Below are 461,373 nucleotides of genomic sequence, written 5' to 3'. Positions count from 1 at the left end.
TCATCTACCTATGAAATATCAACGCCGGGCAGAATTGTCCGGCGTTTTTTTTGTTATGAAGATGATTTAACTTATATTTGATATATGAACGAAGTGTTTTTTTTAGTTGAGGAGGCGTTAGAGGGTGGCTATACAGCTAAAGCTATTGGTGAATCAATTTTTACCGAAGGTGATACTATTGAAGAATTGCGTGTAAATATTAAGGACGCAGTGCATTGCCATTTTGATGATGATAAATTACCGAAAATTATTCGCTTACATCTTGTTAAAGAAGAAGTTTTAGCCGTTTAACACTTGTGGATAGCTTTTTCTATATTTGTTTTAGTATTAATATCTCATCGCACAACGGGACTGTGCATAATCCAATCGAATTAGTTATTAATCACAACTAATCGGTTAATCATAATCACACAGTCATGATACTGCCAAAAAATTTATCTGCAAAAGAATTAATTAAAGTACTTTCTAAATATGGTTACCACGTTTCTCGACAAAAGGGTAGTCATATCCGATTAACAAAAACATCAGCTAAAGGCGAACATCATGTAACTGTTCCGAATCATGACCCGCTAAGATTAGGTACACTTAATTCTATAATTAGCGATGTTGCTGAACATTTAGAAATATCCAAAGAAGATTTCTTTAAATAAAAAGCGCCTCCGCTCTTTTACAAGCCATGGCGCAAGGGTACTATAATTGGTCAGTTAATAGTATTGTTATTGTGCTAAAGGCAAAGTATCCAAATGTTTAGTCAACGGCACAACAGTAGCGCCTTTAGTGTCCTTAATTTCCTCTTCCACTTTATGTATGGCATGTACCGTTTTAAAGAACGAATCCGGGGTAACCGAAATACTGCCTATGCCCTGCTCCACTAAAAACTGTGCAAAGTCCGGGAAATCCGATGGGCCCTGGCCGCAGATACCCACCTTCACACCTTCTCGTTTGGCGGTGTTGAGCAACATGGTTATCATTCCTTTTACGGCTTCGTTACGCTCATCATAAATATGCGCCACTAATGATGAATCCCTGTCCAAACCTAAAACCAATTGGGTAAGATCATTAGAGCCAATCGAGAAACCATCAATGTGTTTAGCAAATTGCTCAGCCATAATAACATTAGAAGGCAATTCTGCCATCAGGAATACCTGTAAGCCATCTTCGCCACGTTTCAGGCCGTATTCGTTCATTACTTCGTAAACTTGAAGCAACTCTTTTACGGTACGGCAGAAAGGTATCATCACGGTAACGTTCTTCAATCCCAGTTTTCCGCGAACCAGTTTAATGGCTTTGCACTCCATCCCAAAAGCCTCTTTATATTCCGGAGAGTAATAGCGCGATGCACCCCTCCATCCTATCATCGGGTTCTCTTCGGTCGGCTCAAAATATTTGCCGCCCGGCATATTAAAATACTCGTTGCTTTTAAAATCACTAAAGCGCACTATTACCTGGTTAGGGTAAAACGCGGCCGCAATTTTTGATACCCCGCAGGCTAATTTTTCTACAAAAAAATCTTCTTCATCTTTAAAGCCGCGTGTCAGGTGGTTAATGTATGTGGTTAGTTCAGTATCGCCCAATTCTTTGTGTTTTAACAAAGCCATCGGGTGAACTTTAATATAGTTATTGATGATAAATTCCTCGCGGGCCAAGCCCACACCTGCCTGCGGGAAGTGCGAAAAATTAAAAGCCATAGCCGGCGATGCCACGTTCAGCATCAATGGTGTATCAGTAGCAGGCAGTTCATCCAGTTTATATACGGTTTGTTTAAAGGCTATTTCACCTTCATAAATCAAACCTGCATCACCTTCAGCGCAGCTTGCGGTAATTAACCGGCCCTGTTTTAGCATTTCAGTAGCATTACCGCAGCCAACTATCGCGGGCACACCCAACTCGCGGGCAACAATAGCGGCGTGACAAGTACGGCCGCCTTTATTGGTAATAATTGCCGATGCCTGTTTCATTATCGGCTCCCAATCCGGGTCGGTCATGTCGGTAACCAGCACATCGCCTTTCTTAAAATCAATATGGCTGATATCGTCTTTGCCTTGTGCCACCAATATATTCACCTTGCCTGTAGCTATTTTATCGCCAACAGCAATACCTTTCAGTATCAGTTTATCGTGGCGTTTAGCATCGTTAATACTGTATTCAACCACAGTATTGTATTCCTTACGGGAATGGATGGTCTCGGGGCGTGCCTGAACGATAAATAATTCGCCGGTTGCGCCGTCAACGGCCCATTCTACATCCATTGGGCACCAGTAGCCTTTTATGCCGGTGTAATAGCTCTCAATCATCACCACCCAGCGGGCCAATTGCAGCACCTGCTCATCGCTAATACAAAAACTATCCAGTTGCTTTTTATCGGTATCAACAATTTTTACCCTTTCGGTGATGGTGCTGCCGTAAACCATCATTTTATCTTTAACACCAAGCTTACGCTCGATGATCGAATCGAAACCTTTTTTCAAAGTAGGTTTAAATACAATAAACTCATCCGGCGACACCGAACCCTGAACGATCAGTTCACCCAGGCCGTAAGAGCCGTTAATGATCACCGCGTCTTTAAAACCGCTTTCGGTACATAGTGAGAATGCAACACCTGAGGCAGCAAGATCTGAACGCACCATTTTTTGCACACAAACCGACAATCCAATATCAAAGTGATCATATTTAAAGCTTTCGCGATAGCTGATGGCGCGGTCGGTAAAAAGCGAAGCAAAGCAATTACGAACGGCTTCCAATAAAGCGTCAACGCCACTAATGTTCAAATAAGTTTCCTGCTGACCGGCGAAAGATGCATCGGGCAGGTCTTCGGCTGTAGCCGATGAACGTACGGCAACGTCTACATTATCTTGCTTATAGGATAGAGACAGTTCTGTATATGCTTTCGCGATATCTTCAGTAATGTTCTTCGGAAAAACACCCGCAGCTACCATGCGGCGTACTTTTTGACCACATAAGCGTAAAGCATCCAGGTTATTCAGATCAGTTGACTGAATAATGGATTTGATCTGCTCCTCGAGCATATTATAATTGATGAACGCTTTATAAGCCGCAACGGTAATTACATAACCACCCGGAATGCGGATGCCAAGGTTTGTCAAATTCTGCAGCATTTCGCCTAATGAAGCGTTTTTGCCACCAACTATTTCAATATCATTAATGCCAACCTGGTTTAGATTCAATATAAATTTATCTGCTTTCATAAAATAAGTTTTACAGGTGTTTGGTTTATGGCAGTAAAGGTGCGGGCATTATTTGATACGAATTGAAATACAATTAACTAATTTTGATACTATCTTAACCTAATAATTTAATTTATGTATAAATAATAGTTATCTTAGTATGATAAATGACACCAGAGTTACTCCAACTGCCCGTAAATAGTGAATACTCTTTCAGTATCAGTCATGAGGTTGTGCCTTATTTTTACAATCAATTACACTACCATCCCGAAATTGAGCTAACATTGATCATTCGCGGTACAGGCGCAAGGTTTATTGGTGATAATGTAGATACTTTTAAAAAAGACGACCTTATCCTGATCGGATCAAACCTGCCCCATCTGTTTAAAAATGATGAAAAGTATTATAAGAACAACTCCACACTGCAGGCAGAATCGCTCACCATTCATTTCCAGCCGGCAATATTTGGCGCAGCATTTTTAAACATCCCCGAAAACAAGGCTATTAGTATCTTATTGGAAAATAGTGCCTATGGTATAAGTATCCATAGCGAAACCAAAGAGAAAGCTAAAAAACTAATGAACGATATTGCCGTTGCCGGAAAAAGCGAACGCATCATCCTGCTGATGCAATTGCTTAACGTAATTGCCGTCGGAAGTGATAACACGCCCATAGCCAAATTTAAAACCAAAAGCATAAATAAATCCGACGAGATGAGGCTGAACAAGGTGTATCAGTATACGCTCAATAATTTCACCCGGGAGATCACGCTGAAAGAAATTGCAGCCATTATTTATATGGTACCCCACTCCTTTTGCCGGTATTTTCGCCAACGCACTAAAAAGAGGTATTCGGAATTTTTATTAGAAGTACGGGTTAACCAGGCATGCAAACTATTGTTAGAAACCGACTATAGCATTGCCGTGGTGTGTTGGGAAAGCGGTTTTAAAAACTTCTCCAACTTTAACCGCCATTTTAAGGCTATTGTAGGGCAATCGCCGTTGGAGTACCGTAAAAATCATCATACCTTAAACTGATGCAATTGCATTGCTCATTTAATGTTTGTAATATTGTAAAGCCAATTATAAGTGTCAAAATGAAAATTAAAAATACACTATTGCTTAGCGCAACTTGTGCTGTTATAGTTGCCTTGTCGGGATTTATAAAACCAGGCAAACCACAAACAGATAAACCATCGATAACCGACACGACCATACATGCGGATGGCAACCCCATCATCCGCCATGAATACACAGCCGACCCTGCTGCAATGGTTTATAAAGACAAGGTTTACTTATACACCGGCCATGATGTGGCGCCAAAAGGTCGTCAAGGTTACGTTATGCACGATTGGCTATGCTTTTCATCATCGGATATGGTGACGTGGACAGAGCACCCCAGCCCGCTGGATGTAAAAGCCTTTGCCTGGGCTAAGGATGATGCCTGGGCCGGGCAGGTGATAGAACGAAATGGTAAATTTTACTGGTATGTAGCCATAAGTCACGGTACCATACATGGTAAATCCATTGGTGTGGCAGTTTCTGACAGTCCTACCGGGCCATTCAAAGACGCGCGTGGTTCGGCCATTATCACTAACGATATGACCATGGATTCGAAGATAAGCTGGGATGATATTGACCCTACCATTTTTATTGATGACGATGGACAGGCCTACTTATATTGGGGAAACACCAACTGTTATTACATCAAACTAAAGCCCAATATGATAGAGGCCGACGGGCCGATAGTGAAAGTTGAAGGCTTGCCACATTATACCGAAGCGCCCTGGCTGCACAAACACAAGGGCTGGTATTATTTGAGCTACGCTTATGAGTTCCCCGAAAAAATAGCTTACGCGATGAGCAAAAGCCCCAAAGGCCCATGGGTTTATAAAGGTATTTTAAATGAGATAGCGGGTAACTCCAACACTAACCACCAGGCCATTATTGATTTTAAAGGGAAAACCTATTTTATATATCACAATGGCGCGTTAGTACCCGATGCAGGAAGCTTTCACCGCTCCGTGTGTATTGATTATTTGTATTACAATCCTGATGGGACGATGAAACGGGTGGTAATGACCAGCGAAGGTGTGGCGGCGGTTAAGTAGACTCACCCCGCCAATGCTTCGCTGGGCGACCCTCTCTCCCGCAAGCGGGAAAGAGGGTAAAAAAATGAGGTTCACCCTCTTTGCGACTTGTCGCAGAGCGGGTCGGCGGCGAAGCTACGCCGGGGTGAGTCAAACGCCCGCAATATAACCAACAAAAAAGGCAGCCGATCTCTCGCCTGCCTTGCTAACATAGGTAGATGTTAGGTAAAATACTAAGCTCTCATTACACCGATGTGTTCACCCTTCCAATCCGGGAAGAGAACCCTATCATTGCTTATTTTTAAATGCTTGTCTGCCACTTCGCTGAATACGGAGCGGAAATCTGTAGTTACAGCCAAATCACGGCCATCTTCCAAATTTTCAACTGATAATTGCGCTACATTACCGTGTACAATACCGCCATTCACATCGTTACCGATGATGAAGTTACACGAGCCGCGGCCATGGTCAGTTCCGCCTGTTCCATTTTGTTTTACGGTACGGCCAAATTCGGTCATGGTCATCAGCGTTACATCATCCTGGTACTGGCCAAGGTCGGTCCAGAAGGCAACCATGCTCTTGCTCAGGTCATCTACGTTACGGGCAAAGATACCTGTATCCGATCCCTGGTTAAAGTGTGTATCCCAACCGCCCGATTCGGTAAAGGCGATCTCCAAGCCAACATCCATTTTAATGAGCTGGGCTATTTGTTTCAATGAGTTAGCTACCGAACTGTTAGGGTATACCGCGCCATTGGCAGGTTTATAATTCTTTGTATCAACCTTTTGCAGCATCTTAACTGCATCAAAGCTTTCTTTACCTGTTGTTTTCAGTAAACCTGATGATGTTTGATCGTACAGGTCTTCAAAGCTTTTAGCTGCCATGTTGGCCCCAGCCTGGTTACCACGCATCTGGATGGCAAAATCCTGCAGGTTACTGATGGCTACCGAAGGATTATCGCCATAGAAAGAGCGCGGCATAGCCGATGTTAAACTCACCGCCTGGAAAGGTGTAGTGCCGGCATCATGCCCCAACAGGCCTGTAGCACGATTTAACCAACCACTTGCGGTACCTTTATTAAACGGCGTGCCCGACTCCATATAATCCTGCGCATCAAAGTGTGAGCGGGTGTTATTTGGTGAGCCTATGCCATGTACAATACTTAGTTGTTTGCTTTTAAATAAAGGCTCAAAGGCACTCATTGCCGGGTGCAAACCAAAACGACCATCCAGGTCTATCAGCGGAGTACGGTTACCGTTGCCCCCTTTTGCAGCGGTTAAAAACAAGGTAGGCCTTGCTGCCTGCAGGTAAGTATCCGTGAACGGGGTAACTGCCATCAGGCCATCCATCGCACCGCGCTGGAATATACAGACCATTATCTTTTTCTTTTTATACGGCCCTATGTTTTTATTACTTGCCGCTGCTTCGGCAATAAATGCCGGGATACCGCCCATTAAGCTTATGCCGAACAGGGCTAATCCTCCTGATTTTAAAAATCCTCTCCTGGTTGTCATGGTTTATCGTTTTATCGGTTGATGTATCTCTTAAATTATCTTCTTTGGTATTCAGGCGAGCCGATCAAAATACCAACCACCTGCGATAGCATGGAGTTATTGCCTTGTCCTGATTGCATCGCGTAAGCTAATCTTTCTTCTTTGACACCGCCTTTATTTGTTTTTGCTTTGAGTGCCTTACCTTCCTGCTTGCTGGTCATCATATCATCACTGCTCATGTCCATTTGCGTTGGGGCGGCGGTTTTATTCGCAGCATCATCCACCTTTTTCAACAAGTCCGGATCGTTAAGCATAGGTTTAAGGCGTGTAATGGTTTGGTCGAGGTTACGCTCCGGCATCATAATTTTACCATAAATTGCCAGTGCCGCGTCTGAACTTTCAGGCTCGTGGTGATTATTTAAAGCAGCCAGGTCAAATTTAATACCCGGTATTCGCTGCGATGCCAGTGCCAAACCAAAATTCATACGATTTAACAAAGCACCGGTGTTTATCCAATATTGGCCCTTATCTGGATAGCCTGTAGGGGCCTGGTAATAGTACATTTTTTCGCCCATTTTAGTTACCCAAAGATTTAAGGCAAAGGGCTGGTTCACGCTCGCGTTTAAACCACGAACCGAACTGATAGCCAACTCAAAGGGCGATTTAGTTTTTTCGCGCAAAGCTGTCTTGCTCCAAAACTCAGGAGAGTTAACCATTGTTATCAGTACCTGTTTAATATCGCCATCATGCTCAGTATATGATTTTGACATTTTATCCAACAAGGTTTGAGGCGGTACATCGCTCACAAAACGAACCGCTATTTTTTTAGTGATAAATTTAGCAGTAGCCGGGTTATGCGCCAGCATTTCCAACAGGTCTACACCCTCCTGGTAACCGCCGTTGGCAGCAAACTGGTGCCCTAATACTATTTTTTCGCCTTTATCATGCCTGTTGATATTAAACAGGAAATCGCCCTGGTGCACAAAACCATTTCTGGCCATATTGTTTTCGCCAACCGTTTCTACCAGCTTTTTGCCTGCGCCGCCCCCATAACCGCCTTCCATAGGGTATACACCCCAGCCGGTTAATACACGGGCAGCTTGCGTAACATCACTTTGTGTATAGCCACCATCAACACCAAGGGTATGCAGTTCCATTACCTCGCGGGCATAATTCTCATTTAATCCCTGGTTTTTGCGTGCCTGCTGTACCTGGTTAAGCAGTTTAGCCTGGGGCGAGTTAGGATCGGCCATCATTTGTGTATTTTGCACAAAACGGGCATTATACTTATTGTTAGGTTTGGCATTAGGTGCCGAACTTTGAAAGTTATCCAAATAAAATAACATAGCAGGCGATTTGGCCGTGGCTAATAACAACTGGTCAAACTTTCCCAATACATTGGGCCTGATCACATCGCGCTCATAAGCCGGGATAAAACCCGCACAATCGCCTTTGGTAAGAGATACATTAAAGTGATTTAACCAAAAACTGGTCAATACTTCCTGTAACTGGTTATTGGTATATGTTGCTCTTAATATTTTTTGATTGATGAACTGTCGGTACAACTCCTGCTGTGGCTTAAGGCCCTTAGTTTGCATATAGGCTTTTAGTTCGCCATTCTTTTTGGCCGCTTTAGCTGCCGAATCTTTTTTTACAACGCCATCTTTTATAGCCATTTTTAATATGGCGCCACCATTGGGGTACTGCATGGCAACCTGTTCATTGGTCAGATTTATCGCATCGTACTGGCTCAACATATTTTTTAACGAGTCGTCGGGATTGTTGGCTGCCAATTGCTGGTTAAACCAGTTTTCAAGCCCCATTTTAACTACCTCGTCTATTTGCCCGGGTTTTGCACCGTAGGTAAAACGGTTGAGTAAATGCGCGGCTGCCTGGCGCTCGGTTAAACCCGCTTGCTTATAGGGAAAAGCTAATTGTTTTGTAGCTAAACGCGGCCCGGCAAGAAAAGAAGATAGCATAATTCCGGATACAAAAACGGCCAATGCCGTAACGGGGAATTTAAAAGGTGCTTTCATAATATGACGCTTTAGGTTATAAAACTATTTATCAGACTGCAAAAATTCTGTTAAGTTTAATTAGCGATATAAATTTAGTGACAAAATGCGAAATGCTATCCTTCAGGTATTTACGTAGCCTCAATACAGATAACAACATTTAACCAATGTGTTCTTTTGATCATTCGCTCAGCATACGCTGATGATCTTCTACCGCATATTTGATCATGGCTTGTAAAATGTGCGCGTTCCACACATTTAAAAAATTGAAGATGCGGTTTAGGCTCACATCCTGGCGGTGATGAACTACAAAGTAAGATTGATAATTACTTAACGCAACCTCGTTCCACTGAATAATATTTTGTTTATCCCAGCAAATGCCGTTATAATAAAAATCAACCCCTCCAATGGTAAAGCTTTGTTTTAGGTGAAACAACTCCATATATAGGTTAAGCTGGCTGGAAAAATAGCAAGTATATAAATGCCTTATCATATCTGCCCATGCATCTTCGTAATTTTGAACCCTAAGGTTACAAATGCTGTTCAGTTTTATTTTTATGATACTTTCATCGTACAGCTTAATTTCGATAACATATTGTTTGCCATTAATAAAACGAAGCAGCCGTGGGCGCTTTATGCCCATCCTCACCGAAGCAAAATCTTCAGCAGCGATGTAGGCTATCGCGTCAAAACCAAAAGGTTTTTCAATCGTCATCCCCTCAGTATCAAAAACAAGCCTGCGGCTTATTTGATTACTGAACAGACTTGGAATTTCTACGATATGGTTTTGTGTACTCAAAGCAATTAAAAATACTAAAAGTATTGATTGTTAGACAGTAATAAAGCAAAAAGGTTTTAATAGATGCCATAAAAATAAATTTGTACATTTAAAGTATAAATGATAAAACAACTACTAAAAAATCTTCTGCTCACTTTCGTATTATCATCGGCTATTACACTTATTGCACTATTTGTCAATCATTACTTTAATGATGTTGTCGATTTTGATTCCGACTTTAAAGGATTGCTGGAATTTGCAGTCGAATCTTATCTCTTTTTATCAATATTATCATTACCGATGATGTTTTTAGCTAAACACAGTATCTTCAAAAAAACAACATTGAGATTTACCTTATATTATACAGGGTCGATACTCGTATTAATAGTGGTTACGTTGCCTACATTGCGAGAGTACAAATATGCCGAAGACTGGCTTTGCACAATGATCGTAGCTATCTTTATTATCATTCACACCATTTTCTATGTAAAGCTGGTTAAAAAAGGCTTTATCCTTTAAAAGAAATGCGGTAAACTTGCAGTTCAAAATGAAAGCATTTTACGGAGACCTTCGATTAGGCATATTAGGCGGCGGACAGCTGGGCCGCATGCTGATACAACAAGCCATTAATTACAATGTAAACATTAAGGTGCTCGATCCTGACCGCGAGGCACCCTGCCGCAAATTGTGCAATGAGTTTGTTATAGGCTCATTAGGCGATTATGAAACTGTTTACAACTTTGGTAAAACGGTGGATATGCTCACCATTGAGATTGAAAAGGTAAACGTAGACGCGCTCGACCAGTTGGAAAGCGAAGGTGTACTGGTTTACCCGCAACCCCGCGTTATCCGTCTGATACAGGATAAAGGCCTGCAAAAGCAGTTTTTTAAAGAAAACGATATCCCGACAGCGCCATTCAAGACAATATCTTCGGTAACAGAATTAAGGGATAGTGGTTTTAAATATCCCTACATCCAAAAACTTCGCCGTGACGGGTACGATGGCAAAGGTGTGTACAAAGTTGCTGATGAAAGCTACCTGGCCAATGCCTTTACCGCCCCAAGCATTATTGAAGAACTGATAGATTTTGAAAAGGAAATAGCCGTAATTGTTGCGCGAAATGACAAAGGCGATATGAGCACCTTTCCCGTGGTAGAAATGGAGTTCAACCCTAAGGCCAACCTGGTGGAGTTTTTAATATCACCATCTACCCTATCTGAAGCCATACAAAACAAGGCCGAAGAGATAGCTAAAAAAATAGCAGAAAGCTTAAAAATAGTTGGCCTGTTAGCTGTGGAGATGTTTTTAGATAAACAAGGCAATATTTTAGTGAATGAAGTTGCCCCCCGCCCACATAACAGCGGGCACCAAACTATTGAAGGCAATACCGTATCGCAATTTGAGCAGCACCTGCGCGCAATATTTAACCAGCCTTTGGGCGATACCAAAAACCTGAACCACGCTATCATGATCAACCTGTTGGGCGAAGATGGTTACGAGGGCCCGGCAAAATACCAGGGCTTGGAAGAAGTGTTAAAGCACCCGGGTGTATATGTTCACCTTTACGGGAAGTTGCTCACTAAACCTTTCAGAAAGATGGGGCATGTGACGATTGTAAATTCGGATCGAGAAAAAGCTATTTCGACAGCGAAATATGTACAGGAGACGCTTAAGGTTATAAGTTAATAACAAAAAAACGTCATTGCGAGGGCACGAAGCAATCCTCGATAACATTTCACAAATATGAATAGTTTAGGATTGCTTCGTACCTCGCAATGACGTAATGGAAAATCAATCAATCAATCAATCAATCAATCAATGATAAAAGTAGGTATCATCATGGGCAGCAAATCAGACCTGCCGGTTATGCAGGACGCTGCTGACGTATTAAAGGAACTTGGTGTTGAGTACGAGATCACCGTCGTATCGGCACACCGTACACCAGACCGTATGTTTACCTACGCCCGCGAAGCTTCAGGCCGTGGCCTTAAAGTAATTATAGCCGGGGCAGGCGGTGCGGCGCATTTACCGGGAATGGTGGCATCCTTAACGCACTTGCCAGTTATTGGCGTGCCTATCAAATCGAGCAATTCTATTGACGGCTGGGATTCGGTACTTTCTATCCTGCAAATGCCTAATGGTATACCCGTGGCAACGGTTGCTCTAAACGCCGCAAAGAACGCGGGGATATTGGCCGCGCAAATATTATCCACAGCTGATGAGGCGATAGTGAAGAATCTGATCACTTTTAAGGAAGAGCTAAAGCGGAAAGTTGAGGAATCGGCTAAAGACATGTGAAATAAGTATAGTGTAAATCAATCTATATAATTCCCATTAAAAGCACTTATTGTTCCTGAAATTAACTTCTGATTCTTTCAAACAAAGAAGCGGATAGGTAACCACACCTATCCGCTCGAACCAACTATTTACTTAAAAAAACAATTCAAGATATGTGAGGCTATTCTTTTCATAAATAGCCTCACAATCATATTATAATACGTAGCGCAATGTTATGCCAACAGTACGCTGATCGCCAAGTACACCTGCGTATTGACCTGCATTACCACCGGCAGGTAATAACTGCTCAAAATAATTCTGATCGAATATATTACGGCCCCAAACATAAGCAGATACGCCACGTGTTGCCCTAAAACCTAACCTGGCATTAACCAAAGTGTAACCTGCAATATTTAAATATGCTGACGGGGTTGGGCTTGATGAAAAACGTGAACGGAAATAATTATCCGCGCCGATGAAGAACTTTGAGTTGTCGCTGATAAATTTCGCATCGTTTGTAAATTCTGCACCCGCAGATGTTGTCCACTTTGATACGCCCGGAAGTTGTGAGCCTGAAATATCTTTAGAAAATACAGTTGTACTTATACCTGTTTCTTCCAATGGTAGTGGAGCATTGGTAAACGTAACATATTTGGCATCGGTATAAGCACCCGAAGCAAAGAAAGAAAAGTGCTTACCTGCGGTATAGCTTGCATCAAATTCAAAGCCTTTAACGTTCACTTTTTCGGCACTGGCTAAGTAACCACGGTTTACACCAGGATCAGGCGATTGAACGTTGGTTTGATAATCATCAATATCCGAATTATGGAAGGTGATGTTAAATGTAAGGTTTTGGATCAGGTTGGTTTTAGCACCAATTTCAATATGTTTTGTTTTTTCGGGAGCAATTACTGCCAGGTTAAGCGCCGGGGCACCGCTAATGGCCGGTAAACCTGCTACGTTAACACCCGATGGTTTGTAACTGGTTGAGTAAGTAGCATACAGGTTGATTTTTTTACCCGGCCTGTATGAGCCCGTAACCTGGTAGGTAAAGTTTTTCTCATCAAAGTTAGTAGTATAAAACTGGCTGCTGTATAAAGCTGTACGGTAGCTCAATAACGTAGGGTCTGTTATGGTAATACCACCATCGGCTGTTCTGTTATAATAAACATCTTTTTTATCGTAGTTGACACGAACGCCAGGAATAATGTGGAATGCGCTGCCAAGGGTCCAATCTACGTTGGCAAATATTGCGGCCGATTGTGTTTTGATTGACGAATTGGTTGTTATACCATATCCTTCAAACAAACCGGGGGTTTGCCATTGTGATGTATTGGTATTGCTTTGTGCAAAACGCCATTGTGCCGAACCGGCTTCTTCCCTGCCATTAACTGTTATTTCCTGATCTAAGTAATACAAACCTACTACACCGCTTAATTTGTCGGAAATATTACCGGCATAACGAATTTCTTCGGATACCTGGTGGTGTTTTGAGTTATTTTGTGATTTGGTTAACACCGGTAATCCTGTAAAGTCACGGTCGCTGTTCGGTTTCCAATCCCAGTAGCGCCACGCGGTAGTACTTGTAAGTGTACCCGGGCCAATTTTAAAATCAGCATTTAATGTAACACCTCCTATTTGGTTACCAGATCTCCAGGGCGCATCCTGGTCAACAATCCTGTCAAAGGCATTGGTTGATGGAAGCGAATAATTTAAACTGGAAATAATGTTATTAAACTGGCGGTATGCAGCACGGTATGTAGGCGCTACACCTGCAACTACTTGCGCATAGCCGTTAGGGTTTTGGTTTGATACATCGCCTGATAAAGTGATGGTTACTTTATCCGATGGCTGGAATAATAACTGTGCACGGCCGCCAATGTTATTGATTGTATTGAGCGGTACCCCGGTACGTGTATTTTGGATCAATCCATCGCGCTGGGTACCAGAGAAAGATGCGCGCGCTGCAAAGTATTTACCTAAAGGGCCGGTAACGGATGCTTTGGTTTGTATATAACCATAGTTACCAAAACTGCTTTCCAGCGATATACCCGGTGTAAAGCTGGCTTTGCGTGTGGTAATGTTAATTGCACCTGCAGCGGTGTTTTTACCAAATAAAGTACCCTGAGGGCCGCGCAGTACTTCAATATTCTCAATATCAATAAAATCAAGTGTTGCAGCTGCTGGGCGGGCATAGTATACGCCATCTACATAAAAACCCACACCCGGGTCCAAACCATCATTAGTTAAACCAAATGGTGAACCTATGCCGCGGATATTGATACCTGTGTTACGTGGATTTGATGTATACAACTGTACAGACGGGATCAGTTCTTTAATACGGTTAACGTTAAAGGCACCGGTTTGGTCAACCTGTTGGCCACCTATTACCGTAATTGGGATAGGTACATCCTGAACTACCTCTTTACGCCTCCTTGAAACCACTACGATCTCCTGTAATTGGTCATCATCAACAAGTACATACTCTGATGGTGCACTTTGAAAGTTTAAAACCTGAAAATCCTGGGGCTTAAAACCAACAGAACTAATCCGTATGTAAAAAGGTGGCTGTACATTAGTGGTAAGCGAGAAGTTACCATCTTTATCAGCACTTACGCCTTTCTTTGTACCTCGTATTAATACGGTTGCACCTGGAAGAGCCTGACCTTTGCTATCCTTAATTGTACCCGTAATGGTGTTCTGGGCAAAAGCAAATCCAGTCACCAGTATAAATGACAAGAGCATGAGTAATTTTTTTTTCATTATTTTAAGATTTATAGTTGAATGATCCATGTTCCCTGTACTAATTTGACTATACACATTATTATCAGGTGCCTGCGCAAGTGTTATAGAGTGCACCATTTTTAATGCCTTAGTAAGTTTCATGAAATTTGTTTGTTATAAATTAAATTGTTGACTGATGCTTGTGATACCCTATTGGTATCGATAGTGTTAGTGCTTTAACAATAGCAACAACATGCAGCGGAGTAGTGCATTCGGGTACTTGAAGTTTGGTTTGCTTTATAATTATACATAAACTCTATAGAATTAGTAGGCAAATATATTACGAAAACCAATCACTCCAAATTTTATTTAAAAATAAATTATAATATATTATAAATGAGCAATATAACTATCCGGCTTTAGCCATACTTTCTGCTTCCAAAAGTTGAAGTAATACTTTTTCAGCAAAATTAAGTCCAACTTCTTTGCTATTCTCACTCTCTTCAACCCTATCCATGTGCTTGAGTATGGTGCCATCTTCATAACTTTTAATAACTGCGGGGTGCACATAGTATTTTTTACACACCGTGCGGGTATTACCTAAATTACCGGCCACCTCATCAAGCGCGCCAACTATCTTTTTCTTACACTCAGTAAGCGTTTCAAAGCCACCGGCTGTTTTAAAGGCATGCAACGCGCTAACACTACCGGCCCAGGTACGGAAGTCTTTAGCGGTAAAGTCCTCCCCTGTTATTTCCTTAAGGTAATTGTTTACATCGCCCGAACCAATGGTACAGCGCTTGCCCTCGCTATCATAATATTGAAATAATTCTTTACCGGGGATATCACGGCATTGCTTGATCAGGTTAGCCAGGCGTTTGCTTTTAAGCGATACTTTTTGATAAACGCCTTTTTTACCACGAAACTCGAACCTTAATTCGGCACCATCAATTTTAACGTGCCTGTCTTGCAGGGTGGTTAAACCGAAAGAATTGTATAATTTCTTATAGGCCTCGTTCCCTACCCTTATGCTGGTTAGCTCCATAACTTTTACTACAAGTGCCAGCACCTTTTGGTACCCTAAACCGTGGCGCAGCATATCTTTAGCTACCTGCCGGCGTATAGCCGGCAGATGATTGGCAAATAATTGCATACGATGAAATTTAGAGTGGTTGCGTATCTGGTTCCATTCGGCATGGTAACGGTATTGCTTACGCCCGGCGGCATCTTTGCCGGTAAACAGCAGATGGCCATTCTCGTATGGCGATATCCACACATTAGTATAAGCAGGCGGGATAACCAGTTTGGTGAATCGCCGTATCAGCTCTTTGCTTTTAACGATCCTTCCATCCGGATCATAAAAATTAAAACCATTTTTAGCAGGCTTGCGTGTGTAGCCCGGCGCTGAATCGCTTATATAACGCAGCCCTACGGCTTTGGCGGTTATTTTAGGGTCGCGACCTATCTTCTCTAATTTATTTTGCAGTCGGTTCATAGGATGACCAACAAGGCTAAATAAAGAATGTTTTAGAACGATAAAATATTAACTACCTTATCTGCCCATCACCCCTCACATACCATTTCTCAGTCACCAACTTCTCCAAAGCGAATGGCCCACGGGCATGCAGTTTTTGGGTAGATATCCCAATTTCGGCACCTAAACCAAACTGGCCGCCATCTGTAAAACGGGTAGAAGCGTTAATATAAACCGCTGCCGCATCCACTTCATTTAAAAAGCGTTCGCATAACTCAGGGTTGGTTGAAATGATCGCTTCAGAATGTTTGGATGAATATTCAGCAATATGCTTAACGGCTTCGTCATATCCGTCAACAACCTTCACCGAGCACTTAAAGTCTAAAAACTCGCGACCAAAATCATCTTCCGAAGCTTTTTGCAGGTGTGGGTAATTAAGTTCTTTCAGAATATCATAACTTACCTCATCGGCAAATATCTCTACGTTGTATTCCAGCAAGCCGGGGGCAACAAGGTTAAGTAATTGTTTAGCGACAGGCCTGTCAACCAAAATGGTATCCAGTGCATTACAAACCGATGGGCGCGATACCTTGGCATTTATCACAATAGGTCCCGCTTTACTGATATCGGCAGTTTGCTCAACATAAGTATGGCAAACGCCTGCGCCGGTTTCAATAGTTGGCACCTTCGAATTTTCGCGTACGTAATCTATCAACTGCTGTGAGCCGCGTGGAATAATAATATCAATATATTTTACCGCAGTAAGCATCTCGATGATGAACTTACGGTCGGTAGGTAAAAGTTGTACAATGGCCGTATCTAAGCCAAACTCTTTTAAAACAGCATGAATAATGCCTACCAAAACAATATTGGTGTACAAAGCATCGCTGCCACCACGCAATACACATACGTTACCCGAGCGGATACAAAGTGCGGCAACATCAATAGTTACATTAGGGCGCGACTCATATATCACCCCTACTACACCCAAAGCCACCGTCTTTTTTTGGATGTGTAAACCATTTGCTGTAGTGCTCTCCAATATCAACTGGCCTGTTGGGTCGGGTAAGGCAGCAACCTCATTAATACTTGATGCAAGGTCTTTTATGCGGGCTGCGTTTAACAGCAACCTGTCTTTTTTAGGATCGGCATCGTCCATTCTATCCAGGTCTTTTTTATTCTCTGATATGATATCAGCAGCGCGCTCACTTATAGCCACAGCCATACGGTGCAATAGCTGTTGCTTCTTCGCATCCGTTAATAGCTTGATGGAACGTGTGGCCTGCTGAGCCTCTTGCAATAAAGGTTGAATAGTTTCCATAAGCTTATATCAATACAATATCATCGGCATTAGCGACGGTTAATTTAGTGGTTTTCAGGTTAATTGCTATCTCATCTGATGATACTTTGGAGCGCCCTACTGCAACACTTAAGCTATTCTCATCCAGTATCTCAAACACCTCGCCCGATTCAAATTTATTAATGATGCCCTTTACACCTACCGCAAGCAGGCTATGGCCATTTTGCAGGGCCTTGTATGCGCCGGCATCAACCTGCAGGCTGCCTGTAACCAAACTGCCACTGGCCAGCCATTTTTTACGGGCAGGCATTGAGCATTCCTGTGGCGGGCATAGGGTGCCGGTTTGCTCTTTAATGGCATTTAAAATACCATCATCGGTACGGATACCGAATATGACCACTTTAATGCCCATACGGGTAGCCAAACGGGCAAAAGTTAGTTTTGATATCATACCGCCTAAGCCCAGGGCCGATTTTTCCTTATTGGCCAAAGCAAGCGCACCGCTATCTATTACCGGTATTTCGGGTATCACATTACCCTCTTTATCCAAAACCCCCGGCACCGAAGTACTGAATAACAATACCGAAGCGCCAAAGCCAACTGCTATAAGTGTAGCCAACTCATCGTTATCAGAAAACTTGAGCTCAAGGTTACTTACCACATCATTTTCATTAGCTATCGGGATGATATCATTAGCCCAAAGGTCTTCATAAGTTTTTTTAAGCTGTAAAAACTGGTTACGGTTGCTAAAATGCTGGCGCTCGCAAAGGCTTTGCGCTATGTTTATCCCGTAAGGTGCAAAAAAGCTCGCGTATTTATTTAACAGCAGGGGGTTACCAATAGCAGCCGCTGCTTTGCGTTCGCTAATGGTACCTGTATAGTTTTTTAGTAATTTTTTACCTGCGGCAACCGCTCCCGATGATACCATTACAATATGATAATCATTATGTATGGCAGCAACCTGGCGGGCAATATCCTGCATCACTACTTCATCAAGCTCACCTGTTTTGGTGGTGATGGATGCAGTACCGAATTTAATAACGAGTATGGGCTTTATCAATGTAGTATATAAAATTGCCCAAATTTACTAAAAGACGACAAAATATATAGGCTTTTTGGGGCTTTATTCAGAAAACTACTTTGCGTACATATACTTCACGTAATTTATCAAAGTACCGCCCTGATAAGTAACCTCGGTACCTAATAAGCCCTTATCATCATAATACTTTGTTACCGCGTTAGGATTAGCATTAGCGATATTGCTGTAATCAACATAATTAAACTCTTCGAACCGGATACGGTCTTTATTAATGTTGTAGGTAAAGGCCTGATAGAGTTTCCGTTTGTTATTTTTTATTACCGATACCATTTGCTTTTTGGCAGGGTAATCATAACTGAAATAATATTCGTTTATGGTATTACCGGCTGCATCAAGGTATGCTAATATGGACAGGTCCCCGTTCTCATTATAAGTAAGGTTTTGCGATGTGAAAAAATCGGCTTCATTAACCTTAATTAAAACACTGATAAGCTGATTTTTAGAATTGTATATCTGATGCGTGATCTGCAAATCGGAAGTATCCTTTGTAAACCTGCCTATAAATTGCTGATTACCAAAAGCATCGTAGTCAAAATCGAACAGAACAGAGTCGGCCTTTGTTTTTGATCTTTCTGTAACCTGTACCTGCTTTACCAGGTAATTGTTTTGATTGTATTGGTACTTTGTATACGTGTTTTTCTTACCACTCTCGCGGATTTCCATCCTTACCAGTTGTCCAAGCTCATTGTATTTATAATGCTTTGTCCACAATAGCACGGAGTCTTTTATGCCTTTATTACCAAAACGATACGTATAAGCGCTTTGCGTACTGATATGGTTTGCGGCAAGCCTGCGGTTTGGCATTTCAACCCCATTGCTATAAGGCACATAGGTATATTGGCCATATACGCTGGCAGTAAATAAAAAACTAATAAACAGCAAATAAGCCGGTTTCATTTTAATTTCTATTTATCATCATCATCCTTACCGGGATAAAGCTTTTTCCCTTTAGCTGCATACCATAACATGCGGTTCATCAGATCATCACTACCGCCATCAATATGCTTAAACTCCGGCCTCAGTGCAACTGTGGCATAGTATAACTCTTTACCCTTTAAAGCCGACAGCTTTTTATTCATCTCATTTAAAGGTACAATATTTGGCAGATGTGTATAGGTGTATGCATCAGGTACTTTGGTAAAGCAATCATACATAGGCAAGGCGGTAGCATCTATCACATTCATCGGCGGAATACCTAATATTTGCTCAATGGTGCGAACCATACAGGTTTGATTATAATTGGTATGTACCTTGCGTTGCAGGCGTGAGTATTTACTGATAACAAAACCCATCGTTCGGTATGCTGATACATGGTCCCAGCCATCCTGCGAGTCATCTTCGGTTACAAAAATCACTGTCGAATCATAAAAACGGCTATGCGTAATGGCTTCAACAATACGGCCAAGTGCCAGATCATTATCAGCTATCATTGCGCGCGGGGTAGGCAGTTTAGGGTTTAAACCACCTGTATGGTCGGCGGGTAATGCCAGTTCCATAAACTCGGGCCAGGTATCACCAGGCTTACCTTCGTATTCCTTCAGTTCTTTTATAAACGCGTCAGCGCGTATCTGATCATTTATAACATGGCTATCATAACCCGGATAAGTTGGGCTCAAAACAGGCCTTACCCTCGAAATGGTTGTGTAGTTTGAAAACTTAAACGGTTTACCATCACTATACAAGCGATAAATATCCGTCCAGCTTAATTTCTCATCAAAATTTGGCGTTGCGGTTTCGCCATATATCCTTACCGTTTTACCATGATCCATGGCATTATTCCAGATAAAGCCCTGTTTTCCATACACCATGGCATCGGTTTGTGTGTGCGGATAACTGCGGAACCAGGCACGCACGTTTTTCTCAACATAATCATTCGCCATGGCCTGGTCTGTCCACTGGTGGCCTTCTGCTGATGATTTTCCGGAGGCATAATAATTATCGAGGAGCAGGTAATCTTTTGCCAGTTTATGTTGGTTAGGTGTTACACTATCTCCATAAATACACAAATCTTTGCTGCCGTTACCTTCTTTCATATCGCCTAAAACCTGGTCGTAGGTGCGGTTCTCTTTTACGATATATATCACGTGTTTAAATACAGAAGGTTCCCCTATCCTCGCGGGAACAGGTTGCGGGGCAATATCTTTACGGGGCATCCTGCGGGCGATATCGCTCCTGAAAATCAGGTTCAGATCTTTTACCCGTTTAGTGTACGCCGCCATACCATCACCGCCCCGGGTTTCCAGTGGTACGATAGTTACCGTAGCATCCTGGTGATGTGAGTTGAACGCCTCATCAGGCACCCCCTTTGAGCGGGTTGTACTATTGGGATCATCAACAATACGGTTACTTTTAACACGTGCACCCTCGCCCTCCAAATTGGTTACGTATAAATTATTCTCATCGGCTTCTATGCCACCGGGATATGCTTCTGTCGGAATAAAGCCTTGTATAATACTCTCATCCTTACCATTGGTGGCCACATTAGCGCCCAATTTAATAACCGCTACAGCATTATCAAGCCCGTTGGTTACATACAATATGGTGCCACGCGGGCTGGTAGCCAAAGCATTAGGCGAATCACCAATGAAGCCCTTATCACCAACATCCAACTTCACACTGATAGAATCAACAACACCTAATTTCCCAGCATCAATAACTGATATATTATCACTGTTACCATTTGCAACATATACAAAATGCTTATCGGGACTGGCTATTATCGCATTAGGATGCAGGCCAACACTAATTTCTTTAATTAAACTACCGGTACGTGTATCAAACACCGAAACTGAGCCATGGCTTGTAGCACCGGTGGCATGGTTTATATAAGCGTGACCATAAGGAACACCCGCGGTTTCGTGCTTAACAGTGTCATCCGGTGTGCTGCCACCCCAGTTGGTTACAAATGCTTTACCGCCAAACATAGTTAAGCCATAGGGCGCTACGCCGGTTGCCGACTTCCATATTACCTTTTCTGTATTCAGATCAAGTTTTACCAATTGGTTATTACCATTTAAAACCACGTACAGGTACTCAACACCATTTTCTTCGCTCACAAAAACTTCGTTGGGCAAAGCCAACGGCGAATCGCCTTCGGGTTTTAGCGAGATCATTTTTTTAAAGAACAGATGCTCACCATCCCAATTTACCATCATTACAACAGACTGGTGCGTGTTTGCATTTGCCGCGCTCCAGAATATATTGGTTTTTCCATAACGCTGCACTACCTGTATGCCCGAGTAAGTACTCATTAGCCCTTTAAATCGTTTCTCTTCATTAAAAGACAGGTGTGTTATCTCTTCCTTTGTTTTGGTGTTAATCATGGTAACACCATACCTGTCTTCAACGGCTAAAACATCCTGTCCGGGTACTAACTTACAATCGAGGCTATGGTTCTCATATTTAGCATCGCCAAAGGTTATTGTTGTACCAACCGGGTTAATAATGCGGTTATACGGCATAATGTATGGGGCAGCACTATTGTACAGTGTGCTATCATCATAACCTATCCGCTCGGATGTGTTGTTAGTATTTACTGATGTTGTTGAAGGTTTGGTTTGGCATGCAAACAAAAAAACAGCGGCAGCTAAAGGTATCGTGTAATTTTTAAAGGTCATTCAGTTTTAATTAAATTCATCATCGGTATCAATGCCAAACAATTTACCTTTTTTCCATAAAGTACGTTCCTGGGCCATCCCTTGCGCATTGCGCAGTGTCAGTTCTTTCTTATCTATTTTGCTCAGGTCGGGCTTTCCGGCATTTACCCAGGCAGTATACCAAAAACTCGCAGTGGTTGCAATTGATGCACGGAGTTTCCTTTCTATCATGCCGTGTAAACCCGCCTGGTATAGTTTGCAATACTGGTAGGTATGCACAGGCTCATTATATTGGTTCAGTTTAATTTTACCGGCGGCATCCAGTTCATAAATTTTATTATCGGGCAGGTTTTTATATAAGTCCCTGTCTACCTGTAACAATGTATCGGCAGCCTTTAAGCTTTCCGACATAATTCGCCATGTTTCCTTCTCTATATCAGCAATATATACAGCTCCTTTGGTATGAAAATTATAAGCTTCGCCAAATTGCTCGGGTATCTGCGATTCGAACATGGCATGGATTCCTTTTCTGTTTGTTAATAAACCATCATGATTTGAGCTTACATGTAAGGGCATATAAGCATCGCCAATATAATGCCCCAGATCGGCCGATAAGAACAGGATATCTACCGCGTGCTTTTGCTTAAAAGCAAGGGTAAGTTTATCCATCATAAATTGTATGTTCCATGGCAATATACCTTGCTTTATGAAAAACCTTTTATTATACCTGGCCATGGCTGCCGCATATGATTTTGGAACGGTATCCAGGTTACCTAAATCTTCCATGTGTATAAAATGGCGTGGAAACTCCGCTGTATCGCGGTAGGTGTATTTACGCACATCGGGCACATTGGCCTCCTGGGTAATGTAATCAATATGATTAAAATAGTATGCCTGCATAGCGGGCGGCAAGGCCATTACTGCCGCGCGGTTAATATGCGCATGCCCAAATTTACCCCATGATATCAGGGTGCCGGCGATAAAGAGAATGAGTGCTGCCCCTGAGAAATATACTGTTGCCTTACTGAGTTTCATTTTGTGTTTATGCTACCCGTAAAAATATATAAAAGCCACCATCATTACCTAATAAAACGGCAACAATGTTAATACAGCAATACGATAAAGAATGGGCCAGTATTTAGTTGAAATGTTTTTTGATAGTAGCTAATAGCTCGGCGGTTATTTTACCATTGGTAGCTACAACTTCGCGCGTGTTAAACAAATCGGTGCCGCCCGAAAAATTGGTTACATCGCCACCGGCTTGCCTTACGATAACAATTCCAGCCGCCATATCATACGAGTTAAGATTATACTCGTAATAACCGCCAAACCTGCCACACGCAGTATAAGCCAGGTCAACCGCGGCCGAACCTAAACGGCGCAGGCCATGGCAGCTGCGCATCAGTTCAGTAAATAAACCAATATAAGCCTCTTGCTGATCAAAATTATAATATGGAAAACCTGTGGCTAATAACGTATCCGCAATTTTAGGCGCTTTACTTACTTTTATTTCTTTCCCGTTAAGGTAAGCAGGTGCACCCTTCCAGGCGTAAAAACATTCATCCTGGTTAATTTCATATACTACGCCTAATACCAATTCATCATACTCCTGCAAAGCAATACTTACCGAAAACACAGGCAAGCCGTGTATAAAATTGGTGGTGCCATCCAATGGGTCAATGATCCAGGTATAGCGCTCTCCGGTTTTATTAATGGTTTTTTCCTCGGTAATAAAACCCGCTTCAGGCAATATGCGCTGTAATTCGGCTACTATTTGTATTTCGGCTTGCTTATCCACGTATGATACCATATCATTAACGCCTTTGTACTCTACATCATCGGTATTAAATTTTTCCCGCTCCTGGCGGATAAAATCACCTACGTGTTTTGACAGATCGATTACTTTAGTCGCTATTTCCTGGAGTTGCATGGTGCCTTAATGATAAACTGAAAGAGAATAATTTATGAACAAAAAAACTGGCAAAGAAAAGACTTAATGCTGCCAACGGGCGTGCTACCGGCGGATACATATTGAAATAATGGATCATTAATTTCAATATGCCCAGGTTAGCGAAGAAACCTATAATGGCTACGGCAATAAACCTTAAAAATTGCTTTGCAGATGATGATTTTGAATGCGAAAACACTAAGAATTTAGTGATCAGAAAATTCACCATTACCCCTAAAAAGAATGATATCGCTAATGACAAGATATCATCGGTTAAGCGCATGCCTAAAACATGGTACACACGCTGATCAAAAACATTATGATAAAAAACGTAATATGCTGCTATATCAACAATAAAACCAACCCCGGCCGAAAGGATAAACTTTCCTACTTCACCATAAATTGATTTAGGTTTTATAATACTCGCCACTGCTTCACTCATGCTTCAACCCTTACGTGTTTAGCTGGGTGGCGTTTGGCGTAAGCACATAATACGATACCGCTTATAATGAGTATAATAGAGATCAGCTCGGCCTGGGTAAATGATATTCCGGCAACGTGGTATTTGGTATTCACCCTGATCAGTTCGATAAAAAATCGCTCAACGCCTGTCAGTATCAGGTATACACCAAACATTAAACCCGGTGAACTAAATTTTTTACGGATGCTCCAAAGAAATATGAATAACAAACCACACACTATAGTTTCATAAAACGGTGTAGGGTAAACAGGTACACGTAACTGGTAACAATACTTGCCTATTTTCCCTAACTGGTCAACGCAACCGGGTATAGGGTTATTCCCATCGGAGCCGTTTACATTATGAGGATATTTAAAAGCCCACATCCAATCAGGTGCCCAGCTAAACCAACCGGGTTTTGGCGCGGTATTATTTATCCCCCAATCGCCATCGCCACTCATCTGGCAACCAATGCGGCCAAGCGCATAAGAAAGCATCATGCCGGGGCCACCAATATCCAACATCGTTAATGGCTTAATGCCATGTTTGTTTGCGATATATAATACAGCAACGCCGCCACATATTAATCCGCCATAAAAAGTTAAACCACGGAAACCGATAAGCATCCCAACCGGGTCTTTCATCATTTCATCCCAGTTTTCAAGGCCGTTAAAAAGCTTTGCACCGGCAAAACCCCAAATTGCTGCCCAAAGTAAAATGCTCCCCATTAATTCGTAAGGGTGAACGGTAATTGTTTTTTGCACTGCTTTAGGATATTCTTCCTGTATCTTTTTCTTTTCAACATAGGCCCAATAAGCAAAACCTGCCGCACCTATTACCCCTCCTATCCAGTTACCTGTGCCTGATAACAGAAAGGTTTGAGGGTCATCAACAAGGGCATGATAATCCATAACAATGGCAACACCCTTAAAGCCGATCAGGAAACCAAAGATGCCGTTCAATATCAACTCGACAGCCGAAATTGGGCCGCCTACGGTTACTTCCTTTTTAAAAGAATGGATATAGCCTAAAGCTTCTTTACGTTTAAACTCCTGCTCAAAAGCCCAGTAAGCACCCATAAAAGCGATGGCAACAAAAAAGCCGAATGTTTGTATGGGCAGTGGTATGTATTTACCGGTAAAATATTGAATAAGCTCGGATATGGTAGGAAACATTGGTTGATGATTATGGAGCGAATATAAAAATTAATGTACCAATGTCTCTTGTAATTCTGTTATTTCAACGTCACCATCAAATGAAATTGCTGTTAAGTGTGCGGCTTTTATCTCGCGTACCAAAACAGGATCGTACTTTGTTTTTACTTTAACGTAGTTTCGGGTAAAACCGTGCATGTAACCATCTTTTATATCTGTCTCAAAAAGTATTTCAGCATCCTTACCTAACTGCGTTTCATAAAAAGCACGGCGTTTCTTGTCAGATAGGATGTGCAGCATTTTGCTCCTGTCCGCACGGGTTGAACCCGGAACTGCACCCGGTAATTCGGCAGCTATGGTATTTTCGCGCTCTGAGTAGGTAAATACGTGCAGGTACGATACATCCAGGTCATTCAAAAAGTTATAGGTATCTATAAAATCTTCCCTGGTTTCGCCGGGAAAGCCAACTATTATATCCACACCTATGCAGCAATCGGGCATGAGTTGCTTTATTTTGCTTACGCGATCAGCATACAGGTCGCGGCGGTAGCGGCGGCGCATTAAGCCTAATATTTTATCAGAACCTGATTGTAACGGGATATGGAAATGGGGTACAAATACTTTGCTTTGCGCGACAAATTCAATGATCTCATCGGTCAGTAAATTTGGTTCACATGATGAGATACGGATACGATCAATACCTTCAACTTTATCCAAAGCCTTAACCAAATCAAAAAACTTATCATGGCGCTCGCCATCACGGATACCAAAATCGCCCAGATTAACGCCTGTTAATACAATTTCTTTAACGCCTGATGCCGCTACCTCTTCGGCTTGTTTAATTACCGCGTCAATGGTGTCGCTCCTGCTGCCCCCGCGTGCCAATGGTATGGTACAAAAGGTGCACGAATAATCGCAACCATCCTGTACTTTTAGAAAAGTGCGGGTACGGTCGCCAACGGAGTACGATGCCACAAACTCGTTAACCTCGCTTACCGGACTGTTTAATACAACAGCTTTAGGTTTTTTGGTTAGGTCGGTAATATGTTCAACAATATTAAACTTCTCCGCGGCGCCTAAAACCATATCAACACCTTCAATTTCGGATATTTCTTTTGGCTTTAACTGCGCGTAACAGCCTACTATGGTAACGTAGGCGTTGGGTGATATTTTTAGTGCTTCTTTAACAACGCGCCTGCACTTTTTATCTGCATTATCTGTAACCGAGCAGGTGTTAATAACATATACATCGGGTGTATCGGTAAATTCAACTGTATCAAAACCAGCCTTGTTAAAAAGGCGGCCAATAGTTGATGTTTCCGAATAATTGAGTTTACAACCCAGTGTATAAAATGCTACTTTCTTGTTCATTGTAATCAGCCGCAAAGATAACAAATTTTGCTTTCAGTTTAATCTGTTAACTCCAAACACATACAGGCACACTATTTGCATTAATATTAACACAAGCACCATATTATCAGTAACTTTACTTTATCACAATGAAAAAGGCAACCTTTACCTTACTCGCAACAATTGCTGCAATATCAGCTGCATTTGCCCAAAACGTTGATTCGCTGCAAAAGAAGCAGGATTCGATTCAGCATATTTGCGCGAAGGCCGACCTATATATCAATACCGCCGATTCGTTAATACAATTCAATCAAGATAAAACAAGATTGATTAGTATTGCTGATGCCGCTAAAGCAGGTGAACTTGTACTAAAAGCCATACAAATAAATAAAGCATTTAATGATACCGTTGCCGTACGTAATAATTTTGACCGCTTAGGGCAGGCTTATGTAATGCAAAACAAATTTACCCAGGCCAAATGGTATATACTGCAATCAAACCGCATCTCGCGCGACAGGCATGATATTGCTCACATCATATCGGGCCTTATGCAACTGGCTGCTGTTAAAATATCCATTAAAGATTATAGCCTTGCTGAAAAAGACCTGCTGGAAGCGGTTGTTTTAACAAAATATAGCTATAACATTATTGCCCAAATTGAAGCAGAACGTAAGTTGGCAGCTTTATATGATAAATCGGGTAAGATAAAAGAAGCTAAGAGTATGTTAGCGCACTATACCTTATTAGCTGATAATTACAAGAAAGCACATACCCCACAGATCATCGCGATGCAAAAAGCCATCGCTAAAGTTAAAACCCGCCCTGCCACAGCACAGCCTAAACAGGATGCAAACACTCAGGCAGAAATGGTTGAGAGCCATTTAAATATCGAAAACGGTATTTGGGGTATCAAAAATTAACTGTTGGCTACTCTTCACTCCATCGGTAACTTTCGTTTTCCAGGCCCATTAAATCAACAATACGGTTTACCACCGTCATAGCTACCTCTTCAACACTTTTAGGTTTGCTGTAGTATGATGGTACTGCCGGGCATATAATTCCGCCCGCCTGGGTAATCGTTTCCATATTGCGGATGTGAATAAGGTTAAAAGGCATATCGCGGGCTACCAATATCAGTTTACGGCGCTCCTTAAGTATTACATCCGCGGCACGGGTGGTCAGGTCATTTGATATACCACCTGCTATCCTGCCTAAGGTGCCCATTGAGCAAGGCACAATTACCATGGTATCATACTTTGCCGATCCTGATGCAAATGGCGCCATAAAATCATTCTTATCATAAAAAGTAAAAGGGTAATTGTTATAATCTTCATTATCCAGCTCCAGTTTCCAAACCTGGCGGGCATTATCGCTCATCACCACCCCCACTTCTGCAATTTGATCACTCAATTTTTGCAGGATATCTAATAACAACTTAGCGTATATGGCTCCACTGGCACCGGTAACTGCAACAACTATCTTTCTTTTCATACAAAGCAAAGCTAAACCAAAACAGGTAGAAAATAAAAAAGGGCCGAATACACGTATTCGACCCTACATCTACCTATGAAAAACATGCCTCTTTGAGGGAGGCATAACAAATATATGTGAAGATTATCAATTAAGAAAGATATTATTAATAAATAATTTTGCCTTAATTTAACCTAAAATTTACATAAATCAATCTTTGGTTAAATTTTTATCGATCAGTGTTTGAATGATGCCATCTACCAAACCAACCTTAGGTACATAGATACTTTTTATCGTCGCCCATTTCATCAAAGTAAGGTAAATTTCGCACGCAGGGATAATTACATCGGCGCGGTCATGGTTTAATCCCAAAACATTGATACGATCTTTTAGTGAAAACGAATTAAGGTAGTTATATAACGTTTTAAGCTTTCCGAAAGTTAAAGGAGTACCTTCTTTTTCTTCGGATAACCTGAAAAGCTTATTGATGTTACCACCAGTACCAATTCCCATTACCGATTTAAAGCCACGGGTATTATCTCTCACAAAATCGTGCATATCGTTCCAACTCTCTTCTTTGTCCTGGTTATCCAGTATACGGATGGTACCTATGTTGAATGATGATGAAGCAACCATCCTCCCTTCTGAAAATACAGAAAGCTCGGTACTGCCACCGCCAACGTCTATATACAGGTAATTCTTATTTTTTTCGAGCGTTTCTTCAATATGGCTGGCGTAAATAATGTTGGCTTCTTTTTTACCGTGAACAATTTCGAGGTTAACCTCTGCTTCCTTGCGGATGCGGTCTACAATTTCGGCGCCATTCTTTGCCTCGCGCATGGCCGATGTTGCACAGGCCATATAATCGGAAACCTTATAAACGTCCATCAGGTTTTTAAATGCCTGCATCGTTTTTAACAAATCGGCGGCTTTCTTTTCAGATATATGCTGATCTAAAAAAGCATCATCGCCCAAACGTAACGGAACGCGGATAAGTGTATTCTTTTTAAATGATATGGTATTATCATTCTCAACAATCTCGGCTATGAGCAGCCGTACAGCATTCGAACCTATATCAATCGCAGCGTATCTCAATGTGTTTAGTATTTATATTTTAAATAGTTGTAGATGTCAATTTGTGCCCTGTAAGGTATTTTTTGTTTCGTTTTAACGTACTTGTTATTATTCAGGCTGTTTATTTCGCGGGCTTTGGTATTATCCTGTAATTGTATGTTTACCATATCGCGCACTTCCTTGTGTATAGCCTCATCATATATCGGGAAACCCACTTCTACCCTATGGTCAAGGTTACGTGTCAGCAAATCGGCCGATGTAAGGTATAGCAGCTCTTTTCCGCCGTTGCAAAATATACTGATACGTGCATGCTCTAAGTATTTATCAACTATACTTATCACTTCAATATTCTCACTGTAACCTTTCATGCCGCCTACAAGGCAGCACATGCCACGTATAATCAGTTGTATTTTAACACCTGCGTTACTGGCCTGGTACAACCGGGCTATAATTTGCTCATCAGCAAGGCTATTCATTTTCAGGATAATGTATGCGGGCTTTTTGGCTTTGGCATTTTTTATCTCATTATCAATCATCCTGAAATATGCAGGGCGCGAATCAATTGGCGATACGACAAGATTTTTCAGGCCTTTGGGTACTGTATTTTTTGTTACCGCTTTAAATATATCAACCAAATCATCGGTTATGCGCTTATCTGCGGTAAGCAGGCTATGGTCGGCATAAAGCGAAGCCGTTTTCTCATTAAAATTACCGGTTGATAAACATGCGTAGTTTACTATTTTGCGTTTTTCTAACCTCGAAACCAATATAATTTTTGAGTGTACCTTATAACCCGATACACCGTATATTACATTCACACCTTCTTCGGCTAAACGGCGGCTCCAGGTTATATTGGCCTGCTCATCAAAACGTGCTTTAAGCTCAACCAGGCAATTTACTTTTTTACCGTTTTTAGCCGCATTGATGAGCGCGTGTACTACGCGCGAGTTTTTAGCAAGACGGTATAACGTTACACTGATCTCTTTTACTTTAGGATCAATAGCGGCCTCGCGCAAAAAGTGGATAATATAATCGAAAGACTGATATGGCGTACTGATCAAAAAATCCTTTTTCTCTATCTGCGCCATTAAGCTTTTAGCGAAAGAAAGGCCCTCAACCGGTAAAAAATCATATTTAGGATATTCCAGATCGGCGCTGCCTACGTTTGGAAAAGCAATAAAATCTTTAAAATTATGATATCGGTTACCCGGGATCAGGCTTTCTGAGTTAACGCCCATTTTGGTAACCAGGTAAGCCAGCATATCCATAGACATTTCGCTGTCATACAATAAACGCATGGGCCTGCCCTTTTTACGTTTCAGCAGGCTCCGCGAAAGCGATTCGATAAATTTATCGCTTACTTCTTTATCCAGGTCAAGTTCAGCATCGCGGGTAAGCTGGATTGAGTATGCTTCAATGTTATCGTGATCAAAAATGAAGAAAATATCATCTAAACAATAACGTATAATATCATCAACAAGGATAATGAATTTAAGGTCGTTGGTTTGCGGCAGTACAATAAAGCGCGATACATTATCGGGTATCTCTATAAGCGCGAGCTTTATCTTTTTGTTCTTTGTCAGCTTTACAAAAAAATAAATCCCTCTGTCGCGCAATTCGGGTAAAGGCTCATTATCGTTCAGCATTACCGGCACCAGCGTTGCCAGTATATTTTCGCGAAAGTAATTTTTAACAAAAGCCCCGCGCGTAACATTGAGCTGCTTGTCGTTCAGTATAAATATTTTTTCTTCGGCTAATTGTTTAATAATAATGTTCTCGTACAGGTTGTTGAACTTCCGCTCCTGTTTTACAACGATGTTGCGTATCTGGCTCAATACCTTTTTAGGATTGTAGCCAAAAACCTGCTTGGCTTTTTCATTCAGGTTGGTAAGCCTGCTCAGCGTTGCTACCCGTACCCGGTAAAACTCATCAAGGTTTGATGAGAATATAGATAAGAACCTGATCCTGTCAATCAGTGGCACAGTTGGGTCGGCTGCCTCCTGTAAAACCCTATCGTTAAAATAAAGCCAGCTTATTTCCCTGTTAATTAGCGGTATACGTTTAATATCCATATAATGAAAAAGTCCCGGACGGTTTCGCCCGAGACAACAAATCTGCTTATTTTAATGTTAAGATTATATTAAGCCTTAAGTAAATAATTAACCATTTTATTACTTTTTAACAACTTTTGCTTTTGGCGCGGTTGTTTTAGCTGCAGCAGCAACGTTGTTAACGGCTGTTTTTGCTTTTGGAGCAGGCGTTTTAGCTTTAGCTACCGGGGCGGCTTTAGCCTCAATCACTTTCTCGGCAGCTTTGGCAACAGGTTTTTCAACCGCTTTGGCAACTTTTTTGGTTGCAACCTTTGTAGCTTTCGCGATAACTTTTTTAACCTGGACCGCTTTTTTGGCTATATCCTTTTTGGGTGTCGCTGATGATTTCTCAGCCTTTTTCACTGCCTGTTTTACCGGCTCCGAATCCAGCTTGGCAACAGTGACTTTCTTAACATCTTTTAATTTACGCTCTATTTTTTTCACCAAAAACTTGCTTGCTTTCTTCACTTCCCGTTTCAGTTTTTCGGCATCATGCCCAAGCTCCGCTAAGGCATGTATAAACTTGTCCGAAATACTGGTTTCCAACTGCTTACGTGTCGCTTTTTTATCGCTGTTTTTCATACTAAAGTTTTAAAAGGTTGAATATCCATATAAAGATACATATTCCATTTATCAGAATATGCGTTATTAACATAAAAACTACTATAATGCGTTCTGTTATTGTACACATTTAAAATAAATGGGTAAGTTTGCTACCTCATAAAAACCTGATATGCCATCATTTGATATTGTAAGCAAAATTGACGCGCAAACTTTAGATAATGCCATCAATAATGCCAAAAAAGAAATACTTAACCGTTATGATTTTAATGGTTCAAAAAGCACTGTTGAACTTGATAAAAAAACAAACACCGTTACCGTTGTTACCGAAGATGATATGCGCCTGAAAGCTATTCAAGACGCTATCATCAGCCGCATGGTTAAACAATCACTCGACCCAAAAGCGCTTGATTTTGGTGACGAACAATATGCATCGGGCAATATGATCCGTAAAGAGATCAAAATAAAAGAGGGAATTGATAAAGAAGCGGCAAAAAAGATAGTCAAAAAAATAAAAGACAGCGGCCTTAAAGTTCAGGCATCAATAATGGATGACCAGGTTAGGGTAACCGCAAAAAAAATTGACGACCTGCAAGCAGTTATCAGTCTTTGCCGCAGCGATGATTTTGGCCAGCCCCTGCAATACATAAACATGCGCAACTAATTAATGAAGTTAAAGTTACTGCTGCTCCTTTTATCCGTCTGTTCCTTACAAATCACTATAGCTCAAAACAGGATTTACAGAAACGAAGCGGGCTATAAAACTGATAATGACGGCCTGTTATTCCGTGGTTCCGACAGGTACTATACCGCAGGCAATTTTTTTTATTATCGGCGCGCTCTAAAAGTTAAGGATAGCGTAAACATCAGCAACAAGATATTGGGCTTTGAGTTAGGGCAAAAAATATACACCCCACAATCGGCGGCATTGCCAGGCCCGCAATATATTGACAGGCCTTTTGCCGGTTACCTCTATATTGCGCCATCATTAAACCTGCTTTATAATAACGAAAGTAATTTGAAACTTGAGGCTCAACTTGGCATAGTTGGCCCACATGCTATTGGCGAACAAGTACAAGATCTTATACATAACACCTTTCACTTTTACGCACCAAAAGGTTGGGAATATCAGATCAATAATGACCCGGAAATAAACCTCTCGGCAAAATATAACCGGCTGCTTATACGCCGCCGTGGTGTTGATGTTTTACTCAATACCCATGCCGACCTTGGCACAGGCATAATTGGTGCAGGAGCCGGCTTTACGGCAAGGTTTGGTAAATTCAACCCGCTGTACCATTCTGTAACCACACAAAGTACATTATCTGCAACTAAAACAACTAATAATAACAACCGGGAGCTGTTTTTCTATGCTAAACCCCTTATTAGTTTTGTAGGATATGATGCCACTATACAAGGCAGTATTTTTAAGAAATATGCCGCGATAGATGAAATAGAAAACGATAAAACACCGGTAGTGTTAGCCGAGCAATTGGGTGCAAACCTTGTTAGCGGGCATTGGATATTGGATGTTTCGGCAACCTATCAAACACGTACCACTAAACAAATGGTACATAAACCGGGGCATCAATGGGGTTCGTTAAGTGTACTTTATCGTTTCTGATCAGTCCCTGTCACTAAACCTGCGGTTTAACTTTTTCAGCGATGCCCGCCGTTTATCATCCAGCCTGGCAGCTACCGACGCCTTTGATGGCTTGCTGGCCTTGCGCTTTTTAGGCTGATGCAATGCTTTTGAAAGAATAGCCTGCAACTTTCCAATAGCTTTCTCCTTATTCATATACTGGCTCCGCTCCTCTTCGCAAACTATTTGTAATAAGCCATCTTTATTCAGGCGCGATTGAAGTTTTGACAAAATAAGCGCTTTTTCATGCTCGGTAAACAGCACCGAATCCGCTATCGAAAACAGCAACTCCACCTTACTCGAAACCTTATTGACGTTTTGCCCGCCCTTTCCCCCGCTTCTCGATGTTTTATATTGAACGTCTCTTTGCAGTTCCTCTTTTGTAAAATTCATTTCATTCGTATCTTAGTTGCCCTATGGATAAAAATATTGTCGTGGCCATTGATGGCTACTCTTCGTGCGGTAAAAGTACACTGGCCAAAGCTTTAGCTAAAAAGCTCCACTTTATCTATATTGATAGTGGCGCCATGTACAGGGCCGTTACTTTATATTTTTTGCGCAATAATATCGATTTAACAAACCATGACCAAATAGCCCAGGCGCTTAAAAACATCCATCTTAATTTTCACTCCCGCGATTACCAGACACATATTTTATTGAACGATGAAGAAGTATCCGACGAGATACGCCTGATGCCCGTAACCGAAAACGTAAGCAGTATTGCCGCCCTGCACGAAGTACGTGTTGAGATGGTAAAGCAGCAGCAGCGCATGGGCCGTTCAAAAAACATTATTATGGATGGCCGCGATATTGGCACCGTAGTATTCCCTAACGCGCAGGTAAAACTATTTATGACCGCCGACCCTAAGATCCGCGCTGAGCGCCGTTACAAAGAAGTGGTCATTAAAGAACCCCATATTTCGCTCGAAGAAGTATTTGAAAGCCTGGCCCACCGCGACTACCAGGATACCACCCGTGCCGAAAGCCCCCTAACCCGTGCTGAAGACGCCATCATTCTTGATAATACCGACCTTACTCCCGACGAACAATTAGCTTTCGCGATAAGCAAGGTAGAGCCGTTTTTAAAGTAAAGGGTTCAAGCAAAAAAATAAAAAATGATTGTTTTAGCTTATGTTCGGTGTTATCACCACGGGTGTTCGGAAGATTAATAGAACTATAAAAACTCCTTCCTCGGGGAAGGGTGCGGCTGAATTGTGTAGTGGCGGGTAGGGGTAATTGCACAATACAATGTCGCATAAACCCCTCCCTACACCCTCCCGTTGGGAGGGAATCGCACAAGGCCAACACTTTTTTTAAATCTTCCGAACACCTTTGGTGTTATCATTGTACCACTACCTCGACAATATGCTGAGGTGAAAACACCGATCATAAATCCATGTTAATAGTATTCAATATTGCGCAAATAAACCGTTTTATAAGGTGGGTAATTAACTGTTTTTGTGATCCAGTTATGATAACGGTCATAAGTGTATGTACTCGTTGATGTTACAAAATCACCTTCATTTACACTGCTTTTTTCTTCTGTTTTGTTACCCCACTGATCGTTTTTATAAAAAGTATGTATATAAATTTCCCCCTTCTCGTTTATACAGATCATCTCTGTTAAAAAATTATTTTCATCGTATTTTAAAACAGTCTTATTTCCTTCTTCCAACATGCCTATAATATTCCCATTCTTATCGTACGTGTTTTTAGTGATATCAAACGGCTTAGGCGGAAATTGGGATCTGCGTTCTATTACCTTTCCTTGCTTATTATAAATTTTCATGTACGTTGCATACGGACTCAGATAACCTGTGAGGTAATAATCATAACGCAAAGTGTTTAATGTTATATTTACTTTACAAATATTTCGGGGCTTTGCTGCATCATTGGTAAAATGCTTATACATAAGCAATTGCCCTTCGGTGTTATATTCAAAAACATCGCGATTTATTAATGAACCGTCTGCTCTGCAAGCTGATTTTTCTTTATAGTTCCCTTTACTGTTAAATATCGCATTTATTACCAATGCAACACCTTTTTTATAGGAGTTATATTTACTTTCTGTTATTGAGTCAATTTCTGTAATCTTTTTAACCGGCCCAAAAACACATAGCGCTTTAACATCATTTTCATAACGGCTATCAAATACTCCTTCCTGCAGTATTGACGATTGAGCGTTAGCCTGATTATAATGAAAAAAAAATATGATGATGATGATGATGCAAAAGGTGATACCTTTCATTCTGTGATTGTTTTCGTAAATAAAACCCATCGCCCCCGCAAGCGTCCTCGCTTATGGTTATTGAGCTATTTACCAGCTTCTTCTCGGGCAGGTAACATTGTACCTGTTATTCAAAAACAGGCCCAGCACAATTTCGTGGGTACCTGTACTTACCGTATTCAGGTTGGACGTAGTATAATCATACGAATATCCCAAACTGATGAAAGAGCCTAAATTAAAGCCTATCATCCCGGCAACGGCATCGTTCTGGCGGTATGAGCCGCCTATCCAGAAATGATCACGGAAAGCCATTTTCATATTGATATCGTAAGAGAAAGGCACAGGTTCAACCAGCTTTACCAATACCGAGGGAAGCAGGGTCACATCGTCAGACAGGAAAAGTTTTACGCCACCCGATAAAAAATAGTGCGGTACAGCCTTGCCTTGGTTATATGCTGAATTGGTTGAAAAGGTAATGGTTTGCGGCAATATTTGCTGCACCGAAGCGCCAAAAAAGTAAGTGGACGAATACGCCCAGATACCAGCGCCAACATCGGGCTTTATCTGGTTATTGTTGCCGCCGTTAATTGCCGGATCGTTCTGCACATCTGTAGTTACTTCGGCAGTGTTCAATGTGATGTTATAAATACCAGCCGATACCCCTACTGCCAGGTTTAATGTTGGCGAAATACCGATGTGGTAAGCATAGGTAGCATCAACATTGGTTTGCCTGATGGGGCCCGCTTTATCGCTCACTACGGTTAAGCCAATACCATGGTGCGGTGCGGCGGCACGGTAGGTTGATGTAAAACTACGACCAAGCGGATTTTCCATTGATGTAGGGCTGGCTGCGGCATCGCCCTCTATAAAATCGCGGCCCAAAGGCGCGTTAATGGTAAAATATGAGGTAACAGGCGCGCCTTGCAGGCCCGTCCACTGGCTGCGGTAGCCTGCTTTTACATCGGTATAGTTTTCAATACCGGTTACCGCAGGGTTGATCAATATGGGCGAAAAGATATATTGAGTGTATTGTGGCTTTTGCTGGGCATTCGCCTGCAATGCCAAAATAACAACACAAAATAGTAAGTAAACTCTCTTCATTTAGCTTTTATTAACGGCATCAAATCCTCTTCACGGTCTGCAATAGTGTTTTGTATAGTTTAGCTATAACGTATTTTTTCCACTTTTTATATGCGACGATACGAATATAGTTTTTTTCCTTTTTAAACAAACATACCCCGGGCCTATACTTTAAAATTTATCTCACAATGGCAATATATCCCGACAAGGTAGCCCTGCCATGCTTAGGATTGATCACATAATAATACGTGCCGACAGGCAATGCAACGCCTTTGTAACGCCCGTCCCAGGGCACACTATACCCTACTGATGAATATACCAGCTGCCCTGTTCTGTTATAAACCTCTACGGTACAATTGCTGTAATCGCTCAGGTTGGCAATTTGCCAGGTATCATTTATGGCATCGCCGTTAGGCGTAAACGTATTAGGGATAACCGGCGGCAATAATACTTTAACTTTAATGCTTGCAGTTTGGCTACACAAGCCCCTGCCCGTTACCGTAAGTGTATAGGTTGTGCTTTGCGCGGGGCTGGCAACAGGATTCAGTGTCGTGTCCGAGCTTAAACCCGCAGCAGGTGTCCACTTATAACTCAAACTATCGCCAACGGCGGTAGCTACAAGCTTTATTTTACCACCCAGTAAAACAGATGTATCGGGCCCTACTTTAACTACAGGTATGGGGTTCACTTTAATGGTTTGACTTACCGTATCGGCACAGGCATTGTTAGCTGTAAAAATGTACCTGATGGTATGTGTGCCCACTCCTGCTATTGCCGGGCTGAATATTGTACCGCTCACCCCGTTCCCGGAGAATACCCCTGCCGGCCCTGTTGCGCCTGTTTGTGTGATGTAAGGTGTAAGGTCGGCAGGCGCGGCATTTACACAAAACTGCCCCGGCGGTGCAAAGGTTACCTGCGGTACAGGCAAAAGGGTGATCGTCACATCAAACGGCTGCGATACGCATGCCGCCCCACCCGAGTACGCAATCATACGGACAGTATAACTTTTTGTACCCGTGTAAAATACCGGGTATGTATGCCTGAAAACTTGCCCTGCTGCAGGCCGGTTATAGGTAACAATACTTGTAGGATCGTTAAGATCATACTGCATTACAATTTTAGTAACCGAACCAAAACCCACAGTTGCGTTATTCACAAAAAACACATCATGGCTGCTGCACAATTGATTAGGGTTTTGTACTGTAAAAGCCGCCGTAGGGTTTGCGCCGTTCACGGTAAAAACAGTATCAAGTTTGCTGCTGCAACCATCTTTAGAAGTAACCGTAAGCGATAAATTATAATTTGCAGGGTTTGCATTTGTAAACGCGTGTGTTGGATTTTTAGCTGTAGATGTATTGGGATTAGCAGGCGTTGAATTAGCATCACCAAAATTCCACAGGTACGTAAATTGCGCCTCGCTTTTATCCGCAATGGTACTTTGATCGCTAAACTGCGCAACCACATCGGATATGCAAACATCAGGCAATACAACTTTGATAACCGGCAGCGGATGCACATTAACAGTATCTGTAAAGGTTTTTCCCGGGCAGCCCTTATCGGTAATGTTATAAAGTTTCACGGCAAATTTACCGGCCCCGGTAAAAATATGGTTAACCGGCGCGTTGGTAGTTTGAGTTTGCAGGGCGCTGCCATCGCCAAAATCATAAACCCATTGTGTTATGGGCCGTTCTGCCGTTGTAGACTGGTCTGTAAATGTAACCAACCGGGTATCGCAATCAGGTGTTGAATAGGTAAATTTTGCCACCGGCATCGGGTAAACGTGGATCTTTTTCTGAAACACGTTCGATACGCACCCTGTAGCTCCTTTTGCGGTAAGGCTTACCGTGTAATTGCCCGGATTTAAAAACGAATAAACAGGATTCCGCAGGTTTGAGGTATCACCTGTGTTAAAATCATAATGCCATTTAATAACAGGGTTTGCAATACTATCGGTTTTATCATGAAACATTATCGTATCAGCGGTACAAAGCGTATCGCGTGAAGTAAATTTGGCAACCGGCGGATCAATGATACTAAAATTCAGATCGATGGTAGCAGTTGCCCCGCAAACATCGGCGTTGGGGTTAAAAGCCATTACGTTAATGTCATAAATGCCTGCCACCGGATAACTCACCGGATTAGGGTAATTATATTGATATAAGGTTTGGGTTCCCTTTTGTGTGGTTTTAACAACCTGCGGGTTATTATCCGTGTATGTTGCAGACCCATTTTTAAGATCCCATGTTAACTTAGTGGTTTGGTACGGCAACGTTACGTTAGCCGTAAAACTTTGCGCCGTACAGCCGCTGGTAACCGCCGCATTGGTTACAGGGTCATTTATCTGAACATATTGGTTGAGGTCTTTCAGATTAGCCCCGGCAGCATACACATATGATTCTGCATTACCAAAGCCATAAGCAATGGCGTTAAAACCATCGCCCGCACTGATATTATGCGTCCCCGAACTCACCGAAAACTGCCCGGCAGAATAGGTTGGGTCGAGCCCAAACGTAGAAAATCCGGTCTGTACCACACCATCAATACTAAAAGTGGAGGCTGCTGCGGTTTTGATGATCACATTAATAAACTGCCTTGTAATATTCTCTTTAGGTGTTGAATAAAGCGTGGCCTGCGTTATGGTTTGCTCTACCGGCGTTAAAAATACCATGTCCGGATCGCCAACATCAGATGGGTCGTTTATACAATTTATAGTTTTACCCTGGGTAACGGCGTACTGTACCACCTGTATGGGTTTATCAGCTGTAATGATATTGGGGGTACTACTGTTAAATTCATAATAAAGCCCATTGGTAAAGCTATTTTGATTTAAAGCAGTTCCGTTCAAGGTTACATTGGTGTTCGGGTCGCTCAATACGATACGAAAGATATCATAATTACGGCCTTTTAACGGTACCGTATAATAATTTTTGCCCCAGGTTGCAGTTGGATACACCTGCTGAAATAAATTATCAGACGAGATGACCCCAGAGTTACAGCCAATAAAAACCTTGCTGCTGCCCGAAAAAACAGCTATCTTTTTACAGGTACTGCTCCCAACACTAACAGATTGTATGCGGGTACCGGTAAGGTCCGTTCCTGATAGTCCCTGGTATAACTCTCCTTTTTTTAAATTGATTGTAAATGGCACCCCTGCCGGTTTATTATCTGTCAAAGTCGCTTTGGGGGTGATGGTCACTACCGTGCTGTCTTCGGTAGCAACAACAACAAAGGCCGAATAAGCTATTGCTTCATTTGATTGCTGCTTATAATTGATGGAGTAATAATCTTTACCAAGCGTAGTAACCGGTAAAACCAATGTAGCACCGGATACCGCGTTAGCATGTATATGCGCGAATACGACTATTGGCTTGGCCGATGTAATGTGTATCCCTTTTAAGAATTGCCCCGCAGCATCTAAAAATAATGATTGTGGTATGGTCAGATCCACCACCTGATTGGCTGTAACAGTAAAATTTTGTGGAGCACTGCCATCAGCAAAGGTGATACTACCTGTAGTATTTACATCGCTGGTAATATATACCTCCATACCTACAGGCCCGTTGGTATTGTTAATACCCCGGATATTCTGCATGTATGCCAGCCAAAAATCGGTACCCTTATTTGTTGTGTTTACTTGCGGGTATACGTTAAAAAACACCAGGCAAAGCAGGGTGGTAAATACAATTTTTAAATATTTCACACAGGTGTAGCTTTCTACTCAAATGATAATGTTATTTCCGATAAAATTATGTAAATTATTTATGTTACCTTATAATAGCAACATAACCACTTATTTTACTACGCCCGTTTTTAGGGTCGATAATATAATAATAGGTACCTACGGGTAAATCTACACCGTTATAACGGCCATCCCATGGGGTTGAGTATCCAATCGACGAAAATACTTTTTCGCCACTTCTGCTAAACACATTTACGGTAGCTCCCGGGTAGGTATCCAGGTTTTGAATTACCCAGGCATCATTTAAACCATCACCATTGGGTGTAAAGCCTGTTGGGATGCCCGGTGCCTGCAGCACGGTAACCGTCATTGATGATGTTACCGCGCAGGGTACATTTTGAGTAGTTGATGTAACGGTAAGGGTATATTTGGTATTGCCTGATGGTGCCGCAACCGGGTTCAAAATATCAGCATGATCTAAGCCCGTAGCAGGCGACCAGAGGTAAGTGAGATTTGAGCCCGTGGCTGTAGCTTTTAATGTAGTGCGCCCCCCGGCTAAAATAAGCAGATCGGGCCCTGCAGATATAGTAGCCACGGGCTCCACGGTTACTGTTTGCGATAAGGTATCAGCGCAACTGTTGGCCGATGTATAAATACATTGAATAGTAAACGTACCTACGCCTGCAACAGCCGGGCTAAACAATCCGGTTGAAGATACCCCCGTACCTGTAAATACAGCACCGGGTGTACCCACAGGCCCCGTTTGTGTTATCTGTAACTGGAATGGCGGGGCATTAACACAAACCGGGCTGATAGCCGGAAATGTAAGCGTAGGTACTCCCAGCACCGTTATACTTTGTGTAGAACGATTAACGCATGAAGCACCTGAGTAAGCATCCATTACCACAGTATAAGTATGCGCTAAAGCATCTTTTGGATACGTATGCCTAAACAATTGCCCATATGTTGGGTGCGCATAATGTGTTTTCACTGTCGGGTTATTGGCATAATCGTAATACATATCCACACTGGTAACACTGCCATTGCCAAAGCCCGGCACAGATGCGCTATCCACAAAGAAAACCTCACGGTTGCTGCACAGGGCAGCACTGTTAAGCACCACAAATTTTGATTGCGGCGATGAGCCATTAACCGTGAATTGCTTTACCGTATCAACCACACAGCCTTTTGCTGAAGTAATGGTAAGATGAACATTATAATTACCCGTTGCAGTGTATTTATGACTTACCGTTAACCCGGTGGCTGTATTTGGGTTGTTTAGGGTACTTAGCAACGCATCACCAAAATTCCAGGTGTAAGTTGATGTACTATTATCAGCGATGGAAGATAATGCCGAAAACTGAGCATAGGTATCATTCAGGCAAACATCGGGTATGGTAAAATCTTTTGTTGGCAATGGGTTTACTATTACCGCTTTAGTAACGGTTAAACTTAAACATCCCAAACTGCTTGTGGTGTATAGTTTAACATTGTAAGTGCCTGCTTTGGCAAAGATATGTGTAAATGCCGCGTTGCTGTTACGGGTATCAATTGCACTGCCGTCGCCATAATCCCATACCCATTTAACATTAGTACCCTCTGTACTGGTTGATTTATCGGTAAAGGTTATTGCCTGTGTTTCGCAATCAATTGCCGACCAGGTAAACCCGGCTACAGGCTTGGTATAAATATGTACTGACGAACTGTAATTAGTTACCGAGCAGCCGTTATGCCCCGTTACCGTAAGGCTAACCGTATAGTTTCCCGGGTTTTTAAACGCGTATTTGGTGTTTTGTATGTTAGATGTATCACCTGTAGAGCCAAACACCCAATGCCATGCCGATGATGCCGGTGTGGCGCCGTTTGTTTTATCGGTAAACTGTATGCTATCCGCAGGGCATGAGTTTGCTGCCGATGTAAAACTGGCCTGCCCGCTTATCACAAATGTTTTAGTAGCGGTGGCAGTACAGGTATCTTTTGATGTAACAGTAAGTGATATGGTGTACGTACCCCCTTTTGTATACTGGTGCGTAGGATTTTTCACAATGCTGGTATTGGGGTTTGCAATCGTAGCGCTGGCATCCCCAAAGTTCCAGAGGTATTTAAATTGCGCCTGGGTATTATCGCTAATGGTACTTTTATCAATAAATGTTGCTACAGCATTGGCCAGGCAAACATCTGGCAAACCAAAATCAACCACCGGCTTAGGGTGTACCAATACCGCTTTACTTGTTGTAAAGCTACTACAACCATTATTTGTAATGGTATATAGTTTTACTACATAAGTACCCGCGGTTGCAAACACATGGGTAAATGCCGTGCTAACTGAGCGGGTATCAATTACGCTGCCATCACCATAATCCCATACCCATTTAACATTGGTACCTTCGGCACTGGTCGATTTGTCGGTAAATGTAATTTGCCCGCTTTCGCAATCCAAACTTGAAAACACAAAATCAGCTACGGGCCTTTTGTAAATATGTACCGGCGCGCTGTATGCTGTTGTTGAGCAGCCATTATGCCCGGTTACCGTTAGCTTAACGGTATAATCGCCCGGAATTTTAAACAGGTACCTGGGGTTCTGTACATTTGAGGTATCGCCCGTGCCAAAATCCCAGTGCCAGGCCGATGATGCCGCCGTAGCGCCATTAGTTTTATCGGTAAACTGTACGCTATCGGTAGCACACGATAGTGATACCGAACTAAAATTAGCCACCCCGCTTACAGTAAATGTTTTCGTCAGGGTGGTAGTACACGTATCTTTTGATGTTACCGACAAACTAATGGTATAAGTGCCGCCCCCGATAAATTTATGGGAAGGGTTTTTAGCCGTGCTGATATTAGGATTAGCTATGGTGGCGTTAGTATCGCCAAAATTCCACAGGTATTTAAACTGTGCCTGGCTGTTATCGCTTATCGTGCTCTTATCGGTAAATGAGGCTGTGGCGTTGGCCAAACACACATCGGGTAAACCAAAATCAACAACGGGGCGCGGATGTATAGTGATGCTTTTGTTTACCGATGTGCTTGTACAATTTTTATCGGTTAACAGTTGTAATTTAACTGTATACGTACCTGCTGCAGCATAAATATGCGTAAACGGAAGATTATTAATACGCGTCTCTACAGTGCTGCCATCTCCGTAATCCCATATCCAGTGAATGATCTGCCCTTCGGCTGTGGATGACCTGTCTGAAAGTGTAACGGCCTGTGTTTCGCAATCGGGTGTCGAGAAAGTAAAATCGGCTACCGGCGCGGGGCGTACATGGATATTTTTGGTATAAAGCGATGAAGGGCATGCCGTACCCGAACTCACGGATAAGCCGACAGTATAATTGCCCGGACTTAAAAATCTATAGACCGGGTTTTGCACGTTTGATGTATCGCCATTGCCAAAACTCCAATGCCATCCGTTAATACCTGCTGTTCCGGTACTCAGGTCTTTAAAACCAATGGTATCTGCCAAACAAAGCGTATCGCGTGATGAAAATTTAGCTGACGGAGGGTCAACAACGGTATAGTTTAAACTTACCGTTTCATCTGAACCGCAAGCTGTGGTTATTGGGTCAACAACGGTAACATTTACAGCGTAAGTTCCTGCTGTTGGGTACGTTATGGTTTGCCCGTAATCATACACATATAAAGTTTGATTACCTTTTGTTATGGTACTTTGGAATGTTGGATTTGTTTGAACAACAGGTGTTGTACCTTTACCAAAATCCCAGGTAATACTTGTCGTAGTATATGGCAATACCACCTCCGGCGAAAAACTTACTCCGGTACACCCTGTTGTTGCAACAGTATTGGTACCCGGTGTTTTAAATTGCGTGTACTCATTCAGGTTTTTAACATTGGTGCCCGCCGCATAACCGTATGACTCTGCCGAACCAAAACCATAAGCAATAGCGTTGAAACCCTGACCCGCGGCAATATTATGCGTTGCCCCGGTTGTTGCTGTGAGTTGCGCATATGAGTAGGCCGTATTACCCGGAACAGGTGCAAAATTTGCTGCCTGTGATACGCCATCCAATAAAAAAGTTGATACCGCGCTTGTGGGTATCACCACGTTAATAAAGCCGTTTAAAATAAGATATTTATTTGTTGAGTATAGTGTAACATGGTCTATATTTTGCTCAAGCGGGTTTAAGTAGATCATTTCAGGGTCGCCAATATCTCCTGTTAAAGCTTTTAATCCCGTTATACCGTTATTTTGAGTAACAGCATATTGTATAACCTGTATAGGTTTATCAGCCGATATTACATTGGGTGCCTGGCTGTTAAATTGATAGTACAGATTATTGGTAAACGAAGCAAGCGGCACAACCGAGCCATTTAACGTAACCGTAGTTGACGGATCACTCAGTACAATACGGAAAACATCGTAATTACGGGTTTTTAACGGAACTGTGATGTAATTTTTCCCCCATGACGCTGTTGGATAAACCTGCTGAAAAAGATTATCGGACGACGTTACCGGCGAACCAATATAAATTTTATTGCTTCCCGAAAAAACAGCTATCTTTTTGCAACCCGAGCCCCCATTACTAACCGAAACAATGTGCGTTCCGGTAAGATCAGTATTAGACAAGCCCTGGTAAACCTGTCCTTTGTTTAAAGTTATGGTGAATTTAACATTTGCTGCTGCCCCGTTAATTAAGGCTGCCGATGGGGTGATATCCACTGTAGTGTTATCTTCTGTAGCAATAACCATAAAAGTTGAATATGATGGCGTTGCATTTGATAACTGGGTATAATTTAGCGAGTAATAATCATTGGCCATTGTATTTACAGGGAGCAATAGCGTTGCTCCTGATACCGAGCTGGCATAAATATGGGCATAAACCGCTATGGGATTTTTGCTGGTGATATGCAAGCCCTTTGTTTGCGTGCCATTGGTGTTACCCAGGTAAGCCGCACTTGGTATTGCAACCAATGTAGCAACATTAGGTGCAACGGTAAAATTTATAGCGGTAAAACTATTATCGGTAATACTTACCGTGCCGGTGGTGGCTACGTCAGAAGCAATATAGAGTATCATTTGGGACGCGCTGCCACCGGTTGCACCGTTAATGTGCGTCATGTAGGCGGTCCAAAACTCCGTACCTATATTGGAGTTACCCGATTGAGCACGGGAACCTACGGCCAATAATAAGCACGTAGCAAATAATAAAATTTGCTTTAAAATTTTTAGCACGTTTAATTAATAGTTATTAGGTTAAACCGGTGTGGCAGGCAATAAGCAGCAACACCAATTTAAGCGATAAAACTACAAAAAAACTTTGAAGTAAAATAGATGTTACAATCCCGAAGCTTTTAAGGCATTTAATTGCTCATTAGCTTTTTCGAGCTTTTGGGCAAGGTCTTTATTTTCCCTGCGGAGGTGGTATATTTCCATCGCGTTTTGAATATACATTTTCAGCTCTTCATCGGCCCAGGGCTTAACCAGGTATTTATATACCTGCCCACGGTTGATCGCATCCATAACAGCATTAACATCAGAAAAACCAGTTAACAAAATACGTATCGTATCGGGGTATATGGGGATGATGGATTCTAAAAATTCTATCCCCGTCATACCGGGCATGCGTTGGTCGGTAACTATTACAGCAATTTCATTCTGGTCGAGTATGCGGCGGCCTTCGCGGGCAGACTGTGCTGTGAAAATATTAAAATCGCGACGGAATGCTGCTTTAAAGCTATTTAAATTATGTATCTCGTCATCTACGTACAGTACTCCAAATTGCATCATCGCCATAATTTATTATTGGATCGGGTTAGTAATTTTCAAATTTATTATATTGTAAATATACTTTAACTAAAAAGTGCAGTTAAAGTTTAATTTTGCATATCTATTACATTTGCAGCAATCTAATTTAACTCCTTTGTTACTAAAAAAACACATGCTGTTACTTATCCTATCCTTACTAAGCTTAAGGATATTGGCATCAACAGATACACTTACCCTGCATGGTAATGAAACAAAGCTGATCAACAAAAATTACTTTACCGCTTTAGAAGACCCTACCCGCAATTTAACTATTAATGATATACTAAAAAATGCAGGGTTTAAAACCTGGAGCAGTTCATTACCAAGTTTAAAGGTATCAAACCCGGTGATATGGCTCAAATTAGTTTTGCGTAATAAAACAAACCAGCCATATATCCCTATCAGTATTAATGCAAGTGTTATTGAGTGCTTCGATTTATATATCCCCGGAAAATCAGGTGAGCACCCCGTACACTTAAGTGTTAACAATAACAATAAACAAACACTGCTACCAAAGGCAAATATGATAAATTGTACCCTCATGCCCGATTCGGCACGTACAATTTACCTCCGTATTGAAAGCAATGTACCCAACTCTATACCTATTGAATTTAGCAGCGCTGAAAGGTATTTTGAGCGGTATAGCTCAAAAACCATAACCTTCGGCATTTTTATGGGCATCGTTATTATTATGATGTTTTATAACCTTTTGCTTTTTTTTGTTGTTAAAGAAAATAGTTACCTGTATTATGTAGCTTATATCATATTTTTAGGTGTATCGCAGGCCTTAACCCGTAATTATGGTTATAGCCTTGTTAACCCATCGCTGTATAATAATTACCTCGTTCCGTTTAGCCGTATTTTTTTCTGGCTATCTATCCTGCTTTTTGTTACCGAGTTTTTACAGTTAAGAAACCAAAACAAAAACATTTTTAAGTTTACCATGGGTTTGGCTTTCCTTTTTGCAACACCTATTTTATTTATCGCTACCAATAACTTCAACTTTGCGTATGGCCTTATTACCGTTTTAGTTAGCCTGGGTTGTATATCGCTCTTGGCTATTGGCATTTACATGTATAAAAAAGGTTATAAACCTGCAAAGTTTTTTATGCTTGGCTGGTGCCTTTTCCTGATATCTGTTTTGGTTTCGGTAGGCCGGAGCAAGGGCTATGTACCGTACAATGATTTTACTGCCGATATTGTACTCATCACATCAACCATTGAGTTGGTCATATTTTCGATAGCTTTAGCTGATAAGATAAACTTTTACCGCTCTCAAAACATCGATTCGCAATCATTAGCGTTAAGGATTGCGCGTGAGAATGAACGGTTGATAACCGAGCAAAATATTATGCTCGAATCCAAAGTGGTTGAGCGCACCCGCGAATTATTGGAGAGTAACCGTAGCTTAACCCGGCTTATTGAGAATCTGAAGGAAGCGCAATTCCAACTGGTTGAAACAGAAAAGATGGCATCTCTTGGCCAGCTTACAGCTGGTATAGCCCACGAAATTAATAACCCCATCAACTTTGTAAAATCGAACATAAAACCACTAAAGCTTGATATGGATGAGGTATTTACCTTGTTAGATATGTATAGTTCGCTTGAGCAGGCGCCCATTGAAAAGGCAAAATATGACGATATAATAAAATACAAGGAGAACATTGATCTTAATTACATTAAAACTGAAATAACCGAATTGCTTAATGGCATTGAAGATGGTGCGGCCCGAACGGCCGAGATCATTCAAAGCCTCAGGGCATTTAGCCGTACCGATGAGGTTGAGCTGAAACTGACCGATATTAACAAAACCATACTGAGCACCCTGGTAATATTACGCAGCTCCATCCCATACTATATTGAGATAACACCTGTTTTAGATAAACTGCCCATGCTTAATTGCTACCCGGGTAAAATAAGCCAGGTTTTTATGAATATTATCCAAAATGGGATACAGGCAATCATCGAAAAAGAAGAGCATCAAAAAGAAAGCATATTAATTGTAACCAAAGATTATCCTGAAAACATCACCATTGAAATTACCGACACCGGTGTGGGCATGACCGAGAAAGTAAAACAAAAAATTTACGATCCCTTTTTTACCACCAAGGATGTTGGCGAAGGTACCGGCCTGGGCCTTTCCATCGTTTTCGGGATCATTGAAAAACACCAGGGCCACATTGAGGTAACATCAGAACCAGGCAAAGGCGCCAGCTTTTTAATTATGCTGCCGAAGACATTGGAATAACAAATAGCAGTGTTGAGTTGCAGTTGCAGCATATTTAGAAAAGAAAGACTACTACTGCCAGTGCTACTGCAACTAATCAGTTCTCTTCCTTAAAATAAACCTTATAATAGTTCATCGTTTTTTCGTCATCAAAGCCTTTTTCTATCAGGTCTTTATTGCCATGGATATAGATGTGGAAGTTCTTGTCTAACTTAAGCACACTTTTATAAACGCGGCTCTGTTTTTTTACCGCCGCTCCCGAAATATCGAAGGTATCCCCTATTTCGGTCTCGTGGTCGGTTTCATATTGCTGCTTGTAGGTTTTAAACGATTCGATGGCTTGCGGGTTGCCTAACACTTCATCGCCAAACTCATCCAGATCAAAAGTTTCATTCTCCTTAAAATATTTGATCGATTTGTTGAGCAGGTCTATCTTATCTGCCTTTGTCAGTTCAAACTGGTCATCCAGCTTTTCTGATACAAAGTTTTTATAAATACTCAGCGTATTACTGGTTTGGTTAAAGCTGTCGTTACGTATTTTTAGTTTTAAAAAGTCATCTTTCCAATAAACAGCTTCGTTATTACGGTTGGTTTGATCAACTACGAGTACTTTATAACCATCTTCTTTTTCCGTATTAAAAATAAGGCAGCCTTTATCTAATTTATTAATATTGATACCATCCGGCTCATACTCCAGATTAAAACCGCCCGTATCCGGGTATACCTTGAGGTAGGTTTCTTTGTTTTCCGATTTGAATATCCCTATCGCATCCAGCAGGTCGCCTTCAATCTGTACATCTTTAAACAAAGCGATATATAGTTCGCCCGCCTTTATTTTAGGGTGATTGGTTTGATCGAACAGGTATTTGGTGATCTGCTCGCTTACTTCGTGAAAACGGTTGGGGTTATCAAATACTTCGGTACAAAAATGAAAAAGCTCGTTCAGCGTTAACTCGCTCGAATGCATAAAACGGTACACTTCATTCACCTTTTCAAATGGCGATAAAAAATACTGCATCAGTAATTTGCCTAATAACTCGTCTTTTATAGCGATTGGATTATCCGACAGGACATAAAATTCGTCAAGTAACTTATTACCAACCCGATGTATAGAAAGCGCCGAAAGCGCGGCTTCGAATGATGAGATCATATTATTTTTTTGTGATACAAAGAAAGCAAATTGCTATTGGTTACAAATTATTTAATAAATCTGCCCGAAAAATGTAAATAAATTGAGCAATTCAAAAAAAATTACAGTATTTTTGAAATAAGCAAGCTATAAGTATGAATATTTTTATTGGCAACCTTCCTTATAAGATTGAAGAATCAGAATTGATGGAACTGTTTGCAGACTATGGTGAAGTTACTTCGCTTAAAATTATTATCGACCGCGAGACCGGCCGAAGCAAAGGCTTTGGTTTTGCCGAAATGTCCGACAAAGAATCGGCGCTAAAGGCTATTGAAGACCTTAATGCTGCCGAAATTTATGGCCGTAACATTGTGGTCAAAGAGGCCGAACCTAAAGCCGAAGGTGCACGCAAACCATTTAGAAGTGGAGGCGGCAGCGGTGGTTATAAGGGTGGCGGCGGCTATAATAAGAGCAGCTACGGCGACAAGGACCGTTAGACTTTACATGATCCCTCAATTGCATCATGATCAAGGTCGTGATGTTTTTCTGCATTCTATACTTCAGTAAAATTTCCCGGCTATTCATTGTTGCAAAAAGAGGCAAAACCTTTTTTTCTCTTTAACCTGCAACATAATGTCAACCGATCAAAAACACGCATCTTCCCTCATGGTAATTATTGCTTTCGCGATAGTTTACATTGTTTGGGGTTCAACATATTTTTCTATCAGGATAGCTTTAGGCGGCGGCTTCCCACCTATGGTTTTGGGTATGCTACGCTTTCTGCTGGCAGGCGTATTACTACTGGCCTGGTGCATTATTAAAGGCGAAAAAGCCTTCGTACTTAAAAGCATACTCAACGCGGCGGTAAGTGGTATTCTGTTGCTATTTATAAGCATTGGTATAGTGATGTGGGTTGAGCAAACACTGCCGAGCGCTATGGTAGCCATACTGGTATCGGCCGCGCCAATATGGTTTGTATTGCTCGATGTGCCTAAATGGGGCGAAAGCTTTAAAAACAAATGGACAATATTGGGCCTCATTATTGGTTTTGGCGGGGTTATACTCCTTTTTGCCGAACAGGTTATCCATGCCTTAACTGATAAAGGCATTGGCTCAAACCTTTGGGAAATGCTGTTGCTGATAGGCGGCTCCATCGCCTGGACGGCAGGCTCTATCTACTCAAAGTACAAGGGCTCCGGTGCCTCAGGGCCGGTTAACTCAGCATGGCAAATGCTTGTGGCCGGTATTTTATTTATACCGGCAAGTTTTATAAGTGGCGAGGTACAGCATGTAAACTGGGCAGCAATTACAACTAACGCATGGATGGGTTTAGGATATTTAGTACTTTTTGGTTCGATAGCCGCTTTTAGCGCCTATGTATGGCTGCTGCAGGTTCGCCCTACGGCGCAGGTAAGTACCTATGCTTATGTTAACCCCGTAGTAGCGGTACTGCTGGGCATATTTTTCGCCCACGAAAACATTACCCTGATGCAAATAGCTGGCTTAGGCGTTATTTTAGGCAGTGTGTTATTGATCAATCTTGCAAAATACCGTACTACTAAGCTAAAAGCGTAAAGCTTTTGGCTTTATGCTTCAAAAAGCTTTGCACTTTATTTATTCAATTCTTCCTCAATACGTAATTGCAATTCTTTTTTAAAACTATCATTCAATTTATAAGTCCCCTTTTCCGAGTCTTTATATAATTGTTGTACCATATCGTTTATCATTGCGCTTTGCTTGCCGTACAAACGGCAAACAGAGCAACCGGCAAGGTGTATCCTCAACTCAATGGTTTCGTAAAAACTGAGTGGTTTAAAGGCCTTTTTCTCCAATAAAAAAGTTGCCTGCCTGCAATTGTATTGTATCTTTTTCAACATTCCCATTTCGTAATACTTTTAAACCCAGTTTTTTTGAAGGCAAGCCCTCAAATTCAACTTGGCACGGTGAATAATAACCCAAAAATTCTGGGCCGATACTTTAAGTTCGGTACATATTCTTTCAGACGTTTCATCATCAATATGTTTCATGGTAAAAACCGATAGCCATAATGCAGGTAGTTTTTCCATGCATTTTTTTAGCGCCTGGCCAAGTTCTTTATTTTCCAGGTATTGCTCTTCCACTCCCATTTCCCTGGGATAGTGTTGTTGTGTCCAATGCCCGTCGGTGTCAAAAAAATCCTGTTGCACACGCTCTGCATCTGCAATATCTGATGATACTATTACTGATGACCTTTTTCGGTAAACATCAACTATCTTATTTTTCAAAATAGCCGTTAGCCATGTCCGTTCGCTGCTTTTGCCTTCAAAGGTGCGTACTTTTTGTAACGCCGCTAAAAATGTATCCTGTACCAGGTCTTTAGCTATTTCTTCATCGGCAATACGTTTTATGGCAAAAGCATATAAATAGTCGGCATGTGCATTAACCCAGGTATTCGGGTCAATGGCGGCTTGTGTTACGGGCATACATCAAATTATTTGTTAGTTAGTCGCAATTTAGCCAATATCCTTACAACCTTATCACATAAATTTTGCAAACAACACTACCGGTAATAGTTACGTTATCATTATTACCGACCATGACAGTTTAATAACAGTAGCTATCACTAAAAGCGTTATTTTTATTGCCACCAATATAACCTGATGCAGAAATTTAACTTACTGCTTTTGCTGTTCTTACTATTACCTTGCGCTTTTGCCTTCGGGCAGATATTATCGCCTGTTTGGGTAAATGATATTGGTGGTACAGGATCGGCAAGCGTAGTCAAAATAGTGACTGACAGCCAGGATAATATTTATGTAACAGGTTCATTCCAAGGCACTATTGACCTATCACCCGCTGCTACAGTAACACACCAATTAACATCAAAGGGCAACCTTGATATTTTTATTGCAAAATATACCGGTAGCGGCACTTTAGTATGGTGCAAACAATTGGGCGATACAGGTTCAGACTATCCTGTATCCATCTGCCTTGATGACAACAATAATGTGTTTGTTACCGGCCAGTTTCTTTCTCCGTATATGGATATTGACCCGGGAACAAATGTTACTTCCTTACTTAACGAAGGGCAAAAAGACATTTTTGTAGTTAAGCTAAACAATGCAGGTAACTTTTTATGGGGATCACAGATAAGCGGTACCGGCAATCAAATTGTTACATCAATAAAAGCCGACCACAATAATAATGTTTATATCTGTGGATCTATCGATTCTAAAACAAGATTTGGGATAACATCTTTACTCACTCCAAGCGCACCTGTTGATGGTTTTATCGCTAAATATAATGGGAATAGCGTAAACAACCAGTCGCCCATCTGGGTGAGCCATTTTGGTGGCACAGGTACTCAAAACATAGCTTTTGGATTGGCCATTGATCCTAATAACGAGATTCTTATAACCGGCCGCTCAAACGATATTGGGGTTACTGCTGATTTTATTGCCAAATACGCTACTGATGGCAGCATAGTTTGGATAAATCGTATCCAAAGTAACGGAACAGGTACTTCGGCAATAACCACCGACCTGCAGGGTAATGTTATCCTATCGGGATATTTTTCAAACCAGGTAGTTTTTGATGTAAGCTCGCCTAAAGGAACTGTTAAGGCAAGTAATAATACCGCTACAGATAGTTTTGTGGCCCAATACAGCGGCAGCGGCAAATTTGGCTGGGCCATTGGCTTTGGGCAGGCGGGTACCAATACCTACGCGCTTGATGTAATAACCGATAACAAAAGTAATGTTTATGTTGGCGGCTGGTTTAATGGAAACCCTAATTTTAACCCGGCAACAGGCAAACCTGTACTAATACAACCATATGGTGGTTACAATGCATTTGCGGTTAAATATTCCCGTACCGGGCAATATGTTTGTGCCGCCAATATCGGCACAGCGCAAACAGCAAATATTGGCTTTGCAGGCAATGGCATTGCTTTAACAACAAGTAATGAAATACTACTTGCCGGAGCGTTTAACAATACAACCGATTTTAACCCGGGCGCATGCACCAATAATGTAACGGCACAAGGTATTTCCGACGGGTTTATTGTAAAATATTCCGCATCGCCAACACCGGCTATTACAGGCCTGAATTTACCACAGCAAAAAACAATGGCTGTTATTGATACGGTAAACCGGACGGTTAATATTGAGGTATTTAGCGGAACAGATCTCACCAAGCTATCGCCAATAGTCACTATCAACAACGGCACTTTAACACCTTCATCCGGCACAGCACACGATTTTTCATCGCCCTTTATTTACCACGTTACCGATGGCTGCACTACTTATGATTATGTAGTTACGGTGAGCATGATCCAAATACTCGAAAAAGCCAATGCAGGCACCGATCAGAGCAATTGTAACAATCCAGTAGCTACCTTACATGCCAATACCCCACCGGCCGGGGGTATAGGTACGTGGTCGGTAGTTGTTCCTGCGGGTTACTCCCCTTTCGATCAATCCAACATCAACGATCCTTCGGCACAAATAAAAAACATCCCTGCTGATACCAAAGTTGTACTGGCATGGACTGTCAACTACAAGGCTGTTCAGCAAACATCTGCTGATAGTGTTACGATATGGAACTATAGCCTGCCCGAAATTGGTACACCAAAAGAATATATCATCAGTAATCCCGGGAGTAGTGTAAGTCTTTCTCCCGCCATTAAAAGTACCGGGACATTAACCTACGCATGGCATCCCGGTACAGGGCTTAGTGATTCAACCATTGTTAACCCTTCGGCCTCTCCTATCCAAACAACCAGCTATAAATTAATAGTAACCAATGCCAATGGCTGCAGCACATCAGCTACATTTAAAGTTATTGTTGCTTACAGCCTTGTTATTCCCAGTGTTTTTACCCCAAACCAGGATGGTATAAATGATACCTGGACCATTAAAAATATTGAAGCCTATCAAAATTGCGAGGTTGATATATACGACCGCTCCGGTCAGTTGATATTTAACTCAAAAGGCTACGCAACGCCCTGGGCCGGAACGTATAAAGGCAAAAAACTACCAACCGGCTCTTATTATTACGTTATCAGGATGAACGATAAGAACAAACAAACCTTATCTGGCACGGTAACGGTAATGTATTAATTTGTTTTTGCTTGTGCGCTGCATAAACATTCCTGTTATATTTGCCACTCAGCAAATACAAACAAACCCTAAACGGTAAAATGAACTACTCTGAAGGCTTAGACCGATATCGCGAAAAAATTGCAAGCGTTGCCGCCGATGAGATGGTTTTAAACATGGGCCCGCAGCACCCCTCTACACACGGGGTATTGCGCCTGGAGCTCATTACCGATGGCGAGATCGTTCGCGAGGTTATCCCACACATGGGTTACCTGCACCGCTGTTTTGAAAAACATGCCGAATCGCTTACCTACCAGCAAACCATTCCTTTTACCGACAGGATGGATTACCTGGCATCAATGAACAACAGCCATGCCTGGGTAATGGGAGTTGAACGTATGATGGGTATTGAAAATGATATCCCCAAACGGGTAGAATATATCCGTGTTTTGGTTTGCGAAATGAACCGCATCGCATCGCACCTGATAGCTATTGGCACTTATGGTATTGATATTGGTGCTTTCACGCCATTTTTATGGTGCTTTCGCGATAGGGAACATATTATGGGCATGCTTGAGTGGGCCTCTGGTTCGCGCATGTTGTACAACTACATTTGGGTAGGTGGTTTATTTTACGATCTGCCGGTTGGTTTTGAAGAACGTTGCCTGGAGTTTATTGCCTACTTTAAACCCAAAATGGTGGAGCTGAACCAGCTTTTAACAGATAACCAGGTATTTATTAACCGTACCGCAAACGTTGGCATACTGCCCCTTGATGTAGCCATAAACTGCGGGTGCTCAGGCCCTATGTTGCGCGGCTCGGGCCTAAAGTACGATCTGCGCCGTATTGATGGTTACTCCGCGTATCCCGAACTGGAATTTGATGTACCGATAGGCACTGGATTAATGGGCTCCGTAGGCGATTGCTGGGACCGCTATAAGGTGCGTGTTGATGAGATAGAGCAATCGCTCATTATTATGGAGCAATGCCTTGAGCGGCTTACCAAAGAGCTGAAACGCACACCTGAGTTTGACCCGCGCGCTAAACTACCCCGCAAAATAACCCCCAAGGCGCAGGATTTTTATATTCGTGCAGAAAACCCCAAAGGCGAACTTGGCTTTTATTTTATTGCCGATGGAAAAAGCGAAGTGCCATTCCGTGTAAAATCGCGCGGGCCAAGTTTCTGTAACTTATCCGCCATGCAGGAAATAACAAAGGGTGTTATGATAGCCGACCTGATAGCGATTGCCGGATCGATCGATTTTGTATTGGGTGAAGTAGATAGATAAATTAAAGTCAAGACACAAGAATCGGGAATTAAGACTTTCATCAAAAGGAAAAAGGCATCCATGTTTATTGCACAGATGCCTTTTGTCTATATTCTTGGCTCTTGATTCTTGACTATCTCTTAACGGTTGTAAACCTTAACCATAAACACATAGTTCTGCAGTTTTTCTATCTGCTGGGTACGGCTCAGGTTAGCTATTTTACTTTTTGAACTTAAGCTGAGGCTGTTAACCGAAGTATCAGCTTGTATAGATTTGATCAGGTATTTTGATTTGATAGCGTAAGCGGAACCACCAGAACCCGCTGGTTTACTGCTAACTACACCAACAATATTACCTCTACTATCCAATACAGGGCCACCGCTGTTACCAAAATTAACATCCATAGCTATCTGGTAATTTACCGTGTCTCCCTTGTACCCATTGCCCGAGCTTAAATACCCTTTGCTCAATACCTGATCGTCTTTAGAATAACCTAAAGTGAACAGGTCTTCACCTAAGTCTAATTTACCTCTTTTAAAACCGTAAGGCAAAGCGCCTAATGATTTAAACGATGGATCAGTTATCTTTAAAACAGCAAGGTCATTTACCGCGTCGGTTGTAACAATCTTTGCATGGAAAGCATCACCATCCGCGTTTTGTACGTACACAGAATCGGCACCGTTTACAACATGGAAATTGGTAACTATATATCCATTTGATGATATCGCGAAACCTGTACCTATGCCACCATAATTATCCGGGGCTATTTTTTTTGCAGCGTGAATGTTCGATATCTGATAGGTTTGTTTTCGCTTAATTATATCAACGTCGTGCTTCAAATTAATAACGGCAGCTTCCTGGCTTTGTGATTTCATATACCCTGTTAAAAACAAAGTACCCAACACCGCGAAGATGGTAATTGACGCCGCTACAGATATTTTTGAATGATGGTTTCTCCACAAACGCACAATAGCCGACGGATGATGTACCAGTTCATCTTTCAATGCCTGCACATCTATCTCATCATGTATCTCGTTTAGCATGCTTTCAAACTGCAAACGCTCGCCGTATTGTTTAATACGATCGGTAAACTCCTGGTGCTCTTTTACGCGGGCATCAACAGCTTCATTGTCATGCCTTAATAATTCAAAGCGGGCACGCTCAGCGGCATTCATTTCGCCGTTAAGGTACCTTTCAATTACCGCCATTAATTCAATATCACTCATATCCTTACTCCTTTTACTTTTGCTGAAAAAACAATTTTTTCAGCCTTTGCAGGCATTTATATTTTTGTGTTTTGGCATTATCCGCATTGGTATAGCCAAATTTCTCGCAAATCTCCTGCATCGATCTGCCGTGTATATAATAATCTTCAATAATGGTTTTACAGGGTTCGCCTAATTCGCCCAGGGCCCCTTCCATTTTAGTGAACTGAATATCGCGCTCCTCGTGCGTAACCAGGTCTTCCTCAACCGGCATATATTCCTGAAAATCATGAATATCACCGCCGTACTTACTCATCTGGCTCAGCCTTTTTAACCAAAGCCGTCTGCAAACAGAATAAATATAAGTTTGAAGCTTACTGCTCAACTCAAAATTTCCCGATTTCACTTTATTATAAAGAACGATAATAGCTTCCTGGTAAACATCTTTTGCATCGTCATCATTACCGCTATTATTTAACACCAATTTCAACACCATCGGAAAATAGGCCACATATATACGCTTAAGCATACTTTCCGAATTATTCAGTATGCCTAAAATAGCCTCGTTATCTGTTGGTGATGAACTGTTTATATGCTTATTCACTACTTAATACGTTTATTTTAAAATGGTAACCCAACAGCTTTATAAATATTTTTCGAAAAGGTAACCTATCCGGCAAAAGTAATCCGAATAATAGTAATAACGAAAAAGCAAATATCCAGTCTGTTTAACCTATATGCATTTAATTAAAGATAAATTATTTTATTTTTTATTTAAACATGGGTTACCTTTCTTAAATTATTGTATTAATAAGAAAATTACTTAAATTTAAAACCAACGAAAATGAAAAACGCATTTAAATTAGGCTTTGTAGCTTTAGCAGTAACTGTTTCTTTTGCAGCTTGTGAAGGTAAAAAATCAGAAAGCACTTCTGATACTACTACTACCGGTAACACTACTACTGTTGTAGATACCACTAAGAAAGACACAACCGTAACTGAGCCTGTTAAAAAAGACACTGTAGTTACTACTGAAACTAAAAAGACAGAAACTAAAAAAATGTAATTTTAGTACTGAACTAAAAAATGAGGTTAAAACTGATCTCATTTTTTAGTCTGTTAAAAAAATTTAAAAAAAACGGGTTACCTTTTTTAGTTACATGTATTAACTGTCAAATATTAATATTTAACAAAAAATCAAACATGAAAAATTCAATTAAATTAGGTGCTTTAGCTTTGGCTCTTACAGTTTCTTTTGCTGCTTGTTCAGGTAACAAAACTACTACTACTACTGATTCAACTACAGTTAAAACTGATACTACAGTTAAAGTTGATACAGTTAAAGCTGACACAACTAAAAAAGATACTACTAAAAAAATGTAATTCTTTTTCTCAGTTAGTTTTTTTAAAGGGTAACCTTAACTTTTTTTTTAAAAGTTTGGGTTACCTTTTTTTATTTATGGTATTAAGGCTAAACTATTTAATCACTTAAAAAAACTAACAATGAAAAATTCAATCAAATTAGGTGCTTTAGCACTTGCGTTAACTGTTTCTTTTGCTGCTTGCTCAGGTACTAAAAAAACTGATGCTGCTGATTCAACTAAAATTGCTGATTCTATCAAAGCTGCTGATTCAGCTAAAATGGCTAAAGACACTACTAAAATGGACACTACTAAAAAAGACACTACTAAAAAAATGTAATTCTTTTTTTAGCAAACAAAAAGCCGCCATACAAGCAATTGTATAGCGGTTTTTTGTTTTAACGGCTTCTGTTATTTATAAAAGTTTAAACTTTTATAAATAACTATGGTTATACAATGCAATTAAAGCTGATGTTAAACCTTATATGAAAAGCCGGCCCATTTTTAAACTATTGTTGGTTATTGTTATTGGAATAGTAATGCCTTCCACTTCTAAAGCATTTTCTGTGCTCACCCACGAAGCTTTAGTTGATGCCAGCTGGGATAAATACCTTAAGCCCTTATTAAAAGAAAAATTCCCGGCCAGTACCGATGAGCAGTTAAAGCAGGCCCACTCTTACGCTTACGGCGGGTGCCTGATTGCCGACATGGGCTATTTCCCTTTTGGCAGTACATACTATACCAATCTGGCACATTATGTACGCAGTGGCGATTTTGTAAACAACCTTATTGCCGAGGCACAAAATATAAATGAGTACGCCTTTGCCCTTGGAGCTTTAAGCCATTACATGGCTGATAAATACGGCCACTCCATGGCTACAAATGTGGTTGTTCCGTTATTATATCCTAAAATCAAGAAGAAATTTGGTGATGTAGTTACCTATGAAGATGATCACATATCGCATAGCCGTACCGAATTATCATTTGATGTGCTGCAAACCGCCAAGGGCAATTACGCAACACAGGCTTATCATGATTTTATTGGCTTTAATGTTGCAAAATCTGTTTTAGAACGCGCCTTTTTAAAAACTTACGGCGAAAACATGAACGAGGTGTTTAAAGATCTTGATCTTACCATATCAACATACCGGTGGGCAGTTAAAAGTTTGCTGCCAGGTTTAACACATGCCGCCTGGGCAATTAAAAAAAATGAGATAAAAAGGAACGATTCAACAGCTACGGGTAGTAAATTTCATTACCGGATGAACCGTAGAAAATATTATGAAGAGTTTGGTACCAAAAGAGAAAAGCTAAGCTTTAAAGCACGGGTATTTGCTTTCATTATAAAAGTACTCCCCAAAGTAGGTCCTCTTAAAGTTTTCAAGTTTAAGGACGCCGGGCCCGAAGGCGAAAAGATATTTATTAAGGCATTTGATACCATGCTGGTTCATTATGCTACAGCCATCACTACGCTTCGCACACAAAAAACACCGGGCTTAATTGATATTGATTTTGATACAGGCCAATATACCCGCATGGGAGAATATGAGCTTGCTGATGAAACCTACAGTGACCTGGTTTTAAAATTAGAAGACAATAAATACATCTATCTTACTAAACCGTTACAGCAAAACATATTAGACTTTTTTAACAACGATCACCGATCTGCTTTTATGCAAAAAGAACCTGATAAATGGAAAAAAACGATCCTGGCCGTTGATATGATAAAAACTATTAAACCAATACCGATGGATAGTTTAAGAATTAATGCGCCGGCAACTGCGGTTACTCAAAAATAGTTCTGCGTTAATATATCGGGCTTTACCGATATTAATCCGTACTTTTAAAAAAATCTCAAATAATTCTTCCCTACTTAGGTATTGCCAATTTTTCTGCCCGGTAATTTTTAGGCTTTAGTTTTATCTGTAATAAGCATTAAAACCAATATCATGACAACAGAAACAATCGAATATCAGGCCAAAGTTTATATTTATGACCTGAATAACTGCGCACGCGAAAACGGCTTTAAGCCCGAAGAAAACTGGCAGTTAAGCCTTGCAACAAGTCAGGAAAAAAAAGATATCGAAAAAAAGTACCACCCTACTGTATCAACTAAAGTTTTACCTGAAACTTTAGGCGAGTTATTTGGACAGGTAAACGAAAAACTGATACAGGCTAAACCTGAAATAGCGAAAAAGTTTGATGGTGATACCCTATACAACAAAACTAATGAGCATCAATATCTTGTTGCTTTTAATCCAAAAAGAGAACGCAGGCACTAATAATATTTCATCGAAATGAAACGGATTAAAAAAGCCTTCGTTTAAACTGAATTGTTTAAATGAAGGCTTTTAATTTATTTTTGGTTAGTGATTACATCGCGGCAATAATTTCTGCCACTGTTGCTCTTTTTTTATAGTCTTTATCAAAATGAGCGAAGGTAATTTTACCTGCTTTATTGATAAGATAAGTAGCCGGAACAGGTAACATGTGGTCGGTATTGCCATTATTAGCTTCAAGGTCAACACCATAAGTTTTGTATTTGGTTACCATGCCTGCGTCCATTGTATAATTCACATCATATGCTTTCATTATCCTGTAACCCTTATCGGATATAAGCGAAAAAGTGGCGTGTGTTTTAGTTACAGTTTTGCCTATGTTCTCTTCCGTTTCAGGGCTTACGCCAACTACATAAACTCCTCTTTGCGTTAATAAGGTTAGGGAGTCTTGCAGGTGTTGCATCTGTTTATTGCAATACGGGCACCATTGCCCGCGGTAAAAGAATAGCAATACAGCCTTGTGCGTTTTAAGCACCGCTTTCAGGTCAACCGTTTTACCGGTATTATCAACAGCAGTAAACACCGGTGCATCGCTGCCCTTTTTTATCCCATTTTGCGCTATAATATTTAAACTAAACAGTGTAGCAAGGGTTAATAGCATTAGTTTTTTCATTTCTTTCTACTTAATTATAACTGCTTACATTTTACTTACTGAATCTTTCTTCATCATTTTCTTTTTCTCCATTTTCTTCACCACCTTCATCTTGTCATCCATCTTTTTGTTCACCTTAATTTTATCATCCATTTTCTTTTTAGCCATTTTGGTGGTATCGGCTTTCAAAGTAACAGCAGCAATAGGTGCAGCGTTTACGTTTACAATAAAGCAGGCAGAAACAATGGCGCAAATAAGGCCTTTTGTTACGTTTTTAGTTTTCATGTTTGTGGTTGTTTTTAGTTTTATATTTTCAGCTTAGTCGCAACCGGGTAACATACCTTACACAAATTTTTAAATGCATTTTTTATATATTTAATATCAAACCCAAAACATATCACCATGTCAACAAAAACAAGCTTTAATGCAGCAAGCGTACCACGTTTAAACAATGTTATACCGCAAGCGGTTATAGCGGGCGGTTTTATTTTTCTTTCGGGAACAGCGGGAATGGATCCGGCCACAGGTAAACTTATTGAAGGTGGCTTTGAAGAGCAGGCCTACCAATCGTTCCGCAACATCCGTACAATTTTAGAAGAGGCAGGCAGCAGCATGGATAAAGTGGTTAAAACCACCCTATTTATGGTAGCCGGTGCCGACCCTGCTTTTGAGGTAATTAATAAAGTTTACACCGAGTTTTTCCCCGATAACCCACCTGCACGCAGCGCTCCGCAGTTAATGCCTTTTCCGGGGCCAATATTAATATCGGTTGAGTGTATCGCTTTAGTGTAAATACTACTGCTCGTGCTGCATCTGTAATATTAAATTGTATTGTGTTGGCGTAATGCGTAATTCGCCTGTAAAGGGGTGGTCTATTATAACGATCAGATAGATCACTATTCCGATAAATGCGCCCAGCGAAGCATTTATAGCAATGTGCAAACCCAGGCTTTCAACCTTAACCAATATAGCGATGATGAGGATGATCAAACCACCAAGCAGCAAGGGTATCCATATCTCCACCGGGATATCCGATTCGCCGTCCAACTGCCTCAGGCCCCTGTATGTAGCCAACTCATTTAAATGCCTGAACATTTGTTCAACACGTGGGTCGCTGGCATCAAGCCGTTCTATTTCCCTAAAAACGTTATTAAAAAATTTACGATCGTTAGATGTTAAAGGCTGTAGCTTTTGCATGGTTGGATATTCTATCTCCACTACGGCATGTACATACTCCATATAGTATTTCATCAGCGGCTTCATCTTAACCGAATCAGGGTAATACTTAATATCGCGGTACAGGCCCCTTGCTAAACTCCCTTCCTGGTTAGCATGCGTTTGCGACTGGTTTAAAGTATCCCACACAAAAAACACCACAAAACCCAACAATAAGCCATAAAAACCACCCAAAATAGCGAAGATATACCCTACTACTTCATTATGTCCTTCCTTATACTTTATTTTAATGTACTTCCTGAAAAAATAGGTTCCCAGCGCGCCTATTGATCCAAAAAACACAACAATAACACTTAATAAAACAAAGGGCCGCAACTGCAGCAAATGATAAGAAACATCCATGATACTTTAATAAGATTTAGTGCTGTTAAGGTAATAAAATTAGATTTATGAAAAAGTAGTATATAAAAAAAGCACCCAATAATATTGGGTGCTTTTGATACATGACTATTGTTTTTATTAAGGTTTTTTCTTCCCTGTCATTTCAATTTCCCTGTCCATTTCTATAATGCTTACAGGCTGCGAGTAATCGCCCAGCAAATGCTGTACAAAGTAATCGGCCTTTTTCCAGAAAAAGTACTCCGTCATATCGCCGTAAGCGTGGCGCTGGCCGGGCAGCAATACAAAATCAAAACGTTTATCCGCTTTTATCAGCGCATTTATCAGCCTGATGGTATTTGCCGGGTGTACATTGTTATCAATATCGCCTGTAGAGAGCATGAGGCTGCCTTTAAGGTTTTTAGCTAACTCCGGGTTTTTATCAATTGTATATTGAAATGTGGTATCCCCTTTGGCAGTAACGATCTCTTTAACACCATTGTGTTTCTCGCTCCACCAACGATTGTAAACGCTGTTATCATGATTGCCCGACTCTGATACCGCCACTTTAAAAAAATCGGGGTAAACCAGCATGGCAGCGGTGCTCATAAAACCACCGCCCGAGTGGCCGGTAATGCCTACCCTATCAACATCTATAAACGGATAGCGCTCTGCCAATTGTTCAACGGTAGCTTTTTTATCGGCCAAACCGTAATCGCGCAGGTTACCATAGCCATAATTGTGATACCATTTTGAACGCTCAGGGCTACCGCCACGATTGCCAACACTTACTACAATAAAACCCAGTTGTGCCAAACGATCAACATAATCCATGCGTATGCTGAACGCCGCGTTAACTGATTCGGTTTGCGGGCCGGGGTACACATATTCAATAACCGGATACTTTTTGGCCGGGTCAAAATCAAAAGGTTTGTACATTACGCCGTACAGATCGGTACGTCCATCATCCGCTTTTACTTTAAACGGTTCAGGATATTTATAGCCTGCGGCCACCATACGCGAAATATCTGTTGTTTCCAGGTCCATCACTTTATTACCCAAACCATCATACAGAACAGATTTAGGTGCGGCGTTAACACGCGAAAAAGTATTTACAAAATAGCTGCAATTATCATTCAGGCTGCTGGTATGTGTAAAGTTACCCGCATCTAATAACTTTAAAGCGCTGCCATCTAAATTGATGGAATATAAGTGGGCGTAATACGGGTTTTCATCCGTCTCGCGCCCCGATGCTGTAAAGTATAATATGCGTTTTTTCTCATCAATATTCACAATATCATTGCAATGGAATGAACCAGCGGTGATTTGATTTTTTAAGTGCCCGGCATTATCATACAGATAAAAATGCCCCCAGCCATCGCGTTCGCTCCATTCTACCAATTCGGCACCATTGTTTATTAAACCGGGGCGGTTTATCTCTACATAAGTATTCATCCGCTCTTCAACCTGCACGGTTACCTTGCCTGTATGGGTATCTACACTACAAACATCAATTTTTTTGAGATCGCGCCCTGTACGGTAAAAGTAAAAATGATCGTTATCGCCCAGCCAAACTGATGGTGTAAACTCGTTATCCCTGTTCTTTTGTAATACCGGAGCTTGCCATGTACTTAAAGTTTGATCTTTAAACAAAGATGTATTTAGTTTTTGCGCTGTTTTTGTAGCAAAGTTGAACAACAGCATTTCTACTTTAGGTTGCTCGGCCTCGCCTGGCAATGCATACTTATAGGTTTCGATGGTTGGACGGGGGTCGGCAATGCTGTTGATCACCCAGAGGTCTTTTACTTTACGCTCATCTTCGCGGATAATTACAAAACTCTTCGAATCTGGCGACCACAATACCCTCGATGGTTTTCTTTTCTTTTTATCCTTTATCAGCTCAATATTGGTTTGGTTATTTTCATTACCGCCATACTGGTAAAATTCTATTCCATCTTTTGTTAACTGGTGCTCAACTATAGTGCTATCATCTTCATTTTTCAGGGCTTTTTTATAATTGTCCTTGTCCATCCAATACAGGTTGTACAATTTAGAAAATATAATGGCCGAACTATCTGGCGCTATAGACGCCCAAACCGGTTTAGGTTTTACCTTATCATAATTCTTCAGTTCGGTTAGTTTATTGGTTTGCAGGTTATAGGTAAAGTAAAAAGTTTTCTTCTCTAACGAGTCCGCTGCTTTTTTATCCTTCCTGTCCTTTTTAACCTGGTCAATGGTGCTTTTTAGCTCAAACTGTATGCTTTGCTCATCTTTGGTAAATTTCAGATTCTCGATAGGCAAATGCTGCGCATCAAACGGGTCCTTAACAATCAGGGTTATCTCGGCGGCAAGTTTGGCATTATCAAATATGGCGCTCTTGCTTTTCTTTACAGGATCAACAATAAACCAGCGTTTAATATCCGCTGTTTCATAAACATACCAAAAGCGGTTGGAGTACTTTAACCAATGCGCATCAACAGTAGTGGTAAATACCATTTTGGAAATTTTTGTTGGCGAAAACTTTGAAGCCAGCTGGTAATTGCCTTTTGGCTGTGCAGGCACTGTAACGGTTTGCGCTTTAGCGCCAACAGCAAATAAAACAAATAAAAAGGGAGCGTAAAATTTAATCATAATGCGTAATGAGGCGGTTATTTAATGCTAATGTGTAAGCCTTGAATTTACATAATTTTTGAAATCCATCATCAATTGTAACTATTTTGATACAATTGTGCAAAAAAGGCACTTTGTGCATCTTATGGTTGTACACGATAAAACTATGTTAACGAAAGTTAAATATTCTTAAATAGTTAGTTATAATTTTCAAACTATAAAAATAGTTTATATCTTGTACCAACCTAAATTATATATGAAGATAAACCTAACCCTCCTCTTTGCATGCTGTTTAAGTTCGTTGTCAGTATTGGCGCAAAACAAGTATTCTGTAAAGGGTACCGTAACCGATTCTGTAGTCAATGTTAAACTGGTAAATACAACAGTTTGCATACTGAACGCCAAAGACTCAACCCTGTTTAAATATACCCGCGTAAACGCGAATGGTGAATTTGAAATGAGCAACCTTAAAAAAGGCAGGTTTATACTCATGATATCTTATCCGGAATATGCAGATTATATTGAGCGCTTCCAGCTCGATTCGGTAAAATCCAGTGTCGATTTTGGTAAGATCAGCCTCATCCTAAAATCGCGCCTGTTGCATGAGGTAATGATAAAAGGCACCAAAACAGCCATCAAAATAAAGGGTGACACTACAGAGTTTAATGCATCAAGCTTCGTAGTACACCCCAATGCAAAAGTTGAAGACCTTTTAAAGCAACTCCCCGGTATTGAGGTGGATAAGGATGGTAAAATTACTGCCCAGGGCCAAACCGTGAGTAAGGTATTGGTTGATGGCGAAGAGTTTTTTGGTGACGACCCTACCCTTGTTACAAAAAATATCCGTGCCGATATGGTGGATAAAGTACAGTTATATGATAAGAAAAGCGACCAGGCTACCTTTACCGGTATTGATGATGGTGTAAAAAATAAAACCATTAACATTAAGCTAAAAGAAGACAAAAAGAACGGTTTCTTTGGTAAAGTTGCAGGCGGTTACGGTACAGATAAGTTTTATGAAGGTACCGGCGCTTTTAATGCCTTTAAAGGCAAAAGGCGCTTTTCGGCATATGGTACTGTGGGTAACGATGGTACAACCGGTTTAAGTTGGGAAGATGCCAACAAATATACCGGCGCAAATGATAACATGAGCTTTACCGATGATGGCGGCATTTATTTTAACTATGGTGGCGATGATCTGTACTATAACGGCCAGGGTATCCCGGTATCGCGCACTGGCGGCTTGCATTTTGATGATAAGTGGAACAGCGATAAATCATCCATCAACAGCAACTATAAAACCGGCTATTTAAACGTTACAGGTAACAACACTACACTATCACAAAACAACCTGCCAACAAGTATATTAAGCAACAACTCTACGCAGGATTTCGATAACTCATCTTTCAAACAAAAAATGGATGCTACTTATAACCTGAAGATAGATTCGTTAGCCAATTTAAAAGTGAGTATTGATGGCTCGTTAAAAAATGTTAAAAACCACAGTACATATATAACCAATGCTTTTGATGGGGCTAACAACCTGCTCAACCATGGCACCCGCGAAACAAGCAGCAACAGCGACCAAAAACAACTGAACGCTACCATATTTTACAACAAAAAATTTATGCGCCCGGGTCGTTCATTCTCTGTAAACGTGAGCGAAACTTATAACGAAAGCCGTACAACTGCCTACTTAAAATCGCACACCACGTTTTACTATTATAACCCTGCCAGCACAATAGATACGAGCGTTAACCAGTTTAAACCAAGTACGGGCTTAAGCAATAACTTAACCAGTAACATTACTTACAGTGAACCCTTTACCAAAAAGTTTGCAGTTACCTTAAATTATGGTTTGGGCTTTAACAACAGTTCATCCGATAAAGAATCTTTCGACCAAAGCACACCCAATGGCGATTACGACCAGATAAACAAACAATACAGCAACAATTATAAATTCAACCAGTTATCTAATCAGCTTGGCGCTATATTCAACTACCGCGGAGCTAAAACCATCATAACCTTTGGCACCAAAGCTACCGATGTATCATACGAACAAACCAATGTAGTTAATGGTCAAATTTTTAAACGGAGTTTTTTAAACTGGGGGCCGCAGGCTAACTACCAATACAAGTTTTCGCAGCAAAAATCACTATCGTTGTACTACAATGGTTCCATGTCACAACCATCTATTAACCAAATACAACCCATAGTTGATAATAACGATAACCTGAATCTTACCATCGGTAACCCTGATCTTAAACCTTCATTCCGTAATAATTTAAGTTTAAACTATAATTCGTATAAGGTATTAAGTGGCTTATCGTTGTATGTAAGTGGTAATTATTCGTTCACTTCAAACCCTATTGTAAATAATACCACCTTTAGTACAACTACGGGTAAAAGTGTTACACAATACGCCAACCTTACCAGCCGTACGCCATTTAACTGGAGCCTGTATTTTAACGCTGGACAAAAAGTTAAGCCGCTGGGCAATATCAATATTAACTTAGGCGGTAATATTTCAAGCAGCACATCATATAATTACTCAAACAATCAGCTAAACGAAACCCACTCCACTAACTACAACGGCCGCGTAGGTTTATCAAAAAGCATTGATAAAAAGCTCGATATTTATGGCAGTATAGGCCCAACATACACGGTAAGCGGCTCATCATTGCAGCCGGATAAAAACAATAACGGAATGAACTGGAATGGCTACCTGAGCGGCAACTTTTACCTGCCCGGCAAATCAGAAATTGGGTTTGATGGCAACTACTCATTCAAAGGCAAAACGCAATCTTTTAATGAGAATTTAGAGAAAACAATAATTAATGCCCACATTGCCAAAAAGTTTTTTGCTGAACAAAATCTTAAAATATCATTAGCCTGTAACGACATTTTGAACCAAAACATTGGCTTTAACCGCAACGCCTACGGCACAACATTTTCACAGAACAGCTATACCACTATTAAACGCTATTTTATGTTTTCCATCAGTTATGATTTTAGCCGTATGGGAGGATCGGCAGCACCAAAAAATTAATACATATGAAACGAATATTAACCCTATTAGCTTGCGCGCTACTGCTTAGCGGCCAATTTGCGAAGGCACAGTACACACACTTTACCACCGTTGGAACCATTGAGTACGACAGAACAGTAAACATGTACGCGGTAATAAAACGCATGATAAACAAAGAGAACGAAACCTGGTACGGCCCAATGTATGAGGCCTTTAAAAAAAGCCAGCCACAGTTTAAAACACTTAAAAGTACGCTCACATTTTCAAAAGACCGTACCATGTTTACCCCTATTGAGCCCGAAGTGATGTTGCCTAACAATTTTGGCAGCCCCATGGCCGAGCAGAACAATACCATTTATACAGATTTAGCCAACAAGCTCATCACCAGCAATAAAAATGTGTTTGAAGATAAATACCTGTTAAAAGATAGTGTGCGAAAGATCAACTGGAAAATAACCAGCGAAACACGCGATATCGCAGGCTTTCATTGTCGCAGGGCTAATGCCTTGGTATTAGATTCTGTTTACGTGGTAGCTTTTTATACCGACCAGATCCCGGTTTCGGGCGGGCCAGAATCTTTCGCCGGTTTGCCCGGAATGATATTGGGTGTTGCCATCCCACACGAAAATATCACATGGTTTGCTACCAAGGTTACCGATGTAGCTGTTACTGATAAAGCTTTAACACCTCCCGCAAAAGGGAAACCTACAACGGTAAAGCAACTATCTGCCACCATACACGACGGTTTGAAAAGCCGGGGGTGGTACAGCGATGCCGAGATACAAGCTATTTTAAAAGCATTTTTATTATAGCTGCTTTAAATAAAGATGTAACTGATGCCCCGGTAAAATTACCGGGGCATTTTTTTGCCAACACCATTACAACAGGGCAAACCGATGTTTTATATTTGCCAAAAGCAACAAACATGGATCTCCTCTCCTACGATAATCACACTTTTGAGAATGAAGTTTTTAGCGGCCAAACCATAAAAGGTCGCGAGTTTCAGGATTGCACTTTTATAAAATGCGATTTTTCGAACAGCAGCTCACCGCACAATAAATTTTTGGATTGCACCTTTGATGGCTGTAACCTATCCATGCTAAAGTTAAATGGCTCAACCCTTAGCAATGCCCAATTTAAAAATTGCAAAATGTTAGGCATCATTTTTAGCGATTGCCAGGATATGATGTTCAGTGTAGCTTTTGATGGCTGTATGCTGGATTACTCTTCTTTTATGGGCAAAAAAATGCTAAAGACCAACTTTAGCAGATCCTCATTAAAGGAAGTAAACTTCAGCCGAGCGATACTATCCGAATCGGTTTTTAATGACAGCGATCTGTCAGGCGCTGTATTTAATCAAACAAACCTCTCGGGAGCAAACTTTATCAGCGCGCGCAATTATTCGATAGAACCGGAATTGAATATCATCAAAAAAGCTTCCTTTTCTATCAACGGTATCTACGGCCTATTGGAGAAGTACCAGATAAAAATAGTTTAAAATGACAGCCACCCTACAGCAACTTTACGGAAATATCGATATTTACCTTTTCGACCAATTGCTAAAAGGCACTTATGCCAATTGCAAAACCGTACTTGATGCAGGCTGCGGCGGCGGCCGAAACCTGGTGTACTTTCTGCAAAACGGATACGATGTTTATGGTATTGACCCCAATAAGGATGCTATTGATGCTGTGCGGCAGCTATCGCAAACATTAGCGCCTGATATACCTACCGCAAACTTTCAGGCAGTTAAAGCCGAAAATATGTCTTTTAGCGATCACTCTTTCGATCTTGTTATCAGCAGTGCGGTATTGCACTTTGCAGCTAACGAAATCCATTTTGAACGCATGCTGCTATCCATGTGGAGAGTACTAAAACCCGGCGGGTACCTATTTGCCAGGCTGGCATCGGATATTGGTATTGAAACCCTGGTACACAACCTTGGCAATGGCAGGTACCTATTGCCTGACGGGTCTGAACGCTTTTTAGTAAACCTGGAACAACTGCTAAATTATACCCAAAAACTTAACGCGCACCTGCATGAGCCTGTTAAAACCACCAACGTGCAAAATTTAAGATGCATGACTACGTGGTGTTTACAAAAACGATAGCATTTATTTCAATGAAATAAATGCCGTAAAGTAATTGATTGTCTATATTTAAACTTTGATGCTATTGTTAAAAGCAGTCGCCCGGGCGAACTGATTTTAGCCGCAACTCTATTTTATTTATAAACAATGATTTACCAAGCTCGTTTCCCCCGATCTGTCAGGTATATTTGGCTCTTATTGCTTTTTATTACACCCTGTTATGCCCAGCAATCAAAAACTGATTCGCTTAAGCAAAAATTGCAACAAGCCACGCATGATACCGTTCGGCTAAAAATACTTCAAAAACTAAGCGCCTCGCCGGATCCTTCACTAAAGTTTTATTATGCCCGGATAGCTAAAACCCTTGCCGAAAAGCTGCATAATGATAAAGCGTTAGTTGATGCCGAGATCAGTATGGGTACATCAAGCGCCATCAGGGGGAAACTTGATAGTGCCCTTTATTATTTTTCGGTAGCTTATAATGATGCCAGGCAAGCAAACTATGAGTTGGGCATGGCAAAAAGTTTATCCAATACGGGCTTTACCTATGATCAGCTTGATGATAAAAAAGAAGCTATCAACTACTATTTCCAGGCATACACTATTTTAAAAAAGCTCAACAATAAAAAATACCTCAACCAGGCAATCATCAATATTGGCTCACTTTATTTTGATCTGCACCAATATAAAACAGCCGAAACTTATTATGCCCAATGCCTTAAAAACGCTACAGAAGATAAAGATGAAGCAGGAATTGGTTATGCATTGTACACGTTGGGCGGCTGTTATTATGCAACTAACCAAAACGATAAAGCCCTGGATTACCTGGGCAGAAGCTTGGAAATACGTGAAAAATTAGGCGATATAAATGGAAGCGCATTGGTAAAACGGGCAATTGGCATAGCCTATCGTAATAAAAAACAATATGATATGGCACTTAAAAATTTACTGCCCGCACTCGACTCGATGCGTACACTAAAAAACAAGTACGAAGAGAGTGCTGTGTTAACTACCCTGGCCGGGGTATATACGGATATGCATGAATATGATAAGGCGATATCTGCCGGGCTGGCCTCATTAAAATTAGGATACAGCATTAAATCAAAACTTGCTGCAATTGATGCTTTGGATAAGTTGGTACCGGCTTATAAAGGTAACCATCAAATTGATAAAGCATTCGAATATCAAACGCTTTATATAAAAACTCAGGATAGCCTTCTTACCGAAAAAGCGTTAAAAGATGTTAACCAAACTGAGTTTATCCGTATTCGTTCAGAAAATGCCACCTTATCAAAAGATAATAAGATCATCGCATCTAAAAATACAGATTACCTTACCCGCCTTAACCAGTATAGTAATGCAATTATAATCACGCTGATCATACTGGGTACTGTAACCTTATTATTAGTTGTTTTCTATCGCCGCAATGCGCAAAAACAAGCCACCAATAAATTGCTCGAACAGCAAAAAGAAGAGATAGCTACCATCAATGAAGAGTTGCGTACCCAAATGGAGCTCACAACCAACCAAAATACTGAACTTGAGAAGCTTAACGAAGTAAAAAACAAGTTCTTTTCCATCATCTCTCATGATATACGTGGCCCTTTATCTACATTGCAATCTTTGTTTATGATCTATCGCGAAGGCGCAATAGGCAAAGATGAATTGGGTATGCTACTTACACAATTGGAAGATACCATATTAACTACAGGCGCTTTTTTAGACAACCTGCTCGAATGGTCAAAAAACCAGCTTGATGGTATGATTATCCAACCCCAAAATTTTAGCATCAGTGAGTGTATAGCAGAAAATATACACTTATTTTCGAGCAAGATCAGTTTGAAAAAATTGAATATTATTAACCTTTCTATTCGCCCGGTATTGGTTTATGCAGATGAGAATATGATTAACCTGGTTATCAGGAACCTGCTTTCAAACAGTATAAAATTCTGTAAGCCTGGCGACAGAATAACCCTCAGTACCGAAATAATTGGCAAAACAGTAATTATTGGGGTAAAAGACACCGGGCCTGGTATTAGTGACACCGACCGTGAAAAACTTTTTAAACTTGAACATACGGTTTCATCCGGCAGTAACGGAGAAAAAGGAAATCATTTAGGTTTAATACTGTGTAAGGATATGATAGATCAAAATAATGGTAAAATTTGGTTTGAAACAAAAGAAGGCGCCGGTACAACATTTTGGATTGAACTGCCTTTAGGGACAACATAACATACTTAAAAGCATTACAAACTGCCTTTAAGTATGTTATGGAAACTATTATTTTATCGTATTAAGCTTCAGCCAATATTTGTGGTAAAGTTGCTTTGCTTTTATAACCGAATTGCCTTGTGCTATCGCCGGGTAATCTTTTCGGGTGTTAACCCAATTCCACTCCCAGGTTTTAATTTGGCTTTCAAAGGCTTGCTTATCCAGTGGCTTTTTACCAGTAATATCTGAAGTAATCTGAGCAAAATACTGTTGCCACCGTGGCTTGTAAAAGTCGCCCAACAGCCCGCTCCATTGCTTGCAGGCATACTCGTTCAAGGGGCAATCCTTATCACCCCATAGCGTGATCAGGTCTTTCGCGTTCATTTCGTAAATAGCTTTTTCATTATCGGTAATGCCACAACGCCGTGCGTCGGCAATCCAGGTACCCAGTAAAAAATCTTTACGGGTGGCAAGCAGGCCATCCATATCATCAATAAGTTCAATAAACTCATCACTATATTTTTTAAAATCCGCTATGTTTTTTTGGCGGTACGCCAGTACAAATTTTCGTTGCAGCGGCAGCGCGTAATTAGCTAATACCTGCCGTGTAAGGTCAACCAGGTCAAAGCGATAACCATCGCTTTGTTGCAGGGCACCAGCTGCTTTGATCATATATTGCCATGCAGGCAATAAATCCGCGGCATTATAATTCATACTTGTACGTGCCCAGTGTGCCGTACTATCCGTAGTTGGCCGGGCTTGTATAATAGATTCGACCCCATCGCGCACATACATCTCCTTCGGAACAGCGTAAACGGTTTTTCGTAAAATATCCCAGGCCTTTAGGGCATCGCCATTTGTTTTTCCGTAGCGGTTTAGTACATAATTTGCCAGCCAGCTTTTAACATCAATAGGCTGGTTACGCCAGGTATTATCGGTAAGTAGTTCATATAATACCGGGTTTTGTTCAATTCCCTCCATAGTTAAACCAATACCTTTCATTTTTCCGCTGGCCGCATCGTTGTAGGCTTGTGCAGGCGCCTGGGCAACTACATCCATGCGGCCAAACAGGTTGGTATTAGCGCCAAAGTTGTTCAGCATGTTCCATATCCATGGTTTACCGTAAAATGCGCTGGTCCGTTTCCATACCGGCTCAATTTCGGTAGCCAGGTCTAAAATGATCATCTTATCATCGGGTACTGCTTTTAACAAGGCTTCTGTTTGTGGTTCTTTCCAAAATTTGCGGTCGCTGTAAAACAGCCATCCCTGCATTATCCACACCGCAGCGGTATCTGCCTGGTGCATACCCTCGTACACCCTTGCACTAAGTTTGCTTAGGTACTCGGGCGCATCGGATGGCGGCTCATTTTCATTGAACGTATCGGCAGAGTAAAGATGATCGGTACCTAACAGTTCGGTTTGTTTCTGTAAAAACAGTTTACCTATCCGGGCAAACATCGGGTCTTCCGAATCGAGTATATAGGTATCGGCAAAACCATTTTTCCAATTGGTAGCTTTAAGTTTGGCATTGGGGAACTTGGTTTTAAATGCAGCAGGTACATGCCCGGTAAAAGCGGGTAAAACCGGTTTCATACCCAGGGCACGCTCGCGGCTAATGATCTTTTTTTGTAAGTCGAAATGCGATTGCATCCAATGCATTGGCAAAGGTCCGCCCCAGCTATCCATGTTACCCATCCAAAACCACGAAAAATAAGCCGGCCCGGTAAAAAAGCTTCTCAGCTCATCATCGGTAAAGCCCATTTCTTTGTACACCTGTAGCCAGGTATACTCTTCGCCGGTTATGGCAAGCGGCATATTAATGCCATGCAGCGCCATCCAGTCGATCTCTTTTTCCCAACGCGACCAATCCCACCAACTCATACTGTAGTTAAATGTACAGTAGTTTAAATAATAGCGGTACTCATAAGGTGTCTGTTTTCGTATTTTACCAACTACCACGGGCAATACCGCAGGCAGTTTAAGGTTAGTACCGTTCCAGGTAACCTGGCAGTGGCAATACTCGGTTAAATAATAATAGAACGCCGATGCAACCGCTACACCGTTATTACCACGCAAAATTACTTTACCGTTTTTATTTTGTATCTCAAATTGGTCATGCCCTGTACCAGGCGCAAGTAACTCAACCCTAAAACTATTTGCCCTTGCGGGGATGAGCCGTTTGATCAACCCGTATGAGTCGGCCACGGTATTTTGCGCCGAGGCAAAAAACGAAAAAAAAGTAATTAACGCACATAAAAAAACAAATCTCAATATGCTCATCTTTAATAAAAATCGTTGTTCATGATTAAAAATCAATGTTATTTTATCAATATATCCCCGTTTGTTTTACCCGCTACTTTGATATTATTAATAGCCATAGTTGTTGAGTTACGGATAACAATAGTTGGGCTTATTTGCGTTTTAGCTATATTAAGCCCGTCTATATTCAATTTTTTAACATCATCAAAAACGCAGGCTACCCGCAAGTCGTTTTTTTGATAGCTTAAATTAACATTTTTAAAGGTAATACCTTCTGCGTGGCGCACAAAAAACCCCCATGCGGGCAACTCGCCAAACATCGAAAACTCGGGGTAATTACTCACTACTTCCGGTATGCTATCAAGCTTGCTCATATCAAAGTTGTCGTAGTTGGCCGCTTCCGCGGTACCCCCATAGGCGATATCAATATTCTCCAAAGTAACATCCTGCACGCTATATCCTTTAATGCCATCTATTCCCGATGGGAAAACATGGTGCTTAAACTTTAACTCAGGTCCGGCCATAGGGTAACCGGCATCGGGCTTACCTGCCGGTACCTCTGCTTTTACATTACCAATATACACCCTGCGCAATATACCCGGATCGGCATTTTTATTACGCTGGCCCAAACGGATAAATATGGCATTACCGGTATTTTTGGCATTCACATTCCTGATATCAATATCCTCTATCAAACCGCCATCCACTGTTTCAATAGCAATGGCTGAGCGGAAGGTATCATACACTTCAATATCATGTACCTTGATATTTCTGAAACCACCCCATGATGCTGTACCCATTTTAAATGCGCTTGCGCTTGAGCGGATGCGGCAATTATATATTTCTATGTTATCGCAATAACTGTTAGGGTTTGATGATTTTAAACACACGCCATCATCAGCCACGTTAAAAATACTGTTGCTTACCTTTACATTTTTACAATCAACAAGATCAATACCATCATTATTCCAAAAAGTATTGCTGTGCACCTTAATGCTGTCAAACATCATATCGCTGCAATTACGATATTCCTGTATCCAACAAAGGCCGTCTTTGATGGTCACATTTTTAACGACTACGCCCTTACAGTCAGTAAAATCTATCAGGTGCGGGCGGTTACTTTCGGCGGGGCGCATTTGGTGCCATGGGTTATAAGTTTGCCATTCCTCATCTTTTAAAATGCCGGCCTTAAGCATGCGGTAAATATCCTTCAGCAAAGCATCGCCACGGCCATCAATAGTTCCGGCTCCGGTAATACTTACATGTTGCGCATTATTGGCCACAATTAATGCCGATGCTTTTTGCGGGCCATAGTCTATCCGGTTAATCGAAGCCAGCAAAGTGCCGCCATTTTCAAAATGCAGATCAATGTTTGATTTGAGATAGATAACACCTGTTACAAATTTACCTGTTGGTACCAAAACGGTTCCGCCGCCGCTCCCGGCAGCAATATCAATAGCTTTTTGAATGGCTTTTGTGTTATCGGTCTTGCCATCAGCAACTGCGCCGTATTGGCTAATGTTGTAGGTTACAGGCTGCGCTTTAGCTGTAATTACATTTATAAAAAGCAGTAGTAACAACATAGCCAGGCAACTTTTATATAAAACCGTACTGTTATTTATAACGTTCATGGATTTCATAGCAGCATTCATTACCAAAAAATAGTGTACAAGGCGGTAAGTATACCGCAAATAATTACCGAACCCACGGCAAAACTCCTGCTGATGCGGAACATGGATGTGTCCACTTCAACAGTATGTGCTTCATCTGGTTTCCTGGTACTCAGGCTAATGATGATCATCACGATAACGATCACCACGAAATCTATGGTCATCCTGTCTAAGAAGGGATAGTCCGGAAATGCCCCATTCGTCCACACCGGTAAAAACTTCAGTACGGTTGATAGTGGTATAGTTAGGATGGCACCTGTTAAAGCGGCTTTTGCAGTTGTGCGTTTCCAGAAGAAACCTAATAAAAATATAGCCAGTACTCCCGGCGAAATAAACCCGACATATTCCTGAATGAATTGGTAAGCCTGATCTAACGATTTTAAGGCGGGCGTAACAATTGCTGCTATAACCATAGCAACTACCACCGCCGAACGACCTACAAGTACCATCTTTTTTTCGTCTGCATTTTTATTGAGGTATTTTTTATAAATATCGAGCGAAAAAATAGTACAAATGCTATTGGCTTTGCCTGCCAGCGATGCTACAATGGCCGCGGTAAGCGCAGCAAAGGCAACACCCTTTAAACCGGCAGGCAGCAGGTTAATGAGGGTTGGATAAGCGTGATCGGGCTTAACAACGCCATGATCGCTCATTTCGGCGGTAAACATGCCTTTGCTGTGCAACAGGTACATAATAATACCCGGCAATACAGCAATTACAGGAACCAACAGCTTTAAAAAAGCCGCGAATAATATTCCCTTGCGGGCAGTTGGCAAATCGGCGCCCAGGGCACGCTGTACAATGTACTGGTTGCAGCCCCAATACGCCAGGTTATTAATAAGCATACCACCTATCAATACCGAAATACCCGGCAGTTCTTTGTAATTCTTGTTTGACGAATCGAATATCATGTGGAAATGCTCGGGTGCCTCCTTGCGTAATACCGACAACGCTTTAATAATATTATCGCCATAACCGTAGTGTTGGGCTAACAGATCTAAAGCTAAGTAAGTGGTAATTAAACCGCCAATGATCAATACGACCACCTGTATCACATCGGTATAACCTATCACCTTCATCCCGCCGAGGGTAACGATCATGGAGAAGAAACACAAGCCAAAAATACTCCAGCCAAAACTGATGGTGGATATCGATGAGATAGCCAGCGCACCGAGATAAATAATGGAGGTAAGATTTACAAAAACGTACACCAATAGCCAAAAAACAGCCATAATAGTACTTACATGATCATTATACCTCATGGAGAGGAATTGCGGCATGGTGAATATCTTGTTTTTAAGATATACCGGGATGATAAAAACAGCCACCAGGATAAGTGTAGCCGCAGCCATCCACTCATATGATGATATGGCAAGCCCCAGAGCAAAACCGGAGCCCGACATGCCGATAAAGTGCTCGGCAGATATGTTTGATGCAATAAGCGATGCCCCTATAGCCCACCAGGTGAGCGAGCCTTCGGCAAGGAAATACTCCTTGGCATTCATGCTTTGTGATCGCTTTTTATGATATACATAGTAGCCGTAACTGGCTACGATAATAAAGTAGATAAAAAAAACGACGTAGTCGAGGTTATGTAACTGGTTCATTAATTGGTTTATATTAGGTAATAACGGTTAGTAATGCTACGTAATATTCTATTTATAATTTCAGGAAAATCTTTTTTTGATAAAGAAACCGCAATAACAACAGCTGTATCATCAATACACCTATCCATAATAAGGGATGCTGCCATGGCACTGGCACTTTGTTAATGATACCACCAAACAGAAACTGCGATGTAGATTCAAAATTGATCAGCCCATGTGCTGCTATGTAGATCAATATGGAGTTGGTACCTATCCATACAAAAGGCCGGCACCATGTTTTTAACCCTGCAACGTCAATAATTCCGTAGAACGCTGCGAATATGAGCAAACTCCAACCACCTGCATAAATAGTGAACGAACTTGTCCACATGTTCTTATTGATCGGGAAAACCATATTCCAAAGCAGCCCACCTGCTATGAGTAATATGCCCGCTGCAAACATGAGCAACATCTTTTTAAAAGGCGACAGCTTCTCCCCTGCTTCCCATCGCAAAAACCTACCGGTAAATATGCCCATCATAGCTGTAGCAATAGCCGGAATGGTTGATAATAAGCCCTCGGGATCATAAACCTTCCGGTGTAATTTACCGGGCAAAAAAAGCTGATCGATATAAGCCGACAGGTTTCCGCCGGGTGTTAGTATACCAGCACCATGCCCAGGCACCGGCACTAAGACCATTAACAACCAATAACCTATCAAAATGGAAGCAAACCATACAATTTGCCATTTTAACGAGCTGTTCAAATAAATAATGGCGGCAAAAAAACAGGCAAGCGCTATGCGGCCCAATACACTGGCAAAACGGGTGTGTTCGTAGCCGACAAAATGCAAAGCTCCGTTTACTACCATACCTAAAAGTATCAGCAAAACGGTGCGTTTAAATAACCTTACAAAGTGCTGTTTGTTCGATCGTGTATCAGGCGCGGCAACTTGCCTGTTGTAAGAAAATGGCATTGAAATGCCGGCAATAAATATAAATAAGGGGAAAATGAGATCATAAAATGTAAAACCATTCCAGGGCGAGTGGTGTAACTCGTTACTGATACCTACTGCTACCCGCTCTAAAAAAGATAAACGGCCATAAGTAGCTATTTGCCAGTCTGTAGTATTTTGTATCAAGCCATACTTGCTTTTTACTACCCCGGCAAAACCATGAAATATTTCTTCGCCACTAATTATCCAAAACATATCAAAACCACGTAAAGCATCAAGCGATACAAGCCGGTTTGTTTTTACAATTTGATTTTGAGCAGCGGGGTATACCGGTATCATATTGGTTTTGCTACGTATAACGTTAAAAGTTTGGGCAACAGTGTGTGCGTAGTAGTGAAGAATTGGTATTTAATAAAAACCGCCGGCGCGTGTGCTCGCCGGAGGTTTTATCGGTATGAAAACCTTAGAAATAGCCAGGATTTTGAACTAATTTCGAATTGGTACTCAATGCGATAGTTGGGATAGGGAATATACGGTGATTTGGATCAGCATCTGTTTTACCCAAGCCATACGTATTCTCAAACTGACCGAACCTGATCATATCATTACGGTGCCAGGTTTCCCAGGCAAACTCTTTGCAGCGTTCGCTGTAAATACCCGCAAGGGTAATGCTGGTTAACGCAGCTGAAGTAGTACGTACCGCTTTAATTTGATTAACCAATGATAATGCTGTTGCACCTAAAGTTGCGGTACCCCCGCGTAAAATAGCTTCAGCTTTCATCAGGATAATATCTGAATAACGGAATATCGGCACGTCGTTATTCTGGTTTCTACTGCTGGTATTGGTGTAGTCAGGCAAAAATTTAATGTTACGGTAACCAATGTTCCATCCAACCTCATCATCACCTAAATCGAACGATGAATTGGTACCTGTACGAACCGAACTTGAAGTAAGCGGGCTGAGCACTAAAGGATATACATATGCTCCTGTTGGATTGCTGCCAGGGCTAAACCTGTTATACCCAGAGTTAGTAGTACTCACCATAATAGGGGTACCATCTGGCCAGTATTGCTGTCCGGTTAACCATTGTTTGTTACGTACATCGTTAGGGTCGTCAAAATAAGCGTAATACTCAGAAGTAGTCATACGCGGACCACTTGGTTTTATGTTAACCAGGCCGCTGCCACTACTCTGGTTCATAACCGGGTCTGTAATGCCACCAGCTGTTGCCCCTGAATAACTATAACGGATACCCAGGTTACGGTTCAGGTCATAACGGGCATGAAACATATTACCGCTTGTTGTTGCAGCATCATACGGTATAGCAAAAATAAACTCCCTGGTTGTTGCCGGTGCGTTTATTGGCGAAAACTGTTGGAGATAACTGGCCATGGGTTCTAATGAATAAGCTCCTGAACTAATGATCTGGTCGCAAGCCGCAATACAGTCATTAGAACGATCTGTGCCTGTATACACCTGTGCGTTCAAATACATTTTAGCCAGTATAGCGTAAGCCAGATATTTAGTTGGAAAGCCATAAGTAGCTGAGCTTGGGCTTTTAAGATACGGGATGGCCGCTTTCAGTTCGCTTTCAACAAAGTTAAACACCTGTGTACGGGTTGAATTAGGATTTGGTGTAGTAATACCGGTAAGCGTATCCAACGGAACGTTGCCATAAGAATCCATCATATAAAAGAAAGCCAACGCACGCATAGTTTTTAATTCCGCTAAAGTTGTATTCTTTGTAGCACCCGCCTGAGCTGTAGTTCTGATAACCGATATGGTTTGGTTTGCCGTGCCGATAATATTGGCAAGGTATGACCATGATGAATTTACCCAGGCATTATCCTTTGTCCAGGTGTGGCGGTGCAATTCTGCATATTTATTACCATCAAGCCAGTTAGATCCAAAGGTAGGCAGAACGGCCTCATCGCTCGAACAGCTTTGCATAAACCAGTATGATACCGAGTAATCATTACGAAGAGCAACAAAAATGGGGCCCTCCGCCGATGCGAATTGGGCATCAGTTTTTGGGTAAGAATCTGGCGTTAGCTCTGAGGTAACAGCCACATCAATTTTTTGGCAGGACGACATCATGCCAACGATGGCAGTAATGCTTAATATCCCTAAAATTATCTTTTTCATGTCTTTTTTAAGTATTTATTTTAAAACGATATGTTAAAACCGAGTAACAAAGTGCGTGTTTTGGGATAGAAGTTATTATAATCAACACCCGGAGATGCACCTCCCTGGTTTATTTCAGGATCAATACCTTTATAACCAGTAATAGTAAACACATTATTAGCCGTAAAATACATCCTGATATTGCTTACGTTAGTAAAAGGATTCTTTATAGTATAACCAAGTGTAGCATTATCCAGTCGTACGTACGAGCCATTCTCTAAATATCTATCTGAGTAAAAATTGTTGCTACCATCTGACATTTTATCGCCCGAAGCGCTGTTAAGAATATTATTGTTGTTAGCATTTGCAACGTAAGACAGATCGGCACGGGTGGCGTTCATTATTTTGCCGCCAAAAGATCCCCTCAAAAAGAAACTCAAATCAAATTGCTTGTAGTTAAAGTTATTGCTCCAACCCATTAATACTGATGGCTGCGGGCTGCCTAAGAAAAAGTAATCCGCTTTGATAGCCGGTTGAGTAGTAGTTGTACCATCCGCCTTATAGAAAAGTGATTTGCCTGTTGAAGGATCTTTACCTGCATACTTAAAGCTATAAAACTGGCCGAGGGGCATACCTTCTTTCAATACTTGTACGGTAGCATTGGTTAAGCCCGGTCCTTCCGGATCAGAGTACAAGGTCATATCACTATTACCATAGGTACCTTGTAAACTGTTTATCACATTCTTATTATAAGCTAAATTAAGTGATGATGACCAGTTGAAATCCTTTTTACTTATTGCGTTGGCAGTCAGGCTAAACTCGATCCCTTTGTTGTTAATGCTACCGCTGTTTGCCCATATATGACCGCCGGGAACCAGCGTAGGTGATACCGAATAGTAAAACAGCATACCGTCAGTAGTTTTATTATACACATCAACAGAGCCCGAAACTTTGCCCTTAAGTATCGCGAAATCAACACCAATGTTCGAAGTCGCAGTTGTTTCCCATTTTAGATCAGGGTTTGCGCCTTGCCCTGGCGCATATGCGCCAACCTGTAGTCCATTATTATAATATGTGCCTGCACTAACATAAACCAACTTAGCGGTGTATGCATCAATACCTGCCGAATTACCTGTTTTACCATAGCTGGCACGTAATTTCAAATCAGAAAACAGCGACTGATTTTTCATAAAGTCTTCCTCTCCTATCCTCCAGGCAACACCAATTGATGGAAAATATCCCCAGTGATTGTTATCGCCAAATACAGAGCTGCCATCTTTCCTGATTGAGCCCTGGAACAGGTATTTGTCTTTATAGTTATAGTTTAACCTAAAGAAATCAGAAATCAGTAAGGTTTCGCCATAAGTACGGTCGGCACCAACGTTTATTCTGTAACTCGCAAGGGCGTATGGGCTACCTAATGATAAATTTTGAAAACCGATGTTATCATTAGGGAAGTTGGCGCTTGATGATGTTAAACCATCTCCATAAATATTATCCAGGTATGAATAACCCAATACTGCAGTTAACGAATGGTCGCCAAATGATTTATTCCATGACAAAAAAGTCTCTAACGTTTTGGCGGTATTTTCATATTCGCTGCGTATAGCCGAACCATTTTGGGGAAAAGTTACTAAGGAGTGTGATATACCTATACCCGGGTCAGGATTGTTGTAAAACCCTGTGGAGAGGGGGAAAAAGTAACTGCCGTAATACTCACCGTGCAGGGCCGATGTTTTTTGATATGATAGGTTTACATTGTAAGTTAAACTCAATGGCAATTTTATCTGTGTATTAAAGGCAGCCATTGTTACAGTGTATTTGGTTTGATCCTGAGCATTGGCAACCAGGGCAAGTGGGTTATAATAACCTGTGCTTAAACGACCTGTGTTTTCAAAATAGCTACCATCAGCATTGGTGATAGGCGAAATAGGCAAACGTTTAGCCGCCTGCAACAACACCACATTTTGTAATGGTTCGTTATTTGCGGTACTGCTTGAGTTAGCCAAGCTTAAGCTAAATTTAATTTTATCATTTAAGGCATATTGATCAAGGTTTAAGCGGCCTATAACACGCTCTAATGAACTTGCTGCTAAAATACCTTGCTTACTCAGGTAATTAAGGCTGGCACTATAAGTGCTATGCTCACCGCCACCGGTTAACGAAAGGTTATGATTGTGCGAAAAGCCTGTTGAACGCTCAATAGCAGCCATCCAATCGGTGTTGATTTTGCCCGGGTTAATATCATCAACCGATGAGAATGAGCTACCATTTGAGGTAACGTAAGAGCGCAATTGGTCGGCATTCATCAGGTCAAGTTTGTTACTTACTTTTTCCATTGCAACATAACCGCTGTATGCTACCTGCGATTGCCCTTTTTTACCACGTTTAGTAGTTACCATAATAACACCACTGCTGGCACGGTTACCGTAGATCGCTGTCGCGGCGGCATCTTTCAATACATCGATAGATGCAATATCGGCAGGTGCAACAGCGGTAATATCAGCACCTGGAATACCATCTATTACATAAAATGGAGCACCGGGGCTGTTAATGGTTGATGCACCACGCATAATAACAGCAGCCGGCTTATTAGGGTCGCCGCTGGCGGTAATGTTTAAGCCCGCTACCTTACCTTGCAGCAATTGGCCAATGTCGGCAATCGCACCTTTGTTCAGGTCTTCGGGTTTAACGGTAGTAATTGAGCTGGATAGTGTTTTACGGGTACTGGTGCCGTAACCTACTACAACCAATTCTTTTAATGATGTATTGGCATCGGTTAGCTCTACTTTGTACTTACTTTGGGTAGTAACAACTACCTCTTTAGCTGTAAAGCCCACCGAACTAAACACCAGTACATCACCTGCTTTTGCAGCGATGCTGAAAGCGCCTTTAACATCGGTTGACGCTGCCTCGGTTTTACCTTTTACCTTTACGGTAACACCCGGAATAGTTTCGCCTTTATTGTCAACCACAACGCCTGTAATATTGCCCGATTGTGCAAAGGAGTTTGTTGAAAGCTGAAAAACGAATAGAAGAAAAAGGAGTAAACTCGTCCACTGCCTTTTTTTGAGTTGAAGATTTAATCTCATGATTTAAGTAAAATTGGGTTCATTTATTTGGTTTATTAATTGTGTGCATCAGAATTTTAGCGTAGCAGGCAAATACTTAGCCACCAGGTCCTCATAATATGGCTTTAGCTCTTCCCAGCTTTTTTGATTCGGATTTTTTGAGTACAGATCGTACGGATTAAACAGGGATACCCATTTAAACATTTCATGATCATGCTCGCTCATTAAATGATTATAAGCCTGTTCGCGGTGTTGTGAGTAAAACGAGTGGTAACGCAACATATACAAACCAGGTTCGGGTATATGATCCTTCATCATGTGGTAAACATATTCATCGTGGCCCCATGACATGGTAACATTATCTAAGCCGCAATGGCGGCTATATATGCCTAACTCAGTATTAAATCGCTTGTCGTTAATATCCGGGTTGTGCTTAAAAAAGTCGCTGTAAACTACCTTATCCGAAAACGCGCACCCTACCGGGAAGGTATCGCCAACCACAGCCCATTGTGGTTCGCCAAAAAGGCATAAGGTTTTACCCATATCGTGTATCAAACCTACCAATACCATCCAATCAGGGTGTTTATCGTTACGTATCGCTTCGGATGTTTGCAGTAAATGCTGCATCTGGTCAAGATCCGTATCCGGATCCGAGTCATCCACCAGTTGATTTAAAAAGGCGAAAGCATCCCATATTGGCATCTCCTTTTTATCAAACTTTAAAAACTCGTCTCTTTTTTGCGTTACAAAATCGTATGTCTGGAATTTGTGGTTAATCCGATAAAATTCCTTAACACCATCCTTTTCTGTTTCCTCGTAGTTTCTAAACTCTTCTACCTTTTTGTCCTCATTAATGCTTGCAGGATCAGGGTAACGCCTAAGTACGTCATCCTCCCATTCGTCCAGATTAGAAAGCGGTGTTGCATTCTCGCTCACGGCAGTACCTTTAGTATTATTCATATCAAGAAATGTTTTGTTTTAACTAAAACAATAAATTATTAGTAGTAATTGGTTTGGGTAATAATTGGCTTACCGAGAATAAAGTTGAGTAAATAAGCTGTTACATTTTTGTTTTGGCCCGAGAATATTTACTTAATCGTTTAAGTAAAAAGTGATATATTGCACTATTAAACCTGATCGTTATCACGCTATTTAATGAGCACAGTCACAATTAAATTATTGGCCGAAAAATTACAGTTATCAACTGCTACGATATCTAAAGCACTGTGTGACAGTCATGAAATAAGCGACAGCACCAAGAAGAGGGTACTTGCTTTGGCCGAGGAGTTAAACTACGTTCCTAATGCCTACGCGGGAAGCTTACGGCGTAATAAAAGCAAAACCATTGCGGTAGTGATACCCGAAGTAGCCGATAGCTTTTTTTCGCTGGCGCTGAATGGTATTGAAGAAGCTGTGTTGGAAAAAGGCTATCATGCGCTTATCTATTTAACCCACGAGAAACTTGACCGCGAAAAAGCTATTTTAAAGGAGTTGACCAATGGAAGGGTTGATGGGGCTATCATGTCGGTAACGGTTGAAACCAGTGATGCCGACCATATCCGGGAATTTAATAAGAAACTCCCTGTTGTTTTTTTCGACAGGGTTTGCAATGACCTGGATACAGCCAAAGTAACCACCAACGATTTTGAGTGCGGGTATAACGCCACAAAACATTTAATTGAGGCGGGTTGCAGCAAAATTATCCTGCTGTCTATCTCAAACAACTTATCAATAATTTCTGAACGGGCCCGGGGTTTTACAAAAGCCATAGCCGACCATAACCTTAACGAAGCCGACTGCAGAATTATTGAGTGTACTGAAGATGCTTCGTGTAATTACGAGTTAATAAAAGAAATGATGTTGCCTGATAACCGCCCTGATGGCATAATAGCTACGGTTGAGAAATTGACCACCGATATTTACCTTGCTTGCCAACAGCTTGATATTAACATACCGCAGCAGGTAAAGGTGGTTTGTTTTTCTAATCAGGCAACGGCTATTATTTTGAGCCCCAGCTTAACTACCATTACCCAACCCGCGTTTGAAATGGGAAAAAGCGCTGCAACTATCCTACTTAAATCGTTAAGAAATAATGGTTTGATAATGAAAGAAGAAAGTATTGTAATACCATCTTCGCTTATCATAAGAAACTCAACGATCAATAATTAGCCGGCTTTGAAGGGGGCAAAACACGGCTTCCCCACCCGGTTTCAACGGGGCCCATTTGCAGCACCAGTTCGCCACCATTCAATAGCTCCTGGTGCTCTATCCATGATTGATCAAACGTTTTGCCATTTAGCCAGGCTGCCTGTATATACTTATTAACCTCCGAGTGGTTTTTAGCTGTTATTTTAAAATCCTTTCCACCAGCCTGGTGCAGTACAGTTTGCACCAATAAAGGCGTATTGATCAAATAATACGATTGCCCTGCATTTGGATACAAGCCCATCATGTGGAAAGCCAACCATGATGACATGGCACCCGAATCATCATTACCCGGTAAACCGCTCCTGGTTTCGTTATAGTTAGTTTTAATGATCTGGCTGATGCGCTCACTGCTCAAGCCCGGCTTACCTATCCAATGGTAATAATCGGGTGTTAAAAACGATGGTTCGTTGCCTACATTATAATACCCATTATTAAAAAATGTATCTAAGCGGGTTTTAAATGCCTGTGTTCCGCCGCAACTTTTAATTAAAGTAGCTACATCATGCGGTACATAAAAAGAGTACTCCCACGAACTGGCTTCGTAAAAAAAGCCGCACCACCAGCAAACACATGTGGGCCAGTCCTGCGCCAGCGGTGTGTAAGGAATGGCCGTTACCCGCCCGTTGCTCTCCACACAGGTAATGCTGTCTACCCAATGCCCGGCGGGGTCTTTAGGCATAATAAAGCCCGTAGCGCCATGGTCAGTTACCGGGCGCCAAAGGTTCTGCCAGTTATCTGCCTGTTTCATAAACCGGCGGTATTCGCCGTTACGGTTAAGGCCTTTGGCAACAACAGCCAGGCAATAATCGTTATAGGCATATTCAACTGTGCGGTTGCCGGCACGTACAAAGCGGTTTGATACATAACCTAAACTATTGTAATCCGTTAAACCGCCACGGCCTTCCTTCTCTTCATTTCCTCCGGGCGGTATGGTCGCATCTTTCACCATAGCCTCTAAGGCCAGGCTATAGTTAATGCCCTTTAGTTTTTTCACATACGCGTCGGCTATCATTACCTCGGCATTTGAGCCGCCCTGGGTACGCCCGTTACTGTTGCCGCTGCGGGCATCGGGCATATAACCATCGCGCTGATAAATATTAAGCAGCGAATTTACAATATCCGTTTCGCGCTGCGGATCAACCAGCGTTATCAATGGGCCCGATGATCTGAAAGTATCCCAAATAGCATAAAAATCATCATAATACGGCAATGCCGATTGCCACCCGGGGTTTTCGCCAGTCCGGTTTACGGGCATCAGCATGGTATGGTACAGGGCCGTATAAAACATCTTTTTTTGTGCGGCCGGTGTTTGTTCGGTAATCTCTACACGTTTTAACAAGCTTTCCCAACTGTCGCGGCACTGATTTAACACCTTTTCAAAACTCCAATGCGGTACCTCCTCATCAATATTTTGCCGTGCCTTTAAGGTGCTGATAAAAGATATCCCTACTTTAACCTGTATCTGCTGTTCGGTAGCGTCGTCAAAATAAAGCAGTACGCCTGTTTTGGTACCATTATCTATCTGCACCTTAACGTTAGGGTATAGCTTGCCATCTTTATAACTGCTAAAGGATTTAAAAGGCTTATCCGTAATGGCACAAAAATAAACAGTATAGGCACTGCCATTGTTCCAACCGCCACGAATACGGGTGTAGCCCCTTATCTCGGTATTCGATATCACCTCAACCTCCGATCCTACAAACTGTTGTGCCTCGCGGTAATCGGGTACCGGCTTTTCGCCTAAAAAATCACCGGCATCAATTTTCAGCGCTTTGCGGCTTCCGGGCTGATAGCCAAACTTGTAAAAGGCAACCTTGTGCGTGCAGGTTATTTCGGTTTTTATATGGTATTGTTTCAATAAAACGCTGTAGTAACCTGCAGATGCTTGTTCGTCGGCACGTAACGATTCCTGCTTTATCTGATCGTAGTTACCGGCAAAAGGCATTAATCCAATGTTGCCGTATTTGGGGCCGCCGCCCGTACCGCTAACATGTACCTGGCTAAAGCCATATAAAGGAATATCCAGATCGGGAGAATAGCCGCTGTTAGAGGCCCTGTTTACATCAGGGCCGGGTTTTATCATACCATATGGGCATGATGGCCCTACAAAAACATTCCCCTGCCCTTCCGATCCAATAAAAGGATCAATATAGCCGCTATAATTATTTGCTTGCGCGATGCCCGCAGAAGGGGCTAAAAGCAGGGCTATAATGATAACCCAACGGTATGAAAAATATTTGCTCACGTTAATGGTTTATGATGGCCTCTATACGCTCCGGAAAAGCCGAAGTGCCATTCAGGTTGATTGTTTTTAAATTAATTACGCCATGCCCCTCAAGCACATGCTTGTAATATTCAGGGCGGTTATCGCCCCAGTTTACCGAACTGTTGCGAATGGTGATATTGGCTGCATTATCCAGGTAAAAGCCCGAAGTTCCGGCAGAAAGCAGCCCATCTACCTTAGCGGGACGGCGATCATAAATACCGCCGGGTATACTTGTAGTTTTATTGATAAAAATATCAACCTGGTCAAACACTATATCGGATACTTTATCGGCCGACTCGGCGCCCACGTAAATACCGTTTTCGCTTACACCTTTAACATTGCTAAAATAAATACGACTAACCTTTCCTACACTCCCTTCAGTTTTTCCTTTGGGGAAACGCCAGTTGGCATCTTTGTTATTGCCGTTGGCCCGCCTGTAAGCTGTTACATAAATAGGCTCCGCCTTGCCCCACCAAACATCGGAGAAGAGGTGCGAATCGATAACGATATTAGAAAATGTCACATCGCTCACGGTGCCTTCGTCCCGATTTTGTATACCTATGCCGCGGTTGCTGTTTTTAATGATACAATTACTGATGACCACATGGCTGATACGGTCCATGTTTTCTGAACCTATCTTGATAGCGCATGAGCGTGATGTCATGGTGCAGTTATTTACTGTAATGTTTTCGCAAGGGCCAAATTCTTCAAACTCCCGGCGGTTTTTCAGGCAAATGCAATCATCGCCCGACTCGATATAGCAGTTACTGATACGTACATTTTTACTGTGATCAAGATCGATACCATCACTGTTCCTAACTTTTAAGGCGTTTAGTAAAGTGATATTATCTATCGCTACATCATTACAGCCAACCAAATGCACTGTCCAATACGCTGAGTTACGAATAGTGAGATCGCGGATACGAATATTTTTACCGCCTATAATGGTAAGCAGGTGCGGCCGTGGATCTATCACGTTAAAAGGCTTTAACACATACGAATCTTCCAGTTCGGCACCCATAAAAGAAATGCCATTGCCATCAAGGCAACCTGCCCCGCTTAGGGTAACATCGCTTAAGTTTTCGCCGCCTATCCAGATGGTACCTTCGCCTGCATTATTCCTGAAAGCGCTTTTTTTGTACACATGTTCATCGGGGTTTGCAATAACTACCGCGTTTACCTCCACTACAAATTCAATATTCGATCTTAGGTCAAAAGGTCCGCTCATAAACCGTTTTCCGGCCGGTACAATTACCCTGCCCCCTCCTGCTTTGTTACAGGCATCAATAGCTTTTTGAATAGCCACGGCATTATCTTTTTTAGCATCTGCTACCGCGCCAAAGGTGGTGATATAAAAATCGCGTGGTGGTGTTGCCTTTGTTTGGGCCTGTAACGCCATACTGCTTAAAGCAAGCAGTATCAGTAAGTATTGTTTTAATTTTGCTAAGTGCATGTTGTTTTAATGGGTTAATGAGGCCGGCTGATCGCCGGGGTTTGTTGCCCGGGTTTTATTGGGCTTATCAGTTAAAAATAACTCAAGCGTACCGCCATTAACAATCATGCTATGGGTAAGGTAACCTTTGGTATAAGGCTTTTGGTTGTACTTTGCGTTTGAGATGTAGATAGACGATGCCGACTGCCGGTGAGCGATCATTTTAAAATTCTTTCCGCCAGGTAAAGCAACATTGTACTGATCAAATAACGAGCTTGTGAGTATATACTGATCCGACACGGGATCTAAAGGGTAAAAACCAAGGGAAGCGAAAACATACCAGGCAGACATTTGGCCGGCATCGTCATTACCGCCCAAACCACCGGGGCCGTCGCTATATTCATCGTCAAGTATTTGTTTTACCCTTTGCTGTGTTTTCCATGGCGATGGCGTATAACTGTACATAAACGGTATCTGGTGCCCCGGCTCATTGCCATGCCAGTATTCGCCTGTCTCAAAAAGATCATCAAGGGCTGTCTCAAGTCTGCCTGGCCCGCCCATCAGCTTTGCAAGGCCCTTCACATCGTGCGGAACATAAAAAGTATATTGCTGGGGCGTACCTTCGGTAATGTAAAATTCCCTGCCCGACGGCCTGAATGGCTGATACCAGGTTTTATTAATATAACGGCCACGCACCATATTAACCGCTGTATCAAATACATTACGGTAGTTTAAACTACGGGCCAGCAATATGTTTTTGTCAGTTGTTTTATTTAAACCGTTGGCCACTTGCGACAGGGCATAATCATCATAAGCATATTCAATAGTGCGGCTAACCTGTTCTTTTTTATGATGTGCCTGCTGTACCGAGTCTTCTAAGGGGATATAGCCATATTTAAGGTACGATGTAAGCGCCCTGCGGCCTTTTCCATCGTTATAGTCTTGTTCGTCAGGCTGGTCAAAAGCATTTTGCCGCATTAAGCGGTAAGCTTCGCCAATATCATAATCGCGAATACCTTTGATATATGCCGATGCGATAAAAGCGGTTACATGGTCGCCTATCATGGCAGCGGTATAACTGTTCCAGCACGGAAAAATAGGCAACCATTTACCCTGCCTGCCTTTCAATATCATCGATCGTACAGCACTGTTTATCAGTTCAGGTTTAAGTATTTCAAAAAGCGGCAATTGCGCCCGGTAAATATCCCACATCGAAAAATCATCAAAATACTCGCCTTTGGCTATGCGCGCAGCCTGATAATTAAGAGAAAACTGCGGATAAGTGCCATCAGCATCATTATACAGGCGGGGCTGCTGCATACTATGATATAGCGCGGTGTAAAATATCTGCTTGTAATGTATGTTAGTGCTTTGTACACTTACCTGGTTTAAAGCCTTTTGCCAAACCCGTTTGCTTTGCGCAACAAGCGTATTAAAATCCTGATTTTTTATCTCGGTTTTTAAATTATTGAAAGCCCCTGCCAGGCTGCTGAAAGATGTACCGGCGTATACATTCAGCTTTTCGCCTGCCAGCAACTTAAAGCCTACATATGCGCCAATATCATTACCGCTGTGTATGCTGTCGGTTTTAAATACCTGCCCGCCTTTGTAAACACCATGGCTGGTTAAGCTTTTTTTAAATTGTATTACAAAATAACCGCTAAACCCTGCAGGCTTACCCCAACCCTGGTAAATACGGTGTGCGGGATTATAGCCCCATACTAATCCCCGCTTAGAATCTATCTTAATATAGCCCTCACCCCTGTCGCTGTTAGGTGTAATAAGCAGGTAAAGGCTATCGGTAGTTTGCGCCGTAAATTGTAGTGAACCGCAACGGCGGGTAGCTGTCATTTCGGCTAAAAGGTGATACGCGGGTAAAGTTACACGGTAATAGTTAGGGGCGGTTACTTCATCACGATGCGAAAATGCTGTACGGTAATTAGCCACAAGTGTTTTAAGGTGCCCCGTGATGGGCATAATGGTAAAACTTCCATAGTCTTGCGTGCACGAGCCGCTAAGCCAGTGTGTGGCCCTAAAACCGGTAAGCATATTATCGGCATAAACATATGGTGGCTGGCATTTGGTTTCGGTTTGCCGGGTTTCGGCGGTCCACTGTGTCATGGCAAATGGTACAGTTACGGCCGGTATGGTGTTGGCATTAAGCTCGGTACCGGCGCCGTGTTTTTTTGCCGCCGCGGTAGTAGCGGGCGCTGTTCCGGCCAATGGCTGAACATACGAAACCACATTCTGGGCAAATACGCTGCTTACAGCCAGCATGTTTATACAATAAATGATAAAAACAGATCTGAAATTCACCTTACTTATTTAAAATTAAATTTTATCATAATTTTCAGAAACAGGGCATCGGGATAATATACAGGTAAAGGCCGGCATAACATATGCTAACTTATATACCCACCATCATCATTTACTATACAGCGCTTTTGCCCGTTTATAATTGTTGTACGAAAATATCAACTAAGCCGGCTATTGTTTATACATCGCTCCAATTTAATTACGAAATCGTTTAAGCAGAAAAACGGTGAGCAACAGTTATGGATTAAGAAAACGAACATTAAGTATTGATATGTTTGTACTTGTTCTGATCATAAACCATCATTTATTATTAACATACCGGGGCATATGCCAAAAATAAGATCCTTATCAATATTACTGGTAGCATTATGCGCCGTATCTGCTGCTTTTTGCGGTATACAACAACCCGATACCACACGTAAAGCAACTGTACCGGCCGAAATTGAAAACCCGGAATGCCTGGGGATCAATAAGCAACCGGCACACGCCACCCTGATGCCGTATAGCAACCTAAAAGAGGCGCTAACCGGTAACCGCCGTTCATCGTCGTTATCACGCAGTTTAAATGGTAATTGGAAATTTAACTGGGTTGCATGGCCGCAAGACCGCCCGGTAGATTTTTTTAAGCCCGACTATGATGTAACCCGCTGGAAGGAGATTGCCGTGCCTTCGAATTGGGAAATAAAAGGCTATGGTACACCTTTTTACCGCAATATAGGTTATACGTTCAAAATTGATTTTCCGCATGTGATGAGCGTACCTCCCGAAAATTACACCGCTTTTAAAGAGCGTAATCCCGTTGGCAGTTACCGCCGCGATTTTGATGTACCTGCCAACTGGACCGGTGGACGCATATTTATCACCTTTGATGGTGTCGACTCGGGCTTTTTTTTGTGGATAAACGGTAAAAAAGTTGGCTATAGTGTTAATAGTCGCAATGCGGCCGAGTTTGATATTACAAATTATGTAAAGCCGGGAAAAAATGTAGTTGCAGCCGAAGTATATCAGTACACATCGGGCAGTTACCTGGAAGATCAGGATATGTGGCGCCTGCACGGAATATTTAGAAATGTGACCCTATGGAAAGCGCCAAACGCACATATCCGCGATTTTTTTGTACAGACAGATCTGGATGAGCATTACCGAGATACTACCGAAAATGTAATAGTTAAGGTTAAAAATTATGGTACAAAAGCAACGTTGCCCCAAAAGGCGGTTGTAAATGTATATGATGGAGAAAAGGTAATTGCCGGTGGAACAACGAATATTCTGGCTTTACAGGCGGGGCAGGAAATTACTGCTAATTTAAAGATCAATATCATAAACCCTTTAAAATGGACGGCCGAAACGCCTCATTTGTATACAACGGTTATCCGACTAAAAAGAGGTAAGGTAATAACAGAAACCATCTCATCAAAAACAGGTTTCCGCAAAATAGAGATCAAAGGGCGGGTGTTTATGGTAAATGGTGTACCCATTAAATTAAAAGGCGTTAACCGTCATGAAAACTGGCCCGATGTTGGCCATGCCGTTACCGAAGCCCAAATGCGCCGCGATCTTGAAGTTATTAAGCAGGGTAATTGCAACCATGTACGCACCTGCCATTATAGTGACGACCCACGCTGGTACGAATTATGCGATGAGTATGGTATTTACCTTGTAGCCGAAGCTAATGTAGAGTGCCACGGTGCAAGAGAAAGGCTTACAGACGAGCCACGCATTAAAGCCGCCGTTATTGATAGGAATGTAGCCAATGTGGAAAGTTTTAAAAATCACCCGTCGGTTATCATATGGTCCTTGGGTAACGAGGCTGGTATTGGCGGTAAGAATTTTGCAGCGGCAATTACAGCCATAAAGCGCATAGATACATCGCGCCCTACGCATTATGAAGGTTTTGGCGTTGGCGATAAAAACCCTGCGGACATAGATAGCAAAATGTATGCACCTATATTGCCTTATGCCGATTCGGATAATGTAAAGAAGAAAGCCCTATCATCAGTAGAGCGGGCGGCTGTAGATAAAAGCCTCACCAAACCTTTTTATTTATGCGAGTTTACGCACGCTATGTTCAACTCGATGGGGTCGTTAAAAGAATATGGCGACCTGTTCGATAAGTATCCATCATTATTAGGCGGCGCGATATGGGAATTTCAGGATCAGGGTATATGGAACCGTCGTGACCCTAAACACCCCATACTCGCATTTGGTGGTGGTTTTGGCGAGTTCCCGAACGACCATTATTTTATTCATAAAGGCGTAGTAGCATCCGACAGATCGCCAAAACCACATTATCCGGAAATGCAACGCGTATTTCAATGGATCAGCGTAAGCGCAAAAGACCTGGAAAAAGGTATTTTTAACATCCGCAACAAATACCAGTTTATTGATCTGTCGGATTTTAAAGGTACCTGGGTTATTACAAAAAATGGTATTGCCCAATCAAACGGTGTAATTAACCTTAGTGGTATTAATCCTTTAAGCGATAAACAAATAATTGTTCCCTATCGCGATAAGCAATTTGAACCGGGTGCTACGTATTATATCCGCTTTTCGTTCAAGTTGATAAAAAATCAATTATGGGCAAAAGCCGGCCACGAAATTGCCGCCGAACAAATAGAACTGCCGTTTAAATCTGCTGCCAAAGCTATCAGCAATAGTCAAATGGCTGCAATTCAATTCAGCGAAAGAAAAAGCGATATTGTTGTTAAGGGCAATAGTTTCAGTTTGAGATTTGATAAGGTAACAGGTACCTTATCTTCTGTTAAAAATAATGGCAGCGAGTTATTGCTTGCGCAAGGCGGGCCAATGCTGCATTTATGGCGTGCGCCGCACCGCAATGATGATATGTATGCCGATAAAGATTGGGATGATTATGGGCTAAAGGAATTAAAATGGAGTACCAAAAGCATGGTAGCGAGGCAAGTAACACCATCTGAAATAACGCTTACTGTTGAACTTGGCGCAACGGGTAAAAAAGGTTTTAGTTTAAACCACCATGTAGTTTATACCGTTACCGGGGATGGCACCGTAAGGGTTGATAATGATGTGCAAACCAACGAGCCGAAGCTTGTGATAGCGCGGATGGGTATCAGGATGTTTTTGGATAAAGCTTATGACAGGTTTAGTTATTTTGGCCGTGGCCCGATGGAAAACTACTCGGACAGAAAAACGGGATCAGATGTTGGCATTTATACCAGCACGGTTTTACAACAATTAACACCTTACGAAAAGCCGATGGAGTGCGGCAATCATGAGGATGTACGCTGGGCCAAACTAATTAATCAAAATGGCACTGGTGTAGGCATTTATGCCGATAATACCGTTTTGCAAATAGCAGCCTTACCCTACAGTGATGAACAACTGGCACCTGTTGAATATAAAATTGACCTGCCGGTAAGAAATGCCACCGTATTATGTATTGGCTACAAAACATTGGGTGTTGGCTCAAATAGTTGTGGCCCCACCCCTATGCCTCAATACACGGTTTATGCCGAGCCTGCTAAATTTACCTATGTGTTAAAACTGCTGTAACAAAACTAAAGAGTACAACCCCCATTCATCAGCCCGATAACAAAAAAGCCTGTAAATCATAAATTTACAGGCTTTTCACTTACCATTCAGCGGTGAGGGAGGGATTAATTTTATTGATCCCTTTTGGGTGGGGGCTTAAATCAATAAGTGCCTGTTTGCTATTGCTCACTGGTCATTTTTATTTTATCTCTTATGCACAAGCTTCGCTTGGCAACGCTATAAAATAAAAATGCCCGGCTAAAGCCAGGCACTTATTGATTTGCGGTGAGGGAGGGATTCGAACCCTCGGTACAGTTTCCCGTACGTCAGTTTAGCAAACTGATCCTTTCGGCCTCTCAGGCACCTCACCAATTTAATTGTGCAACGCACATACCCCGTTTTTGGGATTGCAAATATAGCAATTCAACTTTCCCGTCAAAAAAAAATTTAGTTATTCTGATAATCTATTCGCACATGGTAAATACTCATCAGCATTCGCTTAAATATCGCCTTAATGGTTTCCAGATCTTTCAGCGTAATATTACTATCGTTAAGTTGCTCCTGGTCAAGCTTGTACTCTATTATACGTTCAACCAAAGCATCAATAGTTGCCGCATTTGGCTCGTGTAATGAGCGCGATGCCGCCTCAACAGAATCTGCTAACATTAATACACCTGTTTCCTTAGAAAACGGTATAGGGCCGGGATAACGGAAGGTATTTTCATCCACGATCTTCTCCGGGAAGTTTTTTAAGTGCGATTGATAAAAATAATCAACCCGGGTATTGCCATGATGCGTACGTATAAAATCGATCACAATTTCGGGCAGGTTTTCTTTACGGGCCATATCAATACCCTTACTTACGTGGCGGATGATGATCTGCGCGCTTTCTTCATAAGTTACTTTATCATGCGGATTAAAACCACTGCTTTGGTTCTCGATAAAATACAGCGGGTTTTCTATCTTACCAATATCATGATACAAGGCCCCTGCCCTAACCAATAAAGCATTGCCCCCAATAGCGTATATGGCGCTCTCTGCCAGGTTTGCAACTTGTAACGAGTGTTGGAACGTGCCCGGCGCGCTAAAGGCCAGCTTACGCAGCAAAGTGGCGTTAGTGTTGGTTAATTCTATCAGTGTGATATCTGATGTTAATCCAAATACCTTTTCGAAGACATAAATAAGCGGATAAGCCAATAAAGTAGAACCTACGCTGAACAGGAATGGTAAAAAGTCTGTCCAGTCTATACTCGTCAGGCTGCCTTCGCGAATCAATGATATCCCGACAAAGGCAAAAAAGTAATTCGCCAAAATAATGCCTGCCGAAATGAGGAACTGCTCACGGCGCACCAGGTTTTTAATACTGTAAATAGATACCATACCCGCCGTGATCTCGAAAAAGCCAAACTCAAAGCTGTTAGGCACAAAAAATCCGGCTATCAATACTACCAATAAGTGAATGTTAAGCGCCAAACGGGTATCGAACAGGATACGGATGATGATAGGAACAATACAGTATGGAATATAATAAAAATTAGGCAGCTGTACCCTTATGGCTAATGATAGCGTAGCCAGCATGGCCGTTATAACCAATAATATGAGGCTTACCAGACGGTTATCATAGTAAATATCCTTACGGAAAAGGTATAGGAACACCATAAGCAAGCTGATAACGATAGTAACCAGTAAAAACTGGCCCAACAATACCAGTTTGGGGTTACCGTTAACACGTACGTTATCGTCAAATGCGGATTTAAACGATTCCAGCTTTTGATAAATATCCTGGTTAATAACCGAGCCGCGTGCCACAATAAGATCACCTTTTTGCACCATGCCACGCGTGGCAGATAAGCCATCTACTGCCTCGTTCTCAAGGCGCGTGGTCAGCTTATCATCGTAACTGAGGTTATATTGCAACCTGTCTTGTATTATTCCTATTAAAAAGGTTTTATCAAGGTTTTTATTAGCTGACAGTGCCTGATCGACATAACTCAAAGCTCCTTCGTGGGTAAATACCTGCGATGTATTGATCTCTGTAGCTATGTTATTATGCAGAATAGTAATGCGGTAATTTTCTCCACTGGTTTGATATTTTTTATTAAGCGCTAATACGCCTTTTGCGTATACTTCTTTCAGCAGGTTATAGCCCAATGTAAAATATCGCTGTTTCTGTCCATCGTTTATGCCACTGGTTTTCCATTTTATCTCAAAACCATTTTTATAACCTTCAAGGCTTTGCTGCTCTACCTCGGCATCCAGTTGGTATATGGGCGTAATACTCCTGATAGCGGCTTCACGGTCTTCTTTACGCTCCTGCTCAGTTTTTAATATAGCGAAAATGTATGGCGATATAAGATCCTTTTGGTTCCACACCTTACCTTTTTCATATTCGTACCTAAACTTGGCCTGTTTAGGCAGTACCAAAACAATAAAGCAAATACTAACCAGCATCATCAATATTTTGACGTTACCTGAGTATTTGCGTAGCAGCGCTTTTTGGCGCGAAGAGCTGAGTGTTGCCATTCGTTTGTTAAACCCATCAAAATTATAATAAGTTTTGATGAATTACGCTATTTTAAGCAGAAAGCTTAGCTGATTGAACGAGTAGCAGATGCCGTGATGGCTACGATATATCAAAAACAATTCAAACTAAAAAAATAGTTGCAATATCAAATCTAAACTATTAATTTAGTTGAAATAGATATTATATGAAAAAATTCTTTTTCCTATTCCTCATCATCACCTTGTTTTCTGGTACAATAACCAAAGCGCAACAGTATAATATTAATGACGCTCTACTGATAGACCTATATCAAAACCAGCATTATGCAGATGCGGCAGAATATTTAAAAAAGGTTTGCCCGGAGCCTATTACCAATGTAAAAATATTGAACCGCCTTGCCTACACCTGCCAAATGGCAGGCAAACCGCTCGAAGCAGAAAAATATTATGAACGCATTTACCGGCAGGATACCACCAACATACCTGTTTTGCTTAATCTGGCGCTCATCAATTCTAACCGCGAAAATAAGCCGAAAGCTATTTTTTATTACGAAAAAGCCGGGAGTATCGATAATCGAAATTTCCAGGTATACAAACAATTGGGGCGCTTGTATATGGAAAAAACGGATACGGCAAACTCATACAAAAACCTGTCAAAAGCAAATATTATTAACCCTGAAGACCCTGACGTAGCTTGTGATTTAAGCTTCATACTGATAAACACTAAGAAACCAAAACAAGCCGAAATGGTTTTGGTGCGTGCCCTTGCAGCCGATTCAACAAATCTGTTTTTACTTAGGGCAGTAGTAAACCTGATGTATACCAGCAGCCGTTTTAAAGAAACGATAATTACATGCAATAAACTTGTAGAACTTGGCGACCAATCGATACAGGTGCTCAACAAGTTAGGCTCGTCTTATTATATGCTCAAAAACTATGAATGTTGTATCGAATCATTCGGCATGATGCCCGATATTTATCAAACCGAACGTACTTATTACCTTACGGCGATGAGTTACAAAGGATTAAAAAGATATAAAGAATCGCTCGATTATTTGGAAAGAACGTTAACACAGGCCATATCGCCATACATGGATGTATATTATAACGAAATTGCCGAGAACTACGATATTAAAAAGCAATATAAAGCTGCAGCTGCAAATTATCAGAAAAGCCTGTATTTTAAGGAGCACGATGTAATATACTACACCCTTGCTAACTTGTACGATAAGGACCTGAAAGATAAAAATAACGCCATTAAATATTATAAAAAATACCTGGCATCAAAACCGCCCTTAAAGCAAAAGGAGTATATTGTGTATGTGCAAAGCCGCTTAAACGAGCTAAAAAAATAGCCCCGGGTTTGGGGCTATTTAACATATTGCACCTCAATTAATTTTTAGTTACCGTAGTGGTTGTTTTAACTGTAGTGGCAGGAGTGGGTTGCTTTTTAACTACTACCGTACGGTGAGCAGGTGTAGTACGCGTTACATGCGTAGCCGTTTTAGTAGCTACTGTTTTTGATGTATGCATGGTGCTGCTGGTTGTAACCGGTGCCGCCGCAACTTTAGTTTCTGTGGTGGTAGTTGTTGTGGTTGGGGCAGTATGCGGTTGTGTATTGGTAACCACTGTTGCAGGTGGCGCTGGCGTAACAATAACTGTTGTTGGTGTAGCCGGAGCAGTGTGGTTTCCGGTAGCTGCATTTATAGCTGCTGCCCCCTCCCCTTTAATTTTGGTTTTAGCTTTATTTGCTTTAACCTTACTTTTAACTTTTACGTGGCTGGTATCGTTATCCTGTGCGTTAACGTTTTGAAACGACAGTCCCACAAAAATTGCCAATGCTATTAAACTGATCTTTTTCATAATTATGTTAGTTTGTTAAATACTAATTACTGTAACATAATTATGACAATTGTGTTTTAACTAAAAATTAAAATCTTCTCCTTTTTATTTCTTTTACGATCAAACCTAATTCGCGGCTCATTTGGCCTGCAATGGCTGTGTTTTCTTGCGCCCTCCTAAAAAGGTATGGCAACACTGCTTCAACAGGTCCGTAAGGTACATATTTGGCTACATTATAATCCGCATGGGCCAGGTTAAAGCTCAGGTTATCGCTCATACCGAGTAATTGCGAAAAATATACATGGGGGTGGTTGTGTATAATATCATACTTATCCAATAAATTGGCAAGCAGTTTACAACTATCCTCGTTGTGTGTGCCGGCTATAAAGGCAATATGTTTAATATTTTCGATGCAAAACTCCAGCGCCTTGTTATAGTCATCATCGGTAGCTTGTTTGGTTGCTTGTATAGGCGATGTGTACCCCATCTCGATAGCCCGTTGCCGTTCTTTTTCCATATAGGCACCGCGTACCAGCTTTGCTCCTAAATAAAAACCTTCAGGTATGGCTACGGCACAATCATGTTTTATTGATTCGAGCTTATCATGCCTGTATAACTGGTAGGTATTATAAACAATAGGCTTAATTTTGTTAAAGGCACGCATCATATCAATGGCCAGTGTATCTATCGTTTTTTGTATCCAGCTTTCTTCGGCATCAATCATTACCGGGATATCCAGGTCAAAGGCTGTTTTACAAATATCGTGTACGCGGCTTTGTACTTTTTTCCATTCCAGTTGTTCGGTATCGGTTAAAGTAATTCCGGCATCAAGTTTCTCCAATAACTCAAAACGCCCTACCCCGGTAACTTTAAATACCGTTAGCGGGATAGCCTTATCGCCTTTAGCACGTTTTATTGTCCTGATAATCTCATCGCGTGTTTCATCAAAAACAGCCTCTTCATCTTCCCCTTCAACCGAGTAATCCAATATTGTTCCAACTTTACCCTCGTAAAGATTTTTAATGGTCGCATCACATTGGGCAATGGTTTCGCCACCACAAAAATGTTTAAATATGGTAGTGCGGATAAGTCCTTTAATGGGCAGGTGTATTTTTAAGGCGAAGTTGGTTATTGGCGGCCCCAGCTTAACCAATAAGTTGATATTGATGAGCCGGAATAGCCAATACGCGCGCTTTAGGGCTACATTTGTAGTTTGTTTAAACGCGATTTCGGTGTTCTCGAACGAAAACACGTTCTCCGGGGTGGGTTTATCATTGTTAGTGGGCAGCATTCGGCAAAATTACAAATTGTAACTTATTTACTCTTTATTCGCCGAATAGTTTATTTTTGCCTTCCTCATGATCGAGTTTACATTAACTGAAGAATACATTCCGATGATACAGTTGTTAAAGGCTACAAACCTGGTGCAAACCGGCGGTGAAGCCCAGATAGTTGTATCTGAAGGCGAAGTTAAATACAATGGCACCATCGACTATCGCAAACGCCTCAAAGTAAGGCAAGGCGATATAGTTGAATTTAGGGGCACAAAAATTTTGATTAAATAAATAATGAACACCTTACAAAGCATAAGCTACCCAATACATTTTAACAACATAGCTGCCGAACTCAACAAATTTATTAAGCAGGGTAACTATTCGCACTTTTTTATTTTAACCGACGAGCATACCGTAAAACATTGCCTCCCCCTGATACAGGAAGGGCTGGATCAAAAAGATAATTTTGACATTATTGAGATAAACGCCGGCGAAGAAAGCAAAAGCATTGATTTTTGTGTAGGTATCTGGAAAATGCTGATAGATTTTGGTGCCGACCGCAACAGCCTGCTTATTAACCTTGGCGGCGGTGTAATTACCGATCTGGGTGGCTTTGCAGCATCAACATATAAACGCGGTATCGATTTTGTACATATCCCTACTACCCTGCTATCGCAAGTAGATGCTTCGGTTGGCGGTAAAAACGGCATTGATATTTTTAACCTTAAAAACATCATCGGTACATTTACACAGCCAAAAGCTGTTTTTATTGAACACCGCTTTTTACAAACTTTACCTGAGCGGCAGGTAAAATCGGGCTTAGCAGAAATGTTAAAACATGGCCTGATTGCCGATGCTGCCTACTGGGAAAAACTAAAACACAGCAATCCGGAGAACCTTGATGCCGAATTGATATACGACTCCATAGCGATAAAGAATAAGGTTGTTATTGCCGACCCTACCGAACGCGGCTTGCGCAAAATATTAAACTTTGGGCATACCATTGGCCATGCCATTGAAAGCTACTCGCTTAATAACGATGAAAACCCGCTAACACATGGCGAAGCAGTTGTTGCCGGTATGATATGCGAAACGTATTTATCACATAAAAAAGCAGGATTATCGCTTACAGCGATGGAAGAGATCATCAATACCTTATTAGGCATTTATGGCAAATACCCACTTAAAGAAAGCACCTTTACACAATTGAATGATATTATGCGCAAGGATAAAAAGAACCTGGGTGGTAATATCAACTGTTCGCTCCTGTCAAACATCGGCGAAAGCAAAATAGATAATATTTGTACAGATGCAGAACTGGTGGAAAGCCTGAAGTTTTATGCGTCGCTGGAATACGCGCAAGCTTAAAGCAGTATACATTTGGAGCATTTGAGCTTTAGCTCAAATGCTCTTTTACCATACTGATCAGGTGATCAATATCAAATGGTTTTGTTATAAATCCATCGGCATTCGCTTTTTTGGCAAGCTCTGGTAAATTAATTACCGATGATATCAGTAAAACAGGGATATGAGCCGTAACCGGGTTTTGTTTTAAAGTAGCGCACAACCTGTGGCCATAACTATCCGGTAACCAATCATCCAACAAAATCAGGTCAGGTTTTGATGTTTCGATATCTTTAAGAGGTTCGGAGTTTAAGGATGGTAACACCTCATAGCCTTCATCTTCGAGAATATAGGATATCATATCAAGGATATCGTGATTGTCTTCAATGACAATGATTTTTTTGGCCATCTAAATTAACAGGTAAACATTATGTATACAAAGATATACATTTATTTTAATTAATAAATTAATTAATTATCATATTTTGAAATGTTTTACTTAAACCCTCCTGAACATACTATCCGCCTGATTAATCATTTCTTTATATTAAACACAAAACGGCGGTTATATATAACCGCCGCCATGCACTCATTAAGCCGGAAAACATACGCCTACTATTTTTTAGGCGGCAAAGGCACGCCTAACTGTGTTAAATAGGCAATTTCTGATTGTATTGACCTGTGTGATGTGATCTTGCCTTCTTTGTTAAAAGTAAAAATATCGGCATCGGGTAATTTATATGTTTTTTTAGTGGGTGGTATTTTCATAAACTCTTTAGTAAAAGTGCCGCTCCAGGTACCGGTTATTACAACGGTGTTGCTATCGGCAAAAGCTTTCATGTTTTCTACCTTCATATCAGGGAAGGCATCTAAAAACTGTTTCATATTTATTTTTAGCGAGTCTATTTTCGTCATTGGTTTATACTCTTCGCTACCGTAATCCACAAAGTCAGCACTGCAATCCTTGTATATCCCATCAATATCTTTTTTCAGGATGGCCATTTCAGAGTTGATAGCCGTTTGCTTGTTTTTTGCTATCATAGCCGCTGTACTGTCTGCAGCAACACCATTGGTAGAAACACTCATCTTGCCGTTACAGGCTGCAAAAATTACCGATACTACGGCTAAGCCAATCAATAGTTTTTTCATAATTGTTTTAATTTAGTTTATTAAAGCTATATATAAACTTTTAAATATCAATACATTAAAGTGCGGATACTTATCTAAAATACTTATTTCATTTTTTTTAGTTTTATTGTAAGGTATTCCCGTATATACCGACAAACGTACAAACCACTCATTATAACGATTATGAAAGCCTATAAATTAATAGCATTAACGGGGCTACTGCTTGCCGCTACCCTATCCATATTTGCCTTTAAAATAAATAACCAACAAGTGATTAAAAGCAAGGCATCTGCTGAAAATGGATTTGCCGTGGTAGAACTCTTTACATCAGAAGGCTGCTCAAGCTGCCCCCCTGCCGATGAGTTAATAGCCCGCATATTAAAAGAGGATAAAGAGCAGCACATTTATATTTTAGCCTACCATGTTGATTACTGGAATCATTTAGGTTGGAAAGATCAGTTTAGCAGTGCTGAATATAGTAACAGGCAACGCAGGTACGCACAGCAATTACACCTGGAATCGGTTTATACGCCCCAGATCGTAGTAAACGGACGTACTGAGTTTGTTGGCTCAAATGAAGTTAGCTTACGGAATGCGATAAAATCGAACCTGTCAAAAACCGTTAATGACCAATTGATGTTAGGTGCTACCGGCATTGAATTGCACCAATTAAAAATACAATATCAAATTAAAGGTAATATAGCTAATAAGGCGTTAGTAATTGCTTTGGTACAAAAAGCGGCACAAAGCAGTGTAAAAAGTGGCGAAAACGGAGGCCATATTTTGAGGCACGTTAATATTGTGCGCGAATTGAACACGATAGACCTAAACCAGCAAAACGGAACGGCTACAGTAAAACTCCCGCAGGGCTATAACCAGCAAACCTGGGAGGTGATCTGCTTTTTACAGAATAGCGCTACAAGCGAGATACTATCAGCACAAAAAACTGTACCTTCAAACATCTGATTATTACCATCGTAAAAAATGAAAACTATCAAAGAAAAACACTCCATTGCCATGCGGTGGTTTCACTGGATAAATTTCCCGGTGTTATTCCTGATGATATGGAGTGGCATGCTGATTTATTGGGGAAACGATGTATATAAGGTATCAATAGGTAATACCGAGATATTCAAGTTTTTCCCTGAGGGGTTCAATAAATTTTTCCATATCCCAAAAAGGCTGGCAGAAGGTATGGCGCTTCACTTCCTGTTCATGTGGTTCTTTTTTGCTAATGGGTTTATGTATGTGCTATACACCATAATATCGGGCGAGTGGCGCGAGTTGGTACCACAAAAAAAATCGTTTAAAGAGGCCTGGCTGGTTCTTTTGCACGATCTGCATATCCGCAAAACAGCACCTCCTCAAAACAAATACAACGCCGCGCAACGCATAGCCTATACCTCAATCATTGTTATGGGCTTTGGCTCTATTGTAACGGGCTTAGCCATATATAAGCCTGTACAGTTTAATTGGATATGCTTTTTATGTGGCGGGTACCATTTGGCCCGTATTATACATTTTGTACTTACACTGGGTTATGTGTTCTTCTTTTTTATACACATTATCCAGGTTATCCTTGCGGGATGGAAAAATTTCCAATCGGTAATAACCGGCTTTGAAGTAGTTAAAGAAACACCAGTAACCGAATTAGCAAAAGAAGATGGAAAAGGAAAATAAGCCGGAAGCAGTACCAGATGCGGCGGAATTATCTGAACAGGAAATTGCCGAGAACAAAAAGATAGCAGATCTAAAACAAGAAGCCCTGCTTGATAAGCAAATTGCACGCCGCCGCTTTATTGCTTTTGGCAGTTTTATCGTTCTGCAGGCCGCCGCTTTTGGTGGCTGGAAATGGTTAGCCAACAGCCCTGTCGAAGCTAAAACAGTAACCGCAGGTGCCAAAGCGCCCCTAAGGCGTGCACTGAACCAGACAGAATTGTTTTGCAGGAGATTGTTCAGCAATAACCACCTGGTTAAAACCTATCCGAAAGAAATGGTGCCCAAAAAGCTGCGCAGTAACAGCTATGAAGGTATGCCCGATAAATTCAACCCGGCAGATTGGAAAATGCAGGTAATTAAAAGCCCTACAGAGACCTTAACCCTCACGATAGAAGATATTAAAGCCCTGCCTAAAACCGAGCTGATATACGACTTTAAATGCGTTGAGGGCTGGGACGAGATACAGCATTGGGCCGGTGTAAAATTCACCGATTTTGTGGCCCATTATAAACTGGAGACCCAGGCTGCAATGGAATACGTTGGCTTTGCTACCGAAGACAAGCAATATTATGTGGGTATTGATATGCCGAGCGCCATGCACCCGCAAACCCTGCTTGCTTACGAAGTTAACGACGGGCCTATCCCTATATTAAACGGGGCACCGCTACGGCTGATCATCCCGGTAAAATATGGCATCAAGAATCTGAAAAGAATAGCTACGATATCCTTCAGCAACCAACGGCCGCCTGATTACTGGGCCGAGCGGGGGTATGATTACTATTCGGGCCTGTGATTTTCAAGTTGTTGGGTTGTTAGGTTACTAAGTTTTTATTTTATTGAGGAATTGTAACTTTAATGGTCAAAAAAACTCAATAACTAAATAACTTACATCGCAGGGATGGCTGCTATAATATCATCCATAGCGGCACGTTTGCGATAATCAACATCAAAATGAGCAAATACGATCTTCTCTTTTTTGTTGATAACGTAGGTTGCCGGTATAGGTAAAACATGATCGGCATTACCATTATTGGCATCTATATCTATATGATATTTCCGCATCAGGGCAAGATCGGTAGCGCTTACTACATAATCAACTTTGTAAGCTTTCATTATTTTGTAGCCCTTATCATTCATAATGGGGAAACCCGCGCCTGTTTTTGACGCAGTAGTATTTATAGCCAGGTCAACTTCGGGGGTAACCGCAACAACGGCGGCGCCTTTGGCGGTAAGCTTGGCCAGGTTATCCTGCATTAGTTTAAGGTATTTATTACAATACTGGCACCATTGCCCGCGATAAAAAAATATAACTACCGCGCTATGCCCTTTTAATAATGATTTAAGGTTATGCTTTTTACCCTGGTAGTCAACACCATTAAAATCGGGAGCTTTTGAGCCCATTACTAATGATGCAGGTTGCGAAGTTACCGGCTGTTGAGCAAATACATGTACAGATAACAGCGATACTAATATTACAAGGAGATACCTTTTCATAATGGCTAATTTATAAAAACAAAACGGGACAGCAAATGCCGTCCCGCTATGGTATTAAGGTTTGGTTTGGTGAGCAAATTAAAACACCTGTTCAAACAGGTTAACTACATCTTTACTTTCGAGGGCAGAGTGGCCCATCAAAAACTCATCTACCTTGCGGGCGCATTCGCGGCCCTCTGATATAGCCCATACAACTAAAGACTGGCCACGGCGCATATCGCCTGCTGCAAATACTTTACCTACGTTGGTACGGTAAACACCCTCACGGGCCTTTACGTTTTTACGTTCATCAAGCTCAACGCCTAATTGCTCCAACATACCGGTATGCTGCGGGTGTAAAAAGCCCATGGCTAAAAATACAGCCTGGCAAGGTATTTCGCGTTCAGAACCTTCTACCTCTGCAAATTTTACAGGGCGGTTCATCACATCAAGTTCCCAGCTTACATCGGCAACTTTAAGCGCGCGCAGGTTGCCATTAGCATCGCCTAAAAATTCTTTTGTGTTAACACCCCAATGGCGTACAACACCTTCCTCGTGCGAACTGGTTACTTTAAGTACCATAGGGTAGCTTGGCCAAGGCATGTGGGCGGTACGTTGCTCAGGTGGCTTGCTCATTACTTCAAACTGAGTAACAGATTTAGCACCCTGGCGGTTTGAAGTACCTACACAGTCAGACCCTGTATCACCGCCACCTATTACCACTACATCTTTACCTGTAGCTAAAATATCTTCGGCAGTAACTTTTATATCGCTTACACGTTTATTTTGTTGTTTCAGGAAATCCATAGCAAAATGGATACCTTTCAAATCGCGGCCTGGTATTGGCAGGTTACGCGGGATGGTTGAACCACCTGCAATTACAACAGCATCATTGTTACGGGTAAGTTCTTCGGGCATAATATCTTTGCCTACTTCGGTATTGCATTTAAACACAACACCATCTTCTTCCATAACTTTGATACGGCGCTCTACTACTCCTTTTTCCAGTTTGAAATCGGGGATGCCGTAACGTAATAAACCACCCGGGTTATCATCACGCTCATAAACAGTAACACTATGGCCTGCTTTAACCAACTGAGCTGCAGCAGCTAAACCCGCCGGACCTGAACCTACAACAGCAACCTTTTTGCCTGTTTTAATAAGCGGTGCTGTTGGCCTAACCATACCTTTCTCGTAAGCTATCTCGATGATGTGTTTCTCTATCTCTTCGATAGCTACAGGTGGCTTGTTTATACCCAGTACACATGCAGACTCGCAAGGCGCAGGGCAAATACGGCCTGTAAACTCGGGGAAGTTATTTGTTGATGATAAAATGGTGTATGCTTCTTCCCAATCTTTACGATAAACAGCATCGTTAAACTCAGGGATGATATTACCCAGCGGGCAACCGTTATGGCAAAACGGAACACCACAGTTCATACAACGGGCCGATTGCTCATTCAGTTTCTCGTCTGAATATAAATTTACAAATTCCTTATAGTTAGCTATACGTTCTTGAGGAGCTATTTTTGATGGCAGCTCCCTTCCAAACTCTTTAAATCCGGTTGGTTTTCCCATTATAATAATTAGCTGATGGTTTGATATTGTGCTTGTTGTAAAACCTTTTTGTACTCTTTAGGGAATACTTTAACAAATCGCAGAAGTGCTTCTTCCCAGTTTTCCAACAGGTTTTTAGCAACGGTACTTCCTGTAATTTGTACGTGTTTGCGCAGCAAGGTTACTATCTGTTCTTTATCTTTTGCCGATAGCGGATCAAGATCCACCATCTCGGTATTACAGTTTTCGGTGAATGAGTTATCCGGATCGTAAACCCAGGCTAAACCACCGCTCATACCGGCGGCAAAGTTACGGCCTGTTTTACCCAGGATAAGCGCGCGGCCACCTGTCATGTATTCGCAACCATGGTCGCCAACACCTTCAACAACCGCCGTAGCACCCGAGTTACGTACCGCGAAACGCTCGCCGGCCATACCGCGGATAAATACCTCGCCCGATGTTGCGCCATACAGGGCAACGTTACCGATCAGAATATTATCTTCAGGAACAAAGGTTGCTTCTTTTGATGGATAGATGGCTAATTGCGCACCTGATAAGCCTTTACCTACATAGTCATTTGCCTCGCCTTCCAGCTCAAAAGATAAACCTTTGGCCGAGAATGCGCCGAAGCTTTGCCCCGCCGAACCTGTAAATTTGTAGTTGATGGTATTTTCAGGCAAGCCCTCAGAACCATATCGCTTAGATATCTCGTTAGATAACAGTGTACCAATGGTACGGTCTGTATTTTTCACATTGAACGACGCGAATACAGGGCTTTGGTCTTCAAGAGCAGGTTTTGCATACTCCAACAATTTCCAATCCAATATATCTGCCATACCGTGGTCTTGCGCCTCACTATTGTAAAGGGTTGCGCCTTTAGCATTATATACGGGGTGCAACATGCCCGACAGGTCAATTTTATTTAGTTTCCAGTGTTTCAATCCTTCCTTAACTTTAAGGAACTGAACACGGCCAACCATTTCGTTAATGGTACGGAAACCTAATTCAGCCATTATCTCACGCATCTCTTCGGCAAGGAAACGGAACAGATTAACAATATGCTCCGGCTGACCGGTGAACAGTTTACGTAATTCAGGGTCTTGTGTGGCAACACCTACAGGGCAGGTATTCAAGTGGCATTTACGCATCATGATACAGCCACCGGCAACTAATGCCGCAGTAGCTACGCCCCACTCCTCTGCTCCCATTAAGGCAGCAATAGCAAGATCGCGACCGGTTTTCATTTGACCATCGGCCTGTAATACAACACGGCTGCGCAGTTTATTACGTACCAGCGTTTGATGGGCCTCGGCTAAACCAAGTTCCCAAGGTAAACCGGCATGTTTGATAGAGCTTATTGGCGATGCACCTGTACCACCATCATATCCGGCAATCAGTATCACATCGGCATGTGCCTTAGCAACACCTGCTGCAATAGTACCAACACCTGCTTTTGATACCAGCTTAACGTTAATACGTGCGGCACGGTTAGCGTTTTTCAGATCGAATATCAGCTGTGCCAAATCTTCGATAGAATAAATATCATGGTGCGGCGGCGGAGAGATCAAACCTACGCCCGGTGTAGCGTGGCGGGTTTTAGCGATCCAGTCATCCACCTTATGGCCCGGTAACTGTCCACCTTCGCCCGGTTTTGCACCTTGCGCCATTTTTATCTGTAGCTCATCAGCATTGGTAAGGTAGTTACTGGTAACACCAAACCTTGCCGAAGCAATCTGTTTAATAGCCGAACGCATCGAATCGCCGTTTTCCATCGGGATGTAACGCATTTCGTCTTCACCACCTTCGCCGGTATTGCTCTTGGCACCAATACGGTTCATGGCGATAGCCAGCGTGCTGTGCGCTTCGTGCGAGATAGAGCCGAACGACATGGCGCCTGTAGCAAAACGCTTCATGATGCTTTCTGCCGGTTCTACATCTTCAAGAGCGATAGCTTCGCGGTGATGTGCAAAATCCAACAGGCCACGGATGGTATAGTGTTTCTCTGTTTGATCGTTGATCAGTTTAGCATACCTTTTGTAAACGCTGTAATCGTTTGTTTTGGTAGCATGTTGTAATAAGTGGATGGTATCCGGGTTAAACAAGTGCGCTTCGCCCCTGCGTTTCCATTGGTATATACCACCCTCGGGTAGTAAGTGAACTTCGTTCTTCGCTTCGCCGAAACCTATTTTGTGTTTGCACAGCGCTTCGCGGGCAATATCATCACTATTTAAGCCACCAATGCGTGTAACCGCGCCAACAAAGTAACGGTCAACTACATCTTTGTTAAGGCCCAGTATTTCAAACACTTGTGAGCCGTGATATGATTGCAAGGTTGAGATACCCATTTTGGAGAATATCTTCAGCAAACCATCGCTTACCGCTTTGATATAGTTTTTAGATAAGGCTTTGATATCAAGGTTGGTATCAAGCTTACCATCATTTTTATGCGTTTCAATACTTGCCAAAGCTAAGTACGGGTTAATGGCACTTGCACCAAATGCTAATAAACATGCAAAATGGTGAACTTCCCAAACATCGCCGGCCTCAACAACCAAACCTACCGAACCACGGCTACCTTTTTTTATCAGGTGGTGATGCACTGCCGAAACAGCCATCAGTGATGGTATAGGGGCATGTTCCGAATCGATAGCACGATCGGAAAGTATCAATACTTCAAAACCATCTTCTACCGCATCTTCTGCATAACGGCAAAGCCTTGCTATCGCTTTTTCAAGCGAGCCAGGTTGCCCGTCGGCTTTAAAGTATGTTTGCAGTGTTTTAGCGTGGAATAAGCCGGTATCAATACTACGCAGTTTTTCCAACTCATAGTTATTTAATATAGGATGTTTAAGCGTTACGCAATGGCAATGCATTTTATCCTCATCCAGCAAATTACCATTGTTACCAATAAAGGTAGCAAGGCTCATTACCAAACGCTCACGGATAGGATCTATCGGCGGGTTGGTAACCTGTGCGAAAAACTGCTTAAAGTAGCTTGATAAATGTTGCGGCCTGTCTGACAAGATAGCCAAAGGCACATCCGTCCCCATCGAACCTATAGGCTCTTTACCATCAACAGCCATGGGCATAATAATGGTTTCTATATCCTCTCGCGAGTAGCCAAATACCTGTTGGTATTTAAATACCGAGTCTGACGCCAGGCTTGAGAAAGTTAAGCGTGGCTCAGGCAGTTCTTCTAAACGTATCTTATAGTTTTCTAACCAGCGGCCATAAGGCTGCGCGCCGGCAATTCTTTTCTTTATTTCGTCATCGGTAACTATCTTACCTTGTGTGGTATCAACCAATAACATTTTACCCGGTTGTAAACGGCCTTTACGAATCACTTTTGATTCATCTAAAGCCAATACACCAGCCTCTGATGCTACAATGATGCGGTTATCGCTGGTTACAGCGTAACGTAAAGGGCGCAACCCATTACGATCTAACAAGGCGCCTATTTGTTTACCATCGGTAAACGTTAATGCTGCCGGCCCATCCCATGGCTCCATCAAAGTTGCATGGTATTCGTAAAATGCCTTTTTAATCGGATCCATCTGCTCGTTACCATCCCATGCTTCAGGTACCAGCATCATCATAACGTGTGGTAATGAACGGCCCGAGTGCAGCAGTATCTCAACAATGTTATCCAAACAAGCCGAATCGGATTGGTTGGTATCAATAACAGGCAATAACATCTCCATTTCGTCTTGTGTAAAATAAGGCGACATGTATGATTTAAGGCCTGAGTAAAACCAGTTCAGGTTACCGGTAAGGGTATTGATCTCACCATTATGCGCTATCATGCGGAAAGGCTGTGCCAAACGCCATGCAGGGAAGGTATTGGTTGAGAAACGCGAATGTATCATACCAAAGCCTGATGCCATACGCGGATCAGAAAGATCGGTATAATATTGGCGAACCTGGTAAGTGGTTAACTGCCCTTTATAAACTATGGTTTTACACGATAACGAAGTAAAGTAAAACAGGTCGTGAGCATCTTTTATGGTCTCGCTAACTGTTTTGGTAATGAAACGGCGCAGCACATAAAGCTTGCGCTCAAAATCATCAGGATTGATAATGTGGTGCGGGCGGGCAATAAATAACTGCTCAACATCCGGTTCTGCAGCGCGGGCGGTCTCGCCTATGCCCGACGAATTTACAGGCACCTTACGGTATCCTAAAATATGCAGACCGAGTTTTTCAACCGCGTTCTTAATAATGGTACGGCAAGCTTTTTTTGCTGTCGGCTCTTTCGGAAAGAATATCATACCTACACCATACTCACCCGGTTCAGGTAAGCTGATCTCGAGGCTGGTACACTCTTCCATTAAAAATTCGTGTGGTATTTGTATCAAAAGTCCCGCGCCATCGCCGCTCAGCGGATCGCATCCGCAAGCGCCGCGGTGTTCCATATTTTCTAATATGGTAAGCGCATCAACAATAATTTCGTTTGATTTATGGCCATTTAAATTGGCTAAAAACCCCGTTCCGCACGAATCGTGTTCAAATTCTGGCCTGTAAAGACCTTGTTGGTTAGAATCAGTTTGCTCCATTTTTATTAAAAAGGTGTAATAACGAAGTTAAGCAATATGATGAAAATTATAAAATGTTTGCCTTTTTTTTCGCATTATTCAATAAAGACATGCTATTTATTATAAAAATTTAAAAATTCATAATGATATAATTAAATTATTACCAATTTAAAAAAAAACAAACACATACACTTGTGTGTTAATTAAAGGTAAATTCTATAAAATCAATAGAATTTGTTTGAAAGTTGACCTGTTTTAACTTTTCACCATTAAAAAATGCTGTTTTATGAAGATCGGGATCATAGGCGCCGGCAAGATCGGAGCCACTATAGCAAACCTTTTTATCAAAGCCGGGCACGCCGTGGCATTGAGTAATTCGCGCGGACCTGAGTCATTGAAAGAACTGATCACATCACTGGGTGATAACGCCATCGCGCTAAGCGTGAACGAGGCCGCCGCCTTTGGCGATATCGTTTTTTTAGCCACCCCCTGGCGCGAGACCGCTGCCCTGCCGGATGCAATCACCGTGCAGGACAAAATAGTGATTGATGCCATGAACCCCTACCTCGCAAACGGTAAACTTGCCGACTTGGGTAATTCAACATCAAGCGAAGAAACTGCCAAACGTTTGCCCGGTGCCACAATAGTTAAAGCATTCAATACCATACATTACCAGCACCTGAATAACAGCAGCGAGCAAAAACTACCTTTACAGGAACGGCGCGCTATTTTTATGGCGAGCGATAGTATTGAGGCCAAAGCAAAGGTTTCGCGCCTGATAGAAGAAATCGGCTTTGCAGCTATTGATACCGGCAACCTGCGCGATGGCGGGCAAATGCAGCAACCCGGATCTGAACTTTATAACAAAGAGATTACCTGTGCCGACGCACATGATATATTAAAAAAAGACGAAGCCTAAAATCAGCTATATTTGCGGCACTAACCTATGTGCTATGATCATAAAAAAGTGTGCCGCCATTATTTTAGCTATTTTGCTGATACAGCAATGTTTTGCGCAGAATATTAAAGTAGCCGTAGCTGCTAACCTCCAATCTGTGATCAAAGTACTGGGTGCCGATTTCACAAAAAGGAGCGGGATTGTTATCGAACCCATTATCGGCTCATCGGGCAACCTGGCTACCCAAATAAAAAATGGCGCCCCGTTTGATGTATTCCTCTCCGCCGATATGGCTTTCCCGCAAGGTTTGTATACCGATGGCTTTGCAGTGGATAAGCCCCTTGTTTATGCATCGGGCAGCCTGATTGTTTGCAGCACTCAAAATATTGATATTAAGCATTGGCAAAGCATTATTTTAAATAATGATATCAGCAAAATAGCCATTGCAAACCCTGCAATTGCGCCTTATGGCAAAGCCGCAACTGAAGCACTGACCAAACTAAACATCATTGATAAAATAAAAGCCAAAACCGTAACCGGCGAAAGCATTGCCCAGGTGAATACCTATATTATTACCGGCGTGGTAAATTTTGGCTTTACCAGCCAATCATTGCTGATGGATGATAACCAAACTATTAAACTATACTGGGCGCCAGTAGATAAAAAGCTATACACACCTATCCAGCAAGGCATGGTTATATTAAAACACGCTACCGATAATAATTTGCCGCAGGTTCAAAAATTCTGCAAATACCTGTTATCTTCATCGGCAAAAGCCATATTAAAAAAATACGGCTACCTTGTACAATAATTGATTAACAAAACATCCCTTTATTAATGGATTGGTCGCCCATTTGGTTAACGCTCAAGCTTGCTGCAACAACTACCTCAATACTGCTGCTTATCGGGCTGCCGCTTGCCTGGTGGTTATCCCGGGGCAAATCGGTTTTAAAAACCATAATAGATGCGTTTATCACTATGCCATTGGTTTTACCACCATCTGTACTGGGGTTCTATCTATTACTGGCACTGAGCCCGCAGCATGGTTTAGGATATTGGCTGTCACATAAATTTAATATACAGTTTGTTTTCTCCTTTCCGGGATTAGTGTTGGCATCGGTTATTTATAGTATGCCATTTATGATAGGCCCTATCAAATCGGCCCTACAGCAATTACCTTTATCATTGTCCCATGCATCATACACGTTGGGTAAATCAGAAACCGAGACTTTCCGAAAGGTATTGCTCCCTAACATACGCCCATCCTTATTAACAGCTATTGTACTCACATTCGCCCATACACTTGGCGAGTTTGGCGTGGTGCTGATGATTGGTGGAAATATACCCGGTGTTACCCGAGTGGCCTCTATCGCTATTTATGACGCGGTTGAGAATATGGATTATGCCGCCGCCAATAACTACTCGCTCATCCTGTTCGCGCTTACCTTTATTATTGTGATAGCGGTATTCATTTTCAATAAACACTCAGCAAAAAGCCCATTGGAATGATCGTTATCAACATAGAAAAAAAGATGCGCACCTATGCGGGGCACCAGGTGTTAAAAGTTGATAACTGGATAGAAACCGGCACCATTACCAAAATAACGGGGCCGTCGGGATCTGGTAAAACTACGCTGCTCAAAATTATCGCCGGGCTTGTTCAGCCTGAAAAAGGCAAAATCTCTTTCAACGGGCAGGTATGGCTGGATACCGTACAAAAGCATAACCTAAAGCCCCAAAAGCGTAATGTGGGTTTTGTATTTCAAAACTACGCCCTTTTTCCAAACATGACGGTGTTGCAGCACCTGCAATACGCTACAGCTGATGCGGCATGGATAGAGCGTTTGCTACATTTCGGTAAATTAGAAACCTTGACCAAACACAAGCCCGAGTTCCTTTCGGGTGGGCAACAGCAACGTTTAGCCATTTTACGTGCACTTGCCATTAAACCGCAACTATTGTTAATGGACGAGCCATTTTCGGCATTGGATTATGATATGCGATCAGAACTTATTAACGACCTGGGTAAACTGATCAAAGAACTCAACGCGACCTGCCTAATTGTAAGCCATAACCCTAACGAGGTGGAGCATATTGCAACAAACATGATTAAAATTGCATAACTACTGTATTCAAATTGTTGCATTGGGTTTATCATATTAGTTCTATAATAGTAGGATAATATCGGGCTAACCAAATCCGCTAAACCAATCAATAAACCAACAATACAATGAAAACATCATCACTGTTTTTAGCCTCTTTATGCGCATCCGCGCTGTTATCATTTAATGTCAACGCCCAGATAGGCAGGCGTTTCCCATCCGAAAAGAAAATAGTAAAAGACCCGGTTACGGGCACCATGCTCACTTTTTTAACGAGCACGCCCAATGGCGATTCAAAAATATACCAGACCCACCCGCAGTGGACGTCGGACAGCCAATGGCTCATCTTCCGTTCGGGCAGGGCAAAAAATGAGGCTTTTGCCGTAAATGAGCAGTCGGGCGATATTGTGCAGGTTACCGAGGGCGGTTATACCGGTATGCTTTGCGTCGCCCGCAAATCGATGAAATTGTATTATATGCACAATGTTAATCCCGATGCGGAGTCAACACCATTGGGTACGCCGGGGCAAGCACCCGCCGCTCCCGGCAGTACACCGCCACCACGCCGCCAGCCTACCGCTGTACAAATTATGGTGGTTGACCTTGCGGCGGTATTTGCCGACAGCAAAGCCGGTAAAATGAAACCCGCGACAGCTTACCAGCACCTTTGCGGCACCATCCCTGCCGAAATGAACCCCGGCAATGATATGGCCCTGGATGCCGATGAACAGGTAGTTTATGGCCGTGTGGGTAAAACCGAAGCTGCCAAACACATTGCCGCCAATGCAAAAATAGAGCCTGCCTTTGGCCCGCGTAATATGGGTGCAGGCCCATCCGGATTGATCAGCATGGATGTGAATACGGGCGCTATTAAATACATTACATCGGTCCCTTTCCAGATAGGGCACATACAGGTGAACCCATGGGTTCATGGCGAAATTATATTTTGCTGGGAAACAGGCGGTAAATCGCCACAGCGTACCTGGACGGTAATGGCCGATGGTACGGGCCTGCGCCCGCTGTACCCCGAGGCCAGTTACGAATGGGTAACACATGAAGCCGTAATTACCAAGGATGAGGTTGCCATTGCGCTAATGGGCCACCGCCCGGTTACCAAAACCGTGTATACACCTGCAACAACAGGCACCGAGTTTAAAGATGTGAGCAACCCGGTTAACCCGGGCCAGGAAACCGGTTGGGGTAACTCGGGCACGCGCGAGAAACCTACCGGGCTGGGCATAGTTAACCTGCGCACACAGGAAATGACCATTATTGGCCAAACCCCAAGCGGCAGCGGCCTGTGGCACGTAAACGGTTCGGCAGACGGGCGTTGGGCCGTAGGCGATGATTTTTCGCGTACGGTATACCTGATAGACCGCCACACCCGCGAGATGATACCGCTATCTACCGGGCATAAAGCTACCGCGGCAGATCACCCCCATCCTACTTTTAGCGCGGATGGTACACGTATCGAGATACAATCGGCTATGCTGTCGGAGGATAATAAATCGATGAACATTTGTATCATCCCTGTACCGGAGAGTTGGTTGAAGAGGACGTATTAAGTTAAAAGTCAAAAGTTAAAAGTCAAAAATATGGAAGGCGATCACGAGAAGTGGTTGCCTTTTTTGTTTTTTACCTGTAAGGATGTTTCAACTGCACCGACAAAGCCCGAAACAAACAATGAATCATATGAAAAAAATCACTACAACTTATTGGATCGTTACGGGGTTGGTGTCGGCATTTATATTTTTAGGCGCATTGATCGATGTATCGCAAGCGCCCGATGCGGTGGCATTGATAAAACATCTGGGTTATCCTGCCTATTTTGTCCCCTTTATTGGTGTAATGAAAATACTGGGAGTTATAGCAGTGCTGGTACCCCGTTTCCCAAAACTAAAAGAATGGGCCTACGCGGGTTTGGCGTTTGATACCTTCGGGGCCTTTTTCTCGCACTTATGCAGTGGCGATGGCCCTGATAAATGGGCGCCCGCTTTAGTTGCTTTGGTACTGGTATTGGTATCGTACCTTTTGTACAATATGATGAACAACCTGAAAGAGAAAAAGCAATTGGAAATGTCGTTGTAATGCTTCCTGGATAATATTTATTAAGCTGGTTTAGCTTGTCGCTAAACCAAACTTAATTTCAACTTTACTTAGCCAATCTTTAATAACGGGCGTTAGCCAAATCTCGGCTAACCTTTTGTTAATCCAGTTAACTAAAATGCCAAAATAATTCACCCGCATCCCCACAGGTTTTACCTACCTTTAAAAACCAATTAATCCTAACAACACACCATCATGACCAAACGCGCACTGCTCATTGCTTTATGCTGCATCTTATTTTTTAATAGCACTTTTGCCCAGGCCCCGGCCGAAACCGAGGAGCATCGCAAAGCACGTATGCAATGGTGGACTGAAGCCCGCTTCGGTATGTTCATCCACTGGGGTATATATTCAGTTCCTGCGGGAATATATGAGGGTAAAGAGATACCTGGCATTGGCGAGTGGATAATGAACAAGGGTAAAATACCGATGGCGGTTTATCAAAAATATGCCGCACAATTTAACCCGGTTAAATTTAATGCTAATAAAGTAGTGGCGCTTGCCAAAGCAGCGGGCATGAAATATATTGTGATCACAAGCAAGCACCATGATGGTTTCGCGATGTTTAAATCGGATGCCAGCAACTTTAATATTGTTGATGCCACACCGTTTAAACGGGATGTGATACTGGAGATGGCAGCGGCATGCAAAAAGCAGGGCATTAAATTCGGTCTATACTATTCGCAGGCGCAGGATTGGAACCATCCCGGTGGCGCTGCCAACGGCGGGCAGTGGGACCCGGCACAGAAAGGCAGTATGGATGAGTATATTGACAAAGTAGCCGTACCGCAGATGAAAGAGATATTGACCAAATACGGCCCTATCTCCGTTTTATGGTTTGATACCCCTACCGATATGACGCCCGAACGTGCCGCGCGCGTACACGAAACATTGAAACTGCAACCCAATATTATAATTAACAACCGCTTGGGCGGCGGTTTTGGCGGAGATCTGGAAACGCCTGAGCAATTTATCCCGGCAACGGGATACCCCGGTCGCAATTGGGAAAGCTGCATGACCATAAACGATACCTGGGGCTATAAAATAAACGACAAAAACTTTAAGAGCACCAAAGTACTGGTACAAAACCTCATCGACATCGCATCAAAAGGTGGCAACTACCTGCTTAACGTTGGCCCAACAGCCGAGGGTTTGATTCCTGAAGAAGAAGTTACCCGATTGAAAGAAGTGGGCTCGTGGATGAATAAAAATGGCGAGTCGATATATGGCACTACACATAGTCCGTTTAGCTACCTGGGCTGGGGCCGCGCTACGCAAAAAGGCCAAACTATTTACCTGCATGTATTTAACTGGCCAAAGGATGGTGTGTTAAAAGTACCTTTGAAGAGTGATGTACTGGATGCCTATCCTATTTCATCACGTAAAACATCACTGCCTGTTAAACGTATTGCTGATGGTGTGTTGGTTAATATATCATCTATCCCACATGATAGCATCGCTACTGTAATTGGTTTAAACATCAAGGGGGAGGCTATTGCCGAACCTGCGCCATCGGTAGGCAAACCCATAACTGCATCATCACAATTAAATACCGATAATAGCGCTGCCAAAGCAGTGGATGGCTCGGCGCTTACCAAATGGTCCGCAGCCAAAGCCGATACCACTGCTACCCTGACCATCGATTTAGGCAAAGCCACCAATATTGCTGCCGTAGCCATACAGGAAGGCAGCAACAAAGAAGTGAACATTAAAGAATACCGCGTAGAGTACCAGCAGGGCGGCGAATGGAAACTATTGTTTGATGGCAAAAAGATAGGTCGTGGCTTTTTAAAAACCGTAACGCCGGTAACAGCACAGGTTTTCAGGCTCAACATTGTCAAAGCATTGCCTGGTATACAGATACAGGAGTTTACGTTATTTAAAGAGTAAGGGCAAACAATTAGCGCCCATTAAATAAATTTAAAAATGTGTAAGTTCGCTAACCTTACACATTTTTTATGTTAAAAAAATCGCTGAATACCTTTTTAGGATTACTGTTATCGGCCACGTGTTTTTCACAAAGCAATCCGGTATCTGTACCCAAAAACATCAAACTACCGGCAGATTCAGTTCGGCTGATCAAATCGCTAAACAGTTTTTTATCCCAAATGGAAAAACCCGGTAAGGATAATGCCTTTGTACTAAAGGAAAACCTTATTGAAACCGCTGCCTTAATTGATGAGATGAAGGGCGTAGAGAACGCAGGCGCAGCTAAACCAAACTTTTACAAATGTTATTTAACCAATGTTGTACCGGTTGATAGCAATACATACCTTATTCAGCTATCGTATTTAGCTGTAGATAATGCCACACCTATTTTAAAAGCAAGTTTTAAACTGATAGCCGAAAAGAAAAGCGAACAATACTTTTTTAATTCTCCTTTAAAACGTAACACGCTAACGTGGCAGGTTAAAAAGACAGGAAGCTTTACCGTTTATAGGAACACAACTGTTAAAATACCGAAGCTGGATAAATTTATAAAAAAAGCAATAGAGTATGATAAACGGGTTAAAGCCCCCAACTACCCTACCTCCATTTATTATTGCGATAATTTTGAAAACATGCTAGAGCTAATGGGCGTAGCCTACCGCGCCGATTACAATAGTATAAACCATGCAAACCTGTCAACCTTCGAAGATCAACATAGTTTGTACCTGATTGGCGCACCTGCCGATGACATTACAGCTTTTGACCTTCACGATCTGTGGCATTCACGGTTACATCATGTGGTTTCAACTACGGTTATCTACCGGCCATTAGATGAGGCCTGCGCCTACCTCTATGGCGGTAGCTGGGGTATAATGGACTGGCACGACATTTTTAAAAAATTCAAAACACTGATGGGTAATGATCATGATTGGCTCAAGGCACTTAATGCCCATACCAAATTTGGCGATGTAGTACACGCACCGCTTTATACTGATTATGTTATTGAAGCACTGATCGTTCAAAAACTGGAAAAGGAAAAAGGTTTCCCGGCGGTAATTTCATTATTGAGTTGTGGTAAAGCACAACCTGATAACGAAAACCTGTTTAAAGCACTCAATAGTATTGCAGGCATTAATAAAACAAACTTTAATGTGGTAGTGGATAAACTGGTAGCCGACGAATGGAATAAATATTAATATCTATTATCGGGAAAGGCAGCACTTTTTACAACATGTCCTAATTTATAAAAAAACAGCTCGCCGTTTGGCATAATTATATACTTTTGCAGCAATGTTAAAGCGACTTACAGGATGGTTATTAATGCTGGCGATACTTAGCGCCAACTATAGCTACCTGTTTGTTTACGCTGGTTTTAAACTTAACCAGAAATACATTGCCGCCGCCCTTTGCGAAAACCGGGATAAGCCCTGGATGCATTGTAACGGGCATTGCTACCTCTCCAAAAAAATAAAACAAGCCGAAGAAAAAGAACAGGCCCAGGAACGCCAAACGCAAAAGAACGGCATACAGGAAACTTTTTGCGAAACTTCAAATGCAGTTAAGTTCCACACGGTATTACTACAAACCATCAGTACACCTTATTGTGCGCCTGTGCCATCATCTCTCAACAGGTCATTGTTCCGCCCTCCGCAGCTGGGTTAGTATCCTTCTTTTTCTGTAAAACATAATGCTGTTTCCCCTTGGCGGGATATGGTATTGCTGTACCGTTTACAACCATCTAACATTATATTATACAATGCCTGCTGTGTTAAACATATGCACGCCTACAGTTATTTGCCATTCACAATGGCACCAACATTGATATGAAAAAAATCACTATTGTTGTTTTCACGTTATTAATAAGCACATATATATTTGCTCAAAAAACACCCATAATTCAGGGTAAGGTTTTCGATGCGATCACTAAAGAACCGATACAGGGCGCCACCATTACTGATAACAAAACTACCACAACAACAGATGCCGCCGGTAAATTCAAAATAGCTGCCAACGCTACAACATTGCAGGTTACTTTTATTGGGTACGTAACCCGCAGTATTGAAGTTAAAGGCCTGTCGCAAGCCATTGCGCTGCAACCTTCAAGTACCGAACTGCAACGTGTAGTGATCAGTGCTAACCGTACTGCCGAAAAACGCAGCGAGGCCCCCATCGCGATAGCGAGCATCTCCAAACAAACTATAGAAGATACAAAGGCCCAACGGCTGGATATGTTGCTCAACAAAGTAAGCGGTGTAAATATGGTAAACCTGGGTAATGAGCAGCACGAAATGAGCATACGCCAGCCCATGAATACCAATAACCTGTTTCTGTACCTTGAAGATGGCATCCCTATCCGCACCTCAGCGGTATTTAACCATAATGCGCTGCTGGAAATGAATATGGCTGCCATTAAGAATATTGAAGTGATTAAAGGCCCTTCTTCCGCGCTGTATGGCGCCGAGGCTATTGGCGGCGTGGTTAACCTGATCACGCAGGCGCCACCGGCTTACACTTCGGGCTATATCAGTACCCAGGCCAACAACCAGGGCTATAAACGTGTTGACGGGCAGATAGGCTCTTCATCCGGAAAATTGGGTTTGATTGTTAGCGGTTATTATGCCGATCAAACCAACGGACCTATTGAGTACAGCGATTTTCACAAAACAGCCGTTAGCGTAAGACTTGATTATAAGATAGATAAAAATACGCTATGGACAAACAGCCTGTCGTACATCAATTACTTTAGCGATATGTACGGCAGTTTGGATAGTGCCCATTTCGACCGCAAAAACTACACGGCACAGGCCTTTTTCACTTATCGTAAAGTAAAAGCATTGCGCGCACGGTCAACCATCAGCCATAACTGGACCGACAGCAGCACAACTACCGCTATTATAATGTACCGTGATAATGCTGTTATTCAAAACCCGTCATACTCCATTGCCAGTTATCGCACGGCCGGTAAAACAAGTAACCCCATTTCGCCGGATACGGCCACAGGTAACATTAATAACAACTCCTTTAAATCGTATGGGATGTATTTGCAGCATGTACAAAAGTTTAAATTTTTACAGGGCAAGCTCATTGTGGGTGCAAGTGCCGAGCTGGACCCGCAATCTTTTTACCAGCAGTTTATCTGGATAAAAAAGCAAAACCAAAATGGTGTGGTAAATTATGTGAGTTATACCAATGCTACCCCCGATGTAATAATGGCCAATTACAATACGGCCATCAGTAATTTTGGTTCTTATGTTGATTACGACTTTACCATAGCCCCGGGCCTGCGCATTTCGGCAGCTGTACGTTATGATGCATTCCAGTATGCTTTTGTTAATTACCTGCCGGGTTCAAATGTTACGGGTGGGCCATCGGCCATAACCAATTATGATAAAGTAGCGCCTAAAATCGGCTTTACCTATAATTACAAAAATATTGGTTTTTACGGAACGTACAGCGAAGGTTATGTGCCGCCGCAAATTACGCAGGTATTTGGTAAAACAAGTAACAGCGCTTACCTGCTGCCGCAAACATTTGCAAACTATGAGTTAGGCGGCTGGTTATCATTACTTGATAATAAACTATATATTGACTACAGCGCTTACCTGATGAACGGCACAAACGAGATCATTTCGGTAAAACTTCCCGATAATACCAGTCAACCACAAAACGCAGGTGCAACCAGGCATATTGGTTTAGAATACGGCATCAGTTACCATGCTAATGAGTTTTATTTCCGCATAAGCGCTACAAATGCCAAACATACGTTCATCAACTACATTGCAAATGGTGTAAACTATAATGGTAAAGAAATGGCAAGCGCGCCCAACTTTTCGGGTAATGCCGAAGTTGTTTATAAACCCCGCTATATAAAAGGTTTAAGGCTGGGTGTTGAAGAGCAGCAGGTAGGGCAATACTTTATGGATAACCTTAGCAAATACACATATGAAGGATTTAAGGTGACTAACATACGCGCAGGCTATCAAACAGGTCACGCCGAAATTTGGCTGAACGCGCTGAATATATTTAATACTTATTACGCAACACTGGCAACGGCCACAGCCACAACAAATGGTGCGGCATCTTACAGTTATAACCTTGGCGACCCGAGGGCCTTTACACTCGGCATATCTTACAAATTTGGTAAATAAAATAAATATCATGTTCCGGAAAAACATATATAAATGGCACCGTACCTGCTCGCTCATTATAGCAGTACCGGTATTGCTTTGGGCGATAAGCGGGTTTATGCACCCCATAATGACAAACTTTCGCCCGGCTGTCAAAACACAAAGCATCCCGACAGAAACGCCGGGTGCGGGCAGCATACAGCTATCCTTACAGCAGGTTTTAAAACAAAACAAAATAGACAGTATTTATAGTGTGCGCTTGGTACATATTGATACCAACTGGTTTTACCAGGTTAAAACCGGCCGCAATTACGGCCTGGAATATATAAGCACTAAAAACGGCAATATCTTAACCAAAGGTGATTGGCTGTATGCTCAATACATTGCCCGCATTTTTTTAGAGGGCCCTCCAAAAAAGGAAAAGAAAATGGCCCAAATGGAAATGCCTGCAGATACGCCTATGCCCACAATAGACTGCTGCGGCGAAGCGGCCAATACAGTACTCAATACCAAAACGGGCACACCAATAGAAAATGCTTCGCTCATTACTCATTTTAATGATGAGTATAAAAGCATTTATTGCCTGCTACCCGTTTACGAGGTTTCGTTTAAACGGGATGACCATATCCGTTTATATGTAGAAACCGGGCTGGACAGATTCGCGGTAGCTGTGGATAAGAACCGTGCTGCATTCACCACTTTTTTCGACCTGGTGCATACCTGGGGATGGATCAACTTTTTAGGCAGGGGCCGGCTGTTTATTGAGATATTTTTCACCTCATTGGCATTCATTACCAGCCTGATGGGGATATACATCTTTTTCACCACTAAAAGCAAACGGATTGAGGGCAATAAGCTGGTAAGCTCAAGGCGTAACCACAGATATACAGCTATTGTTGCTTCTGTATTTACTTTAATGTTCACATTTAGTGGATGTTACCATGCATTTTCTAAACTAAATATTCAGCCAAAAGAGATGCAGTGTGTAACCAACTCCTTCGCCGTTTCGGATATCAGTTTTGACCTTAATAAATTACAAAGCATCGTAAAAAAGCCGGTCAGCAATATCGGTCTTACCCGATTAAACGGAATAACGTACTGGCAGGTATACCTAAAAAGCGATAAAAATCAGTCAAATAGTAAAGACCTGATGAAGGACATGGGCGCCGCTGCTGCTGCAGTAGTCTATGTAAATGCCGATAATTCTTCAGTACTTAATAATGGTGATCAATTGTATGCGCAACACCTGGCTGCGCAACTGAGCGGTTATGGTAAACAGGATATCCAATCCACCCAACTCATCACCCGTTTTACCGATGAATATAACTTTACAGATAAGCGCCTGCCTGTATGGAAGGTTACATATCCGTTTAATCATAAACAACGCCTGTATATAGAAACATCAACCGGGGTATTAGCCAAAACCACCAACGACAGCGAATTGTATGAAGGTTATAGTTTCGCTTTATTCCATAAACACCATTATATGGATTTTGCAGGTAAAACCACAAGGGACGTAAGCACAATGGTTGGAGCGGCGCTGCAAGTATTGATGGTGCTGATAGGATCAATACTTTATTTCAGGTGGCGAAGGAGAAAGCTAAAGCAGGCTGATCAATAACTTTGAGCAAAGATAGCCGTATTGTACTTTTGTAACATTTATGCCAACAAGCTCCCAATTTGCCCGATAAATGCTAAATTGCAGGATACATAACTGACACTTATTACCCTCATGAAAAAAACCTTTACCCTACTCCTTTTTCTTAGCGCGACGGTAGCATCCGCGCAAAAGCTTGAAACCCTTACTGTAGAAAAGATCATGCGCGACCCGCAATGGATAGGCACTTCGCCATCTAACATTAGCTGGAGCGATGATAGTAAAAAGATCTATTTCACCTGGAATGCCGAAAATAAAGGTCGTGATGCGATGTACCAGATTACACCTGATAACCTGAAGCCCGAAAAAGTAACCCCTGAAGAAAAGAGGAGTATACTTCCGTCAAACGGCACATGGAATAAAAAGCACACTACAAAGTTATACGAAAAGAACGGCGATATTTATTTTTATGATGTTAAAACAGGCGTATCAACACAATTAACTAACACGCTAGAGCGCGAAAGCAGCGCTGCTTTTAGTGGCGATGAAACGAAAGTTTTATTTATCCGCGCTGAAAACCTTTACGCCATTAAACTTAACGGCGGCGAAATTACACAGCTTACCAACTTTACCCGTGCAACCGCTGCACCGGCAGCAGCTACATTGCCTGCAGGCTTGGGCGCCGGGGCCGGTGGCAGACGCGGTGGTGGTGGCGCGACAGGTGCTCCTGTTGCGGGCGGCCGTAGCGCGGCAGGTGCAGCAGCAAATGCTAACCCGCAGGAAGCTTACCTTAAAGCTGAGCAACTTGAATTATTCGACATTATTAAAAAGAAGGCTAATGATGCCAAATTAGATGCCGAAGAACGTAAACTGAGCCCACAGCCAAAAACTTTAAGGGCTATCCCTGTTGAAGATAAACAGATAGGTAACATACAACTAAGTCCGGATGGCCGCTACATTACTTACCGCCTTATTACACAACCGCCCGTGCCGGGCCGTATTGGTAACGTACCCGATTATGTTACAGCATCCGGCTTTACCGAAGATATCCCCAATCGTACCAAGGTTGGCGCGGCGCTGGCTACTTCAGAAAATTACATTTTTGATACCCAGCGCGATAGCGTTTACGCCATATCGAAGAAAATACCGGGCATAAAAGATATACCCGATTATGTAAAAGATTACCCCGATATGCTGGCCGACCGTACTGCCAAGAACCAGGACCGTAAATTAAACATCAACGCGCTTAACTGGAGCTTGGATGGCAAAAATGCCGTAGTAATACTTACCGCCCAGGATTGCAAAGACCGCTGGATAATGAAGGTGGATATGGAAACAGGTATTTTGCTGTTATTAGACCGCCAGCATGATGATGCCTGGATAGGTGGCCCCGGTATTAACGGCTTTGGCGGCGGCAATGCAGGCTGGGTAGATAATACACATTTTTATTACCAGAGCGAAGCAAGTGGCTATTCGCATATTTACGTGGTGGATGTTATTTCGGGCGATAAAAAGCAACTCACAAGTGGTAAGTTCGAGGTATCTACCTTAAAACTATCAAACGATAAAAAAGACTTTTACTTTACTGCCAATATGGAGCACCCGGGTATAACGCATTACTACCGTATCCCCGTAACGGGTGGTACTCCTGTAAAACTCACCGGTATGAAAGGCGGCAACGAAGTTGAGCTTTCGCCTGATGAAAAATGGCTGGCTATACACTACTCCTATTCAAACAAACCATGGGAACTGTACATACAACCCAACAAGCCGGGTGCAAAAGCAATACAGGTAACTAACTCCACCACACCCGAGTTTAACAGCTACCCTTGGCGCGAACCGGAAATGATCACTTTTAAAAATCGTTACGGAACCGATATTTATGCCCGCGTATACCCCGCAAAAAAACCTGACCCTAATAAACCTGCCGTGGTATTTGTACATGGTGCGGGCTACCTGCAAAATGTGCATTACTGGTGGAGCACTTATTTCCGCGAATATATGTTTAATAACCTGTTAGCCGACAATGGCTACACCGTAATGGATATTGATTATACCGGAAGCTCGGGCTATGGCCGCGATATACGTACCGGCATCTATCGCCACATGGGTGGTAAAGACCTTACAGACCAGGTTGATGGTGTGAAATACCTTACCGACCATTACGGCGTAAACCCTGCCCACGTAGGGCTATATGGTGGCTCATACGGCGGTTTCATCACACTCATGGCTATGTTTACCACGCCCGATGTTTTTGCCGCAGGCGCGGGCTTACGCAGCGTTACAGACTGGGCTAATTACAACCACGGCTATACTGCAAACATACTAAACGAGCCTTTTAACGACCCTAACGCATACAAATTAAGTTCGCCTATTTACTTTGCCAATGGCCTAAAGGGCCGCCTGCTGATGTGCCACGGTATGGTTGATGATAACGTAAACTTCCAGGATATTGTGAAGCTTTCGCAAAAGTTGATAGAACTGCATAAGCATAACTGGGAACTGGCCGTATTCCCTGTTGAAAGCCATGGCTTCGTTGAACCAAGCAGCTGGACGGATGAGTACAGCCGGATATTGAAACTGTTTGATGAGACGTTAAAGAAATGATTTCGAATGTTCGTCCCAATAACTATCGGAATCGGACATAAAAAATAAAAAAAGCCACTTAGCAATTTGTTACGTGGCTTTTTATTGCCTGAACTTTCTGAAAGCGTAAATGAACTGTTGAAAATAGCTGTATACAGGATATTTCTCAATCCCCTTAAAACCGTATATGGGTAGTTCATTAGGTGGCATATAGGTAGTTTTCCAAATAGTATCCCAGATAGAAAACTTGGTAGAGAAATTACAGCCGCTACCTGGCACATTTTGGTGGTGATGCCAGCGGTGCAGTTGCGGACCATTAAATACATAAAGTAATTTACCTTGTTTAACATTAATATTTGAATGGTTGTACGTACCCCATACAGCATCTATAGTGCCTTTTATAATAGCAACTTCGGGGCTGGCGCCTAACAGTATAATGGGGGCAAACTCAATGGTTTGCGCTATCAGTATTTCCAGCGCGTGCGAGCGTGAACCGGCAAGCCAATCCACAACAGGTGTAGCATGGGCAGCTTCATGAATGCGCCAAAAAAAGCGATTGGTATGTTGCAGGCGATGAAACCAATATTGCCACAGATCATGACTCACCAAAAACAACAGCACCTGCCATACCAACGGCCAATTGCTGATGATATGCAAGCCTGATACTGACCCATTGTTATTTAAACAGCGGATAATAAACGCGATACCAATACCCAAAAAATAGTTTTGCACCAGGGCATACCAAAAAAAGTCTATCCAATACCCTTTCCTGAATATTTTATAACCCTTTTGGTATGGAAATATGCGCTCCATAATGGTGAGTGCAATGGCCCAGGATACAATAATTGCAAATGATATATACTCTAAACGCATAGCTTTAGTTTTATACTTTCAAATATAAAACCTTATCAAATATTATAATACCGTATTTATACGGTATTATAAAAACCTAACCGAGCAGTGAATCTATTGCTATCCGGGATTTTATAATCATAGCCTAATAACCTGATTTTGTAAACTATGGCTGTGATCACTCTGCAATTAAAATATACTTTCAATAATTTCTGAAAGTTCATTTTAATCATCATCTTTGTGTAAACTTTTATGCAATGGAAACACTTCAACAATTCATCAGGGTGGCAGGCCTAGCACAAATAGTACTTGCAGGCGGCAGCATTGCCATACCGGGTGTGCTTAAATGGAGGGAACAGTTAAGCCATGTAAGGCCGCTGATCCGACAAATGTTTTGGACCTATGCCGCTTATATTTTTGTTATTAACCTATGCTTCGGGCTGGTATCATTATTTGCTTATCGCGATATTACTAATACCTCTACCCTATCAACATTGGTTACGGGGTTTATAGCCTTGTACTGGATCTCCAGGGTTTTAGTCCAATTCCTATATTTTGACCGGTCTGATTTTCCAAAAGGCAAATTAAACCAACTTGCCGAGGTGGCTTTGGTATTACTATTTATTACTCTCAGTGTAATTTACAGTTGGGCATTTTATATCAATCTTAAACAACTAAACTAATGGAACACCTATTAATAAATATCATTTACCTGATCAGCATTAACTTAATACTGATCATCCCTGGGTATTTTATTATACAGCGTAAACTGATATTGGTAAGCTGGCTTATGCTTGTTGTATCAGTGCTGGCTATTCATTTTATTTTCTTAAACGCACATCCCATATTACGTATGCTGACTATTATTGCCACAACTTTTACCGGCATGAAAGTAGTTGCCGCTACACAAAGCAATAAAAAAACACCATTACCAATTTCTTTTAAGCAATGGTTAGTTTATGCCGCGGGCTGGGCAGGTATGCGGGTGCAACCGTTTCAAACATTGGGATCGGCACCACTCCCCCATGCATGGGCGATGATCCGGTTTGGTATCAGCAGAATTATCGCGGGTTTCGTTATCATTTGGCTGGCGCATCAAATCATGCGGTTCAATTTACCACATGGTTTAGCCTATACATTGCTAAGCGTACTGCTGTTAATCGGATTTAGTTTGATATTGCATTTTGGTTTGCTCAGTATCAGCGCAGGCGCCTGGCGCTTACATGGGGTTAATACCTACCTTCTTTTTAAACAGCCCGCGCAAGCTTTAAGCCTAACCGAGTTTTGGAGCAAACGCTGGAATATTGCCTTTAGCGAGATGACCTCGATAGCTATATTTCGCCCGGTGAAAAACAAGTCGGGTAGCCCTATCGCGCTTATGCTTGCGTTCGCGTTCTCAGGCTTACTGCACGAAATGGCGCTGACCGTCCCGGTTAGCAGCGGTTATGGCTTACCATTACTTTACTTCATATTGCAGGGCGCATTGGTGCTGTCCGAAAAACTGATGAGCAATCATCACATCACTTTCCTGCAAAACAAAGTTATTGCACGTACATGGTTATTCTTTTGGCTGGTGGTGCCTGCACCTTTGCTTTTTCATACCCAATTTATAAAACAAATACTTTTCCCTTTGGCAGGGATAAAAATTTAATATACTATACTTTGATTTTTAAGTGTCAAAAAAACATTTTATATTTACTCACCTTTTATAACCTATCTGTTCCAGCTAATACACAACACCAATGAAATACATTTTGTATGTACTTTTATTTGCCTGCTTATCTGCCAATGCGCAAACTGCTTTAAAAGCATTCTCCTTGCAACAAGTAAAACTACTGCCCGGCATATTTAAAGATGCTGAAAGTACCGATCTTAACTATATTATGGAGCTTAAGCCCGACAGGCTATTGGCCCCCTATCTGCGCGAAGCAGGACTGAAACCTAAGGCCGAAAGCTATACCAATTGGGAAAACACAGGCCTTGACGGGCATATCGGCGGGCATTACCTATCGGCCCTGGCCATGATGTATGCATCAACACAAGATCAGAAAGTGCTTGCCCGATTAAATTATATGATAGCCGAACTTAAACTTTGCCAGGATAAAAATGGCGATGGTTACATAGGCGGTGTACCCGGGAGTAAAGAACTTTGGGCACAGGTTAAAAACGGCGACCTATCAGACTTTAAAAAGAAATGGGTGCCGTTTTATAACATTCATAAAACTTTTGCTGGTGTTCGCGACGTGTATCTTTATACTGATAATCAAACAGCAAAAAACATGCTGCTAAAATTTGCCGATTGGTTTGTGGATATCGCCAATAGTATTACCCCACAAAAAATGCAGGAAATACTACGAACCGAGCAAGGCGGCGTTAATGAAGTATTGGCAGATGTTTATGCCCTTACCGGGGATAAAAAATACCTGAAGGCCGCCTACAGTTTCTCACACCAGGCTATTTTACTGCCTTTGGAAAATGGGCAGGACAAATTAGACAACTTGCATGCCAATACACAGATACCCAAGATCATCGGCTTTAAACGCATTGCCGATGTAAATGCGGATACCGGCTATAATAAAGCCGCAAGTTTTTTTTGGGAAACTGTTATTACACACCGCACGGTAGCCATTGGTGGCAACAGTGTGCGTGAGCACTTTAACCCCGCTGCCGATTTTTCGTCGATGATAAGCAGTGAGCAGGGGCCCGAAACCTGCAATACGTACAATATGCTCAAACTTACCAAATCGCTGTTCCTATCCGACCCGAAAGTAAGTTATATGGATTATTATGAACGTGCGTTGTACAACCATATCCTTTCAACACAACATCCAGGCAAGGGCGGTTTTGTTTACTTTACCCCTATGCGCCCCGGCCATTACCGTGTGTATTCGCAGGCCGAAACCAGCATGTGGTGTTGCGTAGGCTCAGGTATGGAAAACCATGCCAAATATAGCGAGCTTATTTACGCTTATAATGATATTAACCTGTTTGTTAACCTGTTTATCCCATCACAATTAACATGGAAACAAAAAGGCCTTATCCTCACCCAGCAAACCAATTTCCCTGAAAGCGAAAAAACAACGCTTACCATTAACGATGTTAAGGCAGGTGCATTTGGCATCAATATCCGTTACCCATCATGGGTAAGCGGCGGACTGATACAAGTACTCATCAACGGCAAGCCATTTAATGTTATTAATAAGCCATCAAGCTATATCAGTATCAGCAGGGTTTGGAAAAAAGGCGACATAATACAGGTTACGCTCCCTATGCATAATACCTTAGAAAAATTGCCCGACGGCTCAAAATATGAAGCGGTAGTACACGGGCCAATTGTAATGGCTGCCGTGCTGGATAGCACCAACATGACCGGTCTTTTTGCTAACGACAGCCGCATGGGGCATGTTGCACAAGGCAAACTATATCCATTACAACAAATGCCCATGTTTGTAAGTAATACTACAAATGATGCCGACCAGATCAAAACCAAACCGGGGGCGCCATTAACCTTTAGCGCAGCTAATTTGATATATCCTGCAAAGTATAGCAACCTTACATTGGTGCCTTTTTATAAAATACATGATGACCGCTACATTATTTACTGGCAACGCGAAACGCCGGAAAGCCTGGTTAGTATTCAGAAAAAGATGGCTGATGAAGAGGCCGAAGCAGCAAAATTAGCTGCCCTGGTTATTGATATGGTTAACCCTGGGGAGCAACAGCCCGAGTCGGATCATTTTATCGAAAGCCAAAACTCCAATACGGGCGTTAACCGCGATAAGCACTGGCGCGATACACGTTCGTTCTTTAGCTATAAATTTACCGATAAGGCCAAACAGGCGGCAACCCTGCGTGTAACTTATTTTGGCAGAGATAAAGACCGCGATTTCTCAATTTTGGTAAACAACCAAACCATTGCTACCATAAAACAGGATGGCAGCCGCGGTAATACTTTTTATACTGAAGACTACCCTATCCCAGCTGCACTGGTCAATACCTCAACCGGAACCTTAACCGTAAAATTTGCGGCAGCTACAGGTTCGATGACGGGTGGGGTTTATGAGCTGAGGTTACTAAAGAAATAGCAAAACCGATTAACATATTTAATATTTTACGGCACATAACTACCTGCATTAAATATTATATTTGTTTGAATATTAACCTAATACCCTATGTCAGCTACCGGAAAAATACCTTTTGCAACAATAAGGAAACATGTAAGCGATTATGTAAACCAACATAAGATTACAAGAGAACAAGGGCACCTGGACAGGTTAGCTTATACAATAGCAGACTACATCGGGGCTTTACATCCCGGCGAAACTATTTCTGTGCAGGATGTAAGCAAGGCAATATCTATTGTAGTTAGATAGTATTGTATCACCATTGCTTGTTTTACCGCCATAAATTATAGAAGGAAGTATCCTATCTTTTACTTTATCAGCAAGGGCTTCCTGATAGAAACCCTTGCTGATGAGAGCTACTTCTTTGCAGCCGTCAGTACTTCCGTATTCAAACGGATATACTCATCACTTTTATCTTTTTTAGCAGCATCAATACCTTCCTGCGCGGTAATGGCAGCACCTTTTTTATCGCCTAAGCGTAATTGCACACGTGCTTTCCACAAACGGGGCACCATGGGCGAAAAGCCCTTGTCTTTTTGCAATTCCTCTGCCCATGCAAGGGCTTTGGTCATGTCTTTATTGTTATTATAGTAATAGATAACTGCGGCATAATATGGTTTTTTAGCCGTTTGCATTGCCGAGTCTATTTTAGCCATTACTTTAGCATCAATATCCACGGTCATGTGGATGCTCAGGCTGGTATGCTCCCAGGTTAAATGCAGATCAGCCGCAGTAGGGAATACATTTTCGAACTGCATGGTAAAGGTTTCAACATTCTCTTTCAATTTAACCGGTTTAATGGTAAATCGCAGGTAATCATCAGCAGCATTGTAAGTATATGCGCCCCATTGTTTGCTGGTTTTACTCAGGATGATCGTCCAATCGCCTTTCTCACTTGGTATGCTGAACAAGCCATAAGTACCTGCCGCCACGGGATGTCCTTCCAGCATTACTTCATCCGTAAATCTGATGGTAGTAGCTGAGTTTGCCCCCGTGCGCCACACCGCGTTATAAGGCTCGGTATAGCCAAATATTTTGCGGCCCTTAACATTTGGGCGCGAGTAGGTTAACGTTATTTTACCCAGGCCAAAATCTTGTGTGATAGTTTGAGTTGAGCTGGGTTGTGGGGTAAGCTGCGCGCGGCTGCTTGTGCCAGCGAATACACACGCGGCTAATAGGAACAGGTACTTTTTCATCTTATTGTTGGTTAGTTAATGTTTGGCTTTTATTTCCCGCTGTAGCGGATGGTTAAAGATAAGTATTACCAGGGTATATAAAAAATTGACAACACAAGGCTTAAAGGCCGATTGAAACAGCAGCCATTTTAAACAGCATATCAAGCTTTATATTGGGTAAAGAATTATACCCGCCGAACCAAAAAACAATTTCCTACCACCCAAAACACCGATGATCACAACGATAATAACCAGAGGATAATAAGGATAAAACGCCTGCGATAAAAAAGCCTTAGTTGTTGCTTAATTATTACGGTTTACTATTTTGTGTTCGCGGCATCAAGTTTTGATCTTAATAATTTTGAGTGTGTTTTGTCGCCCGCAAAATCAATATCCAAACCAACAGAATCAGCTTCGGCATAATACTTTCCTGATGTTTTGATGGCATGGCCACTTACATCAACACCAAATGTAAAGGTCTTTCCGTCAACCTTACCATCTTTTATAGCTAACTCTCCTTCAGGGGTTTCAATGTTACCGGTAAGTTTGTCGCCATCTATTTTAAAAACGTATGTTAACGGAATTTCGTTACCGCCGGGTATCATAACCGTACCCTCCCATTTGCCCGACATATCGGCAAATGCAGCCATTCCTGTTAAAAAGCCCGAAATCAATATCGCTGAGGTTAATATTTTAGCTTTCATTTTTACTTAGTTTGATTTTGCAAAAATATCGCCTCAATGCAAAGAAGCCGTTAAGCCTTAAACAAGTAGTTGTTAAGTATCATGGCATTTTATTAACAACTATGCTTTAGCTGGCATGATATTAACAACACGCCCTGTTGTAAAATTGTTGTAACATACCTTGTTTTACGGCTTTACAGAGATAGTACATAGTTGCAGGAAGTATCAAAATACTATCTTTATACAGCCAAACCTAAATACCATTTTCATGACAAAACTGCACCTGCTATTGCCCCTGCTGTTACTATCGGCTATACCTGTTATTGCCCAGCAAAACGATATAAAAGCCGAGTTTAAAAACCCACCCGAAGCAGCATGGCCCCGCGCATGGTGGCACTGGACAAACGGTAATATCACAAAAGATGGGATCACCAAAGATTTGGAATGGATGAAACGTGTAGGTATACAGGGTATGCAACTGGCCGATGTGGCCAGCGGTGGTGGGCAAACTGTACCCAATAAATTGGTTTTTGGCTCGCCGGAGTGGCTGGATGCTGTGAAATTTGCAGCTACAGAGGCCGAGAGACTAAAGCTGGAGATGACTGTTTTTACTTCTGCAGGCTGGAGCTTAACCGGCGGCCCATGGGTAAAACCCGAGCAAGCCATGAAAAAACTGGTTTGGAGTGAAACACAGGTTGAAGGAGCCAAAACCATACACCAACAACTACCCGAGCCGCCAAGTGCCGAAGGTGCAGGCCCCTTATTACCTAACGGTAACCGTAAAGGTTTTTATCACGACCAGGCTGTTATTGCCTTCCGCACACCTGCCGATGATCTTGCACAAAGCAATAATAAACCTGCTGCTACAACTATAAAAGGCACTGTGAATGCCACTACTTTATTCGATGATAATTTAACTACGGGTATTTCTATCCCTGCTGATGCACAATCTAAAAAAGCATGGTTGCAGTTAACATATAATACACCTTTTACTGCTAAAGCCATTACTGTTGCCGGCAGGCGCGGCATCCCTTACGGCAGCGTTAAAGCCAGCACCGATGGCATTACTTATCATTCACTTACCAATATCCCGGGCCGTTCGGGTTATCGTGGTGGTAATATCCGCACTTACTCTTTCCCGGAAACAACTGCTAAATATTTCCGGATTGAGCTAACCAATGCACCGGTAAGGCCGGGAGAAGTTATTTCGGAAGTAACCACCCTGCCCGATACTGCATACCAGATCACTGAAATAAAACTGGTACCGGGTGCACGTGTTAACCGTTGGGAAGATAAAGCGGGTTTCAATTTTTTGTTTGAATATGATGGCACAGAAACACCGGCTTCATTATCCGGCGCTGTGATCAAAAAATCCGACATTGTTGATCTTACCTCAAAACTTACTGCCGATGGAACACTAAACTGGGATGCACCTGCAGGAAACTGGACAATAATGCGCTTTGGCTACGCCTTAACTGGCTCAAAAAACAGGCCTGCAGTACCCTCAGGCTTGGGTTACGAGGTTGATAAAATGAGTAAAAAGCATGTTACCGCATACATGGAAGCTTATACCGCCCCTTTACAAAAGGCATTAGGCCCATTATACGGAAAGGTTTTACAATACATGGTAATGGATAGCTGGGAGGCCGGCATTCAAAACTGGACAGATGAAATGCCTGCCGATTTTATGCAATTACGTGGCTACAGCATATTACCTTATTTACCTGTACTGGCAGGCCACGTAGTTGATAATGCCGAAACCAGCGATCGTTTTTTATGGGATTTTCGCCGCACCCTGGTCGATCTTATTGCTCAAAACCATTATGGTACCGTTACTGATTATTTGAACAAACAGGGCCTGAAAACTTACAGCGAGGCAGGTGGCGTATCGCTTGAATCGATAGAAGACGCCTTGTTGAACAAAAAATATGTAGATATACCAATGGGCGAGTTTTGGGTAAAAGACCTTCACCCATCATCCATGTATTATGAAGATATGCGTGGCGCAGCATCGGCATCGCATATTTACGGGAAAGGTTTGGTTGCTGCTGAGGCTTATACCGGCGGTGGTTATGAATCGCCTAACACCCTGCGTCGCATTGCCGATTACTGGTTTACACAAGGTGTAAACAGGTTAGTTTTTCATACATCGGCACACCAGCCGCTGGATACCAAGCCAGGCAATACCATGGTAGGCACACATATTAACCGCAATATTACCTGGGCCGAGTTGGGGCGACCATTTATGACCTACCTTGCCCGCAACTCGTACATGATGCAGCGCGGCCTGTATAGTGCCGATATTGTTTACCTGCTTAACGAAGGTGCACCATCAACTATGCCCTTTTGGGGAGCAGGTGTACAACCGGCCACACCCGAAGGTTATTCATTTGATTATATCAATGCCGATGCATTACTTACGCGCATGAATACCGATGCCGGTGGTAAACTGGTATTGCCCGACGGGATGAATTACGCTATCCTGGTGCTCCCGCCTACCCGGCAAATGACATTGCCCGTGCTCCGGAAAATAAATGCCCTTGTACTGGCTGGTGCCACTGTTGTGGGACCAAAACCAACTAAAGCACCCGGGCTTACCTCATATCCCGAATCGGATACCGAGCTATCTGATATAGCCAATGATATGTGGGGCGATCTTGACGGGCAAAGTTTAACTACACGCACTTACGGAAAGGGCAAAATAATTTGGGGACAACCTTTACAGAAAGTATTAAAAAACAATGGAATAATGCCCGATGTAATTACCAACCGCCCGCTCGAAGAAGTATCGTGGATACACAGGCACGAGGCTGATAAAGAAATATACCTGTTGGTTAACCGCACTGATACACTGCAGAATTTAGATGTAAAATTCCGTGTTATTGGCAAAGAGCCCGAGTTTTACTATGCTGATAGCGGCAATGCTGAACCAGCTCCATATAACATATCGGCAACAAACACATCGGTACCGATATCCCTCGGCGCACGCGAGGCTATTTACGTGCTGTTCGAAAAAAATACCACTATTGTATCACGGGCTAAACCAAATGGTACCGAACACAAACTGGCATCCATTACCGGCCCGTGGCAATTACAATTTCCGGCAGGTTGGGGTGCACCCGAAAAACCGTTTCAATTACCTCAATTAACCTCATGGACAATGAGCGCCGATAGCGCCGTTAAGTACTTTTCAGGAACAGCTACCTATACTAAAACCATTGCTATTAAACCTGAATGGCTTAAAAACAACAATTTGTACCTTGACCTGGGCCGCGTTGGCGATATTGCAGTAGTTACAGTAAATGGCAGCAAACCTGATACCTTATGGAAACCCCCTTACCGCTTAAAGCTAAACACGATAAAGGCAGGTAATAATACAGTAATAGTAAAAGTAACCAATGAATGGAGCAACCGAATAGCCGGCGATAAATTATTACCCGAAAATAAAAAATATCTTAGTCCAGGTCCGCCGGCCTTTGGCTCAGCGGGTTTAAAAACTGTTTTAAATCCATCAGGATTATTGGGCCCGGTTAGTATTATGGTTAAATAAACCCTGTGGTTTAAAAATGAGAAGGTTTATAAACCGGTATCAACCATACCATCGGGTTTTTTAAACAGACGTTTACGCGCTCGTATTTGTAACACTTGGTAAATTACACCGGTTATATACAGAATAGTTAATATAAGGAGCAGTATTTGTACAATAAATGATGTTGGCCCTGTAGCCAAAGGAGCATCCGGCGGAAGCCTTGTCAGGGTTTCGATAATTGCAGGTATTAACGATAAGTATAACGTTGTTGACATGAGTACCGTTTGTACATAATCGGCATTCCTTCGAAATAACCGCATAGACCGGGCATATATAGCCAGCGGCAATAAAGCCAGTATAATAAGCGCCAAAACATGCGGCGGACCAGGATGCCCTGTTTTCATGATAGGTAATGAAGTTAAGCAGGCAACAACGGTAAATGTGGAATATAACCTGCCTGCATCAAAAGCAGGATTAATGCGTCCTTTTTGTGCCAAAGCATAAAAAGCTATCAATATAGCAAGTACGCTTATTACCGTATGAAAAATCCCCAATAAGGACAACTCGTTAGGCATATTTTTACGTTTTAGGCAGATAAAACAATACTTAAAGATATGTAAAAAACCTTTACAATATATCAATTATTGTATTTTTATAATCATCTCAAAAAATACCACCTTAACTATCAGAAAATTACCAAATTTTTAAATATTGCATCTAAACAAAAAAGTATTTTAATATATCCGGCACAAACCGGCTTAATAAAATAAAAGGATCAATAGCCAAAGGCAACATTACCCGTATGAGTATTACCGATAACTACAAAAAATAAGAGGCTACCAGAACAGGTAGCCTCTTATTTTTAAACATAACACCCCGGAACCATTTAAACAGGGCTTACTTGCTAAAACTTATGGCGCAACGGGGCCTGATACAATCGGGCTTTTATTGATACCTACTTCAAAGCAGCCCAGATCAGGACTAGCGCCAGTGTAGGTGAAGCCAAGGTTTACACCTTTGTCTATCAGGTCGCTGCCGGTAGCCAAACGTAAAAATGTATTGGTTGGGAGTGTAAAATCCGAATGACGTCCCTGCGTAAGCATGCTCTTATCCACACTGCTAAAATCAGCATCAGATATGGTTAAGCCGCTCAGATCAAAATAGTTGTTATTATGCGTACAAAGCGACAGGTTAATATTGCTCACCTCCGAATTGCCTGAATAACCCAGGTTATTCTTCAGGGTATGGCCGTATCCCGGTACATCGGCAGTATAATCCGCTTTCCTGTTCAACATATTATAATTGGCAGCGTTATCGTATGCTGTGTTATTATACCAGTCATTCCCGCCAAGGTGATGATTGGCATAAAACCCGCTGGCTTTATTTTGTACCGATAAACAAAACCTGATGGTATGGCGTGGTATAGTAGCCGGTACACTCGGTGTGGTACTTGTACCAAAACCACCAATTTTAAACCCGTTACCATTACCCAGGCTTTGGAAAGATTGTGAGTAGCCATTATAAAAAGCCCAGCAATTCTCAAATGTAATGGCTTCGAAAGCGTTAATACAATCATAACCGTCGTCGCTGTTAAACCAAGCCCTGCAACCCCTAAACACGTTACCTGTATAGCCTACCCCTTGTTTGTAAGGATGGCAGCCAAAGCCATCCACATTACCGCCAAGCCCATCTTCGGATACGCTATCCCAGTTGTTGTAGGCATCACAATTTAAAATAAGGTTATTACCACCACGGGTAAGGTAAAAACCATTGGCCATACCATCGTGCATTTTACAGGCTTCATAAACGTTATTACTACCCTCGTTACGGAAACACTCGCTTTGTGTATGTGTAGTAATAGTAACCTGTACACCAATAATTTCGATGCCTTTTATTTGGATCCATGATCCTGTTACTAAAAAGGCGGTAACACGCCTACCGGCGGGTTTAACATTTTTATAATCAAAAACAGGTACTTCGCCCGGGTAAGCACGGTATTCTATAGGTGCGCTGGCAGTACCACTTTTATTAAGATAAGTAACGCAGCTATACAAGCCATCATCAAAAGCTATTTGCGTTGCCGGAATAGTATAAGTACCTCCGCGCAGATAAACAAGATCGCCTGCTACGGCAACGCTTTGTCCTTTTTGCACAGTTAAAAACGGCGAAGCCATGGTACCTGAATTTGAATCGCTGCCTGTTGGCGCAACGTAGTAAGTATGCAAAGGTGCCGCATAGCTGCTCTGTACATTTTTGCCTGAGAGATCGGGTTGGTTTTGCACTTGCAGGGTGTCTGATTTATTACAACTGCTCGCTGTAATAAAAAACAGGGCAATAGCCGCAGTTTTGAGGAGCAACCTCCCCAAATAATTGTTTGTTTTCATTAAAATAGATCAATAATTGGTTTTGCCTACTCTTAAAGATTTTCGGCTTCCTCTAAATGGTTCTAAGTAAAACTATTTAAGTAACACCATCTTATCATCCTGCCCCGTCCTGCTTTGTCATGAAAATGTTACCAAAATCACATTAATACGTTTAAAAAGCAGTTTTTATTTTTTGATGGGATTCATCTTAATTTTTATAAAAACTTATTTTAAAAGATGATGTTATTAACTCAAACAAAAATAAATTAATCCTATGAAAAAAGTTATGTATGTTATGATGATCGCCACTGCCGCTTTTGCTTTCCAGGCGTGTAACGGCAACAAAGACGCTAAAGAAACTGCCGATAGTTTAAACAAAACCAAAGACACCACAACTAATGCAATGAATACAGGCGGCATTGCTGTAACAAACGATGATGCTAAATTTGCTACAGCAGCAGCCAATGGCGGAATGGCAGAAGTAGCTTTAGGTAAACTGGCCCTTACAAAAACTTCAAACGCTGCCGTTAAAGATTTTGCCAATATGATGGTGACGGACCATGGTAAAGCAAATGAAGAACTAATGGCTATTGCCAAAGCAAAAAATATCACATTACCTGCTACGGTTGATGAAGACCATCAGAAAAAAATGGATGACCTGAGCAAACTTAACGGTACAGAGTTTGATAAAGCTTACGTTGACGCGATGGTTGACGGTCACAAAAAAACACTCGACCTGCTGAATGATGAAGCTAAAGATGGTAAAGATACTGAGTTAAAAGCTTTTGCCGCCAAAACAGCACCAACTGTTAAAACACACCTCGATGCTATCAATAAGATACATGACGGTTTAAAATAACGAGTCCCCGAAATAAAAGGGTAGCCAATCGGTTACCCTTTTTTATTAAGCAGCTTTCTTAATTTTGGCTATTTGCTTATCTTGTAATTTCCCTAACAATAAAACCATACATACCGCTCCTATTGTGGCTGATAACATATCAGATTGTGTATCCCAGATATCGCCTTGTGTACCCAGAAATGAATCGCCGGAGCTACCTGAAGTAACCGATACAAACCATTCTATAAATTCGTAAAACATACTGATGGTACAGCACACACATACCGTTAAAAACGGGATCCATCCTTTTTTATTAAACACATCCGACCGGATAAACAGCTCCCTCGTTATCATAGCAGGCACAAAACCCTGAAAAAAGTGCCCTACCTTATCATAGTTATTGCGCGATTGATGCAGTACCTCCCGTATCCAATCAAATAATGGCACTTTGGCATAAGTGTAATGCCCGCCAATAAATAAGATATAGCAATGCACCAAAATAAAAACATAGGTTAAATAGGTGAATGTAAAGCGCTTGAAAGTAAGCAACAATATCAAAAAACCAATTATTCCCGGTACTACTTCTAATATCCAGGTAAAGTAATCATGGCAGTTAACTGCCGAAACAATGAGGCCCGCAAAGAACAAGATAACCAAGGCCAGGTATTTTTTCATATCCGAATATATAAAATTAAAACCTTTATTATTTTTACGGTTATGCAGCCGAATATCTTATCAAAAATTAAGCAGTTCATTATCATGTTATTATTGCCTTTAGTACTGTACTAAAGCCTAACGCCCCTGCTAACACGGGTATTGATATTCCTAAAATAGTGCAACCTGTCTCTAATATCGAGATACCGGTTTCGGCGGAGTTAAAAAGCTATTTTGTGCAGGCGGAGAACTCGGTACCAGTTAAATTTTCAGATAACCAGCAGCCATGCCAGGGCCTGCGTTATGAATATACATTTACCCGCAGTCCGTTTAATATTACAGGCAGCAATAACGTTGTGAACCTGAAATTTATGGGTAACTATGGCTTCATCGCATCATACTGCGCTAAATGCGGAACTTTATTTGGTTCAGGTGCGCAATGCCTTGTGCCTGTTGTTTCGGCACAATGCGGTATGGGCAATGAACTACCACGTAAGATGGAAATATCGTATCAATCAACCATAAACGTGTTGCCCGATTTTCGTTTACAATCTAAAACGATATTGTATCCGGCACCAAAACCTATTAATCGTTGTAATGTACTTTTTGGCAATATTGATGTTACCGACAGGCTGATAAGCTATATAAGCACACCACTAAATGATCTGGGGAAACAGGTTGATACCAAAATTGCGGCTTACAACATAAGGCCAACCATTGAGCAATTATGGAAAAACCTTACCACCGAATTTAAAATGGGTGATATTGGTTTTCTTAACATTAACCCGCAGGCAGTAAGGCTAAGCAGTTTTAACCTAAGCGGATCAGTACTCAATTTTTCGGTTGGCCTATCGGCAAAACCGGTAGTTACTACCATAAGCAGCCCTCAGCCGGTAAAACCATTGCCTAATTTAAGCACTTATATCCCGGCAAACGGCTTTAACATCTATTTGGACCTGGTTGAGAATTATGATCACCTCAGCAACATGATAAAGCAACAGGTGGTTGGCCAAACTACAGATATTGCGGGTAAAACCTTTATTGTTGATGATATTAAAGTAACCGGAATAGGCAAACAAATTGCCCTGCAGGTTGATTTTAAAGGCTCCAACACGGGTACCGTTTACCTTGTGGGCACACCTACTTACAATAATGTTACGCATGAACTATCTTTCCCCGATCTAACCTTCGATCTGCAAAGTAAGGCCTGGATATTAAAAGCTGCCAAATGGATGTTCAGCGGTAAAATAACTGATGCCATCCGGAAAAAAGCGACCTATAATTTCACCAAATTCCTAACCGAAAACAAAGGCAAACTACAAAGCCAGCTTACGCGCGATATGGGTAACAACATTCGCTCAGAAGTATCCATTAAAGAACTTGATATACAAACCATTTATCCAACGAGCGAAAAACTCATCATCCGCACCTTATCTACAGGGAGTATTAAGGTACGGATGGTAATGTAAATACTATTTAACAATCCAGAATATTGTTAAAAAGCCAAGTAATTTGGGTTTAACCAAGTCTACCTTTACAGTTAGCGGCAGCCAGGTATCATCAGTTAACCTAAGCCGCAGCGTAAGGTTTGCTTTATAACCGTCAACATCTTCCTTTTCATATTTTGACTGAAACACCCTTGTATATTCAAAATATGGCTTTAGTTCAAGTGTCGATTTTTGTTTCTCATCCTGTCTCAAAACAAAATTCATCCCCCCGGTTCCTGTAGCGCTTACGTGGCTTAAGTTAGCTGTAGTGTTAAGCGTATCGCGTTCGGTTTTGAGTGTTCCTGAAAATTCAACCATACATGGTTTTTTTTCAATACTGTTCACTATTCCAAATTGCCAATCAGCTTTATAAGTAATTGCTTCGGCCATGCCTTTTTGCAGGTTATATTTAATGTTCGGCGTAAATGTCACCAACGATCCGTTGCTTACCTCTCTCATCAGCTTTTTAACCCGCTCATCGGCTGTTAAAGCGTAATTTTTCACGCTTCCGCCACCTATCAGTATTTGCAGTTCTTTTGAAAAATCAGCATCAAGGTCGTTCGCATCCTTACTCTCAAAAAATTTAGCTATCGAGGCATTTATTTTTATCAGCTTTTCAATTTGCTTATCACTACCCGGTACAAATTGCGCTATTGCTTTGCTGGTTGCAATATTTCGTTTAGCTGCAAAATCGGCAAACACATCACCTATAGCAAAATAATTTGCGAGTGTTTTATCACTTTTATTAATCAGTCCAATGGTTAGCCCCAGGCTTCCCTGTTTAAACTGGGTAAGCGAGTTTTCGACAGGAGTTAAAGCAGTATTTAATTCAATGTTGCGCAATGTTTTATATTTAATATAGTTCTTGTCACTTTTCCAGCTCTTATCAAATATCGAAGCGATACCGAACGGAGTAGCCTTAAAGCTTATCTCGCCGTCGGATTGACTCGAAGAACTTGTTAGTGCAACAAACAAATTCGATAATACTTCGCTCCTGCTTGCTGTTTTGGCATTATTCATATCGCTTATCCGCACGCTATCTTTTACAACCTGTGCGCATGCTATTTTGCATATGGCTGTTAATACCATAATTGAAAGTATCTTTTTCATAAATTCAAATTACATGTATTGTATACCCCCTGTTAAAAACACTGCCGCTCCCGTCAATATCATCAGGCACCGGTGGCGAGCAAAAGTTGATATTCCCTTGTATATTAAACCTGAGGGAGCCCGCGCAACTACCTTGCAACACAACATTATACAAACCCGGCGGAAGCGTTATAGGGCTATTAAAACTTCCGTTTTCAACATGATGAGCGTGGTAACCATTATTTATTCCGGCAACATCCCAGGCAACAGCACCGGTACCTCCGGTAAAATCGCCATGTAATACAATCTGTGACATATCTGTTTGGTTTTAAGGTTAATACTTACATTTACATATCAAAGATATTTTAAGCATAACCTATAAAACCGGGTAATAATACCTGAATTTACAAGGTGTTTTTACGGTATATTTAATTATATACCTGTTTAATATCAACTATCACCAACTTTCCTGTTAGTTAATAAAATAATTTATTTCGGTAAACAATTCACCACAATTGCTTGTTGTAGTTATAACCATTACAATTAATTGGGCAATTAATTAGGTTACCCCTGTTAGTTAAGCTAATATTTTAACAAACTAATTACTACACATGAATTTAACGTATGTATCAACATACCCACCACGTGAGTGTGGGCTCGCTACTTTTAATAAAAACCTGATGGCTGCAGTAGCATCCAACTTTTCGGGTGATAACAATGAGAATAAAACTACCGTTATTGCTTTAAACGAGGGAGAGTTAGATGAATATGCATACCCGCCCGAAGTTGAATTCATCATAAGAAAACAAACTTTGGGTGATTATACCAAAGCTGCCGATCATATTAACGCATCGGATACTGACGCCTGTATATTACAGCATGAGTTTGGCATTTATGGCGGCGATAGCGGCATATACGTATTACCGCTTATTTACCAGATAGAAAAACCTTTAATAACCGTATTACATACGGTGTTAAAAAACCCATCATACCAGCAAAAAACCATTATCCAGAATATTGCGAAAAAGTCGCATAAGGTGGTGGTAATGGGTAAAATAGCCATAAAATTTTTAACCGAGATATATGATATTGCCCGCGATAAGATCTGTTATATTGAGCACGGCGTACCGGATATTGAATCACCTGTGGTAAATCCGGTAAAAGCTAACCCTTTATTTACAAATCGTAAAATACTGTTAACCTTTGGCCTGATAAGCCGTAACAAAGGTTTAGAAACGGTAGTTAAAGCCTTACCTCAAATAGCGGAGCAAAACCCGGATGTTTTATATATGATACTGGGAAACACACACCCGGGCATTATAAAAAACTCGGGCGAAGAATACCGTGAGCACCTGGTAGAACTCGCTGAACAATTGGGGGTTAAAAATAACCTGGCATTTGTAAATCGGTACGTTACCGAAGAAGAACTGATCGATTATATCAGCGCTGCCGATGTATATGTAACACCTTATTTAAATGAGGCGCAAATAACCAGCGGAACATTATCGTATGCGGTTGGCGCGGGTTCGGCCGTGGTATCAACGCCATACTGGCATGCTACCGAGTTATTGGCCCAAGGCCGTGGCTGCTTATTTGATTTTAAAGATGAGACCGGGCTGGCAGAAACAGTTAACGATCTGCTTGGCAATGATGAAAAAAGACTGGAGATTAAAGAGAGGGCTTACCAATATGGCCTGAAACTGAGATGGCCAGTTATTGGCGGCCATTACATTGATATTCTTGACGATGCCATTACCAAACCGGATATGAGCGAAAAACTGCTCCGCCAGATAATGGGTGTTGAAATGATGCCTGAATTAAGTTTGGATTATGTTAAATGCCTTACCGATAGTACCGGCATTATACAGCACGCTAAATACGGTATACCAAACTGGAAAGAAGGCTATTGTATTGATGATAATGCAAGGGCGCTTATTATGGCGTTAATGGCACAGGAAGAATTGAAAGAGGATGCGACAAAGCTACTGCCTACCTACTTAAGCTTTATCCATTACATGCAAAATGATGATGGCAGTTTCCGTAACTTTTTAAGTTACAGCAGGCAATACCTGGATGAAATTGGATCTGAAGATGCATTTGGCCGTACCATATGGTCATTAGGTTGCCTTATAGCTAATTCGCCAAATAACTCTTATGCTGAGCTTGGGGTAGAAATGTTCCGCAAAGCAGCGCCGCACTTTGATAAGCTGAAGTATATAAGAGGAATGAGCAATACATTAATAGGTATAAGTTACTACCTCAAAGTATACCCTACAGATCACGGTATGCAAAATGCATTACATAGCTTAACCAATAAAATGGTAATAGCCTACAATGCGGCTAATGATGAGAACTGGAATTGGTACGAGGATAATCTGACGTATGATAATGCTATACTTCCGTTATCACTATTGCACTCTGCCGAAATTACGGGTGATAAAAATGTAATGAACATAGCTTTCGAGTCGATCAGATTTTTAGAGGGGCATACCTTAACTAAAAAATACCTTAACCCGATTGGTAATGATGGCTGGTTTTACAAAAACGGAGAAACGCCACTATACGACCAACAAGCAATAGAAACTATGGGGATGGCATTACTTTATGCTAAAGCTCACGAAATTACCAACGATGCCAAATATTTAAAACGCGCGTTCTCGGTATATTTGTGGTTTCTGGGCGAAAATTCTCTTTGGTCGGCGCTTTATGATGAAGAAACCAAGGGATGCAGCGATGGCCTGCAATTGATGGGCATTAACCGTAACCAGGGAGCAGAGAGTACTTTAGCCTACCTGATATCGCACCTGGCTGTGGTAAAAGCATCTAAAGCTAAAGATGAAGCAACCACAAATTCAATTGTACCTCAAATAAATATATCTGCGGCTTAATAGCATGCCGGGTACAAAATAAAAAGGGTTACCCGTTTTGGGTAACCCTTTTTATTTTACAAGCATTAGAATTTTATTGGGAGTCTGTGATCACTTTATCGAGTAACTCTTTAAGATCGATAACGGCAAAAGAGGATGAGTAGTCAGAAAGGCCGTAAGGTAATATTAGTTTACCCTTATTAATTATTCCACCGCATGAGTATACCACGTTGGGCACATACCCTTCACGTTCATCCTGGTTAGGCGCAAGTAAGGGTTCTTTTAATCTGCCTATCTCAACCGACGGGTCGTCAATTTTAAGCAAAGTTGCGCCAAGGCAATATCTACGCATTGGCCCTACCCCATGGGTAATTACCAACCAGCCATGTTCCGTTTCAATAGGCGAACCGCAGTTACCTATCTGTGTAAACTCCCATGGATGTAATGGTTCCTGTAGTTTCATCGGGTTTTCCCATAAATTAATGTTCCTTGAATACATGATGTAATTATTACAACCATCTATCCGCGAAAGCATCACATAATTACCATTAATACGGCGCGGGAACAAAGCCAGGTTTTTGTTTAATGCACCCGAACCATGGAGTGGCCTTATCTTAAAAGTACAAAAATCCGATGTTTGGAGCAATTTAGGGATAATGAGCGCACCATCGAATGCGGTGTAAGTTGCGTAGTAAATAACCGTACCGTCGTTATCAACAAACTTAACAAAACGGGCATCCTCAATACCTTTCCGTTCAAGTTCTGATACCGGGAATATTACCCTGTCTGAAATATCGGTATCTAAAGAGAAAGTCAGTTCGTTATACGATTCTGAAAGCCACAGTATTTTCTCATATTCTGTTCTTTTAAAATCATCTGTTTGCTTGCGCTGCATTTCAAGTATAATACTTCTCAATGTAGTATAATCAAACTTATCGGTCATTTTTTCTTCAAGCTCTTTTACCACGTCATTATCAATGCGCGCGGTAACTATCTTTTCAAAAAAAAGTCTCTTTTCATAAGTAGTACTTCGTACAACAGAAGCCTCATCAACATAATTGCCTACGGGTAAAACCTGTATACGATTACCCTGATCAATAACCGCGCGGCGAAAAACTATTGACGAAATGTGCCCCTCGCCCACCGCTCGAAAGCTGATGATTACCCTTTTTTGCCCCGCATCCAATTCTGTCTGATCGGGATCTTCTACTATGGATGGATTAAAGAAGGCTGCTGATTCGATTGAATACTCGTGAGTAAAGTAAGCACCGATCAAAAGTTTTCTGAATGGTTTAACTTCCTCAAAATCAATGCCCATACTTTCAGCTATCTGCTGAACACGATTACAGTGTTTATATAATATCCTTGTTATATTGCGATGGCGCTTGGAAAATTCCTGTAGCAAGGGAGATACCAGGGCAAACACCTGATCTTCGTCCAAACTCATTACTCGGCCTATAACTTCTTTGGCCCTTTGTTCACCACTAAAAAAGAACCGGGCAATTACACGTTTGGCATCTGGCGAAACCCTTATCGGCTGTCTTTCTACTGTAATACGCATAAATTAGTTAAATTATTAGGTAAGAGATAGCTATTGAAAGATCAAATCAGGCAATTATTATTCATCAAACTCGTGATCACTCACTGTGATATAATGAACATTGCCGATATAGATTCCATTTTCAACGGCAAGCTTCTGGCGTGTTTCTTCAAGTATTTTTTCAGGATCTGGTTCATCCTCAGGGATGGTAAGGAAAAAAATGATATTATCAGTTTCGTTGTTGATAAACTTGTATTGTTTTTGATCCTTTTTCTTCATGACTCGAAAAATTTTTGTAAGTATACTTGCCACGCATTAGTAGTACATATAATTACAATTTAAATCTGCATTTGTTCTGTTCGCATAGCATTTTTTTAAGGTTTACATCAGATACTAAAATGTATTCTCTCAAAACCCTTCCTTCTGAATACTGTTGAACAGATATGAAAGATATTGCCCGCCGTTTCCCGCAAAACCCTTTATTGTTACCTAAAGATATAACCCCCAGTCGCGAAGAGTTCCAGGTGGTATGCTTATTGAATCCGGGCGTATTTAAATTTGAAGGGAAGACCTGGTTATTGGTAAGGGTAGCAGAAACCATTGCTCAAAAGGAAGGTTTCATTAACTTTCCAGCACTAAACGCTACTGGTAATACTGAAATTATAGAAGTGCCGCTAAATCATCCGGAGTTGATCGCGACAGATTCACGGATCCTCAATTATAAGGGTTTAGATTACCTCACTACCATCTCTCATTTGAGATTATTGTGTTCTGATGATGGTATCTATTTTAAAGAACCTGAAAGCAACGCATCGCTTTTCGGCATTGGTTACCTCGAGCGTTTTGGTATAGAAGATTGCCGGGTAAGCCAGATTGGCGAAACATATTACCTCACTTATACAGCAGTATCTGATAGTGGCGTTGGTGTTGGCCTTCGTACTACAAAAGACTGGAAGATTTTTGAAAACGCCGGAATGATATTCCCACCACACAATAAAGACTGTGCAATTTTTGAAGAAAAAATAAACGGTAAATATTACGCCCTGCACCGTCCCAGTAGCAAAGAAATAGGTGGAAATTATATCTGGCTTGCCGAATCTGAAGACGGAAAACTATGGGGTAACCATCAATGCATTATAAAAAGCAGGCCCGGACATTGGGATAGCGCGCGTGTTGGAGCCGGTGCCGCTCCCATTAAAACAGAACAGGGCTGGCTGGAAATATACCATGGGGCTAATAAAGAACACCAGTATTGCCTCGGCGCTTTTTTGATGGACCTAAATGATCCATCAAAAGTTATTGCCCGCACAATTGACCCAATTATGGTACCGACGGAGAATTACGAACTGAGTGGCTTTTTCGGCTTTGTGGTTTTCACAAATGGTCATATCATAAACGGCGATGAACTCACCATTTATTACGGCGCTGCCGATGAATTTGTGTGCGGGGCACGCTTTTCTATAAAGGAAATACTATCCCTGTTACATTAAGCTATTCCTTTGGCAATAATAATGTATCGCTAATGCCATGCTCCAGTTTCCATTGCTCCATAATAGGCTGCTCTAAAGGTATCTGGCGATAATCATCAGGTGCCATAATGGGAACACCGTATACAATAGGGTATTTACGCTTGCAGGTAGTGCAGCTTAAGATACCTTCAATTACATTTTGCTCTGTATCTTTTACTAAAACCTGTAATTCAAGGTCACTTTTATCAAACGGACAGCACAGCTTTTCAATAGTTTTTAATCTCATCTATGTATAATTTATTGCCCTAAGGCATCATGGTATAATTTTACTTTTTCATCGGGATACTCGGCACTCAGCACACCCGAAATCACTGCTACACCGTTAAACGGGATTTCACTTTTAAGCTGTTTGGTATTTTCCGGAGTAATGCCTCCCGAAATAAAAATGGGAATATCGGTTAATTTACGTGCCTGGCGCACGGTTTCGGGCATCACAATATCGCAACTACCGGCAGATGGCGATGGAAACATGGAGCAAAAAGAAATATAATCCAACCGGTTATGATGCGCCCATTCAACTTTAGCTAAACTATCCGAACAGGTAATGCCCATAATAAACGGCCGCCCTACCTCAGCCTTAATCTGTTCAATATTCGCAGGGATATTATCAAAATGAACACCGTTTAAATCGAGTTTATGTTTGAGTAATGTCCAGTCCTCATTAATTAATAATGGTATTTTAAATTGCTTACAAAGCCTACTTATGTCGGATATTAAGGATAATTTATCTGCTTGTTCGGGCCAATTGTTCCATATCTGTATTACCTGCAAACCTCCCTGCAATGCGGCTTTTAGCTTATCCAGCAAAATAGGCCGATCCATACCTGGGTCTAAAACCAGATAAACACCTCCTGTTATCGCTTTTTTATCATTTATCATTTCCATCCTTTTTTATAAGCTTCAAAAAAAGCACTCCAATAAGCATCTTCCGGGTAATATGGTAAATCTGCTTCCTTGCCATTCTCTACCAGTTTGTAACCTTGTTGTTTACCGGTAAACTCGCCAATGATGGTAGCATTAATATGGTTATCCTTAAGCCTTTTCACTACAGCACCTGCATGTTGTTTTTTAGCGGCTATAACCATACTGCCCGCACCTATGCAATAACGTGGGTCAATACCAAACAAATCACATATTTGACGGCCGGTTTCAGTAACGGGGATAGCTTCATTATCAATACGCAGCCCATTACCCGAGGCAATTGCCATTTCATAAACAGCGCCAAGTACACCGCCTTCAGTAACATCGTGCATAGCGGTTATTTGATAATGTTTTTCTTTGGCCCCGGCAGCAATCAAGGCATCGTATAATGATGATGTTTGATAAAACAGTTCACATCCTTTCTCATACACTTCTTTACCCAATTTATTACTCACAGTTTCCGGGAAACTCATTGCCAATATAGCAGATGATGACACCGCACATTCCTTGGTAACTATAATTACATCACCTTCGTTAGCATTTTTACTCAGCAGGATATCTTTTGCGGGAGCGGTCAATATCATGGTTCCCCCTCCTGCAATAGTTGAATTTTGCCCCTCAATACTGCCGGTATGCCCACCTGTAATAGCTACACCTATTTTATCACAATATTGATGCACAAAACCCCAATAGGTATTAAAATCTGCTTGTGCTAACGATGTTGGCAAGTTAAGCACCATTTGCGCGTACATGGGTGCAAACCCCGTTGTAGCCATATCATTAGCCATTAAGTGCACCGATAACCAGGCTGATTCCTGCAAGCCTAAGGATGGGATAAGCGACAATGGATCGCTGGTTAAAGCCATAGCCAAGCCACCGGGCAGATTCACTACCGATACATCTACCCCAAATTCCGGGCCGCAATGTACCTCGCTCCTTTGCCTTCCGCAGCGTTGCAAAATAACATCCTCAAAATCATCGTGACTAAACTTACCCGAACTCATCGTATTATAACTTAGTCGAGCAGTTTTACATATAAACCAAAAAAATCTCCTACAGGCACGCTCCATTGTTGTACCGGGAACCATTCAGGCAAACCTGTGCAAGTCCACTCAATGCTATATTGCCTGCCTTTTAAAGCTTCGTCAATTTTAGCTATTAAAAGTTGCGGGGTATAAAAGGTAGCCGTTACATAAAATGGATTTTTACCAAACATTTGTTGCACGCGCCTGCGCAACACCTTGGGCGAATTACGGTTCATCATGCCAAAAGCGATGCCGTGCTTACCTACACGGGCCGCCTCGCGTATAACCTGTACCGGGTCGCGGTAATATTCAAAAGTTGTGATAAAGGCCACCGCATCAAAAGCGCCATCTTTAAAGGGCATATAATGCGAGTCTGCATTTACCAGATCTCCTTTAAACAGGTGCACGGCCTGCCCCAACATAAATGGCGACAGATCACCTCCTGTGGCCTCAATACCAATCTCATGCCACCAACGGGTAAAACGGGTAGTACCGCAGCCAAACTCCAGTAATTCTTTGATGCGTGGATCTTTACCCAGTAATTGGCCCATTACTTTTTTTTGCCATACTTCGGCGCGCTTATAACGGCCTTCGTACCATTGCTCATACGTATCAGTGTGTTCGCGGTTAAAAAACCACTCTTCGCGGCCCTGCCAGTTGGTCAGGGTATTGGTCATCAAACTGAAACTCTTTTTTTCTAACTCCATTTGTATAAATTTAAAAAGCCTTGTTCTCCTACCGGTATCGGGTAAGAAAACAAGGCTCAATATTTAAACAGCCGCAGCCGAAATAATTTAGCGCCAGTGCATCCCTACGCCGGTATTATCCGTGTCAGGTTCGCGGGTATTCATCTCAGCCTTTAATTTATATTAAAAGCACCCCGTGCAACAATTAAACAAATGTACTGATTTTGTTATCATCAGCAAACGAATTGTGGGTTACTACTTTGTTATAGCATCCTTCCACCCTTTGTACCATGTTAAAACATCATTCCTTTGGGCTGCGGGCGAAAAGATAACAGGATTACCTGTAAGGCTTTTTAAGTGCGCGAGATCTTTAAATATACCATACTTTAATCCCGCAAGGTAACCCGCGCCTAAAGCGGATACATCGGCTATGCCCCGGTTAACCAGTTGCCTGTCGAGCAGATCGGCCATAAACTGCAGTACAAATTTGTTGGAGGTAATCCCACCATTCACCATGAGTTGATTAAGCCTTACACCGGTATCTTCCTGCATGGCGTTAATTACATCGGCCACCTGGTATGGTATCGATTCGAGCGCGGCCCTAACCACATGGTTTTTATTCGCGTTGAAGGTTAATCCTTTTATTTCAGCCTTGCGGCTCATGACCCAATATGGCGCGCCTAAGCCGCTAAAGGCAGGTACTAAGTAAACCCCGTTATTATCGGCAACGGCATTTGCCATGGCTTCGGTTTGCTTGCTTTCGCTGATGATGCCCAGCTCATTTTTCAACCATTCTATGGTTGCACCGCACGATACGATAACACCCTCCAAAGCATAGTCTACACGATTTTCGGTACTCCAGCAAACAGTGGTTATCATGCCGTTACCCGATGCCTTTGCGGTATCGCCTATATTCATCAGGATAGAACAGCCTGTACCCAAGGTTGCTTTTGCGGTACCCTGGTCAAAACAGCCCTCACCAAATGCCGCGGCATGCGAATCGCCTATCATGGCATTAATGGTAACTGGTGCAGGGAACAACCCACCAAAATCAGATACTCCAAAATCACCGGATGACGGCCTTAACAGTGGCAGGTTAATGTTTGCCAGCCCAAACTTTTGCAGCAATTCTTTATCCCACTCCAGTGTATGCAGGTTAAAAAACAAAGTGCGCGATGCATTGGTATAATCAGTTAAATATTGTTTACCGTTAGTAAGTTTATAAAGCAGCCAGGTATCTACCGTACCGAAATACGCCTTACCTGCATCCACAGCGGCTTTAACACGCACATCATTCTCATAAAGCCATATCAGTTTCGTTCCCGAAAAATACGGGTCGATGATAAGCCCTGTTTTGGTATTAATCTCCTGCCCTAACCCTCTTTCGGTCAATCTTTCGCAAACCTCGATAGAACGCTTACATTGCCAAACCACCGCGTTGTATAAAGGCTTTCCGGCCTCATCCCACACCACAAAAGTTTCCCGCTGGTTGGATATGCCGCAGGTTTTAATATCAGTTATATTTCTACCACCCTGTTCAAATTCAGCGATACAGTTTTTTACCGATGTAAGTACATTGGTTAGTATTTCTTCTGGCTCCTGCTCTACAAAGCCGCCATCCATATAAAAGGTATTGAGCGGCTCGGTAGCTTTGGCTATAATGTTTGCCCCGTTATCAAAAACTATGGTTTTGGTACTGCTGGTACCCTGATCTATGGCTAATATGTACTGCATGGTTTAGTCGTTCTTTGCATTAGCCCTATCAATAATAACCGCCAGCAGTATAACACCGCCTTTTACCACCTGCTGCCAGAATGGGGATACGTTAAGCAACACCAAACCGTTATTCAGCACGCCGATAATGATAGCGCCAAGCACCGTACCCATAATGGTACCGCGCCCACCCGAAAGCGATGTACCGCCAATAACTACTGCGGCTATGGCATCCAGTTCATAGCTCATGCCCGCGTTGGGCTGGGCCGAATCAAGCCGCGACGTAACCATAATACCGCCTACTGCAGATAATACGCCTGCAATGGAATATACGATCATTTTAATTTTACTGATATTAATACCCGAAAGCTTTGAGGCCGATTCGTTACCACCAATAGCATAAATATACCTGCCTAATGCTGTTTTTTGTGTGATGATAACCGCGATAACAATAACAACAGCCGATACCCAAACCGGTACCGGGATACCTAAAAACCAGCCTGTACCTATGTAAGCAAAGCTATCGCCGAGGTTAGATATGGGGAAACCTTTGGTATATAACATGGTTAAACCACGTGCAATGGTGAGCATAGCAAGCGTGGCCACAAAAGGAGGAACTTTAAATTTAGTGACCGTCCACCCGTTAAACAAACCAAGCAGCGAACCGGCTATTAATCCCGCAAGGATAGCCCCTAACAATGTAAAGCCAACGAAAAGATTATTGGATGGCACCTCGATACCAAACTTTAACAAACCTGCTGTAATGGCCCCGCATAACGCTAAAACGGAGCCAACAGACAGGTCGATACCCGAGGTTAAAACCACCAGCGTCATCCCTACGGATATGCAAATATTAACGGATATCTGGCGCATTACATTCCAGCCATTATCCACGGTCATAAACTTGTCAGACATTAAGCTGATGCCAATGCAAAGCAGCACCAACGCGATAAGCGGTTGAAATTTAACCAAATGTGAGCGGTATTTTGATAATATCGTATCCATGTTTTTTATATGCTTTGCGGAATAGCCGCTTTCAAAATGTTATCTTCTGTAGCATCGGCTACTTCAAATCCGGCGGTGATTGTACCATCGGCCATTACGAGTATCCTGTCAGATATAGCCAAAATTTCGGGCAACTCCGATGATACCATGATGATACCCAAACCCGATGCCGCTAACTCGCTAATGAGTTTGTATATCTCATTTTTGGCATTAATATCAATGCCTCGTGTTGGCTCATCCAGCATTAAAACTTTTGGTTTTGTGGCCAGGCATTTGGCAAGCACCACCTTTTGCTGGTTGCCCCCGCTCAAATTTTTAACGGTTTGCTTTTCAGATGTGGTTTTAATTTTTAGCGCCTTTATGTATTTACCTGCCTTTTCCAATTCGGCTTTGTGATCTATCAGGCCGCTGCCCTTGTATTGATCGATGGAGCTTAAGCTGATATTGGTTTTGATATCCAACCCTAATACAAGGCCGTCTTTTTTACGATCTTCGGGCACGAGCGCCATACCGGCTTTAATGGCTTGGGTAGCCGATGAGAATTTTACCGAAGTATCGTCCAATACAATTGTCGCTTTGGTTAAACCGGGATGTAAACCGAGTAAGGTTTCCATCAATTCTGTTCTGCCTGCTCCCATCAATCCAAAAATGCCGAGTATCTCGCCACGGTGCAGTTCGAAACAGATATTTTGGAGGATGTTCTTACCCTTGCTTCCGGCTTTAGCCAAACACAAACCGTCAACTTTCAGTAAAACCTTTTTCTCTTTTTTAGTATCGCTGCTGCGAATGATATCGATATCGCGGCCCACCATTTTATGGATGAGGGCATCGTGGGTCATCCCTTTCATCGCGCCGCTTTCGATGGTTTTACCATCGCGGAGGACAACGTACAGGTCGGCTATTTTAAAGAGTTCGTTCAGCTTATGCGATATGTAAACTATGGCCTTATTTTCTTTACGCAGGTCTCCAATTATGCCGTACAATACCTCCACCTCGCTTTCGCTGATAGCGGATGTGGGCTCATCCATAATGATCACTTCGGCATCATATAATAATGCTTTGGCAATTTCTACTACCTGTTGCTGGCCAACTTTCAAGTCGGCAATAATAGTATCGGCGGGTACAGTTAGTTTTAATTTTTTGAGCAGTGCTTCAGTTTTCAAGCGCATGGCTTTTTTATCCAAAAAGCCTAAAGCATTTTTTAATTCGCGACCTAAAAACAGGTTTTCGGCAATATTGAGATATGGCACTAAATTCAACTCCTGGTGAATGATGGCGATTCCCGCGTTTTGTGCTTCGCGCGGATTTTTGAAGCGTACCTTTTCTCCTTTGTAAAGCACATCACCCTCATACTCATCATACACACCCGAAAGTATCTTCATCAGGGTTGATTTACCCGCGCCGTTCTCGCCAATAATAGCGGTCACCTTCCCGGCCGGTAACTCCAGGTTAATGTCATCAAGCGCGGTTACGCCCGAAAACTTTTTGCCAATATGTTGTGCCGCTAACATCTTACTTGTCAATTTTTAACAGAACAGGTATCACCTCAATGCTGGCGAGGTTAATGTGCTCCTGATTTAATTCAAATGCACCTGCAAAACTAATGTTATCACCTTTTTTTACCTGGCTGCGAAACGGTGGTAACACCTCATCGCGTACTATTTTATCAACAGCGGCGGCAATGTTATTCAGGTCCATGGTATTGGCAAAATCGTTAATATCGATAATACCCGGCGCATCGCGCAAAGCATTGCCAAATACGTATTCGATGGCGATTTTAATCGTTTGTTTATTGGCGGTTAGCACATACACATCGTTCTCATCCACATTGGTTACCTGGCCCTTGCCCTGCACCATAAAATAGCGAATGTTGCCTATGGCCAAACCACGTGCGTAGGTTTTAAACGCCTTACCGGGATTACTGCTTAGCATGGGTATAAGCTGGTCTGCATCGGGAGAGGTTTTTGAGGCAGGCAATAGCTGTGTTTTTAAATAGTTGCGGGCATAGGCCGGGGCGTTGAATACCTTGTTTGCCGCTGCTTTTACATCGCTAAGCTTTTTAAAGTATACCGACTGTGAAAGCACGAACAATACCAAAACTATAGCTATGCAATATTTTATTCCTTGTTTTAACATGGCGTTATTTTTTACCGTAGGCTATATAATCGTTAATATTATCGTAGGTAACCAGTTCAACGGCTACAGGTATCTTTTTAGGAAAATCGCGTTTACCTTTAAAATAAGCGTCGGCGTAAATGGCCGCGGTTTGGGCCATCACTTTAGGAAACTGCATGGCTGTGGCCGATATTTTTTTATCCTTAATGGCTTGTATCGCATCCTCGGCACCATCAAAACCAAAAACTTTAACGTGGTTGGCTTTGCCTGCAGCTACAAGCGCTTGGAAAGCACCCATGGCCATGGCATCGTTACCCGCAAAAACGGCATCGATATCGGGATGGGCCTGCAGGATGGATTCCATCACTTCGAGGCCTTTGTTCCTATCGAAATCGGCGCTTTGCTGAGCCACCATTTTGAGGCCGGGGTAGTAATCCACCAAGCTATGAAAGCCTTTTGAACGCGCCCAAGTGTTATTATCCGAAACTATACCCAACAACTCCACGTAATTGCCCTTTTTGTGCATGGTTTGCACAAAGTATTTAGCGAGCGATACGCAGCCCGAATAACTATCCGAAAGTATCTGCGAAGTAGCCTCGGGCGAGTTTACTTCCCTATCCATACAAAAAACAGGTACCCCGGCTTTCTTAGCCTTTACCACGTTTACCACCGAGCCATTGGCATCGGTAGGATTAAACAAAATGGCGCTGTAGCCGGATGCGATGGCATTTTCAAAATGGTCGGTCTCTAAAGCGGTATTGTTTTGCGAGTCGAAGATCTTGGATTCATAACCCAGCGATTTGGCCTGAGCGGCAGCGGTTTGTGCCAAAAACACAAACCAGGGGTTATTTAACGTGGATACTATGATGGCCATTTTCTTTTGCTTTGCCGTATCCGTACTATGGCACGAGGCTAAAACAAACACCAGCAACAGTAATATTTGGAGGTACTTCTTCATCAGGTTTATCATTGGTTTTAGGTGCTGTTAGTTCATCAGCCTTTCAGTAATTTTAGTACGGCCTGCGCGATCCCATCCGCGGATAAGCCGTAGTGATTCATTATTTCAACTTGCGAGCCGGTAACCGTATACTCATCGGGTATGCCCATTATTTTAAATGGTTTGTTGTATCTATTCTGCAACAGCAACGATGCGCAGGCTTCGCCGAGTCCGCCGTTTACCATGTGTTCCTCAACGGTCAGTATGGCACCTGTTTCTTTGGCTAATTGCAATACCAGTTCGGCATCCAGCGGTTTAATGGTGTGCATGCTTACCACCGTAGCGTTAATGCCTTGCTCTGCCAGCTTTTCTGCGGCCTGTACTGCCGGGTAAACGGTTTCGCCGTTGGCAATAATGGCAACATCACTACCCTTTTTAATTACTCTGCCTTTGCCAAATTCAAAGCCTACAGAAGTATCTTCTGTCAGCAAAGGCATTGGTTTTTTACCGAAACGCAGGTACAGCGGCTTGTTATGCTTAACCGCGAATTTAACAGCTTCGGCAGTTTCAAAGTTATCTGCAGGAGCTACAATTGTAATGTTATTAATGGCACGCAGCACCGCGTAATCATGCAAACTGTGGTGGGTAGTGCCTAAAGCGCCGTAGCTTACACCTGCGCTGATACCGATTAGCCTTACCGGATTATCCGAATAAGCCACATCATTTTTTATCTGCTCCAAAGCCCTCGCCGTTAAAAAACAAGCCGGCGATACAGCAAAGGTTTTTTTACCTGCCGAAGCTAAGCCGGCCGCAACGCCAACTAAATTTTGTTCGGCTATACCTATTTCCACTATCTGCTCCGGTAATTTTTGCCCATAGCCTACTAATTTACCCGAACCACGCGAATCACTGGTCACAACCACAATGTCCCTGTCTGCCTCAGCCAAACTTAACAGTGTAGCCGAAAACACATCCTGGTTAGGCTTATAATTAATGCCGGTATTTTCTACAACTGCTCCCAAAATCTTGTCTTATTAAATATTAGCCATTTCCATATCCAGTTCGGCTATGGCGTTGTTGTATTGTTCCGCATCAGGCACGCCGTGGTGCCATTTTACACTATTTTCCATAAAGCTTACGCCCTTGCCTTTTAGCGTATGCGCAATAATGAGGCTTGGTTTTCCTGCTTCAAAAGGCATCGCCGCAAAGGCATCTTTCAGCGCCTGCACATTGTTACCATCCACCTGCCTTACCGCCCAGCCGAAAGTTTCAAATTTGCCGTCTATCGGATCGGTATTACATACTTCGGCGTTGGTGCCGGTTATCTGTAATTTATTGTTATCTATAATGGCGCAAAGGTTATCAAGCTTGTAATGCGCCGCGGTTAACGCGGCCTCCCAGTTAGAGCCTTCGGGCAATTCGCCATCGCCTAACATGGTAAATACGCGGTAATCCTTCTTATCCATTTTAGCAGCGAGGGCAGCACCCACGCTTATGGGTAAACCATGGCCTAAAGCCCCGGTATTTTGTTCAACACCATGTACTTTTTTGGTGGGGTGCCCTATATAATGCGACTTATACTTACACAAGGTTTCCAGGTCCGTTTCCGGGAAAAAACCCTTATCGGCCAATACCACAAAAAGCGCTTCCACACAATGGCCCTTGCTTTGGATGTACCTGTCCCTATCGGGCGATGTAAAGTTTTCGGGCGATACATTCAATACTTCGTTATACAGCACATTTAAAATATCGATACATGATAAGCTACCGCCGGTATGCCCCGCTTTAGCCCCAACAATGTATTTCAATATCTTTTTGCGGTACGTTACCGATTTGGCTTTGAGTTCCTTTTCAGTCATAATTAAGCATGATGATGAATTTCCCAACCCATATAATTACCCAAGGCCTCTTTTAAAATTCCCGCAGTTTTTGATGCGTTCATTACCACATGGTGCTCAAAACCATTGCGGCAAACATATTGCATTAAGCCTTGCAGATCGGGTATTTCGGCAACGGCGCGGTTACCAAAGGTGTTCAACGCGTCATCAGTTAACTTCCCTTCGCCAAAATAGGCCTTGATAACGCCTTTGGGATCATCTGTACTTATTCTTCCATAAGTTAACGGTGATGCCGGGGTGCGTCCCGATAAAGCTCCATAGGTATTCTCTACACCAACGGTTGTCCCCAATATTGGCGCTGTACTGATCTCGATATCCGGAAGGAATGATTTCGCCCAGTTACCGCAATGAAACAGTACGCATTTGTTCTCATCATCCGCATAATTATTGTTCCAATCAACCAGTGCGCTTGGCGAGCCCGATGCCAACTGCATGGCGTACATGGTCAATGTTCCCGTAACGTCAACCTCGCAGGCGCTTGGCAGCATGTTTTCGCTCATGATGCTCATGCTGGTACAAACGTTACAGCCGTAGTTTTTTTGCAGCGATGTCCAGCATTGTATGGCCGTGGCGTCCAGCGCATTCTCTTCCATAAAATGATTAAGCACCACATCAAGCTTGGCTATCTGCACCATAGCTTCATCGGGCGTGAGGCCTTTTGACGCGTAGGCATTTATTTTTTCAAGATGCGCTTTTACTTCGGCATCATCCTTTGTCAGTTTATTGGCATTACCTAATATTTCGGAAAGATCCACCGTGGTTACAGATATACCGTTACGCTGTAATATCTTTTCGCTGTAACGAACGGTATTAAAAGCACCCGGCCTTGCGCCTACTGCGCCGATACGTACCTTTTTCAAACCCTTTACCACGCGGCATACAGCTACAAAGTCCATTAACTCGGCAGCAAATTGCGGCTCTGAAGGATGAATGACGTGACTGTTGGTCAGCGTATATTTTATACCATACTGATACAGGTTATTGCAAACCGATATTTTACCGCACCATGAATCGCGGCGACGGGCAACATCTAATTTGTTCAGATCATCTGGGTAAGCCTGTATTAACACAGGCACATCAAGGCCAGATAGCTTAATGGTATCGGCCACACCTTTTTCATCGCCAAAGTTTGGCAACAGCACTAATATTCCGCTTATTTCGTCCTGGTGTTTGCGAAACAGATCGGCACATTTTTGCGCGTCCTTAAAAGTTTCAACACCGCCAAGTTTTGAATCAGCCTCATCAAGCATGATAGCTGTAATGTTCAATTTATCGAAAAGGGCGACGATATCCACACGCGATTCTGAAACCAAACGGTCGGGGAAAAAATCGCGGTTACCTATGATAACGCCTAATGTAGCTTTAGTATTCATTGTTTATAGTTCAAAATGGTTTACAGGATTAATATCCTATAGTATCCTTCGCGCGAATTTGTTAACTGCGCAGATATCAAATCAAAACTATTACAAGAACATGGTAAATTGTGATGAAAGGTTATCAGGATATTATGAAATATTAGCATTACTGTAGTAATTGGTAAATATCGATGGCGTAAAAGCAAAAATTAGATATAAAAAACAAAATAAAATCGAAACAAATAAAAATAAAACAAAAGTATTCGAAATATTTTTCTTGTTTTTATCAGAAAAAGTTAAGTTTGGACCTTATATACTTCGAACAAAAACAAATGCTCCCCAATCAGCGCAGAGAAAAGATACTGGATCTGTTAAAAGAAGACGGCTCGGCTAAGGTTATCACCCTTGCCAGGATCTTTAAGGTTACCGAAGTGACCATAAGGCAAGACCTGGAAAAACTGGAGAAAGATGACCTTATCATTAAAGAACATGGTGGCGCCTATCTAAAAAACATTAAAGACCAGGTAAGCTCTTTTTCCCTCACCCACCAGGAGAACCTTGAAAAAAAGGAACGTATAGCTGAAAAATGCCTTGAATATATTGAGAACGGGGATACGATCATTCTCGATTCAGGCTCAACAACTACCGAGATAGCTAAAAAATTGCGCGGGCACCGTAACCTTACCGTTATAACCAACGCACTTAACATTGCCTTAATACTTGGTGCCGAGACAGGCATAGAAGTAATTATGACCGGCGGCGAGTTTAAACCGCCAACCCTATCGCTTACAGGGCAAAAAGCCGCAGATTTTTTTAAAGGCATCAACGTGCAAAAGCTATTTTTGGCTACGGCGGGTTTGTCATTAAAATCGGGGCTTACTTACCCCAGTATAAGTGACATTGTGGTAAAGAAAGCAATGATAGACGCCGCGGAAACAACATACCTGGTAGCCGATTCATCAAAATTCTCAAAAAACGCTTTCGCAAGCCTGGGCGCGCTTTCGCTGATAGATTATATAGTTACCGACAGTGATATTGACGATAGCCACAGGGAATTGTTTAAGGTACATGAAATAGAACTGATATTAGCCTGAACTGAACCTAAAATATAAACCCGGGGTAACCAGATTTATAACCATGATGAAAAAATCCATATTATTCTGCCTGGCAGGCTTAATGCCTGTGCTTTTATTTTCGCAAAAACATGTACCTGTTAAACCAAGGATATTGATAAGTACCGACATTGGCGGTACCGACCCGGATGACAACCAATCGATGGCGCATTTTCTGATGTATAGCAATATGTTTGAAACAGAAGGATTGGTATCATCGCCTTCGTACGGGTATGGCAGCAAGCAAAACATACTAACCATGATAGACCTGTATGAAAAGGACCTGCCCAAACTGAAAGCGCATATTAAAGATTATCCCTCGCCAAATGCTTTACGGGCGGTATGTAAGCAGGGAAAATTAGGTGCGGCACCTTACAAAGGCTATACTACAGCCACCGAAGGATCAAACTGGATAATAAAATGCGCTAAAAAGAAAAGTACCCAACCCTTATGGATATTGGTTTGGGGCGGACTTGACGACCTGGCCCAAGCATTGCATGACGATGCATCAATAGCGCGCAATATTAAGGTGTATTGGATAGGCGGCCCTAATAAAAAGTGGAGCGCAAACAGCTATGCTTACATCGTTAAAAATTTCCCTAACCTGTGGTGTATCGAGGCCAATGGCTCTTATAATGGTTTCTTTTCGGATAACGGTGTTCCGGATAGCCTGAGATCGAAAAATTATTATGACAATTATATACGTGGCGCAGGCAACCTGGGTAAAGATTATAAGAGCTATTACAAAGGCGTGGTAAAAATGGGCGATACCCCATCGTTACTGTACATGATGGATGGTAATCCCAATAATCCATATCGCGAAAGCTGGGGCGGCAGTTTTGTAAAATTTGATCACAGTCCGCGTAGTGTTTATAACGGTAATACCACTATTGCCGATACCGCTACAGTGTATTCGATAATGGAATTTCATTTTAAGGGGCCAATGATAAATATCCCGGCTGATTCAGCCTGTATCACAATGGCGGTTAAAGCTAAAATTGGCGAGCAAAAATGGCCGGGCTATTACCTTGGCAATGGCGATTATGTGGTAAGGTACTGCCCTAAACAAACTGAAACAGTTACTTACAAAGTTACATCGCCAATAGCGGGCTTTGCCGAGCAAAACGGTCAATTTGTTGTTGACAATGTTTGGCCAGGTAAAACACGCTCTACCGACCATAAATTGGGCAGCAACTGGTTTACTGACAGGCCTAACCCGGAATTATTCGATGGCATACAACAAGGTGCAAAAACTGTTTTAAAATGGCGCAGCGCTGTAATGCTTGACTGGGGTAAACGCTGGGCATGGTTACAGCAGGAATAAATGTTTTAGGCATATTTACTTGTAACGGTAACAATAGGTATTTTTCACGCCCGGCTTTCCGTCAAATTATTTAGCATGATATTTTATAGTATTGTACTTTTGCGCCTTTAATAAAGATAGCTATATGAGAGACCAATTAATTACACTGCTTGAGAATTTAAAAAACAATTCAGCTTCTTTTAAGGAAGTTATCGAATTTATAGAAACCTACTACCAACACCAGCCTTCGGCATTTAAAAATGGCGATGCTTACAATGAAGCAACTCAAAACCAGGGCAGTGCTAAAGTTTTTGCATTCGCGCAAATAAACAGCCTTGATGCAGCAGATACCCTGTACCTATTTGCAGAACACTACCGTGCAGTATTAAATACCCCCGATGCAACAGACCATCAAAACATCAGGCAGTTTATGGTACATGGCTGGGGAGGCATAGTTTTTGAAGGACAGGCTTTGCTTGCTAAATAGTATTCGATAAAATTAATCTGCTTAGGTAGTAAGTGCTCTGAAAAAATGCCTTTTCCTACCCTTTTTATCAACTCCGTTTTTTAAATATAAGATTCCATATCGGCATTTTTTTTCAAGCAATACCTTAGCAACCTGATTCATAAAAACATCTAATATATTTATTATATAGAATTAATTATTTCGTTTATCCGTAAAATATTTTGACTGGGCCAAAAGAACCTGTGTTGTTGATTTTGCAACGATTGAGAACAGGGAACCACAAACTATGAAGGATTATCGTAAAAGCAAAGTTCAGGAAGTAGATACGCCTGGCTTTGGGATGCAGTAAAGCCTTGTAAAAAGCCTCTAAAACAACAAACTTCGATTCCAGCTTGGAATCGAAGTTTGTTGTTTTCTGTGGAGCCGGAGGGATTCGAACCCTCGTCCAAACATGGTATAAGGTAGGCTTTCTACATGCTTATCTGCTGTTAGGTTTTCGAAGAGCAGAAGGTCAGCCGATCACCTGTACTACTCCCTTAGGTACTGTTTCTCGTTCGCTTATCGTACCTGTAGCAAACCAGTTTCATTTTTCGGTGCCCCTATTGCCGGTTCAATGAAACAGAACACCGGCGGGACAAAAGCTAGTTAATTCTAAATTAAGCAGCTAAGGCAAATTGATTTTCGCCATTTGAAAGTTTGAGCGTTCAGATTAAAGCGCTAATTCACCCAACGCGCTGCATGCTTACATACTTATCTCCATCCTGTCAATTCCGGTCGACCCCATTTTTTAAGAGCTGAAAGTTTAAAGGATAAAGCTAAAAGCAAGGCCACAAATATAATAAACTTCGCGCTAAAGCGAGCAAAACCTTTATGCTTTCTGCTTTGCGCTTTCTACCTCTTCTAATAAAACACGTCCGGGATAAGCTTCCAAAGCTTTTTCTAAACAAGTCATTGCGTTAGTTAACGCTTCGGCATTCAATACATAGGCCAGCCGTATCTGGTTAAAACCTGCACCGGGGGTACTATAAAAGCCGGTTGCTGGTGCCATCATCACAGTAGAGTTATTGTACTCAAAATGCTCTAATATCCACTGGCAAAATTTATCCGCATTATCAATAGGAAATTGTGCTACCACATAAAATGCACCGCCCGGGTTAGGGCAAATTACCCCGTCCATTTTATTTAACGAGGCAACCAGTAAATCGCGGCGATGGGTGTACTCTTTATTTACAGCGGTAAAATATTCATCCGGCGTATCAACAGCGGCTTCGCCGGCTATTTGCTCAACCATACCCGGGCTTAAACGCGCCTGCGCAAATTTTAAAGTAGCCTGGTATACTTCTTTATTTTTAGTAATAATGCATCCCAGCCTCGCGCCGCAGGCACTGTAGCGCTTGCTTACTGTATCAATAACAATTACGTTTTCTTCTAAACCATCCAAATGCATGGGCGATGTAAACTTTTGCCCGTCATAACAAAACTCGCGATAAGCTTCATCAGCAAACAGGTATAGGTCATGTTTTAAAATGAGCTCTTTCAAAGCCAGCATCTCAGCTTCCGAGTACAAATAACCTGTAGGGTTATTCGGGCTGCATATCATGATGGCTTTGGTTTTATCGGTGATCAGTTTTTCAAAATCGCTAATCGCCGGTAAGGCAAAACCATTTTCAATGTATGATAATATGGGTTTTACCACCACACCACACTGGCAGGCAAAACTGTTATAATTGGCGTAGAACGGCTCTGGGATGATCACTTCATCACCAGGATCAAGACATGATATCATGCTCAGAATGAGTGCTTCAGACCCGCCAGCTGTTACCAGTATGTTATCCGGTGTAATGTTATACCCTATTTTATTGTAGTAAGTGCATAGCTTGGCACGATACGATGCTGTACCTTCCGAAGCGGTATATGCCCAAACCTTAAAATCAATATTTTTTATCGCATCAATCATTCCTGCCGGTGTTTCAATATCCGGCTGACCTATATTTAAATGATATACTTTTTTTCCCTCGCGCTTAGCTTGCTCAGCAAATGGAGCTAACTTCCTGATGGGCGATGCAGGTACTTCAATACCCTTCTGTGAAATTTTCGGCATCTGCAAAAATAACAAAATGCCCAACAAAATTTTGTCTTCTTTACGTTAAATAAAATGTTAACTACTAAAAACAGACCATTTAGTATGGGCTTTTGTATTTAATAGCAAATACATAAATTTGATTTTTGTAATAAACTTAAATACACCCGATGAACCCGGTAACCACCAAGTCAACCGTTCCAAGCCTCATCCGCAATACTGTAGCAAATATCCACCCCGATACCGATACTTTTTTGATACATAAAGTAGGGAACGAGTGGGCCGAGATCAGCTATCGCGAAGCGTTAACAAAAATAGATGCCATATCGGCCTATATGCTTGATATTGGCATAAAAAAAGGCGACCGCCTTGCCCTGATCATCGAAAACGGACCTGATTATGTGTATTATGACCAGGCACTGCAGCAAATTGGCGCGGTAAATACCTCCATCTATCCTACCCTTTCTGAAACTGATATTGAATATATATTAAATGACTCGGGCGCACGTACCATTTTAGTGGGAAACCCTTTTTTACTGCGTAAGATAATCAAGATAGCCAATAACTGCCCTGAACTTATACGCATTATCCCCGCTTTTGATGATTTTGGCAAACATACCGAAAAAGTAAGCCTTAACGCCGGTGTGGTAGGTTTTAACCAACTGATTGACGAGGGCAGCAAATGTGTTGAAAAATACGCGCAACAAATAGCCGCTTGTCGCGAAGGGGTATTACCGTCAGATCTGTCGTGCCTTATTTATACATCGGGCACCACGGGTACGCCTAAAGGGGTAATGCTTACGCATTCTAATTTAGTAGAAAACGTACGTGTTTGTTTAGACCAGATACCGGTGATAGATGAGCATGAAACATTCCTTTCTTTTTTACCATTATCGCATGTATTTGAGCGCACGGCAACTTACCACGTATGCCTGGCCAAAGGCTGTAAAATAGCATTTGCCCAAAGCCTTGACCTGTTGGCTAAAAACATGGGTGAAGTACGCCCCACCGTAATGAATTGTGTGCCACGTTTATTAGAGCGCATTCATGATAAGGCGATGAAGAATGGTACATCGGCAGGTGGCGCGAAGGCAAAAATATTCCTTTGGGCTTTAGGCATTGGCCGTAAATACCGTTTGGTGCATGAGGATGGCAAAAAAGCCGGATTTATATTGCAACAGCAATACAACCTGGCCGAAAAACTGGTTTTCAGTAAGATAAAAGAACGCACCGGCGGCCGGTTAAAATTCATGATATCGGGCGGCGGCGCATTGCCTAAAAATATTGGCGAGTTTTTTGGCGATCTGGGCATCAAAATATTAGAAGGATTTGGTTTAACAGAAACATCGCCGGTAATGGCGGTTACCGAGTATCACCGCCAGGTATATGGTACCGTTGGCCGGACCATTCCGGGTATTGAGGTTGCTATTCAAAATGTAGAGACGGCGCAGATATATACCATACAAACCTACGAATCCTTCAAAGAAGATTTCCAGTCGGAAGAAGGTGAGATCATCGTTCGCGGCCATTGCGTAATGAAAGGCTACTGGAATAAGCCTCAGGAAACCGCGGTAGCGATAGATAAAGATGGCTGGTTCCATACAGGAGATATTGGCCGTTACTTTAAAGGCAACCTGCAAATTACCGACCGCTTAAAAAATATGCTGGTTAATGCTTACGGTAAAAACGTGTATCCAACCCCGATTGAGAACACCTATTTAAAAAGCCCTAAAATTGAGGGTATGTTTTTAGTTGGTGATAAGCGTGAATACATTACCGCCATTGTTATCCCCGCAAGGGAAACCCTGCAGGAAACCTTTAACCTGAGCAACGAGTACTTTGAAAAACCCGACCTGTTTATTGACGATGCAGAGATTATTGAATGGATAGGCCAGGATATACGTAAGTTTTCGAACGAACTGGCCAAGTTTGAGCGCATTAAAAATTTCAAAGTAAAACGCAACCCTTTCAGTATGGATGAAGGCGAAATAACCCCGACTATGAAAGCTAAACGTAAGGTAATTGAAAAAAAATATGCCGATGCGATAGAAGAAATGTACCTGCAGGAAGCAGAAGTGGATTAAATTGCGAATTATAGACATCTTACAAGCCCGGATTAAATATTTTAATCCGGGCTTGCTTTTTTAAAAAGTATAGGTACCTTTGTACTGTAACAATAAAAATTACAGTAATGAATAACAGTCGCTTTGCTATATCAGTACATATACTCACACTGCTTGCCGGTGCTAATGGCGAATTACTATCATCCGAGTATATAGCAGGTAGTATTAATATTAACCCTGTTCTTGTGCGTAAAGAACTGATAAACCTCAAAAAACATGGGTTTGTGGCCAGTAAAGAAGGTAAAAATGGTGGCGTGTACCTAAATAAATCAGCGGCAAATATTCGTTTTTCTGATGTATATAACGCGGTTAAGCAATCATCCTTATTAGGCGAAGCGAAAAATGAACCAAACCCCTTATGCCCTATTGGCAGGCAAATAAAAACACATTTAAACAATTTATATACCGATGCAGAAAACGCGATGGTAGGACAATTAAGCACTACTACACTGCAAAACTTTTTAAATCAATTCGATTAATTTTTTTTACCAAAAACTGTAACAATATATATTACAATTAAATTAACAAATAAAAATAAACAACAACATGAAAGTAGCATTAATTGGAGCTAACGGAAAAATAGGCTCGCGCATTGCAGAAGAAATATTGAACCGCGGTCACAACGTAACCGGCATAGCCCGTAACCCGCAAACATTATCCACAACAAACGGCAATCTTACTTTGGTAAAAGCGGATGCATTAAATGTAGATGAATTAGCCGAAGCCATAAAAGGCAATGATGCAGTGATAAGCGCTTTTGGTGTAGATTGGACAAAGCCCCATACCTTCCACCTGTTTAGTGATATTGCCACAGCTGTTATTGCCGCCGCAAAAAAAGCCGGGGTTAAGCGTTTACTGAATGTAGGAGGTGCCGGAAGTTTAGAAGTTGCCCCGGGAGTACAACTGGTAGACACACCTGAATTTCCGGAAATGTGGAAAGCGGGGGCATTGGCCCAACGCGATTCGCTTGAAGTTTTCAGAAAGGAAACAGAACTGGATTGGACATTTTTTAGCCCGGCAATAATCATTGAGCCAGGTGAGCGTACAGGAAAGTTCCGCATCGCTAAAGACAACCCGATCTTTGATGCTGATGGTAATAGCCGCATTACGTATGATGACTACGCCGTAGCTTTAGTTGACGAATTAGAGAACCCGCAATTTATTAAACAGCGTTTTACAGTAGGTTACTAATTAAACCAAAACGCCATTACTATAAAACAAGTAATGGCGTTTTATTTTATCAGCTTATCGCAACAATCTCCCGGCCGTTTATTTTTACTTCAATAAGTTGGCTACAAAAACATCCAGGAAACGGAAAAAAACATCCCATTCATTTGTAACATTAAGGCTATAAAATCATAATTGCTAAACGAGCCTGTTATATTTACTTTCTGTTAAAAACAGAACTTTAAACACATTAACTGACATGAAGAAAAATTTACTTGCTGTATTTTTTACGGTTACACTATGCTCCGGTGCTGCAATAGCGCAACGGGGAGGAGGTGGTACTGCTGATACCGCCAACAGACGTACAGGCGGTTTTGCAGGCGCCGCGACACCCCGAGCTGCTCCAAGGCCTTACAAATCCGTTATCACCGACAAAGCCATTACCCGGAATGGCTTATTCAAAACTCACAAAATTGACGACAAATACTATTTTGAGATACCTGATAGCTTATTAGGTCGCGAGATATTGGTTGTAAGCCGTATATCAAAAGCCGGCGCCGAGATGCGTGTTGCCGATGGTTACGCAGGCGACCAAATAGGCAGCACTGTAATAAGCTTTGAAAAAGGTCCGTTAAGCCGCATATTTATGCGCAAAATATCTTATGCAACATATAGTCCTGATAGTACCAAATCAATGTACCAGGCAGTAAAACGTTCAAACATACAAGCCATTGCAGCGGCGTTTAATATTGCTGCTTACTCTCCCGATTCAAAAGGCAGTGTGGTTGATATGACTGATTATATAAATGGAGATAATGACATCTTATTTTTTAGCTCAGCACAAGGTAAATCACGTGTGCGTTTAGGTGCCTACCTCACAGACCGTAGTTATATCGAATCTGTTAAAACTTTCCCAACTAATATTGAGATAAAAACCATTAAAACATATAACCTATCGGCTGCTACCACAGGCTTTGGCGCCCGTGGTGGAGGCGGAACTCCGGCCCCTACCGGCACAGGACAGCCCAACCCGAATTTACCTTCGGAAACCGTTGAATTAAATACTTCATTAGTTATACTGCCCAAAGTACCTATGCAAGCCCGCTTTTACGATGAACGCATTGGTTATTTCACTACCGGCTATACCGATTTTGATGCCAACCCTCAAGGTGTAAAAGCAATTGAATTAATTGCCCGCTGGAGACTTGAGCCCAAAGCCGAGGACATGGCTAAATATAAACGCGGTGAACTTGTAATACCTAAAAAACAGATCATTTATTATATTGACCCGGCTACTCCTAAAAAATGGGTACCATATCTTATAGCCGGAGTTAATGATTGGCAAAAAGCTTTTGAGAAAGCGGGCTTTAAAGAAGCTATAGTAGCTAAAATGGCCCCTACACCTGCCCAGGATTCAACCTGGAGCCTTGATGATGCCGCCCACTCGGCCATTGTTTACAAACCATCAGAAACTGAGAATGCAAGCGGCCCGCACATATCAGATCCGCGCAGTGGCGAGATCCTGGAAACGCATATCAACTGGTTCCATAACGTGATGAAACTGGTGCACGATTGGTATATGATACAAACCGCCGCGGTTGACCCGCGTGCACGCACTATGCACTTTAGCGATGAGCTAATGGGCGACCTGATCCGCTTTGTGTCTTCGCACGAAGTAGGCCATACTTTAGGGCTACGCCACAATTGGGGTTCAAGTTCAACTACTCCTGTTGAAAATCTGCGTAATAAAGCATGGGTTGAAGCTAATGGCCACACACCATCAATTATGGATTATGCACGTTTTAACTATGTTGCACAACCAGAAGACAATATTAGCAAAGCCGGTTTATACCCGCGTATTGGCGATTATGATAAATGGGCCATTGAATGGGGATACAAAGTATTGCCAAATTCTCCATCGCCGGAGGCAGAGAAAGCTATCCTGAATAAAATATCAGTTGAGCGCTTAAAAGACCGCCACCTGTGGTTTGGTACCGAAAGTAACCCTGATGATCCGCACTCACAAAATGAGGACCTTAGTGATAACGCCATGAAGGCAAGTACTTATGGCATTAAAAACCTAAAAGTGATATTGGCAAAACTGCCTGAATGGACAAAAGAGCCTAATGATGGTTATGATGACCTGGAAGGTATGTATGGGCAGCTAACCACTCAATTTGGCCGCTATATGGGCCACGTAACCAAAAACATAGCAGGGGTATATGAAAACCCTAAAACTGTTGAGCAAGTTGGTAAAGTATACGAAAACGTACCTGCCGCTACTCAAAAAGAGGCTATGGCATTTTTGGATACCCAATTGTTTACTACCCCAACATGGTTATTAAATGATTATATATTAAGCAATACACAAGGTAACGGGCTGTTAATCGTATCCGGATTACAAAATACAACCTTAACCCGTTTACTTAGCAACCACACATTATACAAACTAATATCGGCCGAAGCTGAAGATGGCGCAAGAGCGTACAAGATCAGTGATTTTTTTACCGATATAAACAACTCTATTTTTAGAGAAGTAAAAGCAAACCAGGCAGTTGATGTATATCGCCGCAACCTGCAAAAACTATATGTTGAAAAGCTAATCACATTGGTTAAACCTACCCCTCCGGTTGACCCTGCTGTAGCAGCGCTGGCTGCAGGCAGAAGAGGTGGCGGCGCCCCGCGTGATGCTGATAAAGAATCAACTGATGTGGTATCGGTAGCTAAAGCCCAGCTTAAAGCAATTAACGCGATGATAAAAAACTCGTCAATAACCGACAGCATGACCACTTATCACCTGCAGGACTTATCGGATAGGATAAACGATGCCCTAAACCCTAAGGGATAATATTAATACCTATACTGTTTTAAACTAAAAGGCTCCCTTAAATTGAGGGAGCTTTTTTTGTTTATATGTTATTGTATCTTCATTTTTTCCGAATCGTACTTACGGATAATAAGCCGCGATCCACTGCTGTTACTAAAATAGCTGCCGGCCCAGTTAATAAGTACAATAAGCCTGTTACGTGCACTCACTAATGACATCAGGTGAACAAAACCCCATATTAGCCAGGCAAAAAATCCTTGAAAATGCAGCTTACCTAAATCGGCAACAGCCAAGTTTTTTCCTATTGTTGCCAATGAACCTTTATCAAAGTATTTATACGGCTCCATGGGCTCATTATTTAATAAGCGGGTAAGGTTTTTAGCCAGGTGCTTACCTTGTTGTATAGCGGCCGGCGCAACACCCGGATGCCCTTCGGGAGTATCGGGTGTAATTACCGCTGCTACATCGCCAATTGCAAAAATATTTCCATAGCCTTTTACACGGTTAAACTCATCGGTCTGTATACGGTTTCCACGTACCAGTATTTCTTTCGGGATACCTTTTATCACTTCTCCTTTAACCCCTGCAGCCCAAAGTACATTGCGTGTTTGTATGCGCTTGCCGTTATCTATAACCAGTTCATCGCCGGTATAGCTTTGTACGTGTACATCATTATGAACTTCGACTCCCAATTCTGTTAAAAAATCCTTAGCCTTTTTAGACGCGTTGGGCGACATAACAGCCAGTAATTCCTCTTTACCCTCAACAAGATAAACTTTCATATCTTCCTTGCGTAGTTCGGGATAATCGTAAGTGAGCACGTAGTTACGCATCTCGGCCAAAGCCCCTGATAATTCTACCCCCGTTGGCCCACCTCCTACCACAACAAAATTTAGTAATGCTTCCTTCTCTTCCTGGCTTTCTGTAATAATAGCTTTCTCAATATTTTGCAGAATAAGGCTGCGCAGATTAAGCGCTTCAGGAATACTTTTCATGGGCATGGTACGACTGGCCAGCTCGCTATTACCAAAAAAGTTAGTGGTTGAGCCGGTTGCCATCACTACATAATCATAAGCTATATCACCAATATCAGTAGTAATGGTATTGGTTTCAGGATTAATGAATTGAACATTAGCCATCCTGAAAGAAAAATTACGCTGATCACCAAATATCTTCCTTATCGGGAAAGCGATCGAATCAGCTTCGATATCTCCCATGGCAACCTGGTATAAAAGCGGCTGGAATGTATGGTAATTGTTTTTATCGACCATTAAAACCTCAACCGGCTTATCCTTTAGTTTTTTAGCCAGTTCAATGCCGCCAAAGCCGCCGCCAATAATAACAATACGTGGATGATTAGTGATCTCGTTTAAATGCATATTGCAGTAAAGCTAAGCCTTATGTTTAATAAAGTCAAAATTGGGTTTTATGTTTTCCAATAAGTAACTATTGATACATTTCAAGATAATTTAATAACAAAATACCTTTTTTTTCGTGAAAAAATCCAATTACAAGGTCAGTTTTAATAAAAACAACCAACTCATTTAAATCAAACCTTATATTTGTAGCACAAATGGCCTAAAACTATTGATTTTACATACAAAATGAAGCTACACGTCATAAAAATAGGCGGAAACGTTATTGATAATTCCGAAAACCTGCATCGCTTTTTAAAAGACTTTGCATCACTTGACGGCTATAAGGTATTGGTACATGGGGGCGGCAAGGTAGCTACGCAACTTTCGGCTACATTAGGCATTGAAGCTAAATTAGTTGACGGTCGCCGGATAACTGATATTGAAACCTTACGCGTAGTTACTATGGTTTATGCGGGCCTGATTAATAAAAACATTGTGGCATCGTTACAGGCAATTAATTGTAACGCGATTGGCCTGACCGGCGCCGATGGCAATTTCATTAAAGCTAAAAAACGACCTGTTAAAACTATCGACTATGGTTTTGTTGGCGATATTGACGAACAATCAATAAACCCCAATAACATTAATAAATTAATGGAGGCCGGGTTTATACCTGTGTTCTCGGCATTAACACATGATGGCGCAGGGCAGTTATTGAATACCAATGCCGATACTATTGCATCGGCATTAGCCGTGGCTTTGTCCAATTTATATGAAACTACGCTAATTTATTGCTTTGAGAAAAAGGGTGTTTTGCAGGATATTGACGATGAAGGTTCGTTAATACGCGATATTAACCCTGTGCGCTACGAAGAGTTAAAAAAACAACAAATTATTGCCGGCGGTATGTTACCAAAACTGGATAACGCCTTCAACGCCATAGCATGCGGTGTAAAAGCCGTAATTATAGGCCATGCCGATGAGCTTGGCAACATTAAAAACAATAAAACATTTGGAACCCGTTTAAGCACAGGGATATGATCACATCACAAAAGAACATCGCAATTTTAGGGAGTGGAAACATTGGGCTTGCATTGGCAAAAGGCCTGGTTAAGGCCGGCATATACCAGGCATCACAAATAACATTAACCCGCCGCAATATAGCCGCCTTGGATGACCTGGCGGCAGAAGGCTATAAAGTAACCAACGACAATGCTAAAGCAGCGGCAAAGGCCCATATTGTTGTGTTGGCGGTACTACCCCAGCAGCTTAACAAATTGCTTGATGAGATAAAAGAGAGCATTAAGCCAAAAAAACACTTGCTTATTTCTGTAATATCAGGGGTTCAGTGCGCAGATATACGCCATTACCTTGATATTGATGTACCTGTAGTACGGGCTATGCCAAATACCGCAATTGCCATAGGCCAAAGCATGACCTGTATTGGTAGTGATAATGCCGATAAACACAGCATCGCCATCGCAAAAGAATTATTTGATACCGTAGGGGTTACCATCCCGATAAATGAAGAACTCATGACATCGGCTACTGCTTTGTGCGCTTGCGGTATCGCTTTCTTTTTACGATCTATCCGCGCGGCATCACAAGGTGGTACAGAGATAGGTTTCCATGCACATGATGCTTTGAAAATGGCAGCTCAAACAGCCAAAGGCGCAGCCGACCTGTTACTGCAATTAGCCAGCCACCCTGAAAGTGAGATTGATAAGGTAACATCGCCAAAAGGATGTACCATTGCCGGTTTGAACGAGATGGAACACAATGGCTTTAGCTCGGCCATGATAAAAGGTATAAAAATGTCGGCTGATATTGCCGGCATACTGTATAAAAAGGAATAGGGAAAATCAATTTTATTATTACAGCCCGCTAAGTATTGATATTTAGCGGGTTTTTTATTTTTTCGTCTATATACGTAGCAATTAATGTTAGCGACATATTTTTTCGACAAAAATGTTTTTGTTTTAAATAATATCCTACTTTCGCAACTATTATTTTAAACTTCCGTAAAAGTGTTACTCCCCTTAACACTGAGTTTTATTTTAGCCATTCATGTACCTTTTTCTTAAACAACCAATTAGCTATATCAGCTTTATCGTATTGTTTTTTTGTTGCAGTTTCCAAATAAATGACCTATCGCCATATAACAGGCTTAAGAGTGGCAACATTTTAAATTGTGCCTTTTATAGCGCCGAATCAAATTCTATGATAAAATTTAAAGACGGTTATATTACCTATAGCCGCTGGAATGGAGCAAGCGACGATGGAAAACGTTATTTAGCTGAAAGATTTGATACACCCTATACATTTAACCTGTTAAGTATGAGTGGAAATATAAACGGGATTCCTTTTTTGATATTAAACAAAACCCTGTTTAATATGCCAACTTTTTATCTGAAATATAATGGGCTAACCTACATTCTGAGTGAGTTTTATAGCAATTAGTTCAGGCGCTGCCCTTTTCTAAAAAAATCAACAGCAGTTTATTCTTTCAAATTACATACAGGCTTTCATTTAAAATAAAACACGTATTTTAAGCAGGTAATTTGTTGTGGGTAGGTACGTTGTTTATTTAAGATGAAGAAAGCACCGGTTTTATTATTCTTTTTAGTGCTATACCTATCGGGCTATGGGCAAAAAGTGGGGCTGGTATTTAGTGGCGGCGGCGCTAAGGGCTTAGCGCATATAGGTGTATTAAAAGCCCTTGAAGAAAACAATATCCCGATAGATTACATTGTGGGTACATCAATGGGTGGTGTAATAGGCGGCTTATATGCTTCAGGATACTCCCCCAAACAGATAGAGCACATGGCGCTAAGCAGTAATTTCCAGGATTGGGTAAATGGGAAATTCAGTAGCGATTACCAATACTTCTTCCGGAAAAAGCCTGACAACCCCTCTTTTCTATCCTTAAAACTGGAAATAGACACAGGTTTTCAGGCCCGTTTCCGCTCAACACTGGTAAATGATATCCCCTTGAATTTTGGCTTTATTGAACTGTATACTCAGGCGTCTGCTAATGCCAAAAACGATTTCAACAAGCTCTTTGTACCATTCAGGTGCATTGTTGCCGATGTTTTTTCGCAAAAGGTAATTGATGTTGACCATGGTAACCTTGCAGAAGCATTACGTGGCACTGTTACAGTACCAATGATCTATCGCCCGGTTAAAATTGATGGCCGATATGTATTTGACGGTGGTTTGTATAACAACTTCCCTGTTGATATTATGAAGCAGGACTTTAAGCCTGATTACATCATAGGCTCCAACGTATCATCAAAAACATTTACAGATTATCCAAAAGATAACGATGATAAGCTGATGGGCAGATTGTTGTTATATATGCTTCTTTCAAAATCAGACAGTACCAGCATCGGTAAAAACGGCATTTATATACAACCAAAAATGACCGGCTACAGCACTACTAATTTTGGACCCATTGCCGGGATGATAAAAGCCGGATATGATGCTACAATTGCAGATATGCCACGTATAAAGGCCGCTTTAAGCCGCCGAAGCGATACCGCAGTATTGCATAAGCGCAGGCAAGATTTTTTAAAGACAGAGCAGCCCGTTGTTTTTAAAAATATCATTGTTAATGGTGTTGGCTTTCAGCAAAAGCGGTATATCGAGCGCATGTTCAGAAAATTTGATAACAAACCCATTACCTTAACAGATATAAAAGACAGCTACTATCGCCTGGTTACTAATGATAATTTTGAAACTGTTTATCCGCGTATTATTTACCACCCTGCAGATAACACTTACGATTTTGAAATGGACGTAAAATCGAGCAAGAACTTTAAAGCAGATATTGGCGGCATCTTATCAAGCAGGCCTATCAGTTCGGCTTTTTTAGGATTGCAATATGATTATGTAAACCGGAATGCATTTACGCTGGGCGCTAATTTTTATTCGGGCAGGTTTTACGAATCTGTACAAGGAACCTTACGGACTGATTTCCCCAACAGGGTGCCTTTTTATTTAGAGACCGAGTTTACCTATAACAACTGGGATTATTTTGATAGTAATCCCTTATCGGTAGAGAAAACCAGCCCTGTTTATGTGGAGCAATCCGATCGTAAAATAGCGCTCAAAGCAGGCGTACCCATAGGCAACGGAAAAATTGAACTGCAGGGCGGATATATTAATACCGCCGATACTTACAGCCCCAACGATACTTATAAAAATAGCGACACACTTGACGTTAGCCGGTTTAATGGTTTTAAAACCGCTGTCATTTTTGAGAAGAACCTATTAAACCGCAAACAATATCCCAACAAAGGGAACAGCTTTTACATTGGCCTGCAATATTTTAACGGCACCGAAAATTACATACAGGGCAATATACTACACAGCGGCGTGCTGCCCGAAATAGATATAAAGCGCCAATGGGTAACTGCTAAAATAAGTAACGAAAACTACTTTTTTACCGGTAGTAAACTAAGCCTCGGTTATCAACTGGAAGGTGTTATCAGTAACAAGCCTTTGTTTATCAGCTATAAAGAATCAATACTAACTGCTGCCGTTTTTAACCCCTTAAATGATTCAAAAACTTTAATATTGAGTAATTTCAGAGCGCAAAGCTATGGCGCAGGTGGTTTAAAAAGTGTAGTTGCCATTAAAAAAAACCTGGAGTGGCGCAGCGAAGGTTATCTTTTTGTGCCTGTACAAGGTATTGTGCATAGCGGCTTGCAGGATGCAAGTTATACGCATATTTTAGCATCCAATAAATTTGCAGCAAGTACCGGCTTGGTTTACCATAGCTTTGTAGGGCCATTGAGCCTCAGCTTTAATTATTATGACGATGAACAGAAACGCTACGGCGTGATGTTCCATGCCGGTTTTCTGATATTTAATAAACGTGCCTTAGAATAAACATATGAAGAAATGGTTTCTCCTGCTATCGGCAATATTGCTAACCAATATTACTGCCATTGCCGACCCGGTGCTGATAAGAAATTTCACACTAAAGGAAAATCCCTTTGGTAAAGATGAATTAGCAGTAGTTGCTACCGATACGGCAGGAGTTATCCAGGAAAACGTGAACGGAACGTTTAAATTCAGCATCAATGGATTTGATGAAGACATGGATTTTGAGCACGGCACAGCTTTTTACCGCCGCAAATTAGATAAATCAAGCTTTATCTATATCAAGCATAACAATGATGCCGGCTCTGTAAGTACATTATACTATGTTTATAAACAAGAAAATAAACTCACCCCCATACACATTAGTTGGGTAGTATTAATAGCCATACCCTGTATACTGGTACTGCTGGGCTACATGTTCAGGAAGCTGATCATTTGGGCGGTTATCCTGTTTTGTATATTCATATATTTTAACCACCATAGCGGGTTAAGTTTACCTACCTTTTTTGAAACAGTAACAGATGGTATAAAGCACCTGTTTTAGATGGAATATGGATAAAGTAAGATGGAAGGTGTAAAGAATACCCGGAGATACATCTTCCATTTTACATCTCACATCTTACATTAAAAAGGCAGTCCGATGCCAAAGTTCAACTGCATAAAATTGTAGTTCTCGCCATTGGCCTTATAATAGTTCTGTTTAAAGGCTCCGCCACGCAATAATTCGTCAATGTGTTTAACCAGTACCCATTGCTCAGATCCATTAAACTGCGGATCTTTAAACTTAAAGGCAGCATCTAACCTGAATACAAAAAACGTAAGATCGAAGCGGAAACCTGTGCCAATACCTATCGCTGTAGAATCGAATATCTTATTAAAATTAAATGTACCGTTAGGGCTATCAGTTTCTGGTTTTAATCGCCATACGTTACCAAAATCTGTATAAATAGCGCCATTTAGTTTCGAGCCAAAAAAGTCATTCAATATGCCGTACCGGTACTCAAGGTTACCAACAATTTTTAACTCGCCAAACTGATCAAGGTATTTAAATCTTGTCCGGGTATCATTATCAGCATAAGCTGTTGCCCTGTTAAATTGTCCCGGTCCAAGCGTTCGCGGTAACCAGGCCCTGATATCATTAGCGCCACCTACATAAAAATTCTTTTCGAATATAAGCTGATTGCTATTGGAGTAAGGAACACCTATGCCCGGATTTATACGGAACACCAATGCACGTTCGCCACCAAAGGCTCTATAAAACCTCAGATCAATTTCTGTTTTGGCATATTGAGCAAATGTTTGGCCAAATATAGAATGTGAGCCAAGGCTGTCTTTAGGCGTATTAAATAACTTACTAACCAGACCAAGTGTATTACCCCCTATATCTACCGCTCCCCTGAAATAGGTAAACGTTGCCGGGGTAAACAATTTGTTGGCATTTAATTGGTAAGAATACTGGCTACCAGAGGTGAAAATAGTACGATTGATCAACAGGATATAAGAATACCTGTTTTGTGCCTGCAATTGTGCTAACGCAGCCGGATCGATAATTCCCTTTGAAAACTCCACATCAATTGGGGTTAATGAGTGTAACCTGTTCGGCGCTTCGGCCCAATCATATGTAATGGAGTTAATAAGGCTTTTACGCGATACTAAACCTTCCTGAAAAAACAGCTGGTAATTTGAAGATATAGTAGTATGCGGAACACCATATTTTGTAGGTACCGGCAAATTAAATGGCGATATGATACGCGGGTAGATGAGGTTTAACCCTGCCTTAAAATCCTGGTTTTGAATGCTGCCATTACTGCTAAACAGCACGCTCCAGCTCAATTTAAGCTGCAAAATCTCGGCACCTTTAAACAAGTTTCGATTTGTAAAGGTATTGGCAATGTTAAACCCTTGCTGCGGATTGTTAAAACCACTGAATATGTATTCGCCCTCTATCCTGTCACTGTAGTGTTTTAACGGTATAATATCTATCTTACTGTTTAACCTATTGGTGCTATCCGCGGTTTTGGTATAATTAGGGTTAGGCACATTACGGAATACATTTAATTCCGACAGGCGCGAAGTGGTTAATGTTTGTTTATCAATATTATACGGATCGCCTTTTTTTAGAAAAATATAATCGGTAACGGGCTTCGGTTTAAACTTGTGCGAGTAATCAACAAAAGTATGTTGCGAATCGACGCGCAACGTATCAGCCTTGCCCACGGTACGCCCGTTACTGTTAAAAATGGTTATCAGGGTATTGTTTATAGTAAATACCGGGTGTTGCTTTTTACCATCGGGATTAGTAATAAACATTTTTACGTTTGCCGCATTTTTAGTTGTATCAAACTCAAAATAAACATACTGCCTGTAAAACTCATAGTAACCATTACGTTTCATTAACTGGTACACCTGGTCGCGGTCATAAGCTAAGCTATCGGTATCATACGGGCTACCTACTGTAATATGGCTAAAGCTCTTCTTACTTTTCTGATATAATTGCTTTACAACAGGGTCGGTTATGCTATCCTTAAATGTAGCAATATGGTATAGCGTACCTTCATTTGCAGTAAATATAAGTTCAGCCTTTTTGTTTTTTATTTTGATAGCGCTCTCTACTTTGGCATTCAGGTAACCTTTATTTACCAAAAAGTGCTCCAATTGTAATCGCGAAAAATCAACCAGGTTACTATCCAGAATCCGCGGGGCCTCGCCTATTTCGTGTTTGCCGTTTTTGTTAAGCAGGTAGTATACCTGCAACTGCAGCCAGTTGTTGGGTTGTTGCTGTTTATCAATATAATTAGCCGCCGCAAGGCTATATTGTTTATCAATACCCTTAAAAGTTATTTTACGAACCAGTACCTGGTGTTCTTTTAAACCACGGGTTAAACTACAGCCGGTAGCTGTAATGATAATAATAATACTTAAAATTGTAAGGCGATAAATATCAAACCGGGTGTATGCTTTCAAAATCTCAAATCAGTTTATTAAAATCCTTACAACAAAAAAAAAACAGGAAAACCCATGGCCTCTTTTTAGTTGAGGGTATCAAATCGGTAAGGGAGTTTGTAAACTCAGCTTACCAGGTTGATACCATTTACCATACGCCTGCATTTTCATCAAAAATGCTGAATTTATCACAAAAAATAAACTTTCATGAAACATCGGCAAGTAGCCTTGAAAAATTCAGCAGCTTAACCACTCCACAGGAAGTTATCGCCTTGGTAAAAATACCGCAATGGCCCCTTTTATCAACGCAAAAATTAGAAAATAGTTTTTCGCTTGTGCTTGATGGCATACAAGATCCCGGTAATTTAGGCACAATAATACGCACAGCCGATTGGTTTGGCATTAATACCATCATCTGCTCGGAAGATACTGTTGACGCTTATAATCCAAAAGTTGTACAAGCTACCATGGGTTCGCTTTCGCGGATAAATGTACATTACACTAATATTGCAGACCTGCTTAAAACCAGCAAAATACCTGTATTTGGCGCTTTATTGAACGGAAACAGCATTTACCAAACTAACTTTGGCACACAAGGCCTAATTGTAATGGGTAATGAAGGCAATGGCATAAGCCCCGAAATTGAGGCGCTGGTACAACAGCGTGTAACCATACCACAGGTAGGAAAAGCGGAATCGCTCAACGTGGCGATAGCTACTGCCATCTTCTGTTCTGAAGTGTGTAAAAAAACCTTGAAATAAAAATTGTAAGGCATTAAATAATTACTATTTTTGCAATCCCAAATAAGGTCGGGTGGCCGAGTGGCTAGGCAGAGGTCTGCAAAACCTCGTACAGCGGTTCGAATCCGCTCTCGACCTCAAGGAAATAAAAACATTAAAAAATAAAGACATGGGTGTTACACGTTTAAAAAGAAAAGATAGAAAAAATAAAACAACCTCACGTTTAGAGGTTCAGTTTTTAAAGAATGCTACAAACTTAGAGTTTGGCAGCCGTTCAGCAGAATCTGCAAAAAGCCAGGTTTCTTTGAACAATGCAGTTTTAGCACAGCTTGAAGCTGGCAAATAATTCTGTTAAGAGTTTATCCTGAAAAGATCCTGTTGGTTATACCGACAGGATCTTTTTATTTATACGGCTGATCAGTTCCGGCCCCTCATATATGAAGCCAGTGTATAATTGTATGAGCGAAGCGCCTGCAGCCAGTTTTTCCATCGCGTCTTCGGGCGAATGTATACCGCCCACTCCTATTATCGGGAATGACTTATTCGATTTTTCTGAAAGGTAACGGATAACTTCTGTAGCGCGATGCGTTAAGGGTTTACCGCTCAATCCTCCCATTTCTGATTTTATTGATTCTTCTGTTTTCAACCCCTCGCGACTAATGGTTGTATTGGTTGCAATAACGCCCGCTATTTTTGTTTCCTGAACTATCTCAACAATATCATCTAACTGGCTATCGGTCAAATCCGGCGCTATCTTTAATAAAATGGGCCGCGGCCTGGCTTGCTGAACATTTAGTTGTTGCAAGGTATTCAGGATATGCTTTAATGGTTCCTTCTCCTGTAAAGCACGCAGATTGGGTGTATTAGGCGAACTTACATTAACTACAAAGTAATCAACTACATCAACAAGCGCGTTAAAGCATTTGATATAATCGTTAACGGCATCCTCATTTGGTGTTACCTTATTTTTGCCGATGTTACCGCCAATAATTAGCCCACTATTATTTTGCTTTGAGCTACGGTACGCTTTAATACGTTGCGCGGCGGCCTCAACACCTCCGTTATTAAAGCCCATCCGGTTAATTAATGCCTCATCCTGCGGTAAACGGAACATGCGTGGCTTATCATTACCCGGCTGAGGCAAAGGCGTTACTGTACCTATCTCAACAAAGCCAAAACCAAGGTTAGCCATTTCGTTTATAACCTCGGCATTTTTATCAAAGCCTGCGGCCAGGCCCACGGGGTTCTTAAACTTGAGTCCGAATACTTCGCGCTCCAAACGTTTATCTTCTGTAGACCATGCCGCCCGGCTTAGCGCAGCGCCACCTGGAAAGCGATTGAATCGTTTTAAATTCCGCACTACAAAATAATGCACATTTTCGGGATCAAATTTAAAAAGGATGGGTTTAAGCAAGGAATACATGCGGCTAAGTTAGCAGTTTTTGTTGAATGAGTTTTTGTACATATCTTAGTTTCTCAAAATAAAACCAATGTTAAACCTCTTCAATAACTCGCGCCGCGGTTTCATCAAAACCGCAGCTGTAGGTACCATCGCCTCGCTTAGTATTCCACAAATTGTTGCTGCTGCAAGTACAGCATCCAAAGGCAAAAAGATCAGGCTGGAAAAAGATGATATCATCCTTTTCCAGGGAGATTCGATAACTGATGCCGGCCGTGATAAAACCAACCTTACGGCTAACAATAACAAGGCATTAGGAACAGGCTATTCTTTTTTAACAACGTGCGAGCTATTAAATAAACACCCTGATAAAAACTTCACTATTTATAACCGTGGCATCAGCGGCAATAAGGTTTATCAGCTTGCCGACCGCTGGGATAATGATTGTCTTAATTTAAAGCCTGCTGTAATGAGCATTATGATAGGTGTGAACGATTTTTGGCACACCCTAACCAATGGATATACCGGCACCGTTGAAGTTTATAAAAACGATTATATTAAACTATTAGACCGCACCAAAACTGCTTTGCCCAACCTTAAACTCATTATATTGGAGCCCTACTTTGTAAACGGCATAAGGCCCGAAGAGGCCAAATGGCATCCGGCATTTGATGACTACCAGCAGGTTGCCCGCGAAATTGCCGAAAAGTATGAGGCTACATTTATACCCCTGCAAAGTATATTTAATGAAGCTGTTAAACAAGCTCCGCCTAAATACTGGACGCCTGATGGTGTACACCCAAGCATGGCAGGCGCAAGCCTGATATCGCACGCGTGGCTGGATGTAGTTAAAGGTTAATCTATCTCTTTTATGGAATACAGAAATTTTAAAGATGTTAAGATAGCCGAAGTAGGCTTAGGCACCTGGCAATTAGGCAGCGCCGATTGGGGCAATGTAAATGAAGAAGATGCCATGCGCATACTTCAGGCTTATATTGATGAAGGCGGCAACTTTATTGATACCGCTGATGTTTACGGCATGGGAATCAGCGAAAGCATCATAGGCAAGTTTTTAAAGACCACTGATAAAAAAATCTATGTGGCCACTAAACTGGGCCGCCGCAGTGATGGTGGTACATGGCCGCCAAAATACACTTACGACCTGCTAAAACGCCATGCCGAGGACTCTTTAAAACACCTTGATATATCACAGCTATTTCTTGAGCAACTGCACTGCATCCCTACAGAAGATATGCGCAAAGGCGAAGTATTTGGTCACCTGCGCAAATTGCAGCAAGAGGGCCTGATCAAACATTTTGGCGCCAGCGTTGAAACATCCGAAGAAGCGTTGATATGCCTTGAGCAGGAAGGTTTGGCATCGCTGCAGATCATATTTAACCTGTTCCGCCAGCATGTGGCCGATGAGGTGTTTGAAAAGGCCGCCGCCAAAGGCGTTGGTATTATCGTTCGTGTACCGTTGGCAAGTGGCTTACTTACAGGCAAATTCAGCGAAGACACGCATTTCGCGCCAAGCGATCATCGTAACTTTAATGCAGATGGCCAATCATTCAACGCGGGCGAAACCTTTTCGGGAGTTGAGTTTAAAGAAGGTATACGCTTAGCCAATAAAATTAAGGGTATGTTGCCCGATAGCCGCATGCCGCAATGGGCCATCCGCTGGATATTGGATCATCCACAGGTAACTACAGTTATCCCCGGCGCATCTAAAGTGCCACAGGTTTATGGTAATATCGAAGCATCTGATCTGAAACCATTATCCCCTGAAGTACATCAAAATTTAAGGAAACTATATAATGATGAGATCAAAGCTAAAATAAGGGGGCATTATTGATTTGAATGGTTTGTGCGAAAAGCTACTTCAACATATTTTCGTACAGACCCAAATTCTCATCATCAAAGCAAACAAATGTTATTTCGCTTAGTGAACTATCTTCGGCAAGAAAGCTATTAACCGCTTCCAGCGCAATCTTCGCTGCATCATTTTTGGGAAAGCGATAAACACCTGTACTGATGTTTGGAAAGGCTATTGTCTTAACTTGTTTATCGACAGCAAGCTTCAAACTGTTTAGATAACAATTTGCCAGCAACTCTGATTCCTTACTCTTTCCGCTATTCCAAATCGGTCCTACGGTGTGTATTACATATTTGGCCGGCAAATTACCCGCTGTGGTTATCACAGCTTGTCCGGTTTTACATTTACCCTGACGATAAACTATCTTCATACAGTCTTCCAAAATGGCTTTGCCGCCCGCGCGATGTATGGCACCATCAACACCGCCGCCACCCATTAAACTACTGTTTGCAGCATTTACAATTGCATCAACCTGTTGCTTTGTAATATCACCTTTTATAACCCTAATTCGCTCGTCCATAAATTGTATTACTTTGCTGCCGGCCCAAAAAATAAAGCTTTCAACTCTGTAGCATCATCAGCTTTCATTCTGCCTGCCAATACAAGGCGTAATTGCCTGCGGCGTAAAGCACCGTCGTACAAAGCAACATCTTCGGTAGTTACAGGGGTTAATTCGGGTACAGGTACAGTATGTCCGTCCGCATCCAAAGCAACAAAAGTGTAGTAAGCTTCATTGCTCTTTAACCTCCGGCCGGAAGGTATATTTTCGGCCCAAACGTCAAGCCTTACTTCAACCGAAGTATTAAACGCCCTGGTCACTTTCGATTCGATACTCACCACATTCCCCAGTTTAATCGGGTGCTGAAAGGACACGTTATCTACCGAAGCCGTTACCACATTGCGGTTGCAATGTTTTTGCGCCGCTATCGCTGCCGAAATATCCATCCAATGCAGCAAACGCCCACCCATCAGGTTGTTCATGGTATTGGTATCATTTGGCAATACCAGTTCATTCATTATGGTATGCGACTCTTTTGGGGTTTTGGATTTCATGGATGTAAAGATAAGTTTTTTTGTCCATGGACGATGGACCATAGACCATGGACAAAGTTTATCTCTTAGTCGTATTTATTTGCCTGAAACCTACAAGTTCTTCCCAGCGCGCGCCGGGGCGGCGATAATAAACCAATAGTTGGTAATCATTTTCGGTTTCGTAGTAAGAGCCTTCAAAAGCAACATCATCGGGTATTTTGGTTTGCTTATCTACCCAAACATATTCATAATCATAAACACCTTGCTTTAAAAACAGGTCTGTATAAAAACGCCCTTTGCTGGCATCATAGCGCATTTTATTTTGGTCCGTAAGCTGATAATCATTAAACTGACCAACTATATAAACCGAACCCTCATTATCCGAGCGGTTTCCCGCAAGGCTAAAATATACATGAGCGTAATCGGCATCATAGCGCGGGTTATTCCCATCCTGGTTCATGATAAAAAAGGCGCCGTTATTATCGTATTGAAATACATAATTGGCTTGATTACGGCTCGGGTCGCCAAGTAACACAACGGTATTAGCTGTATCGCGGTAGATATGCCCCACCCTTTCCGAGTTTTGCCTGAGCGAACGAAGATCAAAATGCCTGAACTCATTGCCTCCCATAAACTGATTGGTAGTAAGATCGTTATACTGCAACTGGCTGCCACGAATAAACTGTGGCTTAGTGTTCCACTGCTGCTTATCAGGCCTGCCATTCTGCATTACCAGCACCCTGATATCTGTAAATGGGTTTTGCACCTGGAAATTACCAGTACTAAGCTGAAAGTTAATTTTCTGGGCCGATTGCCTTAACAAATTATCGCTCGAAGCTGTAATATCTGTTTGTACACTTACCTTATTATCAACTACATAAAACTTACGGGTTAGCACCATTTTGTTCCGGTCGCCATCTTCGTAAACCTTTAATATGTAATTGCCGGATAGTTTGGGTATGATATTGTAGTTAGGCAGCGTTAGCTGATAATGCGTGTACTTTTGGATGGTATTTGTTGAGTAGCGGTAATCCGACAATCTATCTTCGGTAAAGCTTTGCAGGTATTCTGTTGGTGATATGCGCGACGGGTTCCATTCCGCATCGCAATGCTCAATGGTGTACATATAATTGCGGCTTCCGGCTTTCAGATCATCAAAACCAAGCGTTAAGGTTTCTGATGAGCCTAACGTAATTGCAGGGAACGAGCCTTCTTTTACACTATTATAAAGCTGTACGGTTTTGATGTTTGATTGATAAACATGGTTATCATACTGCTGCCCGTAAGTAATTGTAAAACAAAACACAAGAAATAATATGATACAGTTTCTCATCATTTTACTATACTTAATCCGCCTGAGGCAGATGGGTAAATATGTATATTAAACAGCCTCGCTATGTCATTGCGAGGAGGAACGACGTGGCAATCTCAGCGATAGGTGACCAATGTTCAAAATCCGCCACCTTTCTCAGTGATTGCTTCGTCCCTCGCAATGACAAATTTGATATTGATTAAAGGGGGATAAAGTAAGATTTTTACGCCCACTTTCATCTTGCCTCTTGATTCTGGCTTCTTGATTCTTTCCTATGCTTCCATCTCCAATATCTGCCCGGCAAGCTCTTCCCACTCATCCTGCACTTTTACTAACTCAGCTTTCTTAGCACTGTAAGTCGCGTTTACCTCTTTCGATTTTGCCTGGTCATTATAAACGCCCGGCTCGGCTAACTTATTTTCCAGTTCCTTTATCTCCTTTTCCAATTGCGAAATCCGGTCTTCCATACGGGTAAGGTCACTGTTCAGCTTTTTCAACTGTTTGGCTTTATCTTCCGACGGTGCCGCTTTAACAACAGGCTTAGGCTCTTCCTTTTTAGGCTGAGGCGCTGGTATAACCGCTTTAGGTTCCAGCTTACGTTTTGCCTGCCATATTTCGTACTCGGCGTAAGTGCCGGGGTAGATCTTGATCTTCTGATCTTCAATAAACCAGATCTTATTGGCAATATTATCTAAAAAGAACCTATCGTGCGATACGGCAATGAAAGTACCTTCGTACTGTTGCAGGGCTTGTATCAATATATTTACCGATTGAATATCCAAGTGATTGGTAGGCTCATCCAGTATCAAAAAGTTGGCATCCGCGGTTAGCGCCTTGGCCAGTGCCACGCGTGATTTTTCGCCACCCGACAATACCTTTATCTTTTTAAACACATCATCGCCCGTAAACAGGAATGAGCCCAATATTGAGCGTAGCTCTGTATCGGTATGCTTTGGTGCGAAAGATTGAAGTTCGGCCAATATCTCATTCTCCAAATGCAGCGATTCCAACTGGTGCTGCGCGAAGAAGGTTTCGCTCACATTATGACCGGTCACCATCTTACCCTTAAAGTCATGGTCAGCTTCCGCGATGATGCGCAGCAAAGTCGATTTACCCTTACCATTGGCACCAATCAGGGCTATCTTATCCCCTTTTTCTATCACCGCTTCGGCATCATCCAAAATATCAATAGCCGGGTATTTTTTGGTGATATGCTCTAACGTGATCACGTGCCTGCCTGATTGCTTGCTAAACCTGAAATTGAAGTTTACCGATGGATTCTCATCATCAACATCTTCAACACGCTCTAACTTGTCCAGCATTTTGATACGCGATTGCGCCATCTTGGCTTTTGATGCCTTGGCACGGAAACGTTCTATCAAACGCTCCTCCTGTTTTATTTTGGCTTGCTGATTTTTAAACTCGCCTTTTTGTATTTCTCCACGTAAAGCCTTCTCTTCCAGATAGAAAGAATAGTTACCTGCATAAACAGTTAACTTACCTTTACGGGTTTCAACGGTACGGTTAATTACCTTATCTAAAAACCACCTGTCGTGCGATACGATAACGATGGCGCCGTCAAAAACTTTCAAATAATCTTCAAGCCACTGTATCGATGGTAAGTCCAAGTGGTTGGTAGGCTCATCCAACAATAAAATATCAGGCGCCTGCAAAAGTATCTTGGCCAGCATCACGCGCATGCGCCAGCCTCCCGAAAAGGTACTTAGCTTGCGCTTACAATCCTCTTCGCTAAAGCCAAGGCCTGCTAAAATCTCGTGTGCTTTGTATTCAATATTATAACCATCAAGCGCTTCAAACTCATGTTGCCTGTCGCTTAGTTTTTCCAGAATCTCTTCCGAGTAATCGGTTTCAAGTTTCTTTAACAGCTCTTCTATCTCGTGGTGCAGTATATTCTGGCGCTCAAAGGCTTCCATAGCCACCTCCACAATACTCTTATCTGATGAGTATGATAACAGATCCTGGTTAAGGTAACCCATCTTCAGGTCCTTAGCCATAGATATGGTGCCCGATGTAGGTTTATAATCTCCAACAATAATTTTAAGGAGGGTGGTTTTACCGGTACCATTAGCACCTATCAAACCAATTTTTTCTCCGGGTTTTATATGCCAGTTGGCTTCATCATAAAGGGCCCTTGCACCTATCTCGAACGTAAGATCGTTAATCGCTATCATTTGCCGCAAAGGTACGGTTTTTGAGGCAAGAAGTTGAAAGTTAAACGTTAAAAGTATAAGGCAATGAGACTATAAATGTCAGATATCCACTTACTAACTTTCCACTTTAGCTCTTAATGGCTACTCATTTCAAGTATCTTATCAAACTCTTCCTTTTTAAGCGAAGTAACTGATAGCCTACCCTGCTTCAATATCTGTATTTCGGACAAGCTTGGTTCGGCTTTTATCTGTGCAAGGGTAACTGGTTTTTTAAGTGCTTCAACGGGAGCGATTTCAACAACCAGCCAGGCCGTATCATCTGTTGTGGGGTCCTGGTAGCTTTCTTTTACTACTTTGGCAATACCCACTACTTCTTTACCTTCATTACTGTGGTAAAACATTACCAGGTCGCCCAGGCGCATATCGCGCATGTTATTGCGGGCAGTGTAGTTACGCACGCCATCCCAATGGGTTCGGCCATCTTTATTAAATTTTTCCCAGCTATATTTATGAGGTTCTGATTTTACGAGCCAATAGTTCATGTGGTGTTGATATTTTTAGTTTGTAAAAATATGGATTTTGATGGGGATAGAAAAAAAGATGATTAAACGTCTAATTTAATATTATAATATTTATTTTTACCTTAGAATAACTAATTCAAAAATATGATTTCAGAAGAAATAAATACCGATATAACCATATGGTTAAACCGTGTGGCAAAATTTGGAATTACCAAATTAACACCATATAGCAGCAAGGAAACCAGAGATAAAGGGAACACTCTTATTATATTATCTTGTTTATCCATATTAATATCTTTTAAAATTTTAAATATCAAGGAAGAGTCGATATTGGGTTTAAGGTTTGATGAAACAGATGGAAAATATGTCATACTAATTTTAGTTATAGTTTGTCTATATCTTTTGTCTTTGTATTTATTTGATATCTATCAGGAAAAAACAATCTCACAACTTAAAAGTCTAATTTCTGAAAATGATGAATTTTATCCCGAAGCAGAACTTGACACCATAAATAAAGGTATCACAGTTAATGCAGATTTATTGCGGGATGAACATCAAAAAAAACTTGATGAAAAAAAAGTTGAATTGGGTTTACATGTCCAAGTAACTATACCAGATACCAATGGTCAAACATGGAAAGAAAAAATGGCTGCTTTTCACAAAAACGACAAAATATTTTCAGACCATCACAAACGGGAGCAGCAGTATGATACTTTCTGTAATAAGGCAAAAGATGAATTAGATCAAAAACTGATGCTGTTAGATAAAGAAAGAAAAAAATTAGACTCTATACTTAAAATGTATAATAAAATAATTGAAATACATTGCCCAAGTACAAAACAAGAAAACTAATTGAAATTTCATTTCCAATTACTCTAACTATTATTTCAATCTTAAGTGGGTTATTTTACCTCATTACATATTCTCCAATGAAACACCCATAGTAGGTAACAAGAAGTAAATAACAAGATAATTATTTCTTCAACTCCCTCAACTTTTCAAATATCTCCTTCTCATCATCAGCTAAGTTCTTGGGCACTTGCAACACCATGCGCACATACGCATCACCACGCATATCGGCCTTCCCAAAAACAGGCATGCCCATACCTTTTAAACGAAAGGTTTTATGGCTATCCGTTCCGGCTGGAATGGGCATCATTACCGCTTTATCAATACTTTGTACTGATATCTTTCCACCTAATATAGCTGTGTATATATCCAGGGGTTGGTCAAAGTACAGGTCATTGCCTTTAACTTCATAGCGTGGGTTTGGCGCAAGCTGAATTGTAATGAGCAGGTCGCCCGCCTCGCCGCCCGTATAGCTTGGGCTGCCTTTGCCTTTCAAACGCAATATCTGCCCGTTGGTAGTACCGGGTTTAAATTTAAGGTTCAGTTTTTCGCCGTTAATGGTAAGTGTTTTTGCAACACCGTGGAAAGATTCATCCAGCGTAAGGGTAATGGTGCCTTCCTGGTCTTGCCCCTTTTGCTGGCGCGGCGCGCGCTGTCTTGCCCCGCCAAAACCGGCCCCGCTCCCAAATATCGATTCAAAGAAGCTTGAAAACTGCCCGCCATCACCATAAAAGCTGCTGGTATCAAAACCACCACCACCGCGGCCGCCGCCATAACCACCCTGCTGCTCATATTGTTTCCAATTAGCGCCAAGCTCATCGTACTTTTTGCGTTTTTCGGCATCGCCTAATACCTCGTTAGCCTCGTTGGCCTCTTTAAATTTATCTTCGGCTACTTTATCGCCGGGATTTTTATCCGGATGGTATTTTACGGCAAGCTTGCGGTATGCCTTTTTTATCTCATCGGCAGTAGCATCCTTTTTAACACCTAATATTTTATAATAATCTTTATAGTCCACGGTAGTTCAAAATTATATCACATCAAATTTACACTATTTAGCACACTTGCGTACAGTAGGTAACAATTTGACGATAAAAAGGTGTGTGCATAATTTTTAGGACAAAAGCTTAAACAAAAATTATATTTCGTGGTTATTTCTCTAATTCTTATTTTTCGGTTATCGTAATAAGAGAATAACTATTGTTTAAATGTATGAGTAAAGAATCAAAAAAAGTTTTAGCCAATCACGTTTTACTTCCTAAAACGCCTACAGGCATTACCGGACTCGATCAGATTACCGGCGGTGGCATCCCCAAGGGGCGCCCCACCCTGATTTGTGGCGATGCAGGCTGCGGTAAAACCTTAATTTCGCTCGAATTTATTGTCCGTGGCGCTATGGAGTTTAACGAGCCCGGCGTTTTTATGGCATTTGAAGAAAAAGCCGAAGAGCTGGAAATGAACGTAGCTTCGTTAGGCTTTGATTTGAAAAAACTACAGGACGAAAAAAAGATCCGCCTTGACCATGTGCATATCGAGCGCAGCGAAATAGAAGAAACCGGCGAATATGATCTTGACGGCCTGTTTATCCGTTTGGGATACGCTATTGACAGCATTGGCGCAAAACGTGTTGTATTGGATACCATAGAAAACCTTTTTTCGGGATTAGCTAATCAAACTATATTACGTGCCGAATTACGCAGGCTTTTCCATTGGTTAAAAGAAAAAGGTGTTACCGCCATTATTACCGGTGAGCGTGGTGACGGCAAATTAACCCGCCAGGGCCTGGAAGAGTATGTATCTGATTGTGTGATACTGCTTGACCATCGCATCATCAACCAAATATCAACCCGCCGCCTGCGTGTTGTAAAATATCGCGGAAGCATTCATGGAACAAACGAATATCCTTTCCTTATAGATCAGGAAGGCATTTCGGTATTGCCGGTAACCAGTTTATTTCTGGATAAAGAAGTATCAGAAAAGCGCATACCATCGGGTATTACAGCACTCGATCAAATGATGGGTGGCAAAGGCTTTTATCGTGGCAGCAGCGTGTTGGTGTCGGGTACGGCGGGTACAGGTAAAACCAGTATAGCTGCCTATTTTGCCAGCGAAGCTTGCAGTCGCGGTGAGCGCTGTTTATACTTCGCTTTCGAGGAATCGCCAAGGCAGATCATCAGGAACATGACATCTATAAACCTGGACCTGCAACCTTATGTTGATAAAGGCTTATTAGAGTTTCATGCCGCAAGGCCCACTATGTATGGTTTGGAAATGCATTTGGTGAACATTTATAAATCTATCAAAAAATTCAAACCATCTGTAGTAATTCTCGACCCTATTACCAACCTTGTTACTGTTGGCTCAGTTAGCGAAGTAAAAGGAATGCTGATACGCCTGATAGATTTTTTACAGGAAGAGCAGATCACGGTAATGTTTACCGCCTTAACATTAAATACAGCCGTTACCGAGCAAACCGACGAAGGTGTATCATCTTTAGTTGATGCCTGGCTGCTGGTGCGCGATATTGAATATAACGGCGAGCGCAACCGCGGCATGTATATCATGAAATCGCGAGGGATGAAGCACTCAAACCAGGTGCGTGAGTTTGTGATCACCGATAACGGGCTTGACCTTGTAGATGTGTACTTAGGCCCTGATGGTGTATTAACCGGTTCTGCACGCGAGGCGGAGATATTGAAGGAACAAACCAGTAAGGTAATAAAAACCAATGCGGTATCACGCAAAGACAGGGAAATAAGCCGTAAACGCAAAGTGTTGGAAGCTAAAATTGCAAGCCTGCAAACCGAATTTGAATCTGTTGAAGAAGAATTGAACAAGGTGTATATTGAGGAACAACTGAAAGACGAAATTATGGCTAAAACACTGTCGGAAATAACTAATATCCGGCGTAGCAAAGCAGAGGAACAGGAAACTCAAATAAGGAAGAAAAAATAATGGGTGAAGAAAAAGAACCAAAGACCTGGGAGCTGCGGTTATACGTTGCCGGGAAAACACAAAAATCTGTTGATGCCTTAAACAACCTGAAAAAGTATTGTGAAGAGCATTTACAGGGCCAGTACAGGATTGAAGTGATAGACCTGTTGGTAAACCCGCAATTAGCCGAGGGCGACCAGATACTGGCCATCCCTACGCTGGTGCGCAAGTTTCCGGAACCTATACGTAAAATAATAGGCGACCTATCAAACGAAGAAAAAGTATTAGTAGGCCTTAACATCAGACCTGCATAAACGAATTAAATGAGCGAGCAATATATAGTTCCTGGTGATAATGATGATTACATCGATAAAAACAAAGCGATGTATTCCCTTCGGCTTTTTGTTACAGGGGCATCCCCAAATTCGATACGCGCTATTGCCAACACAAAAAAGATGTGCGAAGATCATCTGAATGGCCGCTATGAGCTCGAGATAATTGACATATACCAGCAGCCGGAAATGGCGGAACTGGAGCAGTTACTGGCCGTACCCATGCTGATGCGGAGATTGCCCTTACCCGAGCGCAGGCTAATAGGCGACATGTCGGATTTAAATAAAGTGTTAACAGGTTTAGAAATAAAGGCGTAGTTTAAATATGGACGCACAAAAACCATACGAGCAATTGTTAGCCGAGAACAGGGAACTGCAATACCAACTTGCCGAGGCTAAAGATACCATTGATGCTATACGCAATGGCCAGGTTGACGCGCTTGTTGTAAAGGGAAAAAAAGGGCACCAGTTGTTCACCTTAAAAAACGCCGACCAAACCTATCGCGTATTTATCGAAAAAATGGCCGAAGGTGCTGTTACAATTAACCGCGAGGGTATTATCCTATACAGTAACTCCCGTTTTGCTAAATTAATAGGTATACCCCTCGAAAAAGTGATAGGCGAAAGTTTTGCACTGTTTGTTGATGATAGTAATAGCAAAGAATACGAAAAACTGGTGCGTAACGGATGGAAAGAGGATTGCAAAGGCGAGATCATGTTTTCAGATACCGTAACCAACAAGCCAATACCCTGCCTCCTGTCCTGTAATATCCTCGAACTTGATGAAGGGTTGGCATTGAGCATCATCATTACCGACCTGACAAGTCAGCGTGAAATCCAAAGCCAGCTTAAATTAAAAAACGAGCAGTTAGAAGAAGCCCGCTCCATTACCGAAAAGCTGAATGATGAATTAGAAGTATCGGTTAAAGAGCGTACACTTGAACTTTTTGATAGCCGCGAGCACTTTAAAAGCCTGGCCGACAACGTTCCGCAGATGATATGGACAAGCCTGCCTGATGGTACCGTTAATTTTAGGAGCCGGCAATGGTATGAATTTACCGGGCTTGATGTGAGCGAACCACTCGAGAATATAAGAGGGCTTATTTCTCATCCTGAGGATATAGAAGAAAACAACAGAAGATTTACCGCTGCGCTCAAAACCAAACAACCCTTTATGATGGAAAGCAGGGTGAAAAGAAAAGATGGTACGTACCGCTGGCATTTAAACAGGGCAGTGCCTATGCGGAATGAGACTGGTGAGATAACCCTTTGGATAGGCACATCTACCGATATTGACGATCAAAAACGCGAGATGGAAAAGAAGGATGAGTTTATTGGCATTGCAAGCCATGAGTTAAAAACGCCATTAACAAGCCTTAAAGGATACTTACAACTCATTTCGGGTTACAAAAAAGAACCTCTGCCCGCCCCTGTTAAAATGTTTGTAAATAAAGCTAACGAGGCCTTAGGTAAACTGCAATACCTGGTTAACGATTTGCTTGATGTAAGTAAGATAAACGCAGGTAAGCTGCAATACCAAATGCTGGTGATCGATCTGGCGGAACTGGTAGAAAGCTGTATAAATAACGCCCGCCATATTTATCCTAAATATGACATTAAAAACGAGGGAGGTGCAAAAATGCTCGTAATGGGTAATATGGAACGGCTTGAGCAGGTAATGATGAACCTGGTCAGCAATTCTGTTAAATACTCAAAAGAAAACAAACAGATCATCATCAGTACAACAACATCAGGTAATATGGCAAAGGTTGTAGTTACCGATTTTGGCATAGGCCTCTCAGAAAGCCAGCAAAACAAAATATTTGAAAGGTTTTATCGTGTTGAAGATAAAAAATTTATGAGCAGCGGCCTTGGCATGGGCCTTTATATTTGTGCAGAAATAATTAAAGACCATAACGGCATTATTGGTGTTAACAGTGAGCTTGGTAAAGGTGCATCTTTTTATTTCGAATTGCCTTTGGTTTAGATAAAAGTTTTTACCTTTAGGTTATAATTGTCAAACCTACAATTTTTATGAGAACCAAATTCACGCCTGCACTTATCGTGCTTTCATTATTCAATTTTGCTGTAATAGCGCAAAACAATCCGCCCATTGTATTAAAAATAGACGCTGCTAAAGCTAAGGCCAAAGTAAGCCCCACGCTGTACGGTATTATGACAGAAGAGATCAACCACTCTTACGATGGCGGCATTTATGCCGAATTGATACAAAACCGCATATTTAAAGATGATAATAAAGCACCGGCACATTGGAGTTTAATAGGTACAGCAGATTTAGGGTCTATATCGCTGGAAAACAACCAGCGCATTAATGATTCGTTAACCGTATGCCTTAAACTCAGCGCGGCCAATGCATCAAAAGGCAATCGCGTTGGTTTTGCAAACGATGGCTATTGGGGAATACCCATACGCCCAAAAACAACATACCATGCATCATTTTATGCAAAAGGCGATGCTTTGCCTTTTACCGTTAGTTTGGAAAGCAATGATGGTAAAGTACTGGCTACTGCTACCATTAAGCCACTCATCGATAAATGGAAACAATATAGCGTTACCTTAACTACCGGTGCAGATGTTGCACCATCGGCAAACAATAAATTAGTTATTGCCACACAGCAGCCGGGGGTGGCCTACTTTAATTTGGTTTCACTATTCCCTCCTACTTATAAAGATCGTAAAAATGGCAACCGTATTGATATTATGCAAAAGCTTGCCGATCTGCACCCTACATTTTTGCGTTGCCCCGGCGGTAATTATGTAGAGGGCAATACCATGGCTACCTATTATGACTGGAAGAAAACCATACACGATCTTTCGCTCCGCCCCGGGCACCCGGGTACCTGGAAATACCGCTCTACAGATGGTATGGGTATTTTAGAATACATGACATGGTGCGAAGACCTCAAGATACAACCTGTGCTGGCGGTATTTGCAGGGTATACCTTAAACAAAGAGTATGTTGACCCTGCAGGGCCACAGATGAAAAAATTTGTACAAGACGCGCTTGATGAAATAGAATACATCACCGGCGATGCTACTACAAAATGGGGTGCAGAGCGTGTACTCGACGGTCATCCCGCTCCATTTGCTTTAACTTATGTTGAAATTGGGAATGAGGATTTTTTTGATAAATCTGGCAGTTATGATGGCCGCTACGCACAAATGCACGATGCCATAAAAGCTAAATATCCAAAACTACAGTTAATAGCAACAACAAAAGTAACAAGCCGTGTGCCCGACCTGGTAGATGATCACTTTTATAAACTACCGCAAGAGTTTGAAAAAGATATACACCATTATGATAATGCGCCGCGCAACGGGCCAAAAATATTTGTAGGTGAATGGGCTGCGCGTATACCAAACCCCGTACCTACACCTAACATGGCCTGCGCACTTGGCGATGCTGCCTGGATGACAGGAATGGAGCGTAATACCGATCTGATATTGATGGCATCATACGCGCCGTTATTTGTAAACGTAAACCCCGGCGCTATGCAATGGCGCATTAACATGATAGGTTATGATGCCATGACAAGCTATGGCTCGCCATCGTACTATGCGCAGCAAATGTTCTATCAGAATATCGGGGATGTTGTACTTACTACCGAGATGAGCGGCATACCTGATGTGCCGTATATACCCGCGCCACCAAGGCGTGCCCCTGGCGATACCACAAAACCAAAACCTGTTGTACCGCAAACCATGCAATCGTTAAGTTACGTGGTAACCAAAGACACAAAAAAAGGTATTGTTTATTTAAAGGTGGTAAATATTATGGGTAGCCCACAAGCGGTACAAATTAACATTGATGGCGTTAGCGGTATTAATGCAAATGGTACGGCAATAACACTGGCGGGCAAACCCGAAGACACCAATACCATAACCGATCCCGAAAAAATAATACCCGTTAATACTACAATAAACGGCCTAAACAAAAATTTTAGTTATACATTTGCCGCTAATTCGGTCACTGTTTTACAGTTACATGTAAAAAACTAAAAAAATATATTTACCTGTTGCACGTATACGCGCAACAGGTAAATATGTAATTGATAAATGAAAAAAACATACTTCATTTTTTCTTTAATTATTTTGGCTGTATTTTTTTGTTTTACCTATTTAAAAAACAGAAAAAACGAAATACGCATATACCCCCTCAGTCCGTACACCGATAGCATTAAGTTTTTAAAAGATGAGGATGTAAGCCACGAACGGCGGAACGGTATACAGATACGCTTTTATGTTTTTGAGAACGCTGATTATACCCAAAAGTCAAAAGATAAAATGGATGCCTACATTGCAAAATACCTGCGTAAAGAGATAAAAGATCATCCTGCCATATACTTTACATTTTACAAGGAAACACCGTTTTTGGATAAAGATTCGCACCTTACTTTGTTTAGCCTCAACAAAGATCACCTGAAGGATAAGTTTGCCGAGTACGAATACATTAACGCGAAGTTATTTAACTTTGATTTTTATAAGGACGGCGAGTACTACATTCCACCACCCGAGGAAGACGATACCAATAATTAGTTTGGGGGTTGCAGCATAAAACTATAGTTTTGGATATTCATGAATACGGCTATCCTATCTATACAAAATATTACGGTGCGCAACCTTGATCAGGTTCTGTTTAAAAACTTAAACTTCCGGGTACAAAAAGGCAGGCACTGGGCTTTGGTTGGCGAAAGCGGCTCGGGTAAAAGCGCTTTACTGCAAACCATATCCGGCAAATTTAATGTTACCGGTGGTACAATATCACACCATTATTTTGATGAGCTCATTACTCAATACACTGTTGATGATGCAACCTTAACTTATCATAAACTGGTAGCGCTCGTATCACCAAAACATGGCTTCCGTAACCTGTCTAACACTACCGATTTTTACTACCAGCAGCGTTTTAACTCGATGGATTCGGAAGACGCCCCTACAGTAGCCGAATACCTCTCTTCCATAGTTCCGGCCATTAGCCATAATAAAGTTTGGGACAGAGAAACAACCATACAAAAACTCCGGCTTGAGTCTTTACTGCAAAAACAGCTCATCAAGTTATCAAACGGCGAAACAAAACGATTGCTAATTGCGGCGGCTTTATTAAAGCATCCGGCACTGTTACTGTTAGATAACCCACTGACGGGTCTTGATGTGCAAAGCAGAATTTGGTTTAACGATCTGCTGAAAGAGATAATCGATTCTGGCATTGCCCTTATCATTGCCACATCGCCAAATGAAGTACCCGATATCATTACCGATGTTGCCATATTGCACCAGGGCGAAATTACAGGAACTATTGACAGACAGAATTTTGAACCTGCAATGGTTAATATCCCCCAGGTAAAGCAAATTGATATGGCCGAACTTGAAAAACTGCTATCTGTAAAACCGTTTGATATTTACAATGATATTGTGAGCATGAGCGATGTAAACATCAGGTATGGCGATAACCAGGTATTGAGCCATGTTAACTGGCAGATAAAACAAGGAGAACATTGGGCATTGCTTGGCGCTAACGGTGCCGGAAAATCAACTTTACTGAGTTTAATAAACGGAGATAATCCGCAGGCCTATGCCAACAATATTATCCTTTTCGACCGTAAGCGCGGTACTGGCGAAAGCATTTGGGATATAAAAAGCAAAACCGGTTTTGTATCGCCCGAATTGCATCAATACTTCCCGACAGATAATTGTTGCTTACAGGTAATTGAATCGGGTTTTTATGATACGCTGGGCCTATTTAGGCAAACCGATACGCAAAAAGCAGCTATTGCCTTACGGTGGATGAAATTATTGGAACTTGATAAATATGCCAATAAGCCGCTAAAAAGCCTCTCAGCAAGTGCGCAACGTTTGTGCCTGCTGGCGAGGGCCTTGGTTAAAAACCCACCCCTATTAATTTTTGATGAGCCTTGCCAGGGATTGGACGCGCATCAGCAATTACACTTTAAACATGTGGTTGATGCCATTTGCAGCCTTGGTAAAACCACCCTGATTTACGTAACCCACTACCAGCACGAAATACCAGGCAGCGTTAACCTGGTGCTTAAATTGGATAAAGGGAAAGTAATTAATTAATTTTGATCGTATTTGAAAAGGTGTGCACGGTAGCCTACTTCGGGCTTGTAAAAGTCTTTAAAGCGCTTTTCAAATTTATCAAAACCGCCAAAAACCCGGCCAAAGGCATCCATAGTACTAACGCCTTGTTGCATTAATACCAGTGTACGCTGCAGGTAGTCTATATCAAAGTTTACAAGGAAATAAACAATATCATATGATACCGCATAAACATAAGGACGCTTGGTAACATCCATAAAATCACGGGGGTTATAATTAAAAAAGCTTTTCAAATTAAAAGTCCCATCATATATCATATCCTTCACCAAATTTATATTCCCAAGGTTTTTAGTATAATATACATCTCCGTTTTGAAGTACCAGGTTACTAAACAAGGTAGCAACGCCCTCATTTAACCACTGTGGTGAGTTATGGTAATTATTTTCTAATATACAATGACTGGTTTCGTGTATCAATACACTCATATATCTATCCGATTTATAAGTATATACTTTATTATAGAAAGGCGAATAAAAGCCATCTATAAAAGTTGAATTGCTAACCCGGCTTGGTAGGGAGTTGTATTCTTTTAGTTTGCCGTAAAACTCTACAGTTACTAAGCAGCTATCATTTTTTGTTGTGCCGAAAACAGTATTAAAAAATTTAGCTTCAAAGGCGGCCATCTTACCATAATAAGCGCGATCGTCTTTAGATAAGGAACTATTAATGGTATTGATTTTTAATACCTGGGCATTACTGTAAAAAGTTGCTATAAAAAAGCACAATACAATAAAGCCTGGCAACTTTAACCGCCTACTTATATTATCAATAGCGCCAGGCTTGGTCAAGGTTAAAATTTATATCTTAATGTAAGCGAAGTAGCAGAATAACTACCTTTCAAGTTACTTGAGGGCTTACTTCTATAGCCATCCAGGTAAAGCGTATTGGTCATATTAAATTGAAAGTTTGGGCACAGTTCTAATTTATCGGTTCCCCACACGCCCGGAAGGTCTATATATGTTCCCAAATTAAACGCATAAAAAGAGAATGTCCCTTTAAATTGCTTTCCGTTCTGGTTATCAGGATCATCATACACTGTAGTTGGCGATACGTCATTATTTATTGTGATTTTATTATCCGTTTTAATCTGGCCATAGCCCAATCCGATATATAATCTTTTAAGTGCATCCATAAAGCCATTTTTTGAGTTGAAATCAGTAATTAACCCCAGGCCAAATTTCATGTTCAAACTACCGGCCATATAGCTATCAGTAGCTGTTTGATAATAAAATTTACCGGTATTATCTTGCCCTATCAACTTTCCGGATTGCCCATTAATTCCAATACTGAAATACGGATTAAAAGCATAATCAACATCGCCAACAATAGTTAAACCAAACGGAAAACTGCTGTAATGTGTAAATAAGGTGGTAACACCCGGCCCTAAACCTACACGCAGGCCTTTTGTATTTTTACCATAGTAAAAATCAAGTTGTGCAAATGCCGATGACAAAAAAAGTAGTTGTGTACACGCAAAAATGCATAGCGCGGTAATAAATATTTTATACTTTGAATATTTGGCAGAGCTTATTTTCATAGACAACTAAACTTTAAAAACGTAATAATAGCAAAAAATTGTTACAACAAGTATATTTCTTTGCGCATTAAGTTTCAAAAAGTTCAAATAATTGCAATATTAATAACAATTTTACAAATTATTAACATATTGGCAATTTCAACAAAGGTATTTTACACATATAACACAATTGCCATACCTGTAAAACACCCTCATATATAAAGAATATTCCTATTGTTTAACTGGAGGCGCTTGCTGCCCTTGCCCGCCTGGCTGGCCAAATCCTCCCTGGGGTGGGCCAAATCCATTGGGTTTTGCCGCTGCACTATTGGGGTGTGCAGAACCGTGGTGGCAGGTCATACAATTAACGGCGGCCATCATATCGTCTTTATGCTCTTTGTCTTCCTTTTCAGGTTTAAAGTATTTTTTATTGATCTGCTCTGTCATCTTCATCATTTCGCGGGCCATTTCCTTTTCAGGCTTGGCATCGCTGGCCATATCCATTTTATTGGTTTCGGCATTGCGCGCATGGCAAAAATTACAACGTACACCTAAAGCATCGTTCCAGCTATGCATTACTTTTTCAAGGTCATCTTTGCTGATGTCTTTAGGTAATACTTTAAGGTTTTTAAATTTTTCATCCTGCTGTTCTTGCTGAGATGATTTCATTGCTGTAGCGGTAATAAAAACAACAACAGAGCTTAAGGATAAAGTAATAAGGAGTTTTTTATGTGATAGCATAGTTATATTTTCAGTTTGTAATGCTAAAGTAAAAAAACATTTCAAATATCGCAGAAGTGCCTTGTAACAAAAGCGAGATAAACAATTAACGCATTATTAAACCTCGCTTTTAAGTTGAGATATAAAAGCATTATAATTAACTAAATTAATTAGCAATTGATTTTATATATTTGTACAAAGCGTTTTACCGATGTATGCTATTGTTGATATAGAAACCACAGGGAGCCATGCCAGCGCGCATGGCATTACCGAAATTGCCATTGTTTTGCACGATGGCGAAAAGGTGACCGAACGCTTTGAAACGTTGCTTAATCCCTGTACCGATATACCCGTGTATATACAGGCTTTAACCGGAATCACTAACGATATGGTGTGCAATGCACCCCTGTTCGGTAATATAGCAGAGCATATTTATGATTTGCTAAAGGGCCGCATATTTATAGCACACAATGTAAATTTTGATTATTCCTTTATAAAGCACCATTTAATGGCTGCCGGATTTGATTTGCAATGCCCTAAATTATGCACCGTGCGCCTGGGCCGTAAAATATTCCCGGGCCTGCCCTCTTACAGCCTGGGTAAATTTTGCAGGCAAATGGGTATTGATAATAACGCCCGCCACCGTGCCATGGGCGATGCTTATGCCACAGCGCAATTGTTTAGCCTGATGCTCCAAAACGATAAGGATGGGCATATCCGGGAATCGCTTAAGCTTAAGGCAAAAGAAAACTCGCTGCCATCCAACCTGCCCAAACAAAATATTGATGCCCTGCCCGATGCACCGGGTGTATACTATTTTCATGATAACAAAGACAAGATCATTTACGTAGGTAAGGCAAAAAGCATTAAAAAGCGGGTAAACAGCCATTTTAAAAATAACCGTGCCGACCTGCAAAAGCAGGAGTTTTTAAAAAATATCCACAAAATAACACATCAATCCTGCGGTACCGAACTGTATGCCTTTATATTGGAAGCCGTTGAGATAAAGCGACTGTGGCCTAAATACAACCGTGCACAAAAGCACCATGAATACACGTACGGCCTTTACCAGTTTGAAGATCAGCGTGGTTACCTCAGGCTGGCTATTGATAAATGGCAAAAATACTCGCGCCCGCTGTACACCTGCAACTCTTTGCCCGAGGGTTATAACCTGCTCAATACATTGGTACAGGCGTTTGATCTGTGCCCTAAACTGTGCTTTATTTTACAGCACCATCAGGATTGCCCCCGTAATACCACCAAGCCCTGCGCCTGCCAGAATACAGAAACCATTAAACGATATAACGCCCGGGTAAATAAAGCTATTACGCATTTAAAAGAAGCCTTATCTACCTTTGCTATACGCGATAAAGGGCGTAGTGATGATGAAAACAGCTATATCCTTATTGAGAATGGCGAATTTTATGGTATGGGCTATATTAAACAGCATTTAGTTACCGATGGTATCGCATCCTTAAAACCACACCTTACCCCTTATCCCGGCAATGGTTATATTAAAAGCATGGTGGCCAACTATGCCGTAAATAACCCGGAGTGTAAAATAGACCTGGCATCGTGAACCGTGAATGGTTGATTGGGTTTATTAAGTGAGAGGTTTTTAGTTTATTGTGAATAGTTGTTGTTATAGTCTAATCTGATTAACTACTCAACCCAATCAACCATTTAACCTAATCAACTGCTTAACTTAATCAACTATCCTCCCTAATACTTTTTTTACAATCAATAATCACAAATTATTGCCAAATCTGTTAACTTCACAGAATTGCTTAATTTGTTATAATGCTGAAATATTTTTTTGTTTTCATTTTCGCTACCGGGGTTTCAGTAGCTACCGCTCAGGATACAAACCCCAATCTGAATATCATTCCTGCCCCTGTGTCTGTAAAAAAATCGCAAGGTACTTTTACCTTAAGCCGCGAAACTGTTTTACAGGCAGATACGCCTGCGAATAAGGCTGTAACATTTTTTGCCGATGCCATACAAAACGCATGGGGGCTGCATTACCAGGCAACAAAAACAGATACTGCGGTAAATAATAACGTGATCAGGCTAACATCTGCCGGGGCCGAATTATTACCTGCCGAGGGTTACCACATTAGCATTACACCGCAAAAAATAACAGTTAGCGGCAAAGGAGCCGGCTTGTTTTATGGCTTGCAAACTTTAATGCAGCTATTACCTGCCGAAAAAGCCGCCACTGCTAAACTGCCCTGTGTTGAAATTGACGATTACCCTCGCTTTGGCTACCGGGGCCTGCACCTTGACGTTGCGCGCCATTTTTTCGGGGTAGCTTTTGTTAAAAAGTATATCGACCTGATGGCTACTTACAAACTCAACACATTTCACTGGCACTTAACCGACGACCAGGGCTGGCGCATTGAAATAAAAAAATATCCGCTCTTAACACAAGTAGGCAGCAAACGCGCCCAAACCATGATAGGCAACTTCCACGATTTCGACCCGCCGCAATATGATAATACCCCCGTTGGCGGATACTATACCCAGGAAGAAATTAAAGATGTAATTAAATACGCCAACCAACGCTACATTACCATAATACCCGAAATTGAAATGCCGGGGCATAGTGTTGCAGCAATTACCGCTTACCCTGAATTGAGCTGCAATCCTAAAAAAACATATAAAGTGGCAGAATCATGGGGTGGCTTTGATGATGTATATTGCCCCACAGAATACACCTTTGGCTTTATGGAAGATGTGCTGACCGAGGTAATGGAGCTCTTCCCGAGTAAATATATCCATATTGGTGGTGATGAAGTATCAAAAGCGGCATGGAGGCAATCAGAATTTTGCCAAAAACTCATCAAAAAACTCAAGTTAAAAGACGAAGAAGGTCTGCAAAGCTATTTTATACAACGCATTGAAAAGTTTGTAAACAGTAAAGGGCGCAGCATTATTGGCTGGGATGAGATATTGCAAGGCGGCCTTGCCCCCAATGCAACCGTAATGAGCTGGCGTGGCGAAGCCGGTGGCATTGCAGCAGCAAGGCAACGCCATAATGTTATAATGACACCGGCCAGCGGCGCGCTGTATTTTGATCACGCTCAGGCTAAAGGTAACAATGAGCCATTAGGCATAGGGGGCTTTGCCCCGCTATCGAAAGTATATAACTATAACCCTGTGCCGGCATCGTTAACAGCCGACCAGCAAAAGTATATTTTAGGTGTACAGGCCAATATCTGGGCAGAATACATCAGCACCGAAGATAAAGTGGAGTATATGCTCCTGCCACGCCTGCTGGCATTATCAGAAATAGCGTGGACACCTATAGCTAATAAAAACTTAAATGATTTTAGCGAGGTTAGGTTACCCGTACATTTAAGTAAGATAGATGCCCTGGGCTATAACTATCGCGTGGCAACGCCATTTGGCATTACTGATACCATTATGACGGGTAATAAATTCAGCTTTAGCCTTAAAAGCCCCGTAACGAATGCCAAAATATACTATACTATTGATGGTTACCGCCCCCGCGAAACAGACCTGGAATACAAGGAGCCTATTATTATTACGGTGCCCGATAACGCCAGCCGCGAGTTGCAAACCATTGTTATTAGCCCATCGGGCAAACACAGCGCGGTTACACGTACCTACATGTATAACAAAGCCCCGCTGCCTGCCGTTCCATATACCGGTACAGCCGAAGGTTTGAAATATGTGGTGCACAGTGGCCTGTTTAATAATACCGAGCAGATTGATAACGGCCCTGTTATTGATACAGGGGCAATAAAGCATTTCGGAACGGCAGCTTTCAGAAGCAAAAGCCGCAACTTTGGTGTAATATATAACGGCTTTATACGTATTGATACTGATGGAAAGTACAGCTTTACAACACAATCGGCAGATGGTTCTGTTGTGTTGATAGACGATCAGCTTGTTGTTAACAACGAAGGTAAGCATAGCCTGTTTGAACAAGGTGGTGATATCGATCTGTTAAAAGGCTTTCATAAAATAACTGTGAAATACTTTTTTATAGGTGCGGCAAACTCGCTAAGGGTATATATAACGCCACCGGGCAAGCCTAAAACAGAATTACCATCTGATGTTATGTTTAATTAACGTGATTTTATAATTTTATAGCATGTCGCCAAAATCAATTGCCTTTAATTTACTAATAACCTGCTGTTTAGCTACATTATGGGCATGTAACCATACCGATCAGCAAACAAGTAGTGTTGCTGCACCACCAACCGCTACAGTTGCAAAGCCTACGGTTATGGAACCTTTCAGGTATCATAAATTAATTGAGAGCTCGCCGGGAAAATATTTTGATGTATTAACATGGGGCCGCGGTAAAGATTCGATAGGTGGATACCTTATTCTTCACTCCGACTCTACAGGCAAAAAATACACCACCATTACCGGCGACCTGGAAGGCGCCATTACCGATGTTTTTAACACAGATATGAATATGGATGGTAACCCGGAAATACTCCTGCTATCAAAAGCAAAGGACACTACAGTTCACTTCAATATTTATGCTTACGAGTACCGTAACGGGAAAGGCAATAAGATCGATTTCCCTAAACTTGGGGGTAAATCAAAAACTATGTATCACGGTGGTGATGACTTCCATATAGAACAGGGCAACCTGGTGCGTGAGTTTCCGGCTTATGATGGGGAAGGAAAAAATGCAAAGCCTACAGGTAAAAAACGCATCCTTCAATATGGCATTCGCGATAACGAGTTTACAGTAAAAGATATTACTCCGATTGACAGTGCAGCTTTAAAACCTGCAGTAAAAGACACAGTAAAGAAAACATTGAGCGAATACACTAAAAAGGAGCCCAAAACTAAGCCGACAGAAACAAAATCAAAATCGCATAAAAAAGAAAAGCATACGGTAAAAAAGAAACACAAAAAACACCGTTCGTAACAGCTTACCCTATCCTATCCTGTATGTATTTCTTAATATCCCGGATCAGCGTTTTATTAATGGCGTTGATATCTTCGTCACTTAGCCTTTCGCTGTAAGCTTTTGTAATTTCCAATTCGTTATTATAATTTGATAACGAGTATTCGTAATCATCAAACTTGATGAACAAGGTACTGCGTACATCAAACTTGCGTTCTTCGGTTTTGAATTTCCTGAAGTGGATGTTAAACTCCATCCTCATCATTTTATTCTCGGGCCTTAAAACAGGCTTGATCATTTTTTCCGCCATCAGGTTGGTAAAATGAATATCCTTTATCTCAACATCATAAGGCTTCCTGGCAGTTTTAAGATATACCATATTTACCTTTTTATCGGTAGAATCAAAAAAATCCTCTATCAAAGCCGTTTTAGTAAGTACATGCTCCATTAAAGGTATTATAACCTGCACAACGGTATTACTTATCTCAAAACCGGTAGCTTTGAGCTTAGTGAGTGATTTACTTCGCAGGTCGCGCACAAACAAGGCAAGCTCTTTATCAACATCATCAATCTCTGTTTCAGCAGGATTATCCAGGTACAAATTCAAAGAGTTGATCATTGCTTCTGCAACATAATCAACAAATTTCTTATCCTGTTCTTCTCCCACATTAGTGGTGAGTGCATAATACGTTTGCCTGTCTTCCATTTTAATGATAACAGGCGGGTAATTATGGTGCATCAAAATAAAATTCATTATCATCCGCGCCATTTTTCCGGAGGTTTCGTCAAAAGCATTAATAGCAATTAATTTTTGATGGAACAACGATGCGATAACGAGTGGGTGAAGGCTATGGTGCTCACTGGTTTGGTAGTACCAATCCATAAGGCCCTGCATTTTAAGAGAGCTATCATTATTGTTTGAATAATGAAAACTATCGCCAGCCAATGCTTCGGCTACAGTTTGATCAAGGTCGGTAAGCAATACCCGGTTTAGTGCGAATAATTCGTTTTGTTTTACCAAACGGGTATTGCCCGATTCGGCAAGCACCATTTTATGCAGCACGTTAATATCTATTTCGGAAATAGGTTCGCCGCTTTTAACCAAAGTAATGAGGTAGTGCAAAGCATCATCATGCCCGCGCAGGTCTAAGTGATCCTGAAAAGGCTTTCCTTTGACAGTTACACCGGTGTTTAAAAACGTAAGGGTTTCATTGTAATTGAGGCGATTACCTTCAATCGCGTTAGAGTGATAGTTCCAGTCTAAACACAATTTATCAAGTATCCGTTTCTCTACATCGGGGGACAGAGGGCGGATATCATCGATCTGATTTCTTAAAATGTTAACTTCCTTGATTACGGGGTTTCGCGAAAGTTCTTCCTCAAAGTTTAAATTCATTAAATCTAAATTATATAAAATAAACTATAATTATAAACATACACCAGATATAGTTTTTAACAAAACAAAAAGCCTGTTGCTTTCTTATTAATCATGTTTTTTGCTTACAACATCTACACAGCGATAAATAATTTAGGATGCTGTGTTGTTAAAAAATTTCCATGTATTTTTCCGGTAAGTAAAAAGCATATTTTTTGTAATAAAACAACAAATGCAAATAAAGGAAGCCGATAGCAAAATTGCGGAACGCATAGCCGTTATGGACTTGGGCACCAATACGTTCCACTTATTGATAGCCGAAGTTAAGGATGGCAATATAACCGAAATTGTAAAGGACCATGAAGCCGTAAAATTAGGCGAAGGCGGTATTAGCAAAGGTTTTATACAACCCATACCCTACCAGCGCGGCATAAAAACCATGGAAAAATTTGGCCGGGAAATTACAGCGCATAATGTAGGTAAAGTTAAGGCCATAGCCACATCCATGTTGCGCAATGCCGCTAACGGGCGGGCTTTTATTGATGAAGTAAAAGCAACATCGGGCATACAGATCGAATTGATAGACGGCCAGCAGGAAGCGGCTTATATTTACCAGGGTGTTAAAGCATCGGGCTGCCTTTCGGTGGATACATCGCTGATAGTTGATATTGGCGGAGGTAGTGTAGAGTTTATTTTGTGCACCCAAAGCCAAATACTGTGGAAACAAAGTTTTGAAATAGGTGCAGTTAGGTTAATGGACCGCTTTCACCAAACCGACCCGATACCCCACCATGCTATTGAAGATCTGCACCAGTATTTGAACGATGTATTACAACCTTTATTTATCGCAACACAAAACATCACGATAGGTAAACTCATCGGTTCAGCCGGGGCATTTGAAACCTTTGCTGAAATAATAGAACTGCATAAAAGTACTGTTTTTGATGTAAAGCGGATTAAAAGTTACGATTTTGAATTGCGCGATTTTATAGATGCTACCAATACCATTATCAGATCGCACCATACAGAGCGTGCGGCCATGAAAGGCATTATTTCGCTCCGTGTTGATATGATCGTGGTGGCATCTCTTCTCACCCGCTTTGTGATGGAAAAATTAGAGATCCATACTGTGGGTATGTCAACCTATTCGTTAAAAGAGGGTGTGTTGGCCGGCTTGGTTGCTGACCAATAATCAGTCGTTATTTCATATTGGCTACAGTTTTAGCCTTCTTTCTAAAAAGCTTTCTTACAGGGCGGGTAACATTATAATAAACACGTTTTGCAAATGATGGCCGTATAATTGCCACTTCGCCTAGTAACGCGGCGTTCATTTTTAAGTTTAAATTATATTGCTGCGAGGGTTTGCTTACCTCAATACTGGTTTCAAGCCGCTGATAACCAATATAACTTACTAGCAAAGTGCAATTTGCAGACGCGGGTACATTTAAACTGTATTTGCCTTCGGCATTAGTTATGGTATTTATTTGTGTCCCCTTCACAGTAATTATAGCACCGGGAATACCTGTTGTATCGCTGCCCCCGGTTACCTTCCCGAATATCCTTTTATAAGCTGCAGATGTATCGGTGGCAGCGTAGGTTTCTTTTGCAGCAACTGGCATTTGCTCCAGCTTTGGTTTTGTTATTACTGGTTTAGCTTCGGCCTTTAACAGGGATATAAAGCCTATGATGGTTGCAGCTATGCTAAATTTACGCCATGAAAACGAAGACCAGTTTTTTGCCTGTCTGTTAAAATCATCAAGCTGTGCCTGTGTAATGTGGGCACAAATTTTTGTTGATGAAGCCATGAGGTCGAGTATCTGGGCATTGGTCAGCAGGCTAAAATCAACAACAGTTTTTTGGCAGCTGTTGCAGAATTTACCTTGTTTATTGGCCTGCATATTATGCCAGTTTTGGCTGCAAGGCTGCGGGATAGATAGGGTTGGTTTTGTTTTCATATGCTGTAGACGCAAACAGCATAGCAATTCCATAAAAAGCGATGAAATAATTTTTCGAAATTCTATCCTAACTTAATCAAAGCCTGGTATAATTTCTCTGTAGGCAAGCCCACCACATTGGTGTACGAACCATCAATACGCACTATTCCGGTAAGGCCTATCCACTCCTGGATACCGTATGAGCCGGCTTTATCCATGGGTTGGTATTTTTCAACGTAAAACCGTATCTCATCATCACTCAGCGTGCGGAACAGCACATCCGATACATCGTAAAATAAATTGTATTGGCCTTTATATAAGATGCAAACCCCGGTTATTACCTGGTGCTTTTGGCCGGATAGGGTTTGCAGCATAGCTACGGCATGCTCCGGGCTTTCGGGTTTACCGAGTATCTGGTTGCCTATGCTAACAATGGTATCAGCAGTAATTACAGCCTCATTATCTACCATCTCATCAAAGGCATAGCATTTCTTTTCGGCAATATGCAGGGCTATTTCGGTAGGTGTTAAACCTTCGGGATACGATTCATCAACATCCTTTAATACTACCCTGAAATTGATATTCATCAGCTTCATCAACTCCTGCCTGCGCGGGGATTTTGATGCGAGGATTATTGAAGGGATGTTCATTAGTTCATTAGCCATTGGTTCATTGGTACTTTAGCTTGCTGATCTGTCACCGGCCTATTAAATTGATATAACAAATCAACTAATGAACCAGTGAACAAATGAACCGCTACTGGTTATCTCTCCACTCGTACACCCACGCCGATTGTATTTGCTCCAGGTGGCCTTCGCTGCTTTCTTCGCGGGTGCCGGCAAAGTTAGGCAGACTTAGTATCCACTCCAGCAGGTCGGTAAAGCGGATGCGGTATATTTTCGATTCATCAAAATCATCGCCAAATTTTTCGTAAAGACCCATGGCTATGTCTTCATGGTCGGCCCAATGTATAGGGAGTTCAAATATTTTGCTTGTCATTTTTGCTTGTTATAATAGGTTAGTGTCCCATAAAGTGCGACTGGTCGGGGATAGTTACTTCAATATCGCCATCAATAATTACACACTGGCAACCCAGGCGCGAGTTTATTTTAGGGCTGATGGCACGATCAATAAAGTCTTCCTCTTTATCCGATATTTCCTGTATGTTGTCCATGCCTTTGGTTACATAAACCTGGCAGGTACTGCAACCACATACGCCACCGCAATTATGTTGCAGGTCTATTCCGTTTTCGAGGCAAACATCCAAAACCGATTCGCCCTCGGCAATTTGCAGCTCCAGCGATTCATGATCGGCTTCCTCAAAATTTATTTTAATACTAAAAACGTTCATTGGGTGCAAAAGTAACAAAATTACCTATCGGCGTTATAGACTTTGTCCAATTTGATAATACTTTGACTAAGCTCCGTGTAAACCTGCTTTAAAGCATCATCATTTAGCAAAGCCAAATGTGCCTGCATTGTTTTTTCGTCGCCCCTAACCGCCGGGCCGGTTTGCACTTCGGCAGGGAAATTATGCTGTACCTTTTGCGCTGTTTCCAGGATGAGCGGGCGCAGCAGGTTAAAATCAAGCTGGTGCTTTGCCAATAAACCCTGTGCAACGGCATATAGGTTATTTGGAAAATTACAAGCAAAAACCGCTGCCAGGTGCAATATTTTACGTTGTGCGGTATCTACATCGTATACGTTTAAGCTTAACATGTGCGCCAATACTTTAAGGCTGGCAATAGTTACTTCATCAGTTCCTTCAACGCATAAGGGCACCTTTCTAAAATCAACCTCGCGCTGTTTGCTGAAGGTTTGCAGTGGATAAATAACACCCGATCGCTTATTATATTGACTGATGGCCTGCAAAGATGTAGCGCCCGATGTATGAACGATCAGTTTTTGATGTACGGCCAATTGCTTGGCTATCTGCTCAATAACGTCATCTTTAACCGATATGATGAATAGGTCTGTTTCGGTATCAATATTATCAAGATCGCTGATTGCCGATGCACCTAAATGATAAGCCAGCAGATCGGCGTTGTGTTGGGTAGGGCTATATACCTGTACAATATGGTGGCCTGCATTTTTTAATGCCGCCCCAAAGTGTGTTGCTACATTGCCCGATCCGATAAGCGTGGTACGCATGTTTCTAGAAAATAGGTATGCGAAGTTATTAAAATGACCGTTATTGCGAGCAGTAGAATAAGAACTATTTTAATTTGTTAATGAGATAGTTAAAAAAGCAGGTATTCCTCCACCATGTCATGGCGAGCGACAGCGTGGCCATCACTGAGAAAGGCCTCGAACTATTACGGCTACGATTAGGCTTTATCTGGTCGCTCATAGCCGCGACGGGCTTAGTTACTTTTGGCCGAAGTTTTTTTTCTGACGGGGAAGAAGAATATTTCCACCACGTCTTTGCGAGGCACGAAGCAATCCTAAACTATGCTTCGCGAACTATTACGGCTCCGACAAGCTTCATCTGGTCGCTCATAGCCGCGACGGGCCTAGTTACTTTTGGCTTGACCCAAAAGTAACCAAAAGGTCAAGTCAGCAAAGAGGCTTCCTTGCCGCACATGCCCTGCCGCACAAAGCGGAGAAAACCTGGGCTGCAACCTTTTGCCCTGCTCCGCTCGCTCATGGCCTGCCCTGCTGCAAAAATTGCTATGCCCTGCTGCCGCTCTTGGCCACCATTGTTTTCTCCGCTTTTGGCCGAAGCTTTTTTGCTGACGGGGAAAAGAATAAATCCTCCTATCCTCCAACTGGCACTTTACTGGTCGAAGTTTCCAACTTCGTCCTACATTACAGCAAGCATTCTGCTTGCGAGATACAAATAGGTATCGCACCCTTAAGCTGATAGCTTAACACATTTTAGGACGAAGTTGAAAACTTCGACCAGTATCGGATTTCCCTCAGCCAATCATTCTCACATTGCATACTAAAATCATCACCACCTAAACGAATACACTTTCTCCTCACCCTTCAACCAATCATTAAAAACATCCAGTTCGATTTCCTTTCCGGTGATGTCGAACTCGAAAGTTGTTTGGTGGTCTTGCCGGGTTTCTTTGAAGTAGTGGGTTTTTAGTTTCAGGGTGGCTATGTGGGCCTTAAAGTTTGTTGCATCGCAATCGCCTTTGTAGGTTACGGTATAATCGCGGTGCTGGAATTTGGTATCGATGAGGTTTTGTATGAATTGCAAAGCATACAGGATGAAGAGCGAGATGCCCAATCCCAGTAAAGCCAGCATATACTCGCCTATCCCGATAAGCATACCCAGCGCTGCCGCTATCCAGATGGTTGCTGCCGTGGTAATACCCGATACCGATGCGCCGTTACGAAAGATGACGCCTGCGCCTAAAAAACCTACACCGGTAATGATGTTGGCGGCTATACGGTCGCGGTTATCAGTAAGACCCAACTTGTAGGAGCAAATGGTAAATATAGTAGCGCCAACGCATATCAGTGCAAGTGTGCGGAAGCCGGCCGGCTTGCGCCGAATTTCACGCTCAAGGCCAACCAGGCAGCCAATTATTGCAGATAGTGCTATTTTAAGTATCTCGTCGGTATACATTACTTATATCATATTCACAATTATAGTTAAAAGTAAGGATGTAATTGTATTAGGCTGCAATCCTCAACTAAATACTTTGAATTAAAATATTAAATTTGGCTAACGTAAACTGATTTTTAATGAAACAACCCAACCTTAAACTCCTTTATTTAGGTGTAACGGCGCTTGCTGTGTTCAGCACATCGGCCGTGTTGGCGCAAAGCCACCCTAAAAACGACCCGATCTATCAAAATCTTGATAAATCTGTAAAACCCGGTACCGATTTTTTTATGTATGCCAATGGCACCTGGTTAAAAAATAACCCTATCCCTCCTGCCTACTCAAGCTGGGGTATTGGTAATGTGGTGGGCGAAGATATTCGCGACAGGTTGAAAAAGATCAACGAAAGTGCCATAAAAGCTAATGCGCCAAAAGGTAGCAGCACACAAAAAATAGGCGATTTTTATTACTCAGGTTTAGATAGCGTAACCATTGAAAAACTGGGCATTAACGCCCTGAGCGAACCTATGGGGCGTATTGATAAGATAAGCACGGTGCAGGATATACTGGATGTTACCGCCTACTTTAACACCATTGGGGTACGCACCTTTGCCGGGGCACGTGCCGGGCAGGATGATAAGAACAGCGCTAAAATGATACTGCAAACCGGGCAAGGCGGCCTGGGCCTGCCTAACCGCGAGTATTACTTTAAAACCGATGCGCGCACGGTTAAAATACGTACCGATTATACCACTAAATACGTGCCTGCCATGCTCAAACTTTCCGGCCTGAGCGATGCCCAGGCTGATGCAGCGGCCAAAAGTGTTTTCGCGATAGAGAAAGCATTAGCCGATAGCAGTCGTAAATTAGAAGAACTGCGCGATCCGTATCGCAATTACAACAAAATGTCGGTAGCACAGTTTAACAAACTAACGCCTGCTATTAATTGGAATACCTTTTTTGGTAAGATGGGCATCATTGGCGCCGATAGTATTATTATTGGCCAGCCTGAGTTTTTCAGAGGGGTTAATAAATACCTTACTGCATTTTCGGTTGCTGACTGGAAGGCTTACCTGCGCTGGAAACTTATCTCATCATACGCCCCTTATTTGAATGATGCCATTGTTACCGAGAACTTCCGATTTACAGGTACCGTTTTGCAGGGCCGCAAAACCCAACTACCACGCTGGAAAAGCGTTTTAGATACCGAGAACGGTATTATGGGCGAGTTGTTGGGTCAGCTATTTGTTAAAGAATATTTTCCGCTAAAAGCTAAAATGCGATATGCCCACCTGGTTGAAGCCATCAGGCAATCATATCGTGAGCATATTGCCAAACTGACCTGGATGAGCCCCGAAACAAAGAAAAAGGCCCTGGTAAAATTAAATGCCATACACCCTAAAGTTGGTTACCCTGATAAATGGAAAGATTTTTCGACCCTGCAGGTTAGTCGCGAATCATACGCGGCAAACGTAATGCAGGCACGCAAATGGGCATACCAAAATAACATTAACAAATTGGGTAAGCCTATTGATCATACAGAGTGGAACATGACGCCGCAAACCTATAATGCTAACTACTCGCCGTCAAACAACGAGATCACATTACCCGCGGCACAGTTTATTATTCCGGGTATTATGGATGCCGATATTGATGATGCCGTTGTTTACGGTTATTCTGCAGCATCAACCATCGGGCACGAAATTACCCACGGCTTTGATGATGAAGGCCGCCAATATGATGCTAAAGGCAACCTGAAAAGCTGGTGGACAAAAGCCGACTCGGTAAACTTTACCAAACGCGCGCAAATGCTAGCCGACCAGTTTAGCAGCTACGTAGTTTTAGATAGCCTGCATGTTAACGGCCAGGCTACCCTGGGCGAAAACATTGCCGACCTTGGCGGGATAGTGTTAGGTTTAGATGCCTTTAAAAAGACAAAACAATACAAAGAAGGCAAAACCATAAATGGCTTAAAACCGATACAACGTTTCTTTTTAGGTTATGCAATTGGTTGGTTAGGGCAACGCCGCGATGAAGCTTTAGCGCAACAGATAAATACAGATGTACACGCTCCCGGCTTTTTACGTGTAAACGGACCATTTAGCGACGTGCCTGAGTTTTATGCCGCTTTCGGCGTTAAAAAAGGAGACCCGATGTGGTTAGCACCCGAAAAGCGGGTGAAGATATGGTAGCTTTTTTTAATGTGCAGATGTGAGAATTTGCAGATGTGTAAATGATTAAATAAAAATGCCCTGACTTTCGTCAGGGCATTTTTTGTTGTGTATTAAATGCTTATTTATACAATGCGCTCAAAGCCGCTTTTAGATCTGTTACCGATGCTGATGTTGTTTTTGATGAGATGAATATCTCTTTAGCTGAATTATCATTATCGTAAAAAGCTTTGTTAGCTTTCTCATCAACACTTAGTGAAGCGCCGTTTAAGCTGATGCCTGCAAACAGGCCACGACTGCGCGAGTATGAGTAAACTTCGGCCTCCAATTTATAATCGGTATTGGCAGTTGAGCTGCGCCCTACCGGGCCTGCCGCTACTGATATATCGCCGCCAAGGGTAAAGCTGCCTTTGCCAATGTTATTAAGTGTTGCCCGTTTTTTGAATATCAGCACAAGATCAACAGATTGTACACCTGCCTGTAAACCAAAGCTGCCGCCGGTAAGGGTTACAAAAGCCGGATTACTCCATTTACCATCGGCATCTTTTACCATGGCTACGCCTTTACCGCGCTTACCGCCAACCACCAGGCCGGCGTTTATCATTTTAGGGATGATGATTATACCTTGCGTAACCTCCAATAATTGTTGTGGGATACTTTCCTGCATTTTGCCAAAGTCGCGCACTACGGCCGTTGCATCCTGTACTTTATCGGTTTGTTTATCTTGCACGGTTGCCGAGCTGAACAGCATTACCGCCGCGGTTAGTACAGCCGTAACAGGCTTGAATAATTTTATAGTTTCCATATCAGTAGATCTTTTTGTAAACAATATATTGATCTGCTAACAGGCGAATAGCGGTTTTGTGTTTGTTACCGGGAAAACAAATATTTAAAGGCCATCAAAAAAATCAATTATCGAACCAAAGTAAGCGGTATCCCAACCTTCGGCAATATCGTTAAAATCGCCATCGGGTATATTGGTATGCCTTAACTCGGCCGATGTGCCGTGCTTATCGGGGTGCAGTATGATGGTAACGATAGATTCTTCAACCTGGTCGCCAAAATACCATTGTTGAACAACTTTTTTATCCTCAACAAACTCAATGTTCTTCCCTACAATGCTGCCATCCCAAAGTGAAAACTCAGAGCCGGGCTCGGTACTCATCTGTACGTCTTCGCCTGTCCATATTTGTATGCTTATGGGGTTAACTATGGCCTGGTAAACTTCGGCCGGCGTTGCCGGAATTATGTAATATTTTTTGAGGCTTTGCATATATTTACTTCAACAATTTAAAAACCAAATGTAAGGCTATTAGCGTAATTATGCCCGGAGCTGATAAAAAACTTTAACTAAAAATATTAATAATACGCGAAATTATTTGTTTTTTTACTTAAAATTAGATGGAGTGGCATTGCATTAAAACAATGTTGCCATTTGATAATCAAATATCTACCTGATATAATTTAAATGAAAAAGCTTAGCCCCTTATACATAGCTGCTATATATATCATAGTAAGTTTGCTGTGGATATTAATTAGCGACCGCTTTGTATTCATTTTTGAACACAAGGTTGATAAACATACCTTTTTCCTCATTAATAGCATTAAGGGCGTTGTATTCGTTATTGTATCGGGTATCTTGATTTATATCCTCACGCTGTACAGTAACCGACAAATCATCAAAAATGGTTTTGAATACCGTACCATGTACGAGAGCAACCCCAACCCCATGTGGATATATGAACTGGATAGCCTTAAATTTATATCGGTAAATAACGCGGCCATAGAGTTTTATGGTTATAGCCGCGATGAATTTTTAAAAATGACCATCAGGGATATACGCCCAACCGAAGATGTTGCAAAAGTAGAAAGCGCGGCTAAAAACGTTAACATGTTCAATAAATCGGGTATATGGCGGCACTTGAAAAAAGATGGCTCGTTAATTTATGTCGATATATCATCAAACAAAATAAGAATTTGGGGCGAATATGCCGTTATGGTACTTTCGCGCGATTGTACAGATGCTATAGAACATGAGACACAACTATCTCAAATAAACCAAAGCCTTGAACAAGAGAAAAGGCGTTTGAGCGACATACAGCAGCTAAGCAAAATTGCCGGTTGGGAACTTTATATGGAAGATAACACCCTAAAGCTTTCTGACGAGATGTATGCTATTTTTAATGCTGACCCAAAAGCGGTTGTTGCCGATTATGAGTTATTGTTAAAGATCATCCACACTGCCGACCTTGACCGGTTTTTGAATGCGATAAAAACAACCATTAAAGACGGCACCGATTTTGACATTATACACCGCCTGTACCTGCGCAGCGAAGTAAAATATGTGCGCCAGTTAGGCAAACTGGAATACCAGGATGGCAAGCCTTTTAAGATACGCGGCACCATGCAGGATATTACCGAACTGAAACAGATAGAAACGGAGCGTAACAAAATAAGCGACGAGAACAAGCGCCTCGGCACCATAGTTACCCGGATAAACAATATGGTGGTGATATTGAATACCGAAAGCCGTATTACCTGGGTAAACAAAGCGTTTGAGAATTTTACAGGTTATACGCTGAACGAAGTTGCCGGAAAAAAACCATCGCAGTTTATGTGGGGGCCCGATACCAACCCTAATGATATTGACTTTGTTGATAATGCCGAGCGTAACCGCGAAGTGTTTTCGGTTGACCTGATCAACTATACCAAAACCGGCCAAAAGTACTGGGTAAATATTGAGTTTACGCCATTGTTTGATGACGACAATACCTTTATAGGCTACATTGCCATACAGAACGACATTACCATCCGAAAAGAAAAAGAAGACGAGATACTGAAACAAAATACTATTCTGCGCGATGTTGCCTGGCTAAGCTCGCATGAGTTGAGGCGGCCCGTAGCGTCTATTCTTGGCTTAATGCAACTGATAAAAGATGCTGAAAATGAGGGTGAAAAAGAACAGTATGTTGATTTTCTGGACCAATGCACCGTTCAGTTGGATGATATTATCCACAACATTAACCGCACCATTGAAACCGAGACCAGTATCCGGAATAACTAATCGGTCTTTTTATCCGAATGGCCCAGGCTTTTATCCGGAGCTACCACATCGCGCACCAATTGCTTTAATTCTTTGATCTCGGGAAAACGCCCTTCCCTCTTCCGGTCAAACAAGTCCACATTATCTATCCTGATGGTATACCTGCCGCTTACTTCGCTGGGCTGCAATAGCACGCCATGCACATCATCGCTAAAAGTACTCAGCAGCTCCTGCGCCATGTACGCCGCACGCAGCATCCAGTTACATTTGGGGCAGTATTCTATGGTGATCGTGGGTTTGCCCCCTGATCCCCTAAAGGGCGAATTTGAATTAATATTTTGAGGTTTGTCTTCCATACTTTTTGCTCCCCCTTTAGGGGGCTGGGGGGCTAACAATGGCAATTACTGCCCCACTTCTTCGTACCGTCGCTAAAGTACTCGCATTTCCAGATGGGGGCCTCGTGCTTGATACGGTCGATAATGTATTGATTAGCCGCGTAAGCCTCGCCACGGTGTGCCGATGCGGTTATTACGATGACAGCGGTTTCGCCAACGGTAACCTTACCTGTGCGGTGTTGCGCTACAGCAATATTTAGCGGCCATTTTTGGTTGGCATCGGCAATAATGGCCTTTATCATTTTGGTAGCCATGCTTTCGTGCGCCTCGTACTCGAGGTAATCAACAGCCATACCTTCGTTGTGATTACGCACTTCGCCGCTAAACAGCACTACCGCCCCTGCCTTAGGGTGATGCGCCGCGGCAAGTAAGCCCACCACATCAAGTGGCCCTGCCGATATTTCGCTTAGCTCAGCCACCGCTGCTTGGTGGGAATATGCAGATCGTATCATTCTTTGTTATTGTAAAATCATGGTCAACAAACTCATCGTGCACAGCAAAGCGGCATAATTGTAATATACCCTGCGCCGATGCGTTTAAACACGACAGGTGGCTTTGCAGCGATGCGATATCTGTAATATCATCGCCCAGCTCAAACTCCTTATCAAAGTATTCCTTTAAAACCGCGAACACCTGTATCTTCATTTTGGTTATTAGTTGTTAGTTATAAAGTTATTGCTATCCGGCAATTAACTCTCTTCATTCTATTTCTTGTCTAAGAGATATTTTATACGTCCGTACATCTTCCCGCTAAGGTTAGCCATTCTCCAAACTGTATATTGCATAAGGCGATAAAGCATCCAACGATCGCCACGTTTTATTTTATAATCAGATTTTAATCCCCAATTCATTTCAATCTTGATTCTTGCATCTTAACTCTTGATTCTCTTCCTATCCTCCAATATGCAACATGCTCATTTCGCTGCCTGTAAACTGCATATCTTGTTTTTGTGCCATGGCCATTTGCAGCTTTTGCTGTAGTTGGGCATCAGTTTCATCGCCGCTTAACGCGATGGCTTTATTGGTGCTCAGGCAGCCATAAATATTACCTTCGGCATCCAGCCTGAGGCGGTTACAATCCATACAAAACGGCTCGGTATCATTGGCTATAATGCCAAATACATGCCCTTCGTCAGTTTGCCAGTAATTGGCTGTTGATGATGTTTTGCGCTCCAAACGGTTAAAGCTGTAACGGGTAGCAATAATATCCAGTATCTCATCCTGAGATAGTTTATAATCATTGGCATGGCCAAATAAATGCCCCATTGCCATTACTTCCAGAAAACGGATCCTGATGTTATGCTTAAAAGCATATTCCAGCAAAGGCAAAACCTGGTCATCATTTTTACCCTTCATCATTACAGCGTTCAGTTTAATATCCAGACCACAAGCTAAAGCGGTTTCAATCCCTTTCAGGGTGCGCTGTAACTGTTTACGGCGCGTCATCGCGAAAAACGAATCGCTGTCCATGGCATCGAGCGAAACGTTGATATACTGCAAGCCTGCATCCTTTAAAGCCGGCGCAAGCCTATCCAGCAGAAAAGCGTTCGAGGTCATTTTAATGTCTTCGATACCCATTGCCCTTACTCCCGCTATTACCTCGGGCAGCTCACGGTATAAGAGCGGCTCGCCGCCTGTAAAACGGATGGTTTTCAGATCAAGCTGCTCATGCAGTTTGCGGATGTGGCGCAGGAATACTGCGGCAGGCGTTTGAGGTTTACGATCTGTCGTGATCTCTTCCTCGGTACCCATTGTGCAATACACGCAGCCCAAATTACAGGTACTCAATAAGCTTACCCGTAAAGTTTTAAAATCGCGACCGTATTTATCCTGCAGATCCATCATCAAACATCAAATATACAATGTAATTTTTTAATGTACTGATGAGCAAATGTGCAAATATGCAAATGACTACACATAAACATGATTTGTTACAATGAGATGAACATTACCTTATTCCCGGCAATCAGGTCGCCTGCATCTGCGGGATGCACCGCCAAGGCATCGGCAACTAAGGCCGATTTAATATCGCCCGAACTATTGAACGCTATGGACAATAAGCCATCATTAGATACCCTGGCGGGAAAAAACTCATCTAAGTTCACTTTTTTGGCTTTCGCCGATAATAATGGCAATTGCGATAGCGCGGGTTTGGGCAGGCCAAAGCAAGCTATTAAATAGGTTTCGATAAAGAGCTTAAAGGTAACATGGCAACTGAAGGGGTTTCCCGGCAAGGCAAACACCAAACCACCGTTGGGCATTTGCCCGCACCAAATGGGTTTTCCGGGCCGTATAGCTACTTTATGGAATAGTTTTTTAACACCAATGCTTTCCAGCACTTCGGGCAAATAATCCGCGTCCCCTGCTGATACGCCGCCGCAGGTGATGATCATATCGCAGTTTAAGGCTTTGGTTAAATGTTGTTTTAATTGTTCCTGATCGTCAGCAATATGTTGATAAACGGCGGGCTTTATCAGCCACTTCCTGAGCAGGCTTTTCAGCAGATATTGATTGCTGTTACGTATCTGGCTGACCAACACAGGCATACCCGGCTCTACCACTTCGTCTCCTGTAGTAAACAGGGCCACTTTGGGCAGGCTTTTTACCATCAGTTTTACTTTACCTAATGATGCCAGCAGGCTGATTACCGAAGGGTTACAAACCATGCCCTTTTGCAGGATCACATCACCCTCATGCATGTCTTCCCCCTTTCGGGCGATATTTTGGAAAGGTTTAACGGTTTCGATATTGAATGTTACGGTATCATCTGTTTGCACCGCGTCCTCGCGCCGGATAACAACATCGGCCGATAAAGGCACAGGGGCGCCCGTCATAATTTTATAACAGGTACCGGCTGTTAACTCAGCAGCGGCAACCTGACCCGCATATACCACCTGCTGTATTTTAAAGCCCCGTACGCCACTTTCCCAATCCCGCAAGGCAATCGCATAGCCATCCATCGTAGCGCGGTTAAACGGCGGATAATCACGATCTGCAGGCACGCCTTCGGCCAGCACCCTGCCGTCTGCATCCTCCAAAGCAATTTCTTCTTGTCCGAAAGAACGGGCAAGCGATGTAATGATGTTTTGAGCTTCTGTGTATTTTAACATGAACCATTATTATAAAAATCACGTCATTGCGAGCGAGAGCGAAGCAATCCTAAACTTTGCATTCCGTCATACATGTCGCCGACCTATCAATCGAGGATTGCTTCGTACCTCGCAATGACGTATTGTTGAATATTTCTAAATCCGAAATATCAATTTGTTACCCTTCTCAGTGATGGCCACGCTATCGCTCGCCATGACATATTTATAAATTGGCGGACAAGAAAGGTAAATCCGAAATCGAAAATCCGAAATCCGAAATCAAATCAATGCCCTCCGCCCAGCATCATCGCCCTTGCATGGAAAACGGCCGGCAATATCGCTTCTAACGATTCCCTTGCGCCATTGCTGCTTCCCGGCAAGGTAACGATCATGGTATTGTTTATTGTTCCGGCTATACCCCTGCTCATCATGGCTACAGGTGTGCGTTGCTGCCCGTAAACCCGCATGGCCTCGCTAATGCCGTCGGCTTTGCGTTCCAATATTTGCTCAATGGCTTCCACGGTATTATCACGCGGACCAAAGCCAGTGCCCCCCGTAGTGAATATAAACTGAACATCCGCTTCAACCCAGGCACGTACCTGCATTTGTATCTGCGTAATATCATCGGGCAATACTTCATAATGCACAACATCGCCGTTTACGGCTTTCAGCATTTCGGTAATGATCTTTCCGCTTTTATCCTCGCGTGTGCCTGCAGCTGTTGAATCAGAGCAAACCAACACCGCGCATATTGGTGGCACTTCAAAAAAGCGTTCCCTGTCGCTTTTGCCTCCGCGCTTTTGCAGCAGTTTAATTCCGCTTATCTCCAGTTGCTTGTCAACGGGTTTCAGCATGTCGTATATCTCCAAAGCCGCAACGGATACCGCCGTTAGTATCTCCATTTCAATACCTGTACGACCTATTGATTTTGCTTCACCCGTAATTACAATTCCACTTTTGATAAACGCCGTATCATCAAAATAGTCAGCGTGTTGTGCCTTATCTAAAAACTCAAATGTAATATCCATGCCATCAATTTGTACGGGGTGGCAATGGGGCAGCAACTGGGGCGTTAGCTTTGCGCCGATAAAGCCTGCCGCACGTGCCACGTCAAACAAATTACCTTTGGGCAGTTCGTTGTTTTTGATCATATCAATGGTCGCCGCCGAGCAGTAAATAACACCGATAGCTTTGGCAGTACGCAGGGTAATTTGTTTATGGGTAATATCGCGCATGGCTAATGTATAAGGGCTTCTTTTAGTGCTACAATGGTTATTTTATCGCCAACACTAATACTGCCTTCGCCTGTATGCAACAGGTTTTGGCCAAAGTATATTTTGTTGTTCAGCGCACGGTAACGGGCTAAGGTGCGGGTTGGCTCTTTGCTTTGGTGGGTTGTATCCTGATCAATGGTGATCACGTTACAACGCGCGCAAAGTTTTACACCATAAAAATCAATATCGCCAATTTTAATGTGCGCCATGGTATCTTCGTCATGCGGCTGGCCGCCGCTAAATATTATATTAGCTCTGAAGCGGTTAACCGGCACCGCCGTATCCAATTGTTCATTCAGGTGCCCGAGCGTTGCCTCGCCTAATAACAGGAATGGGTAAGCATCAGACAGTGATGTGATGTTGGTAGCTGAAGGTTCTTGTCGCCCAGTTTCCCTCATGGTTTCATCAGGCATATACACCAAACGGCATATGGTGCCAAGCATATCGCTAAACCACACATCGGCCTCATGGCTTACGTATCTACCCCTAACGGTATCATCCCAAACGGTAAACTCGCCCGCCTCGTCAATTTGAGGTATAAAGGGAATAACAATGCCTTCCTCGGGATAATTTATATGGCGTACGGCAATGCCTTCGGTGGTGATGGCGGTTCTGAGCAAGGCCATCTGGCTAAACTCGCGCTGCGACAAAAAACGGTTGTTGCTATCTACCAGCATCCAGCGGCGGTCGTGCTCAAGGCCACGGTCGGTTACTCTGGCCGATCTCAGCCCGATCCCCCCTAAGGATTTGATAGGATACACAAACAACTCGCTTACCTGCAACATGCGCTAAAGGTACAAGCTATTTGGGTGTTATCATAAAGGGATGTGAAAATTGATCAGGGAACAAGTTTTTGATAGGCTACTATACCACCCTGCAAACTCACCGCATTAATAAACCCTTTTTTTCGCAAATACTGCACCGCAGCAGCACTGCGGCTACCCTGCTCACAATAAACCACAATTTTACCTGTTTGGGATAAGTCCAATAATTTAAAACTATTTATCGCTGCCAGGGGCAGGTGTAAACCGCCAATGTTGTATTCCTCACGCTCCCAATCCTCACGCACATCCAGCAATTGATATGTATCCTCATCCAAGTTCAAAAACTCTTCAATGCTCATATCAGCAGGCTGTTCTTTCTGCTCAAACCTTGCCATGCTTACTTCGCGGCTCTCCGGCTTTGCGCGATAAGAGATGGTTCGCGTCCCGGGGGCAATTGCATCGTAGGTCAGTAATTTATTGGAAAGTACATCGTCGTTTCCCGTCACTATTTTTACCACTTCATTGGCCATCATCACCCCGATGATCTGGGTTACCACATTATAAGCGCCCACCTCAGCACATGATGGCACATAGGTTTCGGCATCAGGTTCGGGGAACAGGCAGCGTAAAGTAGCTGAGTTATGATAGTTAAAAACTGTTACATGTCCCTCGGTCTGGTATATCGCACCGTATACCAAAGGCTTACCTAAATACACACAAGCATCGTTAACAAGGTAGCGGGTGGCAAAGTTATCGGTACCATCAACTACCATATCATATTGACTAATGATATCTAACACATTACTTTCGTTAATCATCATATCAATTTGATTAACATTTATATATGTATTGTATTGTACAATTTTATCATGGGCAATTTTGGCTTTTAACTGCCCAACATCGCCCATGGTGTACAAGGTTTGCCGGTGCAGGTTACTTACCGATACCGTATCAAAATCGGCAATGCCAATGTTACCGATCCCTGCTGTTGCAAGTGTTAACAGGCAGGGGCAGCCCAGGCCACCGGCACCTATTACCAATACTTTTGCAGCGCTAAGTTTGGCCTGGCCTTGCTGGCCTATCAGTTGCAGCTTGCTATGGCTTTGGTAATATTTATCCTGTTCGGTATTCATCGCAGATACAAACCTATATAAAACACAGCATTTTATAGGATTAGTGTGAATTAAGTTTTTGGATTGTCCATTTTTTATGAACTTTATCACAATTATGGATACGACTACCATTATCCCCCAGCTATATGTCATCGGCGCCGGTCCGGGCGACCCTGAACTGATCACTGTAAAAGGACAAAGAATTTTACAACAGGCCAAAGTTATCCTGTACGATAACCTGGCGAATAAGGAATTGTTAGACCTCGCAGCTGACGATTGCGAAAAACTATACGTAGGCAAACGCCCTTACGGCGATTATACATCGCAGGAACGCATACTGGAACTCATTAAAGAAAAGGCCTTCGAAAAAGGTTTGGTAGTACGCCTTAAAGGTGGCGACCCGTTCATATTTGGCCGTGGCTACGAAGAGATGCTCTTTGCCCGCGAGCATGGTATTCAAAGCTTTTACATACCGGGCATTACCAGCATGCAGGCCAGCGGCTTTGAGGATATACCGCTTACACACCGTGCTGTAAGCGAGAGTGTTTGGATGGTTACCGGAACCAAAAAAGATGGCCGACTCTCTGCCGACCTCAAACTTGCCATGCAAAGCAATGCCACCGTTGTGATCTACATGGGTATGAAAAAACTGGACGAAATAGTACAAACCTACACCGAAGCGGGCAATGCAGATATGCCTGCCGCTATCATTCAGCACGCATCGCTGCCGCAGCAAAAATCTGTTCGTGGTATGGTGAAGGATCTGCCCGCATTGGTTGAACAGCACCACCTCACCCACCCTGCCATCATCATTATTGGTAAAGTTGCAGATGTGAACTTAAAATACTGACCATGCCTTTAACGTTCAATAAAAACAAGGAATACATTTTAGAAGACGAACGTGTACTGCTCCGCCCTTTACAGGAAAGCGATATTGACAACCTGCTCCCCTTCGCCAAAAATGAGCCTGATCTGTGGCAGTTTTCACTCCGCAGCGCCGCAACCAAAGCAGGCATGGAAAAGTACATCAATGACGCGCTCATCGCTAAAGCTGCCGGAACAGAATACCCTTTCATTGTGTTTGACAAGCAAACCAACCAATACGCAGGCTGCACCCGTTTTTATGATATCCAGATCGCCAACTCAATGCTACAATTGGGTTATACATGGTATGGCAAAGCCTTTTGGGGTACGGGTCTCAACAAACATTGCAAGTATTTACTGCTACAGTTTGCTTTTGAGCAATTAGCAGCCGAACGTGTAGAGTTTCGTGCAGACAATAACAATACACGCAGCAAAGCAGCCATGCAAAGCATAGGCTGTAAAGTGGAAGGCGTTTTGCGCAGCCATGCCGTTACCGCTACAGGTGCCCGCCGCGATTCTATCATACTCAGCATCCTGAAAAATGAATGGGAAAGCGATGTAAAACAGAACCTCGAAAGCAAATTATAGGCCTGTATTGTCATATCCTTACCATTTCTTCAAAACTTAACATTAGGGTAAACAAAAGCCGGTAATTTAGGGTTCCCCTAAACAAAATCAATTTTATGAAATACAATTTTTTTGGCTCCACAGGTGTTGTGGTTTCCGAACTGTGCTTTGGCACCATGACCTTTGGTGGCAGTGGTGGCGGCATTTGGGCCAACATAGGCAAAACACAGCAAGATGAAGTTAACCAACTGATGAGAACCGTTGTGGACTCTGGCATCAACTTTATCGATACTGCCAATGTTTATTCTTTCGGCGAATCGGAAAGGCTGCTTGGCCAGTCCATTATAGACCTTGGCTTGAACCGCCATGATTTAGTAATTGCCAGCAAAGTGCGCGGCCGTATGGGCGAAGGCAAAAACAATGTAGGCCTGTCGCGATACCATATCTTCCAATCGGTTGATGAGAGCCTGCAACGCCTGCAAATGGACCACCTGGATATTTTGTATGTACACGGTGTTGACCCTAAAACCCCGGTTGAAGAAACCATGCGCGCCTTAAACGACATTGTGCTCACCGGCAAAGTACGCTACATAGCCGTTTGTAACTGGCCCGCCTGGATGGTAATGAAAGCGCAGGGCATTGCCGCAAAACACAACTGGAACAAATTTGAAGGCCTGCAATATTACTATTCCCTTGCGGGACGCGATGTAGAGCGCGAAATACTGCCCATGGCTGCCGATCAAAACCTGGCCGTAATGCCCTGGAGCCCGTTGGCAGGTGGTTTCCTTTCGGGAAAGTTTACACGCAACGCCGAAAAATCGGGCAATAACCGCCGTGATATTTTTGATTTCCCCCCGGTTAATAAAGATAAGGCTTATGATATTATTGATGTGATACTGCAAATAGGCAAAGCGCATAACGTATCTGCAGCACAAATTGCATTGGCATGGATACGCCACCAAAGTACAGTGACCAGTACCATCATAGGCGCTAAAAACGCAGATCAGCTGGCCGATAACATTAAATCGACCCAAGTAACGCTTAGCGCTGATGAATTGAAACAAATTGATGAAGTAAGCGCCCTGCCAAAAGAGTACCCCGGCTGGATGGTTGAAAGGCAATCGGCGGATAGAGAGATAAAGTAATTAGTCGGGAGTTTAAAGTCAGGAGTCAAAATAAAAAAAGACTCTTGACTTTAGGCTAAAGACTTAAGATTCTCTACAACATACTCCACCATCTCCGGGCTAATATCCAAATGCAACACAAAACGAATGCGGTTGGCACCCGTAGGTACTGCGCGGATGCCTTTATCTTCTAATTTCTTAGCCACAGTAGCTGCAGGCTCAACAGTATCAAATAAAACAATATTGGTTTCGGCAGGCAATACGCCGCTCACCCAGGGCAATTTTGCCAACTCAGCAGCCAATAAAGCTGCATGGGCATGATCAATTTTTAAACGCGCTACATGATGATCTAACGCGTAAATACAGGCCGCGGCTAAAAAACCGGCCTGGCGCATGCCCCCACCTAATACTTTGCGTATCCGGCGGGCATATTTAATAGCAGCCTTATCAGCCAGCAATACAGAGCCCACAGGCGCTCCTAAACCTTTGGACAGGCAAACTGATATCCCATCAAAATACTTGCCGTAATCGGCCGCTTTATCGCCTGTATGGGCCAACGCGTTAAATATACGTGCGCCATCCAAATGCAACTTTAAACCCTTGCTTCTGCAAAGCTCTGCTATCGGGGCAATGTCATTTAAGGTGTAGCAGCTGCCACCGCCTTTATTCACCGTATTTTCCAACACCACCAAACTGGTATGCGGGAAATGGATATTCTCCTCGTTAATTTCCGGAGCTATCATATCAGCGGTCAGTATGCCACGCTCGCCATGCAATAAACGTGTTGATACACCTGAGTTAAAAGCAATGCCCCCACCCTCGTAACGGTACACGTGCGCAGTTTGGTCGGCTATCAGTTCATCCAAAGGTTGGGTAAAGCATTTTATGGCTATCTGGTTACTCATCGTACCCGAAGGGCAAAACATCCCTGCTTCCATGCCAAACATCGCGGCAAGCTTATTTTCTAATTCGTTAACAGTAGGGTCTTCTCCAAACACATCATCGCCAACTTTGGCGCTCATCATGGCTTGCAGCATGCCGGGCGTTGGTTTGGTAACAGTGTCACTTCGCAGGTCAACAATCATGGTATTGTGTAATAATTTTTATCTTTAAATCGTAAAGTTAATATAGCCTAAACCAAATCAAACAATTTATGCCTGCTGTAAAAGAAATAATACGTATTGGCCAGTTAGAACTCCGTTTCCTGCTGGATGGCGATGATACCCGCAACCGATTGGTAATGTTCGAGATGATCATCCCGGCAGGAGCCAAAGTACCTGTACCACATTACCATATTGATGTTGACGAAGCGGTTTACGGACTGGAAGGCACCTTATCATCCATCGTTAATGGCGAGCATATCAGCATTGGCCCCGGCGATCATTGCTTTATCCCCCGAGGCGTAGTGCATTACCACGATAACCTGAGCGATAAGGAAGCTAAAACATTATGCGTACTTACGCCGGCATCAATAGGTCCGGCCTATTTCCGCGAGATACGCGACGCTATTAAACCCGGCGTGCCACCCGACCCAAAAGTATTGGGCGAAATAATGAACCGGCATGGTTTAATACCAGCCGTTAGTAAACCAGCACAATAAATCGCCGTTTTTTTTGTTCTATTTGCATCTATTCAATACAGATCATGAAGTTTCTATTTTTATCCGCATTTATACTCTTTTTCGCATGCAGCAGCAATGCACAGGGCTTAACCAGCAAGTTTCAGCAAGGTTATTATTATGATATTAACGGCCAAAAGGTTGAAGGCCTTATCCGTACCGGTACAGGCAAAAAACTGGTAGAGAACGAGGGTTACATTACTTTTAAAGAAGATGACAAAGCCAACAAACAAAACCTGAGCGCCAGCATGATACATGGTTTTGTTATTGGGAGGGATAGTTTTATTGTGGCCCGCGCACCACGTGTTGGTACCTGGAGCAAAAACGAATTGGATTTTATGCAGGTGATGGTTAACTCCCCGCTCAAATTATACGCCATTAATGCTTCTGGCGGTGGTGGTGGCGGTGGTGGCATACAGCCAAGCTTTGGCCTGGGTATGGGTGGAGGCTCAGTTGGCGGCATTGGTACCGGCATTGGCCTGTCATTAGGCAGCGGTATGTTTGGTGGCGGTAACCGTGCTGTATACTATTTTGGCTCGGATACCGGCAGTATGACAGAAATGAAAAAGCAAAACTTTGTTGATGTGATAAGCGAAGTAATGGCCGATGAGCCCGAAATTGTAGAGAAGGTAAAAGCAAAAAAGTATTCTTTCGGCGATATGGAAAAGCTGATTAAAGCTTATAACGAAAAACACGAAACGAAAAACTGATTTTTTGAATGTGCAGATGTGCGTATTTGCAGATGTGCAAATGATTGAGTTATTGTAATTCATACATTTGCACATATTCACATTTGCACATAAGCACATTAATGTTAAATACCGCTAAATACTCGCAACAGATAAAAGCCTGGGCTAAAGAGCTCGGCTTTCAGTCATGCGGTATTGCCCGGGCAGGTTTTTTAGAGAGTGAAGCTCCACGTTTAGAGAACTGGCTAAAAAATGGACACCATGGCGAAATGAGCTACATGGAAAACTATTTTGATAAACGCCTGGACCCACGTCTGCTGGTTGATGGCGCCAGATCGGTGATCAGCCTTAGCCTTAACTATTATACCGGAGAGCAGCAATTGGATGCCTCTGCCCCCAAAATATCAAAATACGCTTACGGTAATGATTATCACCATGTTATTAAAGATAAGCTTAAACAACTGCAGCAACTCATTACCGATAATATTGGCGAAGTAAACGGACGCGCCTTTGTTGACTCGGCACCGGTATTGGATAAAGCCTGGGCCAAAAAAGCCGGCTTGGGTTGGATAGGCAAAAACAGCAACCTCATCAGCAAAAGCACAGGCTCTTTTTTCTTTTTAGCTGAATTGATAGTTGACCTTGAGTTAGAATATGATATTGCCCCCACAGCCGACCATTGCGGCACATGCACCAAATGTATTGATGCCTGCCCTACCCAAGCTATTGTAGGCCCTTACGTTGTTGATGGCAGCAAATGTATATCCTACCTTACCATCGAGCTAAAAAATGAAATACCGGCATCATTTAAAGATAAAATGGACGACTGGATGTTTGGCTGTGATATTTGCCAGGATGTTTGCCCCTGGAACCGATTTTCGGTTACACATACTGAGCCTGCTTTTAATCCACACCCCGACCTCCTCGGCATGACCAAACAAGACTGGCATGAAATTACCGAAGATGTATTTAAAAAGGTATTTAAAGGCTCAGCCGTAAAACGGGCAAAGTTTGAAGGGTTGAAGAGGAATATACATTACCCCAAAATATAGAAAACGCGTCATTGCGAGGGACGAAGCAACCCTAAACTATTCATTCACACCACGCATGTAGCCGACATACCTATCGAAGATTGCTTCGTACCTCGCAATGACGCGATGTTAAATCAGATCTCCTTACTTACCAAACTTCTGTTTTAAAGCGGCCAGCATATCCTCATCAATGGGTTTAGCAGGCTCGGCCTTTTTCAATTCGGGGCGTGGTACAAAAGGTTTCCTTTCGGGATTATTTGTTTTTGGATTGTATGCCGGTTTTTGTGCTTGTGGTAATTGTGGTGTAACAGGTTTAGCTGCTGTTTGTACAGGGGCTTCAGCCTTCGCAGCCTGCTTTTGCTCAGGTTTAGGCTGTTCTTTTTTCTGCGTAAAGCGTTTATATATCTGCTCCAGCTTACGCTTGGTATATAACGGAAAATCACCCTGCATCATCCAGGCATAATAGCTTGGCTCTGCCTTAAATACATCTTCTACCCGTTTGCCTTTGTGTTTGCCAAAATTAAAGCATTCTTCGCCGGCATCGTTAAACACCATACGGCCTGCAAAATCAACAGGCTTGGTTAGGTTGGTAAATTTATGCAGTTCATCAACATTACCCGTTACCGGGATGCTCTTAACGCCTTTCTTATCTTCAAACTCGGCGTTGGCGTAGCGCTCCACCTGTGCAAGCAATACTTCCATGGTGGCACGGGTATCAGCTTCGGCGCTGTGCGCGTTAACAATATCCTTACCGCAATAAAACTGGTAAGCGGCCTTTAGCGTGCGTTGCTCCATCTGGTGGAATATGTTTTGCACATCAACAAAATAACGCTCATCAAGCTCAAAACCATGCCCCACACGTAAAAACTCCTCCATCAGCATGGGGATGTCAAAACGGTTGGAGTTGTATCCCGCAAGGTCGCTATCGGCAATAAATACAGCTACATCATCGGCCACAGCCTTAAAAACAGGTGCATGTAAAACATCTTCATCATATATGCCGTGTACCAGCGATGACTCTAACGGGATAGGCATTTCGGGGTTAACCTTCCAGGTTTTAACAGCTTCGCTGCCATCAGGGTTCATTTTTATTACCGATATTTCAACAATACGGTCAACGCCAATATTAGTTCCGGTAGTTTCCAGATCAAAAAAAGCAAGGGGGCGTTTAAGGTTTAATTTCATTTATAACAGTACAAAGTATTCGGGTACTAAAATCAGCAAATAATTTTATAATCACTAAAAAAGTATTGGCAACCGGTACATTAATTATAACCTTAACAATAAAAAAATATCTATTTTAACCACAAATTGCAACTATACCAGTATGATAAGGGCTTTTATATTATTTTTATTGATATCCGTTTCATTACCAGCACTATCGCAAGATTTTGAATTTGGCAAACCCGGCGCCGATGAGTTTGAAATGAAAAAATATTTAAAAGACACCAATGCCCACGCCCTGGTTTTAAAAGAATTTGGTAAAGCACGCATTACATCAGATGATGGCGTACCACTTATTTTTAACTACCATGCACGCATAAAAATTTTCGACAGTAAGGGTTTTACACAAGGAAATGTAACCATACCTTTATACATTGGCGATAAAAACAGTTTCGAAAAAGTTAGCCATATTAAAGCCGAAGTATTTTATAAAGATGAAAAAGGCACCATACAAAAAAGTGAATTAGACCCCGAAAAAATTTACCGCGAGCAAATAAACGGGCATCATGCTGTAGCAAAATTTGCATTACCAAACCTGCGCCCGGGCTGCATCATTGAATATAGCTACCAAACCGAGTCTCCTTTCCATCAAACTTTTCACACCTGGGAATTTCAATCGGATATTCCAAAAGTATCATCGGAGTACGTTGCTGTTATTCCGGCCATTTACATATATAATATCGCCCTACGGGGGTATCTCAGGCTCGAAAAGAAAACCTCTGTTATTAAACCGGATTGCTTTAATTATGGTCTGACGGCCGATTGTACTGAAATAACTTATGGAATGAGCAATATACCGGCTTTTGTTGCAGAGGATTACATGACCGCACCATCCAACTTTATATCGGCTTTGTATTTTGATATGGTTTCGTACACCAACCGCGACAACTTTAAAATTAAGCTGACAAAAGAATGGAAAGACGTGGATTATACCCTTAAGCACGATGATGATTTTGGCAAGCAGATAGACCGGGGCGATTTTATAAAAGACAAACTACCACGCCAGTTATTAAGCAATACCGATTCGCTTGAAAAAGCACACATGGCTTATGCTTATATACAAAAATGGTATAAATGGGATAATTCAAGGGGTATCTTTTGTATAAATGGAATACGGAAAGCGTATGACGGTCACCTTGGCAGTGTTGCCGATATCAACCTTTCGTTAGTAGCACTCTTAAGATCATTAAAAATACCGGTTGAACCTGTTATACTTTCAACGCGTAACAATGGCCATATCAATAAGCTTTACCCCGTTATAAATGATTTTGATTACATAATTGCTAAAGTTGTTCTTGCCAATAAAACCTACCTGCTCGATGCCACCGACCCGATGCTGCCCTTTGGGATGTTACCCTTAAAATGTATTAACGACCAGGGGCGGGTAATGTGTACAGATAAGCCATCCTACTGGATGGATATTACCCAACCCGAAAAACGAAGTACCGCAGCCATCCTTAACCTTAACTTACAGGCCGATGGTAAAATAAAAGGGACAATAACAAGGTACTCATTGGGTTATGCCGCTTATGAGAAACGCAAAGCCATAAAAAAGTTTAATACCACCGAAGAGTATGTTGAAGACGTGGCCGCAAAACTAAATAAGGTAAAAGTATTAAAGTGGGAAGTAGCCGGAGCCGATAGTTTAGATATACCTGTTTCTGAAATGTATGAAGTTGAGATAGATGTACGCAAAAATCAAAATAACGATAACATCATTATCGACCCTGTGATGCTTGATAAACTAACCATAAACCCCTTTACTTTGGATGAACGCAATTACCCTGTTGATATTGGTTCGGCATTAAAATCAACCCTTTCGGTAGTGTTTACCTATCCGGGCGGATACAACGTTATTGCGCAACCCGTACCGTTGGGTATCACTATCCCCAATAATGGTGGCAGCTTTGTTACTACCATAAGTGTGGAGCCGGGCATATTAAAATACAGCCAGGTTGAACAGCTTAACAAAGCCATATACCTGCCCTCAGAATATCCCTACCTAAAGGAATTTTACAATAAAATAATCCAAAATCAAAAAGCGACTGTGGTGTTCAAAAAATAACCGGTAGCAGCTGCAATTGTCTGCTAATAACTAACTATTTTAACACCCTGATAATACCACTCCCAAACATGAAGAAAATTTTTACTTTACTTTTTACCATATCAGTTTCATTTACAGCCTTATGCCAGGATTTCGACTTTGGTAAAATAGATGCTGCCGATATGAACCTGAAAAAATACGATAAAGATACCAGTGCGCATGCCGTTGTGTTAAGGGAGTTTGGCAAATCATTTATAAGTGATGCCAGTCAAATGCCATTGATACATGAATATCACGTACGCATAAAGATATTTGATAGCAAAGGCTTTAACCAGGGCGATGTAGCCATTTACTTATACACCGGCGATAACAACACCTTCGAAACGGTTAGAGATATAAAAGGTATAACTTTTTATACCGATGAGAACGGCCTTGTACGCAAAACAGAATTGGAATCGTCAAAAATATTCCACGAGAAAAGAGATAAGCACCGCGAAATAGTAAAATTTGCAATGCCTAACTTAAGAGATGGCTGTATTATTGAATATACATACACTACCGAATCGCCATATCATTTTAATTTCCATCCATGGATATTTCAATCGGAAATACCTAAAATGTACTCGGAGTATGAAGCACACATACCAGCCATTTACGAGTTCAATACCGTATTACGTGGCTATTTAAAGCTTTCTAAAAACACTGCCGATTTGGAGCAGGGCTGTTTTAGCTATTATGGCATCAAGGCTGATTGTTCGAAGATAATGTACGCCATAAAAGATATTCCGGCCTTTATTGAAGAAGATTACATGACTGCGGCATCCAATTATATATCGGCTATTTATTATGAGCTATCAGCCATGACCAATCAGTATGGAAAAAAAGAACCGAAAACACAAGAATGGAAAGATGTTGATTATAACCTTAAGCACAACGAGTCTTTTGGCGACCAGATGAAACGCACCGGCATATTAAAAGACCATTTACCTCCAAACCTGCTGGCCATTACCGATACACTGCAAAAAGCCAAAGCCATTTATACCTACCTGCAAAAATGGTTCAAGTTTAATAACGACTATACTAAATATAGCAATGACGGTATAAAAAAAGCCATCGAAACACATACAGGTAGCGTAGGCGATATTAATTTAACACTTATATCTGCTTTAAATACTGCAGGCATAAATGCCGATGCGGTGATCTTATCGACACGAAAAAATGGCATTATCAATAAATTATATCCGGTTATAAGCGAGTTCAATTATGTAGTAGCCCGGATAGAAATTAACAACCACCCCTATTTATTGGATGCTACTGACCCAATGCTTCCATTTGGCTTATTGCCGCTGCATTGTATTAACGATCAGGGCCGGGTAATGAGCTTAACCAAACCATCATACTGGATAGATATGGTACAGCCACAAAAGCGCAATACCACAACAAATATCAATCTTGCTTTGCAGGCTAACGGTAAGATAAAAGGTACGATAACTAATTTTTCAATAGGCTATGCTGCATACGAGAAGCGTAAAGCCATAAAAAAATTTAACTCGATGGATGAGTATGCTGAAAGTGTTGCCGAAAAGTTAAGCAAAGCAAAAATCACAAAATGGGATATTTCGGGTGTTGACACGCTCGACCAGCCTATTGTTGAAAAATACGACATAGAGTTTAGCATTGCCACGGCCAATCAGGATATCATCAACTTTAATCCGTCTTTTTATGATAAAGAAACGCAGAATCCTTTTAAATTGGACAAACGCACTTACCCTGTTGATCTTGGTTCTGCCATTAGCCAATCTACTACCCTCACACTATCGTTTCCCGAAAACTATACCATTGCAGAGCAGCCTGCACCGGTTGCTATGGGCCTGCCAAATAATGGCGGCAAATTTTTAACCAGCATTAGCGCAGAAGGCAATTTGATTACATACGCTCAGATAGAGCAACTAAGCAAAGCCATTTATTTCCCCGAAGAATATCCGTACCTGAGGGAGCTTTTTAATAAGATCATCCAACATCAAAAAGCCAACATTGTATTTAAAAAGAAACCATGAGATATTGTTCCCTGTTAATTTTATTGTTCATTGGTTCATCGGTTTACAGTCAACAGAACTATGATGTAAGTTTGATCCCAAAAGAGCTGCTATCACGTGCGGAAGCCATTATTCGTGAAAACGAGAATATAATAGAAGTTAAAAGCCTTGATGCCGTAACCAGGCATGTTAAATATGCAGTAACAGTACTCAACAAAAATGGCGACAGTGAAGCTTCCTTATACTTGTACTATAATAAATCTGGCGGCATAAAATCAGTTAAGGGAACAGTGTATGATGAGTTTGGAAAACCGATTAAAAAAATAGCCGAGCGCGATTTTGATGATCATAGCTCGGCAGATGGCTTCTCTCTTTTTTTGGATGCCCGCTTTAAGTATTTTAAACCTGCAATTACAACTTACCCCTATACTGTTGAGTATGATTACGAAATGTACGCCAAACAAACACTCTTTTTACCAGATTGGGATCCAAATGGGCGTCAATCAACGGGAGTATCCGTTGAGCATAGCTCATATAAACTCATTTGTAAACCCGATTTTAATATCCGCTACAAAGCGCTTAACAAACCCGGTGATGTTACTATTGGCGCTACGCAAAATGGCTTAAAAACATATGGGTGGGAGATTAAAAATATAAAAGCTTTACGCGATGAACCTTACAGCCCTATTGATGATAAGATATTCCCATCGGTAAAAATAGCTCCCGAAAAGTTTAGTTACGCAGGTGTATCGGGCTCATTTACTAATTGGGATGAGTATGGCAAATTTATTTATGATAAACTGCTAAAAAACCGGAGCGCCCTCCCCGATGAAACCATCAATCATATCAAAACCTTAACAGCAGGCATTAGCGATGCTAAACTAAAAGCTAAAAAAATATACGAGTACATGCAGCAAAAAACACGGTACGTGAGCGTTCAAATTGGCATTGGGGGTTACCAGCCATTTACCGCTACCGAGGTTGACCAGCAAAGCTACGGCGATTGTAAGGCCTTAGTAAACTATACACAAAGCCTGCTGGCCGTGGCAGGTATCGAATCGTACTATGTGTTAAATATGGCAGGCTCAACCAAACAAAGCGCAATACCCGATTTTGCAAGCATGAACCAGTTTAACCACGTTATTTTATGCCTGCCCTTTAAAAATGACACCACCTGGATAGATTGTACCAGCAAAGAAAACCCATTTGGTTATTTAGGTAGCTTTACCGATGACAGACTTGTTGTTGCCTGTACCCCGGGTGGTGGCAAACTTATGCGTACCCCCGCCTTTACGCCAGAAACCAATAAGCAAATACGTACAGCAAACTTTACTATTACGCCAAATGGACAATTAAGCGGCGAAATGATAACAGCATTTAAAGGAACGCAATACGATAACAGAGACGAATTAGTAAATGAAACATTTACCGAGCAGGTAAAAAAAATAAAAAACATTTACCCTATAGAAAACTTTGATGTAAAAGCATTATCAGTAACACAAAGTAAAAACACCGATCCCACTACTACCGAAATAATAACGTTTAACGCCCGCGATTACATGGCCCAAAATGGCGAACGATATTTTTTTACACCTAACATAGCCAGCCGCTACATTAAACCACTTAAAAACATAATGAACCGGGTTACTGATGTTTATATCAACCGGGGATATACTGATATTGACGAGATAAGTTTCAATTTACCCGAAGGCTTCAAAATAAAAAACAGGCTCCCATCAACCAGTTTGACTAAACCCTTTGGTAAATACAGCATAAGTATGCGGGTTGAAAATAACAAGCTCATCTACAAACGCAGCCTGCAAATCATTAACGGTACATTTAGTAAAGATACTTATACAGAATTGGTAGATTTTTACCAGGATATTTACGATGCCGATAACTACGTTGTTACCATCGAAAAAAATTAACCCGCTATACGCCCCTAATCTTTAAAAATACTGAATGCGATAAGGCTAAGCACTATACCTAAAATCATGATGCCATACAGCAGCAGCTCGCTTGTAGCGTGCTTTTTGTATTTGGTCCAAAAAGAGTAGTTTTCTTTTCCGTCGCTCATTTGCGACAAATTTACAGAATTTTCCATTGTTAAAAAGTGTGTGGGTTTAGTTTAAATCAGTAGCTCTAATATTATTGCACCGAAGCCAGTACCGAACCGCATCGGGAAAAATAACGGTAGGTTGACGGGTCGTGCAGTTTTACTATAATAACACCTTTGCGTGTGCTGGCATGCACAACGTAATCATTTTGCAGGTAAACACCTACGTGGCTAAACCGCTTGCCATCGTAATCCCAAAAAACAAGGTCGCCCTCTTGTAATTGGCCCTCATATTTACGTTTTATTACATTTACCTGGTCGCCTGTACTACGCGGAAGCGTAATGCCATAAACCTGTTGCTGTAACTGAAAAACAAAGCCCGAGCAATCGGTGCCATTCTTATTCATACCACCATATTGATAGGGTGTACCATACCAATCGTTAATAAAAGCATACAACCTGCCGTTTTGGATATCGCCTTTTTTAACATTCATCATATCGGCATACTTTTGTGCCAGCGATGATGAGGGTTTGAAATTTGTTGTTGATGAATATTTTAGCGCTGCCTTACGGGAATGGCAGGCCGTTAAAATTACTGCTGCAAAAACGAATAAAACTAAGCGTACGTTATGGCGCATATCATCAATAGGGGTTAGTGTTATCCACAATATTTATTAACAATCTATTTCTTCCGAGCGCGATTATTACATAAAACATTGCAAAATAAGCCCTAATCAATAAATTTTACACCCAATGTTATTAACATAGTGTTAGTAACGCACTGAATAAAAATTTAAATCACCATTTGAAATATGAAAAAACAACGCTATATTTGCGCTCTTGTTTTTAAAACAACGTATATAAGAATATAATCATGAAAAGAACGTTTCAGCCTTCGCAAAGAAAAAGAAGAAACAAACACGGTTTCCGCGAACGTATGTCAACTGCGAATGGCCGCAGAATATTAGCTTCAAGAAGAGCTAAAGGAAGAAAAAGATTGTCAGTATCTGACGAACGTCGTCACAAAGCATAATTTGATTGCTCTTTTCCCTTGCGGGGAACTGATGCCGGCTGGTAATTCTTTATTTTCGGTACAGTAGCGATCAATATGTATACATTTAAAAAAGAAGAACGGTTATGTAATAAAAGGCTTATTGACAGCCTTTTTCATAGCGGTTCTTCTTTTTTATGTTATCCCTTTAAAGTTTCCTGGCTTGCCGCGCCCGATAGCCAAACGGTTACCGCGCAGGTATTATTTGCTGTAGCCAAAAAACGCTACAAGCACGCCGTGGACCGCAACCTCATTAAGCGGCGCATGCGCGAGGCTTATCGCCTGGCTAAGCAGGAACACCTGTACAACCATCTTATCGCTATAAATAAACCCATCATTTTATCCCTTGCTTATATTGGTAAAGAGATTGAAGATTATGCCCTGATGGAAAAAAAGATGCAGAAAACCCTCATCCAGATCTGCAGCCAGATAGCATGACGCTCATCCTGAACATATTGAAAACCATGCTGGGCAGTCTTTTTGTAGTGCTTATTAAGCTGTATCAGTATTTATTATCACCAATACTGGGCGCGCAATGCCGCTACACCCCTACCTGCTCACAATATGGAATAGAAGCCATAAAAAAACATGGCAGCTTTAAAGGCGGATGGTTAACTTTGAAACGTATTGCCCGCTGCAACCCCTGGGGTGGCCACGGGCATGATCCTGTACCCTGAGAACACATGAGTTTAATATTACTGATAGAAACCGCTACCACATCATGCTCCGTTGCTTTGGCAATGGATAATCAAATTATTGCTTTGCGCGAGATAAACCAGCGCAATATACATGCCGAGGTGATTACAGTTTACATACACGAACTTTTTATTGAAAGCGGCAAAAAGATCGAAGAATTAGATGCTATCGCGATAAGTAGCGGGCCGGGCTCCTATACCGGTTTACGCATCGGTGTATCTACAGCCAAAGGTTTGTGTTTTGCTTTAGATAAACCTTTGATAGCGGTAGATACCTTATCGGCCATGGCGCAGGGCTATAAGACCCGTGGGGACATTCAAATAAGTAACGACACCTTGTTGTGCCCTATGATAGATGCCCGGCGTATGGAGGTTTATACAGCTATTTTAGACCAATCGGGAACTGTTATTAAACCAACCGCGGCCGAAATTATTGACGAGAACAGCTTTGCCGGTCAACTGAAAGAAAACAAGGTCATCTTTTTAGGCGATGGTGCCGAAAAATGCCGGACAATACTGGAGTACAACCCTAACGCTCAATTTGACGGAACATTTGTGAACTCGGCGCAGGATATGGCGGTAATTGCGACAAAAAAATTTAACGAGGGTATTTTTGCAGACATTGCTTATTTTGAACCTTATTACCTGAAAGATTTTATAGCAGGCGTTAAGAAAGCTGTATAATTCAACTGATATGGAAGAAATAGAAGACCCTACCGAATCACTCCACGAACATATTCACGAAAGCGCGCATCACGCTGCCGAAGAAGGTAAACATAAATGGATAGTGTATGTGGCTTTAACAACCGCGGTTATAGCGGTACTGTCGGCCATTGCTGGTCTATATGCTTCGCATTATGCCGACGAGTCTATGCTCAGCCAAATACGCGCCAGCGACCAGTGGGCCTACTACCAGGCAAAAGGCATAAAAACGGAGGTGCTGATAAGCCAAAATAAATTACTCGCCGCTATAGGCAAACCCGTAGATGAAGCCAGTACCGAAAAAATAGCCGAGAACAAAAAGCAGCAGGAAGAAACATCCGAAAAGACAAAAGACTTCGAGAAAGAATCGCATGAGTTTGTGGCCAAACACGAAAAGCTGGCCCGCTCGGTTACCTTATTCCAAATAGCTATTGCCATTGGCGCCATATCTATCTTGGTGAAGAAAAGACTGTACTGGTTTATAAGCTTAGGTTTCGCGGGGTTTGCGGCGATATTTGTTTTTTTGGAGTTGCTGGGTTAAATACCCAATTTGCTTCTCAACGCGTCATTGCGAGGTACGAAGCAATCCTAAACCATTTATTCGCGTTTAGCATGTCGCAAACCTATCTATCGAAGGTTGCTTCGTGCCTCGCAATGACGATCTTATGCTTTACGGCATTACCTTCTCCGGTGCGGCAACAAACTTCAATCCCACTATCCCTACCAATATCATCATAATAAAGCCAAATTCGGCAATGGATATTTTTTGTTTAAAGTAGAATATCTCGATACACTTCAACACCACGATGGTCATGGCAGTCCAAACGGAATAGGCAGTAGCGTTGGTTAACGATTTCAGTGAAAGCGAAAAAAAGAAAATATTACCAATACCAAACAGGATATATCCGATCAAAGGTGCCAGCATCGGCAATCCGCCATCCATTTTGTAGAAGTTATCCCACCGTACGGTTTTTACATTGCTAAAATTAAAATATTTAACAGAGTAGGTCCAGAGGGCCTCAAACAACGATGCGATAAATAAGTAAAACCAGCGCAAATTAATGTGTATTAGTGAATGATTAGGTTAAAACCTGCAAGATATAAAATTGTTTTAAACTTCCTGCAATTCGGGTTCGGGGGTTTCAACAGATGGTTGATCAAGTGGATGCTTTGATAACGGTAATTCTCTCGGCACCTGCATCAGCGGCATACCGAACAGCTTCCTGAAAAAGTTCATAAAGTTGGGCCGCAGGTCATAGTACCAGGCAAACCATTTGTACCTCAATAGCTTTTGCTCATCAAAACGCTTTACCGAAAAGGCATGCTGCAAAAAGTAATCGCGCGGATAATCATAATGCAAACCCCAATTTTCAGGTTCGTTACCGGGTTTAAATCCGGGGTCATAAGCCGTTCCGAAAAGGTGATCCCAGATGGCAAACTTAGTACTGAAATTAGCATGAAAAACTTCCACATAGTTAGCATGGTGCCATAGGTGCAGTTCGGGCGTATTAATGAGGTATTTCAATTTCCCCAACTTCACATCAATATTAGCGTGGATAAACATGCCCTGCACAGCATCCAAACAAGCCTTAATAGGCACTACTACCGGGTCTGCGCCAAATAGTATGATAGGCGCGAACTCAATGGTCTGGTTAATAACGATCTCGAGCGCGTGCGAGCGTGAGCCTGCCATAAAATCAACATGCTTGCCCGAGTGGTGTGCCTCATGTGTTCTCCAGAAAAATTTGCTATGGTGCTGAAAACGGTGAAACAGGTAGATATACAGATCGTGGGTTACCAAAAAGAACATCACCTGCCAAAACAAAGGCCAGTTTTTAACAAACTGTATGCTGCTCTCAAAAGGTAAAGCATGCTGTACCGGGGCTATCACATAATCGAATATTAGTATCTTCAATAAAAAGCTCTGTATAATGGTATACCAAACCAGGTCAACCCAAAAGCCATCACGAAAAAAAGGCAGCCCTTTGCGATATGGTGAGATACGCTCCCACGCTATCATCAAAACTATCCAGCAGCCTAAAATTACTGAGCAAATAAACGTTACGTGTTCTAAATCGTACTTCATACGGTTATGTTAGTGCGTTTTAAGTAAAACGTCCAAAATTAACATTAGTATAGCCTATAAAAAATGACTTAGCCACATCTTTATTAAAAATGTGGCTAAGTTTACACTGCATTTACTTATGCAGCCTGTAATTGGCCGCATAAAAATGATGGTTTATTTTACAGGCTCGTTAATGTTTACGCGTAAACGTTTCATCGGGCCTATTTCACTTTCGTATACTTTTTTCACACCATCGCCCATAGCAATCTCGATATCGCGGATATCTTTTACTAAACGCTGGAAACCTCCCGGCTCAACCGAAGCCGCGTGGTCAGACCCCCACATGGCGCGGTCTAATGTAAAGTGGCGTTCAACAAAGTGCGCGCCAATTGCTGCAGCAGCAACAGTGGTAGCTAAGCCAGTCTCGTGCCCAGAGTAACCTATTGGTGTTGTTGGGTATTTAGCAGCCAGGGTTGGGATCATCTTCAAATTCAACTCTTCCGGTTTGCATGGGTAAGCAGATGTTGAATGAGCCATCATTACCGGGTAATCCGGGTTAAATTTAAATACCAGGTTCATGGCATCTTCAATTTCCTGGTTGGTTGACATACCGCTCGATAACATTAAGGGGCGGCCGGTAGCTAATATCTTCTCGATTAACGGGAAATCTGTTAACGAAGCTGATGCCAGTTTGTAAACAGGGGTATCAAAAGCTTCCATAAAATCAACCGAATCTACATCCCAAACAGAAACGAACCAATCTATACCTAAGCTTTTGCAATAGTCGGCTATCGCGCCGTATTCTTCAACGCCAAACTCGGTTTTACGTTTGTAATCGATGTAGCTCATGCGGCCCCATGGGGTATCACGCATAATTTCCCACTGATCTTTGGGTACACAAATTTCGGGTGTACGTTTTTGAAATTTAACGGCATCAACCTTAGCGGCTGCAGCTTCGTCAATTAATTTTTTTGCGATCTCTAATGAGCCGTTGTGGTTGATACCGATCTCGGCAATAATGTAGCAAGGTGCTCCTGCGCCAATGCTGCGTCCGGTATTCAATTTAATCGTTTTAGACATATTTTTACTTTTTTGTTTTGGCCGCAATTATGAGCTCGGCAAACTCTCTGAAACATCCTTCGCCACCTTTTGCATGGCAAATATAATCTACTTTATCTTTAACAAACGAAATCCCGTCAGCCGGGCTGGCGGTTAAGCCAACCAACTTCATAATTTCCAGGTCGTTCACATCATCGCCTATGTAGGCAATCTCTTCAGGTTTTAGCTCGGTTAACTCGGCCAATATTTTAGCCAGCACCGCAGGTTTATCCTTAGCGCCCAAATGCAATTGGGTTATCTTCAACTTTTCGGCACGTTTAGCTACCGATGGCGACATTTCTCCGGTAATAATACCCGTTTCCACATTGCAGATGTTACGCATACGCTCTACAGCCATACCATCCTTAATGTTAAACTTCTTCATCACCTCGCCGTTCTCACCATAATATACGCCGCCGTCAGTTAAAACGCCGTCGCAATCGGTGATCAGTATCTTAACTTTTTCAGCTTTCTGTTGTATCACATCTTCCATCTTACCTCTTCCGTCTTCCATCAGATCGCCGTCCACCCTCCGTCAACCACCAAGTTAGCTCCCGTCATATAAGCCGAAGCCTCACTTGCTAAATAGATCAGCGCGCCCTGGTAATCTGTAGGCTGCGCCATACGGCCCAACAGCGTTTTAGCAGAATAATTGCTTACAAAAAACTCGTTCTGGCTATTCTCTACCCCACCCGGCGAAAGTGTATTTACCCTCACACCTTTTTCGCCCCAGTAAGCAGCTAAAAAACGGGTGAAGTTAATTACCGCTCCCTTGGTTACCGGGTAAGCAGCCGATTTATAGAACGTTTGTTCGCCGCATTCATTGCGGTAGATGCTTTGATCGGGGCCAACCATACCGTAAGTTGAGGCCACATTGATAATGCTGCCAAACCCTTGCTCGGCCATTACGGTACCCAATATTTGCGAACACAGGAATACACCTGTGATATTTACATCGATTGATTTTTGGAAAGCATCCAACGGGTAGTTCTCAAACGCCGACAAGTCCTTAGCCATCGCCGGGTTCTCAAACATATCATTGATAGCCGCATTGTTCACCAAAATATCTATCGAACCGTATTTTGCGATAACCAAATCACGGGCTGCTTTTAGCGAATCCTGACTGGTAACATCAACCCCAATACCGGTGTGATTACCACCCAAAGTAGCTGCAAATTCCTGCGATTTAGCTTCGTTAACATCGGCTACTACTACGTTTGCTCCTGCCAAAGCCAAAGCTTCGCAATGCTTTTTGCCGATGAGGCCCAAAGCGCCGGTAACAATGGCAGTTTTATTTTTTAAAGAAAACAGATCCATCAGCTTAAACCGTTTTTGGTTTGATGTTATAATCGCTCACCTTACGGAAAACAGCCTCTAACACTTCGCCTTTTAAGTACGATTTTACGTTCTTGCTTTCGATGGCTTCCTTCAGCAATGGCATTACATCGCGGTAAGCTGATAAGGTATATTCAATATCCTGATCGCTGTGGCTGTAGCACATGTTATGGAAACCTGCCCAAAGCACACCGCGTTTGATCATTTCCTGTTGCATAAAGGCCTTTACCTCTAAACCGTTACCGGCTTCCGGGGTAAAAGTTACCATGCTGCGGCAGTTATAGCCAATGCAGCGGGTGTATTGGTCAACACCAAACTCAATGGCTATCTGGTTATAACCATCTTTTAATAAAGCACCTTTCTCGTCAAGGTATTTAGGCACTTGCTTGTCGCGAAGTTCGTTTATAGTCGCGATAGATGCCGCTAACGATAATGTTTCGCCACCAAAAGTAGTGTAGCTGAATACCTCAGAGTTAAACAATTCCATCACATCGGCACGACCTGTTAATATTGCTATCGGCATACCGTTAGCACAAGCTTTTGAGAACACAGCTAAGTCAGCCTTAACATCAAAATACTCCTGCGCGCCACCTAATGCAATGCGGAAACCTGTCCACATCTCATCAAATATCAGCAGTGTTCCGTTTGCGGTACAAACTTCGGCCAGCTCTTTCAAAAAGCCAGGCTTTGGTGCCTCAAAAATAAATGGTTCTAATATTAAAGCGGCAACAGTTTCATCCAATGCTGCTTTGATGCTTTCGATATTGTTGTAATCGAAAGTATAAGTCATGTTCTGGATAGCCTCAGGGATACCCGCGTTACGGCTGGTGATACCAATGTACCAATCGTGCCATCCGTGGTAACCACAGCAAAATATCTTCTCGCGGCCGGTAAAGGCGCGTGCCACACGGATAGCGGCAGAGCAAACATCGGCACCTGTTTTTGATATCTTAACCGCTTCCGCGTTAGGAATAACTTCCTTGATCAGTTCAGAATATTCAACTTCCAAAGGGTGCATCAGCGAGAAGGTGATACCTTCTTCCAGTTGTTTTTTTATCGCTTCGTCAACTGCAGGGTAGCAGTAACCTAATGATACCGGACCAATAGCCGCGTTATAATCAATATATTCATTGCCATCCACATCCCAAACGTGCGAACCTTTTCCTTTTTGGATATATTTTGGCGCTACACCTTTAGTCCACTGGCCGGGGCCTTTGGCTAAAGTTTGGGTAACGGGTTTTTGCACTTTTACAGCGCGCTCATACAGTTCGTTCGATTTTTCGATAACCGGATAATCGGCATTGAATTTTATGGTATTTGGCATGTTTTTAATGTTGTAATGTTAAACGTTGTAATGTTTAAATGTTATTATTCAGCAAATTCAGGTGTCGCTATTTCGGGTTGGATAGCGTTGGTTGAGTAGCCCAATATTTTTTCGGCAATTTGTTTACCGGTAAAACCTTCGTAAGCCAGTACATCGGGCAACAAAGCAGGTTTAAACCATTTATCCAATCCGTAAGGCATTACTTTGGCCGCAGTTTGGTGTTTCAATAAAGTTTCGGCAACAATGCTGTATAAGCCGCCTGTATTAAAATGGTCTTCAAGCGTTACCAATAGTTTTGATGTTTTGGCAACTTTAATAATGGCTGCTTCATCCACAGGTTTTAAGCTGCGCATGTTTAGCAAGCCAACTGATAAGCCTTGCTCTTTTAAAATATCTACAGCTATTAAAGCCTGCTCAAACAATAAACCGTAAGTCAGTATAGTTACATCTGTTCCTTCGGCTATTACTTCGGCTTTACCTATTTTAAACGGTGTATGCTGGTAATCTGTTTTGCGGGTGTTGATACGCAGGTAAGCCGGGTTTGGAGAGTTCCAGATGGTTTCTATCATGCCTACTAAATCCTGCTCATCAGCGGCAGCAAATACGGTTACATTTGGTATGCCGCGCATAATAGCAACGTCCTCAATAGCCTGGTGGGTTGCGCCATTACCGTCCGATAAAAAACCCGGGATAAACGCGCTTAACTTTACAGGAAGATTCGGGATACCTGCATCTGTACGCACAAACTCGAAAGCGCGCATGCTCAAAAACGAAGCTAAGGCATGCAGCACCGGGATGCGTCCGCGTAAAGCTAAACCTGCAGCCGCGCCAACCATGGTTTGCTCGGTTATACCGGTATCAACAAAACGTTTGCCCAATTTGGCAGGCAAATTACGTATCAAAGCTCTGTTCTCTGCTGTCATTACAATGAATCGCTCATCGTTTACAGCTAATTCGGTCAATAATTCTTCGTACGACATCTTATCTTACTACTAATGTTTCTGATGTTAAATTTGTTGTCTCGTCACCTGCCAGCTCTTTTAAAAGCGACTCTACCTCTTCGTGGGTAAAGTTGCAGAACCAGCGGTCGGCACGGGCCTGTATGCTTGGCAAACCTTTACCTCGAACGGTATCGGCAATTACCACATTCAGTTTACCTGTCTCGAACGGATAAGCCGAAAATGCCTCGTGCAAAGCATCAAAGCTATGCCCGTCAATACGCTTTACAGCCGCTCCAAAGGCAGTAAACTTATCGTGTAATGGCTCGAGTGGTATCAGGTCTTCTGTTGCCATATTGGCCTGAAATTGATTCCTGTCCACAACAAATATCAGGTTATCCAGTTTATGTGCATTGGCTACCAAAGCGGCTTCCCAACAGGTACCTTCGTTCAACTCTCCATCGCCCAAAATACAAACCACACGGTTTTTACCGCCGCGCATTTTAATATCCAAAGCAACACCTAAAGCTACCGACGGCAAATGACCTAATGAGCCCGAGTGAAACTCGATGCCCGGTATTTTGGTATTTGGGTGCCAGTAAATGTTATCATCAACCGAAAGGTGGTTTTTCAGTCTTTCAACATCCATCAAACCGATCTCGGCAAAGGTGCCATAAAGGGCAGGTACGTCGTGGCCTTTTGAAAGGAAAAGGTAATCACGATCCGGATCGTCAAGGTTGTCTTTATTGATGTTTAAAAAACTGGTGTACAGGTAAACGATCAAATCGGCAGCTGATAATGAAGCGCCCACAAAACAGCCACCATCGGTTGACATGCGGATGATATGCTGGCGAACCTTAAAAGCTATATCGGGTAAATTATTCATACAGAGTATTTTATAAAAAACGCCTGCAAAAAGCGACGTTTGGCAAATATAGTAATAATGTTAAACTTGCTTATTGGATAAAGTTTTTGTCTGCCCGGCACCTACCGTCTTCAACTCGTCAAGGTGGTTACGGTACCAGTTAACACCTGCATAGCCCGAGTTTATCTCGTAAATTTCAGGCTTGCTTTCCAGCAGGCTCAGGATATCATCACATGAAAAATCAGCCTTGGCGGGATATAATTCTTCATACACCAGCTTAATGAAATCATAATCTTCCGGATAATCGATAGTGAACCTGTGCGACATGGAGTAATCCTTCCCTGCCGACCATTCAATATTCGCAATCCTGAATTTACCGGGGTTTTCCCAGATGTATGGCGTAGTGTGCTCCAGTTCTAATTTACGGCTGGCTTCTTTCCAGGCTTTCTCAATGCAGGCCATGGTCATTATCTCCACATCATTACCATCAGGCCAGGTGGCGGGGTGCAGGTTGTTTACAAAATCGTATTCCCCTTTGTGGGCAAAATAGAAATCTAATACATCATCAATAATGCGGGGGTCTATCAGCGGGCAATCCGAAGGTATTTTAATTACCACATCGGCGCCATATTTTAAACCTGCCTGGTAGTGGCGATCAAGGCAGTTATCTAAACTTCCGCGGAAGCAGGGCACGCCTATTTTATCAGCCTCCGTTTGCAAAATGTCATCCTGCTCACTATCCGAAGTAGCGATCACTATCGTAGCCTCATGTTTGATCATTTGCAAACGCTCTATCATGCGTTTCAACAGGGTTTCGCCTAAAATGGGCAATAGTACTTTACCCGGCAATCGGGTTGACGACATGCGGGCCTGTACAACAATAACAACTTTAGTCATATATATCTTAAGCAGAAACCGCTTTTAACACCCGATCATTATCGGCGTATTTAAACAGAACCGGTCTGTATTTGTATTTTTTTACAAAATCTTCTTTAGGGCCTTCAAACTCTAAAAAGGCACGGCAAATATTGGCTATATTTTTTGCCGATGTGCCGCCATTCTGTATAGGGTTTAACCTTTTTAATTCTTTGAGGTCGAAGTATGAATGTACCTTTTTACCCAATGCTATACCGGTATAAACAACGGTAGAGAACTGCGTGATCAGCTCTTCGCAATTGGCTATCATCTCGTTGGTATTACCTGCCTGGAATATCAGCGTATCTGCCGGGGCATATTTCCTGATCTCGGCCTCGGCCCTGTCATATTTTTCGTTGGGATGTAATTTGAACAACAACCGGCGGCCTTTGGCTATTCTAACCGCTTTTTTAATAAATGCAGGCCTGTTCTCAAAACGAAAGGTTTCGCGCATATCCGATGTAGCTACCATTACATAATTATGGTAAGGAAAATCGTTATTGGCAAAGCGTGTCAGGTCATCATAATTAGGCATGCCTGTAACAAACATTTTTGTGTTATCAGAGCCTCGTTTGGTAAAATAGCTTTTATACCCTTCTGATGCTATGCAATACACATCGCATATATTCGATGAGCCGTTTAACGAGGTATTAAAAGACCACCAACGCGGTAAATTTAAAGCCTTTACAATTTTACTGGCCATGGTCATCCTATCAACCATCCCTTCTTGTATCCAGATGGTTTTAGCTGATTGCATCCTTTTCGGGATCAGCAAATCGGAGCAATAAACAATAAGATCGTAATCGTTTATTTGAGCACGGTAATCTATTTGAGCGCCATGAGCTTTAAGGTATTTTTCGGCATTTAACCTGAACTCGTTACCCATAATGGTGCCGTCTATCCAGTTAGTGTGTTTTATGGCGGCATTAATAGACCATGAGTCGGAAAACAAGTGACTAAACCAACAATCGTATTCAGAAAGCTCTGATGCTATTTCGTGCACCTGAATGGTTTGGTTCATAGAACCGGTAGTAAATAATATCTTCTTTCTTCCCATTTCTACACTGTAGATACTTCTCAATAGAGATACAAAATTATAAAAAATCCTACCCTATCTTACAAAATTATTAATTATTAACCCAAAATTGACAATAATTTAATATTAGGTTAAAAAAATGACAGCTTTTGTACTTTCCAATAACCCTTTATAAGACGAAAAAAAACTATAAATGTTACCTTTAAAAGTGGTTTATGTTATCTAAACAACATAACTATTTGTTTTACTGCTATATGTAAACCAGTATAAACATATAAAGCCCAACGCGGTTAGTACACATATGCTACCAACCATCCACCAAAAAGCAACAAAGCCAACATAGCCAATGGCAAGGCCACCCAGGTAAGGCCCAAGCACCTGCGCTGCAGACCATGACATGGTATACAGCGCTGCATATTGCCCCCTGTTATAATCAGTTGTGCGCAATATCCAGAACGAACTCATAAACGGCATGGCAATCATCTCACCCACGGTAAGCAACACGGCTACCAGCATGGCCACAACCGCACCTGCCGGTAATATATTTACTATACTAAACGCAAAACCAATTACCACCGCTCCTATTGCCGCGTATTGCAACTGGTGCCTTTTACCTTCCAGTTTATTCACGATGAGCATCTCGGTAAAGGTTATGATGAGACCGCTCACCGTCATGGTTAAGCCAATGTATGCTTCGGTTAAATGCCATTGCGTTTTATAAAACACAGGTTGCATGGCAAATATCTGGAAGAAGCACATTCCAAAAAGCACGCTTAAGCCAATAAACATAAGGTAAACATGATCGCGATATGCCGATGATGCCTTTTTCTCTGCCTTGCCGATAGCCTTAGGTGATACAAATTTTGTTCGGGGTATGAGTTTCAATAACATAATAGCAGCAAGGATATTGGTACAGCCGTCTACCCAGAATAATAAATGGTAATTAACAGCTGCTATCAGGCCACCAAACCCACTGCCAAAGGCCCAGCCCAGGTTAACAGCTAAACGGTTAAGCGAAAACGAGCGTGTACGAGTTTCTTCGGTACTGTATTCAGCAACAGCCGCGCTGTTTGCCGGCCTGAACGACTCGTTACACATGCTCAATATAAATGTGTTAATCGCAATAGCCAGAAACGTGGTTTGAAACCCCAGCAGCATAAACAATAGGCCGCCGCTTAGTAAAGCAAATACCTGCAGATCATAAAAGCCAAATTTGTCAGTCACCCTGCCACCAATAAATGCACCTAAAACTGCGCCCAAACCATAAATAGCCATTATGCTACCGGCCTGTGCAATATTAAAGTGTAGTTTTTGAGTACAATAAATCGTCATGAAGGGTAACACCATTGTGCCGCACCTGTTAACAAACATTACCGCACACAGGTACCAACTGTCGCGTGACAGTCCGCTGTAGGCTTGTTTGTAGAGGTTGATAAGCATTTTTTAAATGTGCAAATGAGTTAATGTGCAGGTTGCAAATTAATGAATGTGTAAATAAGATGCTAAACTTGTTGAAAAACAAAATAGCGATGAGTTTTAAAACCCATCGCTATTGCAAATAAAACCGAACGATTGTTTTACCACAAAAACAGTGGCACAAACCATATTGGCGATACGTACCACGGATCGTAATAAGGCTCATAGTACTCAACCGTTTCATAAACTACGGTTTCGCCGCCATTATTATTATTGGCATTGTCTTGCTCGCGTTGCTTTATCTCCTCCTGTAAAAGGCCTATCATTAACTCCGAGCCTTGCTTTATCATATCAACCATGGCGTCTTCGCCCACTTCTTCGGGCTTGATAGCTGTAGCGCATATCTCTTCTATCTCTTTCCAGGTATCGTTCGATGCCAAATCCATCTGCCATCCGGCTGATGTGGTATCAAAACGATTTTCGTTGATGAAGGACATAAATACGATCTCGGCCGGATCTACCTTTTTAAACAATGCAACGGCTATGCGCAGGTCGTCAAAACGCTGGTCGTTCTTAAAATTATCCCATTGCGCATCGGTATCAAAATCAAAGTAACGCGCAAAAGCGAACTCACCTTTCTCCAGATCAACAAATGAGAATACATCATACACCTTTAAATACTCGCTGTAGCGCTGCATAAAGTTATCATATGCCTCTTGCCCCTTAGCGGTAATTACATAATACATGCCCGATGTTTGCACGTAACCTTTTGCCATCAGTTCGATAAAAAGCGGTTCGAGCACTTTATCATCGCCATTCCCAATGGTTTGAAATTTATGGTCACCATTAACCAGTTCATTTAATAAAATGATAGCCTGGTAGGTTTTTTTATTGTTATCGTTAATATACATGATTTTAAATAAATTACGTCATTGCGAGGCACGAAGCAATCCTCGACAGATATGTCTGCGATGTGCAAAGCGCGAATAGACTGTTTAGGATTGCTTCGTACCTCGCAATGACGAGTATGTTTTTCTTCCCCCTTCAGGGGGTTAGGGGCCTTAATTTAACAACTTAGTCCTTTTAGCCTTTATCGCATCCAATGCTGAGTTTGATGAACCTTCGCCAAGCGCTTTATTGATTTCCTGCTCGGTTGATAAAGTTGAATCCTCAATCTGAGCGTAAGCTGCCGCACGGAACTCCTGTGCAGATGCACGCTGATCCATCCGGTTCAAAGTAGCCATCAAACCATCGGTATCAACGTTTGATAAGGTTTTGTTTATCTTTTCAGATACCTCGGCTGTTTTAGCCCGGCTTTGTATCATTTTGGCACGGCTTTCAGTTTCGGCTATCTGGTCTTTTATCTGTTTAATTTTCAGGTCCATTACAGCCACAGCGCTTTCTTCTTTTTCGGCCATGCCTTTGTACTGATCAGCTTCTTTAGCCGCGTCGGCATGTGCCTGGGCTGCTTTGGCAGCAAGGTCATTGCCTTGTACTTCGTCCAGTTCTTTCGCTTCTATCTTATCTAACAGTCCATTGGTTTTGTTTTCCCACTCGATGGCTTTGTTGCGTGCCTGTAATTCGTTAGCGCGGTGCTGCAGGGCAAGGGCCTTAATTTCAGCTTCGCCTTGTATGGCTTGTTGATAGTTTTCCCTCAACTCGCGCAGTATCTGGTCTGCCATTTTTGAAGGATCCTCTAATTTGTCAACTGCGGCATTAGCTTCTGCTTTACCTATACGGAATAATCTGTCGAATATGCTCATGATATTTTAATGATTGAATTATTGAATGAATGATTTATTGAATAAATTTATTATTTTTTTGATTATTATCTCCTCCTGCCAAAGCTTGAACGGCCTCCGCCAAAGCTACGGCGAGATGATGAACTACTGCTGCCAAAGCTTGATGACCTGCGTGATGAGCTACCAAAGCTTGACGAACCACGTGATGACCCAAAGCCACCGCTACGTACTTTTTGCGAGTTATCGCGGGTGCCGAATGAACGTTGCGAGCGTGATGAATTGCCTATACTGCTCCGGCTGTATGACCTGTTCACACTTGATGATGGTGTGCTTGTGCGATAATTGGTAACCACCCTGCTGCGCGAATAATATGATGGATAATAACCGTAATGGTACATCGGCATATAATAAGGGTGCGGGCGCATCAGGTAGCTTAACAGTAAAAAATCGCCAAGGCCAAAATGCGAGTGGTACATATAGTTATCACCAACATAAGTTGGGTTACCCTGTATGTTCAGGTCGGCCTGCTGATTATCGCTTGTAGGGTCAACCTTAATACTGGCTACCGTTACCGAGTTATCTTTGCTGATATCGTCAACCACGTTCAGTTGGTTTTTACCGGGTTCGGTTACTTTCAGGTAATCAATATTACCGTCTTTATCCAGGTCCAGGTTATTTATCTGGTTATTGGGGTCGTTTATGGCTTTTTCCAATACCTGCGGGTCGGTGCTCTTTTTAACCATATCGGCTAAACGGTTCACATCAAAATCTGCAGTGGTATTGTTCTCAATAGTAACATTGTTTTGCTCAGGGCGGTTATTACCACAACCGGCAAGGGCAATTACAAAACCGACACTTATTAATATTCTTTTCATTTTAATTTATTGTTGATATTTTTAGGATTGTTGCACTATAAACTTATTGAAGTTGGCAGAAGATGTCTCTTCCCAAATGAGACTGCCGGGTGGTTCGGGTGTTACAAAAAGTATAGCAAAAGCTTTCATTTTTTAATATCATGGTTGATATATACACCAAAGTAACGGCAACATAATTACAGCTACAATACCGCGTAGGTAAACCAAATCTAATTGTCGGTGAACAGATGCTTTGAAGCGGTGAACTATACTTTAGTGGTTTTGTATAAATGAGGGCTGGCTCCTTTCGGGAATAGGCAGCCCGGCCGGGTAGTTGGGGATGATCTTGGTGATGTTTTCTTTTTGCAATGGTGCGGTATCAACAAAAACCCAGTTTTTACCATTATCGGCAGATATAGCTATCAGGGCCGATCGGGCAATGATAGTTCCGCCATTGCCATTCATCGATAAAACATCCGGAACAATAGCGAATATCTCGCTCCCCGATTTTTTAGCCTGCGTTATATTACCAATAGTTAATGATTTAAAAGAAAACCCCTGCGCTTTCATCTGCTCCATACCTTTTTTCATGGTCGCGTTCATTTTAGCTTCCCCGCCCGACATTTGTATGATTGCAGGGTATGTATATTTGGCAAGTACTTTAAAATTACCTGTTATGATAGCATTGGCTGTTGTTTCGGCTTGTTTTTTAACAGCAGCATGCTGAGCAGCACTCAATTGATACATACCCGATTGTGCATCAGCATATCCCGAAAAAAACAAAACGAACACTACTAACAGTTTAAATGATCTCATTTGGGGATGCATAGTTTATTGGGCCGCAGGAGTTGGAACAAGTAATTTATATGCTTGCCTGCCTACCAGTTTCCAGTTACCATGTTCTTTAACAAACACCAGCATAATGCCCAGGTTAACATTGCCCGGCTTGCCGCCATCGTTTGTTTGGGCGGTTAATATGTGGCGCACAATGGCTGTATTATCAACAATCTTAATGGTTTGATTACTGAGTTCGATGGTAACAAAAACAGATTGTTTGCTTGCAATGGTTTCAACAAACTCATCGGCATTTTGAATTTTACCGCTGGAGTGGCCGTAGCTCAGTTTTTCGCAGGCTACTTTTTCCAGATCGGCTTTATTACCGCTTATCATAGCTTTACGCATAAACTCTACAGCGTCTGCCACTTCTTTTTCAGATTTACTTTGCGCGTAAGTAGCTGTAGCGAATACACAAATTACCGACAACAATAAAAACATCTTTTTCATAATTGGTTTTGTTTTTGATGTTTTCAAATATACACGGATAATTTATATCCGGATAAATTTTCTGCATTTGTTTACTCATCGCTAACAGCAAAACACCACAGCTATTAACACCATGTTATATCAATATTAAAATTGATAATATTATTATTTTAGTTTGCTTTACAATAATATTTAGTTAGTTTAGTTCAACCAAAACCAACCCTTAACCTTACCAACAACAATGAAAACCCAGGCAGACAAAAAAGACCTTTTTGACCGCGACCCGTCCCTTTTTGAAACCGACAAGGCGGCGGTAGAAGCCATCGTTCAGGCGGCTGTAAATGTCGAACTATTTACTATTCCGCTGTATATGACATCGCTGTACTCCATACAAGGCGTACACACAATAACCGGCAAAAAAAGCGACCTGTACCAGGGCCGTTTGTGGCCGGGCATGGCGCCTATGTTCAGGCCGGATATACCACAACCCGGAGGTAATATCCCCGAGAATGCAAAAGCTTTTAATACCATATTCAGTGTATTTATTGAAGAGATGCTGCACCTGCAACTGGCATCAAACGTGGCCACCGCATTGGGCATTACCCCCAAATTTACAGAGCTGTCTCCCAAATCGGGCAATTACGCATGGACATGCTATAGCCCAACCAGCACCGTAATACCCGGTATTATTGATTTCCAGGATTGCAAGCCGGTATCCAACGGGGTAAACTATGCTGATATGAAGGTAAAGATAGACGAACTTAACCTGAGCCAGAACGACCTGTTTTTGGCGATAGAAGCACCCGAAGAAGAGGCCAAAGCACGTGTTAAAGAAAGCGAGCTATATAAATACTTCCCGATAGCGCCATTTAAAGGCTGGAAAAAAGGCGATGCCCTACCTATGTTTGGTAGCATTGGCCAAATGTACCAATGCCTTTGGGACTACCTTGATATTACCTATAAAGATGCAGAAGGTGTTGAAACTACCTTATGGGAAAAGATGTATCAACCGGCATCGCTGCAGCAAGACATATTTAATACCGTATCATCCGGCCACCCTTACAAAGAGTTCCAGCAATTGGATACAACTGTATCAGGCTGGCTTCCCGAAAAGGCAAAGGAGCTTGTATTTAGATTGATATGCGCCATTACCGACCAGGGCGAAGGTGCCGGTATTAAAAAGAACCTGCGTGCATCTACAGGCCTGCAAGCTGTGAGCCCTGTTAACCAGGCATCTGATACCGCTTTAAAAGCTGATTACCCATCTTATACCGATGCCGGTAATCCTGCTCCATCATCGCATGCCTTTGCACGTTATGATAACGGCGCGCAAGATCATTATGAACGCTTTGAAGAGATTCGCGATGACCTGAAATCGGGTAAGATAGTAACCTGGCCAACATGGCATAAAACTGTAAGACCCGGCCCTAACAAATGGACAGCGCAGGATCTGATGGGCCCCGATTATGATAAAAACAAGTATAACCTGCCATCAGCCGAGGATGTTTCGGGCGCACTAAACAGGCTAAACAACCCATTGTTGTCCGATGGATCTGTTGACACCGCCAAACGCGATGCCAGCTACAAGCAATTCTGCGAAATTGCTACAGGCGCTATTGCCGGCATCACTACCGTACTCGATCAATACTGGGCAAACAGCGCGGTAGGTTTTCCCTACCCTTCAATGGGTGGCTCGGGCGACAGGCTGATGATGTGCTGGGCTGTTTTCGGTCAGCTCCCCGATCTTTCGGTAGGTGTACAACCGCGTAAGGCAAATACATTGTACCATGCTTGCCAGGGTATGAATTTGAACGAAAATGCACCTGTTGACAATGTTTGTGCCTCTGCCGAGGTATACCATAACTGCCGCGGCTCAAACTCCTGTAAGGCTGAGGGTGGTTGCGGCTTTGTGCAACTGGTTGGCCAGTCAAAAACGTGCAGCTCAAGCGTAAAGGCGGTACAGGGCGGCACCACTGTTCAGGGTGGTTGTGGCTTACCGAAACCTCCGTACAGTGCACCTGCCGATAATATGTGTGGCAGCTTTGGTGGTTGCGCTGTGCCAATTTCGGCATCGCAGATATACCCGCCGTTTACCGATCAGCAAGGCAAGCCCGCAACAGTTGGCGCTATGGAGCTGAACGATTTTACGGGCCCTAAACATAATGTGACCAATATACCCGGCCAGGTAATATTTAAATACGGCGATTTTGTTTACGATATTGCATGGGAAGCTTACACTAAAGTATTGCAAAACCGCGATGCAGAAGCCCCGGTGCCTGTTAAACCACCGGTAAGCGATATCAGGCTGGCATTTCCGCCATCTACCTGATCTGGTTTAAATTAACGACATGAATACACCTGATAGTAAACGCCTGGGCCTGCCAAATTTGGGCCTGGGCGTTGGTTTACGCAGCAAACACTTCGTTCACCTGATGCAGAATGATCCGGTTGTGGATTGGTTCGAGATCATCAGTGAGAACTATATGAACAACTTTGGCTATGCCCGGCATGTGTTAGCGCATGTGGCAGGCTTGCGCCCGATAGTGATGCATGGCGTATCCATGTCAATAGGCAGCACCGACTCGCTGAACCTGGATTACCTGCGCCAGTTAAAAGAACTGGCCGACGAGGTAAAACCCGTTTGGATATCCGACCATTTATGCTGGACAGGCGTAGCTCATTTAAACACCCACGACCTGTTACCCTTGCCCCTTACCCTCGAAAGCCTGCACCATGTAGCCGAACGGGTTAACCGCGTTCAGGACATCTTACAGCGCCCCCTGATCCTCGAAAACCCATCCACTTATATGGAATTTGAGGCATCCAGCCTGCACGAATGGGAGTTTATGACGGAGTTGGTGGCTAAAACCGGCTGCGGACTATTGCTTGATGTGAACAACGTTTTTGTATCGGGCCATAACCATAACTTCGACCCTGAGTTTTATATCCGCAATATCCCGCATAAAGCGGTTGTACAAATACACATTGCCGGTCCAACCGATTGCGACCAATATTACCTGGATACCCACGACCAGCCTGTACCCACACCCGTTTGGCACTTATACCGCTTAGCGCAGGAGTTGACAGGTGGAGTATCCACATTATTAGAATGGGACGCCAATATTCCCGAATATCCCGACCTGGTTGCCGAAGTGAATAAGGCCCGCGAGGTTTTATTGGGTAACTTCCCCGATGTCCCGGTTTACCGCACACGTTTGGCCGACCAGGTTTCAAACCCGGTGGACCATCAAATGCAAACCACGCATGAGTGAGTTAGCCAACATACAAAAGTGGCTCACATCCATTATTGTTAAGCCGGGCAGTATTAACGACAAGATAATAATGGCCGACCAGCACTACGGCCTCAGGCATACCGAGGTGATCAAACCCGCTCCAAACTTTTCATCCGGGGAAAAAATAGGCATATATGCACGTGGCTATGTATTACGGCTGATGGAATGTATGAGTGCCGAATATCCAGCCTTGCAGCACCTGTTAGGTAAAGAGTTGTTTGAAACCTTTGTAAAAGCTTACCTGGTGCATTCCCCCCCATCATCACCAGATCTGTATAATCTCGGTGCAAACTTCGCGGCTTTCTTAAAGGCTTCGCAACCCAAAAACGCGGATAGCAATATGTTCGACCTACCTGTTGAAGTGACCTTGCTTGAGCGTGCCATAGCCGAGGTTTCAAGATGCAAAGGATTAGAAGGCACATCGCAGGAAACTGAAACAGACGACACCGTGCTTTATTTATTTAACACGTCTACTATCAGATCATCCCCTTGCTTAATGCTGTTAAAACTTCAGTTTCCCTTGGCGGGATTTGTCAGATCTGTTCAGCGTGGCGAAGAGGCAACAACACCCCTAACGGGCGAATCCTTTACCGCCATAAGCAGGAAAGATTATATCATTCATATGCACGATATGGAAACATGGCAATGGCAGTTTTTAAAAGCGCTGCAAGATACAAATGACTACATGAGCGCCATAAATAGTACGGCTGATGTTTGTGGAATGGCTAACAGCACCGTTATGGCCGATTTGATGCTCTGGATACCGGTAGCATTAAAGTTTGGTTATATCTATCGGGATGATAATCAGGTTAACTAAAAACACTTTATTCCCCCTTCAGGGGGTTAGGGGGCTTATTCCCGCAAACGTTCATCCGTATAAGTGATCTCCGTTTTCCCATGCGGTATAGGTACTCCGTTATCATCCAGACTTACAAAAACGATCTTATCAATGGTCAGAATAGTTTTCTGATTGATCTTATTCCGTACCTCGCAGGTCAAAGTAATAGATGTACGTCCAAAATGGGTAGCTTTAATTCCCAACTCAATAATATCACCCTGCTTGGCCGAACTCACAAAGTTGATCTCCGACATATACTTCGTCACACAATCGTTGGTACCCAATTGGATAATGGAATAGATAGCAGCCTCCTCATCTATCCAACTCAGCAAGCTACCGCCAAACAGCGTACCGTGGGCGTTCAAATCTTCGGGTTTTACCCATTTGCGTGTGTAGAAATTCATTTTATCGAGTTGTTAATTAACCATCTCGTCGTTGTATTATTGCGGCAAAATCGTATTCCTGTTTCTCAACCAATGATCCGCTATTACCAATGCGGCCATGGCCTCAACAATCGGCACAGCGCGAGGTACTACGCATGGATCGTGGCGGCCTTTGCCGCTTATTTCGGCTTCGTTGCCTTGTGCGTCAACTGTACGTTGGATGTGCATTATGGTGGCTACGGGTTTAAAGGCAACCTTAAAGTCGATAGGCATACCATTGCTGATACCGCCCTGTATACCGCCCGAAAAATTGGTAATAGTCTTAACGCTGCCCAAATGATTCTTTACAAAGATGTCGTTATGCTCCGAGCCGCGCATTTCGCTACCCGAAAAGCCCGATCCAAACTCAAAGCCGTGAACAGCATTGATACTCAGCATGGCTTTGCCCAATTCGGCGTGCAGCTTATCAAAAACAGGTTCCCCTAACCCTACCGGACAATTTTTGATATGGCAGCTTACCTTACCGCCTACCGTATCACCATCCTTACGTACCGAATCGATAAATTCGATCATTTCTTCGGCTGTAGCCGGATCTGCACATCTTACAATATTGCTTTCGCGAACAGCCAAAAACTCTTCGGCAGTTTTGATCTCGATATTCGGGGCATCAATCTTACCTACGCTGCTTACATGCGCCAGTATCTCGATGCCTTGTGTTTTCAATAACAGTTTTGCAATGGCACCTGCTGCCACACGTGCCGCGGTCTCCCGGGCTGATGAACGGCCGCCACCACGATGATCGCGGATACCGTATTTAGTTTGATAGGTATAATCAGCATGCGACGGGCGGAATACATCGGTATTATGGCTGTAATCCTTTGAGCGCTGATCCTCATTCGGTATCAGCATCATAATGGGCGTGCCGGTAGTTTTACCCTCAAACACTCCCGATAAGATACGCACTGTATCGCTCTCTTTACGTTGTGTTGTAATTTTACTCTGACCGGGCTTGCGTTTATCCAACTCGCCCTGTATGTAATCCATATCCACCACTAACTGCGACGGGCAGCCGTCAATGATCACACCAATTGCCTCGCCATGCGATTCGCCAAATGTAGTTATCCTGAATAATTGCCCGAATGAATTGCCTGCCATGGTTTAGTATTTTAGTACGGAGTATTTAGTAGTTAGACTGACTCTTTATTTTATAACGTCATTGCGAGGTACGAAGCAACCTCTGCGCGAAAGGTCTCCGACAAGCATCATCGACATGCATGTTTAGAGGTTGCTTCGCTATCGCTCGCAATGACGCGATAGATATTTTTGACTTTTAACTTTTGACTTTAATCTCGTATCCCATACTTTCCAGATCGCTCCAGAATGCAGGGTATGATTTTTCGACCACCATCGGGTCTTCAATTTCCACCTGTGGGATAACCAATGCCAGGGGTGCGAAAGCCATTGCCATGCGGTGATCTTCGTAAGTGTGTATCGTTACCTTTTCGGGTATGTGTTTGCCGCTGCAATCCAGTTTGTACACCTGGCCTTTTTCGGTAAGCGTTACCCCTATTTTAGCCAGCTCATTTTGTAAGGCGGCTATACGGTCTGTTTCCTTGATCTTTAAGGTTTCCAATCCTGTAAAGGTAGCATCATGGCCCAATGCCGCGCACACTACCACTACGGTTTGTGCCAGGTCAGGGCATTCCTTCATATCGAACACCTTACGCGCGATAGGCTTAACTTCCTTTTGCAGGTACACGCCGCCATCCTTAAACTGCGATGTGATACCAAAGTTAGCCATGATCTCGGTGATTACGCTGTCGCCCTGCAGGCTGTATGGTTTTAATCCCGGTAAAAACAACTCGGCTTCATCGCTTAAAGCGGCAATAGCGTACCAATATGATGCAGCACTCCAATCCGGCTCAACATAAATTTCGGTCGGTTTAAAGGGCTGGTTAGCAATATGAATGCTGTTACCTTCCCAGTTATATTGTATGCCGCATTGCTGCAACATGGCCAGCGTCATCTCCACATAAGGTTTTGATGTGAGTTCGCCTTCAATATTTAGCTTTAGGCCTTTCGGCAGACTTGAGGCAATCAACAGCAAAGCCGTGATATACTGACTGCTGATATCACCCTTTACACTGATCTCGTCCGTAGTCTGCTCAAAACCCGCGTGAATCCGTATCGGCGGGTAGCCGTCATTCACCTCGTAATCTATCTTCGCGCCAAGCTTACGCATAGCATCAACCAATATCCCGATAGGGCGCTGTTGCATACGTTTTGTTCCCGTAAGTATAACCTCTTCATCCTGCAAAGGCAGGTAAGCCGTTAAAAAACGCATAGCAGTTCCGGCAGGACCAATGTCTACGAGTCTTAAGTCTTGAGTCGCAAGTTCTGAGTCATTTTCTGACTTCTGACTCAAGACTTCAGACTCCCGACTTAGAACTCTCTTTAATGTCACCGCATCAGCTGCATCAGATACATTAGATACCTTGACAACGCCTTTACTTAAGGCTTCAATAATGAGTGCACGGTTGCACTCGCTTTTTGAGCCGGTAAGTTGAACAGTGCCTTTTACGGTTTTGCCCGGTTTAGATATGATGATGTTTGGTTCCATCAAAGCTAATTAGGCGTGTGTTAAATGTTCTTGTTGCGATCCGCTCACACCGTCTTTGTTCATGATCTCGGTTTGTTTGCGGATAGACTCGCTGTGCAACAATTCCAAAAACTTCTCGGTAAACTCCTTGCTCAGGTTAAATGCAGATGCATAAGGGATGCGTTTGTTCAATATCTCTTCCCAACGGTTAACCTGTAAAATGGTGATACCGTTATCTTTTTTGTAGTTACCTATCTTCTCAACTATCTTCATACGCTCGCCAACTTTTTGGATCAGCAGGTCGTCAATCTTGTCGATATTATCGCGCAAAACTGCTAAAGCGTCTTTAACTTCTTCGGTACCTGCACCTGGTTTACGTACTTCCAATTTATCCATTATCGCATCTAAAGCGGCAGGAGTTAACTGTTGTTTAGCGTCTGTCCATGCTACAGATGGGTCAATATGTGATTCGATGATCAAACCTTGCATATCTAAGTCTAATGCTTTTTGAGCAATGTAAGGGATCAGTTCGCGGTTACCGCAGATGTGGCTTGGGTCGCAAATGATAGGCAATTCCGGCGCATGCGTTTTCAGGTTGATAGCCAGGTCCCACATCGGTTCGTTACGGAAAGCTGATTTTTCGTGTGATGAAAAGCCACGGTGAATAGCCGCCAGCTTAGTGATGCCCGCATTGTTGATGCGCTCTAAAGCGCCAATCCATAAACTCAGGTCTGGATTAACCGGGTTTTTAACAATTACAGGTACATCGTGTCCTTTTAAAGCATCGGCAATTTCCTGTACAGTAAAAGGGTTAGCGGTTGAGCGTGCTCCTATCCATAAAATATCAACACCTGCAGCCAAAGCTTCTTCAACGTGCTTGGCGGTAGCTACTTCAACAGCGGTTGGCAAACCGGTTTCGGCTTTGGCGCGTTTTAACCACTCCAAACCTATCGAGCCAATACCTTCAAACTCTCCCGGACGGGTACGTGGTTTCCAGATACCTGCACGTAAAACCGATACGCGGCCGGTAGCTTTTAATAAATGCGCTGTAGCAACCAACTGCTCTTCAGTTTCTGCACTGCATGGGCCGGCAATTAAAAATGGTTCTTTAGTTACCGTTGCCCATGTGTTGAAGGGCTGAATGTTAAAATTTAGTTTCATCGTTGTTGTTTTTGTCCATGGACCATGGTCGATAGTCAATGGTTGATTTTATGATTGATTTTTTTATTTACTCTTTTTTTGTCTATGGACTATTGACCATCGACTATGGACTTCTCTCTACACCGTATCATTCTTCTGGTACTCGCCCAGTATGTTAAAGTTCTGGGTATATTTTAATACCTGCGTAATGGCTTTATCGTATTGCTCGCGCTTGTCCCACTCCACATCTACATAAAAATTGTATTCGTTACGTTTACCAAGCACAGGCATCGATTGTATCTTGCTCATGTTCAGTTCGGCTTCGGCAAAAATATTCAAAACCTTAGCCAATGCACCTACCTGGTTACTCACCTGGAAACATAATGATGCTTTGTTAGCCTTTATCTTTTCGGCACGCTCATGATCGGTTAGTATCAAAAAGCGGGTATAATTCTTTTTGTTCGATTCGATGCGGCGCTCCAGTACATCTAACCCGTACAGTTTCGCGGCAAGCGTATTGGCTACTGCAACAGTATCTTTCAACTGCTCATCACGTACACGTTTGGCGCAGGCCGCTGTATCTGTACCCTCTATTAGTTGTATATGCGGGTAATCTTCAAAAAAATCCAGGCACTGGCGCAATGCTATCGGGTGTGATATTACCACCTTAACATCCTCAAACTTAACGCCGGGGTAAGCCAGCAAATGCAGTTGGATAGGCAAATACACCTCGCCCACTACCGGGAAGTTGTAATTCATCAGCAGGTTGTAGTTAGGCAATATGCTTCCCGCGATGCTGTTCTCAATAGCCATGATCACATAGTCGGCCTCTTTAGCCTGTAACTTATCAAACGTTTGTTTGAAACTCTTACATTCTACCGTTTCGATATCATCACCAAAAAACTTAAACGCCGCTTCTTCGTGAAACGATGCTTTTATTCCCTGGATGGCTACTCTTGGTTTTTGCTTTCCCATATTCGTATTAAAGCAAAAAGTCCCGGCTGTTGGGCCGGGACTTTTTGCTTTTGCTATATCATGTTATGACATATTAGTCCCGGCTTGTACTTGTAAAGTAAAAGTAATAACCGAACCAGTATGCGTTTGTAAATTTCATTTTTCTGTTTATGCCGTAAAAGTACAGTTAAATTTCAACTTGTCAATACCTTATTTCTATTTTTTTCATTATTCCGAATTTTGTTGGGAAAGCGAAGTTTTTTTAACATCCAAACACAATGTTCTATGGCATAAAGTAAACCCCTGTTAACACTACCTCAATTGATAAGTATTTGTTATTGTACAGTTATTATCAATATTATAATTTTGATGCTTTATTTTTCAATAACGGCAATTATATAAAAATTGCATTTGCATGAATTTACTTTTAAACCAAATTAGTCAATTTGTTTGCTAAAACAACAACTGCATTACCAAATGTCCAACTCTACTCCCAATCACAATAAATCTACTAATAAAATAACCGACCAAAACGCGGTAAAATACACCTTATTACTTATTGGGCTTACTTTTCTAGCCCGTTTGTTTATTGCAGCCAATACAGGCCTTGGCATTGGCGAATCGTACTATTTCCGTGGTGTGCTTAACCTGAGCTGGAGCTACCTCGACCAGCCCCCTTTGTTTTTTTGGTTAAGCTGGTTAAGTACAAAAGTAGTTGGGCTAACAAACCTGGGCCTGCGTTTCCCTGCGGTTTTACTTTTTGCAGGTACCAGCTGGCTCATATTTGCCATTACCCGCAGGTTGTTTAACGCGCGTTCGGGCTTTTGGGCCGTGCTGATGATGAACCTTAGCGCCGTATTTACCATTCCGGTTGCAACATGGTTTCAACCCGATGCACCACTGATGTTCTTTTGGCTGGCTGCCACTTACTTCCTCGTTAATATCATGCTGCCAGCCCCTGCAGAACAACCTAAAAGAACTGCTCAAATATATAGCCTGTGGCTTATGGTTGGCGTTATGATGGGCTTTGCCACTCTAAGTAAATACCATGTACTATTCCTTTTTGTAGGTATCTTTTTGTTTTTGCTGACCAATAAAAGCCAGCGCAAATGGATCACACACCCGGGTCCTTATTTAGCCATTCTTATTACAATCATTATGGCTTTCCCGGTAATCTGGTGGAATGCCCATAACAACTGGGTATCCTTCGCTTTCCAGGGCTCGCGTGTGGGTACCGAAGGTCAGCATTTTCAAATCCATATCGACTGGTTCCTGCGGAGCTTTTTAGGTCAGGCCTGCTGGTTATTACCCTGGATATGGGTTCCGGTTATAGGCCAGCTCATCAAAACCTTTAAACTAAAGGGCACTTCGCAGCCCTATAGTTTCCTGTTCTGGACGGCTGTTCTGCCCATCGTATTCTTTACCATCATTACCCTTTGGGCAGATCTGCAATACCACTTTCATTGGCAGGCCCCTGGTTATATGATGCTCTTTATGCCATTAGGATACGCTATAGATCAGAACCTGAGTAATCCTGACCGCGCCCCGCGCACCCGCCGCTGGTTACGCTTTTCGGCCTCGTTCACGCTAATCACAATTACCTTTTTAAGCGCGCACATGATTACCGGCTTTTGGCAATGGTATGGCCCAAAATACATTGTAACACATACCCATTTGGGCATTGACGACCCTACCCTTGAAGGTACCGACTATCTTGATATCAAAGCCCGGTTTGAAAAAGAAGGCTGGCTAAACAATCCCAATGTATTTACCGGCTGTCCGCATTGGTGGCTAACCGGCAAGGTTGATTGGTCGCTGGAAGGCAAAAAGCCTATTGTATGCTTTAGCGCCGACCCTCGTAACCTGGCCTTCCTGGTAAACCCTAACGACCTGAAAGGTAAAGATGCCGTTATCATTAGCCAAAACGATACCACAAGCGTACACCAGGATGCAGAACCATTTTTTGATAGCTTTAAACGTGTTGACGATATTATCGTTACACGCAATGGACGCCCTGAGCTGCACCTGGCTACCTACTACGGTAAAAACTTCCACCTACCCAAACAAAAGCGCCCCGACCTGCCGGTGTATTGGCAATTAATGGGATTGCCGCCGTTTGGGCATTAGCGTAATGATTGAATTTTAATGGCTAAACACCTGCAGCGATGCATGATGAGGCGGGGAAATAGTACATTTATTTTAACCGCCTTATTTCTTCATCATCCAAAAACTGTTGCACTATCAGTACTTAACCTTTTTGAGGACATACGCTGATATTCAAGATACAAAATAGCACACAGCACAATATTGCTCGCTATTGATATATAAAGCCCTACGGTTTGCAAATTAAAGTTTGGACTTAGGTTCATACATGCCTCCGCAATAATTGCTACGCCTGTAATAAAAAATAAATCCTTCAAGCTATCACTCCTCCGCGAGCCTTCTATCAATATCCCCGCGCCAAAAATACTCATGTTGATGCAAAGCATTAAAAAAACAAAGTACATCAATGCATCAACCAATGGACTGTACGACAGGTAAATAATATTGATCAACGGCAATAAAACAATAGAAATAACAGACGATACAGCCAGTACCTGGTTTTTAAGATAATGCCCCAACTTGTAAAATCCATAAAAAAACAATACTCCGCTTAAAATATGTACCGTGTAAGTGGTTAACCGAAGTGGCTGTTTAAAATGATGCGATGTAAGATCAATTACAACTAATATGGCATTTACCGAATAAACGAGACCAGCTATAAATGTCATTTTTAAGGACTTTAGCGATATCGTGTTTGTTTCGATTTGTACAGCCCCGGTTACAGTAAAGCTATAATCCAAAGCTTTAGATAGTAGTTTCATAGTATACTTGCGGGGCAGTACATCGCCTGCTTCTATACGTTGTATAGTTCTGATGTCAATTTTGCACAAGCCGGCCAGTTCTTTTTGAGTAATACCTTTAGCATCACGCAACTCGGCAATCTTAGTTCCAATTTCGGGTTGATCCATTGTTAAAAGATTTTTAAATAACGGCTAAATTATGTGTTAAAAAACATTCGGGTTAAAAAAAGGCCCGGGTTTTTATACGGCATTTACACGGCATTATCAAAACGACACCTGGTAAACCGGCTGTACCTTTATCTTTCTCAATTCAGCATGGGTCGTCTTTGCGAAATCCAGGTCTGTACCCGGTTCAAAATGGATTTTACGGTTTTCCATCAATGGCGTTATCTGCAATACAAAAGGCTGCTTACCTAACAGGTCTTCGTGGCGTTTAAGGCTGTAAGGCATGGTAGTACCGGCATAATAATCGTCGGCAATAATGGTACCGCCAGCATAAAGGCCCGCGGTATTACCACGGTAATCAAACTGCAATAATACATCGTGTACAAACTCGGGCATTTTAGCGGGCAGGGTTAGGCTGTACGCTTTATATGGCAGTGTGGCATTATAATGGATAGCGTATGTTGGCCCAACCGGCGTAATACCCTTTAACGAATCGCAATAAGCCTTAAACTTAGCCTCGTCTGATACCTGTTTAAACGGCACCTCAACAGCATCCCACTCGGGAAGCGCAACCCTGTAATGGGTAAATATACCCGCTTTACCGGCAGGCCTAACGGCAACACTCTTGGTACCGCATGCCGGGTAACTGTCAAAACTAAATGCAGCCGAATCAATTGACCTCATGGTGATCACATCGCGCTTATCATCATAAAAAGCCATTTTTGGTGTTAGCACTAAGGTTTGAGTACCTTTAATATCAAACACGTAACTATACCTGGCCTCATCCCTGCTCAGCAACAATATTTTGAATGAATGCCCGTCATTCGTCGCGATATCAAGTGTACAATTTTTGCCCGGTTTAAGGTTACTTACAAAAGTATACTTCCCGACCTGTATAACAGTCGCGGTTGTTTTAAGGGTTTTAATGTTCTTTTTCTCAAACTTAAACTCAGGTTTAATACCATCCATGGCATAGTAGCAATACACCTTATCTTTATTATTTAAAATAGTGGTGGGCTGCGCGGTGGCGTATTTTAGCAGTACACCATCCATATTATAATTAAAAGGCATCACCCCATACACTTTATTGCTGATGTTTATGCCTCCCTTTTCGGGGATGCGGATCGTCTCGGTTTCTGTTTTGATGTTAATGGCTGTATTAGGATGATTAGCCATATCATAATGCCTCACATAATCATTAATAAACAAATATCCCGCTCCGCCCCTGCTCCGTACCGAATACCGCAGATCGGTCAGGTTATCTGCCTTTTCGGGATTATCTGCCGGTATCTGTGCGCTCATCGGTGCCAGATTGCTGCCGTAGCTGTTGATGAACTGGTGCAGCAATTTAAAATCGTGATAATAATCGCGGATAAAGCCCCACTCCGTCAGCGGCGACTCAAAATCATACGATATTAGCGGGTAATCATTAGGGTACGGGTATATGGTCGATTTTGATTCTTGTGTTGAGTAAGTTCCATCCCAACTCAATGGGTGCTGCGTACCGTGGAAAACATAATAACCCAGCATATTGGCGCCCACGCCCAAACGGGTATAATCCAAAGCCAGCAGATCGCCGCCCAGCAAAGTTGGCCTGCGGTGATAAGTTACCTGCATGCCCCCACCCAACTCTACCGTTAAATACGGGTGGCGGTATACCGGCATTTTAACCTCGCCGGGTTGATAGGTAAGCACATCGTTACCGATATTCTTATCCCTCCTGTCGGCTTTAAAGGTATACACATTATCCGGCGGAAGGTCTTTGGTATTCTGTGTCCATGGAGCATCAGGGTAACCGCCCCATAATGGCAACACATCATCTTCGGGCACCTGCGGACCGGGCCAGCCGGTAACTACATATAAAGGTACATCAATACCATCGGCAACAGCCATTTGCTTTAAGGCAGCCATGTACTTATAGCCATCGCTGTTAGGGCCGTTACTGCGCATTTCGTTATCAACCTGTATACCTATCAACGGGCCGCCATCTTTGTAATATAAGCCTGCAAATTGCTTTGCAATAGCTTTGTACCAGTTGCCAACTTCGGGCTCAACGCTGCCATTTTTGGTAACACGGTCAAACCCGCCCTTCATCTTTTTCTTCACAAACCAATCGGGCATGCCACCATTGCGTGCCTCGCCGTGCGCCCATGGGCCAATGCGGCCAATGCATTTTAAACCATGCTTGGCGCACAGTTCAATAAAGTAACGCACATCTAAATTGTCATCAAACCTGAATTTTCCTTCTTCCTGCTCATGGTGAATCCAAAAATCATAAAAAGCGATAACGTTTATACCAGCAGCCTTCATCTGCAGCAGCGCCTCCTCCCATTCGGCCTTTGGGTAACGCGAATAATGGATCTCGCCCATTACCGGCAAAACGGGTTTTCCGCCCAAACGGAGATAGTAGTTGTTCAGATCAAGCTCAACACCCTTTGGGTCTTTATTGCTCCCTTGCTTAAAATGCTGACCTTCTATGTAGGTCACATCTTTACCTAAAACAACGGTATGCTCTTCGATTTGGGCATTTGAGGCCATTACACAGCCCGACAGAAATATTAAGCTAATAGCTTTTTTAATAAAGGAATTATACATTGGTATGATGCAGGTTTAACAACTACAAATTAAAGCGATAAAAATAACATACTGTCCTGTACTGTTCTGTTGTTTCAATGTACAATTAGGAAAGCGACACGGGTATTTAACTTGTACTCCCGCAAGTCTGTGCCTTTAGCGGCAAGCCGAAGTTAAGAAACTTCGGCTATGGTAACCACAAGTCACAGACTTGCGTGAGCAAGTGGACATGCTTATTTATATAGTATCTATTGGACAGTTTGCACCCCATAGCCCTCGGCATTTAAGTGTTCAGGGATTTCTGATGAAGGCATTACATAAATCGAGCCCTTTTTGGCGACTCTTTTCAATAAAAACGTAGCTACACCAGCTTCACATTTCTTTACACTATCACTAATAATGCTCATATCGCCTTTTGATGTAAGCTTAATTTCATTAGTTGCGTCTGGTATAACTGTTCCATTTTTATCTACTACGCTCGCATAAGCTAATATAACATCTCCAACCTCACCAATATTTTTTCCGTTATTATCAATTGTTAAAATTACATGATCAGCTTTCTCCGGCGTCATCCTTACCATTCCCGCCACCTTCACCCCTGCAACGTACCCCACAGCCTCCAATTTCCCTTTTTCAAATTGGCTAATAGCAAACGTAAACGGCGGGTGCGGCAAATTATTCGAATACGCATCCTTATCGGGATGTTGTTTTCCAAGCGATTTACCATTCAAAAACAACTCCACTTCATCACAATTGCTATATACCTTTACACTCTTTGTTGCCGGATCATTCCAATAATTGGCAATAAACACCATCGGTTTCCCAAAACCCTTATCATCCGGCTTTGGCCCATACTGGCTCTGGTAAAAGTAAAACGCGAACTTGGGCAATCGGTAAATATCCATTATGCCCGATGATTCAATATCGCTTGCATAACCCCGTTTATAATCAAACATCACCCAGTTGGCATCGCCAAAATTGGGGCCATTCAGATCGTCATTGTGTGACTCCTGGAAATTATAAGCCTGTTGCAGCATCCTGCCCTCGCCATCGGTACGTAACTGGCGCGAGTTTCGTTCTTCTTTTTTCAGTCCCTCGTATGCTTTTTGGTTAAAGCCCGCGTTTTGAGCATAGTACTCCCAATCGCCATACTCGGCTAACAGCAATGGTTTTTGCTTGCCATATTTTTTCCAGTACTCGGGCGCTTTGGCATGTTGCCTTGCGGGATTAGATACATCATAAGCATAATCTATCCAACCTGTCGAAAACACATCCTTAAACGGCAGTTCGGCATGTACGATCTTGTGAGCCTTATCCATATATGGCTTACTCATCCGCGATTCATTTAAACTCGCTTCCCAAAGTACTATTGAGGCATGATTACGGTCGCGATGTATCATATCGCGAATATCCTGATAACTATTCTCCTGAAAAACTTCATCGCCAAAAAACTGCCAGCCCGGTATGGCATCCATCACCAAAATACCCAACTCATCGCAGGCATCCAAAAATGCGGGCGAAGGCGGGTAATGCGAACAGCGCACAAAGTTGAACCCGGCTTCTTTAATTTTCCATGCATCGCGGTATTGGGAGTTATCACTCAAGGCGTAACCAATATAGGGATATTCCTGGTGGCGGTTGGTACCTACAATATTCAGCTTTTCGCCGTTCAGGTAAAACGCGCCTGGCTCAAAGCGGAAGGTTTTAATACCGATTTTTTGCTCCTGCTCATCTACCACTTTGCCGTTAACAACCACCTGTACTTTTAAGATATACAAATTTGGATGCATTGGAGACCACAGCGCTGGTTTATCAACCAACATACTTTGTTCAAAACTGGTCAAACCATTTTCAGAAAGACGTCGCAAATCCGACTTTGAACTTGAAACAATCTTTCCATCTTTTCCAATAAGGTTTAAATTAACAAGATAATTACTACGTGACTTCTCATTCAGCACTTCCGTTTTAACCACAACCTTAGCGGAAGCGGTGGTCACATCCTCATAATGCACCATCACCCCCCCACCTGCTTCATGATTTGCAGCAACCGCGTTACTAATGTGTGTCCAGTTTTTGATGATTAACCATGCATTACGGTATATGCCGCCATAAAAATTGAAGTCAAGGTCTTTAATTGGTTTACCTGGTGGGATATGAGCGTTATCTACGTTTACCAATTTTACTAACAATACATTTTCCTGCCCATATTTTAAGCCGTTATACAGATCTATATAAAATGGAAGATACCCACCTATGTGTTTAGCAAGATGTACACCATTTAAATAGACATCCGCGTCGTTCATTGCACCTTCAAACTGTATGGCAATGTATTTACCCTTATCCGTTACAGGCACAGTAAAATACTTGCGGTAATAGCACGTTCCCTGCCATTGCTCTTTAACTTTAATAACCGATTCAATTTGCGGTGTATGCGGCAGCGAAACCTTCTCCCACTTTACAGCAGTAGCTTTATGCGATGCTAGAGTTTCCTTAGAGATAGCTGTATCAATATCCTTAACAAACTCCCAATCCCTGTTAAACAATGTACCGGGGTTACTTTGCGCCTCAACCTTAAAAACCGAACCGGCCAATAACAGGCCTAAAAGTATTTTCTTCATGTATTATATTATATTTCATTTTAAATAAAGGTGCTGCTGCAAGTTTTCAAACTTGTGGCAACAATTGCCGAAGTTTGCAACTTCGGCAAACCTATTTAACCCCGTATTTCTGTTTTATCACCGGGTACATATCTAAATATGCATTCGGGTGGCCTGTTTTATCAAATACCGCTTCCTGGTAACTTAATGGCTCCCAAATAAAAGTACCCGTGATTTTTTTACCCGGAATGGTGAACGCTGCATCATTTACCTCCATTTTTAATTTGGTATATTCTACTACAATAATATCCTGCTTGTAGCGGGCTGCCAGGTCGTTCAGGTTATTTTTCAGGTCGGTAATGGTACCGTGCCATTCGGGGTAATAGCTTTCGCCGATGATATCAAATTTCACATTGCGGGCAATCATATTATCCAAAAAGTACCGCGATTCTTTATTTTGGCCACCGCAGGCAATGTGGAGCATAATTTTCGCTTTCTTATTCTCGTCTTTCACGCCGGCTATACCTGCCTTTAAAACACCTGCCAGTGTATCCAGGTGTTTGATATTGGCTATAGGCCACATCATACCATGGTTAATTTCGTTGCCCACCTGCACCATATCGGGCGGCGTACCCTGGTCTTTTAGCTCTTTCAGTACTTTTTTGGTAAATGCGCGTACCGAGTCCTGCAACAAAGCATAGCTCAGTTTTTTCCATGCCGAAGGGATATACTGCTTACCCGGATCGGCCCAGGTATCGCTGTAATGGAAGTCCAATAAAAAGCCCATCCCTGCAGCTTTTATGCGCAGCGCCATTTTCTTTGTCCCCTCAAGGTCGCAGTATCCTTTTTTAGAGTAGCCACTATCTGCCCTCGGGTTATTAAAAATGCGCAGGCGGATATAGTTAAAGCCCTTATCCTTCAATATCTGAATAGCATCGGTAGCTTGATCATTTTCATAATACTTTTTGCCCTGCTCTTCAAACTGCGGCAACCACGAAATATCAGCACCAATGATCTTATCAGGAGATTTTTGAGCCATACAAAAGCTACAGTATAACATAAGCAGGCAGCATACAACGCTGATCTTATACCTTGGCGGGAATGAATCTGTAATCATATAAAAAAGGTTTATTGGCGCTGCAAGTTATATTAAAAAAAAATCAAATAATAAAAGGACCATCCTGTGCCATCTGTTGCAGATCCCATCCAACAAAAAAGGAGCCTTGCGGCTCCTTATATTATTTAACTCAATGCAATATATCCGGATCTGGTTTATAATGCTCGTGCATTTCGGTAAGTTTCTTTTTACCGTAACTGAATTTTGTAATGAGCACAAATAATACCGGTACAATAAATATGGCCAGCAAGGTTGCCGATAACATACCACCAAATACCGTATAACCAATGGTCTTCCTCGCCTCGGCACCGGCGCCCGATGCAAACAGCAAAGGGCCTACACCTAAAATGAACGCCATCGACGTCATGATGATCGGCCTTAGTCTTAGTTTTACAGCTTCAAGAGTAGCTGCAACAACCTCCATCCCGGTATCCACACGTTCTTTGGCAAACTCAACGATCAGGATGGCATTTTTGGCTGCCAAACCAATGAGCGTTATCAAACCTATCTGCGCGTAAACGTTATCGGTTAAGCCCGGCATAAAGGTAAGCGTTAAAATTGCGCCAAAGGCCCCGATAGGTACTGCCAGCAGTACTGAGAATGGCACTGACCAGCTCTCATACAATGCCGCCAGGAACAGGAACACAAAAGTGATAGACAGCAGGAAGATATAAGTGCTTTTGGACCCTGCCTTCTTTTCCTCACGACTCAGACCCGAAAACTCATAACCGTAACCTTGCGGTAAAGTTTTTGCAACTTCTTCCAGCGCGTTCAGAGCATCGCCGCTGCTGTATCCCGGTGCAGGGTTACCATCAATTTCGGTTGCCCGGAAAAGGTTAAAGTGAGATATCAGCGGTGCGCTTTCGGTTACCTTATAGCTTGTTAATGTGCTTAAAGGCACCATAGCGCCAACCGAGTTGCGTACAAAAAACTGGTTCAGGTTTTTAATATCCGACCGGTAAGCAGTATCAGCCTGCTCAACAACACGGAAGTTACGCCCGTAAATGGTAAAATCGTTCACGTAAGAGCTACCTAAATAGGTTTGCAGGGCGTTACCTACATCAGATATGCTTACCCCCAGTTTTTTACACTTTTCGCGATCAATGGTGAGTTGATAGCCCGGTGTTCTCGCTGTAAAGAAAGAAAATGCCTTGCCTATCTCCTTGCGTTTACCCAGCGTATCTAAAAACTGCCGCATTACACCTTCAAAGCTTTTAATATCGGCACCGGCCTCACGCTGCTCCAAATTGAATGCGAAACCTGCCGTTGTACCCAAACCGGGTATTGGCGGTGGCGGTATCACCACAATGTTGGCCTCTCTCACGGCGCCGGATAGTTTCTTTTGCAAACTTGCTACCAACCCCTTCTCACCCAGTAACTGCTCTTGTTTGGTTTTTCGTTCATCCCAGGGTTTCAACTGGCAAAATATGGTACCACTGTTTGATTTCGTAGCGAAGGATACCACATTCAAACCACCTAAGGCTGCGTAATGCCCAATACCTGGTGTAGTATCCAATATACTCATAATGCGATGTATTACAGCTACTGTACGCGTTGTTGATGATGCTTCAGGCAGATCGAATGTAATATACACACGGCCATCATCTTCCACAGGTATAAAACCGGTAGGTTTTGTTTTGAACAGGAATACCGCACCTACGATGATACACACCAACAATACCACCACCAATACCGGTTTTTTTATCCACCCGGCTACACCGTTACGGTACTTACCCGATAACTTTGTAAACCAGGTATTAAAATTATAGAAGAACTTATTTAAGCCTGTTGATGATTCGCTCAGTTTCATTGGCCTTAATATCAACGTACACAAGGCTGGGGTTAATGATAAAGCCACAAAAGCCGATATCAATACCGATATGGCAATAGTAATGGCAAACTGCTGGTACAAACGCCCAACTATACCGGGTATAAAACCAACCGGCACAAACACTGCCGCCAAAATAAGGGCGATAGCGATAACCGGAGCCGATATATCGCGCATGGCATGTAATGTCGCTTCGCGGGGTGCCATGCCTTTTTCATCCATATAGTGCTGCACAGCCTCAACCACCACAATGGCATCATCAACCACAATACCAATAGCAAGTACAAAGCCAAATAAGGTTAAAGTGTTAATGGTAAACCCTAAGGGGATAAAGAAAATAAACGTACCGATAATAGATACCGGGATAGCCAGTATTGGGATAAGCGTTGCCCTCCAGCTTTGTAAGAACAGAAATACTACCACAATAACCAATGCCAAAGCGATAAGCAAAGTATCAACTACCTCGCCCACCGATACCTTTACCACTGTTACCGATTCGAAGGGAACGGTATAGTCAATATCTTTGGGGAAAGCTTTTTTCAATTCGTTCATCGTAGCATATACCCCTTCGGCAGTTTCTATAGCATTACTGCCCGGTGCCTGGTAAACCAACAGGTACGATGCCCTTTTACCATCCACATAGGAGTTACCGGCATAGTTAAACTTGCCTAACTGTATGCGTGCCACATCTTTTAAGTAAACTACCGCGCCTGTAGCGGGGTTTGTTTTTACAACGATGTTGCCAAACTCTTCAGGTTCAACTAAGCGGCCTTTTACATATACACTGTACTCGAAGGTTTGCGCGTTTTGTTGTGGCGGCGCGCCTACAGTACCCGCGGCTATTTGCGCGTTTTGCTCCTGCAATGCCTGCGTAACCTGCGCGGCGGTAATACCTAATGCTGCCAGTTTATCGGGCTTAAGCCACACGCGCATACTAAAATCATCAGCACGGCTCACAACGTCGCCCACGCCTTTTGTTCTGAGGATGGCATCACGGATAAATATATTAGCGTAGTTATCTACAAAAGTTACATCATGCGATCCCTTTGGCGAATATAAGGCTACCAGCATCAAAATACTTGGGTTACGTTTTTTGGTGGTTAAGCCTAAACGTTGCACCTCTTGCGGTAAGCTTGGCTGTGCTACGCTTACACGGTTTTGTACATCAAGCGTAGCGGCATTAATATCGGTACCTACTTCAAAGTTTACCGTCATGCTCATGGCACCGTTACTGGTGCTGTTGCTGGTGAGGTATGTCATGCCGGGGGTGCCATTCACCTGTACTTCTACCGGGGTGGCAACCGTTTGCTCCACCGTTTGCGCGTCCGCGCCTATGTAGTTACCTGTTATCTGTACGGTAGGCGGTGTAATTTCGGGATATTGCCCTATCGGTAAACTGGTCATCGCCAATACCCCTACAATAATAATAACGACGGAGATAACGATGGCCGTTACGGGCCGTTTTATAAAAGTTTCTGCGATCATTGCTTAGCTGATTCTAAATTATTTTGCAGGGACTGCCCCTGTTCCTTGTTTTTTTGGCATTCCAACCATGATCTTGCCACCATCGCGCAAGCGGCCCAAACCTTCGGTAATGATCTTATCACCTTCGTTCACGCCATCCAGTATTACTATCTTATCGTTAACCCTTGGACCAACTTTTACACGCTGTTGTTTAGCAATCGTATCCTGCGATATAAATACAAAGAACTCGCCCATTTGCTCAACAATTGATTTGTAAGGAACTACCACATTATTACCCGATTCTTTATTAAGCACCTTAAGTGTACAACTCATGCCCGATATCAATTCCTTTTTAGGATTGGGAAACTGTACGCGAACCTTTATCGTTCCCGATTGGTTATCAACACCGCGGTCAACCACTATTATTTTACCGTTGTGTGTATATGGTGTTTTGCCGACAAATAACAATTGAAAAGTGGAGTCGGCAACGGTTTTCCCTATCATACCGCTAAAGCGTGGTATACTGTTTTCGTCAACAACAAAATCAACAGCTATAGGGTCTTCGCTGGATATGGTATTCAGCAACGTGGTACCCGCCGTTACCTGCGAACCCAGCCTTACCTGCGATATTCCTATCCTCCCTGTAAAGGGCGCGCGTATCACCGAAAAATCAAGATCTGTTTTTGCGGATGCTACTCCTGCTTTCGCGGATGCTACCTGGCTCTGGCTGGTGGCTAAAGTAGCTTCGGCATTATCAACTAACTGGCGGGCTACCGCATCCTGTTTTAAAAGCTGGTTATACCTGTCGGCATCTTTTTGTGAGCGTACAAGCCCGGCCTGTGCATTTTGCAGGGCAGCCTGTGCCTGTTGGTAAGCTGCCTCGTACTTGCGGCGGTCAATTTCGTACAGTACTTTTCCTTGCTGAACAATATCGCCCTCTTTAAAAGTGATGCCTGTTATAAAACCTGTAACCTGCGAACGCAACTCTACATTATTTAAAGGCACTACGATACCGGGGAACTGATCATAGTATACCGCGTTCATTTTTTCGGCGGTATCAATATTTACCGGTGTTGGCGGCAGCGCGGCATTGGTTTTTACAGGCTGTTTACATGCTGTCCATGCCAATAATGCCAACGTGCCCGATATTAAAAGGTATTTTCTATTCATCACTGTGTATTTTAGTATTGTACGGGTAAAGTGCCTAAAGCTTTCTGAAGGTCTATCTTTCCCGATAGCACATTAAACAAGGCATTAAAATAATTCAGCTCAGCTGTATGCAGGTCCGATTGTGCATTAATAACATTCAAATATGTTTTTATCCCCTCGCGGTATTGCAGGCTTACTACATTATATACATCCCGCGCAAGCGCAACGTTTTGCTTTAAGGTAGTATAATCATTATAACTGCTTTTATATACCGCTAAAGCCTGCACATATTGCGTATTGATAAGGTTGCGGGTATTTACAATATCCAGATCGGCCCTGTCAACCTGTAAACGTGCTTTGCTTAAATTTTGCAGGCGTTTTGTACCGGTAAATACCGGGATACTAACAGTAAGCCCAACCAACGAGTTGGCATAAGAGTGGCTGTACAGATCAGGCAGCTTACTGTTAAAAAACGCCAGATTATAAGTACCAAACGCTGATAATGAGGGCAGGTAGCTTGTGCGGTAGTAATCGGCATTTAAACCTTGTAAAGTACGCTGGGTTTGTAATAAGTTATATTCCACACGTTTTGTTATATCCAGCGCCTGCGTGGTATCAATAAGGGTTTCTTGCTCCAACCGTACCGAATCATAAGATAACTGAACCGGTTTTTCGGTAGCATAACCCATCATCTGTTTTAAAAAAGCCAATTTACTTTTTATAGCTTCCTGCGATTGCTTACGTTGCGCCAACGAGTTATTTAAAGCAATGGTAGCTTGCTTATAATCTATTTTATCAACAATGCCGGCGTTGTACCTATCAAACGCGTCTTTTACACTTTGCTTTAGCCTAACTATCTCGGCATCGGTTATAGAAAGTTGCTTTTGCGATAACAGTACATCGTAAAAAGCTTTACTCACTTCGGCAACTACATTAATTTGCGATGTTTGAGTATTCTGTTTAAAATACTGCCTGCTAAACTTTGAAGTACGTGCCGCCAGTGCTACCGTTGGGTTATAAATAGTTTGCGTACCCTGTAACGATAAGGTAGAAGTATTTGGCAACCCATTTGCGGCGAAGCTACCCGGGCTGCCGGGGTTAGCAAAATTAGGAATATACGTTGTAGGCACCTCAAAATAGTGCTGCGCATTTCCTGTAGCATTTACCTGTGGCAACCAATCGGCAAGGGCAATGCTTATATTCTTTTCATTTATCTCTTCGTCAATACCGGCTTGCTTTACTGCGGGTTGGTTACGCAAGGCAAAACTGATACATTGTTGTAACGTAACTAAAGGGCCAATGGTAGTATCGGGCCTGGTTTGTGCAAGCACATGTTGGGGCTGTAAAATATATCCGGCAAATGCTATTAATATAGCATATCTGCATTTTTTCATAAGTGCTGATTCGAGTTTTCAACACAAAGTAAAATCATTAATTTGGCTTTTTTTGGCGACGGATTCCAATAATTACGTATACGTCATGGTAAAGGAGGTAAAGGATACGTGTTGTGACATCAATGTTACAAAACTGGCTTCAAACCAAACTTCTCAAAAATATTCTTGGTTATATTTAAGTCAAAAAGAGAAATTGATTTCATTTCTTTTAAATAAAAATCGGTAATTTGCTTCCTCGATTGCATCTGCGATTAAGGGATTGTTAAAAAATTATAAAGTTACCATACTTAAGTTTTACTATTTTCGTGGTACTTTTACAAAAAAATTCAGCTAAGGCTAACATAGATGGGTAAAAAATTACATGAAAAGGTCGCGCAATTTCAGGAAGCGATCCAAATACAAGAGAAAGGGATATATCCTTATTTCAGGCCTATAGAATCAGGTCAGGATACTGAGGTGATAATTAATGGCAAACGTGTTTTAATGTTCGGTTCAAACTCATACTTAGGCCTGACTAATCATCCCCGAATAAAAGAAGCATCAAAAAAAGCGATAGACAAATATGGCACCGGCTGTGCTGGTTCACGTTTTTTGAATGGCACACTGGATATTCACGTGGAGTTGGAGAACCGCCTTGCCCGCTACGTTAATAAAGAAGCCGCTGTAATTTTCAGCACCGGTTTCCAGGTTAACCTTGGCGTATTATCGTGCATTACAGGCCGTAATGATTATTTGATATTAGACGAATATGATCATGCTTCTATAATTGATGGCAGCCGCCTTTCATTTTCGCGAGTAATTAAATACGCCCATAATGATATGGACGATCTGCGTAAAAAATTAGACAACCTGCCCGAAGATGCCGTAAAACTGATAGCGGTTGATGGTATTTTCAGTATGGAGGGCGATATTGTTAAATTACCTGAATTAAGTGAAATAGCTAACGAGTTTGGCGCTAACATTATGGTTGATGATGCACACAGTTTAGGCGTTATCGGCGTTAATGGCGCAGGTACAGCATCCCATTTTGGTATGGATAACGATGTTGACCTCATCATGGGTACTTTTAGTAAATCATTCGCGTCATTAGGTGGTTTTATCGCTGCCGATAATGATACCATTGAATACATTAAACATAAAGCCCGTTCACTAATATTCAGCGCGAGCATGACACCGTCATCTGTTGCGAGTGTATTAGAGGCTTTGAATATTATCGAATCAGAACCACACCACATAGAAAACCTTTGGAAAAACACCCGCTATGCTACCGCATTGCTACGTGAAGAAGGTTTTGATATTGGCTGCACCGAAAGCCCGATATTACCTATCTATGTTCGCGATAACGACAAAACATTCCTGGCAACAAATATGCTGCAGGAAGATGGTGTATTTGTTAATCCGGTAGTATCGCCTGCCGTTCCTTCCGACTCTTCACTTTTACGTTGCTCTTTAATGGCAACGCATACCTTCAGCCAGATTGATGAAGCTGTTGAAAAAATGGCTAAAACATTCAAAAAACTGGGTGTGCTTTCTGTAAAAGAAAAAATATAAAAAACAATCCGTATGCATTTTTTATAATTGCATGCGGATTATTTAAACCTCCCAACCTTACTGTATGAAGAAAGTTGTTCCGGTTCGGTCAAAAAAAGGGCTTGGTGCCTTTATTGATTTTCCTCACGACCTGTATGCCAATGATGTTAACTACGTACCCGAGCTTTTCATAGCTCAGCGCGATCTGTTAACCAAGCATCCTTTCCTCAAACACAATACGCTGCAATGTTTTTTGGTTTATGATGGCGATAAGATTACCGGCCGTATAGCCGCCATACAAAACAACGCCCACAACGAGTTCAATAAAAAAACAGATGGCTTTTTCGGCTTTTTCGATTGCATAAACGACCAGGAAACTGCCAACCTTTTATTCGATACGGCCAAAGAATGGCTAAAAGAGCGTAAACTCAATACCATAATAGGCCCGGTAAATTTTTCGACCAACGAGCCATGTGGTTTGCTCATCAAAGGTTTTGATAGCCCGCCAACGCTGATGATGACCTATAACGCGGAATATTATGTTAAACTCATCGATAACTATGGTTTCAGTAAAAACATTGACCTGATAGCATGGCATTGGGACGGGCAGAATTATGATGATAAGTCGGTACGTTTACTTGACAGCTTACAGGAGCGCCTGAAACGCAGCAACGTTACCATCCGTAAAGTAAACCTGAAAGACTTTAAGAACGAAGCCGCCAAGCTGCGCGAAGTATATAACAAAGCATGGGACCAAAACAGTGGCTTTGTGCCGATGAACGATGATGAGTTTGATTACGTGGCCAAAGACCTTAAACTCATCCTCGACCCTGATTTTGCCTTAGTTGCCGAACATGAAGGGCAAATAGTGGCATTTGGACTGGCTTTACCAAACTATAACGAGATCTTTAAAACCATAAAACGCGGCCGTTTATTACCAACCGGTATTTTTAAATTGCTGCTGAACAAACGCAAGATCTCATCCATCCGTATTTATGCTTTAGGCGTTATTGATGGTTACCGTAAAATGGGTATCGAAGCGGTTTTATATGGTACAATTATCCGTGAATATAAACGCAAAGGCTTTTTGCATGCCGAAGCAGGCTGGACGTTGGAGAACAACGACATGGTAAACCGCGCCATCGAAGCCATAAAAGGCGACCCGTACAAAACTTACCGCATTTACGAGAAGGCTATATAATGGAGCGGGTTTTAATAACCGGCGCCAGCGGCTTTGTAGGCTTCCACCTGGTAAACGAAGCTTTAAAAAATAACCTTGAGGTATATGCCGCCGTGCGTAAAAGCAGTGATATAAGGCACCTTCGCGAATTGGGTATACAATTCACCTATCTCAACTTTAATAACCTTGAATCGCTTGTAAAAGAGCTTGAAGACAAGCAATACAGCTATATTGTACACGCCGCCGGAGCAACCGCTGCCAAAACCCAGGCCGACTATAATCATGTAAATGCAGACTATACTTACAACCTGGCCTTAGCAGCAACTAAAGCCAATATTAAATTAAAGAAGTTTGTTTTTTTGAGCAGCCTTGCCGCATTAGGCCCGTTGCAGGATACCGGCAGCATCATTCACGATGATACAACTCCTAACCCTGTAACAGCTTACGGCAAAAGTAAATTATTAGCCGAAGAACAGCTAAATCAACTCCCTTCGCTCCCGCTCATTATACTGAGGCCAACCGCAGTATATGGCCCAAGAGATAAAGACATTTTCATCATCCTGAAAAAATTCAGCCAGGGCTTGGAGCCATATATTGGCAACATACCTCAAAAGCTAAGCTTTGTATATGTGAAAGATTTGGCTAAGGTTACGGTTAGCTCCTTGTTTTCTGCTATCGCTAACAAAACTTATAATATTAGTGATGGCCGCGCTTACGATAGGTATGCGCTGGCCAATTACAGCAAACAGATATTAAACAAAAAAACGCTTAAAATACATTTACCCTTATCAATAGTACGTGCCTTGGCGGGATTTTTAGAGAAAGTTTACGCCAACAGCAAGTTTACCCCCGCGCTAAATATTGAAAAGTTGAATGAACTCACCGCTCCCAACTGGGTATGCGACATTGAACATGCAAGGCAAGACCTTGGCTACCAACCTGGGCACGATCTGCTTACAGGCCTTACCGAATCATTCCAATGGTATAGAGCTAATCATTGGATTTGAATTTGTATTATTGCGTTAGCATGTCGGCCAATAACCTAACCCCGCAATCTAGCAAGATCAGCCTTGCTGATATAGAAACACGTAATAAACATAAGGGTGCTATAATATGGTTTACAGGACTAAGCGGCTCCGGAAAATCAACCATCGCGACGGAAACCGAATTAAAGCTATTTGAAAAGGGCATCAACGTTTATGTTTTAGATGGTGATAACCTGCGCATGGGTTTAAACAAAGGCTTAACCTTTTCGGATGATGACAGAAAAGAGAACATACGCCGCGCCGCCGAAGTAGCCAAGTTATTTTACCAGGCGGGTTTTGTTGTGATATGTGGCTTCATCTCCCCTTTCAATGCTGATCGCGAGGAAGCAAAAGCTTTGGTACCCGCTGATCGGTTTTTTGAGGTATTCATTAAATGCAGCATTGAAGAGTGTATTAAGCGCGACCCGAAAAACCTGTACAAAAAAGCCATAGGTAACCGCATACCCAATTTCACCGGTATTTCGTCGCCTTATGAAGTTCCGGTCAATCCCGAGCTGATTATCAATACCGAAACAACGCCTGTTATAGATGCAGTAAAATTAATAACAGATATGCTTTATCTAAAAGGCATCATTAACGATACCCCAATTACAGGAAAAACATGATTCGCAGCGGATTCTTCATCAACATAACTGCTATATGAAACGCTTTTTATCCTTTATCATTTTTTTATTGACCGTTTCATCAGGTTTTGCGCAAAATAAACAAATCACTTATAGCGACCAGGCATGGTTAGGTTATTACCCGCAGATCAGGCTGGCAAAACACTGGGGCATATGGACCGATTATGAATTACAACAAAAGTTTCCGGTAGTTGATAATTCGCAGCTCACTTTCCGCATTGGCGGCACCTATTATATAAATAATGATACGAAGCTTACAGCCGGTTATACTTACATTGATGTTGCCCCTGCAGCAGGCCATCAACACATTTACCAACCCGAAAACGCAGGCTGGCAACAACTGCAGTGGTACACTTATTACAAAAAGAAAAAACTAATGCAATGGATTCGTTTAGAGGAGCGATTTAAACGTAACATACTGGATGATTATACTTTAGCCAATAATTCGACTTTTACCTGGCGGGCACGTTACGATATTTTTTATCAGTTACCTTTAAGCAAAAAAGGCATTGTACCCGGCCAATTTTCGGCAGCCATTGGCGATGAATTATACATCAATTTTGGTGAAAATATCGTCAATAATTATTTCGATCAAAACCGGATTTTCCTGGGTTTGAGTTACCAGGTAAATAAACATGATAATCTGGTATTTGGCTACATGAATGAGTTTCAACAGCAACCATCGGGCAACCAATATAAAGAGTTGAATGTGTGGCGGGTGTCTTATTTCCAAACCGTATACCTCTGGAAAGAGAAAAAGGTTGTAACACCTGAGTAAGATGGAAGATGTATTGAAAAACTCACATTTTCCATTTACATCATCCATCTTACATTAAATTATACCTTCTTTGGCGGCAGATCAAAAGCTATAGCTTCGTGCTCAAAATGACCTCGGTGCGAACCATCGCAAAATGGTTTGTTTGCCGATAAACCGCAACGACAGATAGAAACCACAGTACGGCCCTGTAAGCCATAAGCATTACCCTGCATATCAACGATCTCAAAATCGTCGCCATCTATTTTAACTGATCCGTTATTATTAATTGTAAGTTTAGTTGCCATGTGTATTTATTTTGCACTAATATATCCAACACACAGCAATGACTCGGCATTTTTGTGCTGTTTATACTCGTTCTGAATACAGGAGCAAACTTATTTCTTTATACCTTTTAACGCCCCTAAGGCATTATCAGAATGCGCCACACCATGCATCATCGAATCGTAAGTGTAAATGATCTTCCCCTGCAGGTCAACCACGTAAGTTGTGCGGCCTGTCATCCCCAAAAAACCTTTAACACCAAACATATTAAGTACCTTGTTATCAGGGTCGCTCAGTAAAACAAATGGTAATTTGTAATGCTTAGCAAAATCTTTATGGCTTTTAACAGTACCACCGTTAATGCCTATCACTAACGCGCCTTCTTTTTTGTACGAATCAAACGCATCGCGAAAAGCACATGCTTCTTTTGTACAAACCATACTCTCATCTTTCGGATAAAAATAGATCACCAAAGCATGTTTACCTATCTCATCAGCAACATTAAAAGCTTTACCATCCTGGTCGGTTAAGGTAAACTTAGGCACTGCATCACCAACAGCTAAAGGCTTTTTGCTTTGCGAGAACAGGCTGATAGAAAATAATATGGAAAGGGTGGTAACAGACAGTAGCTTTTTCATTTTTAATGGTTTATTACTATGTACGCCGTTATACAAGGTTTCGATTTATTAATCGAAATTAAAAACTTGTCCGGCCACCAAAATCCTGTACCCAGAAGTATTTGTACTCATAAATACCAACCTCTTTAAATTGCGGACTCATCAGGTTTTTGCAATGGCCTTCGCTTTCTATCCAACCGTCCATTACCTCATCAATGCTGTGCTGACCCATGGCTATATTTTCGCCAACGGCCCATTTTTGTATGCCTTTATAATCATACCCAACAGCTAAAACTCTTTGGCGTAAGGTGCGGCCATTTTTACTTTCGTGGCTAAAATAGTGGCGCTTTGCCATATCCATAGCATGCCCCTGGGCTGCATTTGTTAGTACATCGCTCCAACGCAAAGCAGGCACCGGCGGCATAAAGCTACCACCGCAATTGCAACCCCGTTGCCGCAGATCATTTATCCTATCTAAAAATTGCCTTTTAAACTTACTATCGCTCATACGCAATGATGATTGCGCTATTGATGCAGGTACTATAAATATAATGGCAAAAAGCCACAGGTACATTTTCTTCATGCAGGCATAACGTATTATACCTACAATTAGTTTGAAGTTGAAGTACGATTACTTATCAGCGAAACGCGAGCGGAATACCTTATCCCAAAAATCGGAAGTTACACCGTAGCCATGGTCAGGGTCCTGGTAATGATGCAGCATATGGTGCTGTTTTATTTTTTTCCAGATACCAAATTTGAAATTAAAATGGTGAATGGCATAGTGTATCATATCATAAGCCAAATAACCCAGTATAAAAGCCGGGTAAAAGCCATAAACATATTTTACAGGCAGTAATGCATTAAATAAAAAGAAAAAGCCGGTAGCGAGCGGTATGCTTGCCGATGGTGGCAGTACCAGCCTTTTTAAATCGTTAGGATAATCATGGTGTACCCCATGGAATATAAAGTGCAGGCGAAGCGCCCATTTAGCTTTGGGTACAAAATGGAATACAAAACGGTGTAATACGTATTCAACAAAAGTCCACACAAATAAGCCTGCTGCAAAAAGCCAGGCGAAGGTTCCGATGGTAAGGTTGGCTACAAAGAATGCTTTGTAGATCATGTAGATAATTACCGGGATATAAATAATAAGGGGGATAAAAAAATGAACCTTAGAAAGGGCTTCAAACAAGTCGCTTTTAAACATCCTTATCGACTCGGGAGAGTTGGAAACATAATTCTTCTTCATAATAACTCTTATGGCTTAAACCGCTCGGTTAACTCTTTTCCGGTTGCCGGGTCGGTACCTTTTACCTCAATATAAACTACATTCGGAAACCAGAACGAACCTCCCTCTATCCGGAGAAATATCCTGCTAACCATGGCTTCCTTTTTTTCAATATTTGCGAAAATATGGAACTTATTATCGCTGTCGCCCTTTCTTAAAACAAGAGGGTATTTTTTATAAGCTACTATCCTTACATCAAACTTATCGTTACCAATAGGCTTTGTAGATATTCCGTAGGCAAATTTACGTTGAATAAAATTAAGTTCCTCCTTTTGGCCGCGCTCATTGTATTTCACCCAGTAAACATGTACCGGCTCATCCTTATCAATGTTACCGGCCTTATCAGTATTCAGATCATAAATAATGGTATTGCTATTCGGATCACGTTGAATATAAAACAGCCTCGGAACAGTTGGCGTTGGGAAAACAATTTTAGGTTTTACCTTTCGCAAAATTGTATCCGTATTGCTACCTAACGTATTAACCGTGCTTTTATTGGCAATGCTATTGCCGGGCAAAAACAGCAAAAGCTGCATTAATATAGAAAAAGCGAGTGTCATTGTTTTGTGCTTGTACTGTAATTAAAAATCAAACGTAGCTCTTGATCTTATTCCAAACTTCACTGTGTTTTGGTGGTCAAGATAATTGAAACGTTCTACCAGATCGACCCTGAAAAACTTCAGGATGTTACCAATACCTACGCTGCCTTCGGTATATGGCGCACCATTTAAAGCAAAAGTAAGCGGGCCTGCCGTGTTAACCGGGTATTGCAGCAGTGAGTTATTTAACGCCGGGTTGTTCTCATCTCGCACGCCGCCAAAAATCCCTTTGAACGATATGCACTCGCGCCATTTCAGTTTCTTTATCAATGGTATCTTATTAAAAAAGAACCCATTAAAAGAGTGATCTATATTTACGCTCACATAATGATCGGTAACAAACTCCAAAAAGTTCATTAAGTTGTATGATTCTGTTTGATATGAGTACGTTTGATTAGCATGGTGAATGTTTAATAACGGAAAAGGTACCTGGCCAAATATATAACCCGCGTTTACCGATACATCTGTATAACCAAATTGCGATAAAAGGAAACGCTTTTCAACCCGGCCCGCTATCTTTTGGTAGTTGTACTGCCCCCCCATTATTCCCTTTAAGGCTGTGGTATAGGTTACATCAAATATCGGGTTAGGGCTTGGGATAACGTAACGGTAAACCTTGCCTTGCAACAATTTTTCGTTTGGCGCCCAGCGTAATTTCAACGACGCTTCTGATGTGGTGAGGTTACCTACATCTACAAGGTTAGGCCCCTCTTGCTTCACAAAATACAATGAGCCTGCAGGCGATTGCTTCCAGTTTTTAAACCCTAATTCGTACGAAAAATGATTTGGGAACTCGTGGATATAATCTAACCTGTAAAAATCATTGTACAGGTATTTATCATTAACACCACGCTTAAAGGATAGCAATACGTTATCTTCCTGTATAAATTCCAGATCGGCCCCGGGTATTTTGGTATCGCGTTGTATGCTTGCGCGGATATAATTCTGAGGGTATTTATAAATACTTTTATTATTGAGCGAGAACGTACTGCTTAAATAGTATTTCCACCGCTGGTCTCTAAAGCCATAAGCGCCGTAGCCTTCAAAATAGTAACGCTTACTCAACTCAGGCGTCGTTCGGCCGCCCAAACGCAAGCGAAAGCCTTCAATGGGGTTAAAACTGTAAAAAGTATTGGCAGGCCCAACCTCAACCGGCCCGAATGATTTATACCCCGCTATCAATAATGTAAAAAGGTCAACCGTTCGCCTGAAAGATGGTATGGTTTGCAGTGTATCAATATTGTGGTATACTTTTGCTTCGGCTTTGGTTAGGGTATCTGTACCGCGGTGCAATTGCCAAAAATCGTTATTATGCTCCATTGCATCGTCGGCCGTTTCGTTGGCCATGCCACGGTATGTACTATCGGGTCTGGGCTTGTTCAGTACATAATTGCGGTATGAGAATATACGCTCGCCAAATACACCCGTCTTCCCTTTTTTAGTTACCCCAAAATCAGCTTTCGTATCCGATTTCATCAGCATATACCTGCCTTGCGCATTTCTTTCAAAATCCTGGTTTACGTACATCTCGCGTACCCAGTTCAGGTTAATGTTTTTATTGATAGATAGTTTAGCCTTTTGCACCGCATAATTACTATCCAGCGTAATGTATATTTCCCCCTGAAAAAGCATATCCCCCGAATAGCGTGGTATAAAACTCAATTCAACCAGCTTTACATTGTTATCGGTAATGGTATCAGTAATAAAAAACTTGTAAAAGTTTGGGGCTACATCGGCAATAGGGCTTAAAAATTCGTTGGTCATCAGGTAAATATTGTTTTTGTAAATATTTACCTCGCTGTACATCCTGTTCAACAACTCGTTGGTACCATCGCTGTCAAACAGTTCGCCAAAATCAACCCGTTTTTCTGCCTTGAGAATAGTTTTGGTAGCCTCCGGATTTTTACGGTAATACGTTTGCGATAATTTTTCGTCCAGGTAAACGGGCAATAACGATTTCCCCGGCAAGGTAGTACTATCGCGGTTATCTAACAAAAACTTATAGTTCTTCAATATTTTCTTTTCGGATATCTTGCTCGAAAAATTGCTTAACGAAAACTGCAATTTCTCATATTTTTCGTACTCGGCATAGTCATAGCTTTGCACCTGGTTTTCATCCCTATGCTCAATCACCTTGCGTATCAGATCAACAGCCGGGTTATTTTTATTACGGTATTTTACCTTTTTGCCCGATTTAATGGTTACTTCACTCAGCGATCGCTCTTCTTCTTCCAAAGCAAAATTTATCTCTTGTGTTTTGCCGGCCAAAACCTCGCGTATAACCTGCTTGTATCCAATAAAAGTTATTTTAAGTTGTAAAAACTCCCTTGTGGTGCGTAATGTGTATTTACCATCGGCATCGGTAATGGTGCCGGTTGTGCTACCGTTAAATGAAACGCTTACAAATTGAATTGGGTGTTTTGTACGGGCATCTGTTACCCTACCTTTAACGATAGTTTGCCCAAAAGCAACAATATTTATAAACAGGAATAAGGATAAAACAAAATACTTCATTACAATAGTTATACGGGCTTATCTGGCCTGACCTGTTTTTTACCGTCAACTCCAAATAATCCGCAAATTTAAGCACAACATGTTAGACGTTTGTGGTCAAAAAGTCAAATCTTTTTCTATTATCTTTAACCAACTAACAGACGCAAAAATGCAATAAAAGTTACACTATTTTGGATATTATTATTTGTTATCTTGCATCACCATGAATAAGAAATATACCATCATTGGCGCAGTAGTTCTGGCGTTAATTTGCTGCTCTTTGTTCTTTGTTAAAACCCGCATCTTGTACAAACCCGAAAACGGGGAAGTGATCAGTTTTCTTAACGCGTTCAACTCAACATTAGCCCTCGGAACCACTGAACTTCAGCTCAGTTATTTTGATAACGATAAGGACATAAAGCAAATAAAAAGACTACTTGGTGTACTTTCAAATAAAACAAACATTAACGGCAAAGACAACCCGCTTTTTAAAGTGGCATTATTAACTGATGAAAGTGAGGTTACTGTGGTGAACACCGAACTAACCCAAGCAACAGTACCAATAGTATTTGAGGGCCCCGACCATTATTTTCAGCGCTCGTCATTCATTTTCCAGATCCGTAAAAACGAGGCGGGTAAATTAAAGATAGTACGCTTAGATGCGAACAAATTTATTGATAATTACCTGGCTTTTGAAAATGGGATAAAGAACAGAAACAAACCCGATTCAACACTTTTTAGTGCGGCAACATTACAAGGGTTTGCCATGTCGGCTAAATTAAAAAGCAGGTACGATAGTGTTGTTTGGTTTGCGCATCTTGATAACAAAAATTTTTATTATGTAGTTAAAGGTAAGTGGGACGAATCGGTATTTTACCATTACAAACGCCCGGGTACAGAGAAAGGCAATTATGAAATGGGCTTGGTTGGCCCTGACCTGCAGGATATCATCCCCGCAGAGTTTGATTTGATACATACTATTAACGCAACGTTTAACGGCCTGGTAGAAGTTGAAAAAAATAATAAAAAGGGATTCTATAATCTTAACGGCAAAAAAGTTATACCGGTAGATTATGACCAGGTATTCCCGATAACAGATGAAGCTAATTTAGCCGTATTACGAAAAGAGAATGATTATTTCTACCTGAGAAAGGATACTACCATATCGGATAAAGTTGATTTGAAAGTAAGCGATTTCTTTCCGAAGATCAAAAATATTGTTTCGGGCTTTACACTTGATCCCGGTTTTGCACAGGTGATAACCGAATACAATTCGCGTAATGAAGATGAAGCTATTTACATTGCTCCATCTTATATGGTCAATCTTAATTTAGCAGACAAGGTGCATGGATTTAAAAACCCCTTAAGAAAAGTTGAATACGAAGAGCGCAACGAAAATTATAATATAGCCCTTACCGGGAAGCAGGTTTCAAAATCAGATAATTGGGTGGAGGCATTCTTTTACTCAGTTAAAAATTACTTTGTAGGCGGGCGCGAAGGCTTTTATGATAAAAAGAACGTTATAATAATTGATAAAAAGCACGACCGCATACTGGCCGATAATATAAATAATACTGTCGGGTACGAAGAGTTTCCTCCACTGAAAGGCATTTGCGATGTGAATAGCATCAAAATATTGGGTGATTCGCTACTGGAAATAAAAGTGGGTGCTAATATGTACATTGACCTTTACAATGCTCCATTTAATGTTACAGGAGGCACATCCTACCATTACTTTGGAATTAAGGATAATAAATTAAAGCAATTGCCAAACGACCGGGCATTTGCTTTTACCAGGTATGTAAAAATGGACGATTCTTATTTACAGGGATGCTACATGATTGCCGACACTGCCGATCGCGACCATAAAACCGAACGAAGTATTGACCATATTACACCTGAAATGCTGCGCTATATGAAAAATGAAATATATGCCAGTTATGATTATAAGTTTACGGATGCAAAATGGAGCAGTATATTTTATGAGCAAGGGGAAGGAGGATCAGATCATACCTCCAAAAATGCAAACGTAACCGATTCATTAACCACTATTGATAAATTCAACCTTAGCTTTATCGATCAGAAAATAAAAAAAGCAAAGTCTGCAAAAACAGGTACGCTGGCTGCATTGAAATAAAATGAAGTTTGCAGGTAAGTTATTACGATATTTTGCTTTACTGTGGATATTAACCCTAAGCCTTGCCACCTTATGGGATTATTTGAGGTTACACCCCAATACCGGCTATCTGCACATTAAACAGTTTGCCGTTAACACCGGTTATTACCTGCCATTCTTTTATGCGCATGTTATAGGCAGCAGTGTTATATTGCTTGTCGGTTTTTTCCAGTTCTCTAAAATAGTTTATTCCAAACGGAAACTGCACCGCGCATTGGGCAAAATATACATTCTTGGCGTATTGCTCTTTGCAGCACCGGGCGCTTATTTGATGACTTTTTTTATTCAACGCGGTGCTGGCGTATTCGCGTCATTTTTCATCCAAAACAGCTTATGGGTAGTAAGTACTTTTATAGCATGGCGTTATGCAACGCAGGGCAAAATACCGCAACATGTGTGCATGATGCGCCGCAGCTACGGCCTGGCCTTTGCTGCCGTAACCTTGCGCTTTTATATCTGGCTTTTTACCGTTTTAGGTAACGGCGTTAGCTTTGAGCACAATTACCTTATCATAGCTTTTTTAAGCTGGGTACCTAATTTAATACTTGTTGAACTGATAAACAGGTATGATAAAGGAAATATCTACAAACCCACTACTTCCCAATAAAAACTTTTTTCTCAAACTCAGGCATTTTAAACAGTTTATTGTTCGCAGCTTCTAATGTAGGCCAGCCATCCGCATCAATATACATGGGTTTAATATTCAGCAATGACGCCCCGCCTTGCGACCGTGTATAAGCATGGTAAACAATATAAGTAGTATCCTTTTCGGCAAAAAAGCCATTATGCCCGCGGCCAGGCTCGGCATAATCGCCGGCAAGAAAAACAGAATACTTGTTATCTTTCCAACTCTCGCCGTTCTTGTTCAGGTACGGCCCCGTAACTGTTTTTGAGCGGCCAATAACAATTTGGTAGGTGCTTTCTACCCCCGAACAGCATTTGCCCCGCGAAGCAAAAATGTAGTAATAATCAGGGCCTTTAATAACATAGCTACCTTCGCCTAAACTGGTTGTGATGGTATAAAGCTCAGGGGTAGCGCTAAATGGTTTGCCTGTTTTAGGATCAAGCTCAACCATGCGCAATCCGGCCTTGTATGAGCCGTAAATCATCCATTCTTTACCATCCTTATCCCTAAAAATATTCGGATCGATACAGTTTACACCTTCACCTCCGTTTTTGTAACCAATTACCTGCCCGTGGTCTTCCCATTTATATTCGGGCTTGCTTTTATCCAGCGTGGTGTTGGTAGCATATCCAATGCTCGAGTTAAAGTTCATCCATGCTGATACTGAATAATACAAGTGATATTTACCATCGGCATAATGGATATCCGGCGCCCAGATACTCACCTTATCTTTAATATCATCGTTCCACCATGATAGTGGGGCCGCGCCACGCTGGTATACACTACCCGCGTTTGTCCAGTTTATCATATCCTTGGATGCTTTAAACCCCATACCCGTTGCAAAAACGTAATAGGTATCGCCCGCTTTTATCATTACCGGGTCGTGCACGCCCAGATTACCTTTCAGGCCGTTATTAGTAATATTCTGCTCTTGCCTTGGGCCCCGTTGCTGCGTGACAGTTACTGTGGTTTGTGCAGGTGGTGGCGTAGTTTGTGCCGATGCCGACAATCCAACCACGGCGATAACTGATAACAGGCTGATATATTTTCTCATTTCCGTAAAATTTAGACTTTAAACTAAACTATTAATTTGTTATTTACTCACAGGTATATCAACGGCAAATGGTTGATTTTTAGAAACAACAACCTTCCCGTCGGCAGCAAATTCAATCCGCACCAGCCCGGGCTTCTCGCGCCACGGCGATTGCGTATCGTTACCAAAAAATGAGCTCCACCAGTTGCCTTGTTTATCTTTAAAAAAATTTGTTCCGCCGCCGCAAGGCACAATTTCGTGCCTGTCATGATACGGGCCGTAAATATTATCCGATATGCCAACACAGCTTGAGTACCTGCCCTGATAGTCATCCGCAGCGCCAAGGTAATATTTACCGTTAGCCTTAAATAAAATAGCGCCTTCGGTACCAAAGTCATTCATTCCGCGTCCCTCGCAACGCGCTACGTGGTGTGTTGGGTCATGATCGGGGTTTGATAGTTTTACATCATGCAGAGGGCCATCAAAGCCGCTCATATCATTTTTCATAAGGCCAATGTGGTTTGCGCCCGCCCATGTAAAGTATACCTTTCCGTCATCATCCTGCAACAGCGTAGGGTCAATACCTTTAACAAACGGTTGAGATGGGTCAGCCGCGGTATTTACATACGGCCCCTCGGGTTTACCTGTAGTACTTTTTAATATGGATATGCCTGTTGGCGGCATACTCAGGCAGATGTAATAATTACCCTTAATATAATGCAGCTCGGGCGCCCATAAAGCGCGCGCGGGTTTGCCATGCAGGTCGGCCCATTTTTTTTCCCAGGTGCCATCTTTCTCGATAGTCCACACCAGGCCCATGTAATTCCAGTTCTTCAGGTCTTTTGATCGCCAAAGTTCAACTCCATCAGCATGAGCCCAGATATTATCTCCTGTTGATCCCGTGAGGTAATAGTTACAATCACCACCCAAAATAACCACAGCATCGCGAATGTGCGCATCTAAAATTGGCTTTATTGATGGTAGCAGGCCATTTGCCACAACCGAACCTGTAGCTCTTTTTGAGGGCCCTCCTTTGCCGGCACCATCGCGCCAATCGCCCCAGCCTGCGCCTTCAATGGGTTTGCCCGGGCCACTAATGCCCGATCCATTATTAGCGATGGCCGCTATTTCATCGGGTGTAAATACTTTTTGGGCAAAAGCAAAATTTTGCATCGCAATGGCAAGTAATAAAACTATAATGGTTTTTTTCATTTGATGTAAATATCAGGCATACCTATCTGGCCACTATCCTGTTGTATCCTGCTATCAATAGCCGGTAACTAAAAAAGCCCTTTACAGGGCTTTTTTAGTTACGTTTACGAGGCGTTATTTTACAACGTTAGCGCTCTTTACCGGATCAGCATTTTTCACATATTTTTCCATCCAGGTATATTGCTCCCATAGTTTGTGTAACAGGTTCTCGCGGCCACGGTAGCCGTGCGCTTCAAATGGCAGGTACACAAACCTAACGGTACCACCCAAACCTTTAATAGCGGCAAATAAACGCTCGCTATTGATAGGGAAAGTGCCTGAGTTATCATCCATTTCGCCATGTGTCATCAGCAAGGGCGTTTTTATCTTATCCGCAAAGCTGAACGGGCTCATATCATAATACAATTTAGGATTTTGCCAATAGGTACGGTCTTCATTCTGGAAACCAAAAGGTGTTAACGTGCGGTTGTAAGCGCCACTCTCTGCCAAACCTGCTTTAAAAAGCGTGGTGTGCGCTAATAAGTTAACCGTCATGAAAGCTCCATAGCTGTGTCCACCAACTGCAATGCGGTTACGATCGCCTACACCCATATCCGATAATTTATTGATAGCAGCCTCTGCGTTTAATTGCAATTGCTCAACAAAGCTATCGTTTGGTTTTTGCCCTTCTTTGGCAACAATAGGCATTTCCGCATTATCTAAAACCGCATAGCCCTGGGTTACAAAAAACACCGGACTACCACCGCCAATTAGCGTGAACCGGTATTGTGAGCCACGCGTTTGCGCAGCATCAGCAGCATTATCATATTCGCGCGGATAAGCCCATATCAAAACTGGCAGCGGGCCATCTTTTGCTTTGTCGTACCCTTTAGGCAGGTACAAATCGCCGGTAAGGTCAACACCATCGGCACGTTTGTAGTGTATTTTTTCTTTACTAACACCAACCAATTGCGGGTAAGGGTTGGTAAAGGCGGTAATTGCTTTAGTGGTATTAGCAGTAATGTTCCTGATATAATAATTAGGTACATCGGTTTGCGTTTCACGGCGGGTCAGCACGATCAGCTTATCAGCGTCTATTACATCTGATATACTTTCATATTCACCTTCTTTACAACGCCAGATGATCTCGTTCTTTTTGGTAGCCAGATCAAATTTAGCCAGAAACGGCATATCACCTTTGGCAGATGCGCCTGTAATGTTATTCATTAATAATTTTGTACCGTTATCAATGGTAATAATTACATCGCGACCGTATTTATTTCGCTCACGCACAGGAATACCCGGGTTGTTGTATGAGTCTGTTTGGCTGCGGTCATATAAAACTTCCAGCTTACCTGTTGATGGATCGAAACGTTCAACCCTGTTCAATTGTTTAGATCGCATACCTTCGCTAACCATGGCAAAAGTGCTGTTACCCCAGGTTACGTTACGGTAACGGTACTGGGTTTTAAATAACTCTTTAGCCTCGCCGGTAAAAGGGGCGCTTAACGAGTAAACCGCGTCATGAAAATCAACTTTCTTTTTTATCAGGCCACTATCTAAGGGGTGTGCCCAGGTAATGGTTGCTGCTTCATCATCTCTCCAACCAAAATCGCGGGATACATCCTGGGTATTATCATTACCGGATGGCGTACCTTCGGTTGATGGCAGCTCAGCCAATATCTTGATCGTTTTTCCACTCAGGTCGGTGATACTTACTTCTGATGGGAAACCACGATCGGTTACTAAATAAGAGAATGGTTTTTTAACCTTACGCACCATCATATACTTTTTATCCGGCGATAAAATAGTGCTGTTATATATTGCCGGTTTACCTATCGGTGTTTCTATCCCGTTCTTATTTTGAACCAATTGCGATGTTCCGAAAAACTCAAATAACTGCTCATCATAAGGCGTTTTGATCAAATCTTCAAATGTGGCGCTTGGCGCGGCCTTACCTAAGTTTTGCTGAACGGTGGGCCCTTTGGGTGTTAATGGTTTTTGAGGAACCATACTTACCGGTTTACTTGCTACACGGTAAAACAGGGTACTGTTATCGGCCCATAAAATACCATTACCTAATACGGTATTCAAGGGTGTTTTATTCACCTTCATAGCTTTTTGGGTAAGTACATTGATCACATACAGATCAACCGTTTTTTGATTTACCTGGGTAAAAGCTATTTTATGCTCATCCGGACTCCAGCTAATACTCATGCTATTTGCAAATAAAGGCGATGGTAAACCGAGTATAGGAAAAACCTTACCTGTTTTGATGTTCTTTAAAGTAAAGTTATTGACAAATATCTGGCGGCTAAGCGAATAATTAAGCGGATCGATACGTAAGCCGGCGATTCGAACTTCGGGTGCTGCCAGTTCGGCTACTGACGGGTAAGCGTTGCGAGCGCTAAGCAGCATCCATTCTGCTTTAGAGTCAACACTAACAGATGGTGTTGGCTTGGCCAGCAACAGATCGGCCATAGCTTTTGGTGGTGTTTGGTAACCAACGGCATCCTGTGCCTGGGCATTAAAAATTGCACCCAGCAATAATACAGGGAGTAGAAATTTTTTCATAACGAGAATCAGTTTAGTTAAGTGTTGAGAAAGTTACGAATTGTATATAATTAAATAACCAACCAATTGTATTATTCCCATTACAAATGCGCGACATTGAATTATGGCTTCCGTAACATCCCTAACAGATCATCACGCGTAAGCGATTTAAAAATGGAGGTGTCTGTATGTATGAGCGTATTAGCCAGCTCTTTTTTGTTTTGCTGCAGGTGCACCATTTTATCTTCAATGGTATCGGGGCATATCAGCCTTACGGCTACCACATGTTTTTCCTGGCCTATGCGATAGCACCTATCTATTGCCTGGTTTTCAATCGCCGGGTTCCACCAGGGGTCAACCAGGTAAACATAATCTGCCGCGGTTAGATTAAGCCCTGTTCCACCCGCTTTCAAACTGATAAGAAATACCCTTACATCAGCATCGTTCTGAAATTTATTAACTTCAGCCTCACGGTTACGGGTTGCACCTGTAAGGTAGGAGTATTGTATTCCACGCGTATTCAACTCCTCTTTTATAAGGCTCAGCATTGTCACAAATTGGGAGAAAACCAGTATTTTATGCTGTGGCGATTTACTTTCTATCTGCTCAATAAGTGTTTCAATTTTTGATGACATGCTGCCCGGCAGCTTCTCTCCTTCCAGCAGCAAAGGGGAGTCGCATATCTGGCGCAGCCTGGTTATGCCTTTTAGCACATGCATTGAACTTTTAGGCAGTTCATCCTGCGATGTTGCCGCAATAAACTCACGGAACTCTTTTTCGTAAGCATCGTAAATACCGCGCTGCTCGGTACCCATTTCGCAATACAATACCATTTCTGTTTTCTCTGGCAACTCGGTAGCTACCTGGTCTTTAGCGCGGCGCAATATAAATGGTTTTATTTTTTGCTGTAATTCACGCGATCGTTTACTTACCTTGAATTTATCGATCGGTGTTGAGTATATATCTTTAAAATATTGCCTGCTGCCCAGCAAACCCGGACAAGCGAAAGAAAGCTGCCCGTAAATATCAAAGGTATTGTTCTCTATGGGTGTACCCGTAATAACTATCCTGTTGCGCGATTTAAGCAGCATTACCGATTTATACCGTTGCGAGCCGGGGTTCTTTATATTCTGCGATTCATCTAAAAAGATGTAGTTAAACTCGTAATGCCGCAAAAAGTTCACATCCGATAGCAGCGTGCCGTACGAGGTGAGGATCACCTCAAACTTCCCAAACTCGTCGGTGTTCTTTATCCTGTCGGCACCATAAATGGTATGTATTTTTATGCCTGGCGCAAATTTTTTGATCTCGGCCTGCCAGTTAAATATCAGTGAAGTAGGTACCACCAACAGATTGGTATTATGGCTCACTTTACCCCGTTGCGACAAGATGAACGCGATGATCTGTACCGTTTTACCTAAACCCATATCATCAGCCAGGCAGCCGCCAAAGTTAAACTCATCTAAAAAATTAAGCCAGTTAAGGCCTTGTTGTTGGTAATGCCGCAATGTTCCGTTAAAGCCGGCCGGTACATCAATATTTTGTATGGTATCAAAGCTATGCAGCTTTTTTTTGTATCCTCTTATTTGTTGCAGTACTTCTTCATCAAGCATTTGCCGCTCATACATTTCGCTTACCGATTCAAAATTCATTTTCGATATGCGCAGCGTTTCATCATCAAACACATCACCGGCAGTAAAGTATTTGGTGAATTTTTCTATCCACTCTTCAGGTAAAACACCCAGTGTACCATCGTCCAATTGTACAAACTTGGTTTTGTTACGTATAGCCTTGTGTAAGTGCTTTAACGAAGCTTTGCGCTTGCCAAAACGTGCTTTTACAGTAGCATTGAACCAGTTGATGCCACTCAGCACCTGTACGCTTACATTGATCTTTTCAGCATTGAGTTTATTGCCACTCAATTCATTAAAACCTAAAATGGTGATACCCTCATTTCGCCAGGCCTCAAAGGCATCCAAAAACCAGTTCTCATCCAGAAAGCGTTTGCGGTGCAGGTAAAAATACTGCAGGTGATCGTCAATTTGCTCTTCAAAGTATGTATGCTGTTTAATAATTTGGGTCATAAACCTGGTCTCGGCGGCGTCATCGCGTTTTACCAAAAACTCCTTACCCTTTTCATCAAGCGCAAATATTTGCTTTGTGGTGCGTATGGGTATTTCAGCCTCGCCAATACGCATTACAGGCAGTATCATAATATACGGTCCAAAATCCGACAAGTAAATTATCTTTTCCGGCTCACCGCTAAAACCGCTTTTTTTAAGTTGCGCAAGCGTAGCTATCTTAATATATGGATAATTTACGGTGTTGCTTTCTTCCAGCTTATTCAATACCAGTGCCTTAAACTCATTAAACTTTGTTTTGTGGATCAGCAGGTTATCGCCCCTTCGTTTAAAAAAAGCGATACCGCCAAGCATAGCAACATCTTTAACAAGGTATAGCGCGTTATTCAATTGAACAAAATAGGTGTACCCTACCTCTATGTTTTTGAGTTCGAGTACTGCGTCACCAATTTTTAGTTTACCTGATACCTCGTAAAAATCGCCTTGTTTATTTACCGTTATCTCAATACTTTGAGTAACCCTGCCTAGCTTCACTTTTTGCAAAGCGCTTGCTGTTATCTTTTCCGATACTTCGCTATCGTGCATGTAACAATCCATATCTAATGGATTTCGAACAATTGCTTTTAAGCTGGTGATGGCTTGTTCTGATACCTTATCATTAATAGTTTGCTGAAAACGCGACACTGCTGTAAAAAACTTCAGTTCAAAAGGGTCGTTGCTATCCCAAACCAATTCTAAAGGTGGCACCGGGGTTAAGGGGTTCTTTATCCCACCATCAACGGTTGTTGGCGCATCGCAAAGTTCAACCTGCAGGTGCTTGTAGTATTTATGCTGTTTAATGACGATAACGCGCCGAATTTGTATCCCTTCAGTTTTATGTACTATTTCCTTATCGGGAATTAATAGTTGTACAGCACTGCTCAGGCTATCTTTGCTTACCGGGAAAAGCCCAGCCTGCACCGGCACAATTAATGATCTTCCATCATGATACCTGTGGATAAAGTACGCGCCTATATCATCTGCATCTTCCAGGCCATAATCAACGGCAAACTTCCGCAGTTTTTGGTCGCGTAGTTTCTCATCAAAAAATACCCTGAGCTCATCTTTCTTTATGATCTGTAAAAGTACCTCAGCCTGGTGCGTGCATAACCTGTTTGCGGCTTGTTCACAATTACAGGCCAGTATGATCTTGTTATGTTGTTGTATTACCGATGTAAGCTGCCCTGCCCGGTTTTCAAAAACGCCATTATCTATGCTTAACGCTACGGGAGAAAAATGGTCATAACCACCACCGTCAAATCCTGCAGGGGCATATTGCCCTATCATGCTTTCTGTAAGGTCGGCAATCGTCTTATCCTGAATAATATAAACTTCTTTATCACCCTGCTCTTCCACTCGCTTTTGTATTTAAATTCCGGTTATACTTCTACAACAGTTGCAGGCAATTTTTTAGCTTTCCTTTCGGCGACGAACAGCACAATAAGCAAGATCAATCCTATCGCGAAAAAGCAATCCAATGCCAGGGCCGAGTCGCGCATTTGATTTCTTATCGATTCAACAAATCCAAAACAGAAAAGGCCTACTACGATGGCCAGTTTTTCGGTTACATCATAAAAACTAAAAAACGATGCCGTATCTGTAATATTTGGCGGCAGGTATTTTGAATACGTTGACCGCGATATGGATTGCACCCCTCCCATTACAGCCCCCACCACTACAGCAGCAGCAAAAAACTGGCCTACTGTAGCTACATAGTACACGCACAAACAAAGCACCGTCCAAATAGATACTAAACCAACCAGCGTAGTGACATTGCCATATTTACCCGAAACTTTCGATGTAATATAAGCGCCTATTACGCCAACTACCTGTATTACTAAAATTATGGGTATCAGGGTATCATCTGTCATGTGCAGCACCTTGGCAGCAAAGTTAGCGGCCACAAGCATAATGGTTTGCACACCAACGGAGTAGAAAAAGAAAGATGCCAAAAACCGTTTAAGCAAGGGTAACTCTTTTATTTTACCCATTACTTTACCAAGTTCCTTAAAACCACCTGTTAACAGGTTCTGTTTGGTTTTAGCTGCTCGCGGCTCGCCCTTAGGCAATAATTTAAATGGTATGATAGAAAAGCCCATCCACCAGATAAACACCATCAGGAAAGATATACGTGCCGGCAAATAATCATCCGTTATATGAAACCACATAGGTTTCTCAATAACAAGCAAGCAGAGTAACTGCATTACCAGGCTACCTACATAACCGTACATAAAGCCTTTGGCACTTACGTTATCCAGTTCATCGGTAGTGGCTATTTGAGGCAGGTATGAGTTATAAAATACAAAGCCGCCACAGTACCCAATGCAGGCCATGGCATAAAATATTAAAGGCAGCTCCAAACTGCTATCGGGTTTAAAAAAATATAATCCGGCACAAGCCAAAGCACCAAACCATGTAAAAAATTTAAGGTAATTCTTTTTGTTCCCTTTGTAATCGGCTATTGATGTCAATATGGGTAACAGCAACACTATAATAAGATACGATAAGCCAAGCACATAGTTTTGAATAACGGTATTGATATAGTTATGCCCAAAAACGGTCACAATATCTTTTCGGGGATTATGCTCGGTAGTTACAGCTACATAATACGCCGGAAATATGGTTGACGTAATTACCATATTGTAAGATTGATTCGCCCAGTCGAACATACACCATGCCCATATCGTTTTCTTGTTATTCTTCTCTGCCATTGCGTGCTAAAATATAGAAAATTAAGAGGTATTGAAACAGCGTGCCTCAAGCATTTGCAACATGTGTGATACACAATCGTTCCCGGTAAAATTAAAACAGCAAGTGATGTATTAAATGCTTAATATCGTATACAAATCAACAACCTGGATTACCGCCAGAAACCAAGCCTGGCGGTTATAACATATCTTATAACATGAATAAACGCCGTGTATTTTTAAAACAGGCCGGATTGGGTTTGCTTGCCATTCCTGCAACTTCTTTAGCTTTTGGCGCGACAACCGTGCAGGGAACAACAGCACCTGTAACGCCTCAACCCCCGCCTACCCGCATTAAACTTAACATCCGTAGTTTTGGTGCTGTTGGCGATGGTAAAACAAAAGATACTGTAGCCATCCAGCAAACTATTGACCGCTGCAACGTACTTGGCGGCGGCGAAGTATTTATCCCGGAAGGAAATTATTTTACAGGCGCTATTCAATTACGATCGAACGTAGCGCTCCGTTTAGGGCAAGGCTCAGTTTTGCTTGGCACGCCGGATTTTGCGGATTATCCCGTAACCCAGGTACGATGGGAAGGCAAATGGATACAAGGCCATACCGCGTTAATATATGGAAATGATGCACATAACATCAGCATAACGGGTCCCGGTAAAATTGTGGGTAATGATGCTCTTGGCGGGAGGCCATCTGCCGATAAGCCATTACGGCATCCGGCACTGATAGAACCCATTAACTGTTCAAATATTACTTTTGAGGATTTTTCTACATCGTACCACCTGATGTGGTCTATCCATTTAACCTGTTGTGATAATATCTCCATTAAAAACCTGAACATACGTAGTACAGGTGGTAACGGCGATGGCATTGATGTGGATTCGTGCAAGCATGTGTTGATAGATGGTTGTGATATAGCGACAGGGGATGATTGTATATCGCTTAAATCGGGCCGCGGAATGGAAGGGTATGCCATGCTGCGTACTACCGAAGATGTGCGCATTACCAATTGTACTTTTGCCGATTCTATTTTCGCCTGCATCGGCATCGGCAGTGAAACCTCAGGCGGCATACGTAATGTATTGATAGAAAACTGCAAATTTACCTACGCTAAAAGTTTTGCCTTATATATTAAAAGCCGTGTTGGCCGGGGCGCTTTTATTGAAGATATTACGGTTAACAATATTGACGTATCGGGCACCGAAGGTGGCCTTTTACGCTTTAACCTGAGCGGCAGTGGTTTGCAGGACCAAATTCCTGTTCCCGGCATTGAGGGCGTACCTACAACCAAAAACTTTAAATTCACCAATATCAAAGTTACCGATGTACCTGTATTGGTTGATGGCACGGGCGTTCATTCCAGTAAACCTTTGGATGGCTTTGTTTTTAGTAATATAACAGGCACGTGTAAAAAAGGCATATCACTGGCTAATATAAAAAACGCCAAACTGAGTAAAATTAATGTAACCGGTTATTCAGGGCCACTACTTGGCATCAGTAACGTAACCGGTAGCGGCCTTGACGGCGCTGCTGATATACCTGCGCCAAAATTTATCGAACTTATTCCTGCTAACGATCCACCATATCAATTACACTGATCATGAAAAGTAAACCATTAATATTTGGCAGTATAACATTGTTGGTTACGCTTTCGGGCGCATATATAAAAACATTCGCCCAGGCTGCGCCTGCAAAACCACCAACAGCTGTAGTGGCCGGCATACCTGTAAATTACGATGAAAGCAAAGTTGGCACTTATACCTTGCCCGATGTACTTACACTGCAGAACGGCAAAAAGATTAGCGATAAGCAAACCTGGTTAAAAGAGCGCCGGCCCGAAATTGTAAAGTTGTTTGAAAGCTACCAGTTTGGCAAAGTGCCCGCCAAACCTGCTGATATGAGTTTCAATGTTTTTGATAAAGGCACACCGGTATTTGAGGGGCGCGTTATCCGTAAGCAGATCACGGTTTATTTTACCAAAGATACATCCGATCATAAAATGGATATACTGGTGTACCTTCCCGCCAAGGCAACCAAGCCGGTACCTCTATTGCTCATGATCTCTTTCTCGCCAAATTCAAGCATGTCAACCAAAGACACCGGTGTTAAGCGAGGTTATATGTGGGACCGCAGTGGCAAAAAAGTGCCTGCTCCCACAATGGGCTTAGGCAAGCTTGATGTTGAAAAATTTACTTCCGAAGGCTTTGGTATCGCAACCATTTATTATGGCGATATAGAACCCGATTTTAAAACCGGCTATAAGTATGGCATACGCGGTTATTACATGAAACCTGGCCAGGCCTACCCTGCCGATGATGAGTGGGGCGCTATATCGGCATGGTCATGGGGTTTAAGCCGCGCTATGGATTATTTTGAAACCGATAAACAGGTTGATGCAAAACGTATCGCGTTGAACGGCGTATCCCGCCTGGGCAAAACCGTATTGTGGACAGGCGCCCGCGATACCCGCTTTAAAATGGTACTGGAAAGCTGTGCGGGCGAAGGCGGCGGAGCTATTAGCCGACGCAACTATGGTGAGAACATTAAGCACATGACGGATACCAGCCGTTATTTTTACCAATTTGCAGCAAACTGGCACAAATACTCCGATGATTTTAACGCTTCGCCTGTTGATGCCCACATGTTGGTTTCGCTGATGGCACCGCGCTACCTGTTGATGCAAACCGGTGATACGGATTACTGGTCGGACCCAAAAGGCGAGTTCCTTGCCGCACAATCAGCCGAACCTGTTTACCAGTTATTTGGCATGAACGGGCCAGGCAAAAGTCAATGGCCTGCAGCAGCTGACACATCGTTAACCTATCGTCCGCTGGGCTATTATATGCATTCGGGAGGGCACGGAACTGTTCCATCTGATTATGATATTTACCTTAATTATATGAAGCAGTTTTTGTAGGAATAGTGCTCAGTTGAGTCTAATCAGAGCTTGTGGCATAGTGTTGTTACTTGACAAGCCATAAATTTGCAGTATCTTGGCTTTTAACAAATAACAAGACTTTTATTAATTACCAGCTATGAATAAGCTTTTACTTACCGTTGTATCTGCAGCGTCAACCATTAGCGCCTACGCTCAAACAACTGCACTTACCGCAAAAGATTATGAGCGTGCCGAAAACACACTTACCTACAATACCGCCCCACTTATTGACCAATATACTGTAGTACCTAATTGGATGCCGGGCGACAGTTTCTGGTACCGCCGTACCGATGCGAGCGGTACAGAATTTATATTGATCAACGCAAAAAAAGGGACCCGTGCCGCTGCATTTGATCATTCAAAACTGGCAGCAGCCTTATCCACCATTACGGGTAAAACTTACGATGAAAAGCACCTGCCCTTTCAATCTATCTGGTTTACGGCAGATGTAAAGTTTGTGATGTTCCAGGTTGAAGGCAAACAGTATAAATCAGATCTATCTACATACACAATCACAGATGACAACTCTACTCCGCCCGAAACCAATGCTGGCGGTTTTGGCGGCAGAAGGCGCGGTGGTGGCAACCAGGTAATTTCGCCTGATGGTAACAACGCGGCATATATTAAAGATTATAATCTTTGGGTTAGGGATGTTAAAACGGGGAAAGAAACCCAACTAACTACCGATGGTATTAAAAACTTTGGCTATGCTACCGATAATGCCGGATGGAAATCAAGCGATGGCGCTATTTTAAAATGGTCGCCGGATTCAAAAAAAATAGCCACCTTTAAACAGGACCAGCGCGAAGTAAGCGATATGTATTTGGTTACTACCAATGTGGGTAAACCAACCTTATTGCAATGGAAATACCCTTTACCCGGCGATAAAGTAATACCTACCATTCAGCGTGTTATTATTGAGGTTGACGCCCCAAAAGTAATTAACCTGCAGATACCTGCCGACCCTCACCGCGCTACCTTAAGTGATGATATTTCGAGCAGCGGCACATTTGATGATGTAGAATGGAGCGACGATGCCACACAACTGGCATTTGTATCTACATCCCGCGATCATAAACAAGAAAAAGTACGTATAGCCGATGCTGCCACAGGTGCAGTTCGCGAGGTTTTTGATGAAACAGTACCTACACAGTTTGAATCGGGCTGGGGAAGTATTAACTGGCATTATTTATCAAAAACGAACGAGATCATTTGGTTTTCTGAGCGTAGTAACCAAGGGCAACTCTATTTATATGATGCCCTTACCGGGAAAGTAAAAAACCAGATCACCAATGGTAACTGGGTGGTTACCCGTGTAGTTAAGGTGGATGAAAAAGAAAGGATGATCTACTTTTATATTGATGGCAACGAGCCTGAAAATCCGTATTTCAGCCAGTTTTGCAAAATAGGGTTTGATGGTAAGCACTTTATGGTGCTCACACCGGAAAGTGGTAACCATACTGCAACATTATCTCCGTCCGGCGAATTTCTTATCGACACTTACTCCAAACCCGATGTGCCACCTGTTACCGTATTCAGAAACACGGAAGGGCGACTGATTGGTAGTTTGGAAAAAGTTGATATTTCGAGATTGGTAGCTTCGGGCTGGAAACCGGTAACGCCCTTTTCGGTAAAAGCAAAAGACGGTAAAACCGATATTTACGGGCTTATGTTTACCCCTGCAAATCTGGATCCTAATAAAAAATATCCGATCATTGATTATATCTATCCGGGCCCCCAGGGTGGTAGCGTGGGTAGCTGGTCGTTCGCGGCATCAAGGGGAGATAACCAGGCACTTGCCGAGTTAGGCTTTATTGTAGTAATGATAGAAGGCACAAGTAACCCGTTACGCTCTAAAACTTTCCATGACCTGAGCTATGGAAATATGGCCGAAAACACCCTGCCCGACCAAATTACCGGCATACGGCAGCTTGCCCAAAAGTACACTTATATTGATACCGGTAAAGTAGGTATATGGGGGCACTCGGGCGGTGGTTTTGCTACGGCATGCGCCATGTTCCGCTTCCCTGATTTCTTTAAGGTTGGCATATCAGAATCCGGCAACCATGATAACCGCAATTATGAGGATGATTGGGGCGAAAGATATAATGGACTAACATCTAACTCAGATTATGCAGCACAGGCAAATCAACTTTATGCAAAAAACCTAAAAGGCAAATTGATGCTTGCCCACGGCTTAATGGATAATAATGTACCACCACAAAATACACTGCTTGTTGTTGAGGCCTTAGAAAAAGCCAATAAAGATTATGACCTTGTTATTTTTCCAAACAGTGCACATGGCTATGGCCAATATGGCCCATATATGATGCGCCGCCGCTGGGATTACTTTGTTAAATACCTTTTAGGCGTCGAGCCACCTAAACAATACCTGCTAAAATCGCCGCGAATGGGTGGGCAATAAAACTGTAAAACTCAGGTTTAAAACAACAAAAAGCTCCCCAAACTTTGGGGAGCTTTTTTATAACCCAGCTTTTTAATTACTGTTAATTAGTATAACCCGGGTTCTGATAGTTTTGTTTATCAGTAGGGCTCAATGGCTGTCCATTTTTGGTGGTCAGGTTAATTTGTTGTACCGGTATCGGCCTAAGTTTACTGTACGTTTTAAGGCTGGTAGCATCCTTGTTAAACAGCAATGTACGGTCATACAATGTTTCTGTTCGTACCAGGTCTTCCCAACGGTATAATTCGCCACAAAGTTCCCTTGTACGCTCGTTTAGCATAAAAGCTATAAAGCGAGTCGCGTCAGTATTAGCACTTGCCGGGTAGTTTTCGCTTGGCGCGTTGGTGGTAAACAATGTTGGAGTAGCTATCATGTTAATGTAAGTATCTGTTACATCCCCTTTTGTACCACCATCAAACATCCATGTTTGCGGATTTTTAAATTCGCCTGCATGAAAAGCGGCACGTTGCCTTAGTTTATTTACATAGATCAATGCATTGGTGTAATCACCCTTACGGCCATAGGCTTCTGCTGCAATTAAGTAGGTTTCCCCCAAACGGGCAAGGATACCGTTTTTAACTCCGCGCTCTTCATTAAAGTTTGTAGTAACACGAACAGGATCTAAAAACTTACGTAATGTAAGGTATTTATTGTTGTTAAAGCCCGATGTTAGCGTAGCGCCGTTAAGGTAATACCTTGCAAACACAGTATACCTGTAGTTTGCAATTTGGGCAGCTGTAAGTGTGGTATTCTTGTTATTCACAATAAACAAAGCAGCAGTATCGCCAATACCATATTTAAGCTGGCCTGCCAATGCAGGGTTGGCCGGGTATGGCGTAGGAAATTTAGGAACGCTTGTATTTACATTTGAATAATAAGCGGTTACAAAGCTTTTATAAAAGCGTGAGTCGTTCTTCCTGTCAAAAATATCTATCGTATAGTCCGATGGGCCCAAACGGCGAAATGGCCTGCCATTAAAGTTATCCTGGTTTCGTATCAATCCCGGTATGCCCAAATCATATTGACAAATATAATACTCATGCGTACGGTTACCGGTTGTACCATCAGCGGTTACGTTATTGATAAACTGTGCCGCAAAAATCACTTCCTTGCTATTATTTGATGCCTGAATTTTTGAATAATCACCTGCCGGCGCTGTTCCGTTAACTCCAACCGCAGGTGTTTGTACATTTGGATAACCCGCCGGGTAAGTACCGTTCCATAAATTCATATAGTCGGACTCAAGCGCGTACGTACCACTATTAATAACCGCCGTTGAGTAAAATATAGCGCTATCAATATCAGTAGGCTGCTGGCCACGCTGCTCGGTTACGGCGCTGCCCCGTGTTAAATACGCTTTTGCCAAAAAGTGTTGCGCAGCGCCTTTTGTAGCTCTGCCCAATTCTGTATTGGTTGCTGTAAGGTTGTTTTTGGCAAATTGCAGATCGGATATAATAACATTATAAACTTCGGCAATACTGGCACGTTGAAAATCAGTTTGAACATTTGTGCTTGATTTTAATACGATAGGTACACCGCCAAACTGCTGTACCATATAAAAATAATAGTAAGCACGCAAAAAACGCAGTTCGGCCAGGCGTTGTGTTTTCTGAGCGTTTGTACCCAGGGTTTTTGAAGAACCATTATTATATAACGGAATACGCTCAATACCAATATTACAACGGTTTATACCATCATAATTGTTTGTCCAGAGCGCGTTTAATAATCCTTCGCCCGAGTTTAAGCTTGGATCGTAAGTGTTATAATAAACAAAGTTAAACTGATCGCCTAAAATAAACTCATCTGTACCAAAGTTGTGCAAGGCGTATGCCTGCTCACCCTCAAACTTCCACCTCACAGGTGTATAAGCTGAACGTACAAGATCTTCAAGCCCTTGATCTGTATTATAGTAATCTTGCGTAAGCGTACTTACCAGGTCCTCTTTCAGGAATTTTTTGCAAGATGTAGTGCCGAAAACCATTAATATGGTTAATACCGGTATGATATATTTTTTCATCTTCTTAGTTTTAATTAATTAACGATTTACAATCCAACCTTTAAGCCGAACACGATACTCCTATAGCTGTAAGAAGTAGGTGCCGGGTTGGCAGTACTGCTTGACGGATAAGTTGATGTGTAAGGAACAGTTTCCGGATCGTACCTGTCATATTTACTAAACAAGAACGGGTTAACGGCATTAACAGACAAGCTCAGGTTACTGATGCTAAACCTCTTTAATAAAGCAGCCGGAACGTGGTATGTTAACTGTATGCTTTTTACTTTTACAAACGATCCGTCCCTAAAGCTTATAGCCTGCCAGTAAAGCGGTATATCGCTTAAAGTATTGGGCTGCTGGTAATCATTAGATGGGTTGGTTGGTGTCCAGTAATTTACTTTTACAGATTCATAACGGCCAACCAATCCTGGTCTGATATCGCGCAACAACGAACCCTGGCTGATATATATGAATGTAGATAGATCAAACCCTTTGTAAGATATTGTATTACTGATACCCGCGGTCCATTTAGGATTTGGAGAGCCCAGGTTAACCTTATCGGCCGATGTAATAACCGTATCACCATTTATATCATCAACACGGATACGTCCGGGCTGAAAATTAGGGTCGGTTTTATTACTGGTTTTTTTCCAAAAGTAATCATACAATATACCACCCGGTTGGGTATCGCTATATTGAAAAATACCATGGCCCTGGTAATCATTATAGTTTTTAACCGGCTGACCTAAAAACCATTGGTTACCAATATCATCAACACCATTGGCGGTTAAATAAGTGATCTGTTCTTTATTTGCAGAAAAGGTAATACTGGTAGTCCATTTAAAACCCTTAGGCTTGGTTATGTTAACCGTGTTAACAGATATTTCGATACCCTTATTTTGTACTTCGCCAAGGTTAACGTAGTAACTGCTGTAGCCTGATGCCGAAGGAATGGCTGCTTTTTGGATCTCGTTTGAGTTGGATTGATAAACATCAATTGAACCTGCAATCCTCCCTTTTAAAAAGCTATAATCCAAAGCTATATTTTTTGTGGTTGTTTTTTCCCAGCTTAAATCAGGCAATGGTAAGTTTTGGGGTGCATAACCCGGTGCAGGATTGGCACCAAAATTATACTGAGTTGGGGTTGAGTTTAACGGACCGCGTGTTAAATATGGTGGAATGCCGGATTGGCCTACCGAACCTATGCCACCACGCAGTTTCAATTCATCAATAAAACTCAGGTTTTTCATAAATGGTTCCTGGTCTATTTTCCATGCTACAGAAACGGAAGGGAACGCCTGGCCTGCCTTATCTTCGGCAAAAACCGACGATTGATCCAAACGGTAACCTAACGTTACAACGTACCTGCTATCATAAGAATAGCTTAACCTGCCTAAATATCCAACTAACTGGCGTTGTGAAAATGGAAGTACACCTGTTGGTAATGCCAAAGAGTTGATAGTACCTAGGGTATTGTTTGCTAAAGAATACCATTTTTGGCTTTCATAAGATAAATTGTTGGCACCAACTTTAGCTACCTCTACCCTATCCTTTTGCAATTCCTGAACTGCTGTAGCACTAATGGTATGCTTTTTTATAGTTTTTGTGTAGCTTAATTGATTTTGCAATGTCCAAACAAAGCCGTAAGTTGTTTGATAAGTAGCACTTGCCGGATTTCCCGAACTCGCACTTGAAATAGCGCCATTAAAGGTTCCCTGCCGCGTGTCGTTCATATCCGCGCCAAAGGCGATCCTGTAATTCAAGCCTTTTAAAACATTAACTTGTGCATATATGTTAGCTAATAAACGATTCGTTTTTATTTCATTCAATACAGCATTCCGATCGTTAAGAGGATTAACAACATTGCCATCATTACCCGGGAATAATATAAAGTTTCCGTTTGCATCGTACGGCTGCGATAACGGGAACTGTCCGCTTGCTCCTGCGTATTCGTCAGGGCCAACATTTTGCACGGCGTTATTGTAGTTAATGTTTGCACCAATATCAATAATTTCATTTGGCTTAAAGTTATTATTTGTGCTGAACGAATAACGGGTATAATCCTGCCCGTACTCAATACCCTTTTGATTAAAAAACCCGGCAGACAATGTACTCCTGAATTTTTCTGAACCACCTGATAACGACAGGTTATGGCTTTGTGTAACACCTGTACGTAAAGCCTGGCTTTGCCAATCGTAGGTAGGTATTTTTGAAGGGTCGTATATAGCAACATTTGTTAAAACAGGGTATCCCAGTTTTGCCATAACAGCTTGCTCCTCGGGGGTTGTGGGCCTGGTTTGTGCTACAAATATTTTGTTGGCCGGATCATATTGTGTAAAGGTATAACCCTGTAAAACCGATTGCCAAAGGCTTGGGTCGCCATTAAAAAGTAAATAATCAGCCAGCGGATCGGGGTAGTAAAATTTATTTGCAGCTACACCGTTGTTGTACACACCCGAACCGATAAATGCATCGCGCCTGAACTGGGCAAACTCGGCACCATTATATATACTGAGTTTTCTAAGTATATTATCAAATGAAGTGCTTCCGCTGTAATCAATACTCAACTTACCTGATTTTCCTCTTTTAGTAGTGATCTGGATAACACCATTAGCACCACGCGAGCCATATACGGCTGTGGCTGATGCATCTTTCAATACGTCGATAGACTCAATATCTAATGGGTTAATATCATCAATACTGTAAGTGATAGGAATACCATCAACTACATATAAGGGGTTGTTATCGGCTGTTAATGACCGGTTACCCCTGATACGAACCGCAGCACCAGAACCTGGCCTGAATGAGCTTGGCGTTGCTACCAAACCTGCAACCTGGCCTTGTAAAGCGTTGGTTAAATTGGTAGCCGGTACTTCTTTAAGCTTCTCCATGTTAACCGAAGCTATAGCACCCGATACATCTCCTCTCCTTTGTGTACCATACCCAACAACAACTACTTCGTTAAGCGATTTTGAGTTTGGCAACAGGGTAACGTTTACTACAGCTTTGCCATTTACGGCAACTTCCTGTGGTGCAAAACCCAGGTATGTAAAAACAAGGGTTACGTTGGCATCGGGTAAATTTAGTGTGTAGTTACCATAAACATCGGTAGACGTTCCGGTTTGTGCACCTTTCACTTTTACTATAACACCCGGTAAAGGCTCGCCTTTATCGTCAATAACCTTACCTTTAATTTCGGTGTTTTTAATATCGGTGCCAATCGGGGCAATAATAACAAGCCCGTTTTCTAAAACCCTGTATGTTAAGTTGGTATTTAACAGAAAGTTTTGAAGTACATTTAAATAGGGCGTGTTAGTTACCTTCAGTGTGATCTGCTTATCGGTAGGCAACACTTCTTCGCTGTATAGAATGCGGATATCGCTCTTCCTTTCAAGTACAGAAAGCGCTTTCTTAAGATCAACGTTTTTGATATCCATACTCACATTTTGTGAATATGTATTTGCCGACACTCTAAGGCAAAACAAAAAAGTCAAAATAAAAACACATTTGAGCATTAGAAAATATTTTTTGTAGGGGTAAAATAGAGAGCCATTACTATGAAGTTGATTTTTTTTCATAGATTTAAAGGTTTAATTAATTAAACAATCTGTTAATAAGAGGGTATTATACCCGAGCCAAAAGATTACAGATTTCGGCGGGGGGTGTTCGAGCACCTTCCGCTTACTTAATCTTATTTTTAGGATTAGTTGATTTTCACGTCATATTTATCTATTTTAAATGTAAATGGTCTGATTATTTGCATGTATGTTAAAGCCTGTACAAGGGTTTCGTTTTGAAACACACCTGTAAAGTGGTACTTTTTAACCCGGTCATTATTGATCTCGATCTTTACATTATACCAGCGCTCCAGTTCGGGGATAAGCTCTTCCATCGATTCATTTTTAAAAACCAATTTATTATCGACCCAAGATGTTTCTTCAATATATTGCTTGCTGGCAATCTCAACTGGCTTAATATCTTCAATAACCAATTTTCGATGTTGTGCTACAGGTAATATCTCGGCATCGGCAGCAGTAGTAATTTGCGGCTTAGAATATGCCATGGCAAATTTTTCGTTGGGCCTCAAAATAAATTTCTCCTGTAAACTGTCGTTTATAGTGAGTTCTATCATGCCCCGTATTAATGTCGCTTCGGTTTTTTTATCGCCAGGGTATGCTTTTACGTTAAAGGCGGTGCCCAAAACCCTAATCGAAAACTTATCGGTGTGAATAATAAATGGCCTACGCTTGTTTTTAGTAACATCAAAATAGGCCTCCCCAATTAATTTCACCAGCCTGGTTGGGCTGGTATTCATATTGTTATCAAAAGTGATCTTGCTATTTCCGTTTAGCCAAACTTGTGTACCATCGGGCAGGCTGAATTTCTTGCGGATACCTTTGGTAGTTGTAATTTCGGTAAAGAGTGATCCTTGTTGTGATAGGTTTTGTGACTGATAAAAATAAAAAGCTGCAGCTGCTATTAAAAGTATTGTTGCAGCAACTAACATCCTTTGAATAGTGAAAAACCGCAACTTTTGCGATGACCGAACTGTCAGTTCAAAATCCGAACTATACTGATCTTTATGCCTGTTAAAAGCCTCATCAACATCAATACTATCCGCGGGCTTTTGATCCCACAATTGCTTTAAAATTTCCTCATAGTACAGATTGTCCGGATACTGCTCTAATAAAGAGTTTAGCTCTTTTAGCTCATCCCCAGATGCTTCACCGGCCATTTTACGGGCCAGTAATTGCAAAATTCTGTCTTCGTACATAATAAAATAGAGAGATTATTGGCTTATAATTATGTGTAGGACAATGCTGCCGGGGAAATTCCCTATACGAAATGAAAATATTTATTTTAGCGGGGAATATATCAGATGAGGTTATACTCCGCCCTTACGATCAGACAAATCTTCCTTGTGGCTGTAACCATTTGAGCATCAACAGTTTTTATCGATATATTCAATATCTCTGCCACTTCTTTGTAGCTTAAACCATCTTCTTTTATCAGCTTAAAAACGCTTTTACATTTTGGTGGTAATGATTGCACAGCACCTTCTATTTTCTTTTTCAGCTCGCCGTTTATTAATATCTGCTCGGGGGTAAGGTTGTCAAAACTAACATCAAACTCAATATCATCAATAGATATTAACTTTGCCTGGTTATTTTGCTTTAACATATTGAGTGATTTGTTTTTTGCAACAACAAATGCATACACTGTTATATTTTGGATACTTAACAGGTTACCACGGTTACGCCAAATAGTTATCATTACATCGCTGGCAACTTCTTCGGCAAGTTCATTACATTTAAGTATTGAATAGGCAAATCGATTTAACCGCGCAAATAATAATGTAAACAAGCGTTTATATGCCTGTTCACTATTATTTACGGCAATCTCGTTAACAAGATAGTCGATTTCGTGGTTTGCTTGCGCCATAACCGGTTTATAATTGGTGATGCAATGTAACAATATTATTATACAACGTTACCAAATTGTTAACAATTGTTTTATTGACATGTGCTACTTTTTAAACAAAAGCTATTGTAAATAGCTGTATAACAGACTTGTATTTATGCAATTTAATTGCATAAATATTATTTAAAACTCATAGCAACACGTTTACGTGCAACTAAAAACCTGTAGTTAAAAATGTGGGGGTATATACTTTTTCACAGGGTTTACTACTATCCACGATTGGCCTTCGGGGGTTAAACAGGCAGTAAATAAGGCGGTAATTTCACCTTTCTCATTAGGGTAAACAAATGGGCGTTCGCGGCGGCTAAAAGTTTGGGTACTTCCATCATCGTAAGTTACAGTTTTGGTGTACACTGCATCTTTTGATACCGGTTTATAAGTTAGCCCGTCTTTAGAGTAATATTGCGCACCACTTTTTGAGTTGCCGGTTAACTTACCCTTAAAATCACTCAATAAAACATTGTATTGGTTTGATGCCCACCAAATTGTAGGATCTTCAAGCTCATTGTTATCGGGCAATATGTTCAAACCATCGCCCTGCAATGTGTACTTTGCATTAAAGGCAGGTGCTGTATAAACCAAAGCAGCCCTAACATCATTAATAACCTTGCGGCCAAAAACATATATACTACCATCGCTTTTTACCAGCGGTGCAGGGTTTGAACAAGGTATTGCCTCGATATCCATACGGTTCCAGGGGCCTGTTATGGCATTTGCCCAGGCGTAACCTGTTTTATTAGCCGTCGAAATATAATAGAGCACATACTTATCTCCGGCCTCTACTATTTTAGGATTGTGGCAGCGTTCCTTATCCCACATGCCTTCGCGTTTTTGCAGCACCACTTCCCGGAAAGTGTATGGACCATATAAGTTGTCGGACGTAGCGCGCACTACTTCAGAGTAGGTAGTCCAACCGGCCAAACCATATTTTTCGGGCCATCGTGATGCAAACATATGGTACGTATTACCTACTTTAATTACCGATGGGCACCAAAGTATATACCCTTCCATTTTAAATCCTGCATTTTTTACTGCAGGCTGTAGGGCATCTTTTAATAACTGTGCACTTAATGAGCAATTAAAAAATAATGGTAATAAAACACAAAGCAACAACCTGTTTAGTTTACACATGGCATAGTTTAGTTATTGTGTAAAATTACTTGCCTAAGCCTTGTATTATTATTCAATATTTACATCCTATGCATTGTTATTACCATGCAAACAACAGGATAAAATATCCGGTAACATTTTTGATAGGGTTATTTTAGTTGAACAACACGCCAATATGATATAATGATTTAAGCAGTATTATCCATCAATTTAGTGCACCAATAGCATATAAACATGAGGCACAAATTTTTCATTACAACATTTATCCTTGCAGCAATATCTTTAACAGTAGTATCTTTTAAGGCTTATAAAGGTGAGTGGCAATCCAAATTAGTTACTTTAAATACCGATGGTTCCCTCACCTATCACCCCGATGAGCAGGGCAACACCTTGCCCGATTTTAGTCGCGTAGGGTATCGCGAAGGTGATAAAGCAATTCCTGATGTCCCGATAGTTAAAACGGTTAATGCCCCGGCAGATGGCAACGGGCAACAACTTATACAGGATGCTATTAACGAAGTAGCTAAACTTACACCTGATGCGAATGGTTATCGTGGCGCCATCTTACTAAAAAAAGGGGTTTATAAAGTAGCTGACAGCCTGCGCATAAGCACAAGCGGCATAGTATTACGCGGCGAAGGCCAGGAGGCTAAAACAGGCACCACTCTTATTGCCTCGGGAACAGGGCAGCGCACGTTATTAAACATTGGCGGCAAAGGTACCGTTAAAGAAACTGCAGGAACACGGGTAAAAATTACAGATGGTTTTGTGCCTGTTGGCACCAAATCGTTCAATGTAGCGTCGGCAGCAGGTTATGCTGTTGGTGACCGTATTATTGTTTACAGGCCCAGTCCTGAGAATTGGATACACGACCTTAAAATGGATCAGATAGTGGCTCGGCCAGGCACCAAACAATGGCAATCGGGCGAATATGACATGCACTATGAACGCGTGATCACAAAAATTGAAGGCAACAAAATTTACATTGATAACCCCATAGTTATGCAGATGGAAACCAAATACGGTGGCGGTGCTATTTACAAGTACACATTTGCCGGCCGTATAAGCGAAGTTGGTATTGAGAATATCAGATTCGAATCTGACTATGCCAATGACACCGATGAAAACCATGGTTGGATAGCTATTGGAATAAAGAATACCGAGAACGGATGGGTACGCAACGTAGCATCGCGATATTTTGGTTACGCGTGTGTAAGCACCGATGGCGGATCAAGGAACATTACCGTTACAGATTGTAAATGCACGGATGCAAAATCGGTAATTACGGGGGGCAGGCGCTACTCTTTTAATAATACCGGCCAGTTAAACCTGTTTTTAAATTGCCAGGCCGAAGATGGCAGGCACGATTACGTAACCGGCGCAAAGGTTTGCGGGCCAAATGTTTTTTATAACAGTACCGCCAAAAACACCCATGCAGATGCCGGGCCGCATCACCGCTGGGCAACAGGCACATTATATGACAATATTGTTAGCGATGGAGACATTGATATACAAGACCGCGGTAACATGGGTAGCGGCCATGGGTGGAGCGGCGTAACTCAAATATTATGGAACTGCACCGCCGCAAAAGCCGTAGTACAAAAGCCATGGGTAAGTGGCGAAAACTACTGCATTGGCTTACACGGCGGCCGCGATGCGGGACATTTTAAAGATCGTGAGGATGGCTATTGGGAGGGACAGAACAAAAACGGGCTGGTGCTAACATCGCTATATATGGCACAGTTTAAAGCAAGGCATTTATCGCCACAGTAAACTTTATCAAAAAAGCAGCTATAAGATGATCATTTGAATTAAAACAAAGCCCGGTAGAATAACTACCGGGCTTTTTGTATGTGTATTGAGTAGCTTATAATTAAGCCGACTGCCGCATAAACTCACGCTGGTAACAAAGCGGGCTTTTACCGGTTATCTGTTTAAAAAATTTATGGAAGCTGGCAAAATTATTAAACCCGCTTTCATAACACAACTGTTTTATGATCACTTTATTTTCGATGAGGAGTTTGCAGGCATGCCCTACCTTAAGTTCTATCAAAAATTGGGAGTAAGTTTTTTGTGTATGCGATTTAAAGTACCTGCAAAACGAGTTTGGGCTAACGTAAGCTATCGCGGCAATTTCTTCCAGGTGTATCTTGTTCCTGAAGTTAGCTATTGAGTATTCGTAAATAGCGTTAATGCGATCATTATCTGCAGATGTACTTGCATTATGACTAAAGCCAATGGATGATAAAAGCGTTACTTTATTGCAGTTAGCAATTACATTTAAAGCCTCCATTAATAAAATTATTCTTTCAACACCTTCGGCTTGCAACATTCGCTCCATAATGCCGGCAACAACAGCTTTTGTTTTACCGTTTACCATAATACCGCGCTTTGCTTTGTCAAGCACGCTTTTCAACATCTTATTTTCGGGAAGCTGCAAAAATTGATCCCCCCAAAAGTTTTCGCTAAAGTGGGTTACTCTAACATCGGCACTATGTTTAGGATCTTCTTTAAAATACGACTCATCAAAACGCCAGTAGTGCGGCAATTGCGTACCTATAAGTATGATATCGCCGTGTTTAAATTGTTTAATACTGTCGCCTATAAATTGCGTCCCTTCGCCTTTCTTAAAATGTATTAATTCTACCTCGGCATGATAGTGCCATTTGTTGTTAAAATGAGGAACCAAATCCTGGCGCATGCTAAAAGATTGCGCAGGTCCTTTTGAGACTTTGAGTAGTTGTGGTTTCATAATGGTTACGCCCTTGGGGCAATTGGTTTATTAAAAAGATATATAGGATATCTTAAACCAAAGATAGCGCGCAACCTGCCCTGCAAAACCATGTGGTTTACGTAATAATTACCCGATAAATGTGTTTTTTAAATGCCTAAAAGTTGAGATAAATGTGTTTATAATAACGCAAAAAATTGATAATCAGTATTTAAACAATACTTTTATACTTCGTTGGTTTTTGATACCGGATGCTCCTTAGGCGTATATTTAAATTGCTCTTTAAAGCACTTTCTAAAATAATCTACATCCATAAAACCCACCATATAGGCAACCTCGTTTATGGTTAACTGCCCTTGCGCTAATAATTGTGCTGCTCTTTTTATACGAACACTGCGTATAAACTCAACACCGGTTTGGTTAGTAAGCGATTTTATTTTTTTATAGAATGAGCTTTTGCTCATGGCTACCTGCTGGCTTAGTTGCTCTACGCTCAAGTCCGGATCGGTTACATGTTGCTCAATGTATGAAAGTACCTTCGTTAAAAACGCCTCATCCAAATTACTGATCGCAATGTTTTGCGGCTCCAGCTTAATTTCTTTTTGATAGCGTTCCCGTAGCTTTTGCCTGTTTTCTATCAGGTTCCAAACGCGGGCGTCAATCATATTAAAATTAAATGGCTTGGTAATGTAGTCATCCGCGCCGGTTTCAAGGCCCTCCATTTTAAATATTAGCTGCGTGCGGGCAGTAAGCAGTATTACAGGGATATGGCTGGTATCAATATCCGATTTTAATTTGCTGCACAATTCTATCCCGTTAAGGCCCGGCATCATCACATCGCTAATAATAATATCCGGGCTGATCTCTTTTGCAAGCACCCAGCCATCCGAACCGTTAACAGCGCTATAAACCTCAAATTCATCAGCAAAACCTTCTTTTATAAAATTGAGCACATCTTCATTATCTTCCACAATAAGCATGGAAAAACTATCACGACGTTCTTTTTTTAAGATATCAGCCTTTTTTTGTTGCAACTGCGCTTTTACCGAGTGCTCTGTTTGATAGCTTAAAATATCTTCGCTGTCTTTAAAATCACCGGCTATTTCACCTCCTTTTAAGTGCTCTTTACCCAGCGGCAATTTTATAGTAAAGCATGTGTACCCTGCTTTTGATGGTGTTTCTGTACGGCTTTCAACGCTTAATTCGCCATGATGCAGGTCTACCAGCTCTTTCGAGAAAGCAAGCCCAAGGCCGGTACCTTCTATTTTAATATGGTTATCATAGTGATAAAACTGGGTAAATATCTTATCGATATTTTGGGCCGGTACACCGCATCCATTATCTTCAACAGTTATTATTACCTGTTTATCGGCTATCGCTACAGATAAAATTATCTTACCGTAATCGGGAGTAAATTTTATCGCGTTTGATACCAGGTTATACAACACTTTTTCAAGCTTATCCCTATCAAACCACATATTAACCGGTTGTTGTTTGGCAGTAAACCTAAGGCTGATATTTTTAAGTTTAGCAAGGCCATCAAAAGCCAGCGCAATTTCTTTAACAAAGCCAACTATATCGCCTTCGGCAGCCTGCAGTTGCATGTGGCCCGTTTCTAATTTCTTCTTATCCAGCAATTGGTTGATCAATCTGATGAGCCGTTCGCCATTCCGTTGCATCAGCATCAATTGGTTAAGTACCTTGTTATTGCCAACATTCATGGCTATCATCCGCTCAAGCGGTGCCATTATCATGGTTAAAGGTGTTTTAATTTCGTGCGATATATTCACAAAAAAGCTTAACTGCTTTTGGGCAAGTTCCTGGTCTTTACTATGGCTAAGCGATTCGTACTTCAGTTCGTTTTTTAAGCGCTCCGTTTTTATTGAATATACATTGAACAGGTAAAGTAAAAAGATGATGATTGCCAGGTAGCCCGCAAAAGCATACCAGGTTTTGTACCATGGCGGCAGTACAGTTATTTTTAACACACGGGCGTTAGGGTTCCATACACCATCGTTATTGGCAGCTTTTATCTTAAAATAATAAGTACCCGGATCCAGGTTAGTATATGTGGCTATCCGTTGGTTACCTACATAATGCCACTCGTTATCCGAAAAGCCATCGAGTTTAAATGCGAACTGGTTCTTTTCGGGGTTAATATAGTTTAAGGCTGCAAATTTAATACTGAAAAAAGCCTGGCTGTAGCTAAGGGTAATTTCTTCAGTTTCGTCAATTGGTTTTTGCAACGGTGAGCCTTGCTCATCAAAAGGCACAGATCTGTTGAATATCGAAAAATCGGTAAAAACCACATCAGGTTTAACGCTGTTTATTTTAATTTTAACAGGGTTAAACGCTGTTATCCCATTAATGCCGGCAAAAGCCATGTTACCATTACTACCCTCGGTTACGGCGCCGCGTACAAACTGATTGCCTTGTAAGCCATCGGCAATGGTATAATTTTCAATTGCCAGGTCGGCTTTATTAAATGGCGGTTTAAACTTTTTAAAAGCTATGGATGATAATCCTTTATTGGTGCTTACCCATAAACGGCCAAGCTTATCCTCGAGTACACCATGTGTGGTATTGCTGCCTATACCAAAGCCCTCGTTAATAGCATAAAACTTATTTGCCTTAGTATCAAAATACGCTAAACCGCCACCATCAGTACACACCCATAACCGGCCTTTGTGGTCTTTATAAATGTAGTTAACAGTGTTATGATGTAAGCTATAAAGGTTTTGAGGGTTATGTTGGTAACTGCTAACCTGCTGGTTTGAAATGGTTAGCCTTACTACTCCTTTATTTGTTAAGCCCACCCATAAATAATCACCATCTCTCAACAAGGTATTGATGTTGCTGCTTATTGCATTTATATGCTGAAGCGAACCGTTAAACGGCAGATAGTATAAACCGTTAAAGTTTGTACCTATCCAAAGTCCGTTGCCGTCATTTAACAGTGCATAGTTTTGAATAAAACCGGCTTCGGAAGGCTTTTTTAAGATGTTGGTGTTGGTAAATGTACCTGTGCTTTTATTAAATATGCTTAGGCCACCGCTGCCCGTGGCTATCCAAAGCTTATTGGTATCGGGATGTGCTGCTATGGCTTTTATACTGTTACCCAATAACTCACGACTGGGACCATTATATTGATAGTAGATATGGTTATGTTGCAAATTACTATCCACATGGTTAAGGCCGCCATCATCTGTTCCAATCCAAAAGCCTCCACGGGTATCCTTTTCAACAGCATTAACAACGCTGTATGACAGGCTATTGCTTTTACCCGACTTTAAGCCCAGCGAATGAAAATTATCATACTGGCTGTATACGCAATTAAGGCCGCCGTTAAATGTGCCTATCCACACATTACTCCCATGATCTTTAAATATACAGCGGATGGAGTTTTGACTAATAGAATTAGGATCGAAGGTATCATTAACAAACTGGCTTATCTGCCTGGTTTTGGTGTTGATAATATTGAGCCCCTTTTTTGTACCTGTCCAAATTTCGTTGTTTTGACACTCATAAACAGCTCTTACCGTATTACTCAATAAGCCGGTAGCCTGCGTGTAATTATAACAGGTATTGTTGGCTTTGCAATAATAAAACAAGCCTTCTGTTTCGGTACCTATCCAATAATTTTTATGACCATCCTGAATAATGCTCCTAACAATGCTACTATAAACGTTTTTATACGCCTGCATAGGTACCGGTAGCGGCACCAGTGCTTTTTTATTAAGATCGTAAATTTTTAGTGCCTGCCCAGCCCCCATCCACATGTTTTGCTTATCATCAATATACAGGCAGGTAATTTTATCCAGGGGATATATGTTTGATTTTACAACGGCGTAGTCATTCGTTCCACTTTTCTTTTTCAGATAGTATAATCCATTATTGGTTCCAACCCAAAGCACATTATTCTTATCCTGGGCCATACTCAAAATACCATTGCTGCTGCCATTGGCAGAAAGGCTGAAGTGCCTGAATGTTTCTGTATCCGAATCAAAAAGGTTTAAACAATCGGTAGCCCCAACCCATAAATTGCCTGCATTGTCCAGAAATAATTTACTTATCTTGTTACTGCTAATGCTTTTATTATTGTTAACCTGGTTTTTAAACACTTTAAACTCCAGACCGTTAAACCTGCTGAGGCCATCAAAAGTACTCACCCATAAATAGCCCCTTTTATCCTGTAAAACAGAAAGCACCGTGTTTTGTGGCAAGCCATTATCTACATTTATGCTTTTAAAAACCAGGCTGCTTTGGGCATGCAGATGTAACACCTGCAAAAGAAACAGGTGTACAGCAAACCATATAATTAATGCTTTTTTCAAAAAAATTCAGCGTCTTGGTTTATTTAGCGGCAATTGCCCGATACTAAATTACTTCAATTTAATAAAATAACGTAACTATTAACAGCCCGCTTTTATCAGTTAGCATAAATAAAAAAGCACCGCGAATAACCGCAGTGCTACTATGTTAAATGCTATTGCTTTATTTTGCTTTGCGCAGACTTATTAATACTACGCCATGCTGGTTAACATCGGCTTTAAAATTACCCTCAAAAGTGCCCAGGTCTTTTTGGCGCCACAGATCGCGCACTATATATTTACCTTGTATTTTCAGATCGGCCCAGTTTAGTACCACCTCTTGTTTACCGGTATCGCCGGGATTAAACAAACCCACTGCTATCGAACCATCTTCGAGCCCTTTGGCCATCACACCGGCTTCGCCTTGCCTTGATATTACTGTTGCCTGTTTACCCAGCGGATCCTGGTTAAGGGCTAAAACCTCATCATTGCTTAGCAGACTAATGGTAAACTCATCAAGCTTGGTCAAATCATTACCCAGCAACAACGGCACCGACATTAAGCACCATGCGCTAACGTGGGTATATTGCTCATCGGCAGTTAATAAACTTGGATGATAATTTTTACCCCAGCCAACTACGCCTACCACCATCATATCCGGGTCGTTCCAATGGCCCGGTTTTGCATAGGGCTCCCATTTATCCTGCGAAAAAAGCCGGGGTTTTAAACTCTTCCAATTGTCCCTGATATCGCCGCCTGTGCGCCATGCATTAGAAACGGCAGACAATTCGGCAATAGATGCGAACGGCGTACTGTTTGACAGACTTAGAATAATGTCCCTGCCACTGTTATGCAATGCATCAAACATCTTTTTGGTTTCGGGCAATTCATTGGGGCTCCAATCATATTTTAAATAATCTATGTTCCAGGCCAGCCATTGTTTTACATCCTGGTCGGTAAAATCGTACTTACCGATAGCATAGGGCATCATTTTTTTATTGCGGGGAACGTTTTCTTTAACTGCTTCAAACGTACCTTCGGGGTTGTTTGCTGATCCACCTACGTGGTGCCCGTATGATTCGACCCATGGCGTTGAATAAATACCTATCTTCAAACCCATAGCATGTATCTCATCACTGGCTTTTTTAATATCTGGAAATGTTACTGTGTTAGGCTGTATGGCATGCAGAGGGCCGCCACGATCGCCCTGCCAAACATCATCAATGTTCATATAGCTCCAGCCGTGATCTTTTAAACCCGAACTAACCATTGCCCTCGCATTGGCCAATAACAAGTCTTGGGTTACTTTGGTAGCATAAATATTCCAACTGTTCCAGCCCATAGGTGGTGTCAGGGAAACCTCTTCGCCAACCACCAATTTAAAATTTCGCTTATCGGTGCCAGCCTGGTTTTTAGCGTGCATAACAATAGTGTATGTACCCGCTTTGCTGATAGAACCGGATAAAATCCCGGTGTTTTCATCCAGCTTAACGCCTTTTGGCAAGTTATCCGCCGAAAACTTTACAGGTTTTATACCTGTTGCCACAACTGTATATACTATTGGGCGCCCCGGACGCACACCAAATACTTTAGCGCCATTAATATGCGGCTGGGGGCCTGCTTTGGGGGTTAAAATAAACGATGTATTATCAATTGGTGCAGGTGTAGCAACATCTTGTGCTTTTAGTGTAAGTACACTCAGTAATAAAACACACGGAATTAAATTAAAGGTTTTAAAATTCATGGTTATGTTAGTCTATTGATCCTGATTTCATTTTTCCCTCGGCGGTGGTATTGGCATTTGCCACTTCGCCTTTAACTTCTAATTTAATAACCGAAGCAACAGCATCAGGAGCATTTGCCGGGAGGTTAACCACCAGGCCGTCCTTGCCTTCTTCAGTTTTCAACATTGTACCGTTTACTAATAAACTTGAAGTTAGTACTTTATTTTTCAATCCAGGCACTACTAATTTGCCATCAGCAGGCCAGTTAAATACCGAAAGGTAGAGGGTTGTTTTACCATCGGCAACCCTTTTTGTGCAGCGGCCCCATGCCAACGCAGGCAGCGGGCTGGCCGTAGTAGCATATATAGCTTCGCTGTTTACCTTCATCCACACGCCAATAGCTTTCAAATCGTCAATGCTTCCTTGCGGGAACTGGCCCAGAGCATCCGGACCAACATTTAATAAATAATTCCCTCCTTTTGATGCGATATCAACCAAATTGTGAATCAGTGTTTCCGGAGTTTTCCATTTGTTATCATAACTTTTATAGCCCCAGGTGCCATTCATGGTCATACAGGTTTCCCAATCTTTACCATCCAACTCGCTCAGGCCTGGTATTTTTTGCTCTGGTGTTTTGGTGTCACCGGGATAATTGGGCCGTTTTAAACGATCATTTGTAATGATATTTGGCTGCAAGGCTAAAACAGCGTTCAATTTTTCAGCATATTCATCGGTCATGCCGGTTGGTGTGTCCCACCATAATACTGCAACATCGCCATAGTTGGTTAATAACTCTTTAACCTGCGGTACGGCAACACGGTCAATGTATTCGCCCATAGTTGCCGTGGTTTGATACGGATCCCAATGGCCTGAATGTTCTTTTGTATAAGCATCAATTTTAGCCGAATCGGGATTTGCCCATCCCTCGCTTGCAACTTTACGCGCTACTGCGCCACCGGGATTGTTCCAATCCTGTGCGTGCGAATAGTAAAACCCTAATTTGATCCCATATTTTTTACATGCTACAGCCAATGGTTTTAATACATCCTTGCCGTAAGGAGTAGCATCGGCAATGTTCCATTTACTGGCATTTGATTTAAACATGGCAAAGCCATCATGGTGTTTGGCGGTGATAACAATATACTTCATACCTGCATCTTTAGCCATGCGCACCCATGCGTCCGGATCGTACTTAACAGGGTTGAATGTTTTAGCCGCTGCCTGGTATTCGGCTACGGGTATTTTGCCGCGGTTCATTATCCACTCGCCGCCATGCCCCACCTGGTGCCCTTTGTACATGCCTGCCCACTGCGCATAATCCCCCCAGTGAATAAACATACCAAAGCGGGCTTCGCGCCACCATTTCATCCGCTCATCGCGGGTAAGCTTTTTTTGTGCCGATGCCGCACCTGCAAATAATAGAACAGCAATAAAAACTGATGTTATCTTTCTCATTTAGTTTTGTAATTGATAGTGCAATAACGCCATTATAAACAGCTGTTTTTTATCAGGTATTTACTTTTGATTAAGCATTATTAGCATTGAATCAATTTACGGGTATCAGTTGTACTTCCAGAACTTTCATCAGGTTTGCCCTGGTGATCTCTATTGGCAATAGCTGCATGGTATGTGTGCCCGGCTGTAGTGTTATCTCGCCCAGATCAATGGTTTTTACTTCTTCTTTTGCCGTGGGCATAGCTTCGCCGCTCTTTACCGTATTGTCTGTTTTTAATTCAAAAGTTCCGGCATCAACGTTATCAGCTACATATTTTAACACTATACGATACCTGGCCGGCTCCATTAAGCGGAAACCCCATTTCATCAACTGGTCTTTCTTGCTCCAGCCATCTACGTAATATTTATTTGTTTTACCATCGCCAAAGCCAAAACCTTTGCCTGTTAACGCTGCATCAAAAGCAAGCAGGCGGTTTGTAATGGTGCTTGCTAACAAACGGGTAGCATCGGTAGCTATGTCACCATTAGTTTCTAATACAATAACGGCATCTGCCGCATCAGTTGATTGTGATGGTATGGCAATGTTAACGTCCAACGGATCGATCCGTTTAACCGATAAAGCTTTTTTAGTTGCGTCGGCCAAAAAATAAGCTTTGGTAATATTGCTTTTTAAGCCGGCAACTACCAGGTTTCCGTTTTGCGGCCAGTTAAATACATGCAGGTACAGCAGGTTACCTTTGCGGGTAGATACACCCCAATTTTGAATGGGCAGCGGGGTTTTATTTGTTTGATAGATGCTTGACGCATTCTTATCCATCCAGCCACTTATACCTTTCAAAATGCCCTCATCTTCGGGGGCAAACTCACCATTGCCCATAGGGCCAATGTTCATCAATAAATTACCTCCGCGCGAAGCCGACTTTGCCAGCAGCTGTATAAAAAAACTAACCGGCTTATGGCTTTTATCATACTTAGAGTACCCGTATGATTCGTTGGTAGTTGGGATGGCCTCCCAATCACCCTCTACCGGGAAAAACTCCGCGGGGCGGTCGGCTGTATTTTTATAATCGCCTAAGTTGAGGTTGTTGGCACCACGGGCCAGCCTGCCGTTTACCACTACATTGGGGTCAGTTTCCCTAATGGCCTTCAGTATCCTGATGTTCTCGGATAAAGGCAATTTCTGCGGCGTATCAAACCATAAAATATCGGGGTGGTACATGGTGAGTAATTCTCTTATCTGCGGTATTGCTTTCTCATTAACATATTTTACGGCTTTGGGTAAAAGCTCGGGATGCAGATCGTACCAATCGCGGCCACCAAACAGGTTCAGGTCGCCGCCCGGATTTTTGTAATCCCAATCATTCCCCGGTGCATCGGGGTGCTCCCAGTCAAATGCATGTGAGTAATAGAACCCGAACTTTAGCCCGTATTTTTTACAAGCGGCCGAAAGATCGGCCATTGGATCGTGTTTCCAGGCGGTTTGTTTTACGATGTTATAATCAGTTACCTGCGAATTGTACATGGCAAACCCATCATGATGCTTGGCGGTGATGATGAGGTAACGCATGCCTGCCTTTTTAGCGGTTTTTACCCAAGTATCCGCATCAAACATTACCGGATTAAACCGGTGGGCAAGCTCCAGGTATTCGGCGCGAGGTATCTTTTCTTTACGCATCAGGTGTTCGGCGTAACCCTCTACTTTTTTGCCTTTCCATTCGCCACCCGGTAACGAATAAATACCCCAGTGGATAAACATGCCGAAGCGGGCATCGCGCCACCAGGCTATGCGGGCCTCATGCGTCTTCATACTTGCTTTCCACCAGCCATTTACCGCATCATCAATCGCAATTTTATCTCGGTTTTTTACCTGGTTGGCCATTGTTTTATCTTCGTCGCCTTTATCCTGTGCAAAAACCGGTTTAGTACCTAATATCCCCGCAAGGATGAAAAAACTTACTATTATATTTCTTTTCATCATACAAAAATCGATCTATCCAATGAGCGGCTGTTTTTTGGGTAATTCCTGACCATCAAGTATCCTTCTATCTTCGTATTATTCCGTCATCATTTTAAAGGTTACCTTACCAATGGTATTTGGTTTACCGGCTACAGCATCGCTTATGCTGCCTTTAATACTGCCGTTTAATCGTTGCACTTTGATATCGCGAAAGCTGTACTGGCCTTTTTCGTAATTAAAGGTTTCGCCGTCATCATCGTATAAACGATAAGTGCCGGATTTTTCGCCGTAATAACGTACTTCAATAGCTACCTTATCGCCCGCTTTAGGCGCATGCAGCATGGCAGGCATCATGGGTATAATACCACCATCTTTTACATAAACAGGAATCTTATCCAATCCGGGAGTAACGGTAATTACCTGCCCATCGCCTGCCAGTTTGCCGGTATAAAAGTCGTACCATTTTCCCTTAGGCAGTATAACCGTCCGGGTTGTTTGCCCGGTGAACATGGGCGCTACCAAAATATTTTCGCCTGCCATGTATTGATCTTTAACTTCTTTTGCGGTTATATCCTCATACGGATTCTCTTCCAGATCCACCTTTTTTTTGCCGGGCTCTTTAGCCACTTCAACACCCTGAAAACCGGGTTCTAAATTCATGGCTCTAAATGGGGGGATGCCTTGATAATGATATTTGGCAAACTCGCTGTACCAGTAAGGCATCATTTGCATACGCAGGTTGGCGAGCTGCTTTACCTGATCAGCTACTTCGGGAAACGTCCATGGTTTGGTGCCGCTTGACCAGGCATTTATCATCGCCATGGGCGAAAATATGTTTGATTGAAATCTTCGGACCCACTCCTCGGCGGTTTTTGATGCACGCACCTCGGGTGTCCATAAAACGCCGGAAAAGCCACTGTTTATTAATGCGGTTATAAAATCCTGGTGGTTATAGTAATCGTTATAAATAACATAAGGCAAAGCCGAGCCACCACCGTTTGATGCCCGTACCAAACCATAGGTACGCTGGTTACGGTTGTGATAAAGCTCCGTAATATAGCGCTGCATCATTAAACCATAAGTTTGCCTTAATTGTTCAGCACTATGGCCGGAAGGGAAGATCGCAACATCGGGCCACAGATAAGTATCGCCTCCGTCTACCTCATCCATTTTATAGCCGCTTATACCAATATCGACCTTGTTTTTCTCTAACTCGCCAAAAAATATTTTACGTGCTGCCGGTAAACTGAGATCTACAACAGCGCCGTTCCAAACTGTGTGAGAGCTTGTATACGATTTTATTAAAGGATAAACAGGTGCCTGTGGAGATACATAGGGATTTGTCCATAAGTTAATACGAATACCTTTATGCAACATATTTTGCACCAGTCCTTTCGGGTCGGGAAAGCGGGTTTTATCCCACTCAAAGGTGCAGGGATACGATTTGCTTTGCCAGCCGGGTTCTAAACCGATAAAGTCGAGCGGATAGCCTTTATCTTCAAACGCTTTTGCTTCTTCGGCAACACCGTTGGCATCGGTTAAGCGTTGCATGCGCTGCGTAAAGCCCAGGCCCCAACGCGGTGGCAAACACCCGCCCCCGTTTAGCAGGTTATAGCGGCGCACAGCATCCATAGTAGTGGGGCCACCAAAAATATATATCTCGGCACCATCGGCAGGTATAAGCATATCTACCGCATCGGAATATGGGTGCGAGGTCCAGTTTTTATCCAGATTACGGTCCTGTATTAACGGAGCTGCTTTACTATCAACACGAACGGAGGTACCGGCATACACTTTTATGTAGCGGGCCGAGTTAATAAAAACCCCATACCCTTTTGATGATACGTAAAACGGCGTGGGACAATGGGTATGCCCGTCATCTTTACCGGCATAATTATCTACATGCAGGGTTAATATTTTACCACGCTGATGCACCGTTTGAAAATTAAGGCCAAAGCCATAAAGCTGTTCATTTTTTTCTAAAGGGAAACGCAGGTAAGTTTTTCCGTCAACAATAGCCGCGCTGATATCTGCCTTTGCAACCGGAAAAACAACATCGCCCATCTCAAGCAGACCAGCATGGTATGGCACAGCACCTGCAGTTTTTAACAAGTCGAAAGCGTCGGGTTTGCCGGCTACAGCTTTCCAAATACCGGGTTCAACCAGGGTCCAGTTGAGTTGCTGCGCATATGTTATTGCTGATGAGCTGAGTAACGAAACAAAAAAACAAACTTTAAAAAACACTTTCATAGGGTTCATAAATAGTGGTTACAGGGGCATTATAGTGTAACTCTTTCCGCGTATTGTTGCAAACTCAATAGTGTATTGTTTGCTTACAGAAAGGTCCGTTAACTGTACTCCGTCCTTTTTTATATAAATCGGTTTAGGTTCGGCCTTCGCTAAATTATTATTAGCAGAGCCCTTTGCAGGTTTCGAAGTTACTTCTAAAACTTTAATTGGCACAATACTGCCAACACGACAAATACCACCGTTATTTGAGCTTATGATTGCTTTTGTTAGTTTGCTGTTATGCCAGTTAATGGCTACTGTAAAATTACCACGGGCTTTTATACCGCTGATGTTGCCCGAGGGCCAGGCATCGGGTAAAGCAGGTAATAATTCTAAAGAACCTGCATGGCTTTGTAACAGCATCTCGGTCATCCCGGCCGAGCCCCCAAAGTTGCCGTCTATCTGGAATGGCGGGTGCGCATCAAACAAATTAGGATAAGTACCTCCCCCACTCATTTGTGCCTTATCTTTTGAGGGATCGATAAAAGTAAATGCCGATGCTAATATTTTATAAGCATGGTTACCATCGTGCAGGCGTGCCCACCAGTTTACCTTCCATGCCATGGACCAGCCGGTACTTACATCACCCCGAAACAGCATGGATTGCTTGGCCGCCGCCGCAAGATCAGGCGTTTGGTTAACACTGATAAACTTACCGGGATACAAACCGAATAGATGTGAGATATGCCTGTGCGTATCCTTCGGGTCGTCCCAATCCTGGAACCATTCCTGCAACTGCCCGTATTGGCCAATGTGTAAAGGATACAGATTACTCTCGGCATCTTGCAGTTTAGCTGCAAAACCTTTATCAATCCCTAAAACCTGTGCCGATGAAATACAGTTATTAAACAGCTCGCGAATGATAGACACATCCATCGTGCTGGCCATGCTTATTTCATATTCTTTACCGTTTATTTTAACAGAGTTTTCAGGCGATACTCCGGGATTGGTAATAAGATAGCCCGTTTTAGGATCTTTTATCATCCATTTGAGCATAAATTGGGCAGCCCCCTTCATTAAGGGATAACCGGTTTGGCGCAAAAATGCTTTATCGCCGGTAAACAAGTAATGCTCAAATAAATGTGTGCTAAGCCAAGCCCCGCCCATGGGCCAAGCCGAATAGCGGGTACTGGCTTTAGGGTCAGCATCATAATTACCTACGGTAGAGGTTTTGGCCCATATGTCCGAATTATGATGCTCCACCCAACCCTCATTTATATTATAGTTTACTTTGGCAGTTTTTGCACCATTAACTGATAGCTGTTTTATAAAATCAAACAGCGGCTGGTGGCACTCGGGTAAGTTGGTATTTTCTGCCAGCCAGTAGTTCATTTGAGTGTTAATGTTTGTGGTATAATTGCTGCCCCATGGTGGTTGTACAGCATCGTTCCAAATGCCCTGCAAGTTTGCGGGGGGCGTACCAGGCCTTGAGCTTGCAATAAGTAAATACCGCCCGTACTGGTAATATAATACCTGTAATTGCTTATCGGGATTACTGATACCAAAATTCCGCAAGCGCTCATCAGTTGGCTGTTTTAACATCGCGGCATCTGCACCTAAATTAAAAGTAACCCGTTTAAATAGTTTTTGATAATCGGTTACATGGCCAAGCTTAAGTTTATCATACCCTAAATTTATCGCGTTTTTTAAATTGGCATCTGCTTCAATTGATGGATTTTTACCCTGCAGGCCGGGCGACCTGTTAAAACCATTAAAGCTTGTCGCTTCAGTTAAATATAAGGTTACCTGGCTGGCACCGGTTACCTGCAGGCTGTTTTTATCGGCAGTTACCGCACCTCCAACATTGTCAATGTTCAGGTCGATCTGGAAATTCATGCCTTCGCCATCAGGCTCGTCATACACTATCTGTTGCGGCTCATACTCGCGGTTAGCTACATACTTTGGCGCTTTACCTTTAAGCACCAGCCCGTTATTACCCCCGGTAGTTACTTTGAACCGCAGTTTACTGGAAAGTGTAGCATTAAAGCTAATAGCGTTTGGGCGGTCAGCGCTTATTTTCACTACCATTACATGGCCGGGGTTACTTATAAAACTTTCGCGGGTATAATTAACCCCATCTGCTTTATATTTTACTGTTGTGATAGCATTATTCAGATCAAGATCCCGATAATAGCCTGCCGCTATTGTATCTTTTAATTTAAAATCCAGATACAGATCGCCTAAAGGTAAATACCTTGCCGAATAGGTACCCTGTAAGCCTTTTTTCCATAGTGCGGCACCTTTTGTGTAATCACCGTCAAATATAGCCTGCCTTACCTGCGGCAAATACTCAGGCCCTTTAGGATTGTTACCATCAACCGGGTAACCCGACCATAAGGTATGGTCGTTTAACTGGAATCGCTCTTTAACAACGCCGCCAAAAACCATGGCACCGGTTGTACCATTGCCTAAGGGTAAGGCTTCCTGCCAGGCAACGGCAGGTTTGTTGTACCAAAGTTTCAGGTTAGGGTCATAGTTTCTGTTTTGTCCAAAAGCGGCTACGCTTATCAATGAAAAAGCTAATACTAAATATTTATTCGTGCTCATTAACCCGATCTTTTGCTTCTGTTAAACTAAAAAAGCTAACAAGGAAGCATATGCTTACCCTGTTAGCTTTATGTGTGAATACTATAAATTGAGACTTGGAGATATAAACGTAGTTACTACATCAACAACACCATTGGTTGCTAACAGATCACTTGTGTTTACGTTATACGCCTGGTTTAACTGGATCGGATAATCGGACGTGTTACTTGGCGATGCATTGAGCACCTTAATGTACATTATTGATTGCGGGTTTGATATGAATAACGGGGTTCTAATATTAAAATTAACCGGGTTGGCGCTATAAGCCCCCGGCGCTAACAATGTTTTGGCAGTCACATCATTAACTGGTAAATTATAGTGCGAATAAACGCCATCCAGAATCAGGTACTGAAGATAATTCTTCACGTCGGCAGCCGGATAATCTTTCCAGCTTTTCGCAATCTTGCCCGCCGAAGTAAATACTGCACCCCAAACGCAGCTTGTAGCCGCTACTTTGGTAGTTTTATCCAGCGTATAAACGGCACCGTTGTTTAAAAATATAAACGTGCGGTTAGGTTTAATGTATTCGTTGGTATCAATACCCGAGTAAATTATAGCATCGTACATTCTGCGAAAAAGGGTATCGTTAGGGGTATGATTGTTATAAGCCCTCGATTTTAAATAGGCCCAGGCCGTCATATTCAAATTCGCATCTAATGTATCTGTTGTATTCCTTTTAAAGTTTTGTTGCATTTTTAAACAACCGGGGGCTATAATGGCAACTGTCATGATTATAACTGTAGCCGCTAAAATATTTTTTATTTTTTTCATGTCGCTATTCTTTATTAATATCACGGATTTTGTACTAACAATGGATTGGAATTAAGCGCATCCTGACTTAATGGCCACAATACTTTGTTAAGGTCCTGAAAGCCGGTTTGAGCAGTACCGAAAGCTTTTTGACGCCTTGCAACTACAGGATCCATCACATTTTTAACATTACCCGTTCTAACCAGATCAAACCAGCGTTTACCTTCGGCGTATAGTTCATATTGGCGTTCCTGCAATATGGCGTTCTCCATGGCAACAGTGGTAGTATATTGGGTTGCCGGTATAGCAGGGGTACCGGTTATACGTGCCCGGAGATAAATAAAATTAAGGTATTTTAACGCGTTCGTCAGATCGCCGGTTTGGGCATACGCCTCAGCTAACGACAGATAAACATCGCCCAAACGGTACATCACCAGGTAAACATTTAAGCTTAACGCCGTGCTACCTGTTGGCAAAATACCGTTAGCGTTATTATTTGTGTTAAAATATTTCAGCACTTTATCCATGTGTGCCAACTGAGTTGATGCGGTGGTTGTAGCTGTACTATCAATAGTTTTAGCAAACCTGGTATCAACTTTGTTATTTTTTTTCCAGGTGAAATATACCACCGAATCTGCCTTAACGGGGTTATTGCTTAATTGTGTAGTAATGGGTATACATGCACATCCGTTAACCGTATTATCCCAGTGGATACTCCAGATAGGCTCGATAGAAGTTGTAGGAGCTATAAAAAGGTTTTTCCAATTGGTCTGAGTTTCCAGATTTGCAGCAGTGGTACCGCCATAAGCTACGCCTGTAGGTCCTTTGGCTAAAAACAATCTTTGTATCCAGGTTATCGCATTTTGATAATCGGTTTGACCACCACCGGGCTGGCCCGCCCTCCACATGTATACATCGGCCATCATAGCACAAATAGCACCCTCATTAATGTTCCAAACAATAGGTGTTTGGTTTTTTTGGATAAGCGAATATGCATTTGCAAGGTCGGGAATGATCACCGAATCGATAATCTTAGCCTTTGCTACCCGCGGCCTTGCCGATGGTTGAGTAACATCAGTATAAGGCTCTGTCCAAACCGGCGCATCGCCCCAAAGCCGAACAATGTAAAAGTAACATTCGGCGCGCATAGCATAACATTGAGCCAATGCATTGTTAAGTACAATAGGTGTAACCAATGGGTCTGATTTGGCTATTGGCGGAAAATATTTAATATTCAAATTAGCGCGGTAAATAGTACGATATAAACCTCCCCAGTCTGTAGCAGGGTTGTTAATGGTTAAATTGTTAAAAGCCAGTTCGGTCATAGTTGAATTTACGTATTGGCTCCTGTCAAAGTTATCAGACCTGCCCTCGCCCCAATAATGGTACCTGCCGCCATAAGCTTCGGTACCATCAGATGCATCTTTGCCTGTACCTACACCTGTCATTTCTTCCTGAAATGAGGTGTACATCCCCGCAATGGCCGCGGTCATATCTTTTGAGCTTTTATAATAATTATTTAAATCGCCCGCGCTTAACGGTAATTCTGTTATATCTTTTTTACAACTACTCACTATGGCAATAATTAATGCTACAGCGGTAATTCCTATTAATTTTTTCATGTTATTATTATTAATGATCAAATTCATTATTAAAAGGTTAAATTGAGGCCAAGTCCCACCTCGCGGCGTTTAGGGTATTTACCATTGTCGTATCCCGGAGTAAGTGCGTTTGAGCTACTAAACTCAGGATCGAACCAGCTGTAATTGGTCCAGGTAACCAAATTGTCGCCATATAAGTAAAACGATAAACTTTTGGCTTTGAATTTTGAAAGGAATTTCTGGTCGATATTATATGTCAGCTTTACGTTGGCAAGCCTTATAAAAGACCCATCTTGTAAATAAAAGCTGTTTACACCACTGCTAACATCACCATAGGTATCTTTATTGGTAAACAGTGGATATCTGACATCATCACCCTGGCGCAGCCACGAGTTATAGATCGCATCTACCGTTGGCGGCGAATAAGTTGAGCTGTTGGCGTTTTGCGAATTTGCTGTAGCATTATAAACCTTATTGCCAAACGACGCATTAAAGGTTACATTAAGCGTAAAATGCTTGTATGTAAAATAGTTAGTTAAACCATAAAAATTGGTTGGTATACCGTTACCCATAATCTGCTTATCATTGGCATCAATAACACCGTCATTATTTACATCTTGCCAAATTACGCTGCCGCCTTTTAAAGTGAGGCCGTTACGCGAAAGCTGGTGTATAGCTCCTGTATATGGTTGACCGTTATCTAAAAAGCTTGTCGCGGTTTTTCCATCAGCAGATACACCAACGGGAGTTAACCTGTTGCCGTTTGCAGCATATGAGTTTGACACGTCATACTGATAGATACCAAGGTTGTTGTACAGGTAAAAATCGCCTACTCTGCCCCCCTCTTGTATAATGTATGATGACACCAGGTAAGGTGTATGATTTGCCAGCGCAACAATTAAACCCGCTTTTTGGAACGATGCGTTTGCACTGATGTTCCAGCTGAAGTTTTTAGTTGCTACCGGTGTACCCTGTAACGTAAGTTCTAAACCCTGGTTTTTGATATCGCCCAGGTTTACGGTTACATTATTAGAACCGGTTTCTTCGGGTAACGCGGTTGAATACAATAATCCGCTGGTTTTTTTGATATAATACTCAGGAGTGAATGTTAAACGGCCCTTAAGGAAGTTAAAATCAATGCCGAAGTTATGTGTTGTAATGGTTTCCCATTTAATAAGCGGGTTACCCAATGTGGTTGATGGCGCCGACGTACTGTTGCCTGCATACGAACCATTTACATTGGAGTTTCCAAAATTGATAAGCGTTGAATAAAGGTAGTTGCTTGACAGCTGATCGTTCCCTAACTGGCCAAAACTATACCGTAATTTACCATCTTCAAGTACTTTCTTTGTCCACGCCATAAAGGGTTCATCGGTAAAACGCCATGCAAAACCGGCGGAATAAAAATCACCCCATTTATTTGTGTCACCAAAACGTGATGAGCCATCACGACGTATTGTACTCGTAAAAATGTACCTGGATTTGTAATCGTAACCAATACGGCCAAAAACAGATTCAGTACCAAAGGCGGTGGCGGTTGTCCCTGTCTTTGTAAGGTCAATTACACCTACGTTAGAGGTAAATACACTTTCGCTTAAGTAATTATTATCGCCTATGGTATAACCATCACTCCTGAAATGCTCACGGCTAAAGCCTAAACTGGCTGTAACACGATTAAATTTCCCAAATAAATGGGCATAATTAAGAAACGACTGTAATTGATAAGAAAACTGCCTGGTATCTGTACTGCCCCCTACACTTGCCCCAGTACCGCCACTGGTTAATATTGATGGAGTAAAGGTTTGTGTAGTTGGGTTATTAAGCTTAACATTAAAACTGGTTGTAAATTTAAGCTCCTTTGTAAAAGAATACGTTGCTGCAGTATTGTATTGGGCCAGGTAGCTTGTTGCTGTGTTGGTTTGCAATAATGCATAAGCAACGGGGTTTCTTTTTGACTCTACATAGCTTGCCAAGGTACCATCCGGGCGGTAGATTGCCGTCCATGGATTACGCTCAAAAATTTGCTGTATAGAAGTACCTACAGGTATATCATTGCCGGTTTGATAAGCAAAAGCCAGGTTGTTGGTTATTCTAAATTTATCGGATGATGTAAAATCGATGTTTATAGTAGCTTGTATACGTTTAATATAGCTATTTAGAACGATAGACTGATCATCAATATAACCAAGGCCGGTGTAGTAGCTTAATCCTTTTTGGCCACCGCTTATGCCAACATTGTAAGTATTTTTATTGGCTGTTCTGAACAATAGTTCCTGGTAATCATTATCAGCATTCAGGTAATGGTTTACCGAATCCTGGTTAATTCCGCTATTACCATCCCCACGATTTTTCCGGTAGTAACGCAGATCATTAGCCGATACAGTTGGCAAACTGTGTGCTAAACGGCCAAACAAATGTCCGTAACTCAGGGTAACCTTGGATTTGCCTTCCTGCCCACGTTTAGTAGTAATTAAAATAACGCCATTACCACCGCGCGAGCCATATATTGCCGCCGAAGCCGCATCTTTTAATATTTCGATAGAAGCGATATCCTGCGGATTAAGAAAATTAGCATCCGTGTTGATCACGCCGTCTATTACATACAGCGGCCCGGCACCCGAGTTTAAAGTACCTGTACCACGAATAGTTATGGTACCTTGCCCTGATGGATCACCATTATCATTAGCTACCAATACACCCGCGGCTTGCCCTTGTAAAGCATCAAAAAGTGTTACCGGCTGGCGCTCATCTATTTGTTTAGCACCAACAGTGGAAATAGAGCCGGTTAAGTCGCGCTTTTGAACAGACTGACCATAGCCGATGTTAACAATGTTTACCTCATTTAACACGCTTGAGTTTTCGGCCAGGGAAACATTCACTACTTTTCGGTTACCCACTACCTCATCAAGTGATTTATAACCTACATAAGTAAATACCAATATAGCCTTTTCATTGGGTACACTTAAAGTGTATTTACCGTTAGCATCTGTAGCTACCCCATTGGGTGAGCCTTTTACCTTAACACTTACACCTATCAATTGCTCACCTTTTAAATCAGTAACGGTACCCGTTATTTTGACACCGGTACCTTGTGCAAACACAGATGATATGCTGAACAGCAATAACAAACTAAGCATGGGCAGCCGTAAAAACAAGCTCCCTGCCTTGGGAATTTTTTGAGTAAATAGTTTTACCATAACGCTAATTAAGATTAGGATTTAGTTAATTATAATGGGATTAATTTAAAGGGACTTATTAATGAAAGTCAATAACGGAGTAGCCTCACAACGGTTGTTCATCATCATTTTAGTTTTGGTTTTTTAGGAATAATTGGTTAATGCAAGTACCTTATTTTTGATTTGCCTATTATGAATACTATTGGCTAATTATTCAGCTATTTTGACACCGGGAATTGTAATTACAGCTATAAAAATTGACAATACAGCATAATAAGGTGCCAGCAATTCCCCGGCAACGCTAAAAAACATCAACTAAAATTCAGGTATTAATTATTGAAGGGATATCATGAAAATGTACTCTTTTTGCGTGAAACCTAATAGATCCCTCCAATTATATAAGATTGCACCAACCTTTTTAATTCAGGGCAGTATATCCCACATTCTCCGGTTTTAAAACCGGGGTTGCTTCGGTACCGGCTGTTACCTGCCCCTTACTATCAGCTTTTACAAACGGATAATACCATTTTTCTTTCGCCACGCCGGGAGCAAAATAACCATTCTTACCTTTTGTTAGTTTTGGGTCGGCCATGGTATAACCTTCGGTTGGTATTTGCCCGGCATCTTTTACATTAAATAAAATGTTGCCTTGCCATTTCGCGCCGGGATAAGGGCCTGTTATGGCAGCCGCCAAACCACCGCCCTGTATAATGTTATTTGTAAATGTCACATCTGTAGCGCCCATTCCGTTGGTACGTTGTGTCATCACGTAGTTTTGCTGGTTGTTAACTAAGGTGTTGTTCGCTATCAATATCCTGTCGGGCCTGTCATGTGCGGTTAGTTGTGCACCATCGGCTACTTCGCCGTCGCCGTTACCTATCGTAATTGCAGGCTTGCAGTTTTCAAAGTAGTTGCCCACAATGATGTGATCATCGCCAAATATGCGTAAGCCGGGTGTATTGATAAAGTAGTTGCCGTAAACCGCGCATTTATTACCATGCCTTAAAGTAAACTGCGCCAGGCAATCGCGAACGGTATTATATCGTAACGTAACGCCCGATGCTTTTACCGATATTAACTCATTCTCGCCTGCGCACTGCTCAAATAAATTATATTCAACCACGCTGTTACTGGTAGATAGGCTAAACCCGCTCAAACCAAACTGCAGTGTCTCGGCGCCGTTTTTACCACCCTGGTCGGTATAGTTCTTAAAATAATTATGATGGATGCTTAAGCGCTCGGCTATTTGTTTCCCGGTTCCCCGGATAGCCAGCATACGCCCCATCGCATTTTTATTCTGGAAGGTATTGTGGTCTATCTCATGGTCGCTCCCCGCAATGGTCAGATCCTCGCCATCGCCGCTGTTCTCAAAAATATTCTGCGTCCATCGGCAAAAATGGCTGCCGCCTTCAGTCTTGTCTTTTTTTGCTTTGTTGGTAAATTTAAACCCCTTTATAGTCACATAAGCAGCCCCGCTCACCAGGTCGAACCCGCCGTTACCGCTTATTTCGGCATTGCCGTTGCTTTCGGCGCAAATAACAATGGGTTGCTTCGGTGTACCTTTCCTGTCAACAGTAATATCCTGTATTGCGGTATATTTACCATTCGCCAAAACAATTACATCACCGGGTTTGGCGTTATTGATAGCTCGCTGCAAAGCATCTATCGAGTTTACTTTAATATCGCCTGCAAAAGCAGTTTTACATAAGCCTAAAATCAACAATAAAATAATGCTTTGCCTCTTGGCTGATACGGGGAATATGATCTTCATGTTGTTTATTTTTTTATTCAACTATAGCGAACTGTTTTTTTATCCTGATATCTTCTGATGAGCTACCTATCCTCACCTCGAATGTGCCGGGCTCTACCGTCCAGTTCATATTCTTGTCCAACAAAGCAAGATCGTCCGGGTGTAGGGTAAACTTAACCGTTTTGGTTTGGCCAGGCTCCAGCGTAATCCGTTCAAAACCCCGCAGTTGGGTATCATAAGTTACTACGCTGCTTTGCATATCCTTTAAATAAAGCTGCACCACTTCATCGCCTTTAACTTTGCCTGTGTTTTTTATATCCACGCTCACCTGCACATCACCTTGCCGGTGCTGGCTATCGGGTGTAACCAGCAAATTACTGTACAAAAATGCAGTATAGCTCAACCCGAACCCAAAAGGGTATAAGGCACCGTTAACGCTGGTTTTGCCATAACCGTTTGGACCGGCGGCCGGCTGGTTGGCTTGCGACGATGGTTTGAACGGAAAGTTAAATTCGATCTGCCCCGTTGTTTTCGGGAAGGTAATGGATAGCTTGCCGCCAGGGTTGTAATCTCCAAAAATTGTTTCGGCAATGGCTTGCGCACCCGCGTTATTCGGGAACCAGGCCTCTATAATACCATCAACATACCGGTTGGCCCAGTTAACGGTTAAAGGCTGGCCGTTTATCATCACTAATAACACCGGTTTCCCGGTAGCTTTTAAGGCTTCCAGCAGTTGTTCCTGCCTTCCGGGAAGGTCAAGTCCCGTACGCGATTTGGCCTCGCCTACCTGGTCTTCATCTTCACCCAAAACCGCTATAACTACATCCGATTTTTTGGCCTGCTCCACCGCCTCGTTTATCGATGCCTGCTCCTCTGCCGTTAGCGGTGTATTAATAATTTCGCTTTCGGGCCAGGTGGCGTCAACCGTGTTGCAGCCTTTGGCATAAGTTACTTCGGCTTTAGTACCCACATATGTTTTAATTCCATCCAAAACAGTTGGCATGGCTATGTTCGAGGGACCGTAGCGGCTTATCAAATACCTGTTTGCCGTTGCCAGCGGACCAGCCACTAAAATCTTAGCGGTCTTTTTAATATCCAGGGGCAAAAAGTTATGGTCGTTCTTTAACAGCACTATCGACTGGCGCGCCATGTTCAACACAAAATCTTTCGTGTTTTTTGGGTTAACTATTTCGTCGGCCTTTTTAGGGTCGGCAACATAGGGCTGGTCAAACAATCCCAACTTAAACTTAACGCGCAGCACATCTGCTACACGGCTGTCAAGCGTTTTCATCGAAACCTTACCTTCTTTTACCAATTCGCGCAGCGGGTTAATAAAGGTACCCGGCATGGTAAAGTTTGTACGCACATTTAACCCCGCCTCAAACGCCTGGCGCACTGCATCTTTCGGGTCAGTAGCTACATGATACTTAGAGTAAATAAACTCTACCGCCTCACTATCCGACACCACATATCCCATAAAGCCAAACTTTTGCCTTAGCAGTTCTGTCAAAAAATAATAACTGCCTGTTACGGGAATGCCGTCCCAATCATTATAACTACTCATTATACCCAGCGGGTGTGCTTCTTCTATCACCCGCCTGAAGGGGTACAGGTATATCTGCTGCATTTCGCGCGGCGCTACGTGCGGGTCGGTGCGGGCGCTGCCATCGCGGCCTCCTTTGGGTACGCTATAAACCGCAAAGTGTTTCAACGTTGCAGCAACGCCTTGGTCTTGTATACCAATGGTCATTTGCTTACCCAGTTCGGCTATCAGAAAAGGATCCTCGCCGTAGGTTTCAACTACACGCCCCCAGCGCTGATCGCGGGCGGGGTCCAATATCGGCGCGTAAATATTGGTATAGCCCAAAGCTTTTGCCTCGCGACCAACGATCATGCCGCCTTCGTAAACTAAACTCTTGTTCCAGGTGCTGCCAATGGCAATGGGTGCAGGTAATGGCGTGGCCCTGTCGTGGTTTAGGCCGTGCACGCCCTCATTCGTAAAATCAACAGGTATGCCCAGCCGCGTTTCTTCCACAAACCATTTTTGTATGGTATTAATGGCTTCGGCGTGCCTGCTGTAAGGGTACGAGTATTTGGTATCCGATGAGTGGTGATAAGCCAGTCCGTTCAACTCCTCGTCAATATTGGCAATGCCGTCCTTCCATATCTCGTTCTTCCATCCCGGGGTAGGCATCTCGTCCTTCAATACGCGGCCATACCCATAAAGCGTGGCCGTCTGGCAGGTTTTCTCGTCCACCGTCATCTGCGACAGCAAGTCGGCAACACGGGTATCAATGGGTTGCGACGGATCTTCAAAAACATCCATCTTCCCGTTCTTATTAAAATCTATCCAGCCTTTATGGTAAATGTTTTTTTGCTGGGCATCTACCCTGCTCATCATCATAAAAATCAAAAACACAGTAAATCCGCTGTGTTTGGCATCCCATCTATAAAAATTCATATTTAGTAATAAAATGGTTTTGGACAAGCTATTTACAACCGCCCGGTTTTTCAAAGTTAGGTTTAAAAGCACGGAAACATTATGGTTTATCAGCTATTAACTCATCCGTTTTTACACGTTAAGTATACCTGGCAACGGTTCCCTGAAACATCCAGCGTCATTGTTTGTTCTTTTTATATCTCCTATCCTTTTCCCACAATAAACGGGCGGTTATCGGCATCGATACGGCAACTTTATTGGTGCTGATCTCGGCATTGGCCATATTCGCAAACATATCGGGCCTAAACTCGGCAAGGTACAGGTATTCATCGCGCACAAAATTATCGCCACCTGCATGCCCTGTTCCGGTAGAGCCATCAACCCTGCCAGCAAATTTCCCATCGGTTACCGTGCCCATCACTACATCGCAATAGGTATTGGCAAACGGCACGAGGTCGTTAAAAGTAAGTTTATACCGGCCGCTGTTATAGGCAATCCACAAACCTTCGCTATCGTAAGCGGCATGGTTGGTATCTTCCATCCCCCGCGGCAAGGCATAGGCCCAGGTATAAACCAATGTACCCTTGGCCGACCGGCCCGGCCTTAAACTACTGATAAACCAGTTGATATTTGGCTGTATAATGGCATCATAAGCTGCCACTCTCTTGTTATCATCCTTAAGCAGTACATGGCACTCCACCAGCCGAACCAGGGCGTTGGTCAGCATCCATGCCTGGTTCCAGGGTGCAGGCTCGTTCGCTTTGTAAGTGTTCGGTTCGCCCGGAAAGTAGTAGTGATTGTTTTCGCTGCGGCGGATAAAATGCGGCAGTATCCAGTTATCAACCACATAGTCACCCTCGATGATGTATTTCAGCGCCCTTGCCTTATATGTATAGCCAAAATGATATGGGTCACCTATGTCAACTTTAACATCCCACAAGTCCGGGTTTTGCAATATCAGCTTTGCGCAGTAGCACATGTGTGCTATCTCATCGCCTTGCTCCACTCCTGCACCGGCAGGCTTTACATCCGGATTCGATGATGGCCACACCGGTTCAACCTTTCCGGTCCACACAATTCGCTGTCCACCCTTTTCTGCAGGCCACAGATCGTTGCGGCGCGACAGCATCTCATCGCAATAATAGATCATCTGGTTCAGGATAGCCCTATCGTGCGATACCTCATACATTAAACCGCAGGCCTCGATACTTTTGCCTCCATTGCCAAACACCCAAACATTACCGTTGCCGGGCGGGGCGTCTGCCGTTTCAATATGCGCCTTAAACGCGTTTATCTCATTTTGGGTAACCGGCCCCTCCAGGCTTTCCACTATCATTTTTTGAGCCACCGCACAAAAAGTGATCAGCATTAAAAAAGCCGCCAGTGTAATTTTTACAGGGGCGGCTATTTTCTTATTTTGCATTCTTTTCTGCTTTTATCAGTTCGGTACCTGCCATCAGTAAAGCGCCTAAACCATGCGTATCGTTCAGTTCTTTAGGCCGGTTATAATAAAAGCTCAGGTTCTCTTCCATATTGGTACCTATGCATACATCCTGCAGTTCGCCATCGGGAGTGATTTTAGTGGACAGGCCTTTCCAGGCTTCTTTGGCAATGGCTAAATAGCGCGGGTTTATCCAGCCTTCGTTTACCGCGTGGGCAACCGAGTAGGCATACATGGCCGTTACCGATGTTTCTAAATACGAGTCGGGTTTATCCAACACCTGGTGCCATAAACCGGTTTGATCCTGGTAGCGCGAAAACCCAACGATCTGCCTTAACAGTAATCGGATCAGTTCCGCTCGTTTAGGATGATTAGCCGGCAGGTTGCTGATGAGCTGGCACTGCGCCACAGCCAACCATCCATTTGCACGGCCCCAGTGGCCTACACCGTTCATTTCGACATCGGTAAAATAGTTATGGAAAAATAAACCCGTACGGTCATCATACAGGTATTTGTTAAAATTTTCTACCTGTTTTATGGCATCGTCAAAATAACGGGTATCGCCGGTTAATTTCCCCATACGGGCTAAAAGCGGCACACTCATAAACAGGTCATCCGCCCAAAGCGTCATATAGCGCGGCTGCGGCCTCGATAGTGTTCCGTCCGGGAAACGTAATTGTTTATGCGAAATATAATCGGCAGCCCTATCCAGGTAAGCACGGTATTCCTTTTTATGAGCAAGTAAGTCAACATCAAACAGTCCTGCACCCATAGCTCCGCAGGCATCCAGGTTGCTCATACTAAAATAAGGTCCGTATTCTGTTTTTACCTTTTGTTTATACAGCTCCTCAAAATAAGCCAGGTTGTTAAAAATAAACTCAAAATTATGCTGCGAGTAGTCCGAGTATTTGGTATCATTTAATACGGTCGCGGTTTGCATCATGCCGATAGTGAGTACCCCATTCACATACATCCATTTGTTGTAGGTACTTTCGGCCTTTACATCACCCGATGAGGCCAAACCTTTAGTCGATTCGTACTTTTCGTGTGTTTTGGTATTCACAAATTTAAAGGTGGTATTTTTTATGATGTGATCGGCAACACGGCGAACCACTTCCTCGGTATTCGATGTTTGCCCATATGTAACAGCAGGACAAATTATTGCAATAAGGAGTAACACTTTTTTCATAAACTGACTATTGGTTTTAGCTGGTTAACAAATCAAAAGTACAATTATCCGATAAGTACAATTATTGCTTATTGGCATATTATTAGGAGTTATTGACAAGGAACTAATGCGATCATTATATTGATCAATTTTTTGCTATTGTTGTGGTATTTTTAAAATCATGCTCCTGCTACTGGCATTTTTGGTCGCAATGTGTGCAGGCAAACTCCCCCATAAGTCCTGAAAATAAATAAAATTATCAATGCGGATATCAGAGGCATTTTTAAGTGCAATTGATGCATTATTATCATTGGGCCTCACAACCTTAACGTTACTTAATTCTGCATTTTTAACATCATCAAAAAACAGCGCATACCTGCTATCGCGTTTTTCATAATTAAAGTTACTTTTTTTGATCGTTAAACCATCAACATGTCTCGCCCATAAGCCGTATGCAGGTTGTACTTTTAAATCGCCAATATTATACTGACCAACGCCCATTTCCGGTGGTACTGCAGCGGTATCAGCGGCCCCGTTGCCGCCTTTAACCAAAATACTGATACCATTTAATGTTATATTTTTAACGTAGCCTGTGTGTTTATCATTGGGCAATCTAAAATCAAGCCCGTCTGTAATATCTCCCGCATCGGGCAGTTTATAACCGGCAATAATAGCGCTGGCTTTTTTTTGCGAGCCATTATAAGGCTGCCACCGTTTGCCATTGTATGAACTCCCGCCGTATGTTTCATAAACATCCAACCCGTTTAAACTGACATTTTCAACCCCGCCTATATTTACATTTTTCACTAACAATTCACCGTGCTTTTTCTCATTGCCGCTAAAAATATACCTGGCGGCATCGGCGCCAATTACACGGCCCCTGTTTGATATGGATATAAAAAACGGGGTTGTACACCTGTACATTTTTGAACGCGTGTGTATGGATCCTGTGTATCCGCTGTTCAGCTTTACGTTATTGATGTGGCCGCCATCGTTCACTGAAATGGAAAATCCGGCTTTGTTGCTGCCCAGAACATAAATATTATCCACATACACATCGGTAATATCATCGGCTGTTTCCGAACCCAACTGTACCAGGTTACAATTGGTATCGCCCACTATATTGCGAACCCGGTAATTACGTGCAGGCCGGGTGAAACCCAGCGAACAATCAGACCCCAATTTGATAATATCATCTGATGTGTTAGTCACATAAATATTCGTTGCGTTAACATTATTACAGCCCATAAAATCATAAATATCGCGGGTGTTGGAAACAGACTGCCTGCCCATATAAGTATCATGCACGCTAATGCTATCGCTGCCGGTTGCCAATAATACAAAATGGCCCGAGCGGTCTATATTCAGCATATTGTCTACATTCAACTTAGCCCCGTTTTTGCCTATATAATAAGGCTCATCTTTATCCGCATCATACCACATATCTTCTTTGCGGTAAAGCCCGCCAATCTCAATATTGGTACATAGTTTTAACGCGAATATTTTATCAGCCCTGTTATCAGGGGCGTTATTCATTACTTTATCGCCATTAACCAGGTTACCATCGCCGGTAATCCGCCCATTGCCAATAATTTTAATATTATCCACTCTTTCACCAAAAAACATGGCATTATGAAAATATTGGTGCCCAACATCCTGTTTTGTCATGTAGTTCTCCGGGTCGGCATAAGGCCCCATATCTGTTGGCGAAAGACCTGACCGGTATTTCCTATCGCAGAACCAGGTAGTTTCTGGCGCATCATTTCCTTTAAGCGCCTGTAGCGTGGCCCCCTTATCAATATACAGGTAAACATTACTTTTAAGATGTATTGTACGCACCATGTATATACCATTACCAAAATATAATGTACCGCCACCAATACTGTTCAAATAACTAATGGCCTGGTTTATATTGTCCGTGTTGTCTTCGGCTGCGATTGCACTTTTAACCCACTTACTGATATTGACTTTGCCCGAGTAAAAATGCACAATGTTTGATGCGCCTTTATGCGGCCCCCCGGCAAGCAACAACCTGAAAGCATAGTGCTGATCGGGCAAGAGCCCTGAAACAGTAACGTTGCCCTGCCCAGGCTTAATAACAGCTAATGCAGGTTTCCAGTGTATGCCGCCATCGGCGGATTGCATCATTTTTATAGCAGTACCAGGCACTGCGCCCCAATTAAAAGTTGCGCTGCTATATGTTTGTGGTGTTTCCATATACAACACAGGCTTGGGGGCCACCCGTACAAAATCAGTTATTGTATTTGTAACTGCTAAAACGGCAACCTCGGTACCTGTGCCCGGGCTTGTTAATTGCTCAGGTTGTGATGTAGTGTATTTGCTTTTGAATACGTATTTCCCTGTGCGCTTTAATCGAATATTGTTGATGGTAATTTTAAGATCGGTACCATTGTCGGGCCTCAAATCAAGGTGTGTAAAAGTTATTGTTTGCCCTACAGTAACATTGCCTGTTATGGTAACATCACCAACCTTGTTGTATGAATAATGCGTACCTGTTCGCCCTATGGATTGTGTGCTAAGATTTTTTAACATTACATCGCCACGGCCTATCACATTTACGGTTGTGTTATCCATGCTGGCATAAACGCCTTTTGGCAAACAAATAGTTACGCTGGCATCCGGGCTTCGTTGGCCGGCTTTGAAATTTAACGTGAGGTTAGTGCTGGCATTTATGGTAATAGCGCTTTGCGCCAGCGTAAGTTGCCCGCCCAGGGCCATTGCCTTTGTTGATATACAATAGGTTTTAATAACCTCTCCTCCTGTGGAAGTAATCATTAATCGATCACCCGCTACGATCAAGCCATCGGTTTTCAAAACACCTGTTTTATCCTTAACAACATATTTTTGAGCGGTACCGTTTGAAGTAAGCAATTCGGCAAGGAACTCGCCGGTAGTCAGGTTAGTTAACACCAGGCCTTTATCCTCTGGCGTATCAACATTGTATCTATATGTGCTCCCGGTTATTATGGTTATGGTATCTTTTCCAATTGCTGCGATATGACCGGAATTTACTGTGATGATTGCAGTTGTGCTTGCACCGTGTTGCGCCATAGTTTTTAAATAGCAAAGTATAAGGCAAGCTGCCGCGGCTTTTTTAATTACCTTTTTAATTTGCATAATAGTTTTGATTAAGGTTTAGTTAACTATAGTAACGTTTGGGACACCTTGAACCAGGCTATTTTCAACTAACTTTACAGGTACCCCACTACTCCCCTCCACACGCACAAATGACGCCGCATCAGAGCTCTTTGCATCTACATGCATAATAACAGCAGCGGTAACATGCTCCAACCTGATGATGGCTTCTGTTTTTGTAGTTTTAGGCACTGTCCAGCCATTCAACTCAATATCCTTTCCGTCTTCGCAAACAAATACAGGCCGCATATCATTACCTCCGATAGTAAAACTTATGTTATAAAGCTTTAAGCCTTCAACATGCCTTGCCCATATGCCATAAGCCGGAATGACGGGTCCAAAAGTTTTTACTTCAGGATATTGATCAATAGCCTCTGGTACAACCTGCCTTGAGTTTTCTATGTTTCCGCCACCAGCCAATTGGATAGCAATATTTTCAAGTTTTAGGTTTTTAATGTTGTGCCCGGGTATGCCTGTGATTAATATACCCGATGGCGGCATCAGCTGTGCGTTATCTGCCGCTTTGGCCTTTACGTTACGGATGGTTACATCCTCCAGTGTACCGGTTTGCTGCCTGATATCCTCTCCTTTACGAAAAATGCTAAGCCTTGAACCCAGGCGGATAAGGATCGGTGTTCTAACCTCAACCATTGTTATATCCGAAATACCGATATCATGCAAATGTGCGCCATCCACACTTAACAATTTTATACCACCGTTTTTGGTATCGTAAATATAGCAGTTAGCTATCTTAATGTGTTCAAAAGCGGCCATCGATTCGGTACCCATCTTAATTGCACCCTGGTTGCTCTTTAAACGCATACCACTAATAAGAACATTGCTGCAAGGCATTTTGCTTGAAGTTGTTTTAAAGCACAGTGCATCATCGCCGCTTTCAATGTCACTGTTTTTAATATCAACATCCTGGCAACCGTCAATATCAATGCCATCATTATGTGCAACACCTACACTTAAAAGTTTAATATTGCTGATACTGATGTTCCGCGACTGAAAGTAATGTGATGTCCATGCGGCGGAGTAAAGCAGGCTAACTCCGCTAATTTTAACACCATTACAACGCACAACGCGCAGTAAAAATGGTCTGCGCCCCCACCGCTGCCCTTCGGGCCTGTTATCGGTTAATATCTGTTTTGCTTTAACAGCAGCGCCCTGCCCGTCAATCATGCCTTCGCCTTCAATACCAACGTTCATCACATCAACGGCGGCAATTAACGCCCAGCCAACCGGAGTGCCCAGGCCTTCTACAAATGGGTCCAGGTTTTGATAATCGTTCAGGTCTGTACTTGCTAATAAAACAGCATCTTTTCGCAGTAACAGCGTCACGTTGCTTTTTAGTACGATGGTGCCGGATAAAAAGCGCCCTTCAGGAAATATAACCTTTCCGCCATTATTTTTTGCGCAATCGTCAATCGCACGCTGTATGGCTGCGGTATTGAGTGTAACACCGTTACCTATAGCACCGTAGCTTGTTATATTAACCTCAGCAGCGTGTACGCGGGTAGTAAATACAAGGCTCAGTATAACAAATAAATATCTTGTTTTTTTGTTGCAGCTCATTTGAAAAGCAGTTTGCGATTTCTAATCTCTGACATCGCAACTCAGCCTGCTAATTTCCTGATATAAAAAAAGAATTGTTAAGCTATTTTGGCTATCCGTTGTTCTATTTACACTACTGAAATAAATCTGCAACGTTAACAAGGGCGGGGCCACCGGACAATAATTACTTACCGCACCAATAGTGTGCATCAGCTTGAGGAGTGAAAGGGATCACTAAAAAATAAAATCCTCTCTAAATCAGCGACTTAGAGAGGATTTATAGCGGCGGATTTGCCGTTTTGTGCGCCCACCTGGGCTCGAACCAGGGACCAAAAGATTATGAGGCTTTTGATCATGGTTCCGAATGAATCAAAATGGGCTTATATGGCAGAATTAGGGCATTTTATTGTCATTTGAATTTGTTTCATACCATGCAAAACCGTATATTGTCGTACCTATTTCGTACCAATATGTCGGTTATAAAAGTTGTTCTAAGAAAAAAACCTAAAGCAGATGGCACTTGTCCATTAGCATTGCGAATTTATAAAAATGGCAAGGAAAGCTACATTTATCTTGGCTATTACATTTCACCCGATAATTGGGATGTAAGTGCACAGCGTGTAAAAAAATCTCATCCAAATTCTGTACGGTTCAATAACCTGATAGCTACTAAAGTTGCGGAAGCTATGGGAAAAACGCTTGAACTGGAAGCGAGTACAGAACACGTTTCGAGTGCAGCCATGAAACAAAAAGTAAAACCAAGGGGTGGTGCATCGTTTTTCGGCCAAGCAAAAATGTATATAGACACGTTAAAGGAAGCGGGTAAATATAATCGATATACTGCCGACAAATCCAAAATTGAGCACTTTAGAGAGTTTTGCGGCTCATCCGAAATTGCATTTACTGATATTACCGTTGCGTTTTTGGAGCGTTTTAAACAGCATTGTATTACAAAACTTGGCCTTGGTGAGAGAACGGCAATTAATCATTGGGTAGTTATTCGATCTGTATTCAGTCAGGCTATTAAAAATCAAATTACCGATCCTAAAAACTATCCATTTGGTCGCGGTAAAATCGTAATTAAATTTCCAGACACAAAGAAGATTGGCTTTGCTGCGGGTGATGTACAAAAACTCGAAAATGTTGAATTGGTTTATGCATTGCAAAATCACTCTCGCAATGTCTGGCTGTTTTCATTCTATTTTGGCGGGATGCGTGGCTCCGATGTATTACGTTTGCGTTGGTCAGATTTCAGAGATGGTCGATTGTACTACACTATGGGTAAAAATTTAAAACCTGTATCGCTCAAAGTACCAGACAAGGCTCAAAGGATTTTAGAATTTTATATTGACCAAAAGAAAAAACCTGACGATCTTGTTTTTCCTGAACTTAAAATGCTTCCTGATTTAGAGAATAGATTTGAAGTGGAAAAGCAAATTGCCAATAGTATTTGTCGGATTGACAAACTATTAACTAAAAAGGTTGCTCCCAAAGCAGGGATTACCACTAATATTACAATGCACATTGCAAGACATAGTTTTGGTAAAATTGCAGGTGACACGATTGCTTTAACAACCGCCCAAAAACTTTTCAGGCATTCTGATATTGCTACAACTATGGGGTATATGAATAATTTCGTACATAAGGATGAAGACGAAGCGTTAGACGCTGTTATTAATTTTAAAGCATCGAACGATAACAAAAAGCCTAAACAGGCAAAAGAAAACAAAGTTGGCTAACCGTTATGTTTACGATGCACATTTGCCCGGCATACGTTTATTGACCTGGCCGGTGAAAGAATCTCGCTCGTGATGCTTCAAAAAATATTCAGGCATAACAGTATCATTACAACAATGAACTATATGGTCGCCTTTATTAATAAAGCTTCTAACGATGTTTTGAAAACGGTAATTGGCAGAGTAAATAAAATAAAGAGCCAATTAGGTTCAGAAATCGAATAGGTCTATTCTTTTCAAAAAGACACAGGGAAATAATAAATATTGATATTAAAATACATATCTTTAAATCAAGTATCTAAACCTTGATTTATGAATTATCAATTACATTCAAAAATTCTTTGGCGCTTTTCAATCATTTTCCTAAATATATTAGCCGTAAACAATGCTTTTGGACAGCTAATATTAAATCAGGCGAATACAACGGGGACATATACGGCCCCTCATACAATAGAACTTTCAAATGGTTTCTCATCAGATAACTTTTCAGGAAGTATAACACCTAACTGTGTCCCGTTAGGCATATCACTTACCAACAATCAAAATTACATTGTAACTTATACGCCAAGAGTTGCGGGAATAACAAATCCTGCCGATCCTAATAATACAACATGTGATGTTATGGCTACCGTCCAATATATTGATGGATTGGGTCGTCCGATGCAAATAATTCAAGTTAAAGGCAGCCCCACGCTAAGAGATATTGTAACCCCAATAGCCTACGACCAATTTGGGCGTGAAAATACAACCTACGATCCCTTTTCAGCATTGCCAATAAATAGCAATGGTAGTTTCAAAGTTAATGGATTCTCCGATCAAATGTCATTTTACAGTAACCCATCAAATATTTCAGGATGGAATGCACCTGGTGTAAAGAAAAATAATTTCCCTTTTGCAGAAACAGCTTTTGAGGCATCCCCGCTAAATCGCCCAATTGAGCAAGGTGCACCCGGTGACAATTGGCAACTTACAGGTAAGACCGGTACAAGCTCTCCTGGTCACACGGTAAAAATGGATTATACTACAAATGATGCTTCATCATCATCTGGAAATGGTCGCTGGGCAAAAATGTATCGGGTTAGTTACGACAGTAATGATAAACCCTACTTAGTAGATGGCGGAAGTTACGGTGGTAGCCAACTACTTATAAATATCTTCAAAGACGAAAATTGGCAAAACTCCGATGGGAATGCAGGTACAACAGAAGAATATAAAGATAAGCAAGGGAACACTGTTTTAAACAGGTCTTATAATACAGGAGGCGTGGCTCACTCAACTTATTACGTCTTCGATGATTTTGGAAACTTAGCATTTGTTTTACCCGCTTCTGCTGATCCTGACAATGGCGCAATAACCCAGGCAACTCTTGATAAATTTTGTTACCAATACCGTTATGACGAGAGACAGAGGTTAATAGAGAAAAAAATCCCCGGTAAAGGCCGTGAATATATAATCTATAATAAAATAGACCAAGTTGTTGCTACACAAGATTCTTTAAAGAGAATTAATAATCAATGGGCATTTGTTAAATATGATGCCTTCGGAAAACCTGTAGTTACCGGAATCTGGAATAATGGTGGTGTAAACATAAGCAGAATAGACTTACAAACTTTAGTTAATTCTCAAACTTCTTTATGGGAACGCAGAGATAATACGAATACAGGTAGCTATTACTATACTTCTACAACTTTCCCAACAAATAATATTTCGAAAATACTAACGGTAAATTACTATGACGATTATAGTGTTCCAAATTTGCCAAGCGCATACGATAAACATGCGCAGTATAGCCAAATGACCAATGGATTGCTTACTGTATCTCTAACAAGTATCTTAGATAACTCCGATCTGCTTTGGTCGGCACATTACTATGATAACAAGGCTAATATTGTCAAAACTATTGCGCAGCACTATGTGGGTGGTACAACGAATTACAATACCAACAACTTTGATGAAATTAAAAATAGTTATGATTTCACAAATACTATGATTACATCGATTAAAGACCATCATAACGGAAGTAATCCCCTATTAACCATCATTGATAGCCTTGCGTATGACCATACAGGACGAAAAATCGAAGAATGGAAAAAAATCAATGGTGGCACTAATATTTTAGTAGCAAAATTTGACTATAACGAAATAGGGCAACTCAAAACCAAATCGCTGCATAGTGCTGACGGAGGGGCAAGTTTTTTACAAAACTTGAATTATACTTATAATGAGCGTGGCTGGATGGTAAAGGACAGTGCTGCATTATTTGTTTTTCAACTTAAATACAATGATGGCACGGTTCCGCAATTTAATGGTAACATAGCCGATCAATATTGGGGAACAGGCAGTAATTTAACAAAGAATTACTCCTATTCGTACGATAAAATGAACCGCCTTTTAAGCGGTATTTCTAATGAGAATTTTACCGAAAGTAATATTTCCTATGACAAAACAGGTAATTTACAAACATTGACAAGGGTTGACCCTCGCGTCCCAGCCACTTATAATTACACCTACGGCTATGATGGCAATCATCTATTAAATGTCACTGGATTAACCGCAAATAATTACCAATATGATGGTAACGGCAATGCATCCTATGATGCACATAACAACGCTTATATTAGTTATAATATTCTTAATCTACCAAGCGCAATTTCTGGGTCTAAGACCATTAGTTACACTTATGATGCAGATGGTAATAAGCTCAGGCGAACAAGTGCAAACACAACCTTCGGCACAGTCGACTACGATAATGGGATACATTACTTTAATGGCGTAATAGACTACTTAGAAACCGGAGAAGGAATTGCCAGGCGGAAGACCGATGGCAGTTTTAGCTATGAATATACTCTTACTGATAATTTAGGAAATAGTAGAGTAAGTTTCAACGATAGCAGTCACGTTGCAAGGATAATTCAAAAAGATGACTATTACCCTTATGGCTTGAACTATAATCGCTATGCTTTTGGGACAAAAAATGACATCCTTTACAACAAAAAAGAATTGCAAGAGGAAATGGGTCAATACGATTATGGCGCGCGGTTCTATGATCCTACAATAGGAAGATTTTTGGTCATTGATAAATATGCGGAGAAATTTCAGGGAATCAGCACATACCAGTACGCTGCTCTTAATCCTATTAAGAATATAGATATGAATGGAGACTCTGTCTGGACAACATCAACCAGAGTACAGCATGGAAAAGATGTTACAGAGACCCGCACAATTCACATCACTGGCAAGGTTTTAGACGCCGCAGGCGTAAGTTCTGTTAGAGCTGGCGAACTTGCGGCATCCTTAAATGATAGATATAATGCTCAAACAGCTACGGATTCGTATAAAAACAATGACGGCGGGACAACACATATAACTTATAATGTAGATGCAAAATTTGAAGCAGCATCTTCAATAAATGATGTTAAGAACAGTGATCACTTAGTTGCCATTGTGGATCAGGTTACTGGTAAAGCCGATCCTAAATTAGGGGGAGGTGATGCAGTTGGAGTCGCTCGATTAAACGGAAAAATTTCTTATGTTGAAGCGACTGGTAGTTTAAAAGGCATGACAGATATCGCCTTTCATGAAGTTGGACATAATATGGGATTTGACCATCCAAACGCCAACAGTACATCTGATCCGATGTCTTACACAGGTCAGGGGGCCAATTTTTCTAATAAACAAGTGATAGATATTTATTATAATGCTTCAAGTGGCATGCTTAATCAAGGAGCTAATAGAGCCATTATAACTAACAAACAAAACCGTGATTCGGATGGAAATCAAGTTTCAAGATCTTACTCAACGCAAAGTCATCCATATGTTGGTAACAGAAGATACGGTATGCTTGTTCCATTACCTATTGCTGACCCATCACATAAATAAAATGAAAATTCTAATTATAGTCACGTTGATGCTAATTTTAGCGTCATGTAAATCGAAAGATAATTTAAAATCAGTATCGGTTTTTATTGATCCTTCTCAAGGTTATGATGTGCCCGTTAAGCATGTTCGCGTATTTCTTGATGACGTTCAAATTGCTGATAAATCGGTACTTAAAGGCGATGTATCAACAAGTTTATTGATAAAATGTGTTAGCATTGATTCCACAAAAAACCATGCGATTGTGGTCAAGATTAACGATAAGTCTATTTCAATTAATCCCGCCAATTACCACTCGAAGTGCATTGCGATATTTACAGGATACGATACGAATATTAAAATCCGAGAAAGTTTCCGATTATTCGAAAAAAGATCAATATTAAAGACGGGTGTAATCCCTAACTATAATAAATTTATTGATAGCATTAAACTAACAAACACCAAAAGCAAATATGACTCTATTACATACGGAGTACAGTTAAATAAATGCTGGTGTGATTCAGCAGGACATGGCTACGGTTATTAGATATATTGTGTCTAATCAAATTTTTTGTTTAGCATTTGAAGCTGCTCTTGGATTGCTAATGGTAAAGCAGACATTATTGCCTTTTGATAATACTCTATAACTGTTCCGGCTCCTGACAAATAAACTTTGCAATAACTCTTTAGGTAACGATCAAAATAATAACCATGAACATTAGTACTTTGAGCGTTGACTAATAACGCCCTCACTTCCTGTAATGTCAAGTTAAAATACTCGGTAATTATATGAGATAACGTATCTCTACTCATAACATAGTGTACGCAGTAATTTGCACCCTTATTAAATTTTTCAATCATTACATTTTCCTTTAGCATCATAATTTCGCTAATTCGTCCATCGACGTAATTAGTTTTTGCGCTCGTCTTGGTCAGCCAATCGCGAGCATTGTAATGGGTTTGAACTTCTTTAGCTACAATGTTTTGTACCTCTGATGAGGTCTGACCAATATAAATTTGTAAATGTTCAATTGATTGCCCCAAACAGGTAATTTGAGTAATAAGGAATATTATAATTAAGAATTGAAACTTTTTACTCACGGCTTATTTGATGATTAAAAATCAATCATACAAAATAGTGATTTTTTCTTTCGTTGGCGTATGTGATGGGTAGAAAGATGGAAAAGAAAAAACAGTGAAGATTTAGTCTTTCATTTTAAATAACTCTGCCGGGCTTATTTCTAATGCTCTTGCTAAGGCGTAGATCGTAGAAAGTTTTGGATTAGTCTTCCCTAACTCAATTCGGTTAATTTGTACCAACTCTAATTCGGCAATATTTGCAAGTTTCTCTGTTGAAAGCTTTTTGCTCGTCCTGATATTCCGCAAATTCTCGCCGAATATTTTTAAATCGTTTTCTGAGCGTTCCGCCATGCTCAAAAATCGAACACCGTGTAAGATAAAATTTAGTACTATAGTACTAAATTTAGAAAACTTTGTTTATTTTTGAGTTACTAATAAATCTCAACGCTTTATGAAACATATTTTACTTACTGGCATACTATGCCTTGTTGCTATCGGGGTGATGGCACAGAAAAAAACCGAATACAAAGCATCTAACGGTATCACGTACCACGTTGGTGATACGGTAAAATTAGGGCGAGGTTCAAGCACATCAGGAAACTTTATGTATGTGCAAATGGGCGGTTGGGCTAAATCCCTTACTTACCAATCCGGCAAAGGCGCAGAGCAATACGATCTTGACAGAAATTTTGCGGGGCGAGGTGCGATTATAAAAAAGATACGCTCCGAAAAGTCAAATGGTGCTGAACGTATCGTGTTTACAGTGGGCATGGGTAATATCAGTAATTACGATATGTACATTGAAGATGCCATTGGCACATGCGAGATAGCTGATTGCAAAAAGAACATCCCTAATAGCACCGCAGCAGCAGTTGCGCCAAGTGCTGCCGATGAACTTGCTAAATACAAAAAACTGCTTGATGCGGGTGCAATTACAAAGGCCGAATACGAAGCCAAGAAAAAGAAATTATTAGACCTGTAAACCTTAAAACCTATAACTATGAACTTAATTTTAATACTGCTTGTCCTGATACTCATTGTAGTAACGGGTTGGAAAGTGTACCGCTTTTTTACCGATGGCAGGATTGTGGATACAGACGAGTTTTTTAAACAACGTACCGTTACGATTTTTTATAAAACCGGAAAAATACAGATTGGCAATAAAAGCTATGAAGTTAATCAGGTAACAGGCATTGCCACAAACACCGTTACTGACAGGAATGGTCGTAACGCTTACCATGTAACAATAGAATTGGACGATATAAGAAACCCCGTCCATAAAATCGGCGTACATGGCGGCCTGAAAACCGCCGAACAATTCAGCCAGCGAATTTGTGTAGCTTTACGCAAGGCGGGTGGCCCAAGTTTTAAATAAACCCCATTTTCCCCTTAATAAAAAGAAAGCCCAAGCAAATTGCCTGGGCTTTCTTTTTATAGTTTTATCTGAATTTTTTTCATGGCCTCTAATTTATCTTCTAAGGTGGCCCCACTGCCATAAGTGGGACGCTCGAACTTATGACCCATTAAATCAGCTTGCACTCTATCGAGAGTTTTAGCTGCCAGTAATCTATCTTGGAAGCTATGCCTTAATGAATAAACAGAATGCTTCTCTGATGGTAGTAAATTGTTCTCCCGAAGAAATTTACCCGTAGCGGAAGTCAGGTTATCCGAACGATCTTGATATTCACTGAATCCGTTAGGGTGTTTCAAAAATACATCGTAGGCGTAGCCCGTAAGAGGAATAATACGTTTTCTATACTTAGTTTTTAATTTCCTTTTCACTTGCGGCTCAATAACTATATGCGGGATTGCATGATTCAAAATTATATTCTCAGGTAGAATGCTCGTTTGTTCAGAAAACAACACCCCCGTTTCCGCAAAAACATGAAGCAAAGATTTATTTATTTCATTCATACCCGCTAAGTTTTTCTCATTGAGTAAAGTGTCCCTGATATATTCTGTTGAAAATGGCGGCCTCGGCTGGTAGTCATCGTCAAATGCCAATCGTGCGAAAAGATGAGTTGCATCAATTTTTATTTTAAAATGTTCGCACACTCGTCTAATCATTGTTTTTATATAAATAAGATGCTTGTTTGCGGTGCCTGGCCCAACTTCTTCATTTAAAATTCTCTGTATCCACCAATCTTTATATTTCAGAAAATCGTCCCGATCTAAATTCGCCAATGGCTTATCGCCGATACAAACAATAAAGTGATGCATGGCAAGTATTCGAGGGTTCTTCCACTTTCTTATTTGATTTTCGCTTTTGGTAAGAACGATATCATTGCTCAACTCCCAAAAGTGGGGCAATACGTCCGTAAGCATAATAATTGGTTGTTCAACTCCACCTAAAACCGCCTCGGCAGTTTTGGGTGTGAAGTTTTCGCCAACATGTAAAAGCCTATTTACAACCTCGTTTAAAGGCAACTCAGCTATGTTTTTACTTTTTTGGTAGTAAAAACCATAAAGACCAGCACGTTCTATGACAGCTTTGTAATTCTCGTGCGAGTGCTTTAAGCCTGTTTTTAATAGCGCATCCCAATAGATTTCGAGTTTTGCATTTTCAATAGCTGCTAACTTTATTGCCAGTTTTTCACTATCGGTTTTGAGTGAAAACCTAATCAATTTTTTGGCTATGTATTCCCGAAGATTAAACGGAACACGTTTGTTGAAGTAGTACGAATTGGCTTGGTAAATAAGATGTTTCATGGCTGGTGTATCCCTAAATGTGTAATCGAATGTGTCCAAATTCGAGAAACCATCTACCAGCGTCCGAGCCAATTATTGTAAAAACTTAATGTTATTAAAGAGTAATTATCACTCAAACATCGTTTTACAAATAAAAACTGGCGGAGACAGGGAGACCGTTTCCCACAAACTCAAATTTGTAATCATTTGAATTTGTATAAAAAATTTCCCTCGTTTGCCATTGGGTATACCAATTTGTGTACAATGAGGTGTAATGTTTTATATCTCCATTCTACAAGAACCCACCATAAAAGCAACTACTTTTTTAATCGCTCTCTTTGCCTAATTTAATCGCTAAATCCCAAAGGTGATTGTTTGCTTCAAAGGATTTCATTTCTTCATGCATACGCTTGAAAATTGGCAAGTACACATCGCCATAATCTGAAACAACTTTGGCAGCTATTTGGTAGGCTTTTTTTAAATCTCTAATTGTCACATGTGAATAGTTAGCTTTAGTAGCAATTTGGTTTTTATTCATTTATTCTTCCTTCCTAAAAATGCGAAATCATCTTTGCACTAATTAGAAATGAAATAATCTCAAAGCGGTTTTATTAATCAGCGATGATAAATACACAGAACTATACAGAACAATCGCGCACACCATTGTATGCTCATAATGTATTTTTATAATCTGTTATTAACAGAACTATTTTATTCTGTATATCAAAAAAAAATCATTTAGTAATCCACCCCTCTTTAATAAACAGAAATATAAATCAGCATACTACGGAGTTTCATAAAATGATAAATTTGAATAATGAATTATTTGATCGTAAAACAGCAGCCCGGCTAATTAAATTTTCGCCGGGAGGCTTAGCGAACATGGATAGCCAAAACCTTCATGATCTAAACCCAATTAAAATTGGTGGAACTGTCAGATACAGCAGAGCACATTTTATTAAAAGATTTGGGCTTTGTCCGAACACACCCGATGATGAATTGTTCACCCGCAAAGAAGCTGCCGATTATATTAATTCCACTTATGGCACAATGGCAGTATGGGACAGTGTTAAAATGTACGATCTTAACCCGGTAAAAATTGGCCGTAGTGTACGATACGTGCGCTCAAAATTGGATAAACATTTGATTTCCCGCCTTAGTCGATAATTTTCAACCAAAACATCGTTTAACATAAATTATTTGGAGAAGCCCAATGAATATTGAGCAAGCTAAAACTGTGCCTATAACTGACTTTTTGCATAATCTAAAGTTTAAGCCCACTAAAGAAACCACCACAGATGCTATTTACCTTTCGCCGATCAGAGAAGAGAAAACACCAAGCTTTCATGTCGATAAGATTGATAATGTATGGTACGACCACGGCCTAAAAAAAGGTGGCAAAATCATTGCCCTGGCTATCGAGATTTTAAAATATAAAGGCTACGAACACGCAGCATCTGATGCATTGCGTTATATCAATAATATGATTTTCGACCCATATAAGTTTGTACCAGCACAAGAAGTCAAACCTAAAAAATCCAAGTGGAAAATCATTAGAACGGAGGCGTTAGAAGATTTAGCTCTTATCCGTTACCTAAAACAACGTGGTATTCCTTTCAACGTTGCCAAAAAGCATCTTTTGGAAGTTTATATAACCCACACGGAAACCCGCAAGGGACTTTATGCTCTGGGTTTCAAAAACGAAGATGGCGGCTATGAATTACGCAACCCGTTTTTCAAAAGCAGCATTAAACCTAAATCAATTACTTTTATCCGAGGTAAAAAATCTAAACCGGATGGCGTACATCTATTTGAAGGTTTTATGGACTATTTGACATTTTTAGTGACCAGAAACGGGCAGGGTCATGATGATGATGTAATCGTTCTCAATTCCGTTACGAATGTCCCAAATGCAATATCGTACATCAGAAACTATGGATACAAAATCGCTTACACATGGATGGATAATGATGTTGCTGGAGAACGGGCAACACTGTCATTGGCTGAGTTCTTTAAAACGGAACAAGATTTAACACATAAAAAAATGAATGATGTATATCGGCCATATAAGGATGTTAACGCCTGGCACATGTACAATCTCAATTTAACCGTATAGGTGATGCCATGTTAAAGACTATTTATATTTGGCATTCATATCTGCACCGCAAGTTCGGATGGCTGTTAGAATGGTTATCCAACTTTTTTTCCTGATTTAAACACGGTTAATGGTTTTACAACAGATTAACCGAAGCCTCTCCCGACACCAACTAAAATTTCCCCCGCCCTAATAGGGCTTCCTCGCGCACCAAAATTTCAGCCGGTTTGCTCGCTTAAACTTCGGTTGATCATCTCTTGTAACCATTAACTCTAAAGCAGGAAAGGTTTAGCAATGGAAAACACAGTTACAACACAACCCCAAAAAGCCGGGACAATTAATATCTACTCTCTCGTCACAAATACAATCATTCAACAATTGGAGAATGGAGTTATCCCGTGGCAAAAGCCCTGGAAAGGGGGCGTTGCCAAAGCTTTTAAAATTCCAGCAAACCTTGTAACGGGTGATAGATACAGGGGAATAAATATACTCCTCCTCTGGTCATCGGCGATCAAAAACAACTTTGATACAGATGAGTGGGCCACTTTCAGGCAATGGCAAGGCAAAAATGAAAGTGTACGATTAAATGAGAAAGGAAGCATCATTGTTAAATACGATACGATTGATAAGGAAATTGACGGTGAACAGCAAAAGATACCATTCATTAAGAAATACTACGTTTTCAATCGTTGCCAACTCGTCAGCTATACCCCACCCAAAGAAGACGACTGTTTGGATATTTACAGCATGGTTGAAAAGATTGACAAGGTTGATGAATTTATTGCCAATACGGGTGCGTTAATAGAAACACATGGGGAGGGTGCAGTTTACAATCGAGTTGAAGATAAAATTCTAATCCCATACCCCGAAAAATTTCAATCAACTGCTACCTGTACAGCAACCGAGGGGTTTTATTCAACTTTGATGCATGAGTTAACCCACTGGACAGGTGCGGAACATCGCATTAACCGTGAAAAGGGTAAAAAATTCGGAGATCAAAACTACGCAAATGAAGAACTGGTCGCCGAATTTGGAGCGGCTTTCCTTTGTGCCGGATTTGGGTTAGCGACTGTAGAAAAGGGCGACCATGCAGCCTATATCAGTTCATGGCTCCAAGCCCTTAAAGAAGATGAGCGGTGTATTTTTAAAGCCGCAAGTGCAGCTACTAAAGCCGTTGATTTTCTGTATCGTCTGAGTATTTAAGCAATAAATAATACGTAGAATGGTTATTAAGCACATAACTATTCTACGTATTGTATTTTCTAATAATTATATTTACATTGCTAAAGTATTACATATAATATATTGTTAGTTAAGTCTTTATTTTAATCGACTAAACCTTAAATCATGAAAATTAAATTAAAAAACAGACCAGGGAAAAGCCCTCTTGAATTAGGAGTTACTGATTCAAGTCCTTCATGTCCTGATATTTGGGAAGCAGAAAACGGTGATTTCGTAATAATAGGAAAAGACATTACTGATACTGTAGACCTTGATTATACAGATGCTATTATTAGCCAAGGTGAAAGGGTGGTTATCATCCCACGTATTACGATGCTTTCGGCTATTGAAAAATTATCAACCGTCGCTGAGCTGGAGAAATAACATGGAATTTCTCTCAAACGATGATTTTTTTGCAAAATATTATGAAGTTTATCCTACTCTAAAAAAACAATTTTTTAAGTTGGAAACATCACAAAGTTATGTTGAGTATAATATAACAAACTGGAATGAAATACCGAGTAGCCAAATGCCAGGCATCATAAAAAATGCCCAAGCTAATGTCTTTAAACAAAAAGAAAGTTATAGCGATGTAATAGAACGAGGCGTTCAGCTCAAAAGGGTAAGGTATATAACGTTTCCATTGAGTAAATACGTTCTTAGGCAATTTAGCTCATATCTGATTGCCGAAGAAATTGGTGAACGAATTTTTATTTTAGAGGAAAGCAATAAATTGGATGACCTAATCAATAGGGAGATATTTAGCGACTTTTTGCTTTTTGATGATGAAAAAATATTAGTTCACAATTATGTTGATGGCAAATTAGAAGGTGCGTATTATTCCGAAGACCCATCTGAAATTCAACCGTATTTGAACCTCAAGCAAATAAGCGAAGAACTTTCAATAAGCTTTGGAGAGTTCACTGCCAACTTTAATTTGGTATTTAATAAATTGATTTGATGTTTTCTTTAAATGATTGGTTCAATGAACTATGCACGCAGCATCATATTGACCCAATTAAAGATATATTAGTTCCTAATATAACCGTAGATAAGATTGTTGCTCTTATTGCTATTCTTTTTGCAATAAGAACTTTTATCTCAAACAATAAAATTGCCAAGCTCAATTTCGAATGCCAATTAGCGGCTTCTCACAGAGATATTTGGAGTCGTATTTTTCAAAATGAAAGCTTACACAACATTTCTGATCCATTAGCTAACCCGACAGAAATCACCAAAGAACAGAGAAGGTATATAATTTTCATCATTATCAATACGAGATTAGCTTATCTGGCGGGTAAATCAAAAATTCAGGAGTTCAGTAAACAAGCGCAAAAAGATACCGGTGCGTTTTTTAATCTACCACTTCCAAATCATGTTTGGCAGAATGTAAAAGAATTTTACGAAGAGGATTTTAATCAATTTATTCACAAAGCCAAAGATAGAGCGGCGGGTGTAACATCACCAAAACGAAACATCGCAACTGTAACAAAGCTTTTATTTGACAAAGTAATAAAGTTACCAATGAGATTGATCGATATTATAAAAGTGAAATCAATCAGATATCAAATAAATAGTGACCTTTTATCGCAACTCCAACAGATAGATGGTGATTTACATGAGCATTTAAATCATGCAGTGCAAGATTATATCTCAAAAAAAAATCGAAAAAAACATTAACGTACAAGCATTACCTAAGTGGCATTATTGTGATACATTTTTTAAAATCTCAATGCTGGTAATAACGACCTCTGAATCATCCGTTTGCGCATAGCGTGGATTGATGCAAATAATGCGTTTCGGAATATGGTTTAACAATTCCTCGAATAAGGTTGCCAACCCTGAACCAACTATACTTATTGTGTCGGAAGTAAACACAATGAGAATTTGGCTTTGATCGGGATAGAACTCACATGTAACTAAGTAGGCATAGTTTAAAAACTTCATATTTCCATTAGGCCACTCAAAGCATAGGTTACGTATGGAAGTTAGCGTATCAGAATTTTGCACATTATCACCATGCGGAGTTGTAGTAGAAGCGTTATTTGACGGCGCATCGCTAAACTTCAATTTAAAGTTCTGGCTCATAATCTCTATTTTTAAACTGTTTAGTTTCGTTGGTAATTGCTTTTTGTTTGGCCAATTGTGATGCTCTTTCATTCATTTCAACATGCTCAATATGTGCATTGTGATTGCCGACCAACTCTAATGCGGATTGCCTGTCACCCACCTCGGAAGCGTATTCAAGGAGCGCTATACGATCATCTGTATAAATACTTGCGTTATCCCGGCCACGAGATACAGAAACATAAAATTGCTTGGCATCTGTAGCTGTAAAGGTTGATGACGGTTGCGATATAAAAACCTCATCAACGGTTTTACCCTGTGCGGAATGCGATGTTGTGCAGTAATCATGTGTGATATGCCCGAAATCTTTGTCGAGTATAAACCTTGATTTACTTTGACCATTGATTAACACAACTTTGCCCGATTTATTAACTTTAGAAACTTCAAACGATTGACCGTTATTCAGTCGTTTGTTTTGTAGATCGAAACTATTACGCGTAATTTTTACCTTGTCACCCTTTACTAAGCCTATTTCTGATGGCTTAAAAACATCATACGCCGTAGGCTTATCTAAGGGTAATATTTGATGTTCTTTATTTGGGTTTTCAATTTTTATTACTGTTTCAGTTATATCTTTTACTGCCCAAATTGTACCACGTTTGATTTGTGGCACATTCTGGTTAAACTGTATGATTTGCCCATCTTCGAAATTGCGCCAGTCTGTCTTTTGTGCTTCCGTCATATTCGTATTGATAAATTTTGCGGCCTTGAGCTCTTTTTTACCTAAAACCCCGGCAGCTTTTAATTTACTACGTATAATATCTGTAACGGCATCGCCTTGTTGGTGCGTTGGTGATACGATTAAAGCACTTTTACCTTTTTTAACTGTGTTGATATAATCGCTAACCAATTCTTCGTTAGGGTTTAATGGGTCAACGTTTTTAATAGCCCCGATACTATCTAATTTATCAAAGCCGCCTTTAATATTGCCCTTAGCAAGATCTTCCACAATTGCCCGATAATTTGAGTTGCGCTGGCGATATATTTTACTTACCTCAGCGGTTTTAATCTCTCCAACTGTGTTTAATATTCGCAGGGCATCGCCACGCACAACACTTGCATGTTGCCTGGTATCACCCCCTAAAATTAAACGGGCCTTTTGCTCCACAGCCAACCCGATCAAAGCTTTCATGTCCTTTGTACCAAGTAAACCTGCTTCATCCACCCATAGCACCTGATTATATAATTCGGATTGAAGCTTTTTATCTATTAGAAGCTTTGCCACCGTTTCGGCATTTGCGAAATTCTCTTTTATTAGCACTTCGCGTGCTTGGGTTGTAGGAGCAACAACAAATAGTTTTTTATCTGCTTTATTTATGAGGTTACTGGCTTCTGTCATAACTTTAGTTTTGCCAGAGCCAGCAGCACCACGAATAATTGATACTTGGTGCGGGGTTGTTAGAATATGTGCGATGGCTTCGGCTTGTTGGCCCTCAAGTTGCATCACAGGTACATCATTAAATAACGGCTTCATTTTGCCTTGACCCTGCCGGGCAAGATCAACCATTTGCTTTTCTTCGATTAAAACCTCATGCGTTGTGCAATAGGTACGATACTTATCTTTTATAAAAATGATGTTGGTTTCATTTAAAAATTCATTTGTAATGTCGTCCAATGCTATTGAACGATTCCCAATACTTTGTTTATATGCCGTTTCTAAAAGCCGCCTGTCGGGCATTACAGAAGCCCGCTCAAAAGCATGGTTAACGGCATAGTCGATGCAATCAACAGCTTTGGCTTTAATAGCCTCTTTTTTCGGAGCGAAGCGAATTGCCTTATCCGCTTCTTGTGGCTCATAAATAACCTCTTCGTTTATTTGTTTTACCCATTCGGTTTTCAATTCGGCCATCGTTAGCCCTTTTTGCTTCTTTGAACGGGTGCGCGCGCCCAATTCGCTCATTGCTTTGGCATCAGTAATGCCGTGCTCTTTAGCAAATTGACCGATCTCGTTGGTACGCTTGCTAAATAATCCAACCACGCCTTTAGGTACACCCTCAATCTCAAACGATTTGTTGGTGCGCTTAATTTGATAACCAAGGTCAATTAATTTATCGGAGAGTATTTTATGAAATCGAGCCTGGTAATAAGGCATATCTCTTTTGATATCCCTGAACTGCCCGGCCTTAATTTCTTTTTCTTGCGCATCCCATGTAGCATTGAATACAAAGCAATGGCTGTGTAAGTGAGGGTCGGGCACAGAGCCGTCCACAGGCCGAGCCGTTTGATGGGTAAACTCTGCCCAGGCCAGCTCGCCTGTTTTACGATCTTCATAGGCCCCATTTTTGCGTACACGGGTCATGCTATCGGCTTCGATATCTTTCATGGTTTCATAAACGCTTGCTTGAAATGCCGCTATAATATGATTATCGCCGGATAGCGCATTTATGACTGATACCGATTTCGGGCAATGAAAATTAATATCATATCCAACCGTTCTATCATCCCTATTACGTAGTGTTAACTGCTCACCGCTGGCGGGGTTTATATTTTCACACAAAGCAAAAAAGACATCCTTTGTTGCCTCTTTTTTTATACCCATGCGTTCGGCCAAACGACCAAAAAACTGCCCTTGCAGTTCTTGGTCGTTTAAATAATAGTCTGTTTTTTGGAGTGCATCAGAGAAGTATGCTTTGGCATGTGCTGATGAACTACTTTGAACCATGCGTATCATGCGTGGAAGTTTTACAGTATTTGGATACTGTTAATGTTATAACTTTAACTTTATTAAACACGAATTAGGTAAGCACTGCTTAGGCACTGTTAACAAAACAATTAAGACCCGATTATAAAATAGCATCAGACATCTTCCCTAAGCAGTGCTTATGCCTTAATAAACCTCTACAGGTTCATCGTCCGCTAACATGTTGTCAGCTACTTTTCGTCTGAAATCAGGGTTGTTCGGCGGAGTACCTTTTACTTCAAAACCGTTAGTTTTTTCGGGCGGGGCTTGGTTTACAAACGACTTTACAAGGTTCTCGTTTGCTATCATTTCATCCATCATATCCATAACAAAATGATCGCCACTCAAATACTCACCATAATAGCTAACTCCATAACAGATGCTACTGTAGATGATTAACACTCCAATTTTTTGAAGGCAAGCCGTAAGTACTAAGCCAACAATAAAGCAGAAGAGCGGCTCATACGTTGTTGAAATTGTGCGGCGATCAATAACCCAATTGCCAATTTTTAAATTGTGGAAGCGTGGGTTAATGTCGCCGTTGTAAAGGCTAAACTTTTTTTCAAACCAGCTTCTTTCTCGTTTAATTTCCTTTTGCCTTTTAAATGCAAAATACACGAACGCCGCCAAGTAAACATACCATGTGGCGTTGTGACCAATAACACTTGTTACCGAACCACCGCCAAACGGTAAGCGTGCTCTATCGATGCCTATCGGCAACCAAAATAAAACACAGGTTAAGGATATGGCCGTAAACAATGAGAAGTAACGCTCCCCAAAGTTTTTACGGATAAAAACTTCAAGCAATAAACGCGGCCATGATAACGTCCATGCGCCTAATGACATCAACGCGTCTTTAATAACATTCTTCCTTTGGTACATTCCTTTGTAATACAAGTTCCTTTTCATTTTCTTAGTTTTTAATATTTGTGATTATTCTGTTAATTATACTTTTGATTAAACTTTACCTTTTTAAAGTTTCCGCCCTCAAATAACTGATCGCCTTGAACCTGGATATAGGCTTCAACTCGGTAGTTGTTTCTTTCGCCACCCGTTTTTAAGCATATGAACTCTTCCGGCCTAATTCTCCTATCCAATTTAAGGCCTACGCTGTCGCTACGAGAGAACTTTTCGGCGGTTGTTACAGAGCGGGAAGGGTCATAAAAAAAAGCATCCCCTATTAATTCCGAAGCGTATTTATTTGTTTCTATATCGCCATTGGCGTGAAATATCTTGGTGCCGAGCGTACCTAAGAAGCCCTTTACCCGGTCGTCCGTTTTTGAGCCACCCATCGCCATATGGTAGTTAGGTAGGTTTTGTGTAATGTAAACTGTTGCCACAAGGCTACTTCTCGCAGTTGCTTGAAATATAGGGTCATGTTCCGTGAAGAAGTTTTGCGCTTCATCTGCCCATAGAAACACAGGGCGATCATTGGTTAGTGCATTGCGCTTCTCCATCTCGACCTGCCAGATGTATTTGAAGAGTGTTTGGCAATCTTTGCCTACCTTATTGTAAAGTTTTACAGGCAGGTTAATAAGGATGATTTTACCTTCTAAGCTATCTTCCGGCCTCACATTCTTTTTGGTTTTACAAAACATAGAATAGATAGGCTCTCTTAAAAGTTGAAACAAAAAACCATTAAAACTGAACTCAATTATCGAGCGGGTTTTATCGCTCAGGTTTTTAAAGGTTTCAAAAAAGAAAGTATCTAAAAACTTAAGTAGCCTCGCTTGCGGAATTGCATCCATAACGGCCTCTTCAAACTCTTCCTCTTCGCCTAATGCATCCTTTTGAAACTGTGAAAGGGTTTTATACCATTTTTCAATTTCAACTTCGACAATCGCCTTAGCCTTTTTAAAGGCACTTTCAAATGCGGTAGCTTTGTTATCTTCTTTTGGCGCGGTGGTAAGTTTAGGCAAGGTTTGCACTATATCGTACATGGTTTGTACGCTTGTATTACCGTAAGCGATTGAGCATAGGTCGATAACATGGAATAACAGCATGTCCAACGACTTTTCCCAAAATGGGTCGTCCGATCTGCCACTACTTTTTTCCTCGGATGCCCGAATAACAGTTTTCAGCGTTTCTAAGATGTTAGCTGTTATCGGTGTTTCGGAATTCTTTTGGCTTGATAAATATTGTAAAAAATCAAACCCATATTCACCACCTGGTTCAATTATAACCAAATCGGAAGAGCGCCCTGTAACCTCGCAATAATACTTCCACATATCCTTTTCATCCGGTTTTACGGTTAAAACCAAACCACCAAAACCCGCAGTTAAATATTTGATTGCCAAAGTTCTACCAGAGCCGGAAGTTTTGCCTGAACCTATACCACCGAATATTTGTACTCCCTCAACTGCATTGCGGATGGCCCAGGCATGTTTGCCTGTGCTATCTTCAAACTGGATAAGGGGGGTATCTAAATCAAACTTTTTCATTGCTGTAATTGCTTAGTTGTTATTAAAAAGCCATCCATCGCAGTGGCAATGGATGGCTTAAGAAAGCTATCATTTCACTTTCTTACCGAAAGTGGTATTCGAAATACCGCTTCCGTTTGTGGTATGGCGATCTGTATTGAAGATCGTTGTACCACCTCTGTTAGTAACAGTGTGGCCACTGCCATTGATCCATTTGTTGGAATCATTGGTTGATGCTTTGTAGCCACCTGCATTTAACATGTTCTGTTGATCTTTTGTAAAACTCATGATCTTAAGAATTTGGTGTCTGTGCCTACTATTACTGCGTTTCGGCAATTCGCAACCTGAATGTTAGGGATTTCGGTGTTATTCCCATTTCTTGATTTCGTCCTTTATTTGGCATATGTCGAATTTGATTGACAGAATCAACCATTTGGCTTACCATCCGCTTTTTAACCAGGAGGGCACTATGGATTTTTTTGAGGGCTATATCGATTTCCCAAGGAGTATTGCTATTGGTCAGCAAGGGAAATTGATTGAAGAATCCGACTTTGAGCGGTACGAAGCTAAATTTGGTCGCGAGCGGGCGCTTGGATATCTCCAGGCTCTTAACGATTTTACAGCATATAGCGAAACGATTTTAGGCGGAGGATACTGTCGTAACGGTGTTCCGGAATCAATTCACATGGTTAATAAAAATTTCAAAGAACTTGTAGATCACAACCAAAAGTTTTTAGATAAACTGGCTAAAAATTCAACTCTCAATTTTAACAGATAGCCATATCAAAACATATTGTATCATATCACACCACAATGATCGGAAGGATATTTAACCACAATCTTACATTATGAATTTTGTGAGATTGTAAGATTTTGTGCGTAGTACACTCGTATATTTACCGTCAGTAAATCACAGTAGTTTGCAATGAGGGTTCACAAAAAGGTATTCGAGAAGTTCTATTATAAGTTCGCTGATTATTTTGTGAAAAATATCCTTAAAGATGATGAAGGGAAAACAAGTACCGGCCGATATTACGCTCACAAATCGGAATCTATTTGGAAAGCCAAAAGAATTGAAAAAGGCGAATTTCTTTTCGTCATCTCAAAGGTAATTGGCGAGCATGGTGATTGGAGAATTTATTATCGTACACTAACAAACTATGATAATTCGGCCGTACAAGGTGTACGAGTATTTGGCGATTATCAGCAAATTGATAGTTATTTATTTGCGAACGCCTTTTTTGCAATGGGAGAAACATTACCCCCTGATGTAGGAAATGAGATTAAGTTAAGCGCTTATTCCGATGATTACAGTACAAGAGATAATATTTGTGGTGAGTTATTTTTACATTCGTTTATAACAAAACATCATCCTGAATTAGACATTTACTTAGTAAACGATTTTTATGATCCGATATCAAAAGAAGAAAAGTTGCGTCATGAATTGCCGGGAATTTCAAATAATAAAAAAATTGAATTCGATAAAATCAAAGCGATCGCTGAAACGCAGGTAGAAGAATTTATTGTTGATTATCTTGCCTATGTTGAATGTACATTTATGACCGAGATAGGTTTCACCTATTGGCATCCAAATGTTAGAAGAACGAAATGGCAAAACAGCCTGGATAATTTTTCCGAAACCTATATTGATTATTGGAAGATTAATCAGGTGCACGTTTGGGATTTCAAATTTGATTTATTAGATAGATGCTCAGCATCCAGCCAAGTTAAATTGTTTTTTATAGCCGATATGTTTATCGATAGCCGACACAATATAAGAGCAGCTTTCGACATAGATAATCCCCCAATTGTTGTTAATGAGGAAGACTTAGACAATTTGTATACTTCACTTGAGCAAGTGGGGACGTTAGAAACAAAATGGATAAAATATGCTAAGCATTATACCAAGCCAGTAAATTATTTACTTGATGTGCATTTGCTATACTGTGATGACAGATGGTATTTAAAGGAAATAAATCCTTTGAAGGTAAATAAATGATTACTCATTAATATATAATTCTAAACAATTAACAGCGACCCCGCTATAAAAATCATTTTATTGCCATTTGCAAATTTAGCGTTAGTTGCAATTTAGTAAGATGGAGCATGGAAGACAATTTTCATGAAAACAGATGTGTATTTCAAGAGATAGCATTAGCCAGTAGCGAATATCAAAGCCATTGCATTTGCAATTTGTAAGCCTGACGCTAATAATCGTTTACGATATAATAATATCGTGATAGCTTGCTTGTCATATTCAGTAATTTCATTGCCGAGGTATACCGTGTCGGTGGCCATAACTTTCCTCAAAAATATTTCTGCTTCTACAGAGTAATTTGTATCGGGCATGAAACCAAGGAATTTCGCTATTCGCTGTTGTACTGCATTAGTCAAATGCGGTAAAAAAGTATGGTACTTCTCATACATTTGTTGATCGTACACTAATGTCGTATTCCGCCTTATATCTTCGTTACGAGCAAGTTTAATATATTCGTCTGCAATCTTTATCATTTTATCAAATGATATAACACCCGCTTTGTAATTCGAGAGTAGTGTACGTAAATGGGGTTCAATTGGTAAAGTAATATTTGATGGGGGCAAGTAACCCAAACGTTCTTTAATTAGAAGTAATCCGGTTTGCTCATACGCAGGAAGTGTATTCGCCGCGACTTCCAGGTCACCCCATTTAATTGCTTCATTTCTACCATCCATAGATGTAAACACGGCTTGTTGGGCAGCAGGTAACTGATCTGTCAAACTATCCTCAACTTTTTCTATGCAACAATTATCTAATAAATGTATCTTAGTATAGATTTCCGAATAATTCAATAAAAACATGGGGACAGAGAATTTATTTGAACCGCTATACCCGCCGCAGTTTTCCCAATTCGAGCAGCCTACACGTGAGGCGCAGTTTGAATTGTTTAATATAGAAGTAGAACTGGATAATTTACCGGCAGATCGTGGACCACGATTTGAGTTAAGGCCTCCCGGCTATAATAACGATAATAACAATGTTTACCAACGCAGGCGCGAAGAGTTAAAGCAACGCAAGGCAGATGTACAAAATGATTTAAGAGGTAAAATTGAACAAGGTTTAAAAGGCGTTGCTGAAAAAACCGCAAAGCAAATTCGCTCAACCTTAGAAATACATATAGGAGAAGGTGAATACAAGAACCTAAGCAGATTTCAAATTAAGGAACGGCGGGGTGAGAAAAAAGACATGGATACATCATCGGACTATATGGATAAAAAGCTATCCGATGAACGTGCCGACCAGGGGTATAGAGAACGTATAGCGAAATTGACTAATCCCAATAACGGTAATGTTGAACCCGATATTGAGCCGATTTAATCGATTACTTTTCGGGTTCAATGTTTTTGCCTGATTGCAACTCTTTATCGGCATCGTTGTTGCTAAACCGATCGTTTTTTAGAAAAGATGGTTTTGGGGTAGCCTGTGCTTTTTCCTTATCTATTGAGAGTTTAACGCCATCTTGTACAGCTTTTAATTGAGAGCCTTTAAAATTAAGCCCAAGTATAAAATCGCCTATCTCTGGTGAATATTTGCTCAATATATTGCCTAAATTGAACGCATCTACATATTCTTGCTCTTCGGATATTTGGTTGCTTTCCATTTAAAATGTTTTTAGGGTTTTACTTTTGAGATATACGGAAATTGATTGTGCATTGTACATCATTGTCGGAGTATCCTTTGTAAAACTTATACTCCCGTTATCCCTGAGTTTTTGTAGGGTGGTTTTACTGGTAATACCAAGTTTTCTCATAGCTTCTTCACCAGTAATATACTCATCTTCTTGAATATTATTTTCAAGTTTTAGCCGTTTAACAACATCTTCCAATAGTTTGTAAAAAGCAGGTTCTTCAAGGCAGATGACTTCGATATCCAGTTTCATATATCATTATTACGGTGTCTACTAAACGTATTTGCCTAAATTAATGAATTGTTTGAGAGAGCTGATGAAAAAATAAAAAAATGATGCAAGGCGAAAAATTTAGGGCAAACACGTATTCAGTTTATGAATATTGATAACTTTAGATTATCATTACCTTGGTTATGATATTCCAAATATAAAGCATGAGTATATTGAGATTTAAAGTTGACAGTGCCTTACTAAGAGAGCTGGGCGAAAAACTGGTTGAAACGGTTCATATCGCTTTAGTTGAGTTAGTGAAAAACTGTTATGATGCTGATGCAACTGAAGTTGAAATTGTTTTTAAAAGCGACAGTGATGGCAAATCAGAAATTCATGTTATTGACAATGGAAAGGGCATGAATTTTAACGCAATACAGAGTTATTGGATGCGAATTGCTACTACAAATAAGGCCGCAAATGACGTTTCAGCGGTTTTTGGACGTCCGTTAACAGGGGCGAAAGGTATTGGAAGGTTTTCATGTAGAAGGTTAGGCGGCAAACTTCGGCTCATCTCTATAAGTACATCGGAAGGTAATTTGGTCGGTTTGCAACCAAATGTAGAAAAGACGGAAGTCTTGTTTCCCTGGACTGATTTTAAACCTGGAACTGAAGTTACCGATATCGATTGCCCCGGTGAACAAATAACAGGTACGAATTACGTTACTGGAACAACTTTAGTGATTACAGATATAACCGAGGAATGGAATTTACGGGGGTGGAATTGGCTGAAAAGGCAATTAGCCGTTTTATCTGCAAATAGCGGCACGCAACGAAAAGGGTTTCAGGATGACCCTGGTTTCACTGTTAAAATTGTCGCTCCAGATTTCGAAGGAGGGGTCCGAGATATTCGAGAAGATTTCATAAACTCAGGGTGGGGAACATTAACCGCAAAAATAAATGAAAAGCACCAAGCCGTATGTGAACTCGATGCCTTAGGAATAGGAAAGAAGACGATAACGTCTACACAGACTTTCCCCCATCTAAATGATATATCCCTTAGGGTTGGGATAATGGTTGGTGAACGCGCCCAAATGCGTGATACATCTTTGAACTCCCTAAGTAACATGGAAAAAATATTGCCGGAATGGGGCGGAGTTCAAGTTAAATATAAAAATTTCCGCGTGTTCCCTTATGGTGATGATGATTGGTTAGAAATTGACAAAGATCGAGGTATCCGAAAGGCTTCGCCCAAAAATGAACTGTTAGCATTTGCTCAAACGTTGAAAGGTGTAGATCCATCACGTACATTGCTCACTATGCTGTCTATGCGAAGTTATTTGGGAAATGTTAATATAGGTGAAACTTCAAAAGGATTTGAGATGAAACTCAATCGTGAGGGGTTTATTTCCTCCACAGCTGTTGATGAGCTGAAACAATTTGTAAGGTATTCTATTGATTGGTCGACTATTTATCGCGATTTTTTTATTCGTCAACAAGCGCAGGAAGAATCACTTAAAGCAGCAAGAGATTTTGAAGGCCTTTTAAATGAGACAATTGAGCCAGTAAAATATATTGATGCGGCGATTGGCTATTTAGAGCGTGAGGTTACAAATATTGTTAATACCCTACCTGATTATCAACGCCAAAACGCGCAAGTTTCTTTCTTAAAGGCAACGGAAGTAATAAAAAAACAGAATGCCAGCAATAAAGCTGAATTACTGCATTTGCGTTTAGTCGCTTCAACATCAACGTTACTGTTGATATTTTCACATGAAGTAAAATCGTTGCTTGGCCTTTTAGAACAAAGCAAAAATTCTTTAACCCATTTAGCGGTTAAGCTTGGAATTAAAGAAAGAAATGAGGTGCTAAAAATTACTTCAACTTTTTCAGAGTTAAAAGACCGACTTGACGACTTGTTAAAAATGACTTCACTAATTAGTGTTGATCAAAAACAGTCAAAGCCCGGACAAGTGGCTTTGAAAGATAAGATTATTAAAGTTGAAAAGGTATTTACTCTAATTACACACAAGTATGAAATTGATATAGATTACAGTGGAGTGGCCAACAACATAGTAATTAAAAATATTTTAGAGGCTGAGGTATATTCTGTTTTGCTGAATGTATTATCTAACTCTATCAAGTCGGTTATAGCGGCTGGTAAAAATAGAAGAATACAAATAACTGCCCAGCGTAGCGATGGCTTTAACGTCATCAGCGTTCGCGATACAGGGTTAGGTTTAGATGAATCTAAATTTAATGAGGTGTTTATTCCGTTTATTTCTGATCCTGAAGGGGAGCTATACAAAAACTTAGAAAAGAGATTAAATCCCGAAGATAAAATGATAGTCGGCAGTGGAAGTGGATTAGGTTTGGGTATAGTTCAAGAAATCGTAAACGCTCATAGTGGCAAGGTAAGGTTTATAAAACCGCCTACAGGTTGGAGCGCAAATTTAGAAATCAAATTACCGTGAGTAAAAAGCTAAAATTTATTTGGATTGACGACAACCCGCAAAGGCTGGATGGCTCAAAAACAATGTCTAATCAATTAAACGTATCCATCGACTTCAAAGACGTAAAAAACAAAAATTTAAATGATGTATTAGCATCAATACTAAATGGGAATGAGCCGAACTTGCTTATAATTGACCATAATTTGGAGGACGCAAGTTCAGGTGTGTTTAAAAAAGGATCAACGGCTGCTGCATACATACGGGAGCAATGGCCTGAATGTCCCATAATTTGCATATCGGGGGTTGATCCCGGCGTCGTTGATAGTCAACAGAAAGCGTTGTACGAAGAAATTCTGCCGATTGAAAATATTTCAAATCATTATACTGAAATTTTAGCTATCGCTAAATCATTTGCCTTGATAAGAAATAACAAGCCTCATGATTTGGAGGGACTTATAAATCTGTTTCAGCCGCCTTCTCAAGATCGCGAAAATTTAAAATCGATCATACCTACCGCCCTGAAAGAAAACTTAAACGACAGAGGTTTAGCAGTTGAGATTTCACGATGGGCTCGAGGGGTGCTTTTGGCCAGACCAGGCTTTGTATATAATCAACTTTGGGCTTCAACATTGGCAGGGATAACGCCAAATGCTTTTAATGGACTGGAAAAAAAGTTTAAAAAGGCAAGATACAAGGGAGTATTCGCAAACTCAGCAGGAGAAAGATGGTGGAAAAGCGAGTTGCTGGATTGCATATCGTTGAATAGTAAGGTTCGCGGTTTACCTTGGGAAAAAGGCCGTGGAATTAAAGGGCTGGATGAAAATGATTTTGCCAAGTGCTATGCTTCAGGCGAAAGTTTTCCTGAAACGGTTGCATTTATCGATGAGACCAAGGGAGCCAAGGAAGAACCCATGCGGCTAAAATATACTTCACTTCATCCCGATTACGAGAGTTTATTGTTTTTTGAAGATATCAGATTAATGAATCCTGCCGAATGAAGATTAATGATAAGCAACCTACAATTATCGAATTTAAAAAAAATGAAGTAAAAACTCTCGAGCATATAAGCACGAGAGCAACAATGTTTAAAGAGTTGCCTTCGTTATTTGATAAAATTCAACAAGCTTATTACGATAACAAAGCATTACTTACCAAAACAACTGGTGACTTTATTCTTCACATCGATTTTGAGATGGAAGTGCAAGACGCACCTCACACAGTACTTTTAGGTGCAAATGTGACGGGGAATTATTCTCTATGTAGTTACTTTTTAGCAATTACTGGTAAAAACGATTTAAAAAAGGAATTAATAAGAAAGTTTCATTTTGATTATGCTTTGCCGCCTGCGCCTGGCGCCAATATAAAGCAACCTTCGCCTATATATCATTTGCAATATGGTGGTAAGCCAACGCCGGAGATGGGAAATTTAGAAATAACTGATAATTTAATGGAGCATTGGCTATCACTCCCAAGACTGAATTTCTCGCCAGTAAATATTGCCCTCTTGTTGGATACGTTGTTGTGTGAACTCAGGACAGACAAAACGAAAAAAATAATCGAAAATCCAGAGTGGCGTTCGTTAGTTTACAAAAATGAAATGTTTCTATCTAACCACTATTTTGAAAATATACGGAGTCACATAAATTCTGGTAACTATAATAATAAATGCTTAGTTCGTGACTATTGTTACGGGAACTAAGCGTTTAGCTCGCTATCGCAGAATCTAAGACTGGCAAAAATATCAACTTAGTCAAATAAGAGTTCCCAACATCTTTAGCCTCCTGGTATTTATTTATTTCTATCAACGTAATTATTTGCTCAAACACGGATTGTAACTCGTTGATGAATACAGCATCCACCGATGAAGGTATTAATATTGGTATCTTTTGTGCATCACTTGGTTCAAACTTTTTTATTTTATTGCCATACTGCCTCGCTAAATCGGTAACTGCTTTTCTCAAAAATTCACAAAATAACTGGACGCTTACCAGTTGCATTACCCACGGTTGATTCCTAAACTTATCTTTTAAGTATAATCTATGAACTGAATTAGTACAGTTTAGTTCTTTGTCTATATTTATTATTAATTTAGGAAGGCCTTGAGAAAAATAGGTTAAAAAAGCGTCTGGATGATTATAATCATCATATCCAAACAGCTTCTTTCGGTTCCTAAATGTCTGGTTAATCAGGATTTCCTGAGGAAAAGTGTCGATGAACTCTTTAAATCTTATCGGCTCTTTTTCCTCAAGTTTAATGGCGTCAAATAAATATATTGGAAGTTCTTCATTTTTTAATATCGCTTTCCTATTGATTACAAGATTACTTAACTGCTTTCCTTTCGTTATAACTGGATAAAAATATTCGGGGTAATAAGCTGAATTAAACGCTTGTTTCTTTTTATAAGCCAACAGCTTTGTAGCACCAATTACGATACCAATGCGGGTAGTAAAAATATCCCCTAATTTCACGAGTGAAAACCCGCTTGGTTGTACCGCCTTTTGTTCGGCTTTTGGAGCGGTTATCTTCTTCTTTTTAGAGCGAATTGCCTTCAGCACTTCATTTAGTGTGTCATATTCGAACACCTTTACCTTTGTAGTTCCATTTTGATAATTTTCACAAAGTAATAGCGCTGTTTTTTCGTGCGTACCAACATCATAAAAATACCTTTCATCTGTCCGTATCAATTCTACACTGGTGAAAACTTTCGCAAGTTCATTCAAAAGATGTTTCCCGTAGTCTGTAAACGAAATGCTGTCAGGTACAACCCATGCCATCTTCCCCCCGCGCATTAGGTATTGAAAGGAATGCACTATGAAGTACACCCATAAACTTGACCTACGAGGTATTTTTATCGCGCTACGTTTGAATTTCGAATAAAGATTCTCTTTGTATTTGGTGTTTAATTTATGAATTGGTAAGTATGGTGGGTTGCCAATTATTACATCCACTTGAATTTGATTTACTTGCGTGTCGGAATAAAGAAAATCTTCGTAAATAAAATTAGCACTTTCAATGCCTTTGGTTTTAAGTAACTCAAAAGCAGAGGTATCTATATCGAAGCCGTAGATATTTTGTTCTGGGTTCGCGTTGCCAAGAGATGTCAAAATCACCAAACTGGATGTTAAAAAATTACATCCACCAAAACTTGGTTCAAGTATAATATCTGTTGGCCTTTTTATTGCCCAGGAACACAAAGCATCTGTTACTGGTTCGGGAGTATAATAAGCACCTAATAATTTTTTTTGTTCCGATGTCATAGTAGATGCATGAAAATACAAAGATTCACTCAGATTTCTTGAAGAAAACTGTATTTTCTAATTTAAAAAGATACATCAATTTTTGTTAAACAATTAAAAAACCTTCCACTTTCAAAATAACGAAACGATAAAGGATAAATAAAGCTATCTAAAATCCGTACCTATTTCGTACCAAAAACAAAAAGGCAGTTACAAATTATTTGTAACTGCCTGAAAATCAGCAGATTTTACGTGCGCCCACCTGGGCTCGAACCAGGGACCAAAAGATTATGAGTCTTCTACTCTAACCAACTGAGCTATAGGCGCGCTTGAAATAGGTGTTTTTATTTCGGCTGCAATTTTACGCAAAATAGGGCGAATTGCAAAAACTCATTTCAATTTATTTGTAAAGCCTTGTATTACAAATACAATATCTTAAAAAGAGAACACACTCGCCGATGACATATGCAACTCATGATCGGCATCATACAACTGTGCTATCCTGCCTGTTATTGGTTTTAGCGTATAAATGGTTGTATACCCCTGCAATACCTTAGGATACCCGCCTGCCGGATAATATATCGCCTGTATTTCTGCTGAACGGTCGCGTATCTCATAATTACCTACCCTGATAGGTTTTAGGAAATTCAACACTATCCGCGATCCGTCATGAAAAATAAACGCCAATCTGCTTCCGGCTAATGAATTATGTATTGAAGACATACGTTGCTGTTTACCCTCATGTATATGGTTAATAACAATATCAAGCGGCTTTTCGGTGCTTTGTAACCGGGATACATATTTGGCGTTTTCAGCAACAAGGGCTGACTTAGATCCGGATAAAAGCAGGATCGCGCAAACAAACAAAAGTGCGGTGTTTATGATGGCCTTTTTCATATCATAAACTTAAGGGTTAATTTAGTAAAAAGCAACCCCGTTTATAAGAGTTATAAACGGGGTTGTAGTTATGCTTTACTTACCTACTTCAATCACATGGAAGCTACCCGGCACTTGCTTTGGCCTTCCGCCTGCAGTGTTGGGCTCTGTTTTGGCTGCCGGTAAAAACAGGTGATGTGTAGTTTGATCAAGGCCTATGGTACGTGCACTTGGTTGTGATGTAATATTCTCAACAAACTCAAATTTATCGGCGCTTAACTCTCTTACTACGCTGATAGTCCCTTCATTATTTGAGGCATAGGCTAATTTTAAACTTTGATCGAACACCAACCCATCAGAATCCCCGATAGGGAACTTGGCTATCGTTTTGCCATTGGCCGCATCCATTATCACCATTGTTTTGCTATCGCTGCATGCAATAAACAAACGGTTGGTTTTACGGTCTATGTCCAGTCCTGTAGGTGCTTCGCCACCATCTATTTTATATTTAGTTAGCACTTTGTATGTGCTTGCATCAAATACTATGATGTTGCTTGTAGTTTCGCCATTCACAAATATTTTTCCTTTACCATCGCTTACTGCGGTTTCGGGCTTATCGCCAAGCGCAACGGTTGCTACAACTTTATTTGTTGCCGGATCAAAAACCGTAGCATCTTTGCTCCTGCCATTACAGGTGATAACCTTTTTCGAAAACTCATCATAAAAAATAGCGTCAGGATTTTGGCCCACAGGGTATTCACCTAAAACTTTTAAAGTTTTCAGATCAAACTCCGTTACGGTATTTGCACGACCATTACTGGTGTAACCTTTACCCATTGATGGGATGAGCGCTATGCCATGTACACCTTGAGTATTGGGGATAACGCCTACCGAATCGCCGGCTGTGTTTAAAACAATAACCTGCGTGCCATGCGATACATATAAACGTTTTGAGATGGCATCAACAGTAATATAATCCCAACCGCCGGAGCTGCCAATTTTATGGTTAGCTAATATTTTAAAGCCGGTTTTTTGCTGAGATAGCGCTACAAACGGTGTGGTAATAATAGCACTGCATAATAACGTTGCTGCTATAGTGTTTTTTATGAATTTCATTTTTGAGATATTTTAATGCTATTTTACCATTAAATTCTGTAGTAAAACTGTATAACATAATAATGATACAATTATTCATTCAGTATCAATTTTGCTATGCCTAACTAATATATTTGCTGCTTATACATATCCATATGAATAACATCAAAAACATCATTTTCGATTACGGCAACGTAATTTACAATATAGATTTTTCGCTTGCACAACAGGCCTGGGCTAAACTCGGCATTACAAACGTTGAATCATTTTTTGGGCATAAACAACAGAGCTCGCTATTTGACGCTTTTGATAAAGGCGAGATCACCGCCGCGCAATTCCGCGACCAGATACGTTTGGCAGCAAATAATGATAATTTAACCGACGAACAAATTGATACTGCATGGAACAGCATGCTGTTAGGTATACAACCTGGCACACATGATTTGTTGTTACAGCTAAAGGGTAAATACCGCACTTTTTTACTCAGCAACATCAACGCTATACATTACGATCATATTATGGGATACCTGAAACGTGAGTTTGACTTTGATGGCAATGCCCACCTGTTCGAAAAGGTATATTATTCGCATTTTATGGGCATGCGTAAGCCCAATGCCAATATTTTCGAGTTTGTATTGCAGGATAGTAATCTTAACCCGGCCGAGACCTTATTTATTGATGATAGCCCGCAACACCTGGCCACCGCGCAAAAATTGGATATACAAACCTTTTTAATGACAGCCCCGGATACAATAAAAGCTTTGGTTGAACGGGAGAAATTATTGTAGGAATAATATGAGTTGAGTTTTGATGATATTTGGGTAAATAAACATTTTGAAACCGATGAACATTGACGCCGACCTGTTTAAAAAACTAAGCTTTTTTACAGAACCCGAATTTAAAGAGGAGTTGTTGAAACATGGCCAACTGGCTTCTTTTAACAAAGGCGATGTTATTGTGCGCGATGGGCAATACGTAAAATTTTTACCTATTGTATTAAAAGGCGCTATCAGGGTGTACCAGCAAAAGGAAGACCGGGAAATACTGCTGTATTATGTTCGTGCTGAAGAAACCTGCACCATGAGTTTAGCGGCGGCTTACTTCAACAATCAGAGCAGTTCGCACGGCATTGTTACCGAACCTGCCGAAGTACTTATTTTCCCGGCCAGCCTCATCGATCAATGGCAGTTAAAATACCCGTCGTGGAACCGCTATGTAATGAACATGTTTCGTCGCCGATACGATGAACTGATCAACTCTTTTGAAGGTATTGTATTCGATCCCATCAGCGTTAGGGTATTGGAATACCTGCAGAACAAAGCCGCAAAAGAAAACAGCTCCACCATCGAAATATCGCACCAGCAACTGGCATCCGAATTAGGCACTACACGCGTTGTAATATCCCGTATTTTAAAGGATCATGAAAAGCAGCAAAAAATAAAGCTATACCGTAGCCGGATAGAACTCCTGTAAATTTATTTTTGCTTGTGTATCTTTTGATACCGTTTTGATTTTTAAGCTCTTATACTTTTGTGGTGTAAACAATTAAAAAATCAAGATCAGATCATGAAAACATTAAATTGCTCAGATGCAGGCTTCGATTGCAAAGCCGTAGTAACCGCCGCTACCGAAGAAGAAATTTTAGCTATGGCTGCCGAACATGCTCAAACCGTACATGGCACCACCGTAACTGCTGAAATGGCCGACCAGATAAAAACCCTGATAAGGGAAGTATAAAACAATTAGTGATTTTTTTGGCCCCTGTGTAACAGGGTTTTTTTGGTTTTGGGATAAGATGAACTATTACTTTAATCCTACCTTCTTTTTTATCTTCACCCAGATATTTTTCAGCTTTTTAACATACCTGTCCATTTCGCCGATAGGTTTGGCATTACGCCATTCGGTTAGTTTGAGGTATTTGTAAAAAAGCTCTTTGTATTTAGAATTGTACGCGTACGAAGTATAAAATGGCTTACGCGATATAAAGTGTACAAGGTAAGGTTTCTCTTCATCGCCCGATGCAAAGTAGTTCCATTTTGTATCCAGTTCTAACCATTTGTTGGCCATCACAATGTTAAACCCATATTGATCGGGATAATTGGCATATTTGATATTATCGTTTATACCATCAATTATCTTTTGGGCATAATTACCCGCCACCCATTTTTCCATATCAAATATGATAAGGCCGGTATTAAGGTATTTAGTCTTGGCATCAAAACCTAATTCTTTATAATTGAATATGCCCCCCCAATCGTTATCAAAAGTAAGCAGGCGTGGGTCTTGCACAGCGGCAATAACATTATCGCCAAGATTGTGGTTATAAAGTTTGCTCACATCTTCCAGCACAATCATATCCACATCCAGGAAGAGGGCTTTTTTTGTATCCTTCGGAACTATATTGGCGATAAACAAACGCAAATATATGGTTACAGGGTATGATGTACGGTCTAATGGCAGGGTAACTCCCGGCGGGATGGTATCCTCCATTTTTATCCAGCTAATGCTGAACATATCCGCACTAACCGATGCCTCGATCTTTTTTTGGCTCTTCGGCTTAACCCCATCCGCTATCACATAAACCGCAATATGCTCGCCCGAATGATGATTCAGTTCCACCGACTTGAGTAACGCAGCCAAATGGATCACATAGTGCTCATCTGTTACAATAACTAAAGGAATAGTTGCCTGGGCTGGTTTAGTGGTCATATTCTGATGTGCGAATGTGTATATGTGCAAATATGCAAATTATTTCCCCTCACCAAAACTCATAACTTGCCTCGCCAAATTCTCTTGACTCTTGACTCTTGACTCTTGACTCTTGACTCTTGACTCTTGACTCTTGACTCTTGACTCTTGACTCTTGACTCTTGACTCTTGACTTATCTTACCAAATTAACCAAGCCGCTTCTTTTTGGCTGGTTATTGCCATAACTCATACCTTTCCATTCCTGTCCGTTGGTAAATGTTGCGGTGGCTTCCCAAACGTAAACACCTACCTGTGCCTGCTGGCCTTTTACGGTACCATCCCAGCCTTCGGTTGGTTCACCTTTAGTCGATAACTTATCGGTTTCCCAAATCAGTTGACCAAAGTTATTGAAGATACGCATGCGCCATTCTTTAATACCCGAGCCTATGGCTTTAAAAGTAGTAAGATTACTGTGCAGGCTGTTTGGCATAAAAGCATTTGGCATATACAGTTGCCCCGGGGTGCCTTTAATACGGGCTTTCCTTGTAATGGTATCAGCACAACCTTGTATGTTGTAAACTACGAGTGTTACTTTATAGCTGCCGGTATCCGCATAAGCGTGAACAGGGTTTTGTTGACTCGATGTACTGCCATCGCCAAAGCTCCACCTCCAGGCAACAGCATTTTGGCTGCGGTTAGTAAATGTGAAGTTCTTATCAGGATAATTCAATACCGAATCAGGCCCGATGGTAAAATCAGATTTTGGTGGAGCTGTAACGGTGATGTACGCCTTTTTAACTATAGTGCCCGGGCAACCCAGATCGGCTTGCGCGCTTAGGGTTACAGTGTATGGCGATTTGGTATAATCAAACACGTGTGTAGGGTTAGCTTCGGTTGATGTTGTACCATCACCAAAATCCCAGATGTAATTATTGGCCAGCTGAGTTTGGTTGGTAAAGCTTACTTTAACACGGGTACAGCCGGTGGTAACATTGGCTGTAAAAGCAGGCACCGGTTGCGGGTAAACTGTTATTACCTGTGTTGATATAATAACGGAACAACCGTTTGTAGCAGTCATTTTAACAGTATATACACCGCCTTTCGCAAAGGTGTGGTTCACCAGTTCAGGGTAAATGTTGGTATTTTTGATGGGGGTACCATCGCCAAAATCATAAGTAAAAGTATTGGCGCCTGTGGTATTGTTATGGAAAGTTACATTCCATGGGGCGCAGCCGGCCAGTTGCGGCGCGTCAACCAAAAACGCGGGCGAAATAGTGTTTGGCGATACCGTAACCACATAAGTTTGTGTAGCGCCTATACCGCATTCGCTTTGCGATGTTACCTGTATGGTATAACTTTTAGTTTTTGGTGTATTATAAGTGTGCTTAACAGTTTGTGTATCGGCAACTGTTACAGGGCCTTGTCCATCACCAAAATCATAAGTGTAAGTACCTCCACCTGTTGAGTGGTTGATCATGTTCACGGTAAACGGCGAGCAGCCTACCACAGCATCAGGTGTTACAATGGTGCGTGGTGCGCTTTTAATGGTTACTGTTGATGTGGTAGTTTTAATACCGCAGCCTGTTGTAACGGTAAGCGTAACGGTATAAATCGCATCTTTACCAATAGGGTCGGCTTTAAACGTAATGCCGTTAGGTGTTTGAGCTGTTGATGTTGAGCCATTGCCAAAATCCCAAAAATAAGTAGCGTTGTTTAACGCGGTTGATTTGTTGGTGAAACGAACAACGGTTGTTCCGCAATTCTTTGTAATGTCTTGTGTAAAGGCTGCGGTTACTTTTTGCGCCGCGCCAAAGGTATGGGCAAATACATCATTAACACAACCAAATTTGCTGGTAGTAGCTAACCTGATGTTCACGGTATCGCCATCATTTTTTAAGGTATAGCCCGGGAAGTTTAAACCTGTACCTATTTGCACGCCATTGGCATACCAGGTGTAGGTTGAATTTCTGTCGGCATAATCAACCGCGTTGATATTTTGATTATCGATAACAAATGGCGCGCATGACCTGTCGGTTGCAAAAGTATATTCCGCTTTAGCGTTAGGGTTTACTGTTACGGTAACCGCGGCGCTGCTGTTTTGGAAAGGGCCGCTACAAATTACAGTACTTACATTTCTGCGGAATTGTGTAGTTACCTGTAATACGGTTGGCTGATAGCTGCCCAATGTTGCACCGCTGATATCGGTCCAGCTTTTGCCGTTGTCTTCGCTTTTTTGCCATTGATAGCTGTAACCCGCACCACCACCCTGTGGTACATTACCGTTTATAATAGTTGGTGCAGTACCTGCGCAAATGGTTTGAGCACCGCTGATGTTGTTTGGCGATATCTGCGGAGTAGCTTTTACCAGCACACCATTACTTTGCTCACTAAACGTGCCTGATGTTACGGTACGGCGGTAATAAGTATCGGCAATAAGCACCGTTGTCAGGTCATGGCCGGTTTGGCCGCTCATTTCCTGCCAGTTAGCACCATCTGTACTATTTTGCCATTTATAGGCATAAACGTTATCGCCACCTGTTGGGTCGCTGCCCGCTATAGAGATGGTTGTACCCTGGCAAACCTGCACCTGACCAAAGCTGATGGTATTGGTAACCGTAGCCAGGTTGGTAATAACCACATCGCTTGTTGTTGGCGCGCAGCCTGCAGCGCCGGTAATTGTCCACCTGAAGGTATATTGTTTGCCGCTTTGCAGGCCGCTCACTTTGGTATCGGCTTGCGTAGCATCGGCAAATGTTACCGGGCCGTTTGCAGATACCAACGTCCATTTCCCTGTTGATGGTGCGGCAGCATTTCCTTTTAATGTGTACGATGCCGCGTTATAAATATTTTCGTTAGGCCCGGCTATCGCTTGTACCGGTGGCGCCAATACACTTACGGTAACAACAACCGGTGTGCCTGTGCAGCCGTTGGTGTTAACAGGTGTGATTGTATAAGTTACAGTCTGTGTTGTAGTTGTGGTATTGATCAGGATATCATCAATTTTAGCAGCCGCTGTAGCGGTAGCCTGGTTGGTATTTCCCTTTACACCTGCACCTGATGTTGTGCTGCTCCAGGTAAAGGTTGTATTTTCAAGGTTCGAAGCTAAAGTGATACCAGCGCCTGTGCTGCTACATACAGCGGCGTTAGCTAAAGTTGCGTTAACAACAGGGTTTGGTGTAACTGTTACTTTAAATGTAAACGCAATACCATTACAGCCATTAATTACCGGGGTAACAATGTACGTTACAATGGCATTGTTAGTAGTGCTGGTATTTGTTATGATATCGTTTATAGCACCGCTGCCTACAAGTTTGTAACCACTTGCGTTTAAGGTGCCGGTTGCTACCCAAACAAAGGTGCTGTTAGCTGCAACTGCTGCCGGCTGGTAGTTAACTGCTGTACCTGTACAAATAGTTTTGGCGGCGTCGGAAGTAATGCTGTTTATAGGATTGATGGTGATATTTACATCACTTGTTACCACATCGCAGGGTTGCGGGTTTGGTGTGATGGCTTTTAAAGTAAGTGTAACTTTACCTGTTGTGCCTTCTGCTGCTGATGGTGTGTATACCGCGTTCAGTGTATTCCTGTTTGGCGCGAATGTACCTGTACCCCCTACCCATTCAAAGCTCTGTGGCTGCGTACCGGTGATTGTCCCGGCAAGGGTAATCGCCGTATTCGGACAAACACCTAATTGGTCAGGACCGGCATATACTGTTGGCGATTGTTTAAAGTTGATGTTTTGTGATGCCGAAGTTGTACCGCAATTATTTTTGTGCGTTACAGTTACAGTATACTGCCCAAAATCAGCAAAAAAAATTTGCGGGTATTTGCTGTTTGCGGTTGTGCCATTCTGAAAAGTATAGCTTCCGCCTGTTACTGTCCAGGTGTAAGTATCGGCTACTTCGTAAGCCGTTCCCGAAAAGGTAGTAGTGCTTTGTGTGGTTTTATCATCAAAGGTGATCAAATGCCCCTTACCGCATGATTCAAAATCGGGCGATAATTTAATAACCGGGTTAGTATTGATCAGGATAGTTTTTGTTTCTGTGCTTATCGCACCACATGGGGCATCAATGCTCAGCATTACTTTATATTTCCCGGCAAGGGCAAATACAAACTGTGGTTGTTTGCTGTGCTCGTTGGTACCGTTAACATACGCTACTGCCTGCGGGCCGGTAACTGTCCAGGTATATTGGTGATTGTTACCCGAGCAGCTGTTATCTACTACCGACAGATCAGTTGGTGATACAGTTGATGCACTGCAGTAAACAGAATCGGTTAAAGTAAATTTAGGTTTTGGTGCGGCCTCAACGCAAATGGTACGGCTTACATCAGCAGCATCGCAAACATCACCGCTTTGTTGCAGGTGCAGCATAATGGTGTGTGTTCCGGTTGTGGTAAAGGTGTAGGCAAATACATCTGATAATTGTTTGTTGGTTGCTTTAAGCGCGCCATCAATATACCAGCTATAACGCGCACCTTCATTTACGCAATTAGCGCTGGCGATGGTCGGGTCATCTCCGGGAAAAGAAGTATTGTTAAAGCTAACAGGTGCATTTACACAAGCATAGTTACTTGCTGTAAATACGTTATTTGGCGGGTTAAGCACTTTTGCATAGCTGGTAACCTGTGTACCTACAGTACCGCAATACGGACTGCTCACCATAATATTTACCGGGAACATGTTGGCATGTCCCTGTGTTCGCAGACCGCATGATGATGTGGTATAGTCATGACTGATCTGGCCGCCAACAGCGTTAATTTCGCAAAAAGTGTATTTGTTGCTGCTACCATCTCCCCAGTCAACATTATAAACGTTGCCCGGATAGTTTTTTTGCAAGCCATTAGCCGATGCAACATCCATATTATAAATGAGTGTTCCTTTACCGTTTATTAAGCAGACGGTGTTGCTGCCGGTTGCGCCAAAGCTGGTGTTTACTAAGTTGTTAACTAAAGCATAAGCTTTGGTAGCTACAATGCCATTATTAACCGCCTTAACTAAAATGGTATAATGTGCCGTTTTAGCCGGGAAAGACAAACTTGGGTTTAAGGTTAAAACCCCTTCGTTAACGTGGCTCAGCTCATTATAAAAACTGGCTGTTACCGTACTGCCTGATGTGGACTGATCTAAAAAATCAAAGTTACCAGCCCTGCCATTGCAATTCCCAAAAACATCCTGGTTTGAGCTGCTGATACTTTGCGATGTGATTTTTGCAGTTACTGCGCTGCCCGCTATCACGTTTATTGTAGCTTTTGCGCTAACAATTTGCGGACTGCCGGCCCTTACCTCCAGGTTATAAGAACCCGGTGCTATTGTAGCTGGTAAAACGCCGTTCACAAAGCTGGTGTAAAAACCTGAATAAGTTCCTATTTGAGTATCTGGTGTACCATTTGGTACCGAAGAGATATATAATGTAAATGTATTGTTTTGAGCGATGCAGGCATTGCCTGAAATAGTAACCGGTACGCCGATGCTTGATCCCGGAGTGTAAGGCCCGGCATCAACATTGCCTATTGCAATGGTTTGCGCGTTAGCAATGTTTACATAGTTCATTATTATAATGAACCAGCATAGGGTGCGTTTAATTAATCGGGGGCTTAACATCTTCACTAATCTTCTAATTGTTAACTCCCTCTCTTGTACGCATCAATCATCAGAGTAGTTGCAATAATTAATTATTAATTGAATATTTTTTATTTTCAATTTTCTAAACAGTATCCGTTTTCTGTTGTTCAACTATAACAATGAAATAAATATTCACTATTTAAATATTAGTTATGAAAACTCAAACAAAGGTTATAGCAGGCGTATTGGTAGGCGCGGCAGTAGTTGCGGCAGTAGGTGTATTGATCAGTTCGGAAAGAGGCTCAGCAGTAAGAGGAGAAGTAGCTGATTATTTTGCCGATCTTATTGATTCGATTAAAAGCAAAGCACAAGCTACAGCAAACAACGTATCCAGCCTGAAAGACGACGCGGTAAACAACGCACGTAACATCGTAAAAAGGAAAGTTGATACAGCTGCAGATGCGGCCATTTCAGCGAACTAAGTTTTAGTTAATTTATTATTAAAGGCTCCGGAAAACCGGAGCCTTTTCTGTTTCCGGCCTGCATTACAACTTATAGTACCTTATTCAAACATTATCTTAATATCGGTGTTCATCAACATAATAAACTATGCAATTAAACTATGGGACCGGGCATTTTTGGTATATTAGCTATATTGGTATTAATTGTAGGCATTATATATAAAGTTAGAGGCAAATGACTGTAAAACAATACCCATTCTATCTTAAAACCACGGTAATATTATTCGGCCTCGTTTTGCTGACGTATATTCTATATACCTTACAAAGCATCATTGTACCGCTCGCGTTTTCGTTCATTATTGCAATATTGCTAAACCCGTTATATAGTTTGTTCCTGCGGATAAAGATCCCGGCTATACCGGCAATTTTATTGACCATACTAATCGCATATGCCATTGTTGGGAGTATCCTGTTCTTCCTCTCGATGCAAATGATACATTTTAGCGAGAGTTTCCCGGCACTGCAGGGAAAGTTTTCACACATGTTCATCCAGTTCCAGCAATGGGTGCAACAAACTTTTAAATTTAGCATCCCCAAACAAGATCAATTGCTGAACGAGGCTTTAAACAGCAGTAAGGCACTTATAGGCTCAACCGTTGGCACCGCGCTTACTACATTAAGTGTATTGGTACTGATACCGGTTTATGTTTTCATGATCCTGTTCTATAAAACACTGCTCATCAATTTCTTGTACGAAATATTCTCCGAAAAAAACTCACCTTCGGTACGTATCATATTAAATCAGGCCAAACACGCTGTTCAAAGTTATATGGTTGGTTTATTGATCGAGGCCTTTATTGTAGCAATATTAAACTCGGCAGGCCTGTTAATACTGGGTTTAAACTATGCCATATTAATAGGTGTAATGGGCGCCATATTGAATATGCTGCCCTATATTGGTGGCATTATCGCCATAGCTATCCCGTTGCTTATAGCTACAGTTACTAAAGACGGTTACTCAACCCATCTGGGTATCATCATCTCCTTTATGGTGGTTCAGTTTATTGACAACCACATTTTGATACCGCGTGTTGTATCTTCCAAAGTACAGATCAACGCCCTGGTGTCTGTTGTTGTGGTATTATTGGGTGGCGCACTTTGGGGTGTTTCGGGTATGTTTTTATCCATTCCGCTTGTTGCAATATTAAAAATAGTTTTCGATAGGGTTGACGACTTGAGGCCATGGGCCAAACTATTGGGCGACATTGTACCTACGCGGCATAAGGGAGAGGTGTGGAGTATCCGCAGAAAAAACACTTTAGCAGAGAAAATTACCGACTAATTAATCAGGCTTCTGCAACCTTTGTCAACTATTTGTCATCTAATAAAAAACGAAAAGCTATTTGTTTAAATAATTATCGTGCTTATATTGCGGTACTAACATTTTTCTAATAAAAATTGACCTTTACTTAAATTTTGATAATAATAACGAAACTAGACATTGCTGAATTTCATTATTGTTAATCAAACAGTATATTTGTAAAAGGTTTGTTGCAAAGCTGACCCACACCCTATTAATTAACTATGGACCCAACTCCTGATGGTGAACTATGCTTCATTCTCAGCACTTATATCCATATTTGATCCGGCTATTAAACATTGCGCATCGCGGTAGCTTTAGAAGGTGTTTTTATGAATTAGGCTATATACATTTTTTTGCTGAGCATTGAGATTGAGTACTAAAATTCCTTATTTAAAAAGTCCCTTAACTACTACAGGTTGTATTTTACTGGGCTTATTTTTTCTGTTTATATCTTCATTGGCCAATAAGGCCTGTGCACAACAGTCGCGCACCATTACCGGCAAAATCAACGATGCACAAACCGGCGAGCCTATTCCATATGTAACGGTATCGGTAAAACTAATTGGCGGCACTCGCAAAGCAGCCTCAAGCGATTTTGATGGCAACTATCATTTAATTGTTCCGCGCCAATTAGCATCCGACTCTATTTACGCAAGTTATGTAGGCTATTTAACAGGCAGTAAAACCATACCACAATCTGGCAATATTGAGATAAATTTTAAATTAACAGTCAACGCCAAATCGCTCAAAACGGTAAATATCACACCAAAAGCATACGAGAACCCGGCTTGGGAAATTATGCGTAATGTTGTTAAACATAAGCCCGATAACGACCTGCAAAAACTGCAAAGCTACCAGTACAAAAGCTATAACCGTATTACCCTATCGGCAAGTAACCTGAGTGAAAAAATGAAATCACGGAGGGTAATGCGAGATATTCTTCCGTTGATGGACAGTTTAAAAAAACTGAACAATGATGAGGGTTCTCCAGTTCTTCCAATTTTCATGTCCGAAACGATATCCAACTATTACTATCAAACCAATCCCGATCGTAAGTCGGAACATGTGGAACGTTCAAAATCAGTTGGTGTGGGTATTGAGGATGAGTCTTTAATATCGCAGCTTGTTGGTACTACTTTCCTGCAATACAATTTTTACAAAAACTACCTCAGGCTGGCCAATAAAGATTTTATTTCCCCACTTACCGATAGCTGGAGAACTTTCTATAATTATGAGCTTATCGATGACAACGATAAAATAAACGGAAAAGCATATTATAAAATTGAGTTTAAACCTAAACGCGCTCACGACTTGTCGTTTAGCGGAACGATGTGGATTACAAAAGATGATTATGCCCTATACCGTATTAATACTGATATATCGCCCGACGCAAACCTCAACTTTTTAAATGGTATACGTATCCAGCAGGAAATGCACCAGCCACAAGGCACTACTGCATGGCTGCCTACACGTACCCGGATAGTTCTACATATTTCGAGTGTAAAAAAAGACTGGACAGGCTTTATTGCAACCTTCTATTTATCTAACGGCGATTTTGAGGTAAATAAAAACTATCCTGATGACATTTTCAAAGAGCCTGTTATTTTAGCCGATGATGTAAACAAAAAAGACGAAAGCTATTGGGATAAAAACAGGCGCGATACCCTAACTGCGGCAGATAAAAACGTATATAAAATGATTGACACGGTCAAAAAAATGCCGATCATTAAAACGTACACAAGCATTGCAGGTACCTTAATTAACGGGTATTACAAACTTGGTAAAATAAGCCTGGGCCCCTACCCTTATACCTATAGCCACAATGACCTGCAGGGAAGTGTGATACGCTTGGGCGGCATTACAAACAGTGCTTTTAGTAACAAGATCATTTTAGGGGCATGGGCATCTTTCGGCTTTAGCGATCATAGGTTATCTGGCAACGCCTCAGTGGATTATATATTTTCGCGTAAGCCATGGGTGCAAGGCGGCTTATCTTACACGCATGATATTGCACAAACAGGGTATCAGTATGAAAATTACGCATTCCTAACCAACAACGTTTTTACGGCAGCTTTGTTAAATGGCACCATCAGCAAACGCGGCCCTTTTATAGAGAATGTTAGCCAGGCTTACATACAATCGGATATTACAAGCAACCTTTTAGGCAGGGTCTTTTTTAAATACAGCACGTTCGACCCTCTCTTTAATTTTGATTACAGGGATATTACCGATAGCGAGAATTTAAAAGACTATCAAACTGCCGAAGTTCGCACTGAGTTGCAATGGACTCCCGGCCGCAGGCAATTGCAGTCATCAAAAATTAACAAAAGAATAAGCATTAACGGTGGTACCGATGCCCCTATACTTACCTTTAGGTATACACACGGTATTAAACAATTTGGTGGCGATTTTACTTACAATAAATTAGGGTTCAACCTTCAGCAAAAGGTACACATGGGTATCTTTGGCCGTGGCGATTATTCTTTTATAGCAGGCTACATACCAAGTACATTGCCTTATCCATTATTAGAAAATCACCGTTTCAACTTTAATACCATGCGTTTTTTAGAGTATACCAGCGATAGGTATTTTTCGTTAACGTACACGCAGCACATGGAAGGGTTAATCACTAACAGTATTCCATTACTTAAAGCGCTTAATCTACGTACTGTAGCTGTGGTAAACATATTGGATGGCAGCCTTACTGCAGCTAATAACGAAGGCTTTGCCCGGGGTCGCAGAAGGGTTAATTTAAGTCTTAACAGCGAACCCTATGTTGAATTAGGCTATGGACTTGAAAACATCCTGAAAATTATCCGTATTGATTTTATGTACAGGATGACCCATACCGACCATATTGATAATATGGGTAACCTGCCGGATAGGTTTGCGCCAAGATTAACCCTGCAATTCAGGCTCTGATTATTTAAAACTTATGGTTTCAAATAATGTTAGTACATTATTATGAAAACCTACAAAACAAATATTTCGCCATCGCAGGATGAATTATACCGGTTATTCAGCACATCTCTAAACGCGGGTCTTACTGATAAAATCAAGTCGGATATTCATCTTGTCATCACTCAAACCACTGATGGGATAGAAATTGGCCAGCCAGATTTTTACGAGACTTATTTGTATAAGATAACCATAAACGGCAACGATGTTCTGGTGGGAAAATCAGAGCATTATATTGATGATGTAAACAGCCTGGCATTAGAAGACCTGATAGATAATATAATTACCGGCTACCTTGGCATCAACAGCATCGAAACTATACTACAGCCTTAAGTTGAATTACCGCGCGTTTGATTGATTATTGGCCTTTTTACCCATAGCATATTCAATACCGCCTAATATGTGTTTAAGAAACAGTGGCTCAGCATACGATTCTTCGGTATGGCCCATGGCCGTATAAAAAGCACGTCCCCCATCAAAACTATGGTACCAGCTTATAGGGTGTTCGCCCCCGTTACGCCCCCCGGCATAACTACCTTCTTCTATCACCACCAAAAACTTAATATCATCATTATACCAGCCGAAATTGTACCATTCATCAGTACGTTTCCATACCAGCGGTAAACCTTGGGTTGACAATTGGTTGGGATCAACAATTTTAAGTGTTGCAGCCTGAACATCCGGATGATTTTTATAATAAGCACCTACCAAACGGCCATACCAGTTCCACTCAAACTCGGTATCAGTTGCCGAGTGTATGCCAACAAAGCCGCCACCGTGATTAATATAGCCTTTAAATATTTCCTGCTGATCATCTTCCAACACATCGCCTTCGGTATTTAAAAAAATAACTGCCGAGTATTGCTTCAGGTTTTCTTCGGTAAAGTTTTCTGCATTGGTGGTAGTATCTACATCAAAAGCGTTTTGCTCACCCAATTTTATGATCGCGTTAATAGCGGTTGGGGTAACCGTATGGTGGTACTCTCCTACCTCTTTAAAAAATATAAGCACTTTAGGGTTTGCTTTGGCATAAAGCCTGGCGTTTACCGCCATAACACACAGGCATACTATAAAAACAAATTTAATTTTAGTATAAGATTGGTTGAGTTGCATATCAATTAACTACTTTATATTTTTTTTAAATATAGCTTTTTAATGCAATCAACGTATCATTACCAAACATTATTGTAACATAACGCTAAACAAAAAAAGAGTTCCATTATTGAAACCCTTTTTGTTTTAAACAGGCAAATTTATTTATATATGATTGATCAGGCAACTAAGCGGCTTCCATTAGTGCCACGTTTGCTGTCGCTGGAGTTGCGTAAGGTATTTGTATGTGATGCTCTGTAAGCCTGAAGATCGGTATCTAAAATTTCTTTCAATTCAGCATCATAACGTTTAATTAATAATGCAGTACGGTTAAGCATTAGTTTTTCGAGTATTGCGTTCATGTTTTCCATGGCTAAGTTGATTTAAGTTTTTATTTCGTTGTTGTTTAAGCTATACCCAATATAATGCCAATAATCACACAGTAACAAAACAGTACATAGTTTAGCATTTTAGGCAATTTATCGTTCCTGAACGTTTCAATATTCATAATTACTGTATATTATTTTGGTCATTGTAATGTAAACCGTTCAAAAAATCAACCCTGATAGTAACCGGTTTAAACTTGTGCTGGCGATGCAGTTTGTTAATAGTGTATTTGGCAAATACACAACTTAAAATTATCAGTAGTATCAATATTTTTGCGATCATGGCTGCTGTTGTTTTATATAACAAAGATGCCGCAATAGCTTAAACTACACCAGATGAATTAGGTAAACACCTCTATTTTGTCGGTGAAATAGTAATGTTTGCCGATAAGAAATAAAAGCAAGTGCTCTTAAAACTTTTACCGACCATTATTTACTGTAACAAACAATGGTTACATTTAATCTAAAAACTAAAATAAACTTAAAGCAATGGACAGATCATTAATTACAACCAGTATTAGTTTAGAAGGTTATAAAGTAACCAAACAATTAGGTGTAGTGCGTGGTATCACAGTGCGTAGCCGCAGCCTGGTAGGAAACTTTGCAGGTGGCATACAATCGTTATTTGGCGGCAGGCTCTCCATATATGTTGAACTTTGCGAAAATGCGCGTGAAGAAGCTTTTCAATTATTAATGCAGCATGCCCAATCGTTGGGTGCAAACGCGGTGATCAATATGCGATACGATGCTAACGAGGTAATGAACGGAATTACCGAGGTATTGGCTTATGGCACCGCCGTAGTTGTAGAAAAGGTATAATATCTAAATACTACCCAAAAACAAAAGAAGCTACCTTTTCGGATAGCTTCTTTTATAGCGGTAAACAATACAATATTTATAAATTCCGCTTTACCTGTTGTATATCTCAACAGCTTTCATCATTTGGGTATTATACATATAACTGCTAAGTGTGGCACCCGTTACAGACGCTCCGAGTACAATAAACGGGCCTGTAAAATTTACCGGTTTAATACTACCACTCGCAGTCGTTTCTGTGGTAAACAAATTTTTAAATGCATAAACCGTACCTGCCACAATCCCAGCCCATGACGCCAAATAGCCTCTTTTCCAATTCCTTGCCCCTATAGCCACTTGGGATGCCTCTTCATTATCTGATACATAATCCAACACTATACCAGGACTCATTTTATCAATAATTGTCGAGCCGTTTTTTTGGATATAGTATTTTTTTGATGTGTTATGCCCGGTTACCATATTATGATAACCAAACGACCCGGGAGCTGCATTTGGAGTGGATGAGCCATATGTGGGTGTACTCACGAGTTGGTACAATACGTTTATTTTACCATAAACTTCGCCTAAAAGTATCTTCTTATCATGCACACCAAAATACATTTGTTTTGTTTTGATGTATGCTATGCCGTCTAACGGATAAGGCTTACCATCCACAGTAACCTTATTAGGATTAACTTCAATAGTTGAAGCGTTAACACGTGTTCCTTCCGGGGTTACCAAATAAGTCGAGTCGGTGGCCGCAATTCCAGCGGTTTTAAAATCATAGTTTTTTAGGGTACTGCATGACGTTAAAAATGCCACGCACATACTCATAATAATTAAATTGGTAAATAATTTAGTCATAAATTGCGATTTAGTTTGTTAAAGTAAGATTAGGTTAATGTTATGAATATCTATATATCATTGCGCAATAAAAAAGAGGCTCCCTCAAAAGGGCAGCCTCTTTTTTATGTAATTTATATTATTACCCAATATTTAGCATGAATGCGGCAGGTTCATCTAAAAACCAATCCACATCTTTCCTGATCAACTGAGCAGGATATTCCGGGATATTAACCGGATCTTTTAGTATATGATGTACAGCCTCTGCCTTACCTGCACCATAAACCAAAAAAGCGATATGCGTTGCCTGGTTAATTAAAGGCGCTGTAAAACTGATGCGGTATACCTGCTGATCTTCAAGCCAAACAGGCTTTACACTCGCTGATTTATCATTCAATATCGGCGTATGCGGAAATAGTGATGCGGTATGCGAATTATCTCCTAACCCTAATAACACAAGGTCGAACTTCACGACATCATTATTAAAAAAGTGATTGATAGTATCTGTATAATCATCTGCAGCTTCGGCTGGGGGTAACGATGTATCCACCTTAAACACTTGCCCCGAAGCTATTTTTAATGGCTCAAACAATGCCTTTTGTGCCATTAAGGCATTACTGTCTTTATCGGTATCGGGTACATTACGCTCATCACCAAAAAAGAAATAAACCTTTTTCCAATCAACCTGATCTTTGTAGGTTTCTGATGCCAATAGCTCATACAAGCTTTTAGGTGAGCTTCCTCCCGAAAGAGAAACCACAAATTGCCCGTTAGCGGCAATAGCCTTATTGGCTGCTTGTATAAAAAAAGCAGCCAGGCCATGTAATACTTCGTCTGTTGTATTAAAAATGTGCAGCATTATTATTTCTTCTTTTTACCGTTATTTAAAGGCAGGGTAAACCAATGGAAACCATCGCGGGCAATTAACGCCTCTGCATTTTCAGGGCCCCATGAGTCGGCCGAATAATTAGGAAAGTTGATACTCTTGCGCGATTCCCATGTTTTTAATATTGGCATGATCAATTCCCAGGCTTCTTCTATCTGGTCTCCGCGCATAAATAGCGTTTGGTCGCCAAGCATGGTATCCAGTAACAAGGTTTCGTAAGCTTCGGGCGCATCACTGGTATAGGTTCCGCTATAATCAAACACCATATCAACAGTATTTAATATCATATCCAATCCCGGGCGTTTTGCCTGCACTTGCAAACGGATACTCATTTCAGGCTGAATGCTGATAATGAGCCTGTTTTGCTGCCAGCTTTCTGTAGCCTCCGGCGGGAAAACGCGGTGCGGCACATCCTTAAACTGGATGCTGATAACCGACGACGATTGGTGCAACCTTTTACCTGTACGCAGGTAAAACGGCACGCCTTGCCAGCGCCAGTTGTCAACAAAAAATTTAATGGCTGCAAAAGTTTCGGTGTTTGATTCGGGTTTTACTTTTGATTCTTCGCGGTAGCCCGGTACTTCTTTACCTTCTATCCAGCCACGGCCATACTGACCGCGAACGGTGCTCATACGCACATCTTCTGCCGAAAAACGGCGCATAGCACGCAATACTTCTACCTTACGGTTACGCAACTCCTCAGAGCTAAAGTTTATAGGTGGTTCCATCGCCACAAGGCAAAGCAACTGCAAAATATGATTCTGTACCATATCGCGCAAAGCACCTGCGCCATCATAATAATCGCCGCGCTCACCCATACCCAATTGCTCGGTTACAGATATTTGCACGTGTTCAATATTATCGCGGTTCCATATTGGCTCCAGTATAGAGTTGGCAAAACGGAAGGCCATAATATTCTGCACCGTTTCTTTACCCAAATAGTGGTCAATACAATATATCTGTTTTTCGTTGTATATACTGGTTAACAGTGTATTTAACTCTTTGGCAGTTTCCAGATCATGCCCGAAAGGTTTTTCTATAACAATACGGGTTCTTTCCGGGTTATCTGCCAAATGCGCTTTCGAGATATTGGAAGCGATGATAGGGAAGAAATTAGGCGACACGGCAAGGTAATAGATCACATACGGATCTTGCCCCCACTCTGCTTTGTATTCTTCAATACGTTTTCCAAATTCTTTATAGGTTTCCGAGTCGTTAACATCAGATACCTGGTAAGCCAGGTGTTTTGAAAAAGAATCCCACTTATCTTTTTTTGCTTTACCGGTGCGCGAAAACTGGTTAATACCATCAAGCACACGCTCGCTAAAATCACCATTACTAAGCTTGGTTCGGCCTGTACCTATAATGGCATATTGTTGCGGCATCCAGCCATCTAAAAACAAGTTATAAAGCGCCGGGCCAATTTTGCGCTGGCTCAAGTCGCCGGTACCACCAAAAATAACAAAGATGGTGGGTTGTGATTTTATGATCGATTTCATCTGTGATAGGTTTAATTAAGATTTAGGCATCCATTGTGTATGGAAAAACCCTTCTTTGCCATTTAATGCATAAGTATGGGCGCCAAAGTAATCGCGCTGCGCTTGTGTAAGATTAGATGGCATATTAGCCGTTTTAAAGTTATCAAAATAACTTAAAGCAGCCGAGTAGCATGGCAAAGCAATACCGGCACTAACAGCAGATGATACCACTGTACGCATACCTTGTGTAGCGCCTTGCACTAAAGCAACTACATCTGCATCCAGTAATAAATGCTCAAGCGCTTTATTTTTACCGTATGCTCCGTATATATTCTCCAGGAATTTGGAGCGGATGATACAGCCGCCTCTCCATATTTTCGCTATCTCGTCTAATTGCAGATCATATTTATATTCGGCCGATGCCCTCGACAACATAAACATGCCCTGGGCATAGCTCATAATCATACTGAAAAAGAACGCTTCTTCCAATGATTTTAAGAATGCTTCTTTATCTACATTTAAAGCAACGCTTTGAGTATATAGATCTGCAGCTTTAACGCGGATAGCTTTGTATTTAGACAGATCGCGCATGGATACCGAAGCATCGATAACAGTGATAGGCGATTCCAGATCATAAGCTATTTGCGATGTCCATTTACCGGTACCTTTGGCACGTGCTTCATCTTTAATATCATCAACCAATAAATGGTCGGCACCCGGTTCTTTGTACGTAAATATATCGCGGGTGATCTCGATCAGGAATGACGACAAGCGGCCTTCGTTCCATTTCGCGAACACATCGTGTATCTCTTCATTGCTTAGTTGCAGGCCATTACGCAATACTTCGTAAGTTTCGGCAATAAGCTGCATTAAACCATACTCTATACCGTTATGCACCATCTTTACAAAGTGGCCTGATGCTCCCGGGCCAATGTAAGTTACACAAGGCACACCGTCTATTTTAGCGGCAATGGCTTCTAATATTGGTTTCATTACATTGTAAGCGGCTTTATCACCACCGGGCATCATGCTCGGACCACGGCGCGCGCCTTCTTCGCCACCTGATACACCCATACCGAAGAAATGGAAACCTTTTGCTTCCAAATAATCTACACGGCGGTTAGTATCGGTAAAATGCGAATTACCGCCATCTATCAAAATATCACCTTTATCTAAAAAAGGCAATAGTTCTTCTATAACTTCGTCAACAATTTTACCGGCGGGTACCAGCATCATAATAGCTTTAGGGCTGTTCAGGCTGGCCACAAAAGGCTCTACATCACTAAAACCTTTTACATTTCCTTTGGCTCCTGCTCCATCAGTTTCAAGTTGCGCACCCTTAGCGGCATCTTTATCAAAGCCGGCACCGTTTACACCATGATCAGCCATGTTTAATAACAGGCTGCGGCCCATGGTACCCAGGCCTATCATTCCAAAATCGTATTTGCTCATTTTGTTTGAGTTGTTATGTTGTTGGTTATTGAGTTATTGGTTATCTGATCTTAGGCCGATTTTATTCTTAGTAACCTAACAAGTCAATAACCTAATAACAATAAACTAACTATTTTCTTCCTTCAATTGCTCCAGTATTGCCTTCGTTTCCTCAAAACTCACATGCTGATACGCATTGATTCCCAGGTTTTTTGCTGTATTCACAAACATTACCCTGTCATCAAAATATACACACTGCTTTTCGGATACCTGCGCAATACCCATGGCGAGTTTAAATATGCCGGGGTCGGGTTTACGCATTTTCACCTCGCACGATGATATAAATGCATCAAAGCATTCATCAAGTTTAAACTTTTGCACACGGTAATCATTCAGTTCTTTACCTTCGTTATTGATGGATATGATGCGGAAACCACAATCTTTTTTCCAGGCTTTAAGCCATTTCAACATTCCGGGTAGCTCTACCGATTGATCGTACATAAAGGCTTTAAAATCTTCGCGGGTAAAATCGCGCGGACAGGTAAATATTACAAAGTCGAGGTAATCATCTAAAGTAATACTGCCAATTTCATAAACGTTGAATATGAAATTGTGCAAAGCATTTACCTCGTCATAATCAAAACCAAACTTTTTTGCAGCCTTTACCCGCGACTCATGCCCCCAGCCATTGCTAAGCAGCACTCCACCTACATCAAAAAATAAAACCTTTACCGGCGTAGCTTTCATGTATGCTTAAACTTTAGCTTTTTGATCTTCTATCGCTTGCAATAGTTTTTCGAAAGGTTTATTGAATTTTTCGATACCCTCATCCTCTAATTGTTGAGTGATGGCATCAATATCAATACCTAAGGTTTTTATTTTTTCTAATATCGCTGTCGCGTTATCTAAACCCAACTCCAATGTATCTGCAGCAATACCATGATCGCGGAAAGCTTCAATGGTTTCTAAAGGCACAGTATCAACAGTATCGGGGCCAATTAAAGCCTCAACATATTTAGTGTCTTTAAAAGCCGGGTTTTTGCTACCTGTACTTGCCCATAACAAACGTTGTGGTTTAGCGCCTTTGGCTGCTAATTTTTCCCAACGCTCGCCGCTGAACACTTGTTTGTAAATTTCGTATGCTTTTTTAGCTGATGCGATAGCAACTTCGCCGGTTAATTCTTTCTCGGCTTTTGCTTCAAGAATAGGGTCAACAACAACATCAATACGGCTCAAAAAGAAACTTGCTACTGATGATATGTTATCTATAGCTTTACCTGCTGCCAGGCGGTCTTCTAAACCGGCTATGTAAGCTTCGGCAACTGCCGCGTAACGTGGCAAACCAAATAATAAAGTAACGTTAATATTTAAGCCTTCGCTGATAGCCGTGCGGATGGCCGGTAAACCCGGTTGTGTTCCCGGAATTTTGATCATCACGTTATCACGGCCAACAGCTTTCCAAAGTTCTAAAGCTTGTTTGGTTGTACCTTCGGTATCTAAAGCTAAAAACGGCGACACCTCTAAACTTACATAACCATCAGAGCCTTTTGGCGCTTCGTTGTATAAGCCTGCAAACAGGTCGCAAGCATTTTGAATATCTTTTATAGCTAATTTAAAAAACAACTCTTCGTTTGTTTTAGAGCTGGCGGCAGCAGCCTTAATATCAGCATTATAATCAGAACTGCTGGTAATTGCTTTTTCAAAAATTGCAGGGTTTGATGTTACACCCCTTACACCATCAACATCTATCAGGCTTTGTAATTTACCCGATGCCATAATTTCACGATCTATAAAATCCAGCCAGATGCTCTGTCCAAAGCTGTGTATTTGTTTTACGTTGTTTTCCATTGTACTGTTTGTGTGTCTTTACTTATCTAATTCTTTAACTTTTGCTATCCTGCGGTTATGCCGCTCAAGCCCTGTAAATTCCGCCTTTAAAAATACTGTTATCAACTCCTGTGCTACCGCGTAACCTGTTATTCTCCCGCCAAGGCACATGATGTTCATGTTATCATCCTCTACACCCTGGTGAGCAGAAAAATGATCGCCAATCAGGGCAGCCCTTGCACCGTGCACTTTGTTAGCCGCAATGCAGGCCCCTACCCCGCTTCCGCAAATAGCAATGCCTCGATCAACCGTACCTGCTGCAACGGCTTTAGCCATCGGTATCACATAGTCCGGATAGTCATCACTGTTATCAAGGTGATCAGGACCAAAGTCAACCACCTCATAACCTAAACCGGTTAAGAAAGGATGAATGATCTCTTTTAGTTCAAACCCACCATGATCTGACGCGATACCTATCTTCATTTTTAGTTTATTGGTTCATTAGGTTATTGGTTCATTAGTCCTGTCAAGTGTATTAAACTTTGCACCAACAAACTAATGAACCATTGAACTAATGAACTATTTTCCAAGAACTGCTTTCGCTTTGTTAACTACATTTTCAACTGTAAAGCCAAAATGTTTGTTCAGCTCTTCTGCCGGGGCAGATTCGCCAAAGCCTGGCATGGTTACGGTATCACCTTCGTCGGTAATGTATTTATGCCAGCCCAATTCTGAACCTGCTTCAATAGCTAAACGTTTTTTCAATGCTTTAGGCAACACGCTTTCTTTATAAGCGGCATCTTGTTTTTCAAACAATTCCCACGATGGCATACTTACCACACGCGCGGCAATACCTTCTTCTTTTAGTTTGGCTTGTGCCGATATAGCCAAAGCTACTTCAGAACCTGTACCGATCAAGATCAATTCAGGTTTTGTTTCCGGTTCTGATAATACATAAGCACCTTTAACCAGGCCTGTTGCTTTACCATATTTGTCCTGGTCAAGGATAGGTAATCCCTGGCGGGTGAACACCAATACAGTTGGGCCACCTTTGTGCTCTATAGCAAATTTCCATGCGATAGCCGTTTCATTAGCATCAGCAGGACGCAATACAATGTTATTAGGAATAGAACGTAATGATATTAATTGCTCAACCGGTTGGTGAGTAGTTCCATCTTCGCCCAAACCAATACTATCATGTGTGTACACAAATATCGGGTTGATCTTCATAATTGCCGCCAAACGGATAGGCGGGCGCATGTATTCAGAGAACATCAGGAAAGTAGCACCGAAAGGTAAAATACCTTTGGTTAAGGCCATACCATTCATTGCCGAACCCATGGCATGCTCACGGATACCAAAGTGGAAGTTACGGCCTGCACGGTTTTCGCTGGTGAAAGAATCTGATTCTTTTAAGTTAGTTTCTGTTGATGGCGATAAATCTGCCGCGCCACCAATAAGGTGCGGTAATTTTGCCGCGATAGCATTTAATACCTTACCCGATGCCTGGCGTGTTGCCATTTTACCGGCATCAGCTTTAAACGTTGGCAAGCTATCAGCCCAGCCTGCAGGCAATTCGCCTTTAAACGCGGCTTCAAACTGAGCAGCTAATTCAGGGAATTTAGCTTTGTAATCGGCAAATAGTTTTTTCCATGCTTCTTCTTTGGCAGTACCTTTTGCACCTGCCTCAGCATAATATTTTTCAACCTCGGCCGGTACGTTAAATGATTTTTCAGGATCGAAACCAAAAAACTCTTTTACTAATTTGATCTCATCAGCGCCAAGCGGGCTACCGTGCGAACCTGCAGTACCTGCCTTGTTAGGGCTGCCATAAGCGATGAGTGAACGTACGCGTATCAACGATGGTTTTTGCTTTTCGGCTTTCGCGTTACGCAGTGCCAAAGCTAAGGCGTGAATATCGTTGACATCTTCAACATGCTGTACATGCCACCCGTATGCTTCAAAACGTTTATCTACATCTTCGTTAAAGGCAATATCAGTGCTGCCTTCTATCGATATTTTGTTATCATCATATAGATAGATAATGTTACCCAATTCCAAATGGCCGGCTAACGATGCAGCTTCTGATGCTACACCTTCCATCATATCACCATCACTGCAGATAGCGTAAACATGGTAATCAAAAATATCAAAGCCTGGTTTGTTGTAATATGCGGCAAGGTGTTTCTGCCCTATGGCAAAACCTACGCCATTTGCAAAACCTGCACCTAAGGGGCCGGTAGTTACATCAATACCCGGGCACAAGCCATACTCAGGGTGACCAGCAGTTTTACTGTTCATCTGGCGGAAATTTTTCAGGTCATCTAACGAAAGATCATATCCCGTAAGGTGCAAAATGCTGTACTGTAACATACACGCATGCCCTGCCGAAAGGATAAACCTATCGCGGTTTGCCCAATCAGGGTTTTTAGGGTTATAATTTAAAAACTGTGTCCATAACACGTGTGCCATTGGCGCAAGCGCGATTGGCGTTCCCGGGTGGCCCGAATTTGCTTTCTGTACCGCATCCGCAGATAAAAGGCGGATGGTATCGATACCTAACTTTTCAATTTCCTGATTTTTAGAATCCATTTGTATTTATTGTGTTGTGATAGTTCTTTTATTTACTTTTTGCCGCTATTACCTGCTCGTGCGTTTCCTGCATCCGCCATAACCTTGCGCCACCTTTAATACCATCGCGGTTTGATACGATGGTGATGTTACTATCGAGTTTAAAATTAAGTTTTGAAGCATTGCCCCCGCCTATGTATAACCTATCGTAATTGAATACTGTTTTAAATGTTTCAATTACATACTTAACGCGTTCGTTCCATTTTTCTATGCCTTCTTTTTCCAATGCTTTTTCGCCTATGTATTTATCATAGGTTTTGCTTTTGGTTACCGGCAGGTGAGCCAATTCAAGGTGCGGCAGTAATACGCCATTCATTAATAAGGCCGTACCAAAACCTGTACCCAGCGTAACAACCAGCTCAAAGCCTTTACCATCAACTACACCTAAACCCTGCATATCGGCATCGTTAACTACCTGCGTTGGCTTGCCCAATGTTTTTTCGAGAGCGTTAGCCAACTCAAAACCTACCCAGGCTTTAGTACCCAGATTTGGCGCTGTAAATACGGTACCATTTTTTACATACCCCGGAAAACCTACTGATACATTATTGTATGTTGGAAAATCCTTTAGCAATTCCTGAATAGTAGTGATCAGTTTTTTGGGAGTAGGGTTTGGCGGAGTAGCGATCTTTTTATACTCCATCTGCATCTCGCCCTCCTGATTCAGGATAACAGCTTTTACATGCGAGCCCCCAATGTCAATAGAAAGTATCCGCTCCCCTGCCGAAGTATTTTTCATTTAGTTATAATGGTATTATTAAATGTGGCGAATACAGCCCCACAATTAATCTTTTTATTGTATTATTTTTAAGTTTTGGATGAATAACTGCAAAAAATCATGCATTTTATTCATTTTTCAATCAATTAATAGCAATTGTTAGCGCAGAATCAGTTAAAAATTATCAAAAATATGATATATATCATGTTTTGACGTTCAAATTTATATTAAATTATTAAAAAACATGCAATTCTCAACGTATTTATCGTCGAAAATCTAAATTTTTACAATAATCGCAAAAATTCAGTCTATATCAAGCTCTCCTTAAAATCCCGCTTCAACAGCGAATATATAAAAGTATCAACTTTTAGTTTTAACACACCAAAACTACCAAAATAAATTATTTATAGCATCTTTGTAGCATGACCAAATTATGGCAAAAAACCATCAGCGTGAACGAACTGGTGGAAAGTTTTACTGTTGGGCGCGACCGTGAGTTTGATGAACAAATGGCCGCTTTTGATGTACTGGGATCACTTGCGCATACCCGTATGCTGGCAAGTGTTGGCTTGCTCGATGCTGCCGACCTTACTACTGTACAGGCAGAACTGAAAAAGATATACACCGAAATACAAACCGGTAATTTTAAAATTGAACCCGAAGTTGAAGACATACACTCGCAGGTGGAGCTTTTGCTTACGCGACGCATTGGCGAAGCAGGCAAAAAGATACACAGCGGCCGCTCACGTAATGACCAGGTTTTAGTTGACCTGAAACTCTTCTTCCGCCACGAATTACAGGAGGTTGTAGAATCTGTACAAGCCTTGTTTGACCTGCTGATCAGCCTCAGCGAGAAACATAAAGCAGTGCTCCTACCCGGTTATACGCATTTGCAGATAGCCATGCCATCATCATTTGGCCTGTGGTTTGGCGCTTACGCGGAAAGCTTGATTGACGATTTGGAAATGGTTTTAGCCGCTTACCACATCACCAATAAAAACCCATTGGGTTCGGCAGCAGGATATGGCTCTTCATTCCCCCTTAACCGCACCATGACTACCGAGTTATTAGGTTTTGAAAGCTTGAACTATAATGTGGTGTACGCGCAAATGGGCCGTGGCAAAACTGAGCGTATCATCGCGCAGGCATTATCATCCATCGCGGCAACGCTGGGTAAAATGGCTATGGACCAGTGCATGTACCTGAGCCAAAACTTCGCCTTTGTAAGCTACCCCGAAAACCTGACAACCGGCTCAAGCATTATGCCGCATAAAAAGAACCCTGATGTTTGGGAAATTATGCGCGGCCGCTGCAATCGCCTTCAGGCATTACCAACAGATGTTGCCATGATGACCACGAACCTGCCATCGGGTTACCACCGCGAACTTCAATTACTAAAAGAGCTGTTATTCCCCGCTTTCGCGGATATTAAAAACTGCCTGCACATGGCTAAGTTTATGCTGGAGCATATCGAAGTAAAGAACAATATCCTTGATGATGCAAAATACGCATACCTGTTTAGCGTGGAAGAAGTGAACCGACTGGTATTAAGTGGCACGCCTTTCCGCGATGCATACAAACAGGTTGGCTTAGCCATTGAGAACGGTGAATTTAACCCGGATAAAACAGTTAACCATACCCACGAGGGGAGTATTGGTAATTTAGGTAATGAGCATATTACGGCAGCTATGCAAACGATAGTTGGGCAGTTTAACTTTGATAAAGTAGAACAGGCTGTTAAAGAATTGATCGCATAACATTATGAATGGACAAAACCGCAGCGATATTTACCCCGGCCTCGAAGTTGATATCATACTGAAAAAGGACCAGCGCAGCGGTAACCGTACCCGCGGTTTTGTAAAAGACCTGTTAACCAGTTCATCACATCACTCTCGCGGAATAAAAGTACGTTTGGAAGACGGTCAGGTTGGCCGTGTTATAGAAATCATCGGGGAAGACTGATATGCCAAAGAACATACTCTTGCGCTTAGACGCCCACCACCGCTTAATGATAGCGCTCATAGTAACAGCGGTAACCATCTGTTTAGAGTGGGGTCACATGTCGGCACCGGCAATGATCATGGTATCATGGAGCGCTTGCGCGCTTACCATCATTATTTTAGCATGGACAGTGATATTGGGCGCGCATCCACGCGAGATAAGGCAAATTGCCCGGTTGAAGGATTCCAACCGCACTATCGTATTACTTTTTGTTATCATGGCATCCTGCGTGAGCTTGTTCTCTATTATCTTTCTGCTCAAGGCGGCAAAAGGCCATAGCGAAGGTGCTACACACACAATTTTAATGTGCATCAGTTCAGTAGTAATTTCATGGTGGATGTTGCATACCGTTTTTACAATGAGCTACGCGCACATGTACTACACCAGTACGCCCGATAAAAAAGATCCTGAAGATGCTGTAATAGGCGGCTTGCAATTCCCCGATGAAAAAGAACCGGACTACCTCGACTTTGTCTACTTCTCCTTTGTTATCGGCATGACCTTCCAGGTATCCGATGTGGAAATAGCATCGCGCCCAATACGCCGTATTGCATTACTGCATGCGCTCATATCATTTGCTTTTAATACGGCTATTGTTGCTCTGAGTATTAATGTGATATCGGGCCTGGTGAGTTAATTACCCAAACAAGCCCTCATCCTTTTTTATAAACTTCGGTCGCATCAAATCAAGGCTTAATTCCTTGTTCAGTTGTTCGGTAACATAATCGGCCAGCACGGGTGAGTACCGCTCATCATGTTGGTGCATAAAAAACCATAACGACTGCAAACCCTGGTCGCGCCATTGCTTAATGCGCTGCACCCACTCATCAATACGTTTATAATCAGTATCGTGCAAACCATTGCCGACAAAGCGAATAAAGGCATGCGGAGTAGGCAACTCCATGTGCACACAATCTCGGCGCCCGGTAGCATCCGTTATTACCGCGCCAATGTTTAATGCTTTAAGCATTCCAAAAAATTCATCGCGTATTTCGGGTACGGCAAACCAGTCTTTGTGTCGCACCTCAACATATACAGGCACGTCACGTGGCAGATCTTCCAGGTAGGCTTTTAACTCGGGTAAACTTTTGGGTGTGTAATTATCGCCCAATTGCAAAAACAGCGGGCCGAGCAGGTCGCCAAAGGCCATAATGCCTTCATAAAATTGCGTAGTCACCTCGGCTGCATTTTTAAGCCTTTTAATATGGCTTATGCTCTGCGAAAATTTAGGGCAAAACTTAAAACCCGGCTGCGAAACAGCTTTAGCTTTCCATTTTTCGATCGTCGATGCAGGATACACATTATAAAACGTCGCGTTAAGCTCAATGCAATCAAAGTGCTTTACATATTCATCTAAAAAATTGGCCTCCTTTGTCTTTTCAGGATATATCTGGCCAATCCACTCTTTCCTCCCCCATTTAGCACAGCCTACGTGTACTTCCAGTTGTTTCTTATTGCCGGCAACCTTTAGTGTATCAATCGTTAATTGCGGGTCGGGCGGTAAAGTAAAATCCACCAGGGGCAATTGTTCATCAGTAACTCTTCCAAATTCCATAATTCAAATATCAGTTCGTTTCAATTTTTGAATGCTTGCGTGTATCATTCATTACAATATATACCACAAGCGATACCACAATACACGCCGTAACGTACCAGTAAAACCAATCGGCATGGCCATGGTCTTTAAACTGCAGGGCCACCCATTCGGCGCTTCCACCGAAAACGGATACCGCTATAGCGTATGGAAATCCTACACCCAAAGCCCTGATATTTACCAGGAACAGTTCCGCTTTCACGACCGCGTTTATTGAGGTATATAACGTATTAATAGCTAAAGCCAGCATAATTAAGCCAAAAGCCATCCACATATCGTGCGTGTGGCCAAGGGTCGTCATGATCGGATAAGTACTTATCGTTCCCAAAATACCGAAAGCGATGAGTAGTGGTTTGCGGCCCACCTTGTCGGACAATAAACCAAATACCGGCTGCAACAGCATAAACACAAACAACGTTAACGCCGAAATCAAGGTTGCGTCATTCTTACTAAAGCCCGATGTATTCACTAAAAACTTCTGCATATAGGTGCTGAAGGTATAAAATGCCACAGTACCACCAGCCGTTAAACCAATAACCGACAGCACCGCCTTTGGATGCTTTAATAAAGCCTGCATGGTACCACGATTAACAGATGGCTCTTTCTCTTTGCTGAATGACTCGGTTTCTACAAGGCTTCTCCGCAAGTACATGGCAGATACCGCCAGCACTGCACCTATCCCGAAAGGGATACGCCATCCCCAGCTATGTAATTGTTGTTGTGTTAAAAAGCAACGTTGTAAAAGCACCAGTACAGCCAATGCTAACAGTTGCCCCATTATCAATGTTACATATTGAAAGCTGGAGTAAAAGCCCCGGCGTTCCTTCGTTGCCATTTCGCTCAGGTAGGTGGCGCTTGTACCGTACTCTCCTCCTACGCTTACACCTTGCAGCATTCGCGCAAGCACTAAAATTATTGGGGCAGCAATACCTATATGCTCGTATCCGGGCACTATCGCGATAAGCAATGAACCGGCACTCATTAGCAATACAGAAAAAGTTAATGCCGCCTTACGGCCTTTTTTATCAGCATATGTACCCATTAGCCAACCGCCTATGGGCCGCATTAAAAAGCCAAGGGCAAATACACCTGCGGCGTTCAATAGTTTCGCGGTTTCGTTTCCTTCCGGGAAGAATGCACCCGCGAAATACAGCGAAAACGCCGAATACACATACCAATCGTACCACTCTACTAAATTGCCAACAGAGCCCCCTATAATAGATTTAAGGCGGTGTGCAATAGCTTCGGATTTGTCAACCATATTTGGAATAGGCGATTTTTTTGCCAACCGAAAATAAGGTTATTATCCGATAAACAACAAGGGCAAACAATGAAATGAACTAATGTATTGCTTAGTATTGCAAGTTATACTGCGCGAATGATTTTAACAAATTTATGGCCGGGTGCTGATGGTTATATGCATCTAAAAAATCGTGTTTTAAAGGGTCAACAAAACCGGTTACATGTGTAACCATGTCGGTACATGATGCTTTGAAACCCACCGACCAATCCGAAAAAGTACGACTGACTGAACTGCCCGTTTTTAGTTTGATAATACTTTTTTGAGAATCATCATGACGGATACCTTCAAAGAGTTGGTCCAATTCTTCGGCTTCGCCTTCAAGCGCCTGGAATATTGTTCCGTTGCTGTACAGCATCATACCTGTTATCCCCCTGTTATTGAAGTTTTTTCTGCCTTCTAAAAGTATTTGGCCCAGGTCGTCTGTATTTAACAACCTCGAAGATGTGCTCACATAAATAAGATAATTCATAACCCGGAGTTTAACTATTAATCAGATACGTGATCAGTTATACGCCGGATTTTAAATTTTTGTTTTATGTTTTGCAGATTTTGCACCGAATAAATTGAGTGCTATTTTTTTATACCCGGTTTTATATTCTGTATGGTATTTTGGGCAAGCGGCGAAAGTACCAATTCGCCGTTTATCGCTGCACGTTCAGCTAAAAGCTCGTCCCAGTTTTCGGTGCCTTCCCACAATGTTTTTTTGTGAACAGCAAGCGCCTGGGGGTTCCATTCGGCAATTTTCATGGCCAATACTTCGATGGCTTTATCCATATCCTTGCGGCGCTCATATACTTCGGCATACAAGCCCTTATCTTTTGCCCACAAGGCAGAGTAATAATCTGTAGCGTTTAATGATAACCTGGAGAAAGCATTTAAGCCTATCTTACGGATAATAGCCGGGCCTACCACCAACGGGCCTATGCCTATGCTAAGTTCACTTTGTTTGATCTCGGCATTTTGTGTAGCCAGGCAATAATCGCAAGCCGCGGCTATACCAACACCGCCGCCAATAGCTTTACCATAAACACGGCCTATAATTATCCTTGGCGATTTACGGCAGGCATTTATTACATTGGCAAAACCCATAAAAAAGTTTTTACCTTCTTCTTTGGTTTTTATTTGGAGCAATTCATCAAAGCTCGCACCTGCGCAAAAAGCATGGTCGCCATCGCTTTTTAAAACAATAACTTTCGTATCCGGATTGATACCCGCGGCTTCTATCGCCTCAGCCAGTTGGTGCAATAAATTTGCCGGTAACGAGTTTTGGGCCGGGTGATAAAACGCGATGGTAGTAACACCGAAATGATCGGTATCGCTGTTTACATAAGCCTCGTTCTTTTTCAGTAATCCTTCAAACATCTTATCCCAATAAAAAGATGGTCATGCTGCGCGGACCGTGTGCACCAAGCACCAATGATTGTTCAATATCCGCGGTTTTTGAAGGGCCCGCTATAAATGTACCGAACCCGTAAGCACCCGTACCTATTTTTTGATAGGCCTCATGCATGGTTGGTACAATGGTTTTGGCATCAACCACTACCGCCAGGTGCTGACAAATAAATGGCAGCACACGTTGGCCCATTAATTCTTCGGTTACCCATACGGCGCCATTTTCGGCAACGGCAAGGTGCGCTTTGATGATGGTGAGCTCAATATCTTCTAAGGTATGCGGATCCATAGCTTCGCCCTGGTTCAACTCTGCAATATCTGCCAGTTCGGTCAAGGTACTTACTACACGCTTTTCAGCATCAAAATGCTGCGGGATGAGCGCTTTTATCTCGTCAAAACCAGTAACATTTAAAACCTTGCCACCAATAGTGGTTAAGGTAGTGGTAAAATTTGCGATAGCGTCTGTAGCATCGCCCATTAAAAAACTGATATCAGGTAACGGCATGGAACCCGGCTGATTTGCCGCTACTGCTGCCAATATACTTTCTCTACTCATTAAAATCAGGACATTAAAACTTGAAAAGCTAAAATTGCGAATAATTATTTAATAAATGTGCAAATGCGTGTATGTGCAGATAAAAACAGGTGTTTCTCCACCATGTCATGGCGAGCAAAGCGTGGCCATCACTGAGAAAGATCCGAACCATGCATATTGCCTACCTGCCTCAGTGATGGCCACGTCGTACCTCCTCGCCATGACATAGTAAAAAAACAGGTGTATTCATCTCAACACCTCATACAATATAAGCAAGATAGCCGACATTCTAAGACATCAGACTTCCGACCTCCGAAATCATTTCAACGCTTCAAATTCTTTGGCAGTGATCTTGAATATAGTACCGTGGCGAATGCCCGATGGTAATTTGATCTGGTCAGAAATATCGGTCCAGTTCTTCAGGTCAGTTGATGTTATCGCGCCGTATTTATGCTGGGTATATTTATCAAAGTAAACTATCCATTTATCGCCTATTTTAACTGTAGTTGGCCCTTCGGCCCAGTATTCGCCGGTAATTTTTGGCGTAGGGTCGCCATAGGGTCCGGTCAGGTTTTTGCTGTACGCGATATGCAGGTTCTTTTGTGCCGGTAACTTGGTTTCGTCTTTAAAGAACATGATGAAATGCTTACCATCCTTCACAATAGTAGCATCAATGGTACTGAAACCGGGATCGTACAATACTTTGGTATCACTAAAGGTTTTAAAATCTTTTGTGGTTTGATAGTAAATGCGGTGATTCAGTTTTTTCCCTTCGGCAGATGTATCCCTTTGCGGGAAGCGCCCCGGAATGGTAGTCGCCCAATAGATCATGTAAGTTTTGGTGGCATCATCATAAGTGATCTCCGGTGCCCAGCAGTTTTGCGCTGTCGGTTCCTTTTCCATCACCATCAGTTGCACCTGGTCGCTCCAATGTACCAGGTCTTTCGAGCTGGCATAACCAATACCCCTGTCCGTCCAGCTATCTGTCCAAACCATGTGGAACAAACCATCAGTGCCACGAATAATACAGGGGTCGCGCATGATCTTATCCTTGCTCACCATCGGCTTTAAAAATGAACTGTCGCCTTTCAGCGCTTTCCATTGGTAGCCATCTTCGCTGTAAGCCAGGTGCAAGCCATCCTGCCCGTTATTCTTAAAATAACTGAACATATAAATTTCCTTTTGCTGCGCGAAGGTGCTTATCGCGATGAGGAGGACAATGGTGGAGAGAAGTGTTTTTTTCATATGTTAAAATTTATGTCATTGCGAGGAGGAACGACGTGGCAATCTCTGCGACAGATAAACGCCCTGTATGGTTCGCGACCTTTCTCAGTGATTGCTTCGTGCCTCGCAATGACATATCATTAGTTTACTTTATAATGACATTAATATTTTCGCTGTTACTCAACCCGGTTTTAATAGTCAAAATACCTTTATCCAGGTTCCAGTCTTTTACTTCTTTACCGTTCACTGCAACTGTACTTACTTTCCTTCCACTCCAGTGGATGTTCAAAGCATAAGTATGGCTTGTTGGTACAAACTTACCAAGCGGTTTATCAATGCTCACCTGGTAACCATCTTTGCCTTGTAAAGCAGTTACCTTTGTTAAAGCGTAATTGCCATCTTTATATTTCAAACTCAAACCATCATCCTCATACAAATCGAATGATGAATTTCTCGCAGGCCATATATCCAATGTAACCACATCCACAGGCTTTTCATCCATATACTTCATTTCGGGCTGCATCGGGATGATCGCTCCTGCTTTAACGTATACCGGCAATTTATCAAGTGGCGTTAACACGTGCACATATTGCTTGCCCGTATATTTCTCGCCCGTCCAGTAATCATACCATGTTCCTTCCGGGAAGTAAATTGTGCGTGTTTCGGCTCCTTTAACCGTAACCGGGCAAACCATCATTTCGCTGCCGAACATGTATTGATCAGCTATATCATAAGTATTCGGATCGTTTTGGTTATTCAATACCAAAGCACGCATTATAGGGGTTCCGGTTTGGTAAGCTGTAAAGGCGTTGCTGTAGATATACGGTATCAAACGGTAACGCAGCAGATCATACTTCTTAAAGTTCTTTAAAGCTTCCTCACCATAGCTCCATGGTTCTTTGTACCCGGGATGGTCAAAACCAAACACCAAAGCAACCGGACTAAAAAAACCAAACTGTGTCCAGCGGATATATAATTCCGGGTCTGCAGGGTGCTCAAAACCACCCATGCAATGCGCCCAATCACTCACGCCCGAAAGGCCGATATTGATACCTGCCTTAATAACAGGGGCAAAATATTGCCACTCGCTTGGCCAGTCACCCGCAAAAATGTATGGATAACGTTGTATACCCGCATAGCCCTCACGGGTTTGGTTCATGCCTCTAAAACCATTCAGCTCCTGGAAATGCAGGTACGGCGCTTTAGCATAAGCTATCGGGAAAACATTGTGTAAACCTTCAACCTCTTTACCCTGCGGACCAACTTTGTCGCTCTCATTAGCCAATGCTCCAAAAGCGCTGCCTTCGTCAGTTTTCAAAAATTTAGCGCCCATTGATGCTACTTTCATCACACCATTGTTCCACCACCAATCAACCGCTTTTTGGTCGAAGAAATTCACAAACTCTCCCTTACTGTTTGGCTCAGGATAAGTAAAACCCTGGTTCTGCGCATCGGTTAACAGGGTTAGTTTATTTGCATTATCAAAGCGTGGACGAATATGCAAGCCCACCATTTTAATATGATTGGCGTACAGGCTGTCAAACATCCCTTTCGGATTTTTAAAGGTTTCGCGCCACTCAAATGTTGTCGCGCCTTTGCCCCCCACCGTACCGAATAAGCGCCAGGTAGAATCCAGCCATAAAATATCTACAGGGATACCCAGCTCACGCATTTTCTTTAACAAGGCTACAGGGTATTTATCCGAAGTTGATTCCTCATGTCCCCAAACACCCCCGGAATAAGTACCCTGCTGCAAACCAAAACCAAAGCGGTTCAATAGCGGCGAGCGGCCGGTTATCGATGTATAACTTTTCAATATTGATGGAAAATCGGGGCCATACATAAAGTAATAATCCAACTCGCCGCCCTTAGCTTTAAACGAATAGCTGTTTGCTGAGCTATTACCCATATCCCACTCTGTAGCGTGCGAGTTATGTAAGAATATCCCATAACCCTTAGTACTCATAAAAAAGGGCACCGGGCAGTAATTGGCTTCCAATACATTGTAAGCACCTATCAGGTTATCACGACTTTTACCACGGCCTACATTTAAATTGATCAGTTTATGCGTCTGGTCAATATTATCCATCCGCTCACCAAAGCCAAAGAAGCGCTCGTTGGCACCCAATTGCCTGGTACAGCTCACAGTATCTACAAGCCTGGCAACACCGGCTTCTGCCGAAAGCAGTTTACCATCGGCACTGTAAACGTCTATACCAAATGGCGCTTTATTAACTTTAACAGTGAGCTTCCCGGTTGTTATTGTAAACCCTTTTGTAGTTGGGGCAACTTTAAAATCAAACGCAGGCCATGCATAATTTTCCTGCATTAAATGCTCATCAGCCTCAAAACTACGTGTCCAACTTGCGCGTACCCTAAACATAACAGGCGAGCAAAACTCCAGTTTAACATCGCCGTTAGTGTTATGGAATGTTAGTATGTTACCTTCCTTTTTGTAGGATGTGTTACTGCCAAGACCTGTCTGCGCTTTCGCGGAAAAGGTGAGTAATATTATAGCTAAAAATATGTATTTGTACTTCATGTATCCCCTTTATGTCATTGCGAGGCACGAAGCAATCACTAAGAACGGTAGGCGTACGCCCTATCGCTGAGATTGCTTCGTGCCTCGCAATGACAAATTTGCTTATTTTTCCTATTCCAGACAATGACCTAATGACCAATGCCCCAATGACAAAATCTACTTAGCCAACTTACTCAACTCAGCACCTGCCAGTAAAAAGCAACCTAAACCATAATCCTCAAAATCAGGGATATTGGTATAGCTTACCGGTTGGCTATCCTTAGGCTCTTTACCTGTACCCTGTACATAGCCCAAAAATCCTTCAGGGTGCAACGAGTCTTTTATCATCACATTCCATGCTTTGGTGATAACAGGCAGGTAAGTTTTTTTATCCAACCAGCCTTGTTTAATACCCCATGCCATACCGTAAACAAACAGGGATGTACCGGTTAATTCCTTGCCACCAAAGTGCGTAGGGTCCATTAAACTTACGTTCCAGTAACCATCTTCGCGCTGCAGCGGAACTAAGGCTTTGCTCATCTCCAAAAAGGTCTGTTTGTACTCATCGTAATGCGCGGTTCCTTTCGGGATGGTTGCCATTACACGCACCAATGCGGCATACACCCATCCGTTACCACGGCTCCAGTAACAATTAGCACCATTAGGCTCCTTGTATGGCGGCACAAAATCTTTGTCCCTCCACCATAAATGCTCTTTGGTATTGTATAAGCCACCACCCTGTATGGTTTTAGTGTGGTTATACATGGTATACATTTTATCAAAGTATTTCGGGTCGTTTTTATAGATCACACCTAATTTAGCATACAAAGGCATCGCCATTTGGATGGCATCAACCCAAGTCCATGCGCCGTCGTTTTTTTCATCGGCAATGCTCAGGTCAATACATTTTTTGATGGTTTCAATACGCTCCGGCTTAGGGTCAAGGTTGTACAGGTCAACATAGGTTTGGCCGCAGCATTGGTTATCCGCATTAGGCGTATTCACCGCGCCGCGCGGACTCCATTTGTGTTTTTCACCCCACTCTACAGCGTAGTTCACTAATTTTTTATCCGGACAAACCTCGTTAAAAGCCATCACACCTTCATAATATACGGCGCGTGTCCATAGCTCGCTGGTGCGGGTAACCATTTTACCTTCCGGGTTTTTGGTAGTTACCGGAGCGCCTGCATCGGGCCATTTAGCCATAAAGTAATTATTAGCTATTGCCATGCTCGCAAATATTTTCTTCTTGGTTGGCAGCTTATCCTGTGCCTGTGATGCGGCCGAAGCAAACAATGCTAAAACTATCAGCGTAGCACTTTTCAGGTTAAAATACGTTTTATTCATTGTGGTTTATTTTTTGGCTTATGCCGGAAAGCAATTATGCCCCGATATTAAGCCTATTTTGATAATTAACTATCCTACACCATCCTGACGGATCAGGGCATTTTTTTCAAACCCTCCCATTTCACTTTCCATGTGCCGTCCTTTGGTATACCCGGATTTTTCACCTTACAGCCATCCCATCCTGCACACATCATCGCTACAGCGGTTAATATTCCACCATTGCCCGGCATGTAAATGGTCAGCCTGTCATCCTGGTAGTTATGGCCGTTGTTTAAATAGGTGTTGGTGGTAACAGGCATAAACAACGCATCAATAGCTTTATTCGGCATATTTAAACGCGCGGCTGTCATAGCTGCCATCGGGAAATCCCAGCCCCAGGTATGGCTCCATGTCCAGTCTGTCCATATCAAATCAAACGTTTTACGCATCACTGTAGTATCCATCATTTTGCTGTACGGCATCATACCATAAGCAGCCAATTGACTTGGATGGTCTGTTTTGTTTTTAGGATTGGTGTACGAATCAGGCGCGCTCTCGGCAGCCAGGTAAACACCATCCTGTTGTGGCAATGGCGCTAATTTATTCATTACCTCATCCCAGCTTTTATCTCGGGGTAAACCTAAACGCTCTCTCCATTTTTGCGCTACGCCCAATGCCCAGTGCCAATAAGTTAACTCGTAAGGCGGGTTAATAGTGGTAGCCTGGTTATGCACTTCCTGCGATGGTATCAGGCCGGGGCCCAACGTGTAATGTTTTTTAACCTTGTCAAAATAAGCGTATGACGCCATAAAATCGGCATCGGCAAAAACAAGGTTTTTGTACTTCTGTAATGTTTCGTTATTCGGATGATTACGGTAATCAAGCTCGGCCATATAAATATAATGTGGCTGCTGCCAGATCAAAAACGCCCCTACCGATGACGGGCTTTCCTCTCCCGCGTTATCAGTCATTTTAGGCCAGCGTACGCCTTTAAAGCCCTGGCGCTCGGCAATGGCTTTGGCCTTGCCTTTAATATCCTGGTACCAACCCATGCTCCGCTCCTGCAGGTCTTCCCTACCCCAAAGCGGGTAATGCACATCATGCCACCAATGCATTTCGAGGTGTGGTTTGCCATACCAACTATTGTAGGTCAAGCCTGTTTCCTGCGGAGGGTATTGGCCTGCCTCCTGTGCTTTAAGCAGGTATTGCGACAGGATAACCCTGCGCTCTAATTCAAACGCACGCTTGTCGGTACTTCCCGAAAAATCAACCGCGCCGCCACGCAGCCAGTATTTTTTCCATTCGTTTATGCTGCTGGTTTTTGTCTCTTCGAAATTAACCGGCGATAGTACCTTTTTTGCAAGAGGATAAAATTTTATCGATACAGCCAGTACATCGCTCACCTTATCAGGCGATATCAAAAACTCGTGGGTTTTAGCTTTGGTTAACGATGCCTTGCCACTCCATTCCAGGTCCATCCAATAACGCATGGCATCCAGTTGGTGCCAGATGTTCGCTTTATTACCATATACCACACCAATACCCGAGGTATGCTTTTCAGGATTTTTATAATTCACACCCATATCCGTAAACTGGTTGGTTGGGTATGGCAGTTTCAGTGTTACCTTTAAACGCCCCTCTTTAACCAGGGTTGAAGTGATCTGCGCGGCAACCGCGTCTGCAACCTGGTGCCCGTAAGTTATTACATCAACCGATTCACCTTCTACAGTAAAATGGCTTTTTATTTCGCCGTTCCAGGGGTTTAACACCTGGTGAATATCTTTAATATCATCAATAGTAGCTTCGCTGCCATTCTTTTTCAGGATGAGCAAACCAAAGTTACCCAACTGCAAGCGGTGCGGGTTTTCCCTGAACCAGTTACCGGCATCATTACTACGTTTAGGGTCTTTCACCTGCACACCATAGCTGATATCACGGCCATTGATATGGTAGTTTTTTAAAGATTCTTCAAACTTGTAACCCGCGGTATCTTTAAAGCTATCCCATCCCCATTCTGATTGTGTACCCAGCGGTACGCCTTTCTCATAAGTTTCGGGGAAAGTTTGCAAACCCGTAACATCAACTGTAAAGGCAAAACGCCCGTTACCTACTGTTAACGATGATAAAGGATCAACTTTTGTATTCATAACCTTGTGCCGCTCAACAAGTGCTTTACGATCTATCTTAGTGATAGTTTTTTGCGCATAACCATTAAGCCCGGCAAACAGGCATAGTGCAATAACAGATAAATAACAGGTTTTTCTCATAAACGGTATATTGTTCTCAACGGAGAACCAAAGCTAACAGCTATTATTTATTCAGCAAATAATCATTCAGTTTTAAATCAGGAATTGCTTTAATGCCTTTCATTACACATTCCGAACTTGCCTTTGCACCGGCCTCAATGGTGTGGGTAGCATCGGCTGCGTAATAGGTAGCCTTTACATGAGCCTCGCCTTCCTCTTCATACCTGTCGCAAATAATTTTATTGATATCGATATAATATGCGCCCGATTGCGCCGCAGCTTGCGATGCCCAAAGGCCCCAGCTATCGGCATTGCGGTTTACTTTGCCATTTTTCCAACTGTTTTTTGGTACCGGCGGGCAAACCATTACGGTAGCGCCTTTGGCTTTAGCCTGATCAACAAACTGGCGTATATACCAGCCATAGCTGTGTACCGTTTCTGGTTGGTGGGTAAGCATGTTGGTAATTTGAACGGTGCTGTCGCTATTGTTCCGCATCGTACCGCGGGCACGGGTGCTGTCGTTTATCGGACTGGCATCATTGGTACCAAACTGTATGATCAGGAAATCGCCTTTTTTAATTTTGGGGATCACCTTTGCCCACAGTTTAGGGTTGTTATAAAATGTACGGCTGCTTGTCCCGCCAAGGGCATCATTCTCTATGTTGATCTTTGTCGAATCAAAATACTCATGAATAAAATGTCCCCAGCCCCATTGGCCTTGAGCACCTTTATGTTGACCGTCATCCTGACCGTTCTTTACTGTCGAATCGCCAATCAAATAAAAAGTAGGTTTATCCTGTAAAATAACAAAAGAGCAAAAAAGGCAAAAACCGGCAAGTAATGCCGCTATAGATATTCTGAATTTCATATTACTTTTTTAAATAATTATTTAAGGCAACCTTTGGCTGCAGTTTTAAACCATCAACAAACGATTGCGCATTAATAACCGCGCCCGCTTTATTGGTATGGGTATGGTCTGTGCCAAACAACGCAAAAACCTGGTCGTGCGTTAACTGGTCATATTTTGCAGCGGTGATACCGTTAAGGTCAACAAATGTAACTCCTTCCTGCTCGGCAACTTGTTTTGCCCACAGGCCATAGTCTTTATCTGCTAAAATGATCTTACCGCTAACCTTATCCCATTCCCTTCTCGGGATCATGGATACTACAATTGGCGTTGCACCTTTTGCCTTAGCATCACGGATAAACTTGCGTAAATACCAGCCATAAGCATGTACGGTTTCCGCACCTGCAGCCCAGTTCAGTACAACGGAATCTTCACCGATACCTTTGAACACACCACGGTAACCGGCCTTGGTCGTATCGGGTTTTGAGCCTTCATTATGGCCAAAACCCATGATAACGAAATCGCCGGGTTTAATAGTTGCCATCACCTTTGCCCAGCGGCCCTCTTTTACAAAGGTGCGCGTACTGCGGCCTGCTTGAGCCGCATTAACCACTTTGATTCTTGAGGTATCCAACAGATCAACAATAGTGCTCCCCCAACCCCAAAGTTCTTTATCGTTATTGTGCATGGTGGAGTCGCCTATCATATAAAGCGTTGGCTTATCCTGGTTTTTAAAAGCGGCAATAGCTATTGCCAATACAAATAATGTTGATACTACGTATTTTTTCATCCTGGTATTACTTTACATCTATTGTTATTGTACCCTCACCTAAACCCGGTGATGTTACTTTGACTATAATTTTGCCCGAAGGTGCATTCGCTTTTATAATTCCTATCGCTTTACCACGATAGCTGTGCCTTACCGGTGATGCAAATACATCCTGGTTGCCTACATCAGCATTATCGGTAGCGCTGATTACGCCTGCACCTTTCGCGCTAAAAGTTAATATTTTATCTGCCATAGGGCATGGTATGCCATTGGCATCAACTACTGTTGCGGTAACATAGCTTACATCTTCCCAGCTATTGGCAATGCTATTCTTATCCGCAGATAGCAATATTTTTGCAGGCTCACCCGCTGTTTTCAATTCTTCAGAAACAACTTCTTTCCCATTATTCTTTCCCACAACTTTAATTGTTCCCTTAGCGAAGGTCACAGCAAAATCAACAGGCGAGTCGTTCTTGTTCTTTGGCTTGGTACCTAATGATTTACCGTTAAGGAACAATTCCACCTCATCACAATTGGTATATATCTGCACACGGGCATCATCGTAAGTATCAAAATCGGCAGGTGTCCAGTCGGCAACTACCGGGCCTACACCCGCGTTTTCCTGCTTGCGCACAATATGCACTACAGGTTTTTCGCTCCACCAGCTTTCGCGCTGCAGGCTTAATGGCCTGGTGCCCATGGTATGGTCAAAAACACCTTGCCCGTTAATTACGTTCGGCCAATCAGCCTCTCCTAAATAATCAACACCAACCCATAAAAACTGGCCTGCCATGTAAGGGTTATCGCGTAAAGCCAGCCATGCCTGTTGGGTATGGCCATTTTCGGTACCAATTACTTTAAGGTTTGGATGTGCTTCGTGCTCGGCAGTAAGCTCATTCTCGCGATAGTTCTGTCCAACCACATCCATCTTCTCAACAAAACCATTGCTGTACACCTTTGATACATTCGGGCGGAACAAGGCCATCGTTACCTCGCGTGTCGGATCGTATTGGTGACATACATTTTGCAGGTCGCGATATTTTTTAAATCCGGCCGAATCATTCAACGCATCGTGTATCTCGTTACCCACACTGTATATTACCACCGAGGGGTGATTGCGGTCGCGCATTACCTGGTCGCGGGCATCTATCATGCCCCACTCTTTAAAAAACTTATCATAACCGCCATTACCCCGTACTTTGTTAGCTTCCCAGGTATCAAAGTTTTCGTCCATTACCAAAAAGCCCATTTTATCGCACAGGTCTAAAAACTCAGGCGAAGTTGGGTTATGCGAAGTACGGATGCCGTTAACACCAATATTTTTCAATATTTCTAAACGGCGTTCCCATACGCGTAAAGGTACTGCGGCACCAACCGCGCCGGCATCATGGTGTAAGCAAACACCTTTTATCATTACCTTTTTACCATTTAGCAAAAAGCCTTGGTTAGCTGTAAATTTAATATCGCGAATACCAAATGCTGTTTTTTGCTCATCAACTACCTTATCGGTACTGACTTTAGTCACAGCGCTATACATGGCCGGATTATGCGTATCCCATAATGTAGGATTAGCCACAGCTATATCCTGCTCAACGATGGCGCTTTTGCCCGACTCAACAATCTGTTGTTTGCTAACAGCACCTGCTCCGGCTTTACCATCAGGCGATACCAGGTTTGTAGATACTGTGAATTTTTTGCTGCTTTGGGCGGAGTTAAATACGGTAGTTTTAATGTGTACAGTAGCTTTTGCTGCTGTTGCCTGTGGTGTGGTTACAAATATGCCCCAGTTATCAATATGTACCGGGTCGGTTATTTTTAAATACACGTGGCGATAAATACCAGAACCGGTATAATAACGTGATGCCGGCTGTGCTGCATTATCGGCACGTACCGATATTACGTTTGTTTTGCCTGCGCCAAAATTAAGGTGGCCGGTCAGTTCATACTCGAAACTGATATAACCATAAGGACGTTTGCCTAAATGATAGCCGTTTATCCATACATCGCTGTTGGCCATTACACCATCAAAATCAATAAATACACGCTTTTGTGCATCGGCATCGCTCAATGTAAAATGCTTACGATACCAGCCTATGCCTGCTACCACGTAACCACCGCCACGGCCGGTAAGGTTATTCTGACTGGTAGGGCTGCTAATGCTCCAATCGTGTGGTACGTCAAGCACTTTCCATTTCGAATCATCGAAACTCACCTTATCGGCACCGGTGGCATCACTTTGTTCAAAGGCCCATGTTTTATCGAACGATATGGTTTGACGGGTTTGCGCGTTTGCCGCGAATGTACTTAACGCGAGCACACCCACGCTGATCTTTTTAATATAATTTATCATTGATGGTTTATAATGGTATTCAAATTTAATTTTTTAAAACTAAATCGCTTATTAAGTTTTCGTTGTTATTGGGCATTCAGCTTCGGTTTTGGTTTCAATTCGTCAGGACTATCTTTGGTATAGGTAGTAAACTTTTCTTTAGAGCCAGTCTCAAAAATATCTTTCACTACGGCCAGATCAACGCTGTATGCCGGATTGAACTTATCCGAAACCATGTATTGCTGCAAACTGGAATACAATTGTTTTGACGCCGGATGGTTATCGTCCATATCTGCAGCCAGGTTAGCGCTCGAAACGATCAGCTTACCTTTGCCAACCTTAGCTTCAAATACCAATGCCAAGCGGCGGTTTAAAAACCAGGTATCTATGGGTTGCACAATTGGTTTAAAGCCTTGCGGGAAATCTTCCAGTTGCATTACCTGTGCCTTGTTTACAATATCAAACCATTGCACATCGCTGTGGTAACTGGTTGGAAAAGATGCAAATGCCGGGTTTGCAGGGTTGCACAAGATGCCCAATGTATGTGGCGGGCGCATTTTAAACCATGATGTATTCCAGAAAACCGGGGTAAAGGTTTCTACCACATCTTTACCCTTTACTACTTTACCTGCAGCATTTAAAAATACTTTGCCCCCGTTGTTCAATACCTCTTCGGCTTGTTTATCCAGGCTCGTGGTGTAATACACCGCATCTTTTTTAACCTCGGGTTTTACAGCGGGGTATACCCAGAAGTTCCAGTCGTTAATGTAATTGGTGTTATCAATAGCAACTTCAAGGTTGAGCATAGCCGGCACTTTAACCGAAGCTAATGGCCATGAAATATTCCCTAAAGGGATACAACTGCCAATATCATAAGTTCTGGCAGCAAAATCACCTTTTGCCAATATATTGCCCTTTTCATCTTTAATGCGCCATACGGCTTTAGCACTATTCAATTTACCGGCACTATAGTTATACAGCTCGGCATTGGCAGTAAAAGTTTCGTTATTGGTATAAACAAACTTGGGGATACGCGTTAAAGGCACCACCGAATTACAAAAACGCGAGAATTGTGTCGCGGTGATATATCCTTTGCTACCCCAAAAGGCATTCAATACGCCTACCAAGGCTGTACCCTGGCCGGGATAATCATTTAACGACAGCATTTGGAAACCGGATATATCCGATGAGCGCAGTTCTTTCTCTATCTCCATTTTGTAACAAAGCGCCTGTAGCTTGCCCGTTGCCATTAAAAATTGTTCGCCTTGGTCGCCCATGCCCCTGTCGGCAAGATCTTCCTGAAACAACTCAAAGTTTTTGGCTTTATAAACTCCTGTATATTTTTTTATCTCTTTAAAATCCGGGTAAGCGCACCATTGCCCCATCTCGTGTACCACAAAAGGCACTTTAAAAGCGCTCACACCTTTATTAAAATCTTCCATTGAGTTGGGCAGATCCCGCCCCCAGCTAAGCCCGCGTACAGCACCCGCACGCGACATGTATTCATTCTCTGGTATTACAGGCCAGCTGCCACCAACGGCTGCACCTGTGTATAAACGACGACTATCTTTAGCTTTCCAATAGTTTACAAATTTACCCAGGTACTCTTCCTGTTTACCGCTTGGCTCATTGCCGTAAGCCATCATACAAAATGATGCGTAATTACCATAAACCTTAGCCATACGGTTTGTTTCATCGTAAATAAACTGATCTATAGGCAGGTTCCGGCCTAAGGATGTACCGTGGTTTGCCCAGCTTGGCCCTTCAACATGCAGGTAAAAACCTATTTTATCTGCAGCTATAAAAGCAGCTTCGGGCGGGCACCAGCTGTGGAAACGCATGTGGTTTAAACCATGCTCTTTAGATATGTTAAAGATCCGCTCCCATGCAGGTACATCCATATTGGCATAACCCGTAAGCGGGAACTCGCAATTATTAACCGTACCACGCAAAAACACCGGGCGTCCGTTTATTTCAAAGTGCCTTCCCACAGCTTTAAAATCGCGCATACCGAACTCGATTTGCTTTTCATCTGTACCGGCAATTGTGGTTAGTTTAGCTGTGAGCATGTACAAAGCCGGGCTAAATTCATCCCAGGTTAAAACCTTGCTGCCCATTGGCAAATCTGCATTCAGTTCGGTATCACCATTTTTAAGGCTTACGCTTTTTGTAACCGGCACTACCTTTACAACTTGCATGGTGTTAAAACTTTTTGCCGATAGGGTAATTTTGCCTGCTGCATCCTTATTGCCTTTTATTACCATTTTAATATGGGCAACTTTATTTTTCAGGTCGGGGTATACCTGCACATCATCAAAATAAATATTAGCGCCTTGGGTTAAAGTGATCTTACCAACTACACCGTTCCAATTACCTTGGGTATGATCGGTTAAGCTGTGCGAATCCGCGCCTACATTGATATCTTTTATCCTGTTATCAATACGTAGTGTGATCGTATGTTTTCCGGGACTTAGCTTCAATCCCAAATCAAAATTTTGTGCCACCACCATGGTATTTTGCATGCCTATCTCGGCATCGTCCACCCAAACACGCGTTTCGGTATGCGAACGCTCCAGTTCGAGCACAATACGCTGGCCTTTCCAATTGGCTGGGATAACTACTTCTTTTTGATACCAGGCCGCGCCGGTATAGTGCTTTGGCGGCGTTAGCCAGAAAGGTATTTTTATATTACCCGGCTGGCGGTATTTGGCCATGCGTGGGTTATAGTAGAATGAGCTATCGTAAATACTGCCTGTCCACTTAGTTTTGAGTGTGATGTCGTTCCCTTTCAGGTTCTCGGTCATTGAGCCGGGCAGTTTGATCACATCTTTCAATTTTTTGCTGAACCATTTATCAGTTACGCCTTTATCAAGCGAGTCGATCTGAAATTTCCATTGGCCCGCCAGCGATATCTGATGAACAGGTGGCGCAACGAATGACGATAACAACATTGTTACCCCAAAGGCTAATAAAATAAGAGGTGAAAATTTCAAAAAGTACGATCTCATATCTGCGGAAGGTTATTTAGCTGGTGATATTATACGGAAATAGTTAAATGATTGATGCTTTAAAAAAGCGCTTCACAGTTAATAAAAGGCATAAAAACTCCAGTAAATATATTATTAAGGGCATTTTGGTTAAAACTGGTTTTTACATTCAGGCATTAAGCCTGTAAATAATCATCTATTTTACCTCAAATACCGCAATAGGGCAACCTGTGGTGTCCTGCTTCAACAAAAATGCCACTCCGTAAAAGCGGAGTGGCATAAATTATAAGATTTATGTTTTTATTAATTAGTTACAGAGCCATCTCTCCTGTAATATCTCGGACTTTCCTGATCCTGGTCAAAAGGTATAAATTGGATCAAATCCCAGGTTGCTGCCGCATCGCCACCGCCTATAGCTACCGCTCTAAGAATATGACGATCTGTTGTGGTTACGTTTGCAACACCTAAGTAAAAACCGAATGTATTGCTATACACATTATTACCCGTTGTTGATGGCGGCGCTTCGGTGTAGCGTTTAATACCTTTTGATTCTAATACCGGACCAGAGTCTGTTCCGTTGCTAAAAATGGTTTGGAAATTAGGCACAATATTTTGAAGCGGTTGATTATCAAAGTAAAACTGACCTCCTGCTGTAGCACTGCTACGTTGGTAACATATCCATACTTTGTATTTTCCTTTAACAATAACAGGAGTAGTGAAACTGATATCATTTATCCTACCCGAACCTGTTCTAAAAAAGCTCAATGTAAGAACATCGTTCCACCAAAAATATGTTCCATTATTAGCCGCCTGACAAACGTACCCAATTGTACCGCCTGCTGTAAAGGTAATATTGGTCATCGGGCTTGGCAAGCTTACTGCTGTTTTACCGGCAATACGGAAAATTGATGATTGTTTGCGGAACTCGGGCTGATCTGCCAAATCCCAATCAACTCGCGTTGGCGGGAATATTTTAATAAAAATATCACCGGCTACCGAGTGCAATACACCATTTGTTGCAGGAATATTGCTATGTGCCCTATCTACCGATGCGCCCGGATATTGTACACCGTTGATTAAATCATAGTTTAACTGAATAGTTTGATTTTGAAGCACATCTGATATTACATCTTTACCCGGGGTTATCGATAAGTGTGAGCTTTTACTTAAAATATCCGTCAGGTAGCTGTTCTCAGGCAAAATATGATAACCTACATAATTATAAAAACCATCATTAGGGTTACGTAAAGGGCTACTACCTACTGCAGAATATTTAGCTTGCAATGCATCAACAGTAGGGATACCTATACTTAGGTACACCGAATCAGTTTGGGCAAATACAGTAAATAGTTGCCCAGGCCTGTTCTGATTATCCTTAGGAGCAACATTCAGGGTATCATAATATCCGGTTCGTACTAATGCCTGGTAAAATATACTGTATTTGGGGTTGTTTTTTATGAGTTGAGCTATGTTTTGTGTTGCCGGTTGTAATACATGATCGATAACATGCAAAATGCCATTACCGCAACCTATATTGGATTTTAAAATGAGTGCCTGGCCATTTATAACATAGCTTGATGTACCATTAAGATTGATCACACCAGAGGTTAAGTATTGACCAAACATTGTTTGTGTACGTAATTTACCATCAATAAAGAAATTGGTACTGATGGTATCATTCTGGATAATATGATAATTAACCAATTGTGTTAACGAATCTATAGGAAAATCATTAACCGAAGTCTTTCCTTTACTCTTCATGTAAAGTTTAACCGCATCATCATTGGGCGCAAATACAGTATAAGCGCCATAAGCCTGTAAAAAACCTTCGGCTTTAGTACGCACCATCATTTGGTAAAATAGGGAATACTGGCTTGGGTCGGACTCCAGATAGCCGCTGATGTTGAGCTGGTTATTTACCAATATTGGGTAAATACTCTTTTTACAACTTGTTAAATATAAACTTGTAAAAAAAACTACAAATATTACTATTAACCTAAGATTGGGAGATATTCGCATTATATTTAAATTAAATTGGTTTATAGGTTAGCAACAAAAAAGTGCGTCAACAATACTCCATGTGTTATTAACAATAATCGCAACGCGTTAAAAATTATTAAAATCGGTTTTATAATTGGCTAATTATAACTTAAAGCTACACAGTATTTTACCCTCAACTGTCCTGCACTATCCTGCACAAATCAAATATTCATTGAAATAAAAATATTTCGCCGCTAAGCAAGAAATACAATTCTTTTCCCAAATGGCATTTCTGAAATTTATTGTTCAAAAAACAGCTGATGTTGATTGTTATAACGCAGTAAATTAACGCGGAGAAATAATACATTAAGGTAATATTATTTTTTTGATATACACAATAAATATTCAAATAATCAATAACTATTGTTGATTTATTTTTATGGCAATCCTTTTTTCATAATTAAAAGGATTACCATAAAAAAGCCCCTTAAGCTAATTGCTTAAGGGGCTCAAATTTAAATTGATGTTTTAAATTAAAGTTTACCAGTTAAACGGTAAATAAAAATCGCCGGCTTGTAATTTGGCTTGTGCAATAGCTGCACCACCATATCCGTCCTTAGCTAATTTATCGCCAACTTTATCCGACAATACCCTATAATTACCGGTAGTTTGGAACCTGCGTATAGCAATACGTAACAGATCTTCCCAACGATGGCCTTCATAAGCTACTTCTAAACCACCTTCCATTAACAGTTCATCCTCTTGTTTTATCATATCAAACATATCTGCACGTGGATACGCTGTTAAAGATGCGCGCCCGCGTATACCGGGGCTTTTATACCATCCATTTCTATAGCGGGGAGTTTCACCTTGCCTTGCATCAATATAGTAAGGATCAGGGTAAAAAGTTTGCTCAATATTTGTATAATCGCCATTGGGTGGCGTTGGCACACTGTTAACTGTTGTACCCGGTAATAAAGGAGTTGGTCCGTTACCGTTTTGTACCGGGCTTGTTAAGCTAAAATTGTATGGATTAAAATTATAGTTTATACCATTATTCAGAATAGCATACGCCAGCATTCCATAATTATACGGACCTGTTTGATCACGATTGGCACATTCTGCATAACGCAGGTTAAGTGTGGCATCCCGGTATAAAAACCAGCGTCCGTATTTATTTGCCTGCGATACTGTCGCGTCTTCGTAAATGTACAGGTTCTTCATAATCACGTTTTGATTATTGAATTTATTATAATTACCTGTTGGATCGTTAAAAGTTAAACGCATACGGCCATCAGAGTAAAAAGTGGTTGAAAAATTAGCATTACCACCTTGCACCTGTGCATTCCAGTTATCAATAGCAGGTTGCGATGGTTGAACAAGGTACCTTCCACCTTTTGGAGAAAACAGATCAACAAACGGATCAACCGGCGCTGTTGATTGAGGGAAATAAATTTGCCATATCCAAACCGAATTAAGCTTGGTATCTAACGTTGGGTAAACCGGGCGAGAGAACATAGAACGCCAGCCTTGTGTGCTGGTACTAACCAATTGGTTAATATCCTGCTCACGGTACCTGGTATAATCAACACAAAAATCGTTAAATACGTTATTACCAACATCATTAAATGACATTCTATAGGTATTATCGCCGGCACCATCCTGTACATACTCCAATACTTTTTTGTATTCGGTAGCGGCTAGTTTATAATTTTCAGGATGGTTGTAGGCTGCTTGCCATAAATACAGATCGCCCAATACCAGGTGCTTATCAATAAAGTTTTTGGTAATAGGAAAACCGTTTACGGTAGCAGGCGTAGCCGGGTTTGTAGCAGTAGAGCCGTTAATAAGGGTAATAATGTTCGGGTACGGTTCAAGCCATGGCAATCCCTTGGTAAAAGTGATCAGCTTATCCAATAATTGGTCGAAAGGTATCCTGGGATATTTAGCTGCATCCTTCAATCCATTAACAGCATTAACATCAGCCAGCCTGTCTGTAATGTATGGTATAGTCCCAAAATGGATACCTAATTGCAAATACAACCATGTGCGCATTGCACCTATATCAGAGTAACGATAATTGTAATCGGCAACGCTGATCTTGTTATCGGCAAGCATAATATTCAGGTTATACAACACATCATTACAATTTAAAATAATCTCGTAGAATGGCCTTGGATCTGCCCATGGGTTACCTACAGTAACGTGGTGCTGGCTAATCTCCTGCAGGTACTTATCCGCGTTAGGTGTAACATCCATTAAATCGGCACGTAGCTCGTTCAATACAATATATTGCTCGGCTATTCCCATAAATTTACCATATATACCTAAAACGGCAGCATTGGCATCTGTTACGTTACGGTAGTTTTGCGTATAATCAACCTGCGACAACGGCTTTATATCCAAAGCTTTTTTGCACGAGAACAACATCAGGAATGATGTCATCATCATTGTTAAAGCTAGCTTGCCCTGTAAATTACTTTTCATATCCTTATACTATTTAATTATCCTTATCAATTATAAACCTAAACGTACACCTAACTGAACAGATTTGTACTGGGGCTCTAAGCCTGTATCAATTCCCTGCGTTAAAATATTATCAGAAGCGCTGAACTCCGGATCATAACCTAAGTATTTTGTTAACGTTAACAGGTTATTACCCATAGCATATACTTTTATCGATTTTATTCCCTTTTTACCGTTAATAGGCACATTATAAGTTAATGTAGTTGTACGTAAGCGGAAATACGAAGCGTCTTCTATCCAACGGTCAGAAAAACGTGCATTAGCAATCGGATCGCCGTATGTTGCCTTAGGTACATTAGTAACCTGACCCGGTATCCGCCACCTGCTTAATACAGCTTCTGTTTGATTTAAGAAGCCCGATTGCGCTTCCAATTGCTGCCTAACATAGTTAAATGCCTGGTTACCCTTGCTAAATGTAAACAATGTGCTTAACGACCATCTTTTGTATACCAGGTTTGATGATATGCCACCGGTAAAATCAGGGTTAGGGTTACCAATAACCTGCCTGTCATTAGCGTCAACTACATGATCACCATTTACATCGGCAAAACGAACATCGCCACCATGAGGCTGTAATAATGTACCATTAGCCAAAGCATATTTAACACCGCTTGCCAATGCTTCAGCATCTGATGTATAAACACCGTTGCTTTGGTAACCGAAGAACAGGTTTGCAGGTAAGCCTACCTGGGTTAACACGGTAGCGCCGGCATATTGAGTTGTCATGCTGTTACCTGGCAATTGGGTAACCTTGTTACGGTATTTTGCAAGATTTAAACCTAAATCCCATTTCCATTTAGTACCGTTAATAGCCCTGCCATTAACCGAAATTTCTAAGCCTTGTGTACGCATGCCACCGTCATTAGCTACAGCATAAGTAAGCCCTGCTGCAGCCGGTTGAATTTCGTTAATTAACATTTTTGATGTTGTATTTTGGTACACATCAACACTAAATGCCAAACGCTCATTTAATAACGAAACATCTAAGCCTATATTAGCTTTTTTGTTAACCTCCCACTGCAGGTTAGGGTTTCCATAGTTGCCACGTACAAGGCCCTGCGCATTTAAAAAGTTTTGTGCTACATAAAACTGGCGGGCATTATAGTTACCAATATCATCGTTACCGGTTAAACCAAAGCTGGCCCTCAATTTTAAAAGCTCTACAAAATTCACTTTCGACATGAATTTTTCTGAAGATATTAACCATGCTGCCGAAATTGATGGCAAAACGGCATAACTCACACCACCTAAAGAAAGCGCACCAGGTATTTGTGTACCAAAACGTGATGAAGCATCAATACCCATATTATATGATACAAAATATTTATTGAGTAATTGATAGTCAACCCCTAAGTAATTGTTTATCCAAAGCCAGTTACCTAAATCACCACCGGTACTTACACCTGTTAAACCTTTATCAACACTTAAAAACTGATCGGTTGGCGAGTTATAACTTTTTGCAAAGTCGTCCTGGCTTTCACCGCTCAGTATCCGTACGCCTACGTTTGCTTTAATATGATGGATACGGCCAAATGTCCTGTCGAAAGTTAGGTGCGTATCTTCATTTATACTATATAGCCTTTGTACCTGGCTGCCCAAACGGCTGTAAACAATTGAATTTGTTGTTCCACTTATGTAAGGATTTTTAAGAGTATCTGGTTGTACACCAGAGCGCGGTATAAAATAGCTTTCTCTTACCTTATCATAAGTTACACCTACTAAAGTTTGCAACGATAAATATTTATTGAACTGATATTTAAAGTTTAGCGCGCCAAAAAAACGATAGCTTTTGGCAACTTCTTGTGCGGTATCCAATACGGTAACAGGGTTACCAACATTAAATGCATCAAGGTTGGTATAGTTAGGCGATTCTGAGCCTTGTGAGTTTACCTGGTGTAATCTAAAAAATGGCGATTTTACCAGCGCAAGAAACTGTGGACTGGTTTTTTGCGAGGTTCCCTGATCAAATAATGTTTGTTCGTTGTATATGAACGACAAGTTAGCCTGAATAGTAAATTTTTTGCTCAGGTTTAAGTCTGCATTAAAACGGGTGCTATATTTAGTTAAACCCGCATTCTTTATGATCGAACCATCGTCACCATAACCCATAGATAGTGTATATTTAGCAATATTATCACCACCCGATACCCTTAAATAATAGTTTTGGTTAAAGCTGTTCTTAAAAACTTCTTTCTGCCAATTTGTGGTATTGTGGTTTTCATAATAAGTACCATTATTTACATCATCACTCATGTAGGGTTTGGCTTGAATCTGCGCATCAGTTAAACCACTCGATTTAAGCATTTCAGAAATATAAACCCTATAATCAGACGCATTTAATACCGGCAGGTTTTTAGGTTTAAAATTAAACCCGGAATACACGCCGAAATCAATTTTTGTTGCTAAATCGTTGGTGTGGCCTGTTGTTATTAAAACAACCCCGTTAGCACCTTTTGTACCATACATTGATACACCGTCTTTTACAACAGTAATATTATCAATATCGTTAATGTTGATATTAGCTAATGGGTTATTAAAATGGCCACCAATTAATGAGCTTCCATAATGATCATTATCATAAATTAAACCATCAACAACTATTAAAGGATTATTGGTAGCATTAATTGATGAATAACCACGCAGCAGCAGATCAGCGCCGATATTTAATGTACCTGAACGCCTGATGGCATTTAAACCGGTAACCCTGCCCTGTAAATACGAGTCGGTTGTTTCCAGGTTGGTATCCCAGGCGCCTTGTACGTTTACACTTGTTACCGAATTAGGTAATGTATTTAATGTTGACTTGCCAAAAGGCAATTGCGCTACATTATAAAAAGAAGTAAATGAATCTTCATACAATGATGTTTCAACAGAGCTTCGTCCTTTTAAAGGGAGTTCTTTAGTTTCAAAACCCGGGCCTGAAACCAATAAGACCGCCGAATACGAAGGTACCCTTACTGAGAAATTACCTTTATCATCGGTAATAGCAGCCGAAAACTCAAAAACGCTAATGTTTACACCAGAAAGCGGTTTCCCGGTAACGGCATCTTTGATTGTGCCGGTTGCACGCAGCCCGATATTACGTTTTTTAGCGGCGGCTATAGAATCGGCCGTTTTAACTGCTGTACTATCAGTGTTTTGCGCCCAAACCGCCATCGAAGCAAGCACAAAAACAGTAACAAGCGATAATGCTTTTAATAATTTAGTAAATATATGCATGGTTAGGTTCTATATCGTTTATTGTATAACAGGAACAAGTTTAATATAATCGAATGTGATGCTGATTGTACCGGTAGTATTGGCAACAACAAACATGGAGTTGTAGCCATATTTTGTATTGGTATAATTACCTACATACACTTCTGAAAAGTTATTTTGCGATACCTGAAAATATGGTATATTAAGCAGTGTAGGAATATTTCCTGTTAGCGGAGTACAAAAACTTATTCCTTCGCTAAACACGTTCTTAGAATCATTTATTGCCCTGATGTAAACTTTATATGTAGCCGTGTTAACATTTTTCAGCGGGTACCCTGCCCAGTATTGCGCCGGTAAGTTTACACCGTTGGATGTATTATTCTCAATGTAAATATCTTTCCACTGAACGCCATTAGGGTCATTTTTTACCCGATAGTAAATATTACTTGCACGGCTGCCATTATCTGTTCTGAACCATGCGCCTGGCGTGCCATACACTGGGTTGCTTTCGCCTTGTATAACAATTGCTGGTATTTTATCCTGTACCCTGAAAAATACATCTTTCATTACATACACTTTACCATTACTGGCGTTGTATGACCTGATGGTGTCATTCATGTTTACAGGTATTTTTACACCAAATGGCGAAACAATGGTATCGGGCATGGCAATGCTCCCCGGTTCATTTTTAGTTGAATATACTCCTGGTACTACCAGATCTTTAATAATATTAAAGGTAGATACCTGGGTTGTACTATCAACGGTTGAGGTTGTAAAATACTTGCTTACTTTGCTTAATTGATTATTCAAACCTGCATCGGCCATAACAAAAAATGTATATTGTTTGGTTTCGTCTGATAAGTTTACGGTTTGATCTTTATAACGGTTTTTGTTAACAATACCTGTTCCCGGCTTCGGAATAGGCTTACCTGTTAATGGATCATAACCGGTAATTTCGGCAAGGCTGGTATCCTGGTAAGAGTAATTTTGCGATCTAAGGTATGCCTGCTCCTGTAAAGCATCGGTAGTTAAACCTGCGCCCTGGGTATTCCCTGTTGCAGCACCTGTATTGGTTGCATAGTCCCAAATATTTAATTTAGGCCTAAGCACCCTGTTAATAATGTGCAGCACACCATTTGATGCATATCGATTGGCCGAAACAATAGTTGCCGCTTCAATACTTGTTTTAGTAAAGGTTTCGCTTTTGCCGCTTACCATTTGTACCCTAACTGTTGGTTGTGGTACATCAGTAGTGTATAATTGATATGAAATATGGTTCCCAACAAATTGATTTAACCGGGCTGTATCTGCTAAGATACCAGGATCTACATTTGCCATAGCGGCATTGTTAGGAGCCCAAACGGTAAAAGATTTTGAGGATGCCAATACCGAACTGTATTTGCTTTTTGCAATATATTGATTAAACAAACTTATGCTTGCATTACCGTTGATCTGATCTTGCAGATTAACGCTTAATGATGGGTCTGTAATCATATTATGCTCGTCCCATTGGTTTTTGCACGATGCAAAAACCGATGCTATTAACATCAATAAAATCAAACATTTATTACGTTGGTTACTCATTACCATATTTATTTTATAATTCAACCTATTAAATTTACTTATCATCCGGATGATCTGAACCTTATTGTCAATTAGTTTGTAACTGTACCATCTCTCCTGTAATACCTTGGGCTTTGCTGATCCTGATCAAAAGGAATAAACTGCACCATATCCCAGGTTGTATTTGCTGTATTACCACCTATCGCTACAGCTCTCAGTATATGTCGGTCGGTTGTAGTTATATTGGCAACGCCTAAATACAAACCAAATGTGTTGTTATATACAGCATTACTGGTTGTTGATACCGGCGCTTCGGTGTAGCGTTTAATACCTTTTGATTCTAATACCGGACCAGAGTCTGTTCCGTTGCTATAAATACCATTAAGTGCAGGAATAATGTTTTGCAACGGCTGATCATCAACATAAAATTGTGCTGCTGCAGTTTCGCTACTACGTTGATAACATATCCAAACCTTGTATTTACCCTTAATGATAACCGGTGTTGTAAAACTGATATCATTAATCAAATTAGAGCCTGTTCTGAAGTTATTAAGTGTAATGATATCATTCCACCAGAAATAAGAATTATTATTAGCTGCCTGACAAGTATAACCTACTGTACCACCTGTGCTCCAGGTAATGTTAATCATCGGGCTTGGCAAGCTTACTGCTGTTTTACCGGCTATACGGAAAATTGATGATTGTTTGCGGAACTCGGGTTGATCTGCAAGGTCCCAGTCAACTCGGGTTGGCGGGAATATCTTAATAAAAATATCGCCGGCTACCGAGTGCAATACACCATTTGTTGCAGGAATATTACTTTTTTGTCTATCTACCGATGCTCCGGGATATTGTACACCGTTTATCAAATCATAATTTAACTGAATAGTTTGATTTTGAAGCACATCTGATATTACATCTTTACCAGGAGTTATCGATAAGTGTGAGCTTTTACTTAAAATATCTGTCAGGTAGCTGTTCTCAGGCAAAATATGATAGCCTACATAATTATAAAAACCATCATTAGGATTACGTAAAGGGCTACTACCTACTGTAGAATATTTAGCTTGCAATGCATCAACTGTAGGGATACCTATACTTAGGTACACCGAATCAGTTTGGGCAAATACAGTGAATAGTTGCCCGGGCCTGTTTGGGTTATTAGCCGGGGCTACATTCAGGGTATCATAATATCCGGTTCGTACCAATGCCTGGTAAAATATACTGTATTTGGGGTTGTTTTTTATGAGTTGAGCTATATTTTGTGATGCCGGTTGTAATACATGGTCGATAACATGTAATATGCCATTACCACAAGCTACATTTGATTTTAAAATGAGCGCCTGGCCATTAATAATATAACTTGATGTACCGCTAACGTTTACCACACCAGAGGTTAAGTATTGACCAAACATAGTTGGTGTACGTAATTTACCATCAATAAAGAAGTTGGTACTAATGGTATCATTCTGGATAATATGATAATTAACCAGTTGTGTTAACGAATCTAAAGGAAAATCATTAACAGATGTTTTTCCTTTACTTTTCATGTAAAGCCTAACCGCATCGTCATTGGGCACAAACACAGTATAAGCGCCATAAGCCTGTAAAAAACCTTCGGCTTTAGTACGCACCATCATTTGGTAAAATAATGAATACTGGCTTGGGTCGGCCTCAATATAGCTGCTGATATTTAGCAGGTTATTTACCAATAAAGGATAAATAGTTTTTTTACAACTTGTTAAATACAAACTGCTTGCAAAGCAAAGCACCATTATACAAATCAGTCGGCTTTTATTTAATATCGTTTTCATAACTTAATATGTTTAATAGTTATTATTTATAGTAAGGGTTTTGCACCAGGTTTGGATCCAAAACAATTTCATTATAATATATCGGCAAATAATACGCGTTAGGATCCTTGTATTTCGAGATCAATATTTGTTGCAACGCCGCAGAAGCATTAATTGCCAAGGCATCTGTAAGTATATTTGAAGTATTTGGGAAATCGCGTTTTGCATACCTTACCAGATCATACCACCTTTTACCTTCGTAAATAAACTCGCGGTTACGCTCATCAAGCACGTACAGGCCTACTGCATTAGCATCATTAGGATCTGGCACGGGCATAGATAGCAGTGGATCGTATATATTGTTAGCACGATTCTGAATCAGTTTAACGAGGTCTAACGCTGCCTGTCCTTTGCCCGGTGTATAGGCATAAGCTTCGGCCTCAAATAATAAAATTTCAGCATAGCGGTAAATAATCCAATGTCTAAATGTTGTAGTAGCAGAAAGTATAGCGTTAGAATTTGGTGTACCTATCCATTTAGCTATTGCACCGCTGCCTCCGTTTGCTGCAATAGCAGCCCTCACGTCAACATTGCTGTCATCATTAACATCTACCGGAAACAAAGTACCCCTAACATTAATTTGAGCTGCAAATGAACCGCCTGTACTTAAATTAAACATAGGGTAAAAAGGATTAACCTGTGTGGTTGATCCATCATACTGGAACTCAAAAATACTTTCGCTTGAGTTACCGTTTGAATATACTGCATTAAAAAAGTTACCATCGCCTTTTACTAAGCCAAACTGGCCCGAATTTCTAATCTTTTCGCAAGCTATAATACAATTAGCATAATCATATTTGTACAAGTAAACCTCTGCCTGTAACGCATTAACTGCATATTTTGTTATTCTGCCTTTATTTGAGGCTGTATTGCCATATGTAAAAACAGCGCTTTGCTCAGCAGTATTTAAATCTGTCAAAATTTGAGTAAGTATTGTAGCCTGTGGTGTTTTTGCTAATTGCTCCAGGTCAGCATCTGTAGATGTTGGTTTTAGTTTAAGCGGTACATCGCCAAATGTTTTAACCAGGTAAAAGTACATCATGGCCCTTATCGTTAAAGCTTCGGCTAAATAGCTGTTAAGCTGCGCCTGCGTAAGTGTTGGGTCGCTGCTTATTACATCAGGGGCATATTTTAATACTGTGTTACACAAGTTAATAGTACGATAAAAAGAATACCATTGAACACCACTATTTGTGGCCAATACGTTTCCATTAATCATGAAAACATCATCGGCATTGGGGCTTGCAAGCGATGTTGTAATGTTATCGGCTCTAAGTTCCCCCCACCTGAACATCCAATCGGCCATTTGCCTGTCGCCTGATTTTCCTGGAGTGCCTTGTATCAATGACGAATAAACACCAATAATAGCAGACTGCAGTTGCTCTTTATTTTGCCAAAACTCTTGCCTGATCGTTCCGTTTTGCGGATATAGTGTTAAATACTTACCACAAGAGCTGCTAAATACCAGCGTTATTATAAGTACCGATCTATAAATAATTCCTTTATACATTTTATTTATTTTTATCGTTTGACAATGTTAAAAAGTAGCTGTTAAACCCATGGTGAATGATTTAGAAGCCGGTGTTGTAGAACCATCAATTGGCTGTTGATAAATATCACTTGCCCTGGCCGAAATTTCAGGATCCTGGCCCAAATAATGTGTCCAGGTGTAAAAGTTCTGTCCGGTTACATAAATTGAAGCACTCTTTATCCCCAGTTTTTTAGCAAATAGCTGATCAAGATTATAACGTAATGTAGCTGAGCTAAAACGCAGGAACGAACCGTCGGATACATAGCGTGACGAGCCTAATGAGTTATAATTATTTTTACCGTAAACGGCACGTGGTATATCAGTTATATCACCAGGTTTTTCCCATCTCCTTAATACAGCAGTACTTTGATTGTCAAAACCAATCATATTAGTAGTGTTTAATTGAGTAGCATTAATGATGCTGAAGCCTGTTCTGTAGCTAAAAAACAAATTAAGTTTCCAGTTACGTTTATAAGTTATTGTAGGGCCAAAACCACCTGTAAATTTAGGGTTACCATTACCCAGGTACACAACATCTCGGGCATCAATCAAACCATCGTGGTTAATATCCTGGTATTTAGCATCGCCGCCCTTAAATTGATAATAGGTATTAGGACCTGTTGCAAACACTGTACGTACAGGCTGGCCACCTACAAATATTTGGTTACCGTTTTTATCTCTTGCAATTGCATCATCAGTTGTAGCATAAACTCCCTGGTACACATAACCATAAAATGAGCCAAGTGGGTTATCCAGTTGCAGTGTTGAAATATACTGACCATTTACCGATGAATTACCAGTTTGTACAGCAACATAAGGTGAGATTGCCCTGATAACGTTTTCATTATGTGCAAGGTTAAAAGCAAAATCAACTATCCAGGTTTTTGTTTTTAATGGCGTAACATTCAGGCTCAATTCATAACCCTGATTATCTAAAGTACCTACGTTTAAGTTAACATCCCCAAAACCATTATATGATGCAATGCTTGGGTTAAAGAAAAGGTCGGTAGTTCTGTTCTGATATATCTCAGCATCAAAGTTGACCCTTGAGTTCAGCATAATCAGGTTGAAACCAAGGTTTTTTCCATTAACTTTTTCCCACCGTAAATTAGTAAGCTCTATGTTTGATGGATATACACCAACTTGCCCTAAATAAGTAAAGCCGTAACTACCGTAGTTATTATAAAACGAATAATCAGTTTTTGGGGCGTTACCTATAATACCATAGCTTCCGCGAATACTCAAGTCATTAAGGAATTTAAACTTCTTCATAAAAGGCTCGCCAGATAACCTGTAACGTGAAGATATCGCAGGGAAAAGTCCATAACGGTGGTTAGGCCCAAACCTTGAGTTACCATCACCACGAAGAGATACGTTAACGATATACCTGTCAAGCAATGAATACTGACCGCTTATTAAAGCAGAAACAGTACGCCTTTCACCCAAGCCTGATGCTACACCTAAACTTGTAGCCTGTGAGGTATAAATTGATGGTGTAGAAGGATCCTGCAAAATATCAGAAGCTGTGTTTGCTGTGCTTAATGATTGGTTAACCGATCTTACAGCATCAGTTGTTATTGATAACAAACCTGAGAATGTTTGCTTCTCCCCTAACTTAGGGGTAAAAACGAAATTTGTTTTGGTGTAAATTTCAAACGCATCCGAATCAAATTCATAAGCTTTATTAGCTGTACCTAAACTTGTAGCCTGGCCTGTTGCGCTTGCTGGTAAAAAAGACCGGGAGCGAATAGTATTGATATCGAACTGGATATCTTCGCGCATGGTTAACAGACCTGGTAGTATTTGATAATTTACAGAAAAGTGAGGCGTTATCCTATCACCATAGCTATTGCTTACACCTAATGCAGCCAGGGCTACAGGGTTATAAGTACTACTACCCGTTGGCGAATATTGCCCCTGAACGTTTGACGGTGGTGTGAAAAAGTTAGGGCTTTGCTGGCCAAACTCATTGTACTCATAAATACTCATGGTTGGCATTTTGGTTTGCGCAATAGCACGAATACTTCCGCTCTTTGCATCAACATAATCTCCAAGGGTGATAGAGTGAGTATAAGCTATATCGGTTGTAAAGTGGATTTTGGTTGAAACGATATAATCAAGATTCAAACGGGCATTTAACCTGGTAAGCGCTGTTCCAAGTGTAGTTCCGCTTTGGTTGGTATAACCTACTGACGCGAAATACCTGGCTTTTTCGCCCCCACCGGTTATTGATAAGTTGTTATCCAGGTTATAACCGTTTCGTGTAATTGCACCTAACCAATCCGTATTTTGTCCATAATTATAATAGTAATACGGGTTATTCAGATCATGCTGAAACTCAGGGTATGTGTTTGTATTAATTGGCAAACCTGTACCATTTTGATATTCCTCAGGGATCAACTCTGAATATTGATTACCATTTAACAGCGGTATGGCAGTTGGCTGTATATTTAACGACCCCTTAAAGGTATATGTTAACACGGGCGCACTGATAGTACCACGCTTAGTATTGATGATCAAAACACCATTGGCAGCCCTTGATCCCCATACTGCTGTAGCGGCAGCATCTTTTAACACAGTGATATCTTTAATATCAGACGGGGCAATACTTAATAAACTTGCATAACCCTGCTCATCGGCAGTTGCAAAGTTAAAATCGCTTGGAATTTCAGTTTCATAAGGAACACCATCAACAACTACCAAAGGATTGGTAGCACCATTTATACTTGATGTACCACGGATTTTGATAGACATACCTGCACCAGGGTCGCCCGAGCTGGCCACAATATCAACCCCGGGTAATCTGCCTTGCAAAGCCTGATCAATAGATGTTGCCTGAAGTTCCTCCAAATCTTTGGCATTAATAGTTGCCGAAGCAGTTGTCAAATCGCGGGTATCAATATTTAAACCTGTACCGTTATCTCTTGTTTGCTGTGCAGTAATGTTTACATCATTCAGTTGCGTGCTTGACACTAATGAAATATTAAAAACTGTGCGTGTGCCTATTGGGAATATTTGGGTACGATAACCAATATACGAAAAAACGATTTTATTGGCTGTTGACTTTACCGAAATAGCAAAGTTACCATCAATATCTGTTACCGTTCCGGTAACGGTACGTTTATCGTTATCTTGTTCAATTACGGTTGCTCCAATAAGAGATTCTTTGGTTCTGGAGTCAAGTAATTTACCTTTTACCAAAATCTTAGTAGCTGCAGTTTGCGCTTGTAGTGTATTACTAAACAAGCATGTTGACACTGCAAAGATGCAACATATATATGTAAGTACTTTTCTCATATGCAACGAAGGTTATAGGTTTTATTGATGATGATTAGTATTTAGTTGGATTAGGGTTATTAGGTGTTATACCGGTACTGTCAAGATATTGGAGATAATTATCAATGCTTAATATCACTGTTCTATCTGCCAATACTATTGAATTTACCGGGCCAACGTTAGCCACACGAAATTGGCCATCAATTACCTGTAAATTATTCAAATTATTATTAAACTGCGTGGCTACATTATTACCGTCGTTACTAAACAGCATTGTAACATATCTGCCCGATTTTTTACCATCAGGTATGATCTGGTTAGCCTTTATGATGTGATACTTAATAAAGTTTGATACAAGGCTCACATCTGCCGGAGCACTTGGAGCAAAGTTTGGTGTTTTAACCGCGCCCGATCCTGTACCCGGAAGCCATCCATTATTTACAGCATCCTGCATTGCTGTATTGCTAGGTATCATTATGGTGTAATCTGTACCGATATCAATTCCCTGGATTGCTTTTGTTGATGAATTCCAAAGTAAAGTGCCACTTAAGTATTTGTAGAACATGTAATAAGGATCGCCGCCAACACCATTTACAGGAGCTACTTGTCCTTTATTAAAAATAGCTGTACCAACGCTGTTAGCTACAGGTGTTGGTATCAAAATATTATTATTGCTACTTACCGGGTAATAAACAATACCATTAGAGCATGTAATATATGCCGGGTTAACGGTTACCGTAGTATTTGCATCTTGGTTACCCGCTGCAAAAAATTGATTGTTTGAATACTTAACAACTTCTGGAGCAGCGCTATTTAAACCGGCTGTAGCATATATGCCTGTACCCGAAAGGTTTGATAGCTCATTATTGGGCGTTAAAAATATTCCAAGGTTTAACGTTCTCAGCAACAAAGCCTCGCTACCTGCGGTAGTTGATCCGGATGGCAGCGTAAAAGTGATACCCGAGCCAGGTGTTGTATTACCACCTGCCGAAGCGTTGATACCATAACCTAATGCCCGCAAAGTAACATCAGGTATCATCACTACAGTATATTTAAACGCCGGGTTAGTCAAATTGGTTCTGAAGGAAGTAAAAAAGGAAAAGGCTTTAGCCATAATACTGTAATCAGGATCAAGATATATCCTACCATATACCGTTGCAAATACATTGGTTGCCTGGGCTTTGGTTGTGCCATAAAACAAACCATTACTACACACCATTTGGTCTTTAACATCTGTATTGGCATTAAAACGTGGATTTTCACCTTTTGCATTTAAAATACCGTTTTTGCTGAATTGGCTTGGCCAAATTGTACTTGTTGCCATGTGCGCATTAATAAAATCAACAATAACTGATTGCGGCAAACTGGCAAGGTTTGGATAGTGCTCTAATAATACAGTATTTACATACGAATCGAATGCGGCATTGTTAGGTGCAAACAGCGTGTTACTATTATATTGAGGCCATGTGGAACCGCCACCGGAAAACAGGTTTTCATTGGCAGGTGAAAAAGCTAATAAAGGTGAGTATTGTTTAACATATACCGATGCGGATGAGCCTGTATTTACCTGATTAACGCGTGTTGCATCCGGGCTTATGGCATAAGTTACTAAATTACCGTATTGCTGTATAAAGTTATAGAAATGGCTATAATCCGATTTACTCTTCAAATACGTTTCAAGGCTTGGCAACGGCAACGGCACGGTATTAATTACCTGCAAAACCCCATTCTCACAAATAATATTAGGATCAATTACATTACCGCCTAACACATTAAACTTTAAAGGATCATTTGTGAATGTTGCTCCCGGATAAAAGAATGTATAATCATAAGATGTTAAACCGTTGGCATTAAAATAGTATGGTGTAAAGTAAGGAATGTACTTATTGTTAAGATCTTTAGGATCATAGTATGCTGATTGTGAAGCATTAATTAATGATGCTACGCTTACCGGTGAATTTTGAGCAATTGATTTTATATTTTGACCAGCTAATGAGCCATATACCCCAATGTTAGGTACTGTAGTAGTGTCAACACCGTCATGATATGTAGTACGCCTTTTATAAGCCGGAGTAAGCGTAGACGTTAGATCTAAATTTTTTGCAAGTTGCGCAACTTCAATATTGTTGCCACTTATATTACCTGGTCTGATATCGGCAAGCGGTGATGATACGTAACCGCTATTAACAAGGCTATAGGTTACAATTTTTGTTGCTGTAGCAACATCCAACTGGTTAGCATCAATGTTTGCCTTTTTAAAAGCATCATCATTTGCGGCAAACAGTGTCCAGTAACCGGCCGTGCTTAGCTGGCTGGTATAACCCGCTTTATCAATACAAACCAGCATATTGGTGAAATTACCTTTAGCTTGCAGTGTTTGATAGATTGGAGGTGCCAAAGTAGCCGGGCGACCATAATACGCATCCAACGCGGCTTTACGGCAGCCCGAAAAAGCAAGCACTATTAAAAACAAGTAAAATAAACTTTTAAGAAATTTATACATGGTGAAACAACGTTTATGATATTTAATTAATAATCAATTTCCACATCAAAATACCCAAGCCCGTAACAACGAAAGTTACCCGGCCCTGTATTAATAAAAAAACTATTAAACTATTTTGAGAAAATTACAGTCTAAGAAAATCACCTATTTTGGAAAACGGCAATTACAGGTAAGACTAAAATTTGGTTGATACGACAATAGCGTACGTGAAATACGTAAAGGTTCCCTCATATAATTTATTTAGTTTTCGGTTAGTATTCAAATTGGCTGTAGAAGTGCTAACGCTGGCTTCTTACATTGTTTAAAAGTAGAATAAATAATATCATTAACTATCCTGCCCCATCCTGAATTTAAAATTTAATGGCAATTTATTAGCTGCATTAAAATAATTGCATACAAATAAAGTTTCTACTAAAAGAAATGTAAAAAATACAATTATTATCACCTGAGATCGCCATTAAAAAATTCAAAATTGGTTATAATTTGCCGGTAATTTCAATCAAAAATGTCCGGCTTTTTACTTACAAACGTCAATACGCTCAAAAAAATTGTATTAACCTATGGTTTATAATGTTAAACTTCGTCTGGTTAGTTTTGTGTTTCAATTTGCACTGTAGCCGTTTGAAGACCGTTAGCTGTAGCTGTAACCGTTACATAGCCCGCCTTGTTGCTAGCTTGTATTATGGCCAGTGCTAAACCATGAAACGCTTTTCGCCAATCTGCTTTAAACGAATCGTGATTAATAGGGTCACCGTTATCCACCCCGGCTAAAAACGCTTCGCCATTAATTTTAAAAGTGATTTTATTATCGGCGTTAGGTACAATATTGCCATCCTTATCTAATACTTTAACGGTGATAAACGCAAGGTCACTGCCATCGGCTTTTATGTTCTTCCTATCAACAGATAATTCTAATTTTGATGGTAAGCCGGCCGTTTTCACTTCGCTTGTTAAAACCACATTTCCCTTTTTATCATATGATACTGCCTTAAGTGTTCCCGGCTGATAAGGCACATGCCACATTACGTGCAGGTCATCCCCTGTTTTTGCTTTCTTCCCTAACGATTTTCCGTTTAAAAAAAGTTCCACATTATCGGCATTATTGTAATAAGCCCAAACATCAACCATTTTACCAGCTTCCCAGTTCCAATGCGGCAATAAATGCAATACAGGAGTGGTAGTCCACTCGCTTTGGTACATGTAATAAACATCTTTAGGGAAACCGGCGAGGTCAATAATTCCGAAATATGAGCTGCGTGCCGGCCAGCTATATGGCGTAGGTTCGCCCAGGTAATCAAAACCTGTCCAGATAAACATCCCCGAAAGGAAATCGTACTTTTTAATTACTTTCCATGCCTCTTCATGCGTTGAACCCCAGGGTGCCGAAACATTATCATAAGCTGAAACAGTAAAATCGTCATTCATTTTACCGGCTCCTTTACGTGTTGGCCAACGCCTGATAGAATCTGAAGGCATATCATAAATACCCCGTGTTTCTAATGCTGATGTAGTTTCGCTGCCAATAAATATTTTACCCGGGTAACGTTCATGAAACTTAGCCAGATCGTTTGTGTGGTAGTTATACCCTACCAGATCAACCGCACCTGATTTGATGATCTGGTTGCGCGTACCTGGGTCATTATTGGCAGCGGTAATTGGCCTTGTAACATCAAGGCTGTGTACAATAGCGGCAAGCTCTTTAGCTATCCTGAAACCACTGGTATCTGTTTGCTGTGGTATTTCGTTGCCGATACTCCACATCATTACGCTTGGGTGGTTACGATCTCGCAGTACCTGGTCTTGCAGGTCGCGTTTGCTCCATTCATCAAAAAACAAATGATAATCATATTTTTCTTTGCCTTTTTGCCAGCAATCAAAAGCTTCATCCATAACGATGAACCCCATCTTGTCTGTCAGCTCGAGCAACTCGGGCGCAGGCGGATTATGCGATGTGCGGATGGCATTACATCCCATCGCTTTTAAAATCTCCAACTGGCGCTCTAAAGCCCTTACATTTACAGCAGCACCGAGGCTGCCAAGATCGTGGTGATCACAAACACCTAATATTTTCATCGGTTTCCCGTTCAGCGAAAAACCTTTATCGGCATCAAATTTAAAATCCCTTATTCCTAATGGTGTTTCATAACTATCAACTACGATGCCTTTGCTTACAATTTTTGTGAGTACTTTATACAGGTAAGGTTTATCAACCGACCATAATACCGGATTTTTAACGGCCAGCGTTTGAGTTACGGTAGCAAGGGTATCCTGCAAGGCAACATTGGTTAATGTTGTATTGGTAATTTGTAAACCCGCGGCATTATAAATAGTTGATACGATATTTACCTGCTGTGGTTTACCGCTAAGGTTTTTAATACTGGTTTTTAAATTAACCGCGGCACTTTGTTTGGTAACTGTTGGTGTAGTTACAAATGTGCCCCAGTTGTTAACAGCTATCGGGGTAACTGTAGTTAACCAAACATTACGGTATATACCCGAACCGGAGTACCAGCGCGAGTTTGGCTGATGTGAGTTATCAACCTTAACGGCTATAATATTTTTCTTATCTCCATAATTGAGGTATGGCGTTATGTTATATTGAAATGAGATATAACCATTGGGCCTGAAACCTAAATGATGCCCGTTTACCCAAACATCACTGCGCTGGTAAACACCATCAAAATTGATATATGTTATTTTGCCTTTATTGACTGCAGGTACAGTGAAATTTTTACGATACCAGCCAATGCCCCCCGGTAAAGCTCCGCCTTCGGGCGTTGCAGGGTTATCTTTACTAAACTCACCTTCTATGCTCCAATCATGTGGCAGGTTTAATTTACGCCACTTACTATCATCAAACGAGTTATCTTGACCGTTACTAATATCACCTAAAGTAAATACCCAGCCCTGGTTAAAGCTCACAACACGCCTAACCTGCTTTTGCTGAGCGTAAACAGGCATAATAAAGGCTACTATAAAGCACAGCAGCAAAAATTTGGATTTCATATTTAGCGGTTAATTATGGTTAATAACTAACGCTAAAATATCAATTAAAACTTTAAGTGTAGCATATACAATAAATAAGTTTTATTAAGTGTAAAAACAACAAGTAAGACGGCCCCTTATTTAAGGGCCGCCTTGCTTGCGTAGTATATATTAAGATAGGTTAATGTTCGGTTAGTATCCGGGATTAGGTGAATATAATCCTGGTGCTGTATCTAATTGAGATTGTGGCACCGGATATATAATAGAATTGGCGGTAATAGGACCCATTTTTTGTATAACTGCATCATCAACAGCTTTCCAGGCATTCATAATGGTTAACAATTTACCACTCCGTTGCAAATCAAACCAACGTAAACCCTCGGCGGCAAACTCTCGCCTGCGTTCGGCTAAAAGCTGATCGGCATTAACGTTTACCAACGGAAGCAGGCCAGCCCTGTTTCTTACCTGGTTAACAACACCATCAACATCCGTCAACTGATTGCCCGGAGCACCGTTTAAAATACATTCTGCTTTAAGCATTAATATATCGGTGTACCTGATAGCGATAAAATTAATTCCCCAATCAAAACGGCTCGCTGGTATTTTGGCAGCATCTAACGCGCCTGTACCTAAATAAGGTACATATTTCCTAAAAAACGGATACGGATCTAAAGTGCCCTGGTAGGTATATCCTGCTGTAAAAACATTTTGTGTTTTCCTTACATCGCTTGCAGAGTACTCAGCCAGCATATTTGGAGATACTGATGGTGTGCCAAGGTTTCCGTTTGCCGGAGTATTACCTGCCGGTTGTGAGTTAAAATAATTTTGAGGAATAAGCTGCCATGTAAAATCTGCTCCCAAAACCGGGTTTTGTCCGGTTAAGTACATAACATCAAAAATAGCTTCCCTGTTACCTGTGGCGGTATAGTTAGGGCTTTGATTGGTGTATGAGAAAATGTTTGAATAGCTTGTATTAAACACAAACAGGCCGCTGTTTATAATATCATTAAATAAAGGCACGGCCAGGCTCCACTCGTTTAAACCAAGACCGGGACCTGATATGCCATAAGTAGGCCCTGAGCGGGTCATGTAAACCTGGCCAAGTACTGCTTCTGCGGCATACTTTGTAGCCCTGCCCACGTCTGTTGCAGTATAAGATGGAAATGCACCTGCGTAATTGGCCGGTAAATTTGCTATGGCAAACTGCAGATCGGCTATAATAAGGGTATATACATCAGCTACGGGGCTACGGCCTATGGTTGTAGATTCGCTTATGCTTACCGGATGATCAATAATTGGTAGTTTGCCAAAATATCGCACCAGGTCAAAATAATAGAAAGCACGCAAAAAACGGGCTTCGGCGCTAAGCCTTGTTGCCAAAGCGGCCGATCCTACAAAACTGCCGTTCTTAGCAATTTGATCGAGTACAGTGTTTGCCTGAAATATTCCCCTGAAATCGGTGCTCCATGCTTCTTCAACATAAGGGTGGCCCGCTATTGATGTTGAAAAATTACTGATCGCATCCGGATCACGTGCTACACTATTAGTGGGGTAAATATTATCAGAACGTATTTCCGACATATCAAGTAACCTGTCGGGATAATTACGTAGTGAGTTATAAGCGGCATTAATACCCTGTATAAAATCACTAGGCTGCTGATAAAACGTTGCCGTGGTTTGAGTTGATATTGGTATTTGGTTTAAGTCTTTAGAGCACGATGTTACCAGTAACACAAGCGCCATTGAGGCTATGAAAGATATCTTTTTCATTTTTAAAAAATTAGAGATAATTAAAATGTAAAGTTTAACCCGAATATGAGTGATTTGGCCAAAGGCAAGCCACCATAATCGCCTGCAACAGGGAACTGTGCAGTTCCAACAGCCTGGTTCTGTGCATCAGGGTTAAGGCCATTGGTGTATTTATCGCCACCAAAGAAATTTTCTAAAGTAAGGTAAATACGGGCACCCTGAACAACCGGGGTTTTAAGCAGGTTTTTTAAATTATATCCCAAAGTAATATCTCTTACACGTATGTAATCAGATGAGTAAAGCCAATCAGTAGCAGCAGTAATAGGAGCATAATAAAGTGCGTAGGTTTTACCAAACCTTCCCTCGCCCTGGTTAGTTGGCGACATCCACCTGTTTACAAAAGATGCCGGGTGGTTATCAGATCTGCCTTGGCCGGGGCGGGTTATTGCCCTGCCTATTTGCGAGTAGATAGAGCCGCCTTGCTGGCCTTGGATCAAAATACTCAAATCAAACCCTTTAAATTTAAACGTGTTGGTAATACCAAACGTATAGTCAGGGTTAGGGTGTCCAACTATTTGTTTATCAGCCTCGGTAATTATACCATCAGGTACACCGTTGGGGCCACTTACATCTTCGTATTTGATATCACCTTCAGACTCGGCTGTTGAACCTGTTTGCGGGCCATAACGTGCAACGCCGTTAGCTATATCGGCAGCGGTTAAAAAACCAATTGCCCTTAAAGCGTATATACTGTTTAAAGGTGAGCCAACGCGAAGTATGGCATCGCCCTGATCATTGCTGTTTGGAATAAGGATTTGGTTCTGATCGCCCAACGATACTACCTTATTGGTGTTGTGGGTAATATTTATTGTAGTGCTCCACTGAAGTTTACCTGTTAAATTACGTGATGTAATTTCTAACTCCTGCCCTAAATTTCTAACAGAACCCACATTAGACAAGACAGCCGAAGTACTGCCACCGTATGTAGCAGGAACAGGCTTGTTTAATAACAAATCTGTATTCAGTTTATTATAGTAATCAAATGATCCTACAATACGGTTGTTTAAAATACCAAAATCGAGACCAAAATCATAAGTTTGTGATCGTTCCCATCTCAAATCGGGATTAGCTAAAACAGCCGGATACTGACCAATTACAGCCCCTTGAGTGGTGCCAAAAACATAGCCTGCAGAACCGATTGTTGATACATCATAATCCGGTATGTTGTTATTTCCGTTCACACCGTATGAAAACCTCAGTTTCAAATCACTTATTGAAGGTACAGCCTTAATAAAGTTTTCCTGGCTCATTCGCCATGCCAATGAAGCCGAAGGGAATATACCATATTTGTTATTTTCACCAAAACGGGATGACCCATCAGACCTGATACTTGCCGATAACAGATATTTATCTTTGTAGGAATACTGCACACGGGAAAAATAAGATTCTAAAACACTCAACGTAGAATTAGTATTACCCGTAACAGCGGCCGCAGCATTTAAAGTTTGAATTACCGCGCTGGTGAAACCTGTATTAGAACTAAGCGTAGCCCTGTCTAACCTATCATAGTTATAAGAAAAACCAGCTAATATATTTAAGCTATGATCTTTATTAATTACAGTGTTGTATGTAATGGTATTTTCGTTAACAAAAGTTTGCCTGCGGTAGCTGTTATAAGAGCCGGAGGTAGATGTAAGCAGGTTGTTGGAGCCTGTAAATGTACGCTGCGCCAATGTACCAGCTGTTGTATACGGCACGTAAGTTGTAGCTATGTTATCTGTGTTATCCAGGTTAACCGAGCTCCTTAACGATAATCCTTTTAAAATTTGATAATCTGCATATAAAGTACCTAAAGTACGGTACCTTTTAGTTGTACCCTGGTTATACAATAGCTTGCCATATGGCGAGTTTGTTGTGCTGCTATAAATATATTGCGGGTTTGAACCTATATTAGGTAATAACCCCGATGATTCTTCCTGCACAGGAGCTAAACTTAGCGCCTGGTGAAAAATTGAGTTTTGCCCTTCAACACCCGGATCCTGGGTTACAGAATAAGTTGGTGCGATATTTAACCCCAATTTTAAGTTTTTAGAAGCGTTTACCTCAACGTTAGCCCTAAGTGAATATGCTTTATAACCCACACCTATGATAAAGCCATCCTGATTAGCAAAATTACCCGATACAAAATAATTTACAGCATCCGTTCCGCCACTGGCCGAAAGCTCTACGTTTTGCATTTGCCCTTTCCTTTCAATAGCATCCTGCCAATCAATGTACGACAAACCCGGGTGGCCCGGCTGTGACCAACGCGGATCAGGAACATAATTTGGATCCTGACTACCTACTCTGGCAACACGTGTTGCAAAATCATCATTAACCGATGCAGTAGGGTATTTTGCCAGGTATTGCGCGTTAATAACTTCAACTGCATTGGCAATCCATTGATCGCCATCCATCATCGGTAGTTTTTTAGACGCTTGATTATAACCTACATAGCTATTAAAGTTAATTTTTGGCGCTCCGGTTTTACCACGTTTAGTAGTTATTAAAACCACGCCATTTGATGCCCTTGAGCCGTAAATGGCTGCTGCTGCTGCATCTTTTAAAACTTCTATACTTTCTATATCATTCGGGTTGATGTTATCCAATGGATTACCTGTAGAAAATGTACCGTTGCCTGCATTACTTGCATTAGTAGTAAGCGGGAATCCGTCTATTACATACAATGGCTCGTTACCCGCGCTTATTGAGCCCGAACCACGCACCTGCACACTAAACGCTTTACCCGGTATACCTGTATTTTGCTTTACAGTAACACCGGCCAATTGTCCAACAAGTGCCTGGTCAACACGGCTAATAGCCCGTTCATCAAGGTTTTCATTTCGCATGGTACTTAAAGCGCCCGATACATTACTTCTCTTTTGTGTACCATAGCCAATAACCACTACCTCGTTCAATTGCTTTTTGCTCTCTTCCAAAACCACATTAACTACAGCCTGGCCATTTATTGCAACGGTTTTAGTAACGTAACCAATAAAAGAAAACTCAAGCGAGCCGGTACCATCCGGAATATTCAGCGTATAGTTACCGTTAATATCGGTAGCTGTAGCCAATTGCGATCCTAATAGTTTTACATTAACGCCCGGTACGGTTAACCCTGTTTCATCGGTAACTTTACCTTTAACAGTAAATATGTTAATAGCGGCCTGACGTTCGGCCTCCTTTTTTTCGTCAATCTTTTTTAACTCCTCATACTGGGGGCCTGCATTTAATACAATACGGTCGCTAATTACCCGGTATACAATACCGTGCATGGTGAGTAACTGGTCAAGAAATCCCTTCAAGGTTAAACCTGAGGCATTAAATGATATTTTCTGGTCTGCTTTAATGATGTTTTTGCTGTATACGAATCTAACATCGGCATCCCGCTCCAGTTTTTTCAATACAGTTTCAAGGCTCGTATTACTTACGGACATGTTAACCGGTCGCCTCAGCACATCCTGTGCTTTCATGCTTTTAGCGAAGGAGACACCGCTTAAAATGAGCGCTATCATGAGGTGGGTACAGGTGATTCTCATAATTTTCCACCAGGTCTTTGAGGATAGTAAATAAAAATTCATAAATTCGTTTGTTTTATTTTAGGCTTAAAATGAGACAATTAATCCCCTATCGCCTGCTGTGCAGACGTTATTACCAACGGGGCTTAGACTTAGCCGGGAGTGGTGATGACACTTCCGGTTTTTTTAATAAGGCGTTTTTCCTTTATTTCTTCATACGTTAATACTGGTTTAGTTTGTTAATTGGTTTTAGGTTTTCGATACAACTCCATTTCAGTGTCGTCCATGTTATAGCCCACGTTAAGCGAGCTTTCAAGCATATCTAATATTGCGGGTAGGTTTTGATCGGTAAAATCAGCTTTCAGCAAATACTTGCCTAACTCTTTATCATTGGTATATATCCTTGTTCCAAAATGGCTGTTAAGCACTGTAAGTACACTATCTAACGGAACATCGTCAAAAGAAACCGACGCTTTTTGCCAGATACGCATGCCGGATATACCTGCTTCTTTAGCGCGTGTTAAAGCCCCCCTGTTACGGCTGTAAACAATTTTTTGAGTAGGGAACAGCATCACCTCCGATTTATCATTTTCGGGTAACTTAACAGATACCTTCCCCGTAACTACAGATACCTCGGTTGGTACATTTTTATATGCACGGATACGGAAACTTGTGCCCCACACCTTGGTTATTACGCCGCCGCTATAAATAACAAAGGGGTGGGCATGATCTTTACTTACTTCAAAAAAAGCTTCACCATGCATTTCAATCTGCCTGTATTTACCCATAAATTTCTTTGGGTATTCTAACTGGCTTTTAGGACTTAACCAAACCACGCTACCATCACTCAATACTTGTTTATAGATACTGTTGGTTTGGTTATTCAACATCATTTGCTCTGATGCCGTAGTGATAATAGCATTAAGGTTGTCGGTATTTGTTTTTTTGTTGAAGTAAACGCCTAAAACCACAAATACCATCGCTGCAATTCCCGACAGCCAATAAACCGCACGCATCGAAAAATGTCTTTCCGTTTTATTATCATCTGATGTATGTACAGGCAATACTACCGAGGCTTTGAATTTATTCAGCATCAGCATTTTTAAAACCTGCTGCTCTTCATCGCTTAATGTATCTAAAGGATCTTCGCTATCTTCAAAATCATCATACCAGCGGTAAAGCATGCGCACTTCCTCGTCGGTACAATTGCCGTCAATATACTTGTGTAATAATTGGGGTGTTACAGGATAATTCATTAATACAGTTACGGTTTATAACAGGGCGTATATAAGTAATGACATATGAACATGCCTTTACCCTTGCCCGGTATTAAAAAAAATCGGAATTTGTAATTGATGCAGACCTGCCTTAAAAAAACAGGGAATTTAAATTAATGCGCAACCTGCGGATGGCTTTGGTAAGGTGCCCCTCTACCGTTTTTTCGGAGATGCCTAATTGGGCGGCAATTTCTTTGTTCGATTTGTTTTCGTGCCGGCTCATTTCAAATACGGATCGGCATTTTTCGGGCAGGTAGCTTAATTCTTTCTGCAGGTTATAGTAAAAATCACGAACGTGAACGGTTTGCTCTGTTGAGTAATCCTCGTCGGATTTAAAGAGCTTTACAAACTGGGTGTACGCATTACGGCGGGTTTCTTTAGCTATACAGTTTAAAACAAGGTTACGTACAGCGGTATAAATATACCCTTCGAACGAGGTTTTAATAACAATACTTTTGCGCCCGGCCCATAAGTTAGCCAGAAAATCCTGGACAATCTCTTCGGTTATCTCTTTTGAGCGGATACGTTTATAGGCAAAGGTGTATAGCTTTTTCCAATGGCGGTGATATAGTTCTTCAAAGGCTTCTATGCTGTCATTCTTCACCATACCCAGCAATTCCATGTCGGAAAGTTGTTTGAGATTATCATGGTCAGATTTCAAATCCATATCTTTTATTAAACACACATCACACTTACAAAAACGCTAAAAAACCAGAATATTGCTATCTCTGAATCAAAAGTTTTCTATAAAATGTAATCTTTGGGGTTAAATTACAATTGGTTTGTAACAAATATAATACTACAGGCATGCATAA

The 461,373-nt window shown here is 41.7% G+C and carries 365 protein-coding genes, 3 tRNA genes, 1 other RNA gene and 1 riboswitch; of the genes, 143 read left to right on the top strand and 226 right to left on the bottom strand.

What is annotated here, in order from left to right:
* Nucleotides 1–84 precede the first annotated feature (84 nt).
* Both KXQ82_RS07230 and KXQ82_RS07225 read left to right on the top strand, forming a co-directional pair.
* The gene (locus KXQ82_RS07230) at nt 85–291 is read left to right on the top strand and encodes a type II toxin-antitoxin system HicB family antitoxin (protein WP_219487483.1); all 207 of its coding nucleotides are present in this window, start codon (nt 85–87) and stop codon (nt 289–291) included.
* Between the two features lie 125 nt (nt 292–416).
* Nucleotides 417–650 carry a type II toxin-antitoxin system HicA family toxin gene (locus tag KXQ82_RS07225; RefSeq protein WP_219487482.1) on the top strand — a complete coding sequence of 78 codons (234 nt, stop codon included), beginning with the start codon at nt 417–419 and terminating at the stop codon, nt 648–650.
* A gap of 66 nt (nt 651–716) precedes the next feature.
* Here the strand turns inward: KXQ82_RS07225 and ppsA are convergent, their stop codons facing one another.
* Nucleotides 717–3,206 (bottom strand): phosphoenolpyruvate synthase, encoded by a 2,490-nt coding sequence (gene ppsA / locus KXQ82_RS07220; protein ID WP_219487481.1) that lies wholly within the window; start codon nt 3,204–3,206, stop codon nt 717–719.
* A 146-nt stretch (nt 3,207–3,352) separates the two neighbouring features.
* Here ppsA and KXQ82_RS07215 point away from each other — a divergent pair, with 146 nt between their 5' ends.
* Nucleotides 3,353–4,222, top strand: coding sequence for an AraC family transcriptional regulator (locus KXQ82_RS07215; protein WP_219487480.1), 870 nt, complete (start codon nt 3,353–3,355; stop codon nt 4,220–4,222).
* Between the two features lie 59 nt (nt 4,223–4,281).
* The gene (locus tag KXQ82_RS07210; RefSeq protein WP_255563497.1) at nt 4,282–5,295 is read left to right on the top strand and encodes a glycoside hydrolase family 43 protein; all 1,014 of its coding nucleotides are present in this window, start codon (nt 4,282–4,284) and stop codon (nt 5,293–5,295) included.
* Between the two features lie 212 nt (nt 5,296–5,507).
* On the opposite strand, the gene KXQ82_RS07205 is transcribed toward KXQ82_RS07210, so the two are convergent.
* The 3 genes from KXQ82_RS07205 to KXQ82_RS07195 form a co-directional block, all read right to left on the bottom strand.
* Nucleotides 5,508–6,788, bottom strand: a complete 1,281-nt coding sequence (locus KXQ82_RS07205) for a DUF1501 domain-containing protein (protein WP_219487479.1) — start codon at nt 6,786–6,788, stop codon at nt 5,508–5,510.
* A 35-nt stretch (nt 6,789–6,823) separates the two neighbouring features.
* Nucleotides 6,824–8,803, bottom strand: a complete 1,980-nt coding sequence (locus KXQ82_RS07200) for a DUF1800 domain-containing protein (RefSeq protein ID WP_219487478.1) — start codon at nt 8,801–8,803, stop codon at nt 6,824–6,826.
* 160 nt (nt 8,804–8,963) lie between these two features.
* Nucleotides 8,964–9,581: a hypothetical protein gene (locus KXQ82_RS07195; RefSeq protein ID WP_219487477.1), complete on the bottom strand. Its 618-nt coding sequence runs from the start codon at nt 9,579–9,581 to the stop codon at nt 8,964–8,966.
* Nucleotides 9,582–9,902: 321 nt separating this feature from the next.
* Here KXQ82_RS07195 and KXQ82_RS07190 point away from each other — a divergent pair, with 321 nt between their 5' ends.
* The 3 genes from KXQ82_RS07190 to purE all read left to right on the top strand — a co-directional run bounded on the left by KXQ82_RS07190 (nt 9,903) and on the right by purE (nt 11,859).
* Nucleotides 9,903–10,079 carry a hypothetical protein gene (locus KXQ82_RS07190; protein ID WP_219487476.1) on the top strand — a complete coding sequence of 59 codons (177 nt, stop codon included), beginning with the start codon at nt 9,903–9,905 and terminating at the stop codon, nt 10,077–10,079.
* A gap of 28 nt (nt 10,080–10,107) precedes the next feature.
* On the top strand, nt 10,108–11,247 hold the full coding sequence (locus tag KXQ82_RS07185) for a 5-(carboxyamino)imidazole ribonucleotide synthase (RefSeq protein ID WP_219487475.1): 1,140 nt from the start codon (nt 10,108–10,110) through the stop codon (nt 11,245–11,247).
* A gap of 132 nt (nt 11,248–11,379) precedes the next feature.
* A complete protein-coding gene (gene purE, locus KXQ82_RS07180; protein WP_219487474.1) occupies nt 11,380–11,859 on the top strand; it encodes a 5-(carboxyamino)imidazole ribonucleotide mutase in 480 nt (159 codons plus the stop codon).
* A gap of 192 nt (nt 11,860–12,051) precedes the next feature.
* Here purE and KXQ82_RS07175 read toward each other — a convergent pair whose 3' ends face one another.
* The 11 genes from KXQ82_RS07175 to mtaB form a co-directional block, all read right to left on the bottom strand.
* On the bottom strand, nt 12,052–14,601 hold the full coding sequence (locus tag KXQ82_RS07175) for a TonB-dependent receptor (protein WP_219487473.1): 2,550 nt from the start codon (nt 14,599–14,601) through the stop codon (nt 12,052–12,054).
* A 370-nt stretch (nt 14,602–14,971) separates the two neighbouring features.
* Nucleotides 14,972–16,057, bottom strand: a complete 1,086-nt coding sequence (locus KXQ82_RS07170; RefSeq protein WP_219487472.1) for a DNA topoisomerase IB — start codon at nt 16,055–16,057, stop codon at nt 14,972–14,974.
* Between the two features lie 52 nt (nt 16,058–16,109).
* Nucleotides 16,110–17,357 carry a glutamate-5-semialdehyde dehydrogenase gene (locus tag KXQ82_RS07165; protein WP_219487471.1) on the bottom strand — a complete coding sequence of 416 codons (1,248 nt, stop codon included), beginning with the start codon at nt 17,355–17,357 and terminating at the stop codon, nt 16,110–16,112.
* A 4-nt stretch (nt 17,358–17,361) separates the two neighbouring features.
* On the bottom strand, nt 17,362–18,396 hold the full coding sequence (proB, locus tag KXQ82_RS07160) for a glutamate 5-kinase (RefSeq protein ID WP_219487470.1): 1,035 nt from the start codon (nt 18,394–18,396) through the stop codon (nt 17,362–17,364).
* 75 nt (nt 18,397–18,471) lie between these two features.
* On the bottom strand, nt 18,472–19,332 hold the full coding sequence (locus KXQ82_RS07155) for a hypothetical protein (protein WP_219487469.1): 861 nt from the start codon (nt 19,330–19,332) through the stop codon (nt 18,472–18,474).
* An 8-nt stretch (nt 19,333–19,340) separates the two neighbouring features.
* Complete coding sequence (locus KXQ82_RS07150) at nt 19,341–22,052, bottom strand: bifunctional YncE family protein/alkaline phosphatase family protein (RefSeq protein WP_219487468.1); 2,712 nt, start codon at nt 22,050–22,052, stop codon at nt 19,341–19,343.
* 6 nt (nt 22,053–22,058) lie between these two features.
* Nucleotides 22,059–23,066 (bottom strand): phospholipase C/P1 nuclease family protein, encoded by a 1,008-nt coding sequence (locus tag KXQ82_RS07145; RefSeq protein ID WP_219487467.1) that lies wholly within the window; start codon nt 23,064–23,066, stop codon nt 22,059–22,061.
* Between the two features lie 103 nt (nt 23,067–23,169).
* Nucleotides 23,170–23,961, bottom strand: a complete 792-nt coding sequence (locus KXQ82_RS07140) for an inositol monophosphatase family protein (RefSeq protein ID WP_219487466.1) — start codon at nt 23,959–23,961, stop codon at nt 23,170–23,172.
* A complete protein-coding gene (locus tag KXQ82_RS07135) occupies nt 23,936–24,421 on the bottom strand; it encodes a GtrA family protein (protein ID WP_219487465.1) in 486 nt (161 codons plus the stop codon). The genes KXQ82_RS07140 and KXQ82_RS07135 overlap by 26 nt, the downstream gene beginning before the upstream one ends.
* The gene (locus tag KXQ82_RS07130; RefSeq protein ID WP_219487464.1) at nt 24,418–25,614 is read right to left on the bottom strand and encodes a prolipoprotein diacylglyceryl transferase; all 1,197 of its coding nucleotides are present in this window, start codon (nt 25,612–25,614) and stop codon (nt 24,418–24,420) included. The genes KXQ82_RS07135 and KXQ82_RS07130 overlap by 4 nt, the downstream gene beginning before the upstream one ends.
* A 30-nt stretch (nt 25,615–25,644) precedes the next feature.
* Nucleotides 25,645–26,964 carry a tRNA (N(6)-L-threonylcarbamoyladenosine(37)-C(2))-methylthiotransferase MtaB gene (gene mtaB, locus KXQ82_RS07125; RefSeq protein ID WP_219487463.1) on the bottom strand — a complete coding sequence of 440 codons (1,320 nt, stop codon included), beginning with the start codon at nt 26,962–26,964 and terminating at the stop codon, nt 25,645–25,647.
* A 128-nt stretch (nt 26,965–27,092) separates the two neighbouring features.
* On the opposite strand from mtaB, the gene KXQ82_RS07120 reads away from it, so the two are divergent.
* The gene (locus KXQ82_RS07120; protein ID WP_219487462.1) at nt 27,093–27,863 is read left to right on the top strand and encodes a hypothetical protein; all 771 of its coding nucleotides are present in this window, start codon (nt 27,093–27,095) and stop codon (nt 27,861–27,863) included.
* A gap of 7 nt (nt 27,864–27,870) precedes the next feature.
* Here KXQ82_RS07120 and KXQ82_RS07115 read toward each other — a convergent pair whose 3' ends face one another.
* The 4 genes from KXQ82_RS07115 to KXQ82_RS07100 form a co-directional block, all read right to left on the bottom strand.
* Nucleotides 27,871–28,434, bottom strand: coding sequence for a UbiX family flavin prenyltransferase (locus KXQ82_RS07115; protein ID WP_219487461.1), 564 nt, complete (start codon nt 28,432–28,434; stop codon nt 27,871–27,873).
* A 189-nt stretch (nt 28,435–28,623) separates the two neighbouring features.
* Nucleotides 28,624–29,508 (bottom strand): Ppx/GppA phosphatase family protein, encoded by an 885-nt coding sequence (locus KXQ82_RS07110; protein WP_219487460.1) that lies wholly within the window; start codon nt 29,506–29,508, stop codon nt 28,624–28,626.
* A 5-nt stretch (nt 29,509–29,513) separates the two neighbouring features.
* Entirely contained in the window at nt 29,514–31,559 is a 2,046-nt protein-coding gene (ppk1, locus tag KXQ82_RS07105) for a polyphosphate kinase 1 (RefSeq protein WP_219487459.1), read from the bottom strand.
* 99 nt (nt 31,560–31,658) lie between these two features.
* Nucleotides 31,659–32,159, bottom strand: coding sequence for a hypothetical protein (locus KXQ82_RS07100; RefSeq protein ID WP_219487458.1), 501 nt, complete (start codon nt 32,157–32,159; stop codon nt 31,659–31,661).
* 151 nt (nt 32,160–32,310) lie between these two features.
* Here KXQ82_RS07100 and KXQ82_RS07095 point away from each other — a divergent pair, with 151 nt between their 5' ends.
* Nucleotides 32,311–32,802 (top strand): YajQ family cyclic di-GMP-binding protein, encoded by a 492-nt coding sequence (locus KXQ82_RS07095; protein ID WP_219487457.1) that lies wholly within the window; start codon nt 32,311–32,313, stop codon nt 32,800–32,802.
* A gap of 3 nt (nt 32,803–32,805) precedes the next feature.
* A complete protein-coding gene (locus KXQ82_RS07090; RefSeq protein ID WP_219487456.1) occupies nt 32,806–33,762 on the top strand; it encodes a lipid A deacylase LpxR family protein in 957 nt (318 codons plus the stop codon).
* Here the strand turns inward: KXQ82_RS07090 and arfB are convergent, their stop codons facing one another.
* Nucleotides 33,763–34,173 (bottom strand): alternative ribosome rescue aminoacyl-tRNA hydrolase ArfB, encoded by a 411-nt coding sequence (arfB, locus tag KXQ82_RS07085; protein ID WP_219487455.1) that lies wholly within the window; start codon nt 34,171–34,173, stop codon nt 33,763–33,765.
* 23 nt (nt 34,174–34,196) lie between these two features.
* Between arfB and cmk the strand changes: the two genes are divergently transcribed.
* Entirely contained in the window at nt 34,197–34,871 is a 675-nt protein-coding gene (gene cmk, locus KXQ82_RS07080; protein ID WP_219487454.1) for a (d)CMP kinase, read from the top strand.
* Nucleotides 34,872–35,179: 308 nt separating this feature from the next.
* On the opposite strand, the gene KXQ82_RS07075 is transcribed toward cmk, so the two are convergent.
* The 5 genes from KXQ82_RS07075 to KXQ82_RS07055 all read right to left on the bottom strand — a co-directional run bounded on the left by KXQ82_RS07075 (nt 35,180) and on the right by KXQ82_RS07055 (nt 46,515).
* Nucleotides 35,180–36,028, bottom strand: coding sequence for a hypothetical protein (locus KXQ82_RS07075; RefSeq protein WP_219487453.1), 849 nt, complete (start codon nt 36,026–36,028; stop codon nt 35,180–35,182).
* Nucleotides 36,029–36,097: 69 nt separating this feature from the next.
* Nucleotides 36,098–37,108: a PorP/SprF family type IX secretion system membrane protein gene (locus KXQ82_RS07070; RefSeq protein ID WP_219487452.1), complete on the bottom strand. Its 1,011-nt coding sequence runs from the start codon at nt 37,106–37,108 to the stop codon at nt 36,098–36,100.
* Between the two features lie 157 nt (nt 37,109–37,265).
* Complete coding sequence (locus tag KXQ82_RS07065) at nt 37,266–40,787, bottom strand: gliding motility-associated C-terminal domain-containing protein (RefSeq protein WP_219487451.1); 3,522 nt, start codon at nt 40,785–40,787, stop codon at nt 37,266–37,268.
* Nucleotides 40,788–40,851: 64 nt separating this feature from the next.
* Nucleotides 40,852–45,960 carry a PKD domain-containing protein gene (locus KXQ82_RS07060; protein ID WP_219487450.1) on the bottom strand — a complete coding sequence of 1,703 codons (5,109 nt, stop codon included), beginning with the start codon at nt 45,958–45,960 and terminating at the stop codon, nt 40,852–40,854.
* Between the two features lie 102 nt (nt 45,961–46,062).
* Entirely contained in the window at nt 46,063–46,515 is a 453-nt protein-coding gene (locus KXQ82_RS07055) for a response regulator (protein WP_219487449.1), read from the bottom strand.
* A 151-nt stretch (nt 46,516–46,666) separates the two neighbouring features.
* Between KXQ82_RS07055 and KXQ82_RS07050 the strand changes: the two genes are divergently transcribed.
* Nucleotides 46,667–48,781, top strand: coding sequence for a sensor histidine kinase (locus KXQ82_RS07050; protein ID WP_219487448.1), 2,115 nt, complete (start codon nt 46,667–46,669; stop codon nt 48,779–48,781).
* Nucleotides 48,782–48,857: 76 nt separating this feature from the next.
* Here KXQ82_RS07050 and KXQ82_RS07045 read toward each other — a convergent pair whose 3' ends face one another.
* Nucleotides 48,858–49,910, bottom strand: coding sequence for a nucleoid-associated protein (locus KXQ82_RS07045; protein WP_219487447.1), 1,053 nt, complete (start codon nt 49,908–49,910; stop codon nt 48,858–48,860).
* Nucleotides 49,911–50,044: 134 nt separating this feature from the next.
* On the opposite strand from KXQ82_RS07045, the gene rbp reads away from it, so the two are divergent.
* Nucleotides 50,045–50,386, top strand: a complete 342-nt coding sequence (gene rbp / locus KXQ82_RS07040) for an RNA-binding regulator (RefSeq protein WP_219487446.1) — start codon at nt 50,045–50,047, stop codon at nt 50,384–50,386.
* A 136-nt stretch (nt 50,387–50,522) separates the two neighbouring features.
* Nucleotides 50,523–51,464: an EamA family transporter gene (locus KXQ82_RS07035; protein WP_219487445.1), complete on the top strand. Its 942-nt coding sequence runs from the start codon at nt 50,523–50,525 to the stop codon at nt 51,462–51,464.
* 35 nt (nt 51,465–51,499) lie between these two features.
* Here the strand turns inward: KXQ82_RS07035 and KXQ82_RS07030 are convergent, their stop codons facing one another.
* Both KXQ82_RS07030 and KXQ82_RS07025 read right to left on the bottom strand, forming a co-directional pair.
* On the bottom strand, nt 51,500–51,772 hold the full coding sequence (locus KXQ82_RS07030; protein WP_219487444.1) for a hypothetical protein: 273 nt from the start codon (nt 51,770–51,772) through the stop codon (nt 51,500–51,502).
* Nucleotides 51,773–51,784: 12 nt separating this feature from the next.
* Nucleotides 51,785–52,351, bottom strand: a complete 567-nt coding sequence (locus KXQ82_RS07025) for a sigma-70 family RNA polymerase sigma factor (RefSeq protein ID WP_219487443.1) — start codon at nt 52,349–52,351, stop codon at nt 51,785–51,787.
* Between the two features lie 177 nt (nt 52,352–52,528).
* Between KXQ82_RS07025 and KXQ82_RS07020 the strand changes: the two genes are divergently transcribed.
* Nucleotides 52,529–54,988, top strand: a complete 2,460-nt coding sequence (locus KXQ82_RS07020) for a T9SS type B sorting domain-containing protein (RefSeq protein WP_219487442.1) — start codon at nt 52,529–52,531, stop codon at nt 54,986–54,988.
* Nucleotides 54,989–55,068: 80 nt separating this feature from the next.
* Nucleotides 55,069–56,256, top strand: coding sequence for an NADH-quinone oxidoreductase subunit D (locus KXQ82_RS07015; RefSeq protein WP_219487441.1), 1,188 nt, complete (start codon nt 55,069–55,071; stop codon nt 56,254–56,256).
* 119 nt (nt 56,257–56,375) lie between these two features.
* Here the strand turns inward: KXQ82_RS07015 and KXQ82_RS07010 are convergent, their stop codons facing one another.
* Nucleotides 56,376–57,461, bottom strand: a complete 1,086-nt coding sequence (locus KXQ82_RS07010) for a S1C family serine protease (protein WP_219487440.1) — start codon at nt 57,459–57,461, stop codon at nt 56,376–56,378.
* A gap of 13 nt (nt 57,462–57,474) precedes the next feature.
* The gene (locus KXQ82_RS07005) at nt 57,475–58,044 is read right to left on the bottom strand and encodes an RNA polymerase sigma factor (protein WP_219487439.1); all 570 of its coding nucleotides are present in this window, start codon (nt 58,042–58,044) and stop codon (nt 57,475–57,477) included.
* Nucleotides 58,045–58,284: 240 nt separating this feature from the next.
* Between KXQ82_RS07005 and KXQ82_RS07000 the strand changes: the two genes are divergently transcribed.
* From KXQ82_RS07000 to KXQ82_RS06980, 5 genes are all read left to right on the top strand, one after another.
* The gene (locus tag KXQ82_RS07000) at nt 58,285–58,506 is read left to right on the top strand and encodes a hypothetical protein (protein WP_219487438.1); all 222 of its coding nucleotides are present in this window, start codon (nt 58,285–58,287) and stop codon (nt 58,504–58,506) included.
* Nucleotides 58,507–58,643: 137 nt separating this feature from the next.
* The gene (locus KXQ82_RS06995) at nt 58,644–58,823 is read left to right on the top strand and encodes a hypothetical protein (RefSeq protein ID WP_219487437.1); all 180 of its coding nucleotides are present in this window, start codon (nt 58,644–58,646) and stop codon (nt 58,821–58,823) included.
* Nucleotides 58,824–58,943: 120 nt separating this feature from the next.
* On the top strand, nt 58,944–59,141 hold the full coding sequence (locus KXQ82_RS06990) for a hypothetical protein (RefSeq protein WP_219487436.1): 198 nt from the start codon (nt 58,944–58,946) through the stop codon (nt 59,139–59,141).
* 199 nt (nt 59,142–59,340) lie between these two features.
* A complete protein-coding gene (locus KXQ82_RS06985; RefSeq protein ID WP_219487435.1) occupies nt 59,341–60,600 on the top strand; it encodes a zinc dependent phospholipase C family protein in 1,260 nt (419 codons plus the stop codon).
* A gap of 150 nt (nt 60,601–60,750) precedes the next feature.
* Nucleotides 60,751–61,083 (top strand): hypothetical protein, encoded by a 333-nt coding sequence (locus KXQ82_RS06980; RefSeq protein WP_219487434.1) that lies wholly within the window; start codon nt 60,751–60,753, stop codon nt 61,081–61,083.
* A 91-nt stretch (nt 61,084–61,174) separates the two neighbouring features.
* On the opposite strand, the gene KXQ82_RS06975 is transcribed toward KXQ82_RS06980, so the two are convergent.
* Entirely contained in the window at nt 61,175–61,753 is a 579-nt protein-coding gene (locus KXQ82_RS06975; RefSeq protein ID WP_219487433.1) for a peroxiredoxin-like family protein, read from the bottom strand.
* Nucleotides 61,754–61,777: 24 nt separating this feature from the next.
* Nucleotides 61,778–62,017: a hypothetical protein gene (locus tag KXQ82_RS06970; protein WP_219487432.1), complete on the bottom strand. Its 240-nt coding sequence runs from the start codon at nt 62,015–62,017 to the stop codon at nt 61,778–61,780.
* Between the two features lie 117 nt (nt 62,018–62,134).
* Between KXQ82_RS06970 and KXQ82_RS06965 the strand changes: the two genes are divergently transcribed.
* Nucleotides 62,135–62,524: a RidA family protein gene (locus tag KXQ82_RS06965; RefSeq protein WP_219487431.1), complete on the top strand. Its 390-nt coding sequence runs from the start codon at nt 62,135–62,137 to the stop codon at nt 62,522–62,524.
* Nucleotides 62,525–62,527: 3 nt separating this feature from the next.
* Here KXQ82_RS06965 and KXQ82_RS06960 read toward each other — a convergent pair whose 3' ends face one another.
* Together KXQ82_RS06960 and KXQ82_RS06955 are read right to left on the bottom strand one after the other, a co-directional pair.
* A complete protein-coding gene (locus tag KXQ82_RS06960; protein ID WP_219487430.1) occupies nt 62,528–63,310 on the bottom strand; it encodes a bestrophin-like domain in 783 nt (260 codons plus the stop codon).
* Nucleotides 63,311–63,427: 117 nt separating this feature from the next.
* A complete protein-coding gene (locus KXQ82_RS06955; protein WP_219487429.1) occupies nt 63,428–65,917 on the bottom strand; it encodes a S9 family peptidase in 2,490 nt (829 codons plus the stop codon).
* Nucleotides 65,918–66,152: 235 nt separating this feature from the next.
* Between KXQ82_RS06955 and KXQ82_RS06950 the strand changes: the two genes are divergently transcribed.
* The 5 genes from KXQ82_RS06950 to KXQ82_RS06930 all read left to right on the top strand — a co-directional run bounded on the left by KXQ82_RS06950 (nt 66,153) and on the right by KXQ82_RS06930 (nt 73,246).
* Nucleotides 66,153–68,945 (top strand): outer membrane beta-barrel protein, encoded by a 2,793-nt coding sequence (locus KXQ82_RS06950; RefSeq protein WP_219487428.1) that lies wholly within the window; start codon nt 66,153–66,155, stop codon nt 68,943–68,945.
* Between the two features lie 5 nt (nt 68,946–68,950).
* Nucleotides 68,951–69,736, top strand: a complete 786-nt coding sequence (locus KXQ82_RS06945) for a GLPGLI family protein (protein ID WP_219487427.1) — start codon at nt 68,951–68,953, stop codon at nt 69,734–69,736.
* 113 nt (nt 69,737–69,849) lie between these two features.
* Entirely contained in the window at nt 69,850–70,422 is a 573-nt protein-coding gene (locus tag KXQ82_RS06940; protein ID WP_219487426.1) for a pentapeptide repeat-containing protein, read from the top strand.
* 1 nt (nt 70,423) lies between these two features.
* Entirely contained in the window at nt 70,424–71,035 is a 612-nt protein-coding gene (locus KXQ82_RS06935; RefSeq protein ID WP_219487425.1) for a class I SAM-dependent methyltransferase, read from the top strand.
* 126 nt (nt 71,036–71,161) lie between these two features.
* Nucleotides 71,162–73,246, top strand: coding sequence for a tetratricopeptide repeat-containing sensor histidine kinase (locus tag KXQ82_RS06930; RefSeq protein ID WP_219487424.1), 2,085 nt, complete (start codon nt 71,162–71,164; stop codon nt 73,244–73,246).
* Nucleotides 73,247–73,294: 48 nt separating this feature from the next.
* On the opposite strand, the gene KXQ82_RS06925 is transcribed toward KXQ82_RS06930, so the two are convergent.
* The 7 genes from KXQ82_RS06925 to KXQ82_RS06895 form a co-directional block, all read right to left on the bottom strand.
* The gene (locus KXQ82_RS06925) at nt 73,295–75,505 is read right to left on the bottom strand and encodes an alpha-N-acetylglucosaminidase (RefSeq protein ID WP_219487423.1); all 2,211 of its coding nucleotides are present in this window, start codon (nt 75,503–75,505) and stop codon (nt 73,295–73,297) included.
* Nucleotides 75,506–75,543: 38 nt separating this feature from the next.
* Nucleotides 75,544–77,067: a glycoside hydrolase family 28 protein gene (locus KXQ82_RS06920; RefSeq protein WP_255563491.1), complete on the bottom strand. Its 1,524-nt coding sequence runs from the start codon at nt 77,065–77,067 to the stop codon at nt 75,544–75,546.
* A gap of 68 nt (nt 77,068–77,135) precedes the next feature.
* The gene (locus tag KXQ82_RS06915; protein WP_219487421.1) at nt 77,136–78,761 is read right to left on the bottom strand and encodes a sodium:solute symporter family transporter; all 1,626 of its coding nucleotides are present in this window, start codon (nt 78,759–78,761) and stop codon (nt 77,136–77,138) included.
* Nucleotides 78,762–78,813: 52 nt separating this feature from the next.
* The gene (locus KXQ82_RS06910; protein ID WP_219487420.1) at nt 78,814–80,034 is read right to left on the bottom strand and encodes an acyltransferase family protein; all 1,221 of its coding nucleotides are present in this window, start codon (nt 80,032–80,034) and stop codon (nt 78,814–78,816) included.
* Between the two features lie 124 nt (nt 80,035–80,158).
* Nucleotides 80,159–81,841, bottom strand: a complete 1,683-nt coding sequence (locus KXQ82_RS06905; protein WP_219487419.1) for a RagB/SusD family nutrient uptake outer membrane protein — start codon at nt 81,839–81,841, stop codon at nt 80,159–80,161.
* Nucleotides 81,842–81,861: 20 nt separating this feature from the next.
* The gene (locus tag KXQ82_RS06900) at nt 81,862–84,912 is read right to left on the bottom strand and encodes a SusC/RagA family TonB-linked outer membrane protein (RefSeq protein WP_219487418.1); all 3,051 of its coding nucleotides are present in this window, start codon (nt 84,910–84,912) and stop codon (nt 81,862–81,864) included.
* Nucleotides 84,913–84,960: 48 nt separating this feature from the next.
* Entirely contained in the window at nt 84,961–85,851 is an 891-nt protein-coding gene (locus KXQ82_RS06895; protein WP_219487417.1) for an inositol oxygenase family protein, read from the bottom strand.
* Nucleotides 85,852–86,046: 195 nt separating this feature from the next.
* Here KXQ82_RS06895 and KXQ82_RS06890 point away from each other — a divergent pair, with 195 nt between their 5' ends.
* The gene (locus KXQ82_RS06890; protein ID WP_219487416.1) at nt 86,047–87,060 is read left to right on the top strand and encodes a LacI family DNA-binding transcriptional regulator; all 1,014 of its coding nucleotides are present in this window, start codon (nt 86,047–86,049) and stop codon (nt 87,058–87,060) included.
* On the opposite strand, the gene KXQ82_RS06885 is transcribed toward KXQ82_RS06890, so the two are convergent.
* The 3 genes from KXQ82_RS06885 to KXQ82_RS06875 are packed head-to-tail and all read right to left on the bottom strand — an operon-like array spanning nt 87,050 to nt 93,113.
* A complete protein-coding gene (locus KXQ82_RS06885) occupies nt 87,050–89,344 on the bottom strand; it encodes a GH92 family glycosyl hydrolase (protein ID WP_219487415.1) in 2,295 nt (764 codons plus the stop codon). The genes KXQ82_RS06890 and KXQ82_RS06885 overlap by 11 nt on opposite strands.
* A 1-nt stretch (nt 89,345) precedes the next feature.
* Nucleotides 89,346–90,818, bottom strand: a complete 1,473-nt coding sequence (locus KXQ82_RS06880; protein ID WP_255563490.1) for a glycoside hydrolase family 28 protein — start codon at nt 90,816–90,818, stop codon at nt 89,346–89,348.
* A gap of 6 nt (nt 90,819–90,824) precedes the next feature.
* Nucleotides 90,825–93,113 (bottom strand): GH92 family glycosyl hydrolase, encoded by a 2,289-nt coding sequence (locus tag KXQ82_RS06875; RefSeq protein ID WP_369412428.1) that lies wholly within the window; start codon nt 93,111–93,113, stop codon nt 90,825–90,827.
* A gap of 327 nt (nt 93,114–93,440) precedes the next feature.
* On the opposite strand from KXQ82_RS06875, the gene KXQ82_RS06870 reads away from it, so the two are divergent.
* Nucleotides 93,441–96,644 (top strand): glycoside hydrolase family 2 TIM barrel-domain containing protein, encoded by a 3,204-nt coding sequence (locus tag KXQ82_RS06870; RefSeq protein ID WP_219487413.1) that lies wholly within the window; start codon nt 93,441–93,443, stop codon nt 96,642–96,644.
* Between the two features lie 262 nt (nt 96,645–96,906).
* Here KXQ82_RS06870 and KXQ82_RS06865 read toward each other — a convergent pair.
* Nucleotides 96,907–96,993, bottom strand: a tRNA-Ser gene (locus KXQ82_RS06865).
* A 77-nt stretch (nt 96,994–97,070) separates the two neighbouring features.
* Entirely contained in the window at nt 97,071–99,146 is a 2,076-nt protein-coding gene (locus KXQ82_RS06860; protein WP_219487412.1) for an HD family phosphohydrolase, read from the bottom strand.
* Between the two features lie 185 nt (nt 99,147–99,331).
* Between KXQ82_RS06860 and KXQ82_RS06855 the strand changes: the two genes are divergently transcribed.
* Nucleotides 99,332–100,480 carry a tetratricopeptide repeat protein gene (locus tag KXQ82_RS06855; RefSeq protein ID WP_219487411.1) on the top strand — a complete coding sequence of 383 codons (1,149 nt, stop codon included), beginning with the start codon at nt 99,332–99,334 and terminating at the stop codon, nt 100,478–100,480.
* A 37-nt stretch (nt 100,481–100,517) separates the two neighbouring features.
* On the opposite strand, the gene KXQ82_RS06850 is transcribed toward KXQ82_RS06855, so the two are convergent.
* Both KXQ82_RS06850 and KXQ82_RS06845 read right to left on the bottom strand, forming a co-directional pair.
* On the bottom strand, nt 100,518–100,988 hold the full coding sequence (locus KXQ82_RS06850) for a hypothetical protein (RefSeq protein ID WP_219487410.1): 471 nt from the start codon (nt 100,986–100,988) through the stop codon (nt 100,518–100,520).
* A 67-nt stretch (nt 100,989–101,055) separates the two neighbouring features.
* Complete coding sequence (locus KXQ82_RS06845) at nt 101,056–102,258, bottom strand: proline dehydrogenase family protein (RefSeq protein WP_219487409.1); 1,203 nt, start codon at nt 102,256–102,258, stop codon at nt 101,056–101,058.
* 67 nt (nt 102,259–102,325) lie between these two features.
* Here KXQ82_RS06845 and KXQ82_RS06840 point away from each other — a divergent pair, with 67 nt between their 5' ends.
* Nucleotides 102,326–102,532, top strand: a complete 207-nt coding sequence (locus KXQ82_RS06840) for an RNA-binding S4 domain-containing protein (RefSeq protein ID WP_219487408.1) — start codon at nt 102,326–102,328, stop codon at nt 102,530–102,532.
* 3 nt (nt 102,533–102,535) lie between these two features.
* Entirely contained in the window at nt 102,536–103,609 is a 1,074-nt protein-coding gene (gene aroB, locus KXQ82_RS06835; RefSeq protein WP_219487407.1) for a 3-dehydroquinate synthase, read from the top strand.
* Nucleotides 103,610–103,637: 28 nt separating this feature from the next.
* Here the strand turns inward: aroB and KXQ82_RS06830 are convergent, their stop codons facing one another.
* On the bottom strand, nt 103,638–103,994 hold the full coding sequence (locus tag KXQ82_RS06830; protein WP_219487406.1) for a response regulator: 357 nt from the start codon (nt 103,992–103,994) through the stop codon (nt 103,638–103,640).
* A 206-nt stretch (nt 103,995–104,200) separates the two neighbouring features.
* Nucleotides 104,201–104,734: an ester cyclase gene (locus KXQ82_RS06825; protein ID WP_219487405.1), complete on the bottom strand. Its 534-nt coding sequence runs from the start codon at nt 104,732–104,734 to the stop codon at nt 104,201–104,203.
* Between the two features lie 162 nt (nt 104,735–104,896).
* Between KXQ82_RS06825 and KXQ82_RS06820 the strand changes: the two genes are divergently transcribed.
* Genes KXQ82_RS06820 through KXQ82_RS06810 form a run of 3 tightly spaced genes read left to right on the top strand, consistent with a single transcriptional unit; the run spans nt 104,897 to nt 107,225 of the window.
* Nucleotides 104,897–105,679, top strand: a complete 783-nt coding sequence (locus KXQ82_RS06820) for a DUF1223 domain-containing protein (RefSeq protein ID WP_219487404.1) — start codon at nt 104,897–104,899, stop codon at nt 105,677–105,679.
* Nucleotides 105,680–105,697: 18 nt separating this feature from the next.
* Complete coding sequence (locus tag KXQ82_RS06815) at nt 105,698–106,393, top strand: cytochrome b/b6 domain-containing protein (RefSeq protein ID WP_255563489.1); 696 nt, start codon at nt 105,698–105,700, stop codon at nt 106,391–106,393.
* A complete protein-coding gene (locus tag KXQ82_RS06810) occupies nt 106,377–107,225 on the top strand; it encodes a molybdopterin-dependent oxidoreductase (RefSeq protein WP_219487403.1) in 849 nt (282 codons plus the stop codon). The genes KXQ82_RS06815 and KXQ82_RS06810 overlap by 17 nt, the downstream gene beginning before the upstream one ends.
* A 92-nt stretch (nt 107,226–107,317) precedes the next feature.
* Here KXQ82_RS06810 and KXQ82_RS06805 read toward each other — a convergent pair whose 3' ends face one another.
* The 3 genes from KXQ82_RS06805 to gltB all read right to left on the bottom strand — a co-directional run bounded on the left by KXQ82_RS06805 (nt 107,318) and on the right by gltB (nt 114,015).
* Nucleotides 107,318–107,926 (bottom strand): peroxiredoxin-like family protein, encoded by a 609-nt coding sequence (locus KXQ82_RS06805; RefSeq protein ID WP_219487402.1) that lies wholly within the window; start codon nt 107,924–107,926, stop codon nt 107,318–107,320.
* A gap of 78 nt (nt 107,927–108,004) precedes the next feature.
* On the bottom strand, nt 108,005–109,483 hold the full coding sequence (locus tag KXQ82_RS06800; protein WP_219487401.1) for a glutamate synthase subunit beta: 1,479 nt from the start codon (nt 109,481–109,483) through the stop codon (nt 108,005–108,007).
* A gap of 8 nt (nt 109,484–109,491) precedes the next feature.
* A complete protein-coding gene (gene gltB, locus KXQ82_RS06795; protein ID WP_219487400.1) occupies nt 109,492–114,015 on the bottom strand; it encodes a glutamate synthase large subunit in 4,524 nt (1,507 codons plus the stop codon).
* A gap of 265 nt (nt 114,016–114,280) precedes the next feature.
* Here gltB and KXQ82_RS06790 point away from each other — a divergent pair, with 265 nt between their 5' ends.
* From KXQ82_RS06790 to KXQ82_RS06735, 12 genes are all read left to right on the top strand, one after another.
* Complete coding sequence (locus KXQ82_RS06790) at nt 114,281–114,913, top strand: NADPH-dependent F420 reductase (protein ID WP_219487399.1); 633 nt, start codon at nt 114,281–114,283, stop codon at nt 114,911–114,913.
* A gap of 34 nt (nt 114,914–114,947) precedes the next feature.
* A complete protein-coding gene (modA, locus tag KXQ82_RS06785) occupies nt 114,948–115,703 on the top strand; it encodes a molybdate ABC transporter substrate-binding protein (protein ID WP_219487398.1) in 756 nt (251 codons plus the stop codon).
* Nucleotides 115,704–115,729: 26 nt separating this feature from the next.
* The gene (gene modB / locus KXQ82_RS06780; protein ID WP_219487397.1) at nt 115,730–116,401 is read left to right on the top strand and encodes a molybdate ABC transporter permease subunit; all 672 of its coding nucleotides are present in this window, start codon (nt 115,730–115,732) and stop codon (nt 116,399–116,401) included.
* Nucleotides 116,398–117,015, top strand: a complete 618-nt coding sequence (locus tag KXQ82_RS06775; protein ID WP_219487396.1) for a sulfate/molybdate ABC transporter ATP-binding protein — start codon at nt 116,398–116,400, stop codon at nt 117,013–117,015. The genes modB and KXQ82_RS06775 overlap by 4 nt, the downstream gene beginning before the upstream one ends.
* 107 nt (nt 117,016–117,122) lie before the next feature.
* Complete coding sequence (locus KXQ82_RS06770; RefSeq protein WP_219487395.1) at nt 117,123–118,559, top strand: TolB-like translocation protein; 1,437 nt, start codon at nt 117,123–117,125, stop codon at nt 118,557–118,559.
* Nucleotides 118,560–118,686: 127 nt separating this feature from the next.
* Nucleotides 118,687–119,082: a DoxX family protein gene (locus KXQ82_RS06765; protein WP_219487394.1), complete on the top strand. Its 396-nt coding sequence runs from the start codon at nt 118,687–118,689 to the stop codon at nt 119,080–119,082.
* A gap of 213 nt (nt 119,083–119,295) precedes the next feature.
* Nucleotides 119,296–120,990 carry an alpha-L-fucosidase gene (locus KXQ82_RS06760; RefSeq protein WP_219487393.1) on the top strand — a complete coding sequence of 565 codons (1,695 nt, stop codon included), beginning with the start codon at nt 119,296–119,298 and terminating at the stop codon, nt 120,988–120,990.
* A gap of 68 nt (nt 120,991–121,058) precedes the next feature.
* Entirely contained in the window at nt 121,059–122,225 is a 1,167-nt protein-coding gene (locus tag KXQ82_RS06755; protein WP_219487392.1) for a hypothetical protein, read from the top strand.
* A 94-nt stretch (nt 122,226–122,319) separates the two neighbouring features.
* On the top strand, nt 122,320–122,691 hold the full coding sequence (locus KXQ82_RS06750) for a hypothetical protein (RefSeq protein WP_219487391.1): 372 nt from the start codon (nt 122,320–122,322) through the stop codon (nt 122,689–122,691).
* Nucleotides 122,692–122,852: 161 nt separating this feature from the next.
* Nucleotides 122,853–125,177, top strand: coding sequence for a TonB-dependent receptor (locus KXQ82_RS06745; RefSeq protein ID WP_219487390.1), 2,325 nt, complete (start codon nt 122,853–122,855; stop codon nt 125,175–125,177).
* A 10-nt stretch (nt 125,178–125,187) separates the two neighbouring features.
* Nucleotides 125,188–126,777 (top strand): PepSY domain-containing protein, encoded by a 1,590-nt coding sequence (locus tag KXQ82_RS06740; RefSeq protein ID WP_219487389.1) that lies wholly within the window; start codon nt 125,188–125,190, stop codon nt 126,775–126,777.
* Between the two features lie 111 nt (nt 126,778–126,888).
* Nucleotides 126,889–129,360, top strand: coding sequence for a prolyl oligopeptidase family serine peptidase (locus tag KXQ82_RS06735; protein ID WP_219487388.1), 2,472 nt, complete (start codon nt 126,889–126,891; stop codon nt 129,358–129,360).
* 81 nt (nt 129,361–129,441) lie between these two features.
* Here KXQ82_RS06735 and KXQ82_RS06730 read toward each other — a convergent pair whose 3' ends face one another.
* Nucleotides 129,442–130,212 (bottom strand): sterol desaturase family protein, encoded by a 771-nt coding sequence (locus KXQ82_RS06730; protein ID WP_219487387.1) that lies wholly within the window; start codon nt 130,210–130,212, stop codon nt 129,442–129,444.
* 236 nt (nt 130,213–130,448) lie between these two features.
* On the opposite strand from KXQ82_RS06730, the gene KXQ82_RS06725 reads away from it, so the two are divergent.
* The 4 genes from KXQ82_RS06725 (at nt 130,449) to KXQ82_RS06710 (ending at nt 134,564) form a co-directional block, all read left to right on the top strand.
* Nucleotides 130,449–130,874, top strand: coding sequence for a hypothetical protein (locus tag KXQ82_RS06725; RefSeq protein ID WP_219487386.1), 426 nt, complete (start codon nt 130,449–130,451; stop codon nt 130,872–130,874).
* Nucleotides 130,874–131,842 carry an MBOAT family protein gene (locus KXQ82_RS06720; RefSeq protein WP_219487385.1) on the top strand — a complete coding sequence of 323 codons (969 nt, stop codon included), beginning with the start codon at nt 130,874–130,876 and terminating at the stop codon, nt 131,840–131,842. Before KXQ82_RS06725 ends, KXQ82_RS06720 begins: the two co-directional genes overlap by 1 nt.
* 91 nt (nt 131,843–131,933) lie before the next feature.
* Nucleotides 131,934–134,276 (top strand): glycoside hydrolase family 127 protein, encoded by a 2,343-nt coding sequence (locus KXQ82_RS06715; protein WP_219487384.1) that lies wholly within the window; start codon nt 131,934–131,936, stop codon nt 134,274–134,276.
* Between the two features lie 87 nt (nt 134,277–134,363).
* Entirely contained in the window at nt 134,364–134,564 is a 201-nt protein-coding gene (locus tag KXQ82_RS06710) for a hypothetical protein (protein ID WP_219487383.1), read from the top strand.
* 107 nt (nt 134,565–134,671) lie between these two features.
* Here the strand turns inward: KXQ82_RS06710 and KXQ82_RS06705 are convergent, their stop codons facing one another.
* Nucleotides 134,672–135,511, bottom strand: a complete 840-nt coding sequence (locus KXQ82_RS06705; protein WP_219487382.1) for a DUF2911 domain-containing protein — start codon at nt 135,509–135,511, stop codon at nt 134,672–134,674.
* A gap of 299 nt (nt 135,512–135,810) precedes the next feature.
* Nucleotides 135,811–136,194 carry a hypothetical protein gene (locus KXQ82_RS06700; protein ID WP_219487381.1) on the bottom strand — a complete coding sequence of 128 codons (384 nt, stop codon included), beginning with the start codon at nt 136,192–136,194 and terminating at the stop codon, nt 135,811–135,813.
* A 247-nt stretch (nt 136,195–136,441) separates the two neighbouring features.
* Here KXQ82_RS06700 and KXQ82_RS06695 point away from each other — a divergent pair, with 247 nt between their 5' ends.
* Nucleotides 136,442–139,723 (top strand): glycosyl hydrolase, encoded by a 3,282-nt coding sequence (locus KXQ82_RS06695; RefSeq protein ID WP_219487380.1) that lies wholly within the window; start codon nt 136,442–136,444, stop codon nt 139,721–139,723.
* A gap of 26 nt (nt 139,724–139,749) precedes the next feature.
* Here the strand turns inward: KXQ82_RS06695 and KXQ82_RS06690 are convergent, their stop codons facing one another.
* Both KXQ82_RS06690 and KXQ82_RS06685 read right to left on the bottom strand, forming a co-directional pair.
* Nucleotides 139,750–140,277, bottom strand: a complete 528-nt coding sequence (locus KXQ82_RS06690) for a hypothetical protein (RefSeq protein ID WP_219487379.1) — start codon at nt 140,275–140,277, stop codon at nt 139,750–139,752.
* A 336-nt stretch (nt 140,278–140,613) separates the two neighbouring features.
* On the bottom strand, nt 140,614–142,086 hold the full coding sequence (locus tag KXQ82_RS06685; protein WP_219487378.1) for a right-handed parallel beta-helix repeat-containing protein: 1,473 nt from the start codon (nt 142,084–142,086) through the stop codon (nt 140,614–140,616).
* 253 nt (nt 142,087–142,339) lie between these two features.
* Between KXQ82_RS06685 and KXQ82_RS06680 the strand changes: the two genes are divergently transcribed.
* Nucleotides 142,340–142,924, top strand: coding sequence for a DUF4142 domain-containing protein (locus KXQ82_RS06680; RefSeq protein WP_219487377.1), 585 nt, complete (start codon nt 142,340–142,342; stop codon nt 142,922–142,924).
* A 45-nt stretch (nt 142,925–142,969) separates the two neighbouring features.
* On the opposite strand, the gene KXQ82_RS06675 is transcribed toward KXQ82_RS06680, so the two are convergent.
* Entirely contained in the window at nt 142,970–143,578 is a 609-nt protein-coding gene (locus KXQ82_RS06675; RefSeq protein ID WP_219487376.1) for a DUF2238 domain-containing protein, read from the bottom strand.
* Between the two features lie 158 nt (nt 143,579–143,736).
* On the opposite strand from KXQ82_RS06675, the gene KXQ82_RS06670 reads away from it, so the two are divergent.
* Nucleotides 143,737–145,026: a DUF4403 family protein gene (locus KXQ82_RS06670; protein ID WP_219487375.1), complete on the top strand. Its 1,290-nt coding sequence runs from the start codon at nt 143,737–143,739 to the stop codon at nt 145,024–145,026.
* A 3-nt stretch (nt 145,027–145,029) separates the two neighbouring features.
* Here KXQ82_RS06670 and KXQ82_RS06665 read toward each other — a convergent pair whose 3' ends face one another.
* Both KXQ82_RS06665 and KXQ82_RS06660 read right to left on the bottom strand, forming a co-directional pair.
* A complete protein-coding gene (locus tag KXQ82_RS06665) occupies nt 145,030–146,154 on the bottom strand; it encodes a hypothetical protein (protein ID WP_219487374.1) in 1,125 nt (374 codons plus the stop codon).
* 4 nt (nt 146,155–146,158) lie between these two features.
* Nucleotides 146,159–146,449 (bottom strand): hypothetical protein, encoded by a 291-nt coding sequence (locus KXQ82_RS06660; RefSeq protein WP_219487373.1) that lies wholly within the window; start codon nt 146,447–146,449, stop codon nt 146,159–146,161.
* Between the two features lie 295 nt (nt 146,450–146,744).
* Here KXQ82_RS06660 and KXQ82_RS06655 point away from each other — a divergent pair, with 295 nt between their 5' ends.
* Nucleotides 146,745–149,021, top strand: a complete 2,277-nt coding sequence (locus KXQ82_RS06655; protein WP_219487372.1) for a glycosyltransferase family 4 protein — start codon at nt 146,745–146,747, stop codon at nt 149,019–149,021.
* 73 nt (nt 149,022–149,094) lie between these two features.
* Here KXQ82_RS06655 and KXQ82_RS06650 read toward each other — a convergent pair whose 3' ends face one another.
* Together KXQ82_RS06650 and KXQ82_RS06645 are read right to left on the bottom strand one after the other, a co-directional pair.
* Nucleotides 149,095–150,561, bottom strand: a complete 1,467-nt coding sequence (locus tag KXQ82_RS06650) for a glycoside hydrolase family 130 protein (protein ID WP_219487371.1) — start codon at nt 150,559–150,561, stop codon at nt 149,095–149,097.
* Nucleotides 150,562–150,618: 57 nt separating this feature from the next.
* Entirely contained in the window at nt 150,619–150,819 is a 201-nt protein-coding gene (locus KXQ82_RS06645; RefSeq protein WP_219487370.1) for a hypothetical protein, read from the bottom strand.
* A 164-nt stretch (nt 150,820–150,983) separates the two neighbouring features.
* Here KXQ82_RS06645 and KXQ82_RS06640 point away from each other — a divergent pair, with 164 nt between their 5' ends.
* Nucleotides 150,984–152,030, top strand: coding sequence for a glycoside hydrolase family 130 protein (locus KXQ82_RS06640; RefSeq protein ID WP_219487369.1), 1,047 nt, complete (start codon nt 150,984–150,986; stop codon nt 152,028–152,030).
* Between the two features lies 1 nt (nt 152,031).
* Here KXQ82_RS06640 and KXQ82_RS06635 read toward each other — a convergent pair whose 3' ends face one another.
* The 12 genes from KXQ82_RS06635 to KXQ82_RS06580 all read right to left on the bottom strand — a co-directional run bounded on the left by KXQ82_RS06635 (nt 152,032) and on the right by KXQ82_RS06580 (nt 163,742).
* Nucleotides 152,032–152,295: a Trm112 family protein gene (locus KXQ82_RS06635; RefSeq protein WP_219487368.1), complete on the bottom strand. Its 264-nt coding sequence runs from the start codon at nt 152,293–152,295 to the stop codon at nt 152,032–152,034.
* Between the two features lie 11 nt (nt 152,296–152,306).
* Nucleotides 152,307–152,954, bottom strand: a complete 648-nt coding sequence (locus KXQ82_RS06630; RefSeq protein ID WP_219487367.1) for a thiamine phosphate synthase — start codon at nt 152,952–152,954, stop codon at nt 152,307–152,309.
* The gene (locus KXQ82_RS06625; protein ID WP_219487366.1) at nt 152,945–153,994 is read right to left on the bottom strand and encodes an AIR synthase family protein; all 1,050 of its coding nucleotides are present in this window, start codon (nt 153,992–153,994) and stop codon (nt 152,945–152,947) included. Before KXQ82_RS06625 ends, KXQ82_RS06630 begins: the two co-directional genes overlap by 10 nt.
* 11 nt (nt 153,995–154,005) lie before the next feature.
* Nucleotides 154,006–154,722, bottom strand: a complete 717-nt coding sequence (locus KXQ82_RS06620; RefSeq protein WP_219487365.1) for a class I SAM-dependent methyltransferase — start codon at nt 154,720–154,722, stop codon at nt 154,006–154,008.
* An 84-nt stretch (nt 154,723–154,806) separates the two neighbouring features.
* Nucleotides 154,807–154,908, bottom strand: a riboswitch (TPP riboswitch).
* Nucleotides 154,909–154,956: 48 nt separating this feature from the next.
* Nucleotides 154,957–156,435, bottom strand: a complete 1,479-nt coding sequence (locus KXQ82_RS06615; RefSeq protein WP_219487364.1) for an FGGY family carbohydrate kinase — start codon at nt 156,433–156,435, stop codon at nt 154,957–154,959.
* A gap of 3 nt (nt 156,436–156,438) precedes the next feature.
* Nucleotides 156,439–157,419 carry an ABC transporter permease gene (locus tag KXQ82_RS06610; RefSeq protein WP_219487363.1) on the bottom strand — a complete coding sequence of 327 codons (981 nt, stop codon included), beginning with the start codon at nt 157,417–157,419 and terminating at the stop codon, nt 156,439–156,441.
* A 5-nt stretch (nt 157,420–157,424) separates the two neighbouring features.
* Nucleotides 157,425–158,930, bottom strand: a complete 1,506-nt coding sequence (locus KXQ82_RS06605; protein ID WP_219487362.1) for a sugar ABC transporter ATP-binding protein — start codon at nt 158,928–158,930, stop codon at nt 157,425–157,427.
* 1 nt (nt 158,931) lies between these two features.
* The gene (locus tag KXQ82_RS06600) at nt 158,932–159,555 is read right to left on the bottom strand and encodes a DUF2291 domain-containing protein (RefSeq protein ID WP_219487361.1); all 624 of its coding nucleotides are present in this window, start codon (nt 159,553–159,555) and stop codon (nt 158,932–158,934) included.
* Between the two features lie 4 nt (nt 159,556–159,559).
* A complete protein-coding gene (locus KXQ82_RS06595) occupies nt 159,560–160,492 on the bottom strand; it encodes a D-ribose ABC transporter substrate-binding protein (RefSeq protein WP_219487360.1) in 933 nt (310 codons plus the stop codon).
* A gap of 35 nt (nt 160,493–160,527) precedes the next feature.
* Nucleotides 160,528–161,493: a transketolase family protein gene (locus KXQ82_RS06590; RefSeq protein WP_219487359.1), complete on the bottom strand. Its 966-nt coding sequence runs from the start codon at nt 161,491–161,493 to the stop codon at nt 160,528–160,530.
* 12 nt (nt 161,494–161,505) lie between these two features.
* Nucleotides 161,506–162,330 carry a transketolase gene (locus KXQ82_RS06585; RefSeq protein WP_219487358.1) on the bottom strand — a complete coding sequence of 275 codons (825 nt, stop codon included), beginning with the start codon at nt 162,328–162,330 and terminating at the stop codon, nt 161,506–161,508.
* Nucleotides 162,331–162,332: 2 nt separating this feature from the next.
* Nucleotides 162,333–163,742: an L-fucose/L-arabinose isomerase family protein gene (locus KXQ82_RS06580; RefSeq protein WP_219487357.1), complete on the bottom strand. Its 1,410-nt coding sequence runs from the start codon at nt 163,740–163,742 to the stop codon at nt 162,333–162,335.
* A gap of 314 nt (nt 163,743–164,056) precedes the next feature.
* Here KXQ82_RS06580 and KXQ82_RS06575 point away from each other — a divergent pair, with 314 nt between their 5' ends.
* The 3 genes from KXQ82_RS06575 to KXQ82_RS06565 all read left to right on the top strand — a co-directional run bounded on the left by KXQ82_RS06575 (nt 164,057) and on the right by KXQ82_RS06565 (nt 166,626).
* Complete coding sequence (locus KXQ82_RS06575) at nt 164,057–164,818, top strand: DeoR/GlpR family DNA-binding transcription regulator (RefSeq protein ID WP_219487356.1); 762 nt, start codon at nt 164,057–164,059, stop codon at nt 164,816–164,818.
* A gap of 43 nt (nt 164,819–164,861) precedes the next feature.
* On the top strand, nt 164,862–166,160 hold the full coding sequence (locus tag KXQ82_RS06570; protein ID WP_219487355.1) for a nucleoside hydrolase-like domain-containing protein: 1,299 nt from the start codon (nt 164,862–164,864) through the stop codon (nt 166,158–166,160).
* A 124-nt stretch (nt 166,161–166,284) separates the two neighbouring features.
* A complete protein-coding gene (locus tag KXQ82_RS06565) occupies nt 166,285–166,626 on the top strand; it encodes a HopJ type III effector protein (RefSeq protein ID WP_219487354.1) in 342 nt (113 codons plus the stop codon).
* A 394-nt stretch (nt 166,627–167,020) separates the two neighbouring features.
* On the opposite strand, the gene ssrA is transcribed toward KXQ82_RS06565, so the two are convergent.
* Together ssrA and KXQ82_RS06555 are read right to left on the bottom strand one after the other, a co-directional pair.
* Nucleotides 167,021–167,387, bottom strand: a transfer-messenger RNA (tmRNA) gene (gene ssrA / locus KXQ82_RS06560).
* A gap of 86 nt (nt 167,388–167,473) precedes the next feature.
* Complete coding sequence (locus KXQ82_RS06555; RefSeq protein WP_219487353.1) at nt 167,474–168,706, bottom strand: pyridoxal phosphate-dependent aminotransferase; 1,233 nt, start codon at nt 168,704–168,706, stop codon at nt 167,474–167,476.
* A 149-nt stretch (nt 168,707–168,855) separates the two neighbouring features.
* On the opposite strand from KXQ82_RS06555, the gene KXQ82_RS06550 reads away from it, so the two are divergent.
* The 4 genes from KXQ82_RS06550 (at nt 168,856) to KXQ82_RS06535 (ending at nt 174,823) form a co-directional block, all read left to right on the top strand.
* Nucleotides 168,856–170,769 (top strand): AMP-dependent synthetase/ligase, encoded by a 1,914-nt coding sequence (locus KXQ82_RS06550; protein ID WP_219487352.1) that lies wholly within the window; start codon nt 168,856–168,858, stop codon nt 170,767–170,769.
* A gap of 107 nt (nt 170,770–170,876) precedes the next feature.
* Nucleotides 170,877–171,287: an RrF2 family transcriptional regulator gene (locus KXQ82_RS06545; RefSeq protein ID WP_219487351.1), complete on the top strand. Its 411-nt coding sequence runs from the start codon at nt 170,877–170,879 to the stop codon at nt 171,285–171,287.
* Between the two features lie 67 nt (nt 171,288–171,354).
* The gene (locus KXQ82_RS06540) at nt 171,355–171,999 is read left to right on the top strand and encodes an NAD(P)-dependent oxidoreductase (protein ID WP_219487350.1); all 645 of its coding nucleotides are present in this window, start codon (nt 171,355–171,357) and stop codon (nt 171,997–171,999) included.
* 235 nt (nt 172,000–172,234) lie between these two features.
* On the top strand, nt 172,235–174,823 hold the full coding sequence (locus KXQ82_RS06535) for a zinc-dependent metalloprotease (protein ID WP_219487349.1): 2,589 nt from the start codon (nt 172,235–172,237) through the stop codon (nt 174,821–174,823).
* Between the two features lie 68 nt (nt 174,824–174,891).
* Here the strand turns inward: KXQ82_RS06535 and KXQ82_RS06530 are convergent, their stop codons facing one another.
* Entirely contained in the window at nt 174,892–176,181 is a 1,290-nt protein-coding gene (locus KXQ82_RS06530) for an NAD(P)/FAD-dependent oxidoreductase (protein ID WP_219487348.1), read from the bottom strand.
* A gap of 225 nt (nt 176,182–176,406) precedes the next feature.
* Between KXQ82_RS06530 and argB the strand changes: the two genes are divergently transcribed.
* From argB to KXQ82_RS06510, 4 genes are all read left to right on the top strand, one after another.
* Nucleotides 176,407–177,201 carry an acetylglutamate kinase gene (gene argB, locus KXQ82_RS06525; protein WP_219487347.1) on the top strand — a complete coding sequence of 265 codons (795 nt, stop codon included), beginning with the start codon at nt 176,407–176,409 and terminating at the stop codon, nt 177,199–177,201.
* Nucleotides 177,198–178,016 carry a pyrroline-5-carboxylate reductase gene (gene proC, locus KXQ82_RS06520; RefSeq protein WP_219487346.1) on the top strand — a complete coding sequence of 273 codons (819 nt, stop codon included), beginning with the start codon at nt 177,198–177,200 and terminating at the stop codon, nt 178,014–178,016. The genes argB and proC overlap by 4 nt, the downstream gene beginning before the upstream one ends.
* 736 nt (nt 178,017–178,752) lie before the next feature.
* Nucleotides 178,753–181,053, top strand: coding sequence for a patatin-like phospholipase family protein (locus KXQ82_RS06515; RefSeq protein ID WP_219487345.1), 2,301 nt, complete (start codon nt 178,753–178,755; stop codon nt 181,051–181,053).
* Between the two features lie 4 nt (nt 181,054–181,057).
* Entirely contained in the window at nt 181,058–181,591 is a 534-nt protein-coding gene (locus KXQ82_RS06510) for a hypothetical protein (protein ID WP_219487344.1), read from the top strand.
* Between the two features lie 80 nt (nt 181,592–181,671).
* Here KXQ82_RS06510 and tamL read toward each other — a convergent pair whose 3' ends face one another.
* Nucleotides 181,672–184,011, bottom strand: coding sequence for a translocation and assembly module lipoprotein TamL (gene tamL / locus KXQ82_RS06505; protein WP_219487343.1), 2,340 nt, complete (start codon nt 184,009–184,011; stop codon nt 181,672–181,674).
* On the opposite strand from tamL, the gene KXQ82_RS06500 reads away from it, so the two are divergent.
* From KXQ82_RS06500 to KXQ82_RS06490, 3 genes are all read left to right on the top strand, one after another.
* Nucleotides 184,002–184,751, top strand: a complete 750-nt coding sequence (locus tag KXQ82_RS06500) for a TrmH family RNA methyltransferase (protein ID WP_219487342.1) — start codon at nt 184,002–184,004, stop codon at nt 184,749–184,751. The genes tamL and KXQ82_RS06500 overlap by 10 nt on opposite strands.
* A 46-nt stretch (nt 184,752–184,797) precedes the next feature.
* A tRNA-Cys gene (locus KXQ82_RS06495) sits at nt 184,798–184,868 on the top strand.
* A gap of 31 nt (nt 184,869–184,899) precedes the next feature.
* The gene (locus KXQ82_RS06490; RefSeq protein WP_219487341.1) at nt 184,900–185,076 is read left to right on the top strand and encodes a spore protein; all 177 of its coding nucleotides are present in this window, start codon (nt 184,900–184,902) and stop codon (nt 185,074–185,076) included.
* A gap of 36 nt (nt 185,077–185,112) precedes the next feature.
* On the opposite strand, the gene KXQ82_RS06485 is transcribed toward KXQ82_RS06490, so the two are convergent.
* Entirely contained in the window at nt 185,113–186,153 is a 1,041-nt protein-coding gene (locus KXQ82_RS06485) for a quinone-dependent dihydroorotate dehydrogenase (RefSeq protein WP_219487340.1), read from the bottom strand.
* A 67-nt stretch (nt 186,154–186,220) separates the two neighbouring features.
* Between KXQ82_RS06485 and KXQ82_RS06480 the strand changes: the two genes are divergently transcribed.
* On the top strand, nt 186,221–186,988 hold the full coding sequence (locus KXQ82_RS06480; protein ID WP_219487339.1) for an SGNH/GDSL hydrolase family protein: 768 nt from the start codon (nt 186,221–186,223) through the stop codon (nt 186,986–186,988).
* Between the two features lie 12 nt (nt 186,989–187,000).
* Nucleotides 187,001–187,981, top strand: coding sequence for an aldo/keto reductase (locus tag KXQ82_RS06475; protein ID WP_219487338.1), 981 nt, complete (start codon nt 187,001–187,003; stop codon nt 187,979–187,981).
* A gap of 22 nt (nt 187,982–188,003) precedes the next feature.
* On the opposite strand, the gene KXQ82_RS06470 is transcribed toward KXQ82_RS06475, so the two are convergent.
* The 5 genes from KXQ82_RS06470 to KXQ82_RS06450 all read right to left on the bottom strand — a co-directional run bounded on the left by KXQ82_RS06470 (nt 188,004) and on the right by KXQ82_RS06450 (nt 193,059).
* The gene (locus tag KXQ82_RS06470) at nt 188,004–188,522 is read right to left on the bottom strand and encodes an O-acetyl-ADP-ribose deacetylase (protein ID WP_219487337.1); all 519 of its coding nucleotides are present in this window, start codon (nt 188,520–188,522) and stop codon (nt 188,004–188,006) included.
* Nucleotides 188,523–188,530: 8 nt separating this feature from the next.
* A complete protein-coding gene (locus tag KXQ82_RS06465) occupies nt 188,531–189,055 on the bottom strand; it encodes an acyl-CoA thioesterase (protein WP_219487336.1) in 525 nt (174 codons plus the stop codon).
* 58 nt (nt 189,056–189,113) lie between these two features.
* Entirely contained in the window at nt 189,114–190,370 is a 1,257-nt protein-coding gene (locus KXQ82_RS06460; RefSeq protein ID WP_219487335.1) for a type IX secretion system plug protein, read from the bottom strand.
* A 248-nt stretch (nt 190,371–190,618) separates the two neighbouring features.
* Nucleotides 190,619–192,538 (bottom strand): ABC-F family ATP-binding cassette domain-containing protein, encoded by a 1,920-nt coding sequence (locus KXQ82_RS06455; RefSeq protein ID WP_219487334.1) that lies wholly within the window; start codon nt 192,536–192,538, stop codon nt 190,619–190,621.
* Nucleotides 192,539–192,651: 113 nt separating this feature from the next.
* The gene (locus KXQ82_RS06450) at nt 192,652–193,059 is read right to left on the bottom strand and encodes an EVE domain-containing protein (RefSeq protein WP_219487333.1); all 408 of its coding nucleotides are present in this window, start codon (nt 193,057–193,059) and stop codon (nt 192,652–192,654) included.
* A gap of 123 nt (nt 193,060–193,182) precedes the next feature.
* On the opposite strand from KXQ82_RS06450, the gene KXQ82_RS06445 reads away from it, so the two are divergent.
* Nucleotides 193,183–193,890: a hypothetical protein gene (locus KXQ82_RS06445; protein ID WP_219487332.1), complete on the top strand. Its 708-nt coding sequence runs from the start codon at nt 193,183–193,185 to the stop codon at nt 193,888–193,890.
* Between the two features lie 121 nt (nt 193,891–194,011).
* On the opposite strand, the gene KXQ82_RS06440 is transcribed toward KXQ82_RS06445, so the two are convergent.
* A complete protein-coding gene (locus KXQ82_RS06440) occupies nt 194,012–194,905 on the bottom strand; it encodes a DnaJ C-terminal domain-containing protein (protein ID WP_219487331.1) in 894 nt (297 codons plus the stop codon).
* Between the two features lie 194 nt (nt 194,906–195,099).
* Between KXQ82_RS06440 and kaiC the strand changes: the two genes are divergently transcribed.
* The 7 genes from kaiC to KXQ82_RS06405 are packed head-to-tail and all read left to right on the top strand — an operon-like array spanning nt 195,100 to nt 203,252.
* On the top strand, nt 195,100–196,842 hold the full coding sequence (gene kaiC, locus KXQ82_RS06435) for a circadian clock protein KaiC (RefSeq protein ID WP_219487330.1): 1,743 nt from the start codon (nt 195,100–195,102) through the stop codon (nt 196,840–196,842).
* Nucleotides 196,842–197,135, top strand: coding sequence for a circadian clock KaiB family protein (locus KXQ82_RS06430; protein WP_219487329.1), 294 nt, complete (start codon nt 196,842–196,844; stop codon nt 197,133–197,135). The genes kaiC and KXQ82_RS06430 overlap by 1 nt, the downstream gene beginning before the upstream one ends.
* A 9-nt stretch (nt 197,136–197,144) precedes the next feature.
* The gene (locus KXQ82_RS06425; protein ID WP_219487328.1) at nt 197,145–197,471 is read left to right on the top strand and encodes a circadian clock KaiB family protein; all 327 of its coding nucleotides are present in this window, start codon (nt 197,145–197,147) and stop codon (nt 197,469–197,471) included.
* Between the two features lie 7 nt (nt 197,472–197,478).
* Entirely contained in the window at nt 197,479–199,140 is a 1,662-nt protein-coding gene (locus KXQ82_RS06420; RefSeq protein ID WP_219487327.1) for a PAS domain-containing sensor histidine kinase, read from the top strand.
* Nucleotides 199,141–199,187: 47 nt separating this feature from the next.
* Complete coding sequence (locus KXQ82_RS06415; RefSeq protein WP_219487326.1) at nt 199,188–201,173, top strand: alpha-L-arabinofuranosidase family protein; 1,986 nt, start codon at nt 199,188–199,190, stop codon at nt 201,171–201,173.
* A gap of 57 nt (nt 201,174–201,230) precedes the next feature.
* Nucleotides 201,231–201,710 carry a hypothetical protein gene (locus KXQ82_RS06410; protein ID WP_219487325.1) on the top strand — a complete coding sequence of 160 codons (480 nt, stop codon included), beginning with the start codon at nt 201,231–201,233 and terminating at the stop codon, nt 201,708–201,710.
* Nucleotides 201,711–201,749: 39 nt separating this feature from the next.
* Nucleotides 201,750–203,252, top strand: a complete 1,503-nt coding sequence (locus KXQ82_RS06405; RefSeq protein WP_219487324.1) for an ATP-binding cassette domain-containing protein — start codon at nt 201,750–201,752, stop codon at nt 203,250–203,252.
* On the opposite strand, the gene KXQ82_RS06400 is transcribed toward KXQ82_RS06405, so the two are convergent.
* The 3 genes from KXQ82_RS06400 to KXQ82_RS06390 all read right to left on the bottom strand — a co-directional run bounded on the left by KXQ82_RS06400 (nt 203,249) and on the right by KXQ82_RS06390 (nt 205,548).
* Nucleotides 203,249–204,079 (bottom strand): gluzincin family metallopeptidase, encoded by an 831-nt coding sequence (locus tag KXQ82_RS06400; protein WP_219487323.1) that lies wholly within the window; start codon nt 204,077–204,079, stop codon nt 203,249–203,251. The genes KXQ82_RS06405 and KXQ82_RS06400 overlap by 4 nt on opposite strands.
* Before the next feature lie 2 nt (nt 204,080–204,081).
* Nucleotides 204,082–204,744 (bottom strand): hypothetical protein, encoded by a 663-nt coding sequence (locus tag KXQ82_RS06395; RefSeq protein WP_219487322.1) that lies wholly within the window; start codon nt 204,742–204,744, stop codon nt 204,082–204,084.
* A 294-nt stretch (nt 204,745–205,038) separates the two neighbouring features.
* Nucleotides 205,039–205,548 carry a c-type cytochrome gene (locus KXQ82_RS06390; RefSeq protein WP_219487321.1) on the bottom strand — a complete coding sequence of 170 codons (510 nt, stop codon included), beginning with the start codon at nt 205,546–205,548 and terminating at the stop codon, nt 205,039–205,041.
* 190 nt (nt 205,549–205,738) lie between these two features.
* Here KXQ82_RS06390 and KXQ82_RS06385 point away from each other — a divergent pair, with 190 nt between their 5' ends.
* The 3 genes from KXQ82_RS06385 (at nt 205,739) to KXQ82_RS06375 (ending at nt 210,442) form a co-directional block, all read left to right on the top strand.
* A complete protein-coding gene (locus KXQ82_RS06385) occupies nt 205,739–207,106 on the top strand; it encodes an exonuclease domain-containing protein (RefSeq protein WP_219487320.1) in 1,368 nt (455 codons plus the stop codon).
* Nucleotides 207,107–207,327: 221 nt separating this feature from the next.
* Nucleotides 207,328–209,625: a family 20 glycosylhydrolase gene (locus KXQ82_RS06380; protein WP_219487319.1), complete on the top strand. Its 2,298-nt coding sequence runs from the start codon at nt 207,328–207,330 to the stop codon at nt 209,623–209,625.
* Between the two features lie 22 nt (nt 209,626–209,647).
* Nucleotides 209,648–210,442, top strand: coding sequence for a hypothetical protein (locus KXQ82_RS06375; RefSeq protein ID WP_219487318.1), 795 nt, complete (start codon nt 209,648–209,650; stop codon nt 210,440–210,442).
* A gap of 4 nt (nt 210,443–210,446) precedes the next feature.
* Here KXQ82_RS06375 and KXQ82_RS06370 read toward each other — a convergent pair whose 3' ends face one another.
* Complete coding sequence (locus tag KXQ82_RS06370; protein WP_219487317.1) at nt 210,447–211,817, bottom strand: Fic family protein; 1,371 nt, start codon at nt 211,815–211,817, stop codon at nt 210,447–210,449.
* Nucleotides 211,818–212,028: 211 nt separating this feature from the next.
* Between KXQ82_RS06370 and KXQ82_RS06365 the strand changes: the two genes are divergently transcribed.
* Nucleotides 212,029–212,988, top strand: a complete 960-nt coding sequence (locus KXQ82_RS06365) for a Ppx/GppA phosphatase family protein (protein WP_219487316.1) — start codon at nt 212,029–212,031, stop codon at nt 212,986–212,988.
* 7 nt (nt 212,989–212,995) lie between these two features.
* On the opposite strand, the gene KXQ82_RS19810 is transcribed toward KXQ82_RS06365, so the two are convergent.
* The 7 genes from KXQ82_RS19810 to KXQ82_RS06335 all read right to left on the bottom strand — a co-directional run bounded on the left by KXQ82_RS19810 (nt 212,996) and on the right by KXQ82_RS06335 (nt 217,310).
* Nucleotides 212,996–213,751, bottom strand: coding sequence for a carboxypeptidase-like regulatory domain-containing protein (locus KXQ82_RS19810; RefSeq protein WP_255563484.1), 756 nt, complete (start codon nt 213,749–213,751; stop codon nt 212,996–212,998).
* A gap of 62 nt (nt 213,752–213,813) precedes the next feature.
* Nucleotides 213,814–214,395 carry a Maf family protein gene (locus KXQ82_RS06355; RefSeq protein WP_255563483.1) on the bottom strand — a complete coding sequence of 194 codons (582 nt, stop codon included), beginning with the start codon at nt 214,393–214,395 and terminating at the stop codon, nt 213,814–213,816.
* A 91-nt stretch (nt 214,396–214,486) separates the two neighbouring features.
* Nucleotides 214,487–214,729 carry a Fe-S cluster assembly protein IscX gene (iscX, locus tag KXQ82_RS06350; protein WP_219487315.1) on the bottom strand — a complete coding sequence of 81 codons (243 nt, stop codon included), beginning with the start codon at nt 214,727–214,729 and terminating at the stop codon, nt 214,487–214,489.
* Between the two features lie 19 nt (nt 214,730–214,748).
* On the bottom strand, nt 214,749–215,081 hold the full coding sequence (locus KXQ82_RS06345) for a 2Fe-2S iron-sulfur cluster-binding protein (protein WP_219487314.1): 333 nt from the start codon (nt 215,079–215,081) through the stop codon (nt 214,749–214,751).
* Nucleotides 215,082–215,101: 20 nt separating this feature from the next.
* Nucleotides 215,102–215,881: a Rossmann-like and DUF2520 domain-containing protein gene (locus KXQ82_RS06340; RefSeq protein ID WP_219487313.1), complete on the bottom strand. Its 780-nt coding sequence runs from the start codon at nt 215,879–215,881 to the stop codon at nt 215,102–215,104.
* Between the two features lie 64 nt (nt 215,882–215,945).
* On the bottom strand, nt 215,946–216,080 hold the full coding sequence (locus tag KXQ82_RS19805) for a hypothetical protein (RefSeq protein ID WP_255563482.1): 135 nt from the start codon (nt 216,078–216,080) through the stop codon (nt 215,946–215,948).
* A 603-nt stretch (nt 216,081–216,683) separates the two neighbouring features.
* On the bottom strand, nt 216,684–217,310 hold the full coding sequence (locus KXQ82_RS06335; RefSeq protein WP_219487312.1) for an MgtC/SapB family protein: 627 nt from the start codon (nt 217,308–217,310) through the stop codon (nt 216,684–216,686).
* Nucleotides 217,311–217,429: 119 nt separating this feature from the next.
* On the opposite strand from KXQ82_RS06335, the gene KXQ82_RS06330 reads away from it, so the two are divergent.
* The gene (locus KXQ82_RS06330) at nt 217,430–219,481 is read left to right on the top strand and encodes a M13 family metallopeptidase (RefSeq protein WP_219487311.1); all 2,052 of its coding nucleotides are present in this window, start codon (nt 217,430–217,432) and stop codon (nt 219,479–219,481) included.
* Between the two features lie 100 nt (nt 219,482–219,581).
* Here the strand turns inward: KXQ82_RS06330 and KXQ82_RS06325 are convergent, their stop codons facing one another.
* On the bottom strand, nt 219,582–220,265 hold the full coding sequence (locus KXQ82_RS06325; protein ID WP_219487310.1) for a lipid-binding SYLF domain-containing protein: 684 nt from the start codon (nt 220,263–220,265) through the stop codon (nt 219,582–219,584).
* Nucleotides 220,266–220,349: 84 nt separating this feature from the next.
* Nucleotides 220,350–220,733: an SRPBCC domain-containing protein gene (locus KXQ82_RS06320; protein WP_219487309.1), complete on the bottom strand. Its 384-nt coding sequence runs from the start codon at nt 220,731–220,733 to the stop codon at nt 220,350–220,352.
* Nucleotides 220,734–220,928: 195 nt separating this feature from the next.
* Here KXQ82_RS06320 and KXQ82_RS06315 point away from each other — a divergent pair, with 195 nt between their 5' ends.
* Nucleotides 220,929–222,524 carry a PAS domain S-box protein gene (locus KXQ82_RS06315; RefSeq protein WP_219487308.1) on the top strand — a complete coding sequence of 532 codons (1,596 nt, stop codon included), beginning with the start codon at nt 220,929–220,931 and terminating at the stop codon, nt 222,522–222,524.
* Here the strand turns inward: KXQ82_RS06315 and KXQ82_RS06310 are convergent.
* The 8 genes from KXQ82_RS06310 to KXQ82_RS06275 all read right to left on the bottom strand — a co-directional run bounded on the left by KXQ82_RS06310 (nt 222,521) and on the right by KXQ82_RS06275 (nt 229,158).
* The gene (locus KXQ82_RS06310; RefSeq protein ID WP_219487307.1) at nt 222,521–222,859 is read right to left on the bottom strand and encodes an Rdx family protein; all 339 of its coding nucleotides are present in this window, start codon (nt 222,857–222,859) and stop codon (nt 222,521–222,523) included. The two genes, KXQ82_RS06315 and KXQ82_RS06310, sit on opposite strands and share 4 nt — an antisense overlap.
* Nucleotides 222,860–222,891: 32 nt before the next feature.
* Nucleotides 222,892–223,350: a molybdenum cofactor biosynthesis protein MoaE gene (locus tag KXQ82_RS06305; RefSeq protein ID WP_219487306.1), complete on the bottom strand. Its 459-nt coding sequence runs from the start codon at nt 223,348–223,350 to the stop codon at nt 222,892–222,894.
* A complete protein-coding gene (locus KXQ82_RS06300; protein ID WP_219487305.1) occupies nt 223,310–223,543 on the bottom strand; it encodes a MoaD/ThiS family protein in 234 nt (77 codons plus the stop codon). The genes KXQ82_RS06305 and KXQ82_RS06300 overlap by 41 nt, the downstream gene beginning before the upstream one ends.
* A gap of 246 nt (nt 223,544–223,789) precedes the next feature.
* Nucleotides 223,790–224,743: a GTP 3',8-cyclase MoaA gene (locus KXQ82_RS06295; protein ID WP_219487304.1), complete on the bottom strand. Its 954-nt coding sequence runs from the start codon at nt 224,741–224,743 to the stop codon at nt 223,790–223,792.
* Between the two features lie 86 nt (nt 224,744–224,829).
* The gene (locus KXQ82_RS06290) at nt 224,830–226,008 is read right to left on the bottom strand and encodes a molybdopterin molybdotransferase MoeA (RefSeq protein ID WP_219487303.1); all 1,179 of its coding nucleotides are present in this window, start codon (nt 226,006–226,008) and stop codon (nt 224,830–224,832) included.
* A gap of 263 nt (nt 226,009–226,271) precedes the next feature.
* Nucleotides 226,272–227,222 (bottom strand): bifunctional molybdenum cofactor biosynthesis protein MoaC/MoaB, encoded by a 951-nt coding sequence (gene moaCB / locus KXQ82_RS06285; RefSeq protein WP_219487302.1) that lies wholly within the window; start codon nt 227,220–227,222, stop codon nt 226,272–226,274.
* Nucleotides 227,223–227,224: 2 nt separating this feature from the next.
* Nucleotides 227,225–228,046, bottom strand: a complete 822-nt coding sequence (locus KXQ82_RS06280; RefSeq protein ID WP_219487301.1) for an MOSC domain-containing protein — start codon at nt 228,044–228,046, stop codon at nt 227,225–227,227.
* A gap of 53 nt (nt 228,047–228,099) precedes the next feature.
* Nucleotides 228,100–229,158, bottom strand: coding sequence for a ThiF family adenylyltransferase (locus tag KXQ82_RS06275; protein ID WP_219487300.1), 1,059 nt, complete (start codon nt 229,156–229,158; stop codon nt 228,100–228,102).
* A gap of 76 nt (nt 229,159–229,234) precedes the next feature.
* Between KXQ82_RS06275 and cobA the strand changes: the two genes are divergently transcribed.
* The 3 genes from cobA (at nt 229,235) to KXQ82_RS06260 (ending at nt 231,713) form a co-directional block, all read left to right on the top strand.
* Entirely contained in the window at nt 229,235–229,987 is a 753-nt protein-coding gene (gene cobA / locus KXQ82_RS06270; protein WP_255563480.1) for a uroporphyrinogen-III C-methyltransferase, read from the top strand.
* Between the two features lie 2 nt (nt 229,988–229,989).
* Nucleotides 229,990–230,589 (top strand): GNAT family N-acetyltransferase, encoded by a 600-nt coding sequence (locus KXQ82_RS06265; RefSeq protein ID WP_219487299.1) that lies wholly within the window; start codon nt 229,990–229,992, stop codon nt 230,587–230,589.
* A 95-nt stretch (nt 230,590–230,684) separates the two neighbouring features.
* The gene (locus KXQ82_RS06260; protein ID WP_219487298.1) at nt 230,685–231,713 is read left to right on the top strand and encodes an aldo/keto reductase; all 1,029 of its coding nucleotides are present in this window, start codon (nt 230,685–230,687) and stop codon (nt 231,711–231,713) included.
* Nucleotides 231,714–231,763: 50 nt separating this feature from the next.
* Here the strand turns inward: KXQ82_RS06260 and KXQ82_RS06255 are convergent, their stop codons facing one another.
* Nucleotides 231,764–232,777 (bottom strand): threonine aldolase family protein, encoded by a 1,014-nt coding sequence (locus KXQ82_RS06255; protein ID WP_219487297.1) that lies wholly within the window; start codon nt 232,775–232,777, stop codon nt 231,764–231,766.
* Nucleotides 232,778–232,845: 68 nt separating this feature from the next.
* Here KXQ82_RS06255 and KXQ82_RS06250 point away from each other — a divergent pair, with 68 nt between their 5' ends.
* From KXQ82_RS06250 to queG, 3 genes are all read left to right on the top strand, one after another.
* Nucleotides 232,846–233,292, top strand: coding sequence for a cupin domain-containing protein (locus KXQ82_RS06250; protein ID WP_219487296.1), 447 nt, complete (start codon nt 232,846–232,848; stop codon nt 233,290–233,292).
* A 44-nt stretch (nt 233,293–233,336) separates the two neighbouring features.
* The gene (locus KXQ82_RS06245; RefSeq protein ID WP_219487295.1) at nt 233,337–234,020 is read left to right on the top strand and encodes a hypothetical protein; all 684 of its coding nucleotides are present in this window, start codon (nt 233,337–233,339) and stop codon (nt 234,018–234,020) included.
* Between the two features lie 101 nt (nt 234,021–234,121).
* Nucleotides 234,122–235,051, top strand: coding sequence for a tRNA epoxyqueuosine(34) reductase QueG (gene queG / locus KXQ82_RS06240; RefSeq protein WP_219487294.1), 930 nt, complete (start codon nt 234,122–234,124; stop codon nt 235,049–235,051).
* A 123-nt stretch (nt 235,052–235,174) separates the two neighbouring features.
* On the opposite strand, the gene KXQ82_RS06235 is transcribed toward queG, so the two are convergent.
* The gene (locus tag KXQ82_RS06235; RefSeq protein WP_219487293.1) at nt 235,175–236,215 is read right to left on the bottom strand and encodes an exonuclease domain-containing protein; all 1,041 of its coding nucleotides are present in this window, start codon (nt 236,213–236,215) and stop codon (nt 235,175–235,177) included.
* Between the two features lie 142 nt (nt 236,216–236,357).
* Here KXQ82_RS06235 and KXQ82_RS06230 point away from each other — a divergent pair, with 142 nt between their 5' ends.
* From KXQ82_RS06230 to KXQ82_RS06220, 3 genes are all read left to right on the top strand, one after another.
* Entirely contained in the window at nt 236,358–238,319 is a 1,962-nt protein-coding gene (locus KXQ82_RS06230) for a DUF3858 domain-containing protein (protein ID WP_219487292.1), read from the top strand.
* Nucleotides 238,320–238,387: 68 nt separating this feature from the next.
* A complete protein-coding gene (locus KXQ82_RS06225) occupies nt 238,388–240,355 on the top strand; it encodes a DUF3858 domain-containing protein (RefSeq protein WP_219487291.1) in 1,968 nt (655 codons plus the stop codon).
* Complete coding sequence (locus KXQ82_RS06220) at nt 240,352–242,262, top strand: DUF3857 domain-containing protein (RefSeq protein ID WP_219487290.1); 1,911 nt, start codon at nt 240,352–240,354, stop codon at nt 242,260–242,262. Before KXQ82_RS06225 ends, KXQ82_RS06220 begins: the two co-directional genes overlap by 4 nt.
* Nucleotides 242,263–242,276: 14 nt before the next feature.
* Here the strand turns inward: KXQ82_RS06220 and KXQ82_RS06215 are convergent, their stop codons facing one another.
* Both KXQ82_RS06215 and KXQ82_RS06210 read right to left on the bottom strand, forming a co-directional pair.
* Nucleotides 242,277–242,438 carry a hypothetical protein gene (locus tag KXQ82_RS06215; protein WP_219487289.1) on the bottom strand — a complete coding sequence of 54 codons (162 nt, stop codon included), beginning with the start codon at nt 242,436–242,438 and terminating at the stop codon, nt 242,277–242,279.
* A 44-nt stretch (nt 242,439–242,482) separates the two neighbouring features.
* Entirely contained in the window at nt 242,483–243,058 is a 576-nt protein-coding gene (locus tag KXQ82_RS06210; RefSeq protein ID WP_255563477.1) for a C40 family peptidase, read from the bottom strand.
* A 206-nt stretch (nt 243,059–243,264) separates the two neighbouring features.
* Between KXQ82_RS06210 and rpmH the strand changes: the two genes are divergently transcribed.
* The 5 genes from rpmH to KXQ82_RS06185 all read left to right on the top strand — a co-directional run bounded on the left by rpmH (nt 243,265) and on the right by KXQ82_RS06185 (nt 245,379).
* Entirely contained in the window at nt 243,265–243,423 is a 159-nt protein-coding gene (gene rpmH / locus KXQ82_RS06205) for a 50S ribosomal protein L34 (protein ID WP_008511763.1), read from the top strand.
* A gap of 75 nt (nt 243,424–243,498) precedes the next feature.
* Nucleotides 243,499–243,879: a ribonuclease P protein component gene (gene rnpA, locus KXQ82_RS06200; RefSeq protein WP_219487288.1), complete on the top strand. Its 381-nt coding sequence runs from the start codon at nt 243,499–243,501 to the stop codon at nt 243,877–243,879.
* Entirely contained in the window at nt 243,876–244,118 is a 243-nt protein-coding gene (gene yidD, locus KXQ82_RS06195) for a membrane protein insertion efficiency factor YidD (RefSeq protein WP_219487287.1), read from the top strand. The genes rnpA and yidD overlap by 4 nt, the downstream gene beginning before the upstream one ends.
* Before the next feature lie 6 nt (nt 244,119–244,124).
* Complete coding sequence (gene tsaB / locus KXQ82_RS06190; protein WP_219487286.1) at nt 244,125–244,820, top strand: tRNA (adenosine(37)-N6)-threonylcarbamoyltransferase complex dimerization subunit type 1 TsaB; 696 nt, start codon at nt 244,125–244,127, stop codon at nt 244,818–244,820.
* Between the two features lie 10 nt (nt 244,821–244,830).
* Nucleotides 244,831–245,379: a DUF4337 domain-containing protein gene (locus KXQ82_RS06185; protein ID WP_219487285.1), complete on the top strand. Its 549-nt coding sequence runs from the start codon at nt 244,831–244,833 to the stop codon at nt 245,377–245,379.
* A 129-nt stretch (nt 245,380–245,508) separates the two neighbouring features.
* Here the strand turns inward: KXQ82_RS06185 and KXQ82_RS06180 are convergent, their stop codons facing one another.
* From KXQ82_RS06180 to KXQ82_RS06105, 16 genes are all read right to left on the bottom strand, one after another.
* Nucleotides 245,509–245,895 (bottom strand): DMT family transporter, encoded by a 387-nt coding sequence (locus tag KXQ82_RS06180; RefSeq protein WP_219487284.1) that lies wholly within the window; start codon nt 245,893–245,895, stop codon nt 245,509–245,511.
* Nucleotides 245,896–245,949: 54 nt separating this feature from the next.
* A complete protein-coding gene (locus KXQ82_RS06175) occupies nt 245,950–246,924 on the bottom strand; it encodes a sterol desaturase family protein (RefSeq protein WP_219487283.1) in 975 nt (324 codons plus the stop codon).
* A 153-nt stretch (nt 246,925–247,077) separates the two neighbouring features.
* Nucleotides 247,078–247,983 (bottom strand): N-acetylneuraminate synthase family protein, encoded by a 906-nt coding sequence (locus KXQ82_RS06170; RefSeq protein WP_219487282.1) that lies wholly within the window; start codon nt 247,981–247,983, stop codon nt 247,078–247,080.
* A 4-nt stretch (nt 247,984–247,987) separates the two neighbouring features.
* A complete protein-coding gene (locus tag KXQ82_RS06165) occupies nt 247,988–248,515 on the bottom strand; it encodes a KdsC family phosphatase (protein WP_219487281.1) in 528 nt (175 codons plus the stop codon).
* Entirely contained in the window at nt 248,515–249,318 is an 804-nt protein-coding gene (locus KXQ82_RS06160) for an SDR family oxidoreductase (RefSeq protein WP_219487280.1), read from the bottom strand. The genes KXQ82_RS06165 and KXQ82_RS06160 overlap by 1 nt, the downstream gene beginning before the upstream one ends.
* Nucleotides 249,319–249,322: 4 nt before the next feature.
* Nucleotides 249,323–250,660, bottom strand: a complete 1,338-nt coding sequence (locus tag KXQ82_RS06155; RefSeq protein WP_219487279.1) for an aminotransferase class III-fold pyridoxal phosphate-dependent enzyme — start codon at nt 250,658–250,660, stop codon at nt 249,323–249,325.
* Between the two features lie 44 nt (nt 250,661–250,704).
* A complete protein-coding gene (locus KXQ82_RS06150; protein WP_219487278.1) occupies nt 250,705–251,640 on the bottom strand; it encodes a transketolase family protein in 936 nt (311 codons plus the stop codon).
* Nucleotide 251,641: 1 nt separating this feature from the next.
* Nucleotides 251,642–252,484, bottom strand: coding sequence for a transketolase (locus KXQ82_RS06145; RefSeq protein WP_219487277.1), 843 nt, complete (start codon nt 252,482–252,484; stop codon nt 251,642–251,644).
* A 60-nt stretch (nt 252,485–252,544) separates the two neighbouring features.
* Nucleotides 252,545–253,360 (bottom strand): cytidylyltransferase domain-containing protein, encoded by an 816-nt coding sequence (locus KXQ82_RS06140; protein ID WP_219487276.1) that lies wholly within the window; start codon nt 253,358–253,360, stop codon nt 252,545–252,547.
* Nucleotides 253,361–253,367: 7 nt separating this feature from the next.
* Complete coding sequence (locus tag KXQ82_RS06135) at nt 253,368–254,435, bottom strand: hypothetical protein (RefSeq protein WP_219487275.1); 1,068 nt, start codon at nt 254,433–254,435, stop codon at nt 253,368–253,370.
* A gap of 201 nt (nt 254,436–254,636) precedes the next feature.
* On the bottom strand, nt 254,637–255,854 hold the full coding sequence (locus tag KXQ82_RS06130) for an MFS transporter (protein WP_219487274.1): 1,218 nt from the start codon (nt 255,852–255,854) through the stop codon (nt 254,637–254,639).
* A 137-nt stretch (nt 255,855–255,991) separates the two neighbouring features.
* Nucleotides 255,992–256,741, bottom strand: a complete 750-nt coding sequence (locus tag KXQ82_RS06125) for a hypothetical protein (RefSeq protein ID WP_219487273.1) — start codon at nt 256,739–256,741, stop codon at nt 255,992–255,994.
* Nucleotides 256,742–256,891: 150 nt separating this feature from the next.
* Nucleotides 256,892–257,593, bottom strand: a complete 702-nt coding sequence (locus tag KXQ82_RS06120; protein WP_219487272.1) for a PspA/IM30 family protein — start codon at nt 257,591–257,593, stop codon at nt 256,892–256,894.
* Between the two features lie 65 nt (nt 257,594–257,658).
* Complete coding sequence (locus KXQ82_RS06115; RefSeq protein WP_219487271.1) at nt 257,659–258,447, bottom strand: hypothetical protein; 789 nt, start codon at nt 258,445–258,447, stop codon at nt 257,659–257,661.
* Between the two features lie 252 nt (nt 258,448–258,699).
* Nucleotides 258,700–259,242, bottom strand: coding sequence for a hypothetical protein (locus tag KXQ82_RS06110; protein WP_219487270.1), 543 nt, complete (start codon nt 259,240–259,242; stop codon nt 258,700–258,702).
* A 15-nt stretch (nt 259,243–259,257) separates the two neighbouring features.
* The gene (locus tag KXQ82_RS06105) at nt 259,258–259,710 is read right to left on the bottom strand and encodes a nuclear transport factor 2 family protein (RefSeq protein WP_219487269.1); all 453 of its coding nucleotides are present in this window, start codon (nt 259,708–259,710) and stop codon (nt 259,258–259,260) included.
* A 220-nt stretch (nt 259,711–259,930) separates the two neighbouring features.
* Between KXQ82_RS06105 and KXQ82_RS06100 the strand changes: the two genes are divergently transcribed.
* The 3 genes from KXQ82_RS06100 to KXQ82_RS06090 are packed head-to-tail and all read left to right on the top strand — an operon-like array spanning nt 259,931 to nt 263,799.
* Nucleotides 259,931–262,018 carry a ferritin-like domain-containing protein gene (locus tag KXQ82_RS06100; RefSeq protein ID WP_219487268.1) on the top strand — a complete coding sequence of 696 codons (2,088 nt, stop codon included), beginning with the start codon at nt 259,931–259,933 and terminating at the stop codon, nt 262,016–262,018.
* Nucleotides 262,019–262,037: 19 nt separating this feature from the next.
* Nucleotides 262,038–262,961 (top strand): MNIO family bufferin maturase, encoded by a 924-nt coding sequence (gene bufB / locus KXQ82_RS06095; protein WP_219487267.1) that lies wholly within the window; start codon nt 262,038–262,040, stop codon nt 262,959–262,961.
* Nucleotides 262,954–263,799 carry an HvfC/BufC N-terminal domain-containing protein gene (locus KXQ82_RS06090; protein WP_219487266.1) on the top strand — a complete coding sequence of 282 codons (846 nt, stop codon included), beginning with the start codon at nt 262,954–262,956 and terminating at the stop codon, nt 263,797–263,799. Before bufB ends, KXQ82_RS06090 begins: the two co-directional genes overlap by 8 nt.
* A gap of 35 nt (nt 263,800–263,834) precedes the next feature.
* Here the strand turns inward: KXQ82_RS06090 and KXQ82_RS06085 are convergent, their stop codons facing one another.
* The 5 genes from KXQ82_RS06085 to KXQ82_RS06065 all read right to left on the bottom strand — a co-directional run bounded on the left by KXQ82_RS06085 (nt 263,835) and on the right by KXQ82_RS06065 (nt 268,917).
* The gene (locus tag KXQ82_RS06085; RefSeq protein ID WP_219487265.1) at nt 263,835–264,224 is read right to left on the bottom strand and encodes an acyl-CoA thioesterase; all 390 of its coding nucleotides are present in this window, start codon (nt 264,222–264,224) and stop codon (nt 263,835–263,837) included.
* Between the two features lie 36 nt (nt 264,225–264,260).
* Nucleotides 264,261–265,358 (bottom strand): chorismate synthase, encoded by a 1,098-nt coding sequence (gene aroC, locus KXQ82_RS06080; RefSeq protein ID WP_219487264.1) that lies wholly within the window; start codon nt 265,356–265,358, stop codon nt 264,261–264,263.
* 175 nt (nt 265,359–265,533) lie between these two features.
* A complete protein-coding gene (gene aroA, locus KXQ82_RS06075) occupies nt 265,534–266,823 on the bottom strand; it encodes a 3-phosphoshikimate 1-carboxyvinyltransferase (RefSeq protein WP_219487263.1) in 1,290 nt (429 codons plus the stop codon).
* Between the two features lie 9 nt (nt 266,824–266,832).
* Nucleotides 266,833–267,963: a chorismate mutase gene (locus KXQ82_RS06070; RefSeq protein WP_219487262.1), complete on the bottom strand. Its 1,131-nt coding sequence runs from the start codon at nt 267,961–267,963 to the stop codon at nt 266,833–266,835.
* A gap of 117 nt (nt 267,964–268,080) precedes the next feature.
* Nucleotides 268,081–268,917 carry a prephenate dehydratase gene (locus KXQ82_RS06065; RefSeq protein WP_219487261.1) on the bottom strand — a complete coding sequence of 279 codons (837 nt, stop codon included), beginning with the start codon at nt 268,915–268,917 and terminating at the stop codon, nt 268,081–268,083.
* A gap of 456 nt (nt 268,918–269,373) precedes the next feature.
* Here KXQ82_RS06065 and KXQ82_RS06060 point away from each other — a divergent pair, with 456 nt between their 5' ends.
* Nucleotides 269,374–271,023 carry an ArnT family glycosyltransferase gene (locus KXQ82_RS06060; RefSeq protein WP_219487260.1) on the top strand — a complete coding sequence of 550 codons (1,650 nt, stop codon included), beginning with the start codon at nt 269,374–269,376 and terminating at the stop codon, nt 271,021–271,023.
* Nucleotides 271,024–271,115: 92 nt separating this feature from the next.
* On the opposite strand, the gene KXQ82_RS06055 is transcribed toward KXQ82_RS06060, so the two are convergent.
* The 7 genes from KXQ82_RS06055 to KXQ82_RS06025 all read right to left on the bottom strand — a co-directional run bounded on the left by KXQ82_RS06055 (nt 271,116) and on the right by KXQ82_RS06025 (nt 284,027).
* Nucleotides 271,116–271,907 carry a helix-turn-helix domain-containing protein gene (locus tag KXQ82_RS06055; RefSeq protein WP_219487259.1) on the bottom strand — a complete coding sequence of 264 codons (792 nt, stop codon included), beginning with the start codon at nt 271,905–271,907 and terminating at the stop codon, nt 271,116–271,118.
* 96 nt (nt 271,908–272,003) lie between these two features.
* A complete protein-coding gene (locus tag KXQ82_RS06050; RefSeq protein WP_219487258.1) occupies nt 272,004–274,499 on the bottom strand; it encodes a beta-galactosidase in 2,496 nt (831 codons plus the stop codon).
* A 227-nt stretch (nt 274,500–274,726) separates the two neighbouring features.
* Nucleotides 274,727–277,096, bottom strand: coding sequence for a glycoside hydrolase family 2 TIM barrel-domain containing protein (locus KXQ82_RS06045; RefSeq protein ID WP_219487257.1), 2,370 nt, complete (start codon nt 277,094–277,096; stop codon nt 274,727–274,729).
* 91 nt (nt 277,097–277,187) lie between these two features.
* The gene (locus KXQ82_RS06040) at nt 277,188–278,114 is read right to left on the bottom strand and encodes a glycoside hydrolase family 53 protein (protein ID WP_219487256.1); all 927 of its coding nucleotides are present in this window, start codon (nt 278,112–278,114) and stop codon (nt 277,188–277,190) included.
* Between the two features lie 208 nt (nt 278,115–278,322).
* Nucleotides 278,323–281,505, bottom strand: a complete 3,183-nt coding sequence (locus tag KXQ82_RS06035; RefSeq protein ID WP_219487255.1) for an efflux RND transporter permease subunit — start codon at nt 281,503–281,505, stop codon at nt 278,323–278,325.
* Nucleotides 281,506–281,523: 18 nt separating this feature from the next.
* Nucleotides 281,524–282,654 (bottom strand): efflux RND transporter periplasmic adaptor subunit, encoded by a 1,131-nt coding sequence (locus tag KXQ82_RS06030; RefSeq protein ID WP_219487254.1) that lies wholly within the window; start codon nt 282,652–282,654, stop codon nt 281,524–281,526.
* A gap of 11 nt (nt 282,655–282,665) precedes the next feature.
* Entirely contained in the window at nt 282,666–284,027 is a 1,362-nt protein-coding gene (locus KXQ82_RS06025) for a TolC family protein (protein ID WP_219487253.1), read from the bottom strand.
* A gap of 345 nt (nt 284,028–284,372) precedes the next feature.
* Between KXQ82_RS06025 and spt the strand changes: the two genes are divergently transcribed.
* From spt to KXQ82_RS06000, 5 genes are all read left to right on the top strand, one after another.
* Nucleotides 284,373–285,578: a serine palmitoyltransferase gene (gene spt, locus KXQ82_RS06020; RefSeq protein ID WP_219487252.1), complete on the top strand. Its 1,206-nt coding sequence runs from the start codon at nt 284,373–284,375 to the stop codon at nt 285,576–285,578.
* Nucleotides 285,579–285,642: 64 nt separating this feature from the next.
* Nucleotides 285,643–286,758: a GNAT family N-acetyltransferase gene (locus KXQ82_RS06015; RefSeq protein WP_219487251.1), complete on the top strand. Its 1,116-nt coding sequence runs from the start codon at nt 285,643–285,645 to the stop codon at nt 286,756–286,758.
* The gene (locus tag KXQ82_RS06010) at nt 286,758–287,744 is read left to right on the top strand and encodes an NAD-dependent epimerase/dehydratase family protein (protein ID WP_255563474.1); all 987 of its coding nucleotides are present in this window, start codon (nt 286,758–286,760) and stop codon (nt 287,742–287,744) included. Before KXQ82_RS06015 ends, KXQ82_RS06010 begins: the two co-directional genes overlap by 1 nt.
* 20 nt (nt 287,745–287,764) lie before the next feature.
* On the top strand, nt 287,765–288,388 hold the full coding sequence (gene cysC, locus KXQ82_RS06005; RefSeq protein WP_219487250.1) for an adenylyl-sulfate kinase: 624 nt from the start codon (nt 287,765–287,767) through the stop codon (nt 288,386–288,388).
* Between the two features lie 34 nt (nt 288,389–288,422).
* The gene (locus KXQ82_RS06000; RefSeq protein ID WP_219487249.1) at nt 288,423–289,184 is read left to right on the top strand and encodes a DUF2490 domain-containing protein; all 762 of its coding nucleotides are present in this window, start codon (nt 288,423–288,425) and stop codon (nt 289,182–289,184) included.
* Between the two features lie 59 nt (nt 289,185–289,243).
* On the opposite strand, the gene KXQ82_RS05995 is transcribed toward KXQ82_RS06000, so the two are convergent.
* The 6 genes from KXQ82_RS05995 to KXQ82_RS05970 form a co-directional block, all read right to left on the bottom strand.
* On the bottom strand, nt 289,244–289,468 hold the full coding sequence (locus KXQ82_RS05995) for a CDGSH iron-sulfur domain-containing protein (protein WP_219487248.1): 225 nt from the start codon (nt 289,466–289,468) through the stop codon (nt 289,244–289,246).
* A 90-nt stretch (nt 289,469–289,558) separates the two neighbouring features.
* Entirely contained in the window at nt 289,559–290,083 is a 525-nt protein-coding gene (locus KXQ82_RS05990; RefSeq protein ID WP_219487247.1) for a peroxiredoxin, read from the bottom strand.
* Nucleotides 290,084–290,141: 58 nt separating this feature from the next.
* Nucleotides 290,142–290,645 carry a CAP domain-containing protein gene (locus KXQ82_RS05985; RefSeq protein WP_219487246.1) on the bottom strand — a complete coding sequence of 168 codons (504 nt, stop codon included), beginning with the start codon at nt 290,643–290,645 and terminating at the stop codon, nt 290,142–290,144.
* Nucleotides 290,646–290,693: 48 nt separating this feature from the next.
* Entirely contained in the window at nt 290,694–291,314 is a 621-nt protein-coding gene (locus KXQ82_RS05980) for a sterol desaturase family protein (RefSeq protein ID WP_219487245.1), read from the bottom strand.
* A gap of 8 nt (nt 291,315–291,322) precedes the next feature.
* Nucleotides 291,323–291,913, bottom strand: coding sequence for a DUF4833 domain-containing protein (locus KXQ82_RS05975; protein WP_219487244.1), 591 nt, complete (start codon nt 291,911–291,913; stop codon nt 291,323–291,325).
* A gap of 21 nt (nt 291,914–291,934) precedes the next feature.
* Nucleotides 291,935–294,466 (bottom strand): DUF5686 and carboxypeptidase-like regulatory domain-containing protein, encoded by a 2,532-nt coding sequence (locus tag KXQ82_RS05970; protein WP_219487243.1) that lies wholly within the window; start codon nt 294,464–294,466, stop codon nt 291,935–291,937.
* 202 nt (nt 294,467–294,668) lie between these two features.
* Here KXQ82_RS05970 and KXQ82_RS05965 point away from each other — a divergent pair, with 202 nt between their 5' ends.
* Both KXQ82_RS05965 and KXQ82_RS05960 read left to right on the top strand, forming a co-directional pair.
* Nucleotides 294,669–296,582: a WG repeat-containing protein gene (locus KXQ82_RS05965; RefSeq protein WP_219487242.1), complete on the top strand. Its 1,914-nt coding sequence runs from the start codon at nt 294,669–294,671 to the stop codon at nt 296,580–296,582.
* A gap of 1 nt (nt 296,583) precedes the next feature.
* The gene (locus KXQ82_RS05960) at nt 296,584–297,228 is read left to right on the top strand and encodes a DUF2306 domain-containing protein (RefSeq protein ID WP_219487241.1); all 645 of its coding nucleotides are present in this window, start codon (nt 296,584–296,586) and stop codon (nt 297,226–297,228) included.
* Here KXQ82_RS05960 and KXQ82_RS05955 read toward each other — a convergent pair.
* From KXQ82_RS05955 to KXQ82_RS05935, 5 genes are all read right to left on the bottom strand, one after another.
* A complete protein-coding gene (locus KXQ82_RS05955) occupies nt 297,215–298,300 on the bottom strand; it encodes an arabinan endo-1,5-alpha-L-arabinosidase (protein ID WP_219487240.1) in 1,086 nt (361 codons plus the stop codon). The genes KXQ82_RS05960 and KXQ82_RS05955 overlap by 14 nt on opposite strands.
* Before the next feature lie 39 nt (nt 298,301–298,339).
* Complete coding sequence (locus KXQ82_RS05950) at nt 298,340–299,491, bottom strand: family 43 glycosylhydrolase (protein WP_219487239.1); 1,152 nt, start codon at nt 299,489–299,491, stop codon at nt 298,340–298,342.
* A 114-nt stretch (nt 299,492–299,605) separates the two neighbouring features.
* Nucleotides 299,606–302,044, bottom strand: a complete 2,439-nt coding sequence (locus tag KXQ82_RS05945; protein WP_219487238.1) for an alpha/beta hydrolase family protein — start codon at nt 302,042–302,044, stop codon at nt 299,606–299,608.
* A gap of 101 nt (nt 302,045–302,145) precedes the next feature.
* Nucleotides 302,146–305,499, bottom strand: coding sequence for a DEAD/DEAH box helicase (locus KXQ82_RS19940; RefSeq protein ID WP_369412427.1), 3,354 nt, complete (start codon nt 305,497–305,499; stop codon nt 302,146–302,148).
* 23 nt (nt 305,500–305,522) lie between these two features.
* Nucleotides 305,523–306,854, bottom strand: coding sequence for an MFS transporter (locus tag KXQ82_RS05935; protein WP_219487237.1), 1,332 nt, complete (start codon nt 306,852–306,854; stop codon nt 305,523–305,525).
* Nucleotides 306,855–307,048: 194 nt separating this feature from the next.
* Here KXQ82_RS05935 and KXQ82_RS05930 point away from each other — a divergent pair, with 194 nt between their 5' ends.
* The 3 genes from KXQ82_RS05930 (at nt 307,049) to KXQ82_RS05920 (ending at nt 312,211) form a co-directional block, all read left to right on the top strand.
* Nucleotides 307,049–308,446 (top strand): glycoside hydrolase family 28 protein, encoded by a 1,398-nt coding sequence (locus KXQ82_RS05930; RefSeq protein ID WP_219487236.1) that lies wholly within the window; start codon nt 307,049–307,051, stop codon nt 308,444–308,446.
* Between the two features lie 2 nt (nt 308,447–308,448).
* A complete protein-coding gene (locus KXQ82_RS05925; RefSeq protein WP_219487235.1) occupies nt 308,449–309,765 on the top strand; it encodes a glucuronyl esterase domain-containing protein in 1,317 nt (438 codons plus the stop codon).
* A 118-nt stretch (nt 309,766–309,883) separates the two neighbouring features.
* The gene (locus KXQ82_RS05920; protein WP_255563472.1) at nt 309,884–312,211 is read left to right on the top strand and encodes a S9 family peptidase; all 2,328 of its coding nucleotides are present in this window, start codon (nt 309,884–309,886) and stop codon (nt 312,209–312,211) included.
* Nucleotides 312,212–312,293: 82 nt separating this feature from the next.
* Here the strand turns inward: KXQ82_RS05920 and KXQ82_RS05915 are convergent, their stop codons facing one another.
* The 5 genes from KXQ82_RS05915 to KXQ82_RS05895 all read right to left on the bottom strand — a co-directional run bounded on the left by KXQ82_RS05915 (nt 312,294) and on the right by KXQ82_RS05895 (nt 320,738).
* Nucleotides 312,294–314,267: a RagB/SusD family nutrient uptake outer membrane protein gene (locus KXQ82_RS05915; protein WP_219487234.1), complete on the bottom strand. Its 1,974-nt coding sequence runs from the start codon at nt 314,265–314,267 to the stop codon at nt 312,294–312,296.
* Between the two features lie 26 nt (nt 314,268–314,293).
* Entirely contained in the window at nt 314,294–317,683 is a 3,390-nt protein-coding gene (locus tag KXQ82_RS05910; protein ID WP_219487233.1) for a SusC/RagA family TonB-linked outer membrane protein, read from the bottom strand.
* A 266-nt stretch (nt 317,684–317,949) separates the two neighbouring features.
* A complete protein-coding gene (locus KXQ82_RS05905; protein WP_219487232.1) occupies nt 317,950–319,020 on the bottom strand; it encodes a FecR family protein in 1,071 nt (356 codons plus the stop codon).
* A gap of 101 nt (nt 319,021–319,121) precedes the next feature.
* The gene (locus KXQ82_RS05900) at nt 319,122–319,688 is read right to left on the bottom strand and encodes an RNA polymerase sigma factor (protein ID WP_219487231.1); all 567 of its coding nucleotides are present in this window, start codon (nt 319,686–319,688) and stop codon (nt 319,122–319,124) included.
* A 207-nt stretch (nt 319,689–319,895) separates the two neighbouring features.
* Nucleotides 319,896–320,738 carry a glycoside hydrolase family protein gene (locus tag KXQ82_RS05895; RefSeq protein WP_219487230.1) on the bottom strand — a complete coding sequence of 281 codons (843 nt, stop codon included), beginning with the start codon at nt 320,736–320,738 and terminating at the stop codon, nt 319,896–319,898.
* Nucleotides 320,739–321,071: 333 nt separating this feature from the next.
* Between KXQ82_RS05895 and KXQ82_RS05890 the strand changes: the two genes are divergently transcribed.
* Nucleotides 321,072–322,610, top strand: coding sequence for a hypothetical protein (locus KXQ82_RS05890; protein WP_219487229.1), 1,539 nt, complete (start codon nt 321,072–321,074; stop codon nt 322,608–322,610).
* A 100-nt stretch (nt 322,611–322,710) separates the two neighbouring features.
* Here the strand turns inward: KXQ82_RS05890 and KXQ82_RS05885 are convergent, their stop codons facing one another.
* From KXQ82_RS05885 to KXQ82_RS05810, 16 genes are all read right to left on the bottom strand, one after another.
* Nucleotides 322,711–323,589, bottom strand: coding sequence for an AraC family transcriptional regulator (locus tag KXQ82_RS05885; RefSeq protein WP_219487228.1), 879 nt, complete (start codon nt 323,587–323,589; stop codon nt 322,711–322,713).
* Nucleotides 323,590–323,792: 203 nt separating this feature from the next.
* Nucleotides 323,793–327,902: a hybrid sensor histidine kinase/response regulator transcription factor gene (locus KXQ82_RS05880; protein ID WP_219487227.1), complete on the bottom strand. Its 4,110-nt coding sequence runs from the start codon at nt 327,900–327,902 to the stop codon at nt 323,793–323,795.
* Between the two features lie 160 nt (nt 327,903–328,062).
* The gene (locus KXQ82_RS05875) at nt 328,063–329,622 is read right to left on the bottom strand and encodes a putative Ig domain-containing protein (protein ID WP_219487226.1); all 1,560 of its coding nucleotides are present in this window, start codon (nt 329,620–329,622) and stop codon (nt 328,063–328,065) included.
* Nucleotides 329,623–329,629: 7 nt separating this feature from the next.
* On the bottom strand, nt 329,630–331,057 hold the full coding sequence (locus KXQ82_RS05870; RefSeq protein WP_219487225.1) for an alpha-L-fucosidase: 1,428 nt from the start codon (nt 331,055–331,057) through the stop codon (nt 329,630–329,632).
* A gap of 91 nt (nt 331,058–331,148) precedes the next feature.
* On the bottom strand, nt 331,149–333,032 hold the full coding sequence (locus KXQ82_RS05865) for an alpha-L-fucosidase (RefSeq protein WP_255563471.1): 1,884 nt from the start codon (nt 333,030–333,032) through the stop codon (nt 331,149–331,151).
* A 78-nt stretch (nt 333,033–333,110) separates the two neighbouring features.
* Nucleotides 333,111–335,264, bottom strand: coding sequence for a glycoside hydrolase family 31 protein (locus KXQ82_RS05860; protein WP_255563470.1), 2,154 nt, complete (start codon nt 335,262–335,264; stop codon nt 333,111–333,113).
* Nucleotides 335,265–335,282: 18 nt separating this feature from the next.
* Nucleotides 335,283–337,850, bottom strand: a complete 2,568-nt coding sequence (locus tag KXQ82_RS05855; protein WP_219487222.1) for a glycoside hydrolase family 95 protein — start codon at nt 337,848–337,850, stop codon at nt 335,283–335,285.
* 81 nt (nt 337,851–337,931) lie between these two features.
* A complete protein-coding gene (locus KXQ82_RS05850) occupies nt 337,932–338,660 on the bottom strand; it encodes a hypothetical protein (RefSeq protein ID WP_219487221.1) in 729 nt (242 codons plus the stop codon).
* Between the two features lie 20 nt (nt 338,661–338,680).
* The gene (locus KXQ82_RS05845; protein ID WP_219487220.1) at nt 338,681–340,261 is read right to left on the bottom strand and encodes a RagB/SusD family nutrient uptake outer membrane protein; all 1,581 of its coding nucleotides are present in this window, start codon (nt 340,259–340,261) and stop codon (nt 338,681–338,683) included.
* Between the two features lie 29 nt (nt 340,262–340,290).
* On the bottom strand, nt 340,291–343,437 hold the full coding sequence (locus KXQ82_RS05840; RefSeq protein ID WP_255563469.1) for a SusC/RagA family TonB-linked outer membrane protein: 3,147 nt from the start codon (nt 343,435–343,437) through the stop codon (nt 340,291–340,293).
* Between the two features lie 397 nt (nt 343,438–343,834).
* Nucleotides 343,835–345,187 (bottom strand): polysaccharide lyase 6 family protein, encoded by a 1,353-nt coding sequence (locus KXQ82_RS05835; protein ID WP_219487219.1) that lies wholly within the window; start codon nt 345,185–345,187, stop codon nt 343,835–343,837.
* Between the two features lie 13 nt (nt 345,188–345,200).
* Nucleotides 345,201–347,627 carry a glycoside hydrolase family 3 N-terminal domain-containing protein gene (locus KXQ82_RS05830; RefSeq protein ID WP_219487218.1) on the bottom strand — a complete coding sequence of 809 codons (2,427 nt, stop codon included), beginning with the start codon at nt 347,625–347,627 and terminating at the stop codon, nt 345,201–345,203.
* 157 nt (nt 347,628–347,784) lie between these two features.
* Nucleotides 347,785–349,029, bottom strand: coding sequence for an alpha-1,2-mannosidase (locus tag KXQ82_RS05825; protein WP_255563468.1), 1,245 nt, complete (start codon nt 349,027–349,029; stop codon nt 347,785–347,787).
* Nucleotides 349,019–350,236, bottom strand: coding sequence for a glycoside hydrolase family 88/105 protein (locus tag KXQ82_RS05820; RefSeq protein ID WP_219487217.1), 1,218 nt, complete (start codon nt 350,234–350,236; stop codon nt 349,019–349,021). Before KXQ82_RS05820 ends, KXQ82_RS05825 begins: the two co-directional genes overlap by 11 nt.
* A gap of 135 nt (nt 350,237–350,371) precedes the next feature.
* Nucleotides 350,372–353,353, bottom strand: coding sequence for an endopygalactorunase (locus KXQ82_RS05815; RefSeq protein WP_219487216.1), 2,982 nt, complete (start codon nt 353,351–353,353; stop codon nt 350,372–350,374).
* 18 nt (nt 353,354–353,371) lie between these two features.
* Nucleotides 353,372–354,949 carry a glycoside hydrolase family 28 protein gene (locus KXQ82_RS05810; RefSeq protein WP_219487215.1) on the bottom strand — a complete coding sequence of 526 codons (1,578 nt, stop codon included), beginning with the start codon at nt 354,947–354,949 and terminating at the stop codon, nt 353,372–353,374.
* A 449-nt stretch (nt 354,950–355,398) separates the two neighbouring features.
* Between KXQ82_RS05810 and KXQ82_RS05805 the strand changes: the two genes are divergently transcribed.
* The 3 genes from KXQ82_RS05805 (at nt 355,399) to KXQ82_RS05795 (ending at nt 361,066) form a co-directional block, all read left to right on the top strand.
* Nucleotides 355,399–356,667, top strand: coding sequence for a site-specific integrase (locus KXQ82_RS05805; RefSeq protein ID WP_219487214.1), 1,269 nt, complete (start codon nt 355,399–355,401; stop codon nt 356,665–356,667).
* A gap of 309 nt (nt 356,668–356,976) precedes the next feature.
* Nucleotides 356,977–360,543 carry a DUF6443 domain-containing protein gene (locus KXQ82_RS05800; RefSeq protein ID WP_219487213.1) on the top strand — a complete coding sequence of 1,189 codons (3,567 nt, stop codon included), beginning with the start codon at nt 356,977–356,979 and terminating at the stop codon, nt 360,541–360,543.
* Between the two features lies 1 nt (nt 360,544).
* Nucleotides 360,545–361,066, top strand: a complete 522-nt coding sequence (locus KXQ82_RS05795) for a hypothetical protein (RefSeq protein ID WP_219487212.1) — start codon at nt 360,545–360,547, stop codon at nt 361,064–361,066.
* An 11-nt stretch (nt 361,067–361,077) separates the two neighbouring features.
* Here KXQ82_RS05795 and KXQ82_RS05790 read toward each other — a convergent pair whose 3' ends face one another.
* Nucleotides 361,078–361,620: a hypothetical protein gene (locus tag KXQ82_RS05790; RefSeq protein ID WP_219487211.1), complete on the bottom strand. Its 543-nt coding sequence runs from the start codon at nt 361,618–361,620 to the stop codon at nt 361,078–361,080.
* Nucleotides 361,621–361,722: 102 nt separating this feature from the next.
* Nucleotides 361,723–361,950: a helix-turn-helix domain-containing protein gene (locus KXQ82_RS05785; protein ID WP_219487210.1), complete on the bottom strand. Its 228-nt coding sequence runs from the start codon at nt 361,948–361,950 to the stop codon at nt 361,723–361,725.
* Between the two features lie 100 nt (nt 361,951–362,050).
* Here KXQ82_RS05785 and KXQ82_RS05780 point away from each other — a divergent pair, with 100 nt between their 5' ends.
* Together KXQ82_RS05780 and KXQ82_RS05775 are read left to right on the top strand one after the other, a co-directional pair.
* Nucleotides 362,051–362,581: an SHOCT domain-containing protein gene (locus tag KXQ82_RS05780; RefSeq protein ID WP_219487209.1), complete on the top strand. Its 531-nt coding sequence runs from the start codon at nt 362,051–362,053 to the stop codon at nt 362,579–362,581.
* A gap of 18 nt (nt 362,582–362,599) precedes the next feature.
* Entirely contained in the window at nt 362,600–362,974 is a 375-nt protein-coding gene (locus KXQ82_RS05775) for a hypothetical protein (protein ID WP_219487208.1), read from the top strand.
* Nucleotides 362,975–363,030: 56 nt separating this feature from the next.
* Here KXQ82_RS05775 and KXQ82_RS05770 read toward each other — a convergent pair whose 3' ends face one another.
* Both KXQ82_RS05770 and KXQ82_RS05765 read right to left on the bottom strand, forming a co-directional pair.
* Nucleotides 363,031–364,308, bottom strand: a complete 1,278-nt coding sequence (locus KXQ82_RS05770) for a DUF6538 domain-containing protein (RefSeq protein WP_219487207.1) — start codon at nt 364,306–364,308, stop codon at nt 363,031–363,033.
* Nucleotides 364,309–364,612: 304 nt separating this feature from the next.
* Nucleotides 364,613–364,825: a hypothetical protein gene (locus tag KXQ82_RS05765; protein WP_219487206.1), complete on the bottom strand. Its 213-nt coding sequence runs from the start codon at nt 364,823–364,825 to the stop codon at nt 364,613–364,615.
* A 263-nt stretch (nt 364,826–365,088) separates the two neighbouring features.
* Between KXQ82_RS05765 and KXQ82_RS19795 the strand changes: the two genes are divergently transcribed.
* The 6 genes from KXQ82_RS19795 (at nt 365,089) to KXQ82_RS05735 (ending at nt 369,283) form a co-directional block, all read left to right on the top strand.
* Nucleotides 365,089–365,454 carry a hypothetical protein gene (locus tag KXQ82_RS19795; protein ID WP_255563464.1) on the top strand — a complete coding sequence of 122 codons (366 nt, stop codon included), beginning with the start codon at nt 365,089–365,091 and terminating at the stop codon, nt 365,452–365,454.
* A gap of 46 nt (nt 365,455–365,500) precedes the next feature.
* Nucleotides 365,501–366,403, top strand: a complete 903-nt coding sequence (locus tag KXQ82_RS05755) for a DUF8464 domain-containing protein (RefSeq protein ID WP_219487205.1) — start codon at nt 365,501–365,503, stop codon at nt 366,401–366,403.
* A gap of 273 nt (nt 366,404–366,676) precedes the next feature.
* A complete protein-coding gene (locus KXQ82_RS05750; protein ID WP_219487204.1) occupies nt 366,677–367,585 on the top strand; it encodes an ArdC family protein in 909 nt (302 codons plus the stop codon).
* Between the two features lie 144 nt (nt 367,586–367,729).
* On the top strand, nt 367,730–367,987 hold the full coding sequence (locus KXQ82_RS05745) for a hypothetical protein (protein ID WP_219487203.1): 258 nt from the start codon (nt 367,730–367,732) through the stop codon (nt 367,985–367,987).
* 1 nt (nt 367,988) lies between these two features.
* Nucleotides 367,989–368,564, top strand: a complete 576-nt coding sequence (locus KXQ82_RS05740) for a DUF6879 family protein (RefSeq protein ID WP_219487202.1) — start codon at nt 367,989–367,991, stop codon at nt 368,562–368,564.
* A complete protein-coding gene (locus KXQ82_RS05735) occupies nt 368,561–369,283 on the top strand; it encodes a hypothetical protein (RefSeq protein ID WP_219487201.1) in 723 nt (240 codons plus the stop codon). Before KXQ82_RS05740 ends, KXQ82_RS05735 begins: the two co-directional genes overlap by 4 nt.
* A 24-nt stretch (nt 369,284–369,307) precedes the next feature.
* On the opposite strand, the gene KXQ82_RS05730 is transcribed toward KXQ82_RS05735, so the two are convergent.
* From KXQ82_RS05730 to KXQ82_RS05710, 5 genes are all read right to left on the bottom strand, one after another.
* Nucleotides 369,308–369,691, bottom strand: a complete 384-nt coding sequence (locus tag KXQ82_RS05730) for a hypothetical protein (protein WP_219487200.1) — start codon at nt 369,689–369,691, stop codon at nt 369,308–369,310.
* Nucleotides 369,675–372,401 carry a MobF family relaxase gene (gene mobF, locus KXQ82_RS05725; RefSeq protein ID WP_219487199.1) on the bottom strand — a complete coding sequence of 909 codons (2,727 nt, stop codon included), beginning with the start codon at nt 372,399–372,401 and terminating at the stop codon, nt 369,675–369,677. The genes KXQ82_RS05730 and mobF overlap by 17 nt, the downstream gene beginning before the upstream one ends.
* Before the next feature lie 156 nt (nt 372,402–372,557).
* Complete coding sequence (locus KXQ82_RS05720; RefSeq protein ID WP_219487198.1) at nt 372,558–373,319, bottom strand: hypothetical protein; 762 nt, start codon at nt 373,317–373,319, stop codon at nt 372,558–372,560.
* A gap of 32 nt (nt 373,320–373,351) precedes the next feature.
* Nucleotides 373,352–374,851, bottom strand: coding sequence for a type IV secretory system conjugative DNA transfer family protein (locus KXQ82_RS05715; RefSeq protein WP_219487197.1), 1,500 nt, complete (start codon nt 374,849–374,851; stop codon nt 373,352–373,354).
* Nucleotides 374,852–374,920: 69 nt separating this feature from the next.
* On the bottom strand, nt 374,921–375,118 hold the full coding sequence (locus KXQ82_RS05710; RefSeq protein WP_219487196.1) for a hypothetical protein: 198 nt from the start codon (nt 375,116–375,118) through the stop codon (nt 374,921–374,923).
* Between the two features lie 181 nt (nt 375,119–375,299).
* Between KXQ82_RS05710 and KXQ82_RS05705 the strand changes: the two genes are divergently transcribed.
* Nucleotides 375,300–375,608 (top strand): hypothetical protein, encoded by a 309-nt coding sequence (locus KXQ82_RS05705; protein ID WP_219487195.1) that lies wholly within the window; start codon nt 375,300–375,302, stop codon nt 375,606–375,608.
* 204 nt (nt 375,609–375,812) lie between these two features.
* Nucleotides 375,813–376,829 carry a hypothetical protein gene (locus KXQ82_RS05700; RefSeq protein ID WP_219487194.1) on the top strand — a complete coding sequence of 339 codons (1,017 nt, stop codon included), beginning with the start codon at nt 375,813–375,815 and terminating at the stop codon, nt 376,827–376,829.
* A gap of 155 nt (nt 376,830–376,984) precedes the next feature.
* On the opposite strand, the gene KXQ82_RS05695 is transcribed toward KXQ82_RS05700, so the two are convergent.
* Nucleotides 376,985–377,668 (bottom strand): hypothetical protein, encoded by a 684-nt coding sequence (locus KXQ82_RS05695; RefSeq protein ID WP_219487193.1) that lies wholly within the window; start codon nt 377,666–377,668, stop codon nt 376,985–376,987.
* Here KXQ82_RS05695 and KXQ82_RS05690 point away from each other — a divergent pair.
* Nucleotides 377,667–378,185: a hypothetical protein gene (locus KXQ82_RS05690; protein ID WP_219487192.1), complete on the top strand. Its 519-nt coding sequence runs from the start codon at nt 377,667–377,669 to the stop codon at nt 378,183–378,185. The two genes, KXQ82_RS05695 and KXQ82_RS05690, sit on opposite strands and share 2 nt — an antisense overlap.
* 4 nt (nt 378,186–378,189) lie before the next feature.
* On the opposite strand, the gene KXQ82_RS05685 is transcribed toward KXQ82_RS05690, so the two are convergent.
* Both KXQ82_RS05685 and KXQ82_RS05680 read right to left on the bottom strand, forming a co-directional pair.
* Nucleotides 378,190–378,468, bottom strand: coding sequence for a hypothetical protein (locus KXQ82_RS05685; RefSeq protein WP_219487191.1), 279 nt, complete (start codon nt 378,466–378,468; stop codon nt 378,190–378,192).
* Nucleotides 378,469–378,747, bottom strand: a complete 279-nt coding sequence (locus KXQ82_RS05680; RefSeq protein ID WP_255563462.1) for a helix-turn-helix domain-containing protein — start codon at nt 378,745–378,747, stop codon at nt 378,469–378,471.
* Nucleotides 378,748–378,929: 182 nt separating this feature from the next.
* On the opposite strand from KXQ82_RS05680, the gene KXQ82_RS05675 reads away from it, so the two are divergent.
* The 3 genes from KXQ82_RS05675 to KXQ82_RS05665 are packed head-to-tail and all read left to right on the top strand — an operon-like array spanning nt 378,930 to nt 382,857.
* On the top strand, nt 378,930–381,179 hold the full coding sequence (locus KXQ82_RS05675) for an ATP-binding protein (RefSeq protein WP_219487190.1): 2,250 nt from the start codon (nt 378,930–378,932) through the stop codon (nt 381,177–381,179).
* Nucleotides 381,176–382,156 (top strand): response regulator, encoded by a 981-nt coding sequence (locus KXQ82_RS05670; protein WP_219487189.1) that lies wholly within the window; start codon nt 381,176–381,178, stop codon nt 382,154–382,156. The genes KXQ82_RS05675 and KXQ82_RS05670 overlap by 4 nt, the downstream gene beginning before the upstream one ends.
* Nucleotides 382,153–382,857, top strand: a complete 705-nt coding sequence (locus KXQ82_RS05665) for a hypothetical protein (protein ID WP_219487188.1) — start codon at nt 382,153–382,155, stop codon at nt 382,855–382,857. The genes KXQ82_RS05670 and KXQ82_RS05665 overlap by 4 nt, the downstream gene beginning before the upstream one ends.
* Nucleotides 382,858–382,861: 4 nt before the next feature.
* Here KXQ82_RS05665 and KXQ82_RS05660 read toward each other — a convergent pair whose 3' ends face one another.
* The 4 genes from KXQ82_RS05660 to KXQ82_RS05645 all read right to left on the bottom strand — a co-directional run bounded on the left by KXQ82_RS05660 (nt 382,862) and on the right by KXQ82_RS05645 (nt 386,386).
* Nucleotides 382,862–384,415 carry an HsdM family class I SAM-dependent methyltransferase gene (locus KXQ82_RS05660; protein ID WP_219487187.1) on the bottom strand — a complete coding sequence of 518 codons (1,554 nt, stop codon included), beginning with the start codon at nt 384,413–384,415 and terminating at the stop codon, nt 382,862–382,864.
* A gap of 232 nt (nt 384,416–384,647) precedes the next feature.
* Nucleotides 384,648–384,721 (bottom strand) — tRNA-Ile (locus KXQ82_RS05655).
* 108 nt (nt 384,722–384,829) lie between these two features.
* Nucleotides 384,830–385,291, bottom strand: coding sequence for a hypothetical protein (locus KXQ82_RS05650; protein WP_219487186.1), 462 nt, complete (start codon nt 385,289–385,291; stop codon nt 384,830–384,832).
* A gap of 75 nt (nt 385,292–385,366) precedes the next feature.
* Entirely contained in the window at nt 385,367–386,386 is a 1,020-nt protein-coding gene (locus tag KXQ82_RS05645) for a YncE family protein (protein ID WP_219487185.1), read from the bottom strand.
* 134 nt (nt 386,387–386,520) lie between these two features.
* Between KXQ82_RS05645 and KXQ82_RS05640 the strand changes: the two genes are divergently transcribed.
* The 3 genes from KXQ82_RS05640 (at nt 386,521) to KXQ82_RS05630 (ending at nt 388,102) form a co-directional block, all read left to right on the top strand.
* Nucleotides 386,521–387,153, top strand: coding sequence for an HAD family hydrolase (locus KXQ82_RS05640; protein ID WP_219487184.1), 633 nt, complete (start codon nt 386,521–386,523; stop codon nt 387,151–387,153).
* Nucleotides 387,154–387,208: 55 nt separating this feature from the next.
* Nucleotides 387,209–387,838 (top strand): Crp/Fnr family transcriptional regulator, encoded by a 630-nt coding sequence (locus tag KXQ82_RS05635; protein WP_219487183.1) that lies wholly within the window; start codon nt 387,209–387,211, stop codon nt 387,836–387,838.
* A gap of 93 nt (nt 387,839–387,931) precedes the next feature.
* A complete protein-coding gene (locus KXQ82_RS05630; RefSeq protein WP_219487182.1) occupies nt 387,932–388,102 on the top strand; it encodes a DUF1059 domain-containing protein in 171 nt (56 codons plus the stop codon).
* A 66-nt stretch (nt 388,103–388,168) separates the two neighbouring features.
* On the opposite strand, the gene KXQ82_RS05625 is transcribed toward KXQ82_RS05630, so the two are convergent.
* Complete coding sequence (locus KXQ82_RS05625) at nt 388,169–389,074, bottom strand: glycosyltransferase family 8 protein (RefSeq protein ID WP_219487181.1); 906 nt, start codon at nt 389,072–389,074, stop codon at nt 388,169–388,171.
* A gap of 173 nt (nt 389,075–389,247) precedes the next feature.
* Nucleotides 389,248–394,605, bottom strand: coding sequence for a PKD domain-containing protein (locus KXQ82_RS19905; RefSeq protein WP_219487180.1), 5,358 nt, complete (start codon nt 394,603–394,605; stop codon nt 389,248–389,250).
* A 224-nt stretch (nt 394,606–394,829) separates the two neighbouring features.
* Here KXQ82_RS19905 and KXQ82_RS05615 point away from each other — a divergent pair, with 224 nt between their 5' ends.
* The 4 genes from KXQ82_RS05615 to KXQ82_RS05600 all read left to right on the top strand — a co-directional run bounded on the left by KXQ82_RS05615 (nt 394,830) and on the right by KXQ82_RS05600 (nt 399,732).
* Nucleotides 394,830–395,099 carry a YtxH domain-containing protein gene (locus tag KXQ82_RS05615; RefSeq protein ID WP_219487179.1) on the top strand — a complete coding sequence of 90 codons (270 nt, stop codon included), beginning with the start codon at nt 394,830–394,832 and terminating at the stop codon, nt 395,097–395,099.
* Nucleotides 395,100–395,313: 214 nt separating this feature from the next.
* Entirely contained in the window at nt 395,314–396,420 is a 1,107-nt protein-coding gene (locus KXQ82_RS05610; protein WP_219487178.1) for an AI-2E family transporter, read from the top strand.
* Between the two features lie 390 nt (nt 396,421–396,810).
* Complete coding sequence (locus KXQ82_RS05605; RefSeq protein WP_219487177.1) at nt 396,811–399,363, top strand: DUF5686 and carboxypeptidase-like regulatory domain-containing protein; 2,553 nt, start codon at nt 396,811–396,813, stop codon at nt 399,361–399,363.
* Between the two features lie 42 nt (nt 399,364–399,405).
* Nucleotides 399,406–399,732: a hypothetical protein gene (locus tag KXQ82_RS05600; RefSeq protein ID WP_219487176.1), complete on the top strand. Its 327-nt coding sequence runs from the start codon at nt 399,406–399,408 to the stop codon at nt 399,730–399,732.
* Nucleotides 399,733–399,738: 6 nt separating this feature from the next.
* On the opposite strand, the gene KXQ82_RS05595 is transcribed toward KXQ82_RS05600, so the two are convergent.
* Nucleotides 399,739–400,452 carry a ThuA domain-containing protein gene (locus KXQ82_RS05595; RefSeq protein ID WP_219487175.1) on the bottom strand — a complete coding sequence of 238 codons (714 nt, stop codon included), beginning with the start codon at nt 400,450–400,452 and terminating at the stop codon, nt 399,739–399,741.
* Between the two features lie 218 nt (nt 400,453–400,670).
* On the bottom strand, nt 400,671–400,862 hold the full coding sequence (locus KXQ82_RS05590; protein ID WP_219487174.1) for a hypothetical protein: 192 nt from the start codon (nt 400,860–400,862) through the stop codon (nt 400,671–400,673).
* A gap of 504 nt (nt 400,863–401,366) precedes the next feature.
* Here KXQ82_RS05590 and KXQ82_RS05585 point away from each other — a divergent pair.
* The gene (locus tag KXQ82_RS05585; RefSeq protein ID WP_219487173.1) at nt 401,367–401,696 is read left to right on the top strand and encodes a YbjQ family protein; all 330 of its coding nucleotides are present in this window, start codon (nt 401,367–401,369) and stop codon (nt 401,694–401,696) included.
* 90 nt (nt 401,697–401,786) lie between these two features.
* Here KXQ82_RS05585 and KXQ82_RS05580 read toward each other — a convergent pair whose 3' ends face one another.
* The 9 genes from KXQ82_RS05580 to KXQ82_RS05540 form a co-directional block, all read right to left on the bottom strand.
* Nucleotides 401,787–402,536, bottom strand: a complete 750-nt coding sequence (locus KXQ82_RS05580) for a hypothetical protein (protein ID WP_219487172.1) — start codon at nt 402,534–402,536, stop codon at nt 401,787–401,789.
* Between the two features lie 121 nt (nt 402,537–402,657).
* Entirely contained in the window at nt 402,658–403,374 is a 717-nt protein-coding gene (gene pgl, locus KXQ82_RS05575) for a 6-phosphogluconolactonase (RefSeq protein ID WP_219487171.1), read from the bottom strand.
* 2 nt (nt 403,375–403,376) lie between these two features.
* Complete coding sequence (gene zwf / locus KXQ82_RS05570; protein WP_219487170.1) at nt 403,377–404,900, bottom strand: glucose-6-phosphate dehydrogenase; 1,524 nt, start codon at nt 404,898–404,900, stop codon at nt 403,377–403,379.
* 15 nt (nt 404,901–404,915) lie between these two features.
* Entirely contained in the window at nt 404,916–406,331 is a 1,416-nt protein-coding gene (gnd, locus tag KXQ82_RS05565; protein ID WP_219487169.1) for an NADP-dependent phosphogluconate dehydrogenase, read from the bottom strand.
* A 105-nt stretch (nt 406,332–406,436) separates the two neighbouring features.
* Nucleotides 406,437–407,057 carry an HAD family hydrolase gene (locus KXQ82_RS05560; RefSeq protein ID WP_219487168.1) on the bottom strand — a complete coding sequence of 207 codons (621 nt, stop codon included), beginning with the start codon at nt 407,055–407,057 and terminating at the stop codon, nt 406,437–406,439.
* 6 nt (nt 407,058–407,063) lie between these two features.
* Nucleotides 407,064–408,158 (bottom strand): transaldolase, encoded by a 1,095-nt coding sequence (gene tal, locus KXQ82_RS05555; protein ID WP_219487167.1) that lies wholly within the window; start codon nt 408,156–408,158, stop codon nt 407,064–407,066.
* 18 nt (nt 408,159–408,176) lie between these two features.
* Nucleotides 408,177–408,620 carry an RpiB/LacA/LacB family sugar-phosphate isomerase gene (locus tag KXQ82_RS05550; RefSeq protein ID WP_219487166.1) on the bottom strand — a complete coding sequence of 148 codons (444 nt, stop codon included), beginning with the start codon at nt 408,618–408,620 and terminating at the stop codon, nt 408,177–408,179.
* 96 nt (nt 408,621–408,716) lie between these two features.
* On the bottom strand, nt 408,717–410,729 hold the full coding sequence (tkt, locus tag KXQ82_RS05545) for a transketolase (protein WP_219487165.1): 2,013 nt from the start codon (nt 410,727–410,729) through the stop codon (nt 408,717–408,719).
* Nucleotides 410,730–410,757: 28 nt separating this feature from the next.
* A complete protein-coding gene (locus tag KXQ82_RS05540) occupies nt 410,758–411,507 on the bottom strand; it encodes an ROK family protein (RefSeq protein WP_219487164.1) in 750 nt (249 codons plus the stop codon).
* 401 nt (nt 411,508–411,908) lie between these two features.
* Between KXQ82_RS05540 and argH the strand changes: the two genes are divergently transcribed.
* The 3 genes from argH to KXQ82_RS05525 are packed head-to-tail and all read left to right on the top strand — an operon-like array spanning nt 411,909 to nt 414,124.
* A complete protein-coding gene (gene argH / locus KXQ82_RS05535; protein WP_219487163.1) occupies nt 411,909–413,243 on the top strand; it encodes an argininosuccinate lyase in 1,335 nt (444 codons plus the stop codon).
* Between the two features lie 4 nt (nt 413,244–413,247).
* Nucleotides 413,248–413,448, top strand: coding sequence for a YwbE family protein (locus tag KXQ82_RS05530; protein ID WP_219487162.1), 201 nt, complete (start codon nt 413,248–413,250; stop codon nt 413,446–413,448).
* Between the two features lies 1 nt (nt 413,449).
* Entirely contained in the window at nt 413,450–414,124 is a 675-nt protein-coding gene (locus KXQ82_RS05525; RefSeq protein WP_219487161.1) for a DUF1345 domain-containing protein, read from the top strand.
* Here the strand turns inward: KXQ82_RS05525 and KXQ82_RS05520 are convergent, their stop codons facing one another.
* From KXQ82_RS05520 to KXQ82_RS05395, 26 genes are all read right to left on the bottom strand, one after another.
* A complete protein-coding gene (locus tag KXQ82_RS05520; RefSeq protein WP_219487160.1) occupies nt 414,125–415,042 on the bottom strand; it encodes a DUF72 domain-containing protein in 918 nt (305 codons plus the stop codon).
* A gap of 10 nt (nt 415,043–415,052) precedes the next feature.
* On the bottom strand, nt 415,053–416,342 hold the full coding sequence (locus KXQ82_RS05515; protein ID WP_219487159.1) for an MFS transporter: 1,290 nt from the start codon (nt 416,340–416,342) through the stop codon (nt 415,053–415,055).
* 91 nt (nt 416,343–416,433) lie between these two features.
* Nucleotides 416,434–416,853, bottom strand: coding sequence for a BLUF domain-containing protein (locus KXQ82_RS05510; RefSeq protein WP_219487158.1), 420 nt, complete (start codon nt 416,851–416,853; stop codon nt 416,434–416,436).
* A 101-nt stretch (nt 416,854–416,954) separates the two neighbouring features.
* The gene (locus tag KXQ82_RS05505) at nt 416,955–417,746 is read right to left on the bottom strand and encodes an enoyl-CoA hydratase/isomerase family protein (protein WP_219487157.1); all 792 of its coding nucleotides are present in this window, start codon (nt 417,744–417,746) and stop codon (nt 416,955–416,957) included.
* A gap of 1 nt (nt 417,747) precedes the next feature.
* Nucleotides 417,748–418,332: a LutC/YkgG family protein gene (locus tag KXQ82_RS05500; RefSeq protein WP_219487156.1), complete on the bottom strand. Its 585-nt coding sequence runs from the start codon at nt 418,330–418,332 to the stop codon at nt 417,748–417,750.
* Between the two features lie 297 nt (nt 418,333–418,629).
* Nucleotides 418,630–419,556: a glycoside hydrolase family 43 protein gene (locus tag KXQ82_RS05495; protein ID WP_219487155.1), complete on the bottom strand. Its 927-nt coding sequence runs from the start codon at nt 419,554–419,556 to the stop codon at nt 418,630–418,632.
* 124 nt (nt 419,557–419,680) lie between these two features.
* Complete coding sequence (locus KXQ82_RS05490; RefSeq protein ID WP_219487154.1) at nt 419,681–422,077, bottom strand: glycoside hydrolase family 31 protein; 2,397 nt, start codon at nt 422,075–422,077, stop codon at nt 419,681–419,683.
* A gap of 156 nt (nt 422,078–422,233) precedes the next feature.
* Entirely contained in the window at nt 422,234–423,403 is a 1,170-nt protein-coding gene (locus KXQ82_RS05485) for a glycoside hydrolase family 88/105 protein (RefSeq protein ID WP_219487153.1), read from the bottom strand.
* 92 nt (nt 423,404–423,495) lie between these two features.
* Nucleotides 423,496–425,649: a hypothetical protein gene (locus tag KXQ82_RS05480; protein ID WP_219487152.1), complete on the bottom strand. Its 2,154-nt coding sequence runs from the start codon at nt 425,647–425,649 to the stop codon at nt 423,496–423,498.
* A 43-nt stretch (nt 425,650–425,692) separates the two neighbouring features.
* Nucleotides 425,693–426,496 carry a DUF459 domain-containing protein gene (locus KXQ82_RS05475; RefSeq protein WP_219487151.1) on the bottom strand — a complete coding sequence of 268 codons (804 nt, stop codon included), beginning with the start codon at nt 426,494–426,496 and terminating at the stop codon, nt 425,693–425,695.
* A 1-nt stretch (nt 426,497) separates the two neighbouring features.
* Nucleotides 426,498–427,265, bottom strand: a complete 768-nt coding sequence (locus KXQ82_RS05470; protein WP_219487150.1) for a rhamnogalacturonan acetylesterase — start codon at nt 427,263–427,265, stop codon at nt 426,498–426,500.
* 7 nt (nt 427,266–427,272) lie between these two features.
* Nucleotides 427,273–429,594, bottom strand: coding sequence for a glycoside hydrolase family 2 TIM barrel-domain containing protein (locus KXQ82_RS05465; RefSeq protein WP_219487149.1), 2,322 nt, complete (start codon nt 429,592–429,594; stop codon nt 427,273–427,275).
* Between the two features lie 65 nt (nt 429,595–429,659).
* Nucleotides 429,660–432,581: an exo-beta-1,4-galactosidase gene (locus KXQ82_RS05460; protein WP_219487148.1), complete on the bottom strand. Its 2,922-nt coding sequence runs from the start codon at nt 432,579–432,581 to the stop codon at nt 429,660–429,662.
* Between the two features lie 282 nt (nt 432,582–432,863).
* Nucleotides 432,864–434,483: a fasciclin domain-containing protein gene (locus KXQ82_RS05455; RefSeq protein WP_219487147.1), complete on the bottom strand. Its 1,620-nt coding sequence runs from the start codon at nt 434,481–434,483 to the stop codon at nt 432,864–432,866.
* 597 nt (nt 434,484–435,080) lie between these two features.
* Nucleotides 435,081–437,027 (bottom strand): RagB/SusD family nutrient uptake outer membrane protein, encoded by a 1,947-nt coding sequence (locus tag KXQ82_RS05450; protein WP_219487146.1) that lies wholly within the window; start codon nt 437,025–437,027, stop codon nt 435,081–435,083.
* A gap of 30 nt (nt 437,028–437,057) precedes the next feature.
* Nucleotides 437,058–440,285 carry a SusC/RagA family TonB-linked outer membrane protein gene (locus KXQ82_RS05445; RefSeq protein WP_219487145.1) on the bottom strand — a complete coding sequence of 1,076 codons (3,228 nt, stop codon included), beginning with the start codon at nt 440,283–440,285 and terminating at the stop codon, nt 437,058–437,060.
* An 18-nt stretch (nt 440,286–440,303) separates the two neighbouring features.
* Nucleotides 440,304–441,812, bottom strand: coding sequence for a fasciclin domain-containing protein (locus tag KXQ82_RS05440; protein WP_219487144.1), 1,509 nt, complete (start codon nt 441,810–441,812; stop codon nt 440,304–440,306).
* 107 nt (nt 441,813–441,919) lie between these two features.
* Nucleotides 441,920–443,641: a fasciclin domain-containing protein gene (locus tag KXQ82_RS05435; protein ID WP_219487143.1), complete on the bottom strand. Its 1,722-nt coding sequence runs from the start codon at nt 443,639–443,641 to the stop codon at nt 441,920–441,922.
* Between the two features lie 22 nt (nt 443,642–443,663).
* Nucleotides 443,664–445,190, bottom strand: a complete 1,527-nt coding sequence (locus tag KXQ82_RS05430) for a RagB/SusD family nutrient uptake outer membrane protein (RefSeq protein WP_219487142.1) — start codon at nt 445,188–445,190, stop codon at nt 443,664–443,666.
* Nucleotides 445,191–445,217: 27 nt separating this feature from the next.
* Nucleotides 445,218–448,412: a SusC/RagA family TonB-linked outer membrane protein gene (locus KXQ82_RS05425; protein ID WP_255563457.1), complete on the bottom strand. Its 3,195-nt coding sequence runs from the start codon at nt 448,410–448,412 to the stop codon at nt 445,218–445,220.
* 130 nt (nt 448,413–448,542) lie between these two features.
* Complete coding sequence (locus KXQ82_RS05420) at nt 448,543–450,990, bottom strand: hypothetical protein (RefSeq protein WP_219487140.1); 2,448 nt, start codon at nt 450,988–450,990, stop codon at nt 448,543–448,545.
* Between the two features lie 588 nt (nt 450,991–451,578).
* Entirely contained in the window at nt 451,579–453,996 is a 2,418-nt protein-coding gene (galB, locus tag KXQ82_RS05415) for a beta-galactosidase GalB (protein WP_219487139.1), read from the bottom strand.
* A gap of 171 nt (nt 453,997–454,167) precedes the next feature.
* Entirely contained in the window at nt 454,168–455,745 is a 1,578-nt protein-coding gene (locus KXQ82_RS05410) for a RagB/SusD family nutrient uptake outer membrane protein (protein ID WP_219487138.1), read from the bottom strand.
* 20 nt (nt 455,746–455,765) lie between these two features.
* Nucleotides 455,766–459,302: a TonB-dependent receptor gene (locus KXQ82_RS05405; protein ID WP_255563456.1), complete on the bottom strand. Its 3,537-nt coding sequence runs from the start codon at nt 459,300–459,302 to the stop codon at nt 455,766–455,768.
* A gap of 218 nt (nt 459,303–459,520) precedes the next feature.
* Nucleotides 459,521–460,537, bottom strand: a complete 1,017-nt coding sequence (locus KXQ82_RS05400) for a FecR family protein (RefSeq protein ID WP_219487137.1) — start codon at nt 460,535–460,537, stop codon at nt 459,521–459,523.
* Between the two features lie 112 nt (nt 460,538–460,649).
* The gene (locus tag KXQ82_RS05395) at nt 460,650–461,225 is read right to left on the bottom strand and encodes an RNA polymerase sigma-70 factor (protein WP_219487136.1); all 576 of its coding nucleotides are present in this window, start codon (nt 461,223–461,225) and stop codon (nt 460,650–460,652) included.
* Nucleotides 461,226–461,373 lie beyond the last annotated feature (148 nt).

The organism is Mucilaginibacter rivuli (assembly GCF_019391655.1).
Taxonomy (GTDB): domain Bacteria; phylum Bacteroidota; class Bacteroidia; order Sphingobacteriales; family Sphingobacteriaceae; genus Mucilaginibacter; species Mucilaginibacter rivuli.
This window is presented reverse-complemented; position numbering and strand designations above follow the sequence as displayed.

What these genes read in the sequence shown, in the direction of transcription:
- argB (WP_219487347.1), top strand. Translation starts at nt 176,407, where the DNA reads ATGAAGCTACACGTCATAAAAATAGGCGGAAACGTTATTGATAATTCC.
- KXQ82_RS06390 (WP_219487321.1), bottom strand. Translation starts at nt 205,548, where the DNA reads ATGCTATCACATAAAAAACTCCTTATTACTTTATCCTTAAGCTCTGTT.
- KXQ82_RS06880 (WP_255563490.1), bottom strand. Translation starts at nt 90,818, where the DNA reads ATGCACTTAGCAAAATTAAAACAATACTTACTGATACTGCTTGCTTTA.
- KXQ82_RS07155 (WP_219487469.1), bottom strand. Translation starts at nt 19,332, where the DNA reads ATGAAACCGGCTTATTTGCTGTTTATTAGTTTTTTATTTACTGCCAGC.
- ppk1 (WP_219487459.1), bottom strand. Translation starts at nt 31,559, where the DNA reads ATGGATATTAAACGTATACCGCTAATTAACAGGGAAATAAGCTGGCTT.
- KXQ82_RS05495 (WP_219487155.1), bottom strand. Translation starts at nt 419,556, where the DNA reads ATGAAAAAAACACTTCTCTCCACCATTGTCCTCCTCATCGCGATAAGC.
- KXQ82_RS05705 (WP_219487195.1), top strand. Translation starts at nt 375,300, where the DNA reads ATGGATTTTTTTGAGGGCTATATCGATTTCCCAAGGAGTATTGCTATT.
- KXQ82_RS07200 (WP_219487478.1), bottom strand. Translation starts at nt 8,803, where the DNA reads ATGAAAGCACCTTTTAAATTCCCCGTTACGGCATTGGCCGTTTTTGTA.
- KXQ82_RS06830 (WP_219487406.1), bottom strand. Translation starts at nt 103,994, where the DNA reads ATGGCCAAAAAAATCATTGTCATTGAAGACAATCACGATATCCTTGAT.
- KXQ82_RS05510 (WP_219487158.1), bottom strand. Translation starts at nt 416,853, where the DNA reads ATGAATTATCTTATTTATGTGAGCACATCTTCGAGGTTGTTAAATACA.
- KXQ82_RS05885 (WP_219487228.1), bottom strand. Translation starts at nt 323,589, where the DNA reads ATGAAACCACAACTACTCAAAGTCTCAAAAGGACCTGCGCAATCTTTT.
- KXQ82_RS05860 (WP_255563470.1), bottom strand. Translation starts at nt 335,264, where the DNA reads ATGAAAGTGTTTTTTAAAGTTTGTTTTTTTGTTTCGTTACTCAGCTCA.
- KXQ82_RS06975 (WP_219487433.1), bottom strand. Translation starts at nt 61,753, where the DNA reads ATGAAAAAACTAATGCTATTAACCCTTGCTACACTGTTTAGTTTAAAT.
- KXQ82_RS06550 (WP_219487352.1), top strand. Translation starts at nt 168,856, where the DNA reads ATGAACCCGGTAACCACCAAGTCAACCGTTCCAAGCCTCATCCGCAAT.
- KXQ82_RS05745 (WP_219487203.1), top strand. Translation starts at nt 367,730, where the DNA reads ATGAAAATTAAATTAAAAAACAGACCAGGGAAAAGCCCTCTTGAATTA.
- mtaB (WP_219487463.1), bottom strand. Translation starts at nt 26,964, where the DNA reads ATGAACAAGAAAGTAGCATTTTATACACTGGGTTGTAAACTCAATTAT.
- KXQ82_RS06915 (WP_219487421.1), bottom strand. Translation starts at nt 78,761, where the DNA reads ATGAACCAGTTACATAACCTCGACTACGTCGTTTTTTTTATCTACTTT.
- KXQ82_RS06955 (WP_219487429.1), bottom strand. Translation starts at nt 65,917, where the DNA reads ATGATTAAATTTTACGCTCCCTTTTTATTTGTTTTATTTGCTGTTGGC.
- KXQ82_RS06215 (WP_219487289.1), bottom strand. Translation starts at nt 242,438, where the DNA reads ATGGAAAATTCTGTAAATTTGTCGCAAATGAGCGACGGAAAAGAAAAC.
- KXQ82_RS06330 (WP_219487311.1), top strand. Translation starts at nt 217,430, where the DNA reads ATGAAACAACCCAACCTTAAACTCCTTTATTTAGGTGTAACGGCGCTT.
- KXQ82_RS06745 (WP_219487390.1), top strand. Translation starts at nt 122,853, where the DNA reads ATGAAAAAAATCACTATTGTTGTTTTCACGTTATTAATAAGCACATAT.
- KXQ82_RS05595 (WP_219487175.1), bottom strand. Translation starts at nt 400,452, where the DNA reads ATGGCGGTAAACGCCAGGCTTTATGCCAAAGCAAACCCTAAAGTGCTT.
- argH (WP_219487163.1), top strand. Translation starts at nt 411,909, where the DNA reads ATGACCAAATTATGGCAAAAAACCATCAGCGTGAACGAACTGGTGGAA.
- KXQ82_RS06725 (WP_219487386.1), top strand. Translation starts at nt 130,449, where the DNA reads ATGGAAACACTTCAACAATTCATCAGGGTGGCAGGCCTAGCACAAATA.
- KXQ82_RS06985 (WP_219487435.1), top strand. Translation starts at nt 59,341, where the DNA reads ATGCCTTCCACTTCTAAAGCATTTTCTGTGCTCACCCACGAAGCTTTA.
- KXQ82_RS05820 (WP_219487217.1), bottom strand. Translation starts at nt 350,236, where the DNA reads ATGAAAAAAGTGTTACTCCTTATTGCAATAATTTGTCCTGCTGTTACA.
- KXQ82_RS06335 (WP_219487312.1), bottom strand. Translation starts at nt 217,310, where the DNA reads ATGTATACCGACGAGATACTTAAAATAGCACTATCTGCAATAATTGGC.
- KXQ82_RS06100 (WP_219487268.1), top strand. Translation starts at nt 259,931, where the DNA reads ATGAAAACCCAGGCAGACAAAAAAGACCTTTTTGACCGCGACCCGTCC.
- cobA (WP_255563480.1), top strand. Translation starts at nt 229,235, where the DNA reads ATGAACTTTATCACAATTATGGATACGACTACCATTATCCCCCAGCTA.
- KXQ82_RS07185 (WP_219487475.1), top strand. Translation starts at nt 10,108, where the DNA reads ATGAAAGCATTTTACGGAGACCTTCGATTAGGCATATTAGGCGGCGGA.
- KXQ82_RS06720 (WP_219487385.1), top strand. Translation starts at nt 130,874, where the DNA reads ATGGAACACCTATTAATAAATATCATTTACCTGATCAGCATTAACTTA.
- KXQ82_RS06470 (WP_219487337.1), bottom strand. Translation starts at nt 188,522, where the DNA reads ATGGACGAGCGAATTAGGGTTATAAAAGGTGATATTACAAAGCAACAG.
- KXQ82_RS07165 (WP_219487471.1), bottom strand. Translation starts at nt 17,357, where the DNA reads ATGGAAACTATTCAACCTTTATTGCAAGAGGCTCAGCAGGCCACACGT.
- KXQ82_RS07135 (WP_219487465.1), bottom strand. Translation starts at nt 24,421, where the DNA reads ATGAGTGAAGCAGTGGCGAGTATTATAAAACCTAAATCAATTTATGGT.
- KXQ82_RS06775 (WP_219487396.1), top strand. Translation starts at nt 116,398, where the DNA reads ATGATCGTTATCAACATAGAAAAAAAGATGCGCACCTATGCGGGGCAC.
- rbp (WP_219487446.1), top strand. Translation starts at nt 50,045, where the DNA reads ATGAATATTTTTATTGGCAACCTTCCTTATAAGATTGAAGAATCAGAA.
- KXQ82_RS05720 (WP_219487198.1), bottom strand. Translation starts at nt 373,319, where the DNA reads ATGAAAAGGAACTTGTATTACAAAGGAATGTACCAAAGGAAGAATGTT.
- KXQ82_RS05990 (WP_219487247.1), bottom strand. Translation starts at nt 290,083, where the DNA reads ATGAAAAAGCTACTGTCTGTTACCACCCTTTCCATATTATTTTCTATC.
- KXQ82_RS06370 (WP_219487317.1), bottom strand. Translation starts at nt 211,817, where the DNA reads ATGAATTTAAACTTTGAGGAAGAACTTTCGCGAAACCCCGTAATCAAG.
- KXQ82_RS06055 (WP_219487259.1), bottom strand. Translation starts at nt 271,907, where the DNA reads ATGGATCAACCCGAAATTGGAACTAAGATTGCCGAGTTGCGTGATGCT.
- KXQ82_RS06275 (WP_219487300.1), bottom strand. Translation starts at nt 229,158, where the DNA reads ATGAATACCGAACAGGATAAATATTACCAAAGCCATAGCAAGCTGCAA.
- KXQ82_RS05460 (WP_219487148.1), bottom strand. Translation starts at nt 432,581, where the DNA reads ATGAGATCGTACTTTTTGAAATTTTCACCTCTTATTTTATTAGCCTTT.
- KXQ82_RS06900 (WP_219487418.1), bottom strand. Translation starts at nt 84,912, where the DNA reads ATGAGATTAAATCTTCAACTCAAAAAAAGGCAGTGGACGAGTTTACTC.
- KXQ82_RS06290 (WP_219487303.1), bottom strand. Translation starts at nt 226,008, where the DNA reads ATGTTAAAATACACAGAAGCTCAAAACATCATTACATCGCTTGCCCGT.
- KXQ82_RS07230 (WP_219487483.1), top strand. Translation starts at nt 85, where the DNA reads ATGAACGAAGTGTTTTTTTTAGTTGAGGAGGCGTTAGAGGGTGGCTAT.
- KXQ82_RS06090 (WP_219487266.1), top strand. Translation starts at nt 262,954, where the DNA reads ATGAGTGAGTTAGCCAACATACAAAAGTGGCTCACATCCATTATTGTT.
- KXQ82_RS05785 (WP_219487210.1), bottom strand. Translation starts at nt 361,950, where the DNA reads ATGGCGGAACGCTCAGAAAACGATTTAAAAATATTCGGCGAGAATTTG.
- KXQ82_RS06030 (WP_219487254.1), bottom strand. Translation starts at nt 282,654, where the DNA reads ATGAATAGAAAATACCTTTTAATATCGGGCACGTTGGCATTATTGGCA.
- KXQ82_RS05970 (WP_219487243.1), bottom strand. Translation starts at nt 294,466, where the DNA reads ATGAAGTATTTTGTTTTATCCTTATTCCTGTTTATAAATATTGTTGCT.
- KXQ82_RS05665 (WP_219487188.1), top strand. Translation starts at nt 382,153, where the DNA reads ATGAAGATTAATGATAAGCAACCTACAATTATCGAATTTAAAAAAAAT.
- KXQ82_RS06960 (WP_219487430.1), bottom strand. Translation starts at nt 63,310, where the DNA reads ATGGATGTTTCTTATCATTTGCTGCAGTTGCGGCCCTTTGTTTTATTA.
- KXQ82_RS06280 (WP_219487301.1), bottom strand. Translation starts at nt 228,046, where the DNA reads ATGTTGCAGGTAAGCGAGTTGTTTGTGTATCCTATCAAATCCTTAGGG.
- KXQ82_RS06260 (WP_219487298.1), top strand. Translation starts at nt 230,685, where the DNA reads ATGAAATACAATTTTTTTGGCTCCACAGGTGTTGTGGTTTCCGAACTG.
- mobF (WP_219487199.1), bottom strand. Translation starts at nt 372,401, where the DNA reads ATGATACGCATGGTTCAAAGTAGTTCATCAGCACATGCCAAAGCATAC.
- KXQ82_RS06965 (WP_219487431.1), top strand. Translation starts at nt 62,135, where the DNA reads ATGTCAACAAAAACAAGCTTTAATGCAGCAAGCGTACCACGTTTAAAC.
- KXQ82_RS06615 (WP_219487364.1), bottom strand. Translation starts at nt 156,435, where the DNA reads ATGCAGTACATATTAGCCATAGATCAGGGTACCAGCAGTACCAAAACC.
- KXQ82_RS06640 (WP_219487369.1), top strand. Translation starts at nt 150,984, where the DNA reads ATGAAAGATATTGCCCGCCGTTTCCCGCAAAACCCTTTATTGTTACCT.
- tsaB (WP_219487286.1), top strand. Translation starts at nt 244,125, where the DNA reads ATGAGTTTAATATTACTGATAGAAACCGCTACCACATCATGCTCCGTT.
- KXQ82_RS06655 (WP_219487372.1), top strand. Translation starts at nt 146,745, where the DNA reads ATGAATTTAACGTATGTATCAACATACCCACCACGTGAGTGTGGGCTC.
- KXQ82_RS06940 (WP_219487426.1), top strand. Translation starts at nt 69,850, where the DNA reads ATGGATCTCCTCTCCTACGATAATCACACTTTTGAGAATGAAGTTTTT.
- KXQ82_RS06230 (WP_219487292.1), top strand. Translation starts at nt 236,358, where the DNA reads ATGATAAGGGCTTTTATATTATTTTTATTGATATCCGTTTCATTACCA.
- KXQ82_RS06310 (WP_219487307.1), bottom strand. Translation starts at nt 222,859, where the DNA reads ATGGAAGACAAACCTCAAAATATTAATTCAAATTCGCCCTTTAGGGGA.
- KXQ82_RS05585 (WP_219487173.1), top strand. Translation starts at nt 401,367, where the DNA reads ATGGACAGATCATTAATTACAACCAGTATTAGTTTAGAAGGTTATAAA.
- KXQ82_RS06040 (WP_219487256.1), bottom strand. Translation starts at nt 278,114, where the DNA reads ATGGCTCAAAAATCTCCTGATAAGATCATTGGTGCTGATATTTCGTGG.
- KXQ82_RS06140 (WP_219487276.1), bottom strand. Translation starts at nt 253,360, where the DNA reads ATGACTAAAGTTGTTATTGTTGTACAGGCCCGCATGTCGTCAACCCGA.
- cysC (WP_219487250.1), top strand. Translation starts at nt 287,765, where the DNA reads ATGTCGGCCAATAACCTAACCCCGCAATCTAGCAAGATCAGCCTTGCT.
- KXQ82_RS19805 (WP_255563482.1), bottom strand. Translation starts at nt 216,080, where the DNA reads ATGAGCGACCAGATAAAGCCTAATCGTAGCCGTAATAGTTCGAGGCCT.
- KXQ82_RS05695 (WP_219487193.1), bottom strand. Translation starts at nt 377,668, where the DNA reads ATGTTTTTATTGAATTATTCGGAAATCTATACTAAGATACATTTATTA.
- aroC (WP_219487264.1), bottom strand. Translation starts at nt 265,358, where the DNA reads ATGGCAGGCAATTCATTCGGGCAATTATTCAGGATAACTACATTTGGC.
- KXQ82_RS07150 (WP_219487468.1), bottom strand. Translation starts at nt 22,052, where the DNA reads ATGACCTTTAAAAATTACACGATACCTTTAGCTGCCGCTGTTTTTTTG.
- KXQ82_RS06320 (WP_219487309.1), bottom strand. Translation starts at nt 220,733, where the DNA reads ATGCAAAGCCTCAAAAAATATTACATAATTCCGGCAACGCCGGCCGAA.
- KXQ82_RS06165 (WP_219487281.1), bottom strand. Translation starts at nt 248,515, where the DNA reads ATGGAAGACGGAAGAGGTAAGATGGAAGATGTGATACAACAGAAAGCT.
- KXQ82_RS07010 (WP_219487440.1), bottom strand. Translation starts at nt 57,461, where the DNA reads ATGAGTGATATTGAATTAATGGCGGTAATTGAAAGGTACCTTAACGGC.
- rnpA (WP_219487288.1), top strand. Translation starts at nt 243,499, where the DNA reads ATGTATACATTTAAAAAAGAAGAACGGTTATGTAATAAAAGGCTTATT.
- KXQ82_RS05755 (WP_219487205.1), top strand. Translation starts at nt 365,501, where the DNA reads ATGAATATTGAGCAAGCTAAAACTGTGCCTATAACTGACTTTTTGCAT.
- KXQ82_RS06905 (WP_219487419.1), bottom strand. Translation starts at nt 81,841, where the DNA reads ATGAAAAAGATAATTTTAGGGATATTAAGCATTACTGCCATCGTTGGC.
- KXQ82_RS06690 (WP_219487379.1), bottom strand. Translation starts at nt 140,277, where the DNA reads ATGCCTAACGAGTTGTCCTTATTGGGGATTTTTCATACGGTAATAAGC.
- spt (WP_219487252.1), top strand. Translation starts at nt 284,373, where the DNA reads ATGGGTAAAAAATTACATGAAAAGGTCGCGCAATTTCAGGAAGCGATC.
- KXQ82_RS07145 (WP_219487467.1), bottom strand. Translation starts at nt 23,066, where the DNA reads ATGAAACTCAGTAAGGCAACAGTATATTTCTCAGGGGCAGCACTCATT.
- KXQ82_RS05450 (WP_219487146.1), bottom strand. Translation starts at nt 437,027, where the DNA reads ATGAAAAGTAATTTACAGGGCAAGCTAGCTTTAACAATGATGATGACA.
- KXQ82_RS06250 (WP_219487296.1), top strand. Translation starts at nt 232,846, where the DNA reads ATGCCTGCTGTAAAAGAAATAATACGTATTGGCCAGTTAGAACTCCGT.
- KXQ82_RS05610 (WP_219487178.1), top strand. Translation starts at nt 395,314, where the DNA reads ATGACTGTAAAACAATACCCATTCTATCTTAAAACCACGGTAATATTA.
- gnd (WP_219487169.1), bottom strand. Translation starts at nt 406,331, where the DNA reads ATGAGCAAATACGATTTTGGAATGATAGGCCTGGGTACCATGGGCCGC.
- KXQ82_RS06800 (WP_219487401.1), bottom strand. Translation starts at nt 109,483, where the DNA reads ATGGGAAAACCAACCGGATTTAAAGAGTTTGGAAGGGAGCTGCCATCA.
- KXQ82_RS06990 (WP_219487436.1), top strand. Translation starts at nt 58,944, where the DNA reads ATGAAAAATTCAATCAAATTAGGTGCTTTAGCACTTGCGTTAACTGTT.
- KXQ82_RS06595 (WP_219487360.1), bottom strand. Translation starts at nt 160,492, where the DNA reads ATGAAGAAGTACCTCCAAATATTACTGTTGCTGGTGTTTGTTTTAGCC.
- KXQ82_RS06145 (WP_219487277.1), bottom strand. Translation starts at nt 252,484, where the DNA reads ATGAATAATTTACCCGATATAGCTTTTAAGGTTCGCCAGCATATCATC.
- KXQ82_RS06415 (WP_219487326.1), top strand. Translation starts at nt 199,188, where the DNA reads ATGAGAACCAAATTCACGCCTGCACTTATCGTGCTTTCATTATTCAAT.
- KXQ82_RS06810 (WP_219487403.1), top strand. Translation starts at nt 106,377, where the DNA reads ATGGAAAAGGAAAATAAGCCGGAAGCAGTACCAGATGCGGCGGAATTA.
- KXQ82_RS06410 (WP_219487325.1), top strand. Translation starts at nt 201,231, where the DNA reads ATGAAAAAAACATACTTCATTTTTTCTTTAATTATTTTGGCTGTATTT.
- ppsA (WP_219487481.1), bottom strand. Translation starts at nt 3,206, where the DNA reads ATGAAAGCAGATAAATTTATATTGAATCTAAACCAGGTTGGCATTAAT.
- KXQ82_RS06010 (WP_255563474.1), top strand. Translation starts at nt 286,758, where the DNA reads ATGGAGCGGGTTTTAATAACCGGCGCCAGCGGCTTTGTAGGCTTCCAC.
- KXQ82_RS07205 (WP_219487479.1), bottom strand. Translation starts at nt 6,788, where the DNA reads ATGACAACCAGGAGAGGATTTTTAAAATCAGGAGGATTAGCCCTGTTC.
- KXQ82_RS06575 (WP_219487356.1), top strand. Translation starts at nt 164,057, where the DNA reads ATGCTCCCCAATCAGCGCAGAGAAAAGATACTGGATCTGTTAAAAGAA.
- KXQ82_RS05470 (WP_219487150.1), bottom strand. Translation starts at nt 427,265, where the DNA reads ATGAAAAAATACGTAGTATCAACATTATTTGTATTGGCAATAGCTATT.
- KXQ82_RS05480 (WP_219487152.1), bottom strand. Translation starts at nt 425,649, where the DNA reads ATGAGAAAAACCTGTTATTTATCTGTTATTGCACTATGCCTGTTTGCC.
- KXQ82_RS06085 (WP_219487265.1), bottom strand. Translation starts at nt 264,224, where the DNA reads ATGAATTTCTACACACGCAAATGGGTAAAACCCGAAGATTTGAACGCC.
- KXQ82_RS05830 (WP_219487218.1), bottom strand. Translation starts at nt 347,627, where the DNA reads ATGAATTTTTATAGATGGGATGCCAAACACAGCGGATTTACTGTGTTT.
- KXQ82_RS06475 (WP_219487338.1), top strand. Translation starts at nt 187,001, where the DNA reads ATGGAATACAGAAATTTTAAAGATGTTAAGATAGCCGAAGTAGGCTTA.
- KXQ82_RS06465 (WP_219487336.1), bottom strand. Translation starts at nt 189,055, where the DNA reads ATGAAATCCAAAACCCCAAAAGAGTCGCATACCATAATGAATGAACTG.
- KXQ82_RS05710 (WP_219487196.1), bottom strand. Translation starts at nt 375,118, where the DNA reads ATGAGTTTTACAAAAGATCAACAGAACATGTTAAATGCAGGTGGCTAC.
- KXQ82_RS06480 (WP_219487339.1), top strand. Translation starts at nt 186,221, where the DNA reads ATGTTAAACCTCTTCAATAACTCGCGCCGCGGTTTCATCAAAACCGCA.
- KXQ82_RS05955 (WP_219487240.1), bottom strand. Translation starts at nt 298,300, where the DNA reads ATGAGAAAATATATCAGCCTGTTATCAGTTATCGCCGTGGTTGGATTG.
- KXQ82_RS06060 (WP_219487260.1), top strand. Translation starts at nt 269,374, where the DNA reads ATGTCCAACTCTACTCCCAATCACAATAAATCTACTAATAAAATAACC.
- KXQ82_RS06000 (WP_219487249.1), top strand. Translation starts at nt 288,423, where the DNA reads ATGAAACGCTTTTTATCCTTTATCATTTTTTTATTGACCGTTTCATCA.
- KXQ82_RS07015 (WP_219487441.1), top strand. Translation starts at nt 55,069, where the DNA reads ATGAACTACTCTGAAGGCTTAGACCGATATCGCGAAAAAATTGCAAGC.
- KXQ82_RS05890 (WP_219487229.1), top strand. Translation starts at nt 321,072, where the DNA reads ATGAGGCACAAATTTTTCATTACAACATTTATCCTTGCAGCAATATCT.
- KXQ82_RS06355 (WP_255563483.1), bottom strand. Translation starts at nt 214,395, where the DNA reads ATGGCTAATGAACTAATGAACATCCCTTCAATAATCCTCGCATCAAAA.
- KXQ82_RS05475 (WP_219487151.1), bottom strand. Translation starts at nt 426,496, where the DNA reads ATGAAATTCAGAATATCTATAGCGGCATTACTTGCCGGTTTTTGCCTT.
- KXQ82_RS19905 (WP_219487180.1), bottom strand. Translation starts at nt 394,605, where the DNA reads ATGAACTATGTAAACATTGCTAACGCGCAAACCATTGCAATAGGCAAT.
- KXQ82_RS05410 (WP_219487138.1), bottom strand. Translation starts at nt 455,745, where the DNA reads ATGAAAAAGATATCTTTCATAGCCTCAATGGCGCTTGTGTTACTGGTA.
- proC (WP_219487346.1), top strand. Translation starts at nt 177,198, where the DNA reads ATGATCACATCACAAAAGAACATCGCAATTTTAGGGAGTGGAAACATT.
- KXQ82_RS07120 (WP_219487462.1), top strand. Translation starts at nt 27,093, where the DNA reads ATGAAAAAGGCAACCTTTACCTTACTCGCAACAATTGCTGCAATATCA.
- KXQ82_RS06460 (WP_219487335.1), bottom strand. Translation starts at nt 190,370, where the DNA reads ATGATGAGAAACTGTATCATATTATTTCTTGTGTTTTGTTTTACAATT.
- KXQ82_RS05985 (WP_219487246.1), bottom strand. Translation starts at nt 290,645, where the DNA reads ATGAAGAAAATGTACCTGTGGCTTTTTGCCATTATATTTATAGTACCT.
- KXQ82_RS06110 (WP_219487270.1), bottom strand. Translation starts at nt 259,242, where the DNA reads ATGAGATCATTTAAACTGTTAGTAGTGTTCGTTTTGTTTTTTTCGGGA.
- KXQ82_RS06855 (WP_219487411.1), top strand. Translation starts at nt 99,332, where the DNA reads ATGAAAAAATTCTTTTTCCTATTCCTCATCATCACCTTGTTTTCTGGT.
- KXQ82_RS06445 (WP_219487332.1), top strand. Translation starts at nt 193,183, where the DNA reads ATGATTTCAGAAGAAATAAATACCGATATAACCATATGGTTAAACCGT.
- KXQ82_RS05815 (WP_219487216.1), bottom strand. Translation starts at nt 353,353, where the DNA reads ATGCAAATTAAAAAGGTAATTAAAAAAGCCGCGGCAGCTTGCCTTATA.
- KXQ82_RS05915 (WP_219487234.1), bottom strand. Translation starts at nt 314,267, where the DNA reads ATGAAAAAATATATCATACCGGTATTAACCATATTAATGGTTTTCGGC.
- KXQ82_RS06665 (WP_219487374.1), bottom strand. Translation starts at nt 146,154, where the DNA reads ATGAAAAAGATACTTTCAATTATGGTATTAACAGCCATATGCAAAATA.
- KXQ82_RS06910 (WP_219487420.1), bottom strand. Translation starts at nt 80,034, where the DNA reads ATGATACCGGTATACCCCGCTGCTCAAAATCAAATTGTAAAAACAAAC.
- KXQ82_RS06300 (WP_219487305.1), bottom strand. Translation starts at nt 223,543, where the DNA reads ATGAAGATACAGGTGTTCGCGGTTTTAAAGGAATACTTTGATAAGGAG.
- KXQ82_RS06535 (WP_219487349.1), top strand. Translation starts at nt 172,235, where the DNA reads ATGAAGAAAAATTTACTTGCTGTATTTTTTACGGTTACACTATGCTCC.
- moaCB (WP_219487302.1), bottom strand. Translation starts at nt 227,222, where the DNA reads ATGCGCGATATTACCCATAAACAAATTACCCTGCGTACTGCCAAAGCT.
- KXQ82_RS06635 (WP_219487368.1), bottom strand. Translation starts at nt 152,295, where the DNA reads ATGAGATTAAAAACTATTGAAAAGCTGTGCTGTCCGTTTGATAAAAGT.
- KXQ82_RS06815 (WP_255563489.1), top strand. Translation starts at nt 105,698, where the DNA reads ATGAAAACTATCAAAGAAAAACACTCCATTGCCATGCGGTGGTTTCAC.
- KXQ82_RS05840 (WP_255563469.1), bottom strand. Translation starts at nt 343,437, where the DNA reads ATGGTAAAACTATTTACTCAAAAAATTCCCAAGGCAGGGAGCTTGTTT.
- KXQ82_RS07175 (WP_219487473.1), bottom strand. Translation starts at nt 14,601, where the DNA reads ATGAAAAAAAAATTACTCATGCTCTTGTCATTTATACTGGTGACTGGA.
- KXQ82_RS06500 (WP_219487342.1), top strand. Translation starts at nt 184,002, where the DNA reads ATGCTTTCAAAATCTCAAATCAGTTTATTAAAATCCTTACAACAAAAA.
- KXQ82_RS05930 (WP_219487236.1), top strand. Translation starts at nt 307,049, where the DNA reads ATGAATAAACGCCGTGTATTTTTAAAACAGGCCGGATTGGGTTTGCTT.
- KXQ82_RS06710 (WP_219487383.1), top strand. Translation starts at nt 134,364, where the DNA reads ATGTCAGCTACCGGAAAAATACCTTTTGCAACAATAAGGAAACATGTA.
- KXQ82_RS07030 (WP_219487444.1), bottom strand. Translation starts at nt 51,772, where the DNA reads ATGGGAATGTTGAAAAAGATACAATACAATTGCAGGCAGGCAACTTTT.
- KXQ82_RS06600 (WP_219487361.1), bottom strand. Translation starts at nt 159,555, where the DNA reads ATGTTAAAACAAGGAATAAAATATTGCATAGCTATAGTTTTGGTATTG.
- KXQ82_RS05640 (WP_219487184.1), top strand. Translation starts at nt 386,521, where the DNA reads ATGAATAACATCAAAAACATCATTTTCGATTACGGCAACGTAATTTAC.
- KXQ82_RS05440 (WP_219487144.1), bottom strand. Translation starts at nt 441,812, where the DNA reads ATGTTAATAGCATCGGTTTTTGCATCGTGCAAAAACCAATGGGACGAG.
- KXQ82_RS05530 (WP_219487162.1), top strand. Translation starts at nt 413,248, where the DNA reads ATGAATGGACAAAACCGCAGCGATATTTACCCCGGCCTCGAAGTTGAT.
- KXQ82_RS06220 (WP_219487290.1), top strand. Translation starts at nt 240,352, where the DNA reads ATGAGATATTGTTCCCTGTTAATTTTATTGTTCATTGGTTCATCGGTT.
- KXQ82_RS06650 (WP_219487371.1), bottom strand. Translation starts at nt 150,561, where the DNA reads ATGCGTATTACAGTAGAAAGACAGCCGATAAGGGTTTCGCCAGATGCC.
- KXQ82_RS06685 (WP_219487378.1), bottom strand. Translation starts at nt 142,086, where the DNA reads ATGAAAACAAACAATTATTTGGGGAGGTTGCTCCTCAAAACTGCGGCT.
- KXQ82_RS06945 (WP_219487427.1), top strand. Translation starts at nt 68,951, where the DNA reads ATGAAACGAATATTAACCCTATTAGCTTGCGCGCTACTGCTTAGCGGC.
- KXQ82_RS06235 (WP_219487293.1), bottom strand. Translation starts at nt 236,215, where the DNA reads ATGAAATTAAACCTTAAACGCCCCCTTGCTTTTTTTGATCTGGAAACT.
- KXQ82_RS07170 (WP_219487472.1), bottom strand. Translation starts at nt 16,057, where the DNA reads ATGAACCGACTGCAAAATAAATTAGAGAAGATAGGTCGCGACCCTAAA.
- KXQ82_RS05420 (WP_219487140.1), bottom strand. Translation starts at nt 450,990, where the DNA reads ATGTATAAATTTCTTAAAAGTTTATTTTACTTGTTTTTAATAGTGCTT.
- KXQ82_RS05965 (WP_219487242.1), top strand. Translation starts at nt 294,669, where the DNA reads ATGAATAAGAAATATACCATCATTGGCGCAGTAGTTCTGGCGTTAATT.
- KXQ82_RS06930 (WP_219487424.1), top strand. Translation starts at nt 71,162, where the DNA reads ATGATTTACCAAGCTCGTTTCCCCCGATCTGTCAGGTATATTTGGCTC.
- KXQ82_RS06255 (WP_219487297.1), bottom strand. Translation starts at nt 232,777, where the DNA reads ATGATTGTTGACCTGCGAAGTGACACTGTTACCAAACCAACGCCCGGC.
- KXQ82_RS06750 (WP_219487391.1), top strand. Translation starts at nt 122,320, where the DNA reads ATGTTAAAGCGACTTACAGGATGGTTATTAATGCTGGCGATACTTAGC.
- KXQ82_RS05715 (WP_219487197.1), bottom strand. Translation starts at nt 374,851, where the DNA reads ATGAAAAAGTTTGATTTAGATACCCCCCTTATCCAGTTTGAAGATAGC.
- KXQ82_RS06045 (WP_219487257.1), bottom strand. Translation starts at nt 277,096, where the DNA reads ATGAAGAAAATACTTTTAGGCCTGTTATTGGCCGGTTCGGTTTTTAAG.
- KXQ82_RS06345 (WP_219487314.1), bottom strand. Translation starts at nt 215,081, where the DNA reads ATGAACGTTTTTAGTATTAAAATAAATTTTGAGGAAGCCGATCATGAA.
- KXQ82_RS05960 (WP_219487241.1), top strand. Translation starts at nt 296,584, where the DNA reads ATGAAGTTTGCAGGTAAGTTATTACGATATTTTGCTTTACTGTGGATA.
- KXQ82_RS05850 (WP_219487221.1), bottom strand. Translation starts at nt 338,660, where the DNA reads ATGAAAAAAATAAAAAATATTTTAGCGGCTACAGTTATAATCATGACA.
- KXQ82_RS06185 (WP_219487285.1), top strand. Translation starts at nt 244,831, where the DNA reads ATGGAAGAAATAGAAGACCCTACCGAATCACTCCACGAACATATTCAC.
- KXQ82_RS06660 (WP_219487373.1), bottom strand. Translation starts at nt 146,449, where the DNA reads ATGTCACAGATTGTATTACATGGCGATTTTACCGGAGGTACCGGTGCT.
- KXQ82_RS06120 (WP_219487272.1), bottom strand. Translation starts at nt 257,593, where the DNA reads ATGAGCATATTCGACAGATTATTCCGTATAGGTAAAGCAGAAGCTAAT.
- KXQ82_RS06825 (WP_219487405.1), bottom strand. Translation starts at nt 104,734, where the DNA reads ATGAAAAAACTATTGATTGGCTTAGCCGTAGTATCGGTAATTTTTGCA.
- KXQ82_RS06735 (WP_219487388.1), top strand. Translation starts at nt 126,889, where the DNA reads ATGAAAAAAACCTTTACCCTACTCCTTTTTCTTAGCGCGACGGTAGCA.
- KXQ82_RS06570 (WP_219487355.1), top strand. Translation starts at nt 164,862, where the DNA reads ATGATGAAAAAATCCATATTATTCTGCCTGGCAGGCTTAATGCCTGTG.
- KXQ82_RS06695 (WP_219487380.1), top strand. Translation starts at nt 136,442, where the DNA reads ATGACAAAACTGCACCTGCTATTGCCCCTGCTGTTACTATCGGCTATA.
- KXQ82_RS06295 (WP_219487304.1), bottom strand. Translation starts at nt 224,743, where the DNA reads ATGATGGATCTGCAGGATAAATACGGTCGCGATTTTAAAACTTTACGG.
- pgl (WP_219487171.1), bottom strand. Translation starts at nt 403,374, where the DNA reads ATGCTGCACATTTTTAATACAACAGACGAAGTATTACATGGCCTGGCT.
- KXQ82_RS05995 (WP_219487248.1), bottom strand. Translation starts at nt 289,468, where the DNA reads ATGGCAACTAAACTTACAATTAATAATAACGGATCAGTTAAAATAGAT.
- zwf (WP_219487170.1), bottom strand. Translation starts at nt 404,900, where the DNA reads ATGAAATCGATCATAAAATCACAACCCACCATCTTTGTTATTTTTGGT.
- yidD (WP_219487287.1), top strand. Translation starts at nt 243,876, where the DNA reads ATGACGCTCATCCTGAACATATTGAAAACCATGCTGGGCAGTCTTTTT.
- bufB (WP_219487267.1), top strand. Translation starts at nt 262,038, where the DNA reads ATGAATACACCTGATAGTAAACGCCTGGGCCTGCCAAATTTGGGCCTG.
- KXQ82_RS05685 (WP_219487191.1), bottom strand. Translation starts at nt 378,468, where the DNA reads ATGGAAAGCAACCAAATATCCGAAGAGCAAGAATATGTAGATGCGTTC.
- KXQ82_RS05835 (WP_219487219.1), bottom strand. Translation starts at nt 345,187, where the DNA reads ATGAAGATCATATTCCCCGTATCAGCCAAGAGGCAAAGCATTATTTTA.
- KXQ82_RS06950 (WP_219487428.1), top strand. Translation starts at nt 66,153, where the DNA reads ATGAAGATAAACCTAACCCTCCTCTTTGCATGCTGTTTAAGTTCGTTG.
- KXQ82_RS05855 (WP_219487222.1), bottom strand. Translation starts at nt 337,850, where the DNA reads ATGAGCACGAATAAATATTTAGTATTAGCTTTTTCATTGATAAGCGTA.
- KXQ82_RS05795 (WP_219487212.1), top strand. Translation starts at nt 360,545, where the DNA reads ATGAAAATTCTAATTATAGTCACGTTGATGCTAATTTTAGCGTCATGT.
- KXQ82_RS05490 (WP_219487154.1), bottom strand. Translation starts at nt 422,077, where the DNA reads ATGAAGTACAAATACATATTTTTAGCTATAATATTACTCACCTTTTCC.
- KXQ82_RS06820 (WP_219487404.1), top strand. Translation starts at nt 104,897, where the DNA reads ATGAAAGCCTATAAATTAATAGCATTAACGGGGCTACTGCTTGCCGCT.
- KXQ82_RS05950 (WP_219487239.1), bottom strand. Translation starts at nt 299,491, where the DNA reads ATGAAAAAAACCATTATAGTTTTATTACTTGCCATTGCGATGCAAAAT.
- KXQ82_RS06150 (WP_219487278.1), bottom strand. Translation starts at nt 251,640, where the DNA reads ATGTCGTACGAAGAATTATTGACCGAATTAGCTGTAAACGATGAGCGA.
- KXQ82_RS06730 (WP_219487387.1), bottom strand. Translation starts at nt 130,212, where the DNA reads ATGCGTTTAGAGTATATATCATTTGCAATTATTGTATCCTGGGCCATT.
- KXQ82_RS06070 (WP_219487262.1), bottom strand. Translation starts at nt 267,963, where the DNA reads ATGAAACTAAATTTTAACATTCAGCCCTTCAACACATGGGCAACGGTA.
- KXQ82_RS05430 (WP_219487142.1), bottom strand. Translation starts at nt 445,190, where the DNA reads ATGTATAAAGGAATTATTTATAGATCGGTACTTATAATAACGCTGGTA.
- purE (WP_219487474.1), top strand. Translation starts at nt 11,380, where the DNA reads ATGATAAAAGTAGGTATCATCATGGGCAGCAAATCAGACCTGCCGGTT.
- KXQ82_RS06530 (WP_219487348.1), bottom strand. Translation starts at nt 176,181, where the DNA reads ATGCATTTAAACGAGATCACTAATCATCCACGTATTGTTATTATTGGC.
- KXQ82_RS06125 (WP_219487273.1), bottom strand. Translation starts at nt 256,741, where the DNA reads ATGTATATTAACGATAACAATAAAAAAACCTACCAGGCTATCATTTTA.
- rpmH (WP_008511763.1), top strand. Translation starts at nt 243,265, where the DNA reads ATGAAAAGAACGTTTCAGCCTTCGCAAAGAAAAAGAAGAAACAAACAC.
- KXQ82_RS06380 (WP_219487319.1), top strand. Translation starts at nt 207,328, where the DNA reads ATGCTGAAATATTTTTTTGTTTTCATTTTCGCTACCGGGGTTTCAGTA.
- KXQ82_RS06585 (WP_219487358.1), bottom strand. Translation starts at nt 162,330, where the DNA reads ATGACTGAAAAGGAACTCAAAGCCAAATCGGTAACGTACCGCAAAAAG.
- KXQ82_RS05945 (WP_219487238.1), bottom strand. Translation starts at nt 302,044, where the DNA reads ATGAAAAAATTTCTACTCCCTGTATTATTGCTGGGTGCAATTTTTAAT.
- KXQ82_RS07000 (WP_219487438.1), top strand. Translation starts at nt 58,285, where the DNA reads ATGAAAAACGCATTTAAATTAGGCTTTGTAGCTTTAGCAGTAACTGTT.
- KXQ82_RS05935 (WP_219487237.1), bottom strand. Translation starts at nt 306,854, where the DNA reads ATGGCAGAGAAGAATAACAAGAAAACGATATGGGCATGGTGTATGTTC.
- KXQ82_RS07045 (WP_219487447.1), bottom strand. Translation starts at nt 49,910, where the DNA reads ATGATCTCATCATTCGAAGCCGCGCTTTCGGCGCTTTCTATACATCGG.
- KXQ82_RS05770 (WP_219487207.1), bottom strand. Translation starts at nt 364,308, where the DNA reads ATGAAACATCTTATTTACCAAGCCAATTCGTACTACTTCAACAAACGT.
- KXQ82_RS07140 (WP_219487466.1), bottom strand. Translation starts at nt 23,961, where the DNA reads ATGCAACTCCAGGAAATAGCGACTAAAGTAATCGATCTGTCAAAACAC.
- KXQ82_RS05925 (WP_219487235.1), top strand. Translation starts at nt 308,449, where the DNA reads ATGAAAAGTAAACCATTAATATTTGGCAGTATAACATTGTTGGTTACG.
- KXQ82_RS06365 (WP_219487316.1), top strand. Translation starts at nt 212,029, where the DNA reads ATGCAAATAAAGGAAGCCGATAGCAAAATTGCGGAACGCATAGCCGTT.
- KXQ82_RS05805 (WP_219487214.1), top strand. Translation starts at nt 355,399, where the DNA reads ATGTCGGTTATAAAAGTTGTTCTAAGAAAAAAACCTAAAGCAGATGGC.
- KXQ82_RS06840 (WP_219487408.1), top strand. Translation starts at nt 102,326, where the DNA reads ATGATCGAGTTTACATTAACTGAAGAATACATTCCGATGATACAGTTG.
- KXQ82_RS05580 (WP_219487172.1), bottom strand. Translation starts at nt 402,536, where the DNA reads ATGACTAAATTATTTACCAATTTAATTATTATGAGTATGTGCGTGGCA.
- queG (WP_219487294.1), top strand. Translation starts at nt 234,122, where the DNA reads ATGTTAAATACCGCTAAATACTCGCAACAGATAAAAGCCTGGGCTAAA.
- KXQ82_RS05765 (WP_219487206.1), bottom strand. Translation starts at nt 364,825, where the DNA reads ATGAATAAAAACCAAATTGCTACTAAAGCTAACTATTCACATGTGACA.
- KXQ82_RS06555 (WP_219487353.1), bottom strand. Translation starts at nt 168,706, where the DNA reads ATGCCGAAAATTTCACAGAAGGGTATTGAAGTACCTGCATCGCCCATC.
- KXQ82_RS07130 (WP_219487464.1), bottom strand. Translation starts at nt 25,614, where the DNA reads ATGTTTCCTACCATATCCGAGCTTATTCAATATTTTACCGGTAAATAC.
- KXQ82_RS05445 (WP_219487145.1), bottom strand. Translation starts at nt 440,285, where the DNA reads ATGCATATATTTACTAAATTATTAAAAGCATTATCGCTTGTTACTGTT.
- KXQ82_RS05825 (WP_255563468.1), bottom strand. Translation starts at nt 349,029, where the DNA reads ATGCAAAATAAGAAAATAGCCGCCCCTGTAAAAATTACACTGGCGGCT.
- KXQ82_RS05675 (WP_219487190.1), top strand. Translation starts at nt 378,930, where the DNA reads ATGAGTATATTGAGATTTAAAGTTGACAGTGCCTTACTAAGAGAGCTG.
- KXQ82_RS06545 (WP_219487351.1), top strand. Translation starts at nt 170,877, where the DNA reads ATGAATAACAGTCGCTTTGCTATATCAGTACATATACTCACACTGCTT.
- KXQ82_RS05800 (WP_219487213.1), top strand. Translation starts at nt 356,977, where the DNA reads ATGAATTATCAATTACATTCAAAAATTCTTTGGCGCTTTTCAATCATT.
- KXQ82_RS06740 (WP_219487389.1), top strand. Translation starts at nt 125,188, where the DNA reads ATGTTCCGGAAAAACATATATAAATGGCACCGTACCTGCTCGCTCATT.
- KXQ82_RS05560 (WP_219487168.1), bottom strand. Translation starts at nt 407,057, where the DNA reads ATGAAAGCTACGCCGGTAAAGGTTTTATTTTTTGATGTAGGTGGAGTG.
- KXQ82_RS06135 (WP_219487275.1), bottom strand. Translation starts at nt 254,435, where the DNA reads ATGGGAAGAAAGAAGATATTATTTACTACCGGTTCTATGAACCAAACC.
- KXQ82_RS06425 (WP_219487328.1), top strand. Translation starts at nt 197,145, where the DNA reads ATGAGCGAGCAATATATAGTTCCTGGTGATAATGATGATTACATCGAT.
- KXQ82_RS06705 (WP_219487382.1), bottom strand. Translation starts at nt 135,511, where the DNA reads ATGAAAAAGTACCTGTTCCTATTAGCCGCGTGTGTATTCGCTGGCACA.
- KXQ82_RS05810 (WP_219487215.1), bottom strand. Translation starts at nt 354,949, where the DNA reads ATGAGCTGCAACAAAAAAACAAGATATTTATTTGTTATACTGAGCCTT.
- KXQ82_RS06790 (WP_219487399.1), top strand. Translation starts at nt 114,281, where the DNA reads ATGAAGATCGGGATCATAGGCGCCGGCAAGATCGGAGCCACTATAGCA.
- KXQ82_RS06115 (WP_219487271.1), bottom strand. Translation starts at nt 258,447, where the DNA reads ATGAAAAGAATATTAATAAGTGTCGGTTTTGTAATTGCCCTTGCCGGT.
- modA (WP_219487398.1), top strand. Translation starts at nt 114,948, where the DNA reads ATGATCATAAAAAAGTGTGCCGCCATTATTTTAGCTATTTTGCTGATA.
- KXQ82_RS07215 (WP_219487480.1), top strand. Translation starts at nt 3,353, where the DNA reads ATGACACCAGAGTTACTCCAACTGCCCGTAAATAGTGAATACTCTTTC.
- KXQ82_RS05590 (WP_219487174.1), bottom strand. Translation starts at nt 400,862, where the DNA reads ATGGAAAACATGAACGCAATACTCGAAAAACTAATGCTTAACCGTACT.
- KXQ82_RS05900 (WP_219487231.1), bottom strand. Translation starts at nt 319,688, where the DNA reads ATGGCGCAAGCAAACCACGAAATCGACTATCTTGTTAACGAGATTGCC.
- KXQ82_RS06025 (WP_219487253.1), bottom strand. Translation starts at nt 284,027, where the DNA reads ATGAAAAAATGCAGATATGCTATATTAATAGCATTTGCCGGATATATT.
- KXQ82_RS06245 (WP_219487295.1), top strand. Translation starts at nt 233,337, where the DNA reads ATGAAGTTTCTATTTTTATCCGCATTTATACTCTTTTTCGCATGCAGC.
- KXQ82_RS05845 (WP_219487220.1), bottom strand. Translation starts at nt 340,261, where the DNA reads ATGAAAAAATTAATAGGAATTACCGCTGTAGCATTAATTATTGCCATA.
- aroA (WP_219487263.1), bottom strand. Translation starts at nt 266,823, where the DNA reads ATGGAACCAAACATCATCATATCTAAACCGGGCAAAACCGTAAAAGGC.
- KXQ82_RS05540 (WP_219487164.1), bottom strand. Translation starts at nt 411,507, where the DNA reads ATGAAAAATACTTCGGCAGGGGAGCGGATACTTTCTATTGACATTGGG.
- KXQ82_RS05600 (WP_219487176.1), top strand. Translation starts at nt 399,406, where the DNA reads ATGAAAACCTACAAAACAAATATTTCGCCATCGCAGGATGAATTATAC.
- KXQ82_RS05615 (WP_219487179.1), top strand. Translation starts at nt 394,830, where the DNA reads ATGAAAACTCAAACAAAGGTTATAGCAGGCGTATTGGTAGGCGCGGCA.
- KXQ82_RS05870 (WP_219487225.1), bottom strand. Translation starts at nt 331,057, where the DNA reads ATGAGAAAGATAACATCAGTTTTTATTGCTGTTCTATTATTTGCAGGT.
- KXQ82_RS05910 (WP_219487233.1), bottom strand. Translation starts at nt 317,683, where the DNA reads ATGGATATCAAAAACGTTGATCTTAAGAAAGCGCTTTCTGTACTTGAA.
- KXQ82_RS06420 (WP_219487327.1), top strand. Translation starts at nt 197,479, where the DNA reads ATGGACGCACAAAAACCATACGAGCAATTGTTAGCCGAGAACAGGGAA.
- KXQ82_RS06860 (WP_219487412.1), bottom strand. Translation starts at nt 99,146, where the DNA reads ATGGCAACACTCAGCTCTTCGCGCCAAAAAGCGCTGCTACGCAAATAC.
- KXQ82_RS05630 (WP_219487182.1), top strand. Translation starts at nt 387,932, where the DNA reads ATGAAAACATTAAATTGCTCAGATGCAGGCTTCGATTGCAAAGCCGTA.
- KXQ82_RS06925 (WP_219487423.1), bottom strand. Translation starts at nt 75,505, where the DNA reads ATGAGCATATTGAGATTTGTTTTTTTATGTGCGTTAATTACTTTTTTT.
- KXQ82_RS06805 (WP_219487402.1), bottom strand. Translation starts at nt 107,926, where the DNA reads ATGAAAAGGTATCTCCTTGTAATATTAGTATCGCTGTTATCTGTACAT.
- KXQ82_RS05650 (WP_219487186.1), bottom strand. Translation starts at nt 385,291, where the DNA reads ATGAAAAAGGCCATCATAAACACCGCACTTTTGTTTGTTTGCGCGATC.
- KXQ82_RS06265 (WP_219487299.1), top strand. Translation starts at nt 229,990, where the DNA reads ATGCCTTTAACGTTCAATAAAAACAAGGAATACATTTTAGAAGACGAA.
- gltB (WP_219487400.1), bottom strand. Translation starts at nt 114,015, where the DNA reads ATGGAGCAAACTGATTCTAACCAACAAGGTCTTTACAGGCCAGAATTT.
- KXQ82_RS06175 (WP_219487283.1), bottom strand. Translation starts at nt 246,924, where the DNA reads ATGAAGTACGATTTAGAACACGTAACGTTTATTTGCTCAGTAATTTTA.
- KXQ82_RS06450 (WP_219487333.1), bottom strand. Translation starts at nt 193,059, where the DNA reads ATGAACTATTGGCTCGTAAAATCAGAACCTCATAAATATAGCTGGGAA.
- KXQ82_RS06980 (WP_219487434.1), top strand. Translation starts at nt 60,751, where the DNA reads ATGACAACAGAAACAATCGAATATCAGGCCAAAGTTTATATTTATGAC.
- KXQ82_RS06890 (WP_219487416.1), top strand. Translation starts at nt 86,047, where the DNA reads ATGAGCACAGTCACAATTAAATTATTGGCCGAAAAATTACAGTTATCA.
- KXQ82_RS05750 (WP_219487204.1), top strand. Translation starts at nt 366,677, where the DNA reads ATGGAAAACACAGTTACAACACAACCCCAAAAAGCCGGGACAATTAAT.
- KXQ82_RS06760 (WP_219487393.1), top strand. Translation starts at nt 119,296, where the DNA reads ATGACCAAACGCGCACTGCTCATTGCTTTATGCTGCATCTTATTTTTT.
- KXQ82_RS05550 (WP_219487166.1), bottom strand. Translation starts at nt 408,620, where the DNA reads ATGAAGATAGGTATCGCGTCAGATCATGGTGGGTTTGAACTAAAAGAG.
- KXQ82_RS07025 (WP_219487443.1), bottom strand. Translation starts at nt 52,351, where the DNA reads ATGCCCGTAACACAAGCCGCCATTGACCCGAATACCTGGGTTAATGCA.
- KXQ82_RS05465 (WP_219487149.1), bottom strand. Translation starts at nt 429,594, where the DNA reads ATGATAAATTATATTAAAAAGATCAGCGTGGGTGTGCTCGCGTTAAGT.
- KXQ82_RS06160 (WP_219487280.1), bottom strand. Translation starts at nt 249,318, where the DNA reads ATGGATCTGTTTTCTTTAAAAAATAAAACTGCCATTGTTACCGGCGCT.
- KXQ82_RS06770 (WP_219487395.1), top strand. Translation starts at nt 117,123, where the DNA reads ATGAAAACATCATCACTGTTTTTAGCCTCTTTATGCGCATCCGCGCTG.
- KXQ82_RS06430 (WP_219487329.1), top strand. Translation starts at nt 196,842, where the DNA reads ATGGGTGAAGAAAAAGAACCAAAGACCTGGGAGCTGCGGTTATACGTT.
- KXQ82_RS06935 (WP_219487425.1), top strand. Translation starts at nt 70,424, where the DNA reads ATGACAGCCACCCTACAGCAACTTTACGGAAATATCGATATTTACCTT.
- KXQ82_RS06490 (WP_219487341.1), top strand. Translation starts at nt 184,900, where the DNA reads ATGGGTGTTACACGTTTAAAAAGAAAAGATAGAAAAAATAAAACAACC.
- KXQ82_RS06700 (WP_219487381.1), bottom strand. Translation starts at nt 136,194, where the DNA reads ATGAAAGCTAAAATATTAACCTCAGCGATATTGATTTCGGGCTTTTTA.
- KXQ82_RS06385 (WP_219487320.1), top strand. Translation starts at nt 205,739, where the DNA reads ATGTATGCTATTGTTGATATAGAAACCACAGGGAGCCATGCCAGCGCG.
- KXQ82_RS05865 (WP_255563471.1), bottom strand. Translation starts at nt 333,032, where the DNA reads ATGAAAAGAAATATAATAGTAAGTTTTTTCATCCTTGCGGGGATATTA.
- KXQ82_RS06065 (WP_219487261.1), bottom strand. Translation starts at nt 268,917, where the DNA reads ATGGGAAAGCAAAAACCAAGAGTAGCCATCCAGGGAATAAAAGCATCG.
- KXQ82_RS07210 (WP_255563497.1), top strand. Translation starts at nt 4,282, where the DNA reads ATGAAAATTAAAAATACACTATTGCTTAGCGCAACTTGTGCTGTTATA.
- arfB (WP_219487455.1), bottom strand. Translation starts at nt 34,173, where the DNA reads ATGAATTTTACAAAAGAGGAACTGCAAAGAGACGTTCAATATAAAACA.
- KXQ82_RS05625 (WP_219487181.1), bottom strand. Translation starts at nt 389,074, where the DNA reads ATGACCACTAAACCAGCCCAGGCAACTATTCCTTTAGTTATTGTAACA.
- KXQ82_RS05395 (WP_219487136.1), bottom strand. Translation starts at nt 461,225, where the DNA reads ATGGATTTGAAATCTGACCATGATAATCTCAAACAACTTTCCGACATG.
- modB (WP_219487397.1), top strand. Translation starts at nt 115,730, where the DNA reads ATGGATTGGTCGCCCATTTGGTTAACGCTCAAGCTTGCTGCAACAACT.
- KXQ82_RS05500 (WP_219487156.1), bottom strand. Translation starts at nt 418,332, where the DNA reads ATGAGTAGAGAAAGTATATTGGCAGCAGTAGCGGCAAATCAGCCGGGT.
- KXQ82_RS06405 (WP_219487324.1), top strand. Translation starts at nt 201,750, where the DNA reads ATGAATACGGCTATCCTATCTATACAAAATATTACGGTGCGCAACCTT.
- KXQ82_RS05635 (WP_219487183.1), top strand. Translation starts at nt 387,209, where the DNA reads ATGAACATTGACGCCGACCTGTTTAAAAAACTAAGCTTTTTTACAGAA.
- KXQ82_RS06715 (WP_219487384.1), top strand. Translation starts at nt 131,934, where the DNA reads ATGAAATACATTTTGTATGTACTTTTATTTGCCTGCTTATCTGCCAAT.
- KXQ82_RS05400 (WP_219487137.1), bottom strand. Translation starts at nt 460,537, where the DNA reads ATGAATTATCCTGTAACACCCCAATTATTACACAAGTATATTGACGGC.
- KXQ82_RS05690 (WP_219487192.1), top strand. Translation starts at nt 377,667, where the DNA reads ATGGGGACAGAGAATTTATTTGAACCGCTATACCCGCCGCAGTTTTCC.
- KXQ82_RS06620 (WP_219487365.1), bottom strand. Translation starts at nt 154,722, where the DNA reads ATGGAGTTAGAAAAAAAGAGTTTCAGTTTGATGACCAATACCCTGACC.
- KXQ82_RS07020 (WP_219487442.1), top strand. Translation starts at nt 52,529, where the DNA reads ATGCAGAAATTTAACTTACTGCTTTTGCTGTTCTTACTATTACCTTGC.
- tkt (WP_219487165.1), bottom strand. Translation starts at nt 410,729, where the DNA reads ATGGATTCTAAAAATCAGGAAATTGAAAAGTTAGGTATCGATACCATC.
- KXQ82_RS06765 (WP_219487394.1), top strand. Translation starts at nt 118,687, where the DNA reads ATGAAAAAAATCACTACAACTTATTGGATCGTTACGGGGTTGGTGTCG.
- KXQ82_RS05920 (WP_255563472.1), top strand. Translation starts at nt 309,884, where the DNA reads ATGAATAAGCTTTTACTTACCGTTGTATCTGCAGCGTCAACCATTAGC.
- KXQ82_RS05485 (WP_219487153.1), bottom strand. Translation starts at nt 423,403, where the DNA reads ATGAATAAAACGTATTTTAACCTGAAAAGTGCTACGCTGATAGTTTTA.
- kaiC (WP_219487330.1), top strand. Translation starts at nt 195,100, where the DNA reads ATGAGTAAAGAATCAAAAAAAGTTTTAGCCAATCACGTTTTACTTCCT.
- galB (WP_219487139.1), bottom strand. Translation starts at nt 453,996, where the DNA reads ATGAAATCCAAATTTTTGCTGCTGTGCTTTATAGTAGCCTTTATTATG.
- cmk (WP_219487454.1), top strand. Translation starts at nt 34,197, where the DNA reads ATGGATAAAAATATTGTCGTGGCCATTGATGGCTACTCTTCGTGCGGT.
- KXQ82_RS05980 (WP_219487245.1), bottom strand. Translation starts at nt 291,314, where the DNA reads ATGAAGAAGAATTATGTTTCCAACTCTCCCGAGTCGATAAGGATGTTT.
- KXQ82_RS05645 (WP_219487185.1), bottom strand. Translation starts at nt 386,386, where the DNA reads ATGAAATTCATAAAAAACACTATAGCAGCAACGTTATTATGCAGTGCT.
- KXQ82_RS06630 (WP_219487367.1), bottom strand. Translation starts at nt 152,954, where the DNA reads ATGGAAATGATAAATGATAAAAAAGCGATAACAGGAGGTGTTTATCTG.
- KXQ82_RS06315 (WP_219487308.1), top strand. Translation starts at nt 220,929, where the DNA reads ATGAAAAAGCTTAGCCCCTTATACATAGCTGCTATATATATCATAGTA.
- KXQ82_RS06015 (WP_219487251.1), top strand. Translation starts at nt 285,643, where the DNA reads ATGAAGAAAGTTGTTCCGGTTCGGTCAAAAAAAGGGCTTGGTGCCTTT.
- KXQ82_RS06675 (WP_219487376.1), bottom strand. Translation starts at nt 143,578, where the DNA reads ATGAAAAAATACCTGGCCTTGGTTATCTTGTTCTTTGCGGGCCTCATT.
- KXQ82_RS05875 (WP_219487226.1), bottom strand. Translation starts at nt 329,622, where the DNA reads ATGAATTTTAAAACCTTTAATTTAATTCCGTGTGTTTTATTACTGAGT.
- KXQ82_RS06485 (WP_219487340.1), bottom strand. Translation starts at nt 186,153, where the DNA reads ATGTATTCCTTGCTTAAACCCATCCTTTTTAAATTTGATCCCGAAAAT.
- KXQ82_RS07050 (WP_219487448.1), top strand. Translation starts at nt 46,667, where the DNA reads ATGCTGTTACTTATCCTATCCTTACTAAGCTTAAGGATATTGGCATCA.
- KXQ82_RS05435 (WP_219487143.1), bottom strand. Translation starts at nt 443,641, where the DNA reads ATGAAAACGATATTAAATAAAAGCCGACTGATTTGTATAATGGTGCTT.
- KXQ82_RS06565 (WP_219487354.1), top strand. Translation starts at nt 166,285, where the DNA reads ATGAGAGACCAATTAATTACACTGCTTGAGAATTTAAAAAACAATTCA.
- KXQ82_RS06305 (WP_219487306.1), bottom strand. Translation starts at nt 223,350, where the DNA reads ATGATACGATCTGCATATTCCCACCAAGCAGCGGTGGCTGAGCTAAGC.
- KXQ82_RS06850 (WP_219487410.1), bottom strand. Translation starts at nt 100,988, where the DNA reads ATGAAAAAGATCAGTTTAATAGCATTGGCAATTTTTGTGGGACTGTCG.
- KXQ82_RS06510 (WP_219487344.1), top strand. Translation starts at nt 181,058, where the DNA reads ATGAAGAAATGGTTTCTCCTGCTATCGGCAATATTGCTAACCAATATT.
- KXQ82_RS07115 (WP_219487461.1), bottom strand. Translation starts at nt 28,434, where the DNA reads ATGAAAAGAAAGATAGTTGTTGCAGTTACCGGTGCCAGTGGAGCCATA.
- KXQ82_RS07095 (WP_219487457.1), top strand. Translation starts at nt 32,311, where the DNA reads ATGCCATCATTTGATATTGTAAGCAAAATTGACGCGCAAACTTTAGAT.
- KXQ82_RS06845 (WP_219487409.1), bottom strand. Translation starts at nt 102,258, where the DNA reads ATGCTGCCCACTAACAATGATAAACCCACCCCGGAGAACGTGTTTTCG.
- KXQ82_RS06605 (WP_219487362.1), bottom strand. Translation starts at nt 158,930, where the DNA reads ATGTTAGCGGCACAACATATTGGCAAAAAGTTTTCGGGCGTAACCGCG.
- KXQ82_RS06680 (WP_219487377.1), top strand. Translation starts at nt 142,340, where the DNA reads ATGAAAAAAGTTATGTATGTTATGATGATCGCCACTGCCGCTTTTGCT.
- KXQ82_RS06050 (WP_219487258.1), bottom strand. Translation starts at nt 274,499, where the DNA reads ATGTATAATTCCTTTATTAAAAAAGCTATTAGCTTAATATTTCTGTCG.
- KXQ82_RS06895 (WP_219487417.1), bottom strand. Translation starts at nt 85,851, where the DNA reads ATGAATAATACTAAAGGTACTGCCGTGAGCGAGAATGCAACACCGCTT.
- KXQ82_RS06170 (WP_219487282.1), bottom strand. Translation starts at nt 247,983, where the DNA reads ATGTCTAAAACGATTAAATTGAATACCGGACGCAGCATTGGCGCAGGA.
- KXQ82_RS06870 (WP_219487413.1), top strand. Translation starts at nt 93,441, where the DNA reads ATGCCAAAAATAAGATCCTTATCAATATTACTGGTAGCATTATGCGCC.
- KXQ82_RS07070 (WP_219487452.1), bottom strand. Translation starts at nt 37,108, where the DNA reads ATGAAGAGAGTTTACTTACTATTTTGTGTTGTTATTTTGGCATTGCAG.
- KXQ82_RS07075 (WP_219487453.1), bottom strand. Translation starts at nt 36,028, where the DNA reads ATGAAAGGTATCACCTTTTGCATCATCATCATCATCATATTTTTTTTT.
- KXQ82_RS06625 (WP_219487366.1), bottom strand. Translation starts at nt 153,994, where the DNA reads ATGAGTTCGGGTAAGTTTAGTCACGATGATTTTGAGGATGTTATTTTG.
- KXQ82_RS19795 (WP_255563464.1), top strand. Translation starts at nt 365,089, where the DNA reads ATGATAAATTTGAATAATGAATTATTTGATCGTAAAACAGCAGCCCGG.
- KXQ82_RS06035 (WP_219487255.1), bottom strand. Translation starts at nt 281,505, where the DNA reads ATGATCGCAGAAACTTTTATAAAACGGCCCGTAACGGCCATCGTTATC.
- KXQ82_RS07225 (WP_219487482.1), top strand. Translation starts at nt 417, where the DNA reads ATGATACTGCCAAAAAATTTATCTGCAAAAGAATTAATTAAAGTACTT.
- KXQ82_RS06515 (WP_219487345.1), top strand. Translation starts at nt 178,753, where the DNA reads ATGAAGAAAGCACCGGTTTTATTATTCTTTTTAGTGCTATACCTATCG.
- KXQ82_RS05780 (WP_219487209.1), top strand. Translation starts at nt 362,051, where the DNA reads ATGAAACATATTTTACTTACTGGCATACTATGCCTTGTTGCTATCGGG.
- KXQ82_RS06645 (WP_219487370.1), bottom strand. Translation starts at nt 150,819, where the DNA reads ATGAAGAAAAAGGATCAAAAACAATACAAGTTTATCAACAACGAAACT.
- KXQ82_RS05405 (WP_255563456.1), bottom strand. Translation starts at nt 459,302, where the DNA reads ATGAGAATCACCTGTACCCACCTCATGATAGCGCTCATTTTAAGCGGT.
- KXQ82_RS05740 (WP_219487202.1), top strand. Translation starts at nt 367,989, where the DNA reads ATGGAATTTCTCTCAAACGATGATTTTTTTGCAAAATATTATGAAGTT.
- KXQ82_RS07035 (WP_219487445.1), top strand. Translation starts at nt 50,523, where the DNA reads ATGTCAACCGATCAAAAACACGCATCTTCCCTCATGGTAATTATTGCT.
- KXQ82_RS06225 (WP_219487291.1), top strand. Translation starts at nt 238,388, where the DNA reads ATGAAGAAAATTTTTACTTTACTTTTTACCATATCAGTTTCATTTACA.
- KXQ82_RS06610 (WP_219487363.1), bottom strand. Translation starts at nt 157,419, where the DNA reads ATGGATACGATATTATCAAAATACCGCTCACATTTGGTTAAATTTCAA.
- KXQ82_RS06755 (WP_219487392.1), top strand. Translation starts at nt 121,059, where the DNA reads ATGTTAAAAAAATCGCTGAATACCTTTTTAGGATTACTGTTATCGGCC.
- KXQ82_RS05905 (WP_219487232.1), bottom strand. Translation starts at nt 319,020, where the DNA reads ATGTACGAAGACAGAATTTTGCAATTACTGGCCCGTAAAATGGCCGGT.
- KXQ82_RS07090 (WP_219487456.1), top strand. Translation starts at nt 32,806, where the DNA reads ATGAAGTTAAAGTTACTGCTGCTCCTTTTATCCGTCTGTTCCTTACAA.
- iscX (WP_219487315.1), bottom strand. Translation starts at nt 214,729, where the DNA reads ATGACAAGCAAAATATTTGAACTCCCTATACATTGGGCCGACCATGAA.
- KXQ82_RS05895 (WP_219487230.1), bottom strand. Translation starts at nt 320,738, where the DNA reads ATGGAAGGGTATATACTTTGGTGCCCATCGGTAATTAAAGTAGGTAAT.
- KXQ82_RS06995 (WP_219487437.1), top strand. Translation starts at nt 58,644, where the DNA reads ATGAAAAATTCAATTAAATTAGGTGCTTTAGCTTTGGCTCTTACAGTT.
- KXQ82_RS05775 (WP_219487208.1), top strand. Translation starts at nt 362,600, where the DNA reads ATGAACTTAATTTTAATACTGCTTGTCCTGATACTCATTGTAGTAACG.
- KXQ82_RS05730 (WP_219487200.1), bottom strand. Translation starts at nt 369,691, where the DNA reads ATGAGCCAGAACTTTAAATTGAAGTTTAGCGATGCGCCGTCAAATAAC.
- KXQ82_RS06970 (WP_219487432.1), bottom strand. Translation starts at nt 62,017, where the DNA reads ATGAAAACTAAAAACGTAACAAAAGGCCTTATTTGCGCCATTGTTTCT.
- KXQ82_RS19810 (WP_255563484.1), bottom strand. Translation starts at nt 213,751, where the DNA reads ATGAAAACAAAACCAACCCTATCTATCCCGCAGCCTTGCAGCCAAAAC.
- KXQ82_RS07055 (WP_219487449.1), bottom strand. Translation starts at nt 46,515, where the DNA reads ATGATGCAATTTGGAGTACTGTACGTAGATGACGAGATACATAATTTA.
- KXQ82_RS05680 (WP_255563462.1), bottom strand. Translation starts at nt 378,747, where the DNA reads ATGAAACTGGATATCGAAGTCATCTGCCTTGAAGAACCTGCTTTTTAC.
- aroB (WP_219487407.1), top strand. Translation starts at nt 102,536, where the DNA reads ATGAACACCTTACAAAGCATAAGCTACCCAATACATTTTAACAACATA.
- KXQ82_RS05515 (WP_219487159.1), bottom strand. Translation starts at nt 416,342, where the DNA reads ATGGTTGACAAATCCGAAGCTATTGCACACCGCCTTAAATCTATTATA.
- KXQ82_RS05525 (WP_219487161.1), top strand. Translation starts at nt 413,450, where the DNA reads ATGCCAAAGAACATACTCTTGCGCTTAGACGCCCACCACCGCTTAATG.
- KXQ82_RS06155 (WP_219487279.1), bottom strand. Translation starts at nt 250,660, where the DNA reads ATGCCAAATACCATAAAATTCAATGCCGATTATCCGGTTATCGAAAAA.
- KXQ82_RS06540 (WP_219487350.1), top strand. Translation starts at nt 171,355, where the DNA reads ATGAAAGTAGCATTAATTGGAGCTAACGGAAAAATAGGCTCGCGCATT.
- KXQ82_RS07100 (WP_219487458.1), bottom strand. Translation starts at nt 32,159, where the DNA reads ATGAAAAACAGCGATAAAAAAGCGACACGTAAGCAGTTGGAAACCAGT.
- KXQ82_RS06340 (WP_219487313.1), bottom strand. Translation starts at nt 215,881, where the DNA reads ATGCGTACCACGCTTATCGGATCGGGCAATGTAGCAACACACTTTGGG.
- tal (WP_219487167.1), bottom strand. Translation starts at nt 408,158, where the DNA reads ATGGAAAACAACGTAAAACAAATACACAGCTTTGGACAGAGCATCTGG.
- KXQ82_RS06325 (WP_219487310.1), bottom strand. Translation starts at nt 220,265, where the DNA reads ATGGAAACTATAAAATTATTCAAGCCTGTTACGGCTGTACTAACCGCG.
- KXQ82_RS06455 (WP_219487334.1), bottom strand. Translation starts at nt 192,538, where the DNA reads ATGATAGCGATTAACGATCTTACGTTCGAGATAGGTGCAAGGGCCCTT.
- KXQ82_RS06130 (WP_219487274.1), bottom strand. Translation starts at nt 255,854, where the DNA reads ATGCTTATCAACCTCTACAAACAAGCCTACAGCGGACTGTCACGCGAC.
- KXQ82_RS05975 (WP_219487244.1), bottom strand. Translation starts at nt 291,913, where the DNA reads ATGACACTCGCTTTTTCTATATTAATGCAGCTTTTGCTGTTTTTGCCC.
- KXQ82_RS06105 (WP_219487269.1), bottom strand. Translation starts at nt 259,710, where the DNA reads ATGAAAAAGATGTTTTTATTGTTGTCGGTAATTTGTGTATTCGCTACA.
- KXQ82_RS05505 (WP_219487157.1), bottom strand. Translation starts at nt 417,746, where the DNA reads ATGTTTGAAGGATTACTGAAAAAGAACGAGGCTTATGTAAACAGCGAT.
- KXQ82_RS05520 (WP_219487160.1), bottom strand. Translation starts at nt 415,042, where the DNA reads ATGGAATTTGGAAGAGTTACTGATGAACAATTGCCCCTGGTGGATTTT.
- KXQ82_RS05660 (WP_219487187.1), bottom strand. Translation starts at nt 384,415, where the DNA reads ATGACATCGGAACAAAAAAAATTATTAGGTGCTTATTATACTCCCGAA.
- KXQ82_RS06920 (WP_255563491.1), bottom strand. Translation starts at nt 77,067, where the DNA reads ATGTTGTTACTACTGCTTTTTATAAATGTAATTACAGCTAAAGCGCAG.
- KXQ82_RS06375 (WP_219487318.1), top strand. Translation starts at nt 209,648, where the DNA reads ATGTCGCCAAAATCAATTGCCTTTAATTTACTAATAACCTGCTGTTTA.
- KXQ82_RS06580 (WP_219487357.1), bottom strand. Translation starts at nt 163,742, where the DNA reads ATGAATACTAAAGCTACATTAGGCGTTATCATAGGTAACCGCGATTTT.